Genomic DNA, 445,937 nt, shown 5'->3' with positions numbered 1-445,937 from the left:
GCCTGGTGCTGGGCTTCCAGTGGAAAACGGCGCGGCTACAGCAACCCTGCACGGTTGGCGGCGAAGCCTGCCTGCCGTAGCGCGACGCGGGGCTAGGCGCCCCCGCCGCCGAGCAGCGGCTGGCGCATGCCGAACACGAGAAAGCGCGCCAGTTCGGCCAGCGGTACCGCCTTGCTGATCAGATAGCCCTGCACCTGATCGCAGCCGAACTGGCGCAGCATGTCGAGCTGCTCGATGTTCTCCACCCCTTCGGCGACCACTTCGAGGTTGAGGTTGTGCGCCAGGTTGATCATCGCCCGCACCAGCTGACGGTTCTCGGCGCGCTCGCCCATGCCGGCGACGAAGCTGCGGTCGATCTTCAGCAGGGTGATCGGCAGGTTGTTGAGGTGCACGAAGGAGGAGAACCCGGTGCCGAAGTCATCCAGGGAGAAGCGCACGCCCAGGCGTCCCAGCTCCAGCATGGTCTGCTGCACCTGATCGCTGCGGCGCATCACCGCCGTTTCGGTCAGCTCGAATTCGAGCCACTGCGCTTCGACGCCACGCTCCTCGATCAGGCGGCTCAGGGTGGCCAGCAACTGGCTGTCCTGGAACTGGCGGAACGACAGGTTGACCGCCATGTGCAACGACGGCAGGCCGCGCCCGCGCAACCACTGCATGTCGCGTAGCGCGCGGGAGATCACCCAGTAGCCCAGCGGCACGATCAGCCCGGTTTCCTCGGCCAGGGGCACGAACTCGTTGGGCGAGAGCAGGCCGCGTTCGCTGTGCTGCCAGCGCACCAGCGCCTCGAGCCCGACGATGCGCCCGCTCTTCAGGCAGAGACGCGGCTGGTAATGCAGTTCCAGCTCATCGCGGCGCAGGGCGCGGCGCAACTCGCTTTCGAGATCCGCCTGGCTGCGCGCACTGCGGTTCAGGCGCTCGTCATAGACGTGGAACACGCAGCCCTGCTGGTTCTTCGCCTGCTGCATGGCGATATGCGCGTGCCACAGCAGCGGGTCGGCGCCCTCCCCGGCACGGGCATGCGCGAGACCGAGGCTGCAGCCGATCAGCAGGCTCTCGCCATCGACCCAGTAGGGTTCGCCAAGCACCTCGGTGACGCGCTCGGCCAGGCGTTCGACGCGCTGCGGGTCGCGCCGCACATCGAGCAGCAGGGCGAACTCGTCGCTGCCCAGCCGAGCCAGCTGATCGCAGGGCTGCAGCAGGCCCTTCAGACGCGCCACCACCTGCAGGATCAGGCGGTCTCCGGCCTGGTAGCCAAGGGCATCGTTGGCGTGGCGGAAGTTGTCCAGATCGAGATGCCCCAGCACCAGGCCACGCCCGTTGCATTCGCTGAGGCGCGCCGCGAGCAGCGTCTGGAAGCCCTGGCGATTGGCGATACCTGTCAGCGGGTCCTGCTCGGCCAGGCGTTGCAGGGTCTGCTTGAGACTGCCCTGCTCGCGCACGTAGCGCAGGCAGCGACGCAGCACATCAAGGCTGAGCGTACCGCGCACCAGCCAGTCGCTGACGCCGGATGGCTCCTCGACGGGTTCTTCTTCGAGCAGCAGGACGATCGGCAAGGGGCATTGATGAGCGGCTGGCAGACGCTCGGGGGTGGCCAGCACCAGACCACTGGCATGGTCGTCGAACAGGCTGCTGGCAGCGTCCCAGGAGGGCGCGGTAATCAGCGGGGAAGCACTCCCGAGAGCGCCCAACTGCTCGCGCAACAATTCCGCCCAGTCTGGCGATTCCGACAGCAGAACCAACCGCAAGGGTTCGACGAGCGTGGACAAGCAACCTCCCCCAATGACACAAAGATGATGGCGAATTGCATCGCCTGAACGCGCCGTTATCGACGTCTAATCAATCACATCCGTGCGAAAAGTGGTGCACATCCTGAGGTATAGCTAATAAACCGGCAAGTGAAACGAGAGTACTGGAATCCACCGATTAACCAAGCGCGCCGTCAGTCAATTCCGTGCTCCAGAGCACAGTTCCGGACGGTCGCGGCAGAACGCGCCAGGCCTGTTAAAATGCGCGGCCATTTTTCCTGCGAACGATCCCATGTCCCGACTGAATCCCCGGCAACAAGAGGCCGTGAACTATGTCGGCGGCCCACTATTGGTGCTCGCCGGTGCAGGTTCCGGCAAGACCAGCGTGATCACCCGCAAGATCGCCCACCTGGTGCAGAACTGCGGCATCCGTGCCCAGCACATCGTCGCGATGACCTTCACCAACAAGGCCGCGCGCGAGATGAAGGAGCGCGTCGGCACCCTGCTCAAGGGCAGCGAGGCGCGCGGCCTGACCGTATCCACCTTCCACAACCTGGGCATGAACATCATCCGCAAGGAATACGCGCGCCTGGGCTACAAGCCCGGCTTCTCGATCTTCGATGACGGCGACATCAAGGCGCTGCTCACCGACATCATGCAGAAGGAGTATGCCGGCGACGACGGTGCCGACGAGATCAAGAACCTCATCGACAGTTGGAAGAACGACCTGATCCTGCCCGACGAGGCGCTGGCCAACGCGCGCGGGCCCAAGGAGCAGACCGCCGCCATCGTCTACCTGCACTACCAGCGCACGCTCAAGGCGTACAACGCGGTGGACTTCAACGACCTGATCCTGCTGCCGGTGACGCTGTTCCAGGAGCACGCCGACATCCTCGAGAAGTGGCAGAACCGCATCCGCTACCTGCTGGTCGACGAATACCAGGACACCAACGCCAGCCAGTACCTGCTGGTGAAGATGCTGGTGGGCATGCGCAACCAGTTCACCGTGGTCGGCGACGATGACCAGTCGATCTACGCCTGGCGCGGCGCGCGCCCGGAAAACCTGATGCTGCTGAAAGAGGACTACCCGTCGCTGAAAGTGGTGATGCTGGAGCAGAACTACCGCTCCACCAGCCGTATCCTCAAGTGCGCCAACATCCTCATCGCCAACAACCCGCACGTGTTCGAGAAGCAGCTGTGGTCGGAGATGGGCCATGGCGACGAGATCCGCGTGATCCGCACGCGCAACGAGGATGCCGAGTGCGAGCGGGTGGCCTTGGAGATCCTCACCGAGCACCTGCGCACCCAGCGCCCGTACAGCGACTTCGCCATCCTCTACCGGGGCAACTACCAGGCCAAGCTGATGGAGCTGAAGCTGCAGCACCACCAGATTCCCTATCGCCTCTCCGGTGGCACCAGCTTCTTCGCCCGCCAGGAGGTGAAGGACCTGATGAGCTACTTCCGCCTGCTGGTCAACCCGGATGACGACAACGCCTTCCTGCGGGTGATCAACGTGCCGCGCCGCGAGATCGGCTCGACCACCCTGGAGAAGCTCGGCAACTACGCCAGCCAGCGCAACATCTCGATGTACGCCGCCAGCGACGAGATCGGCCTCGGCGAACACCTGGACAGCCGCTTCACCGAGCGCCTGGCACGCTTCAAGCGCTGGATGGACGGCGTGCGCCAGCAATGCGCGCAGAACGACCCGATCGCCGCGATCCGCAGCATGGTGATGGACATCGACTACGAGAACTGGCTGCGGCAGAACGCCTCCAGCGACAAGGTGGCCGATGCGCGTATGGGCAACGTGTGGTTCCTCGTCGATGCGCTGAAGAACACCCTGGAGAAGGATGAGGACGGTGACATGACCGTCGAGGATGCCATCGGCAAGCTGGTGCTGCGCGACATGCTCGAGCGCCAGCAGGAAGAGGAAGAAGGCGCCGAGGGTGTGCAGATGATGACCATGCACGCCTCCAAGGGCCTGGAATTCCCCTCGGTGTACATCATCGGCTTCGAGGAGGAGATTCTCCCCCACCGCTCCAGCATCGAGGCCGACACCATCGAGGAAGAGCGGCGCCTGGCCTATGTCGGCATCACCCGCGCCAAGCGCAACCTGGCACTGACCTTCGCCGCCAAGCGCAAGCAGTACGGCGAGATCATCGACTGCACGCCGAGCCGCTTCCTCGACGAACTGCCCCCGGAGGACCTGGTCTGGGAAGGCCAGGAAGAAGCCCCCGTGGAAGCCAAGGCCGCGCGCGGCAACGATGCCCTAGCCAACATGCGCGCGATGCTGAAAAAATAGCCGGGAGCTAGTTTCATCATCGCGCAGCGATGGCCCGCCGATTCCGGCAGGCGACAAAAAAACAGGTTTATTCCGTAGCCCGGATGCAATCCGGGGACATCGTTCCGGATTGCATCCGGGCTACGTTCATCTGAGAGGAAACCGCGTGGAAGCGCTGAAACAGAAGATTCGCGAAGAAGGCATCGTACTGTCGGAGCAGGTGCTCAAGGTCGATGCCTTTCTCAACCACCAGATCGACCCGCTGCTGATGAAGCAGGTCGGCCACGAGTTCGCCGAGCGCTTCAAGGGCCAGGGCATCACCAAGATCGTCACCATCGAGGCATCAGGGATCGCCCCGGCGGTGATGGCCGGCCTGGAGCTGGGCATCCCGGTGATCTTCGCTCGCAAGTTCCAGTCGCTGACGCTCAAGGACGACCTGCTGATCTCCAAGGTGTTTTCCTTCACCAAGCAGACCGAGAGCACCATCGCCATTTCCGCACGCCACCTGACCGCGGCCGACAAGGTGCTGGTGATCGACGACTTTCTCGCCAACGGCCACGCCGCCAAGGCGCTGATCGACCTGATCCAGCAGGCCGGCGCCCAGGTCGCGGGCATCGGCATCGTCATCGAGAAGTCCTTCCAGGAAGGCCGCAACCTGCTGCAGAGCGAAGGCTATCGCGTCGAGTCGCTGGCCCGCGTCGCCGCGCTGGAGAACGGCCAGGTGCGCTTCCTCGACTAGGTCGAACGCGGCCCGGCCTCACCGGCGCCGCTCGCCTGCAGACCCGCCAGCAGCAAACGCTGGTACAGGGCCTCGCGCACGCCATCCGGCGCCTCCAGCCCCATGCGCCGCAGGTGCTCGGGGTAGGCCTCCGGCTCCGGCGCATCGAGCGTCGCCTTGCCCAGCTCCAGCACCTCGCTCAGGCGCAGTGTGCGCTTGAGCCAGTTCAGGGCGCGCAGCAGGTCCTGCTCCACCTCGCTGAAGTCGCTGCCCAGCGGGTATTCGGCGAACAGCGCGGCGTGCTGCTCGCGGAGCGCCTCCAGGCGCTCGGGCAGGTTGCGGGTGAAACGCTCGTCCAGGCGAAAGTCTTCGGGCAGCTTGCCGGCCTGCTGCGCCTGCTCGATCAACTGCGGCTGGAAGCGTGAGTCGCTGATCTTCAGCAGAGCCTCGATCACCTGGGAGTCGGTCTTGCCGCGCAGGTCGGCGATGCCGTACTCGGTCACCACCATGTCGCGCAGGTGCCGGGGGATGGTGGCATGGCCATATTCCCAGACCAGATTGGAGCTGAGCTCGCCACCCGACTCACGCCAGCTGCGCAGCAGCAGGATCGAGCGCGCGTCCTCCAGCGCATGTGCCTGGGCGACGAAGTTGTATTGCCCGCCCACGCCGCTGAGCACCCGGCCATCCTCCAGCTGGTCGGCCACGCCGGCACCCAGCAGGGTCATGGTGAACACCGTGTTGATGAAGCGCGCATCACGGCGCTGCAGGCGCTTCAGCGCCTCCTGACCATACAGCTCGTTGATGTAGCGAATGCCGGTCATGGCGAAGCGTTGCCGCCCGGCGTCGTCCAGCTCGCGCAGGCGCCGGTAGAAGCTGCCGGGCCCGAGAAAGAAGCCGCCATGCAGCACCACGCCGCCGCTGGCACGGCCCAGATAGGGTTGCAGGCAAGCGCGGGTGTGCGGATCGTTCAGGTCGGCCGCCACCCAGCTGCCGTCGGGCAGGTGCAGGCGCCCGGCCTGCCAGCGCACCTCGCCCTGCAGCAGACCGCAGGCGAGCAGCCAGTCCAGATCGGCCGCGCCCAGCTGCGCCGGCAGCCCGTCAGCGAGCAGCGCCTGGACACTGTGCGGGCGGCCCTGCTCGTCCAGTGCGGCGTTGTCGGCGAGACGCTGCAGGCGCAGATCCGGGTAGACCGGACGCCTGACCAGGCCGGCTTCGGCCAGCGCCAGCAGACCGTTGACGAACATTTCGCTGCAGCCGTAGAGGCCCTGTTCGAGCGGTTCCAGGCCGCCGTTGGCGGCGATCTCCGGCGCCCACGTAGCGCCGCCCAGCGCCTGCAGCAGCGCCCGATAGCCGGCGTTGTCGTCCTGTCGGGCCATCAGCGCCGCCGTCAGGGCATCGCCCATCGAGCCGATGCCGATCTGCAGGGTGCCGCCATCGCGCACCAGGCTGCTGGCCAGCAGCCCGATGCAGTGATCCTGCAGCGATACCGGCATGTTCGGCGTGGAGAACAGCGTCGTGCGCTCGTCCTCGGCGACATGGATGTCGAAGGTGTCACGCGGCACCAGGGCGTCACCGCTCATGAACGGCAGGTCGACATGCACCTGGGCCACGCTGAGCACCGTCTCGCCAGCGGCGCGGCGCCGCTCCAGCAGCGGTAGCAGGTCGAGGGTCACGTCCGGGTTGCAGCTCAGGCTGAAGTGCTCGGGCTGCCCGGCGTCGGCGGCGACCAGCTGGGCGACCACGTTCAGCCCCTTGGCATTGAGGTCACGGGCGACGTGGCTGTAGTTGCTGCTGATGTAGTCCTGCTGCGCCGGCTCGCATTCGAGCAGGCTGCCCGGCTGGAAGAAGAACTGCTCGACCCTGACATTGGCGGGCAGGCTGCCGCCGTGCAGGTCGGCCAGGAACTCCAGCTCGGGATAGTCGCCGAAGACCCGCGCCACGAACGGCTCGAGGAAGCGCTGCTGCAACGCCTGCCCGGCACGCGGGCGTGCCAGGCACAGCGCGGTGTAGATGGTCAGCTGGCGCTCGGGCATCTGCCGCACCCGCGCATAGAGTGCATTGACCCAGCGATTGGGCTTGCCCAGCCCCAGCGGCAGGCCGAGATGGATGGGGCCATCGATCGCGTTCAGTACACGGTCGACGGCTTGCTCGAGGGTACAGCTGTGCGGCATCTGGCGCTCCTCACGACATCCATGGCGAATGCAGCTTGGACTCTGTCGTCGCCGGCATGGTTGCATGGTGCCGGCAGAAACGAAAAAACCGCCCTGAAGGCGGTTTTTTCATGGAAGAAGCGAGTCTTACAGACCGGACATCTTCTGGATCGCAGCACGCAGCTCGTCGTCCGAGCAGTCGGCGCAGGTGCCCTTCGGCGGCATGGCGTTGATGCCGGAAATGGCCTTGGCCAGGATGCCGTCGAGACCACCCTGGTGGTCGGCACGCTCTTTCCAGGCAGCGCTATCGCCGATCTTCGGCGCACCCAGCACGCCGGTGCCATGGCAGGCATTGCAGTGCTTGGCGATGATGTCGTCAGCAGTGCGCGCACCACCGCCGGCGGAGGCCGCCACGGTTTCGACGCCCTTGCACTCTTCACCCATGATGCACACTTCGCCCACCGGCTTCAGGCGCTCGGCGATAGCTTCATCGGTCGTGGCCTGAGCAGTCACTGCCCACAGGGCCAATACGGCAGCCGGTACTGCCAGCATTTTCTTCATCAGATTCACGGTACACCCTCTTCGTGGCTAGTCACGCCCGCGGCCACGGTTTCGCGAGCGGGCGACAGTATAACGGCAAGCAGCCCAGGCCGAAACAACCCAGATTGTCGCAGTGTCGTCGATCAGAAGTTCGCCGGGGACGTGGCGCTGATCAGCCGTGCCGGCTGGTCGAACGGATTGCGGAAGCGATGCGGCTTGCTGCTTTCGAAGTAATAGCTGTCACCGGCTTCGAGCACGAACACCTCGTTGCCGACGGTCAGTTCCAGCTTGCCCTCTACCAGCATGCCGGCCTCTTCACCCTCGTGGGCGTACATCTCGTCACCGGTGTCGGTGCCCGCCGGGTAGGTTTCGTCCAGGAAGGCGATGGCGCGGCCGGGGTGGGCCTTGCCGATCAGCTTCATGGTGATGGCGCCGCTGCAGATGTCGGTCAGCTCGGATGCCCGGTAGACCACCTGGGTCTGGTTCTCCTGCTCGAGGTCGAGCGAGAAGAACTCCACGAGCGACATGGGAATGCCGCCAAGCACCTTCTTCAGCGAGCTGATGGAAGGGCTCACACTGTTCTTCTCGATCATCGAGATGGTGCTGTTGGTGACCCCCGCCCGCTTGGCGAGTTCACGCTGGGAAAGGCCTTTGAGCTTACGAATCGATTGCAGTCGAACGCCGACGTCCAATGCTGGAGTCCCCCCTTGGGTATGGTGCGAAAAAGTGTCCGTATCATGGCATAGCGTTCGGAATTTACAACACTTGCGTTCATCCTCGCCCACACCACTCATCCGCACTCGCCCCGAGGCCCACCCGCCAGCGCCTTGCTCGGGCGCGGCGCCTGCCGCTCAGTGCCCGCTGTAGAGCAGGGGAACCCGTCGCAGGTTGCAGAAGATCTGGTACGGAATGCTGTCCGCCGCCAGCGCCACGTCGCTGGCCAGCACCTGCTTGCCCCACAGTTCGACGCGGCTGCCCAGGCCGGCCTGAGGCAGATCGGTGAGGTCCACGGTCAGCATGTCCATCGACACGCGCCCGATCAGGCGCGTCAGCTGGCCGTCCACCGCCACCGGCGTACCGCTCGGTGCATGGCGCGGGTAGCCGTCGGCATAGCCCATGGCGACCACACCGACGCGCGTCGGCCGCTCGGCGACGAAGCGCGCACCGTAGCCCACCGGCTCGCCGGCCGGCAATTCGCGCACGCTGATGACCTTCGATTCCAGGGTCATCACCGGCTGCAACCGCGCCGCCTGCTCCTGGGCGTCCTCGAACGGCGTCGCGCCGTACAGCATGATGCCGGGGCGCACCCAGTCGCTTGGCACCTGCGGCCAGCCGAGCACGGCCGGCGAGTTGCGCAGGCTGACTTCCGCCGCGAGACCTTCACGGGCCTGCTGGAAGGTTGCCAGCTGCTCGGCCGTGCGCGGGCACGCCGGCTCGTCGGCACGGGCGAAGTGGCTCATCAGCACGATCTTGCTGACCTTGCCGCTGGCCAGCAGGCGACGGTAGGCGGCCTGGTACTCGGCCGGGTGCAGGCCGACGCGGTGCATGCCGCTGTCGAGCTTGAGCCAGACGGTCAGCGGCTGGCTCAGGCGTGCCTGTTCGATGGCTTCGAGCTGCCATTGCGCGTGGACGACGCACCACAGCTGATGCTGATCGATCAGCGCCAGCTCGTCGGCCTCGAAGAAGCCTTCGAGCAGCAGGATCGGCGCACGCACGCCGGCTTCGCGCAGCACCAGCGCCTCCTCGATGCAGGCCACGGCAAAGCCGTCGGCCAGATCCCCCAGCGCTTCGGCGCAACGCACCGCGCCATGCCCGTAGGCATCGGCCTTGACCACGGCAAGGGCCTGGGCGCCACTCAACTCACGGGCCAGTTGGTAGTTGTGACGCAGGGCGTCGAGGTCGATCAGGGCACGGGCAGGGCGCATGGTTGCTTGTCTCTCAGTCGTTCGCCGAGGCGATAGGGGGACGCGCAGCCCCGGCAATGCGGAGCGCGCATCGTCATTCAACGCGACCGGGAGCGTCGTTGCTCTCGCCGCGCCGGTCGCAAAAAAAACCCGGCAGGGGAGCCGGGTGAAAAGCCAACACAAATCGGGGTTCGCAGAGCGGCTGCCTCAGACGGCAGCCACCACGCACATTTCCACCAGCACTTCGGGCTTGTACATCTTCGCCTCGACGCAGGCGCGCGCCGGCGCGTGGCCGTCCGCGACCCAGGCGTCGTACTCGGCGTTGAGGCCGTCGTAGTCGGCCATGTCCTTGATGAAGATGGTCAGCGAGAGGATCTTGCTCTTGTCGCTGCCACCCTCGGCCAGCATCTTGTCGATGTTGGCCAGGGTCTGGCGGGTCTGCTCGCGGATGTCGCCATCGAAGTCGTCAGCCAGTTGGCCAGCGAGGTAGATGGTGCCGTTGTGGATCACCACTTCGCTGTAGCGTTTGGCCACGTGCAGGCGCTGGATCGACATAAGGGTAGAACTCCTTGGATTGCAAAAACGCAGAGGCTATCAGGTCCGCAGCGGCTGCGGCTCACCGTGCACTTCGCGGGCCTTGCGCGAATAACGCGAGATATCCAGGCCGTCGGCGCTGATCTGCGGGCGCTTGTTGGCCATCAGGTCGGCGAGCAGGCGACCGGAGCCGCAGGCCATGGTCCAGCCCAGAGTGCCGTGCCCGGTGTTGAGGAACAGGTTGCGGTAGGCCGTGGCCCCGACGATGGGCGTGCCGTCCGGGGTCGCCGGGCGCAGGCCGGTCCAGAAGTCGGCACGCTGCAGGTCGCCGCCTTCCGGGTACAGGTCGGCGGTGATCATCTCCAGGGTTTCACGGCGACGCGGATTGAGCGACAGGTCGAAGCCTGCGATCTCGGCCATGCCGCCGACACGGATACGGTTGTCGAAACGGGTGATGGCGACCTTGTAGGTCTCGTCGAGAATGGTCGACTTCGGCGCCATGTCCGCGTTGACGATCGGCACGGTCAGCGAATAGCCCTTGAGCGGGTAGACCGGCGCACGCACGCCCAGCGGCTTGAGCAGCTGCGGGCTGTAGCTGCCGAGGGCCAGCACGTAGCGGTCGGCGGTTTCCAGCTTGCCGTCGATCCATACACCGTTGATGCGGTCGCCCACGGCGTCCAGGCGCTGGATGTTCTGGCCGAAGCGGAACTCGACGCCGAGCGCCTTGGCCATGTCCGCCAGCTTGTTGGTGAACATCTGGCAGTCGCCGGTCTGGTCGTTGGGCAGGCGCAGGGCACCGGCCAGCTTGTGCTTGACGCCAGCCAGCGCCGGTTCGACGCGAGCGATGGCATCACGGTCGAGCAGCTCGTAAGGCACGCCGGAGGCTTCCAGCACGGCGATGTCCTTGGCGGCGGCATCGACCTGAGCCTGGGTGCGGAACAGCTGGGTGGTGCCAAACTGACGGCCTTCGTAGGCGATGCCGGTCTCGGCACGCAGCTCGTCGAGGCAGTCGCGGCTGTACTCGGACAGACGCACCATGCGCTCCTTGTTCACCCCATAGCGGCTGGCGGTGCAGTTGCGCAGCATCTGCGCCATCCACAGGTACTGGTCGACGTCGCCGGTGGCCTTGATCGCCAGCGGCGCATGCTTCTGCAGCAGCCACTTGATGGCTTTCAGCGGTACGCCCGGGGCCGCCCAGGGCGAGGCATAGCCGGGAGACACCTGGCCAGCGTTGGCGAAGCTGGTCTCCAGCGCCGGGCCGTCCTGGCGATCGACCACTACCACCTCGAAGCCCTGACGGGCCAGGTAGTATGCACTGGCGGTACCAATCACACCGCTGCCGAGAACCAGAACACGCATGCTTTTCTCCCCGCCGCACCTTGAGATACGGACGTAACGGACCAGAGTTGTCGATGGGCGCAGTATAGGAAGAGCCGTGCAGTGCTTTTCACCATATACACAGCTATATTTGGCGAGAATTCTTGGCAAAAAGCCGTTTTACAGAGGCGGATTCCCCATGAGAACCCAGCATCAAAGCCGTCGTGAACTGGACAAGATCGACCGCAACATCCTGCGCATCCTGCAGGAGGATGGGCGCATCAGTTTCACCGAACTGGGCGAGCGCGTGGGGCTGTCGACCACGCCCTGCACCGAGCGCGTACGCCGCCTGGAGCGCGAAGGCATCATCATGGGCTATCACGCCCGCCTCAACCCGCAGAACCTCAAGGCCAGCCTGCTGGTATTCGTCGAGATCAGCCTGGACTACAAGTCCGGCGACACCTTCGAGGAGTTCCGCCGCGCGGTGCTCAAGCTGCCGCACGTGCTGGAGTGCCACCTGGTTTCCGGCGACTTCGACTACCTGGTGAAGGCACGCATCAACGAGATGGCCAGCTACCGCAAGCTGCTCGGCGACATCCTGCTCAAGTTGCCGCACGTGCGCGAATCGAAGAGCTATATCGTCATGGAAGAGGTGAAAGAGTCGCTGCAGCTGCCCGTACCGGAATAGCCCTGCGGGGCAGGGCCTGCGCCCGAGGCGACGGGAGCGACGCTGGACGGCCGGGCGTCGCTCAGACCCAGAGCATATGCACCGCCACCGCGACCATCAGGCCGCCGAAGACCCGCCCCTGTATCCTTAATGCCTGGTCCGATGTGAAGCGCCCCAGAATCAGTTGCCCACCGTAGATCCACGGGAAGTGGCAGACGATGCCCACCAGCAGAAAGGCGCCCGTCAGCAGCAGCACCTGAGGCGCCAGTGCCCGATCCGGCTGCAGGAACTGGGCGAACATGACCGCCACCATCGAGTGGATCTTGACGTTCAGCAGCACGGCGACGATGCCGCTGACCAGCCCCATGCGCTCCACCGTCTGGGGCTTGGCGCCAGGTGCTGCGGAACGGAAGAAGCCCCAGGCCAGATACAGCACGTAGGCCGCCCCCGCCCACAGCATCAGCGTATGGCTCTGCGGGTACTCCAGGAGTAGGGCTCCGAAACCCAGGCCGTACAACAGGCACAGCAGCACATTGCCGATCTCGAACCCCAACCAGAACAGCCCGGTACCCCGCACCCCGAAACGAGCACCGGACAGGGCCAGCACCGTGTTCCCCGGCCCCGGACTGATGACCATCGGTACCGCAAACCCGAGAAACACCGCAACCAGCTCAAGTGCCATGACACCCTCTCATTTATCGAACGATTTCAGAGAGTTAACCGGCGTTTTCAGCGGTGGGGAAATGATCTAATCTCGGGCATTGGATAAATACAGCTAATGGAAGAGGCTCATGCGCCGTCTGCCGCCGCTGGGAGCAGTCCGCGCGTTCGAAGCTGCCGCCCGCCACCTGCATTTCACCCGTGCCGCCGATGAACTGGCGGTGACCCAGGCCGCCATCAGCCATCAGGTACGCCTGCTGGAGGAATGGTTGGGCCAACCCCTGTTCGAACGGCGAGGCCGGGTGCTGGCCCTGACCCCTACAGGGGCCGCCTACCTGAAGGACCTGACGCCGGCGCTGGACCGTATCGCCGCTGCCAGCGCCACGGCCCGGCGCCCAGCCAATGGCCCGGTGCGGATGAGCGTACTGCCGTCGCTGGCCTCACGCTGGCTGATGCCGCACCTTCCCGCGCTCCAGGCCGCCCACCCGGAGATCGATCTGCAACTGACCACCACCGCCGAGCTGTGGGGTGGCAAGGACACCCGTTTCGACCTCGGTTTGAGGTCAGGCCCCGGCGGTTGGCCCGGCCTGAACAGTGCCTTGCTGGCCACGGAAACCCTGAGCCCGGTGTGTAGCCCGGCCCAGCGGCAGGCCCTGCCAACGCCCTGCACCCCCGCCGACCTGCTGGGTCATCGCCTGCTGCACGACACCCCGAAAGGAAACTGGAGCCGCTGGTTCAGCGCTGCCGGTCACCCTGACCTGGCGGTGCCCGCCGGGCTGAACCTGAGCGATTCCGCCCTCGCCCTCCAGGCTGCCGCCGACGGACAGGGCATCGCACTGGGGCGCCTGTTTCTGGCGGCGGGCGACTTGCGCACCGGGCGTCTGCTCATGCCCTGCCCGCAACTACGGATTCCCAACGACTACGCCTACTGGCTGGTCTGGCCAGCGCGCCATGACGCGAACCCGGCCATCACCGTGGTCAGGGAGTGGATATGCGCCACTGCGCAGGCCGATCGCGCAGCCCTGGAACAGGTTCTGGCCGAGCATTAACTGCCGGCGACACGCAGCGCAACGTACGCCAGGGACCTGGCCTGGCGAGCCAGGCTTTGCACGAAAATGATGCTGCGTTGAGACGCGCTCAGAATGCTCGTTCACAGCACGCAGACTGCGCTTCCTCGGGCGATTGCGCGGGGCCGCCATCGCGATTGCCTGACTTTAGCTCGACGACTTTTCGCCCCGAGCCCAAGTGTTCCCTACAGCAGTCGCTGCCGCGTGCTGGCGATCAGGCGGTGTACCTGCTGCTCCATGGCCGGCTCGATGGGCTGCTCGGGGGCACGTCCATGCGGGCACGGCAGGTTCGGCGTGGTGCCGAACAGACGGCAGATCAGCGGGCGCTGGTCATACACTTCACAGCCATTGGGCCCCAGGTGTACGCAGTTGTACTCGGCCAGCGCCGCCTCATGTTCGGCATCGCTCTTCACCGGCAGGCGCGCCAGCTCCTGCGACGATGCGGTGACCGGCCCGCAGCAGTCGTGACAGCCCGGCACGCAGTCGAAGCGCGGAATCTGTCGGCGCAGGTAGTCTATCTTGCGGTCAGTGCAGCTCATGCCTGGGCATCCGGGGAACGAAGGGCACAGTCTACAGCGCCCGGCCCGCCGATAAATCCTGCTTTTTTCCGCTTGCCTCTTGGCGTCGGGCGGATCACGCGCTTATCCTGCGTTAAATTTTCCACACACCAAAATCAGGATTTCGCACATGAACGCCCGCGTTCAACAGCCCGTCCACAGCCCACAGCATGCCGCTTCCTACTACGCCGCCAGCGTCAATCGCCAGCAGGCCTACCCGCCCCTGGGCGGTGAGCTGCAGGTGGATGTGTGCATCGTCGGCGGCGGCTTCAGCGGCCTGAACACCGCCATCGAGCTGGCCCAGAAAGGCCTGTCGGTGGCACTGCTGGAAGCGCGCAGGATCGGCTGGGGTGCCAGCGGGCGCAACGGCGGGCAACTGATTCGCGGCGTGGGCCATGACGTCGAGCAGTTCGAGTCGGTGGTGGGCAAGGAAGGCGTGCGCCAGTTCAAGCTGATGGGCCTGGAGGCGGTGGAGATCGTGCGCGAGCGTGTCGAGCGCTTCCAGATCGACTGCGACCTGACCTGGGGCTACTGCGACCTGGCCAACAAGCCGGCCCATCTCGACGGTTTCGCCGAGGACAAGGCCGAGCTGGAAAGCCTCGGCTACCGCCACGAGCTGCGCCTGGTTCCGCAGGAGCGCATCCACGAGGTAGTCGGTTCCCGCAACTACCACGGTGCCATGATCGACATGGGTTCGGGCCACCTGCACCCGCTCAACCTGGCGCTCGGCGAAGCCGCCGCGGCGCAGTCGCTGGGCGTGCAGCTGTTCGAGGAGTCGCCGGTCACCCGCATCGACTATGGCAACGAGGTGCGCGTGCACACCGCGCAGGGCCAGGTCCGCGCACGCTTCCTGGTGCTGGCCTGCAACGCCTACATCAACGGACTCAACCCGAGCCTCAGCGGCAAGGTGCTGCCGGCCGGCAGCTACATCATCGCCACCGAGCAGCTGTCCGAGGAGCAGGCCCGTGAGCTGATTCCGCAGAACATGGCGCTGTGCGACCAGCGCGTGACCGTGGACTACTACCGGCTCTCGGCCGACCGCCGCCTGCTGTTCGGTGGCGCCTGCCACTACTCCGGACGCGACCCGGCGGACATCGCCGGCTACATGCGGCCGAAGATGCTCAAGGTGTTCCCGCAACTGGCCAACGTGCGCATCGACTATCAGTGGGGCGGCATGATCGGCATCGGCGCCAATCGCCTGCCGCAGGTCGGTCGCCTCAAGGATCAGCCCAACGTGTTCCATGCCCAGGCCTATGCCGGCCACGGCGTCAACGCCACGCACCTGGCCGGCAAGCTGCTCGCCGAAGCCATCGCCGGCCAGGCCAGCCAGGGCTTCGACCTGTTCGCCCAGGTACCGCACATGACCTTCCCGGGTGGCAAGCATCTGCGCTCGCCACTCCTGGCCCTGGGCATGGCCTGGCACCGCCTGAAAGAGCTGCTGTAGGCACAGCGGCAGCCGCGCCTGCAGCGGCGCGGATGTCCGTCGGGCTACAGCTTCCAGAACGGCAGGCAGACCTCGCGCTCGGCCTGCGCGCGAGTGAGGCCGATGTCGCGCAGTTGCTGGTCGTTGAGCTTGCGCAGCATGCCGCGGGTGTTCAGACGACGCCAGAAGGCCGGCCAGTTGCGCCCGAAGTAGCGGGTCGCGCGCGGCTCGGCCGCACTGCGAACGGGCCCGCTCGCAGCTGCGAGGTCTGTCTTGCTGAAACTGGTCATCGTCATGCTCCCGTTGCCTTCTGTCATGGGAGATCAGGATGCCGCTGTCAGAAAATACATGACAGATTCAAAAAACTCTTATTAACTCCATACAGATTCCGCTCGATTCCGGCTGAATTGGATTTTCTGCGCGAATCTGTACTGGTCAAACCACACAGTCTGAGTTTTCCGGGTAACTGTCATGACGCTGTACATGAACCTGGCCCAACTGCTGGGCACACGCATCGAACAGGGCCTCTACCGCCCCGGTGACCGCCTGCCCTCGGTGCGCAGCCTGAGCCAGGAGCACGGCGTCAGCCTCAGCACGGTGCAGCAGGCCTACCGCCACCTGGAAGACATGGGCCTGGCCGCGCCACGGCCGAAGTCCGGTTATTTTGTGCCGCTGGAACGCCAGGTGCCGGCGCTGCCACAGATCATCCGGGCGGCGCAGCGGCCGGTGGAGGTCTCGCAGTGGGACCACGTGCTGGAGCTGATCAGCAGCTCCCCGCAGCACGACATCCTGCAGCTCGGTCGCGGCCGGCCCGACATCAGCAGCCCGACACTGAAACCGCTGCTGCGCAACCTGTCCCGCCAGGCCCGTCGCCAGGACCCGGACATCCTCACCTACGGCGGCATACGCGGTGACAACCGCCTGCGTGAGCAGGTCGCCCGGCTGATGCTCGACTCCGGCTGCCAGGTGGCGGCGGAGGACCTGGTGATCACCACCGGTTGCCATGAAGCGCTCTCGGCGGCGGTGCGCGCCATCTGCCAGCCCGGCGATATCGTCGCCGTCGACTCGCCGAGCTTCCACGGCGTGATGCAGGCCCTCAAGGGCTTCGGCATGAAGGCACTGGAGCTGCCCACCGACCCGCTGACCGGGATCAACCTGGAAGCCCTGGAAATGGCGCTCGAGCAGTGGCCGATCAAGGCCATCCAGCTCACGCCGAACTGCAACAACCCGCTCGGCTACATCATGCCCGAGGCCAACAAGCGCGCCCTGGTCGCCCTGGCGCAACGCTTCGACGTGGCCATCATCGAGGACGATGTCTACGCCGACCTCGCTTATAGTTATCCGCGCCCGCGCAGCATCAAGTCCTACGACGAGGACGGCCGCGTGCTGTTCTGCAGTTCCTTCTCCAAGACCCTGGCACCCGGCCTGCGGGTCGGCTGGATCGCCCCGGGACGCTACCTGGAGCAGGTGGTGCACATGAAGTACCTGGGCACCGGCAGCACCGCCCAGCTGCCACAGGTGGCCGTCGCCGAGTACCTGCGTGACGGTCACTACGAGCCCCACCTGCGGCGCATGCGCGCGCAGTATTTGCGCAGCCGCGACCTGATGGTGGATTGGGTCAGCCGCTATTTCCCGGCCGGCACGCGGGTCAGCCGCCCCCAGGGCAGCTTCATGCTCTGGGTAGAGATGCCGCAGGGCTTCGACAGCCAGAAGCTCAACCGCGCCCTGCTGCCACACAAGATCCAGATCGCGCCGGGCAGCATCTTTTCCGCAGCCGGCAAGTACCGCAACTGCATCCGCCTGAACTACGCCGAACCACCCAGCGAGGCCATCGAGGCGGCGGTGCGACAGATCGGCGCGACCATCAGCGAGTTGCTGAGCGAACTGAGCGACTGAGCCTTGACCTGCAAAAGGCCGGCGTGCGCCCGTTGCGTCTGCGTGCCCTGCTGCTGGCGGCGCGCTAGGAGTGCCCTTCCGCCGGCGCGGCCGACAAGCCCTCGTCGCGCCAGGCCAGGACGACGAAGACGGCTGCGCCGGTCGCCATCAGCAGGGGTAAGGCATGGCCGCTGATCCACTGGCTGACCGCGCCGGTGGTCAGCGGCCCGATCAGGCAGCCGATGCCCCACAGCTGCGCGACATGGGCGTTGGCCCGTACCAGTTCGTCATCACGGTAGCGCTCGCCGATCAGGATCAGCGACAGGGTGAACAGGCCGCCGGCGCTCGCGCCGAACGCCACCAGCAACGGCCAGATCAGCGCGGTATGCAGCAGGGCGGGAATCGCCAGGCTGGACACCAGCAGCACCAGGCCGCAGCAGCGGAACAGCAACTGCCGCGAAATGCGATCGGCCAGCCAGCCGATCGGCAACTGCAGCACCGCATCACCGACCACCACCACACTGACCATGAACAGGGCCACTTCCTGGGTGAAGCCCTGGCGCAGGCCGTAGACCGGCAGCAGGGTCAGCATCATCGCCTCGAACGCGGCGAACAGCATCACCGCCCAGGCGATCGCCGGCATCTTCCGGCAGAACACCGCCAGGCCGCGCCCCGAGGCGCTGTGTGCATCCACTCGCGGCGCCCCGCTGCGGCCCAGCAGGATCAGCGACCCGCCGATGAGCAGGCCGACGCCGGTCCAGAAGCCGCTATCGGTATCCGTGCCCAGGGCCGTGAGCAGCAGCGGGCCGCTGAGCTGGCTGAGGGCGTAGCCGGTGCCATACAGGGCCACCAGGCGCCCGCGCCACTTCTCCACGGCAAGCTGGTTGATCCAGCTCTCGCCCAGGATGAACACCACGGTCAGCGCCACGCCGATGAACAGGCGCAGCGCCACCCATACCGCGTAACTCTGCACCAGCGCCAGCAGGGCCACCGACAGCGCACCGAGCAGCAGGCACGCCTGCATCAGTGCGGTGGTGCCGAAGCGCGCCGCCAGGCGCCCGGCCAGCGAAGCACCGAGCAGAACGCCGACCGCCGGTGTCGCGGCCATCACGCCGATGGCGAAGGAATCGTAGCCCCAGCTCTCCAGGCGCAGCGAAACCAGAGGCATGGTCACGCCCAGTGCCAGACCGATGCTGATGACCGCCGAACAGACGGCGAAATAGGTGCCCCAACGCATGACTCACTTCCTTGGTTGCCGAGCCGTTGCAAAGACAACGGCCGGACTCCGCAGGGAGCCCGGCCGCAGGTTTCAGAGCGCGGTCGCCGGCCGTTTCGCTGAACGCCCGGCCCTCTCCCCCTTGCCCATGAACGGGAGAGGGGAGCCGATCACCGGGTCACGGAGTGAGCAGTGATCGCAGCGCATCGCCGAACGTAGGCAGCGCCGCCGACCATCTTCCGGGTCAACGTCGGAGAAGACGCCCCACTGGCCTTACAGCTTGATCCAGGTCGCTTTCAGTTCGGTGTACTTGTCGAACGCATGCAGCGACTTGTCACGGCCGTTGCCGGACTGCTTGAAGCCACCGAACGGTGCGGTCATGTCACCGCCATCGTACTGGTTGATCCACACGCTACCGGCACGCAGCGCCTTGCCGACCAGGTGGGCACGCGACAGGTTGCTGGTCCATACCGCGGCGGCCAGGCCGTAGATGGTGTCGTTGGCGATGGCCACCGCTTCTTCCTGGGTATCGAAACCGATCACCGACAGCACCGGGCCGAAGATTTCTTCCTTGGCGATGCGCATGGCGTTGCTCACGCCGTCGAAGATGGTCGGCTCGACGTAGGTACCGCCGGTCTCTTCCATCACCCGGCTACCGCCAGCCACCAGCTTGGCGCCGTCCTCGTGGCCGGCCTGGATGTAGGCCAGCACGTTGTTCATCTGCGTGGTGTCGACCAGCGCGCCGACATTGGTGGCCGGGTCCAGCGGGTTACCCGGTTTCCAGGCCTTGATCGCCTCGACCACCATGGGCACGAACTTGTCCTTGATGGCGTTCTCCACCAGCAGGCGCGAACCGGCGGTGCACACCTCGCCCTGGTTGAAGGCGATGGCGCTGGCGGCGGACTCGGCAGCGGCCTGCAGGTCCGGCGCGTCGGCGAAGACGATGTTCGGGCTCTTGCCGCCGGCTTCCAGCCAGACGCGCTTCATGTTCGACTCACCGGCGTAGATCATCAGTTGCTTGGCGATCTTGGTCGAGCCGGTGAACACCAGGGTGTCGACATCCATGTGCAGGGCCAGCGCCTTGCCAACGGTGTGACCGAAGCCCGGCAGCACGTTGAACACACCGGCCGGGATACCGGCCTCGATGGCCAGCTGGGCGATGCGGATACCGGTCAGCGGCGACTTCTCGGAGGGTTTGAGGATGATCGAGTTGCCGGTCGACAGCGCCGGGCCGAGCTTCCAGCAGGTCATCAGCAGCGGGAAGTTCCACGGCACGATGGCCGCAACCACACCGACCGGCTCGCGCGTCACCAGGCCCAGCTCGTCATGCGCGGTGGCGGCGACTTCGTCGTAGATCTTGTCGATGGCCTCGCCGCTCCAGCGGATGGCATTGGCCGCGCTGCTCACGTCGATGTTCAGCGAGTCGCTGATCGGCTTACCCATATCGAGGGTTTCCAGCAGCGCCAGCTCCTCGCCATGCGCCTCGATCAGTTCGGCGAAGCGGATCATCACCTTCTTGCGCTTGGCCGGCGCCAGGCGCGACCAGACCCCGGAGTCGAAGGTGGCACGGGCGTTCTTGACCGCCACCTCGGCGTCAGCCTGGTCACAGCTGGCCACCAGGCCGAGCAGGCGGCCATCGACCGGACTGATGCACTCGAAGGTGGCACCCGACTCCGCATCGCGGTACTCGCCCTGCACGAACGCGCGGGTTTCGATGGTCAGGTTCTGGGCACGCTGTTCCCAGTCGGCACGAGTCAGGCTAGTCATTCCGGCATCCTCATAAGGTGGAAGTGGCGCCTTGTTCAGGCGCGCACTGTCAATAATTCTGCAAGGCCAGTTCGCTGGCCAAATCCTGTTCGCCACACTAAACCACTGGGCTGGGGCTTTTCAATATTTTTGACAAAGTCGTGCAAAAAGCCTTGTCATGTTCGTTTTATTAAACATAGACTGCCGCCACGCTACTCCCGTCGCGGCCCCTCCAGGCCGTGCGCTCGTCGCCACCGATCACCATGGATACGCCAGATGAACATCGAGCAGATCGTCGACTTCGCCCAGGCCAACACCGCCCCCGAACACTATCGCCCAGCCCAGGAGAAAGTGCTCAAGGGCGACCCCGAGCAGAGCGTGCGCAACCACTACAGCAGCCCCTGCGGCCAGTTCAGCACCGGCATCTGGGAAGGCGCTGTCGGCCAGTGGACGGTGAGCTACACCGAGCACGAATACTGCGAGATCCTCCAGGGCGTTTCCGTACTGCGTGATGCCGATGGCAACGCCAAGACTGTACGCGCCGGCGACCGCTTCGTGATTCCTGCCGGCTTCTCCGGCACCTGGGAAGTCCTGGAAACCTGCCGCAAGGTCTATGTGATCTTCGAGCCCAGTTAAGCGCCCCGGTTCCTGTTGCTTGTCACCCTTTGGCCCGCCATGTGCGGGCCTTTTTCTGCCCACCGCACCGGCAAAAAAAGACCCGCACATGGCGGGTCTCAGGGGCGCCCGGCCCAGTAAGCCGCGGGCGCAGGTATGACAGACGCGGCTCAGGCCAGCTCGTCGAAGCACTCGGCGACGATGGCGATGCCCTTTTCCAGCTGCGCGTCAGGGATGGTGACGGGCATCAGGAAGCGGATGACGTTGTAGTAGGTGCCGCAGGACAGCAGGATCAGGCCCTTCTCGCGTGCACGGGCGACGATCTTGCCGACCAGCTCGGCCGCCGGCTTGTCGTGGTCACCGCCTTCGAACAGCTCGATGGCGACCATCGAACCGAGGCCACGCACGTCACCGATCACCTTGTGCTTGGCGGCGATGGCATTGAGGCCAGCCTTGAGCATCTCGCCCACGGCGTTGGAACGCTGCAGCAGGTTCTCTTCGTCGAAGACCTTGAGCACGGCCAGGGCCGCGGCGCAGGCAATGGGGCTGCCGGCATAGGTGCCGCCCAGGCCGCCGGGGGCGATCTTGTCCATGATCTCGGCCTTGCCGCACACGCCGGAGATCGGGAAACCGCCGCCAACGGACTTGGCGAAGGTGGTCAGGTCCGGGATCACGCCCAGTTGTTCGGTGGCGAAGAAGGTGCCGGTACGGCCTGCACCGGTCTGCACTTCGTCAGCGATCAGGAGGATGCCGTGCTGGTCGCACAGGGCACGCAGGCGCTGCATGAACGGCTTGGAGTTGACGTAGAAACCACCCTCGCCCTGGACCGGCTCGATGATGATCGCGGCAATGTCCTGCGGCTGCGCGTCGTTCTTGAAGATGCGCTCGATGCTGGCGATGGACTCGTCCTCGCTCACGCCATGCAGCGGGCACGGCGCCTGGGCGCGGTACACACCGGCGGGCATCAGGCCCATGCCGGCGGAGTACGGTACCACCTTGCCGGTCAGCGACAGGGTCATCATGGTGCGGCCGTGGTAGGCGCCGGTGAAGGCGATCACGCCGGCGCGGCCGGTGGCGGCACGGGCGATCTTCACCGCGTTCTCGACGGCTTCGGAGCCGGAGGTGACCAGCAGGGTCTTCTTGGCGAAGTCGCCCGGCACACGCTTGGCGATTTCTTCGCACAGTTCGATGTAGGGCTCGTACGCCAGCACCTGGAAGCAGGTGTGGCTCAGCTTGCCCAGCTGCTCCTGAACGGCGGCGATCACCTTCGGATGCAGGTGGCCGGTGTTCAGCACGGCGATACCGCCGGCGAAATCGATGTATTCGCGACCCTCGACGTCCCAGACGGTGGCGTTCTCGGCGCGCTCGGCGACGATCGGGTGGATCTGGCCGACACCGCGCGGTACGGCGGCTTGGCGGCGTTGCAACAGGGATTCGTTAGTCTTGCTCATGGTGTCCTCATGGCCGTCATCGGGCGGCTCGGTGAAAGGATGAATGCCCCCGGCGGGTGGTCGGCGCAGCATACGATGATCGACTGCGCCGGGCCGGCGGGGACGCAACAGGTTCTACTCGGTACAACCGGGGGCGCCGCGCGCTCTTTCGCACCTTGCCCCCATCTGGAAACCATCAGGTTTCCGAATCAGATGCCGCCCAGGCACATGTACTTGATCTCGAGGTAATCCTCGATTCCGTACTTGGAACCCTCACGGCCCAGGCCGGACGCCTTCACGCCGCCGAACGGCGCGACTTCGTTGGAGATCAGGCCGGTGTTGATCCCCACCATGCCGTACTCCAGCGCCTCGGCCACGCGGAACACGCGGCCCAGATCACGGGCGTAGAAATACGAGGCCAGGCCGAATTCGGTGTCGTTGGCCATGGCGATCACTTCGGCGTCGTCCTTGAAGCGGAACAGCGGCGCCAGCGGGCCGAAGGTCTCTTCCTTGGCCACGGCGGCGTTCTTCGGCACGTCGACCAGGATGGTCGGCTCGAAGAAGGTGCCACCGAGGGCATGCGGCTTGCCGCCCAGGGCCAGCTTGGCGCCCTTGGCCAGCGCGTCCTCGATGTGCTCCTGGACCTTGGCTACCGCTTTCTCGTCGATCAGCGGGCCGGTGGTGGTGCCATCTTCCAGGCCGTTGCCGATCTTCAGCTTGGCCACAGCGGCCTTGAGCTTGTCGGCAAAGGCGTCATACACGCCATCCTGCACGTAGATGCGGTTGGCGCACACGCAGGTCTGACCGTTGTTGCGGTACTTGGAGATCAGCGCGCCTTCCACGGCGGCATCCAGGTCGGCGTCGTCGAAGACGATGAACGGCGCGTTGCCGCCCAGCTCCAGCGATACCTTCTTGATGTCCTGGGCGCATTCGGCCATCAGCTGGCGACCGATTTCGGTCGAACCGGTGAAGGACAGCTTGCGCACGATCGGGTTGCCGGTCAGTTCGCCACCCACTTCACCGGCGCTGCCGGTGACCACGCTCAGCACGCCTTGCGGAATACCGGCGCGCTCGGCCAGCTCGACCAGGGCCAGGGCGGAGAACGGCGTCTGCGACGCCGGCTTGATGACCATGGTGCAACCGGCGGCCAGCGCCGGGCCGGCCTTGCGGGTGATCATCGCGGCCGGGAAGTTCCACGGGGTGATGGCGGCGGTGACACCGATCGGCTGCTTGATCACGATCAGGCGCTTGTCCGGCTGGTGACCCGGAATCACGTCACCGTAGACGCGCTTGGCTTCCTCGGCGAACCACTCGATGAAGGAGGCGGCGTAGGCGATCTCGCCCTTGGCCTCGGCCAGCGGCTTGCCCTGCTCCAGGGTCATCAGGCGGCCGAGGTCGTCCTGGTTCTCCATCAGCAACTCGAACCAGCGACGCAACTTGCCCGCACGTTCCTTGGCGGTCAGCGCGCGCCAGGCCGGCAGCGCCTTCTCGGCGGCCTCGATGGCGCGACGGGTTTCCGCGCGGCCCATCTTCGGTACGTGGCCGATGATCTCGCCGGTCGCCGGGTTGTTCACGGCGATGGTCTGGCCGCTGTCGGCATCCAGCCACTGGCCATCGATATAGGCCTGCTGGCGGAACAGTTGGGCGTCTTGCAGTTGCATGGCAGTCTCCTTCAGATGCCGACGCCAGGCGTCGGGGGTGGAGTCATTGAGCAGGGTCCACGCAACGTACAGCGCTACGTGGGCCGGGTAATGGATTCAGAGTGACGGATTGGCGAAGGGTTCGGAATAGCTGAACACTGCGTTTGAAATCTCAAACGAATCCTAGGATCGGCACGGGTAAAGGGCAATACCCGGAGGGGCTAAATCGACGAAAGAATGACAAAAAACTTGTAATAGGGGCCCTCGACAGGGCAAAAAGTGTAAAGCTCGTTTGAAATAACGAACACTCATGCACAATGGACGCTAACCGCCGACATGCGTATGATTGCGCCCCGCAACGCATCCGTAGCTCAGCTGGATAGAGTACTGCCCTCCGAAGGCAGGGGTCGTGGGTTCGAATCCCGCCGGATGCGCCAGATAATGAAAAGCCCCAGGTGAAAACCTGGGGCTTTTTCGTTTCCGCTCGGCGCGGCCAGGAGCCCCTCCGGGCGTCGCGACACAGGGGCTTGGCCGGCGCAATGAAGAATGCCGCACCCAGGGGTGCGGCATTCGTCGTTACAGCGCTCGAATCAGCTCAGGGCGTCGCGGCTGTGCACGCCGTCGACCAGGCGCTGGATGCCCAGCGGGTTGGCGTTCTGCAGCGCTTGCGGCAGGACGTCGTCCGGGTAGTTCTGGTAGCACACCGGACGCAGGAAGCGGTGGATCGCCAGGGTGCCGACGGACGTGCCACGGGCGTCGGAGGTCGCCGGGTACGGGCCGCCATGCACCATGGCATCACAGACTTCCACGCCGGTCGGGTAGCCGTTGAGCAGCACGCGGCCGGCTTTGACTTCCAGCAGCGGCAGCAGGTCGCGGAAGGCCTCGAGGTCGTCGCGTTCGGCAATCAGGGTCGCGGTCAGCTGGCCGTGCATGCTCTGCAGGGCGCGGGTCAGCTCGGCGCTGTCGGCGACTTCGACGACGATGGTGGTCGGGCCGAAGACTTCTTCCTGCAGCAGGTGGTCACCTTCCAGCAGCATGCTGACGTCGGCCTTGAACAATTGTGGCTGGGCCTGGTTGCCGGCCTGCTCGTTGCCTGCCAGGCGGCTGACCCGGGCATGCCCGTTGAGCTGCGCCACACCGTTGGCATAGCTGCGCAGGGTGCCGGCGTTGAGCATGGTCTGCGCCGGTTGTGCGCCGATGGCATCGGCCAGCCCGGCGACGAACTCGCTGAACTCGGCACTGCGAATGCCGATGACCAGACCCGGGTTGGTGCAGAACTGACCGCAACCCAGGACCACGGAACCGGCCAGTTCCTTGGCCACGGTGGCGCCGCGCGCCTTCAGTGCACCCGGCAGGACGATCACCGGGTTGACGCTGGACATCTCGGCGAACACCGGAATCGGCTGCGGACGGGCAGCGGCCATGTCGCACAGGGCACGACCGCCTTTCAGCGAACCGGTGAAGCCTACGGCCTGGATGGCCGGGTGCTTGACCAGGATCTCGCCGACGCCGCCGCCGAAGATCATGTTGAACACGCCCTTGGGCATGCCGGTCTTCTCGGCGGCGCGGATCAGCGCATCGGCCACGCACTCGGCGGTCGCCATGTGGCCGCTGTGCGCCTTGAACACCACCGGACAGCCGGCCGCCAGGGCGGACGCGGTATCGCCACCAGCGGTGGAGAAGGCCAGCGGGAAGTTGCTGGCACCGAAGACCGCGACCGGGCCGACGCCGATCTGGTACTGGCGCAGGTCCGGACGCGGCAGCGGCTGGCGCTCCGGCTGGGCGCGGTCGATGCGTGCACCATAGAAGTCGCCGCGACGCAGGACCTTGGCGAACAGGCGCATCTGGCCGCTTGTACGGCCACGCTCGCCCTGGATGCGGGCAGCCGGCAGCGCCGTCTCGCGGGTGACCAGCGCGACGAAGTCGTCGCCGAGGGCGTCGATCTCGTCGGCGATGGCCTCGAGGAACTCGGCGCGGCGCACGGCCGACAGGTTGCGATAGAGCGGATAGGCGGCGGCAGCGGCCTGGGCAGCGGCGTCGACTTCTTCCGGCGTGGCCTGGATGAAGGTGTAGGGCAGCGCTTCACCGCTGCTGGCGTCGAGGCTCTTGTGCTCCACGGTGCCCGCAGCACGGCGCTCACCGCCGATGTAATTGTGGCCAGTCAGACTCAGCATGGCGTTCTCCTGTCAGATGATGGCGAACGGGGCGCCATCAGGACACTGTATGAGCCCGGCGGCAATGCCGGGATTCGCAACCGTCTGCACAGTTGTAGGACGTATGATAAGTGATGACTTAGGTATTTGTCCTCCCCCGACAGTCTCGCGACTTTCCTGCAGGCGATCGGGCACGACAGCCTGCCCTGTGGCGGCGGTGAGGTCCGAAATATGGAGGGACGTCGCTGCAGCGCGACAGCGAGGGGCGCGCCGGCCCTCTGGCGGGCCGGCAGGTCTTGCAGCTGGTGCGCAGTCAGCGACTGAGCATGAAGGTCTCGAACTCCAGGTCTTCCAGCGCGTCATTGAGCCGGTACAGGCCCAGCAGCACGCACAGCAGCAGCGACAGGGTGAAGCCGTAGCCGAAGAAGGTCGGGCCGAGCATTTGGCTGAACAGGGTCAACGCACCGTTGGCCAGTACGAACAGCACGCACAGTTCGAGCACGATGGCGCGCTTGTCCAGATAGAAGAACACGTTGAGCAGGGCCATGAACACGACCTGGATGCTCACGCCGATCACGTCGATGTAGAACAGCGGCAGGTAGTAGTGGGAGATGCCCAGCCACGACAGCAGCTGCGGCGCCAGCAGGAACAGCAGCACCAGCGTCAGGCCCTGCACCTTGCAGATTTCCATCAGGCCCTGACGGATCGCCAGGATCATCTGCTCCTTCAGCCAGCCGATGTGCTGCAGGGTTTCCCCCCCCCGGATCGCGTCGTAGACACGCTCGTACCATTCGGCGAAGTCCGTCTCGATGCGCACCAGGAACACGGCCATGCCGGGGATGATCGACAGGTAGGCGAGGAAGATCGGCAGGTCGTAGAGAATCGAGGCGCGCAACGGGCCGATCACCGCTTCCGAGGTCGTCGGGTTGAACCAGAAGATGAACTTGTCGATCCAGATGCCCAGGTTGTAGCAGAGCCCGGTCAGCAGCAGGCTGATGAACACCTGGCGGCGCTTGAGAAAGTCGAAGGCGACCAGGCGCTCGGCCGGATACTCGCGGAGGATGTCGAAGAGGAAGATGAACAGCAGGCTGGAGTGGCCGATCAGCAGGCCCAGCAGCAGGCCGTCGATGTTCAGGAAGCGCAGCAGGTAGGCCGATGCCACCATCAGCGAATAGCCGAGGAACATCACCCCGAGGATGCGGTTGTACGCCTTCATCCCCGACAGGAAGATGATCACCAGCCACAGGTTGCACAGCACGACGAAGTTGGCCATCACCAGCAGGCGGTAGGAGAACGACTGCTCGAACAGCAGGCTCAGCACGACGATCGCCAGCAGCCCGGAGAACACCGTGACCAGCAGCAGGATGCCCACCAGGTTGGGCAGGATCATGTCCAGGCGGCGCTCGAACAGGCGATCGGAGACGAAACGGGTGAAGAACAGCTGCAGGCCGCCGGTCAGGATCAGCGACGTGGCCATCAGGTAGGTCACCGTGACCAGGAACTGGCCGATCAGCGTTTCCGGCAGCACCGCCCCCAGGCTCAGCACACCGATGAGCATCACGCTGATGATCGACAGCACCCAGGGGCCAGAGCTGATCAGGCCGGCATACAGGTAGGCGCGCATCGTCGAGGTGTAGGAGTCCTTGGAGAGGATCTTCCTCAGTTCAAAACCTATGCCGGCCATCTACGCGCTCTCCGTGCCTTCGCGGTACAGCTCGCGGTAACGGGCGAGCATCAGTTCTTCGGTGTAGTAGCGCCGCACACGTTCGAGGCCGACCGCCTGGGCGGCATGCCAGCGCTGCGGATCGCGTAGCAGGGAGAGGATCGCCCGCGAGGTGGCCTGGGGGTCGGCGATCGCCACCACCTCACCAGCCGTGCCGAGCTGGCGATCCTCCTCGCTGAAGCCCTCGACCAGCTCGCGACAGGAGCCGACGTCGCTGGTCACCACTGGCGTACCGGCCGCCCAGGCCTCCAGCACCACCAGCGGCTGCGCCTCGCTGATCGAGGTCAGGACCATCACGCCCAGCTGCGGGACGACCTCGCGCACCTGACGGAAACCGAGAAAGCGCACCTTGTCCTGCAGACCGAGACTCGCCACCAGACTATGGCATTCGGCGGCGTAGTCGGGGTCTTCCTCTTCCGGGCCGACGATCCAGCCCTCGGCCTCCGGAATGACACTGACCACGCCACGGATGGCGCGGATGAAGGTCTTGACGTCCTTGATCGGCACCACGCGCCCGACCAGCCCCGCCACCGCCGGTACGCCCTCGGGACGGCTGGCCAGCGCCTGGTCCCAGCTGTCGAGGTCGATGCCGTTGGGAATGACCCGGGTACGCTCGGCCGGCGCCCCATCGCTGACCTGGCGCAGGCGATTGCCTTCGTACAGGGCGATGATCGAATGCGCCGAGCGATAGGTGATCAGGCCGATGCGCTCGAAGAAGCGGATCCACAAGCGGCGGATGTAGCTGACTTCCGCATCCAGACCGGTGCTCAGGCGCTCGTCCGGGCTCTCGGCGATCCAGCCCGCCTGGGCCAGGTCGATCTTGCGCTCCTTGGTGTAGATGCCGTGCTCGCTGAGCAGGTAGTGGCAACCCCAGCGGCGCTGCAGCACGCTACCGAGCAGGCCGGCGTAGCCGGTCGAGATGGAGTGCAGCATACGCGCGCGCGGCAGGCTCCGGGACACCTCGGCGAGCATGAACAGCGGCGCCTGCATCGAGCGCAGCGTCCAGAAGTAGTTGACGAACGAGGGGTCGGCGCAGTGCTGGGTGTAGCCATCGACCATGGCATCCCAGCTGGCGCGGCTCTGCATGAACGCCTCGCGGCCGATGCGCCCCACCGCCAGGGTGTCGACGAAGGCATCGCCCTGCTCGCTGCCCGGTTCTTCCGGGTAATGCAGGAAGCGGTGCACGTCCATCATCAGCTCGGCGAGCTCCGGTGTCGCCCGCGAGCTGGTCGCGGGCATGGCGCTCCAGGCGTCCTCGAGGAAGTGTTCCTGGATGTGCACGACATTGCCCGGAATCGCATAGTGCCGCTTGCCGTAGGCCTCCTTCTGGCCGCCGATGAACAGCACCGAGAAGGTCAGCTCGGGCAGGCCCAGGATCAGCTGGTTGATCCAGCTGGAAACACCGCCGCGCACGTACGGCCAGGTACCCTCGAGCAGCAGGCAGATATCGACGTTCTGCACGTCGGGAACGGTGGTTTTCTCACTCATAGCCAGTATTTTGCCAATGCCGCGAAGGGGGGGCGTTGCAACATGTCAGCCGGCATGCTGGCCAGCATCTGCGGGATTTCGTCGTAGCGTTGCCGGCGGAAGGCGATCTCGGCCTGGTAGGGCGCCAGCTGCGCCGCGCCCGTGCCGGTCTGCGCCGCCTGCTCGAACTGGGACGAGGCTTCGTCCAGGTTGCCCAGTTCCATGGCGATACGCCCGGCCAGCAGATGCATCTCGCCACTCGGCTCGCCCTGCAGCGCCGTGCCGACATGGCTCCAGGCCTGCTGCAGCACGTGCTCGAGCACGCTGCCCTGGGCCAGGCCGACGTAGGCCAGCTCCCAGTACCAGCGCGCCAGCTGGCCATGCAGGGCGAACTTGCGCTCGGCCTTGGTCTTTTCCATGCTCGCCAGCGCCTGTTCGATGCGCTGGTTGATGCGGCTCTCGCGCTGGTCGAGCATCGAGTAGGCCAGCAGGCGCACGTCATCGGAGGGGTCGCGCAGGGCCAGCTTGAGAATCGGGATGGCTTCCTTGCTGCGCATGCGCCGCGTGGCGAAGATCGCCGTCAGGCGCTGGTCCGGGTCCGGCGCGTGGCGCAGCACGTCCTGCAGGCCGCCGTCGCTGAACATCAGTTCGCGCGTGCGCTCCCGTGGGCGGAACGGCAGCTCGGGCACCGCCGTCGCTTCCCAGGGCTGGACCTTGCGCTTGCGCGGCAGGTAGAGCGCGGGGAACAGCGCCAGGGCGACGCCGATCATGCCGATCAGCGGAATGAAGAACGACAGGCTGAAGATGAACAGCGGGCTCCACGGCAGCGGAAAACGATAACGGCGTGGCAGCAGCAGCCAGATGCCGGCGGTCAGCATGGCGCTGCCCAGGCCATGCGCAGAGGCATACAGCAACGCTGCCTGGTGTGCCGGCAGGTCGCTGACCGCACTGGCCCAGCTGCCCAGTTCGAGCAGCGCGGCGCCGCTAAACAGCCACTTGCTGATCATTCAGGGCACACTCGTTGAACAGGAAGTGCCGCAGCGCATCGCGCTCGTCGCCGCCTTCGAAGAGGAATCGATGGGTCTGCACACCCAGTGATTCCAGCTCGCGACCCTGGCCGAAGCGCTCGGCGAAGAGCTGCTTCAGACGCACCAGATAGCCCTTGGAGCCCTCGCCCGACGTCAGCGGCAGGAGGACCAGCACCAGGCGACTGTCGCGCCCGTTGATGACCTTCAGTTGCACATCCAGACCACGCTGGCTGCTCTCCAGCAGGCGCTGGACCTCCTCGCCGTTGTCCTCCGCCAGCTCGAAGGCGAAGAGGCTGGCCGGCAGGCCATGATCGCGCGCATCGCTGAGCGAGCGCTTGAGCAGCTGCGAATACTGCTGGGCGTCGGCATCCGGCAGCTGCAGGGCCTGTGCATCGCTCATCAGCAGGTCGGCGATGTGCCCGGCGAGAATGGCCAGCAGGCTGAAGCTGCGCTCATGGAACATGAAGAACGGCATCTGCTGAATGGCCAGCACGGCCAGGATGCGCTCCTCGGTGTCGATCAGCGGCACACAGGCCTGCAACATCGAATGGCGCCCGCCCTCTCCACGATCGAGCACGTCGGAACGCACGCTGACCAGTTCGCCACGCTCCAGGCACTGCTTCAGCAGGATGTCGTTGCCCTTGAGTTCGCCCATCTCCCCCAGCACGGCCAGCGGCTGCTGGGCGATACGCTGGTTGTCGATGACCCGGTACAGTCCCGCGACCCGCAGCGAGCCGTACTGGCCGAGCAGCGACAGCACCGAATCGGCCAGCGTCTTCAGCGCATCGTGATCCCCCGGCAGCGCACGCAGTTGCTGGCGCAGGCTGAGCAGCGAGCTGCGCAGGCTCTGGTCGTTGCCGGCCACCCGCTGCTCCAGACGATCGTGGGAAATGCGCAGGATGTGGTGGGAACGGGTGAACTCGTCGAGGCGCAGCTGGCGGTATTCGTTGGCCAGGCTCAGGCGCTCCAGACGACGTTCCCAGATGTCGCGAAATTCGCCGACCAGCATGCTGCACAGCAGCATGCCGACGATGAAGGAGGCTGGCGTATCCGCGTACAGCTCGTGCCCCGCGATGCGCAACACGAACAGCGCCGCGATCAGCAGCGCCGCACTGAACAGCCCCTGGAGGAATCCGTAGCGAACGCCGAGCAGTATCGGCACCAGGATCATCCAGGGGAACGACGCTGCCACGAGCAGCGGGTCCGCCGGCGACAGCCAGTAGCCGAAACCGAGGGCCAGGAGCGTCAGCAGGCAGCTTTCCCACCAGGAAACGCGGCCGCTGGCCCTTGGCGCTAGAGTGAAATCCTTGTGGGCAGACTGCATCGTGATTACTCGAAGTCGAGGTTACCTACCAGTTTGCGCAGCACTTTCTGGGCAGCACCTGCAACGCTCTCACGGGACCAGCCGGCGCGTGCGCCACTGGAACTCCAGACCACACGGCCGCTGGCCGGTTCGAGAATCTGCAGGCTGATGCCGACTGCCGGCTCGCCGTCCAGGCCGTTCTTGTACTGCCATTCTTCCACGCTACCAGTGATCACGTAGGCCAGCTTCTGCTCACGCGCCCAGGCCAGCGCCTGGCTCTGACGCTCACGGTCGTCCTGCAGCAGCAGGTCCTTCTGCGGTTGCTGTGGGTACATCAGCGGGGTCACACCCTCTTCAGCCAGGATGCTGATCAGGATCTGCTCGGCGCGCTCGCCGGCCTGCGGCGCCTGGGCATAGTTGACCAGCGGGGCGACGCCCCACGAGGCATCGCGCGGCAGCGTCTGGTTGCCGCCGCCGCTGAAACTGGAGCAACCCGTGACGAACAGTGCAATGGCCACCAGGGCCAGGCAACGTATGCTTTGCATCTTCATTCCTCCTTTGAGAATCCTTGCTTAGCGCCCGAAACGGATGCTGTAGGTAATACCGAGCGAACCACCGGGATCACCCTCCCCCCCTCTGGGGGCAGACTGGTAACCGAGGGTCATGGCCAGCTCGTCGTCGCCGAACAGCTCGACGCCGATGCCGACGTTGATGCCGTAGTTGAATTGCCGCTCCGTCCACTGCCAGCCGGCGAGGGTATCGATCATCCAGGTGAACTGCGGACGTGTCCTGTTCAGGGCGCCCGGGAAGCCTCGCCGCCAGGTGCTGGCGACATAGAGCTGACCATAGCGGCTCTGCATCAGCTCGGTGCCTTCGATCGTGGCGCCCGGCTCGTTGTCGAACGGAATGTAGGCACCGCCATTGGCGCTGAGCAGGTCAGTCGCGACCTCGCTCTCCACGCTGTTGCTCTGATAGTCCACGCCCGAGCGCAGCAACCAGGACGGGTCGTCGAAGAACACCGTGTGGCCCCACTCCAGCGACACGCCCTGGCCACTGCCGATGGCATCGCCCTGCCGGGAACTGTAGCGGTTGTGCGTCAGCGACCAGCTCAACTGGTCACGCGCGGAGAAGCCGTGCTGGCCCCGGAGACGCACGCCGTCGCGCATGCCCAGGGCGCGCAGCAGGCCGGTGTCTTCGGCCTCGCGGTGCCAGTCGAACGCCAGCCCCAGCTCATCACGCGAGCTCAGGCGCCAGCTGCGCTCGATGCCCAGGCCATGGCGGTCATCGTCGTCGCGCAGGCTGCTGTCGAGAATCAGGCGCAGGTCGCCGTCGTCCAGCGTGCGGCGCGCCTCCAGCTTGAGGTTGCGCTCGTTGCCGAGTACCGCGCTGTCCAGGTTCGAGCTGTTGTAGCGGCCCTGCTCGAGCTGCAGGTCGGCATACCAGTCATCACCGAGGTAGCGGGCCACCTGCAGGCGCGGCCCCTTGAAGTCCAGGTCGCCGAAGTCGGTCTTGCGCCAGCCCAGCTGCAGGCCCTGCGGGGAGCGCTCGAGCATGCCAGTGGTCTGGTAGAGCAATTGCTGGCGAATCGAATCCGGCTGCCCATCGCCCTGGGCACTGAGTCCCGAGGCCAGCGCTTCGCCCTCATGGCCGAGACGCGAGAGCACTTCCACCGTGTTCGCGGCATCGAGTCCGCCGTGTTCGAGCAGACGCTGCATCTGCGCGTGGTTGTCGTTGCGCAGGGCCTGCTGGATCTCGTCGTAGCTGCCGGCCTTCAGCCCGCGCGCTGCCCCCCAGGCCAGCCAGTCGTCCTTCAGCGCCGACTGGTTGCTGGCATCGAGGCGCTCGAGGAAATGCTCGAACCACAGCTGCAGCGTCGCCTGCTCGCCGTTCCACAGACGCTTCGCCTGCGCCAGCGACGTCAGCGTGCCCTGCGACCCGGCCAGCAGGCGCAGGTACATGGCATAGCCTTCGGGCGTCGCGGTGACGCGTTGCAGATTGAGGTCGCGCAGCAGCTGGCGGCGCAGACGCCAGGCCAGGTCCTCGTAGCCGGCTGCCTCGGCCGCATCGGCATAGGCCGCGAGCACCAGGCGATCGGTTGGATTCGACTTGAGGTGCTGACGGAACCAGCGCAAGGCTTCCTGGGTGTTGTTGAGCAACATGTAGCCGGTGGCATAGGGCAGCCACAGCCGGCTGTCCGTCACGGCCAAAGCACGCCACTCCGGCAGCAGTTGCGCCAGCGAGTCGCGCTGGGTGTTATCGATGTAGAACCACAGGATGCGCTGACGCACCAGGTTGTCATCGGGGAACAGGGCCAGCGCCTGCTGGTAGTAGGCCTGGGCCTGATCGAAATTGCCGTCCTGGGCGGCCAGCGCAGCACGGGCAATCCAGTACTGCGAGTTGTCACGTCCGTTGGGCGACTTCTCCGCATCGACCAGCAGTGCTCGCAGGGCATCCCAGTCACGCAACGTCTCGGCCAGTTGCAGCGCGACGATCAGACGCGTCACCCGGCCCGTGCGCTGCCAGCTATCGATGAGAATCTGCAGGGAGCGCTTGGGGTCGATATCCCAGTACAGGCGAATCAGGCGATCCTCATCCTCCAGGCCCAACGGCACGTTGAGGCTCAGCAGGCGATCGTACGAGGCGCGCACTTCCCCATCGCGCTCGAGCTCCCAGGCCAGATTGGCACGCAGCTGCCAGAAATCGGGATCGTCCACTTCGGGTGAATCGGCTGCGGTCAGCACCTGCCAGGCCTGGTCCGGCTCGAACAGGTTCCAGTGCACCTTGGCCCAGCGGATGCGCTCCTTGATCGTCAGCGGCCCGCGTGCAGCCAGGGCCTGCCACTGCTCCACCTCTTTCCTGAACTGCTGCGTGTTCTCCATCAGCATGCGCAGACGCTGCCGCGCGAACAGGTGGTTGGGATAGCGTTGCAGGTAGGCCACCAGCCAGGCCTCGGCATCCTCGGGGGTGCCGCGGGTCTCGTGGCTGTAGACCAGGGTGTCGATCTCCACATCGGTCATCTGCCGGTGGGCGTCGATGGTGGACAGCGTCGCGATCACCTGGTCGAAATCGAACAGCTGCAGGGCATAGCGCCAGACCCGCTCACGCAGCTCCGGGTCTTCGCGCTGCGCCAGCATCTGCACCCAGTAGCTCAGCGCCTGCTGGGTGTGTCCGGTCCACTCGGCCAGGCGCGCCACTTCGGCCACCATGTCGTAGTCGTCGGGCGTCAGCGCCAGCAACTCGGGCGCCAGCTGCCAGGCCCGGTCCACCGCACCGGATGCCAGGCTCAGGTGGAAATCGGCGGTCAGTGCGCGCGGGTCGTCCCTCTTCAGGCTCAGCCAGCGCTGAATGAAGCTTTCCGCCAGGTCGTAGCGGCGCCCGCCCTGGGCGGCATCGACACCCGCAGCCAGCCAGTCGAGGGAAGCCTGTTGCGCGTCGAGTTCGTCCAGGTGCAGGGCCAGCAGTTGCGCCGCCTGCTCGGGATGATTCGCCGCGAGCAGGGCATCGAACGCTTCCCGCAGGTGCTCCATGCGCACCTGCGGGTCGCTGTCTTCTGCCGCCAGCTGCTCATAGAGCTGCGCCGCGCCACTCTGGTCGTTGTTGGCCAGGCTCCAGATCGCCGCCTCGCCCAGCCAGTGCGTGCGCTTCTCGCCGTCGCGCTCGGCCAGCTCGCGGTAGGCCAGCACGGCGACGTCCAGCCCGCCGATCTCCAGCGAGTAGCGCGCCAGGCGCTCCAGCATGGCATTGTCCAGGTCGGCGATCTTCAGGCTGCGCAGTTCGTCGATCAGCGCCGCCCGCTGTGCATCGCTGATACCGTCCGGCTGGGCCTGGGCACGCAGCACGTCGAGCATCGCCGAGTAGAAGGGCGTCGCGGACAGCAGACGGCCCTGTAACTGCTCCAGGTACTCGCGGGCACGGGTGAAGTCACCGACCTGAATCAGCTGATCGATCAGGCGCAGCTTGAGCTTGTCGTCTTCCGGGTGGGCCTTGATCAGCAGCTCGGTGTAGCTGATGGCGACGGCGTCCGGCGTGTCGTCCGCGTCCGGCAGGAACACGTCCTCGCTCTTGTACGACAGCGCCAGCAACGCCACCACGAACCCGGCAACCAGCAGGATCATCCAGGGGTTGAGCAGGCGTGTGCGCGGCACCTTTTTCTTAGTTGCAGATGAGTTGCGCATCGCTCACCTGCTTCATCGGCAATTCGAAGTGCCATACGCCATTGTCGTGCGTGCCGCTGAACCGGCCGCCACCCGCCTTCACATGGCACGAACCGGCCGAGCGCACGCTGAAACTGAGCGGGAACTCGCCCTGGAAGGAAAACGTCACGCGCTTGTCGTCCAGATAACGCCAGGCGGTCAGCGGAATGTTCGCCTCTTCCAGTGCCGGGCGCGGGTCACGGGTGTCGCGCAGGGCCAGCAGCGCATCGGCGCCGCTCAGGTGCACGTAGCGCCCCTGCGGCAGATCACGCACCCCGGTGACGCCCCTGGAGCGGGCCAGGTCCGGCCAGCCCAGGGCCGGATCCAGGCGCAGCGTACGCATGCCCACCAGGCCCTTCACCTGCCAGCTGCCGTCGCTGCGCCTGGCCAGGCTGGCGCGGTACAGTCCCTCGACGCGCTTGATGTAGTCGCTCATCCACAGCGACAGCGGCTGGCCATCGAGAATGGTCTGGTAGGTCTGGCGCATGGCCCGAATGGAGGCCTGCTTGGTCCCCGAGTAGAAGTGGTAATAGAGATGGAAGCCGCGCAGGCGACGCGGACTGTCGGTCAGCGCGAAGGTGTCCTGGACGTCGCGGAAGCCGTAGTAGGGCCCCGTCCACAGGTTGGTGTAGACGTTCTCGTTGATCACCGGGGCGTAGAAGTGCAGCCCGCCGGAGGTCGGCCGGATCAGCGGATAGAGACCGGTCAGCGAGGGGTAGGCCTTGGTCAGTACGGTGTTGCCGCCGTTGACGTTCGGCAGGCCGCTGTCATACGCCAGCTTGATGGTTTCGGCACTGGGCATGGCATCGCCGGACCAGAAGATCATCTTCACCGGCTTCTTCGGGGTGGTCAGGCGCTGGTTGATGTAGTCCCGCGTGCCGACGACCTCACGCGTGAAGTCCAGCGTCTTGTAGCCCGGAATGGCCATCATGTAGCCGTATTCCGCCTCGAAATTCTCGCGCTTCGAGGCCTTTTCCGGCTGCCAGAAGAACGGGTGGCTGAAGGTGTGGCTGGCGACCTCGACCTTGGGATCGGCGAATATCTTGCGGGCGATGGGTTCCAGCTCACGCGCCAGGTGCGGGTACATGCCACGCGGGCCGACTTCACCCTCGATCACCGACACCGAGGTCAGCAGCGGGTAGGGATTGATGAAATCCTCCAGTACCTGGATACCCGAGTAAGGCGAACCGGGGACTTCGGCACGGGACACGAAACCATCGCCGTCCAGGTGCACGGTGGCGATGCGCCGGCCGTTTTCCGTGGTGGTATCGGGGCGCGGCAACGCCGGCAGCTTGAAGGCACGGGTGATGAAGGCGAACGGATCGAGTACCCAGCGCCGATGATCGAGCCCCTCCTCGAATACATAGGGCGCCATCGCGTAGCCGCCCCAGTCCCCGGTGGCCACCGGCACATAGACACGTTCGTCACTCTCCAGGGACAACGCTGCCTGGGTACGCTCGGGCGCGGTCACGGTCAGCGCCGGCACGTCCCGCGTGCGCAGACGCAAAGGCGCTTCGAAGCCGCCGACCAGCGTGGCGTCGTGGGACAGCAGCACGGCATCCTTGCCGACCGGCTGCGAACGCGTGCGGATGCCCAGGCGATCCAGCAGGCTGTCGTTCTCGGTGGGCATCCCGCCCAGAAAGGCGAGCGGCACCTGCTCGTCGAGGCGCTGGCCCAGCCAGTTCTCGAAGTAATCGCGATCCACCGGCGAGCCGCTGGTCATCCACACCACGATGCCCGCGTAGAGCCCTTTCAGCGGGCGCTGCGGCAGCGTGGTATCGGCCGGCCAGTAGTCGACCCGGTACCCCAGGTATTCGAGCAGGCCGCCAAGGTGCACGTGCCCCGGATTGTCTTCGAGCTCGCCCTCGCGCGCATCGTAGACCAGGGCGATACGCCGGGGCTGGACCTCCACGCCGCTGATGCCCATGGCATTCAGCGCTGGGGAGGTCACGTAGGGGATGAAGCCTTCCTCGGTCAGCCGCGCAGCCAGCTGGCGTGCATCTTCGCGCTGCTCAGGCGGCAGATACTCGATCGCCACCACCGGAATGCCCTGGGCCCGCACCTTGTCGAGGTGCAGCTGCAACCAGTCACGATCGCTCTGCGACACTGACTTGTAACCACCGCCCGCATCCCACCCGGCGTAGAGGGACTCGACGGCGACTGCGGCGGCAACGCCCGGCAGTTCCGGCAGCACGTCGAAACCACGGTTGAAGAACAACTTGAGTGTCGGTTCACGCCGGTGCAGTTCGTTCAGCAGGCTCTTCAGCGCCTCGCGCTGGCCGTCCTGGAGCGCCTGCGCCTGCAGATGGAAGCTGTCCAGGGTGTCGAGGAACAGGCCGGCGTAGCCCTGCTGGCGTAGCGCGCTGGCGCGCTCGAAGAGGTATTCGCGCCAGGCCGGCGCGTCCAGGTCCATCACCTGGCTGTTCCAGGCAGCGTTGCGCACAGCACTGGTCGCCTCGCTCAACCCCGCCTGGGTGACATCGCCGGCGAACTCGCCGATGGACAGGTAGGCGAAGACTTCACTGCCCTGGGCCTTGAGGTAATCCAGATCCTTCGACGTGGCATGACCGGGCTCGACCACCACCCACTCGAACTGCGACAACTCGGGCAGGGGCAACTGATCGGCGTACCAGAAGGCTACGCTGGCAGGCTGAGCAAATGTCGTGGAAGCGAAAAATGCGACCGCCAGGCCGAAAAGCCGGGCAATTCCCTTGGAGGACTTCACCTGCATGACCTACTGCACTGGAAAGAGCGCTTGTGCGCTTACTGCTCGATAAAAGCCTCTGACGAGACTTCCCCCATAAACGTCAGGAAACCGGCTCCACCCCACGGAAACCGAGCGAAACTTGACATCAAAAAGCTGGCATATTGAATCAGCCCAACCAAGGATATGTCAATTTTTTGATCAGACAATGACCAAAAAAACGAACACCCTTCAAGTTAGTCAAATTACCGTCGAACACTAACGTGAAATCCGTCACACGGGAAACAACCCTTTAATATCAGGGACAAAGCCGTGTCGAGGCGGAGCGCCAAAAACCTGTCAAGACGCGGATTCGCGAATGCCGCCGCCCATTCCACCGACAGACGGTCACGAAGCCGTTCGCGGCGCAACCTCAATCCAGACTAGCAGCCCGTCGCTGCGCTATCCGCCAGGACGCCAGCGAGCCAGCGGATTCACACCGGTGCGCTGGCCTGCATGGAGGCACGAGCGGAGAACGCCAGCTGGAAGTCACGCAGCAGCGGATGCGAGGCACGCCAGTCGAAGTCGGCGAAGCGAAAATCCAGATAGCCCAGGGCGCAGGCCACGCCGATCTGCGCCAGATCGAGCGGCACCTGCAGCTGTGCGGCCTGACGCTCCAGCTCGGCCAACGCCCGCCATACCTTGCCCAGTTGGCCATCGAGCCAGGCCTGCGACTGTTGCTCAGGCTCGCGCACGGCCTTTTCGTAGCGCGCGAGCAAGGCGGCCTCCATCAGGCCGTCGGCCAGGGCCGCCAGGCGCAACACCTGCCAGCGTCTGGTATCGATCGGCAACAGCCTGGCCCCGTGATGCAGGGTGTCGAGGTATTCACAGATCACCCGGCTGTCGTACAGCGCCTGCCCATCATCGAGCAGCAGCACCGGTATCTTGCCCAGCGGGTTGGCCCGGTTGACCCGCTCGTTGAGCGTGGTCGGCAACACGGCGGTGTCGAGCAGCTCGATCTCCGCCAGCAGGCCGGCCTCGGCGGCCAGTACACGAACCTTGCGGGCGAAGGGTGAAGCAGCGGCGTAGATTAACTGCATGTGCATGGTCCTCTGTGATTCATCAAGCATGGTGGTTAAGGCCTCGGGCCTCATGCGGGGTTGCCCGAGCGCGACGATGTCGGCACGCCTTGCACACCTCAAGCGCACGACCCACCGACAGATCGCAGCGGGCCCTGCGCATGCGGATACCGAGACAGCGAACGCGTCATTCTGCGCGCCCGACGATAGCCCCGGACAAGAGCAGAAACCAGCATTCCCGACACCAGTCGACGGCCCGGATACGGCACAATCGGGCATCGCTGGAAAAGGACAGGCCGATGCTCATCGACGAAGAACTCACCCTGAAGAAGCTGGAGGTCTTTCTCGCCTTCATGCGCAGCGGCAACCTGGCGCGCGCGGCCAGCGAACTGCAGACCAGCAACGTCAGCGTGCATCGCGCCATCCACTCTCTGGAGAGCGCCCTGCGCTGCCCGCTGTTCAAGCACGAGGGGCGCAACCTGATCCCGCTGGAAAGCGCCTACTGCCTGGAAGAAAAGGCGCAGAAGCTGATCCAGGACGCCCAGGAGATGGTGCGCCTGACCCGCGAGGCAGCCGGCTTCGGCGCCGAGCGCTTCAAGCTGGGCGCCCTCTACTCGCTGACGGTGAAGACCGTGCCGCAACTGATCATGGGCCTGAAGCTGCGGCGCAGCGAGCTGAACATCGACCTGGTCCTCGGCTCCAACGTCGACCTGCTGTACAAGCTGAAGAACATGGAGCTGGACGCGATCCTGATCGCGCTCGACGACAGCATCAGCGACCCGGACTGCGAACAGCTGGCGCTGTTCTCCGACGACATCTTCCTCGCCGCACCGAACGACTCGCCCTTCGCCGAGCAGCCCGAGGTGGACCTGGCCGACCTGCGTAACGACACCTTCATCACCCTGACCCAGGGCTATGCCACCTTCCGCGATGGCGAGCGGGTGTTCCAGCAGGCCGGCTTCGAACCGAAGGTGGCGATGCAGGTGAAGGACATCTTCACCCTGCTCAGCATGGTCAGCTCCGGCGTCGGCTATGCCCTGCTGCCGGGGCGGGTGGCGGCGGTGTACGAGAACCGGGTGAAGCTGATCCCGCTGCAGGCCAAGTACCACCTGCAGCAGCATATCGGCGTGGTGTTCCTCAAGGCCAAGGAGCGCGACCCCAACCTGCTGGCGCTGCTCGCCGAATGCCGGATGTACAGCCGCCAGGCGTAGAGGCATCTCGACGCCCTCGCGACTGAAGGTATGCCTGAACGGGGCCATAAAAAAAGCCCGCCATGACGGCGGGCGAAAGGTCAGCCCAGAAGGCCTCGCATCAGAAAGTAGAGCAACGATGGGCCAAGCAGGCAGCCCAGCGCGGTGTAGAAGGCGGCGGTCAGGCAGCCATAGGGCACCAGCTTGGGATCGGTCGCCGCCAGGCCGCCGGCGACACCGCTGGAGGTGCCCATGAGGCCGCCGAAGATCACCGCGCTGCGCGGATTGTCCAGGCCGATGTAGGGCGCGACGAAAGGCGTGGCCACCATCACCAGGATCGCCTTGATCAGGCCGGCGGCAATCGACAGCGCCATCACGTCGGAGCTGGCGCCCAGCGCCGCACCGGTCACCGGGCCGACGATGTAGGTCACCGCGCCGGTGCCGATGGTGGTCAGGCTGACCACGTCGGTGTAGCCGAACGCCATGGCCACCGCGACACCCGCGACGAAGGACGACAGCACGCCGACGAACAGCGCCAGCACCCCGGCGAACCCGGCGCGCTTGAGTTCCTCGACACTGACCCCGAAGCCGGTGGCGACGATGGCGAAGTCACGCAGCATGGCGCCGCCCAGCAGGCCGATACCGGCGAACAGGGGAATGTCCACCAGGCCTTTCTGGCCACCGGTGTAGGCGCCACCGATATAGGACAGCAACAGGCCGAGGAGGATGGCGATGGCCGAGCCATGCAGGCGGCCCTTGGTGAACTTGTCGGAGATCCAGTACGACACCCACATGGTGATGCCGATGATGGCGAAGCCGCTGAGCATGCCGTAGCTGGTGACAACCTTGAGCAGAGATTCGTACATGGCGATCACCGTGGTGCTTTGGTCAGGGAGGAGGTGACATCGGTTTCAGGCTTCTTTTGCCCGATCCGGCTGAGCACGGGGACCAGGGCGAAGCCGGCGACGACGGCGGCGATACCCGCCAGGATCGCCATCGGCCCACCGCTGAGGGCACCGTAGACGTTCTGCTGGGCGGCCATGGCGACCACGATGGGGATGTAGATGGCGCTCCAGAACTCCACGCCCTGTTCCGACTTGCCGGTGAACAGTCCGCGGTTCTTCAGGTAACTACCCAGGAATATCAGCAGCAGCATGGCGATGCCGACACCGCCGACGTTGGCGGGCACGCCGATGAGTTGCCCCAGCAGCGAGCCGATGAAGATACCTGCCAGGGTGCAGAACGCCAGAAAGGCGACACCGTAGATGATCATTGTTGTTGTCCTCGTTTCACATATCGAAGTTGTTGTTCTTGTGCTTCGGTAAACGCTACGGCTCAGCGGTCGAGGCTTACCTCCTGACGCAACATGGCGTCGAGTGTATCCAGACGTGCGCCGGCAAAGGCGACAGCCTGTCCGGGTTCGAATACGCGCCGGGCCAGACCGGTGAGCACACCGCCTGGAGGCAGTTCCAGGTGCAGGCGCACACCGCGCTCGTAGGCAGTGACGAGCGTGGCCTGCCAGTCGACGCGGCGGCTCATGTTGAACGCCAGGTCATCGCGCAGACGCTGTGGCTCGCGAATCACCCGTGCCGAGCTGCTACTCAGGTAACGCGCCCGTGGCACATGCAGCGCAACCCCGGCGAAGGCCGCCGCCAGCTCGCGCGCCGGTGCGTCGAGCAGCTCGCAGTGCGACGGCACGCTTATGGCCAGGCGCCTGACCGCAGCGGCGCCGAGGGCGCGGGCCCGCTCGGCGACCTGCGCCATGGCCGCATCGCTGCCGGCGATCACCAGCTGGTTTTCCGCATTGATATTGGCCAGGTACAGCGGCCCTTCGGCGTCGTCCAACAGGCGCTCGACGCTGGCCTGATCGAGGCCGAGGATGGCGGTCATGCCGTAGCCGGCGGGATAGGCGCGCTGCATCAGCTCGCCGCGCAGGGCGACCAGGCGCAGCGCATCGGCGAAATCCAGGGCCTCGGCCACCACCGCAGCGGCGTAGGCACCGATGGACAGCCCGGCGACATACTCAGGACGATGGCCGCGCTCGATGAGCAGGCGCGAGGCAGCGACGCCGGCGACCAGCAGGCACAGCTGCACGGCGCGGGTGCCCTGCAGCGCCTCGGCCGAATCCAGCAGGCGCACATCCTCGCCCAAGGTGGCGCTGGCCTGTTCCAGGCAATCGTGGACGACCGCAGCATCCGGCAAGGCCTGGAGCATGCCGGGCTGCTGCGCGCCCTGGCCGGGAAAGGCCCAGAGCGTGCTCATGCCGCCACCTGCTGCAGGAGCCAGGGATCGTCGACCAGCTGCGGGCCACGTTGCGTTTTCAGCAGTACGCGCGACGCGTCACCGGCCCATTCGCGCAGCGCCACGGCGCCGTGCGGGGTTTCCAGTTGCAGGTCGATGCGACCTGGCGCGGAGTCCAGCACGGCACACAGCATGCGGGCCCAGGCGCGGTCGAGGGCGTGCGGCGCCAGCAGCGTCAGGTCGAGATCGCTCTGCGGGTGCGCCGCACGGATGCCGCTGGCCAATTCGAAACCCAGGCTGCCGGTCACGCCCCAGGCCAGGCCCAAGCCATCCAGGTGCGGCGCAACATGTTCGAGGGCACGTAGCGCCGGCCAGTGCCGCTGAGCATGCGCACGCCAGCGCCCTGCCCTGGCCACGGACTGGGGGCTGACCAGCCGGCTGATATCGCTCAGGCGCATCCAGCTTGCATAGCGCTGTTCACGCGCGGCGCCACGGATACCGACCGCCACCCAGCCGGGTTCGGCGGGAGCGCGACGCACCACCACCGGCACATGCCCGCCCAGGGCGGCGCGAGCCCAGACCGGCGCCTCCTGCGGCAGGTGCTCGGGGCGCAGGCCCCAGAGCAGATCATGTGGACGGGGTGTCGGGTGCATCGCTGGTTCTCCGCAGGGCGGGGGCAACCCGCCGTTTCGTCTCATTCAGGAGCGGCGGGGTTCACCCGCCCTGAGCCTCACCACTGCGCGCGCAAGGCCTCGCGCACCCGCGTGGAGGCGGCACGATTGGCCGCGCCCAGGCGATTGCGCAGGTCTCGCGGGCTGCCGGCGATAGCCACCAGCGCCTGGCTCAGCGCCTCACGCACATGGGCCAGGTCGGCCGCTGTCGGCTGCGCCACCTGCTCCACGTCGAGCACCTGCGCAAGCAGGCCGAGCGAGGCGTAGTTGTCCAGGTCATAGGCCATCGGCGGCACGCTGGCGGCCAGTGCCTCCAGCTCGTCGACACTGCGCAGGGTGATGCGCGCAGCGGCGGCCTTGCCCATGGCATGCACCATCACCCCGGCGTCGCGCAGGGCGATCAGGCGGTTGGCCTGGTAACCATGGGCGAGGAAGGCACCGGACATCGCCTTGCCCACCAGCAGGCCGACAACCGCATGCCCGGCCAGGCGCGCACGGGCATAGGCATCCACCGCACCGGCCAGCGCCTGATGAATGCCGTAGGCCTCCTCGCGGCGGCCGTAGGCCTGGCTCGGTACGTCGACGATGGCGATCAGCGCACGCTTGTGCGGGTTGTCGCGATCCGCCTCGATGGCCTCGTCCACCGCCTGCGCCAGACCCCAGCCTTCGAGCAGGCCGACCTCGCCGTTGCGGGCGCGGGGGAAGGCATTGTCGGCATCGGCGACCACCGCCAGATAGCGCACCGCCTGGCCGGCCAGTTCGCCATCGGCCACCTGCAGCGAAGCGGGCAAACCGGCCAGCGGCCGGGCATTGCCACTCAACGCCTGGAACCAGTGCAGGCCACGTTGTTCTTGGACTGTACTCATGTTCATGCTCCCTGATAGGCGCTGCGCACGGCAGCGGCATCGGCCTGGATCGAAGTGTCGACGGCGCGCAGTCGCTGCAGGAACCAGGCGTGGCGCCGACTGCGCTCCAGCTCGGGCTTGCCCTTGGCGAACAACCCATGCAGTTCGCTGCGGATGGCCTCGACGTCATCGCTCACATAGCCGTCGACCAGGCCACTGGCATGGCGCTGCTCGCCGCCGGTCAGGCTCCAGATGAACGGGCGGTCGCGTGAGTCGTACTCGTCCAGCCCGGCCTCCTGCTCGATCACCTGCGGGCCGTTGAGCCCCAGGCGTGCCTCGCGGGTCACCAGCAGGTAGCTGCACAGCCCGGCGGCGATGGACATGCCACCGAAGCAGCCGACCGGGCCGGCGACCAGGCCGATCACCGGCTGGTACTGGCGCAGCTCGACGATGGCGGCCTGGATCTCGGCAATCGCCGCCAGCCCCAGGTTGGCCTCCTGCAGCCGTACGCCGCCGGTCTCCAGCAGCAGCACGGCGCGAGTCGGCGTGCCTGCCCGGTTGTCCTCGGCGGCCAGTTCCAGAGCGCCGGCGATCTTCGCCCCGCCCACTTCACCCAGGCTGCCTCCCTGGAAGGCACCTTCGATGGCGATCACCACGGCAGGCGCACCGTCGAGCAGCCCCTTGGCCACCACCACGCCGTCGTCGGCCTGCGGCACGATGCCCTGCTGCGGCAGCCAGGGCGACATCAGCCGGGCGAAGGGATCGAGCAGCTCGCGGAAGCTGCCGTCGTCGAGCAGGGCGCGGGCACGCTGACGTGCGCCAAGTTCGGTGAAGCTGCGCTGCGCCAGCAGGCGCTGGATGTCCTGTTCAGCCATGGCTCAGCTCCTCCAGACCTTGTTCCAGGCGCAGGCGCACCACGCCGGGGGTCGCGCCGAAATCGTGGATGGCGATGTTCAGTGCCGGCAACTGCTGCTCGCGGAACATGCGTTCGAGCAGCTGCTGCCAGCGCGGCGCACTACCGTTCACCGAGGTCACCACTTCGATGGCCAGGGTGCCGGCCTGGCCGGGTTCGAGCAGCACTTCCAGGTCACCGGAGCCGACACAACCGACCAGCGCACGGCCCTGGGCCGGCTGCCCGGCGGGGAATTGAAAAGACAGGGTTTCCATTTCACAGACTCCCAAGCTGCGCCGGCAGGCCATGCTGCAGGCGGTCGAGGAACAGGGTGGCGGCGAGCAAATCGGCAGCGCCGCCAGGCGAAGCGCGCAGGCGCAGCATGTCGCGCTCCAGTTCGCGCAACAGGCGCCGGCCATCGAGGCTGGCGCAGCCACCGGCAGCGAGTACCGCGCGGGCGCCGCTCTGCATGCAGGTCAGCCCGGCCATGCCGGCGCGGTACAGCACGCAGGTGTCGGCCAGCTGGGTCATGATCGCCAGCAGCGCGTCGAGGCGAGCGTTCTGCTCCCCGACACCAGCCGCCCGGCTGCGCGCCAGTTGCGGCAACGCCTGCTGCACGACCGCCGGAAAGCCCAGCTGCGCCTCTTCGCGGGCACCGTGCACGCCATACAGGCGGCACACCTGAGCGCCATGGCTGTCAGCGGCTACCGGCGTGGCGCGGTCGTTGAACAGCGCCAGGCGCGCCGCGCGCAGCGCCACCTGCGCCGGTGCCAGGGCGTCGGTGTCCAGTGCCGCGGCGGCGCTGAGCAGGCCCAGGGCCCAGATCGCCCCGCGATGGGTGTTGACCCCGTCGGTGACGCGCAGCATCTCCGCCTCGCCATCACGGCCCAGGCGGCCCACCTCGTCACGCAGTTGCTGGTCGATCTCGCCACGCTGCTGCGCCGCCTCGGCCATGGCCTTGAAGCTCGGCCACAGGGCCAGCGCCGAAGCGTGCATCAGGCCCAGGTGCAGGTCGGTGTGCGCGCCGCTGCCGCGACGGTCGACCAGCCCCGGCTTGGGCGACAGGTCGGCCTCGTCGATCAGCGCGTCCACGGCCAGGTCGGCCAGCCAGTCCGCCAGGGACAGCGACAACTGCGGCTGCAATGCCGTAAGTGCGTTCATCACCAGCTCCTGAACTTGGCGGGCGGGTTGTACAGGCCGCCGGACCAGTCGACCAGTTCGGCGATGCTCTTGGCCGCGAGCAGTTCACGGCTGGCGTCGGTACGGCGGATGCCGAGGTCTTCGGGCAGGGCGATCAGCCCTTCGCGGCGCATGCGCTCGGTGTCCTTCGGGTCATGGCGCAGGCCGATGGCGGTGACCCCGGCCACTGCGGCGATCATCGCCTGGCGTTCTTCCAGCGAACGCGCCTTGTACAGGTAGGCGATGCCTTCCTCGGTGAGCAGATGAGTGACGTCATCGCCGTAGATCATCACCGGTGCCAGCGGCATGCCGGCCTTCTTCGCCACGTCGACGGCATCCAGGCGCTCGACGAAGGTGGGCTTGCCGCCCTCCTGGTAGGTCTCGACCATCTGCACCACCAGCTTCTTGCCACGCTCGAGCAGGGTCTCCGGCGTGGTCATGTCGAGCCAGGCCGGGGTGGCATGGCGACGGCCGCGCGGGTCATGGCCCATGTTCGGCGCGCCACCGAAACCGGCCAGGCGGCCGCGGGTCACGGTGGAGGAATGGCCATCACCGTCGACCTGCAGGGTGGCGCCGATGAACAGGTCCACCGCGTACTGCCCGGCCAGCTGGCACATCATGCGGTTGGAGCGCATCGAACCGTCGCGGCCGGTGAAGAACACGTCCGGGCGCTGGGCGATGTAGTCCTCCATGCCCAGTTCGGTGCCGAAGCAGTGCACGCTCTGCACCCAGCCGGTCTCGATGGCCGGGATCAGCGTCGGGTGCGGATTGAGTGTCCAGTTGCGGCAGATCTTGCCCTTCAGGCCGAGGGATTCGCCGTAGGTGGGCAGGATCAGCTCGATGGCGGCGGTGTTGAAACCGATGCCGTGGTTGAGCGACTGCACGTTGTGTTTCTCGTAGATGCCGCGAATCGCCATCATCGCCATCAGCACGTGCACCGGCTTGATGTGGCGCGGGTCGCGGGTGAACAGCGGCTCGATGTAGAACGGCTTGTCCGCCACCACCACGAAATCGACCCAGGACGCCGGGATGTCCACCCGAGGCAGCTCGTCGACTATCTCGTTGACCTGGAAGATGACGATGCCGTCGCTGAAGGCGGTGGGCTCGACCAGCGCCGGGGTGTCCTCGGTGCTCGGCCCGGTGTAGATGTTGCCGTGGCGGTCGGCCTGGAAGCCGGCGACCAGCGCGACATTGGGGATCAGATCCACCAGCAGGCGCGAGTACAGCTCGATGTAGGTGTGGATGGCGCCGACTTCCATCTGCCCGTCTTCGAGCAACTGGCCGATGCGCAGGCTCTGCGGCCCGGCGAAGGAGAAGTCGAGCTTGCGCGCGATGCCCTGTTCGAACAGGTCGAGGTGCTCGGCACGGCTGACGCTGGGCATGATCATGTGCAGGTCATGCAGGCGGGCCGGGTCGACCTTGGCCAGCGAGCGCGAGAGGAAATCCGCCTGCTTCTGGTTATTGCCTTCGAGCACCACGCGATCGCCGGGGGCGATCAGCGCCTCGAGGGCCGTGACGATTCTGTCACTGGGCAGTACCACGCCATCGGCGAGGTCGCGCACCTGATCGAGGCGCCGCGCTTTCTCCGCGCGACGACGCGACCACTGCGGCGGTGGGGATATTGTTGTTGTCATTGAAGACTCCACGAGTTCCGCTGTCGTGGAGGCACATTAGGAGCGCGACCTGGTGGTCATCAATCAAGCAGGCGGAGCAATCGTTACGCTCAGGTTAACGATTGCTCAAGCGCGGGCATCGGCTGCGTCGTCCAGCTCGGAGCGGGATGCCGTCCGGGCCATCTCCAGGCGGTCGCGCCCGCGTTGCTTGGCCTGGTAGAGCAGCTTGTCCACCGCATTGAGGAAGTCCAGCGCCCGGTCCTGCGCGCCCGGCACGATGGTGCTCACCCCCAGGCTGATGGTGAGCATGGGCGACACGCTGGAGCGTTCATGGGGGATGCGCTGCTGGCGCACCTGCTGGCGGCAGCGCTCGGCGATGTGCCGGGCCGCAGCCTCATCGGTCTCCGGCAGGACCAGCACGAACTCCTCGCCGCCGAAGCGTCCGACGAAGTCCCGGGGCCGGCTGGCCGCACGGCTCAGGGCCTGACCGACGTGCTTCAGGCAGTCGTCACCCTGAATGTGACCGTAATGATCGTTGTACTGCTTGAAGTGATCGATATCGAGGAGGATCAGCGACAGCGGCTGGCGGGTGCGCTGGGCATTGGCCCACTCCGAGGCCAGCACCGTGTCGAACATGCGCCGGTTGGCCACGCCCGTCAGGCCGTCCTTGTAGGAGTACTCCTCCAGCTGCTTCTGCAGGGTCAGCAGCTGCTCCTCGGTCTTCTTGCGTTCGCTGATGTCGAACATGAAGCCGATCAGCGACTCCACCTCGCCATTGTCGTCACGCACCACATGCACCACGTCGCGGATCCACACGTAGTCGCCAGCGGCGGTCAGCGCCCGGTAGTCGGCCTCGTGGTCGACACCGTTCTGCGACTGCGAGATGCACAGCTCGACCACCTTCTCGCGGTCTTCCGGGTGCATGCGCGTGGCCCAGTCCTCGGCGCTGACCCAACTGGCCTGCGCCCAGCCCAGCAGACTCTCGATCTGCGGGCCGATGTAGGCGAACGTCATGGTCTTCCAGTCGATCTTCCAGGGAATCGCCTGGGTGGACTCCAGCAGGGTCTTGTACACCGCCTGATCAGTTGTCTCGCTCATGCCTGCCACCTCCGCCGCGTCAGCGCTTCGTTATAACGCAAAAGCAGGTGGCCCAGGTGACAGGCTGGCGAAAGGCGATCAGGACTCGCTGGCTTTCAGGCCGGCGTACAGGCGGGTCAGCTCGTTGAGCTGGCGGAACAGCGAGTCGGTGCTGACGGTGATCACGGTCGGCACGAAGTCCTGCGAGGCATGCAGGTCGATGCCCTTGAGGGTGAAGCCCCAGTGGGCACGGGCGCGACGCTGGGCGGCGGCGATCTCTTCATTGGGCGTGCCGGCGGCTTCCAGCTCCTTGAGGATGGTCTCGAAGTCGCTCACGGACTTGTCCAGCTTGGCATCGAGGTCCGGCATCTGCACACGCCAGGACTTGGCCATGTAGAGCATGGCGATGCGCTGGGTCTGCACCCGCGCCCAGCCGCTGCGGTTGACCGTCGCGCCCATCGCGCCGACGTGCTTGGCCATCAGATCGGTCACGGTCTGGGTCTGCTGCAGCAGCTGCTCGCTGGCCGCCAGCACCTGCACGGCCTGGGCCTGGTCCGGCGTGGCCTCGACTTGCTGGCGATAGGTCGACCAGGTCGCACCGACCTGGGCCAGGGCGGCCTTGATCTCGGCGTTGGGCGCGTATTCCGAGAGGGCCCTGTGGCTGGCTTCGAAACGCTGGATGGTTTCCTGCAGCTGGCGCTGCGCGGTGTCCACGCGCACATCGGCGCCAAGCATCAGGTAGTCCTTGGCCATGCGCTGGCCGAGCGAACGCTGCAGGCCGGCCATGTTCATGGCCTCGGAGTCGGTGAGCTGCGCCAGGCTGGGCAGGCTGACCAGCGTGGTGCAGGCCAGCAGGATGAATGTCAGGTACTTCTTCAACACGTCGGTACTCCAATTCGAGAACAAGGCAATGCACCGCAGGCGACTGCCTGCGGTAACGGGTTGAACCCTTGAATGCGGGGTTTTTATTGGAATGCGAGGGGGCAGGGATGCCGGGCGCGTGACCCGGATGCCGAAAAAAAGGCGCCGATCATAGCTGGTAAAACGCCATCATTCTGTGCGACCAGTCATGAAGCGGACCGACGGTCGCATTTTTCGGCAGGAATTCTGGCCGATCGGACAAAAAACTCCGCCGCCGCCCGGACAGGCGCGACGGCAGGTCGTAAAAAAGCCGCCAGTCGCCAGAAAACGGGGGACGAGGAATCTCAGGAGAGCAGGCTGACCACGCTGGAGCGGCTGATGTTGGCCTGCGCCACCACGGTCTGGGTCACGGCCGCGTAGCTGCTGGGGCTGCGGCTCATCAGGTTGAACACCTCACCGGCGAAATCGCGCGCCCACTCGCGCTCGTTCTGCTCGGCGTGACGCGCCAGGAATTCGCGGATTTCCTCCTGGCGATGACTGAGCTGTTCGCGCAGCGAGCCGATCCTGTCCAGCGCCTCGACCACTTCGTCCAGCGCCCGGCGCAGCTCGCGGGCACCATCCAGGCGCGCGGCATCGGGCAGGCGCAGCAGTTGCTCGTCGTGACTGGGCAAGGCCGTCGCGGCCTTGGCCGCGAGCTTGCCCTCGCCCTGCACGCGCAGCTCGCCCTTGAGCTGCTGCCATTCGCTTTCCCGCGCACTGAAACGCAGCGCGCCACCGCTGTCGAGCTCGGCACGAATGCCCGCCGGGCCGAGGCCGACATTGAAGCGGCGCAGGATCTGCTGCTCGCTCAGGCCCTCGTCGAGCACCACGGCCAGGGGTTCGGCCAGCTTGCGTCCAGCGCTGAACAGCAGGGTTTCCCGGCCGGCCTGTTGCACCGCCGCAACGGAGTCCAGCCCCTGCAGAGTGAAGCGGCTGCGTACCGGCTCGTTCAGACGCAGCTTGAAGCTGGCATCCAGCGCCTCGCCGGAGCGCTGGCCGCGCTCGGCCAGCAACGTGCGCACCTGCTCCAGTTCGCGTTTGAGGGCTTCGCGCGCTCCCGCCTGAGCATTGCCGATCTCGCGGCTGAGGCTGAGCTTGAGCTGACCGAGGCGCCCGGCCAGCTCGCCCAGGTAGCTGTCGGCCGCCTGCATCGAGGTGAGCTGCTGGTTGAGCTGCAGGTTGAAGCTGGTGCTCTTGCCACGCGGCGTGGCCGCCGGCTCGGCAGCCGGCGCCGCCTTGCGCGTGCGCAGCGCGGTCTGTTCGCCCTGCACCGGGCGACGTGCCTGTGGATCGAGCGCCGTGACGACCGGGAGCTGCTTATCGACCTTGATCACCGGCGCGGCTCCTTACAGCAGGCTGAACAACGACATTTCGTTGATCTTCAGGTAGGTCTTCTGGGTCGCGCCCAGCGCCAGCTGGTAGTTGTTCAGGTCGATGGTGGCGCCGGCATAGTCGAGCTGCGACAGCTCGCCCTCGATCTTCTGGTTGACCAGCGAGACGTCCTCGTTGCTGTCGGTCAGCAGGGTCAGGGCATTCTGCCGGCCACCCAGGTCGGTGATCGAACCCAGTACCCGGCCATGCGCATCGTCCAGTGCCGCCATGGTATCGACGATCTGCTGGAGCACGGCCGGATCGGTGGCATCCAGCGCCGGGTCCTGCAGGGTGTTGATCAGGCCGCGCAGCTCGTTGAGCATGCCCACGCCCGTGCCGTACACGCTGGCAGCGGTGACGTTCTCGTCGACCAGCACGCCGTTGGCCACGGCTGCCTGACGGTGCTTGTCGTTGCCAGTGAGGCTGTAGGTCTGGGTCGCGGCATCGAAGGTCAGCGCCTGGGTGTCGCTGAGGGTGCCGGAGAACAGGTAGCGGCCCTCCTCGTCACGCACGTTGGCGAAGCTGACGATGGTGTCCTCGATGATCGACAGCTCGCCGGCCATGGCCGCCAGGTCTTCGCTGGTGTTGGAGCCGTTGGCGGCCCACAGCAGCAGGTCGCGCACGTTGAGCATGGCGTCGGAGGTGGACTTGAGGTTGGCCTCCTGGGTCGACAGGCTGCCGGACACGTTGGCGATGTTCTTGCGAAACTGCTCCAGGCTCGCCTCTTCACGCTCCACGCGCAGCACCCGCACGCTGGCGATGGGATCGTCGGACGGCAGCAGGATGCGCTTGCCGGTGGCCATCTGCTGCATCAACTTGCCCAACTCGGCGGAACTGACGTTCATCGAGTTGTGCATCATCGAGGTGATCTGCGAGTTGGTGATGCGCATCATCAGCGGGTCTCTCCAGAAAGCGCGTCAGAACGCGGAAAGCATGTCGTCGAACAACTGGTTGGCCGTGCTGATCACCTTCATGTTGGCCTGGTAGGCCTGCTGATAGGTCATCAGGTTGACCGCCTCCTCATCCAGGCTCACCGCGCTGACACTGTCGCGCTGGGCCTGGGCCTGCTGGGTCACGGCGGTGGCGGACTTGAGGTCGGCCTGGTTCTGCCGACTGTCGCTGGCGACCTGGCCGAGCAGGCCGGCGTAGGCGTCGTTGAGGGTGACCTGGCTGCCGTTCAGGGTGATGGTCTGGTTCTTCAGGCCGAGCAGGTCGAGCAGCACCTCGTTGTTGCCCGTCTCCCCCGCCGTCGAGGAAAACGCCAGCTGCTCGGCCGTCAGCGGCTCGATGCGCAGCAGCGCGGTGGTGCTGGCGGGGTCGTAGACGAACAGCGGCTGGCCCGGATTGCCATCGAGGTCGAAGCCGGTGGCGAGCACATCGTTGACCATCTGCGCCAGCTGGCTGGCCATGTCGTGCAGGGCGTCGAGGTTCGGCCGCAGGCTGTTGTACTCGACGTCATGGAGACCGCCGAACGCGCCGCCGAAACCGTCCTGGCGCAGCGGGAAGCTGGTGCCGGCGAAGGCCAGGCTGACCTCCTGCTCGCCGGTCGCGGTCATCGCCACGGCGAGCTGGCCGGCGGTCGGCCCGGCCACCAGCGGCTGACCGTTGGCCAGGGCGACGCTGAGCGAACCGTCCGGCACCTCGTGTATGCGCAGCTTGGCGAACTGGCTGAGCTGCCCCACCAGGCTCTCGCGGTGGTCGCGCAGCGCCGTGCTGTCACCCTTGACCGACTCGGTCTCGACGATCTTCTTGTTGAGCAGGGCGATGTTCTCGGTGAGGCCGTTGATCTCGGTGGCCATGGCCGTGCGTTGTTCCTGCAGCGCCTTGACCTGGGCGTCGATGTTGCTGCTCAGGCCGTTGAAGCGCTGGGACAGGTTGCTGGCCTCGCTGATGATCTGCTGGCGCAGGGCGATGGATCCGGGGGTGGCGCTGGCTTCGCTGAGCGCGGCGAAGAACTGGTCGAGGCCGGCGCTGATGCTCGAACCCGTGCCGGACATCAGTGCCTCCAGCGCGGTCAGGTACTGCTGCGATGCGCCGTAGAAGTTCTCTTCGGTGGTCGCGCGCCACAGTTGCTGGTTGTGAAAGTCGTTGGTCATGCGGCGGATGCTGATCACCTCGACACCACCACCGACGCTCAGGCCACCCTGCCCGGCCAGCGAACCGGTGACGGTCTGCAGGCGGCTGAAGCCCGGCGTGTTGACGTTGGCGATGTTCTGCCCGGTGCTGGCCAGGGCCACCTGGCTGGCACGCACGCCACTGTAGGCGATCTGGTTGAGGATGCTCATGGCTTAGGACTCCTGACGCTCGAAGCGCATCGGCTGAGCGAAGGCCGCCAGACGCGGCGCACGGGCGTCGTCGGCAGCGCGTTGGGCTGTTACCGAAGACAGGGCGACGGAATCGGCGGCGGACTTAAATTCATCGCGCGCCAGCACCTGCTTGCCGGCGACGGCGCCCAGCAGCAGGCCGCTGTCGGCGCTCAGGGCACTGGCCAGCTGCTGGCGGGTCTGGGCGCTGAGCGAGGTCTGCTGTGCGGCCTCCTGCAGCGGCGCCTCGCGGCTGGCCAGGTCGCCGAGGATCCTGCGCGTGTAGTCGCGGGTTTCCTGATAGGGAATGCGCTCGATCCAGGCGCCGGTACTGATCTCGCCGCTGCGCGGATCGCCGTTGACCTTGAGCCATTCGTCGACCCGCCCCGGCCCGGCATTGTAGGCCGCCAGCGCCAGCGCCTGATGGCCATCGTAGCGTTGCAGCATCTTGTCCAGGTAGGCACTGCCGAGGCGTCTGTTGTAGTCGGCGTCACTGGTCAGGCGCGCTTCGCTGAACGGCAGGCCGAGTTCGGCGGCCACCTCGCGGGCGGTCTCCGGCATCAGCTGCATCAGGCCGCGCGCGCCCTTCGGCGACACGGCGTCGACGCGCCCGGCGGACTCCTGCTGGATGACCCGCTCGACCAGGGCGACGAAACCCGCCGAGCCCTTGTCCCAGACCTTGCCGAGGTTATCGACGCCGCGCTGCCAGGTCGCCCGCAGCGGCTCCAGCAGGCTGCTGCCGGTGCGCGCCGGCAGTTCGGCGGAGCGTGCGGCCAGCGCGGCGCCCTGCAGGTCTGGCGCGCCGCCGTTATCCGAGAGCTGCTTGACCAGCATGTCGGCGATGCCGGTCTGCTTGCGGCCGGCCAGGGTCTCGGACAGCACCTCGTCGTAGAAGTCGCGCATGGTGTCCATCTCGCGACTGCGCATCGGGTTGCCTTCGGCCAGCACGTCGCTGGCCTTGCGCATCTGCTTGAGGATCTGCTGCAGGAACAGCGCCTCGAACTGCTCGGCAGCCGCCTGCAGCTGCTGTTCGCGGGCCGTGCCGATGCCATCGGCGCTGCCGCGGTGGCTGTTCATGTGTTGCGCGAGGGAAACGATGCTCATGGTTCAGATCACGATCAGTTCGGCATTGAGGGCACCGGCCTGCTCCAGCGCCTGGAGGATGCTCATGACGTCGTCCGGGGTGGCGCCGAGGCTGTTCACGGTGTTGATGATGCTGTCCAGGCTGGCGCCTTCCGGCCACTTGAACATGGCGTTCTTGTCCTGGCTGACGGCCACGTCGGAGCGCGGCACCACGGCGGTCTGGCCGCCGGAGAAGGCATTCGGCTGGCTGACCTGAGGGTTCTCGCTGATGGTCACGGTGAGGGTGCCGTGGGCCACCGCCGCCGCCTTGACCCGCACGCCCTGGCCCACCACCACGGTGCCGGTACGACTGTTGAACACCACCTTCGGCCGCTCGCGTCCTTCCTCGACCTCCAGGCCTTCGAGCATGGCCATGAAGCCGATGCGCTGGGTGCTGGTGACTGGCGCGCGAATGGAGATCTTGGTGGAATCCAGCGCGCTGGCGGTGCCGCTGCCGAAGCGCCCGTTGACCGCCTCGACCACCTTGGCAGCGGTCTGGAAGCTGGGCTGGCGCAGGTTCAGCATGACCTCTTCACGGGTGCTGAAATCGCTGGGAATGAGGCGCTCGACCGTCGCACCATTGGGCACCCGGCCGCTGTTGGCCGAGTTGATCGCCACGCTGGAACCGCTCTGCCCGGTGGCGTTGAGGCCGCCGACGACGATGGCGCCCTGGGCCAGGGCGTAGATCTCGCCGTCGACGCCATGCAGCGGGGTCATCAGCAGCTGGCCGCCACGCAGGCTCTTGGCGTCGCCCAGCGAGGCGACGGTGACGTCGACGCTCTGCCCCGGACTGTAGGACGGCGGTATCTCCGCCGTGACGGTGACGGCGGCGACGTTCTTCAGCTTCGGGTCGACGTTCGGCGGCAGGTTGATGCCGAACTGCTTGATCATGTTGGTCACCGACTGGCTGGTGAACTTGACCTGGTTCTTGTCACCGGTGCCGTCGAGGCCGACCACCAGGCCGTAGCCGATCAGCTGGTTGCCCCGGATACCCTCGATGTCCACCAGGTCCATCAGCGGTACGGCGCGGGTCGACAGCGGCCAGGTCAGGAGCAGGGCGACGCAGATGCGATAGAGCATGACCGGGCCTCAGAGGGGGAACAGCGGGTGGGTGAAGAAGCGCGTCAGCCAGCCGGCCGAGTTGCTGTCGTTGAGCACGCCACGGCCGGCGTAGGAGATGCGGGCGTTGGCCACGTTCTGCGACGACACCTGATTGGCGCGGTTGATGTCGTCGGTGCGCACCAGACCGACCAGACGGATGTACTCGTCGCCCTGGTTCAGGCGCAGGGCCTTCTCGCCCTTGATCAGCAGGGTGCCGTTGGGCAGCACCTGATGCACCGTCACCGCGATGGAGCCGCGCAGGGTGTTCTGCTGCGAGCTCTTGGCCGAACCCTCGAAGTCGCGCTTGGCCTCGGCGGAGCTTTCCAGGCGGTCGTAGGTCTTGCCGAGCACGGTGGGAACGCCGATGGCCGCGCTGGAGTTCTTGCCGAAGCTGGTGCCGGCGCTCTTGCTCGACTGGGTGGACTCGTCGAGCACCACGGTGAGGATGTCGCCGACCCGCACCGCGCGCTTGTCGCCGGTCAGCGAGCCGCTGTAGCCGCTGCGAAACAGCCCGCCGCTGGTGGTCGGCGGCTGGCTGTAGTCCATCGCCAGTGGCTGGTACTGGCTGGAGTCTTCGTCGGGGAGCATCTCGTTGAAGCTGGCGCAGCCGCCGAGCAGCGACAGCAGAACCAGCGAAAGCAGGCGCATCATGGCGATCACACGGTCTGGTTGAGGAACTGCTGCATGCCGGAGGCGGCGTCGAGCACCTTGGCGTTGGCCTCGTAGGCGCGCTGGATGGAGATCATGTTGACCATGGCCTCGACCACCTGCACGTTGGAGCCTTCCAGCACGCCCTGCTTGAGGTTGCCCAGGCCTTCCTCGCCCGGCACGCCTTCCACCGGCTCGCCGCTGGCCACGGTCTCGCGGTAGAGGTTGCCGCCAAGGGCTTCCAGGCCGCCCGGATTGGTGAAATTGACCAGGGTGATCTGGCCCAGCTCGGACGGCAGGGTGTCGCCGGCCAGCACGGCGGTGACGATGCCGTCGCTGCCCACGGTGAAGCGGCTGCTGCCGGCTGGCACCTCGATGTTCGGCGTCAGCGGCAGGCCCTGGGAGTTGACGATCATGCCTTCGGCATTGAGCTGCAGCTGGCCGTTCTCGGTGTAGTAGATGTCGCCGTTGGGTGCTTCCACCTGGAAGAAGCCCGCGCCGATGATCGCCAGGTCCATGGGCTGGCCGGTGGTCTGGATGCTGCCCTCGGTGAACACCTTCTGCGTGCCGGCCACGCGCACACCGCTGCCGAGCTGGATGCCGGAGGGTACGGTGTTGACCTCATCGGCCTGCGCACCCGGCTGCAGTTCGATGGCGTAGAACAGGTCCTCGAACACCACGCGGTCGCTCTTGAAACCGTTGGTGTTGACGTTGGCCAGGTTGTTGGCCACGGCGCTCATGGCCTTGTCCTGGGCGGCCAGGCCGGTCTTGCTGACCCAAAGTGCGGAACTCATGTCGTGTCTCCTCTGTAGCCCGGATGCGCTCCGGGGACGTGCTCCCGGATCGCATCCGGGCTACCTGTGTCGTTGCCGACCTCTGCCGTTCAAGGGAGAGGGGGAAGGCAGCCCCATCAGCTGCCGCGGATCATCCGGTTGCCGGCCTCGGAGAGGTCCTCGGCGGCCTTCATCATCTTCACCTGGGTCTCGAACAGGCGGTTGAGGCTCATGGTCGCCACCAGCTGGTCGATGGCGCCGACGTTGCTCGCCTCCAGGTACCCGGCGGCCAGCGCCGGCGCCTCCATGGCCTCGGCCGGCTGGCCGTCGCTACGCAGCAGCAGGCCGCTGGCGTCCTTGCTCAGGTCGGCGGCGTCGACATCGACCACGCGGATGCGGTCGACCTCGGCGGTGACGAAATCGCCTCGCGGGATCACCGACACCGTGCCGTCGCGACCAATGTGCAGGCTGTCGTACTCGGGCAGCACGATGGGGCCGCCCTCGCCCAGCACGGCACGCCCGTTCAGGGTCAGGCGCAGCTCGGCATCGACCTGCAGCGCGCCGTTGCGGGTGTAGCGCTCGGCACCGCCGTCGCCTTCGACGGCGAACAGACCACGGCCCTGGATCGCCACGTCGAGGTCACGACCGGTGGCCATCAGCTCGCCGGGCGCCAGGTTGACGCCGTTGTTCTTGACCCGCGCCAGGTGCCGGCTGTCATAGCCGTAGCCTTCCACGGCGACAGCCTGGGCCTGTTCGAGGTCGGCGCGGAAGCCGGGGGTGTTGACGTTGGCCAGGTTGTTGGCGCGCACCGTGAGCGAGCTCATGGTGCGGCTGGCGGCGGTCATTGCGGTGTAGCCGAGACGGTCCATGGGTCAGCCTCAGATCGCGCCGAACAGCACTTGGGTGAGTTCCTTGTTGGTGGTCAGCACCTTGGTGTTGGCCTGGTAGTTGCGCTGGCCCTCCATCAGGCCCACCAGCTGCTGGGTCAGGTCGACGTTGGAGTTCTCCAGGGAACCGGCGGCCAGTTCGCCGAAGGGGCCGACACCCGGCACGCCGATCAGCGCGGCGCCGGACTCGGCGGTCTCCACCCAGGCGGTGCCGCTGATGTTCTTCAGGCCGCCGGTGTTGGCGAAGGTGGCCAGCGCCACCTGGCCCTGCAGCATGCGCTGGCCGTTGCTGTAGTTGGCGTAGACCATGCCGTCCTTCTCCACCGACAGGCCGGTCTGCTCGCCCGCCGCATAACCGCTGGCGCGGTTGGTGGTGACGACGAAGTCGGAGCCGTACTGGCTGGAGTTGCTGTAGTCGATGGCGATGGCCATGGGGTCGACGCCCGGCAGCGGGAAGCCGACGTTGACCGGGCCGGCCGGTGCGGCGAGCGTGCCGTTGGTGCCGAAGTTCAGCGCCTGCGGGCCACCGACGGCGGCGCCATCGGCGTAGTAGTACGCCTCCCAGTCATTGGCGGCGGTCTTGACGAAGTACTGGGTCAGGGTGTGTTCCTTGCCCTGGGAGTCGAACACCTTGGTGGTGTAGGTGGAGTTGTAGGTGTTCACGTCCGCCACGTCGAAGGGCGCGGTGGCCGGGACCGCCTCGTTGGAGTCCAGGTTCATGACGAACGCCAGGGTGTCGGTGGCGCGAGCCGGCAGGTTGGCGTTCTGCAGTTGCAGGTCACCCATGGCCCCGACCAGCAGGTTGCCGGCGGCATCCACCGGGTAGCCCTGCAGGGTCTGCCCGGCGGCATTGACGATGAAGTTGTTCTTGTCGGCACCGAACACGCCGGCGCGGGTATAGCTCAGGTCGCCATTGGTATCGCGGGTGACGAAGAAGCCGCCGCCGGAGATGGCCAGGTCCAGGCTGCGCCCGGTGGTCACCAGGGAACCGCCCTGGCTGATGCTCTGCGTGGTGGCCAGCACTTCCACGCCCATCGCCTGGCTGTCGGCGTAGATGCTGCCGAACTCGGTGCGCGACGATTTGAAGCCGGTGGTGCCGGCGTTGGCGATGTTGTGGCTGATGGTGTTGAGCTGTTCGTTGACGGCGCTGAGGCCGGTCATGGCGATGTTGAAACTCATGGCGACAGGACCCTTGAAGGAAGCGGATGAGAGGGATCAGAGCAGACCGGCGGTCTGCGTCTGGCCGAATTCGGTGATGTTGTAGAAGGGCACGGAGCCGACGCCGATGACGTCCAGCACCGGGCCTTCGGCGCTGACGCGCACCTGGGTGACACGCCCGGCCACCTCGACCTTGGGGTACTCGCCACTGTCGCTGTTGACCTCGACCTGGTAGCGCCCCGGAGCCAGGCCGAGAGCCTGCGGGTCCAGCGCGAAGGGCACGCGCCCCGGCGCCTGGGAGCCGAGGTCGATGTCCTTCTTCACGCCGTTGCTGTCGGTCAGCGTCAGGGTCAGCTTGCCGGCGGCATGCTCCAGGTTGATCTCGCCGTTGATGGCCTCCTCGCCCAGCTCCAGCTGCTCGGTCGCCACCTTCACTTCCTGGCCGACCAGGCCCGCAGCGGTGAGGGTCTGCAGGTTGTCCAGCAGGACCAGGTTGCTCTTGCTCAGCGAGGCCATGTTTTCCAGGCTCTTGACCTGGCTCATGGCGGCGAACTGGTTGAGGAACTCGGTGCTGTCCACCGGCTTGGTCGGGTCCTGGTTCTGGATCTGCGCGACCATCAGGGTGAGGAAGTTGTTCTCCAGCTGCGCCGCGTCGCTGACGTTGACCGCCTGCTTCACCGCCTCGTCGATGCCATAGGCGGTGCTGTTCTGCTTGTCGTTGCTGACCACGGCCATCAGGATTCTCCGAGCTTGAGCAGGCCCTGCTGCATGCTCTTCAGGCGGTTGAGGACTTCGACACTGGTCTCGAAGCTGCGGGTGGCTGACATCATGTCGGTCATCTCTTCGATCTGGTCGATGTCGGCGTAGAACACGTAGCCCTGATCATCGGCCAGCGGGTTGTCCGGTTCGTAGCGGCGCACCGGCTCGCGCCCGGCCGTGACCACGTCGAGCACCTGCACATGGGCGCCGCCCATGCCCACGCTGCGGGTCATCTGGTCGTTGTTGTAGACGGCGGCGAACACCGGTTTGCGCGCCTGGTACACGGCGTCGGCACTGGCCGCCGCCGAGTCGGCGTTGGCCAGGTTGCTGGCCACGGTGTTGAGGCGCACGGTCTGCGCGTTCATCGACGAGCCGGCGATGCGGTAGATGGAATCGAAAGCCATGGTCAGCGTCCCTCGATGGCCTGCTTCAGGCCGCGAAATTTCATGCTGAGAAAGGTCAGGCTGGTCTGGAAGTCCATGCTGTTCTTGGAGAACGCGGCCTGTTCCACACTCAGCTCGACGCTGTTGCCGTCCTGCGACGGCTGGGTCGGTACGCGGTACTTGAGGTCGGCGCTGCTGGCCGCGAAAGCCTGCTGCGGGTCGAGGCGCTGCATCTCACCAGCGAAGTCGATGTCACGGGCGAGGAAGCCCGGCGTGTCTTCGTTGGCCAGGTTGGCGGCGAGAATCTCGCTGCGTTGCATGCGCAGCTCGATCGCCCGCGAATGCAGCCCCACCACGTCATCAATCCGTATACTCATTCACCGCTACCCTTAACCCAAGGTTGTGCCGAGATGCCTTGAGCACAAAGCGTGCCCAACCCCATGAAGAGCTGCAGCACATTGATTTATAAGGACTTTTCAAGATCGATCGGGCGCCTTGGCGTCGCCCTCTTTCCGCATCGGCGCGGCGCCGAGAGGAAAAGCGGAAAGGCTTTTTCCGCCTGCGCGTCGCTGCTTTTCCTCCTCGCGCTGGGGCCACTCGCGACCATGGCCGCTGCGGATGAGGCGGCTGTCCAGATCGATCAGGCGGTCGCCGCGCACATGCAGCAGCGGCTCGCCGAGGAGGCCAGGCGCCAGGCCTGGCACGGGCAACGCCACAGCCTCGACATCAGCCTGCTGGGCAATGCCGAACGGTTGCCGGCCTGCACCCAGGCGTTGCAACTGAGCGCCAGCAGCGACGACCCTTCACCGCTGTCACGCCAGCGTCTGCAACTGAGCTGCGCGGATGCCCCCGGCTGGACGCTCACTGCCCTGGTTCAGGCCAGCGTGTTCCTGCCGACCGTGCATGCGGCACGGGTGATCGAGCGCGGCCAGACCATCACCCGCGATCACCTGCAGTTGCAGGAAGTGAACATCGGCAAGGCGTCGCGCGGTTTCTACGCCGACGTCGACGAGGTCGTCGGCCAGGGCGCCAAGCGGCGCATCCGCGCCGGCCAGCTGATCGCACCGAACCTGCTCAGCGCGCCGCTGCTGGTGCGTCGTGGCCAGCAGGTGAGCATCGTCGCCAGCCAGGACGGCATCTCCGCCTCGGCCACCGGCGAGGCCCTGGCCAACGGCCGCGAGGGCGAGGTGATCCGCGTGCGCAACCTCGGCAGCCAGAAGGTGATCGAGGCCCAGGTGGTGGAAGAAGGCGTGGTCACCAGCACCTTCAGGTAGCGCGGCGACAAGCCCCAAGCGACAAGTCGAAAGCAGCTCGCGAACGGCTGCGAGGTGGATCAGCCGCCTGGCGTGCCGCGCTGAAATGCCCGCTGCGCCTGCTGCGGCGCAACGCCTCCCTGCGGCAACCGCGACCAGGCGCTGACTTCTACTGGCCGCTCGAAGCTGGCGGCTCGACGCTCATGTCCAGCCTTCCAGGCGCATGGTCGCGCGCACCAGGCGCTGCTCCTCCTGCTCGATGTCGCGCAGGTTGTCGCGGATGCTGTTGATATGGTCGCGTGCGGCGCGCTGGGCCTGCTCCGGCAGGCGCTCGAGCACCGCGTGGTAGAGACGCGCGTGCTGCCGGTCGATCTGCCGTTTCTGCGCCGGCCGGTGATACAGGTTGTTCACCGAGGCGAACACGGTGCTGAGCATCAGGTCGGTGAGCGATTGCAGGGTGTGCACCAGCACCGGGTTGTGCGAGGCCTCGCAGATCGCCAGGTGGAAGGCATGGTCGAGGCGCGCATGCTCGCGCGGGTCGACCGGGTTCTCCTGGGTATGCGCGGCGAGCATCTCCTCGTAACGCCGGGTCAGCAGGACGAAGTCCGCCTCGGTGCCACGCAGCGCCGCCAGCCGCGCCGACTCCCCTTCGAGCAGACCACGCACCTCCAGCAGGTCGTAGAGCGTGCGCGGCTGCGAATTGAACAGGTGCATCAGCGGGCTGGCATCGCGCTCGCCACTGAGCTTGGCCACACGCGAATCTCGCCCCTGGGCGGTCTCGATGATGCCGCGTCCGCGCAGCACCTTGAGCCCCTCGCGCAGCGCCGAGCGGGAGATGCCCAGTTTCTCGCACAGGCGCCGCTCCGACGGCAGCGGTTGCCCCACCTTGAGCACGCCATCGACGATCAGGCGCTCGATGCGCTCGGCCACCACGTCACTCACCTGCCGTCGTGCGGCGTTCAGATTCGCGTCCATTTCGTCCTCATCACAACTGGTCGTACCAGTTTTACAGCGCAGTCCGATCCACCCCGGATCGGCCAGCATGGCGCTAGAGAATAAGCGCTTTAGCCATGTTGGTGTGAAAGCCTGGAGAAAGAAACTGGTCCGACCAGCAAGGAAGACGGTGGACTGGCGAGCGAACGCAAGCTGAATATGCGGCCCATGGTCGCAGCATGACCGCCCATAAAAACAACGTTCACGATTGAGCCTGCCATGAGCATTCTGTACGACGAGCGCGTCGACGGCGCGCTGCCCAAGGTCGACAAGGCCGCCCTGCTGGCGGAATTGCAGCAGCGTCTGCCCGACCTCGACATCCTCCATACCCGCGAGGACCTCAAGCCTTACGAGTGCGATGGCCTTTCCGCCTATCGCACCACCCCCATGCTGGTGGTGTTGCCCGAGCGCATCGAGCAGGTGCAGCAGTTGCTGCAGCTGTGCTACGCCCGCAACGTCCCGGTGGTCGCCCGTGGTGCCGGCACCGGCCTGTCCGGCGGCGCCCTGCCACTGGAGCAGGGCATCCTGCTGGTGATGGCGCGCTTCAACCAGATTCTCGAGATCAACCGCGAAGGGCGCTTCGCCCGTGTGCAACCGGGTGTACGCAACCTGGCGATCTCGCAGGCGGCGGCGCCGTTCGACCTCTACTACGCCCCGGACCCCTCCTCGCAGATCGCCTGCTCCATCGGTGGCAACGTCGCCGAGAACGCCGGTGGCGTGCACTGCCTGAAGTACGGCCTGACCGTGCACAACCTGCTCAAGGTGGAAATCCTCACCGTCGAAGGCGAGTTCATGACCCTCGGCAGCGATGCCCTGGACGCGCCCGGTTTCGACCTGCTGGCACTGTTCACCGGCTCCGAGGGCATGCTCGGCATCGTCACCGAGGTGACCGTCAAGCTGCTGCCGAAACCGCAGGTGGCCAAGGTGCTGCTGGCGGCCTTCGACTCGGTGGAAAAGGCCGGCCGTGCCGTGGGCGACATCATCGCCGCCGGCATCATCCCCGGCGGCCTGGAGATGATGGACAACCTGGCCATCCGCGCTGCGGAAGATTTCATCCACGCCGGCTACCCGGTAGACGCCGAAGCCATCCTGCTGTGCGAGCTCGACGGCGTCGAGGCCGACGTGGCCGACGACTGCGAGCGCGTCGGCGAGGTGCTGCAGAAGGCCGGCGCCACCGAAGTGCGCCTGGCCCGCGACGAAGCCGAGCGCGTGAAGTTCTGGGCCGGACGCAAGAACGCCTTCCCGGCGGTCGGGCGCATCTCGCCGGACTACTACTGCATGGACGGCACCATCCCGCGCCGCGAACTGCCCGGGGTCCTGCGCGGCATCGCCGAGCTCTCCGAGGAGTACGGCCTGCGCGTGGCCAACGTGTTCCATGCCGGCGACGGCAACATGCACCCGCTGATCCTCTTCGATGCCAACGTGCCCGGCGAGCTGGAACGGGCCGAGGCCATCGGCGGCAAGATCCTCGAACTGTGCGTCAAGGTCGGCGGCAACATCACCGGCGAACACGGCGTCGGGCGCGAGAAGATCAACCAGATGTGCGCGCAGTTCAACAGCGACGAGATCACCCTGTTCCACGCCGTGAAGGCCGCGTTCGACCCGGCAGGCCTGCTCAATCCGGGCAAGAACATCCCCACCCTGCACCGCTGTGCCGAGTTCGGCTCCATGCACGTGCACCACGGCCAACTGCCCTTCCCGGAACTGGAGCGCTTCTGATGTCGCATGATTTCGATGCCAGCGCCGCGTTGCTGGAACAGGTCAACCACGCACTCAACAGTGCCACGCCGCTGCGCATCCAGGGCAGCGGCAGCAAGGCCCATCTGGGCCGGGCCACCACCGGCGAGGTGCTCGACAGCCGCACCCACCGGGGCATCGTCAGCTACGACCCGACCGAGCTGGTGCTGACCGCCCGTGCCGGCACCCCCTTGAGCGAGATCGAGGCGGCGCTGGACGCCAACCAGCAGATGCTGCCGTGCGAACCGCCGCACCTGGGCAACGGCGCCACCCTCGGCGGCATGGTCGCCAGCGGCCTGTCCGGCCCGCGCCGGCCCTGGGCCGGCTCGGTGCGCGACCAGGTGCTGGGCACCCGCGTGATCACCGGTCAGGGCAAGCTGCTGCGCTTCGGTGGCGAGGTGATGAAGAACGTCGCCGGCTACGACCTGTCGCGCCTGCTGGCCGGCAGCTTCGGCTGCCTCGGCCTGCTCGCCGAAGTGTCGCTCAAGGTACTGCCCAAGCCGCGCCAGGTGCTCAGCCTGCGCCTCGAGGTGGACGCCCGGCACGCGCTGAACAAGCTCGCCGAGTGGGGCCAGCAGCCGCTGCCGATCAGTGCCGCCAGCCACGACGGCCAGGCCCTGCACCTGCGCCTGGAAGGCGGTGAGGGTTCGGTCCAGGCCGCACGCCAGCGCCTGGGTGGCGACGAGATCGACAGTGCCTACTGGCTGGACCTGCGCGAACAGCGCCTGCCGTTCTTCGCCGGCACGGGTGCCCTGTGGCGCCTGTCGCTGCCGACCAATAGCGGCCTGCTCGACCTGCCCGGCCAGCAGCTGATCGACTGGGGCGGCGCGCAGCGCTGGCTCAAGTCCGATGCCAGCGGCGAGCTGATCCAGCGCACGCTGGCCCAGGCCGGCGGCCATGCCACCTGCTTCGTCGCCGGTCAGGAGCAGCCCTTCCAGCCGCTGGCGGCCCCGCTGTTGCGCTACCAGCGCCAGCTCAAGAACCAGCTCGACCCCCAGGGCATCTTCAACCCTGGCCGCATGTACGCCGAGGTATAAGACGTGCAGACAAACCTGAGTGAACAAGCCAAGCGTCTGCCGCGCGCCGAAGAGGCCGAGCGCATCCTGCGTTCCTGCGTGCACTGCGGCTTCTGCAATGCCACCTGCCCGACCTACCAGTTGCTCGGCGACGAGCTGGACGGCCCGCGCGGACGTATCTACCTGATCAAGCAGATGCTCGAAGGCGGCGAAGTCACCGCCAAGACCCAGGAGCACCTGGACCGCTGCCTGACCTGCCGCAACTGCGAAACCACCTGCCCATCCGGCGTGCAGTACCACAACCTGCTCGACATCGGTCGCGAAGTCGCCGAGCAGCAGGTGCCGCGCCCGCTCAACCAACAGCTGCTGCGTCAGGGCCTGCGCACCGTGGTGCCCCGCCCGGCGCTGTTCAAGGCCCTGACCCAGACCGGCCTGGCCCTGCGCCCGCTGCTGCCGGCGGCGCTCAAGGCCAAGCTGCCGCGTGAAGTGCGCCCGGCCAAGCCGCGCCCGAGCGAGCGCCACACGCGCCGCGTGCTGATGCTCGAAGGCTGCGTGCAGCCGGGGCTGTCGCCCAATACCAATGCCGCCACCGCGCGCGTGCTGGACCGTCTCGGCATCAGCGTCACGCCGATCCGCGAGGCCGGCTGCTGCGGCGCCGTCGACTACCACCTCAATGCCCAGGAAGCGGGCCTGAACCGCGCCCGGCAGAACATCGATGCCTGGTGGCCGACGATCGAAGCCGGCGCCGAAGCCATCGTGCAGACCGCCAGCGGCTGCGGCGCCTTCGTCAAGGACTACGGCCACCTGCTCGCCGGCGACCCGGCCTACGCGGACAAGGCGGCGCGGGTCAGCGCCCTGGCCAAGGACCTGGTCGAGGTGCTGCAGGGCGAAGCCCTGGAGCAGTTGCAGGTCCGCGCCGAACAGCGCCTGGCCTTCCATTGCCCCTGCACCCTGCAGCATGCGCAGAAGCTCGGCGGCGCGGTGGAGGCGGTGCTCGGCCGCCTGGGCTTCGGCCTCACCGCGGTGCCCGACGGGCACCTGTGCTGCGGTTCGGCCGGTACCTATTCGCTGACCCAGCCGGAGCTGTCGCGCCAGCTGCGCGACAACAAGCTCAATGCCCTGGAGAGCGGCAAGCCGGACGCCATCGTCACCGCCAACATCGGTTGCCAGACCCACCTGGACGGCGCCGGGCGCACGCCGGTGCGGCACTGGATCGAGATCGTCGAAGAGGCGATGGGCTGACCATCACAGCAAACGCAGCCCGGATGAAATCCGGGAGAACCAACACCCTGAACCCGGATTGCATCCGGGCTACGAAACCACGAATACGAGGTCCGTCATGCAACACAAAGCCGTACTCAGCCAGACCGAAGTCAGCCAGATCATCGCCGCCGCCCGTAGCGAAGCGCAGCAACAGGGCTGGGCAGTCGCCATCGCCGTGGTCGATGACGGCGGCCACCCGCTCGCCATGGAGCGCCTCGACGGCTGCGCGCCGATCGGCGCCTACATCGCCACCGAGAAGGCCCGCAGCGCTGCCATCGGCCGTCGCGAGACCAAGGGTTACGAGGACATGGTCAACGGCGGCCGCACCGCCTTCATCAGCGCCCCGCTGATCACCTCGCTGGAGGGTGGCGTGCCGGTCGTGGTCGAGGGCCAGGTGGTCGGCGCCGTGGGCGTGTCCGGGGTCAAGGCCGAACAGGACGCGCAGGTGGCCAAGGCGGGCATCGCAGCCCTTTGAACATGCGGCGTAGCCGCCAACGGATGACCTTCTCCCCCGGGGGGAAGGTGGCACGCAGTGCCGGAAGAGGGTGTGCCCCTCTCTCCTCTTTCGATGAAAGAGGAATGCAGACAGACAGGAGAACAGGAAAATGACCGAACGCGTGCAATGTCAGCGCCTGCAGGTAGCCGCCGAGCTCAAGCAGTTCATCGAAAACGAAGTGCTGCCCGGCAGCGGTATCGAAGCTGCAGCCTTCTGGAGCGGCTTCGACGCCCTGGTACACGACCTGGCGCCGCGCAACCGTGCGCTGCTGGCCGAGCGTGACCGCCTGCAGACCGAGCTGGACACCTGGCATCGCGCCAACCCCGGCCCGGTTCGCGACATGGCCGCCTACCGCGCCTTCCTCGAGTCCATCGGTTACCTGCTGCCGCAGCCGCAGACCGTCAAGGCCAGCACCGCCAACGTCGACAGCGAGATCACCAGCCAGGCCGGCCCGCAGCTGGTGGTGCCGGTGATGAACGCCCGCTACGCGCTGAACGCCGCCAATGCCCGCTGGGGTTCGCTGTACGATGCCCTGTACGGCACCGACGCGATCAGCGAGGACGGCGGCGCCAGCAAGGGGCCGGGTTACAACGAGGTACGCGGCGCCAAGGTGATCGCCTTCGCCCGTGCCTTCCTCGACCAGGCCGCGCCGCTGGCCAAGGGCTCGCACGCCGACGCCAGTGCCTATGCCGTGGTCGCCGGCCAGTTGCAGGTGACCCTGGGCAGCGGCGAGCAGACTTCCCTGGCGCAGCCGGAGAAATTCCTCGGCCACCAGGGCGAGGCCGCCACGCCGAGCGCCGTGCTGCTGAAGAACAACGGCCTGCACTTCGAGATCCAGATCGACGCCAGCAGCGCCATCGGCCGCACCGACGCCGCTGGCGTCAAGGACGTGCTGATGGAAGCGGCACTGTCGACCATCATGGACTGCGAAGACTCGGTCGCCGCCGTCGACGCCGCCGACAAGGTGGTGGTCTACCGCAACTGGCTGGGCCTGATGAAGGGTGACCTGGCCGAGGAACTGGAGAAGGGCGGCAAGCGCATCACCCGCCGTCTCAACCCGGACCGCACCTACAGCGCCGCCGCCGGCGGTGAACTGACCCTGCACGGCCGCTCGCTGCTGTTCGTGCGCAACGTCGGGCACCTGATGAGCAACCCGGCGATTCTCGACGGCGACGGCCAGGAGATTCCGGAAGGCATCCTCGATGCCGTGGTGACCAGCCTGATCGCCCTGCATGACCTCAAGCGCCGCGGCAACTCGCGCACCGGCAGCGTCTACATCGTCAAGCCGAAGATGCACGGCCCGCTGGAAGTGGCCTTCGCCAACGAGCTGTTCGGCCGTGTCGAGCAACTGCTGGGCATGCCCGCGGCCACCCTGAAGATGGGCATCATGGACGAGGAGCGCCGCACCAGCGTCAACCTCAAGGCCTGCATCGAGGCCGCCAGCAGCCGCGTGGCCTTCATCAACACCGGCTTCCTCGACCGCACCGGCGACGAGATGCACACGGCCATGGAAGCCGGCGCCATGCTGCGCAAGGGCGACATGAAGTCCAGTGCCTGGATCCATGCCTATGAGCGCAACAACGTGCTGGTCGGCCTGGCCTGCGGCCTGCGCGGCAAGGCGCAGATCGGCAAGGGCATGTGGGCCATGCCGGACCTGATGGCGGCCATGCTCGAACAGAAGATCGGCCATCCCAAGGCCGGTGCCAATACCGCCTGGGTGCCCTCGCCGACCGCCGCCGTGCTGCACGCGCTGCACTACCACCAGGTGGACGTGCAAGCCGTGCAGACCGAGCTGGAGCTGATCGACCTGGCCAGCCAGCGCGACAGCCTGCTGGGCGACCTGCTCAGCGTGCCGGTCAGCGCCGAGCGCCCGTGGAGCGCCAGCGACATCCAGCAGGAACTGGACAACAACTGCCAGGGCATCCTCGGCTACGTGGTGCGCTGGGTCGAGCAAGGCGTCGGCTGCTCCAAGGTGCCGGATATCCACAACGTCGGGCTGATGGAAGACCGCGCTACGCTGCGGATCTCCGCCCAGCACATCGCCAACTGGCTGCATCACGGCGTGGTCAGCGAAGCACAGGTGCGCGAGACGCTGCAACGCATGGCGCAGGTGGTCGACGGGCAGAACGCCGGCGACGCCGCCTATCGCCCGATGGCCCCCGGTTTCGAGCAGTCCCATGCCTTCCGCGCCGCCTGCGACCTGGTGTTCAAGGGCCGCGAGCAGCCGAGCGGCTACACCGAACCGCTGCTGCACGCCTGGCGCCTGCGCTTCAAAGAGGAGGTCTGAGCGTGGGAGGGGCCATACGCGGCTGCAGCAGGATGCCGCCCAGCCCCTCCTGAAAAATGAATGAGCGCCGTGGATGAACGCCACGGCGCTGCAACAGGCCCTGACGGTTTCCGACCGTCGGGGCTTTCGAGCATGAGCGCGACGGTGGGTGATCCCCGGCGTCGCTGCTCGCGGAATGGTCGGTGCCGTGGCGCCCGGCCACTCCAGATGCGTGGCGCCGGATATCTCCGGAAAACCGTGGTTCACAAGAAAAAGAAGGAACCAACACATGAGTCAAACGCTGCTGTCCATCCTGGCCTTCGTGCCGCTGGTGCTGGCGGGTGTGCTGCTGATCGGCTTCCGCTGGCCAGCCAAGTACGCGATGCCGCTGGTGTTCGTCCTGACCGCCCTGATCGGCCTGCTGGCCTGGGACATGTCCCTCAACCGGGTCATCGCCTCCAGCCTGCAGGGGCTGATCCTCACCGCCTCGATCCTGTGGATCATCTTCGGCGCGATCCTGCTGCTGAACACGCTCAAGCACTCCGGCGGTATCGCGGCGATTCGCCGTGGCTTCTCCAACATCAGCCCTGACCGGCGCGTACAGGCGCTGATCGTCGCCTGGCTGTTCGGCTGCTTCATCGAAGGGGCCTCCGGCTTCGGCACCCCGGCCGCCGTCGCTGCACCGCTGCTGGTCGCCCTCGGCTTCCCGGCGCTGGCAGCCGTGGTGCTGGGCATGATGGTGCAATCCACGCCGGTGTCCTTCGGCGCGGTGGGCACGCCGATCCTGGTGGGCGTCGGCGCCGGCCTGGACAGGACCGGCATCACCGAACAGCTGGCGGCCACCGGCAGCACCTGGGAGACCTTCTTCCACCTGATCTATTCGCGGGTGGCCATCACCCACGGCGTGATCGGCCTGCTGATGCCGCTGATCATGGTCATGATCATGACCCGCTTCTTCGGCAAGAACCGCAGTTGGAAGGAAGGCCTGGCCATCGCGCCGTTCGCCGTCTTCACCGCGCTGTGCTTCTCCCTGCCGTACATGGCGGCCGGCGTGTTCCTCGGCCCGGAATTCCCCTCGATGATCGGCGCCCTGGTTGGCCTGTCCATCGTGGTACCGGCAGCCCGTGCCGGCTTCCTCCTGCCGAAGGAGACCTGGGACTTCGCCGACGCCAAGGACTGGCCGGCCGAGTGGATGGGCAAGATCGAGATGAAACTCGACGAGGTGGCCGGCAAGGCGCCGATCTCCGTGCCCATGGCCTGGGCGCCGTACCTGCTGCTCGCGGTGTTCCTAGTGCTGTCGCGGATCTTCCCCGAACTCAAGGCCGCGCTAATGAGCCTGAGCTTCGGCTGGAAGGACATCCTCGGTGAGACCGGCGTGTCCGGCACCATCGAGCCGCTGTACCTGCCGGGGGGCATCCTGTGCATGGTGGTGCTGGTCACCTTCTTCCTGCACCGCATGCGCTTCTCCGAGCTGAAGGCGGCCGTGGGCGAGTCGAGCAAGACCCTGCTCGGTGCCGGCTTCGTGCTGATCTTCACCATCCCCATGGTGCGTATCCTGATCAACTCCGGGGTCAATGGCGCCGACCTGGTCTCCATGCCGGTGGCCATGGCGCGTCTGGTGGCCGACAGCGTGGGCGGCGTCTATCCGTTCTTCGCCCCGGCCGTGGGTGCCCTGGGCGCGTTCATCGCCGGCTCCAACACCGTCTCCAACCTGATGCTGTCGCAGTTCCAGTTCAACGCTGCCGAGCTGCTGGGCGTGTCCGGGGCGATGATGGTGGCGCTGCAATCGGTGGGCGCTGCGGCGGGCAACATGATCGCCATCCACAACGTGGTGGCGGCCTCGGCGACGGTCGGCCTGCTGGGACGCGAAGGCATCACCCTGCGCAAGACCATCCTGCCGACGCTCTACTACCTCGCTGCTGCGGGCTGCATCGCGCTGGTCACCATGTACGTCATGGGTATCAGCGATCCGCTGCTGGCAAGCCGCTAGTCCATGCGCGGGTCGTGCCGGGCACGACCCGACTTTGGTTGGCCTCTGGCAGGCGGCGATTACCGCCTGTCCGCTTGGCGCGTCCGTTCAATTGCGGTAGCGTGCCTCGCGCAAAACCGTGAGATTCACCCGAGGTCGATATGAAGAAGTGGCAATGCGTGGTCTGTGGACTGATTTACGACGAGAGCCAGGGCTGGCCGGACGACGGCATCGCGCCCGGCACCCGCTGGGAAGACGTGCCGGAAGACTGGCTGTGCCCTGACTGCGGCGTCGGCAAGATGGACTTCGAGATGATCGAGATCGGCTGATCACGTGTCATTTCAACGAACGGCGACCCTCGGGTCGCCGTTTTCATTTCACCCTGCCAGGCGCCGCCAGCAGGCCCCGCAAACGCGACACAGCCACCTCGCGGCCCAGCAGCCCCCTGGCGTGGAGCCCGCGCCAGAGCCTTCGCCGGCCGTCCCGCAGAAAAATCGTCAACGCCATTTAAGCAGCGTCAAAAGCCGGTCGCCCTTCACTTACAGCAGGCAATCACAGCCAGCTTCACTCAACTGAAGGAATCTCATCATGGCTCTGTCGATTCATACCAACTACTCCTCGCTGATCACTCAGACCAACCTGTCCAAGACCAACAACGCCCTGGGCACCAACCAGCAGCGTCTGGGCACCGGTTTCCGCATCAACTCCGCTGCCGACGACGCCGCCGGCCTGCAGATCGCTACCCGTCTGAACGCTCAATCGCGTGGTATGGACGTGGCCATCCGCAACACCAGCGACGCCGTTTCGCTGCTGCAGACCGCCGAAGGCGCCTTCAGCGAAATGACCGACATCGTGCAGCGCATGAAAGACCTCTCCACCCAGGCGGCGAACGACACCAACAGCGCAGACGACCGTCTGGCCCTCTCGGCCGAGTTCAACGAACTGGGCAAAGAGCTGGCCAACATCATGACCAACACCAAGTACGCGGGTGAGGCCCTGTTCGACATCGCCGGTACCGGCGGCAAGTTCGGCACCGCTGGCGGCATGAGCTTCCAGATCGGCGCCAGCGCCACCGAAACCCTGGCCCTGGACGTCAGCGCCGACGTCGGCACCCTGACCGCCGCCCTGGGCGCGCTGAACACCCAGTTCGCCGCTGCTCCGGCCGCCGACCAGAAGCTCGAGACCCAGGCCGGCGCCAACGGCGCGATCACCCTGGCCGAGACCGCTCTGGACGAGATCGGTGCACTGCGTGCCCAGTTCGGCGCCAACATCAACCGCCTGAACCACACCGCCAACAACCTCGGCAACATGAAGGACAACACCGACATGGCCAAGGGTCGCATCATGGATGCCGACTTCGCCAAGGAAAGCGCCAGCATGAGCAAGAACTCCATGCTCCTGCAGTCGGGCATCTCCATGCTCAAGCAAGCCGGCCAGATGCCGGGCATGGTCATGTCCCTGCTGGGCTGATCCCGCGTCATCCAGGCGCAACGGATGGCGCCACCCCCTCCAACGCCCCGTACTCACGGGGCGTTTCTCGTTACGGCCTGAGCCCCGGCAACGCGCATCGCCAGCGTGCAACCGTCATCAAACGACGGGATGCTGAAATGACCGTCACGACACCTGCCGACTGCATCGACTTCGTCCACGAAGCAGCTAGCATAGAACTGAGCACGGCCTGTGCGAGGCCGCTCGGTCAGCTCGTGACTGGCACAAGACTTGCCACTGCATTTCCCTGACGCCAGAATGCTGACCATCCGTCGCCCGGACGTTTCCAGCCGGAAATGTCGCTCGCTCTAAGGACCGCATGAACTCCAGCCCCGACACGCCGCCCACCGAGCCGGGAAGCACCATCGCCTGCCAGGTCATCAGGACCGGGCGCAGTGACTGCTACGCGCACTTCTATCCGGCGCTGTATCAGCTGACGCTGGCCAAGAGCGGTATCGAAGAGAAGATCGACCTCGGCTACTCCGGTAGCCGCCTGCTCGAGCGCCTGCTGCAGAAGCCGGGCGAGGTCGTCTCGCGCGAGGAGCTGATGAACCACGCCTGGGCCGACCGGGTAGTGGGCCAGGGCAGCCTGAACCAGCAGATCTATACCCTGCGCCAGGTGCTGGGCGACGAGAAAAGCCGCGAGATCATCCAGACCCTGCCGCGCCGCGGCTACCTGCTCAACCCCAATCACCTGGTCGTGCCGTCAGCCAGCGATGCCGCCGACCCGTCCGGCGAGGCGCCCGACGTGCCAGCGGCGCCACCCGCCTTCCTGCGGCGCCACAGTCGTCAACGCGCTTCCTGGCTGATCCTGCTCAGCCTGTTCAGCATCATCGGCATCGCGCTGTTCCTGACGCTGTACCGGATCAGCCAGCCAGACGACCTGTACAGCAGCGAGATGACCCAGGGGCCCCTCAACGTGCGTTACATCGACCAGAACCCGCAGCGCCTGCAGCAACTCATCCTGCACACCCATGGCCTGACCAGCCGCCTCACGGCACTGGCCAGCGCGCCGTCCGAGCTGGTGCTGCGCCTGAGTGGTGGCTTCTACGAGCTGCTCTGCCTGCAACCGGGGGGCGGCGCACGCTCGCTGATGCTGCATGAAAGCCAGCTGGGTCAGGTGGCCGATGCCCAACTGAGCAGATGCCTGCCATGAGCCGCTGCAGGCAACTCGGCATCAGCGGCGTGTGGCTGCTGAGCATGTTCGCCACGGCCCTGGCGATGCTCCTGGGCATGCTCGCGCTGTGGCTCAGCTTCAGCTCCAGCGCGGAGCTCGACGGCCGCTACCAGTCCAGCGGCCAGGTCCAGCTGAGCAACGGCAAGGTGCTCGACATCAGCCACAGCCTGCAGGTCAACAACGGGCGTTTCTACGCCATGACCCGCCAGGGCGACAGCATCCTGGAGACCTCGGGGACGGTCGACTACGGCTTCCTCGGCAACTACCGCCTGCGCGTCGAGGATGGCCAGGTCACCGGCCTGGCCAGCGAGGTCGACGACGAGCTGGTGTTCAACCTGCTCTACGGTCGGCACAAGGGCTCGACCATCCGCCTGACCCGCCTAGACGGCTGCCTCTACGCCCTGGAAACCCGCCAGTTCTACTGCCCGGCGCGCCACCTGTAGCGCCGCACTCACGACTCCGGCGTGCTCAGCCGCGCGCCCTCGGCGCGGTATTCCACGCGCACCTGCGTGTCGCCGAACAGCTCGCGGTACAGGCCCTCGGCCTGGCTGGTCAGCAACAGCAGCTCGATGCGCCGGTTGGCACCGTTCTCCGGGTCATCGGGCAGCAGCGGCATGCCATCGGCCTGCGCCGTCACCTGCAGCACCGCGCGGGTCGGCAGGCCGGCCTCGACCAGCACGTTGCGCGCGCGCAGGGCGCGATCACCCGACAGGTTCCAGTTGTTGTAGCCGCCGACGATGCCCCGGTAGGGCGTGGCATCGGTGTGGCCGCTGACGATCAGGTGGTTGTCGACCTTGGCCAGGATGCCGGCCAGGCGCTTGAGCAGGGTCTCGAAATGCGGGTCCAGGCGCGCGCTGCCACGGGCGAACATGAAGCGCTGCGCATCGTCCTTGATCAGAATGCGCAGGCCCTGGGGCACCACCTGCACCTCGATGTTGGCCTCGGCATCCAGTTGCAGCGCCAGCGCCTCCATCAGTTGCGCCAGCTCCTGCATCTGCAGCGGCTCGGCGTAGTGCGGCCTGCGCGCCGCGCCAGGCTGGCCATCACCCTGCTCGGCTCCCGGGTCCTCCTGGGGCGTACGCGCCTGGTTGAGGTGGTCCTGGCGCGGGCTGACCTGCACCGGGATACCGTCGAGGTCCAGCGGCGTGGTACTGGTGCCGTCGAAGATGCCGGCGCCGCCATCGACCAGCGGGTTGTTCAGCATGTCCGCATTGGCCCGGCTCTGGTCCTGGGTCTGCGGCTGGATGATCCACAGCACCATGAACAGCGCCATCATGGCCATCGTGAAGTCGGCGAAGGCGACCTTCCAGGCACCACCGTGCTCGTCGTGGCCGCCTTTCTTGCCACGCCGTTTGATGATGATCTCGTGTTCTTCGCCGCCACGCTTCTTCATGCCGCGTCCCTTTCATCCTCGTAGCGGTTGACCCAGGTCTCCAGCTGCTTGAAGGCCGGCTTGACGTCCTGCTCGATCAGCTTGCGCCCGGCGTCCACGGCCAGCAGCGTGGGCTTGCCGGCGACGTGGGCGACCAGCGTGGTGCGCACGCACTCGAGTGCCGACAGCTCGGTCTTGATGCGCTGGCTCATGGCGTTGGACAGCGGCTCCATCACGCAGTAGCACATGAAGATGCCGAGGAAGGTCCCGACCAGCGCGGCAGCGACGTGGGCGCCGATCTCGGCCACCGAACCGCCGATGTTGCCCATGGTGATGATGATCCCCATGATCGCCGCGAGGATGCCGAAGCCCGGCATCGCCTCGCCGATCTTGTGCAGCGAACGCGACGGCTGCAGCAGGATGTGCTCCATGGCCTCCAGCTCCTGTTCGAGGAAGCCTTCCAGCTCGTGTGCGCTGATCTTGCCCATGGCCATCAGGCGGAAGTTGTCGGCGATGAAGGCCATCAGGTTCTTCTCCTGACGGATCAGCGGGTACTTGGCGAACAGCTCGCTCTGCTCGGGCTCCTCGATGTGTGCGTCGAGCACCTTGAGACCACCGACCTCGACCATCTCCAGCAGCTCGTACAGCAGCATCAGCAGTTGCCGCTGGAACTCCTCGCCGCGCCGCTTGTAGACGAACACGCCCTTGATCTGGTGGCACATCTCCACCAGCACTTCCTTGGGGTTGCCCACCACCAGTGCGCCGAGACCGGCGCCGACGATGATCACCACCTCGGCCGGCTGCCAGAGCATGGCCAGCTCGCCGTGGGCCATGACGTACCCGCCCAGCACGCAGCCGACGATGATCAATGCACCTAGTAACTTCTGCACCCTAGCCTCTCTCGTTCAGGTAGCGGCTGGCCTTGGCGATCGCCTGCTTGCTCAGCTGGCAGACGCGCGCGTCGCTCAGCTCCAGCACCAGGGCGATTTCCTTGAGGCTCAGCTCATGTTGGTAGTAAAGGGTCAGCACCAGCCGCTCGCGCTCGCTGAGCTGGCTCAGCGCCTGGGTCAGCAGGCGCTCCTTGAGCACCCTGTCCTCGACCGCGCTGCTGCCACAGGTGAACCCTTCGTGGCCGTTCTGCAGCAGCTCGTCGAGGCTCTCGATGGCCTCGCAGGCGTCGGCCTGGAGGAATTCCAGGTAGTCCTTGGCGCTGATCCCGATGGCCCGGAGGATCTCCTCCTCCTGCGGCACACGACCCAGCTGGCGCGCCAGTTGGCGAATGGCATCGCGGATCTTGTGGGTCTGCTGGCGTACCTGGCGCGGCCGCCAGTCCTGGCGGCGCAGCTCGTCGAGGATCGCACCACGCACGCGCAGCGCGGCGAAGCGGCCGAACTGCTCGTCCGGCGTGCCGTAGCGGCGCAGGCATTCGAGCAGCCCCATCAGGCCGATCTGCTCCATGTCCTCGCGATCGAGTACCTGATTGGCCTGCAACGCCAGCTGGCTGACGATGCGCTTGACCAGCGGCAGGTACTGCATCAGCCATTTCTGCTCGGCCCCGGGGGCGAACAGCGCGGCACCGCCCTGGTCGGCGGCGTAGCGGTAGTCGATGGCGCAGTTGGCGTTCATGGGCAGGCCCTGCTCTCTACTGGACGATCAGCTTGCTGACCAGCACGTTGGCGAACGGCATCGCCAGCTTCTTGCTGGCGAAGTCATCGAACAGCGCGCTTTCCAGCTTGCCCTGCAATTCGGGGATGGGCATGGCACGCAGGCTCTCGAAGGTCATCGCCGACAGGTGGGCGACCACCGAGTTGCGCACCATGGGGTCGATCTGCTCGAGCTTCTTCGGGTCGGTCTCGAGGTCGGCCTGCAGCACCAGGTCGAGCACGAAGTAGTGCTCGCGGTTCTCGCCCTGCAGGCTGACGATTACTTTCTCGATGGGGAAGAAGCGATACTCGCTGGTCTGCTGCTCCTCGCCGGCACCCGCGCTGGAAAGCCCAGGCAGCGGCTGCCCGGACTGTAGCGAGCGCAGCGTGGCGTAGTTGAAGACGGTCCCGCCGACCACCACCAGCGTGTTGAAGATGAGCAGCAGTAGGATGATGCGCGGCATTGTCATGGGGTTCTCGATCCAGGTGCGAAGGGTTAAACGGTGACCAGCACGTCGCTGGTCGAGTCCGGGTTGCGCGGGCCGCTGTCGGCCGTGGTGCTGCTCGCCGCCTGCACCGGCTCCTCGGCCAGCCAGGCCTGGCGCGGCTGGCCTTGCTGACGTCCGCCCTGGGCATCGGCGGAGACCTGCACGTCGACCTGCACGAAGTGCTGCCCGACCAGTTCCTGGCGCAGGCGCTCGCTGGTCTGCTGCAGCAGGCGGGCGACATCGGCGTTGGCCGCGGAAAGCTGCACGCTGAGCCGGCCGGATTCGTGACTGAGGAAGATTTCCAGGCTGCCCAGCTCCGGTGGGTCGAGGCGAATGGTGGCGTTCTGGATGCGCTGGTTGATCTGCAGATCGACCTGCTCGCGCAGGCTGCCGAGCATCTGCTCGCCCCACTGCGCCTGCGGTGCATGCAGCTTGAGGTGGCGCTCCGTGGTCGGTGCCAGGTTCGCGGGCAGGGAAGCTGGCGCAGTGGCCGTCGCGGTCGCCTTGTCGTCGGCGCTGCCGGTGCCGGGCAGACGCTCGGCAAGGCTGGCCTCGAGGCTGTCGTTGGCGGCGAGTGACGCGGCATTCTGCAGCGCAGCGTCCAGCGCCATTGGCGGCATGGGCGCAGTCATGGCCTGGGCAGGCACGGCGGCAGGCACCGGCCTGGCCGCGACCGGGGCCGCAGCGCGCTCGGGCTCGCTCGGCAGGGGTTCACGCGGCACCCGCGCGGGATCGACCGGCAAGGCGGCCAGCTGCGGGGCCTGCTCCTGTTCGTCCGGGCGCTCCGGGGCGTGCTGCGCAGTCTCCGCCGTCTCGCGCGCCTCCACCCGGACCGCCTGCTGCCCGAGCACGCTGGCCAGCCACTGCTCGGCATCGGCCTCGCCGAGGCCGAGCGCGATCGGCGCCGGCACGCTGGCTGGCGGCGCCACGCTTTCGCTGGCGGTGAAGGCATGCAGCTCCATCTGCAGATCGAAGGCGGGCTGTTCGCCGGACGCACTCTGCGCCTGGGCAAAGCCATTCAGCGAAGGCTCCGCTGCGGCGCCGCCGAGGTCGACTCGCGCATTCGCGTTGATCAGTTGCAGCACCTTCTATCTCCCCTCTTGATACAGATCGACGCGCAGGTAGGCACTACGCCCTTCGGCGTATTCCAGATGCGTCAGCAGCAGGCGCCGCACGCGCTCGCATTCCTCGGCGCAGGCGACTCGCGCCTGGCCGTGCAGCTGTTGCAGACGCTGCTTGGCCGCACGCGTCTCGTCACTGAGCGACGGCAACCCGGCCAGCAGTTGCAGGCAGGCGCGGATCAGCGCATCGACCTCGCCGATGCGCGCCCAATCGCCCTGCTCCAGCGCCTCGGCCAACTGGCCATGCAGCTGCTGCAGGGCGCGCAGTTCACTTGCGCGCTGCATTCACGCCTTCCCAGCCTTCACGCAACACGCCGAGCAGCCCCACCACCTCGTCCAGCCCTTCCAGCGACAGGCTGACGCTGACGTCGGAGAGCCGGTAGATGCAGTAGTCGTAGAGCCGCGCCAGGCCCTGCACCAGCTCGCCGCCGTTCTCGTAATCGAGCGCGCTGTTGAGGCCGCCGAGGATGTTCAGGCACTTCTCCAGGGACTGGCCCTTCTGCTGGTAACGCTTGGCCTCGATATGGCCACGGGCACGGGCCAGCTCGTCGAGCAGGCCGTCGAACAGCACCAGCACCAGCTCGTAGGGTGAGGCCGCGGCAGCGCGGGCCTCGAGGTCCACGGTGCGGTAGCTGTCGTAACTTTCGTTGAGGTTGTAGGCACTCATCAGAACATTCCGTAGGTCTGTTCCATCGCCGCCATGGTCTGCATCAGACCGGTGTACTGACGGAGATAGCGGGCGTAGTAGGAGTCGTACTGCTTCTGGATGTTGTCGAACTGCTGATCGACACGACGCAGCTGGGTGTTGAGGGTGTCCTTGCGATTGGTCAGCAGGCCACCGGCGCTGCTGGTGTAGACCGCCAGGTTCTTGTCCAGGGTGTCGAGCAAGTTGCCCTTGTCGGTGAACAGCTTCTCGAAGCCTTCCGGGTTGGCCGCCACGGCCTTCTCGAAACGCGCACTGTCGATGGTCAGCTTGCCGCCGCGATCGGCGACGATGCCGAACTCGGTCAGGCTCACCCCGCCGAAGGACGTGCGCACCAGCTGGTTGAGCATGCCTTCGATGGCGCGCACGCTGGCGTCACCGGCCAGGGGCCCACGGCTGCCGCTCTCGCCGCCGCTGGCAGTCAGCGAATCGAAGCTGCTCATCAGGGCATTGAAGGCACTGACGAACGTCTGCGCCTTCTCCTTGGTGGCGCTCTGGTCCTGGGCGATCTCGATGGTCAGCGGGGTGTCGCCCGTCTGGTGAGCCTTGCTGAACGTCAGGCTGACGCCGTCGATGATGTTGGCGAAGGTGTTGCTGCTACTGGTCAGCTCGATGCCGGTCTCGCCGCCGAGGCGGACGATGGCGTCCTTGGCCACGGACAGTTCCTGGCGCGCGGCCACGGCATTCTCGAATGCCGTGTTGCCGCTGGCGGTCAGGCTGATGGCCTGGTCGGCACCGGTCGTCTCGCTGGTCAGCACCAGGTTGACCTGGCCATTGCTGCGCACCAGCGTGGCCTTGACCCCGCTGTTGTCAGCCGCGCCGTTGATCGCAGCGGCCAGTTCATCGAGCGTCGTCACCGCGCCCAGGTCGACGCTGAACGTGTCGCTGCCCTGGCCGATGCTCAGGCTGCCGCTGCCCAGGTCGCCGTCCTGCAGGCCTTGCAGGGCGAGCTGGCTCTTGCTGGCCAGCTGCTGGACGAAGAAGTCATAGCTGCCCGCGACCGCCTTGCTGCCGACCGTGGCAGTGGCATAACCCTCCTGGCTGTAGCTGGCGCTGTTGACCAGCATGCTGCTGCCGGCGAGCTTCAGGCCGCTGGCAGCGCTCTTGAAGCTCTTCAGCGCAGTGTCCAGGGAGCTCAGGGCATTGAGCTGCGCCTTGTAGGCTTCCTGGTTGCGGTTGGCCTTGGCCAACTGCCCCTGAATCTCGTATTGGGCCAGTTGGGTCGCCATGCTCTGTACGTAATCTGAATCGATAGCCATAGTCGGACACCCGTTTTCCTGAGAGATAGCAATAGCGGTGCCAACCAGCCAAGTCGTTGATATTCAAGGACTTGAGCCAACCGCCAGGTGAAAGATCCTTTCCGCTCGCGAGGCAGCGAGCGACAGGCGGAAGGCCGGCTTCCGCTCGCCTGCGCAAAAGGCGGACATGCCCCCTACACAGGCGACGCGGCAGCGGCCCGGCTTAAGGAAAACGCGGTGAATGCAGTGCACTGCGACCGGGCAAGCCAGCCAGACGCAGGGACGCGCAGGACAGCGCAGAGGGAGGCACTCCAGCCGCGAGCGGGACAATCGCGGATGAATGCGCCGACGAAACCGGGACTGAGGAGCGAGAGAGGACTGCGTTGATGCGTGGGAGGGGCTTCAGCCGCGACCGCCCGCCTGAACCTGCCGCTTACTCGCCGCCAACGGCGAAATTGGGCAGGCTGTTGACCGGCTGGCGGAAGTTGAACGGAATGGATTCGACGGCCAGGCCAACGTTGCGCTGGACCACGAAGTGCAGGTGCGGGCCGGTGCTGTTGCCGGTATTGCCGGAGCGCGCCAGCAGGCTGCCGGTCTCCACCCGCTGCCCCTCGCGCACGCTGACCGAGCCACGCATCAGGTGCAGGTAGACCCCCATGGTGCCGTCGTCATGCAGGATGCGCACGAAGTTGCCGGCCGGGTTGTTGCCGCGCCCGCTCTGCTGGTTTTCGGTCTTCACCACCACCCCACCACGGGCCGCGACGATGGGCGTGCCCTCGGGCATGGCGATATCCACCGCGTAGCGCCCCTTGGCCGTGAAGTGGCTGTAGGTGCCGTTGGCGCCCTGGGTCTGACGGAACGGACCACCCCGCCAGGGCAGTGGATAACGATGGATGCTCGGTTGCAGACGCGGGTCGCCGAGGGCGTAGCGCAGCTTCGGCTTGTAGCGCAGCGGCTTGCCGGCATCCTGCGGCGTCAGGGTGGCGAGACGGATCTTGCTGCGCGGCGGCAGCACCCAGCGAATCGGCTTGCTCGGTGCGCCGATGGCGTTCTTCACCTGCTCCAGCCTGAGCTCGATCTCCACCGGCGCATACAGATCGTTGCGAATCAGCAGCGTCTCGCCGGCTTCGTGCTTCTTGGTCTCCAGCTTCACCTGATTGTCCAGGCGCTCGACCATGCGGTCGTTGAACACGAACACCTGGGCACCAGGCGCCGCCTGATCGCTGTAGGTCACCACGCCGTTCGCGTCGACGTACTTGTAAACGGTCAGAGCAGCGGCCTGGCCACAGAGAACCAGCAGACTGCAGAAGATGATCAAACGCCCTAGCATAACGATTCGGATCTTATGGCTTTTTGCTATCCGGATTGAAAAGACTAGCAGCGCGGGAGGGCATGCGCGAGGAAGCAACCGTCAGGCTGTGAACCGGCTCACCGCCGCCGGTCGCTCCGGCGCCGTGCGGATCAGGCGCCCGGAGAGAAATGCTTCTGCGCGGTACCGCGTGCGATCAGCCGCGACAGGTAGTCGAGCTTCTGCGGGTCGCGGTCGACGAAACGGAAGGTCAGTTGCAGCCATTCGCTGTCGGGCTTGGGCTCGAACGCCGCCACGGCATGCAGGTAGCCGTTGAGGCGGGCGGTTTCCGCTGCCTCGCCCTGCTCCAGATCGAGCACCGCGCTCTCCAGTACCTGCGGCAGGACATCGGCACGCCGCACCACCAGCAGCGCCTCCTTCAGGCTCAGCGCCTTGATCACGCAAGCCATGCTGCCGGACGGCAGACGCAACTGGCCCTGGCCGCGCCCGGCCGGCGCCTTGCTCGCGGCCGCGGGGGCCGGTTTGGCGAAAGCCGCTGCCGGGGCTGGCGCGGCCGGTGTCGGCGCACTGGGCTTGACCACCTCGGCCTTGCCACCGGTGAGTGCGGCCAGCGAATCGTTGGCGAAGCCACCGCCGCTCAGCATCTTGGGCGCAGCGCTGGCGGTGAGCGCCTGCAGCTTGCCGGCGCGGCTCAGGGCCTTCTTCACCTTGGTGACCAGTTGCTCGTTGGAGAAAGGCTTGCCGATGTAGTCGGAAACACCGGCCTGGATGGCCTGCACCACGTTTTCCTTGTCGCCACGGCTGGTGACCATGATGAACGGCGTGGTTTTCAGGTCGTCCTGCTCACGGCACCAGGTCAGCAGCTCCAGGCCGGACATCTCTGGCATTTCCCAATCGCAGAGGATCAGGTCGACCGCCTGCCGGCCCAACAGCTGCTGGGCCTTGCGACCGTTGACCGCTTCCTCGATCTGTACGCCGGGGAAGTGATCACGCAGCCCTTTCTTGACCAGATCACGGATAAAGGTCGCGTCGTCCACCACCAGCACACTGACTTTGCTCATCGGCCTCTCCTGTACGAATGGCAATAAGCATAGTCATGGCCAGTGGCCTAAGGCCAACGGAAACGTCGGGTAAACGACAAATCGCGCAAACGCAACGGCCCGGGAAGTCCCGGGCCGCTGGCTCGACGCAGGCATCAGTCCGCGGATTTGCCTTCGACTTCCTCGCGCATGCGGGTCAGGCCGATATGCCGCACATCGGTACCACGCACGAGGTAGATCACCAGTTCGGCGATGTTGCGTGCATGATCGCCGATGCGTTCCAGCGAGCGCAGCGCCCAGATCACGCTGAGCACGCGGGTGATCGAACGCGGGTCTTCCATCATGTAGGTGACCAGCTCGCGCAGCGCCGTCTTGTACTCGCGGTCGACGGTCTTGTCGTACTGCGCCACGGACAGGGCCAGGTCGGCGTCGAAACGGGCGAAGGCATCCAGCGCCTCCTGGACCATCCTGCGCACCTGATCGCCGATGTGGCGAACCTCGACGTAACCACGCGGCGCCTCGCCTTCCTCGCACAGCTGGATGGCACGCTTGGCGATCTTGGTCGACTCGTCGCCGATGCGCTCGAGGTCGATCACCGACTTGGAGATGCTGATGATCAGGCGCAGGTCGGAGGCCGCCGGCTGACGACGGGCGAGGATGCGCACGCATTCCTCGTCGATGTTGCGCTCCATCTGGTTGATCTGGTCATCGATCTCGCGCACCTGCTGAGCCAGGCCGGAGTCGGCCTCGATCAGGGCGGTGACGGCATCGTTGACCTGCTTCTCCACCAGGCCGCCCATGGCCAGCAGGTGGCTGCGCACTTCTTCCAGCTCGGCGTTGAACTGCTGGGAGATGTGCTGGGTAATGTTGTCTTTGTTCATCAAGTTCGCTCCGCGAAAGCTTCAAGCGGCAAGCTTCAAGCTGCAAGCCGATCGGTGAAGTGTCTGGTTACCGCAAGCTGACTGGCAGCTTGCGGCTTGTAGCGTGCCGCTGTCCTCAACCGTAACGACCGGTGATGTAGTCTTCGGTCTGCTTCTTGGCCGGGTTGGTGAACAGCGTGTCGGTATCACCGAACTCGATCAGCTTGCCCATGTACATGAATGCGGTGTAGTCGGAGACACGCGCCGCCTGCTGCATGTTGTGGGTGACGATGACGATGGTGTACTTGCTCTTGAGTTCGTAGATCAGCTCTTCGACCTTCAGCGTGGAGATCGGGTCGAGTGCCGAGCAGGGCTCGTCGAGCAGCAGCACTTCCGGCTGTACCGCCACGGTGCGGGCGATCACCAGACGCTGCTGCTGACCGCCGGACAGGCCCAGTGCCGAATCGTGCAGACGATCCTTGACCTCGTCCCACAGTGCCGCGCTCTTCAGCGCCCATTCCACCGCTTCGTCGAGCACGCGCTTGCTGTTGATGCCCTGGATGCGCAGGCCATACACCACGTTCTCGTAGATGCTCTTGGGGAAGGGGTTGGGCTTCTGGAACACCATGCCGACGCGGCGACGCAGCTCGGCGACATCCTCGCCCTTGCGGTAGATGTTGCGGCCGTCGATGTTGATCTCGCCATCGACGCGGCAACCATCGACCAGGTCGTTCATGCGGTTGAAGGTGCGCAGCAGGGTCGACTTGCCACAGCCGCTCGGGCCGATGAAGGCAGTCACGCGCTGCTTGGGGATGTCCATCTTGACGTCGAACAGCGCCTGCTTCTGACCGTAGAACAGGTTCAGGCCCGGCACTTCGATGGCCGTGGTCTCGTCGGCCAGGCTCAGGCTCTGCTTGTCGCGGCCGAGGGCGGCCAGGTCGATACCGTGGGTATGGGCTTCGTGTTGCATATGGGCTCACTCCGTTCGCAGCTGCAAGCTGCACGCTACAAGCTGCAAGCCGGTCGCCGCGCTTCTCGTTGAAGCTTGCGGCTCGGGGCTTGCGGCTCGAATTTAATGATCCAGCGCCTTGTACTTCTCGCGCAGGTGGTTACGGATATAGACCGCGGTCAGGTTGAGCAGGGCGATGACGATCACCAGCAGCAACGCGGTTGCATAGACCAGCGGGCGGGCCGCTTCTACGTTGGGGCTCTGGAAGCCGACGTCGTAGATGTGGAAGCCCAGGTGCATGATCTTCTGATCCAGGTGCAGATAAGGGTAGTTGGCGTTGAGCGGCAGGCTCGGTGCCAGCTTGACCACGCCCACCAGCATCAGCGGTGCTACTTCGCCGGCGGCACGGGCCACGGCGAGAATCAGGCCGGTCATCATCGCCGGGCTGGCCATCGGAATCACTACCTTCCACAGGGTCTCGGCCTTGGTCGCACCGAGCGCCAGCGACCCTTCGCGCACCGCACGCGGAATACGCGCCAGGCCTTCCTCGGTGGCGACGATGACCACCGGCAGGGTGAGAATCGCCAGGGTCAGCGAGGCCCACATCAGGCCCGGCGTACCGAAGGTCGGCGCCGGCGCCGCCTCGGGGAAGAACAGCTGGTCGATGGAACCACCCAGCACGTAGACGAAGAAGCCCAGGCCGAACACGCCGTAGACGATCGAGGGCACGCCGGCCAGGTTGTTCACGGCGATGCGGATCACCCGGGTCAGCGGGCCCTGGTGGGCATACTCACGCAGGTAGACCGCCGCGATCACACCGAACGGGGTGACGATCACCGCCATCAGCATGACCATCAGCACGGTGCCGAAGATGGCCGGGAAGATGCCGCCCTCGGTGTTGGCCTCACGCGGCTCGTCGCTGATGAACTCCCACACCTTCATGGCGTAGAAGCCGAGCTTGTCGACGCTGCTCATGGCATTCGGGCGGAAGGCGCGGACGATCTTGCCCAGGGCGATCTCGGTCTGGCGGCCGTCGCTGGCGGTCAGGGTCACGCTGTCGCGGTTGATCTGCTGGGTCAGCGCCACCATGCGCTCTTCGAGCACCTTGTACTCGGCATTCAGGGCATCGCGGCGAGCGTCCATGTCGGCCTGGGCGGCAGCGTCCAGCTTGTCCTGCAGCTGCAGCTTGCGCCCTTCCAGGCGAATGCGCTCCAGGCCATGGTTGATGCGGCCGATGTCGCTCTTCTCCAGGCGCACCAGCTGGGCGTGCAGCTCGTCGACCCGCTCCAGACGCTGCTGCAGCTCGGACCAGGCGGCATCGCCCTCGGCGACCAGCTGACCACTTTCCTTGACGTTGACCAGGTTGCCGTAAAAGTTGCCCCACTCGCGGCGCTCCAGCACGGTGATGTCCGCCGGCTTGCGCAGGTTGCTCAGCCATTCGCCGACGACCCAGGTGAAGTCCGCGCCGAACAGCTCGCGGTTACCCACCTTGAGTAGCTCGCGGGTCATGAATTCGCCGCCCTCTTCGGCGACCGGCAGGCCGGCCGCAGCGAGACGGGCACGCGGGACTTCCTCGGCCTGCACCACTTCACCGAGCATGACCCGGGATTCCTGGCCAGGCACCTGATAGTCGGCCTCGATGATATCCGCCGGCCAGAAGTGCCCCAGGCCGCGCGTGGCGATCACCGCCAGCAGGCCGAGGGTCATGATGATGGCGATGGCGACCGCGCCGCCGCTCATCCACACGCCGGGGGCGCCGCTCTTGTACCAGGATTTCAGGTTGTTCTGTTTCACGGCATCACACCTTGAATGAAATCATTCTTTACCGCCCCTCTCCCGCTTGCGGGACAGGGGCCGGGGGAGCGGGTCGCGGCGTTGTTCGCACGGCCCTCTCCCGCCCTTCGGGCACCCTCTCCCATCAATGGGCGAGGGTCATCAGTTGGCCTGCTGCGCAGGCCATTCTTTACAGCGACGAATACTTGGTACGCAGACGCTGACGAATCAGTTCGGCCAGGGTGTTCATCACGAAGGTGAACATCAGCAGCACCAGTGCGGCCAGGAACAGCACGCGGTAATGGGTGCCGCCAACCTCCGACTCGGGCATCTCGACCGCGACGTTGGCCGCCAGGGTGCGCATGCCCTCGAAGATGTTCACGTCCATGATCGGCGTGTTGCCGGTGGCCATCAGCACGATCATGGTTTCCCCCACGGCGCGGCCCATGCCGATCATCAGCGCCGAGAAGATACCGGGGCTGGCGGTCAGGATGACCACGCGGGTCAGGGTCTGCCAGGGCGTCGCGCCCAGCGCCAGCGAGCCGAAGGTCAGGCTCTTGGGCACGCTGAACACGGCGTCTTCGGCGATCGAGTAGATGTTCGGGATCACCGCGAAGCCCATCGCCAGGCCGACCACCAGGGCGTTGCGCTGGTCGAAGGGAATGCCCAGGTCATTGGACAGCCACAGGCGCATGTTGCCGCCGAACAGCCAGTTCTCCAGGTGACCGCTGATCGCGATGGAGAACCAGCCCACGGCGATCACCACGGGGATCAGCAGCGCGGCTTCCCAGCCATCGGGAACGCGGTGACGCACCGCCTCCGGCAGCTTGCTCCAGATGAAGCCGAACAGCAGGATGCCCAGCGGCGTCAGCAACAGCAGGCTGAATATGCCGGGCAAGTGATTTTCCAGGAACGGTGCGAGGAACAGGCCGGCGAAGAAACCGAGGATCACCGTCGGCAGCGCCTCCATCAGCTCGATCACCGGCTTGACCTTGGTGCGCATGCGCGGCGCCATGAAATAGGCGGTGTAGATCGCTGCGGCAACCGCCAGCGGTGCCGCCAGCAACATGGCGTAGAAGGCTGCCTTGAGCGTGCCGAAGGCCAGCGGCGAGAGGCTCAGCTTGGCTTCGAAGTCGGTGTTGGCGGAAGTCGACTGCCAGACGTAGTCAGGCTCCGGGTAGCTCTCGTACCAGACCTTGCCCCACAGCGAGCTCCAGGAAATTTCCGGGTGCGGGTTGTCGACCACGAAGCGCTGCAGCTTGCCGTCGGACTCGACCAGCACGCGGGTGGCGCGCGGCGACAGGGCAGCAGCGGCCTTGCCGTCGGCGACCTGTTCCTTGAGCAGGGTACGGTGCGCGGTGCTGTGGAAGATACCGAGCAGGCCGCTCTCGTCGAGCGCCATGAAGCCCTTGCGGCGCTCTTCGGGAAGAATCTGGGTGACCGCGCTGCTGCCCAGCTGGAAGCTGCGGATCGACTGGAAGGTGGATTTGCCGTCCTTGTCACGCACCATGAACCACTGCTGGATGCCGCCCTTGGCGTCGCCGATCATGATGGAGATGCCGCCCAGCAGGCTGGTGGCGCTGGTGACACGGTTGGAGGCGTCCTTGAGCAGCTGGTAGCGGCCGTTCAGGCTGCGCTTGCGCAGGTCGAAGACATCGGCGTTGGAGTCGCCATTGAGGACGTACAGCCACAGCTGGCGGGGATCGAGGATCAGCTGGCTGATCGGCTCACCGATCTGCGGCAGGGCGATGCGCTCTTCGCTGACGCTCACTTCGCCAGTGAACAGGTTTTCCTCGCGACCGAGGCTGATCAGGTGCAACTCGCTACCGGTGGAGCCTGCCAGCATCAGCGTACCGCTGTTGAGGTTCAGCGCCACGTGCTCGAGCGGGCGGCCCTGCGGATCGACCTCGATCGGCGTCTCGCCGTACGGATAGTCGATGCGCGGCGCGATGGTGCGCACGTTGTCCGGGTAGGTGATCTTGTAGTTGTGCTGGATGACCAGCGCCTGGCCATTGCTCAGGCCCAGCGCCACGCGGCGGCTGCCCGGCTGGTCCTGCGCGACCGAGGCGACGCTGACGCCTTCCGGCAGCGGCAGCTGCACGCGCTGCAGCGCTTCGCCGTTCTTCAGCTCGAAGAACTGCACCGCACCGCTGGCGTCCAGGCGCATGGCCACCTGGTTCTGCTCCTCGACGGCCAGCATCAGCGGCGCCGGGGCGTCAGCCAGCCAGGCCGGCTGCTGAACCTTGCGCGCATCCAGTTCGGCGCCCTGGAACATGGGCAGTACCACGTGCGCCAGGTAGAAGAAGATCAGGGTGATCGCACCCAACACCGCCAGACCACCGACGGAGACGTACCAGCGCGCCATGCGGTCCTTGAGGGCACGCAGGCGACGCTTGCGTTGCAGGGCGGGGGTGTTGAAGTCGATCCCCAGCGGATTCTGAGAGCGATTCACGGATTCGTTTGCCAAGTCATTCATGCGAGAAGTCTCTGCGCGGGCTCAAGTGCAGCGCATAGGGCTGTCCAGGCTTGTCAATCTAGCGAGCTTGTATGACAGAAAGGTTACAGTCACCTGACATGACGAAGCCCACCACTCGAATCGAGTGGCGGGCTCTTCCGACCATCAGCCGAAGCTCAGCGGGTCGGCGGCGTCAGGCACTGAAATTACAGGCCCAGTTCCTTCATGGTCTTCTCGACCACTTTGGACGGCAGCGGGATGTAACCATCCTTGACCACCACTTCCTGACCCTGCTTGGACAGCACCAGCTTGACGAACTCGGCGTCCAGCGGGCTCAGCGGCTGGTTCGGCGCCTTGTTCAGGTAGACGTAGAAGAAACGAGCCAGCGGGTACTTGCCGGACAGCGCGTTGGTTTCGTTGGCTTCTTCTACCTGGCCGTTCTTGTCGACCAGCGGAACAGCGCGAACGCTGGAGGTCTTGTAGCCGATGCCCGAGTAACCGATGGCGTTCAGGGTGCTGGAGATCGACTGCACCACGGAAGCCGAACCCGGCTGCTCGTTGACGTTGGAGCGGAAGTCACCTTTGCACAGGGCTTCTTCCTTGAAGTAACCGTAGGTGCCGGATACCGAGTTACGGCCGAACAGCTGGATCGGCTTGCTCGCCCACTCGCCGGTCAGACCGACGTCACCCCAGGTTTTCAGGTCCTTGTCTTCGCCGCACAGACGGGTGCTGGAGAAGATCGCGTCGACCTGATGCATGGTCAGGGCCTTGATCGGGTTGTCCTTGTGCACGAATACCGCCAGGGCATCGATGGCGACCGGAACGGCGGTCGGCTTGTAGCCGTACTTTTCTTCGAAGGCCTGCAGCTCGCTGTCCTTCATCGGACGGCTCATCGGGCCCATGTTGGCGGTGCCTTCGGTCAGAGCGGGCGGCGCGGTGGAGGAACCGGCGGCCTGGATCTGGATGTTGACGTTGGGGTAGTTCTTCTTGAACTCTTCTGCCCACAGGGTCATCAGGTTGGCCAGCGAGTCGGAACCGACGCTGGACAGGTTGCCCGATACACCGGAAGTCTTCTCATAGGTCGGCAGAGCCGGGTCGACGGCGGCTACAGCAGATACGGCGCTTACGCCGGCGGCGGCGAAAGTCAGGGCCGCCATCAAACGCTTCAGTTTCATGCCTTGCTCCTAGCAGGATAGTGTTGGATGGAACGGGCCCAAGTATCTGCAGGCCACGTGAACACTCTATGAAACGAATGTGACAGTTAAATGAACGCTGCTGACTTTTCATTGCAACGATGCACAGGGGCCTGCCGCGAGGACGCAACCTGCGAATGAGCAGCGCTCGCCCGCTGCCGGACAGCCAATGAAAAGCCCCCGCACGCAAGGCGTGCGGGGGCTCGGGGCTGACGCTGGGCGTTACTGCATGTTCTGCTTCAGCGCCCGCATGCGGTCATGGCAGGCACGCACCTTGGGCATCTCCACGGCCAGCAGCGCACGGACATCGTTGTCCGAGTCCTCCAGGGCGTCCTCGAAGGCGTGCAGGATGCGGTCCTCGGCCTCTTCCAGCTGGGCGACGTAGGTGGCCTCTTCGTCCTTGGCCAGGGTGGCGCGGGTATCGGCGTACACCTGGCGCAGCTTGCCCAGCATGGTGCCGCCGGCTGCCGGCTCGCTCTGGTTGGCCGCGACCTTGACGCTCAGCGCGTCGATCACTTCGGTCTTGGCGCGGACCATGTCACGGAACAGCGCCTGCAGGCGGATGTCCTTGACCTCGTCGTGGGCGTGCTCGTAGAAGCGCTTGCCGTCACGGGTGATCTCGATCAGTTCGTTGAGTTGTGCGGTCTTGCTGCTCATGGAATGACTCCTTGGCGATGGGACTTGCGGATGGCTGACCGCGCCTGCGGTCAGGATGAAAAAAGCTTCAGCCGGTGATGCGCAGGGCGTCGGCATCCACGCCACGCACACCACGGATGTTGCGGGCGATCTCGACTGCCAGGCGCTTCTCGGCGCTGCTCAGCACGCTGCCGCGCAGGCTCACCAGGCCGTCGTCGGTGTTCACCGAGATGTTCAGCGCATCCAGGTTGCGGCTATAGAGGAAGCTGGCCTTGACCTTGCTGGTGATCCAGCTGTCGCTGATGTCCTCGCGCGCCTCATCCACTGCGGTCTGCACTTCGCTGCTGGTGCTGTCGGCGGTGCTGATGCTGAGGTGGTTGAACACCTCGCGCACACCGTCGGTGTTGGCGGCCAGCTGGCCGGCCAGCTCCTTGGCTGCCGGTGTCTGTGCACGGCCGCTGAGGGTGATGGCGCCGGTCTCGCTCTTGACCTGGATGTCCAGGCCACGGGTGTTGCTGTTCCACAGCAGCTTGGACTTCACGGTGGCGGCCAGGCTGGCGTCTTCCAGACGCTGCACCAGCCCCGGCGGGTTGCCGCTGGCGGCCTCGCCCGCGACCTCGATGCGATTGTCCACCGCGTCGATGCCCTCTATGCTCAGGGCCACCTGCTCGGCCAGATCCTTCTGCACAGCGTTCTCGACCTTGCCGGTCAGCGTGGCCTCGCCAGCCTCCACCTCGATGTCGAGCCTGAACGGATTGAGATGACGGTTGAGCGCGAAGGCGGTCCAGATGGAGCCTTCCTGGCGCGCGGCGGCCAGTTGCGCGGCCAACTGACCGTCTGCTGCCTGACTGGCCAACGGCGTCAGGCTCAGCATCAGTGCAGCGCTCGTGGCCAGCAGCAAGGGTTTGAACGGGGGCATGGATTCACTCCTGCTCATGAAAGGATGAGAGGAATATCGCAAGCCCCGTGCCAGCCGATACAATCAATTAAATTCGTTATAAAACAACAAGTTAAAAACAATAAAGGCATCCTGCCTGCATGCAGGGTGCAGCATCGGCGCGGTCAGGCCGTGCAACTTGCACGGTTTTTACCTGACTAAGCTGCATCGACTCGTCAGACGGAGCACATACATGGCAGTTTCAGAGCAGACCAGCGGACGCATCCTGCTGGTGGATGACGAAGCCGCAATCCTGCGCACCTTCCGCTACTGCCTGGAGGACGAGGGGTACGACGTCGCCGGCGCCAGCAGCACGGCACAGGCCGAAGCACTGCTGCAGCGCCAGGTGTTCGACCTGTGCTTCCTCGACCTGCGCCTTGGCGAGGACAATGGCCTGGAGCTGCTGGCGCAGATGCGTATCCAGGCGCCCTGGATGCGCGTGGTGATCGTCACCGCGCACTCGGCCGTGGACACCGCCGTCGATGCCATCCAGGCCGGCGCCGCCGATTACCTGGTCAAGCCCTGCACCCCGGACCAACTGCGCCTGGCGGCAGCCAAGCAGCTGGAGGTGCGTACCCTGGCCGCACGCCTGGAGGCCCTGGAGGGCGAGGTGCGCAAGGCCAAGGACGGCCTCGATTCGCACAGCCCGGCGATGATGGCGATCCTGGAGACCGCGCGCCAGGTCGCTGGCACCGACGCCAATATTCTCATCCTGGGTGAGTCCGGCACCGGCAAGGGCGAACTGGCCCGTGCCATTCATGGCTGGAGCCGCCGCGCCAAGCGCACCTGCGTGACCATCAACTGCCCGTCGCTGACCGCCGAGCTGATGGAGAGCGAACTGTTCGGCCACGCGCGCGGCTCCTTCACCGGCGCCAGCGAGAGCACCCAGGGCCGCGTCAGCCAGGCCGATGGCGGTACCCTGTTCCTTGACGAGATCGGCGATTTCCCGCTGACCCTGCAGCCCAAGCTGCTGCGCTTCATCCAGGACAAGGAATACGAGCGCGTGGGCGACCCAGTGACCCGCCGCGCCGACGTACGCATCGTCGCCGCCACCAACCTCGATCTCGACGAGATGGTCCGCGAAGGGCGCTTCCGCGAGGACCTGCTCTACCGCCTCAACGTCATCACCCTCAAGCTGCCCGCATTGCGCGAACGCCACGAGGACGTGATGTCGCTGGCCGAGCGCTTCCTCGCCCGCTTCGTCAGCGACTATGGCCGGCCGGCCTGCGCCTTCAGCGAGGAGGCGGCTGCGGCGCTGCAGGCCTACCACTGGCCGGGCAATATCCGTGAACTGCGCAACGTCGTCGAGCGGGCCAGCATCATCTGCCAGCAGGAAACCGTGGAAGTCGCCCACCTCGGCCTCGGTGGCGGCACGGAGGCGCCGACCAACACCGTGCGCGTCGGCGCGCCAATGAGCCTGGAGGAGCTGGAGAAGGCCCACATCGCCGCCGTGCTGGCCAGCAGCAACACCCTGGATACGGCGGCCAAGACCCTGGGCATCGATACCTCGACCCTCTACCGCAAACGCAAGCAATACAACCTCTGACCCTGGGATCACCATGCAGCTGCCGATGAAGCTTCGCACCCGGCTGTTCCTCAGCATCTCCGCGCTGATCACCGTCGCCCTGCTCGGCCTGCTCCTGGGACTGTTCAGCGTCACGCAGATGGCCAGCAGCCAGAGCGAGCTGATCCAGCGGGGCTTCAGCGCCGTGGAGATCGGCCAGAAGCTGCGCCAGCACCTGGGCGAGGAACTGCTGATTCTGATCGGCGACACGCCCAAGCCGGAACAGCTCGCCAGCAGCCGTGAGGGCTTCGTGGCCACCCTGGACCGAGGCCTCGCCGCCAACCTGGGCAAGCGCTACAGCCGTGGCCTCGAACAGGCGGCCGTGCTGCACCAGCAGATGGTGCAGGCCGCCAGTGCCGGCACACCCGCCGGCCAGTCGCCCCATGGCCTGGCCACCTACGACCCCTTCAGCGAAGCCTTCCAGCGCCTGCGCCAGCACCTGCTGGAGCTGCAGAACCAGGTGATCGAGCGGGTCAGCGAGGCCGAGCAGCAGGCCGCCGAACGCTCACAGCTGATCGCCGCCCTGCTCGCCCTGATCGGCGTGGCGGTACTGATCATCGGCGTGCTCACCGCCCATGGCATCGCCCGCCGCTTCGGCGCGCCCATCGACCTGCTGGCCCGAGCGGCGGATCAGATCGGGCGCGGCCAGTACGACGTGGTCCTGCCCGTGTCGCCAGTGGCCGAGCTGGCGCTGCTGAGCCGCCGTTTCGGCCTGATGATCGAGGCCCTGCGCGAGTATCACTCGAGCAACCTCAAGCAGCTGCTCAGCAGCGAGGGGCGTCTGAAGGCGGTTCTCGACAGCATCGACGACGGCCTGGTGATTCTCGACGCACGCGGCCGTATCGAACACGCCAACCCGGTCGCGTTACGCCAGCTGTCCTGGCACGCCGACCTGCTGGGGCAGAGCATCGGCCCGCTGCTACCCGGTCACGCCGTGGAAGAGGCGTTGCACCAGGTGCTCGCCGGCGAACTGCTCAGCGAGCCGCCCGCCGACCTGCAGATCAAGCGCGACGGCGAGACGCGCCTGCTGGCCTGGGCGCTGACCCCCGTGCAAGTCAGCGAGGGCGGCAGTGTCGGGGCGGTGATGGTGCTGCGTGACGTCACCAAGCAGCGCGCCTTCGAGCGCGTGCGCAGCGAGTTCATCCTGCGCGCCTCCCACGAGCTGCGTACGCCCATCACCGGCATGCACATGGCCTTCAGCCTGCTGCGCGAACGCTTGCAACTGCCCGCGGGAGGCCGCGAGCAGGACCTGATGCGCACCGTCGACGAAGAGATGCACCGCCTGGTGCAGTTGATCGACGACCTGCTCAACTTCTCGCGCTACCAGAACGGCGTGCAGACCCTGCAGCGCACCCCGCAGGACCTCGCCGGCCTGATCCAGGGCGCCCTGCAGCGCTGCGCGGACGAAGCGCAGGAGCGCGAGGTGAGCCTGGCTTGCGAGATCCACGACACACTGCCGCATGTCAGCGTCGACGCCGAGCAGTTGTCACGCCTGCTCGACAACCTGCTGAGCAATGCCCTGCGCTACAGCAATCCCGGCGGCACCGTGCAGCTGCAGGCACGGCGCAACGGCGAGCAGGTGATCGTCAGCGTGCAGGACGCAGGCGAAGGCATTCCCTTCGGCCAGCAGGGCCGTATCTTCGAGCCGTTCGTTCAGGTCGGCAGGCGCAAGGGCGGCGTCGGCCTGGGCTTGGCACTGGCGCGGGAAATCGTCCAGCTGCACGGCGGCCAGCTCAACGTCGACTCGAGTCCCGGCGAAGGGGCGCTGTTCTACTTCAGCCTGCCGGTGTGACGAAAACGCTGCACTGCGTGCGTAACAGCTTTGGCTCCCCTCTCCCATTCATGGGAGAGGGATTGGGGGAGAGGGCTGAAATGCCGCAAGGCTGCGTGTGGCGTCTTCGCTGGCGTCAGGTGATGAACGAACGGATCAGCGCAGCACCGGGTCGAACTTGATACGGCGCCCGAGCATCAACGCCACCAGGAAGGCCAGGGCGAACAGCGCGCAGGCGCCCTTGAGCAGCAGCGTGAGGCTGCCCTCCAGGCCGGGGCTCAGCCACAGCGCGGCCAGGCTGAACAGCGTCATGATCAACAGCAGGAAAGCACTTCTGGACATGGCGGGACTCCTGTCGCTCAGAATACCCAGCGCGCGGTGCTGGCAGGGCGCGGTTCACGGTTGGCAGTGGCGGTCTTGCCTTCGCTGGCGGTGCGCAGCCACTGGCCGTCATCCTCGGCGCTGCGGGCAGCGGGCTGACGCAGGCTTCCAGACGCCTCCGAGCGCACGGCGGAACCGGAGGTCCAGGCCTGCGCACTGGGCACGGTCAGTTCGGCGGTACGCGCCATGGCCCCTGCCGAGCCGGCGAAATCCGTGGCGTAAGCCCCGTTGACCAGCAATGCAGTGATGCAGAACAGGCTCATTCGGACGATGTACATGACGCTTCTCCATTAGCAGATCAGTCGAGGACTTACATGACTGAATCTGCAGCGCTCATGCCAACAACAGAAAAATAAAAATATCCTTATAAATCAATAAGTTAATGCAATTTCAAAGCGCCATTCCCATGCACTTTGCAAGATGCACGAAGTACGACACGTGCAAAGTGCACGATCAGCTGCGACGCGGCAGCACGACGCTGAAACAGGAGCCCTCGCCAAGGCGACTGCTCAGCTCGATACGCCCGCCGTGCGCCTGGACGATCTGCTCGCTGATGAACAGGCCAAGCCCCAGGCCCTGCGCGACACCGCTGTCACTGACCCGCTCGAACTGTTCGAACACGCGACGCTGATCTGCTTCGGAGATGCCCATGCCCTGATCGCGGACCTCGGCGCGCACGGCATCGCCCTCGGCGCTCACCCGCACGGACACCGGCTTGCCACCGCCGTAGCGCAGCGCATTGGTCAGCAGGTTGGCCAGCACCTGCTCGATGCGGAACTCGTCCATCAGCACCGGGGCCGGGCCGTCCACCCTCAGGTCGACCTGGCAACCGGTGGCGCTGAACTGCGCGGCCAGGCTTTCCACCACATTTGCGGCCAGCACGCCGAGATCGCCCGGCTGCGGACGCACCGAAAGCTTGCCGGTGCGAATGCGCGAGACATCCAGCATGTCGTCGATCAGGCGGGTCAGGCTGCGAATCTGCCGCTCGTCACGCGTGACCATCTCCTGCAGTTTTTCCGGCGTGAACGCGTCCTCCCGGCCCTGCTCCAGGCGCAACCGGCGCAGTTGCACGTCGAGGATCAGGCCGTTGAGCGGTGTGCGCAGCTCATGGGAGGCGATGGACATGAACACGTCACGCATCTGCACCGCCTTCTGCAGCTCGGCCTGGGTCTCGCGCAGCTCGGTAAGCAGGGACTCCTGCTCGCGACGCGCCGCCTCGACCACTTCCAGCTGCATGCTCAGCGCCTTGCGGTGGCGGTACAGCTCGACGAACATCGCCACCTTGCTGCGCACCTCGAAGGGCGACAGTGGCTTGTGCAGGAAGTCCACCGCACCGCTCTCGTAGCCACGGAAGGCGTAATCCATGTCCCGGCCAACGGCGCTGACGAAGATGATCGGGATGTGCTTGGTCTTCTCCGTGCCGCGCATCAGCTCGGCCAGTTCGAAACCGTTCATGCCCGGCATCTTCACGTCGAGGATGGCCAGGGCGAACTCGTGCTCGAGCAGCAGCGACAGCGCATCGTCGGCACTGTTGGCTTCGAACACCATGCGGTCCTCGCTCTGGATCAGCGAACGCAAGGCCAGCAGGTTCTCCGGCAGGTCGTCGACGATCAGCACCTTGGCTTCAATCTTCCTCAGCATGGCGGGGCATCCAGTTCGGCCAGCAGCAGGCGCATGGCGGCGATGGTCAGAAGGAAATCCGGTTGCAACAGCGCGAGCGCCGCGTTCGGCATGGTGGGCACCTGGGCGTCGGCGGGGTCCTGCACCAGGGCCAGGCCACCGGCTCGCTGGACGGCCAGCAGGCCGAGCGCGCCGTCTTCGTTGGCGCCGGTGAGCAGCGCAGCGGCCAGGTATTCGCCGTAAGCATCGGCGGCAGACTCGAAGAGGATGTCGATCGACGGCCTGGAGAAATGCCGCGGCTCCTCGCGACTCAGGGAAAAGCTGCGATCGCCCTCGATGGACAGGTGATACCCGGCAGGCGCCACATAGACCCTGCCGCCACGCAGGTATTCCTTGTCCTCGGCCTCCTTGACCGGCAGTTGCAGGCGCCGCGCGAGCAGGTCGGCGAGCAGACTGTCGTTGCGGTCCGGCACATGCAGCAGGCACACCACCGGTAGCCGGTAATCCGCCGGCAGGTCCTCGAGCAGCTGCAACAGCGCCTCCACGCCACCGGCCGAGGCACCGATGAGCAGGGCCTGCAGCGGCGCACGCAGCTGCCCGCGCAGGTTGATCCGTTGGCTGCTCATCGCTTGCGGAAGATCCGCTCGGGGCGCGAGACCGCCTCGAACTGCTGGGCGTAGGCGGAGAAGTCCAGGCTTTCCTTGCTGCCCAGGCCGAGGAAACCACGGTGGCACAGCGACTCGTGGAACAGGCCGAGGGCGCGGTCCTGCAGGTCGCGGTTGAAGTAGATCAGCACGTTGCGGCACGACACCAGGTGGGTCTCGGCGAACACGCTGTCGGTGGCCAGGCTGTGGTCGGCGAAGGTCACGTTGCTGCGCAGAAATTTGTCGAACAGCACCCGGTCATAGGCCGCCGAGTAGTAATCGGAGAAGGCCCGCTTGCCACCGGACAGCTGGTAGTTCTGGGTGTAGGTACGCAGGTTGTCGAGCGCGAAGATGCCCTGTTCGGCCTTCTCCAGCGAATGCGGGTTGATGTCCGTGGCGTAGATCATGGTGCGCTCCAGCAGCTCTTCCTCGTGCAACAGGATGGCCAGGGAATACACCTCCTCTCCGGTACTGCAGCCGGCCACCCAGATCTTCAGCGACGGGTAGGTGTGCAACAGCGGCACCACCTGTTCGCGCAGAGCGAGGAAATACCCGGGGTCACGGAACATCTCGCTGACCGGGATGGTGAGGTACTGCAGCAACTGCATGAACGCCTGCGGCTCGTGCAGGATGCGCTCCTGCAGCGCGGAGATGGTCGGGCACTCCAGCTGGGCCTGGGCCTGACGCACGCGGCGCTTCAGCGACGCCTTGGAGTAGTCGCGAAAGTCGTAGCTGTAACGCAGGTAGATCGCCTCGATCAGCAGGCGCAGCTCGATCTCGTCGGGCATCAGAGACGCTCCAGCTTGGGCATCCACACGCGGATCAGGGAGAACAGGCGGTCCAGGTCGATGGGCTTGGCCAGGTAGTCGTTGGCACCCGCCTCACGGCAGCGCTCCTGATCATCCTTCATCGCCTTGGCCGTCACCGCGATGATCGGCAGGTTGTTCCAGCGCGCCTGCTGGCGGATCTGCCGGGTGGCCTCGTAGCCGTCCATCTCCGGCATCATCACGTCCATCAGCACCAGGTCGACGTCGTCGTGTTCACGCAGCTTGGCCAGCGCCTCGATGCCGTTGCGCGCGACCACCACCGTTGCGCCCTTCTGCTCCAGGGCGCTGGAGAGGGCGAAGATGTTGCGCACGTCATCGTCGACCAGCAGCAGGCGCCGCCCCTCGAACAGCTTGTCGCGGCTGCGTGCGGTCTTGAGCATCTTCTGGTGCTCGCTGGACAGCTCGGCCTCGACCTTGTGCAGGAACAGGGTGACCTCATCGAGCAGGCGCTCCGGCGAGCGCGCGCCCTTGATGATGATCGAGCGCGAGTACTTGAGCAGCTCGGCTTCCTCGTCGCGGGTCAGGTTGCGCCCGGTGTAGACGATCACCGGCGGGAAGGAGCAGATGTCTTCCTCGGCCATGCGCCGCAGCAGTTCGTTGCCCTGCATGTCGGGCAGCTTGAGGTCGATGATCATGCAGTCGAAGACCGTGTCGCGCAGCTTGTCCAGAGCCTCGCCGGCCAGCGCCACGGCGGTGATCTCGATGTCTTCGTCGCCGATCAGGCGGGCGACGCTGTCGCGCTGCAGGGGATCGTCTTCCACCAGCAGCACGCGCTTGACCTGCTGGTTGAGCTTGGCTTCGAGCTTGCCGAACACGTCCTTGAGCTGATCGCGACTGGTCGGCTTGAGTGCATAGCCGACGGCCCCCAGGTGCAGGGCCGCTTCGCTGTGGTCATCCACCGACACCACGTGCACGGGGATGTGGCGGGTCTGCGCATCGTCCTTCAGGCGTTGCAGCACGCCCAGGCCGGAGCCGTCGGGCAGGCGCATGTCGAGCAGGATGGCATCGGGGCGGAACTGCTGGGCCAGCTCCAGGCTCTCGTCGGCGCAGGTCGCCACCAGGCAGGCGTAGCCCAGCTCATGTGCCAGGTCGAAGAGAATGCGCGCGAAGCGCACCTCGTCCTCCACCACCAGCACGCGGCGGCCACCGCGCTCGCCGAGTTGCTCGCGGTCATCCGCGAACGGCGCCGGCGGGCGTGGCGCAACCACGCCGGCGGGTGCCGCAGGCTGCGCAACAGGCGCCAGCGCCACGGGCGTGGGCGCCGGCGCGAGCGTGTTCGCCGGCAGCGGACCGGCGCTTTCCAGCAACTGTTCGGGCAGTACCAGGGTGAAGGTGCTGCCCTCGCCTGGCACGCTGGCGACCGCGATGCTGCCGCCGAGCAGGCCCGCCAGATCGCGCGAAATGGACAGCCCCAGGCCGGTGCCGCCATAGCGCCGGTTGGTGGTGCCGTCGGCCTGGCGGAAGGCATCGAAGATCACCTCCTGCTGGTCCGCGGCAATGCCGATGCCGGTGTCACGCACGGCGAAGGCCAGTGTCTGACCGTCCTGCCGCGCCACGCTCAGCGTGACACCGCCACGCTCGGTGAACTTGAAGGCGTTGGACAGCAGGTTGCGCAGGATCTGCTCGGCGCGCTGGCGGTCGGTGAACAGCACGTCCGGCAGGTCGCCCTGCAGGAGGATCTCGAAGCCGAGGCCGCGTTCACGGGCCAGCGGCCCGAACACGTCGCGCAGGCCCTCGAGCATGCCCGCCAGCTGCGTGCGCTCGGGGCGGACCTCGAGCTTGCCGGCCTCGACCTTGGCGATGTCGAGAATGTCATTAATCAGGTTGAGCAGGTCGTTGCCGGCGGAGTAGATCGACTCGGCGAACTTGACCTGCTCCTCGTTGAGGTTGCCCGCCGGGTTCTCCGCCAGCAGCTTGGCCAGGATCAGCGAGCTGTTCAACGGCGTGCGCAGCTCATGGCTCATGTTGGCGAGGAACTCGGACTTGTAGCGACTGGCCCGCTGCAGCTCCTCGGCACGCTCCTCCAGCTGCGCCTGGATACGGCCCAGGGTGGTGTTGCGCTGGTTCAGCTCGTCGCGCTGGTCGGCGAGCACCTGGGTCTGCTCGGCAAGCTTCTCGTTGGTCTGCTCCAGCTCGGCCTGCTGGGTCTCCAGGTGCGCCTGGGACTCCTTGAGCACGCGGGCCTGCTGCTCGAGCTCTTCGTTGGCGGCGCGCAGCTCTTCCTGCTGGGTCTGCAGCTCCTCGTTGAGCTGCTGGGTCTGACCCAGGACTTCCTGCAGGCGCTGGCGATAGCGCGCAGCCTCCAGCGCGGTGCCGACGTTGCTGGCGATGGCCCCGAGGAACTCGCGCTCACGCGCATCCAGCTGGCGCATGAAGGCCAGTTCGACCACACCGTTGATACGGTCCTCGGACTGCAGCGGCACTAGGGCGACGCTGACGGGCAGGCCCTCGCCGAGGCTGGAGGCGACCTTGATGTAGTCGCCCGGCAGACTGTCCAGGTAGACCGGACGACGCCCCTGGGCGGCCCGCCCGACCAGACCCTCGCCCCGGTAGAACTGCTCCTTGAGGCTGGCGTCCTCACTGAAGCCGTAGCCGGCCACGCGTTGCAGGTCGCCGCTCTGGGCATCGCGCAGATAGAGCGCCGCGACCACGCAGTCGAGGTACTCGGCGAGGAACTCCAGCGAGCGGTCGGCCAGTTCCTGCACCCGCGGCTGGCCGAGCAGGCGCTCCGCCAGTTGGGTCTGGCCGGCACCCAGCCAGGCCTGATCGCCCTGTTTCACCGCGAAGTCCGCCTGCCTCGCCATGGCCTGTGCATAGGTGCTCGAGAGGTTCATCAGTTCGCGGCGGCCGAACAGCGCGAGCAGCGCACTGAACAGGATGCTGATCACCAGGTAGGTGCCGGCGCCCCACAGCGTGCCCGTGCTGACTTCGGCGTTGCGCTGCTGGCGCAGCTCACGCTCGCTGCTGATGAAGGTGTCCAGCTCGCGGCGCATGCCATCCATGAGGTTCTTGCCGCGCCCACTGCCGACGTCGCCGAGGAAATCGCCCCCGTCGCGACGGCTGACGATCACCTCCTCGGCATAGGTGTCCCATTGTTCCTGCAAGGCACGCAGGCGCTCGATGCGCTGTATCTGCGGCGGATTGTCGACGACGATCTCGGCGAGCTGTTCGGTCAGCGGGCCGAACTTGCCGCGTGCGAGTTCGTAGGGCGCCAGGTAGTTCTCGTCGGCACTGAGCAGGAAACCGCGCATCCCGGTCTCCATGTCCAGCGTCAGCTTGTACACCTCGCTGGCCCTGTTGAGCACCTGGTCGGAATGCTCGACCCAGCGCATCACGTTGAGCAGGTAGCCAATCAGCACGGCGAAGAACAGTGCGCCTACCAGCCCCAGACCGAGGGGCAGCCCGACATTGCGATTGAGGATTCGGCGAAAACCAGCCTCGTCCATGGCGGACTCATTCGACATTGGGACGTCCATTCGATGATTGTCTCGCTGCTTCTTATAAGTGGGAGGTGGCCTGTGGCAAACTGACCATGCGCAGACCCGGAAGTTTGCCAAACATTTGCGTCTTCTGCGCGCCCAAACAGAGAGCCCCATGACCGCGACCGATTCCGCTGCCGAGAAGACCATTCTGCTGGTCGAGGACGATGACGTCGTTCGCCACCTGACCGTGGAAGTTCTCGAAGAGTTCGGCTATCGCGTCCACGCCCTGCGCGATGCCCCCAGCGCACTGGAGCTGCTGCGCGGGGACCTGGCCGTCGACCTGCTGATGAGCGACATCGGCCTGCCCGGCATGGACGGCCGCGAACTGGTGCAGAACGCCCGCCAGGTGCGGCCGACCCTGCCAGTGTTGTTCGCCAGCGGCTACGACGAGCGCGAACTGCTGGAGGAAGTGCGCAACCGCGATGCCGGGGCCGCCACGGCCAGCATCGTCAAACCCTACGACTTCGCGCTGCTGGCCAGCCGCCTGAGCGAGCTGCTCGAGGCCTGAGGCCGCGACGACGGCAGGCGCCGCCATGCATCGCCGGTCATCATCCTCATCGATAGCGCTTGCCTGCCGGCACGACTCACCCCCAGGCTGACTCGATCAGCCACCGAGGAAGTCGCCATGCCCAGCCTCAACCCCAGCCGCGAACAGATGCGCGCATTCGCCGAAGCGATGCCGGCCGATACGCCGATCGTGATGCTCAACCTGCTGCGTTTCAGCCCCCAGGCGAACTACCCCTCGGGCAGTGACGAGACGCCCTGCAGCGGGCGCGAGGCCTACGCGCGCTACAGCCGTACGGCGCTGGCCAAGGTGCGCGGCGTCGGTGGCGAAGTGCAGTGGCTGGGCACGGCCCATGTCGCCGTCATCGCGCCAAACGACGAGCACTGGGACCAGGTCCTGCTGGTGCGCTATCCATCCTCCAGCGCCTTTCTCGCCATGCTCGCCGACCCCGAGTACCAGGCCGCGACGGTGCATCGCAGTGCCGCGCTGGCCGACTCGCGCCTGATCGGCACGACACCGGCCTGATCACTCCCGGCGGGCGGCGTTCTGCTGGTTCAGCACCAGCAAGCGCGCGGCGGTCTCGGCATCGGGCTGGCCATCGTAGTTGGCCGGGCGGTACTTCATCTGGAAGGCGGCGATGACATTGCGCGTCGCCTCGTCCAGCTCACCCTGCCGAGGCACCGTGTAGCCGTTGCGCGCCAGTTGCTCCTGGAACCACTCCACGCTGGGCAGGCTGAGGGCGAACAGCGCCTGCTGACGCGCCACCGCAGCCTCGTCCGGCCAGGGCACCAGCCCCTCGTCGGCCAGGCGCTTCCAGGGGAACAGCGGGCCCGGATCGACCTTGCGCTGAGGCGCCACGTCGCTGTGCGCGATGATCGAGCCCAGCGGCAACTGGTGACGCTTGACGATGTCCTTGAGCAGCACGATCAGCTTGTCGATCTGCTGCGCCGAGAAGGGCTGCCAGTAGCGCCCGGCAGCGGTCTGGTAATAACCCTGATTGACCAGCTCGATGCCGATCGTCGTGCTGTTCAGCCAGGTGCGCCCCTGCCATTCGCTGACCCCCGCATGCCAGGCGCGGCGGTCCTCGTCCACCAGGCGGTAGACGGTCGCCGGGGCATCGCCGATCAGGTAGTGGCTGCTGACCTCGGTGTGCGTCAGCAGGTCGAGCGAGCGCTGCAGATCGGCGGACGTGTAGTGCAGCACCACATACTGCACGCGACTGTTCTGGCCAGTGGCCGTGTGGCTGTCATCGATGCGCAGGCCGCCCGTGCAGCCCGCGAGCAGAACAACGATTAAAGCGAGGCAGAAAGACTTCATGCGTGACCGAATACGCTCTGCAGGTTGTCCAGCAGCATGTCGACGCTGAGCATGATCAGCAGCATGCCCATCAGCCGTTCCACCGCCATCAACCCGCGATTACCAAGAAAACGCTGCAGGAACGAAGCCTGCAGGAGAATGAACGCCGTCGCCGCCCAGGCCAGGATCAAGGCCAGGTACAGCTCCCAGATCGGCCCGACATGGGTGTTGCGCAGGGTCATCAGCACCGCCAGGGCCGAGGGCCCGGCCACGGCCGGCGTCGCCAGCGGCACCAGCATCGGCTCGCCATCCGGTACATCGCCGAGCAGCCCCTGCGGGCTGGGGAAGATCAGGCGCATGGCAATGACGAACAGGATGATACCGCCGGCGATGGCGGTTGCCTCACGCGACAGGCCGAGTCCGGTGAGGAATTTGTCACCAAAGGTGAGGAACAACAGCAACAGTCCCAGGGCGAACAGCAGTTCGCGCGCGGCCACCCACAGACGCCGACGTGGCTCGACGTTCTTCAGCGCAGCGATGTAGATGGCGATGTTGCCGAAGGGGTCGGTGACCAGAAAGATCAGCACGGCGATGCTGAAGATGTCCATAGGCGCCTCCAGTGGCTAGTGCGCATAGTCTAGGGGTTGCGCCAGGCAGGTGCGAGCGGACGTAACGGTCCGCCTGCGGGCGCCAGGCCGGAGCGAAGCAACTTCGTGACCGGATCGAGGGGATGCGTCCTGACAAAGACCACTCGTAGAAATGTATACAAATAATTAGATTTTTAACCCATAAAATGTATACATTGACTCAACAAGAACAACAGCGAGTAGTTTCCCATGACCTCCCCCGCCCAGCGCCCCGAGGACGAGAACCTCGGTCTTGGCTCCAACCTGCTCTACGGCCTGCAACACGTACTGACCATGTACGGCGGCATCGTCGCCGTGCCCCTGATCGTCGGTCAGGCGGCCGGCCTGACGCCGGCCGACATCGGCCTGCTGATTGCTGCCTCGCTCTTCGTCGGTGGCGCCGCCACGCTCCTGCAGACGCTCGGCCTGCCGTTCTTCGGCTGCCAGCTGCCGCTGGTGCAGGGCGTGTCGTTCGCCAGCGTCGCCACCATCGTCGCCATAGTCGGTGCCAACGGCGGCGAAGGCGGTTTGCCGGTGGTGTTCGGTGCCGTGATCGGCGCTGCGCTGATCGGCCTGCTGATCACGCCGGTCTTCTCCAAGATCACCAGGTTCTTCCCGCCGCTGGTGACGGGCATCGTCATCACCACCATCGGCCTGACCCTGATGCCGGTCGCGGCCCGCTGGGCCATGGGCGGCAACAGCCAGGCCGCAGACTTCGGCAGCATGGCCAACATCGGCCTGGCCGCCTTCACCCTGGCCACCGTACTGCTGCTGAGCAAGGTCGGCAGCGCCAGCATCTCGCGCCTGTCGATCCTCCTGGCCATGGTGATCGGCACCCTGGCCGCCCTGGCATTCGGCATGGCGGACTTCTCCCGCGTCGGCGCGGGCCCGTTGCTGGCCTTCCCGACGCCGCTGCATTTCGGCGTACCGGTGTTCAAGGTGGCGGCGATCATCTCGATGCTGATCGTGGTGATGGTGATCCTGGTGGAGACCTCGGCAGACATCCTCGCAGTGGGCGACATCATCGACACCCGTGTCGACTCCAAGCGCCTCGGCAACGGGCTGCGTGCAGACATGATCGCCAGCGTCGTCGCGCCGCTGTTTGGCTCCTTCACCCAGAGCGCCTTCGCGCAGAACGTCGGGCTGGTCGCAGTGACAGGCGTGAAGAGCCGCTACGTGGTGGCCACCGGCGGCCTGATCCTGGTCACCCTCGGCCTGCTGCCGGTCATCGGCCGGGTGATCGCCGCCGTGCCCACGTCGGTGCTCGGCGGTGCGGGCCTGGTGCTGTTCGGCACGGTCGCCGCCAGCGGCATCCGCACCCTGGCCAAGGTCGACTATCGCAACAACATGAACCTGGTGATCGTCGCGACCTCAATCGGCTTCGGCATGATTCCCATCGCCATGCCGAGCTTCTACCACCACTTCCCGGCCTGGTTCGAAACCATCTTCCACTCGGGCATCAGCTCGGCTGCGGTCATGGCCATCCTGCTCAACCTGCTGTTCAACCACTTCACCGCCGGCAACTCCGATCAGCAGTCGGTGTTCGTCGCCGGCACCGAGCGCAGCCTGCGCTACCAGGACATCGCCGCCCTGCACGAGGGCGATCACTTCATCGGCGGCAAGCTGTACGACGCACAGGGCATCGAGGTGCCGTTGCAGGAGGACGCGGCTCACGCGCCTCGGCCACGGACCGCCGAGGCAACCCCGGCGACAGGCAGGAGCGAGGAGAAGCTACCGTCCTAGCGGGACACGCACGCGCGAGGCAGCGCCGCCTGTTCGCTGATCAGGCGGCCTGCTCGACCCGGTTGCGACCAGCACCCTTGGCACGATACAGCGCCTGGTCGGCGCGCTCGAAAGCCGTCTCGGCCGATTCGCCATCGCGGAACTCGGCGATGCCGGCGGAGAGGGTGATGGTCACCGGCTCGCCCTTGAAGTGGAACGGGCAGGCCTCGACCGCGCTGCGCAGGGTTTCGAGCAGCTGCAAACCACCCTCCAGCGGCGTCGCCGGCACCAGCAGGACGAACTCTTCGCCGCCGAAGCGCGCCATGAAGTCGGTTTTGCGCAGGCGCCTGTTCAACTCACCGGCGATGATCTTCAGCACCCGATCCCCGGCCAGATGGCCGTAGCCATCGTTGATTCGCTTGAAGTGATCGATGTCCAGTACTGCCATCAGCAGCTGGCCGCCATAGCGCTGGCGACGGGCGACTTCCAGCTCGAGACGCTCGCTCCAGGCGGCGCGGTTGGGCAAGCCGGTCAGGGGATCGAGCAGGGACTTCTGCCGCTGTTCCTCGATGTGCGCGCGGAACTGCTGCGCCTCGCTCTCCATCTCCGCGACACGCTTGACCAGGCCCTGCAAGCGCTCGGCGACATCGTCCTCGGCGCTGTCGCGCTGGCGCTGATGGTTGCTGACGCTCTGCAGCAGACCTTCCAGGCGCTGCTCCAGTGCCTGCTTGAGCGCGTCCAGGTCGACCGCTTCCTGCACGCTGTTCTGCAGGTCGGTGACCTGTTCCTGCAACTGCTGGTTGAAGTTGCGCGCGCTCTGCGCCGAAGCGCCGTAGCCCTCGTGCGCCTCGCTCAGGGTCTGGATGAAGGCCGCCAGGCGCTCGTTGAGCTGCTTCAGGTAACCGGCGAACTCGCGCTGGCCGCCGTTGTTGACCGCCAGCAGCAGCACCGCCAGGTCGTCCAGCACCGGCACCAGTTCGTACCAGTTGAGATTGCCCTCCAGGCGCTCGCGCAAGGCTTCGCCCTGCGGCAGGTGGCTGGCCGGCAGGTCCAGCTCGTCGAGCAGGTTGCGCAGGCTGTTGGCGATATGCGGCGCCACGGCGCTGTAGCCCGGCTCGCTGCTGGGCAGGGAGAACGGGCCATCACCCTCGTCATCCAGCGGGACCAGGCCAGGCGGTACCGGCAGGCTGTCGAGTACCGCCGGCACCTCGGCGGCCTCCTGGCGCACCGGCGCCGCACCGGCAGCGGCCTCGGCGACAGGTGCAGGTGCAGGTGCAGGTGCAGGTGCAGGTGCAGGTGCAGGTGCAGGTGCAGGTGCAGGTGCAGGTGCAGGAATTGACGCAGGCGCAGGCGCGGCCGGCAAGGGCTCGTCGACAGGCTGCGGCGGTGCAACGGGTTCTGCCGCTGGCGGCACATCGGCGGCGGGTGCGGGCGCCGGTGTCACGGGCGCGTCGCTGGCACTCTCGCTGCGCGAGCCGAACAGGCGCTGCAGCAAACCGGGCTGATCCTGCGCAGGTGCCTGCTGCACGGCCAGCGCCTGCGCCTGCAGATTGCTCAACTGGCTGAGCAGGGCCGGCAGCAGGTACTGATGGCTGGCCGCCTCGTCCAGCTGCTTGCCCAGCGCCTTGAGCGCCTTGCGCACCTCGCGGGGCGGCTCCAGGTCCTGCAACTGCGTGACCAGGCGCGCCAGGGCAGTGGCCGCCTCCGCAGCGCGCTTCTGACGGCGCTGCTCGGATTCCAGCACGGCCTTTTCCAGGCGCGGGATCAGGCCACCCAATGCCGCGTCCATGTCATCGCGACGCAGGATATCGCGCATCTCCTGCATGCACTGATCGACCGCCTTGTCGGCGCCCTCGGCAGCCAGACTGCTGCGCACCAGACCCCGGCGCAGCAGATCCAGGCGCAACTCCCAGCGGCGCTCGAGCTTTTCGTGGCGCTCCAGGCTACTCAGGTATTTGTCTTTCCAGCGTTGCGCGTCTTCGCTCATACGGCTCACTCGGCAGATGGCGTCTTCAGCATAGGCAGTTGCCCCATATTCTGGGCCTGCGGCAGGCGGATTTCCACGGCCACGGGCAGGTGATCGGAAATCGGCTGGCTGAGGACATCGACGCGCCCCAGCTCCAGTTCGGGGCTGAGCAGGATATGGTCAAGGCAACGCTGCGGGCGCCAGCTGGGGAAGGTCGCCTGCGCCTGCGGCGCGACCAGCCCGAGGTCGCGCAAGGGGGAGTTTTCCAGCAGGTCGACGGCATGGGTGTTCATGTCCCCCATCAGCACCAGGTGGCGGAACTCGCTGACCCGTTCGCGGATGTAGGCCAGTTGCCGGACGCGGGTTCGCGCGCCCAGCGCCAGGTGCATCATGACCACGCCGAGCGCCTGCTCACCCTCGCCCAGGCGCAGGAAGATGGCGCCCCTACCCGGCGGCCCCGGCAGCGGGTGATCCTCCAGCAGCGTCGGCCGCAGACGACTGAGCACCCCGTTGCTGTGCTGGGCGAGGCGGCCGAGATTGCGATTGAGCTGTTGGTACCAGTAGGGGAAGGCGCCCTGCTGGGCCAGGTACTCGACCTGATTGACGTAGCCGGAACGCAGGCTGCCGCCGTCGACTTCCTGCAAGGCCACCAGATCGAAATCGGCGAGCAGATCACCGATGCGCTGCAGGTTGCCGGCGCGCCCCGCGTGAGGCAACAGGTGCTGCCAGCCACGGGTGAGGTAATGGTGGTAACGCTGGGTATTGATGCCGACCTGGACGTTGAAACTGAGCAGGCGCAACAGGCCGTCGGCTGGCCAGTCGCCCTGTGGCGAACACTGCGGGTTGACCTGTGGATCGCACAGGCCAACCGTACGTGTCTGTCGCCAGCGGCGCAGCATGTCTTGCGCCTGCGGCCGCTTACAGCGCGGCGCGTTCCTTGGCGATCAGGTAGTCGGCAACACCGAGGGCCTCACGCGGGCCGCCGGAGGAGCCGATGTCGAAGCGGTACTTGCCGCCGACGATCATCACCGGTACGCCAGTGACCTGGTAAGCCATGGCCAACTTCTTGGCCTTTTCCATCTGGCCTTTGACGGCGAAGGAGTTGAAGGTGCTGAGGAAGGTGTCGCGGTCCACGCCCTGAGTGGCGACGAAGTCGGCGAACTCTTCGGCGGAAGCCAGCTTCTTCTTCTCCTGGTGGATGGCGTTGAACACCGCGTCATGCACCTTGCCCTCGACCTTCATGCTTTCCAGGGTGAGGAAGGCCTGGCCATGCACGTTCCAGATGCCACCGAACAGCGCCGGGACGCGGACGAAGTTGACATCTTCCGGCAGCTCCTCGACCCAGGGATTGAGGGTCGACTCGAACTGATAGCAGTGCGGGCAGCCATACCAGAACAGCTCGACGACTTCGACCTTGCCCGGTTTGGAGATCGGCACCGGGCTTTTCAGCTCGACGTATTGCTGGCCGGCAACCGGCTCGGCGTGGGCGCTGAGGCCGAAAAGACTGCTGATCGCCAGAGCGGCGCCGAAAATCAGGTTACGCATGGGGGTACTCCTTGGCTGGAAAGCGTCGCCCTGGTGGCGATTCGAGACTATGACTCGCTGGCACCGGGCCGGTTCCGCCCATTGTAGCCACCGCGCCCAATAAAAAGGGCGGCCGCAGCCACCCTTTGTCTTACCAAGTGCAACGGCGGTCTGTTAGTGCAGACCCTGGATGAAGCTGGAAACCGCTTCGATGTCCTTGTTGCTCAGCTTGGCGGCGATGGAACGCATGATCATCGAGTCGCCGTCGTTGGTGCGGTTGCCTTCGCGGAAGTCGGTCAGCTGCTTGGCAACGTACTGCGCGTGCTGGCCACCCAGGTGCGGGAAGGCAGCAGCGGCCAGGCCAGCGCCGTTCGGCGAGTGGCAACCGGTGCAGGCCGGCATGCCTTCTTCCAGCTTGCCGCCACGGAACAGCGCTTCACCACGCTGGACCAGCTTGGGATCGGCAGCACCGACGCTCATCTTCTGGCTGGAGAAGTAGGCAGCGATATCTTCCAGATCCTGGTCGCTGAGGTTGTCCAGCATGCCGGTCATCTCGACCACCTGGCGGTTGCCGGACTTGATGTCGTGCAGCTGCTTGAGCAAGTAACGCTCGCCCTGACCAGCCAGCTTGGGGAAGTTTGGAGCAGGGCTGTTGCCATCAGCGCCATGGCAGGCGCCACAGACAGCGACTTTGCCCTGACCGGCTTCGGCATCGCCAGCAGCCTGCGCCACGCCAGTGAGGCCCAGGGTCAACAGCAGACTCACGAGTACTTTGTTCATCAGCTAATCCAACTACGGCTAAGAGAGAAAAGGGTTATCGGTCGGGTTTACTCATTCGCTCATCAATTTGATGACCGCCTGGTAATCCTCGGCCGTGCAGTCCATGCACAGGCCGCGCGGCGGCATGGCATTCAAACCATTGGTGACGCTCTGCACCAGTGCATCCGTCCCCTTGGCCAGACGCGGCTCCCATGCGGCCTTGTCGCCCTTCTTGGGCGCCGTGGGAATCTGGCCGTTGTGGCAAACACCACAGGCACGGTCATACACAGCTTGCGGATCCTGAGCAGCATAGCCGTTGAAAGACAGCATCAACACGGCAGCTGCGAGCAGCATTTTCTTCATCAGATCAACCTCATCAGGGTAGAGAGCGTTCTGCTTTCTATCGAGCAGAGATGTAATCGCTCCCAGCAATCGGGTTCCTGCGGGTGGGACAAAGCGCACACAAAATCTGCGGCATTATATACTGGCAACGCTGAAACGGAAACGACGCCGCTTGCCGCGCCACCTGGCGTGCGGTAGGTGCGCGGAAATGTCGCAAGCCCTCGAGCGCCTCAATCGCCTCGCGGCAACCACCGGATACCCCCATGCTCCCGAAGAATCCCATCATCGGTCTGTGCCAGCAGGCCAGCTTCCTCATCAGTGCCGCCAAGGTCGATCAGTGCCCCGAGGACAGCGGTCTGGAAGTCGCCTTCGCCGGCCGCTCCAATGCGGGCAAGTCGAGCGCCTTGAACACCCTCACGCATGCCAGCCTGGCGCGCACCTCGAAGACCCCCGGGCGCACCCAGCTGCTCAACTTCTTCAGCCTGGACGAGGAACGTCGCCTCGTGGACCTGCCCGGATACGGCTACGCCAAGGTGCCGATCCCGCTCAAGCAGCATTGGCAGAAACACCTCGAAGCCTATCTGGGCAGCCGCGAGAGCCTGTGCGGCCTGGTCCTGATGATGGATATCCGCCACCCGCTGACCGAGTTCGACCGCATGATGCTGGACTGGTCGGTGGCCAGCGGCATGCCGCTGCACATCCTGCTGACCAAGGCCGACAAGCTGGCCTTCGGTGCGGCGAAGAACGCACTGCTCAAGGTTCGTCAGGAGATCCGCAAGGAGTGGGGCGAAGGCATCAGCATCCAGCTGTTCTCGGCGCCCAAGCGCATGGGCGTGGAGGAGGCGCAGATGGTGCTGGCCGCCTGGCTGGACCTGCTGCCGGAAGAAGACGAGGAAGGCACTGAGGCCTGAGTCAGGCTGCGGCTAGGGGCACCTGAAGAAGATCATTCAACGCCCGTTTTGACCTGGGATGCCTCAAAGAAGCCTCTCCCGCCCTTCGGGCACCCCGGCTTTGGCATCCCCCTGCATCCACGCAGTCGTCTCCCATAAATGGGCGAGGCTCAGCAGAATGCCGCTGGCGGCCGCTTTTTTTCAGGCAAAAAAAACCCCGAGCTTCGTATGGGGAGGGAGAAGTTCGGGGTTCAAGGTCTGAACCGCTAGGGCGGGGTCCAGATGTCTGCCAACACTTAACACAACAAAGGAGCATTGAAGGGCTTAACGGCCATTCACGAACTCTGACCTGGCTGCCTGACGGAAAGTTCATCGCTTTTTTAAAAACCATTTGCAATAAGAAAGCGTCGTTTGATGCCCTGAAACCCATAAGCTAGAGCGGCCGCGGCTTTGCGCCGCGGCACCGGGTATCAATGCGCTTCATCCCAGTTGGCGCCGACACCCACTTCGACCAGCAACGGCACATCCAGGTCGGCGGCGTCCCCCATCAGGCTCTGAAGCTGGGCACCGACCTCGTCGACCAGGTCCTCGCGCACCTCCAGCACCAGTTCGTCGTGGACCTGCATGATGATCCGCGCATCCACGCCGCTGTCCTGCAACCAGCCGTCCACCTTGATCATCGCGCGCTTGATAATGTCCGCCGCCGTGCCCTGCATGGGCGCGTTGATCGCCGCACGCTCGGCCCCCTTGCGCATGGCCTGGTTCTGCGCGTGGATCTCCGGCAGGTACAGACGCCGGCCGAACACGGTCTCCACGTAGCCCTGCTCGGCCGCCTGCGCACGGGTGCGCTCCATGTAGCTGAGCACGCCGGGATAACGGGCGAAGTAACGGTCGATGTAGGCCTGGGCCTCCTTGCGCTCGACGTCGATCTGCTTGGCCAGGCCGAAGGCGCTCATGCCATAGATAAGACCGAAGTTGATGGCCTTGGCCTTGCGCCGCTGATCGCTGCTGACCTCGTCCAGCGCCACGCCGAACACCTCGGCCGCGGTGGCCTTGTGCACGTCCAGGTCATTGCGGAAGGCTTCCAGCAGGCCTTCGTCCTTGGCCAGGTGGGCCATGATGCGCAACTCGATCTGCGAGTAGTCCGCCGCCATCGTGCGGTAGCCCTTGGGGGCGACGAACGCCTGGCGGATCCGCCGCCCCTCGGCGGTACGGATCGGGATGTTCTGCAGGTTCGGGTCACTCGAGGACAGGCGCCCGGTCGCCGCCACCGCCTGGTGGTAGCTGGTATGGATGCGCCCGGTACGCGGGTTGATCTGCTCCGGCAGCCTGTCGGTGTAGGTGCTCTTGAGCTTGCTCAGGGAGCGGTACTGCATCAGCACCTTGGGCAGTTCGAAGTCCTGCTCGGCCAGCTCGGCGAGCACCGCCTCGGCGGTGGACGGCTGACCCTTGGCGGTCTTGCTGATCACCGGGTAACCGAGCTTCTCGTAGAGAATCACACCGAGCTGCTTGGGCGAAGCCAGGTTGAACTCCTCGCCGGCGATCTCGAAGGCCTTGCGCTCCAGTTCCACCAGCTTCTCGCCCAGTTCGACGCTCTGCTGACCGAGCAGCCGGGCATCGACCAGCGCACCGTTGCGCTCGATACGCGCCAGCACCGGCACCAGCGGGATCTCGATCTCGCGCAGCACTTTGGCCAGTGACGGCACGGATTCGAGGCGGCCCCAGAGTTCCTGGTGCAGACGCAGGGTCACATCGGCGTCCTCGGCGGCGTACGGCCCGGCCTGCTCCAGCGGAATCTGGTCGAAGGTCAGCTGCTTGGCTCCCTTGCCGGCGATGTCCTCGAAGCGGATGGTGCTGTGGTTCAGGTACTTCAGCGCCAGGCTGTCCATGTCGTGACGGGTGGCGGTGGAGTCCAGCACGTAGGATTCGAGCATGGTGTCGAAGGCCACGCCCTGCACCGCGATCGGCGTACTGGCATTGGCCAGCACATTGATGTCGTACTTGGCATGCTGGCCAACCTTGGCCTTGGCCGGGTCTTCGAGGATCGGCTGCAGCGCCTTGAGCACGGCATCGCGGTCGAGCTGCTGCGGCACGCCCATGTAGCTGTGGGCCAGCGGCACGTAGGCGGCCTCGCCGGCCTTGACCGCGAAGGACAGGCCGACCAGTTGCGCCTGCTGGGCATCGACGCTGGTGGTTTCGCTGTCGAAGGCGATCAGCTCGGCCTGCTCCAGCTTCTTCAGCCAGGCATCGAACTGCGCCTGCTCCAGCACCAGCTGGTAATCCCCGCTGCTCGCCGGCGCGGGTTCGGCGACCGCCTCGGCAGCGCCAGCGACCGGCTCGGCGAACAGATCACCGGCAGGCGCAGCGGCCTTGGCCGCCAGGCCCTTGTTCTGGCGCAGCAGGTCGTCCAGCCAGTTCTTGAATTCCAGTTCGCCATACAGCTCGACCAGCGCCGCCTGATCCGGCTCGCCCGGATGCAGGTCATCGATGGCGATGTTCAGCGGCACGTCGGTCTTGATGGTCGCCAGCTGATAGGAGAGGTAGGCCATCTCGCGGTGTTCCTCGAGCTTGGCCGGCAGGCCCTTGGCGCCGCGAATCGGCAGCGCCGGCACCTTGTCGAGATTGGCGTAGAGCACGTCGAGACCACCACCGATGCCGACCAGCAGGCCGAGCGCGGTTTTCTCGCCGACCCCGGGTACGCCGGGGATGTTGTCCACCTTGTCGCCCATCAGGGCCAGGTAATCGATGATCAGCTCGGGACCGACACCGAATTTCTCCTTTACGCCACCTTCGTCATAGACGCTTCCGGTCATGGTGTTGACCAGCGTAACGTGCGGGCAGACCAGTTGCGCCATGTCCTTGTCGCCGGTGGAGATCACCACGTCGCGCTGCTCGCCGGCGGCCTGCCGGGCCAGGGTGCCGATCACGTCGTCGGCTTCCACGCCTTCGACGCACAGCAGGGGCAGGCCCAGGGCACGCACGCTGGCATGCAGCGGCTCGACCTGGACACGCAGCTCGTCCGGCATCGACGGACGGTTGGCCTTGTACTCGGCGAACAGCTCATCGCGGAAGGTGCCGCCCTTGGCGTCGAAGACCACGGCGAACGGACTATTCGGGTATTGCTTGCGCAGGCTCTTGAGCATGTTCAACACGCCCTTGACCGCCCCGGTGGGCATGCCCTTGGACGTGGTCAGCGGGGGCAGGGCGTGGAAAGCGCGGTACAGGTACGAGGAACCGTCGACCAGAACGAGGGGAGCTTGGCTCATGCGCGGGATCAACCTTTTCGGCGGGTGCAGCGGTAGAATGGCTGCATCGGTGAATATCAAGGAGCAAGGTTATCATGGGTACATTGAATCGCCTGTTGCTGGTCAGCCTGCTGGCCTGTCTTCCGCTCGCCGCTCACGCCGAGGACCCGGTTTCCGCTGACCCCGACGTAACCATCCGCCAGGACGGCGACCGCACCATCCAGGAATACCGGGTCAATGGCTTCCTCTATGCCATCAAGGTCATTCCGAAGAATGGCAAACCCTATTTTCTCGTGCGCGCCGATGGCAGCGACGGCAATTTCATTCGTTCGGACGATCCGGACATGCTCATCCCGTCATGGGAAATCTTCAGCTGGTAAGGCAATAAAGGTCTGATATGTCGGTATTCACCCCCCTGGAGCGTCATGAGCTCGAAGTCTTCCTGGCGCCCTACGGGCTCGGGCGCCTGCGTGATTTCCAGGGTATTGCGGCGGGCAGCGAAAACAGCAATTTCTTCGTCAGCCTGGAGCAGGGCGAATACGTTCTGACCCTGGTCGAGCGCGGCCCGGTGGCCGACCTGCCGTTCTTCATCGAACTGCTCGACGTTCTGCACGATGCCGGCCTGCCGGTGCCCTACGCTCTGCGTACCCAGGATGGCCTGGCCCTGCGCAGCCTGGCCGAAAAGCCGGCACTGCTGCAGCCGAGGCTGTCCGGCAAGCACGTGCGCGAGGCCAATGCCCATCACTGCCAGGAAGTCGGCCGCCTGCTGGCGAACATTCACCTGGCGACGCGGGCCACTCCCGTCGAACGACGCAGTGATCGCGGGCTGGACTGGATGCTCGCCGAAGGCCCGAGCCAGGCCCTGAAGCTCGACGAGCAGGCGCTGCCTCTGCTGCGTGATGCGCTGCAGGAGATCGCCGAGCTGAAGCCGCGCATCCTCGCCCTGCCACGCGCCAACCTGCATGCCGACCTGTTCCGCGACAACGTGCTGTTCGACGGCACTCACCTGGCGGGCGTGATCGACTTCTACAACGCCTGCTCGGGGCCGATGCTCTACGACCTGGCCATCACCCTGAACGATTGGTGCTCGCACGAAGATGGCAGCCTCGATGGCGCCCGTGCCCGCGCGCTGCTTGGCGCCTATGCCGCGCTGCGGCCGTTCACGGCGGCGGAGGCCGAGCTGTGGCCCGCCATGCTGCGCGTGGCCTGCGTGCGCTTCTGGCTGTCACGCCTGATCGCCGCCGAGTCGTTCGCCGGGCAGGAAGTGCTGATTCATGACCCCGGCGAGTTCCAGCGCCGCCTGGCGCAACGCCAACAGGTAGACCTGCCCCTGCCGTTCGCGCTGTAGGGTGGACCACGCTTCACCGGTCCACCGTGGCGGGCGCTGCGGTGGATGAAAAGAGCGTCATCCACCCTACACAGGAACTTGCCGTCAGCGACCGACTTGCAGAGCGGGCGAGCCGCCAACACCGTAGGGTGGACCACGCTTCATCGGTCCACCGTGGCAGGCGCTGCGGTGGATGAGAAGAGCGTCATCCACCCTACGCAGGAACTTGCCGTTAGCGACCGGTTTGCAGAGCGGGGGATCGCCAACACCCGTAAGGTGGACCACGCTTCACCGGTCCACCGTGGCAGGCGCTGCGGTGGATGAGAAGAGCGTCATCCACCCTACGCAGGAACTTGCCGTCAGCGACCGACTTGCAGAGCGGGCGAGCCGCCAACACCCGTGGGGTGGACCACGCTTCACCGGTCCACCAGGGCAGGCGCTGCGACGGATGAGAAGAGCGTTATCCACCCTACGCAGGAACTTGCCGTCAGCGACCGACCCGCAGAGCGGGCGAGCCGCCAACACCGTAGGGTGGACCACGCTTCACCGGTCCACCGTGGCAGGCACTGCGGTGGATGAGAAGAGCGTCATCCACCCTACGCTGGAACTTGCCGTCAACTGCCGGAAACCAGCCCCGGCAGTTGCTCGGCCAGCTTGGCGTTGTTGATCGGCGCGCGGATGAAGCCGCGCTGGGTGCCATCCGGGCCGACGATCACCAGGTTGCCGCTGTGATCGACGGTGTAGTTTTCCTTGCTGGTGTCGGCCGGGATATAGGGGATGCTCACCGAATTGGCGAACTTCTGCAGCGTCGCCTCCTCACCGGTCAGCCCTTTGAAGCCCGCATCGAAGTAGCCCAGGTACTTGCTCAGTTGCTCCGGCGTATCACGGTGCGGGTCGACGCTGACCATCACCACGCTCAGCCGCGCACGGGTTTCTTCCGGCAGCTGGCCCTGCAGCTGGCGCAGCTGGGCGAGGGTGGCCGGGCAGATATCCGGGCAGAAGGTGTAGCCGAAGAACAGCAGGGTCCAGTCGCCCTTGAGCTGATCGACCGCCACGGCCTTGCCATCCTGGTTGGTCAGGGTCAGCGCCGGCAGGCTGCGAGGCTGCGGCAACAGGACGATGCCGGCATCGAGCAGCGCCGCCGGATCACCCTGGCCCTTGCTGCTGAGCACCTTGTTGACGGTCAGGCCCAGCACCAGGGCCACGATGGCGACAAGAACGAAGACGGTTATGTGAGTACGAGTCATGAAAGCCCTTAGCACGTCGTGAAAGCCAGCTGCGCCGCCGCGGCTCGCTAGACATTCAGCAGCAGGTAGTGATCCGCCAGCAAGGCGATGAACAACAGGAACAGGTACCAGATACTGTACTTGAAGGTGTTGATCGCCGCGTGCGGTTTGCTGTCACGGTACAGCACCCAGGCCCAGTGCAGGAAGCGCCCGCCGAGCAACAGCGCACAACCGAGATAGAGCACCCCGCTCATGTGGATGGCATAGGGCAGCAGGGTCACGGCGAACATAGCCAGGGTGTAGAGGAGGATGTGCACCTTGGTGTAATGCTCGCCGTGGGTCACCGGCAGCATGGGAATGTCGGCCTTGGCGTACTCGGCCTTGCGATGAATGGCCAGGGCCCAGAAGTGCGGCGGCGTCCAGGCGAAGATGATCAGCACCAGCAGCAGCGGTTCGGCGCTCAGGTGCCCGGTCACCGCCACCCAGCCGAGCAGCGGCGGCGCGGCGCCCGCCAGGCCGCCGATGACGATGTTCTGCGGCGTGGCGCGCTTGAGGAACCCGGTGTAGATCACCGCGTAGCCAAGCAGGGAGGCCAGGGTCAGCCAGGCGGCCAGCTCGTTGGTGAACAGCAGCAGCAGACTCATGCCGGCGATGGCCAGCGCCAGTGCGAATGCCAGCGCGGCCACGGGCGAAACGCGCCCCGAGGTCACCGGTCGCTTGTGCGTGCGCGCCATGATCGAGTCGATGCGCCGGTCCACCACATGGTTGACTGCCGCCGCCGCCCCGGCGCACAGGCCGATGCCCAGGTTGCCGAACAGCAGCACGGTCCACGGCACACCGGCACGGGTGGCGAGGAACATGCCGACCAGGGAAGTGATCAGCATCAGCAGCACCACCCGAGGCTTGGTCAACTCGAGGTAGTCGCGCCAGCTTGCGGAGGCGGCGTGAGCAGTGAGCACGGTAGCCATGGTCATTCTCCTCTTCTTGTCATTTGCCGAGTGCGGGCGCCAGCTTGCTGGCCATCACCCGTTGCACGGCAGGTTCGCCCGCCCTGGCACGCTCGACGGCGCTGCCACGCAGGCGATAGTTGATCAGCACCATCGTCAGCAGCAGGGCCGCGCCGCCAGCGTTATGCGCCACCGCCACCAGCAGCGGCAGGTGGAAGATCACGTTGCTCAACCCCAGGCTGATCTGCAGCGCCAGCGCGACCAGCAGCAGCCCGGCCAGGCGCGGCAAACCGACCGCCCGCAGGCGCCAGGCCAGCAACAGCAGCGCCAGCGTGACCAGCAGGGCGCCGATGCGATGGCTCATGTGAATGGCGGTGCGCGCGTCACTGTCGAGCTGGCCGCCCAGGTAGTTGGGGCCGATGTGCTGGGTGAGGTGAAAACCCTTGCCGAAGTCCATCGCCGGCCACCACTCGCCGTGGCAGGTGGGCAGGTCGACGCAGGCGACCGCCGCGTAGTTGGAGCTGACCCAGCCGCCGAGGACGATCTGCCCGATCACCAGCAGCAGGCAGGCCGCAGCCAGCGCGCGCAGGCCGGCCGGCAACTGCAGCGGTGCGAAACGCCCGGACAGGCGCAACGTCAGCAGGGTCAGCAGACTCAGGGTGGCGAAGCCGCCCAGCAGATGCGCCGTGACCACCTGCGGCCAGAGTTGCAGGGTGACCGTCCACATGCCGAACGCCCCCTGCAGGATCACCAGGGCCAGGATGGCCAGTGGCAGCTTGAGCGGCTGCGTGGCATCGGCGCGGCGGCGGATGGCCTGGGTGGCGATGGCCAGTATCACCAGGCCCAGGGAACCGGCGAAGTAGCGATGGATCATCTCGTACCAGCCCTTGGCCACTTCCACCGGCGCCTCCGGGAAGCGCGCCTCGGCGATGGCCTGCTTGTGCTCGCTCATCGGCACGCCGAGAAACCCGTAGCAGCCTGGCCAGTCCGGGCAGCCCAGGCCGGCATGGGTGAGCCGGGTGTAGGCCCCGAGCAGGACCACTACCACGGTCAGGAGGGTCGCGAACAGCGCTAGACGATAACCTGGCTTGTGCATGTCTACTCCTTGGGCACTGGGCTTGTTGCTCTGCCGGCGAAGGCCGGGCGGAGCCTCAACCGATCAGGGAAATCTTCAGCAGGTAGCGCAGGTCATCGAGGATGGCCTTGCCGCCGCTACCGGCGGGGTAGCGCAGCACCAGATTGCCGTGCGGGTCGACCAGCCACAGCTGGGCGCCGGATGCCGTCCCGCTGGCCTTGTCGTAGGCCTGCGGATCCAACGGGTAGCGCCCCAGGCGCGGGTACTCACGCTCGAGCTTGGCCTGGTAGTCGGCGGGCAGCGCCTCGGCCAGGGCCAGCGCATGACTGGCCCGGCCCGTCTCGCGGTTGAGGCCGATCTGGATCTGCCGCGCCAGGTAGACCAGCTGCTGGCAGTCGGCATCGCACGCCCCAGGCGCCGTGACCAGGATCTGCCACACCGGCTGCACCTCGCCCTGCACGCCGAGATCGGCCAGGGTGCGGCCATCGCCGATCAGCACGCCGTGGTAGCTGCGCGTCTCCGGCACCCAGAAGCGCCATTTGTACATGGCGCTGGCGAGCAGCATCGGGCCGATGACGATGGCCAGGATCAGCAACAGCTGCAGGCGGCCACGCCCCTTGCGCGGAGCCTCAGGCATGGCGATGGCTGGGTTCATGGCGAATCTCCCGTGCGTTGTGTATTCCGAGATAGATGAACAGGCCGAGCAGTGCCGCAGCCAGGGCGAACCACTGCACGGCATAGCCCACATGCTTGCTGGGGCTCATGGAGACGATCGGCCAGTCGACGCGATAGCTGGCGGGCCCGGGTTCCAGGCGCACTTCGAATGGCAGGCCACCGCGCCCCAGGCGCTGCCACAGGTCGGGGGCCTCGACCTGGGTGATCAGCCGGGGCCAGCCGTCCATGACACCGGACTGCAGGTGCAAGCCGCCCGCAGGTGCTACGTAGACCCAGGCCGTGAGCTGCATGACGCCGTCGGGGCTGGCGAACCGGGGCGGCGTGCGCCGGTCCGGCCAGGGCAGCCAGCCCCGGTTGAGCAACACCCAGAGCCCGCTGGGCTGGTCGTAGAAGGGTTGCAGCAGCTCCACGCCGGCATGGCCGTCACGAATCCGGTTGTCCAGCAGCAGGCTGTGCTCGCTGTCGAAGTAGCCATGCAGCTGTACGCGCCGATAGGCGGGGTCGCGCAGTGGCTCGAGCTGGTCGAGGCTGATCGGCTCGGCCTGGCGCCGCGCCTCGAAACTGGCCAGCAGCTGGCGCTTCTCGTCACCGCGCTGCAGCTGCCAGAAGCCCAGCCACAACAACCCCGGCAGGAGCAGGGCGACCAGCAGGCTGGGCAGCCAGCCGGGACGGAAGGCGCTCATCGCAACCTGCCGTTGGGCTTGGAGTGGCTGGCTATACTGCACTGCATCAGTCGATTCCCCCGGAGTCCCGCATGCTCAAGGCCGCGATCATCCTCTTGCTGCTGGCCACGCTCACCAGCCTGTTCAGCGGCCTGTTCTTCCTGGTCAAGGACGAAGGCCATGGTTCCCGTGTCCTCGGCGCCCTGGCCCTGCGCGTCGGCCTGACCGCCATCACCGTCGCCCTGATCGCCTGGGGCTTCTATTCAGGGCAACTGGTGTCCCACGTCACCTGGTAGCGCAACGCCTGCGGTGATCCGCAGCGCGTTTCTTGCAGCGTGAAGCGTGTGGCTCGCCGCTGCCTCACAGCACGTAGACGAAGATGAACAGGCCCAGCCAGACCACGTCGACGAAGTGCCAGTACCAGGCGGCGGCCTCGAAACCGAAGTGCTTGTCGGCATCGAAATGGCCGCGCAGGATGCGCACCAGCATGACGGTCAGGATCAGGGTGCCGAGCGTCACGTGGGCGCCGTGGAAACCCGTGAGCATGAAGAAGGTCGCCCCGTAGATGCCCGAGCCCAGCGTCAGGCCCAGCTCGGTGTAGGCTTCGATGTACTCCTCGACCTGGAAGAACAGGAAGCTCAGGCCCAGCACGATGGTGGCCGCCAGCCAGGCCTTGAGCGCCCCCCGGTGATTCTTCTTCAGGGCATGGTGGGCGAAGGTGACGGTGAAGCTGGAAGACACCAGCAGGATGGTGTTGACCAACGGCAGGTGCCACGGATCGATGACCCCGGTGGGCGGCGGGAACAGCTTGGAGTCGGGGTTCTGCAGCAGGGGCCAGTTGTACTCGAAGCCCTCCCAGAGCATGTTCGCCACACCCTTGTCGCCTTCACCGCCCAGCCAGGGCACGGCAAAGGTGCGGATGTAGAACAGCGCGCCGAAGAAGGCGGCGAAGAACATCACCTCGGAGAAGATGAACCAGCTCATGCCCCAGCGGAACGAGCGGTCCATCTGCGCGCTGTACAGGCCGCTGCGACTTTCCTTGATGACGTTGCCGAACCAGCCGAACAGCATCCAGGCCAGGATCAGCCCGCCGACGAAGAAGATCAGCGGGCCGTTGGAACTCTCCCGCCCCGCCGACAGGTCGTTGAACCAGGTCCCCACGCCGAAGAAACTCACCAGCAACCCGATACTGGCGACGATGGGCCACTTGCTTTGCGCCGGTACGTAATAGTTTTCGTGACTCGACATTGTTGTTCTCCTTATGGAGTCGCCCGAGCAAGGGTCGCCTGTACCACTGGCGGTTTGCGTTCGGTGATATCGAACAGGGTGTAGCTCAGGGTCAGGTGTTTCACGTCCTGTGGCAGGTCGCGGTCGACGATGAAGCGCACCGGCATCTCGATGCGTTCGCCGGGCTGCAGCACCTGCTGGCTGAAGCAGAAACACTCGGTCTTGTGGAAGAAGGCCGCCGCCTTCGAAGGCGAGATGCTGGGAATCGCCTGCGCGGTCATCGGGTGGTCGCTGGGGTTGTAGGCGACGAACAGCATGTCGCGGGTTTCCCCCGGATGAACCAGCAGTTCGTCGGCCTTGGGCGCGAACTCCCAGACCATCTCGGCCGAGTTGGTGGCGAGGAACTGCACACGCACCTGGCGCACCTCATCGATCACCTGCTCGCCCTGATAGGGGCCGGCGGTCTTGCCGTTGATCCCGAACACGCGGCACATGGCGTCGTAGAACGGCGGCAGGACGAAGACGCCGAAACAGAACATCACCACCACCACGACCAGCAGGCGGGCGACCAGGCGACGCGTCGCGATGACCTCGCTCACGGCGGACCTCCTACTTCACTTCCGGCGGCGTGCTGAAGGTGTGGTAAGGCGCCGGCGAGGGCACCGTCCACTCCAGCCCCTCAGCGCCATCCCAGGGCTTGGCCGGAGCCGGCTTGCCGCCGCGGATGCACTTGATGACGATGAACAGGAACAGCAGCTGGGTCGCCCCGAACAGGAAGGCGCCGATGCTGGAGACCATGTTGAAGTTGGCGAACATCAGGTTGTAGTCGGGGATGCGCCGTGGCATACCGGCCAGGCCGACGAAATGCATCGGGAAGAAGGCCAGGTTCATGCCGACGAAGCTCATCCAGAAGTGCAGCTTGCCCAGGGTCTCGTCATACATGTGGCCGGTCCATTTCGGCAGCCAGAAGTAGGCCGAGGCGAAGATGCCGAAGATCGCACCGGGCACCAGCACGTAGTGGAAGTGGGCTACCACGAAGTAGGTGTCGTGGTACTGGAAGTCCGACGGGGCGATGGCCAGCATCAGCCCGGAGAAACCGCCGATGGTGAACAGGATGACGAAGGCCACCGAGAACAGCATCGGTGTCTCGAAGGTCATCGAGCCCTGCCACATGGTGCTGGCCCAGTTGAACACCTTCACCCCGGTGGGCACGGCGATCAGCATGGTGGCGTACATGAAGAACAGCTCGCCGGTCAGCGGGATGCCGACGGTGAACATGTGGTGCGCCCAGACGATGAACGAGAGAAAGGCGATGGCCGCCGTCGCATAGACCATCGAGGTGTAGCCGAACAGCGGCTTGCGCGCGAACGCCGGGATGATCGAGCTGACCGCACCGAACGCGGGCAGGATCATGATGTACACCTCGGGGTGGCCGAAGAACCAGAACACATGCTGGAACAGCACCGGGTCACCACCGCCGGCGGCGTTGAAGAAGCTGGTGCCGAAGTGGATGTCCATCAGCATCATGGTCACCACGCCGGCCAGCACCGGCATCACCGCGATGAGCAGGAAGGCGGTGATCAGCCAGGTCCAGACGAACAGCGGCATCTTCATCAGCGTCATGCCGGGCGCACGCAGGTTGAGGATGGTGGCGATCACGTTGATCGCGCCCATGATCGAGCTGATGCCCATCAGGTGGATGGCGAAGATGAAGAAGGTGGTGCTCTCCGGCGCATAGGTGGTCGACAGCGGCGCGTAGAAGGTCCAGCCGAAGTTGGGCCCGCCGCCCTCCATGAACAGGGTGCTGACCAGCAGACCGAAGGCCGCCGGCAGCAACCAGAAGCTGAAGTTGTTCATGCGCGGCAGGGCCATGTCCGGCGCGCCGATCATCAGCGGGATCATCCAGTTGGCCAGGCCGACGAAGGCCGGCATCACCGCGCCGAAGACCATGATCAGGCCGTGCATGGTGGTCATCTGGTTGAAGAACTCCGGCTGCACGATCTGCAGGCCCGGCTGGAACAGCTCGGCACGGATGACCATGGCCATCGAGCCACCGAGCAGGAAGGCGCAGAAGCTGAACCACAGGTACATCGTGCCGATGTCCTTGTGGTTGGTGGTCAGCACCCAGCGCATCAGGCCCTTGGCCGGGCCATGGTGGTGGTCAGTATGACCGTGGTCGATCACTGCACTCATGTCCTTACTCCTGCGCCTTGGAGAAATCGAGGATGTCCTTGGGCGTGACCATGTCACCGACATTGTTGCCCCAGGCATTGCGCTCGTAGGTGATGATGGCGGCCAGGTCGACCGGCGACAGCTGCTTGCCGAACGCCGCCATGGAGGTTCCCGGCCTGCCGTGGAAGACGATGTCGATATGGCCTTCGGCCGGCCCGGTGGCGACGGGCGAACCCTTGAGTGCCGGGAACATCGGCGGCAGGCCTTCACCGGTGGGCTGGTGGCAGGCGGCGCAGGTGGTGTTGTAGGCCTTCTCGCCACGCGCCATCAGCTCTTCCATGGTCCACTCCTTGCTGGTCAGCTCGCGCTCGGCAGCGGCCGCCTGCTTGCGCTCGGCCAGCCAGGCGGCGAAGTCCTCCTTGGACTTGGCCTCGACCACCACGGGCATGAAGCCGTGGTCCTTGCCGCACAGCTCGGTGCACTGGCCACGGTAGATGCCGGGCTCTTCGATGCGGGTCCAGGATTCGTTGATGAAGCCGGGAATGGCATCCTTCTTCACCGCCAGTGCCGGCACCCACCAGGAATGGATCACGTCGGCCGCGGTGATGAGGAAGCGCACCTTGGTGCCCACCGGCACCACCAGCGGCTCATCCACCTCCAGCAGGTAGTGTTCGCCCTTGTCTTCGCGGTTGGTGATCTGCGTGCGCGGCGTGGCCAGGTTGCTGAAGAACTCGACATCCTGGCCCAGGTACTTGTAGTGCCACTTCCACTGGTAGCCGGTGATCTGGATGTCCAGCTCGGACTCGGACGAGTCGTAGATGTCGATCAGCGTCTTGGTCGCGGGAATCGCCATCGCCACCAGGATGAACAGTGGCACCACGGTCCAGAGAATCTCGACGGTGGTGCTTTCATGGAAGTGCGCGGGTTCCTGGCCGGTGGAGCGGCGGTGCAGGATCATCGACCAGAACATGGCACCGAACACCAGGATGCCGATCACCACACAGATCCAGAAGATGGTCATGTGCAGGTCGAAGACGGAACGGCTGACCTCGGTGACACCGGGCGCCATGTTGACCGTCCACTGGGCGTGCGCCGAGCCCAATGCCAGCCACAGCAGGAGGCCCATCCAGACTCGTGGATGTCGCATCATTGCGGGTTCCCCTTGATTGTTCTTGTTATCCCGCCGGCTGAGCCTGCGGCTAAGGGATCGACTGCCATCGACGAAGTCGCGCCTGGCTCACTGCCTGGGCTGCCCCGCCTGACTGCTGGCAACTGCTGTCAAAACCTTTCCGTGCCTGAGCCCGTCCGGTTCCATCAGGTACTGCCTTTCGAAATCGAGTATAGACGGCGACTTTCAGCCCGCAATGTGCCGGAAAGGCCCTCCATGCCCTCGCGACGCCGATGCTGAAGAGCGCGCCCGGCGCGGGTTGTAGCGTTTCTGATACAGGTAGATATAGCGGACTCGCATAAGTATGAAAAAGTTATGACAATCGCGTCTTAGCCCGCGAATTACGCCGGCTAAGGTTCACGTCCATGTCCTGAATTCGTAGGAGCAGTCATGAACACCGCCGCCCTTCGCCAACTGATCGCCCAGGCCCGCCAGCAGGAAGCCGGCGAGCAGACCCTCGCCCGCTTCCTCCAGACGCAACTGGAACGCCTGCATCCCTCCATCCGCCTGCCCGAAGACAATGCATCGGGGGCGCTGAGCGCTTTCGTCATCGCCTATATCGAAGAGGTGCCGGACGTCCTCGACGCGGCCGCCGACGTGGCCCGCGAAGCCGGAATCGAGGCGGCGGTCAAACCGGTGCTGAAGATCGCCGAGCAGTTCTTCCTGCAGCCGCCGACGCTGGTGGCGGGGCACGAAGGGCTCGAAGGCCTGCTCGACGAGGCCTACCTGGCGCATCGCCTGGTCGAAGAGGTCAACGATCGCTACATCGCCCACCTCGGGCAGCCGTTGATCCCGCTGGATACCACCCGCGCCAACCTGATCGCCCACCAGTTGATCAGCGAGCCGTTCGCCAACCAGCTGGACGAAGCGGTGCACCATGCCCTGGCCGGCATGCTCGACGACAGCAGCTTCGACCAGCCGTCCGTGCAGGCCTACCGCGAGCGCCTGGCGGCGCCGAATACCGCGTCGGCCTGGCAGCGCTGGCCCTGCCTGTCGCAACAGCTGGGGGTGGAGCTGCAGCTCACGGCGTGATCAGCAGCAGGATCAGCGACAGGGTGAGCAGCGAGCCCAGGGTCGAGAACAGGATCGCCCGCGACACCAGCCCAGCCTCGCGGTCGTAGTATTCGGCCAGCATGAAGGGGCCGGTGCCGGTTGGCAGCGCGCTGAGCAGCAGCGCAGCGTGTGCCCAGAAGGGTGGCAGGTCGAGCAGGACGAAGGCGATGAACCAGGTCACCAGCGGCTGCAACACCAGCTTGAGACCTACCAGGGGCCAGGCCCCGGCGCCCGAGCCGCTTTGCCGCTGCGCCAGGAACAGGCCCAGCGAGACCAGGGCGCAAGGCACGGTGGCGGCCCCCAGCAGGCGCAGGAATTCGTCCAGCGCCGCGGGCAGCTGAGCACCGCCCAGGGCCCAGGCGGCGCCGAGCAGCGGCGCCACCACCAGCGGGTTCTTCAGCAGCGCGGCGAACACCTGGAGGATCGCCCCGGCCAGCCCCTTCTTGCTCTGCAACCCCACCTCGATGCACACCACCGCCAGGCCGAACAGCACGCAGACCACCATCAGCGAGGCGATCAACGCCGGCGCCATGCCGTCGTCGCCGAGCACCAGCACGCACAGCGGAATGCCGATGTAGCCGGTGTTGGCGTAGCCGGCGCTGAGGCCATCGATACTGGCGTCGACCAGACTGCCCGTGGCTTTCCAGCGATACGCCAGGGTGATCAGGAACACCGCCAGCATGCCGCCGGTGAAGGCGAGCAGGAAACCCGGCTGCCAGATATGCGCCCAGTCGGCCTTGGCCGTGAGGCTGAACAGCAGTGCCGGCAGGCCGAGCCAGACCACGAAGCGGTTCATCTCCGAGGCGGCGGTCGGTCCCAGGCGGTTGGTACGTCGGCAGATGTAGCCGATCAGGATCAGGCCGAAGATCGGCAACAGGACATTGAGAACGGTGGACATCGTACTGCGCCAGCGAAAGGGGAGACCGAGACTAGGGGCCCGCGCCTGCCAGAGCAAGCCGTCGTCTGTGATTCCACCTCGCCCGCCGGCGTCTAGGATTGACATGCCGGGGCAACCCGGCGCCGCCGCGAGCCAGCCCAAAGTCAGCTGCGCGTCGGCCATGCTGCTCGAAGGACAAGCTCGAAATGCTCATTCACCGCTCGTAAAGTCGAGCGCGACTCCTACCGGTCCTCGCCTGCTTGATTCGCTGGCGCTCACCCTTCGGGCCAGCCCTGGGCTGTGCATCCCGCTGGTCGTTGCGCCTTGCATGGCTCCAGCTCGCGAGACTTTGAACAGGCTCTACCCATGCAAGCGCTGTTGAACGAAATTCTCGATGAAGTCCGCCCGCTGATCGGCCAGGGCAAGGTTGCTGACTACATCCCCGCCCTCGCCAGTATCGTCCCCGATCAACTGGGCATCGCCGTGTACGGCAACGATGGCCAGCTGCATGTCGCCGGCGATGCGCGCACGCCGTTTTCCATCCAGAGCATCTCCAAGGTCTTCAGCCTGGTGCAGGCTATCGGCCACAGCGGCGAAGACATCTGGCAGCGCCTCGGCCACGAACCCTCGGGGCAGCCATTCAACTCGCTGGTACAGCTCGAGTTCGAACGCGGCAGGCCGCGCAACCCCTTCATCAACGCCGGCGCCCTGGTGATCTGCGACATCAACCAGTCGCGCTACGCAGCACCGGCGCTGTCGATGCGCGACTTCGTCCGGCGCCTGTCGGACAACCCGGAGGTGACGGTGGACAACCATGTCGCCGAGTCGGAGTACCAGCACCGCGCACGCAACGCGGCGGCGGCCTACCTGATGCAGTCGTTCGGCAATTTCCACAACGAGGTGGAAGCGGTGCTGCGCAGCTACTTCAGTTGCTGCGCCTTGCGCATGAGCTGCGTCGACCTGGCGCGAGCCTTCGGCTTCCTGGCCAACCAGGGGTTCTGCCAGCACAGCGGCGAGCAGGTGCTGTCACCGCGCCAGAGCAAGCAGATCAACGCCATCATGGCCACCAGCGGGCTGTACGACGAAGCCGGCAACTTCGCCTATCGCGTCGGCCTGCCGGGCAAGAGTGGCGTGGGTGGCGGGATAGTCGCGGTGGTGCCGGGGCAGTTCAGCGTCTGCGTGTGGTCACCGGAGTTGAACGCCGCCGGCAACTCGCTGGCCGGCATGAAGGCCCTGGAGCTGCTCAGTCAGCGCATTGGCTGGTCGGTGTTCTGAGCCGATGGGCTATGGTCGCTACAGGCCGCACCGTCGTGCGGCCATCGAGAAGACCAGGAGTGCCCATGTCGATGCCCGAGTACCACATGTTCACCGCAGCCCCCGCACCGGTCGCGCCGTTCTCCCACGCCTGCGAAGCCGATGGCTGGGTGTTCGTCACCGGCCAGCTGCCCATCGAGCCGGGCGATGAGTCCGCGCCCCTGCCCGAGGGCATCGAGGCGCAGACCCACAAGACCTTCGACAACCTGCTGGTGGTGCTGAACGGCCTTGGCCTGGGCCTGGAGAACGTGGTTTCGGCACGCGCCTTCCTCACCGATTTCCACGCGGATTACCAGCGCTTCAATGCGGTGTATGCCAGCTACTTCCCCGAAGGCAGGCGCCCGGCCCGTACCTGCATCGGCACCACCGGCCTGGCCCGCCATGCGCGGGTGGAGATCGACTTCATCGCCAGGCGGCCATGACGGCCACCTACAGCAACTTGCGGTACTGGACGAAGCCCGAGCGTTCGCCGATGCGCTCGTAGAGCAGCTTGGCCTGGCTGTTGCTCTCGTGCGTCAGCCAGTGCACCCGCGAGCAGCCCGCCTCACGCGCCTGCTCGTAGACATGCTGGATCAGCCGGCGGCCGACACCGCTGCTGCGCTGGCCACGCGCGACGAACAGATCCTGCAGGTAGCAGTAGTCGCCCAGCGTCCAGGTCGAGCGGTGCATGACCCAGTGCACCAGCCCGATGGCCTGCTCGCCCTGCCAGGCCAGGGCCGCGCCCATCGGCTCGGCGGGGTCGAGAAAGCGCTGCCAGGTGGCGGCGCTGGCTTCGGCTGGTATGTCGGTCATGTAGAAGCGCTGGTAACCCTGCCACAGGGGCAGCCAGGCTTCGTGGTCGGCAGCAACTACGGGGCGAATCTCGACGCTCATCGTCCTTCCTCTGTGGGCAGGTGGATCAGTCGTTCATCTCACCACAGAGATCGCGCGCCAGCCAGTGCTCGACCTCGCTCTGCAGCAGGCCGGCCCCGAGCAGGGCGAACAGCTTGCCCAGCGCAGCCTCGCGCGTCATGCCGCCACAGGACACCAGGCCGACCTCGGCCAGGCGACTGCCGGCGGCGTACACACCGAACTGCACATGGCCCTGCGCGCACTGGCTGATCGCCGCCAGCACCACGCCACGCCCGTGCGCCTCGCGCAGCACTTCCATCAGCTCGGCATCGCCGGCAGGGCCGGTGCCGCTGCCGTAGCACTCCAGCAACAGGCCCTGGACACCGCTCGCCAGCAGGGCTCGCAGGTGCCCGGCCTGCACGGCGGGGTGCAACGGCAACACGGCGACGTTCACCGCACGGCGAGCCTGGCGATAGTCGATGCGCGCGGTGATGGCCGCCCGCTCGGCCTGACGCTCGCGGGGCAGCACCTGGAAGGCGTCGAAGGCGTCGCTGCGCAGCTTCGAGCAACGTGCACCGTGCAGCAGGTGACCGTCGAAGAACAGATGCACACCCGGCTTCACCCCACGATGCAATGCGCGCATCGCACCGAACAGATTGGGCCAGGCGTCGCCGCCTTCGACACCCGCCGGCTGCATGGCGCCGGTCAGCACCACTGGCACGTTGAAGCCCAGCAACAGAAAGCTCAGCGCCGCCGCGCTGTAGGCCAGGGTATCGGTGCCATGCAGCACCAGCACCGCGTCATGCTCACCCGCCTCGACGGCCTCGACGATCAGGTCGCGCAGAGCCAGCCAGTGGCCAGGGTTCATGTTGGCGCTGTCGATCAGCGGCAGCAGCTCGCGAAACTGCCAGTGCGGCAGCTCGCTGCCATCCTCGCGCGCCTGCTGGTCACGCATGCGCGCCTCGAAACCGGAGGCCGGTGCCAGGCCGTCCGCGCTCATCTGCATGCCGATGGTGCCGCCGGTGTACAGCACCAGGAGTCTTTCTGGGGTAGCCATGGGCTCTCCTCGCAAATCACGGACATGAGCCCCTCACAGGGGCTTCAGGCGTCCTGGCGGCGGCCTCAACAGGCAGCCACTTAATATGACAGGCCAAAAAAAGGGGGCCTCGCCCCCTTTTTTCCGGATCAACTCAACGCTGGAAAACGCGGTCACCGACTTCCGCAGGGTCTGCGGCGTTGCTCGGCTGGCTGCTCCACACAGCGGGGTCGAGGTCCAGATCGGCGAACTGCTTGGCATCGAACACCGGGGACTCGACGCCAGCCTTGATCTGGCTATCGTAGTCGCGCATCAGACGCACGCCTACCTTGAACAGCAGCGCCAGGGCGATGAGGTTGGCGATGGCCAGCAGGCCCATGGTCACGTCGGCGAAGGCGAACACGGTGCCCAGGTCCTGCACCGAACCCCACAGCACCAGAACCACCACCAGCACACGGTAGACCATCACCGGGGCGCGCTTCTGGCTGAAGAAGCCCAGGGCGTTCTCGCCGAGGTAGTAGTTGTAGATCAGGGTGGTGAAGACGAACAGCAGCAGGGCGATGCTGATGAACACGCGGCCCCACTCGCCTACCACGGCGGCGACGGCAGTCTGGGTCAGGACCACACCGGCCTCTTCCATGCCCGGCTGATAGACACCGGAGAGCAGGATGATCAGCGCGGTGCAGCTGCACAGGATCAGGGTGTCGATGAACACGCTGAGCGACTGCACGATGCCCTGCGCGGCCGGGTGCTTGACCTCGGCGACGGCGGCCACGTTGGGCGCGCTGCCCAGGCCGGCCTCGTTGGAGAACAGGCCGCGCTTGACGCCCATGATGATGGCGGCGCCGATGCCACCGGCAAACGCCGGCTCCAGGCCGAACGCACTCTTGAAGATCAGCGCGAAGGTGGCCGGTACTTCGGAGATGTTCAGACCGATCACCAGCAGCGCCATGGCGATATAGGAGAACGCCATGACCGGTACCAGCACGTCGGCGAACTGGGCGATACGCTTGATGCCGCCGAAGATGATCAGGCCGATCACCACGGTCAGGGCGATGCCGCTGACCAGCGTCGGTACGCCGAAGGTGTCATGCAGCGAGCTGGCCACGGTGAACGACTGCACCGCGTTGAAACCGAAACCGAAGGTCGCCAGCAGCAGGATCGACACGACGATGCCCAGCCAGCGCTGGCCGAGGCCATGCTGGATGTAGAACGCCGGGCCGCCACGGTAGGTGCCGTCGGCTTCGCGGCGCTTGTACAGCTGCGCCAGGGAGCACTCGAAGAAGCTGGTGGCCATGCCGACCAGGGCAACGACCCACATCCAGAAGATGGCGCCCGGGCCACCGAGCATGATCGCCACCGAGACGCCGGCGATGTTGCCCGCACCCACGCGGCCGGCCACCGACAGCATCAGGGCCTGGAACGAGCTGAGCTGGCCAGGCTGGCGCTGCAGCGCTTCGCTGAAGATGCGGAACATGCTGCCGAAGTAGCGGAACTGAACGAAACGTGAGGCGACGGTGAAGTACAGGCCGAGACCGATCAGCATCACGATCAGCAGCTTGCTCCAGATGAGGTCATTGAGAAGATCGAGCATGGGAGGCTTTCTCTCTTGTTGTTCTGAATAGGGAATGCGCCCGCCGGGCGGGAGGCGCAATGGTTGGTGAAGGCGCCGCAGGGGACAATTTCGCAGGTCGCGGCGAACTGACGCGAGTTGATGCTAGAATCGCATCTTTCGCATCAGCTGGAGCGGTCATATGTCCGATTCCCTCGGCAGCAACCTGAAACTGCTCTGCAGCCACTACCGCTCGATCGCCGAGGTGTGCCGCAAGCTGGCGATCAACCGCGCCCAGTTCAACCGCTACCTGGCGGGCCAGAGCAGGCCCACCGCGCACAACCTCAAGCGCATCTGCGATTTCTTCGGCGTCGAGCCGTTCGAACTGGCCATGCCGAGCGAGCAGTTCGCCCGCCTGATCGGCGCACGCAGCGGTGAGGCGCCCAGCCATGGCGCCAGCGACCCCCTGCTGGAGCTGTTCGCCCCCCTGCGGCGTCAGGCCAGCCCGATGGACCGCTACTGCGGCTACTACTTCGAGTATTCCAACTGCATGTCGGTGCCCGGCCACGTGCTGCTGTCACTGGTGCACCTGCGCGAGGAGCGCGGCAACTACCTGTTCGAGCGCCAGGAACGCCAGGAGCGCCAGGAGCAGACCCGCGGCGGCAGCGAGGACTGGGTACGCTGCCGCTACCTGGGCACGGCGCTGTTCCTGCAGGACCGCCTGTTCCTGGTGGACTACGAGTCGCTCACCGGCAACGAGATGAGCCAGACCATCCTGATCCCCAGCTTCAAGAGCCGCATCATTCGCCTCAACGGCATCAAGACCGGCGTCTCCAGCGGTGACCGGCGCACGCCGGCCTGCACCCGCGTGGTCTGGCAGTACCTGGGGCACGAGATCAACCGGGTCAACGCCTATCGCCAGTTGATGCTCTACGCACCGGATGACCCGCGCATCGACGACGACGTGCGCCAGCGCCTGAGCGGCGCGCAACTGCGTGACGGCCTGTTCGAGATGGAGTAGCGCGACACGCTGGACTGGCACATCGCCATTAACTAGCATGCCCGCCTCACGCCCGCATGCCTCACATCAAGGACGACCTGCCGATGCTTCACTCGACCACCCTGCGTGCCCTCGCGGCGATGCCCCTTCTTGCCCTGCTGCTGAGCGGATGCAGCATCCACGGTACCTACCCGGACGCCGGCGAAGCCGACGCGGCCAAGCTGCGTTTCATAAGCGGTCTGGATAGCGCCACGCTCGCGGTATTCGATGCCCAGCACTGCGCAGGGCAAACCACTGGAATACTCAATAACCTGTTCGTGGCCAACACCGCACGCCGGGTGGACATGTCCATCGCCCCACCTGCCGACGCGGAGCCCTATCTGGAAATACGTCTGAAACCAGGCAGGGAGGCCGTGCTCATGGTGAACACCCAGGGCCGGAGCAGCGTGTGCGGGAGCATGTTCAGCTACACGCCACAGCCCGGAGCGGAATACGAGCTGACCTTCGAGTACGCCGACAAGATGTGCCGTGCAATGTTGAATCGTCTGCATCAGGTCGGCGACCAGGTATCGCGTTCCCCCGTGCCATTGCTCAGCAAGGGGCTGCCTGAATGCACAGGCAGCAACGGGCTGTTTCCCGTGACGCCTGAGGCGCAACCCGATACCCAGGAACGTGTCGGCATGATCGAACGGATCATCGCAGAGAGCCTCATCGAATCGATGAAGACCGAGCAGCCGCCGCTGGACAAGACGCTGCTCGGCGACAACTTCGACAAGCAGATCGACGAACGCACCCGACGCATGGGGTTCACTCTGCCAGCGGCTTACTGGGACGAGTACCAGCGGAACATCGACATCGCCACGCAGGAGCTCTCGACCAGCAAGCAGAGAACACTCGAACGCTACGAGAACGAATACGGCAAGTACCTCAGACAACTGGACACGGCCGAACTGCGCAAACTGGTCCCCAACAGCACAGCCACGGACAAGACCCTGGCACTCACGGTCAATATCCGCATGCTGCGCTACTACCGCAAGGCGGGTCAGGAGGTGCTGAAGGAAAGCCTCGACAGCCACCTGACACGCATGGCCGACCTGGACAAGCGCTATGCCGTGTGCGAGCGCTTTGCCGACTGCTGGAAGAAGTGATTCGCTTCATCGCCCACCAGGCCGGTACAGCCTCGAATCAGCCGCGCAGCGCCTCCAGGCGCTGCCGCTGCTGGCCCTGCTCGTCGAAGTTCTCCGCCGCCAGCCACAGCTGGAACGCATTCCGGCAGCCCGGCCACTCGCCGTCGATGATGGAGAACCAGGCGGTGTCGCGGTTGCGCCCCTTGCGCACCATGTGCTGACGGAACAGACCCTCGCGGGTGAAGCCAAAGCGCTCGGCGGCCCGCTCCGAGCGGGCATTGGCCGCATCGCACTTCCATTCCAGGCGGCGGTAGCCCAGGTCGTCGAAGGCATGGCGCGCCAGCAGGTAGATGGCTTCGGTGGCACCGGCCGTGCGCTGCATGGGCGCGCCGAAGGCAACGTGGCCAATCTCGATGCTGCCATCGAGCGCCATGATGCGCAGGTAGCTGAACAGGCCCAGGGCGCGGCCCGTGGCCTGGTCGATCACGGCATAGAACAGCGGATCGCGACTCTCGGCATTGCCCGTCAACCAGGCGTCGAAACTGGCGCGCTCGGTGAACGGACCGTAGGGCAGGTAATCCCACAGCGCGGGATCCGGCCCCTGCAGGGCGCACCAGAGGTCCTCGCCATGACGCGCCACATCCAGCGCCTCGAGGCGCACGAAGCGGCCCTGCAGCACGCGCTGGTCCGGCTGCGGACGAGGTTGCCAGTGGGTGAGATCGGTGGTCATCAGAAGAGCTTCCTGTACTGGATGAAGCCGGAGCGCTCGCCAATGCGGTCGTAGAGCATGCGGCCCCGGTAGTTGGTTTCCTGGGTCAGCCAGTGCACGCGACTGGCACCGGCTGCCAGTGCCTCGCGGTAGACGTGCTCGATCAGCGCACGGCCGATCCCGGCACCGCGAATGTGCTCGGCGACATAGAGGTCCTGCAAGTAGCAGTAGTCGCCGCTGGTCCAGCAACTGCGGTGGTAGATGAAATGCACCAGGCCGATCGCCTGGCCCTCCTGCCAGGCCAGCGCAGCGTGCATCGGTTCGGCCGGGTCGAGAAAGCGCTGCCAGGTCACGGCGCTGGTTTCGGCCGCTATGTCAGCCTGATAGAAACGCTGGTAAGCCTGCCAGAGCGGCAGCCAGGCCGCATGGTCGTCGGCGGTTACAGGGCGAATGTCGAGCATTGGGCACTCCTTGTGTCTCAGTCGGTTGGATTCATCTGCTGGGCCAGCTCGCGGTCACTGGCACGGGCCGACTCCGCCAGGCCCGCACGCACGCCGGCCTGGTCGCCGGCCGAACGGTTCTGGCTGAGCTTCCACTTGCCCTCGATGCGGCGGATCGGCAGGGCGAAGCCGACGATGGCGCGCAACATGGCGTCGATGTAGGCGCGCGGTGCGTCGCTCACCGCCCAGGGCCGGGCACGCCCCTGTTCATGACGGTCGCTGAGGCGGCTGACCAGGCGCAGCAGGCGCTCGGGGTCGTCGAACACCTCGGCCTGCCCCCAGGCATGCACGGCGATGTAGTTCCAGGTCGGTACCACCTTGCCGTGCTCGGCCTTGGCCGGGTACCAGCCGGGATGCACGTAGCCATCCGCGCCACTGAACACCACCAGGGCCTCGGTGCCAGTGGCGAGGTCTCGCCAGTGCGGATTGGCCCGGGCGAAGTGGCCGTAGAACGTGCCGAACTCGCCTTCGTGCGGCTCCAGCAGCAACGGCAGGTGGCTGGCCTGCAGCCCCTGTTCGCCGGCACTGCTGAGCAGGGCGAGGCCGCTGGCCTGAATCTGCTGGTGCAGGGTGGCCAGGTCGTCCTGGCGAAAAGCGCTGGGGCAGTACATGAGCAGCTATCTCCGATGCGATAGCGCCATGCTAGGCGGGATATTGGTCTGCTGTAAGATCCATTACCGATCATTTCCATGGAGCCAATCAGCCGCCATGAAGCCTTCCGCACCGCTGTCGTTCGACCTCTCCGGCATCCAGCTGCTGGCTGGCCGTGGCCTGGCACGCCAGCTCTACCAGGCGCTGCGCGAGCGCATCCTCGATGGTCGTCTGGCGGGCGGCACGCGCCTGCCGGCCAGCCGTGAGCTGGCGACGTTGCTGGGCATCTCCCGCAACACCGTGACGCGCGCGCTCGATCAGCTGTATGCCGAAGGCTACGTGGCCGGGCGCGTGGGCGACGGCACCTACGTCGCCGAACTCGAGGCGCGCCGCCCGGCACCGCCACCAAGCGCCAGCGCGCTGCCTTGCAACCCGGTCCTGCAGCGCTTGCAGAGCCATCATCTGGCAGTGCCGCCCAGCGGTGCGCCACGCGCCTTTCGCATCGGCGTCCCGGCGTTCGACCTGTTCCCCTTCGACATCTGGGCGCGCCTGCACGCACGCTTCTGGCGCAAGCCCGCGCTGGCGCGACTGGGCTACGGCGACCCGGCCGGCGACCTGGAACTGCGCCAGCTGATCGCCGCCTACCTGCGCACCGGGCGCGGCCTGGACTGCGACCCGCAGCAGATCGTCATCACCTGCGGCGCCCAGCAGGCCATCAGCCTCTGCGCCCAGCTGCTGGTGCAGGCGGGTGACCGGGTCGCGCTGGAGAACCCCGGCTACCGCGCTGCCGGCCATGCCTTCGCCCTGGCCGGCGCGCAACTGCAGGGCGTGGCGGTGGACGACGACGGCCTGCAGGTCGCGGCCCTGCAACGCATCGACGACTGCCGCCTGGTCTACCTGACCCCTTCGCACCAGTACCCGACAGGCGTGACCCTGTCGCTTGCCCGGCGCCTGGAGTTGCTGGAGTGGGCCAAGCGCGAGGACGCCTGGATCATCGAGGACGACTACGACGGCGAGTACCGCTACAGCGGCACGCCGCTGGCGCCGCTGGCAGCCCTGGATCGTCAGCAACGGGTGATCTACATCGGCACCTTCGGCAAGCTGGCCTTCCCCGCGCTGCGCCTGGGCTACATGGTGCTGCCCGCGGCACTGGCGGAACCCTTCGCCCGTTGCCGGGCACTGGACATGCGCCACTCCGAAGTCGGCACCCAGGCGGTGATGGCCGAGTTCATCGCCGCCGGGCACTTCCAGCGGCATGTGCGGCGCATGCGCCAGGCCGCCCGGGCGCGCCGCGATGCGCTGCTGCAGGCCTGGCCGCACACGCTGCCCGGCTGTGCGCCGCTGCCGCAGGTGAACGCCGGGCTGCACCTGTGCGTACGGGTCGACAGCCTGATGCGCGAGCGCGAGTTGCTGGGTGCGGCGCACGCCGCCGGGGTGGAGATGAACGGGCTGAGCGGCTACTGGCTGGAAGACAGCCGGGAACCCGACGATGAGCGCGCCGGCCTGGTGCTGGGTTTTGCCGCCGTGCCCGAGGCGCAGATCGTCGACGCCGTGGCGCGCCTCAGGCAGGCCTGGCGCGTGTAGAGCACCAGGCCAGCACGCTGCGTTCCACGGCGGCACTGTTTCGCAGCAGCGGATGTATCCGCGATCGGTGGCGCGGACCATCCTCACAGCCCCGCGAATCAAGTCGCTCCCCCAGATCCAGGGCCTTGCGCTGCAACTACAGTTCAGGCGCTGGGTCGCGGCTGGATCCCCTCGTACAGAGTGCGCAGGCAAAAAAAAAGGGATGGCCTGGGCCATCCCTGAAGGGTGAGGCTGGTGAGGCCTCCTATGAAATCGTATGCGCCAGGTTGTGGATAACCTGACGCCGAAGAACATCAAGCCTCGTTGTCGCTGTTGTAGACGTCGCGATCCAGTTCGTTCTCGCTGCGCGCGACCAGGGTGGTGGTCATCAGGTCGCCCGTGACGTTCACCGTGGTGCGAGCCATGTCGAGGATGCGGTCGATCCCCGCGATCAGCGCCACGCCTTCCAGCGGCAGGCCCACCGAACTCAGCACCAGGCCGAGCATGATCAGGCCCGCGCCGGGGATGCCGGCGGTGCCCACCGAGGCCAGGGTCGCGGTGAGGATGATCATCAGGTACTGGCCGGCGCTCAGGTCGATGCCGAAGGCCTGGGCGATGAACAGCGCCAGCACGCCCTGGTAGATCGCGGTGCCGTCCATGTTGATGGTGGCGCCCACCGGCAGCACGAAACCGGCCACGCCCTGGGAGACACCGAGGTTCTTGCGCGCGCACTCGATGGACACCGGCAGCGTGCCGGAACTGCTCGAGGTGCTGAAGGCCACCGCCAGCGCCGGCGCGATGCCACGGAAGAAACGCAGCGGGCTAAGGCGCGCCAGGCCACCGATCAGGCTGCCGTAGACCAGCAGCATATGGGCGATGCTGGCCAGGTAGATCACACCGATCACACCGGCCAGGGGCAGCAGCACCTCGATACCGTGGGAAGCCACCACCCCGGCGATCAGCGCGAACACGCCGATGGGCGCGAAGCGCATCACCAGATCGGTGAGCTTGTAGAGCACCTCGGCCAGGCTGTCGAACAGGTGAATCGCCGGTGCGGCCTTCTCGCCGACCAGGTTCATGCTCACGCCCAGGGCGATGGCGAAGACGATGATCTGCAGGATGTTGCCTTCGGCGAAGGCGGTCACCGGGTTGGTCGGCACCAGGCCCACCAGGATCTGCACCAGCGACGGCGCCTGCTTGGCCTCTGCGCTGCCGCTGGCAACCATGTGCATGCCCTCACCGGGGCTGAACAGGGTGCCGAACGCCAGGCCGATGCTCACCGCGAAGGCGGTGGTGATCAGGTAGATGGCGATGGTCTTGACGCTGATGCGGCCGAGCTTGGCGCTGTCGCTCATGGCGGTGATGCCCGCCACCAGCGAGATGAACACCAGCGGCACGATGAGCATCTTGATCGCGTTGAGGAACAGCGCGCCGACCGGGGCCAGCGCCAGTGCACCCGGCTTGTACAGCATGCCGACGACGACGCCGAGTACCAGGCCGACGAGAATCTGCTGCCACAGCGGCACGCGCGCAAGGAGAGAAGGGGAAGCGGTGTTGCTTTGACTCATGTGGTTGTCACCCGGATTGTCATTGTTGTGGGGTCGTCTGCCCGACCTCGGCACTGCCTGCCGGCAGGCTGCGGGGCAGAAAGAAACGCGCCGCACTCGAATGAGTGCGGCGCCGATGTTGCCGGTCGAATCAGCTCTGCAGCGGTACCAGGCGCGGAGCGATCATGTTCTCCGGGCGCAGGATGTCGGCCAGGGTGGCCTCGTCGAGCAACTGCTCTTCGCGCACCAGCTCCAGCACACCGCGACCGCTCTCCAGAGCGACCTTGGCGATGCGGGTGGCGTTCTCGTAGCCGATGTAGGGGTTGAGCGCGGTGATCAGGCCGATGGAGTTCTCCATCAGTGCACGGCAATGCGCCTCGTTGGCGGTGATGCCGTCGATGCACAGCTCGCGCAGCATATCCATGGCGCGGGTCAGCAGGCGGATCGAGTCGAAGATCTTGTAGGCGATCAGCGGCTCCATGACGTTCAGCTGCAGCTGGCCACCCTCGGCCGCCATGGTCAGTGCCAGGTCGTTGCCGATCACTTCGAAGGCCACCTGGTTGACCGCCTCCGGGATCACCGGGTTGACCTTGCCCGGCATGATCGAGCTGCCCGGCTGGCGAGCCGGCAGGTTGATCTCGTTGATGCCGGTGCGCGGGCCGCTGGAGAGCAGGCGCAGGTCGTTGCAGATCTTCGACAGCTTCACCGCGGTGCGCTTGAGCATGCCGGAGAACAGCACGAAGGCGCCCATGTCGCTGGTGGCCTCGATCAGGTCGGCGGCCGGCTTGACCGGATGACCGCTGATCACGCCCAGGCGCTTGACCGCCAGGGCCTGGTATTTCGGGTCGGCATTGATGCCGGTGCCGATCGCGGTGCCGCCCAGGTTGACCTCGTGCAGCAGGGTCGGCGCGAGCATCTTCAGGTGCTGCAGGTCTTCGCCCAGGGTGGTGGCGAAGGCATGGAACTCCTGGCCGAGGGTCATCGGCACGGCGTCCTGCAACTGGGTGCGACCCATCTTCAGCACATGGCCGAACTCCAGGCCCTTGGCCGCCAGCGACTGGATCAGCTTGTCCAGGGCGTTGAGCAGGCTTTCGTGACCCAGCAGCAGGCCCAGACGGATGGCGGTGGGGTAGGCGTCGTTGGTCGACTGCGCCATGTTCACGTCGTTGTTCGGGTGCAGGTGCTGGTACTGGCCCTTCTCATGGCCCATGGCTTCCAGGGCGATGTTGGCGATGACCTCGTTGGCGTTCATGTTGGTCGAGGTACCGGCACCGCCCTGGATCATGTCGACCACGAACTGGTCGTGGAACTCGCCCTGGATGATGCGGGCACAGGCGGTGCTGATCGCCGTGTGCTTGGCCGCGCTGAGATGGCCCAGCTCGCGGTTGGCATCGGCCGACGCCTGCTTGACCATGGCCAGGCCGATCACCAGTTTCGGGTAGTGCGACAGCGTCACCCCGGACAGGCGGAAGTTCTGCACGGCACGCAGGGTCTGGACGCCGTAGTAGGCATCAGCGGGGACTTCGAGGGTGCCGAGCAGGTCTTTTTCGACGCGAACAGATGCAGCAGAGGACATGATAGCGATGACTCTTGGGAAATACGGCGAGTGCCGCGATGCCCATAGAATATGGCCTCATGCCGTCTTGCGACCAATGCCGTTGCTTGCTGCCCTATGCACAATCGGCATAATGTCGACGTGACGTTCGCTGCACTCGCAACGTATGAGCCCAGGGTGGACGACGCTTCGCCTGCACAACCTCGCCCGGCAACGGAGACGCGATGAATCTGGAAACCAAATGGCTGGAGGACTTCATCGTCCTGGCCGCCACCCGCAGCTTCTCCCAGGCCGCCGCGAAGCGCTTCGTCACGCAGCCGGCCTTCAGCCGGCGCATCCGCAGCCTGGAGGCCATGCTCGGACTGACCCTCGTCGACCGCTCCTGCACCCCCATCGAACTGACCGAGTCGGGCCGTCTGTTCCTGGTCACCGCGCGCAGCCTGGTGGAACAGCTCGGCGAGGTGGTGCGCCATCTGCACAATCTGGAGGGGCAGCGCGGCGAGGTGCTGTCGATCGCCGCGGCGCACTCGCTGACCCTGGGCTTCTTCCCCGAATGGATCGCCCGCCTGCGCCGCGAAGGGCTGCCGCTGACCACCCGGCTGGTGGCCACCAACGTCGGTGAAGCGGTGCACTCGCTGCGCGAGGGGGCCTGCGACCTGATCCTCGCCTACTACGACCCTGACGCGGCCCTGCAGATGGACCCGGAGATCTTTCCCTCGCTGCACCTGGGTGCTACCTCGATGCTGCCGGTCTGCGCGGTGAACGAGGCCGGCGCGCCGCTGTTCGACCTCGACGCCGGGCAGAGCGTACCGCTGCTGGCCTACAGCGCCGGCGCCTTCCTCGGCCGCTCGGTCAACCTGCTGCTGCGCCAGCGCGCCCTGCGCTCGACCACCGTGTACGAGACCGCCATGGCCGACAGCCTGAAGAGCATGGCCCTGCAGGGCATGGGCGTGGCCTGGGTGCCACGCCTGTCGGTCACCGCCGAGCTGGCGCGTGGCGAGCTGGCCATCTGCGGTGGCGAACACTGGCAGATCCCCCTGGAAATCCGCCTGTACCGCTGCGCCCTGGTGCGCAAGGCGGCGGTACGCTTGCTCTGGCGCAAGCTGGAGACGGGGGAGCCGGCGCGTGCATGAGGACGCCGAGCAACGCGCCTTGGCCGACGTCAGGACTGACCGACCACGACCTCGCTGATCTGCATCACGGGCACCAGGTCGGTGTAGTTGGCGATGTCCGCGAGAATCTCCTGCGCATGCGGCGCAAATCCGGCTTGAAAGGCTTCGACGGAGTCCGCATAGACATGACACATGCCGACGTAGGCGGGCGGATCATCGGGCGAGCCACCGGCCACCCCCTTGTCGACGGTGTAGAACAGGCAGGCATCGCCCATCCTGGCTTTCACCAGCGGCATGTGCGTGTCGCGGTAGTAGGCGTGGTCGAAACGCGCGCCCGGCTTGTAGGGATACATCACACTGACCTTGATCATCTGGCTCTCCTGAGTGCCTGCAGAACGCCACGGCGACATCGGCCCGGCGCGCAGGGAAAGATAGCTGAAGCAGAAGCTGGCAGACTGCTGCAGCGCCCCCTTATCCACAGCTGACACGCGAGAGACGACGATGGCACACACAAGACCCGGCCTGCGGCTCATCGCGGCGATGGAAGCCTGCAAAGGCCTCATCTCGCTCGTGGTCGCGCTTGGCCTGCATGAGCTGGCCGGGCGCAACCTGCAGCAGGTGGCCGAGGCGCTGGTCAGCCATGCGCATCTGAATCCTGCCAGTCACCTGCCCGGCATTTTCCTGCACGCGGTGAAGTCGCTGCCCGACATCGACCTGTCACTGCTGGCCATCGGCGCACTGGCCTACGCCGTCATCCGCCTGATCGAAGCCTATGGCCTGTGGAAAGGGCTGCTCTGGACGGAGTGGTTCGCCTTGGCCAGCGGGGCGATCTACCTGCCGTTCGAGGTCTACGAAATGCTGACCCGCAGCAGCGCCCTGAGCGCCGCCGTGTTCGCGCTCAACCTCCTCGTGGTCGGCTACATGGCGCGCGTGCTGCTGGTGCAGCGGGGGCAGGCCAGCCACCCGCGCTGACGCCCGGCACGACAGAGCGCACGGAATGCGTGCGCTCTGCAGGAGTGGCTTCAGCGACTCACTTGCCCGACTTGATCGACGTCCAGGCGCGGGTGCGCACGCGTTCGATCTTCTGCGGCAGCGGCTGCACCACGTACAGCGACTTCTGCATCTCGGCGGTTGGTGTCAGGTCCTGGTCGGCAGCGATTTCCTCGCTCACCAGCTTCATGCCTGGCACGTTGGGGTTGGGGTAGCCGAGGAAGTCGCTGATCGGGGCGATGACCTGTGGATCGAGCAGGTGATTGATGAAGGCAAGCGCCTCATCCTTGTTCTGCGCGCTCTTGGGAATGGCCCAGGTGTCGAACCAGATCGGCGCGCCTTCCTTCGGCAGACGCCAGTTGATGACCACGCCATTACCCGCCTCCTTGGCGCGGTTGGCGAACTGATAGAAGCTGCCGGAGTAGCCGATGGCCACGCAGATGTCGCCGTTGGCGATGTCGGTCATGTACTTGGCGGAATGGAAGTAGGCCACGTACGGACGCACCTTCAGCAGCAGCTCGGTGACCTTGTCATAGTCGGCCGGATTGGTGCTGTTCGGGTCCAGGCCCAGGTAGTGCAGGGCGATGGGGATGATCTCGCTGGGCGAGTCGAGCATGGCGACGCCGCAGGACTTGAGCTTCTCCATGTACTCGGGCTTGAACACCAGGTCCCAGCTGTTCACCGGTGCATCCTCACCGAGGGCGGCCTTGACCTTGTCCGGGTTGTAGCCGATCAGCACGGTGCCGTACATGTAGGGCACGCCGAACTGGTTGCCCGGATCGTTCTTCTCCAGCAGCTTGAGCAGCACCGGGTCGAGGTTCTTCCAGTTGGGCAGCTTGGACTTGTCCAGCGGGGCGAACACGCCGGCCTTGATCTGGGTTTCGAGGAACTGGTTGGACGGGATCACCAGGTCATAGCCGGAGTTGCCGGTGAGCAGCTTGGCTTCCAGCGCCTCGTTGGTCTCGAAGGTGTCCCAGGTCAGCTGGATACCCGACTGCGCCTGGAAGTCCTTGGGCACGGACGGCAGGATGTAGTCCGCCCAGTTGTACACGCGCAGCTCCTTGGCCTGTACCGCACCGCTGAGCAAGGTGGCGCCGCACAGGGCGGCGCCGAGCATCTGTTTGATGGCTTTCATCGTTTCTCACCCCTGAAGTGTCGTTATTGGTCTTTGGGTAAGGTGGACGACGCTTTATCCGTACACCGAGCGTATGGCGGTGGACGAAAAAAGCCTCGCCCACCCTACGCGCCTTCGAAACCTTCCAGCACGTTGACCGCGTTGACGCCGATGGCCTCGACCGCGTAGCCGCCTTCCATGATGAACAGCGTCGGCAGGCCGAGCGCGGCGATGCGCCGGCCCATGCTCAGGTAGTCCGGGCTGTCGAGCTTGAACTGCGAGATCGGGTCTTCCATGTAGGTGTCCACACCGAGCGATACCACCAGCACCTCGGCGCCGTATTCGGCGATGCGCTGGCACGCCTGCTCCAGCGCCGCGCTCCAGGTCTCCCAGGAGCTGCCCATCGCCAGCGGGTAGTTGAAGTTGCAGCCTTCGCCCTCACCCTCGCCCAGCTCGTCGGCGTAACCGAGGAAGAACGGGAACTCCTCGGCGGGGTCGCCATGGATCGAGGTGAACAGCACGTCGCTGCGGCGATAGAAGATGTCCTGCGTGCCGTTGCCGTGGTGATAGTCGACATCGAGGATCGCCACCTTCCTGCGCCCCTGGTCGATGAAGGCCTGGGCGGCGATGGCGGCATTGTTCAGGTAGCAGTAGCCCCCCATCACGTCGGCGGCGGCATGATGACCTGGCGGACGGCACAGGGCGAATGCAGCGCGGGCGCCAGCGGCAATCTCGGCCTGGGCGCTGAGGGCCACCTGGGCGGCGCTGTAGGCGGCCTGCCAGGTGCCGGCGGTGATCGGCGCACCGCCGTCGAAGCTGTAGTAGCCGAGCTGGCCATGCAGGTCACTGGGCATCATCGCGCGCAGGGTGCGGGCCGGCCAGGTGAACGGCAGCAGGTCACCCTTGCCGCCCTGTGCCTGCCAGCGCGTCCAGGCGCCCTGGAAGAAGTCGAGGTAGGGCTTGCTGTGGATGCGCTCGATCGGCGCCAGGCCGAAATCCCTGGGCGCATGGACATCGCCGAGCTGGCGGTCCCTGACACGCGCGAGGACATGATCGGCACGCTGCGGCTTCTCGAAGCAGGGCATCAGCTGCCCGTCGATCAGCTCGCACTTGCCGTGGTGCAGGTGGTGGTCGTCACTGTAGTACGTGAGCATGCAAAGCGCTCCAGGCCTGTTGTTGTGCCTGCATTGTTCGCTCACTCGCGCCGCATCGAGAACGCTGACAATGGCCAAAAGGGGATCGAAATGGCCAAATCTCGCTGTCACCGGGGGACTGGTCGTTCCTCGCGCTGCGCGCAGGACGCTACGGCGGCCAGGCAGCGCAAACGGGGGTACCTTGGCAGGTACGTCAGTGCCGAGGGCTTTCGCGGCTGAAGCCGCTCCTACGGAATCGAGCCAACCTGTGGCCCGACGCGCTAAGCGCGGAAACGGCTCGGCGGCACGCCGCTCCAGCGCTGGAAGGCATGACGAAAGCTGGCGGTCTCGCTGAAGCCGAGCACCTCGGCAATCCGGTACACCGGCCACTGCTCTTCGCCGAGCAGGGCCTTGGCCCGTTCGAAGCGCAGCTCGTCGAGCAACCCCTGGTAGCTGGTACCCAGCTCCTGGAGGTGACGACGCAGGGTGCGCGGCGAGCAATGCATCTGCTGCGCCAGGCTCTCCAGCCCCGGCGGCTCGGCCAGTTGCGCGGCAAGCAGCTGGCGCACCCGCTCCAGCCACGCCTGGCGGCTGCTGAACTCGGCATTCAGGCGGCGGCAGCGCTCGACCATGTCACCATGGGTGACGCTGTCAGCCAGCGGCAAGCGGCGCTCCAGCAAGGCAGCGGGAAAGGCGAAGGCGTTGCGTTGCGCATCGAACCGCAACGGGCAGGGAAAACTGAGTGCATAGCGCGCCACGTAATCCGGCTGTGCATGGGTGAACTCGGCACCCTCGAGCGCGAGCGGCTGACCGAGCAGCTCGTCACCGATCAGCTTCAGCGAAGCCAGGCACATCTCCACGTTGAATACTTCCAGCGCCTCGGCATCGCGATAACCGCTGGCGCAGACCCAGGCCAGTTCGCCCTCGACCTGCAACTCCAGGCGGAAGTAGGTGCCGAGCAGCGCCGGGTACTGCAACAGCAGGCGCCAGGCGTCACCAAAGGTGGCAGCCGACAATGCGGCGTAACCGAGCAGCCCATAGGAGGAAACATGCAGGCTGCGCCCCAACTCCAGGCCCATGTCGGCTCGCAGGGTCAGGGCATTGGCGCACACCTGCAGTTCCTGCACTCGTTTGATGCGTGCGTCCGGGCTGTCCAGATCGGCCGCACCAATGCCGCTTCCGGCCAGCAAGCGCGGGTGCAATTGCGGCTGGTCGGCGAAGCGTTGCAGAACCAGGGAAACGACGTGCAGGGTGGTCAGAGGAGCGTGCAGCATGATGCGTTCCGTGTGCGCAGACGAGCAAAGGAACGCAAGAAACATGCCGCGAGGCGGGCCGAAACCCGCCCGCGCCGGTCAGCGGTTACGCAGGATGGCGTTGATGAAGTCGCCCTGATTCGCTTCTTGCGGATGGGTGGTGAACAGCAGCTGTCCGTCCTTCTCGTGCAGTTTCAGCCCCTCGCCGAAACGGCAGTCGACACCCTTGAGGGTCTTGGCTTCGGCCTTGTAGCGATCATCCTTGCCGCACAGGTAGGCCATCTGGCTGACCACCTCGCCGCAGAAGCTCGGCACGCTGAGGCTCATCAGTTGCTCGTCGGAGAGCGCACTCCAGTTGACCTTGGTGCCCAGCGGGGTCGCGCAGGCCTTGCTCGCTTCGCCGTCCATCTCCTCCAGACGCGCACTGTAGTCGGCCACACGCTGCTTGCGGTCGAACGCCGCGAGGCGCGCCTGCAGGCCGTCTTTCTCCTGTTTCTGATAGAGCGCCAGCAGGTCGCCGGTCTTGAGCGACTTGGTCTTGCTCTCGTCATAACTGAGTTCGAAGCCCTGGGTGTTCGGCAGGTTGAGCTGGTAGCTCTCGCCGCCCCAGGCACGGCGCTTGTTCAGCAGGTTGTAGTCACGGCCATCGAGGCGAATGCCGTAGTCGCGCTGTTCGTTGCCCAGTTCACGGATGTCGGTGAGGAACACCACTTCATCGAGCGGATGGTTGATGCCGCGCACCTGAACCAGCGCCTGCTTGCCGTCAGCCGACGGCGCCAGCGCCAGACTTACGCCCTGGCCGGCATCGAATACCTGCGGGTGCTTGGCCAGCTCGACGGCCGAGACGTGTAGGGAAAGCACGGAAAGGGCAAACAGTGAAACGTACTGTTTCATGGCGATACGTCCTTGTAGGAATGACAGGCGCACAGTATAGCCACGCCACCGGCGATGATCTGTGCGCCCGTCCGCGCTCGGCCTGTAGGAAATCTGCCTATCCGAAGCGGTTCTCAATCAGAACTGCAACACGATCCGCCCCTCGATCTGCCCACCGCGCATCTGTTCGAAGATGCCGTTGATGTTGTCGAGTTTGTCGCTGTGCACCGTGGCCTTGACCAGGCCCTCGCCCGCGAAGTCCAGCGCCTCCTGCAGATCCGCTCGGGTACCGACGATGGAACCGGTGATGCTGATGGCCTTGAGCACCACATCGAAGATCGGCGTCGGGAAATCGCCTGGTGGCAAGCCGACCAGCGCTACCGTGCCGTGCCGGCGGGCCATGCCGATGGCCTGGCCGAACGCCGCGTTGGACACGGCGGTGACCAGCACGCCATGGGCGCCGCCGATGTCGCGCTGCACCACCTCGGCCGGGTTCTCCTTGCGGGCGTTGATGGTCAGGCTGGCGCCCAGCTTGCGCGCCAGCTCCAGCTTGGCGTCGTCGACATCCACCGCGATCACATGCAGGCCCATGGCGCGGGCGTACTGCACGGCGACGTGGCCGAGGCCACCGATGCCGGAGATCGCCACCCACTGGCCGGGGCGTGCCTTGGTCTCCTTGAGGCCCTTGTACACCGTCACACCGGCGCAGAGGATCGGGGCGATCTCGAGGAAATCGACATTCTTCGGCAGGATGCCGACGTAGTTGGGGTCGGCCAGCACGTATTCGGCATAGCCACCGTTGATCGAATAACCGGTGTTCTGCTGGCTTTCGCAGAGGGTTTCCCAGCCGGTCAGGCAGTGTTCGCAGCAGCCACAGGCGGTGTACAGCCAGGGCACCCCGACGCGGTCGCCCTCCCTGACCCGCGTCACGCCGCTGCCCACCGCCGCCACGTAACCGACCCCCTCGTGGCCGGGAATGAATGGCAGGCTGGGTTTTACCGGCCAGTCGCCTTCGGCGGCGTGCAGGTCGGTGTGGCACACACCCGAGGCCTCGATCTTCACCAGAATCTGCCCGGGGCCGGGCAGCGGGATCTTCACCTCCTCGATACGCAGCGGTTCGCCGAAGTCGTGGACGACTGCGGCTTTCATGGTCTGGTTCATGCGCTGTTCCTCTTCCATGCGAGTGTCTCGTCAGTGTGCGCGCCTGACGCCCACGGGCATTGCTCCAGAGCAAGGTTTAGGCGGTTTCCCCGGGGCGCCACGGCTGGCATGACAAACGGTCATGGCCAGTGCCCGCCCGCCATGGCTTTACGGTATACTGCGCGGCCTTCGGCCGGCAGCACCCGGCCAACCGAACATTCACAAGCCACGCTGGCCTGCCCGCGTGGCTTGTTGGTTTTTGACGCGCCCTGCGGGGCACACCTTTGACGCGCCGCGAGGCGCCCGAGATGAAGAGGCACGACGATGAGCGCACTGGTTGGCGTGATCATGGGCTCCAAGTCCGATTGGTCCACCCTTAGCCACACCGCCGAGATGCTGGACAAGCTGGGCATTCCCCACGAGGTCAAGGTGGTCTCCGCCCACCGCACCCCGGACCTGCTGTTCCAGTACGCCGAGGAAGCCGAAGCACGCGGTATCCAGGTGATCATCGCGGGTGCCGGCGGTGCGGCGCACCTGCCGGGCATGTGCGCGGCCAAGACCCACCTGCCGGTGCTCGGCGTACCAGTGCAGTCGTCCATGCTCTCGGGCGTCGACTCGCTGCTGTCGATCGTGCAGATGCCGGCCGGTATTCCTGTCGCCACCCTGGCCATCGGCAAGGCGGGGGCAGTCAACGCGGCGCTGCTCGCAGCCAGCATCCTCGGTCACCAGCACCCGCAGTTCCACGCGGCGCTCAAGCAGTTCCGCGAGGAGCAGACCGAGACCGTATTGAGCAACCCGGACCCGCGCGAGGCCTGAAGCCCATTCCATCAGGGGCTGCGACACGGCGCCTTTGCATGCCGTCCGCTGCTCGGAATGCTCATTTACCGGCGTAAACTGCGCTTCCTGCGTTGCGGGCAGCGTTCAACTGCTTGGTCTCGCCACCTGCTAAAAAGGGGTTTTGTTATGAAAATCGGTGTGATCGGTGGCGGCCAGCTGGGCCGCATGATGGCGCTGGCGGGGACTCCGCTGGGCATGAACTTCGCCTTCCTCGACCCGGCGCCGGACGCCTGCGCCCAGGCACTCGGCGAGCATATCCGCGCCGACTACGGCGACCAGGACCACCTGCGCCAGCTGGCCGACGAAGTCGACCTGGTCACCTTCGAGTTCGAGAGCGTGCCAGCCGAGACCGTGGCCTTCCTCTCGCAGTTCGTGCCGGTCTACCCGAGCGCAGAAGCCCTGCGCGTAGCCCGTGACCGCTGGTTCGAAAAGTCGATGTTCAAGGACCTCGGCATTCCCACGCCGGAGTTCGCCGACATCCAGTCGCAGGCCGACCTGGACGCCGCCGTGGCCAGCATCGGCCTGCCGGCCGTGATGAAGACCCGCACCCTGGGCTACGACGGCAAGGGCCAGAAAGTCCTGCGCCAGCCCGAGGACGTGACCGGCGCATTCGCCGAACTGGGCAGCGTGCCGTGCATCCTCGAAGGCTTCGTGCCCTTCACCGGCGAAGTTTCGCTGATCGCCGTGCGTGCCCGTGATGGCGAGACCCGTTTCTACCCGCTGGTGCACAACACCCACGACAGCGGCATTCTCGCCCTGTCCATCGCCAGCACCGACCACCCGCTGCAGAAGCTGGCCGAGGACTACGTCGGCCGCGTGCTCGACAAGCTCGACTACGTCGGCGTGCTGGCCTTCGAATTCTTCGAGGTGGACGGCGGCCTCAAGGCCAACGAGATCGCCCCGCGCGTGCACAACTCCGGGCACTGGACCATCGAAGGCGCCGAGTGCAGTCAGTTCGAGAACCACCTGCGCGCCGTCGCCGGCCTGCCGCTGGGCTCCACTGCCAAGCTGGGCGAGAGCGCCATGCTCAACTTCATCGGCGAAGTACCGCCGGTGGACAAGACCATCGCCATCGCCGACTGCCACCTGCACCACTATGGCAAGGCCTTCAAGGCCGGGCGCAAGGTCGGCCACGCCACTCTGCGCAGCGCCGATCGCGCCACGCTGGAGGCGCGCATCGCGGACGTTGAAGCGCTGATCGCCAAGCGCTGAGCGAGCATTTCGCAGCTAAGCTCTTGAACGACGGTGGTCGTTCAAGAGCCTCCCATGAAGTACCTCTTTTCCCTGCTGCCTCTGTTGTTCGCCCTGACCTGTGCCGGGGCTGAAGACGCATTGCGCGTCGACTTCCGCGAACGCCCACCGGAGATGCGCGCAGTCGATGGCATGCCCAGCGGCCCGCTGATCAGCGTGCTGGAGACCGCGGCCGAGCGCATCGGCGTAGACGTGCACTGGCGCCTGGCGCCCTTCCTGCGCAGCCTCGACGATCTGCGCTCGGGGCGAATCGATCTGGTACCACGCGTGCTGATGACCGAACCACGCAGCGAGTACATCCATTTCCTTCCGAGCATCGGCAGCCAGCAGCTCAACGTGCGCTTCATCGTGCGTCCCGGCAGGGAAGGCGAGCTGAACCGCTACGAAGACCTCCATCGACTGTCCGTGGGGGTCAAGCGCGGCACCGCCTACTTCGAGCCCTTCGACAGCGACAGTCAGCTCGATCGCGTCTACGCCAGCGACGATGCACAACTGGTCGCCATGTTCCGCGCCGACCGCCTCGACGCCATCGCCGTGCTCGACGCGATTCCGATGGAAACGCAGCTCCAGGCCATGAACTTTCACAACTACAGCTACGCGCACTACGCCCATCAGCAGACCCTGGACAACCACTTCGGCGCATCGCTGGCACGCTACCAGGGCGACCGGCACGCACTCTACGACCGCCTTGCCGCCGAACTGGAGCGCATGCGCGCGGACGGCGAGATTGCACTGATCTACCGCCGCTATGGCGTTGCGCCACCCGATGAGGCGAACTGATTGCCCCGCCGGGCTGTCCGATACAGACACTGACTCAAGGAGACCCGCCAATGGGCATTATCGGCACCATCTTCATCGGCCTGATCGTCGGGCTGGTTGCACGCTTTCTCAAACCCGGCGATGACAGCATGGGCTGGATCATGACCATCCTGCTGGGCATCGGCGGCTCCATCGCCGCCACCTACGGCGGCCAGGCACTGGGCATCTACCAGGCCGGCCAGGCGGCCGGTTTCATCGGTGCGGTGATCGGCGCCATCGTTCTGCTGGTAATCTACGGCGCTATCAAGAAGGGCTGAGTAGCCGCCTGGCGGAGCCGGGGGGACTCACTCGGTCCCTGCCGGCTCCACCGCCTTCGCCGCCACGAGATACCCCTGCCATGCGCCACCTGCTCCTCTCCCTGCTGCTCCTGTCCGGCCTGGCTCATGCCGAACTGCCGGAAACCGACTGGCTCGACCTGATGCCCGCCGAAGACCGCCAGGCCCTCGAAGACATGCCCGAGATCAGCCATGACAGCCCTGAAGGCGACAGCGCCTTCTACGGTGCGGACGGCCTGCGCCAGCAGGACAAGGACCTGCCTGCCGTGATGTATTCGGCCAAGACCGTCGCCGCACTCGACGGCAAGGCCATCCGCCTGGGCGGCTATCCGGTACCGCTGGAAAGCGACGAGAAAGGCAACAGCACCCTGTTCTTCCTGGTTCCCTACCCCGGCGCCTGCATCCACGTACCACCGCCACCGCCCAACCAGCTGGTGCTGGTGCGCTATCCCAAGGGCATTCAGCTCGAGAACATCTACGCGCCCTTGTGGGTCAGCGGCGAACTCAAGGTAGAAACGATCAGCAATGAGCTGGCCGACGCCGCCTACGCCATGGATGCCGGCGAGGTGCGCCTGGTGACCGACGAAGACCTCTGACAGACGACCAACCCCGGCCCGGAGCCCAAGCATGAAAGCCGCCACCCTGCTGTTGCTGTGCCTGCTGTCCAGCGTTGCCCTGGCCATGGAACCTGGCGAGCGCCTGGCGCCGTGGACGCTGCTGGATCAGTTCGACGCGCCCTACACCCTGAACGACGAGACTCACATCCTCCTGGTCGCTCGCGACATGGACGGCGCCAAGTTGGTCAACGCCGCGCTGGAAGGCCAGCCCAAGGGCTACCTGGAACAGCGCCAGGCGGTCTTCCTCGCCGACATCAGCCGCATGCCCAGCGTGATCGCCACCCTTTTCGCCCTGCCAAAGATGCGCGACTACAACTACCGCATCCTTCTCGACCGCAACGCCCGCATCACGCCGCGCTACCCGGCAGGTGAAGGCGAGGTGCTGTGGTTGCAGCTGGAGGATGGGCAACTAGTGGAGCAGAAGGTGTTTAAGGAGGCGGGGGCGTTGAAGCAGGCGCTGGATTCAGTGCAGGCACCATGAGAATCCACTCCGCCAGCACCTGATCGTCCTGCGTCGCGCCTCGCTCTCGAAGCAAGGCCAGCGCGGCAGTCAAATAGGCCCCCTGCTCTCGGCCTCCGCTGGCAACGTACAGCGCGGCATCGTCCCGCGCCTGCATGAGGACCTTTTCATCACGCCCTTCGATTGCCGCTGATGTCCACATGAACGGCGCTGTCGTCGCCATGGTGGTCAGAATCGGGGAGTAGAGCACCAGCCCTGACGATATCAGTGGGTCATTGAATTCGACGTCACCTACCGCCTGGACGTCTGCGAACCAGCATGACCCGATCAATGCAGCCAGCAGTGTGGCGCCTGGCCGGCGAAGGCCTGCCATCTGGCCGCATGCGGGCCGCAAGAAACTGCGTAAATCATTCGACACGATGTGGGAGGGCCTCACCATTCTTCCTTATTGAGTTTCCTGAGCGGAAACCGGCTTCCGAGCCGCGTAGCCGTAAAGGCCGCTTTCTACCTGGCGATGACCAGGCCATCGCATTCGACCAGCCAGGCCAGAGACTCGCCTCAACGTGTTCAAACACACAGTGACGTCTTCCGCAGCTGGCGTCCGCTCGCTCGGATCGTCCACACCCTTCAGGAAGTCAGTCGCCTGGGGGCATCGTCGTCAGCGCAGTGCCGCCCTGATGTGCCAACGCGAGCCAGGCACTCAATCGTGACCGGTTCCTTTCTTGCTTCCCGGCAATGCCAAGAGCGTGACCCCGCTGATACAGGCCAAACCGATGAAAACTGCAGACAAGGTCAAGAGATAATCAAGTTCATCGGTCCCCCTGCCGCCCCCCGTCACGGCGCCTGCGACTCCCCCCATCCATAGCAACGCCGAAAGCAACGCCAGAACCCCGAACAGCAACGTGGCGATGATCAACAGTACCTTCATTGTTTTTTCCTCCTTGAAGCAATTTCCAACAATCGTGAAAGGCGGCTTCATCGCACGGACTCAGCGTGCCTTGGCAGGCACTGCTACGCCTTGAACATTGACACTTGTTCAGAGCCAGTGAGTCTGCATATCAATCATCGACCTTCACATGAAAAGGCGGAATCCAGGCTCGGCTATGGCATAACGGCCCGCAGACAAGAGCAGCACTGTCGTGAACACAACGTGGCGCATTTCAAGCATTTTGTTTACAAGCGCTTCTGCCTTGCCCCTCACTTCAATTCATCCGGTTTCCAGTCGATGGGTTTATCAGCATCGTATCCCTGGGTCGGATGAGGGGGGAGAGGGTGGTCTTTTAGCAGATTGGGAAAGCGCAGATCAGGGTCGGCTTCAAGCTGCGCATTTATCCGACCATAGAGCTCTTTCAGCTTTTCATCTGGCGCGTAATAAAAGGCCAGATGAGGTGGGGTTCTTTTATCGAAGGCACCCTCTAGGATCATTGCAGAAGTACCATGCCCCAATGATACTGCCATTTGATGATTCCTCACTGCAAGAGGGAAATTACCTTTAATATTATAATACATCCCCAACTCATAATAGGCCTCAGCATAGTTTTGTTCAGCAGAACAATTAACATACTTCAGACCCAGACCATCCTCTTTTAACTCGTAAATATAAATCTGCCCCAGTCTAAGTTGAGCAGCCGGATTACCCAACTGTGCAGCTTTATCGAGATAGGTCAAACCATCCGTCTCTGGATTGGTCACTCCATTACGGTTGCCAATCATCGCGCCCATATCGTAGAAACCCTGTGGGATACCCAGTTGCACCATACGCTCATAGAGGTCCAATGCCTTCTGCGGATCTTTGTCCAACGCACCAGGCCAGCCAGTACGGTATAACCCCGCCAAATTATGCATGGCCTTCCAGTGATCGCGGGCTGCAGCTTTATGGTAAAGCGCCAGAATGTCCTGACGGACGCTGCCACGTATTTCATATTGGCGTTTGGTCAGGGAAAGCGCCTCTTTGTACCAAACATCGGCCTCTGCATCCAAGAGTGGCAAGTGGTCTTTTTCATGGACGCATACAAAGTTACGATAGTCGGACTCGGCCATCGCATAGTTTCCTTCAAGCAACAACAAAACAGCCATGAAAGAAACAATAACCTTCATGCTCAGCCCACTGCCAATACAGATTTGTCAAAAAGGACAGATTCATCCAAGCCAAGTCAAATGACGTCAGCAAATAAATCTGTTCCTTTTTGTTCCCTGGAAATATGCTTGCCTACCGGGCCAAGTCCTCACGAATGCTTTCACTGAGTTTCTTGAAGCGAGGGATGACTGCTTCCGGTGGCGGCGTATGCTGGGACAGGTCGTCCGTGCCTTTCTGAAAGGTGGTCATCTGTACTGCCAACAAGGGAGAAGCCGTGCCACCCCGGTGTGCCAGGGCGAACCAGGCACGCTCCTGCTCACCAGACTCCAACTTGGGATCCAGGCGCCAGCCTTCCAGACCTGCCAGGCGCTTGCCAAGCTGAATGCGCTCGATAAACGGAGTTTTCTGCCATTTTTCGGCGTCATAGCCTGGGCGATAGTCCGTGTCATAGGTACCTAACGTGGGCTTGGTTTGCCAAGGATCGTTGGCTGAGGCATTGATCAGGGTAAAGATCACGTTGGGAGTCTGGGTGAAACGCAGACTATTCTTGATGCTGTAGGCGGTCTTGCCATCATCGGCGATAAACCCGTAGGGGAAGCAGAACCCTGGGCCTTTGGGCACTTCATACAATTCACGCGGCTGAAAACGCTCCATCAGCGCCTTGATACGCTTGGCGGAATCGGGGCCGGCCTTGGCAAAGGCGAAGTAGTAGACGCGATTGTTGCGCCAAAGCAAAGCCTTGCCAGGGGCGAGATGCCCGCCCAGAAAATAGGCATCGGGGATGCCAAGATCGTATTCATGAACTGTAGCTAGAGGCAGCTGACGCTCGAGTTCCTCTATGGACTTTATGAAACGCTCCACGGCCTCCTTAGTTGCGTTGGTACTTTCTTTTTCATCCAACACTCTCAGTTCACTAAGCAGTTTCTTATCAGCCTCCAGATTTTTCTGCAGTTCCTTCTGGTAAAGACGCGCCGTGCCTTTGATATACCTTGCAGCGCCATCGAACATGTCACGTCCGACGACATCACTCACGCGAATAGTCAGCCCGTCATAGTCATAACTGCCAACGTCGCCTTTAGCCGTAACTTTAGGGGTAAATACATGCCCGCCCCGTCCATCAGTGATTCTGTCAGTTCGCGGACCATCATAGGTTGCCCATTGCATTTCTTCAGGCACATCAAAAATTATGCGCCCGAGGCACTCTTGTCGCGGTGCGTCGGCAAGCGCCATACCTGCGGGAATTATCAGACCAAGACTCAGATAGTGAAAAAGGACTCTCATGCACGCTGGATCTCTTCTTCGTGCCCGTAGTCAGCCTGGGCCAGTGCGCGACTACGTTCAGGGTTTTCAAGTACCTGGGCTAGAATGCTCAGGTTTATACCGGAATCATTGTTCTCACCACGCGTCCAGTTGACGGGCAAAGCGCAGATAAAGCCTTGTACACCAACGGGTGAGGAGAAGCTTTTAACGGCAGCCAGAGTATCGGAGTGCCAGAAGCGCTCTTCATAGGGCATGGGCTCCATTAGTTCTCCGCCATGATCAATATTGTTTAGATCGCGGTAAGCCCAGGTTGGCCAGGTGGAGGCAGGGAATCCGTTCAGATAGCCTGTCATATCGGGCGTTTTGCGCGACTGAACCTGACTGATGTTTTGTGGAATAAAATCGAAGGACCTTTCATAGAGGCGGGTATTCAGCAAAGCCCTTTCTTGTATCGCCTTCCAAGTGCCCTCCGCCGCGGGCTGCTCCAGATACTGCTCCAGCCCGGTTGCCGGAGTGACGCTGGATGAGCCTGCGGCCATGGACAAGCCAAAGTGCTTCTTCCATAGATCGACTCGTAACTGATGCACGGCCTTACCGACGGTATGTACCTGCTTGCCGTCGAGCTTGGCCTGCACCGGAGTACTATCGCGAACGATGACTGCCAGCTCGGAATCACGGGTACCCAGTAGGCTACGGTCATTGATATTCGCACTACCGAGAATGGCCACACGATCATCAGCGATCAATAACTTACTGTGCACGTAGATCTGTTCAGTAACCACACGCCCCGTCAAGCTTTCCCAGGTGCGCAGATTAAGCAGGGTCAGGTAGCGACTCCAGTCCTGTTGCTCGTATACAGGCCGGTTGGTTGCGTCCTTGCGCTCGATGACCTTGAGTGCCTCGGCGCGGCTCACTTTGCGATCCAGCAGTTCGCGCAAGGCCATGCGTTTCTGGATACGTTTGATCAGACTGTTCTCGCCAAAAGCCAGACTCTGCATGGTCAAACTAACCTGATGCATGATGTTTAGAACGTTCAGCGCACCTTCTGGATGCACCGGTAGAATCATGTAGACATGAAAGGGACGCCCCTCATCGATAGCCCGCCCAATACGGTTGGCCAAGGCCTCGCCAATGCCATTGATCAGTCCCCTCTGCGCTGCACCCAACTTGTGGGTTAGCCAGCCCTGGACATTGATGCCCCACATGGCCTGCAAACTTTTCAAAAACTGGCGCGCCTCGGTACTGGGCTCCTGGGCAATGCTATCGATTTCCTTCCAGTCCAGCTGCCAGATATCCTCGGCCTCCAACGCTTCGCGCAGCCGCACGCGAGCGACGTAATCCTGGCGCAAACTGCCAGGATCACGCAGGCTCGCCATCGGGCCAGAAAGAGGAGCGTCATCAAAAATTTCGCGCTCGTCTCCATACGCACTCTGAAAGAACTGGTTCTCGATATAGATGAAGTGCTGCGAGCTAGAGATAGCCTGCAGCATGGCGGCCTTACAGTTTGCCTGGACTCCTCCATTGTCGATACCCGCAGGCAAGGGCAGGTTGACGCCTGCCTTGCCTCTCCCCACCTGCTCCTGCTGGGTCATACGGCTGGAGGCACTGCGCAGCACCTGCACACTCATGCCACCTGGCTGTGCGCTGGGCGCCACGGGCAACTGTTCGGAAGCATTGATCCATACAGGTTGTGGTTTGGGGAAGTTCAGGCGCGGAGCATCGCTCACCTTGAGTTTGACACCCAGACGTTCCAGGCCGAGATCACTTACCAACGTATTGAGCCAGCGTACGACTGCCTCTAGCAGATTACGCACCAGCGTGGTGTCCTGCAGTGCAGGCGTATCGGCGAGGTAGGCTTGCTGCCCATTCCAGCGGTCGATGAAATTACGCGCCACGTCATATACGGAGGGACCTTCGATGCGGCAGTGCACATCCTGCCAGGGCATGCGCGGCTGATCCTCCGCCAAACGACCATTGTCCGGTGACGCCAGTGGCTGCGGTTCCTCATGCAGATAAGCATAAGGCTCCAGATGCTGCCCCGAGCGTTCCTGTAGCAAGTGATAGATGAACCAAAGCATCGAGCTGGCCAACTCGTTGGTCCTCTCCCGATATGTGCCGGGAATATCATCGAAACTCTTGCCGCTGAGAACGGTAAGCACCTGACCAAGCTCGGTCTCACTCATCCACTGGCTGATCAGCTGGATGCTCTTGATACGTAATGACTCATAAAGATTACCCGCTGCCTCACGAAGCTCCTGCAACCACTCTCGCAAGCGTTGCTTCAACTCCTCTGCCATCGGAACTGTATCGAGGTTGTCGCCAATCAATCTGGCCATAGCCTGGATACTTTTCCCGACCATCTGGCGCTGGACAGCACTTAGACGCTCAAAGCCCTCGTCGAGGTTTTCCTGTGCGCTGTTCTTGGCGCGATTCAACCACTGCAGAGCGGAGAACGGTGGGCTGCGGAAAAAGTCCGCAACATGGCTAGCACCGTTTAACGCCGTACTCCTGCTGAGCGGAATCAGGCTGGTCTCCGACACGGGCCTGGACATGTCGAACAGCGTGGCCATCATCAGCCCCATCGAGCTGACATGCTTATCCAGATCCATCCACCCCAACTTCGGCAGCCCAGGGTTGTAGGCATCATTACCCTGCCTGGTACTGGCATCCAGGCTGAAGTTATTGTCGTCACGCCGCCCGTAGGCAAGGTCGATCCCTCCGACATAGGCGATTCGGTTGTCGATTACGACTGATTTCTGGTGGTGAGAAAACGCAACGCCGAGTCCCTTCATATCACTCTGTTGGATAGCCGGCGTGCAGAAGGCGCGAGGGCCGCCCGGCAGACCAGCGTTGAGCTGAAAGACAGCCAGCATGGTCTCGAAGTCGTAAGTACCTACACTGCCGGATGGGCTCAGCCAGGGCATGACATAAATCTTCAAGGTCGACTGGCGTTTGAGAGCCTGATGCAGGCACTGCCAAAGGCTTCGCTTGCCATCGAGCAAGACGTCGTAGTTGACCTGCCAGCCAGTGATAAAAATGCATCGACTGGCTTGATCGATGGAAGCTGCAACGTCCTTGAAGTAGTCACTTCCCGTCGTAAAAAAACGAACCTGATTACCCGTACGCTTGGGTGCAAACAGATTTTCTCCGTTGAGAAAGAAATCCGGAGCGGAGTAGGCCGCATAGGCACGCCCGTCCTGCGCATTAATCTGATTGAGTTCTTTTGCGCGGATCCCGTTGTAGGCAGAGTCAGTTGCCATGAGCATTCATTCCTTGGATTGAAGGTGGGTAAACAGATCGCTACTGCACTGGCTATCCTGCTGACTACGATCTTTCTCCAGCAGCGCATTACCTTTGGAGTTACGACTGACGCAGCTACTGAAGTCCATCGACCCCAGTGCATAACGCTCACTGTCCCAACCCTGCTGCTCCATGTGAACACGCAAGGCTATTCGCTGGCCGGGGTAGCTAAGCCAAAGACTTCGAGGCGCCTGAGCGTATACCTTCGATAGTTGTTTCTGCTGAGTGTCATCAAGCGACACACGACCATCAGCATCAGCCTCACCTTCCATCAGCAACTCGTTCTCGTCACCCCGCTCGATACGCCATGGCGCGTATGCCAAAGGAAAGCCCTCATCGCCTGGAACATCCTGCAGACGAATGTTGAATCGGTATTCGCGTGGATCTGCCGGCTCAGTGATGGACAAGCTGCCCAGGACCTGCTCCAGCACATCCCCCGCCTTGTCGCTATCCGCCGCGCCCGGCAACACGGGTGGCTTGATGCCGATACCCGAGCCCTTGCCCGGCGAGCCGCCGGCATTGAGGCGGGCCAGCGGGCCGGAGATGGTGATGCCGCCCGGGTCGAGCTTGATGAAGCTGCCACCGGCCTTGAGGGTCAGTTCGATGCCGGCCTCGATGACCATTTTCTGCCCGGCCTTGAGGTGGATCTCGCGGCCGGCCTTGGTCAGTTGCGCGGTGCCCAGCTTGATGTGCTGGTCGGTACCCACCGTCAGGTGGTCCTGCGGCTTGACCTCGACCTTGCGCTCGGCGGTGACGGTGAGGTGTTCCTCGGCCTTGAGTTCGGTGTAGCTGTTGGCCTCGACGGTGTCATGGCGCTCGTTGCCGACGCGGATCTTCTGGTCGTGCTCGATGTTTTCGTCCCAGTCGCGCTGGGCGTGGACGTAGATCTGCTCGGCGCCCTTGCGGTCCTCGATGCGCAGCTCGTTGTAGCCGCCACCACCGGGGCTGCTCAGTGTCTTGAACACGCTGCGGGTCTTGTTCGCCGGCAGGTCGTAGGGCACCACGTGTTCGGCGTGGTACAGGCAGCCGGTGACCAGCGGCTGGTCGGGGTCGCCTTCGAGGAAGGTGACCAGTACTTCCATGCCGATGCGCGGAATGGTGATGGCGCCGTAGCGATCGCCGGCCCAGCTGGAGCTGACGCGCAGCCAGCAGCTGGTCTTGTCGTCGGCTTGGCCTTCGCGGTCCCAGAAGAACTGCACCTTCACCCGGCCGTATTCGTCGCAGTGGATCTCTTCGCCGGCCGGGCCGGTGACGACGGCCGTCTGGCTACCCAACACCTTGGGTTTGGGATGCTCGAGTGGCGGGCGATAGGGCACATCCCAGGGCGTGGCGAGGAAACGGTTACGGTAGCCCTGGTGGAAGTCAGCACCCTCGCTGGAGTCCGCTTCGCCGGTCACGCCACGCAACAGTCTGGAGAGGCCTTTGCCCAGTACCGAATCACTGGTGATGGACTCCTCCAGCACCTGGGGCTGCTTGCCTTCGTGCAGCACTTCGGTGAGCAGCCAGAGGTCGTTCCACTCGCTGCGTGGGTGTTCGGAGATTTCCAGCAGGTGGCCGCTGACCAGGCGCGGTTCGTCGCTATTGCCTTGCAATTGCTGGTAGTCCGCGCGGTGACGCTCCAGAGCGCGCTTGGCCAGGTGCTTGCCGCGCGCTCGGTCGGTGTAGCGACCGGGGTAATCGTAGTCTTCCAGATCCGGCAGGCCGTCGTTCTCGCCGGCCTGCTCGCCCTGGTAGGTCGCCTCGAGCAGCAGGCGTGGCTGCTCGAAATCGTAGTCGCGCCGCGTGGTGCTGCGGGTCCGGGTCTCCAGGCGCAGGGCCAGGCGCTTGATCACCGGGTCGTCGGCGGTCATGCCGCTGTCCTGGATGTAGGGCGTCGGTCGGCCCAGCTTGGCGAATGCGGTCTGATCATCGCCAAAGGTCAGCACGTGGCCGCTTTCGCTGTGCTGAAAGTGATAGTGAATACCTTCCTCTTCACACAGGCGCTGGACGAAGTGCAGGTCGCTCTCGTCGTACTGCACGCAGTAGTCGCGCTCGGGGTAGACGGTCGGACCAAGCTGGAACTGGTAGCCACCTTCCACGATGCCGTGCTCTTCGAGCACCTGGGCAACGATCTGCGGCACCGTCAGGTGCTGGAAGATACGCTGGTTGGTGCGGTGTGCCAGGTAACTGAGCTGCGGCACGATGGCCAGCCGATAGCGGGTCATGCGCTTGCCGGACTCGCCCTGTTCGACACGGTGGATGAGGCCGTGAATACCCTCGCCGTTCGGGCTGAAAGCGAGAAAGGCACGCTGGTGCAGCAGGCTTTCCAGATCGATGTCCGGGCGTTCGCTGATCAGCTCCACATCGAAGCGATAGGGCTGGCTGATGGCCTCGCGGCCACTGAACTCGAGCACCTGCAGGTCATGCTCGACGCCTTCGATGTTCAGGCTGAAATGGGTTTCGTTGGCCGGGTTGAACATATACGTATCCTTTCGAGTGAGTCCTTTTCAACAGCCTGTCATGCTCTGCCCAGCCAGCGTTGCAGGCGCGACGCCGGCGGCCGGCGAAATGCCTCCAGCAGCTCGCTGCAACCTATCTGCCGCTGGCCTTCGTCGAAGGCCAGCGCAGTACGCAGGGCCTGCCAGCAATGCAGCGGTACCTGCGCCGGTCGTTGCAGTTGCTTGTCCAGCTCCATGCTCTTGGCCTGCTTGGCGCTGAGGCGACGGAACGGGTGTTGCCCGCAGGCCAGCTCGACCAGGACGCAGGCCACCGCATAGACATCCGCAGCCGCCGACAGGGCGGCGCCCTCAAGCAGTTCCAGGGCAGCGTAGCGTGGCGTCCAGGCGGCGATGCGGTTTCGGCACAAGCGCGGCAGGCCCGGCAACAGGCCCTCCACGGGCTGCCCCAGACCATAGTCGAACAGCCGCAGACCGTCTTCGGCCAACATCACATTGCTGGGTTTCAGGTCGCCGTGCAGCACGCCCAGTTCATGGGAGTAGGCGAGCGCATCGAGCAGGGCGATGGCGATGCTGCGCAACTCGTCCCAGGGCAGGCCCTCGGGTCGTTCGCAGAGCAGCTGATCCAGGGTCAGACCACGCATCAGCTCCAGCGTGATGAAGGCACGCTCGCACGTCGTATCCACCTCGAAGCCGAACAGCCGCACCACATGCTGGTGGTTGAGCCGCGAGGTGAGGGCGAACTCGCTGTAGAGCAGGGCATTGGCATCCGGGTACTCGGCGAAGTCGTCGCTGAGGGTCTTCAGCGCGACATAGGGTTCGGGGTCGCCGAACTGCTCGCGCAACAGGTCGCGGGCACGGTACACCGCGCCCATGCCGCCCACGCCGAGCAGGCGTTCGATCTTGTACCGGCCGCCGAGCACATCCGGCAGCTCGCCCGGCGCCCGGCGCGGCGTTTCGCGCAGGGGCGGGCTGGCTGCGGTGGCGGCCAGGGCAAAGTAGGTGAGGTCACTGGCTTCGGCGGCTTCGGTCATCGGCGAATCACCACGGCGCTGAGGTTGTCACGGGCCGGGCCGTCGAGCACGCGCTGGAACAGTCGCTCCACGGCCAGGTGTGGCGAAGGCAGGTTCAGGCAGGCGCCCAGCTCGTCGGCAGAGAGGCCCTGATAAAGCCCGTCGCTGCACAGCAGGAAGACATCGCCCGGCAATACGTCGAGCTCGAGGATGTCCAGCTGCAACGTCTCGCAGGCGCCGATGGCACGCGTCAGTGCATGAGCCGCCGGATGGCGCGCGGCTTCCTGCGGGGTCATGCCCTGCTCGTCGATCAGTTGCTGCTCCAGCGAGTGATCCCGGCTCAGCTGATACAGCCGCGAGCCGCGCCACAGGTAGCAGCGACTGTCACCTGCCCAGACGCAGGCGGCGCGCTCGCCCTCCAGCAACAGGGCGACCACGGTACTGCCGATCACCGTATCCGGGCGCTCGGCAGTCACCGTCAGCTCCTGGCCGAGACGGTGGTTGAGCCGGTGCAGGCTCTGGCGCAGCTGCGCCAGGCGCTGCGTCAGGTCACCTTCCGGTATCTCGGCCAGCTGCTCGACGATCAGACGGCTGGCCAGGGCGCCGTTCTGATGCCCTCCCATACCGTCGGCCACCACCCAGAGGCCCTGCTCGGGCAGGGCGAGGAAGGCATCCTCGTTGCGCGCCCGCACCTTGCCGGTGTCGGTGCGCGCAGCGCTGCGCCAGGCGTTGGCGACTTCACTCATCAGAGTGTCGCCGGCAACTTGAAGCTGCGCAGCAGGCCGATGTCGAACGGGTTCGGCGAGCGCTGGCTGTGCAGCAGGTAGTTGGCGTGCAGGCCGCCGAGGTTGGCCTTGAGGATCAGCACGTCACGGCCGCTGTGGTAGTCCACGTCCATCAGGTCGAGCAGGCGGAACAGCGACCAGGGGCCGGTGTTCTTCTCGATGCCGACACGGCGACCGCCGAGCTCCTCGACCACCAGGCTGGTACGGTCCTCGTCGCTTGCCGCCGGCCAGCGGAAGGCCGTCGCGACGATCGGGCCATGGCGATACTCCATCTGCTGGTTGCCGAAGCGGAAGTCGGCGCGGCTCAGGCTGGAGTCCAGCGAGTAGGGCTCGAGCTTGAACAGCACCTGCGGCTCGGCCGGGTTCTCGGCGAAGAAGCTGCGGCGGATCACCTGAGCGCGGCTCATCTGCAGCAGGAACTCACGCGACAGCGGCAGGCCACGGCCGTCGACGCGACGCAGGCGATACTGGTCGGCGCTGCCGCTGACGAACGGCCGCAGGTAACTGTCGAAGAAGCGCTCGGCAATGCCCTGGGCCTTGAAGAACTCGCGGAAGTCGGCCACCGCCACGTCGCTCTCGCTGTGCGCACTGAACGGGTAGCGCTGCTTCAACGAGTTGTCGTAGGCCGCGTACAGCTCGCTCTGATAGCGCTGGTTGAGGAACTGGTAGGCGTCGTTCAACACCAGGCTCCAGCTGTCCTCGGCCAGCAGCGCCAGCCAGTTGCCCACCGGCTGCGGCAGGCGTGCCGCGGCGCTGCGCACCTGGTTGATGGCGTCGCGCTTGCCGCCCATGCGTGCCTTGGCCATCTCGAACGCGGCCTGGTCGCTGGCACCGGCATTGGCCAGGCTGGCCAGCTGACGCTGCAGGTCATCCAGCGCCTGCAGGCCGGCGGCCAGATCGACACCCGCACCACCGTTCTCGTCGAGCAGCTTGTGCAGACTTTCGAAACGGCGCTCCAGGGTCTTGCGCGCGGTATCCGGGGTGTTCTTGGCCAGGGCCTGCTGCGCCTGCTCGGCGGCGGCACTGGCCAGCTTGGCAGCCTTGCCCACCTTGCCCTTGGCGCCTTCCAGCGCGTCGGCGGCAGCGCCGGCGTCATCGGCAGCCTCGGCGAGCCCCTTGAAGCGGGTGTTGTCACGCACCTCGACGAGCATCTGCAGCAGCGGCGAATTGGCTGCCGTCAGGCCGCCCAGCAACGCGGCGCCACGACCGGCGCTGCCGATCGGCTCCAGGCTGAGCTGGGCGATGGCCTCACCCCAGTAGTTGCCGTAGTCGCGGAAGTACAGTTGCTCCAGCTCGACCATCAGACGGCTGAGGTCGGCGGCGCTGAGGGTTTCACCCTCGCCCAGCACCCAGTTGTCACGCAGGATCTCGCGCACCAGGTTGGCGCCCTGGGCGGTGAAGGTCTTGCTGTAGCCGGTCTGGGTGTAGAAGCCGGGGATGGCGTAGTCGCTGCCCACGATCAGGGCCGCCTGCGGGCCAAGCTTCTGGCTCAGGCGATAGTCGGGCAGGCTGCGCGCCTGTTCACGCAGCATGCGATAGACCACGTTGGCCAGCGACTCGCTGCGCAGGACCTGGCGCGCCTGGGCGACCAGCTGGGCGTTGAGCGCGTAAGGCGCGAACGACTCGTCCAGCAGACGGGCGAAGTGCGTGTTCAGGCCATGCTGCGCCGGGCTGTTGCCGGTGTAGCGCAGCGACCAGTCGGCGGCCACCCACTCCTTGAGGAAGTCGGCGTCGCGACGCTCTTCCAGGTTGAGCATCAGGTAGGCTCGCAGGCTGCCGAGCAGGCGCTCGCGGTCGCTGAGGTTGGCACGAATCTGCGCCTCCAGCTGACGGGCAACGCGCGGCAGCAGCAGGTTTTCCAGTTCGGCACGGTAGGTCGAGTACACGGGCGGATTGACCGCCTCACCCTGGAACAGGCCGGTACGCTGCAGGTAGGAAACGTCACCCTTGGGCGGGAATACCTGGGTCGCGGCGTAGCTGCTGTCCAGTGCCTTGAGGACCTGCAGGGCGTCGTCCTGAGGATTGACCGCATCATGCTCGCGGGTCAGCTTCTGGGCGATCTCGCGCAGTTCTTCCAGGCGTCCGTGGTTGGCCGAGAAACCCGTGGCCCAGAGCACGCCGAACAGCGCCAGCACCGCGAAAGCGGTGGCGTACATCGCACGCTGGCCCCAGTCGATACGGCGCACTTCCTTCTGGTCCAGGCTGGCCAGGTCGGCCTCGGGGAAGATCACCCGGCTGAGCAGGTGATGGATGAAACGCGCCCGACCACTGCGGAAGGTCGGCAGCGCGCTGCCCGCCAGACCGAGGTTGCGGCCGATGCCGGCGGTCAGCGGATCGAGCTGCTCGTTGAGCTGCGGCGCACTGGTCAGGTAGAAACCGCGCAGCTTGCTGGCCCGCTGGTAGCGGTTGCCGGCAAAGGCCAGTTCGACGAACAGGCACAGACGCTCGCCGATCTGGCCGAGCTGGTGCGGGAAGTCGAGGATGCGGCCACGGCGCTGGGTGTCGCGCTCCTGGTGCATGCGCAGGATCACCTGGCTGTTCAGACGGCGCAGCAGTTCTTCGAACTCCTGGCGCACCACGGCCACGTCGGTGGCGTTCTGCTCCTTGCGGAAGCTGGCGCCCAGTACCTGCTCGCTTTCCTCGCGCGACAGCTGGTCGAAGAACTCGTCGAAGCCGAGAATCTTGTCGGCCTTGTTGAGCACCAGATAGACCGGCACGTCGGCGCCGAGGCGCTGATGGATCTCCTGCAGGCGCTGGCGGGTCTGGCGGGCCAGGGTTTCCAGCTCCACCTCGCTGCCGCCTTGCAGCTGCTCGAGGGGAATGCTCACCAGCACGCCGTTGAGCGGACGCGCGCGGCGCTGGCGCAGCAGACCCAGCAGGGTGCCCCAGGCACGGCCATCGATCTGCGCATCGGGTTGGGTCAGGTAGCGGCCGGCGGTGTCGATCAGCACGGCGTGATCGGCGAAATACCAGTCGGCGTAGCGGGTACCGGAAACGTCCTTGGTCAGGCGCTGGTTTTCGCCGCGATTGAGCGGGAAATCCAGGCCGGAGAAGTCCAGCAGGCTGGTCTTGCCGCTGCCCTGCGGACCGAGGATCAGGTACCAGGGCAGGTCGTTGCGCCACTTCTCGCTGCGCCCGCGATACAGGCTGGAGCGCTTGAGGGTGCGCAGGGCGTCCTTGAAGCGGTGACGCAGCTCGGCCTGTTCCTCGTTGATCTGCTCTTCCCGGCGCATGCGCTCCTGGGCATCGGCATCGTTCTCGGCGGCCTTCTTGCGTGCGGTGGCACGCCAGCTGGCGAACACCATGGCCAGGCCCCAGAGCAGGAACAGCAGGCTGATGGTCAGCAGGCGGCTGGTGGCGGACTCCCAGAACTTGTAGTCGTTGACGGCCAGCAACGGCCCGACGAACCACACCAGCAGCGCGAGAATCAGGACCAGGAGCAGGCTCCAGACCCAGGTCTTGCGGAAAAAGGCGCCAAGTTTGGCGAAGAAGCTCTTCATTTCACGTCATCCATGCTGACACCCGAGGCCGGGTCGAGTTGCTGATACGGCTTGAGGACGGTGTCGCGCTGCTCGCCGAGTACCCAGGCGAAACCGGCGTACATCATCACCAGGCACATCAGGGTGAACAGCGCCACCAGCCACCACGGCACGATGCGCACCAGGCGCCGACGGGTGTCCTTGAGCCCCTGCCAGTGCGGCGAGACTTCACGCGGGACGTCGCCCCGCAGCTGGCGGATCTGCCGGTAGAGGCTGTCGCGCACGGCCTCCAGCTCGAGCATGCCGCGCTGCAGCACGCGGTACTTGCCCTCGAAGCCGAGCGACAGGCACAGGTACATCAGCTCCAGCATCGGCAGGTGCTTGACCGGGTTGCGCGACAGACGCTCGAGCAGCTGGAAGAACTTCTCGCCACCGAAGGTCTCGTTGTGGAACGAGGACAGCAGGCTCATCTGCGACCATTCGCTCTCGTTGCCCCAGGGCGTGGTCACCACCGCCTCGTCGACCACGGTGCAAAGCACGTAGCGCGCGGCCATCACCTGGCTGCTCTCGGCGCCATCGTGCAGCGCCCGGTGCTCGAACACCTTGATCTCGCGGGTCAGGCGCTGGTTGAGGGCGTCCAGGTCCTCGCTTTCGAAGCTGTGCTTGAGGCGCACCACTTCGGAAAGCAGCGAGGAGGCCGCCGCCACCAGCGGGTTGAGGCTGATATTGAAGCTCTCCGCCGGGCGCAGGCGCGCGGCGAAGATCATGCGCTCTTCCAGCTGTTCGAATTTCGGCGGCGCGCTGAAGTCGGTCAGCGGGCTTTCGGCGCGGGCTTCACCCTGGCGGTTGAGGATGACGGTCTTGTCATCCTGGCCGTATTCCATTTCCTTGGTTGTCATGGTCAGTTCCTGATCGCCCAGAATTTCAGCTCAAGCCCGGAGAATTCGCCGGACACGTGGAAGGCGAAGCCGCCGGAGCGTTCCAGCTGCGCCAGTTCCTCGGAGCTGAGCTCCAAGGCGAAGTAGGTCTTGCCCGAGTGGAAGGGAATCTGGCGCGGCGCCACCGGCAGCGGTTTGACCTTGATCCCCGGCAGGTGCAGGTTGACCAGCTGGCGGATACGCTCGACCGGGCCGACCTTGAGGTGGGCCGGCAGGCGCTGACGCAGCTCCTCGGAATCGCACTGGGCGCTGGCGGCCAGCACGAAGCTGGAGGTGCCGAGCAGCTTGTGGTCGTGCAGCGGCGAGACCTGGATGCCGTACTGGCGCTGCTGCAGCAGCAGTTCGATGGCGTGCTGTTCGAGCACCATCGACAGCACCTGGCGGATGGCGTCCATCAGCTTGCGGAAGCTCATGCCCTGGTCGCTGTGCAGGTAGCGGCCCTCCAGGCGCGGACGCTTGGTCTCGCTGGAGAAGGTGGCCAGCTCGCCGAGCAGCCCGACCAGTTCACGGTAGATCTGCTCCGGGTGGACCTGCTCGACCCCCAGGTGGTGGCGCAGGATCGGCTCGTAGCGGTTGATCAGCTGCAGCATCATGAAGTCGCCGACCTCGGCGCCGCCCACCTTGCCCGTGGCGCGGATACGCTCGGCGAGGATGTCGCCACGGTGCGCCAGCATGCTGATCACTTCCTTGAGGCAGCTCAGCAGGTAGCCCGAGGCCTGGAAGTTGACGTAGGTCGGGCTGAATTCCGGGTCGAGGCTGATCACCCCGTCAGGCGTGGTGTCGAGCACGTCGCACAGCTTGATCCGCACGTAGCCCTGGTCGCTCTGCTGCTCGCCGAGCAGCAGGCGGAAATCCGGGCGGCCGGTGCTGACCTGGCTGACGCTGCTGTCACCGGCGTTGGAGTCGGTCACTTCCTCGTCGAAGGCGATGTAGCGGGCCAGCACGTCCTGCTGTTCGGAACGGCGGCTTTCGATATGGTTGCCCGTGACCAGCGGCAGCGCCAGGTAGACCGGGGTATTGCCGGTATTCGGCGGCACGTCCAGGCCCAGCGGCTCGCGCTCGGCACCGAGGTCGAAGAGGCTGCCGTCAGGCAGCACGCCGCTGGCCTTGCTCACCACCAGCTTGCCCATGTTGAGGAACTGGCGGTCGATCTCCAGCTCGAAGAACCCCCAGGCGTAGCTGGCCAGTTTCTGCGTACGCAGCTTGAGCTGCTGATCGACGTAGCGATCGTTCTGCTGGAAGTGCTGCGGGCGCAGCAGCATGCCTTCCTGCCAGATGACTTTGTGCTGGCTCATCGACTCTGCTCCTGCTCGTCGTCGAGGTTGCGGATACCGCGCTCGTCGAGGCGCAGGTTCGCCGCGTTGCGCTCCTGCTCGTCGATGTCGATCACGAACCGCCAGCTGGCTTCCGGCAGGTCGCGGTAGGCGGCGAGCACGCCGACGTAACGGCTGCCTTCCTGCACCGAGAGCTTCAGCTCACGGGTTTCACCCGGGCGCAGCTCCAGCTCTTCCTGGGCCACCAGGTCCGGGGCCAGGGCCTCCTTGGGACGCTGGTAGAGGGAGAAGAAATCGGCGTTCTCGAAGGCGACCGGGTGCTTGAGCTCCATCAGGCGCACCACGATCGGCGACGGACGACCATTGAGGTCGGGGTTGAGCTGATCGCTGCCGGCCAGGCTCAGGTCCAGCTTGGTCATGTGCGAGTAGGGCGACAGCGCGGAGCAGCCGCTCAGGGTCAGCAACAGGGCGCACAGCGCCAGAGAAAACAGGCGAGGCATGGGCATCATCCTTGAAGGTCGGTATTGAGGGTGGCGATCAGGCGGACCTGTTCTTCGTAGGCATTGGCGAAGTCGCGGGCGAACAGGCGATCGCTCCAGTCGTCGTTCTGCTCCAGCGAGGCATGCAGGCGACGGTAGGCACGCCAGCGGCTGCCGTCGGTGGCCAGCAGCGGCTTGCGTCCGCTGCGCTCGAAGCGCAGGGTCAGTTGCTCGGGGTCGAACTGCTCCAGCATGCCTTTGACCGCCGCACGGCTGGCGGCGAGCAGCGCCACCTGGTGTGCCTGCAGGTCACGGAAGCTGCGGCTGATGGCCTGCTCCGCGGGCAGTTGCCCGGCCTTGCCGCCACGCAGCAGGGCGCCCAGCGTCTCGCTGCTGTCCAGGCCGTGCTTGAGCGGGTTGTTGCCGGCACTCTGCACCGTGGTCAGGGCCAGGCGCAGTTCGTTCTTCAGCTCGCTGCGCGTACGCAACGCCTGCTGCAGGCTGCCGACGCTCTGCTTGAGCAGCCGGGCGGCATTCAGCGCCAGGGCCTGACGTGCGTCTTCGTCGAGGTCGTCGAGGCGGACCCCGAGCGCATCGGAGAATTTCTCCCAGAAGCTCGGCGGCAGGCGCTCGGGCTCCGGCGCAGGCTTCGGTTGCGGCGCGGGCTGCGGCACGACCAGCTCGGGAACCAGCAGGTTTTCCTCGTCGATCTGCGCGTAGTCGCGCTGCTGCGCATGGGCGGTGTCAGGCCGCAATACGGCGGTCAGGTCATCCACCTCGGCGTAGACGCGCTCCTGCTGGTCCAGGGCGGTCAGCGGGTCGAGGTCGAGAAAGGCGTCGTCGGGGATGATGCTGCCGGCGGCCTGCGGCAGGCCGATATCGCCCTCGAACATCGCCGGGTCCTGAATCAGCCGGGCGCGGATCTCGAAGTCGCCCAGGCAGTAGACGCTGCCGTGCTCGATACGCTGCGGCCGACCCTTGCCGAGACTGGCGCCGCTGTCCTTGAGGGCGATGCCGTTGCTGCTGGTGTCGGTCAGGTAGAAGGCGCCATCACGGTAGCTGACTTCCGCATGACGGCTGGACAGCACGCGCTTGCGATCCGGGATCACCCAGTCGCATTCCTCAGCGCGGCCAATCACCCCGCCGGCCTGCTTGAAGGTCTTGGTGGTCAATAGACCTGGCACGAACTGCTGTGCGCTGACCACATCGAATACCAGTTCCATGGTGAACCTACTCCTTGCGGTCAGTGGCCGCGTTTCTCGGCTTGCGGATCGCCCAGCGGGCGGTATTGATCGTCGCTGAACTTGTAGTTGCCGGAGCAGCCGGCCAGAACGATGGCCAGCGCCAGCAGGGCGGCGGCGCGATAGCGATGCAACATGGAATGCGCTCCTAGGAGGTAAGTGGATAAGAAACGGGCGAGCATGCTCAGACCTCGCTCGGGCTGATCTTCAGCCGATTCATGCGGTACAGGAGGGTGCGCCGGGGCAGACCCAGTTCGTTGGCGGCGTTGGTCTGGTTGCCGCGGTTCTTGCGCAGGCAGTCGAGCAGCAGGTTGCGCTCGAGGCGATCCATGCGCTCGCGCAGACTCAGCGGCTCGTTGCCCGTGCTCTGCATCTGTTCGAGGTTGAAGTGCTCGGGCAGCAGCTCTCCGCCTTCGCAGAGCAGCACCGCGCGCTCGACCAGGCCCTTGAGTTCGCGCACGTTGCCCGGGAAGCCGTAGCCGGCCAGGTGCCCCAGCGCGGCGTCGCTCCAGCGGCAGGCATCACGCTGCAGCAGGCCGCTGGCCGTGCTGGCGAAGTGGCGTGCCAGCAGCAGGATGTCCTCGTCGCGCTCGCGCAGCGGCGGCAGCTCGATGGGGAAGTGCGACAGGCGATAGAACAGGTCCTCGCGGAAGCGGCCATCCTCGACGCGTTTGCGCAGTTCCTGATGGGTGGCGGCGACGATGCGCACATCCACCTTGTGCGTTTCGCTGCTGCCCAGGGGGCGCACTTCGCCTTCCTGCAGCACGCGCAGCAGCTTGGCCTGCAGCGCCAGCGGCATGTCGCCGATCTCGTCGAGGAACAAGGTGCCGCCGTCGGCTGCATCGAACAGGCCCGGCTTGTCACGGTCGGCGCCGGTGAAGGCGCCCTTGCGATAGCCGAACAGCTCGCTTTCCAGCAGGTTCTCCGGCAACGCCGCGCAGTTCTGCACGATGAACGCCTTGCTTCGCCGCGCCCCGCAATCGTGGATGGCGCGGGCGACCAGTTCCTTGCCGGTGCCGGTCTCGCCGGTGAGCAGGACGCTGACCGGGCTGTGCAGCACCTTGCCGATCAACTGGTAGACGCGGCGCATGGCCTGGCTCTGGCCGAGCAGGCCATAGCCACTGGCGCAGGGCGTACCGGGAGCGGAGGCCACGGGCGCGGCCAGCGCCTCGCCGTCGGCCGTCGGCGCACGCAGGCGCCGCAGCAGGTGCAACTGAGCCAGGGCGAAGCCACCCAGCTGGGCGAAGGAACTGGCGAAGCCCTGCAGGATGCGCCGCTCGTGGCTGGCGACCAGCAGCAGGCCACGGACGTGACCGGCGCCGTCATGCAGCGGCAGGCACAGCAGGCTGCGCCAGGCACGGTTGGTCTCCGGCAGGCAGGCGATGGAATGCAGCGCGCTGTCCAGTTCGGTGATGCACAGCACCTGGTTCTGGCACAGGCAGTACTGCAGCAGCTGCTCGCCGTCGTAGTCGCTGGGCAGGCTGGCCGCCTCACGCGGTTGCAGCACGCCATCGAGCCACTCGGCCGTCAGCGCCAGCCGGGTATTGGTGTGGTCCAGCAGGTAGAGCTGCCCCAACGCGCAGTCGGCCAGCTCCGCTGCCGCGCGCACCAGGCCGGCGAGCAGGCTCTCGGCACTGGCCGCTCCAGCCAGCTCGGCATAGCGGCCGAGCAGGGCCTCGGCGTAGCGCAGGGGTTGCGGGACTTCGGCGAACATCGGCGGCACCTCAGACGAACTCGCAGGTCACGGCCGAATCGGCGTCCAGCGTGGCGTGCACACGTTGCAGGGTCTCCCCTGCGGCCATGGCGTCGAGCAGGCGGTCGACCACCAGCGGCTGCAGGTGCTGGTCGATCAGGTGATCGATCAGGCGGGCACCGCTGTCGCCATGGGTGCACCGCTCGGCCAGGTGCTCGACCAGACCGTCGCAGTGGCTGAACGCGAGCTGGCGACGCGCCAGGCGCTCGCCGAAACGGGCCAGCTTGAGGCCGACCAGCTGGCGCAGCAGGTCGCCGTCCATGGGGTAGTAGGGCACCACGCGCATGCGCCCGAGCAGCGCCGGCTTGAAGTGCTGGCTGAGCTGCGGACGAATGGCCAGCTCCAGGTCCTCGGCCGCCGGACGCTCACCGCCGGCGCAGAGGCTGGCGATGCGCTCGCTGGCCAGGTTGCTGGTCATCAGGATCAGGGTGTTGCGGAAGTTGATCTCGCGGCCTTCGCCGTCGTTGGCCACGCCCTTGTCGAAGATCTGGTAGAAGACGTTCATCACGTCCGGATCGGCCTTCTCCACTTCGTCGAGGAGAATCACCGAGTAGGGCTTCTGCCGCACCGCCTCGGTGAGCATGCCGCCCTCGCCATAGCCAACGTAGCCGGGCGGTGCGCCGATCAGGCGCGAAACGGTGTGCTTCTCCTGGAACTCGGACATGTTGATCACGGTGAGGAAGCGCTCGCCGCCGTACAACAGGTCGGCCAGGGCCAGCGCGGTCTCGGTCTTGCCGACACCACTGGGGCCGACCAGGAGGAACACGCCCACCGGCGCATCGGGCTTGTTCAGGCCGGCAGCGGTGGCGCGCATGGCCTTGTCCAGCGCCTGGATCGCCTGCTCCTGGCCGCGCACGCGCTGGCGCAGGTCGTCGGCGAAGGTGATGACCTTGGTATTGTGCTCACGGGCAAGCTGGCTCAGCGGCACCCCGGTCCAGTGGCTGATCACTTCCGCCACCAGGCGCGGGCAGACCTCGAAGCTGACCAGGCGCTCGCCGGCCTGGGCGCTGGCCAGTTCGACCTGAATGGCGCGCAGTTGCTCTTCCAGTTCTTCCAGGCTCGCACGCGGCGCTTCAGCCGACTCGTCGCTGGGTGCCTCGTCGCCGGCCAGGCGGGCGGCGGCGCATTGCTTGCGCTGCTCCAGCAGGCGCTCGGCCAGCTCACGCTGCACACTCCAGCGCGTTTCCACCTGTTCCAGCTCGGCGCGCGCGGCAACCAGACGACTCTCCAGGGCATCCAGCGCTTCGCCGTCGATGTTCAGGCCCGCATCCAGGTCCCGGCGCATGGCCTCGCTCTGACGCTCGCCCTCGGCGATCTCGCCACGCAGGCGCTCCAGCGCTTCGGGAGCCGCCGCCAGGCTGATGCGTACACGGGCGCAGGCGGTGTCGAGCACGTCCACGGCCTTGTCCGGCAGCTGGCGGCCGGCCAGGTAGCGCGCCGACAGTTCGGCGGCGGCGACCACCGCATCGTCGCGCAGGTAGATGCCGTGGCTCTTCTCGTACACCGGCGCCAGGCCGCGCAGGATGGTCACTGCCTCCTCCACGGTTGGCTCGTGCAGCTGCACCGGCTGGAAGCGACGGGCCAGGGCCGGGTCCTTCTCGAAGTACTTCTTGTATTCGCTCCAGGTGGTGGCGGCGATGGTGCGCAGCTCGCCACGGGCCAGGGCCGGCTTGAGCAGGTTGGCGGCATCGCCGCTGCCCGCCTGGCCACCGGCACCGATCAGGGTGTGGGCTTCGTCGATGAACAGGATGATCGGCTTGGGCGAGGCCTTCACTTCATCGATCACGCCCTGCAGACGACGCTCGAACTCGCCCTTGACGCTGGCACCGGCCTGCAGCAGGCCGAGATCCAGGCACAGCAGCTCGACACCCTTGAGCACCTGCGGCACCTCGCCGGTGGCGATGCGCAGGGCCAGGCCTTCGACGATGGCGGTTTTGCCGACGCCGGCCTCACCCACCACGATCGGGTTGTTCTTGCGGCGACGGGCGAGGATATCGACCATCTGGCGGATCGCGCCGTCACGGCACAGCACCGGGTCGAGCTTGCCGTCGCGGGCCTGCTGGGTGAAGTTGTGGGTGAAGCGCGCCAGGTTCGACTCGCCAGGCGCGGCCGGCTTGCCGCCTGCGCTCTGCGGCTGCTGGCTGAGGGCGAAATCACGCAGCCGCTCGGCATTGAGCTTGCCGAGCAGGGCCTGGTAACGGCTGCCGGCATAACGCATGGGGTTGCGCAGCAAGGCGAGAATCAGCGCCGCCTGGTCGATCTGGCTGGCGCCCAGCTCCAGGTTGGCCACCAGCAGTGCATCCTGCAGCCACTGCACCAGCTCGGCGCTGAATACCGGGTTGCGCGACTCGCTGTGCTCGCCGCGCGGCTGCAGCGCCTGGGCCAGTTCACCGGCGTCCAGCTCGGCATCCTGCAGGGCACGCGCCAGCAGGCTCTCCGGGCGCTCCAGCAGACCCAGCAGCAGGTCTTCGACGAGGATCTTGTTGCCGCCACGCACCACGCAGCGCTCGGCGGCCATCTCCAGATCGCGCTTGCTCGCGGCGTCCAGGGCTTGAACCAGTTGTTGCAGGTCGACGTTGATCATTTCATCTGTCCTTAATGAATCTTGCTGCCGAGCGTCACCAGGCCGTCGGCGTTCTCACGACCGAGCCAGGTGGTCCAGCCCAGCAGGCAGGGGTTGCCTTCGCCGATGCGCAGGTCGCGGATTTCGTCCTGACGCAGCTCCAGGCGGATGTCGTAGTCCAGCGGATCGCGCAGGGTGAAACGCACCAGCGCGCACAGCGGCTGGTACCCCGTGCCGATCGGCAGGAATTCGTGAAAGCGTGTCCAGCCCAGCTGGCGCACGTGGATGCGGAACTTGCCGCCACGGTCACGCACGCGCTCACCGAGCACGGTGTCCTCGCCCAGCAGGCTGTTGGCGCGGCCGAGGCGATTGCGCTGCTCCTCCAGCACCACCACCTGGCGCTCCAGGCACTGCTCGATGAACAGCTCGGCATGCTTGAAGTAGTAACGCAGCACCGACTCGATCAGCGCTGCGGAGTGGGCGCGCAGGCTGAGCAGGCCGAGGTAGGGCAGCAGGCGCTTCCAGTTCAGCTCCTGGGCCTGGCGAATCTGCTCGCTGCCCAGCCCGATCAGGGCGAACAGGTGCGCCGAGAACGCATCCAGCGCACCGCTCTGGAAGCAGGCGCGATAGCGGTACTTGCGCCAGATCGGCAGCAACAGGCGTTGCAGGCGGTTGTTGAACAGGTCGAGGAAGTCGCGCGTCGGGTTGCCGTCCTCGCTGTCACCCAGGGCCTGCTCGCTGTAGAACGCCGGCAGCGGCGAGCCACCACCGAACAGGCCGACCAGGTTGACGCGCATACGCGCCCGCAGCTCGCCGTGCTCCTCGAAGAACTGCACGCGATCGATGTCGCTGCCCGGAAAGCCCAGGCTCGGGTTGGCCTGGAATTCCAGGTACTCGTACAGGCGCTCTTCATCCAGATGCGGATGGGCGGCCCCGAGACGCTCCAGCACCAGCTGCACGGCCTGGAACAGGCTGTACTCGCGGATGCCTCGGCTGAACCGATTCAGAGTAGGGGCTGCTGCCCCATACGTGGCGTCCATTTGTACAACTCTCCCTGTGTGCTCTGTACCTGCAGCTCGTGATACGAGTTGAGGCTGGCGTACAGCGCGAAAAATTCATTGAGTACCGAAGCGAAGAGGAACAGGTCGCCTTCGCCCAGGTAGCCCTCCGGGTTCATCACCAGCTCGGTGCGCACCCCGCGCACTGGCAGGCCACGGTGCAGGCGGTCGACATGGCGGTGGCCGATCTTCTTCAGGCCGCCCAGCAGGCGCTTGCTGACTCGCTCGGCGTGCTGGTCGTAGTAGCGCGGCAGGTCGTAGGTCTCGAGGATCACCTTGAGCGCCTCGACGTTGGCCAGCGACAGGTAGTTCAGCGACATGTTGGAAATCAGCTTCCAGAGGAAGTCGCGATGCAGCGGTGGCGCGTAGCACGGCGTGACCGCGCTGATGTTGCGGAAACTGAGGAAGTCCGGGGTGTCCTCGCTGGGCAGGCAGATGTCGCCCAGGCTCAGCTGACGCGGCAGGTTCTGGTTGGTGCAGGTCAGCTCGATGGACAGCGTCTCGTGGCGGTCCAGGTTGCGCAGGCCGAAACTGAGCCAGGTCTCCAGGCCATCGCCAAGCATCGACGGCTGCTGGCGCACGCTGTAGTGCGGGCGCGCCATCGGCACGTCGAAGCTGGGATCGTGCTCGAACGACTCGAACGGCACGTACTCCTCGTAGCCCATGCCGCCCGGCTTCCAGCCGGTGACACGGTCGACCGAGAACACACCGCAGTGCTGTGCATCGAACTCGGCGGGCAGCAGCAGGTACTGGTCCTGCTTGCCGTCGAGGCGGATGGGAATGGCGTCATGCTGGAACAGGTTGACCACCGGCGTGCAGTACAGGCGGACGTTTTCCAGGGTCGGGCGAATACGCTGCACGCCGGCCTTGTGGATATCGAAGCGCAGCTCCAGGCCGCGCGCCTGCTTGAGCAGGTCCTCGGGCAGGCTGTTGACGGCATCCAGGCCGAGCAGGTCGACGAACAGGAACTTCTCCTGGAAGGCGAAGTACTCCTGCAGGTAGCGGTAGCCGCGGAAGGTATTGAGCGGGTAGGGAATCAGCGCCTCGTCTTCGGCGAAACCTACCGGCTGCACCAGCTCGGGCTTGAGCTGGAGGGTGCCGAGGGCCTGGCCGAAGGCATCCAGCAGCGGCTTGCCTGCGGCATCGAGGGGCACCACCTGGATGCCACCGAGGTTGCGCAGCAGCGCCAGATAGAGCATCTGGCCGATGTATCGCTCGCCGGCCAGGTGCAGGCGCAGCTTGTTCAGGCCGATCTCGCCAATGTGACCATCGGCCGTCATGCCCAGGCGCAGGCTGAGCAGCGCACCATCGCCCTTGACCGAGTAATCCAGGCCGTTCAGAGACAGCGGCAGCACCTCGGTGGGGAAGCACGTGCGGAAACGGCAGGTAACGCCCTCGATGGCCTTGGCTTCCACCGGCGTACCGCGATTGACCGGCAGCGCCGGGCCAGGCCGGGTCAGCGGATCGAACTGCAGCATGCTGAAGGCCGGCAGCGGGCGCATGTAGTTCGGCCACAGCAGGTGCATCAGCGAGTGAGTCAGCTCCGGAAGCTCGTCATCGAGCTTCTGCCGCAGGCGCCCGGTGAGGAAGGCGAAGCCCTCCAGCAGGCGCTCGACGTCCGGATCGCGTCCCGCCTGGCCAAGGAACGGCGCCAGCGCCGGGCTGCGCTCGGCGAAGCGCTTGCCCAGCTGACGCAGGGCAGTGAGTTCGCTCTGGTAGTAATGGTTGAAAGACATTAGCGGGCCTTCTCCATGGCCGATTCGGTGCATTGCCAGAGGCTGTCCGGCATCTCTTCTTCGCGCTCTGCGAGGTGTTCCGGCTGCAGCAGCAGCCGTGGCAGCTTCATCGGTTCTGACGAGCATCCCTGCAGGCTGATCCAGCCGCAGCGACGCGTGTGATAACCCGGGGCACTGACCGAGAGCGCGGTCAGGCAGCGTGGCGCATCGGCCAGCTGGACCATCAGGCGATGGTCGCGGCGCTCGGCAAAGGCGAAGCGCCCAGCGGAATCGCTGAGGGTTTCGGATACCCACGACGCGTCACTGCGAACCTGCAGCTCGATCGTGGCGCCCGCCACGCCCAACCCTGTCTCGGCAGACAGCACACGGCCCTCGATGGCAGCGTTTCGGGTCACCGAGTGCGGGTAGGGAACACAGGCCGCGAGCACAAAGAAAGCCGCAAGCATCAGACTGTTGATGAGCATATTGGAAAGCACCAGCGTACCCAGCGATGCGAACAGCGCAGCGATGCAGGCAGCACGTTCAGCGTTCACAAACCACAAGTTTCCGGCACCACTTTTCATCCCCTCAGGGCAACAGAACCCGGAACCCGGCTGTGCAGAGGCTGGCCGCAGAAAGCTAAAGCCCTGTTCTTCAATGCAGAGAAAGCACATCGCGTCAGTTCTCAACAACTTGGTAAGGCGTGTTACTGATAAAGACGTTCATCCAGCTATCTTTCCAGTCTGGAACCCCCACACTGAAGGACTGTTGTTGCTTGTCGAAGTCGAACCAAATAACGCCTACAACTCGATCATCTTCGTGCATACGCATATCGGTATAATATTTGCTGTAGAGCGGCGTACGGAAACTGGAATCCGGCGTATGGGTATCGATAACTCGGATGTAGGCAAGATCACACCAAGACCCTAGCCAAGGCGCAAGCAGCACGTTCTGCAGAATGAATCTCCCCGACGGACTGCTATAGGTGTACTGCGCCTTTTGAGCAGTGACGAGATGAACTGCCCCTACCAAAGCCAGGAGAAAGAATGATATCGGCAGCAGCAGAGTCATTGAGACCTTTCGAATATTCATTTCTTAAACTCGAACGTGACTGGGGCAATGGCCTCGTAACCAATATTGGAATAGACAACGAAGTCGCCACCCTTATTCTTTAGTGAGCGATACTTCACAAAGTGACTATTGGCAATCAAGAAATAACGCTTACTTTCTAAATCCTTGAAGCGCTGCTCAACGTCATCACCAGTGAAGGGAGCCGTAGCAACGGCTTTCGCTTTTTCATATTCGATATTGGCGTTATTGCTAAGACCATCAACCACGCCTTCCGCAATTCCGTCGAAGTTCCAATACCCAAGCGGCTGACTGAAAACACCTTCATCATTAAAGTCATATGCGTCTTCGGCATAGAAGCCTATACGCTCGGCGATGAAGACCACCTTGTCCGAAAATACATTGACAACGCCCTCAGCAACGACTCGTAGATTGAAGTTTGCTAATGCACCTCGCAGATCATTCAGATCATCGCCAATAGTGTCAAAAGTAATCGCACGACTGTTGCTGTAACCAAAAGCCTCAGCTTTACTGCCCTGACCGTTGAACGATAGAGGGAAGCACCCAGCCGAATGCTGACCAAACTCCCTGAGGATATTACGACGAATGAGTTCTTTTGCTTTTGAATTGTTCCAAGCTGCCCTTAGCTCGTTACGAGCATTCACTACCCTGGGATAGCTCATCAACCATTGGTAAGTGACTATCGTCTCCTCCATATATTGGGAAGGAGGCATTTGTGCATGACTTTTGACTGATTCAGTCATGCCGCCGCTGGGAGTGCTCCAAGGATCGCCCTGAAACCAATGTCGCATTAGCTTCGCGGAAACCTGCCAGCCCATTTTATCCATGGCCGCTGGAATATCCGTAATCTTGAACACTCGAACCTGCGAGGTCGTTCCTTGAGGGTTTTGCGAACTCGGTGTGAGTGTGGACTTCAAGACGATGTCGGACATGTACAAAGCTCCTCGTAGTCAGGCAATCACGACTTCAGATTGTTCGGTGATGACCAACTCGATGGTTTCTGCACTAGAAGAGCAGAATTTTCTGGTTTTCCCATCTACCCCGGTAACGCCATGGAGCTCCTCTCCGGATGCACTACGGAGAACATATGAAACGCCGCTCAACGGGATACCTGAGTCTTGGTCAACGAGAACGAAGAACTCATCGAACACCCCTTTAATGTCCACAGGCGCTGGTGGAACAAACGCTGCCCCACCGCCACTCGCACCGATCAACACGGTGCCGGAGCCTGCAACCACGGTATTGCCATGGCTACCGACGCTACCGACCACCGCCGCCGGCTTGCCGTTGATCAGCACGGTGGGAATCACCGCGCCGGCCATGGCGCCGCCACAGGCGGAGGCATCGCCCATGCGCGCGGCCGGCAAGGCGTCGAACAGCACGTCGGGCGAGCCAGCGGCGATCGGGTTGGTGCCGTGGCCCGGGATCGGGCATGCGGTGGGATCACTCAGGCGAGCGGCGGGTTTACCGGACATGTGAGGCTCCTGGGTTGACGTTGACCTGACCGCTGCCATCCAGGCTCGCGGAGAAACTGACCTGACGCTTGATACCGTCCATCTCCAGCATCGCGTCGATGGCGAAGGCCTGACGCAGCGGATCGTGCGTGCGCGGCAGGGAAATCACGCGCACCTGGGACAGTCTCGGTTCGTACGCTTCGATGAAGCGTTCGATGGCGATACGCGCCTGCTGCAGCGAGTCGTGCAGCGACAGGCGCATATCGTTCAAATCGGGCAACCCGTAGTCGGGCAGCGTCTGCACGCTGCCCGCACGGGTGCTGAGCATCTTGGCCAGATGGGCAGCCACCGAGGCCATGGCGGCGACCTCGCGGCTCCAGCCGGCACGTTGGCCGGCCTCGCCACCGAGGCGCTCGAACAGGCTGCCGTAGGCCATCGATGCTTACTCCTTGTCCAGCTTGCCGACCAGCGACAGGGTGAAGTCGGCACCCATGTACTTGAAGTGCGGACGCACGTTCAGGCCGACGCGGTACCAGCCCGGCTCGCCTTCGACATCGCTGACGATGACCTGGGCGGCACGCAGCGGACGACGGCTACGCACTTCGGCGCTCGGGTTCTCCTGGTCGGCCACGTACTGGCGGATCCACTTGTTCAGTTCCAGCTCGAGGTCGGTGCGCTCTTTCCAGGCGCCGATCTGCTCGCGCTGCAGCACTTTCAGGTAGTGGGCCAGACGGTTGATGATGAACATGTACGGCAGCTGGGTGCCCAGCTTGTAGTTCAGCTCGGCGGTCTTGCCTTCTTCGCTGATGCCGAAGAACTTCGGCTTCTGCGCCGAGTTGGCGGAGAAGAACGCGGCGTTGTCGCTGCCCTTGCGCATGGTCAGGGCGATGAAGCCTTCCTCGGCCAGTTCGTACTCGCGGCGGTCGGAAACCAGCACCTCGGTCGGGATCTTGGTCTCGATCTCGCCCATGCTCTCGAAGTGGTGCAGCGGCAGGTCTTCCACCGCGCCACCGCTCTGCGGGCCGATGATGTTCGGGCACCAGCGGAACTTGGCGAAGCTGTCGGTCAGACGGCTGGCAAAGGCGTAGGCGGTGTTGCCCCACAGGTAGTGCTCGTGGCTGTTGGCCACGTTTTCCTTGTAGACGAAGGTCTTCACCGGGTTGTCTTCCGGGTCGTACGGGTTGCGCAGCAGGAAGCGCGGTACGGTCAGGCCGACATAGCGGGCGTCTTCCTGTTCGCGGAAGCTCTGCCACTTGGTGAACTGCGGGCCTTCGAAGTGATCCTTGAGGTCCTTCAGGTCCGGCAGGCCGGTGAAGGTTTCCAGGCCGAAGAATTTCGGGCCGGCAGCGGCGATGAACGGCGCGTGGGACATGCAGGCCACCGAGGCGACGTACTGCAGGGTCTTGACGTCCGGGGCGCTCGGATCGAAGAAGTAGTTGGCGATCAGGGCGCCGACCGGCTGACCACCGAACTGGCCGTACTCGGCGGTGTAGATGTGCTTGTACAGGCCGGACTGAACGATTTCCGGGCTGTCTTCGAAGTCATCGAGCAGATCCTGCTTGGAGGCGTTGAGGATCTCCAGCTTGATGTTCTCGCGGAAGTTGGTGCGATCCACCAGCAGCTTGAGGCCGCGCCAGGAGGATTCCAGGGACTGGAACTGCTGGTGGTGGAGAATTTCGTCCATCTGCCGGCTGAGCTTGGCGTCGATCTCCGCGATCATGCGGTCGACCATGGCCTTTTTCACCGGCTCGTTTTCGTTCTGCGGCTTGAGCAGCTCTTCGATGAAGGCCGACACGCCACGCTTGGCGATGTCGTAGGCTTCGTCGTCCGGAGTCAGCTTGGTTTCAGCGATGATGCGGTCGAGGATACCGAGGTCGGCGGCGCTTTGGCTGCTTTCTACGGCTGCGCTGGTCGTGCTCATGAATATGCGTCCTTGTCAGTGAGTATCAGGAGTCGAGCTTGTCTTTGGCGGCCAGGCCCAGTTCGCCGAGCACGCGGTCACGCGAGTCGTCGTCGGAGAGCACGCTCTCGATGGCCTTGCGGAAGGCCGGGGCGTTGCCCAGCGGGCCTTTCAGGGCGACCAGGGCGTCGCGCAGTTCCATCAGCTTCTTCAGCTCCGGGACCTGATCGACCAGGTTGGCCGGGTTGAAGTCCTTCATGGAGTTGATCTTCAGCTGCACGGCCAGCTCGTCGTCGGTCTCTTCGTCCTGCAGACGGTTCGGTACGGCGAAGGTCAGGTTCAGTTCCTGCTTGGCCAGCACTTCGTCGAAGCTGTTCTTGTCGATGCTGATCGGCTTGCGGTCTTCGATCTTGCGATCGTCAGCGCGCTGGGTGAAATCGCCGAGCACCATGAGCTTCAGGGGCAGTTCGATTTCTTCCTGGGCGCCGCCAGTGGCGGGTTTGAAGGTGACGTTGATGCGTTCCTTGGGGGCTACCGAGCCTTCTTTGGCCATGGGTGTTCTCCTTTGCGTTGATGGCCCGGAGGCCTTGATTGGCGTATTGGCGCCTTACTCCAGCACCACCTCGAGATCGAGGTGGCACAGCCTGCGATAGATCTCGTCCTTGCTGTCACGCACCGCATGGTTCTGCGGCAGCAGCTCGCAGCAGTTGTGCAGCAGACGCAGCACGTCCAGGGCGAGATCGGGTTCCCACTCGCCGAGGCCGGAGGCCTGCAGCGTCTGGTCGAGCGATTCGAGTTGGGTCTTGGCCAGGTCGTACTTCTTCGCCGCAAAGCACAGACGGGCCAGGGTCAGTTGCCAGAAGAAGCGTTCGCGGCCGCCGCGGGCGCGCGACATGCCCTGCTTGAGCTGCTGCACGGCGGGCTTCAGGCCGTCCTTGCGCAGGCCAGGCAACACCTGCTGCAGGGCCTCTTCCCATGGCGGCGTGGCGCCTTGCTCGGTGGCGCTGGGCTTCTTCTCGACTTCCGGGGCCTGCAGGTGCGGCAGCACGTGAGCGCCGATCCAGGCACGGGTCTCGGCGTCGGCGAACGGCACGCCGTCGTGGAAGCGCAGTTCGTCGAGACCGGGCACGCGCTGCAGGAACAGCGCCAGCTGGATCTCCACCTCGCGCACGGCCTGCTCGGCCTTGAGTTCCTGCAGGCACTCCCAGACCAGGCGCTGGCCATCGAGCCAGAACGGCGCACGCGCGATGCTGGCCTCGAGGTCGGCCAGCAGGTCGGCATAGGCGCCCTGGGCGAAGCGCTCCTTGTAGGACGCCAGCTTGTCGGCCGGCAGGCCACGCAGGGCGGTGATCTGTTCAGCGTTGCGCTCCGGCAGCGACTCGATGGGCAGCCAGAGCAGGGTGCGTGACAGGCGCAGCGGCTTGAGGTCGGTGGCCTTGTTCTTCAGCCACCAGCTGCACAATGGCCGAGCCGCGTCCTGCTGGGTGCGCAGGGCCTTGTGCGCATCCTTCTCGCTCTCGATCGGGCCAGTGCCGGTGATGATCTGGGTCGCGACCTGCTTGACCTGCGCAATCGCCGCTCCCATCGCGCCGGGCTCGGCCTGGCCCTGGCTGGCGCGCTTGATCTGCTCGTCCAGGCGCCGGCACAGCGGCAGCAGCAGGGGCGAGTCCTCGCCCAGGTGGCTGGACAGGCTGGCTTCGAGCCCGTGCAGGTGCTCGGCAATGCGCCGGAACAGCGGCAGTTGCTCGCTGATCGGCACGTGTTCGGCCAGCGCCTGTTCCAGGCGGGGCAACAACCAGTTGATGGCGGCGGTGCGGGTACGGGCCTTGCGCGGATGCAGCTCGTGCCAGTGCTGTTCGCAGAGGTAGTGCAGCAGGTTGAGGCCGGCCTGAAGACCGGCGAAGGATTCGCGCTGGAACAGCCCCCAGGTCAGCCAGGTGGCGGCCCGCAGGTCCTTGGACTGGGTGCTCAGCAGGCTCTCGCTGCCCTCACGCACTTTCTGCCAGTCGATGCCGCCGGTTTCATGCAGGGAGGCCGCTTTGCCGAGTTCGGTTTCCAGCAATTCGTATTCGCTGGAATAGCGCACATCCTCGCCGGCGAAGTTGCCTTCATTAATAGGCGTCCTGGCCAGATCGAGATAATGCGCTGTCAGCTTGCTGGAGTACGTCATTCCATGACTCGACTATTAAAGTGGGCAACTTCCACGGCATCGCAAACGGCCATCCGGCCATCGCAAAAACACCGCAGTGCGCAACTTTTTGCGCAGCTGTTTGTGCAACAACTTGCGCAAGATCCTTATGAGTCGGGCATCCTAGCCCCATGATCGAAGGTGGGCAACCGCCCAAAGTGTGAAATGCCTAACATTCGTCGACATCTTCCGGATTATTGCCGGAACGTCAGTACCTGGTATTTGTCGCGCACTTCCAACAAGTTGTTATCGATGTTTTGCCGTACGGATAAGTTCTTCGATAGTTGTAGGAAATAACTTACTAGCAAATTAGTGGCGCATCACATTTGATGGCTTATTGATATTGTCTTTTTGTGATGCCGACCACTGTTTGCAGTGCTGGCTTTATGCCAGAGCGACAGGCGAGGACGACGCCCATCAGGACGCCGTAGCCTCGCTGGACAGGCGTAGCTGCAATCGATGCCGTTCGTCGCTTTCCAGCTGTACGACATCCTCCAGCAGGTTGGCGGTCTCGATGCACAGCATGTTCTGCCAGCCCTCATCGGGAAACTGCGACAGGCACCTGGCCTTGTCGACCCACGGGTTCCACAGCACCGCCGAGCGTGACCCGGTGCTGTCCAGGTGAATGCGCCGTCCCCAGGCCCGGTCGACGATGCTCAGGCGAGCCGGCGTGTCGAGGTAGATGCGGTCGGTCTCGCCGGCGAATCCTGGCGCCGCCTCCTGGCGCAGCTCCTGCCAGTCCTGCAGGGTGTCGATGTAGCGGCACCCCTGCAGCCCTTCCACGTGAACCTGGCGCACGTCGCTGACGGCGAAATAGGTGTGCAGTGCCTGGCTCAGGGTCAGCGGGTGGTCGCTGCGGTTCTGCGTCTCCAGGCGCAGCTGCAGGTCTTCTCCCAGGCGGATATCGAAGTGCACGGCGGCGTCGCGCGGCCAGCCGGGCAGCGGCTGTTCGCGGCTGTCGAAGGCAAAGCGCAGGTTGACCGCGCCATCCTCCTCGGCGATGCCCAGCAGTTGCCAGTCCAGGCCACGTACCAGGCCGTGCGCCGGCGCCTCGTCGTGCTGATAGTGCGCTTGCACCGCCTCGGGGTTGCGCCGCAGATCGCCGAACCAGGGCCAGCAGACAGGCACGCCGCCACGCACGCTCTGGCCATGCCGATAGGCCGCGTCAGGGCTCAGCCAGATCAGCGGGGGCTGGTCATCCTGCTGGTAGCTGAGAATCTGCGCGCCCTGCTGGGCAACCAGCAGCTCGCTGCGCTGCGCCCGTATGCGCCAGCAGGTGAGCTGGTCCAGCTCCACGCGTTCGACTTGGGTCTTGCTCATGAGGGCCTCTCGCTCCACGAAGTAGGGTCTGGTTGAAGCATGCCGTGCACAGGAAGCAAAAACGCCCGTCACAGGGACGGGCGTCTGCTCACTGCAAGCTATGACCTACGGACCATAAACCTGTTCCGGCAGCCAGGTGATCAGCCCCGGGAACAGGTAGGCGATCACCAGCAGCAGAATCTGGATCAGGATGAACGGCAGCACGCCCTTGTAGATGGTGCTGGTCGCCACGCTGGCCGGTGTCACGCCCCGCAGGTAGAACAGCGCGAAGCCGAACGGCGGGGTGAGGAACGAGGTCTGCAGGTTGAGGGCGATCATCACGCCCAGCCAGATCGGGTCCAGCCCCATGGCCAGCAGCACCGGCCCGACGATCGGCACCACCACGAAGGTGATCTCGATGAAGTCGAGGATGAAGCCGAGCAGGAAGATCACCAGCATCACCAGGAAGAACGCACCGAGCACGCCACCCGGCAACTGGGCGAACACGTCCTCGATCAGCACTTCGCCACCGAAGCCACGGAACACCAGGGAGAACAGCGAGGCACCGATCAGGATCATGAAGACCATGGCACTGATTTCGGTGGTGCCGTAGGCCACTTCCTTGAGCTGGCCGAGGTTCAGCTTGTTCTTGCTCAGGGCCAGCAACATGGCACCGACCGCGCCCAGCGCAGCAGCCTCGGTGGGCGTCGCGTAGCCGGCGAGGATGGAGCCGAGCACCGCGCCGATGAGTATCAGCGGCGGAATCAGCGCCTTGGCCAGCTTGCCCCATTCGATCGGGCCGAGCTCTTCCTGCGGCAGCGCCGGCAGTTTCTTCGGCTGGAAGATCGCGACGAAGATGATGTAGGCGATGTACAGGCCGACCAGCAGCAGGCCGGGCAGCAGCGCGCCGACGAACAGGTCACCGACCGACACGGTCTTCGGTGAGAAGATACCCATCTTCAGCTGCGCCTGCTGGTAGGCGCTGGACATCACGTCACCCAGCAGAACCAGGACGATGGACGGGGGGATGATCTGCCCCAGGGTCCCGGTGGCAGCCAGGGTGCCGGTGGCGATCGCCGGGTCATAGCCACGCCGCAGCATGGTCGGCAGCGCCAGCAGGCCCATGGTCACCACGGTGGCGCCGACGATGCCGGTGCTCGCGGCGAGCAGGGCGCCGACCACGCACACGGAGATCGCCAGGCCGCCACGCAGGGTGCCGAACAGGCGCGACATGGACTCGAGCAGGTCCTCGGCCACCCGTGAGCGTTCCAGCATCACCCCCATGAACACGAACAACGGCACGGCGAGCATGGTCTGGTTGTTCATGATGCCGAACAGACGGTTCGGCAGGGCGCTCAGATAGCCCGCGTCGAAGGTTCCGGTGAGCACGCCGATACCGGCGAACAGCAGGGACACGCCGGCCAGGGTGAACGCCACCGGGAAGCCGGCCATCAGGGCCACGCAGATACTGACGAACAGCAGAATCGCCATCAACTCAGCCATGTTTCACCTCCGGAGCCGGCAGGCGACCGCTGATGACGCAAAGCGCCTTGATCAGGTTGGAAATGCCCTGCAGCACCAGGCTGGCGACCAGCACCAGGATGATGCTCTTCTGCAGGTAGACGAACTTCAGGCCGCCCGACTCGCTGGAGGCCTCCAGCGTCGACCAGGAGTTGCTGACGTAGTCCCAGCTGGCCCAGCCGAGAAACAGCGCCACCGGCAACAGCAGCAGCAGGTTGCCGAGCACCTCCACCAGCGCCTGACGGCGGCCGCTGAAGTTCTGATAGAAGATGTCCACGCGGACGTGACCGTTGCGCTGCAGAACCCAGGCGGCAGCACCCATGAAGACCAGGGCATGCGCATAGAGGACCGCCTCCTGCAGGGCGGTGGCGCCGATACCGAAACCGTAACGCAGCACCACGACGATGGCGGTGCCGATCACCAGGAACAGGGTCAGCCAGGCGCAGGCCTTGCCCAGCCAGGCGTTGAGAGCATCGATCAGGTACGCAAGAGCGAGGGGGAGTGGAGGCTTGTCGGACATAGTGAGTCCTTTATCGTTATGAGTAGGAGACAGGACAGCAAACCGGTTGGCTGCACATCACGCCGCCCGCGTCCTTGTGGGCCGCAGGCCGGGGATTCTAGGCAGGCTACCGGTGATGCAGCAATGCCCGTACTACTTTAGTCGTAGCAACTAGGCTTGTGGGTCACGACCCCCTATGTTATTCACGCCCGGTCTACCTTCGGCGATCCCGTGGTCAGACCAATACAACAAGAAGGAGCATTGCATGAAACGTCGCGACATACTCGCCGCAGCGGGCGTAGGCCTTGCAGCAACCGCACTGGCTGGCTGCAAAGAAGAGGCCAAGAGCAGCGCAGCACCTCAAGAGGGTTCGAGTGCCCAGACCTTCACCTGGAAGATGGTCACCTCCTGGCCGAAGAACTTCCCCGGCGTCGGCGTGGGGGCCGAGCGCTTCGCCAAGCTGGTCGATGAAATGAGCAACGGCCGCCTGAAGGTCAAGGTGTACGCAGCCGGTGAACTGGTGCCGGCCCTGGAAGTGTTCGATGCAGTCTCTCGCGGTACCGCCGAAATGGGTCATGGCGCACCGTACTACTGGAAGGGCAAGGTGCCGGCCGCACAGTTCTTCTGCGCCCTGCCGTTCGGCCCGAACGCCCAGGAAATGAACGCCTGGCTGCACTACGGCGGCGGTCAGGCCCTGTGGGAAGAAGTCTACAAGCCGTTCGGCGTGCTGCCGATGGCCTGCGGCAACACCGGCGTACAGACCGCTGGCTGGTTCAACAAGGAAATGAACTCGGTCGACGACTTCAAGGGCCTGAAGATGCGTACCCCGGGTCTGGGCGGCGAAGTGCTGACCAAGATGGGCGGCACCGTGGTCAACATGCCGGCCGGTGAGATCTTCACCGCCATGCAGACCGGCGCCATCGACGCCACCGAGTGGATCGGCCCATACAACGACCTGGCCCTGGGCCTGCACAAGGCAGCCAAGTACTACTACACCCCGGGCTGGCAGGAGCCGAGCGTCCTGTTCGAACTGGACATCAACATCAAGGCCTGGGAAACCCTGCCGGCCGACCTCAAGGCGATCGTTCGTGCCGCCGCGCGTGACGTCAACGGCGACATGCTCGACGACTACAACGCCAAGAACATGGAAGCCCTGGAGCAACTCAAGGCCGATGGCGTCGAAGTGCGTCGCCTGCCCGACGAGGTGCTGGCACGCCTGAAGGAAGTGGCGGGTGAAGTGGTCGAGGCCAGCGCAGCGGCCGACCCGGCAGCGGCCAAGGTCTGGGAACACCAGAAAGCCTACCTGCAGCGCCTGTACGACTATGCGGAAGTGGCCGACAAGGACATCTACAACATCCGCGGCTGATCACTCGGCAGCAAACAAAACGCCGGCTTGTCGCCGGCGTTTTCGTTGTAGCTGTTCGCTTTCCCGTTGCGCGGTCGCTCAGCCGCGACGTGGCGGTACCGGACGGGTGCGGCCACTGCCGTCGATGGCGACGAACACGAACACCGCCTCGGTCACCTTGCGCCACTCGTTGGACAACGGGTCGTCGCTCCACACCTCGACCATCATCTGGATCGAACTGCGACCGACCTCCAGCGCCTGGGTGTAGAAGGACAGCTGCGCGCCCACCGCCACCGGCACCAGGAAGGCCATGCGATCGATGGCCACGGTGGCCACCCGACCGCCAGCGACCTTGCTGGCCATGGCGGTGCCGGCGAGGTCCATCTGGGACACCAGCCAGCCGCCGTAGATATCACCGAAACCATTGGTCTCACGCGGCAGCGCGGTGATCTGCAGGGCGAGGTCGCCCTGGGGTATCGGGTCTTCCTGTTCGTAGTCGTTCATCGGCTCGAGACTCGCGGCGCGGTTGTTGTTCTGGGCGCGGAACCCGCATGGCAGGCGCTGCGAGTATACCGACTGCGCAGTCGACGGGCGACCACTCTGGCAAGCGCCGGCGCGTCATGACGCCTGGCGGATCGGGCAAAACGCACGACCGGTGCAGGCCCATTCGGGCAGGATGCCCGCCAGGTTCGTCGCAGGAATTTCGTAACCATATGATTTTCAAGGACTTTAATTATCAGAAAAGTCTGGCACGGGCACTGCAATACCTTCAGTGAGCGACCTGTCATGTACCGGTCGCAGCGTTGAAGGAAGAGACGGACCCGCCAGCAATCCGAGCGATCCGCCTCAGGTGCAACAGGAGAACCGCCATGTGGATAGTCGCCCTGGTACTTGCCAGCTTGCTGCTTCTGCTCGGCCTGACGCTCGCCAGCGTCCTGCTGATCGGCCAGACCCTGTGCGCAAGCCGCAACACCGCCGAACTGGAGCTGCCCACAGGCAACTCGCCGCAGCCGGCCGTTGCGAGCGACACGCAAGACCCATGGCCTGCCTGGGCCATCACTCACTGAGTCATCGAGGAGAAACGCCATGCTGAGCTGGGCACTTACCTTTCTGATCATCGCCATCATCGCTGCTGTACTGGGCTTCGGTGGTATCGCCGGCACCGCTGCAGGTATCGCCAAGATTCTATTCGTGGTGTTCCTGGTGCTGTTCATCATCTCGTTCGTGATGGGCCGTCGCCCCCGCGTGTAAGGAGACCTAGATGCAGTCGATCCACGCCATTGCCGCCGCCCTGCTGATGGGCGGCGGCCTGGCGGCTCAGGCCGCCGATCGAGACGCGAGCTTCCACCCCGGTGAACTGCTGACCAGCAACGCCGAGTACCGCGAAGCCTGGCAAGACCTGGTCAGGGACGAACAGCGCCTGCCGGAATGGCTGATGAACCTCAGCGGCCTTTCCACCCCCATGCAGGCCGTGGAGGCCGAGAGCGATCGCTTCCTGGTCGGTCAGGTGTGCGAAGCGCACAACTGCTTCAACCAGCGCGTCTACGTCGCCTTCGAATGGGAAGACGACGATGCCTATGCGCTCTACGTACAGGTGCCGGACGGTCTGCCGGAGGACCGGGCTCCCAGCGAACATGCCAGCCTGCGCTGGCTGGGCGATCCGGACGAAGAGGTCCGTGAGCTGCTGGAAGAACAGCTGCGCAGCGACCCGAACTGGTACTGAAGTCCGTACGCTGGCCGCAGCATTGAAGCGGCCGGCGCGCTATCATCCCCCGCCATAACCCAAGGGGGATCGCAATGCTCAACGGCCTGTGGCTGAGCTTCTTCGTGCTGGGCGCCATCGCCGCCCTGGCACGCTGGCTGATTGGTGGCGACGCCAGCGTATTCGGCGCCATGGTCGAGAGCCTGTTCGCCATGGCCAAGCTCTCGGTGGAGCTGATGGTGGTGCTGTTCGGCACCCTGACCCTGTGGCTCGGCCTGCTGCGCATCGCCGAGAAGGCCGGGCTGGTCGACCTGCTCGCACGCCTGCTCGGGCCGCTGTTCGCCCGCCTGATGCCTGAGGTACCGCGCGGCCATCCGGCGCTCGGCCTGATCAGCATGAACTTCGCTGCCAACGGCCTGGGCCTGGACAATGCTGCGACGCCCATCGGCCTCAAGGCCATGCGCGCCCTGCAGGATCTCAACCCCAGTGCGACCACGGCGAGCAACGCGCAGATTCTGTTCCTGGTGCTCAACACCTCGTCCCTGACCCTGCTGCCGGTGTCGATCTTCATGTACCGCGTGCAGCAGGGCGCCGACGACCCGACCCTGGTCTTCCTGCCGATCCTGCTGGCCACCAGCGCCTCGACCCTCGCCGGCCTGCTGGCCGTGGCGGCGATGCAGCGCCTGCGCCTGTGGGACCCGGTGGTGCTGGCTTACCTGATTCCCACCGCCCTGCTGCTGGGAGGCTTCATGAGCCTGCTCGCCGGCATGAGCGCCACGGCCCTGGCCGCGCTGTCCTCGCTGCTGGGCAACCTCACCCTGTTCGGCCTGATCCTGCTGTTCCTGGTCGTCGGCGCCCTGCGCCGCGTCGCGGTGTACGAAAGCTTCATCGAAGGTGCCAAGGAAGGCTTCGACGTGGCCAAGAGCCTGCTGCCCTACCTGGTCGCCATGCTCTGCGCCATTGGCGTGCTGCGTGCTTCCGGCGCCCTGGATTTCGGCCTGGACGGCATCCGCTGGCTGGTCGAGGCACTGGGCTGGGACACACGCTTCGTCGACGCGCTGCCGACCGCGCTGATCAAGCCGTTCTCCGGCGGCGCCGCACGCGCCATGCTGATCGAGACGATGGAGAACTTCGGCGTCGACAGCTTCCCGGCGCTGATCGCCGCCACGGTGCAGGGCAGCACCGAGACGACCTTCTACGTGCTGGCGGTGTACTTCGGCGCGGTCGGCCTGCAACGCGCACGCCACGCCGTGGGCTGCGCCCTGGTCGCGGACGCGGCCGGCATCGTCGCCGCCATCGCAGTGTGCTACTGGTTCTTCGGCTGAGGCCCGCTAGTCGGCGAAGCCCAGCGTTCGCCCGGCCCAGGTCAGCAGCGGGTCGTCATGCCGGTACTCGCGCAGCGCACGCAACTTGGGGGCGATGAATGCCTCGAAGTCGCCGGGCTCTTCGAAATAGATGCCGGTGAAGATCGTGAACATGGATTTGTTGCCCACCGTGGCATAGAACAGGTTGCCGACCGGCTCGCCGTCCTGGGTCAGCAACTTGAGGCTGATGCGGCTGGCCAGCTCGGTCTCCAGGGGCAGGTCCTGCTGCTCCAGGCCGCTGTCGCGCAGGCCGAACGACGCCCCGAAGGTCTCGGCGTAGCTGGTCATCAGCGCATCGCTGGCGCGCGGGTACAGCGACACCCCGCTGTAGAGGTAGAACCACTCGTTGTCATCGCTCTCGAAGCTGAGGTCGATGGTCCGCGCGGCGTAGGTCACCTGCTTGTCGTAGTGGCCGTCCACCGGCACCTCATAGGCGGCGAAGTCCTCGCCACTGAGCAGCAGGTGCTGCTCCTCGGCCAGCGGCACTTCATCCTCGACGCAGCCGGCGAGCGCCAGCAGGCCCAGCAACAGTATCGGTCTGAACATGGCATTCCTCCCTGAATGAGTGCAGGCAGCTTGCCCGATCCGGCTCCGCCTGGCCACCCGGGCCGGCCGAGGCTGTGCGCGCGGGCACACCGTTCGTCCGCCTGGCGCGAATCGCCAGTGTCGCTGACCGGCTGTGTCACTGCTCGCCTCGCTCCATCCACCTAGGCTGGGCATCGACAGGAACGATCCGCACCCGGCCAGCCCGGCAGGAGACCGCCATGCGTGTTCTGATCACCGGCGCCGCCGGCTTCATCGGCCATCAACTGCTCGAGGAGCTGGCCATCCAGCACCCGGAGTGGACGCTGATCGCCGCCGACATTCGCCCCCTCGATGGCCGTGGGCTGAAAGCCAACATCGAGCCGGTGCTGCTGGACCTGGGCCGCCCGGCCCAGGTCCGCGCGTGCATCAGCGGCTGGCGGCCGGATGCCATCGTGCACCTGGCCACGGTGATTCGCCCCCCACGCGACATGAGCGAGGCGCATCTGCACGCCATCGAGGTCGGCGGCACCCAGTGCCTGGTGGACAGCGCCGTCGCCAACGGCGTGCGCCAGCTGATCGTGACCAGTTCCGGCGCCGCCTACGGCTACAGCGCAGACAACGCCGAGTGGATCGACGAGAACCACCCCCTGCGCGGCCATCCGCGCTTCGCCTACGCCAGGCACAAGCTGGAGATCGAACAGCTGCTAGCGCGCCGCCGTGGCGAACATCCGCAGCTGCGCCAGCTGGTACTGCGCCCCGGCACCATCCTCGGCAAGCGTCTGAACAACCCGATCAGCGACCTGTTCAGGAAACGCGCGGTGCTGGGGGTGCGCGGCCATGCCAGCCGCTTCGTGTTCATCTGGGAACAGGATGTGGTCGGCATCATCCGCCAGGGCCTGGAAGAGGCCCGGGAGGGCATCTACAACCTGGCCGGCGACGGCGCCCTGAGCCTGGCGGAGATCGCCGGGATACTCGGCAAGCCCTACCGCCCGCTGCCGGCGGCGTTGCTCGCCGGCGCACTGCACCTGCTCAAGCCACTGGGGTTGAGTCAGTACGGCCCGGAGCAACTGGACTTCCTGCGCTACCGCCCGGTACTGGCCAACCGGCGCCTGAAGCAGGAGTTCGGCTATCAGCTGCGCTACACCAGCCGCGAAGCCTTGCTCGCCTTCCTCGGCGCCCAGGGCATCAGCTACCGCTCAGGCGAAAGCCCACCTTGAGCGTCACCTGGTAGTGCCCCACCTTGCCATTCTCGATGTGGCCACGGGTGTCCACCACTTCGAACCAGTCCATGTTGCGCACGCTCTTGGCGCATTCGGCCAGGGCATTGTCGATGGCCTCTTCGATGCTGGTCCGCGACGAACCGACGATCTCGATCTTCTTGTAGGTGTGATGGTTGGACATGCTGGAACTCCGCTCGTGATGAAAGGCTCACGCTGAAGACTAGACGCTCGCAGGCGCAGGACATGCCTTCACGTCATCGCTCCCTAGCGGTTGGGCCGCACCGACGCACCCCGATGCGGCGCGGGCCTGGGCTCTAGAACTCCACCTGGTAGGCCAGGGTGAAGGTGCGTCCACGGCCCTTGAAGTTGTAGTCGTCGGCGACCCGCGCGGACTGCGAGTAGTAGGTGAAGTAGTCCTCGTCGAGCAGGTTGTCGATGCCCAGCGACAGGCTGCCCAGCGGCAGGCGGCGGCTGACGCTGGCCGCGAGCAGGGCATAGCCGTCGAACTTCAGCCGTGGGTCATCGAACTCGCGGCTGCGGTACAGGTTGTACTGCAGGTAGCTGGCCCAGTCGTCGCTCCACTGTGCGTTCCAGCTCAGGCTGAACTGGTCCGGGGCGATGTTCAGGCCGGTCAGCTTGGTGTCCACCTTGCCGTCGTCATCGGTGTCGGATTCGCCCTCGCTGTGGGTGTAGCTGGCACGCAGGCTGTGGTCCTGGTTCAGGCGCCAGTTGCCGGTCAGTTCGTAACCCTGGATTTCCACCCGTTCGCGATTGGCGATGTAATTGCCGGCGCTGTTTACCGACAGCCGTTCGCCGAGGTTGGAGGAGGATTCGTAGTAGCTCAGCTCGAGGTCGACATCGCTGAAGTTCAGGCGCAGGCCCAGCTCGTTGGAGCGGGTGATGATCGGCTCCAGTTCCAGCAGGTTTTCCACATCCTGCCCGGGCGTGTCGACGGCACGCAGCACACGGCCGATGTCGGGCATACCGAAGCCTTCCGAGTAGCTGCCGTAGAACTGCGCCCAGTCGTTGGCCTGGTAGGTGAAGCCGTAGTTGCTCAGGGTCTTGGCGAAGGAGAGGGTACCGCCGCCGACATCCACGCCGCCGGCGTTGTTGGTGCCCCATACGGTGTGGAAATCATCCACGTCCAGTTCGGCATGCTCGCGACGCACGCCGGCCATCAGGGTCAGGCGCTCGCTCAGGTGCAGGTCGCCCTGGAGGAAGCCGGCCTGGTTGTCGTAGGTCGACGGCGGCACGTAGCTGCGGTTGCTCAGCACCAGCACCTGCTCGCCCTCGTCGCGCATCAGGTCGAGGCCGCCGGCCAGGTCCAGCAGGCCGTCGAACAGGCCCGTACGGCGCAGGGTCAGCTTGCCGCCGAGTTTCTCCGAGTCACTGCGGCTCTGCTCCCAGAACGTGCCGACGGGGGCGATGCCCGGGTCCTGGAAGGAGCCGCTGAGCAGGGCGCCGAACTGGCCACGATAACGCTGCTGGTACAGCTGCACGTCGAGGATGTTGCCGAACCAGTCCGAGTGGCTGTAGTCGAGGCTGTACTGACGGTTCTCGTTGAACGGCGCCTCGCCGGGCACGTCGCCGCGCGTCGCACTGGTGGGGATACCGGCGTCGCGGTCGCCGAGCACTGGCAGATAGTCGTTGTTGCCGGTCAGGCGGTAGTGGTTGGCGCTGAACTGCAGGTGCTGGGCATCGTCGATCCAGTAGCCGAGCTTGAGCATCAGGTCGCGGTCACGGGTGTCCTGGATCTCGCCGGGATAGGCCACGCCGATGCGCGTGTTGTCGCCGTCGTAGAACATCCCGCGCGATTGCCAGGTGCTGCCGAACAGGGCCTCCCAGTCACCCTGCTGGGCACTGACGCGGTAGTTGAGCTTGTAGCCGAAACCGTCGCTGCTGAAGGCGTCGTCGCTCTCCAGGCTGACCCCGGCGTGCTGGCGCACGCCATAGCCCTGCGGACGACGGCTGATGAAGTTGATGATGCCACCGGTGGCACCGCCGCCATGCTCGGCCGAGGCGCCGTGGATCACCTCGATGCGCTCCACCTGTTGCAGGTCGATGGTGTAGCTGCTGCGCCCGTCGTTGCGCAGCGAGCTGGCCTGCGGCACGCCGTCGACGAGAAACTGCGGCGCCCGCCCGCGCAGGGTCTCGCCGGCGTTGGACAGCTTCTGCCGGCTCGGCGAGTAGGACGGAATGAGGTTGGCGAGCACCGCCCCAGGGTCGCTGCTCAGCGCCAGCTGGCGCTCGATCTGCTGGCGGTCGATAACGGTGACGCGCTGGCTGGTCTGGCCCACGGCCGTGTCACCGCGCAGGGTACTGACGGTCACCTCGGTGTCCTGCAGGCGCAGCACATCGCCAGCGACCCGGCTGGGTGCCGGACTGGCCACAGCGGCCTGTGGTTGCGGGGTCAGTCCGTAGACGCCCTCGGCCTGGCGCACCGCCTGCAGACCACTGCCCTGCAGCAGGCGGGCAAAACCGTCCTCGACACCATACTGGCCCTGCAGCCCCTGGCTCTGCCGGCCCTGCAGCAGCGCCGCGTCGAACGACAGGGCAACCCCGGCGGCGCTGGCGAAGCGGCCGAGCACCTCGGCCAGCGGCCCGGCACCGATCTGATAAGCCTGCGTGTGCGCGCTGTCGGCCTGGGCCAGTGCCGGCAGCGCAGTGCCCAGGGCCAGGCCGGAATAGAACAGGGCGTTGCGGATGGCGCTACGAAGCGCAGAGCGGGTGGAGCGTGGTGACTGCATGGCGGATCCCTGACGACAAGACGCGGAGTGGGTGTTTGCAGGGAGGGCCGAAGCAGCGCGGCAAAAAGTGCAAGGAACCGGAGATTTTTCTCGCCATGCCGCGCTCCACCCGTAGGAGCGGCTGTAGGGACGGCTGTAGGAGCGGCTTCAGCCGCGAAGCGGCAGCACCCCCGGAGTGCCTGCTACAGCCGGAACAGATGGCATTCAGCAGCGCTCAGGCCGCCAGGGCGCCCTGCTGGTGGATGGGTGAAGCGTCATCCACCCTACGGGTAGAACCCGACGAACCCGTAGGAGCGGCTTCAGCCGCGAAACGGCCGCACCGCCGGAGTGCCTGCTGCAGCCAGGAGCGGATGGTTTCAGCTGTACTCAGGCTGCCAGGGCGCCTTGCTGGTGGATGGATGAAGCGTCATCCACCCTACGGGTAGAACCCGACGAATCCGTAGGAGCGGCTTCAGCCGCGAAACAGCAGCACCGCCGGAGTGCCTACTACAGCCGGGAGCGGATGGCTTTCACCAGCACTCAGGCTGCCAGGCCGCCCTGCTGGTGGATGGATGAAGCGTCATCCACCCTACGGGTAGAACCCGACGAACCCGTAGGAGCGGCTTCAGCCGCGAAACGGCAGCAGCGCTCAGGCGCCACGCGGTACCAGTGTCACCCAGTAGTCGCTGCGCCGTACCACCTGCAGCGGGAAGCTGTGTTGCAGGGCGGCCAGCGCGCGGTCGCTGTCGAGCAGCGGGAAGCTGCCGGAAACCTTCAGCCCGGCCAGCGCCGGATCGACCCGCAGGATGCCATGGCGGTAGCGCGCCAGCTCCGCGACCACCTCACCCAGTGGCTGGTCGATGGCCAGCAGGCTGCCCTCGGCCCAGGCTGTGCTGCGCGCATCCAGCGGCTGCAGCGCGCCGATCCGCTCGCGCTGCAGCAGCAGTTGCTGGCCGGCCTGCAGGCGTTGCCAGCGTGCGGGCTGCGCCGCGCAACTGACCTCGACGGAGCCTTCGAGCAGGGCGATGCGGCTGCCATGCGGGTCGCAGCGCAGGTTGAGGCGACCGCCGCCGGCGCGGATCAGCCCGTCACGGGTCAGCACCTGCAGCGCCTGCGGCCCATCGGCAATGTCCAGCTGCGCCTCGCCGTCGAGCAGCTGCAGCTGGCGCCGGGTGCCGTCGAACTGGGCGGCACCGGCACTGCCGAGCAGCAGGCGACTGCCGTCGGTCAGTTGCCAGTGGCGTTGCTCGCCGACCCCGCTGCGGTAGTCGGCGGTCCAGTAACGGCGACTGTCGCTGCGCCAGGCGAACCAGCCCAGTGGCAGCGCAGCGCCGGCCAGCAACAGGCTGCCAAGCACGCGCCGACGGCTGTAGGCGGCGCCTCGCAGGGTCGGCGCGGCGATCTGCGCCGGCAGCAGGCCGAGCTGATCGCGCAGCCGTTCGATCTGCTGCCAGGCCTGGCGATGCACGGGGTCGGCGTCGTACCAATGCTGCCAGGCCTGCTGCTCGGCCGCGCCACTGCTGCCGGAGTTGAGGCTGGCATACCAGCTGCTGGCGGCCTTGAGCGCGGCGCGCTCGCCGGGTGTGGGCGTGCTCATGCCTGCCAGCCCGCCTGCAGCAGGCAACAGTGCTCCACCGCACGGGCCATGTAGGTATTCACGCTGCGCAGGGAAATACCCAGGTGCGCGGCGATCTGGGCGTAGGTGAGGCCATCGAGCTGGGACAGGATGAACACCTCGCGCACCTTGGTGCCCAGACCCTCGAGCAGACGGTCGACCTCCATCAGCGCCTCCAGCAGCAGCGCCTGCTGCTCCGCACCAGGCTGTTCGGCCGCAGGCTGACTGGCCAGCACGTCCAGGTAGGCTTGCTCCAGCGAACGCCGGCGCAGGAAGTCGACCATCAGCCCCCGTGCCACGGTGGCCAGGTAGTGGCGTGGCTCACGGATGCTCGCTGCATTGCCGGCACGCAGCAGGCGCACGAAGGTGTCCTGCGCCAGGTCGGCAGCATCGCAGCGGTTGCCCAGGCGCCGGCGCAGCCAGCCCTGCAGCCAGGTGTGGTGATCGTGATAGAGACTGTGCAGGGCCTGGGCGTCGACGGACATGAAAGCGAATACAGATCAAATGACAATGAATCGCATTGTCATCCATCCCGACACGCTTGCCAAGCGCCGGCAGAGCGCGCCCGCGACGCGCAGGCGCGGCTGCCGACACGGAGCGGCGCTTAGAACGCCACTTCGTAGCCCAGGGTGAAGGTCCGTCCGCGACCCTGATAGTCGTACAGGTAGGCCGGGCCGTAGGTCGGCGAGTAGAACAGCGTGGCGCGTTGTCCCCAGACGGTGCTGTAGCGCTCGTCCAGCAGGTTCTGGATACCGGCGCTGAAGGTGCCGTAGTCGGTCTGGCGCTGCGCGGTCAGGTCGAAGGTGGTGTAGCCGTCGATCTCGTGGCCGGCGTCGTCGTCCAGGTCGACGGCATGGTTGGCCTGCAGCCGTGCACTGCTGTTGCCGTCGCTCCAGCCGACGAAGGCGGTGTACTTGGACAGCGAGGCGTAGCGGGCATCGCGCTTGATCCAGCCGCCGTCGGCGTCCTCTTCCTCGGAACGCACCAGGTGCAGGGTCGCACCGGCCTGCCAGCCGCTGTCGAAGTAGTGGCTGAGGGCCCCCTCGAAACCGAAATCGCGGCTCTTCTGGTCTTCCACATCGATGGTCAGGGTGCTGCTGTCGTAGCTGATCACCTGGTCCGACCAGATGTAGTAGAGCGCGGCCTGCGCCTGCCAGCGGCTATCGGCAAAGCGCCAGCCCAGTTCGGTCTGGCGGCTCTTGATGCCGGCCAGCGGGTTGTCTTCCACCGACAGACCGGGCTTGCCGTAGTACTTGGCCGGGTCGGCCAGGTCGAAGCCTTCGCTGTAGTTGCTCCACAGCTGATGGCCGTTGGCGAAGTCGTAGATGACACCCAGGTTGTACAGGTTGACGTCATAGTCGTTGCGGCCACCGGCCACGCCCTTGAAGTCGCCGACCTCGACATCCATGCGCTGGTGGCGCGCGCCACCGGAGAGGGTCAGACGCTCGGTGAGCTTCCAGTCCAGCTGGGCATAGGCCGACAGGCTGTCCACCACGTAGCTGGGGTATCGCGGCGCGCTGCTGGCGGTGTCGAGCACCAGGCCCCCGCTGGCGGAGGAGGTCTGCTGGTCGAAGACCTTCTGCTCGGCATTGAAGCGCTCATGGTCGAAGTCCAGCCCGTAGGTCAGGGTGAAGCGCTGCCACTGCTTGCTGAACAGCCCCTTGAGCCCGCTCACCTCGAAGTTCTGCTGCGAACCGGCGAAGTACACACCGTTGCTGCCGCGCGGGCTGCCGGAGTTGTAGTAGGGGAAGGGGTAGAAGTTGTTGTCTTCCCGGCGGTAATAACCCTGCAGGTAGAAATCCTGGCCCAGCAGGTCGCTGTGGTGGTAACTGGCGTTGAGCAGGGCGCGACGGGTGCGCGGTTGCAGGTCGGTATCCAGCCCGCTGCGAATCTCGGCGTCGTCGAGGTCGGACGGCGCCCGGTAGTTCAGGTTGGGGAAATAGATACCGGTGCTGCCATCGTTGCCGGAGTCGTAGTACTGCGCCAGCAGGTCGAGGCTCTGCTCGTCGCTGAAACGCGCGCTGAGGTTGCCCAGCACGTCGATGGCGCGGTTGTACTGCAGGTCGGTCTGCGTGTTGTCGATGAAGATCTGCTCGCCGTCGCCGTCGTAGAAGGCTTCGTTCTTCTCCACCGAAACGCCGATGCGCCCGCTCAGCCGCTCGTTGCCGCCACTCACCGACTGCGCCAGGCGCATGGCCAGGTCATCGCTGTTGTTGAAGCCGCTGCTGACGCTGGCGCGCGTCTGGTAACGGGCCTCGCCCGGCTCGCCCTTGCGCGTGATGATGTTGATGATGCCGCCGGTGGCCCCGCCGCCGTACAGCGCGTTGGCGCCCGAGAGCACCTCGACCCGTTCGATGTTGAACGGCGAGATGCTGTCGAACTGGCGCGACAGCCCGCGCGAGCTGTTCTGGCTGACTCCGTCGATCATCACCAGCACGCTGCGCCCGCGCATGTTCTGGCCATAGTTGGTACGCCCTTCCGGCGCCAGGTCGAGGCCGGGCACCAGCTTGCCGAGCGCTTCCTTGAGGCTGACGCCGACGTCGAGCTGTTCGCGCAGCTGGGTCTGGTCCACCACCCAGACGGTACCGGGAATGGCGCTGATCTCGGTCGGGGTACGCGCGGCCACGCTGATCTGCATGGACTCCAGCTTGAGTCGCCCGGATGCGTCCGGGCCGCGGCGCTGCAGCAGCACGGTGCGCGCATCGGTGAAGGTCCAGCTCAGGTCGGTGCCGGCGAGCAGACGCTGCAACGCCTCCTCCACGGTGAAATGGCCGTCCAGTCCGGCGCTGCGCAGCCCCTGCAGGTCATCGGAGTTGAACATCAGGTGCAGGTCGGCCTGGTCGGCGAACTGGGTCATCGCACTGTCCAGGCTGAGCGGGGCGATATGCAGTTCGACGCTGATCGGTTCGGCGGCCAGAGCCAGCGGGGTGGCGCCGCCGAGCAGCGAGGCGAGCAGCAGGGCACGGTGCAGCGGAGAAACATGACAGCGCATTACAGAGGTTTCCATGTCGTGTGGCAGGTGGCGCTACTTAGGAATAAGTCGCGTTCATACCCACGACGAAACAGCCGCCAGAATCTTGCAGCCGCATGCAGAAAAAATTCTCCCTGTCAGCCGCGTGGCACCGGTCGTATCAGGATCAACCAGGGCAGCCGGGTGATCTGCACCGGCTGCAGACGCTCCAGCGTGGTCAGCAGCGCCTGCGGGTCGTCGAGGTCGAAGACGCCGCTGATCTTGCGCCGGCGCAGTGCCTCGTCGCGCAGCAGGATGCGCTCGGGCAGGTAGCGTTCCAGCTCCGCGAGCACCTCGCCCAGCGGACGCTGGTTGAAGATCAGCTTGCCGCGCTGCCAGGCACTGGCGCTGCTCGGGTCCAGCGCCTGCACCGCACCCGGCGCCACGCCGGGCCGATAGCTCACGCGCTGCCCCACGCCGAGGCGCAGCGGTGCGGCGCCACCGCTGTCCACCTGCACCACGCCCTCGCTGACCGTCACCTGCGCCTGCGCGCCATGCAGGTCCACGTCGAAGCGCGTCCCCAGCGCCTGCACCTGGCCGGCGCCGGCGCTCACCACGAAAGGCCGCTGGCGATCCTTGGCCACCTCGAACAGCGCCTCGCCGCGGTACAGGCGCACATCGCGCCGCGTGGTGCTGAAATCCACCGACAGGGCACTGCCGCTGTTGAGCCAGACCCGGCTGCCGTCATCCAGCTGCACCAGGCGTCGTTCGCCGACGGCGGTACTGTGGTCGGCATACAGCCCGACCAGGGTGCGCGGCGCCGCCAGCAGGCCGAGCAGCAGTGCCAGGCACAGCACCGCGGCCATGGCCGGCAGGCGCCAGCTGCGCTGCGCGGTCCGGCGATGGCGGGCCGCCGCCTGGGTGTGCCCCAGCGCCTGCCACAGCACCTCGGCTTCGCGGGCCGCATGTTCGTGCGCCGCGCTCTGCCTGCGCCAGCGCTGGAACTCCGCACGCTCCCTGGCCCCCGCAGTGCCACTGTGCAGGCGCAGCAGATGATCGACGGCCTGATCGTCCAGGCTGAGAGGCTCGACCTCGCTCATCGCTCACCTCCCTGCTGGCTGCGCCACTGGCGGCAATGACGCATGGCCTGGGCCAGGTACTTGCCGACCATGCTCTCGGACACCCCCAGGCGCCGTGCGATCTGCGCGTGAGTCAGGCCGTCGAGGCGGTTGAGCAGCAAGGCCTCGCGCGCCTTGGCCGGCAACTGTGCGAGCGCCGCATCGAGCTGCACCAGGCTTTCCCGCGCCAGCAGGTGCTTTTCCGGTGCCGCCAGCGGATCGCTGAGCTCGTCGAGCACGTCCTCCTCCACGTGCAGCTCGGCCAGGCGGTTGTCACGCCGCAGGTTGTCGATGGCCAGGTTGCCGGCGACGCGGAACAGATAGGCGCGCGGATTCTCCACGCGCTGCTCGTCCGGATGATCGGCCAGGCGCAGCCAGGTGTCCTGCGCGACGTCCGCCGCACGCTGGGAGTCGCCCAGGCGCCGGGACAGGAAGCGCAGCAGATCCCCGTAGTGGGTCTGGAAGCTGTGCAGCAGGGAGGAGGGAGCGCGGCGCCGCATGAGGATCGCAAGGTTCTCGAAGGCCCGGCGCATGCCGGACCGCTGGAAGGGGCCGCCAGCATACACGCAATCGAGAATAGTTATCACCAGCATGAAGCCGATCGCCCGCACGTCACCGGGATCATGGCGCGCGCTGCAGTTCATGGCGCAGCCAAGCGGCCAGGCGTTCGCTGCGCGGGTCGTCCCGCCGCGCCCAGAGCGCCAGACGAGCCGGCGTGTCGATGAAGCCCCAGGGCGCGCTCAGGCGCCCGGCAGCCAGGTCATCGGCTACCAGCAGTTGCGGCGCGATGGCCACGCCGAGCCCGGCGGCAGCGGCCTCCAGCAGGTAGTAGAGATGCTCGAAGCCCTGCCCCAGCTTCAGCCCCGCCGGCGCCAGGCCCTGGGCCGCCGCCCACTGCGGCCAGGCCTGCGGCCGCGATGCGGTATGCAGCAGCGGCTCCCCCAGGAGCACGCCCGCTGCCTGCCCGGCCAGTTCAGCATGACGGGCATGGCGCGAGCTGAGCACCGGGCCGATGCGCTCGGTCGCCAGCTCGTACACCTGCATGTCGCCAGGCCAGGGCGGCTCGGCGAACAGCAGGGTGGCGTCGATACCGGGGCGCCGTGGGTCCAGCTCGCCTTCGCTGGCCGACAGTTGCAGGTTGAGCTCAGGCAGCTCGCGCTGAAGGCGATCCAGCCGAGGAATGAACCAGCGCGCCAGCAGACTGCCCGGGCAGCCGAGCACGAACGGGCGCTCCTCGGCCTCGCGCCGCAGCTCGGCGCAGGTGCTGCGCAGGCGCTCGAAGGCTTCGCCTGCGGCATCGCGCAGGCGGAGGCCGGCATCGGTGAGTTTTACGCCACGCCCGTCCTTGGCCAGCAGGCTCAGGTCGAGCTGCTCTTCCAGTTGCCGGATCTGCCGGCTGATCGCCCCGTGCGTCACGTTAAGCTCGCTTGCCGCCTGCTTCAGGCTGCCCAGGCGGGCCACGGATTCGAACGCACGCAGCGCATTGAGGGGAGGCAGGCTGCTCTTCATAGGTGAGTTTTCCTGACGTATTGCGGCGATCTTATCGCTTTTTTTCCCCGCTGCATGCAGTTAGGGTGGACACATCGCGTAGGAGCCGCCTCCTACATGGAGAATCCCAGGAGAGCTTGCCATGACTTCACTGCGTAACGGCCCGGACAATCGCGGCCTGTTCGGTCGCTTCGGCGGCCAGTTCGTCGCCGAAACCCTGATGCCGCTGATCAACTCGCTGGCCGCCGAATACCAGAAGGCCAAGGATGATCCGGCGTTCCTCGACGAGCTGGCCTACTTTCAGCGCGACTACATCGGCCGCGCCAGCCCGCTGTATTTCGCCGAGCGCCTGACCGAGCACTTCGGCGGGGCGAAGATCTTCCTCAAGCGTGAGGACCTCAACCACACCGGCGCGCACAAGATCAACAACTGCATCGGCCAGATCCTCCTGGCCAAGCGCATGGGCAAGCGGCGCATCATCGCCGAGACCGGCGCCGGCATGCACGGCGTGGCCACCGCCACCGTGGCCGCGCGCTTCGGCATGCAGTGCGTGGTGTACATGGGCACCACCGACATCGACCGTCAGCAGGCCAACGTCTTCCGCATGAAGCTGCTCGGCGCCGAGGTGATCCCGGTCACCGCCGGCACCGGCACTCTGAAAGACGCGATGAACGAGGCGCTGCGCGACTGGGTGACCAACGTCCACAACACCTTCTACCTGATCGGCACCGCCGCCGGCCCGCACCCGTACCCGGAAATGGTCCGCGACTTCCAGTCGGTGATCGGCAACGAAGTGCGCGAGCAGATGCAGGAGAAGGAAGGGCGCCTGCCCGATTCGCTGGTCGCCTGCATCGGCGGTGGCTCCAACGCCATCGGCCTGTTCCACCCCTTCCTCGATGATGCCGGCGTGCAGATCGTTGGCGTCGAAGCGGCCGGCCACGGCATCGACAGCGGCAAGCATGCGGCGAGCATGGCCGGCGGCGCGCCGGGCGTGCTGCACGGCAACCGCACCTTCCTGCTGCAGGACGAGGACGGCCAGATCACCGACGCCCACTCGATTTCCGCCGGCCTCGACTACCCCGGCGTCGGCCCCGAACACGCCTGGTTGCATGAGATCAAGCGCGTCGAGTACGTGCCGATCAGCGATGACGAGGCCCTGGAGGCCTTCCACCACTGCTGCCGCCTGGAAGGCATCATCCCGGCGCTGGAGTCGTCCCACGCGCTGGCCGAAGCCTTCAAGCGCGCACCCAAGCTGCCCAGGGACCACCTGATGGTGATCAACCTGTCCGGTCGTGGCGACAAGGACATGCAAACCGTGATGCACCACATGGGCGAACAGGAGAAACACGCATGAGCCGCCTGCACAACCGCTTCGCCGAACTGAAAGCGGAGAACCGCGCCGCGCTGGTCACCTTCATCACCGCCGGCGACCCCGACTACGCCACCTCGCTGGAGATTCTCAAGGGCCTGCCCGATGCCGGTGCCGACGTGATCGAGCTGGGCATGCCGTTCACCGACCCGATGGCCGACGGCCCGGCCATCCAGCTGGCCAACATCCGTGCGCTGGACGGCAAGCAGAACATGGTGAAAACCCTGCAGATGGTCCGCGAGTTCCGCGCCGGCAACCAGGACACTCCACTGGTGCTGATGGGCTACTACAACCCGATCTTCTGCTACGGCGTCGAGCGCTTCATCGCGGATGCCAAGGCCGCTGGCGTCGACGGCCTGATCGTGGTCGACCTGCCGCCGGAGCACAACGACGAGCTCTGCGAACCGGCCCAGGCCGCCGGCATCGACTTCATCCGCCTGACCACGCCGACCACCGATGACGAGCGCCTGCCGACCGTCCTCAACGGCAGCTCCGGGTTCGTCTACTACGTGTCGGTGGCCGGCGTCACCGGTGCCGGTGCGGCGACCATGGATCATGTCGAGGAAGCCGTGGCGCGCCTGCGCCGCCACACCGACCTGCCCGTGTGCATCGGCTTCGGCATCCGCACCCCCGAGCACGCCGCCGAAGTGGCCAAGCGCGCCGAAGGTGCGGTGGTCGGCTCGGCACTGATCGACAAGATCGCCGAGGCGACCTCGCCGAGCGAAGCGGTCAACGGTGTACTGAGCCTGTGCCGCGAGCTGGCCGAAGGCGTGCGCGGCGCGCGTCGCTGAGCCCATCTCCGGCAAGTGAAGAAGCCGCTGGCGGAGCGATCCGTCGGCGGCTTTTTTCTCTGACACGGGCACCCGAGTGGAGAGTAGCGGTTGCCAGGAACTGACCGACAGGATTCGCCAGGCTGGAGCCAGCCTGAGCGCTCATGCCGGCCAAGCCGTCGCCATGGCTTCCTGGACCACAGGTAATAGCTCATCGGTCGCCGCGACCAACTCGGCCAGCAGCGGCTCATCCATGTCCATGTACCCTTCGTACTCCGCCAGATTGCGCCGATCATGGCACAGCGCAAACAGGCGCACCTGTGCCTTGCTGACCGCCAGCGTGTGCGTCAGGCACTGGAACACCAGGTATCGACGGTCGGAGCGATAGCCACGCAGACGCAGCGCGGTCAACGCCAGTGCATGCGCAGCGTTATAGGCGAGGTCGAAGCGGCTGGCGAATGACAGCTTGGGTGCATGGGCGTCCTGCAGGCGATCAATGGCCGAGCGTAGCAGTCCTTCGCATTCCCTGCGGTCTGGCGGTTCGGCCTTGAGGCCACCCGTGCGCAGCAGGTTTTCAAGATTGTCGTTACTGACCATGTTCGGTTCCCTCCGGATCGTGGCCGATCAACTCGATCTTTTCCTGCTGCGCCACGCGCAGCACGAAGCTGTTGCCAGCGGCTTTCCTGGCCTGCCACTCGTCCGGAGTGTACAGCGTCGGATTGATGGTACGCCGCAGTTGCGCCTCGACCGGCAGCAGGTGTTCCATCACCTCGGCATAGCGCAGGCTGTCGCCGATCAGCATCAAATCGACATCGCTATCGGCATGTTCGCGGCCTTTGGCCAGCGAACCATAGACGAAAGCCCACGTCAGGTGCGCGGAGAGCGGCGCGAGTGCCTCGCGCAGCGGCGCACCGATGCCAAAGGTCTTGCGCACGATACCTTGCAACTCGGCATAGATCGGACAATCCGGGTTGGCCTGGTAATGGGTCTGATTGCCCTGGCGGGTCAGGGTCAGGATGCCCACCTGCTGCAGCCGCTCCAGTTCTCGCATCAGACTGCCTTTGCCGACCTGCGCATGACGAGCAATCTCGTTGGCATAGAAGCTCTGCTCCGGCTTGCCGTATAGCAGCCCCAGCACCTTGCGCTGGGTGCCGGTGAACAGCGCCTCGCTTAATGAAAGAGTTGGCATAGAAGCCCCATTGAGTCCCAATAGTGGAACGATAAGTCCTAAACAGGGACTCTTCAATGCTCTTTCAGCAAGATTGCAGGCAGCGCTGCCGGCACCGCCCTCGCTGATCACTGCCCCGTGCTAACGCCTGCACATGGGCGGAGGCCCCTAGTCGCCGGCCCCGGCACGCTTGAGCAGTTGCTTGCAGCGCTCGGACAGGTGCACCACGCGCAGGTGCTTGCCGGCGCGCTCGTAGCGTTCGCGCAGGGTTTTCAGCGCGGCGATGGCGGAGTAGTCGACGAAGCTCAGGTGGCGGCAGTCCAGCGTCACCTGCTGCGGATCGTCGGCCGGCTCGAACTGATTGAGGAAGGTGGTGCAAGAAGCGAAGAACAGCGTGCCATGGGCACGGTACAGCTTGCTGCCGTCGGCCTGCAGGTCGCTGTCGGCATACAGCTCACGGGCATGCTGCCAGGCGAAGTTGAGCGCGGCGATGACGATGCCGCAGAGCACCGCGGTGGCCAGGTCGGTGACCACGGTGATGGCGGTCACCGCAACGATCACCAGCACGTCGTTGGCCGGCACCTTGCCGGCGACCCGCAGCGAGCCCCAGGCGAAGGTCTGCTGCGCCACCACGAACATCACGCCCACCAGCGCGGCCAGCGGGATGCGCTCGATCAGCGGCGAAAGGAACAGCACGAAGAGCAGGATCATCACCCCGGCGACCACGCCGGACAGCCGGCCACGGCCGCCGGAGCTGAGGTTGATCATGGTCTGGCCGATCATCGCACAGCCGCCCATGCCGCCGAACGCGCCGGAGACCATGTTGGCCGCACCGAGCGCCACGCACTCGCGGTTGGTGTTGCCGCGGCTCTGGGTGATCTCGTCGGTGAGGTTGAGGGTCAGCAGGGTTTCCAGCAGGCCGACCAGCGCCATCAGCACCGCGTAGGGGGCGATGATGCGCAGGGTCTCCAGGTTCCACGGAATGTCCGGCAGGGCGAATTGCGGCAGGCCGCCGGCGATATGCGCCATGTCGCCGAGGGTGCGCGTGGGCAGGTCGAGCAGGTACACCAGCAGGCCGACGCCGAGGATCGCCACCAGCGCCGGCGGCACCGCGCGGGTCAGCTTCGGCAGCAGGTAGACCACAGCCATGGTCAGCGCCACCAGGCCCAGCATCCAGGACAGCGCGGCCCCTTGCAGCCAGCCGCCTTCGGCATGGAAGTGCTCCAGCTGCGACATCGCGATGACGATGGCCAGGCCGTTGACGAAGCCGAGCATCACCGGGTGCGGCACCATGTGCACCAGCTTGCCCAGGCGCAGCAGACCGAACAGGATCATCAGCACGCCACCGAGCAGCACGGTGGCCAGCAGGTACTGCGCACCGTGTTGCACCACCAGGGCGACGATCACCACGGCCATCGAGCCGGCCGCACCGGAAACCATGCCGGGACGGCCCCCGAACAGGGCGGTAAGGGTGCAGATGATGAAGGCGCCGTACAGCCCCATCAGCGGGTTGAGCTGGGCGACCAGGGCGAAGGCGATGCACTCCGGCACCAGGGCGAAGGAGGAGGTCAGGCCGGCCAGCAGGTCGGCGCGTATGCGTGCGGGTTTCATGACGTCTCGGCTAGCCGGCTGGACCGGGCGATGGCGGATGAAGAAAAAAGGGGGGCGCATGGTAGCGCCCATGCGCCTGGGCAACCAGTGAAGCGGGCAAAACACTGACTGATGGCAACAGGCCAAGCTTGCCAGCAGAGGGCGGTGGCGGCATTCCGGTCTGCATGCAATGCGGCTTGGGCTGGATGGCGCGCGCGGGTAACCTGAGCGGAAACCGACGAGGATCCCGCTGATGAGCAAGAACCTGCTGATTACCGGTGCCAGCCGTGGCATCGGCCGCGCCACTGCCCTGCTGGCCGCCGCGCAGGGCTGGACGGTCGGCGTCAACTATCGCGAGGATCGCGCGGCCGCCGACGCGGTGGTGGCGCAGATCCAGGCGGCCGGCGGCCAGGCCGTCGCGCTGCAGGGCGACGTGGCCATCGAGGCCGACGTGCAGCGGCTGTTCGAAGCCATGGATGCACTCGGCCCGCTGCAGGGCCTGGTGGTCAATGCCGGCATCGTCGCACCGCCCCTGCCGCTGCTGGACATGAGCGGCGAGCGCCTGCGGCGCATGTTCGAGGTCAACGTGCTGGGCAGCTATCTCACCGCCCGCGAAGGCGCCCGGCGCATGGCCCGCAGCCGTGGCGGCGCGGGCGGCTCGATGGTGCTGGTGTCGTCGGTGGCAGCCAGCCTCGGCTCACCCTTCGAGTACGTCGACTATGCCGGGGCCAAGGGCGCCATGGACGTCCTGACCCGTGGCCTGGCCAAGGAGCTGGGCGGCGAGGGCGTGCGGGTCAACGCCGTGCGTCCGGGGCTGATCGATACCGACATTCACGCCAGCGGCGGCCAGCCGGATCGTGCCGAGCGCCTGGGCAAGGGCACCCCGCTGGGACGCGCCGGACGTGCCGAGGAAGTCGCCGAAGCGATCGTCTGGCTACTCGACGACAAGGCCAGCTACGCCACCGGCGCACTGCTGGATATCGCCGGCGGGCGCTAGTCCCAGGGCAGCAAGGGCGCGGCCATACCAGCGAAATACGCAAATGATAATCAATGTTATCATCTGCGTTTTCGACGCCCCGGGTGACGCCCATGGTCCAGCCCCTGCACGCCCCATGCCTCTACTCGCTGGATGACCTGCGCCAGCTGGGCCGCCGCCATCATGTGCACTACAGCCTGATTGGCACACAGCATGAAGACAACCCGTGCGTGATGCGGGGCTACATCAACGAGCAGCAAACCCGCCTGGGCATGACCCTGGTCAGCTCCGAGGTGCACACCTTGCATGGCTACCAGGCGCAGTCCTTCACCGCCCCCAGTCTCACCATGATCGTCCTGCTGGAAGGACAGGCCCAGCTCGACGGCGCCACCTCCACCACCCTCACGCCGGGTCAGGGCGTCACCCTGCTCAGCCAGGACGGGCCCGGCCAGAGTGCCCGGCATCACGCTCATCACCACCTGCGTGGTCTCAACCTGTCCATCGGTGATATCGATGACCTGGCGGACGAGCAACTGGCCGATCTGTTGCGTGCCAGCCTCCGACAGCGCCGCGTGTACACGCAACGCTGGAGCGTTCCGGCAGACCTGCAGCCAGCCCTGCAGGCCCTGGCCGGCGAACGCTCGCACGGTTGCCTGCAGCGCCTGCTGCACGAAGGCCTGGCACTGCAGCTGTTGGCACATGGCCTGAACGCCATCGACGCCGACGAGCGCCACGCGCCCTCGCTCAACCCACGTGACCGCAGCCTGCTGGAGCGGGTACGCGACTACCTGCATCAGGAACCTGGAGCCGAGCACAGCCTGCATCAGCTGGCACAGCTGGCGTGCATGAGCCCCAGTTCCCTGCGTCAGAAGTTCCAGCAGGCCTATGGCGTCAGCGTCATGGCCTACCTGCGCCAGCGCCGCATGGAGCTGGCCAGGCAATACCTCGGACAGGGCTGGCGCGTTCAGGATGTCGCCCACTACGTCGGCTACCGCCATGCCAGCAACTTCGCCACCGCATACCGGCAACACTTCGGCGTCGCACCCCGCGAATCCATCTAGCCTCGCCCGACAGCATCCTCGCAGCGTCGTTCCAGGCCTGGCATCCGGCAAAGGAAAACTGGCATCGAGCAAAGGTATCGCCCGGACAAATGTGAATAATTCTCATCGACAAATTTTCCCGATGAGACGCCTGCAATGTCGAAATGCTCGATCCTCCCGCTCGCCCCGACCCTGCGCCGCGCATTGCTCGCCAGCGCCCTGCTGCCCCTGGCGGCAGGCGCAGCCGTGCAAGAGGACGTTGAAGACACAGACGCACACGAAAGCAGCCTGACGCTGCCGGCGATGAACGTGCAGGGCACGCAGCTGCCGCAGTCCGAAACCGAGGGCACCGGCAGCTACACCACCGGCAGCATGTCCACCGCCGTGGGCCTGCCGCTGTCGATCCGCGAGACACCGCAATCGGTGAGCGTCGTCACCCGCCAGCAGATCGAAGATCGCGGCCTGCGCGACACCGCCGCGATACTCGCCAGCGCCCCCGGTATCTCGATGAGCCGCAGCGACAGCAATCGCGTGTCGTTCTCCGCTCGCGGCTTCGACATCGACAACTTCCAGTTCGATGGCCTGGCTTCGCCGATCAACAACTTCTGGAACTTCGGCGCCACCGATGTCGATTCGGCGATCTACGATCGCGTCGAGATCGTGCGGGGCTCCACAGGGTTGCTGACCGGCGCCGGCAATCCTTCGGCAGCGGTCAACTTCATCCGCAAGCGCCCGCTGCCAGAGTTCGCCATCGGCGGCTCGCTCGGCAGCGGACGCTGGGACCAGCGCCGTGGCGATATCGACATCTCCACCCCACTGACGGCCGACGGCCGGATCGCAGCCCGCGTGGTGGCGGCCTACTCCGAGCGCGATACCTTCATCGACTATCAGCACTACGACAGTGAAACCCTGTACGGCGTGATCAGCGCGGAACTGACCCCACGCACGCAACTCACGCTGAGCCTCGAACACCAGAAGAACGATACCGACGGCATGGGCGCGGGCGTGCCGATGTTCTACGCCGACGGATCGCGCACCCACTATGGCCGCTCCACGGCCAACAACACCCAGTGGTCGTACTTCGGCACCGAGTCGAACACCGCCTTCATCGATCTCGAACACCAGTTGGAAAACGACTGGAAACTACGCGCGGCCTACAGCCGCACCGAGGCCGACTACGCGATGCGCTATGTGTTTCGCGGCGGCTATCCGGACCGCAACGACGCAGGCATGAGCGCCAGCTTCCTCAAGTATGACGGCGAGCGCACCCGTGACGACTGGCACCTGACCGGCAGCGGGCCGTTCGAGCTGCTGGGCCGCACACATGACGCCGCGTTCGGCTGGATGAGCATCGCCGACGACCTGCAGATGGACCAGTACCTGCCGCTGCCCGGCACCGCGCCGATCGCCGATTCGCAACTGGACTGGAGCAACGGCGCGATTGCCGAACCCATCTGGTCGGGCACGCGCGCCAACGGCGACCGCACCGATATCCGCCAGACCGGCGGCTATGCGGTGACGCGTCTGTCGCTGGCCGATCCGCTGCATCTGATCCTGGGGGTTCGCGTCAGCACCTGGGAGATCGAACAGAACTACTTCGGCACCCAGCGCACCTATCGCTACAGCGACGAGGTCACGCCCTACGCCGGCCTGGTCTATGACCTCGACCGGACCTACAGCCTGTACACGAGCTACACCAGCATCTTCAAGAACCAGACGCAGCGTGCGCCGGATGGCAGCTTCCTCGATCCGGTCAGCGGCGACAGCTACGAGCTCGGCATCAAGGCCGGCTACCTGGACGGCCAGCTGAACGCCGCCCTGTCGGTCTATCGCACCAGGCAGGAGGGCCTGGCCGAGGCCATTCCCGATACCTTCCTGATCGCCGACCCCAGCCAGCAGGCCTACAAGGCCGGCGAGGGGGCCGTGGTCGACGGCTTCGACCTGGAGCTGAGCGGCGCGCTGAGCGAGGCGTGGAACCTGTCCACCAGCTACACCCACTTCATCGCCCGCAATGCCGAGGGCAAGGCGATCAATACCACCCACCCACGCACGCAGTTCAAGCTGTTCACCACCTACCGGCTGGACGGTGTACTGCGGGACCTGACCCTGGGCGGCGGCACGACCTGGCGCAGCGGCATCTCACGCGCCAACACCGGCAGCCCCAACGGCCCGGTGGACGTCAGCGCGGACAGCTATGCCCTGGTCGACCTGATGGCCAGGTACCAGATCAGCGAACACATCGCGGCGACCGCCAACCTCAACAACGTCTTCGACAAGCAATACCTCGAGCAGGTCGGCTTCTACAGCCAGCTCTGGTATGGCGAGCCGCGCAACCTGCAATTGACCCTGAGCGCGAGATTCTGAGCGTCGGCTGCCATCCGGGGCCGGTTGGCAGCTTCTCGCATGGGCCCCGCGCTGACGTCACTCGCGCGGACCGGCAAGCTCAATCCCAGCGCGGCGCGAAGCCCGGGTTGGCCACCCGCTCAGCGCGCTCCAGGGTGGCGATGGCGGCCATGTCGGCGTCGCTCAGGCGCAGGTCGGCGGCGGCCAGGTTGGCGGCCAGGTTCTCGCGTTTGGTCGACGACGGAATCACCGCATAGCCCTGCTGCAGCGACCAGGCCAGGGCCACCTGCGCCGGGCTGGCGCCATGCGCGGCAGCGATGCGCTGGATCTCCGGCTCGACCAGCACCTTGCCGTAGGCCAGCGGCATGTAGGCCGTCAGGTGGATGCCCTGCTGGCGGGCGAAATCGACCAGTTTGCGGTTCTGCAGCAGCGGATGGATTTCCACCTGGTTGGTCGCGATCTCCTCGACACCCACCGCAGCGATGGCCTCGCGCAGATGGGCGATGGTGAAGTTGGAGACACCGATGGCCGATGTCAGCCCCTGACGCTTGGCCTCCAGCAGTTCCTCCAGGTACTGCGCCACGGGAATCTCGTCGTTCGGCGATGGCCAGTGGATCAACGTCAGGTCGACGCGCTGCAGAGCCAGGCGTTGCAGGCTCTCCTGCAGGCTGGCGAGCACCCGGCCACGGCCGAGGTTCTCGGTCCAGACCTTGGTGGTGACGAACAGCTCGTCGCGGGCCACGCCACTCTCGGCGATGGCCTGACCGACCGCCGCTTCGTTGCCGTAGGCTTGCGCGGTGTCGACATGCCGGTAGCCCAGTTCGAGGCCGCTGCGCACAGCGTCGATGGCGACCTGGTCCTTGAGGCGGAATGTGCCAAGGCCGACAGGGGGAAGAAATGTCATGACGGGTCTCCTCATGGGTTGCGCAGCGCTTACCGAGCGCGGAGTGGCTCAGGGAATGAAAGGTTCGGCCCGCTCACTGCGGGAAAAGTTGCACGGCCGCAGCCAGGATGCACATGGCGCCCGGCCAGACAGGGCGAGCAGGCTTGCTGGAGACGCAGTATCCGGGCCAGACTCATGCGGAAAAAGCCGACAACCTGGCAAACACCTTTGACTGAAGTTCAACAATGAAGACCAGCCTGGAAGAAATGCTCGCCTTCGTCAGCGTGGTCGACAGCGGCTCGATCAGCGCCGCCGCCGAACAGCTGGAGCAGACCGCCTCCGGCGTCAGCCGCGCCCTCAGCCGCCTGGAAGAAAAGCTCGCGGTGACCCTGCTGCGCCGTACCACGAGACGCCTGGAGCTGACCGAGGAGGGCGAGCTGTTCCTCGCCCAGGCCCGGCGCATCCTCGCCAGCGTGGAGGAGGCCGAGGAGCAGATGGCCCTGCGTCGCCAGGCACCCGCCGGGCGCCTGCGCATCAACACCGCCTCGCCCTTCATGCTGCACGTGATCGTTCCGCTGATCGGCGAGTTTCGCACACGTTACCCGCAGATCGAGCTGGAGCTGAACAGCGACGACCGCATCATCGACCTGCTCGAGCGGCGTACCGACCTGGCCATCCGCATCGGTCACCTGCCGGACTCCAGCCTGCATGCCCGACCGCTGTATCACAGCCGCCGACGCGTGCTGGCCAGCCCGGAGTACCTGCGCAGGCATGGCCACCCGGCGCGCAGCGAAGACCTGCAGGGGCACTGCCTGATCGGCTTCACCGAACCCGACAGCCTGAATGAATGGCCACTGCGCCATGCCCTCGGCGAGCGCTGGCGGATCACCCCGAGCCTGCGCGCCTCCAGCGGCGACACCATGCTCGAACTGGCCCTGGCCGGCGAAGGGCTGGTGTGCCTGTCGGACTTCATGACAGACGCGGCCCGCGCCCGTGGCGCGCTGGTGGAGGTGCTGGCCGAACAACGCGTGGAGGTGCGCCAGCCGATCAATGCGGTGTACTACCGCAACACCGCGCTGGCCTCACGCATCACCTGCTTTCTGGACTTTCTCAGCGAACACCTGGGTGACCCGGGCCAAGGCGGCAGGAACAACCCCGGCAACGCACCCGAGGCACGATGAAAAAGGGCGACTCAGCGAGTCGCCCCCTTGTCCCGCCAAACGCTCACTGCGCCGCCTGCAGGCTCCACTCGGCGAGCTTCTGCTGCTTGTAGCTGAGCGCCGCTGCCGGCACCGGCGTGACCTTGCCGGTCTCCATCCAGCGCTTGAGGCGGTTGGCGTCGGCCATGTGGGTGTACTTGCCGAACGCGCCGAGCACGACGAACGCCACCGAACGATTGGCCATGGTGGTGGCCATCACCAGGCACCGACCGGCGGCATTGGTGAAGCCGGTCTTGCTCAGGTTGATGTTCCAGTCGGCCTTGCGCACCAGGGCATTGGTGTTGCGAAAGCCCAGGGTGTAGTTGGGCTTGCGAAAGGCCACGGTGGCTTCCGAGTCCGTGGTGAACTGGTGGATCAGCGGATACTGGGCTGCGGCCTTGACCATCAATGCCAGGTCGCGGGCGGTGGACACGTTCTCCTCGGAGAGGCCGGTGGGCTCGACGAAGTGGCTGCGGTTCATGCCCAGGGCCTTCGCCTTGGCGTTCATCGCCCTGATGAAGGCGACCTGGCCACCCGGATAGTGATGGGCGAGGCTGGCCGCCGCGCGATTCTCCGAGGACATCAGCGCCAGGTGCAGCATGTCGCGACGGCTGAGCTCGCTGCCCACGCGCACGCGCGAGAACACGCCCTGCATTTCCTTGGTGTCGCGGATGTTGACCGGCAGCACCTCGTCCAGCGGCAGCTTGGCGTCGAGGGTGACCATGGCGGTCATCAGCTTGGTCACCGAAGCGATCGGCAGACGCAGGTCGGGGTTGCTGGAATAGAGTTCCTTTCCGGTCTTCAGATCCACTAACAGCGCGCTACCGGCAGCCAGCTCCTGCTGGGGCTGAACAGGCGCAGCCTGAAGGTTCGAAACTGCAAGGCTGCCGCACAGCAGCAAGCCTAAAATCGAATGACGGAATTTCACGGTTCACTTCACCGGTTGTATGAGGAGGCCGACGAGATGGCGGCAACAACCAGTATAGGGATTGTGCCCGCGCTCTTGCAGTATGGCCCGATCAAACACTTGCGCCTGGCGCATCCAGCTCGGCCTGCAACCAGTCGACGAAGCGCGCGGTGAGGCGCTGGCGCCGCTTGCGCTCGGGCAATACCAGGTAATAACCGAACGCCGACTGCGCTTCGGCATCACCCAGACGACAGAGTAGGCCCTGGGCCAGCAGTTCGTCGACCAGGTGGCGCCAGCCGATGGCCACCCCCTGGCCGGCAATGGCCGCCTGGATCAGCAGGGTGTAGTTGTCGAAGCGCAGCGCGCCGGGCGTGGGCAGGCTGCTGATGCCCAGTGCGCGGAACAGCCCGTCCCAGTCGAACCAGCGCGAGCGGTGCTCGGGGCGCAGGTGCAGCAGGGGCAGCTCGGCCAGCGCCGCAACCGGTAACGGCGGCTGGCGCTCGCCCAGCAGGCGCGGGCTGCACACCGGAAACACCTCCTCGCGAAACAGCAGGTGCGCCTCGCCGTGCTTGAAGCGGCCATCGCCAAAGCGGATCGCCACATCGATGTCGCTGGGTACCGTGGCCGGATCGCGCTCGCTGGTGATCAGGCTGACGTCCACCTCCGGGTACAGGCGGTTGAAACGCTGCAGGCGTGGCATCAGCCAATAGGCGGCGAAGGCGAAGTCGGTGGCCACCTGCAGCACCTCGTGCTGCTGCCGTGCGGTGACCGCCGCCAGTCCGGCGTCGAGACTGGCCAGGCCCTCCTGCACGTGAGCCAGCAGCAGCTCGCCCGCCTCGGTCAGCACGATGCCGCGGTAGACACGGTCGAACAGGCGCGTGGCCAGTTGCTGCTCCAGGCGCTTGATCTGCTGGCTGATGGCCGGCTGGCTGCTGCCCAGTTCGTTCGCGGCCGCCGTGAAGCTCAGCTGGCGCGCGGCCGACTCGAACACCCGCAAGGCGTCGAGGGACAGGCCATCGATGGCTTTAAACATAAGTTCTGCTTATCCGAGGCATGTTTCTCAGCCGGGTTTACCCTGTCGGGGTTCTACCGGAATCATGGCCCCAGCACTGTCGCATAAACCAACAGTATGGAATACCCGCCGCCATGAAACGCCCGAACATCCTCTTCATCATGGCCGACCAGATGGCCGCGCCGATCCTGCCCCTGCACGATGCCGCCTCGCCGGTGCAGATGCCCAACCTGATGAAGCTGGCCGAGCAGGCCGTGGTGTTCGACTCGGCCTACTGCAACAGCCCGCTCTGCGCGCCCTCGCGCTTCACCCTGGTCAGCGGCCGCCTGCCGTCGAAGATCGGCGCCTACGACAACGCCGCCGACCTGCCCGCCGACGTGCCGACCTACGCCCATTACCTGCGTCGCCTCGGCTACCGCACGGCGCTGTCGGGCAAGATGCACTTCTGCGGCCCGGACCAGCTGCACGGCTACGAGGAGCGCCTGACCAGCGACATCTACCCGGCGGACTACGGCTGGGCGGTGAACTGGGACGAGCCGGACACGCGTGCCACCTGGTACCACAACATGTCGTCGGTGCTGCAGGCCGGCCCCTGCGTGCGCAGCAACCAGCTCGACTTCGACGAGGAAGTGGTGTTCAAGGCGCGCCAGTACCTCTACGACCACGTGCGCCTGACACCCGAGCAGCCGTTCTGCCTGACCGTGTCGATGACCCACCCGCACGACCCCTACACCATCCCGCGCGAGTACTGGGATCGCTACGAGGGCGTGGACATCCCCATGCCGCGCCAGCACATCGTGCAGAGCGAGCAGGACCCGCACTCGCAGCGCCTGCTGAAGGTCATCGACCTGTGGGACAAGCCGTTGCCCGAGGACAAGATCCGCGATGCGCGGCGCGCCTACTTCGGCTCCTGCAGCTATATCGACGACAACATCGGCAAGCTGCTGAAGACCCTGGAAGAGTGTGGCCTGGCCGAGGACACCCTGATCGTCTTCTCCGGCGACCATGGCGACATGCTTGGCGAGCGCGGCCTCTGGTACAAGATGCACTGGTTCGAGATGTCCGCCCGCGTGCCACTGCTGGTGCACGCGCCGCAGCGCTTCGCCGCGCAGCGGGTCAGCCAGTCGGTGTCGACCCTCGACCTGCTGCCGACCCTGGTGGAACTCGCCGGCGGCCAGCTCGATGCCGACCTGGAACTGGAGGGGCGCTCGCTACTGCCGCACCTCAAGGGCGAGGGCGGGCATGACGAGGTGCTCGGCGAATACATGGCCGAGGGCACCGACAGCCCGCTGATGATGATCCGCCGAGGGCCGTGGAAATTCGTCTACTCCGAGCGCGACCCGCTGCTGCTGTTCGACCTGCATGCGGATCCGCAGGAGCAGCACAACCTCGCCGAGAGCAGCGCGCATCGCAGCACCGTCGCCGGCTTTCTCGCCGAAGCCCGTGAGCGCTGGGACCTGGCGGCGATCCATGCCGCCACCCTGGCCAGCCAGCGCCGCCGGCGCCTGGTCGCCGCCGCCCTGAGCCAGGGCCGGCTGACCAGCTGGGACCACCAGCCCTGGGTCGACGCCAGCCAGCAGTACATGCGCAACCACATCGACCTCGACGACCTGGAACGCCGCGCGCGCTTCCCTCAGGTATGAACCTTTACCGACTGCCGCCCCCCAAAACAGAAGAAAAAAGGAGAGACGCCATGAACCGATTCAGCGTGCTGTTACTCGCCACCGCGCTCTGCAGCGCCGGCAATGTCTGGGCCGAGGACGCAGCCTGCTCCACGGTCAAGCTGGGTGATCCGGGCTGGAGCGACATCGCCGTGACCAACGGCATCGCCAGCTTCCTGCTCGAAGGCCTGGGCTACACGGCAAAAAGCCAGACCCTGGCCGTGCCGATCATCTTCGCCGGGCTGCAGAAGGGCCAGGTCGACGTGTTCCTCGGCAACTGGATGCCGGCGCAGCAGAGCAACTACGACAAGTTCGTCGCCAGCGGCGAGGTGGACAAGCTGGCGCAGAACCTCGAGGGCACCGAGTACACCCTGGCGGTTCCGAGCTATGCCTATGAGGCGGGAGTGAAGACCTTCGCCGACCTCGACAAGCACGCCGACCAGTTCGGCAGGAAGCTCTACGGCATCGCCTCCGGCTCCCCCGCCAACGAGTCGATCAAGCAGATGATCGCCACTGACGAGTTCGGCCTGGGCGACTGGAAGCTGGTGGAGTCCAGCGAGCAGGCGATGCTGGTGCAGGTCGGCCGCGCGGTGAAGCGCGAGCAGTTCGTGGTGTTCCTCGGCTGGACCCCGCACCCGATGAACGTGCAGTACGACATGCAGTACCTGCGCGGCGGCGAGAAGTACTTCGGTGACAGCGGCCAGGTCAACACCCTGGCGCGCAAGGGCTATGCCGCGCAGTGCCCCAATGTCGGCAAGCTGATGAGCAACCTCGCCTTCACCCAGGACATGGAGAACAGCATCATGGACCAGGTGCTGAGCAAGGAGGCCAGCAACGATGCCGCGATCAAGGCCTGGCTCAAGGCCAACCCGCAGGTGCTCGACGGCTGGCTGCAGGGCGTGACCACCCGTGACGGTGGCGACGGCCTGGCAGCGGTGAAAGCCCGGCTTTGAATTAGCCGACACAAGTGAGTAGGGTGGAGTCGCCTGCGGCCCACCCTCGACCCTGACCATGCGCCTACCCGATCGACAGACCCTGTTGCCGTTTCTGCTCTGGCTGCCTGGCACCAGCCGCAAGACCCTGGGCAACGACCTGCTGGTGGGCCTGACCGGCGCCATCCTGGCCCTGCCGCAATCGCTGGCCTATGCCCTGATCGCCGGGCTGCCGGCCGAATACGGCCTGTACGCCGCCATCGTGCCGGTGATCATCGCCTGCCTGTGGGGCTCGTCCTGGCACCTGATCTGCGGGCCGACGGCGGCCATCTCCATCGTGCTGTTCACCAGCGTCAGCCCCATGGCGCGCATGGGCAGCGAAGAATTCATCGCCCTGGTGTTGCTGCTGACCTTTCTCGCCGGCCTGTTCCAGTGGCTGCTCGGCCTGCTGCGCTTCGGCGCGCTGGTCAACTTCGTCTCGCAATCGGTGGTGCTCGGCTTCACCCTCGGCGCGGCGCTGGTCATCGCCCTCGGCCAGGTCCCCAACCTGCTGGGCGTGGAAATGCCCAGCCAGGCCACCGCGCTGAGCAGCCTGCTGCAGATCGGCCAGCACCTGCCCGAGACACACTGGCCCAGCCTGGCGCTGGCCGCCTTCACCCTGCTGCTGAGCGTCGCCATCCGGCATTTCTGGCCCAAGGCACCGGCACTGCTGATCGGCCTGGTCGGCGGCAGCCTGGTGGCCTGGCTGCTACCGACGCACCTGGCCGGGGAGATCGCCCTGGTCGCCCCCTTCGCCGGCAGCCTGCCGCCACTGACGATACTCAGCTTCGACCTCGACGACGTCCTGCGCCTGCTGCCTGCTGCGGTGGCCTGCGGCATGCTCGGGCTGGTCACCAGCCTGTCCATCGCCCGCGCCCTGGCGGTGAAATCGCATCAGTTCCTCGACGCCAACCAGGAAGTGCGCGCCCAGGGTCTGTCGAACATCGTCGGCCCGTGGTTCTCCGGCTCGCTGTCGGCCGGCTCCTTCACCCGCTCGGCGCTGAACCTGCAGGCGGGTGCGCGCACCCCCCTGGCGGGGATCTTCTCGGCCTTGCTGGTGGCCCTGTTCGCCGTGTTCGGTGCGGCGCTGCTGACCCACATCCCGCTGCCGGTGATGGCCGCAGGCATCCTGCTGATCTGCTGGGGGCTGGTGGACCTGCCGGCGATTCGGGCACTGCGCCGGGTCAGCCGCTCCGAGTTCGCGGTGATGCTGCTGACCTTCGCCGCCACCCTGGTGCTGGAACTGCAGACAGCGATCTACGCCGGCGTGCTGGCATCGCTGTTCTTCTACCTCAAGCGCACCTCGCAGCCGCGCGTACGCCTGTGGCATGACGGCGACGACGAGGTGCTGCGCATCGATGGCTCGATCTTCTTCGGCGCCTGCCAGTACATCCAGCAGTTGCTGCAGCGCAGCCGTGGCCAGCGCCTGGTGATCGACGCGCGGCACATCAACTTCATCGACTACGCCGGGGTGGAGATGCTGCATCAGGAAGCGCGCCGCCTGCAGGCCCTGCAGCGCAGCCTGGTGCTGCGTCAGGCGCGGCCCCAGGTGATCGAGGAGATTCTCAAGCTGGAAGGCGCGGAGCACTGCCCGGTGCAGTTCGAAGACTGAGTGAGCGGCGTCGAACCCTGCGCGGCTGACCCTCAGTCCTCGGCGTCATCGAGCACGCTCAGATCCAGCACGTGCGAACGCCCGATCCACATCGCGCAGTCACGATGGTCGCGCAGTTCGTTGCCGGTGATCGGGTGCAGCAGGACGTCCAGGCCGCCACGGTTGAGCATCAGCCAGGGCACCAGGTCGGCGAACAGGTCGGCGCGGAAGGCCAGCTGGCAACTCCAGCACGGATGCGGCCCGACCAGACGTTCGTGCACCCGCCCCATCTTCACTGGAAAGCGCTTCGCCGCGTCCTCGCAGAGGGCGCGCGCCTGCTCCAGCGTGCCGGCATCGAAATAGACGTGGGCATGGTAACCACTGATACGCACCATTTCGTCCATCTGCCGCTCCTCAGGCCATCAGTTGACGACGCAGCTCGGCCAGCACCGGCGCCGTGTCGGGGCGCACGCCGCGCCACAGCGCGAAGGCCTCGGCAGCCTGCTCGACCAGCATGCCGAGGCCGTCCAGGCACTGCGCCGCACCTTGCTCGGCGGCCCAGCGGTTGAAGGCGGTCGGCTCGCGGCCGTACATCATGTCGTAGCACACCGTGTGGCCGGGCTGGATCAGGCTCGGTGCAATCGGCGGCAACTCGCCGCCGAGGCTGGCCGAGGTGCCGTTGACGATCAGGTCGACCGGCGCGTCGATCCAGTCGAAGCCGACGGCCTTCAGCGGACCCAGCTCGGTGAACTCCAGCACCAGTTTCTCCGCCTTGCACAGCGTGCGGTTGGCCACCACCAGGCTCTCCGGGCGCTGCGCCAGGAAGGGCTCGAGCACGCCGCGCACGGCGCCACCGGCACCCAGCACGAGGATGCGCTTGCCGGCCAGGCTGAAACCGGCGTTGTCCTGCAGGTCGCGGGTCAGCCCGGCGCCGTCGGTGTTGTCGCCGAGCAGGCGACCGTCCTCCAGCTTCTTCAGGGTATTCACCGCGCCGGCCCGGCGGGCGCGCTCGGTCAGCTCGTCGGCAAGGCGAAAGGCCTCTTCCTTGAAGGGCACGGTAACGTTGCCGCCAAGGCCTTCCGCGAAGAAGGCACGGGCATCGCCGACGAAGTCATCGAGGGGCGCCAGGCGCGCCTCGTAGGTCAGCGCCTGCCCGGTCTGTTCGGCGAACAGACGATGGATCAGCGGCGACTTGCTATGGCCGATGGGGTTGCCGAAGACGCAGTAGCGGTCCATGGAAAATCCTATCTGTGTAGGAGCCAGCTTGCTGGCGATTCGCTCTGCAGCCAGATCGCCCGCAAGCGGGCTCCTACGGGTGCGGGGATGACTCGTAGCCCGGATGCAATCCGGGAGCGCTCATGGAATGGCCCCGGACTACATCCGGGCTACATCATGGATTGGTCGACAACCAATCGCGGTCGGTGAGGAAGTACTCGGTCAGGCGTGCTTCTTCACTGCCCGGCTCCGGCTTCCAGTCGTAACCCCAGCGCACGTGCGGCGGCAGCGACATGAGGATCGACTCGGTACGCCCGCCGGACTGCAGGCCGAACAGGGTGCCACGGTCGAACACCAGGTTGAACTCGACGTAGCGGCCACGACGGAACGCCTGGAACTCGCGCTCGCGCTCACCGAAGGGGGTCAGTTTGCGGCGCTGCACGATGGGCAGGTAAGCCTCGATGTAGGCATCGCCGATGGCGCGGATGAAGGCGAAGCAGGTGTCGAAATCCCACTCGTTGAGGTCATCGAAGAACAGCCCGCCGATACCGCGCGGCTCGCCACGGTGCTTGAGGTGGAAGTAGCGGTCGCACCAGGCCTTGTACTTCGCGTACACCTCGGCACCGAACGGCGCACAGGCGTCATGCGCGACCTGGTGCCAGAACACGCAGTCTTCCTCGTTGGCGTAGTAGGGCGTCAGGTCGAAGCCGCCACCGAACCACCACACCGGTTCCTCGCCTTCCCTCTCGGCGCTGAAGAAGCGCACGTTGGCGTGCGAGGTGGGCACATGAGGGTTTTCCGGGTGGATCACCAGCGACACGCCGAGAGCCTGGAAACCACGTCCGGCCAGTTCCGGACGGTGGGCGCTGGCCGAGGGCGGCAGGCTGTCGCCGAACACGTGGGAGAAGTTGACCCCGCCTTTCTCGATCAGCGCGCCGTTCTCGATCACCCGCGTGCGGCCACCGCCGCCGGCCGGACGCTGCCAGGCATCCTCGATGAACACGGCCTGGCCGTCTTCGGTTTGCAGGGCGGAGCAGATACGGTCTTGCAGGTCGAGCAGATAGGCCTTAACGGCCTCGGTACGGTCAGTCACGGCGGCACCTTGAACAGGGAGCAGGTCGAAATCGGAGGGCAGCATAGCACTCGACAACCCCGCTCCGCAGTTGACGTCAGTCAATCGGGAGGATTGGATAGGTCCTTTCGCCGCCAGCTGGCGGCTCATGACAGACAAGGAATCGGAGATGGCCAAGCGCATTCAGTTCAGCCAGCACGGCGGCAGCGACGTGCTCGAGTACCGTGACTACCAGCCGGCCGCCCCGGGCCCGCGCGAAGTGCGAGTGGCCAACCAGGCCATCGGCCTGAACTTCATCGACACCTATTTCCGCAGCGGCCTGTACCAGCCACCGACCCTGCCTTCGAGCCTGGGTACCGAGGGTGCCGGCGTGGTCGAGGCGGTGGGCAGCGAGGTCAGCGGCTTCGCCGTGGGCGACCGCGTCGCCTACGCCACTGGCCCGCTCGGCGCCTACAGCGAGCTGCACGTGCTGCCCGCCGAGAAGCTGGTGAAGCTGCCGGACGGCATCAGCTTCGAGCAGGCCGCCGCAGTGATGCTCAAGGGCCTGACCGTGCAGTACCTGCTGCGCCAGACCTGCGAATTGAAGAGCGGCGAGACCATCCTCTTCCATGCCGCCGCCGGTGGTGTCGGTTCCTTCGCCTGCCAGTGGGCGAGGGCGCTGGGCGTCAGGCTGATCGGCACCGTCAGCTCGGCGCAGAAGGCCGCACGCGCCAGGGAGCAGGGCGCCTGGGCGACCATCGACTACAGCCATGAGAACGTGGCGCAGCGCGTGCTGGAGCTGACCGACGGGGCCAAGTGCCCGGTGGTCTATGACGGCGTCGGCAAGGACACCTGGGAAACCTCGCTGGACTGCGTGGCGCCGCGCGGCCTGCTGGTCAGCTTCGGCAACGCCTCGGGTGCGGTCACCGGGGTCAACCTGGGGATCCTGGCGCAGAAGGGCTCGCTGTTCGTCACCCGCCCGACCCTGGCCGGCTATGCCACCAGCGCCGAGCGCCTGCAGGCCATGGCCGACGAGCTGTTCGGCATGATCGCCAGCGGCCAGCTGCAGGTGGAGATCAGCAGCCGCTACGCACTGAAGGACGCCGCCGCCGCGCAGGACGCACTGAGCTCGCGGCAGACCACCGGCTCGACCATCCTGCTGCCCTGAGCCAGTGACCCGGATGCACTCCGGGCCACGTGTGGGAGCGGCTTTAGCCGCGAGCTTTCAGCGCTTCAGGACGGGCGGATCACATCGCCCGTGCGCAGGTCACGGATCAGGCTGGGGTTGCGTCGACCACCCAATGCGCCACCCAGCACCTTGTCCAGCTCACCGGGGAAATACTGCTCGACGCGCAGGCGCGAACGCGCCGACGGGCGGCCAGCCGGATTGGCCGACGTGGAGATCAGCGGCCCGGTGTAACGGCATAGCGCGCGCACCAGCGGGTGATCGGTGACGCGCAGGGCGACGGTGTCATGCATGCCGGTGACCCATTCGGGCAGACGGTTCTGATGCGGCACCAGCCAGGTGTTCGGTCCCGGCCAGCTGCCGGCCAGGCGCTCCTGCCAGACGTCGGGCAGGTCCCCGAGCAGGAAGTCGAACTGTTCGATGGCATCGGCCACCAGAATCAGCCCCTTGTGCATCGGGCGCTCCTTGAGCGCCAGCAGTCGGTCCACCGCCTCTTCGTTCCACGGGTCGCAGCCCAACCCCCAGACCGCCTCGGTCGGATAGGCGATGACGCCACCCTCACGCACCACACGCGCCGTTTGCTGTATCTGCCAGTTGCTGGCCATCGACTGTCTCCCGCTGAACGAATGGCCGGCAGTCTATCCAAGACGGGGCGGCGACTGTAGCCCGGCGACCATGCGGGGATCACATCGGCGCCTGCGCCACGATAAAGCGGGCCGCCGGCGCCTTCTGCAAGCGCCGTGGCGACTGCCCCTGATGTGGCCTGGTGGATGGATGAAGCGCCATCCACCCTACGGACAGCCGGGTAGAAGGGGATGCGCGGATCGCACGGCGGCGAACAGCAGACGTCGCTCACGCCCGGCGCGCCAACCAGCGCCCGGCCTCGCTGCACACCCGACCCTCGAGCTCCAGCTCGGTCAGGGCGGCGAGAACCTCTGCCAGCGGCAAGCCACTGGCCTGGACCAGCGCCTCGGTGCTGTGCGGCGCGGCATGCAGCAGGGCCAGCAACGGATGCTCGACGCGGGCCGGCGGCGCCGGCGGGGCTGCGATGGGTGACGCGTGCCAGCCCCGCAAGGCCTCCAGAACATGCTCGGTGCTCTCCACCAGCGTGGCGCCGTCGCGAATCAGCTGGTGGCAGCCACGCGCGCCCGGATGATGAATCGAACCGGGGATGGCGTAGACCTCGCGCCCCTGCTCGGCCGCCAGCCGGGCGGTGATCAGCGAACCGCTCGACGGACTGGCCTCGACCACCAGCACCCCGAGCGACAGGCCACTGATGATGCGGTTGCGCCGCGGGAAGTTGCTCGCCTGGGGCGGGCAATCCAGCGGCAACTCGGAAACCAGCGCACCGCCCTGTTCGGCGATCTGCCTCGCCAGGCGTTCATGGCGACGCGGATAGAGGCGCTGCAGGCCGGTGCCGAGCACCGCGACGGTCCGGCCACCCGCGTCCAGCGCGCCCTGATGGGCCGCCCCGTCGATCCCCAGGGCCAGGCCGCTGGTTATCACGAAACCGCCCGCCGCCAGGCTGCGGGCGAAGGCACGGGCGTTGTCCAGCCCCGGCGCCGATGCGCGGCGGCTGCCGACCATCGCCAGTTGCGGCGCCTCCAGCACCAGAGGGTCACCCGCCACGAACAGCAGCGGCGGTGCATCCGCCAGCTCCGCCAACAGCGCCGGATAGCGTGGATCGTCCCACATCAGCAGGTGCTGGCCTGGCTCATCCAGCCAGCGCAGCGCCTCCGTGGCCCGCTGACGGATCTCGGCGCTGCGCCGCGGCTCGGCACAGGCGGCCGGCAAGCCCAGCGAACGCCAGGCACTGGCCGGCGCACTGAGCGCGGCCGAGGCACTCGCGAAGGCACTGAGCAATTTGCGAAAGCGACGGGGCCCCAGCTCCGGCAACAGATGCAGGCGCAGGCGCGCTTCGAGCTCGGCAGGAGAAATGCTGGGGGACAGCGAGGGGGACGCAGACATGGCGATTCTTCCCTGAGCGGTGCAGTCGCCATCCTGGCGACACCGGTAGAAAGCACGAGCCCCGCATCAGCGGGGCTCGTCGGGTGTTACGGGTTGCGAACCTTGTCCATCACCGCCAGTTGGCGGCTCGCCTGCAGGATCAGGCCATAACTGAGCTTGTCGTAGGTGCGGAACACCATCAGCAGGCCGGAGCGCTCGTCCGGGACCTTGACGTTCTCGCCGGTCACGCGATCGCGCACGGTCTCGCCGGTCTTGTACACTGCCAGCACGTTGCCGATCTCCAGGCCGTCACGGGTACCCTTGTTCAGGGTGACCACGTCGAACTGGCCGATCTGGCTGACACCACGCGGCACGTCGAGAATCACACCCTTGATCTCGCTGGTCGGCTCGCTGGGCATGAAGGAGGAGTTGATCGCCCGCTCCTCGGTGGGGAACAGACGGTCGCCCAGGCGCACTTCCTCGGTCGAACGGCTCAGCACGAAGGTGCCGATATCGCCTTCCTCGGCGACGATCTCACCGGTGCCGATATCGTCGGCGTTGATACCGAGGAATTCCTTGGTATCCGGATCGGTGTAGGTCTTGCCCTGGCGGAACACACCGTAGATCGGGTTCTGCTCGTCGAACTGGCCACGGGCATAGACACGGTCACCGGCGCCGCTGACCACGCGCTCGGCGTTGCCGGCGACGATGTAGGGCTTGCCGTTGAACTCTTCGGGCGTATCGACGATGCGGTTGCTCAGCAGGAAGCTGTTGATCGCCTCCAGCGGAATGGTCGGGATCGCCTGGGCCATCGGCGTGCTGCGCACCTGCGGCGACAGCTTGATGGTGCCACGCGACTCGCCGCGATTGAGCATCAGGCGCGGCTGGCCATCCACGTAGACGAGATTCAGGGTGTCGCCGGGGTAGATCAGGTGCGGGTTGGCCACCTGCGGGTTGGCGTGCCAGATCTCCGGCCATTTCCACGGCTGACTGAGGAACTTGCCGGAAATGTCCCAGAGGGTATCGCCCTTGACGACGGTGTAACGGTCCGGATGACCGTCCTTGAGTTGCACTGCGGCCTGAGCCATGCAGGTCAGGGCCATTCCGCCAGCTGCCAGGAGCAAGGCGAGTAGTGATTTCCTCATACGGTGAATCCCTTTATTATGTGTCTTCACGTGAAGCGCCCTAGCGCCGCGTGCCAAACCCGCTGAATACGCGGCGTGAAGCCGTTTTTCAATGCTGTTCATCATCTTAGCAGCGGATTTTGACTTTATTCCACAAGTGCATCACAAACGCATATGGCGATCCTGAATATCCTCGAATTTCCTGATCCACGCCTGCGTACCATCGCTAAACCGGTGGACGTCGTGGACGACTCCATCCGTCAGCTGGTCGATGACATGTTCGAGACCATGTATGACGCTCCGGGTATCGGCCTGGCCGCAACCCAGGTCAACGTGCATAAGCGCGTAGTGGTCATGGACCTGTCCGAGGACAAGTCCGAGCCGCGGGTGTTCATCAACCCCGAGTTCGAATCGCTGACCGACGAGATGGACCAGTACCAGGAAGGCTGCCTGTCGGTGCCCGGCTTCTATGAGAACGTCGATCGCCCGCAGAAGGTCAAGATCAAGGCGCTGGACCGCGATGGCCAGCCTTACGAGCTGATCGCCGAAGGCCTGCTCGCGGTGTGCATCCAGCATGAGTGCGATCACCTCAATGGCAAGCTGTTCGTCGATTACCTGTCCAACCTCAAGCGCGACCGGATCAAGAAGAAGCTGGAAAAACAGCATCGCCAGCGTGCCTGACCCCCGTTTACCCGAAAGGCTTGCCACGGCAAGCCTTTTTCTTTGGTGACTGCCCCATGCGTATCGTCTTTGCCGGCACCCCGGAATTCGCCGCCGAGCACCTCAAGGCCCTACTGGCCAGCCAGCACGACATCGTCGCCGTCTACACCCAGCCGGATCGCCCGGCCGGGCGTGGCCAGAAACTGATGCCCAGCCCGGTCAAGCAGCTGGCCCTGGAGCACGGCATCGCCGTCTACCAGCCGGCCAGCCTGCGCAATGCGGAGGCTCAGGCCGAACTGGCGGCGCTGCAACCCGACCTGATGGTGGTGGTGGCCTACGGCCTGATCCTGCCGCAGGTGGTGCTCGACACCCCGCGCCTGGGCTGCATCAACAGTCACGCATCCTTGCTGCCGCGCTGGCGCGGCGCCGCGCCGATCCAGCGTGCGGTGCAGGCCGGCGATGCCGAGAGCGGCGTTACCGTGATGCAGATGGAGGCCGGCCTGGATACCGGGCCGATGCTGCTCAAGGTGACGACACCGATCTCTGCCGAGGACACCGGCGGCAGCCTGCATGATCGCCTGGCCCGGCTCGGCCCGCAGGCGGTCCTGCAGGCCGTCGACGGCCTGGCGGCTGGCACCCTCGCGGGCGAGGTGCAGGACGATGCCCTGGCCAACTATGCGCACAAGCTGAACAAGGACGAGGCACGCCTCGATTTCAGCCGGCCTGCCGTGGAGCTGGAGCGCCTGGTGCGCGCCTTCCACCCCTGGCCGATCTGCCACAGCACGCTGAACGGTGAGGCGCTGAAGGTGCATGCCGCCAAGCTGGCGGAAGGCACTGGCGTCCCCGGCAGCATTCTCGCCGCGGACAAGAGCGGCCTGACCGTGGCCTGCGGCGAGGGCGCGCTGCGCCTGACCCGTCTGCAGCTGCCCGGCGGCAAGCCGCTGGCCTTCAGCGACCTGTACAACAGCCGTCGCGAACAGTTCGCCCCCGGCCTGGTACTCGGTCAATGAACCCACGTCTGGCTGCCGCCCGCGCCTTGACCGCCGTACTGTCCGGCAAGGCCTCGCTGGGCAGCAGCCTGCCGCCGCAGCTGGACAAGGTCGAACACCACGACCGCGCCCTGGCGCAGGACCTGGCGTTCGGCGCCGCCCGCTGGCAACCGCGCCTGCAACTGCTCGCCGAGAAGCTGCTGGAAAAGCCCTTCAAGGCCGCCGACAAGGACGTCGAAGCCTTGCTGCTGGTCGGCCTCTACCAGTTGCTGCACAGCCGTATCCCGGAACACGCCGCCATCAGCGAAACGGTCGGCTGCGCCGGCGCGCTGAAGAAGCCCTGGGCCAAGGGCCTGCTCAACGCCGTGCTGCGTCGTGCGCAGCGCGAGCACGAGGCGCTGCTCGCCGAGCTGGATCGCGACCCGGTGCTGCACACCGCTCATCCGCGCTGGCTGCAGAAATCGCTCAAGGCGCACTGGCCCGAGCACTGGCAGGCCATCTGCGCCGCCAACAACGCCCATCCGCCGCTGATTCTGCGGGTCAACCGCCGCCATGGCAGCCGTGACGACTACCTCGTCGAACTGCGCGCCGCCGGCATCGAGGCCGCGCCCTGCGACTTCAGCCGCGATGGCGTGCGCCTGCTGCAGCCCTGCGACGTGACCAGCCTGCCCGGCTTCAGCGAAGGCCGCGTCAGCGTGCAGGACGAGGCCGCGCAGCTGGCTGCCGAGCTGCTCGAGCTGGCACCCGGTCAGCGCGTGCTCGATGCCTGCGCCGCACCGGGCGGCAAGACCTGTCACCTGCTCGAGGTCGAGCCGCGACTGGCCGAAGTGGTCGCCGTCGACCTGGAAGCCAAGCGCCTGGCCCGCGTGCGGGAAAACCTCGAACGCCTGCAGCTCGAGGCCACGCTGATCGCCGCCGATGGCCGCGATACCGGCGCCTGGTGGGATGGCCAGGCGTTCCAGCGCATCCTGCTCGACGCGCCCTGCTCGGCCACCGGGGTGATCCGCCGTCACCCGGACATCAAGCTGACCCGCAAGGCCGAAGACATTCCCGCCCTGGCCACGCTGCAGGGCGAGTTGCTCGATGCCCTGTGGCCAACGCTGGCCCCGGGCGGCATCCTGCTCTACGCCACCTGTTCGGTGCTGCCGACGGAGAACAGCGACACCATCGCCGCCTTCCTCGCCCGCACGGCCGATGCGCAGGAGCTCGCCATCGCTGGTGAATTCGGTCTGCAGCCAGAACACGGCCGCCAGTTGTTGCCGCAGTTGGACGGCCATGACGGCTTCTACTATGCCAAGCTGATAAAGACTGCCGTGGCGAACCACGGCTAACGGAGCGATCAGTGAAAATCATCATTCTCGGCGCAGGTCAGGTCGGTGGCACCCTGGCCGAGCACCTCGCCAGCGAAGCCAACGACATCACCGTGGTGGACACCGACGGCGACCGCCTGCGCGACCTCGGCGACCGCCTGGACATCCGCACCGTGCAGGGCAAGGGCTCGTTCCCCACCGTGCTGCGCCAGGCCGGCGCCGATGACGCCGACATGCTGGTGGCGGTGACCAACAGCGACGAAGTCAACATGATCGCCTGCCAGGTCGCCTACACCCTGTTCCACACGCCGACCAAGATCGCCCGCGTGCGCGAGGCGGCGTACCTGACCCGCGAAGCGCTGTTCGACAACGAGGCGATCCCGGTCGACGTGCTGATCAGCCCCGAGCAGGTGGTGACCAACTACATCAAGCGCCTGATCGAATACCCCGGCGCCCTGCAGGTCATCGACTTCGCCGAGGGCAAGGCCCAGCTGGTGGCGGTCAAGGCCTACTACGGCGGGCCGCTGGTGGGCCAGCAGCTGCGCCAGTTGCGCCAGCACATGCCCACGGTGGATACCCGCGTGGCCGCCATCTTCCGGCGCAACCGGCCGATCATGCCCAAGGGCGACACCGTCATCGAGGCCGATGACGAGGTGTTCTTCATCGCCGCCAAGGCCCACATCCGCGCGGTGATGAGCGAGATGCGTCGCCTCGAGGACAGCTACAAGCGCGTGGTCATCGCCGGCGGCGGCAACATCGGCGAGCGCCTGGCCGAGGCCATCGAGAGCCGCTACCAGGTGAAGATCATCGAGATGAGCCCGGCACGCTGCCGCTACCTCTCGGAGAACCTCGACAGCACCATCGTGCTGCAGGGCAGTGCTTCGGACCGCGACCTGCTGGTGGAAGAGAACATCAACGACGCCGACATCTTCCTCGCCCTGACCAACGACGACGAGGCCAACATCATGTCGTCGCTGCTGGCCAAGCGCCTCGGCGCGCGCAAGGTGATGACCATCATCAACAACCCGGCCTACGTCGACCTGGTGCAGGGCGGCGAGATCGACATCGCCATCAGCCCGCAGCTGGCCACCATCGGCACCCTGCTGACCCACGTGCGCCGTGGCGACATCGAGAGCGTGCACAGCCTGCGCCGGGGCGCGGCGGAAGCGCTGGAAGTGATCGCCCATGGCGATGCCAAGTCGAGCAAGGTCATCGGCCGTGCCATCGAGGACATCGCCCTGCCACCGAGCACCACCATCGGCGCCATCATCCGCGACGAGGAAGTGCTGATCGCCCACGACAACACGGTGATCGAGTCCGGCGACCACGTGATCCTGTTCCTGGTCGACAAGAAGTACATCCGCGACGTCGAGCGCCTGTTCCAGGCCGGTCTGACGTTCTTCTGAGCAGCAAGCCGCAAGCTTCAAGCGGCAAGTAAAGCGCTTGTGGCTTGTGGCTGGCCAACGAAGGAGGCCCGAATGAGTACCGAGGCACTGGAAAAGATGCTGGCCAAGGGCATGGACAACGCCCTGCTGCGCTTCGGTCTGGGCAAGGCCCACCTGGACGGCGGTGACGCCGCACAGGGCGCCGAACACCTGCAACGCTGCGTCGAGTTCGACCCGGGCTATTCGGCGGCGTGGAAGCTGCTGGGCAAGGCGCTGCTGGCCCAGGGCGAGCACGACGCCGCGCGCCAGGCCTGGCAGCAGGGCATCGCCGCCGCCCAGGCCAAGGGCGACAAGCAGGCCGAGAAGGAAATGAGCGTGTTCCTGCGCAAGCTGGACAAGCCGCGCTGATCGACACGCCGCCGCGAGCTATCGACGCGCACCGACGTAGCCCGGATGCAATCCGGGGACAGGCTCCAGGCGCTCGCGACTGAAGCCCCTCCCACGCGTGCCGTAGCGCGCTCTGCGCCAGGCACTTCGGCGACGCGCTCTTGACGTCGCCAACGGCCCGGGCGCAGGGAGCTTGCGGCTGAAGCGCACGCTCCGGCGCACTGCAGCGGCTCAGAGCACCTCGCTGGCCACCGCGTCCACCGCCGCCTTGGCGATACCCACCACCTGATCCGCCTCGGCCTTGTTCAGCACCAGCGGCGGGGCGAAGCCGAGGATGTCGCCGTGCGGCATGGCGCGGGCGATCATGCCGCGCTCCAGGCACGCTGCGGAGACACGCGGGCCGACCTTGAGCGCGGCATCGAAGGGCGTACGCGCCTCGCGGTCGGCCATGAATTCCAGCGCGGCGAGCATGCCGACCCCACGGACTTCGCCCACCAGCGGGTGGCCTTCGAAGGTCTGGCGCAGCTGCTGGTTGAGGTAGGCACCGACATCGGCGGCGTTGGCGGCGATGTTTTCCTTCTCCAGGATATCCAGGTTGGCCAGCGCGGCGGCGGCGCAGATCGGGTGGCCGGAGTAGGTCCAGCCATGGCCCATGGCACCGTCGCGGCTGGAGGCCTCGTCGATCACGTTCCACACTTTCTCGCCGACGATCACCGCCGACAGCGGGGCATAGGCGCTGGTCAGGCCCTTGGCGGTGGTGATCAGGTCCGGCTGCATGCCGAACATCTGGCTGCCCATCGGCGTGCCCAGGCGGCCGAAGGCGCAGACCACTTCGTCGGCGATCAGCAGGATGTCGTACTTCGCCAGCACGGCCTGGATCGCCTGCCAGTAGCCCTTGGGCGGCACGATGATGCCGCCGGTGCCCATCACCGGCTCACCGATGAAGGCCGCCACGGTCTCCGGGCCCTCGGCCAGGATCAGGCGCTCCAGGTCCTCGGCGCAGTGCTGCACGAAGGCGGCTTCGTCCATGCCGGCCGGCGCCTTGTAGAAGTGCGGGCAGGCGGCGTGCTTGATATCGGCATGCGGCAGGTCGAAATGCTGGTGGAAGCTGGCCAGGCCGGTGAGGCTGCCGGTCATGATGCCCGAGCCGTGATAGCCGCGCTGGCGCGAGATGATCTTCTTCTTCGCCGGGCGCCCGAGCACGTTGTTGTAGTAACGCACCAGCTTGATCTGGGTCTCGTTGGCGTCCGAGCCGGACATGCCGTAGTAGACCTTCTTCATGCCCTGCGGCGCCCAGTCGATGATGCGCGCCGAGAGCTCGATGATGGCCTCGGTCGAGTGGCCGACGTAGGTGTGGTAGTAGGCCAGCTCCTTGGCCTGCTTGTAGATGGCCTCGGCCACCTCGGTGCGGCCATAGCCGATGTTCACGCAGTACAGGCCGGCGAAGGCGTCGATCAGCTCGCGGCCCTCGTGATCCTGGATGCGGATGCCCGAAGCGCCCTTGATGATGCGGCCCTTGAGCGCGCCGCTGGCATGGTCATGGGCGTGAGTGGACGGGTGCATGAAGTGGGCACGGTCCTGCTCGAACAGCTTCTGGTAGTCGGTCATGGCGGTCTCCATCTGATTCGCTGGGGTGGCGATAAAGGTCATTCACAGGTTTGTGGGAGGGGCTTGCAGCGCCTGCAAGGTCAGGCGCGGCTGAAGTCCCTCCCAGCGGCTCTCCGGGGGCATCAGGGGTAACGCTGGCCCTGGTGATGAATGCAGAAGTACTTGGTTTCGACGAAGGGCTCGAAGCCTTCCGTAGCGCCTTCGCGGCCGAGGCCGGAGGCTTTCATGCCACCGAAGGGGATCGGATGGCCGGTGAACTTGCTGCCGTTGACCGCGACCATGGCATGCTCGAGGCGGCGAATCAGCGGATGGACGACGTCCACCCGGTTGGAACAAATGTAGGCGGCCAGGCCGTACTCGGTGTCGTTGGCCATGGCCACGGCGTCGTCCAGGCTGTCGAAGGCGCGCACGCCGGCGATGGGCGCGAAGTTCTCCTCGCGGTAGATGCGCATGTCGCCTGTGACGTCGGCCAGCAGCGTCGGCTGCCAGAACCAGCCGCCCAGCGCATGGGGCTCACCACCGACCAGCAGCCGCGCACCCTGCTCGATGGCATCGGCCACCCGTGCAGCCGTGCCGTCCAGCGCCGCCTGGTGCATCAGCGGACCGATCTGATTGCGTTCGTCATGCCCCGGCCCCACGCGAAGGTCGCGCACGGCCCTGGCGAAGCGTTGCAGGAATTCCTCGTAGACCGGGCGCTGCACCAGGATGCGGTTGGCCGCGCAGCAGTCCTGCCCGGAGGTCTGGAACTTGGCGTCCAGCGCCACCTGCACGGCGTGATCGAGGTCGGCATCGGCGCAGATGATCAGCGGCGCGTTGCCGCCCAGCTCCAGGGCCACCTTCTTCACATCATCGGCGGCAGCCTGCAGCACCAGCTTGCCGACGCGGGTCGAGCCGGTGAAGCTCACCGAACGCACCCGCGCATCCTTGACCAGGGTCTCCATGGCCATCTGCGGCTCACCCAGCACCACGTTGAACACACCGGCGGGGAAGCCCGCTTCCTCGGCCAACTGAGCCAGGGCGAAGGCGGAGTAGGGCGTCTCGTGCGCCGGTTTGACCACCACGCTGCAGCCGGCGGCCAGGGCGGCGGCGGCCTTGCGGGTGATCATCGCGCTGGGGAAGTTCCAGGGCGTGAGCAGGGCGCAGACGCCCACCGGCTCCTTGAGCGTACCCAGCTGGGCACCGGGGATATGACTGGGGATGGTCTGGCCGTAGAGCCGGCGCGCCTCCTCGGCGAACCAGGGGATGAAACTGGCGGCGTAGCGGATCTCGCCACGCGCCTCGGCTAGCGGCTTGCCCTGCTCCAGGCTGAGGATGCGCGCCAGGTCTTCCTGATGCTGCAGGATCAGCTCGGCCCAGCGCCGCAGCAATGCCGCGCGGGCGTCCAGGCTCTGCTCGCGCCAGGCGATGAAGGCACGCTGGGAGGCATCCACGGCGCTGCCGATCTGCTGCGCGCTGAGCATCGGCACATGGCCGATCAGGCTCTGGTCGGCCGGGTTCTGCACCGCGACGCTGGCGCCGTCGTCACTGTGTACCCAGTGACCGTCGACATAGCAGAGCGACTTGAACAGCAGGGGGTGGTCGAGGGGCATGGCGATGTCTCCGGGCCGATGGGCATGGGAGACATGCTAGGGAAGGGTGGCTTGGTGTTTTTTCCAAGCCGGCCAGGCGCTACCGCAGTTTTTTCTGAAGGAGCGCGGCGAACAGACGATTTCTGAGGCCCCGTCGCGCCTCGGCAGCGGCACTCAGACAATCGCGGCTAAAGTCCCTCACACACACTCGCCACCGGCCACCGTGGGAGGCGCTTTAGCCGCGAGCGTGCTTCACGCCGTGGCAGTACGTTGCGGCAGGGCACGCACGATGGCGCTGAGCAGCATGCCGTACAGCGGCACGAACAGCATCAGGCTGATGGCCAGCTTGATCACGTAGTCCACCGTGGCGATTTCCACCCAGTTGGCCGCCATGAACGGATCGTCGCTGTGCCAGAAGGCCACCGAGAAGAACAGGAAGGTGTCCAGCAGGTTGCCGAAGATGGTCGAGGCAGTGGGCGCCACCCACCACTGGCGCATCCTGCGCAGGCGGTCGAACACCTGAATGTCCAGCAACTGGCCGAAGGCATAGGCGAGGAAGCTGGCCACGGCGATGCGGAAGACAAACAGGTTGAACTCGCCCAGCGTTGCCAGGCCGCCGAAGGCCCCCTCGTGGAACAGCACCGAGACCACATAGGAAGCGAGCAGCGCCGGCAGCATCACGCGGGCGATGACCACGCGCGCGGCATGCTTGCCGATCAGGCGCACGGTGAGGTCGGTGGCGAGGAAGATGAACGGGAAGCTGAACGCACCCCAGGTGGTATGCCAGCCGAACAGGGTGATCGGCAGCTGCACCAGGTAGTTGCTGGCGATGATGATGAGGATGTGGAAGGCGATCAGGCCGGCCAGCACGGGCCGACTGACCGACGCGGGAATCAGGGTCATGTCGATGTCCTTTTTCGTGAAGTGGGGTGAGGGAACCCACTGCCGCAGCCGACATGGCCACGAGCGGCGCGCATTCTAGCGCGTTGTTGACTCGCGGGATAGGTTTTGCCCGAGCGGTCCCGCGCCGTTGGTCCGCTCGATTGTTCAGGCTTCCGGCACGACTCGCTTGGCCAGCTGGAAATGACGCTGCCAATAGGCGTTGCTGAGGTGATCGATGCGCACGTTGCTGCCACGTCGCGGGGCATGGATGAAGCGGCCGTCGCCCAGGTAGATGGCCACGTGGTCCACAGAGCGGCTACGGATACGGAAGAACAGCAGATCGCCCGGCTGCAGGTCGCTGCGCTTCACCGAAGGCGCGTCCAGGCGTGACAGGGCGCGAGAGGTGCGTGGCAGGTCGAGGTCGCTCTGGGTCTTGAAGGCGTACTGCACCAGGCCGCTGCAATCGAAGCCCTGCCGGGGGCTGGTGCCGCCCCAGCGATAGGGTATGCCCAGGGCGCCCAGGGCGCGGTCGATCACCTCGCGGGCCGGCGCCGGCTCGGCCGCTGGCGCGGTGGCGGGAATGGTCTGGATACGGAAGGTGGCGGAGGCTTGGGTACAAATTCCCAGTAAAAGAGCGCCTCCCAGGCAAAGTGACGTGAAAAACTTGTTCAAACCCAGTGATCCTGGTGACTGGCCAGCGAACGGAACCCCCTCCGAATCAAGGCATTGCATAGAAAACAGGCTTCCCGCCCGTCCCGGAGACGGACCATCGAAAAGCCCACCGGGTTCACTGCCGGCCTCGTCAAGCGACGAACGGTTACCGGCCTGAAGCTGCACATTCGTGACCGATCACCGCCATTTGCGCCCCGACTGTTGAGCCGCACCCGCTCGACCGTTAAGGTCACCCGGCTGCCCACCACCGCAAAGGACTCGTGCATGAACCTGAGAACCACCCTGTTCGCCGCCTCGCTGCTGGCCGTCAGCCTTGGCGCCCAGGCACAGACCGACAGCGCCAGCTGCAGCGCAGTCACCCTCGCCGATCCGGGCTGGAGCGACATCGCCGTGACCAACGGCATCGCCAGCCTGCTGCTCGACGGCCTCGGCTACAAGGCACAGACCCGCACCCTGGCCGTACCGATCATCTTCGCCGGGCTGCAGAAGGGCCAGGTGGATGTGTTCCTCGGCAACTGGATGCCGGCAGGCCAGCACGACTACGCGCGCTACGTGGAGAGCGGCCAGGTGGACAAGGTGGTGGAGAACCTCGGCGGCACCGAGTACACCCTGGCCGTGCCCACCTACACCTACGCGGCAGGGGTGAAGGACTTCAGCGACCTGAAGCGCTTCGCCGAGCGCTTCGACCGGAAGATCTACGGCATCGGCTCCGGCTCGCCGGCCAACGACTACATTCGCCAGATGATCGAGGGCAACGAATTCGGCCTCGGCGACTGGAAGCTGGTGGAGTCCAGCGAACAGGCGATGCTGGTGCAGGTCGGCCGCGCGGTGAAGCGCGACGAGTTCGTGGTGTTCCTCGGCTGGACGCCGCACCCGATGAACGTGCAGTTCGACATGCAGTACCTCAAGGGCGGCGAGAAATTCTTCGGCAGCACCGGCTCGGTCAATACCCTGGCGCGCAAGGGCTATGTCGCCGAGTGCCCGAACGTCGGCAGGCTGCTGAGCAACCTGACCTTCACCCAGGAAATGGAAAACACCATCATGGATGAGGTGCTCAACCGCAAGGTGGCCAACGCCACGGCGATCAGCACCTGGATCAAGGCCAACCCGCAGGTGCTGGAGCGCTGGCTGGACGGGGTGACCACCCGCGACGGCGCTGACGGCCTGGCCGCGGTGAAGGCCAGGCTCTGATGCCACGCCAGCCTGCAGATGCCCGATATCTCAGGCCTGGCGTACGTCAGTCGTCCAGTTCGGCGGGCGCACCCGACGCGTCCGCCTTGATGGTCTTGGTGACGATGTAGGTGAAGTAGCGCTCGATGCCGAGGTCTTCCAGCAGCAGCTGGTCGATGAAACGCTGGTAGTGGTCGATGTCACGGGCGCGGATCATGGCGATGTAGTCGACGCCGCCGCCGGTGGCGTAGCAGAAGCCCACCTCCGGCGCCTCGCCCAGGCGTTGCTCGAAGCGGCGCATGTCCTGCGCGGTATGCCGCGCCAGGGTGATTTCCACCAGCACCTGCTGGCTGCGGAACAGCGCCGCCCAGTCGATCAGCGCGCGGTAGCCCTTGATCAGCCCGGCGCTTTCCAGCTTGCGCACGCGCTCCCAGGCCGGGGTCACCGAGAGGTTGATCGCCTCGGCCAGGGCCGACTTGGTGATCCGCCCGTCCTCGGCGAGGATGCGCAGGATATTCAGGTCATAGCGGTCGAGCTTGTGCATCGGTGCCTCGGTCGATTGAGCGTTCATGGGGTGTATGGCCCCCGGTCGCGGCTACCCCCCCCACGATCTGTAAGTCTGTGGGAGGGGCTTTAGCCGCGACCGGTTAGCCCACCACCTCGGCGATGACCGCGAGGGTATCACCACACTGCACCAGCCCCGGGAAATGCCGGGCGGCGAGCAGGCCGCTGCGCCGGGCGTGGTACTCGCTGGCGGGCGCGCCGGTGCGCCGCAGGCTGTGCACCCGTGCGATCACCTCGCCCTTCTCCACCCTGTCGCCCAGATCGCGGCACATCTCCAGCAGGCCGTCGTCCTCGCTGGCGACGAAACAGTCGCCATCGGGCATGTCGAGCATCACCGACTCGCCGGCCTCGATCTCGCCCTGCAGCAGGCCGAAATGGATCAGCAGATTGCGCACGCCGCGCTCGGCGATGGCCAGGCTCTTCGCCGTGCTGCTGCCGCCGCCACCCAGCTCGGTGGTGACGAACACCTTGCCCTGCTCCTCGGCGGCGGTGTCGTACATGCCCACCGCGTCCAGCTCCAGCATGCGCATGCAGTAGGGCGCGGCGAAGGCGCGCATGCCGGCGGCGCAGGCCGCGTCCTGGGCCTTGTCCGGGAGCACGTGGCAGGCGGCGAAGGGCAGGAAGTCCAGGGTCTTGCCACCGGAATGGATGTCCAGCACCACGTCGGCCATGGGCAGCAGCGTGCGCTGGAAGTAGTCGGCGATCTTCTGCGTCACCGTGCCATCCGGCTTGCCGGGGAAACTGCGGTTGAGGTTGCCCTTGTCGATCGGCGAGGTACGGCTGCCGGCCTGCACCGCCGGGGTGTTCATGAACGGCACGATGATCACCCGGCCGGTGACGTCCTCGGCGCGCAGGCGCTGGGCCAGCTTGCTCAGCGCCAGCGGGCCTTCGTACTCGTCGCCGTGGTTGCCGCCGGTGAGCAGCGCTGTGGGACCACTGCCGTTCTTCACCACGGTCACCGGGATCATCACCGCGCCCCAGGCCGAATCGTCACGGGAATAGGGCAGCTTGAGATAGCCGTGTTGCACGCCGTCACGCTCGAAGTCGAGCGTGGGGCTGATGGGGTTGTCGCGCAGTGGGGTCATGATGCAAAGCCCGGCATGAATGTATGTCTCTGTGGCGTCGCTTTTCGTAGGAGCTGGCTTGCCAGCGATATGCTGTTGATGCGGATCGCCGGCAAGCCGGCTCCTACGACCGAGGGCAATCAATCCTTCACGAACAGCTGGCGCGGCACGTCGCAGAGGGTTTCCACGCCGCGTTCGGTGATCAGGATCGATTCGGTGATTTCCAGGCCCCAGTCGTCCAGCCACAGGCCGGGCATGAAGTGGAAGGTCATCCCCGGCTGCAGCACGCTCTCGTCGCTCGGACGCAGGCTCATGGTGCGTTCGCCCCAGTCCGGCGGATAGCTGATACCGATGGGGTAGCCGCAGCGGCTGTCCTTGTGGATGCCGAACTTCTCCAGCACCTTGAAGAAGGCACGGGCGATATCACCGGTGGTGTTGCCCGGCCTGGCCGCCTCCAGGCCGGCGGCGATGCCCTCGACCACCGCCTTCTCGCCATCGAGGAAATGCTGCGGCGGCTTGCCCAGGTAGATGGTGCGCGACAGCGGGCAGTGATAGCGCTTGTAGCAACCGGCGATCTCGAAGAAGGTGCCGGCGCCGCTGCGCATCGGCGAATCGTCCCAGGTCAGGTGCGGCGCGCTGGCGTCCGCCCCGGTGGGCAGCAGCGGCACGATGGCCGGGTAGTCGCCGCCATGGCCGTCGGCACCGAGGATGCCGGTGCGGTAGATCTCGGCGACCAGCTCGTTCTTGCGCAGGCCGGGCTCGATCTTGTCGAAGATCGCCGCATGCATCTTCTCGACGATCTTCGCCGCGATGCGCATGTAGCCGATCTCGGTCGGCGACTTGATCGCCCGCTGCCAGTTGACCAGCGCGGTGCAGTCGACGAAGCGTGCGTTGGGCAGATTGCGTTGTAGCGAGGCGTAGGCGGCGGCGCTGAAGTAGTAGTTGTCCAGCTCCACGCCGATGCTGAGCTTGTCCCAGCCACGTGCGGCGATGACCTCAAGGGACAGGTAGTCCATCGGGTGGCGCTCGGTGGACTGCACGTAGTGATCGGGGTAGCCGACGATATTGCCCTGTTCCATGAACACCGTGCGCTTGGCGCCATTGGCATCCTGGCCACGGCCATACCAGACCGGCTCGCCGTCGAGCGCCAGCAGCACGCACTGGTGCACGTAGAACGACCAGCCGTCATAGCCGGTGAGCCAGGCCATGTTGGACGGGTCGCTGACGATCAGCAGTTCGATGCCCCTGGCCTGCATGGCGCTGCGGGTCCTGGCCAGACGCTGGGCATATTCCTCCCGGCTGAAGGGGAGGTTGACGACGATTTCGGACATGGATGAATCCCCGTGTTTTTGTGGGACTGAGAGAGGGGCCGGGCGACGTTCCGTTTGCGCCGCGACGAAGCCCCTCTCACAGGGTCATGAATCGAAGTTGAGGCCTTTGCCGGCCTGCCGCGCACGCTGATAGGCCAGGCTGGCGATGGCGGTGTCCTGGGCGCCGGTGCCGGTCAGGTCGCACAGGGTGATCTGCTCATCTGCGCTGCGCCCAGGCCGCTGACCGGCGATCACCTGGCCCAGTTCGGCGAAGTCGGCATCGGCAGCCACCAGGCCTGCGGCGATGGCGTGGTTGAGCTCGCCGAGCACGCGGGTCTGGCTCAGGCGGTCGGCGACATAGGCGTCGACCTGCGCCAGCACGGCCGGGGCGATCTCGTTCTTGTGCTCGGCGTCCGAGCCCATGGCGGTGATGTGCAGGCCGGGGCGCAGGTGCCGTGGCTGGATCAGCGGTTCACGGCTGGGTGTGGTGCTGACGGCGATATCGGCGCCCTCCAGCGCGGCGTCGACGCTGTCCACGGCGCGGGCATCCTCCAGCTCGGCAGCCATGGCGCGGGCCTTGGCCGGGTCGCGTGCCCAGATACGCACCTCGTGTACTTCGCGCACCAGGCGCAGCGCCTGCAGCTGCAAGCGCGCCTGCTCGCCGGCGCCGAGAATGGCGACCACCCCGGCGTCCTCGCGCGCCAGCCAGCGGGCCGCAACGGCGCCGGCAGCCGCAGTGCGCACGGCGGTGAGGTAGCCGTTGTCCAGCAGCAGGGCGTCGGCCAGACCGGTCTGTGCGGAAAACAGCATCATCAGACCGTTGAGGCTGGGCAGACCAAGCTTGGGGTTGTCGAAGAACCCGGGGCTGACCTTGATGGCGAAGTGCGCAACGCCCGGCAGGTAGGCGGTCTTCACGTCCACCTCGCCGTTGTGCTCGGGCACGTCCAGACGCAGGATCGGCGGCATGGCCACGGCGGCGGTGGCGAGCAGGCGGAAGGCGTTCTCCACCACCGCCAGGCTGGCGCTGTCGAGGCCGACGCAGGCGCGCAGGTCGGCCTGGTTGAGAATCAGGGTCTTGGCCATGGCCACTCCTCAGGCTTCCGCGCCGTTGATGACGCGCAGGTGCTGGTCGATATCGATGTTGCGCCCGCTGATCACCACCACCACCGGACCTCGCGGTTGAATCAGGCCGTCGAGCAGCGCGGCGATGCCCACTGCAGCCGCACCTTCGACCACCAGTCGCTCCTCACGGTAGGCGTGGCGGATGCCGCGGGCGATGGACGCCTCGTCGAGCAGATGCACCTGGTCGCACAGGTCGCGGGTGATGGCGTAGGTGTAGCGGTTGTCCAGGCCGATGCCGCCGCCGAGGGAATCGGCCAGGGTCGGCAGCTCCTCTACCTCGACCGGTGCGCCGGCCTCCAGGCTGGCGTGCATTGCCGCCCCCAGCCGCATGCTGATGCCGTGAGCGCGAATCGCCGGGCTGGCCGCCTTGATCGCCAGCGCCACGCCGGCGAACAGGCCGCCGCCGGACAGCGGCACCAGCACCTCGCAGACGTCCGGGCATTGCTCGAGAATCTCCAGGCCCAGGCTGCCCTGGCCGGCGATCACATGCGGATGGTCGAAGGGCGGGATGAACGCTGCGCCCTGCTCGCGGGCGATACGCAGCGCTTCGAGCTGGGCATCGTCCTGGCTGCGGCCGCTGATCACCACCTCGGCGCCCAGCTCGCGGATGGCGCGCACCTTGTTCTGCGGCACCAGCTCGGACAGGCAGACGATGGCCTTCACGCCCTGCTGCGCGGCGGCGAAGGCCAGCGCGCGACCGTGGTTACCGGTGGAGGCGGTGACCACGCCGCAGCGCTTGCGCCCGGCATCCAGCTGCGCCACCGCGTTGCTCGCGCCACGCAGCTTGAAGCTGCCGGTGGCCTGCTGCGACTCCAGCTTCAGCCACACCGGCACGCCGAGCAGGCGACTCAGGCTGGGTGAGTGCTCTAGCGGCGTCTGGCGTACCAGGCCGGCGATACGCTGGCGGGCCTGGAGCAGGTCATCGAAGGCAATGGAGGGCATGGCGCACGTTCCGTGAAGGTGTGCGGCCGAGTGTATGAGCGGGAAATTGACTGACCGAATGTACTAGGACGATTTTTTGTTCGGCTTGCGGATAGGCATTGCCGCAAGGGTGTCGTCACGCCGACAAACGTAGGGTGGATCACGCTGTATCGATCCACCGTCACGGTGGACGTAAAAGGCGACGTCCACCCTACATTCCCGGATTTCATCCGGGCTACGGGGCAGGTCGTAGGAGCGGCTTCAGCCGCGAAACGTGCGCCTCACGCCAGTGAACGCAGGGTGGATCACGCTTCACCGATCCACCGTCACGGTGGACGTACAAGGCGACGTCCACCCTACTTTCCCGGATTTCATCCGGGCTACGGCAGGTCGTAGGAGCGGCTTCAGCCGCGAAACGTACACCTCACGCCGGCGAACGTAGGGTGGATCACGCTTCACCGATCCACCGTTGCGGTGGACGAGGAAAGGCGACGTCCACCCTCCGGCTCTCAAAAATCATGCACCTTCGGGTACTGGCCGAACACGTCACGGACGATCTGCACGCCCTGGCGCATCTTCGCCTCGCTGCATTCGGCGCCGACGCACAGCCGCACCGCGCGTGGCCTGGGCATGCCGGGCGGGACGAAGGGGTCGGGCAGGGTCAGCGCCACGTTGCGTCGGCGCAGCTCGCGCAGCAGGCTGTCGGTCTCCCAGCCCTCCGGCACACGCAGCCAGCTGTTGAGCGAGTAGAGATGGTTGCCGATCAGGTGCTCGCCCAGCTCTTGCTCGACCAGCGCCTGGCGGTTGGCCAGGAGCTGGCGCTGCAGCTGCACCAGGTCCTCGGCTTCACCGGAGTCGATCCAGCGCGTCGCCACTTCGCCGAGCAGCGACGGCGCCATCCAGCTGTTGACCCGCAGGATGCTCTCGGTGCGCAGCGCCAGGCGCTTGGGCATCACCAGGTAGCCGATGCGCAGGCCGGTGAGCACCGACTTGGTCAGGCTGGTGCAGTAAAACGACAGCTCCGGCGCGTAATGGCTCAGCGGCCGCGAGGCCTGCTGACCGGCCAGCAGCGGGCCGTAGACATCGTCCTCGATGATGTACACGCCATAGCGACGGGCGATCTCGGCGATCTCGCGGCGGCGCTCATCGGGCATCAGCGCGCTGGTCGGGTTGTTCAGGTTGGGCGTACAGACCAGCGCGGTGATGCGCTCGTTGCCGCACATGTCCTCGAAGTGCTCGGGATTCAACCCGTGGCGGTCCATCTCCAGCCCCTTGAGGGTAAAGCCGAGCACCTGCGAGCTGCCGATGGCGCCGTGGTCGGTCAGGCCTTCGCAGAGCACCACGTCATCCGGGCCGGCCAGCGTCGCCAGGGCGAGGAAGATGCCGTGGGCCGCGCCGCTGGTCAGCAACACGTCCTCGGTCCCCACATCCATGCCCAGGCGTGCCAGCCAGCGTACCGCCGCCTCGCGCTGGTGCTGCATGCCGGCAATCGGGCGGAAGGCGTGAATCCAGGGCTGGTCAGGTTCCTGCGCCAGCTCCAGGCAGGTCTGCCGCCACAAGCGGTCGTGAGCGTCGGTGTGGAGGATGCGCGCGTTGGAAAAGTCCATCAGCGCCTGCTCGCTGCGGTCGAGCATGCTGCTGGCCACCCGCTCGCTGGTGCGCCGCGAGACGAAGCTGCCACGGCCCACCTCGCAGCGCACGCGGCCCTGGCGCTCCAGCTCCTTGTAGGCGTTGGTCACGGTCTGCACGCTGATGCCCAGGGCATCGGAGACCTGGCGCTGCGGGGGCAACCGTTGACCGTCGATCAGGTTACCCTGTTCGATGTCGGCGGCGACCGCCTGGACCAGGAGCTTGTATTTCGACTCGCCCGGACGCGCGTTGGCCAGGGCCTTCTTCCAGTTCTGCATCGATGGCTTCCTCTGGCGACTGCAGGCAAGCATCCCGCGTGGGGCAGTGCGATTCAATTGTCCTAGTGCAATGCCGCAGCGAAAAAAGCCTTTGTATGCTCGGGCCAAGGGTGGAGAACAGTGCCTCGGCACCCCAGAACAACACCACCCGGCCGGCGCAGGTCCCGATCTGCGCGCCAACGCTCTTGATTTACCTGCCTCCTAACACAGCACGCCGCCGCTGGCGGACTACAAGAAACAGGAGAACACCAAGATGAGTAGCGTTATCCCCTCCCGCTTCGGTCACCTCGCACTGACCTGCGCCTTGCTCGGCGGCTTCGTCGCCGGCGCCCAGGCCTCGACCCTGGACAAGGTCAAGGACAGCAGCAGCGTGCGCATCGGCTACGCCAACGAGACGCCCTTCGCCTATACCGCGCTGGACGGCAGCGTCACCGGCGAGTCGCCGGAGATCGTCAGGAAGATCTTCGAGCAGATGGGCGTCAAGACCATCAACCCGGTGCTCACCGAATGGGGTTCGCTGATCCCCGGCCTGCGTGCCAGTCGTTTCGACCTGATCGCCGCCGGCATGTACATCACCCCCGAACGCTGCAAGCAGGTGCTGTTCACCGATCCGCACTACCAGTTGCCCGACACCCTGCTGACCAAGGCCGGCAACCCGAAGAACCTGCACAGCTATGCAGACATCGCCAAGAGCGGTGCCAAGGTGGCGATCATGGCCGGTACGGTGAACCTGGGATACGCCCGCAGCGCCGGTATCACCGACGAGCAGATTCTCCAGGTACCGGACACCACCGCCCAGCTGCAGGCCGTGCGCGCTGGCCGCGCCGATGCGGCGGTCGGCACTCAGCTGACCATGAAGGGCCTGGCCGAGAAGGGTGGCGACGGCGTCGAGGCCATCGCCGAATTCAACGACGACCCGGCCCACACCGGCTATGGCGCCCTGGCCTTCCGCCCGGAAGACAAGGACCTGCGCGATGCGGTGAACGCCGCGCTGAAGCAATGGCTCGGCAGCGAGGATCACCTGGCCACGGTGAAGCCCTTCGGCTTCGACCAGTCCAACATCACCGACAAGACCGCTGCCGAACTCTGCGCTCAGTAACCTGCGGTGTCTGCCGCGCACGCCAGTGCGCGGCATGAATCCTTCGACCGGTAGACATTCATGACCGATCTTCTCCCCCTGCTGTTGCAAGGCGCCTGGGTCACCGTGCAAGTCACCTTCTGGGGCTCGCTGCTGGCGATTGCCAGCGCCGTGCTCGCCGCCCTCGGCCGGCTGTCGCCGTTCGGCCCGCTGCGCTGGCTGGCGATCACTTACATCGAGATCTTCCGTGGCACCTCGCTGCTGGTGCAGCTGTTCTGGCTGTACTTCGTGCTGCCGATGCCGCCGTTCAACATCGAGATGAGCGCCTTCGCCGTGGCCGTGGTCGGCCTCGGCCTGCACATCGGCGCCTATGGCGCGGAAGTCATGCGCGGCGCCATCCGTTCGGTCGCCAAGGGCCAGTACGAAGCCTGCACCGCGCTGAACATGACGCCGTTTCGGCGCTTCACCCGCATCATCCTGCCGCAGGCCCTGCTGGCGGCGATTCCACCCGGCACCAACCTGCTGATCGAGCTGCTGAAGAACACCTCGCTGGTGTCTCTGATCACCCTGTCGGACCTGGCCTTCCGCGCCCGCCAGCTGGACCAGGCGACCTTCATGACCCTGGAGATCTTCGCCCTGGCGCTGCTGCTGTATTTCCTCATGGCACAGGTGATCAACCTCGGCATGCGCCTGCTGGAACGACGCCTTGCCCGTGGCCGGATGCGCGGAGGCCTGCAATGAACTTCTTCGACTGGGACTTCGCCCTGAGCATCCTCCCGGACCTGCTCAAGGCCTCGCTCAATACCCTGCTGATCACCTTCGCCGGCTTCGCCATCGCCATCGTCGTCGGCCTGCTGCTGGCCATCGCCCGGCGCAGCAGGCACCTGTGGCTGTCCTGGCCGGTGGCCGGGCTGATCGAATTCATCCGCAGCACGCCGCTGCTGATCCAGGTGTACTTCCTGTTCTACGTGTTCCCCAACTACGGGCTGAACCTCACCGCGCTGCAGGCGGGGATCCTCGGCATCGCCCTGCACTACGCCTGCTACACCGCCGAGGTCTATCGCGCCGGCCTCGACGCCGTGCCGCGCGGCCAATGGGAAGCGGTGACGGCGCTGAACATGGCGCCGCTGTCGGCGTACCGGCAGATCATCCTGCCGCAGGCGCTGCGGCCGATCCTTCCCGCGCTGGGCAACTACCTGGTGGCCATGCTCAAGGACACCCCGGTGCTGTCCGCGATCACCGTGGTGGAGATCATGCAGCAAGCCAAGAACATCGGCTCGGAGAGCTTCCGCTACCTCGAGCCCATCACCCTGGTCGGCCTGTTCTTCCTCGCCCTCAGCCTGGTCCTGGCCTGGTGCGTGCGGCGCATGGAAGATCGCCTGGAGGTCACTGCCCGATGACTGCTTTTATCAACTCGACCGCCGCTGCAGGGAGTTCCAGCATGCCCCAGCCCATCGTCCGCTTCACCGACGTGACCAAGCGTTACGGCAACCTTACCGTGCTCGACAAGCTCAACCTGGATGTCGCCCCCGGCGAGAAGGTGGCGATCATCGGCCCCAGTGGCTCGGGCAAGTCGACCCTGCTGCGCGCACTGATGACCCTGGAAAGCATCGACGAAGGCCTGATCGCCGTCGACGACGAGCCGCTGACCCACATGAGTACCCGCGACGGCCGCCTGGTGCCGGCCAGCGCCAGCTACCAGCGCAAGGTGCGCGGCAAGATCGGCATGGTGTTCCAGAGCTTCAACCTGTTCCCGCACATGTGCGCCCTGCAGAACGTCATCGAGGCGCCGATGCAGGTGCTCGGCCTGGGCCGGAAGGAAGCCACGGAACGCGCCGAGGACCTGCTGGCGATGGTCGGCCTGGGCGAGAAGCTGCGCCATTTCCCTTCGCAACTGTCCGGCGGCCAGCAACAGCGCGTGGCGATCGCCCGTGCGCTGGCGATGCGGCCCAAGGTGATGCTGTTCGACGAGGTCACCTCGGCGCTCGACCCGGAGCTGTGCGGCGAAGTGCTGGGGGTGATCCGCCGCCTCGGCAGCGAGCACAACCTGACCATGCTGATGGTCACCCACCAGATGGGCTTCGCCCGCGAGTTCGCCGACCGTGTGTGCTTCTTCCACCAGGGCCGCATCCACGAACAGGGCACCCCCGAGGAGCTGTTCGGCAACCCGCAGCAGGAGCGCACGCAGGCATTTCTCAGCGCAGTGAACGAGGCCCACTGAGGCAGCTTCGCGCAATCTCGTAGGAGCGGCTTCAGCCGCGATTGTTCACGGATGAATCCGCTCCTACGGAATCACGCCGGTTCAGTGGCATGCGTCAACGAGACTAACGCTGCTGACGCGCCCTGATCGCCGCCAGCATCTTCTGCGCCAGCGCCGCGTAGTCACCGTCGAAGTGGTGGCCACCGCTGATCTGCAGGCGCTCTCCGGGGGCTCCGGCTTCGGTGCAGCCGCTCTCGGCCGCTTCCTCGCTGCCGTAGATGCAATACACCTTGGCCGCCGGAACCTTGCGCAGCTCCGGTCCGGTGGCAGCCTCCGCGCCATCCTTGCCGAGCCAGCCACTGACGGCGATCTCGAAGCTGCCGCTGCGGGCGAAGGCCAGCAGCAGCATGGCATCCACCTGCTGCTGGTCACTCGCCGGCAGACGGTTGTAGATCGCCGGCAGCACGTCGGCGCCGAAGGAATAGCCCGCCAGCACGAAGCGCCTGATGTGCCATTTCTCGCGGTACTCCTGCATCAGGCGCGACAGGTCGGCGGCACTGCGTTCCGGGCTCTTGCGCTGCCAGTAGTAGCGCAGGGTATCGATGCCCACCACCGGATAGCCGGCAGCGGCCAGGTGCTCGGCCGAGGCCCGGTCGAGATCGCGCCAGCCGCCGTCACCGGAGTAGAACAGGGTCAGGGTATCAGCCGCCTGCGCCGAAGGGTGCTCGACCACCGGCAGCGGCGCGCCCCGGCCGGCGAGCAGCTGCTGCAACTGGTCGGCCAGCAGGGTCGGCAGCGGCGTACCCAGGGTGCCGATGCGCGGCTCGCCGTTGCCCTGCTCACGCAGGAAGCGCGCGTTGGCATCGCCGGGGTTGTCGTTCCACAGGGCGATCCAGTGGCCGTGCGCGGCCTTCTTCGGCAGCGCCTCGGCGCAATCGGGCTGGCCCAGGTCGAAGCCCACCGACAGCGCCTGCGCCTGGTCATCGTCCTGCGTGGCCAGCCAGCGCCAGGCCGAAGCGGCGGCCGGCCCGACACCAGCAACGAGGGTCGGCTTGCCGCCCAGCAGCCCGCTGGCCTGATCGATCAGGCGCCGCTGCGCGCCGCAATCGTGCGCCACGAAGGGCATCTGCAGCACGCGCACGTCTCCTGCGTCGGCCAGCCGTCGCAGCAGCGCCTCGTCCAGCGCCTGCTCGGGCGGCGCGATCAGCAGCAGGCGCTGGCGTGCCTCGCCCTGGCTCAGCAGCTGCGCACTCAGCCCCTGGATCTGCACCGTCTGCAGATGCGGCAGCGCACGCATCGACCACCACCAGGTCACCCCGCCCACCGCCAGGGCAGCCACCAGCAACAACCCGCCCAGTACCCCTGTCGCCTTGTTCATTTCAACGCCTCACCAGTCCACCCAGACCGCCGGCGATCAACGCGGCGGTGTCGGCCAATGCCACCCAGGGGTCGAGCCCGGCCGGCACGGCCAGATAGCGCGGTTCCCACTGCGGCAGGAACTTGTCTTTGAAGCGGCGCAGCCCCTGGAAGTTGTAGAAGCTCTCGCCGCGATCGAACACCAGCGCGCCCAGGCGCAACGGCAGCGGCGCCCCCTTGCGCGTCTGCAGGCCGGCCAGCGGCACCATGCCGAGGCTGAAGCGCGCATAGCCCTCGCCCTGGAATTGCTGGATCAGCCCGAGCATGAGGAACTCCATGGTCGATTTCGGCGCATCCGGCAGCACGCGCATCAGGTCGAGGCTGGCGACCGCTCGCGTCTGACACTCCAGCAGGTTGGCGAAGGCCACCGCGCGCCCTTCGAAGCGCACCACCGCAATCCGGAAGTGCGCCAGGTACTCGGGGCTGAAGCGGCCGAGGGAGAAGCCTTTCTCGCGCACCTGCTTGCCCGCCAGCCAGGCAGCGGATATGCCCTGCAGCGCGTCCAGGGGGGCCGCGCCGGGGGCATGCAACTCCAGGCTCAGGCCATCGCGCTGGCCACGGTTCCAGGTGTAGCGCAGCGCCTTCATCTCCTTGCCGTTGCTGGCCAGGTCGAAGGTGTGCAGATCCACCAGCGCCTCCTCACCCAGTTTCAGTGCGGTCAGGCCGATGTCGATGTAGCCGGGCAGGTTCTCCGCCCGCACCTGGTAGAACACCGGCCGCGCATGGTGACGGTCGCACAGGTCGCGAAACTGCCAGATCAGCTCGGCGCGCGCCGCCGGCGGGCCGATGGGATCGAACAACGCCACCAGGCTGCGGCCACGGCGGGCGTACATGAGAAACGCCTGGCCATCCGGGTGGAACAGCAGCGCCTTGTCGCCACTGAGCGCCAGGCCACCTTCCGGCTGCCGCGAGGCCTCGACGATGATCCGTGCCCGCGCCAGCATCTCGCCGTCCGGCAGGCGGATGCTCGGTGGCGTGGCACGCAGCAGCCAGGTCAAGCCGACCGCCAGCAGCACCAGGGCACTGCCCAGGGCGGCACGCAGGCCACGCGGGGCATTGCCGTCCAGTTCGAACTGCCACCACAGCTGGTGGCTGTAGGCGACATCCTGATAGACGAACAGCAGCAGCCAGACCGAGGCCGCGATCACGCCACTGGTGGCCGCCAGCGCCAGGCCCGAGGCCGGCATGTCGAGCAGCCGACTGGGTCGGTAGAACTCCCGGCGAAACAGCGCCAGCACCCCGGCGATAGCCGCCAGCACCAGCGCCTCCGGCCAGTCGAAGCCCTTGAGCAGCGACAGCACCACGCCCAGGCAGAGCAACACCAGGGTCAGCACCCAGGCGGCGGACAGGCGCCGGCGCAGCCCCTGCGCCAGCAGCAGGCACAGCGTACCGACCAGGCTCGCCGCCAGGTGCGAGGCGGCGATCAGCGGCGGCGGCATGAGAAAACCCAGGGCCTTGAGGTGCTCGTCCATGGTCGGCGTGACCCCGGAAAACAGCAGCACTGCGCCGGCGCAGAACACCAGCAGTGCCAGCAACGGTACCGCCAGGTTGCTGGCCACCCTCGCCACCTGGCGCGGGAACCACAAGCGCCGCGCCTCCACCGCCAGCAGCAGAAGCCCGGCGGCCAGCAACGGCAGCATCACGTAGAGCAGACGGTAGAGCAGCATGGCCGCGACCAGCCCGGCCGGGTCGATGCGCGAGGAGAACGCCGCCAGCAGCACGGCCTCGAACACCCCGACACCACCCGGCACATGACTCAGCACACCGGCGGCCAGCGCCAGCATGTAGATCAGCACGAAGGACGAGAACGGCGGCGCCTCGGGCAGCAGGCAGTAGAGCACGCTGGCGGCGATCAGCACGTCGAGGCTGCTGATCAGCAGTTGCACCAGGCTCATGCGCACGCCGGGCAGGCGCAGGCTGAAGCGCCCCAGGTCCACTTGCCAGCAGCCGGGGGCAGGCCGCTCGGCCAGGCGTCTGCGCGCCAGCAGCAGACCCAGCGCCAAGGCGGCGAGCAGCACCGCCACGGCCAGCAGCGCCAGCAACGGCGCGGGCAGGCGCAGCGCCGCCGCGGCGTCCGCCAGGTCGAAGAGGGCGGCCAGGGCCGCGAGAATCGGCAGACTGATACCGAGCGACAGGCTGGCGAACAGGCTCATTCGCGCCACATCGCCCGCGCCGAGCCCATTGCGCGTATACAGGCGATAGCGCACCGAGCCCCCGGACAGCGCCGACAAGCCCACCGCGTTGCCGATGGCGAAGGCGCAGAAGCCCCCCAGCGCCAGGGTCGACGCGGGCAGGCGGACGTCGGCATAACGACTGGCCGACCACTCGTAGGCGAGCATCAGCAGAAAACCCAGCACGGTGGCCAGCATGGCCGCGAACAGCGCCCGTGGCGGCACCGCCGCCAGCGAGTCGCGCACCTGATCCGGGTTGATCTCGCGCACCAGATGCCAGCAGGCCAGCAGCGCCAGGCCGAACAGCAGCAACGACAGGCCGAGGCCGATCAGGTGACGCTGACGGTGCAGCCAGCCGGGTCGAGAAGGGGGAGGAAGTTCCGGCGCATCGGCGCCGTTAGCGGGGAGTTCGGATACCGCTCGACTCATGTCGAAACGCCTCTGATGGACGCCACCTCGGAGCGAGGTCTTGGTCAGAGTGCAGATGTAACGAAATGTTCCTCGGCTTTCCGCTTTTCGTCACGCGTACCGCAGCGTTTGCGCCGTCAGGCTTCGTCGAGGAAACGCAGGCCCGCGCCCTCGGCATCCACCCGCATCACTTCCATCTGCAGGATGGGCGCGGGGAAGGGCAGATCCTGGACCTGCCCGGTGACGTGGGTGCCAACGGCCAGGCCGGCCATGTCCGGATGCTTCACGTACACGCCGCTGTCGGACAGGTCGCGAGTCTGTGCCAGTAGCTCACCGAAACTCGGATGGCTGATCTTGATCCGGCACTTCATCGGGGTACGTACCTGCTGACGCTGGTTGGACATGACGGCTCCGAGGATTGGTCGAGCGATGTCGCCTTTAATAGCGCATTACCGCGCCGAGGCCCAGCAGGCGGCAGAAAAAAGGCGCCATCATGGCGCCTTCTTCGACAATCCTGCCCTGAAGCAGGACGTCAGTACCACTTGGCCTCGCCATCCGGGCGCTTCTTGAAGCGCTTCATGCTCCACATGTACTGGCTCGGATAGGTGCGCACGTAACGTGCGATCACTTCGCTCATCGCCGCCACGCCCTCTTCCACGTTTTCGCTGTACATGCCTTCCGGCGCGGCCTCGAGAATCACCTTGTAACCGCTGCCGTCATCCAGGCGCACGGCATGCAGGAACACCCCGACCGCCTTGCCGCCGGTGAGCATGCCAGGGACGAACTTGCTGGTCAGGGCCTGGGTACCGAGGAAGGGCACGAACACTCCCGCCGAACGGCTCGGTTCCGGGTCGGCAGGAATACCCACGGCGCCGCCCGAGCGCACTTCCTTGATGATGCGCAGGATGCCTTCCTTGGTTGACGGGGCCACACGGTTGCCCATCTGCACGCGCTGCTGCTGCAGCAACTCGTCGACCGCCTTGAGCTTCGGCGGGCGGTAGAAAACGATCGGTTTGCACTGGTTGCCGTAGAAGTGATTGAGCACTTCCCAGTTGCCCAGGTGACTGGTGATGCCGACCACGCCCTTGCCGGAGGCCAGCGCCTGCTGCAGCACTTCCAGGCCTTCCACTTCGCGGACCAGCTGGAGCGACTTCTGCGCCGGCCAGATCCAGGCGCAGGCGCTTTCGGTCAGGGTCTTGCCGATGTCCTTGAGGCTTTTCCCGACCAAGCGCTCGCGCTCGGCCTCGCTCAGCTCGGGAAAGCACTTGGCCAGGTTGATGCGCGCGACGTCACGCGAACCGTTCGGCAGCTTCCACATCAACCAGCCGATGGCGTTGCCCACGGCCTGCACGGCACGCCAGGGCAGCAGTGCGAACAAGCGCAGGAACCCCACAACCAGGGCGCCCTTGAGTTTCTCCACGACAGACTCCAACCGCTCGGAAAGGCGTCAATTGTAGCGGCGCAGGAGCCGTGCAGTCAGTACAGGCTCGTCCGAACCCGTTGCTGCAGGTCGCGCTCGTAAGCCTCGACGTCGAACTCGTCGTCGAGGATGCAGCGGAAGATATCGCCGGCACGGGGCAGGCTGGCCCGCTCGATCTGACGCGCGGCATCCCACAACCCGGAGCGCAGCGCCGCCTTGGAACACTGGAAGTAGCAACTGTCGATGCGGATGCGCAGCACGCTGCGTGGCAACTTGCCCTGGGCGCGCCCCAGTTCGAGCAGTTCGGGGTCGAGAGAGATTTCCGCGCGACCATTGACCCGCAGGCTCTCGCCGACTCCGGGGATCAGGAACAGCAGCGCCACCTGAGGGTTCTGCACGATGTTGCGCAGGCTGTCGATGCGGTTGTTGCCGGGGCGGTCCGGCAGCAACAGGGTCTGGTCGTCGAGAATCTGCACGAACCCCGGCGCATCGCCTCGCGGCGAGCAGTCCATGCCGTCCGCGCCGGTGCTGGCCAGGACCACGAAGGGCGAGGCCTCGATCAGCGCACGGTAGGGTGCGATCAGCCGTGGCAGCTCCTTGCGCCGCGAACGTTCGTGGCTTTCGCCGTACAGTGCGAGCAGTTCATCCAGCGTGGTGATGGTGGTCATGAGCCCTTCAATTGCGCGTAACGGTCGCAGTCGGTGGTGTGGTCCATCACCATACCCGTGGCCTGCATGAAGGCATAGCAGATCGTCGGGCCGACGAAGGTGAAGCCGGCCTTCTTCAGCGCCTTGCTCATCGCCTCGGCCTCGGGGGTCACGGCCGGCATCTGGCTGCGGTCACTGAAGTGGTTGATCTTCGGCGCGCCGCCAACGAACGACCAGAGCAGCGTCACCGGGTCCTCCAGGCGCAACCAGGCCTGCGCGTTCTGGCGCACGGCCTTGAGCTTGAGGCGGTTGCGGATGATGCCGGGGTCCTGCATCAGCTGCTCGATCTCCTCGTCGCTCAACCGCGCCAGGCGCTCGGGGTCGAAGCCGTGCAGCACCTGGCGATAGCGCTCGCGCTTCTTCAGCACGGTGATCCACGACAGCCCGGCCTGTGCGCCTTCGAGCAGCAGCATCTCGAACAGATGGCGCGCATCGCGCTGCGGCACGCCCCATTCCTCGTCGTGGTAGGCCTGGTAGAGCGGATCGTCGGTACACCAGAAGCAACGGGGCATGGCGGTAGGCCTCGGTCAGGATGAGGGGGTGACTATAGCCGCAAAACAACTGGATATAAATACAGTCAGCGCCGCCATTGGATGATGCCGATGTGCCGTACCCTGCGGCTTGCGCCGAGTTTCGATATACTCCCCGGCTTTCCCTCGCAAGCCTCCACAGGTGATTTCTTCGTGAGCCAGAACAAGCCTGCCGCACGCACCTTCCAGGACCTGATCCTGGCCCTGCAGAACTACTGGGCCGAACAGGGCTGCGTCGTGCTGCAACCCTATGACATGGAAGTCGGCGCCGGCACCTTCCACACCGCCACTTTCCTGCGCGCCGTCGGCCCGGAAACCTGGAACGCCGCCTACGTGCAGCCCTCGCGCCGCCCGACCGACGGCCGTTACGGGGAAAACCCCAACCGCCTGCAGCACTACTACCAGTTCCAGGTGGTCCTCAAGCCCAACCCGGAGAACTTCCAGGAACTGTACCTGGGTTCGCTCAAGGCCATCGGCCTCGATCCGGAAGTCCACGATATCCGCTTCGTCGAGGACAACTGGGAGTCGCCGACCCTCGGCGCCTGGGGCCTGGGCTGGGAAATCTGGCTCAACGGCATGGAAGTCACCCAGTTCACCTACTTCCAGCAGGTCGGTGGCATCGAGTGCTACCCGGTGACCGGCGAGATCACCTATGGCCTGGAGCGCCTGGCCATGTATCTGCAGGGCGTCGACTCGGTCTATGACCTGATCTGGACCGACGGTCCGTTCGGCACCGTGACCTATGGCGACGTGTTCCACCAGAACGAAGTGGAGCAGTCGACCTACAACTTCGAGCACGCCAACGTCGAGAAGCTGTTCGAACTGTTCGACTTCTACGAGAGCGAAGCCAACCGCCTGATCGAGCTGCAATTGCCGCTGCCGACCTACGAAATGGTGCTCAAGGCCTCGCACACCTTCAACCTGCTCGACGCCCGCCGCGCCATCTCGGTGACCGCGCGTCAGCAGTACATCCTGCGTGTACGCACCCTGGCCCGCGCCGTGGCGCAGAGCTACCTGCAGGCACGTGCCCGACTCGGCTTCCCCATGGCCACCCCGGAATTGCGTGACGAAGTACTGGCCAAGCTGGAGGCGCAAGCATGAGTGCACAAGATTTCCTGGTCGAGCTGGGCACCGAAGAGCTGCCACCTAAGGCCCTGAAAACCCTGGGCGACGCCTTCCTCGCCGGTATCGAGAAAGGCCTCAAGGCCGCTGGCCTGAACTACGCCAGCGCCCGTGCCTATGCCGCGCCGCGCCGCCTGGCGGTGCTGGTCGAGCAGCTCGAGGAGCAGCAGGCCGACCGCAGCATGAACCTCGACGGCCCGCCCATCCAGGCCGCCTTCGACGCCGACGGCAATCCCACCCAGGCCGCCCTGGGCTTCGCCCGCAAGTGCGGCGTGGACATCGCCGAGATCGACCGCAGCGGGCCGAAACTGCGTTTCGCCCAGCACATCCCCGGCCAGCCGGCCGTGAACCTGCTGCCGACCATCGTCGCCGACTCGCTCAACGACCTGCCGATTCCCAAGCGCATGCGCTGGGCCGCTCGCCGCGACGAGTTCGTACGCCCGACCCAGTGGCTGGTGACGCTCTTCGGCGACAGCGTGGTCGACTGCGAGATCCTCACCCAGAAGGCTGGCCGCGTATCCCGTGGCCATCGCTTCCACGCCAATCGTGACGTGCGCATCAGCAGCCCGGCGAACTACGCCGAGGACCTGCGCAGCGCCTATGTGCTGGCCGACTTCGCCGAGCGCCGTACGCTGATCAGCCAACGCGTCGACCAGCTGGCCGCCGCCGAGCAGGGCACGGCCATCGTGCCGCCGGCGCTGCTGGACGAAGTCACCGCCCTGGTCGAATGGCCGGTGCCGCTGGTCTGCTCCTTCGAGGAACGCTTCCTCGAGGTGCCGCAGGAGGCGCTGATCAGCACCATGCAGGACAACCAGAAGTACTTCTGCCTGCTGGACGCGAACGGCAAGCTGCTGCCGCGCTTCATCACCGTGGCCAACGTCGAGTCCAAGGACCCGGCGCAGATCGTCTCCGGCAACGAGAAGGTCGTGCGCCCGCGCCTGACCGACGCCGAGTTCTTCTTCAAGCAGGACAAGAAGCAGAAGCTCGAAGGCTTCAACCAGCGCCTGGCCAATGTGGTGTTCCAGGCCCAGCTCGGTTCGGTGTTCGACAAGGCCGAGCGCGTCTCGGCGCTGGCCGGCTTCATCGCCCGCGAAGTCGGTGGCGATGCCCAGCGTGCCGCCCGTGCCGGCCTGCTGAGCAAATGCGACCTGGCCACTGAGATGGTCGGCGAGTTCCCGGAAATGCAGGGCATCGCCGGCTACTACTACGCGCTCAACGACGGTGAGCCGGAAGACGTCGCCCTGGCCCTGAACGAGCAGTACATGCCGCGCGGTGCCGGTGCCGAGCTGCCGAGCACGCTGACCGGTGCCGCGGTGGCCGTGGCCGACAAGCTCGACACCCTGGTCGGCATCTTCGGCATCGGCATGCTGCCCACCGGCTCCAAGGACCCCTATGCCCTGCGCCGCGCTGCCCTCGGCGTGCTGCGCATCCTCATCGAGAAGGGCCTGGACCTGGACCTGGCTGCCGCCGTCGATTTCGCCGTCGCCCAGTACGCCGGCAAGGTCAAGCACGATGGCCTGGCGGCCCAGGTGCTGGAATTCATCTTCGACCGCCTGCGTGCGCGCTACGAAGACGAAGGCATCGACGTCGCCGTGTACCAGTCCGTGCGGGCGGTCAACCCGACCTCGCCGCTGGACTTCGACCAGCGCGTGCAGGCCGTACAGGCCTTCCGCAAGCTGCCACAGGCCGAGGCCCTGGCCGCCGCCAACAAGCGCGTGTCGAACCTGCTGAGCAAGGCCGAAGGTGGCGTCGCCGCCCAGGTCGAAGCGCACTACTTCGACAACCCCAGCGAGTTCGCCCTGCACGCGGCGATCCAGCAAGCCGACCAGGCCGTACAGCCGCTGGCCGCTGGCCGCCAGTACGACGAGGCCCTGGCCAAGCTGGCCAGCCTGCGCGAGCCGGTGGACGCCTTCTTCGAGGCGGTGCTGGTCAACGCCGAGGATGCACGCGTACGTGCCAACCGCTATGCCCTGCTGGCCCGTCTGCGTGGCCTGTTCCTCGGCGTTGCGGATATCTCCCTGCTCGGCTGACACACGGCAGCGGCAAGCTACAGGCAGCATGGCGGCAAGCAGGCCGTCGCTGACTTGTAGCTTGCGGCTCGGAGCTTGCTGCTATGAAGTTACTGATCCTCGATCGCGACGGTGTCATCAACGAAGACTCCGACGCCTATATCAAGAGCCTCGACGAGTGGCTGCCGATTCCTTCGTCGATTGCCGCCATCGCGCGCCTGTCGCGTGCCGGCTGGACGGTGGCCGTGGCCACCAACCAGTCCGGAATCGCCCGAGGCTACTACGACCTGGCGACCCTGGAGTCGATGCATGCGCGCCTGCGCGAGCTGGTGGCGGAGCAGGGCGGCGAAGTCGGTCTGATCGTCTACTGTCCACACGGGCCGGACGATGGCTGCGACTGCCGCAAGCCAAAGCCGGGTATGCTCAGGCAGATCGCTGCGCACTACGGCACGGAATTGGCAGGTATCTGGTTCGTCGGTGACAGCAGCGGTGACCTGCAGGCGGCGCTGACCGTCGACTGTCAACCTGTGCTGGTGAAGACCGGCAAGGGCGAACGAACCCTGGCCAAGGCATTGCCGCCAGGAACCCTGGTATTCGACGATCTGGCGGCTGTCGCCGATCGACTGCTCTCATAAGGTGCGAAGTTCTATGGCGATCGTGCAGGCCCTCAGAATCACGCTTTTCTACCTGCTCCTGTCGTCCAGCTCCTTCTTCTGGTGCCTGATCAGCCTGCTGGTCGCGCCCTTGCTGCCCTTCCGCCAGCGCTATCGCTTCGTGGTCCAGGCCTGGTGCAACTGCGCGGTCTGGCTGGCCAAGGTGATCGTCGGCATCCGCTACGAGGTGCGTGGCCTGGAGCACATCCCCGAGCGCCCGTGCGTGATCCTCGCCAATCACCAGAGCACCTGGGAAACCTTCTTCCTCTCCGGCTTCTTCGAGCCGCTGTCGCAAGTGGTCAAGCGCGAGCTGTTGCGCGTGCCGTTCTTCGGCTGGGGCATGGCCCTGCTCAAGCCCATCGCCATCGACCGCAGCAACCCCAAGGCGGCGCTCAAGCAGATGGCCAAGCAGGGCGACGAGCGCCTCAAGCAGGGCGCCTGGGTCCTGGTGTTCCCCGAAGGCACGCGCATTCAGCCAGGGCAGATCGGCAAGTTCTCCCGCGGCGGTGCGGCGCTCGCGGTCAACGCCGGCCTGCCGGTACTGCCCATCGCCCACAACGCCGGCGAGTTCTGGCCCAAGGAAGGCTGGGGCAAGCGCTCCGGCACCATCCAGGTGATCATCGGCGCGCCCATGCATGCCGAGGGCGAGGGCCCGCGTGCCATCGCCGAGCTCAACGAGCGTGCCTTCCAGTGGGTCTGCCAGCAACAGGCGGCGATGCGCGGTGAAGAACCGGTGCTGAGCCGCCTGGGCGAATCGCTCTAGCTGTGGATAAGCTGTGCGTCAAATACCAGCAATGCGCCATCACAGGGTTCAAGCACATGATTTTCCTGGAGATTGGGCAGCACTAGGAAAATCGGCCTGTAGGGTATAACTTGCCTGAATGCCAATGCATGCCTCACAAGGCTCGACGGGCGCACAGTCTCGCCCCTGCAGATGGCCGATGATCCGATCGGGAAAAGGAATTCGCTGCCATGCCATCGATCTACCAGCTCAAGCCTGCCTTCCAGAACCTGTTGCGCCCGGGCGTCGAACGCCTCCATGCGCGGGGCGTCACCGCCAACCAGGTGACCCTGACGGCCGCGATCGTTTCCCTGCTCCTCGGTGCCCTGCTCGCGGCCTACAGCCAGCTGGCCTGGCTGTTCGCCCTGATCCCGCTGTGGATGCTGCTGCGCATGGCGCTGAATGCCGTCGACGGCATGCTGGCCCGTGAATTCGGCCAGCAATCGAAACTCGGCGCCTACCTCAACGAACTCTGCGACGTGATCGCCGACAGCGCCCTGTACCTGCCCTTCGCCCTGCTGCCGGGCGTCTCACCGCTGCTGGTGGTGGTCGTTGTCCTGCTGGCAGTGATCAGCGAATACGCCGGCGTGCTCGGCCCCATGGTCGGCGCGTCACGCCGCTACGACGGCCCGATGGGCAAGAGCGACCGCGCCTTCTGCTTCGGCGTGCTAGGTGCCGGCGTCGCCACCGGGCTACTCTCGGCCTGGTGGATCAACGCCCTGCTGGCACTGGTCCTGGCCCTGCTGCTCTATACCCTCTACAACCGCGTTCGCCATGGGCTGGCCGAAACGGCCTGAGCCATCCTCGGAATAAGGAGATTCCATGCGCCCCGTCCAACTGCACACCTTCACCACCCACGACGGCGTCGAACTGAGCTATCGCCACTGGCCCGCCAGCGCCCCCGAAGAGGGCCCACGACAGGCCGTACTGCTGTTCCATCGCGGCCATGAACACGGCGGGCGCATGGCTCACCTGGTGGATGAGCTGGACCTGCCACACTGCGACTTCTTCGCCTGGGACGCCCGTGGCCACGGCCTTTCGCCCGGCGCGCGGGGCGACAGCCCGAGCTTCGCCACCAGCGTGCGTGACGTGCAGACCTTCGTCGAGCACATCGGCAGCCGGCACGGCATCGTCGAGCAGGACCTGGCCGTGGTCGCGCAGAGCGTCGGGGCGGTGATCATCGCCACCTGGGCCCACGACTATGCCCCCAAGGTACGCTGCCTGGTGCTCGCCTCACCGGCCTTCAAGGTCAAGCTCTACGTGCCGTTCGCCCGCCCCGGCTTGAAGTTGCTGCATGCCTGGCGCGGCAACTTCTTCGTCAACAGCTACGTCAAGGCCAGGTTCCTGACCCACGACCCGGAGCGCATCGCCTCGTTCGACAACGATTCGCTGATCGCCCGCCCCATCTCGGTCACCATGCTCCTGGGGCTGTACGAGGCGGCCGATCGCATCGTCGCCGATGCCCAGGCGATTCAGGTGCCGACCCAGCTGCTGATCTCCGCTGCGGACTTCGTCGTGCAGCGCAAACCACAGGAAGCCTTCTTCGAGCGCCTCGGCAGCGTACGCAAGGAGAAGCACCTGCTGCCCGGCTTCTTCCACGACACCCTCGGCGAGCGTGACCGGGCCCATGCACTGAGCCGCGCCCGCCGCTTCATCCTGCGCAACTTCGAGCACCCCATGGCACGGCCGTCGCTGCTCGACGCCGACCGCCTGGGCGTCACCTGCGCCGAAGCCGAGGAGCTGGCTGCGCCCTTGCCGCAGAACTCGTTGCGCGACCTGTACTGGCGCGCCACCCGCGCCGGCATGCGCCTTGGCAGCGGCCTGTCGGACGGGGTCAAGCTGGGTTTCGACACCGGCTTCGACTCCGGCAGCACGCTGGACTACGTCTACCGCAACCAGCCCAGCGGCAAGGGCGCGCTGGGCCGGCTGATCGACCGGAACTACCTGGACTCCATCGGCTGGCGTGGCATTCGCCAGCGCAAGCTGCATGCCGAGGAGCTGCTGCGCCTGGCCATGCTCAGGCTGCGTGAGGCGGGCAAGGCCGTGCGCATCGTCGACATCGCCGCCGGCCATGGCCGTTACATCCTCGAATCGCTGGAGGGCCAGGAACAGCGTCCGGACTCGATCCTCCTGCGCGACTACAGCGACATCAACGTTCGCGACGGCAATGCGCTGATCCAGCAGAAGGATCTCGGCGACATCGCCCGTTTCGTCAAGGGCGATGCCTTCGATCGCGAAGACCTCGCGGCGCTCGATCCCAAACCGACCCTGGCGGTGGTCTCCGGCCTGTACGAGCTGTTCGGCAGCAACCAGATGGTCGGCGACTCGCTGGCGGGCCTGGCGGCAGCGGTCGAGGAGGGCGGCTACCTGGTCTACACGGGGCAACCCTGGCACCCGCAGCTGGAGCTGATCGCCCGCGCCCTGACCAGCCACCGTGACGGCCAGGCCTGGGTCATGCGCCGGCGCAGCCAGGCGGAGATGGACCAGCTGGTAGAGGCAGCAGGCTTCCGCAAGGTGGCCCAACGTATCGATCAGTGGGGCATCTTCAGCGTGTCCCTGGCGCAACGGGTGAAGTGATGCAGAGCACCCGCGAGCAGGGATTGTGGAAGCGGGGCGTTCTCTGGCTGCTGTTGCTCGGCCCGCTGTTCTTCGCCAGCTACGGCTTCGCCAACTGGTTCACCGGCCAGCGTGACGATGTCGGTAGCCTGGTCTTCGCCTGGGAGACGCAGGTGCCGCTCTGGCCCTGGACCATCGTGCCCTACTGGTCGATCGACCTGCTCTACGGCCTGTCGTTCCTGCTGCCCGCGTGCCGCCGCGAGATGGACCGCCATGCACTGCGCCTGCTCGCCGCGCAGGTGATCTGCGTGGCTTGCTTCCTCCTCTGGCCGCTGCGCTTCACCTTCGAGCGCCCCCCTCTGGAGGGCACGTTCGGCATGCTCTTCGACCTGCTGATGGGTTTCGACAAACCCTTCAACCAGGCACCCTCCCTGCACATCACGCTGCTGGTAATCATCTGGGCGATGTTCGCCAACCACACCCGCGGCCCGCTCTGGCGCGGACTGCTGCACCTGTGGATGGGGCTGATCGGCCTTTCCGTGCTGACCACCTGGCAACACCATTTCATCGACGTGCCCACCGGGCTGCTCGCCGGCTTCTTCTGCCTCTGGCTGCTGCCGCTGCAGGGCAGCACGCCGTTGCAGCACATGCGCCTGGCCACTGATCCTCGTCACTGGCGCCTGGCACTGCGCTACAGCCTCGGCGCGCTGCTGTGCTCGGCACTGGCGGTCAACCTCGGCGGTGCCTGGCTGTGGCTGTTGTGGCCGAGCGTTTCCCTGGCCATGGTCGCACTCAACTACCTGCTGTTCGGCGCGGCCGGCTTCCAGAAGCAGGCCAATGGGCGTCTCAGCCCGGCGGCTACGGCACTGCTCGGCCCGTACCTGCTCGCCGCCTGGATCAATTCGCGGCTATGGACGTACCGCCAGCCCGCGCCCAGCCTGGTGGTCGACGGTATTCACCTCGGCCGTCTACCCGCGGCGGGCGATCTCGACGGCTACGCCGCGCTGGTCGACCTGTGCGCCGAACTGCCGGCAGCGCCTGGCACGCTGGCCTATTGCAGCCTGCCGGCACTGGACCTGGTCGCACCGGATTCCGCGACATGCCGAGACGCCGCCGAAGCCATCGAGCGCCTGCGCCACCAGGGCCCGCTGCTGGTCTGTTGCGCCCTTGGGTATTCACGCAGCGCCACCGCCGTCGCGGCCTGGCTGCTGCACAGCGGGCGCTGCGGCGATGTGCACAGCGCGGTCGAGCTGATCCGCCAGGCCCGCCCACAGGTGGTGCTCGGTCCACAGCATCTGGCAGCGCTGCAGCGCCAGCTCGAGGCCTCACCACAGGTGGAGGTAGCCCATGCAGGCTGACCTGCAACTGGTCGCCGCGCTGCTGCGACGCGGACGCAGCCTCGATCACTTTTCCACTGCGCTGAGCCTGGTCGCCGTCGTGCTCGGGCTGTCGCCCCTGCTGGGTGCGCCGGGTGGCCTCGGCCTGGGGCTGTTCTGCGCGGCATTGCTGCTGGTCGGGCTCGCCGAGAAGTACTGGGCGCTGCGCGTCGCCCTGGACGCCGAACTGTTCCAGCAACTGGCGTGCGCCGGTGAGCAGCTGGACGCGCACACCCAGGCGCTGGATCAGGCGCTGCAGCGCCTCGGCCTGCAACCTGCCGAACAGGCCGGGCGCAGCTGGAGCCTGCGCTGCCAGGGTGCACTCGGCCTGCTGCGTAGGCAGGTACTGTGCTTGCTGTTCCAAGCCGTGCTCGTGCTGTTGGGCATCGTCTTCATTCACGCATTTCCCCCACCCGGTTAAGGAGTCGCCATGCTCGCTGCATTGACCGCTTTCGCCATCACCTCGGCGGCCCGCCTGCTCACGGGGGCCCGCGCCCTCTGGCTGGGCAGCACCGCCCAGCCCACCCAGCGTCTGTATTACGCCAACCACAGCAGCCACGGTGACTTCGTCCTGCTGTGGGCATCACTGCCGCCGGAGCTGCGCAAGACCACGCGCCCGGTGGCCGGTGCCGATTACTGGCAGAAGCCGGGCATGCGCAGCTTCCTGATCAATCGCGTGTTCAACGGCGTGCTGGTCGATCGCGAGCGCAAGGAAGAGGGCGCCAACCCGCTGCAGGCGATGCTCGATGCGCTGGACGGTGGCGACTCGCTGATCATCTTCCCCGAAGGCACGCGCAACCTCAGCGACGAGCCGCTGCTGCCGTTCAAGAGCGGGCTCTACCACCTGGCTCAGCAACGGCCGCAGGTCGAGCTGGTGCCGGTATGGATCGCCAACCTCAACCGGGTGATGCCCAAGGGCCGTGCATTGCCCCTGCCTTTGCTGTGCACCCTGAGTTTCGGTGCGGCGGTGGAGCCCATCGAGGGGGAGGGCAAGGAAGCCTTCCTGGAACGCACGCGCAACGCTCTGCTGGCACTGGCACCCGAGGAGGCCTGACATGGATCGCAATACCCTGCTGCTGTTCGCCGGTATCGGTGCCCTGCTGCTGCTGGCCAGCCTGGTCGGCTTCTTCCTGAAGAAGCGCAGTGGTGATCGCCCCAACCCGGTCATCGACAACCTCAACGCGCGAATCAACGCCTGGTGGGTGATGGTGCTGGTCATCGGCATCGCCTTCCTGTTCGGCAACAACGGCGTCGTCCTGCTGTTCTACTTCGTGTCCTTCTACGCCCTGCGCGAGTTCATGACGCTGACGCCCACCCGCCGCAGCGACTATCCGGCACTGGTCGCAGCCTTCTACTTCGCCCTGCCGATGCAGTACCTGCTGATCGCCCTGGGCTGGTACGGCCTGTTCGCCATCTTCATCCCGGTCTACCTGTTCCTGCTGCTGCCGATTCTCGCCTCGCTGGGCGGCGACACCACGCGCTACCTGGAACGCGCAGCCAAGGTGCAGTGGGGCCTGATGATCGCGGTGTACTGCATCTCCTCGGTGCCCGCCTTGCTGACCCTGGACATTCCCGGCTACGAAGGGCGCAACCTGCTGCTGATCGCCTGGCTGATCATCGTCGTGCAGCTCTCGGACGTCCTGCAGTACGTCTGCGGCAAGCTGTTCGGCAAGCACAAGATCGCCCCCAACCTGTCGCCCTCGAAGACCGTGGAGGGCTTTGTCGGCGGCGTGGCACTGGCCACGCTGATCGGCGCCTCGCTGTGCTGGATCACCCCGTTCGCCTTCTGGCAGGCGGCGCTCTTCGCCTTGCTGGTATGCATGCTCGGCTTCGCTGGCGGCCTGGTGATGTCGGCGATCAAGCGCGATCGCGGCGTGAAGGATTGGGGCCACATGATCGAAGGCCACGGCGGCATGCTCGATCGGCTGGACTCGGTGTGCTTCGCCGCCCCGGTGTTCTTCCACATGGTGCGCTACTGGTGGGCCTGACGGCCCGCCTTTTCTGCAGGCAATAAAAAACCCGCCGAGGCGGGTTTTTCATGACCTTCCGACTTCCTGTCGTTTGCCGTCCTGGCGCGGTCTGTCATCCGTGACCCGGGACATCCAGTTCCCGGTAGGTGTGTGTAGATTAGCCAAGACCTGCAGGCGAGGGGAGACGCCCATGGCGCTTCTCCTTGTAAGCCTTTTGCCATAGCGACAGCCATAAAAAACCCCGGCACACAGGCCGGGGTTTCTGTTTCCGATACCAGAGGGCTGGTGATCAGAAGTCCAGGTTCGACACCGCCAGGGCGTTGGACTCGATGAAGTCGCGGCGCGGCTCCACGGCATCGCCCATCAGGGTGTTGAAGATCTGGTCGGCCGCGATGGCATCCTCGATGGTCACCTTGAGCATGCGCCGCACTTCCGGGTCCATGGTGGTTTCCCACAGCTGATCCGGGTTCATCTCGCCGAGACCTTTGTATCGCTGCACGCTGTGACGCTTGGTGCTTTCGGTCATCAGCCAGTCCAGGGCCTCCTTGAACGTGCTCACCGGCTTCTTGCGCTCGCCACGCTGCACGTAGGCACCGTCTTCCAGCAGGCTGTTCAGCTGATCGCCCAGAGCCGTGACACTCTTGTAGTCGTTGCTGGCGAAGAAGTCGCGGTTGAAGGTGGTGTAGCTGGACAGGCCGTGCGCCTTGACCTCGACCTCAGGCAGCCAGATGTGGCGCTCACGGTCTTCACGCAGGCTGGCGGTGTAGGTCTGCCCGGACTTCTCCATCGACTTCAGACGCGCGCTGAAGCTGTCCAGCCAGGCCTGCATGCCGGCCTGGTCGGCCAACTGCTCGAGGCCGATGCGCGGCAGGTAGACGAGGTTCTCGGTGATGTCCTTGGGGTAGACGCGCGACAGGCGATCCAGGGTCTTCATCACGCTGCGGTATTCGCCGACCAGCTTCTCCAGCGCACCACCGGACAGGCCAGGGGCATTCTCGTTGACGTGCAGGCTGGCGTCTTCCAGGGCCGACTGGGTCATGTACTCGTCCATGGCCTCGTCGTCCTTGATGTACTGCTCCTGCTTGCCGCGCTTGACCTTGTACAGCGGAGGCTGGGCGATGTAGACATAGCCACGCTCGATCAGCTCGGGCAGCTGACGGAAGAAGAAGGTCAGCAGCAGGGTGCGGATGTGCGAACCGTCGACGTCAGCATCGGTCATGATGATGATGTTGTGGTAACGCAGCTTGTCGATGTTGTACTCCTCACGCCCGATACCACAGCCCAGTGCGGTGATCAGGGTGCCGACTTCGGCGGAGGAGAGCATCTTGTCGAAGCGCGCCTTCTCGACGTTGAGGATCTTGCCCTTGAGCGGCAGGATCGCCTGGGTCTTGCGGTTACGGCCCTGCTTGGCAGAACCGCCCGCGGAGTCACCCTCCACGATGTAGAGTTCGGACAGCGCCGGGTCTTTCTCCTGGCAGTCCGCCAGTTTGCCGGGCAGGCCGGCGATATCCAGGGCGCCTTTGCGACGGGTCATCTCACGTGCCTTGCGCGCCGCTTCACGGGCACGGGCAGCGTCGATCATCTTGCCGACCACGGCCTTGGCTTCGTTCGGGTTTTCCAGCAGGAAGTCGGCGAAGTACTTGCCCATTTCCTGTTCGACCGCGGTCTTCACTTCGCTGGAGACCAGCTTGTCCTTGGTCTGCGAGCTGAATTTCGGATCCGGAACCTTGACCGAGATGATCGCGGTCAAGCCTTCACGGGCATCGTCACCGGTGGTGCTGACCTTGAACTTCTTGGCCAGGCCTTCCTGCTCGATGTAGTTGTTCAGGTGACGGGTGAGGGCAGAGCGGAAGCCTGCCAGGTGGGTACCACCGTCACGCTGGGGGATGTTGTTGGTGAAGCAGAGGATGTTCTCGTTGAAGCTGTCGTTCCACTGCAGGGCGACCTCCACACCCACGCCATCTTCTTCGCGCTGGATGTTGAAGTGGAACACCTGGTTGACCACGGTCTTGTTGGTATTGAGGAACTCGACGAAAGCCTTCAGGCCGCCTTCGTACTTGAACAGCTCTTCCTTGCCGGTGCGCTCGTCACGCAGCAGGATACCCACGCCGGAGTTGAGGAAAGACAGCTCGCGCAGACGCTTGGCCAGGATATCCCAGCTGAAGTGAATGTTGGCGAAGGTCTCTTCGGACGGTTTGAAGTGGATCTGCGTGCCCGTGCCATCGGTATCGCCGACAGCGGTCAGGGGGGCCTGAGGCACACCATGCACGTAGGTCTGCTCCCAGATCTTGCCGCTACGGCGAATGGTCAGCACCAGCTCCTTGGAGAGGGCATTGACCACCGAGACACCCACGCCGTGCAGACCACCGGAAACCTTGTAGCTGTTGTCGTCGAACTTACCGCCCGCGTGCAGCACGGTCATGATGACCTCTGCGGCGGAAACACCTTCCTCCTTGTGCGTGTCGACCGGGATACCACGGCCGTTGTCACGCACGCTGATCGACTCATCAGGGTGGATGGTGATGGTGATTTCGCTGCAGTAACCGGCCAGCGCCTCGTCGATCGAGTTGTCGACCACCTCGAACACCATGTGGTGCAGACCACTACCATCGTCCGTGTCACCGATGTACATCCCGGGACGTTTGCGTACGGCGTCCAGTCCTTTCAGCACCTTGATGCTGGAGGAGTCGTACGTTTGGTTCTCGCTCATGCCTTCACTCCCGATGGTCTTGGGTCTGGGTGATACGGCCATGTTCCACGTGGAACATGGCAACCGGCGTATCCGTCTGCCAGCCTTCCCTCAACAATTCATGATCTACACAGGTGATGAACACCTGGCAGCGCAAATCTTCCAGCAACCGGCATAACGCCTGACGGTGCTGCTCATCCAGTTCCGACGGTAGGTCGTCCACCAGATAGATACACTGGCCTCGCTTGGCTTCGTTGACCAAGTGGCCCTGGGCGATGCGTAATGCACACACCACCAGTTTCTGTTGCCCCCGCGACAGGATCTCTGCCGCGTTATGCCCCGCCAGGCGCAGACGCAAATCGGCGCGCTGTGGTCCGGCCTGGGTGTGCCCGAGTTGCTGGTCACGCTGGAGGGATGAGGCGAGCACGTCGCTCAGCTCACGATCCTTGTCCCAGCCGCGGTAGTAACTCAGGGTCAGTCCTTCCAGCTGCAGCAGCTCGGCGAGCGTACGTTCGAACACCGGCTTCAGCGCCTGGATATAGGCCCTTCGGTAGGTGTCTATGTCCTGGCTCGCACTGCACAATTCGCGGTCCCATGCGGCCTGCGAAGCACCGTCAAGTGTACCATGCCGCAGCCACGAGTTCCGCTGCCGCAGGGCTTTCTGCAGCCGCTGCCAGGCACCGAGAAAGCGATGTTCCACGTGGAACACACCCCAGTCGAGGAACTGCCGGCGGATCTTCGGCGCACCCTCCAGCAGACGAAAACTGTCCGGGTTGATCAGCTGCAGAGGCAACAGATCGGCGAGCTGAGCAGCACTGCGTGCATTCTGGCCATCGATGCGAATCTGCAACTCACCCTGACGATCGCGGGAGATACCCAGATTGCTGGCGCCACCTTCAGCCAGTTGCACCTGGCCGAAAATGGTACAGGCCGGTTGCTCGTAGTGAATGACGGGTTGCAGGCGGGTGCTGCGAAAGGAGCGAGCGAGGCCGAGCAGATGGATGGCCTCCAGCACACTGGTCTTGCCGCTGCCGTTGGCGCCGTGAAGGATGTTGATGCGGGGTGAGGGGGAGAGGGTCACCGGGTGCAGATTGCGCACCGCGGTGACCATGATGCGGCTGAGGGACATTAAAGGCTTAGAGCCTCATCGGCATGACGACGTAGGCAGAATCGTCGTTGTCGGCTTCCTGCAGCAGGGCACTGCTGTTGGAATCGGAGAGAATCAGGCGAACCTGTTCGGTGCCCATCACACCCAGCACGTCCAGCAGGTAGCTGACGTTGAAACCGATCTCCAGGCCGCTGCCGTTGTAGTCGACGACGATCTCTTCCTCGGCCTCTTCCTGCTCCGGGTTATTGGCCTGGATCTTCAGCAGACCGGCCGCCAGAGTCAGGCGAATACCGCGGTACTTCTCGTTGGAGAGAATCGCTGTACGGCTGAACGCTTCACGCAGGCCCTGACGATCCGCCAGCACCAGCTTGTCGCCACCGCGCGGCAGAACGCGCTCGTAATCCGGGAACTTGCCGTCGACCAGCTTGGAGGTGAAGGTGAACTCGCCGGTGTTGGCACGGATGTGGTGCTGACCCAGGACGATGGCCACTTCGGCGTCCTGCTCGGTGAGCAGGCGCGCCAGCTCGAGAATACCTTTGCGCGGCACGATCACCTGGTGCTTGCCGTCCTGCTGGATGCTGGCTTCCATCGAGCACATGGCCAGGCGGTGACCGTCGGTGGCCACGGCGCGCAGCATGCCGCTCTGTACTTCCAGCAGCATACCGTTGAGGTAGTAGCGCACGTCCTGCTGAGCCATGGCGAAACTGGTGCGCTCGATCAGGCGACGCAGCTTGGCCTGCGGCAGGTTGAAGGTCAGCGAGCCAGGACCTTCCTCGACGGTGGGGAAGTCATTGGCCGGTAGGGTCGACAAGGTGAAGCGGCTGCGACCGGCCTTGACCAGCAGCTTCTGGTCGTCGACGCGGATATCGATCAGCGCGTCGCTCGGCAGGCTCTTGCAGATGTCCATCAGCTTGCGTGCCGGCACGGTGATTTCGCCCGGCTCGGCGGCATCCTCCAGCGTGACGCGGCCAACCAGTTCGACTTCCAGGTCGGTGCCGGTCAGCGACAGCTGCTGGCCTTCGACCACCAGCAGGACGTTGGACAGAACCGGCAGCGTCTGGCGTCGTTCCACGACACCGGCGACCAGTTGCAGGGGTTTCAACAGGGCTTCGCGTTGAATGGTGAAATGCATGGTCTAGTCCCTTGCCTCGTGGAGCTGCGAATCAGGTAGTCAGGGTACGCAGCAGGTTCTTGTAGTCCTCGCGGATGTCCGCGTCGGATTCCCTAAGTTCAGCAATCTTACGGCATGCGTGCAATACCGTGGTGTGATCACGACCGCCGAAGGCCACACCGATTTCCGGCAGGCTGTGGTTGGTCAGTTCCTTCGACAGCGCCATCGCCACCTGACGCGGCCGCGCGATGGAACGCGAGCGTCGTTTGGACAGCAGGTCGGAGATCTTGATCTTGTAGTACTCGGCCGTGGTGCGCTGGATATTGTCGATGCTGACCAGCTTGTCCTGCAGGGCCAGCAGATCCTTGAGCGACTCACGGATCAGCTCGATGGTGATGTCGCGCCCCATGAAGTGCGAGTGAGCGATCACCCGTTTCAACGCACCTTCCAGCTCGCGCACGTTGGAGCGAATGCGCTGGGCAATGAAGAAGGCCGCATCGTGCGGCAGATCCACCTTGGCCTGGTCGGCCTTCTTCATCAGAATCGCGACACGGGTCTCCAGCTCAGGCGGCTCGACCGCAACGGTCAAGCCCCAGCCAAAGCGCGACTTCAGGCGCTCCTCCAGACCTTCGATCTCCTTCGGGTAGCGGTCACTGGTGAGAATGACCTGCTGACCACCTTCGAGCAGCGCATTGAAGGTATGGAAGAACTCCTCCTGGGAGCGCTCCTTCTTGGCGAAGAACTGGATGTCATCGATCAGCAGCGCGTCCACCGAACGGTAGAAACGCTTGAACTCGTTGATCGCGTTGAGCTGCAGCGCCTTGACCATGTCGGCGACGAAGCGCTCGGAGTGCAGATAGACCACCTTGGCATTGGGGTTCTTCGCCAGCAGGTGATTGCCTACCGCATGCATCAGGTGCGTCTTGCCCAGGCCGACACCGCCATAGAGGAACAGCGGGTTGTAGCCGTGCTTGGGATTGTCGGCCACCTGCCAGGCAGCGGCACGCGCCAACTGGTTGGACTTGCCCTCGACGAAGTTGTCGAAGGTGAAGGTGCGATTGAGGTAACTGGTGTGCTTGAGCCCACCTTCGACCTGCACCGTACGTTCTGTACGCGGCGCAACGGCCGGTGTCGGCGGTTGCGGAGCAGCGCCGGCCATGGAGTCGAAACTGGCGCGCGAAGGCTCTTCCTGCACGGGTGGCGGAACGGGCTTGCTGGTCGCGGCGACTTTCTGCTGCTGCGCGGCACGAGCGGCGGCCGGCGGCGGCGCAGTCGGCGCGACACGAGCGGTTGCCGCGCGCTTGCTGCCTATTAATAAGGAGAGCGCAGGCACCAGACCGCCAGCGCGCTCACCGAGCAGTTCGAGCAAACGACTCAGGTACTTTTCATTGACCCAATCGAGCACGAAGCGGTTGGGCGCGTAGACACGCAGCTCGTCGCCTTCGGCTTCGACCTGCAGAGGACGTATCCAGGTGTTGAATTGCTGGGCCGGCAATTCATCGCGCAGAAGCTCGACGCACTGCTGCCATAGTTCCACTGACACTGACTATCCCCTATCCAGGCGGCGTGCAAAAACAGCTGCCATTGTAGCGAGCCACGACCGAGTTATCCACATAGCGAAGTGAAGATGGCCAAGTAAAATCAAAGCCTTAGTTACATTCATCAGACTTATCTTTAGCGCGCCAAACCTTGTGGATAAGCACCCCTGAACATTCTGCAAAAGCCTGGGGATGAGTGCAGGGACAAACGGCCTGTGGGTAAACCCGCATTCTGTCCTCAGGCTGTGCCCAGCCGGCGCACATCTCGCACACCCTTTTCGGACAGGCTTATCATTGGGCGCATGCCACAGGCAGCCGGCACTGCAGCAGGTTTTCCACAGCGGGGCACGGCGCTAATCATCATAAAAAGAGAAAAGGTTCTTTAAACCCTTTCCTTCTTTCTATTCTTATCTGGCGAATAAGGTTGGTTGGAAATTGACCTACCGTGCGGCTTTCTCTAGAATTGCCGGTCTCTTTAAACCGGGGTCATTCCGACCCTAGTCGATCACCCAGGTAACGCACCATGAAACGCACTTTCCAACCCAGCACCATCAAGCGCGCTCGCACCCACGGTTTCCGTGCTCGTATGGCTACCAAGAACGGCCGTCAAGTCCTGTCGCGTCGTCGCGCCAAGGGCCGCAAGCGTCTGACTGTCTAATTCATCCAGACAGGTGGTGAGTCGAGGCTTCGGCCGGGAAAAGCGACTGCTGACTCCCCGGCAATTCAAGGCAGTCTTCGACTCCCCAAGCGGTAAGGCTCCGGGCAAAAGTGTCCTGTTGCTAGCGCGCGACAACCAGCTTGATCATTCCCGTCTAGGTCTGGTGATCGGCAAGAAGAGCGTCAAGCTCGCCGTCGAGCGCAACCGCATCAAGCGTCAAATCCGCGAGTCCTTCAGGCTTAATCAGCACAGTCTGATTGGCTGGGACATCGTGGTGGTCGCCCGGAAAGGGCTAGGCGATCTGGAAAATGCCGAACTCGCTCAGCAGTTCGGCAAACTCTGGAAACGCCTGGCCCGTAACCGGCCCAGTCGCGACGCAGAACCATCCCCCGGGACAAGCGACACGCCCCATGCGTAAAGTGGCCCTAGCCTGCATTCAGGTTTATCGCTACGCCATCAGCCCCCTGATGGCCAGTCACTGCCGCTTTTACCCAAGCTGTTCCTGCTATGCCTACGAAGCCATCGATCAACATGGCTTCCTGCGTGGTGGCTGGCTGACAGCCCGCCGGCTAGGTCGCTGCCATCCCTGGAATCCAGGTGGCTACGACCCGGTTCCCCCCGCGAAAACATCCCGATCCCCTTCGATGGCCGAATAATCATGGATATCCAACGCTCGATCCTGATCGTCGCCCTGGCAGTCGTGTCCTACCTCATGGTCCTGCAATGGAACCAGGACTATGGCCAGGCTGCCCTGCCGGCCGAGGTAAGCACCTCGAATGCCGCGACGCCCAACCTGCCTGACACGCCAGTGGCATCCGCCAGCACCAGCGGCGATGACATCCCCACTGCCGTGGCCGAGCCCAGCGCTGCTGCCGTGGCGCCGACCGCTGCCACCAGCGACGAGCTGATTCGGGTCAAGACCGACGTACTCGAGCTGGCCATCGATCCGCGTGGTGGCGACGTCGTGCAACTGCGTCTGCCTCAGTACCCCCGCCGTCAGGACCGCCCGGACGTCCCCTTCCAGCTGTTCGATAACGGCAGCGAGCGCACCTATCTGGCCCAGAGCGGCCTGATCGGCCAGAACGCTCCGGACAAATCCAGCGGCCGTGCCCTGTGGAGCAGCGAGAAACAGAGCTATGCGCTGGCCGAAGGCCAGGACAGCCTGGTGGTCGACCTGACCTACAGCGAAAACGGCGTCAGCTACATCAAGCGCTACAGCTTCAAGCGCGGCCTGAACCCGCAGTGCTCGGCCCGTGAGCAGCAGCTGAAGAAGCCTGGCTGCATCGATCCGTCCGCCTACCAGGTCGACGTTCGTTACCTGATCGACAACCAGAGCGATCAGGCCTGGAGCGGCAACCTGTTCGCCCAGCTCAAGCGTGACAGCAGCGGCGATCCGTCCTCGACCACCGCAACCGGTACCGCCACCTACCTGGGCGCCGCCGTCTGGACCCCTGACGAGCCCTACAAAAAGCTGTCGATGAAAGACATCGACAAGCATGCCTTCAAGGAAACCGTCCAGGGTGGCTGGGTGGCCTGGCTGCAGCATTACTTCGTCACCGCCTGGGTACCGAGCAAGGATGCCAGCAACCTGATCCAGACCCGCAAGGACAGCCAGGGCAACTACATCGTCGGCTTCACCGGCCCGGCCGTTCAGGTCGCTGCCGGCGCCAAGGGCGAAACCGGCGCCGTCCTCTATGCCGGTCCCAAGCTGCAGGAACACCTGGGCACCCTGTCCCCGGGCCTGGAGCTGACCGTCGACTACGGCTTCCTGTGGTTCCTCGCCCAGCCGATCTTCTGGCTGCTGCAAGTCATCCACAGCCTGCTGGGCAACTGGGGCTGGTCGATCATCTTCCTGACCATCATCATCAAGCTGATCTTCTTCCCGCTGTCGGCTGCCAGCTACCGCTCGATGGCGCGCATGCGTGCCGTATCGCCGAAGCTGCAGGCCCTGAAGGAGCAGCATGGTGACGATCGCCAGAAGATGTCCCAGGCGATGATGGAGCTGTACAAGAAAGAGAAGATCAACCCGCTGGGCGGCTGCCTGCCGATCCTGGTGCAGATGCCGGTGTTCCTCGCCCTGTACTGGGTACTGCTGGAATCCGTTGAGATGCGTCAGGCGCCGTGGATGTTCTGGATCACCGACCTGTCGATCAAGGATCCGTTCTTCATCCTGCCGATCATCATGGGCGCGACCATGTTCATCCAGCAGCAGCTCAACCCGACGCCGCCGGACCCCATGCAGGCGCGCGTGATGAAGCTGATGCCGATCATCTTCACCTTCTTCTTCCTGTGGTTCCCGGCTGGTCTGGTGCTGTACTGGGTGGTCAACAACTGCCTGTCCATCGCCCAGCAGTGGTACATTACCCGCAGGATCGAAGCCGCATCGAAACCGGCCAACGCCTGATTCGACAAGGCTTCCAAGCATCAAGCAAACGCCCCATGATTGGGGCGTTTTGCTATCCATCGTCCCCGTAGCGACCCTGGCCCTGCCTACAACCGAGTGAATGCCATGACCCATGCCCGAGACACCATCGCAGCCGTAGCCACCGCCCAGGGACGCGGCGGCGTCGGCATCGTGCGGGTCTCGGGGCCACTGGCCGGGCAGTTGGCGCAGACGATCTGCCGGCGCGAGCTGAAACCCCGCTTCGCTCATCACGGCGCCTTTCACGGTGAAGCCGAGCAGGTACTGGACGAAGGCCTGGCGATCTATTTTCCCGGCCCGAACTCCTTCACCGGCGAGGACGTACTCGAGTTGCAGGGCCACGGTGGCCCGGTGGTGCTCGACCTGCTGCTGCGCCGTTGCCTGGAGCTGGGCGCACGCCTGGCCCGACCGGGTGAGTTCAGCGAACGTGCATTTCTCAACGACAAGCTCGACCTGGCCCAGGCCGAAGCCATCGCCGACCTGATCGAGGCCAGCTCCGAACAGGCCGCACGCAATGCCCTGCGCTCGCTGCAGGGCGAGTTTTCCAGGCGCGTGCATGCGCTGACCGAAGCGCTGATCCAGCTGCGCATCTATGTCGAGGCGGCCATCGACTTCCCCGAGGAAGAAATCGATTTTCTCGCCGACGGCCATGTGCTGAAGCAACTCGACGGCGTTCGCGCAGACTTATCCACAGTGTTGCGCGAAGCCGGCCAGGGCGCCCTGCTGCGCGACGGCATGACGGTGGTCATCGCTGGCCGTCCCAACGCCGGCAAGTCCAGCCTGCTCAATGCCCTGGCCGGGCGCGAGGCGGCCATCGTCACGGATATCGCCGGCACCACCCGCGACGTCCTGCGCGAACATATCCACATCGACGGCATGCCCCTGCACGTGGTCGACACCGCCGGCCTGCGCACTACCGATGACCAGGTGGAGCGCATCGGCGTGGAGCGCGCGCTGAAGGCCATTGCCGAGGCCGACCGGGTCCTGCTGGTGGTCGACTCCACCGCACCGGAGGCAGCCGATCCCTTCGCCCTGTGGCCGGAGTTTCTCGAGCAGCGCCCGGATCCCGCACGCGTCACCCTGATCCGCAACAAGGCTGACCTGTCAGGCGAGGCCGTCACGCTGGCAACCAGCGCCGATGGCCATGTCACCCTCAGTCTGTCGGCCAAGTCCGCCGAAGGCCTGGAACTGCTGCGCGAGCATCTGAAAGCCTGCATGGGTTATCAACAGACCGCCGAAAGTGGTTTCAGCGCCCGTCGGCGCCACCTCGAAGCCCTGCACCAGGCCGAACAGTACCTCGATCACGGCCGCAACCAGCTGACCCTGATGGGCGCAGGCGAACTCCTCGCCGAAGACCTGCGCATGGCCCAGCAGGCCCTGGGTGAGATCACCGGCGCCTTCAGCAGCGACGACCTGCTGGGGCGCATCTTCTCCAGCTTCTGCATCGGCAAGTGACACCGGCAGGCTGAGACAGGCCGCGTCGCCCTCTTCCCGTTGCGCAAAACGCGCTCCTTCTCCCAGCGCCGACTCAGCCTTCCTTGCCACTTCCTGGTTCGCATCCGGGCTGATGCCCGCTGCCTGCAGCTTTCTTTCGCCTCACATATCCAGCGTGCGCCGCCTCGCCAGCGAGTTATTCAGGCCAGGATAAACCCTGTGGAAAACCGCCCCTGAACCCTGCCCATAAGCCTATGACAAAGCTGGGCGTAACCGCCCCTGTGGGTAACCATCCATTCCATCCACAGTGGTTCAGCAGCTTGCCCAGCGCAAACGAGCAGGATCGACACAGCCTTATCATTCTCTGTACACCCAGAGGTACAAGGCCTACAGCTTGTTATCCACAGAAATGGTCTGCTCTATACATAAACATAAAGAACAAGCTTTATAAAAATTCTCTCTTTCTATTCTTTATAAGCCAGTACCCGCTTTAGCAGGTCAGGAAGGTGATCAGGTCGGGTGCGCAGGTGCAGAGAACAGCGGTAACCGGTTGGCTATTTTTTGTGCAGAAGGCTTCATTCAGGAGAGCGAAGTCCCTATACTTGCCGCCTTTCTTTCAGACCCCTTTCTCAACAGGCACGAGGTGCGTGGTGGATTTCCCTTCCCGTTTTGACGTGATCGTGATCGGTGGCGGTCATGCCGGTACCGAGGCAGCCCTGGCTGCAGCGCGCATGGGCGTGAAGACCCTGCTGCTCACCCATAATGTCGAGACCCTTGGCCAGATGAGCTGCAACCCGGCCATCGGCGGGATCGGCAAGAGCCACCTGGTCAAGGAAATCGATGCCCTCGGCGGTGCGATGGCGACTGCCACCGACAAGGGCGGCATCCAGTTCCGTATCCTCAACAGCCGCAAGGGTCCGGCCGTTCGAGCGACCCGTGCCCAGGCCGACCGCGTGCTGTACAAGGCGGCGGTACGCGAGATTCTGGAAAACCAGGCCAATCTGTGGATTTTTCAACAGGCCGCCGATGACCTGATTGTGGAAAACGCCGAGGTCAAGGGCGTGGTTACCCAGATGGGCCTCAGGTTCCATGCGGATTCCGTGGTGTTGACCACAGGCACCTTCCTCGGTGGACTTATCCACATCGGCCTGCAGAACTACTCCGGCGGCCGCGCCGGCGACCCGCCTTCCATCGCCCTGGCCCAGCGCCTGCGCGAACTGCCGCTGCGTGTCGGTCGCCTGAAAACCGGCACTCCGCCGCGCATCGACGGACGCTCCGTGGACTTCTCGGTGATGACCGAGCAGCCGGGGGACACGCCGACGCCGCTGATGTCCTTCCTCGGCAAGCGCGAGCATCAGCCGCAGCAGATCAGTTGCTGGATCACCCACACCAATGCCCGTACCCACGAGATCATCGCGGCGAACCTCGACCGTTCGCCGATGTATTCCGGTGTCATCGAAGGCGTGGGGCCGCGCTACTGCCCGTCGATCGAAGACAAGATCCACCGCTTCGCCGACAAGGACAGCCACCAGGTGTTCATCGAGCCGGAAGGCCTGACCACCCATGAGCTGTACCCCAACGGTATTTCCACCTCGCTGCCGTTCGATGTGCAGTTGCAGATCGTGCGCAGCATCCGCGGCATGGAGAACGCCCATATCGTGCGTCCGGGCTATGCCATCGAGTACGACTACTTCGATCCGCGCGACCTGAAGTACAGCCTGGAGACCAAGGTCATCGGCGGCCTGTTCTTCGCCGGGCAGATCAACGGCACCACCGGCTACGAAGAAGCCGGCGCCCAGGGCCTGCTGGCGGGCTGCAATGCCGCGCTGCGCGCGCAGGGCAAGGAAGCCTGGTGCCCGCGCCGTGACGAGGCCTACATCGGTGTGCTGGTCGACGACCTGATCACCCTCGGCACCCAGGAGCCGTACCGCATGTTCACCTCGCGGGCCGAGTACCGGCTGATTCTGCGCGAGGACAACGCCGACCTGCGCCTGACCGAGAAGGGCCGCGAGCTGGGCCTGGTCGATGACGAGCGCTGGGCGGCGTTCGAAGCCAAGCGTGAGGGCATCATCCAGGAAGAACAGCGCCTGAAGAGCACCTGGGTACGCCCGGGCACCCCGCAGGGCGATGCCATCGCCGCGCGTTTCGGTACCCCGCTGGCCCACGAATACCACCTGCTCAATCTGCTGGCCCGTCCGGAGATCGATTACGCCACCCTTGCCGAAGTGACCGAGTCACCGGCTGTGGATAACCAGGTGGCCGAGCAGGTCGAGATCAAGACCAAGTACGCCGGCTACATCGACCGCCAGCAGGAAGAGATCGCCAAGCTGCGGGCCAGCGAGGACACCAAGCTGCCGGAGGACCTGGACTACAGCGCCATCTCCGGCCTGTCCAAGGAAATCCAGTTCAAGCTGGGCAACACCCGTCCGGCCACCCTCGGCCAGGCCGGGCGCATTCCCGGCGTCACGCCGGCGGCGATCTCCCTGCTGCTGATTCACCTGAAGAAACGCAGTGCGGGTCAGAAACTGGAGCAGAGCGCCTGATGTCGGTCACCCAGCGTCACGCCGAAGAACTGATCCAGGGCGCTCGCGAGCTTTGCGTCGAGCTCAGCGAGCCACAACAGCAGCAGTTGCTCGCCTACCTGGGCCTGCTGATCAAGTGGAACAAGGCCTACAACCTCACCGCCGTGCGCGATCCCGACGAGATGGTGTCGCGTCACCTGCTCGACAGCCTGTCGGTGGTGCCGTTCGTGGCCGAGCGTGGGGATAACTGGCTGGACGTCGGCAGCGGCGGCGGCATGCCCGGCATTCCGCTGGCGATCATGTTCCCCGAACGGCGTTTCACCCTGCTCGACTCCAATGGCAAGAAGACCCGTTTTCTGGTCCAGGTGAAGCTCGAGCTGAAACTCGACAACCTCGAGGTTGTCCACAGCCGGGTCGAAGCGTATCGACCCGAGCGGCCCTTCGACGGCATCAGCTCGCGGGCCTTCAGCAGCCTGCAGGATTTCAGCGACTGGACGCGCCACCTTGGCAATGCCGACACCCAGTGGCTGGCGATGAAAGGGGTCCACCCGGACGATGAGCTGCAGGCGTTGCCGGCGGACTTCCGCCTCAGTGCCACGCACGTGTTGCGGGTTCCCGGTTGCCAAGGCCAACGCCATCTGTTGATACTGCGTCGCTCGGTCTAAGGGGGAAGGAAGATGGCCAAGGTATTCGCGATCGCCAATCAGAAAGGCGGCGTGGGCAAAACCACGACGTGCATCAACCTGGCTGCTTCTCTGGTGGCGACCAAGCGCCGCGTGCTGCTCATCGACCTCGACCCGCAGGGCAACGCGACCATGGGCAGTGGCATCGACAAGCATGCCCTCGAGCACTCGATCTACGACGTGCTGATCGGCGAATGCGATCTCAGCGAGGCGATGCAGTTTTCCGAGCATGGCGGCTACCAGCTGTTGCCGGCCAACCGCGACCTGACGGCCGCCGAAGTCGCGCTGCTGGAAATGAAGATGAAGGAAAGTCGCCTGCGCTATGCCCTGGCGCCGATCCGCGAGAACTACGATTACATCCTCATCGACTGCCCGCCGTCGCTGAACATGCTGACCATCAACGCCCTGGTCGCCGCCGACGGCGTGATCATCCCCATGCAGTGCGAGTACTACGCGCTGGAAGGGCTCTCCGATCTGGTCAACAGCATCCAGCGCATCGGCCAGCTGCTCAATCCCAAGCTGCAGATCGAAGGTCTGCTGCGTACCATGTACGACCCGCGCATCAGCCTGACCAACGATGTCAGCGCTCAGCTCAAGGAGCATTTCGGCGACAAGCTGTACGACGCCGTGATCCCGCGTAACGTGCGCCTGGCCGAGGCTCCGAGCTTCGGCATGCCGGCGCTGGTCTATGACAAACAATCCCGTGGTGCCATCGCCTACCTGGCATTGGCCGGCGAGCTGGTGCGCCGTCAGCGCGCCGCCGCGAAAACCGCTACCGCTTAAGGAACATCCGCATGGCTGCGAAGAAACGAGGTCTGGGTCGAGGTCTGGACGCCCTGCTCGGTGGCAACACCGTCAGTGCACTGCAGGAAGAGGCCGCCCAGGTCGATACGCGTGAGCTGCAATACGTGCCGCTGGAACTGATCCAGCGGGGCAAGTACCAGCCGCGTCGCGACATGGACCAGACCGCTCTGGAAGAACTCGCCGCCTCCATCCGCGCCCAGGGCGTGATGCAACCCATTGTGCTGCGGCCGATCGGCGACGGTCGTTTCGAGATCGTCGCCGGTGAGCGTCGCTGGCGAGCCAGCCAGCTGGCCGGCCAGGACAAGATCCCGGCCATGGTTCGCGAGCTGGCGGACGAAGCCGCCATCGCCATGGCGCTGATCGAGAACATCCAGCGCGAGGACCTCAATCCGATCGAGGAAGCCGTCGCCCTGCAGCGCCTGCAGCAGGAATTCGAGCTGACCCAGCAGCAGGTCGCCGATGCCGTCGGCAAATCGCGCGTCACCATCACCAACCTGCTGCGTCTGATCGCCCTGCCGGACGAAATCAAGACGCTGCTGTCCCATGGCGACCTGGAGATGGGTCATGCCCGTGCATTGCTCGGTCTGCCCCTCGAACAGCAGGTCGAAGCTGCGCGACACGTTGTCGCACGCGGCCTCACCGTACGCCAGACCGAAGCGCTGGTTCGCCAGTGGCTGAGTGCCAAACCGGCGCCGGCAAAAGCCAAGCCCGACCCGGACATCAGTCGCCTCGAACAGCGTCTGGCAGAGCGTCTGGGCTCGCCAGTGCAGATAAAACACGGCGCCAAGGGCAAGGGCCAGTTGGTCATCCGCTACAACTCCCTCGACGAATTGCAGGGCGTGCTCGCTCACATCCGCTGAAACAATTCGCCACACCTGACCATGTAGCGCATGGTCGGAAATCACTACCGGACAGTTGAATGGGGGGAATACGCCCCCTATACTCTGCGCGCAATTTTGTTGGCACTTTTTATGCCAATTCATTGAGTTAAAGCGGTCGATAGTCGAGGGACATCAGTTGATGGAACGCCGCATGCCGAAGCGCCTGCCCTTCCATCGCCTACCGGTCTTCCCGGTGCTGATGGCACAACTCGTCGTATTGCTGCTCGCTGCTACGCTGACCTGGCAATGGCGAGGCAACGTGGCGGGTTATTCGGCACTGTTGGGGGGCATGATCGCCTGGTTGCCGAATCTGTATTTCGCCCACAAGGCGTTCCGTTACAGCGGAGCGCGGGCGGCTAGGGAAATCGTCCGTTCTTTTTATGCGGGCGAAGCGGGAAAACTGATTCTGACGTTCGTGCTCTTTGCGCTGACGTTTGCGGGCGTGAAACCCCTGGAGGCACCGATGTTGTTCGGTGTCTACCTGCTGACCCTGATGGTCAGCTGGTTCGCCCCGCTGCTGATAACGAAATTTTCAAGACCTTAAAGCGTTCGAGGCAAATAATGGCAGCAGAAACCGCTTCGGGTTACATCCAGCACCACCTCACCAACCTGACCTATGGTCAGCACCCGGTGAACGGCTGGAGTTTCGCCCACACCGCACAGGAAGCCAAAGAAATGGGCTTCTGGGCCTTCCACGTAGACACCCTGGCGGTGTCGGTGGTTCTCGGCCTGATCTTCATCGTCCTGTTCCGCCTGGCGGCGCGCAAGGCCACCTCGGACCAGCCGGGCGGCCTGCAGAACTTCGTCGAGGTTCTGGTCGAGTTCGTCGATGGCAGCGTCAAGGACACCTTCCACGGTCGCAATCCGCTGATTGCCCCGCTGGCCCTGACCATCTTCGTCTGGGTCTTCCTGATGAACTTCATGGACCTCATCCCGGTTGACTGGCTACCGAAACTGGCTGCCACCCTGGTTGGCGATCCGCACCTGTACTTCCGTGTCGTGCCGACCACCGACCCGAACGCGACCCTGGGCCTGGCCCTGTCGGTGTTCGCCCTGATCCTGTTCTACAGCGTCAAGGTCAAGGGCATCGGCGGCTTCCTCGGCGAGCTGACCATGCACCCGTTCAGCTCCAACAACATCGCCATGAAGATCCTGCTGGTTCCGGTGAACTTCCTGCTGGAATTCGTCACCCTGATCGCCAAGCCGGTCTCCCTGGCACTGCGACTGTTCGGCAACCTGTATGCCGGCGAGCTGATCTTCATCCTGATCGCCATCATGTTCAGCGGCGGCATGCTGCTGGGCTCGCTGGGTGGTGTGCTGCAGCTGGCCTGGGCCATCTTCCACATCCTGATCATCGTGCTGCAGGCGTTCATCTTCATGATGCTGACCATCGTCTACCTGTCGATGGCACATGAAGACAACCACTAAGGCGCGCTAAGGTTCCGCGGCGCCGCTCAGGCGGCGCCTGCCAGGACAAACCCTCACTGCCCGCGGGCATGAGGGCTGCTGTAAACAAACGATTTCGCTTTACCGCTTCAACAAAAACCTTAACCAATACGACTGTAAGTCGGGAGGAAAAATGGAAACTGTAGTTGGTTTGACCGCTATCGCCGTTGCACTGCTGATCGGCCTGGGTGCCCTGGGTACCGCCATCGGTTTCGGTCTGCTGGGTGGCAAGTTCCTGGAAGGCGCTGCGCGTCAGCCGGAAATGGTCCCGATGCTGCAAGTTAAAATGTTCATCGTCGCCGGTCTGCTCGACGCCGTGACCATGATCGGTGTTGGTATCGCACTGTTCTTCACCTTCGCGAACCCCTTCGTTGGTCAAATCGCAGGCTAATTCACTCGTCTTCGAGTGAATTGGTGTGACGGACAACGAACGAGCGAGGTGTTGGCGTGAACATTAATGCAACCCTGATAGGCCAGTCCGTTGCCTTCTTCATCTTCGTGCTGTTCTGCATGAAGTTCGTATGGCCTCCGGTCATTGCGGCTTTGCAGGAACGTCAGAAGAAGATCGCAGACGGCTTGGACGCTGCCAACCGCGCGGCTCGTGATCTGGAGCTGGCCCACGAGAAAGTGGCCCAGCAACTGCGCGAAGCCAAAGGTCAGGCCGCCGAAATCATCGAGCAAGCCAATAAGCGTGCTGCTCAGATCGTCGACGAAGCCCGTGATCAGGCCCGTGTCGAAGCTGACCGCGTGAAGGCTCAGGCTCAGGCCGAGATCGAACAGGAAATCAACGGCATCAAAGACGCCCTGCGTGCCCAAGTGGGTGGCCTGGCAGTCAGCGGTGCGGAGAAGATCCTGGGCGCATCCATCGACCAAAACGCGCATGCGGAGCTGGTTAACAAACTGGCAGCCGAAATTTAAGCGAGGGCGCGATCATGGCAGAACTGACCACGCTGGCCCGACCTTACGCTAAGGCTGCCTTCGAGCACGCCCAGGCCCACCAGCAACTGGCCAATTGGTCAGCCATGCTCGGCCTGGCTGCAGCGGTGTCGCTCGACGACACCATGCAGCGCGTGCTCAAGGCCCCGCGTCTGACGAGTACAGAAAAGGCCACCACCTTTGTCGAGGTGTGTGGTGACAAGTTCGACGCCCAGGCACAGAACTTCATCCGCGTTATCGCCGAGAACGATCGTCTGGCCTTGTTGCCGGATGTCTTCGCCCTGTTCGAGCTGTACAAGGCCGAGCAAGAGAAGTCGATCGACGTGGATGTCACCAGTGCCTTCGCATTGAGCGATGAACAGCAAGACAAACTCGCCAAGGTTCTCAGTGCACGGCTCGGCCGAGAAGTGCGTCTGCACGCCGCGGAAGATGCCACCCTGATCGGTGGTGTACTGATCCGCGCCGGCGACCTGGTAATCGATGGCTCGGTTCGCGGCAAGCTCGCGAAACTGGCCGAAGCATTGAAATCTTGAGTTTGAAGGGGCAGCAGAGCTATGCAGCAACTCAATCCTTCCGAAATTAGTGAAATCATCAAGGGGCGCATCGAGAAACTCGACGTCGCCTCCCAAGCCCGCAACGAAGGCACCATTGTCTCCGTTTCCGACGGTATCGTGCGTATCTACGGTCTGGCCGACGTCATGTACGGCGAAATGATCGAGTTCCCGGGCGGTGTCTACGGTATGGCACTGAACCTGGAGCAGGACTCCGTCGGTGCCGTTGTGCTGGGTGCTTACACCAGCCTGGCCGAAGGCATGAGCGCCAAGTGCACCGGTCGCATCCTGGAAGTCCCGGTTGGTCCGGAACTGCTGGGCCGCGTCGTCGACGCACTGGGTAACCCGATCGACGGCAAAGGCCCGATCAACGCTCAGGCAACTGACGCGGTTGAGAAGGTTGCACCGGGCGTGATCTGGCGTAAGTCCGTCGACCAGCCGGTACAGACCGGTTACAAGTCGGTCGATGCCATGATCCCGGTCGGCCGTGGCCAGCGCGAGCTGATCATCGGTGACCGTCAGATCGGTAAGACCGCTCTGGCCGTCGACGCCATCATCAACCAGAAAGACAGCGGTATCCGCTGCGTCTACGTGGCTATCGGTCAGAAGCAATCGACCATCGCCAACGTCGTGCGCAAGCTGGAAGAAACCGGTGCGCTGGCCAACACCATCGTGGTGGCCGCTTCCGCTTCCGAATCCGCCGCACTGCAGTTCCTGGCGCCGTACTCCGGCTGCACCATGGGCGAATACTTCCGCGACCGCGGTGAAGACGCCCTGATCGTGTACGACGACCTGTCCAAGCAGGCCGTTGCCTACCGCCAGATCTCCCTGCTGCTGCGCCGTCCGCCAGGCCGTGAAGCCTACCCGGGCGACGTGTTCTATCTCCACAGCCGCCTGCTGGAGCGCGCTTCCCGCGTTTCCGAGGAATACGTCGAGAAGTTCACCAATGGCGCCGTGACTGGCAAGACTGGTTCCCTGACCGCTCTGCCGATCATCGAAACCCAGGCGGGTGACGTTTCCGCGTTCGTTCCGACCAACGTGATCTCGATCACCGACGGTCAGATCTTCCTGGAATCGGCCATGTTCAACTCGGGTATCCGTCCGGCCGTCAACGCCGGTATCTCGGTATCCCGTGTGGGTGGTGCCGCTCAGACCAAGATCATCAAGAAGCTCTCCGGTGGTATCCGTACCGCTCTGGCTCAGTACCGTGAACTGGCGGCCTTCGCCCAGTTCGCCTCTGACCTGGACGAAGCCACCCGCAAGCAGCTCGAACACGGTCAGCGCGTTACCGAGCTGATGAAGCAGAAGCAGTACGCACCCATGTCGATCGCCGACATGTCCGTGTCTCTGTACGCTGCCGAGCGTGGCTTCCTGACCGACGTGGAAGTGAACAAAGTTGGCGCCTTCGAAGCAGCCCTGCTGGGCTACTTCAACCGTGAGCTGGCCGATCTGATGGCCAAGATCAACGTGAAAGGTGACTTCAACGACGAAATCGACGCGGGCATCAAAGCCGGTATCGAGAAGTTCAAAGCCACCCAAACCTGGTAAGCCGCAGCGGGCGTCGCAAGACGCCCGCCTGCTAACCCGATAGGTGTGAAATGGCAGGCGCAAAAGAGATTCGCAGCAAGATTGCGAGCATCAAAAGCACGCAGAAGATCACCAGCGCCATGGAAAAGGTGGCGGTCAGCAAAATGCGCAAGGCACAACAGCGCATGGCTGCTAGCCGTCCCTACGCGGAGCGTATCCGCCAGGTGATTGGTCATCTGGCCAACGCCAACCCGGAGTACCGCCATCCCTTCATGATCGAGCGCCCAGTCAAGCGCGCCGGTTATGTGGTGGTGAGCAGTGACCGTGGTCTGTGCGGTGGCTTGAACACCAACCTGTTCAAGGCCCTGGTCAAGGACATGGCGAAAGATCGCGAGCAAGGCGTGGAGATCGATCTCTGCGTGATTGGCTCCAAGGGTGCGGCATTCTTCCGCAACTTTGGTGGCAATGTCGTCGCTGCGATCAGCCACCTCGGCGAAGAGCCGTCGATCAACGACCTGATCGGTAGTGTCAAGGTCATGCTCGACGCTTACCTCGAGGGGCGTATCGACCGTCTGTCCGTGGTCTCGAACAAGTTCATCAATACCATGACGCAGAAGCCTACAGTGGAGCAGTTGGTTCCGCTGGTGGCCGATCCGGATCAAGACCTCAAGCATCACTGGGACTATCTGTACGAGCCCGATGCCAAGGAACTGCTCGAAGGCCTGATGGTTCGCTACGTCGAATCCCAGGTGTACCAGGCAGTGGTCGAGAACAATGCGGCCGAGCAGGCTGCACGGATGATCGCGATGAAGAACGCCACCGACAACGCTGGCCAGCTCATCAAAGACCTGCAGCTGATTTACAACAAGGCGCGTCAGGCAGCGATCACCCAAGAGATTTCGGAAATCGTCGGCGGCGCTGCCGCGGTTTAAGAACGGTTCAAATATTCAGAGGAACCAAAGATGAGTAGCGGACGTATCGTTCAAATCATCGGCGCCGTTATCGACGTGGAATTCCCGCGTGATCAGGTGCCAGCCGTATACGAGGCGCTGAAAGTAGTCGGCGCCGAAACCACCCTGGAAGTTCAGCAGCAGCTGGGCGACGGCGTGGTGCGTACCATTGCGATGGGTTCGACCGAAGGCCTCAAGCGCGGTCTGGACATCACTCGTACCAACAAGGCCATCTCGGTACCGGTCGGTAAAGCGACCCTGGGCCGTATCATGGACGTGCTGGGCAACCCGATCGACGAAGCCGGCCCCATCGGTGAAGAAGAGCAGTGGGAAATCCACCGCGCTGCGCCGAGCTATGCCGAGCAAGCGGGCGGCAACGACCTGCTGGAAACCGGCATCAAGGTAATCGACCTGGTCTGCCCGTTCGCCAAGGGTGGTAAGGTCGGTCTGTTCGGTGGTGCCGGTGTCGGCAAGACCGTGAACATGATGGAACTGATCCGTAACATCGCCATCGAGCACAGCGGTTATTCCGTGTTCGCCGGTGTGGGTGAGCGTACTCGTGAGGGTAACGACTTCTACCACGAGATGAAGGACTCCAACGTTCTGGACAAGGTAGCCCTGGTCTACGGTCAGATGAACGAGCCACCAGGCAACCGTCTGCGCGTCGCCCTGACCGGCCTGACCATGGCCGAGAAGTTCCGTGACGAAGGCCGTGACGTACTGTTGTTCGTCGACAACATCTACCGTTACACCCTGGCCGGTACCGAAGTATCCGCACTGCTCGGCCGTATGCCGTCGGCAGTAGGTTACCAGCCGACCCTGGCCGAAGAGATGGGCGTTCTGCAGGAGCGCATCACCTCCACCAAGAAAGGTTCGATCACCTCGATCCAGGCCGTATACGTACCTGCGGACGACCTGACCGACCCGAGCCCGGCGACCACCTTCGCCCACTTGGACGCCACCGTCGTACTGAGCCGTGACATCGCTTCCCTGGGTATCTACCCGGCCGTTGACCCGCTGGACTCCACCAGCCGTCAGCTGGATCCGAACGTCATCGGCAACGAACACTACGAGACCGCTCGTGGCGTTCAGTACGTGCTGCAGCGTTACAAGGAACTGAAGGACATCATCGCCATTCTGGGTATGGACGAGCTGTCCGAAGCGGACAAGCAGCTGGTATCGCGCGCTCGTAAGATCCAGCGCTTCCTGTCCCAGCCGTTCTTCGTGGCCGAAGTGTTCACCGGTTCCCCAGGCAAGTACGTCTCCCTGAAGGACACCATCGCTGGCTTCAGCGGTATCCTCAAGGGTGACTACGACCACCTGCCGGAGCAGGCTTTCTACATGGTTGGCGGCATCGACGAAGCCATCGAGAAAGCGAAGAAACTGTAATCACCCATGCGCCTGGCAACGGGCGCATCAGGTTTGTGGATAACCTGGGTTGTCCACAGCCTGCAACCTGAGGCAAGCGTATGGCTATGACAGTCCATTGCGATATCGTCAGCGCGGAAGCGGAGATCTTCTCCGGCCTGGTGGAGATGGTGATTGCGCACGGCAACCTGGGTGATCTGGGTATCGCTCCAGGCCACGCGCCACTGATCACCGACCTGAAGCCGGGTCCGATCCGCCTGATCAAGCAGGGTGGTGAAGCCGAGGTGTTCTACATCTCCGGTGGTTTCCTCGAAGTGCAGCCGAACATGGTCAAGGTTCTCGCCGACACCGTGCAGCGTGCAGCAGACATCGATGAAGCCGCTGCTCAGGAGGCCCTCAAGGCCGCCGAGAAAGCGCTGAGCGAGCAGGGTGCTGAGTTCAACTACAGCTCCGCCGCCGCTCACCTGGCCGAAGTCGCAGCCCAGCTGCGTACCGTCCAGCAACTGCGCAAGAAGTTCGGCGGCTGAGGCCCCCACTTCAACCGTTGCAAGAGAAAGGGTAGCCTAGGCTACCCTTTTTCATTTCTGCCGTTTCACCCTCCGGCGCCCCGCGACGGAGGCTGCCAAGGAATCGTCGTTCATGTCGCTCGATATCGTCATCCTCGCTGCAGGGCAAGGCACCCGCATGCGTTCCGCCCTGCCCAAGGTCCTGCACCCGGTCGCTGACAAACCCATGCTCGGGCATGTCATCGCCACCGCACGCAGCCTGCAGCCCAGCAGCATCCAGGTGGTGATCGGCCATGGCGCCGATACCGTGCGCGAGCGCCTGGCCGCCGCCGACCTGAACTTCGTCATCCAGGCCGAGCAGCTCGGCACCGGCCACGCCGTGGCCCAGGCGCTGCCGCAGCTCGACGCCGACACCGTGCTGATCCTCTATGGCGACGTGCCGCTGATCGAGAGCGCGACGCTCGAGCGCCTGCTGGCCCTGGTCAGCGATGACCAGCTGGGGCTGCTCACCGTCGAGCTGGCCGACCCGACCGGTTACGGCCGCATCGTCCGTGATGACAACGGCGTGGTGCAGGCGATCGTCGAGCACAAGGACGCCAATGACGCGCAGCGCGCCATCCGCGAAGGCAACACCGGCATTCTCGCGGTTCCGGGCAAGCGCCTGGGGGACTGGCTGGGGCGCCTGTCCAACAGCAACGCGCAGGGCGAGTACTACCTCACCGACGTGATCGCCATGGCCGTCGCCGATGGCCTGATCGTGGCCACCGAGCAGGCGGCCGACGAGATGGAAGTGCTGGGGGCCAACGACCGCATCCAGCTGGCGCAGCTGGAGCGCTACTATCAGCAGCGCGCCGCGCGCCGCCTGATGGCGCAGGGCGTGACCCTGCGCGATCCGCAGCGTTTTGACCTGCGCGGCGAGGTGACGGTGGGACGTGACGTGCTGATCGACGTCAACGTGATCCTCGAAGGCCGGGTGGTGATCGAGGACGACGTGCAGATCGGTCCGAATTGCGTGATCAGGGACTCCGTCCTGCGCAAGGGCACTATCGTCAAGGCCAACAGTCATCTGGAAGGTGCCGAGATGGGCGAGGGCGCCGACTGCGGTCCGTTCGCGCGTCTGCGTCCGGGCACCCGACTGGGGGCCAGGGCCCATGTGGGTAACTTCGTCGAGCTGAAGAACGCCGTGCTGGGCGAGGGCGCCAAGGCCGGTCACCTCAGCTACCTGGGCGATGCCGAGATCGGTGCGCGGAGCAACATCGGCGCAGGCACCATCACCTGCAACTACGACGGTGCCAACAAGTCCCGGACGGTGATGGGCGAGGACGTGTTCATCGGCTCCAACAGCGCCCTGGTGGCGCCGGTCAACCTTGGTGATCGTGCTACCACGGGCGCCGGTTCGGTGGTCACCAGCGACGTGCCGGCAGACACCCTGGCCGTCGGTCGGGCCAAACAGCGCAACATCGAGGGCTGGAAACGCCCGCAAAAGCAGCGATGAGCTGCAAGCCTCCAGCTGCAAGTAAGAGCCCTGGCTGACGCCATTTCCTCTATGCTTTGTGGCTTGTGGCTTGTGGCTTGTGGCTTGGAGCTGACTTCATGTTCGGTGTGACGGATTACGCCGCCTTCGTGGTGGCCTTCATCATCCTGCTGGCCATTCCCGGCCCGGGTAACCTGGCGCTGATCCTGTCCACCGGCAAGGGCGGCATTCGCGGCGGGCTGGCCTCCACCTTCGGCATCATGTTCGGCGACCAGGTGCTGCTATGGCTGGCGGTGGCCGGTGTCGCCGCGCTGCTCAAGGCCTATCCGACGGCCTTCTACCTGGTGCAATGGCTGGGGGCGGCCTACCTGATCTATCTCGGCCTGCGCATGCTGCTGGCCAAGCCGGGGGCTGCGCCGACGCTGAACATCGAGCCGCGCCACTACCTGTGGCAGACGCTGATGATCACCGTCTTCAACCCCAAGGCGATCATCTTCTACATGGCATTCTTCCCGCTGTTCATCGACCCGCAACGGCATCAGGGGCTGATCACCTTCGGTTTCATGGCCGTGACCATCATGGCGCTGACCTTCCTCTACGGGCTGCTGATCGTGCTGCTGACTCACTTTCTCGCCGAGCGCATGCGTGCCAACCCGCGTATCGCCCGTGGCCTGGAGAAGCTGGCGGGGCTCAGCCTGTTGGGCTTCGGGGTGAAGCTGACCCTCAACTGACCGACGGTTGCTTGCAGAGCGAACGGCCTTATGTTTTGATTCGCGCCATTATCTTTCGAATCGAAACTTAAGCATGTCGAAGCGCAACACACCACAGCGTCGCCATACCATCCTGGCCCTGCTCGCCGAGCAGGGTGAGGTGTCGGTGGATGCGCTGGCCCAGCACTTCGCCACCAGCGAGGTGACGATCCGCAAGGACCTCGCCGCGCTGGAAAAGAACGGCCTGCTGCTGCGTCGCTATGGCGGTGCGGTGCCCATGCCCCAGGAACTGATCGGCGACGGCGCCCAGCCGGTTTCCCCGCACAAGCAGGCCATCGCCCGCGCCGGCGTGGCGCGCATCCGCGAGCACGCGCGGATCATCATCGACAGTGGCACCACCACGGCGGCGATGATTCCCCAGTTGGGGCACAGGCCGGGGCTGGTGGTGATGACCAACTCGCTCAACGTGGCCAATGCCCTGCGCGACATCGAGCACGAACCCGTCCTGCTGATGACCGGCGGCACCTGGGACCCGCACTCGGAGTCCTTCCAGGGCCAGGTCGCCGAGCAGGTGCTGCGCTCCTACGACTTCGACCAGTTGTTCATCGGCGCCGATGGCATCGATCTGGAGCGTGGCACCACCACCTTCAACGAACTGCTGGGGCTGTCGCGGGTGATGGCCGAAGTCGCCCGCGAGGTCATCGTCATGGTCGAGAGCGACAAGATCGGCCGACGCATCCCCAATCTGGAACTGCCCTGGAGCAGCGTCCATACCCTGATTACCGACGAGCGCCTGGATGCCCAGGCTGCCGAACAGATACGCGCGCGCGGCATCCAGCTGATCCTCGCGCCGCTGGAAAACTGAAGGAGAGCCCCATGTGTGGAATCGTTGGCGCCATCGCTGAGCGCAGCATCACCCCGATCCTGGTCGAAGGCCTCAAGCGCCTGGAGTATCGCGGCTACGACAGCGCCGGTGTGGCACTGCTGACCGAGCAGGGCACGCTCGACCGCCGTCGCCGTGTCGGCAAGGTCAGCGAGCTGCAGGCGGCCCTGCAGGACGAGCCCCTGGCGGGCCGCCTGGGCATCGCCCACACGCGCTGGGCTACCCACGGCGCACCCAGCGAGCGCAACGCGCACCCGCACTTCTCCGGGCACGAGCTGGCGGTGGTGCACAACGGCATCATCGAGAACCACGAGGCGCTGCGTGAGCGCCTCAAGGGCCTGGGCTACGTCTTCACCTCCGATACCGACACCGAGACCATCGTCCATCTGCTCGACCACAAGCTGCAGCAGCTCGGCGACCTCAGTGCAGCGCTCAAGGCGGCGATTCCCGAGCTGCATGGTGCCTATGGCCTGGCCGTGATCAGCGCCAGGCAGCCGGATCGCCTGCTCGCCGCCCGCAGTGGCAGCCCGCTGGTGATCGGCCTGGGCCTGGGCGAGAACTTCCTCGCCTCCGACCAGCTCGCCCTGCGCCAGGTCACTGACCGTTTCATGTACCTGGAAGAGGGTGATATCGCCGAAATCCGTCGTGATGGCGTGCAGATCTGGGATGCCAGCGGCAACCCGGTACAGCGTGAAGCCGTGCAGTACCACGAGGGTGCCGAGGCTGCGGACAAGGGCGAATACCGCCACTTCATGCTCAAGGAAATCCACGAGCAGCCCAAGGTGGTGCAGCGCACCCTGGAAGGCCGTCTGGGCAGCGATCATGTGCTGGTGCAGGCCTTCGGCCCACAGGCCGCCGAGCTGTTCGCCAAGGTGAAGAACGTGCAGATCGTCGCCTGCGGCACCAGCTTCCACGCCGGCATGGTCGCCCGCTACTGGCTGGAAGAACTGGCCGGCATTCCCTGCCAGGTCGAAGTGGCCAGCGAGTTCCGCTACCGCAAGGTCGCGGTGCAGCCGGATACCCTGTTCGTCAGCGTCTCGCAGTCCGGTGAAACCGCCGACACCCTGGCGGCGCTGCGCAACGCCAAGGAGAAGGCGCCGGGGCAGGGCGGCTACCTGGCCAGCCTGGTGATCTGCAACGTCGGCACCAGTTCGCTGGTGCGCGAGTCCGACCTGTGCCTGCTGACCCAGGCGGGCCCGGAAATCGGCGTGGCCTCGACTAAGGCCTTCACCACCCAGCTGGTCGGCCTGATGCTGCTGACCCTGTCGCTCGGGCAGGTACACGGCACCCTGGACAAGGCGCTGAGCGCCGAGCTGGTGGAAGAACTGCGGCGCCTGCCGACTCGCCTGGGCGAGGCGCTGGCCATGGACAAGACCGTGGAGAAGATCGCCGAGCTGTTCGCCGAGAAGCACCACAGCCTGTTCCTTGGCCGTGGCGCGCAGTACCCGGTGGCGATGGAAGGTGCGCTCAAGCTCAAGGAGATTTCCTACATCCATGCCGAGGCCTACCCGGCCGGCGAGCTCAAGCATGGTCCGCTGGCCCTGGTCGACGCCGACATGCCGGTGGTCACCGTGGCGCCGAACAACGAGCTGCTGGAGAAGCTCAAGTCCAACCTGCAGGAAGTGCGTGCGCGTGGCGGCGAGCTGATCGTCTTCGCCGACCAGCAGGCGGGCATGAGCAACGGCGAGGGCACCCACGTGGTGGCCATGCCGCATATCCACGACCTGCTGGCACCGATCCTCTACACCGTGCCGTTGCAGCTGCTGTCCTACTATGTCGCCGTGCTCAAGGGCACCGACGTCGACCAGCCGCGCAACCTGGCCAAGAGCGTGACGGTCGAATAACGGCTCTCGCCGGGCCGGCAGCTCATGCCTGCTGGCCCAGTTCCTCCAGCAGAAAGTCGATGAACACGCGGACCTTGGCCTGCAACTGACGGCGTGACGGGTAGATGGCGTAGAGCTGCGTCTGCATCATCTGCCAGTCTTCGAGCAGCGGCTGCAGCCTGCCCTGGGCCAGGTCGTCGCGTACGTAGATCTCCGGGACCAGGCTGATACCGTGGCCGGCGCGCAGTGCGGCGCACAACGCCAGGCTGGAGTTGACGCTGTAGCGTCCGCACACCTCCAGGCGGCGCACCTGCTCACCGCGCTGGAACACCCATTCACGGGCATGCCCGGACAGCGAGAACTGCACGCACTCCAGCGCCTGCAGGTCCTCCGGCACCTGTGGCGTGCCGTGCCGGCGCAGGTATTGCGGGGCGGCGCAGAGCACATGGCGCAGTGTCAGCAGCGGGCGGGCGACCAGGCTCGAGTCCTCCAGACGATCACTGCCGCGCACCGCCAGATCGAAGCCCTCGGCGATCATGTCCACACGACGGTCATCGAGCTGCAGGTCGAGCGTCAGTTCGGGGTAGCGGGCGAGAAAACGCGGGATGGCATCGGCCAGGCAGACCAGGCTGAACGACATCGGCGCGCTGACGCGCAGGGTGCCGCTGGGGGTCGCCTGCAGCTCGCCCAGGGAGCTGTCGGCCTGCTGCAGGTCGTCGAGGATTCGCGCCACCTGCTCGTAGTAGCGCTGGCCAGCCTCGGTGAGGCTCATGGAGCGTGTCGTGCGGTTGAGCAGGCGGACTGCCAGGTGGGCTTCCAGTTCGCCGATGTTCTTGCTCACGGCGGCCGCTGAAAGCTTCAGGTGGCGGGCGGCGGCGGCGAAGCTGCCACGCTCGACGACCTGGCGGAACACGGCAAGGGCGGTCAGGCGATCCATCGATTATCAACTTTCAGTGAATGGTCATCACACGATAAACGAGATTATCAACCAGGGTCCATGTAACTAACCTGTCGAACATTCACTCACGACAGGACATCGCCATGACCCACCCTCTGCTTGCCGCCATCGAACAACGCAACTCGGTCAACCACTTCGACGCGCAGCACCAGCTCGACGACGCCAGCATCGAAGCTCTGATCGGTTGGGCCGGACGCGCGCCCAGTGCGTTCAACCTGCAGAACTGGCGCTTCGTCGCAGTGCGTAGCGCCGCAGGCAAACAGCGCCTGCGCGAGCTGGCCTGGAACCAGCCCAAGGTCAGCGAAGCGGCTGTGACCTTCATTGTCTGCGGCGTGCTGCCGTGCGCCGAGTCGCTTGGCGAGCGCCTTTCGCCTGCGGTGGCGTCGGGGCTGATGCCGAGCGAGATGGCGCTCAGCTGGCAGTCCAGCGCTGCGCGAATGTATGCCGAGGTGCCACACAGCCGGCGTGACGAGGCCGTGCGCAGCGCCACCTTCGCTGCGTCGAACCTGATGCTGGCCGGCCAGGCACTGGGTCTGGCAGCCAGCCCCATGAGTGGTTTCGACATCGCCGGCGTCAGCCGTGCCTTCGCCCTGGGCGACGAGGAAATCCCTGTGATGCTGGTGACCCTGGGCAGGGCGCAGGCCAACAACTGGCCGCAGAAACCGCGCCGCCCGGTGAAGGAGATTCTCGAGCTGGCGTGAGAGCGGCGCCCGGCTCAGGCGCCCAGGCGCTGCTCGTCCGGGCGCAGGGTCAGCACACGGACGCCATCACGGGTGACCGCCACCGTGTGCTCGAACTGCGCCGAGAGGCTGCGATCGCAGGTGACCACCGTCCAGCCATCGGCCAGCGTGCGTACATCCGCCTTGCCCAGGTTGAGCATGGGCTCGATGGTGAAGGTCATGCCTTCGCGCAAGGTCAGGCCGGTATTGGCCTTGCCCCAGTGCAGCACTTCGGGCGGCTCGTGCATGTCCCGGCCGATGCCGTGGCCGCAGTATTCGCGAACCACCGAATACCCATGGGCCCGTGCGTGTCGCTCTATGGCGTGGCCTATGTCGCCGAGGCGGGCACCCGGGCGCACCGCCTCGATGCCTTTGCACATGGCTTCGTAGGTGACGTCGACCAGCTTGCGCCCGGCTTCTGAAACGGAGCCGAGCAGATAGGTCTTGCTGGAATCGGCGATGTAGCCGTTCTTCTCCAGGGTGATATCGAAGTTCACCAGATCGCCATCGCGCAGGATGTCGCTGGCGCTGGGCACGCCATGGCACACCACCTCGTTGCGGGAGGTGTTCATGGCATAGGCAAATCCATACTGGCCCTTGCTCGCCGGGCGCGCCTCGAGCGTGTCGACGATGTACTTTTCCACAAGGTCGTTGACCTGCAGCGTCGACAGGCCGAGCAGATCCAGACGATCGAGATAGCCGAACACCGACGCCAGCAACCTGCCGGACTCGGCCATCAGCGCTATCTCCTGCGCGGTCTTGGTCATGAGGTTGCTGCCAGGCTCGGCTGCACGGTAATGCCGGCTGCGCGCATCTCGGCCGCCATCACGTCGTTGAAATTCAGCGTCGGGTTCATTTCGCAGAGCATGCCGATGCGAATCCAGAACCCGGCCTGAGCATTGATGGAGCGATGCGACACGCTGCTTGCCCGGCGAATCTGGTCGTGCAGTTCGTCATCGATGTTGACGATACCCATGAGGCCTCCCGTCTATATGAAATATATATGAATCATATAGCCACGTTTCGTCAGTTTCTTCAACAGGGGACGCCATCCTTTAAACTGTGGGGGCTGCTCGCATGGCAGGTGCGATGGCAGGACATTGCAGTCAGGTTGAAACGGGAGAGACGATGAAACGTGCGGATGTAAAACGCAGAACGGCTGAAGGGGTCATGTTCGACACCCAGATCATGGCGAACCCGGCCAATACCGCCGAGTGGATCGTCTTCTTCAAGAAAGACGCCGGGCGCAGCTTCTTTCTGGTGGATGCGGCCGAACAGGTCGAGAGCTTTGCCAGTCTCGACGAGCTGGTGGTCGAGTTGCGGGCGGTGGGTATCAAGCGGTTGGAAGTACAGCTTTGAGCGGTTGCTAACAGTTGGCGTGGATCATCCTGTGGATATCCTCGTGATACCTGGCTGAAGTCCTTGTGTTCAGGGCGTTTCAGGCAGTTGTACAAAAACTGAGCCTTGTTTCAGGGCTATCCACAAAGAGTTGGGATAAGTTCTTTTCTAACCTGTTGATAAGGTGCTGAAGGCCTCTGTTTCCGGTGCTCTCAGCGCTTTGTGCAGTTTATCGCCAGCGCAGCTCGGCTCAGTCGCTGCCTGGGCGATAGAGATGCCGGTGCGCGGCGTCGTACAGCGCCGACTCGGCGAAGGCGCCCGGGTCGAGCACGCGGCCGACGAGGATCAGCGCCGTGCGGCGGAAGTCCTTGGCTGCGACCTTCTCCTCTATGTCGCTGAGCGTTCCTTGCACCCAGTCCTGGTCCGGCCAGCTCGCTCTGTGGATAACCGCGACGGGGCAGTCGGCGCCATAGTGCGGCAGCAGTTCGCCGACGATGGCCGGTAGCTGGCGCACACCGAGGTGAATGGCCAGGGTCGCCCGATGCCGGGCGAGATCGTGCAACTGTTCACCTTCGGGCATCGGCGAGGTGGTGCCGTAGCGGGTGAGGATCACCGTCTGGGCGATGCCCGGCAGGGTCAGCTCGCTTTCCAGCAACGCCGCGCAGGCGGCGGCGGCGGTGACGCCGGGAACGATCTCGAAGGGAATGCCCAGGCGGCGCAATTCGCGGATCTGTTCGCCGATGGCGCCGTACAGCGAAGGGTCGCCGGAATGCACGCGAGCCACGTCCTGGCCGCGCTCATGAGCCAGGTGCAGCAGCTCGACGATTTCCCCGAGATGCAGTTCGGCGGTGTTGATCACCTGCTCGGCGCGATGGCCCTGCAGCACGGCCTCGGGTACCAGCGAGCCGGCGTAGAGGATCACCGGGCAGCTGTGGATAAGCCGCTGGCCCTTGACGGTGATCAGCTCGGGGTCGCCGGGGCCGGCGCCGATGAAATAGACGGTCATGCGGACTCTCTCGTGAATGCTGCCAGGGCGCAGGTTGCCCTGGCGGTTTTGCGTTTTTTGCCAAGCAGGTGCGCCGTGCTCTTGCCCATGCGCCTGGCCAGCGCGAGCGCACAGGGCTCGGCCACGGCAGCAGCGCCAGTGGCTGCTTGGACACGGGGGTTGCCGGGTGCTGGTGGCTGGTAGGGCGAGAGCTCTGCGGCCGTGAACAGGTGCAGCTCCAGCTGCAGATGCTCGGCCAGTTGCTGAAGGCCCGCCTCGTTGCGCTTATGGGCGCTGCTGGCCAGCCCTGCCAGGTTGCCCAGCGTCAGCTCATGCTGCGCCAGGCTGTCGACGAGCAGGTCGAACAGTTCCTGCATGGCGCAGCCGCTTCTGCAGCCCAGCCCGGCAACGACCTGCATCGGCGAGGCTGGATGGCGTGCGGAGGGGGGCGGCAGCATGAGCGGCATTCGGCTTGGACGGGGGCGTAGCTCATCATGGCACCTGCCGGCGGTCAACCGTGATTGACCGGCCGCCGTGGCCTGCGTAGCCTTCGCGCATTCGAGGTTCTTCACGGCGCGGTTGTCGTGAAGCTAAGAGGGAACAGGGTCGATGCCCTGGCTGCCCCCGCAACTGTGAACGGTCTCAAACCCTTCGATACACCACTGCCCAGGGCGGGAAGGTGAAGGGCGCACCCTGTGCAGACCGTGAGCCAGGAGACCTGCCTCGTTTCGTCAGCCAACTGTTCGGACGGGGTGATCCGATGCGGCCTGCATGCTCGCGCGTGCCTGTCTGCCCGTACCCGTCCGCCGAATTCATCGTCGCCACGGGGCCTTTCATGCAAACCCTCGCCAAACTGCCTGTCACCATCGTCACCGGTTTTCTCGGTGCCGGTAAAACCACCCTGCTGCGCCACCTGCTGGCCAATGCCGGCGGCCGTCGCATCGCGGTGATCGTCAATGAATTCGGTGAGCTGGGGATCGACGGCGAGATCCTCAAGCAGTGCTCCATCGGTTGCAGCGAGGAAGAGGCCAACGGCCGCGTATTCGAGCTGGCCAACGGCTGCCTGTGCTGCACCGTGCAGGAAGAGTTCTTCCCGGTGATGCGCGAGCTGGTGGCGCGCCGTGGCGACCTCGACCACATCCTCATCGAGACCAGTGGCCTGGCCCTGCCCAAACCGCTGGTGCAGGCCTTCAACTGGCCGGAAATCCGCAATGCCTGCACCGTCGACGCGGTGATCACCGTGGTCGACAGCCCGGCGGTGAGCGTCGGCACCTTCGCTGCCTTCCCCGAGCAGGTCGACGCGCAGCGCAAGCTGGATCCCAACCTCGACCACGAGTCGCCGCTGCATGAGCTGTTCGCCGACCAGCTGGCCAGCGCCGACCTGGTGATCCTCAACAAGGCCGATCTGCTCGATGCCGAAGCACTGGCGGCGGTACGCGCGGAAGTCGCCGAGGAGCTGCCGCCGGCGGTGAAGGTGATCGAAGCACATGGCGGCGATCTGCCGATGGATGTGCTGCTGGGACTGAACAGCGAAACCGAGCTGCATATCGAGAACCGTCGCACCCATCATGACGATGAAGACGAGGATCACGATCATGAAGAATTCGACTCGTTCCACGTGGAACTACCGGAAGCCGAGGAGTCGCGCCTGCTGGCTGCGCTGAAGGCGGCGGTGGTCAAGCACGGCATCCTGCGGGTGAAAGGCTTCGCCGCCATCCCCGGCAAACCGATGCGTCTGCTGGTACAGGGCGTGGGGCAGCGCTTCGACCGTCACTTCGACCGTGCCTGGCAGGCGGACGAGCCGCGCATCAGCCGCCTGGTGGTGATCGGCCAGCAGCTCGACCGTGCGGCCATTCAGGCCGAGCTGCAAGCGGCGCTGGCCTGAGTGATCATGGGAGGGGCTTCAGTCGCGACCTGGCTCGCTGATCGTCGCGGCTGAAAGCCCCTCCCACGGAACGACCATGCATCTATTACGCACCCAGCCCGGCGCCCAGCTGCCGGCCGACAGCATTGCCGACCTTGGCCAGACGCCTGCCGAGCTGGTGATTCTCTGCACCGGTGACTCGCACCTGTCCCTGCTCGCCGAGGCCGCCCGGCAGTTGCCGGACGATTACCCCAGCCTGCGCCTGGCCAGCCCGGCGCAGTTGAGCAACCATGCTTCGGTGGACTTCTACGTCGAGCAGGTGCTGCAGCACGCGAAGGTCATCCTGATTTCCGTGCATGGCGGGGTGAGCTACTGGCGCTACGGGATCGAACGTCTGGTCGAACTGGCCGGGCTCGGTGCGCAGGTGATCATGGTGCCGGGCGATGATCAGCCCGATCCGCAGCTGATGGCCATGGGCAACGCCAGCGAGGACGACAGCCGCCGTCTCTGGCAGTACCTGCGTCAGGGCGGGCTGGACAACGCACAGCAGTTGTTCCACTTCATCGGCAGTCGCTGGCTGGGACGCAGCGACAGCTGGGTCGAGCCGCAGCCGTTGCCCCGGGTCGGGCTCTATCACCCACACCGCAGTCCGGCCACGCTGGCCGATTGGCAGGCGCACTGGCAGCCCGGTGCGCCGGTGGTGGCGCTGCTGTTCTATCGCAATCACGTGCAGGCAGCGAACACCGCCTTCGTCGATGCCTTCTGTGCGCAACTGCGCCACCAGGGGCTCAACCCGCTACCGATCGCCGTTGCCAGCCTCAAGGAGGCGGCCTGCCTGGCCCAGGTGCAGGACTGGCTGGATGAAACCGCCACCGGCCTGATCATCAACACCACCGGCTTTGCCCTGTCCAACCCCGAGGCGCCGCAGAGCCGACCGTTCCGCCGCGACATTCCGGTGCTGCAGGCGATCTGCGCGCTGGATAACCAGGCACAGTGGCAGGCCAGCGCCCAGGGCCTGGGCGCCCGCGACCTGGCCATGCACGTGGTGCTACCGGAGCTGGACGGGCGCCTGATCGGCACGGCGATCAGCTTCAAGGGCCTGGCCTGGCGCAGCGAGCGCAGCCAGAGCGATGTGGTGTGCTATCAGGCGCATGAGCCGGGTATGGCTCATGTCGCGGAACTGGCGAGAAAGTGGTGCGATCTTGCGAAGAAAAGCAATGAAAGCAAACGTATTGCGCTGATTCTTGCCAACTACCCGACGCGTGACGGGCGGATTGGCAACGGGGTCGGTCTGGATACCCCGGGCGCTGCGCTGAATATCCTCCGCGCCCTGCAGGTCGAGGGCTACCCGGTGGATAGCCTGCCGGACAGCGGCACGGCGCTTATCCACAGCCTGCTCGGTGGCGTCACCAACGACCTCGACGGCCTCGACATGCGCCCCTGTGCGCAGAGCCTGGCGCTGGACGACTACCTGGCGTTCTTCCACCGCCTGCCGGCGGCCAACCAGCAGGCGGTGCGCGAGCGCTGGGGCGAGCCGCAGGACGACCCGATGTTCCGCAGCGGGCGGATGATGGTCGCCGGCCTGCGCTTCGGCCTGACCTTCGTCGGTATCCAGCCGGCGCGTGGCTATCAGCTCGACGCGGCGGCGGTCTATCACGACCCCGACCTGGTTCCGCCGCATGGCTACATCGCCTTCTACGCCTGGCTGCGCACGGCGTTCGCCGCCGATGCGCTGGTCCATGTCGGCAAGCACGGCAACCTGGAATGGCTGCCGGGCAAGAGCGTCGGTCTCTCCGCGAGCTGCTGGCCCCAGGCGCTGATCGGCCCGCTGCCCAACGTCTATCCGTTCATCGTCAACGATCCGGGGGAGGGCGCGCAGGCCAAGCGACGCACCCAGGCAGTGATCATCGATCACCTGATGCCGCCGTTGACCCGTGCCGAGAGCTACGGCCCGTTGCGCGACCTGGAGCGCCTGGCCGACGAGTACTACGACGCCAGCCAGCTCGACCAGCGCCGCGCCGTCGAGTTGCGCGGCGAGATTCTGGCCAAGGTGCGCGAGGCCAGCCTCGACCGCGAGCTGGGCCTGCAACTGAATGACGACGGTGACAGCTGGCTGCCACAGCTCGACGCCTACCTGTGTGACCTCAAGGAATCGCAGATCCGCGATGGCCTGCATGTGTTCGGCGAATCGCCCTGTGGACAACTGCGTCGCGACACCCTGCTGGCGCTGTTGCGCATCCCCCGTGGCGACGGCCAGGGCGCCAACGCCAGCCTGCTGCGTGCGCTGGCTCGGGGTCTCGAGCTGGGCCTCGACCCGCTCGACTGCGACATGGGCCAGCCCTGGGACGGTGCCCGTGCGGATGCCCTGCAGGCTGTGGACAACAGCCCCTGGCGCACGGTCGGCGATACCCGTGAGCGGCTCGAGCTGCTGGCGTTGGCGCTGATCGAGCGCTGCCTGAACGGCGAGCGTATCGATGCCTTCGGCGCCGACGTCGCGGCGATTCTCGATGGCCTGGCCGAGCATGTCGCGCCCCTGCTGGATGCCTGTGGTGATGCCGAGATGGGGGGCCTGCTCGCCGCGCTGTCCGGGCGTTTCGTCCCTGCCGGGCCAAGTGGCGCGCCGAGTCGCGGGCGCCTCGACGTGCTGCCTACCGGGCGCAACTTCTTCACCGTCGACGTGCGCCACCTGCCCACGCCGACCGCCTGGCGCCTCGGTGTGCAGGCGGCGGATCGTCTGCTCGAACGCCATCTGCAGGACGAGGGCGACCACCTGCGTCAGCTCGGCTTGTCGGTGTGGGGCACGGCGACGATGCGCACCGGCGGTGACGATATCGCCCAGGCGCTGGCGCTGATGGGCGTGCGCCCGGTATGGCAGCCGGGCAGCCAGCGTGTCGAACGCTTCGAGGTGCTGCCGCTGGAGCAGCTGGGCCGGCCACGGGTGGATGTCACCCTGCGCGTGTCGGGCTTCTTCCGCGATGCCTTCAGCAACCTCATTCGCCTGTTCGACGATGCCGTGCAGGCGGTGATCGAACTGGACGAGCCGGAAGACATGAACCCGCTGTCGGCGCGGGTCTGGCGCGAGTCGCTGGCGCTCGAGGACGGCGGCCTGGACGAAGCCGAGGCGCGTCGCCAGGCCGGCTGGCGGGTGTTCGGCGCCAAGCCGGGCGCCTATGGCGCCGGGGTGCAGAACGCCATCGAGGAGCGCCTGTGGACCAGCCGCGAGGATCTCGCCGAGGTGTACCTGAACTGGGGCGGCTATGCCTACGGCAGCGGCGCCGAGGGCGCGCCGGCGCGCGAGCGCTTCGTCGAACGCCTGGAGCGGATGCAGGCGGTGCTGCACAACCAGGACAACCGCGAGCACGACATCCTCGATTCCAACGATTACTACCAGTTCCAGGGCGGCATGCTGGCGGCGGTGGAAACCCTGCGCGGGCTCAAGGTGGCCAGCTACTTCGGCGACAACAGCCAGCCGGATACACCGCGCATCCGCAGCCTCAAGGAAGAGTTGAACCGCGTGGTGCGCGCCCGCGCGGCCAACCCCAAGTGGATCGAGGGCATGAAGCGCCATGGCTACAAGGGCGCCTTCGAGCTGGCGGCGACCATCGACTACCTGTTCGCCTTCGACGCCACCAGCGAACTGGTCGACGACCACCAGTACGCGCTGCTCACCGATGCCTACTTGCTGGACCGCGACACCCGCGAGTTCATCCAGCAGCACAACCCCGGTGCCCTCAATGACATGCTCGAGCGTCTGCTGGAGGCCCAGCAACGTGGTCTGTGGGAGCATCCCGGCGAGTACCGCGAGGCGCTGGAGAATCTGTTGCTCGACAGCGAGGAATCCTGAAGCGACTCGTTTCCGTAGGCTCCTGAAACGATGTCCGTTTGCCTGAGCCCGTACTCCCGGATTTCATCCGGGCTACCCTGTCTGGCGGATTGCGGGTGGCTCAGTTCCCGTGGTGGGTTACGCGGCGCACTGCCTTTCTGCGCGGCTGCAGGACCGCTGTCCTGCGCCGCTACCCCACCCTACGGGGTTTGGCGGCTCCTGAAACGGTTTCCGTTTGCCTGAGCCCGCACTCCCGGATTTCATCCGGGCTCTCTTGATGGAATATCTGTTGCTCGATAGCGAGGAAGGCGTGTGAAAGCAGCATTGGCCCGAATGGGCGCATGGTGGCGCCGGCCGATTACCCGGCGTGAGCGAGTTCGCTCGGCCTGCATCGGCGCGGTGGCCGGCATATGGATTGGCTTGTTCGCGTTCATGCTGGTCGATGGCGGTTCCATCAGCCTTGCCGGGATCGGCACCTGGCTCCTGTCGGGCATGGCGGGTAGCGCCGGATTGGCCGCTCTGTTTCCGCGGGTTCTTGGTATCGTGCTTTTCCCTCTGAGCATCTGCGGTATCGGTAACTGAGCATGGCTTTCCCGGCGCCGTAGCCTGGCTGAAACCCTTCGTGTTCGCCGCCCTGGCGTGGAGTTATCCACAGAATGGATGCCCTGAGCTGACGCTGGCGGCGCTCCGCGCATGGCCCGGCGGATTTCGTTGCCCCGTCATCCTCAGCACTTGTCGCGGATGCCTCGGGGTCTTACCCTGAGCGCTCATTTCATGTCGGAGTCTCGTCCAATGCGTCAGTAATGCCGTCGTGTCCGCACGACCAGTGATCGATCGCGGCTTCAGCCCGCGCGTACTCACGGCATTGCCTGGAGGCATGGATGACCGATTCCCCGCATATCGCGCTCGAGCGCGTTTCTTTTCGCTTTGCCGATGGCGTCATGCTGTTCGAGGGGCTCAGCGAAGTATTCGATAACCGCCACACGGGTCTGGTCGGACGCAATGGCGTTGGCAAGACGGTGCTCGGCCGCTTGCTGGCCGGTGACCTGCAGCCCAGCGAGGGGCGTGTCGTGCGACAGGGGCGTATCGCCTACCTGCCGCAACGCATCGTGGCCGCCGCCGACGCCCGTGTCGTCGACCTGGCGGGTTGCGCACACTGGTTCGATGCCATGCAGCGGGTCATGCGTGGTCAGCCGCATGAGGACGATATCGAGCGCCTCGAAGGGCGCTGGGACCTGGTCGAGCGGCTGCAAGCTGCCTTGCATGAGGAGGGCCTCGGCCACCTCGATGTACAGACGCCGGCGGCGCAGCTTAGCGGCGGGGAATGCAGCCGCATTGCCCTGCTTGGCGCGCTGCAGGCGGATGCCGATCTGCTGATTCTCGACGAGCCCGGCAACCACCTCGACCAGGCCAGCCGCACGCGCCTGGGCCAGCGCCTGGCGAGTCGGCGCGGCGGTGTGCTGCTGATCAGCCATGACCGTGACTTGCTGGCTGGCATGCAGCGTATTGTCGAGCTGTCGGCTTCCGGCTTGCGCAGCTACGGCGGTGACTATGCCTTCTATCAGGCGAGCCGTGAGCAGGAGCGCGAGTCTGCGTGGCAGACCTTGAACAGCGCCCGTGTCGAGCGCAAGCGAGGTGAGCGGGCGTTGCGCCAGCAGCATGATCGTCAGCAGCAGCGCATGGCCAGCGGCCTGCGCCAGAGCCAGGACAGCAACCAGGCGAAAATCCTCCTGGGCATGCAGAAGAACCGCAGCGAGAGCAGCGCCGGGCGCGTTGCCACGCTTTTGCAGGCGCAGCGCCAGAAGCTCGACGAGCAGGTGCGCGACGCCGCAGCGGCGCTGGACGAGGAGCGGGAGGTGACCCTGCACGGGCAGGCGGCGCCGCTGCCGCCGGGACGCCGGGCTCTGTCCTGGCGTGATCTGCGCCTGCCGTTCGGCTCGGCGCCGTTGCCGGATGTCGAGCTGTTCGGCTCGCGGCGGATGGCTATCGTGGGCCCCAACGGCTGCGGCAAGTCGAGCCTGCTGGCGCTGCTCAGCGGTCGCCTGGCCGCACGCTCGGGCGAGTGTCGGGTCGAGGTACCCTGGGCGTTGCTCGACCAGGAACTGCAGGGTTTGGCGCCGCAGGAGTCGGCGCTGGAACATCTGCACCGCCTGGCACCCGGCAGCGCGCAGAGTGTGCTGCGTACCCGCCTGGATCACCTGGGCATCGGCCCCGATGCCGCGTTGTTGCCCTGTGCCAGGCTCAGTGGCGGTCAGCGCCTGAAGGTGGCGCTGGCCGGGGCCCTGGCCCGTGAGCCACAGCCCCGACTGCTGATGCTGGATGAGCCGGACAACTCTATCGACCTCGACTCGCGCCTGGCGCTGGAGCGCTTTCTGCGGGCCTATCGAGGGGCGCTGCTGGTGGTTTCCCATGACGGCGCCTTTCTCGACGCATTGGCCTTGACCGACCTCCTGCAGTGGACGGCCGCTGGCTGGCTGCACGAGGTGTTGTGAAACGCCAGTGGCCGGGGGCTCTGGTCTACAATGCCGATCTTTGCCGCCAGTGAATGCCGCCATGACCGAACATCACTTCCCCCTTGCCGCCGTGGTCGGCGCCGACTCGCTGAAGCTGGCGCTGTGCCTGGCGGCCATCGACCCGGCTATCGGCGGGGTGCTGATCGAAGGCCCGCGCGGCATGGCCAAGTCCACCCTGGCCCGTGGTCTGGCCGATCTGCTCGACGGTGGGCGTTTCGTCACCCTGCCGCTGGGCGCCAGCGAGGAACGTATTGTCGGCACCCTGGATCTGGACGCCGCGCTGGGTCAGGGCCAGGCGCGCTTTTCCCCGGGTTTGCTGGCGCGCGCCGATGCTGGCGTGCTGTATGTCGATGAGGTCAACCTGCTGCCCGATCATCTGGTCGACCTGCTGCTCGATGCCGCTGCCAGCGGGGTCAACCATGTCGAGCGAGATGGCATCTCCCATCGCCACGCCGCGCGCTTCGTGCTGATCGGCACCATGAACGTCGAGGAAGGCGAGCTGCGCCCGCAGCTGCTCGACCGCTTCGGCCTCAACCTGGCGCTGGACGGCCAGCCGCAGCCGCTCGAGCGCGCCGAGATCGTTCGCCGGCGCCTGGCCTTCGATGCGTCTCCGGATGCCTTCGTGCAGCGTTGGCAAACTGAACAAGAGGCCCTGGCGACGCGTTGCCAGAGCGCCCGCCAACACCTGGCCGCCATTGCCCTGGATGATGCGTCGCTGGGCGAGATCAGCCAGCGCTGCTTCGCGGCTGGCGTCGACGGCCTGCGCGCCGATCTGGTCTGGCTGCGCGCCGCCCGCGCCCATGCCGCCTGGCGGGGTGCCGGGGCCATCGAGCCTGTGGATATCGACGCGGTGGAGGACTTCGTCCTGCGTCATCGCCGTCGCCAGCAGGCACCACAAGCGCCTGCCGCCACGCCGCCCGAGCGGCCCCAGGCGCAGCAATCCGAGCAGCCGCCACAGCAGGGCGAAGGCCAGTGGGGCGAGTTGCCGGCGCAGGTGCAGGCCATGGGTGAGCGGCGGGTGCCACCGCGCTGGACAAAAAAGCCCTGAGCATCCGCCCGCGCAACGCCACAGGCGCGGATGCCGGCAAACGGCCCGGACGACTCGGCGGCGGCTTGCGCGGCGCCGCGCGGGCGGGTGCGCACGGCCGCATCGACTGGCCGGCGAGCCTGCGCCATGGTCGCCCGCTGCGCCGCGAGCACCTGGTGCTGCGGCCGCGCAGCCGTCAGGCCGATGAACTCTGGCTGGTGCTGGTGGATGCCTCTGCCTCGACCCGCCGCCATGGCGCGCTGAGCCTGAGCAAGGGCCTGCTCGCCGAGCTGTTCGACAGCGCCTACCGTCAGCGCGCGCGCCTGGCCGTGCTGCAGGCCGGTGGTCGCGAGGCGCAGTGGCTGTGGCAGGGGCGCAAGGTCAGTGCCGAACTGCATGCCTGGCTGCAGCAACTCGGCGCCGGCGGCGGTACGCCACTGCTCGATGCACTGCAGCAGGCCGGTGACTGGCTGGTGCGGCGGCGGCGACAGAAGCCCGCCGAGCAGCAGCGCCTGCTGATCCTCACCGACGGCCGCCTGCGCGACTGGCCGGCCATGCACCCACTGGGCTGCCCGACCCTGCTGATCGACAGCGAGCGCGCGCCGATCGGCCTCGGTCGCGGCCGCGAGCTGGCGCGCCAGCTGGGCGCCGATTACCAGCACATCGATGACTTACTGCCCTGTAGGAGCCCGCTGGCGGGCGATGATCGCCGGCAAGCCGGCTCCTACGGGTTGTCCATTCCCTGGAGAACCCCATGAAAACCCTGCTGCTGGTCGGCATCGGCGCCGGCGACCCGGACTACATCACCTACCAGGCGATCAAGGCGCTGCGCCGCAGCGACGTGATCTTCCTGATGGACAAGGGCGCGGCGAAGCACAAGCTCAATGCCCTGCGCCGCGAGATCTGCGCACGCTTTCTCGACGGCCACACGCCGCGTTTCGCCGAGGGCCAGCAGCCGGAGCGCGAGCGCGAGGCCGCCGACTACCGCGCCAGCGTCGACGAGCTCAACCGCGACAAGCAGGCGGTATTCGAGCAGTTGCTCGACGAGCAGATGGCGGACGGCGAGACCGCCGCCTTCATGGTCTGGGGCGACCCGTCGCTTTACGACAGCAGCATCCGCATCATCGAGGCCATCGCTGCCCGCCGCAGCGACTTCGCCTACGACGTGATCCCCGGCATCACCAGCCTGCAGGCGCTCACCGCACGCCATCGCATCCCGCTCAACAGCATCGGCCGCGCCGTGGAAATCACCACCGGTCGCCTGCTCGCCGAAGGCTGGCCGCAGGGCGTGGACAGCGTGGCGGTGATGCTCGACGCCAAGGACACCTACCGCCGCTTCACCGGCCAGGGCCTGACCATCTACTGGGGCGCCTACGTCGGCACCGCCGACGAAATCCTCATGGCCGGCCCGCTGGACGAACTGGCCGACAAGATCGCCGCCACCCGCGCCGAGGCGCGCGAGCGTAACGGCTGGATCATGGACAGCTACCTGCTGCGCAAGGAAGGGACGGCGCAGGCGTGAGGTGAGGGGGTAGCGTGCGACCGCGGACTGACGGACCTGCTGTGAGTCCTAGAGTGGCGTGCTCTGGCTGGTGTCGGCGTCTTGCAGGTGAGGTGCCAGCCATTGGCGCAGCGCCTCGTCGCGTATCGACAGCACTTCGAACAGGCCCAGGGCGCGCAGTGCTGGTAGCGTCGCCAACAGATCGTGCTCAGCGATCGCGCGTTGTTCGGGGGCGGCTTGGTGATCGCAGAGTATCCTGGCGTTGGCCAGAAAGGCACCGACGCTCCCCTTGCGGATCACGACGCCATTGCGTTTGATCTGATCCATGCCCGCAGGCAGCAGGTCTTCAGCGCGCATTGCATAACTCCGATTGTGGTCAGGAAGTATCATCCTATCGGCGCTGGCGTGGCGTATGTGCGCTATAAATGCCATTCTATGACGATCTGGCGCCAATCATGTCTACGCCCCTGCTGCCGTTCGAACTGGCTGATTCCCACTGTGGCCCGCTGCTGTTAGCTGTGGCAGCGCATAGCACCTTGCCCCGCGACACCTCGCCTCATCAGCATGCACGGGGCCAGTTGCTTGGCGCTACGCGAGGGCTGCTCAGCGTCGATGCCGGTAATTGTCGCTGGGTGATCCCGGCTACCCATGCAGCATGGATTCCGGCGCACCTGCCACATGCGTTGCGTTCGCACGGCCCGTTCAGCGGCTGGAGTCTGTACGTTGCACCGCAGGCATGTGCCGATCTGCCCGACAAGCCCTGCATCCTTGGCGTGTCGGCGCTGCTGCAGGCGGCGGTGGCACGCCTAAGTGCCTGGCCAGCCACGGCACCGGAGGCGGCGCAGCAGCGCTTGTGTGCGGTCATTCTCGATGAGCTTGGCGTGGCCCCCCAGGTCCCTCTCGGCTTGGCGATGCCGCGGGATGCACGACTGCTACGCATTGCTCTGGCGCTATCGGCGCAACCTGGGGACACTCGACGCCTATCGGAATGGGCAGCGTGGGCAGGTATTGCGCCGCGCTCATTGAGCCGACGCTTCGTTGTCGAGACAGGCCTCAGCTTTGAGCAGTGGCGCCAGCGCCTGCGGTTGTTGCATGCGCTGGAGTGGCTGGCAGCGGGGCGGCCGGTCACCGCCATTGCGCTGGACCTGGGTTATGACAACGTCAGTGCCTTCATTGCCCTGTTTCGCCGGGTGTTCGGCGTCACCCCGGGTCGTTATGCACCTTTGCAGACTGAGGTTCAGCGCTAGTTCAGCGACCCTCTGGACGATTGCGGCAGGGTCATGCCGCCAGCGCTCAGGCCAGGCCGGCCTTGTCCAGTCCGTACAGCTTGTCGGCGGAGCCGGGGACGTTGCGGAAGGCCACGCTGAGGCGGTTCCAGCCGTTGATGGCCACCACCAGCAGGGACAGATCGGCCAGCTCCTGCTCGGAGAACTGCTCACGCACGCTGTTGTAGATGGCATCGCTGACGCCGTGCGGCGACAGGACGGTCAGGGCTTCGGTCCATTCCAGGGCGGCCCGCTCGCGATCGGAGAACAGCGGCGATTCGCGCCAGACGGCGACATGGTGCAGGCGCAGTTCGCGTTCGCCGTGAATCTTCGCCTCCTTGACGTGCATGTCCACGCAGAAGGCGCAGCCGTTGATCTGCGAGGCGCGCAGGGTGACCAGGTGGGCGAGTTCGGTGAGGAACGGCGTCTTGCTCAGCAGGGTGGAAAATTCCGCGTACTTGCTGGAGGCTGCCGGGGAGAGTTTGAAGTAGTCGAGACGCTGGCTCATGGTTTTCACCCTTAATCCGAGTCGAGAGGAAACCGATGCGTCTCTGCGACTGGCAGAACCACAACGGCCCGGTGACAAGAAATCTACGCACCGGTGGGCCAGTCACATAGATCCATTTCACCCAATTTTGCTTGGTCCACTTTCGCGCAGAGGCGTGTGCCTCCCGCTACTCGGTGCAGCTGCCGTGCGTGGCGGTCCGACACGACGGTGGCGTTGCTCTGAGCGACTTCAGCCCTGGGGGAACTGCGCCGGGTCGGAAAAGCAGGCGCGCAGGTGATCGAATACCAGGCGCACCCTGGGCGATACGGGGCCTTGTTGCGGGCGGTAGATGAACAGCTGCCAGGGGGCGGGGGCCTGCTGCACCATCACGGCCTGCAGGCGGCCGCTCTCCAGGTGTGGCTGGGCCAGGTAGGCGGGCAACTGCCCATAGGCCAGGCCGGCGAGCACGACTTCCAGCTCGGCTTCGGGGTCGTCGCAGGTCAGTGCCGGGTTGGCGGGAAGCAGGCTTGGGCCGTCCGCGAAGGTCCAGGGCCAGGGCCGGCCGCTCTTGCGGTCGATCAGCACCGAGAGCGGGCGCTGCTGCAGCTCGGCGAGCGTGCGCGGGCTGCCGGTAGTGGCGATCAGTTCGGGCGTGGCCACCACCTGCAGCGGCACGGGCGCCAGGGTGCGGGCGACGTAGCGGCTGTCGCGCAACGAGCCGATACGGATGCCGATATCGATCTGCGCATCGACCGCGTCGGTGATTTCGTCCTCCAGGCGCAGGGTCAGCTGCAGGTGCGGGTGGCGCTTGAGCAGGGGCTGCAGGAAGCCGACCAGAAAGCGCTTGCCGATCGCCTGTGGCGCGGTGATGCCGACACGCCCGCTGAAGCCCGACTCGGTATCGGCACGATGGCCACGAAACAGCGAGTCGAAGCCTTCCAGCGTCTGCCGTGCCCGCACGGCATAGGCCTCGCCGAAGGCGGTGATGTGTACCTGGCGCGTGTTGCGGTGGAAGAGAATCTCGCCCAGCTCTTCCTCCAGCGCCTTGATCGCGCGCGTCACGGCCTGCGGGGAGACGCCGAGCCGCGTCGCTGCCTCGCGGAAATTGCTGCAGTCGGCCGCGCTGCAGAAGATGCGGATCATCTCCATGCGGTTGAGCATGTCGCTACGCCTTTGTGTTCCAGAATGTGGAATAGCCTAATCCAAACACTTCCATTCATTGAAACGAAAATCGCCTCTAGTGTGAGCCCATGTCCGGCATACGGCGCGGACACTTCAACGAATCCGAAAGAGAGGCTTACCGATGAGCAACAACATTTCCGGCAAGGTCGTGGTCATTACCGGCGCCAGCAGCGGTCTGGGCGAAGCCAGCGCACGTCATCTGAGCAAACTGGGCGCCAAGGTGGTGCTGGCTGCACGGCGCAAGGAGCGCCTCGAACAACTGGTCGGCGAACTGGTCGCTGCCGGTGGCGAGGCGGTCGCCTACCAGACCGACGTCACGCGTGCCGATGAGGTCAAGGCCCTGATCCAGGGTGCCGTGGATACCTACGGCCGGGTCGACGTGCTGGTCAACAACGCCGGGCTGATGGCCATTGCGCCGATGAGCGATCTGCGCACCGATGAGTGGGATCGCATGATCGACATCAACATCAAGGGCGTGCTGTATGGCATCGCCGCTGCGCTGCCGGTGTTCCAGCAGCAGAACGCCGGGCATTTCATCAACATCGCCTCGGTGGCCGGGATCAAGGTGTTCAGCCCGGGCGGTACCGTGTACAGCGGCACCAAGTTCGCCGTGCGCGCCATCTCCGAGGGCCTGCGTCACGAGGTCGGCGGCAGCATCCGTACCACCACCATCGAGCCGGGTGCGGTGGACTCCGAGCTGAAGTTCGGCAGCTCGCACCAGCAGAGCCGCGACTTCGTCGTCGACTTCTACAAGCAGGCCATCCCGGCGGATTCAGTGGCCCGTGCCATCGCCTATGCCATCGAGCAGCCGGCGGATGTGGATATCAACGAGATCGTCCTGCGTCCGACCGTGCAGGAGTTCTGATCCCGATCCGCTGCATCCGGGCGCTTGCGATGCTGGTCCGTACGGACCAGCATGCAGGCGCCTTTTTCGCTTTCAGGAGTCTGCATGAGCGCGTCCATTCGTCCGGTCGATCTGGCCAAGGCCTACCGCCTGCTCAACCACGGCCCCACCGTGCTGGTGTCCGCACGTCACCAGGCTGTGGATAACGTCATGGCGGCGGCCTGGTGCTGTGCGCTGGACTTCGACCCACCGAAGCTGAGCGTGGTGCTGGACAAGGCCACCCGCACCCGTGCGCTGGTCGAGGGCAGCGGCCTGTTCGCCGTTCAGGTGCCGACCGTGGCGCAGCTGCAGCTGACCCAGGCGGTGGGCAATGCCAGCCTTGGCGATGACCCGGCGAAGCTGGCGCACGCCGGGGTCGAGCTGTTCGAGATGGCAGGCCACGATGTGCACTTGGTTGCCGGCTGCTCGGCCTGGCTGGTCTGCCGGATGATCAATGAGCCGCATAACCAGCAGGCTTACGACTTGTTCATTGGCGAGGTGATCGCCGCCTGGGCCGACGAGCGGGTGTTCCGCGATGGCCGCTGGCACTTCGAAACGGCCGACCCGAACCTGCGCAGCCTGCATCACGTGGCGGGCGGGCATTACTACGCGATTGGCGAGGCACTCAAGGCCTGAATGGACGAGGTGCCTGAAGCGCCGCAGCCAGGCGCTCGCCTCAGCGTGCTAGCGGCAGCGCCATGCCGATCAGCACGAACAGCGTGCCGCAGCTGCGGTTGAAGGTGTGGCCGCCGCGTTGCAGCCAGGGGCGTACGCGCACGGCGGTGAGGGCCAGCAGCAGTTCGACGAGGAACTCGACCACGGCGAAGGTCGCCGCCATCACCACGAACTGCACGGCCAGGCCGCGCTGGGGGTCGAGGAACTGCGGCAGGAAGGCGCCGTAGAACAGAATCACCTTGGGATTCGACAAGGCCGACAGCAGGCCCTGGCGAAACAGTCGCCCGGCGCTGGGGCGCACGCCGCTGTCGGCCAGCGTCAGGTTCATCGGCGGCGCGCGCCAGAGCTGGATGCCGAGCCACACCAGGTAGGCGCCGCCGATCCACTTGAGTGCCAGCAGCGCGGTGGGTGCGGTCTTGAGCAGGGCGCCAAGGCCGAACATGGCCAGGGCGATCAGCGTGCCGAAGCCGACCACGCCGCCGAGGATGGTCGCCAAGGCCATGCGTGCGCCGTACAGCCCGCCATGGGTCAGTGCTAGCAGGCTGTTGGGGCCGGGCGTCAGCGCCAGGCCGAGGGTTGCGACGAAGTAGACGAGCCAGAGTTCGAGGGCCATGTGGGTCTCCTGGGAAGGTGGCCAGTCTACTCAGCGCTGCAGCCAGTAATGAGGTAGATTCTGGTCATCTACCAGTCGATTCTGGACGAATCATGTCGCAACGCCCTGACCTGCGCTTCCTTCTGCTGCCTCTGCCGGAGTTCGCTCTGCTGCCGTTCGGCGGCTTCCTCGACAAGTTGCGCTTCAGCGCCGACGACGAGGACTACAGCCGTCAGCGCTACTGCACCTGGACCATTCTCGGCCTGCAGCCGGGGCATGTGTCGTCGAGCAGCGGTGCGGCGTTGCGAATCGAGGCCACGCCGCAGGAGCTGACGCTGGCCGAGCACGACTATCTGGTGCTGTTCGGCGGGCGTAACGCGCAGGCCACGGCGGCGCTGGCGCCGGCCTACCGCGCTCTGTTGCGGCGCGCGGTGCGCGCCGGGGTGAAGCTGGTGGCGATCGACAACGCCAGTTTCCTGCTGGCCGCCTGTGGCCTGCTCGATGGCCATCAGGTCGCGGTGCACTGGCGTCACCAGGCGGAGTTTCGCGCCAGCTTCGCTCACCTGCGGCTGGCGCACGAGCGCCTGTACAGCATCGATTCCGAGCGGATTTCCTGTGCCGGGGGTACGGCGGCCATCGACCTGGCGGTGGAGTTGCTGGCCCGTGGCAGCGGACGGGCGCGGGCGCTCAAGGGCCTGGCCGACATGCTGGTGGACGAGACGCGCAGTGGCCAGCATGCGCTGCGCTCGCTGCATGGCACGTCCAGCGGCGAGCGTCATGTCGACCGTGCCATCGCCCTGATGCGTCACGGCCTGGCCAGCGCCGATGGTATCGAGCAACTGGCGGCCAGCGTCGGTATCAGTCGCCGGCAGCTCGACCGCCTGTTCCGCGCCCGCCAGGGCATGAGTGCCCGCGAGTACTGGAACGAGCTGCGCCTGCAACACGTGCGCTGGCGCCTGCTCAACTCCAGTCACAGCCTGGCGCAGATCGCCGACGAGATCGGTGCCAGCGACGCCAGCCACCTGGGCAAGCTGTTTCGCCAGCGGTTCGGTGTCGCTCCCGGCGCTTTTCGTCGCCAGGGCGCCATGTCGTCGTAGGGTGGATCACGCTTCACCGATCCACCGTCAGCGCATGTGCCGCTGTGCTTCATCGATCCATCAGCAACGGCAGCCACACCGATGCCAGCAGCAACAGCGCCATGGCCCGGTTGAACAGCAGCAGTCGCGACGGTTGCCGCAGCAGGCGGGCGCTGCCGGCGCCGAGCAGGCCCCAGCTGAGCAGGCAGGGTGTGGAAACCAGCAGGAACAGCGCGGCATGGATGGCCACGCGGCTTGGTGAAGCCTGGCCATCGAGAAATATCGCCGTGACCGAGAGGGTCATCAGCCAGGTCTTGGGGTTGATCAGTTGCAGGACGGCGCCCTGGACGAACCCCTGGCGTCGCTCGATGGGCCGTGCCTCGATACCGGCCGCGTCGCGGCGCATCAGCTTGCAGGCCATCCAGCTGATCCAGGCGGCGCCGGCCCAGGTCATCGCCGTTTGCAGCAGCGGCGTGCGCGCCAGCAGCTCGCCCAGGCCGAGGCCGACCACCAGCAGCATGAGACTGGCACCCAGGCTGGCGCCGAGGGCGATGGTCAGGGCAATGGGCAGGCCGAAACGCGAGGCGCTGCCGAGGATCAGCAGGTTGGTCGGCCCCGGGGTGATCGAGGCCGCCGAGGCGAAGAGGATGAAGGGCAGCCACTGGTTCATGGCCGGGGCCCTGGTGCGGTGAGGGGCATCGATGATCGCTCCATGTCGGGTCATGGTGGCGATTGTCCAGTGGCCCCGCTCAGCGGTCTTGAAGCTTTGTGCAGAGGCTGCGGTAGGCGCCGGGGGTGACACCATTGGCGCGGCGGAACCAGCGGCCGAGGTGGCTCTGGTCGGCGAAGCCCAGATCGCTGGCGACGTCGGCGGGCGCACTGCCGAGGGCCAGCAGGCGGCGTGCGCGCACCAGGCGCAACTGGATCAGGTAGCCGTGCGGGGCGATGCCGAAGGCGGCCTTGAAGGCTCGCGTGAGGTGGAAGCGGTCCACGCCGCAGACCCGGGCCAGTTCACCGAGGCCGATGTTCTCGTGGAAGTGCGCGTGCAGGTACTCGCGTGCGCGCAGGGCCACGCCGGGAATCTGCGGGTTGCCCTGCATGCGCTGGCGCCATTGCAGGTTGCGCGATAGGCGTTCGAGCAGGCCATCCAGGGCCGCATCGCGGACCATGCGCGGCTCGCCCTCGCGCAGCGCCTGCAGGGCGTTGGCGATGTGCGGCAGCAGGCCGGGGTCGTCCGGCTGGGTGCGTGGCACGCTGGGCAGGCAGTCGACGGGGGCCTGTTCGAACAGCGCCGGCAAGGCGCCTTGGAGCCAGGCCGGTTCCAGGTACAGCGTGGAGTAGGTGAAGCCCCCTGGCGCCGGGGCGTTGCCGTCATGAATGTCGCCGGGCTCGAGGAAGAAGGTCTGCCCCGGCACGCTGCTGAACAGGGCGCGGCGGCAATTGAACTGCTGCACGCCCTGCTCTGTGAAGCCGATCAGGTAGCTGTCGTGCCAGTGCGGATCGTAGGCATGCCCCTCGAAATGCGCGCGGATCACCTCGATGCCGGTATCGGCATCCTGCTTGAGGTCGACCCATGATTGCGCGTTCATCGCCATCTGCCCTTGGTTGCTTGAACGCCTGAGCTTAGCGCGTTCAGCACGCAGGACTAGAAGGTTTGTGCACACGTGCTGTCTGTAGGAGCCGGCTTGCCGGCGATCGAAGTGACCGATGAAGCTGGATCGCCCGCAAGCGGGCTCCTACAGGTTGGGATACCAGCGCGGTGTGTAGACCCAGTCGCCGCCCTCGGCGCGGGGGAAGCGGCGGGTCTGGCTGGAGCCGATGATCACCAGGGTACGCATGTCGACCATCTCCGGGGTCAGCTCGCCCAAGGTGAGGCTGCGCAGCGCTTCGGCGGGGCGGCCAATGTCGCGGCCGAGCACCACCAGGGTTTCCGCCGCACGGTGCTGGCGCAGCAGTTCCAGCGCGCGGCCGAGTTGCCAGGGGCGTGCCCTGGAAATCGGGTTGTAGAAGGCCATGGCCAGATCCGCAGCGGCGGCGTGTTGCAGGCGCTGCTCGATCACCGCCCAGGGCTTGAGGTTGTCGGACAGGGAGATAAGGCAGAAGTCATGGCCCAGTGGCGCACCGGCCTTGGCGGCGGTGGCCAGGGCAGCCGAGACGCCCGGCAGTACCTCCAGTTCGACCCCGCGCCAGGCCTCGCTCTGCGGGCTTTCCAGCGCTTCCATCACGGCGGCGGCCATGGCGAACACGCCGGGGTCGCCCGAAGAGATCATCACCACCCGGCGGCCCGTGGCGGCCAGCTCGAAGGCATGGGCGGCGCGCTGCAGTTCCTCGCGGTTGTCGCTGGGGTGCAGGCACTGGTCGGCGCGCAGCGGGCCGGCCATCTTCACGTAGGTGTCGTAGCCGAGCAGGTCTTCGGCCTCGTCCAGGGCGCGGCGCACGGCGGGGGTCATGTGCTCGGCGGCGCCAGGGCCGAGGCCGACCACGCTGAGGCGGCCACGACGCTGGCCAAGGCGTTCGACATCCAGCGGCTGCTCGGCCAGCAGCAGGCGCAGGCCGTCGCCGGCGAGCTGCCGGGCGGGCAGCTCTGCGCTTGCGCCGTGGATGAAGCGCAGCGGCAGGTTCAGCTCGCGCGCGGCTGCGTGCAGCTCGGCATCGGCCATCCGGGCTTTGTCCGCGAGCAGAGTGGCCAGGGACTGTGGCGCCAGGTTGGCGGCGCTCAGCGCCCGGTGAATGCGCGCCGCCAGCTGGTCGTCGGTTCGCTCGACCAGCACGGCGACGCTGCGCGGATGGATCAGCAGCTCGTCGGGCTGCGCCGGGCGGGCCTGCGGGGTGATGTGGATAACCCGCTTCGCAGCGTTATCCACAGGCAGCTGGGCGGCCTCCAGCCAGGGCGCCTGGCCTTCGATGCGCACCGTTTCGCCGCCGAGCAGGTCGCTGACGAAGCGCTTGCCCTGTTGCAGGTCGGCCAGGGCGTAGCCGGCCGGCGGCTCCAGCAGGCAGGTGCCGAAGCGCAGCTCGCCGCTGGTGGTGATCGCCGGCGTGACCTCCAGGTGTGCAGCGATCTCGCGGGCCAGGCGATTGACCCCGGCCAGGCCACCGAGCAGTGGCACCACGGCGCTGCCGTCTTCGGCGAGGGCCAGCACCGGTGGCTCGCTGCCCTTCTCCGCCAGCAGCGGGGCGAGGCTGCGGATGACGATGCCGGCGGCGCACAGCACCAGCAGCGGTTGCCCGGCCCGATAGAGCGCACGCAGGCTGTCGCCGAAGTCGTCGTAGTGACGCTCGGCAGCCTCGACCCGGCCGCGCAGGCCATGGATCAGCGCCTGTGGATAAAGCGTCTTGAGGCGTTGTGCAGTGGCCAGCGCGCTGCTGCCGAGGATGACGATGTTCATGCGGTAGATCCTGTAGCCCGGATGAAATCCGGGGTGTGTTTTTCCCGGATTGCATCCGGGCTACGTGCGAGCTGGGGGGAGCGCGTAGGGTGGATGGCGCTTTTTTCATCCACCATCGTGGCGGTGGATGGGTGAAGCGTCATCCACCCTACGAGTCCAGGAGCGGCTGGGCCGCATTCCGCTCCCACAGGGAATCGATCATCCCCGCCATTTCTGGCCGGGCACCAGAATCATCGAGAAGTACGGCGAATCCATCGGCTCCACCTCGTCCAGCGCGACGATCTTCTGGCTGGCCATGGTCGCGCGCTCGACGTAATGGGCGCGGTCGTCCAGGCCGAGCTTGCGCAGCACGCGGCGGACCTTGTCGAAGTTGCGCCCGAGCTTCATCACCACGGCGGCCTCGGCATCGCGCAGGCGCTGTTCGAGCTCTTCCTCCGGCAGCACGCCGGAAAGCACGCTCAGGCTCTGGTTGCGGTACACCAGCGGCGTGCCTAGCACCGAGGCGCAGCCGAGCATGGAGCACACGCCGGGCACCACCTCGACGTCGTAACGCTCGGCGAGGCGGTCGTGCAGGTACATGTAGGAGCCGTAGAAGAACGGGTCGCCCTCGCAGATCACCGCCACGTCCTGACCGGCGTCCAGCAGCTGGGCGATCTGTTCGGCGCAGGTGTCGTAGAAATCGGCGATCACATCCTCGTAGGACAGCGGTGCGGCGAGCTTCTCGGTGGTCACCGGGTAGACCAGCGGCAGGCGCTGCTGGGCGTCGTCCAGGTGCGCCTCGATGATGCCGAAGGCGTTGCCGCCCTGGCCGGCGTTGTGTTTCGCCTTGGCCACGAAGTAGGCCACCACTGGCGCCGACTTGAGCAGGCGCAGCGCCTTGAGGGTGAGCAGCTCGGGGTCGCCGGGGCCGACGCCGAGACCAAGCAGACGACCGGCCATCACTCCACCTCCGAGGCCAGCGCGTTGACCGCGGCCACCGCCATGGCGCTGCCGCCGCGCCGACCGCGCACGATCACGTAGGGCACGCCACGGCTGTCTGCGGCCAGGGCGTCCTTGGATTCGGCGGCGCCGATGAAGCCCACCGGCATGCCGATGATCAGCGCCGGTTTCGCGGCGCCGGCGTCGAGCATTTCCAGCAGGTAGAACAGCGCGGTGGGGGCATTGCCGATCACCACCACGCTGCCTTCCAGGTGTTCGCGCCAGTGTTCCAGGGCCACCGCCGAGCGGGTGTTGCCGACCTCACGGGCGAGTTCGGGCACACCGGCGTCGTGCAGGGTGCAGAGCACCGGATTGTTCGCCGGCAGGCGCGGGCGGGTGATGCCCTCGGCGACCATGCGCGCATCGCAGAGGATCGGCGCGCCGGCCAGCAGGGCTGCGCGGCCGGCGGCGCCAGCTCCGGGGGAGAAGCGCAGGTCCTCGACCACGTCGACCATGCCGCAGGCGTGGATCACCCGCACGGCGAGCTTCTCCAGGTCGGCGGGAATGCCGGCCAGGTTGGCCTCGGCGCGAATGGTGGCGAAGGAGCGGCGGTAGATTTCCTGGCTGTCGCGGATGTAATCAAGCATCAGGGAGTCCTGCGGGAAGGTGGCGGGCGAACCAGGCGCCGGCCTCGTCGATGGTCATGGACGGCACCAGCAGGCGACCGAAGCCGGTCACCTCGGGGGTGCGTTGATAGAGCTGGTAGTGATCGGGCGTGCTGGCCAGCAGGGTGTAGGGCTGCACCCGCGCGCTGGCGCAACTGCGCGGGCAGGCGCTGAGGTGAGCCTGCGGGCGGGCGCCGTTGGCGCGCAGCAGCTCGGCCAGGTGCAGCGCATGGTGCTTGCTGTCGGCCAGGCCACGGGCGCAGGCGGCCGATCCGGTGCAGGCGACCAGCCCGAGCAGTGGGTCGCCGGCCTCGTGCAGCAGGCCGAGTTCGCCCAGTGCGTTGCACAGGGTTGCCGCCTCGGCCTGCGGCACATTGCCCAGCAGCAGGCCCTGCCAGGGGGTCAGGCGCAGTTCGCCGCCGGCATGCCGCTCGCTCAGCTCGGCGAGGGCCAGCAGCTGTTCGGCGTGCAGGCGGCCCAGCTGGGCCCCGGCGACGACCATGCACAGGCCGGCCCGGGCCTGTGGATAAATCCCTGCGGGCGCCCGCTCGACGCCAGCGGGCGTCTGCCAGTTGGCTGTTGGCGGCTGCAGGGGGAAATCCAGGCGTGCCTGCAGGCGCTGCAGCAGTTCGCTGGCCGGGAGCTGCGCCAGCAACTGGCGCATGCGTGATTGTTCGGGCGTGGCCAGTTCGAGGAACAGCAGCAGCAACTGGCGCACCAACTCGACCGCCTGCGCGGCTTCGATGCGTGCCAGCGGCGCGTCGTTGGGGCAGCCGGCCAGGCCCAGCAACAGGTGGCGTTCATCTTCGGCGGCCAGCCACAGGTCGTGCGGGTGTTCGCGCATCGCCAGGGCTTCGCCGCCATCCAGCTGCAGGGCGAACTTGGCTGACAGGGCATGCAGCGCCGGGGTGTCCTGCAGCAGGTCGAGGAGTTGCCCGGCGAGCGGGCGAACGTCCATCCGTGCCTGCGGGTCGAGGCCAGCGGCAGGGCTGAGCAGCAGGTTGCGTACGTCGTCGGCGGCGGCCACGCGCGGACCGACACCGGCAGCGAGCAGTGCGCCGATCAGCGCGCTCTCCTGGCCGGGCAGCACGCCGCGAATCTGCAGGTTGCTGCGGTTGGTCAGCTCCAGGGTACCGCTGGCGTAGCGCCGGGCAGCCTCTCCGATCGCACGCGCCTGGGCACTGTGCAGCACGCCGCCAGGCAGCTTGACGCGGCAGATGCCGCCGTCCAGTGCGGGCACGATGCGCAGCAGGCCCGGACAGGCAGAAGCCCGAGGGGTTGGCAGTTCGGCGGTGAGGGGACAGTCGCGCACAGGGTTCACCAGCAACAACGACGCGGCGACCGGACCAGCGAAACCCGTCGAGAGGGTTTCATGGCATCGGTACACCCCGCCCGATGTTGGCACTCGCGACCAGCGTTCGTCGGCAGGTCTCCTGGCTGACAGGTCTTCATCCGCTGCGGCCTTCCCGGTTGCCCAGTGGCGCATGTGCAGCGAACTCGCTGTTTACAGTTGCGGGGGCAGCTCGGTGGCGATGGTTGATCGCTCCGGATTCCCTCTTCGAGGCTGTCGACGATCCACCGCAGCAACGCCAGGCTCGGAAAGCCGCCGGCGGCTGACGCATGTGCTGCAGATCGTGAACAGACTCTTGGGCCCGTTTACAAGGGGCACCGACGAAGGCGCTATTATGCCCGCTTTGCGCGGCGTCGCGACACGCGCCCTGTCGGCTACTTGCGAGGAAGGTGGATGAAACCCTGGTTGACCCTGGTGGGTATCGGCGAAGATGGCTACCCCGGCCTGGGCAAGGCTGCGCGGCGGGCCCTGCTGGCGGCCACGCGCATCGTCGGTGCGCCGCGCCAACTGGCGTTGCTGCCGCCGTGCATCGCTGGCGAGCGGGAACACTGGCCGAGCCCCTTCGACCTGCAGCCGTTGCTGGCGCGGCGCGGCGAGGCGGTATGCGTGCTGGCCAGCGGCGATCCGATGTTCTACGGCGTCGGGGCCAGCCTGACGCGGCAACTGGCGGCTGATGAGCTGCAGGTGTTGCCGGCACCGTCGTCGGTGTCGCTGGCGGCGGCGCGCCTGGGCTGGCCGCTGCAGGAGGTGGACGTGGTCTCGCTGGTCGGCCGGCCGCTGGCCACGCTCAATGCCCGCCTGTTTCCCGGTGTGCGCCTGCTGCTGTTGAGCGCCGACGGCGACACGCCTGCCCAGGTTGCCGCAGCGCTGTGTGCGCGCGGTTTCGCTGCCAGTCGCCTGACCCTGCTGGAGCACCTTGGCGGGCCCGAGGAGCGCCGTGTCGATGGCCTGGCCGCGCAGTGGAGCCTGCCGCGCGCGGCCGATCTCAACCTGCTCGCCGTGGAGTGCCTGGCGGACGCCGGGACCCTGGCGCTGCCGCCGACCTGCGGCCTGCCGGACGATGCCTATCGGCATGACGGCCAGCTGACCAAGCGCGACGTGCGCGCGGTGACCCTGGCGCGCCTGGCGCCGCTGCCCGGCGAGCTGCTGTGGGACGTGGGCGCCGGCTGCGGCTCCATTGGTATCGAGTGGATGCGCGCCCATCCCGCCTGCCGCGCCATCGCCATCGAGGCCAATGAGGGCCGTCAGGCGCATATCCGGCACAACCGCGACGCCCTTGGTGTGCCCGCGCTGCAGCTGGTGGCCGGGCATGCGCCCGAGGCCCTGGACGGATTGCCGGCGCCGGACGCCATCTTCATCGGCGGCGGCGTCACCGTGCCGGGGCTGCTGGAGCAGTGCTGGGCCGCGCTCAAACCGGGTGGGCGGCTGCTGGCCAACGCGGTGACGATCCAGAGCGAGGCGGCGCTGGTGGCCTTTCGCGAACGGCAGGGCGGCGAGCTGCTGCGCCTGACGGTGGCGCAGGCGCAACCGCTGGGCGGGTTCGATACCTGGCGGGCGGCGTTGCCGATCACCCTGCTGGCGGTACGCAAGCCGTGAGGCCGCGCATCCTGCTGCTGGGTGGCACCAGCGAGGCGCTGCGCCTGGCTCGTCAGCTGGGCCCCGAAACGCTGTACAGCCTGGCCGGCCTGGGCCGGGTACCGGACGACCTGCCCTGTCGCGTGCGGGTGGGCGGCTTCGGTGGTGCCGACGGGCTGGCCGCGTTCATCGCCGCCGAAGGCATCGAACTGCTGCTGGACCTGACCCATCCCTACGCCGCGCAGATCAGCGCCAACGCGGTGCGGGCCGCCGCGCTCAGCGGTGTGCCCTGCTGGGCGCTGCGGCGCCCCGGTTGGCAACCTGTGGCCGGCGACGACTGGCGCGAAGTGGAGGGCTGGGAGGGGCTCAGCCATGCCCTGGCACCCTTCCAGCGGCCATTCTTCACCACCGGGCGCGAGCCGCTGGCGCATCTGCATGAGATTCCTGCGCACCAGCACTGGACGGTGCGTTGCCTGCAGAGCGAGCCGGCGCCGCCCCGCGCGGAGATCATCGGGGCCCGCGGGCCTTTCTCGCTGGACGAGGAGCGTGCCCTGTTCGCCCGCATCCGCTGCGACGTGCTGGTGAGCAAGAACAGCGGCAGCCAGGCGACCGAGCTGAAACTGCAGGTGGCACGCGAGCTGGGTCTGCCGGTGCTGCTGTTGCGCCGGCCCGAGCCGGCGCCGGCTACGCGCAGTTTCTGCGACCTGCAGATGCTGCTCGAGGCGTTGCCGCGCTAGGTCGCCTTCACCAGCAGGCCGTCACTCAGCCACTGGTGCAGCCAGCGCGCGGCCTGCACAGGGGCCTGCTCCCCCAGTTTCTGCAGGCTGTCGCACAGCTCGGCGAAGTTCAGCCCCTGACAGGCCATGGCCTGCAAGGCCTGCGCTTGCGCGGGGTCGAGACTGCGATAGCGGGTGACCAGTTGCTCACGCCAGATCAGGCAGGTTTCGGCGTGCTCCAGGGCATGACTGCCCGGGAATGCCTGCTCGTGCTTGAGGGCACGCCACAGCTCCAGGCTGTTGTGCTGCAGGGTCAGCCATTGCACGCTCGGTTGCAGCGCCACGCGCAGCAGCGGCCAGTCCTGCGCCGCCAGGTGCGCCAGGTGTTCGGCACGCAGCAGCTCGGCATCGTGGGCGTCGAAGGCCAGGGTGAAGGCCCATTCCAGGCGCGCCAGCTCGGCCAGCGGTGCAGCCTGCTCGGCGACCAGGTGCTGCTCGATGAAGCCGGCCAGGTTGGCGCCCAGCCAGCGCAGGCTGAAGTGCGCCGAGGGATGGGCATCGAGGTAGTCGCGGCCGAGGCGCTCGAAGTCGTCGTCGCCGAGCCAGGCGTGGATCGCCGCGTAGTCGCCCTGCAGGGCTTCGAGCAGGCGTGCGCGATAGGCGTTGTGATAGATCGCCAGGCCCTGCTCGGCGCTCAGCGCGGCGCTGCCGAGCAGGCTGGCGGCGAGGGCGGCATCGGGCGTCGACTGGTTGCCGAGCAGGTAGCGCTCGACCTCGCGCTGCCATTCGTTCAGGCGCATGCCGCCTCCTCGCCGAGCACCTCGCGGGCGATGCGCCGCGCCTGCTGCAGTTCGCTCAGCAACTCGTCGAGAGGCGGCAGGTGGTCGTCCCGCTCGAGCAGGGTGGAAACCGGGCCCAGGTGCGCCAGGGTGCGCCGGTACAGCTGCCAGACCGGGTCGCACACCGGGTGGTCGTGGGTGTCGATCAGGTAGTCGCCGTAGTCGTGGTGGCCGGCCAGGTGGAACTGGCGGATGCGCTCGGCCGGCAGTGCGCTGATGAAGTCCCACGGCTCGAAACCATGGTTGCGCGCGCTGACGTAGACGTTGTTGATATCCAGCAGCAGCTCGCAGCCGCTGAGTTCGCACAGGGCCGAGAGAAACTGCCATTCGCTCATCTGGTCACCGGCGCAGCGCAGGTAGCTGGAGACGTTCTCCAGGACCAGCGGCCGCTCCAGCACGTCCTGCACCTGGCGCACGCGTGCAGAAACGTGCTGCAGGCTTTCCTCGGTGTAGGGCAGCGGCAGCAGGTCATGCAGCTGGTGGGCGTTGCCCCGGCTCCAGCACAGGTGGTCGGAGATCCACGCCGGGCGCACGCGCCTGGCCAGTTGCGCCAGGCGCTGCAGGTAGTCGCGGTCCAGCGCGTGCGGCCCGCCGATCGACAGCGATACGCCGTGCATGACCAGCGGGTAGTGTTCGGCGATGGCGTCGAGGTAGTACAGCGCCTTGCCGCCATCGACCATGTAATTCTCGGAGATGATCTCGAACCAGTCGACCGCGGGCCGCCGTTCGAGGATTTCCTGGTAGTACTCGCTGCGCAGGCCCAGGCCGTGGCCGAGCATCGTCGTTGCTTTCATCGCCGCCTCCGCAGGTGAAAACGGGGCGACCGGCCGGCCGCCCCTCGTGGCTCTTAGGCGCCTACGGTGCCGCCGGCAGCGGAGCACTCGGCCTTGGTCATCACCTTGAAGCCGTGGCCCTTGCAGACTGCCTGGCCCTTGCAGGCGTTCTCGGCGGTCTTGCAGTCGTTCTGGCCTTTGCAGGAGGTCACGCCGTAGCAGTGTACGGTCGCTTCCTCGGCCGAGGCGACGCTGGCGGTCATGCCGGCGAACAGCGAGGCGGCGGCGAAGGCAATGGCGGCGCCAGCGGCGGTGGTCTTGATAGTCATGCGCTTATCCTCTGGAAATTGGAGAGGCCGGCTGAAGCATCGTCGTTCAGGCCCGGCAACTCACTAGAGTCGGACCTGCCGCTGGCGTTACAGGGGTGGAAAAAACTTTCTGCTCAGTGCGTCTGCGCACTGTCGTCTGGCTGGTCGATACGCAGTTCCGGCACGGCCCGCCCGGCGACCAGGCGCTCGTCAACCAGGCGGATGACCGCTGCCTCGTCGCTGACGCCGTACCACTCGCCCTGTGGATAAAGGCTCGCCGTCGGGCCCAGGTCACAGGGGAACTGGCACTGGCTGCGGGTGATGTGCACACCGCCGGGACATTCCAGGCGGCCGGCGGCCTTGAGGCGCTGGCGCAGGGTTTTCCACAGACCTAGGGCGCCCTTGCGCGTGCAGCGCGGACCGTTGCACAGCAGCAGGCGCTGGCTGTGCGGCGGAATCTGCGACCAGGGGTGCTGCTCGGGCAGGGCCGGCACGTCCTGGCAGGGCAGGTGGCGGCCGGTCTGCTCGAGCAGTGCGGCCAGGCCGTCCAGCCAGGCGTCCTCGAGGGCGCTGCACACCACGAAGACGGCTTCGCCGTTGCCGCGCTCGGCGATGCGCTGGCGCAGCCAGTCACGGTGCATGGCATCGGCGCGGGGTTCCAGGTCGACCACCAGCAGCGGCCGTGGTGCATCCGCCACGGCCTGCCAGAAGGCTTCGGGGTCCTGCTCGCTGTCGTGCAGATGGGCCTCGCCGAGCAGGGCTTCGGCGCGTTGGCGCAGGCTCTGGGCCAACGCGCCACGGGACAGGCCCGGCCCGCTGAACAGGACGCGGGCGTAAGCGATTCGAGTCATGGCCGTCTCCGGGAAAAGGGTGGGGCAGTCTAGCGGCTCGGCGCGCTGCACGCAGGCTCAATGGCCGAGTTGCCTTGACTCGAGGCGGCGGCGATGGTCATATCCGCCCCGCTTCAGGTGTCTCACGCCGCCGCGCGTGAGGTGAAACGGGAAGTCGGTTGAAGTCCGACGCTGCCCCCGCAACGGTAAGCGAGCGACCGCATCGAAACGCCACTGTGCGCCACGCGCATGGGAAGGCGATGCGTTCATGCCCCTCGCAAGCCCGGAGACCGGCCTGGAGTCACTCTGTCTGGCAACCCGCGGTGGGCGGGCGTTGACTCCAGTAGGGCGCGTTCGTGCCCCTGTCTGCTGTTGCGCATTTCCATCGGATTGCCGTGCCTTTTCCTTTGCGATGGAACACTCATGGCGCGCCATTTCCGCTTCAACGACCTTCTTTCTCAGGACTTCCTGCGCCTACCGGCTGGCCCGGGCGAGCGGCTGCGAAACAACATAATGTTATGTTATAACAATAACATTATGCCTTTCGGGTCTGCCTCATCCGCGTCGACACCTGCTGTCGAGCCAGTGGCGCGGGGCCCCGCCGGGCCGGTTTCCCTGCGCAATCCTGGACGTTCTGCCGTGTCTCACTCCCTGTTGTATTGCTCCGTGCCACTCGCCCTGGCGTTTGCCGGCCTGGCCGTGGCCAGCGAAGACCCCGTCGACCTGCCCGGGCTGACCATCCAGGCCAAGGCCGCCGAGGAGGGCGAAACCGACCTGAGTACGCCCACCAGCGCCGGCTCGCGGCTCGACCTGTCGGCCCTGCAGACGCCGGCCAGCACCACCAGCCTGAGCGGCGCCGAGGTGCGCGGGCGCAACAACCGCAGCGTGCAGGATGCGGTGACCCGCACGCCGGGCATCAGCAGCATCGGCACGCCGGGTAACGGCGGCACCGCGCTGTCGGCGCGTGGCTTCACTGGCCATTCCGCGACCATGCAGCTGTACGACGGCACGCGTCAGTACGTCGGAGCCGGCACCGTGACCTTCCCGGTGGACACCTGGTCCGTGCAGCGTATCGATGTGCTGCGCGGCCCGGCTTCGGTGCTGTACGGCGAGGGCGCCACCGGCGCGGTGATCAACGTGGTGCCGAAGAAACCCTTCGCCGGCCCGGTCCACAATCAGTTGCGCCTGGGTTACGGCAGCGACGACCGGCGGCAGGTGGCGCTGGACAGCGGTGGCTCGCTGAGCGACGCGCTGAGCTATCGCTTCAACGTCAATCAGCAGGCCAGCAACGGCTGGGTGGACCGGGGCGACTCGAAGAGCCTGGCGTTCAGCGCCGCGCTGCGCTGGGAGGCGAGTGACGAGCTGAGCTTCACCCTGTCCCACGACCATGGCGACCAGGACCCCGAGCGCTACTTCGGCACCCCGCTGGTCAACGGCCATTACCGCGAGAGCCTGCGCGAGCACAACTACAACGTCGGCGACGCCGAGGTCCGCTACAACGACCAGATCACCCGCCTGGTGACCGACTGGCGCATCAATGATGCGCTGACGGCGAGCAACCAGCTCTACTACATCAAGACCCAGCGCTATTGGCGCAATGCCGAGTCCTACCGCTGGCAGCCCGGCGACGTGGTGCTGCGCAGTGACTTCTACGAGATCAAGCACACCCAGGAGCAGGTCGGCGACCGTCAGAGCTTCACCCTGGACCACTCACTGTTCGGTCTCGACAGCCGCACCGTGGTGGGCGTGGACTACAACCGCATCCACTTCGCCCGCCAGCATGACTTTGCCAGCAGCTTCAGCGACAGCGTGCCGCTGGCGGGTTCTGGCGGTGGCCGCTACCAGAGCGACGATCCGCAGGGCTACGGCCCGCGCGAACGCAACCTGGCCCGGCAGTTCTCGCTGTTCGCCGAGAACCGCACGCAACTGAGCGAGCGCCTGTCCCTGGTGACCGGCGTGCGCCGCGACCAGGTGCATATCCAGCGTGACGACCTGCTCGGCGACAGCCGCGTCGACCGCAGCCTGAGCGGCGGCAACTGGCGCGCCGGCCTGGTGTTCGCCCTGACCCCGGAGCTGTCGCTGTACGGCCAGCATGCCACCAGCACCGAAGGGGTGAACAACCTGCTCACGCTCAGCCCCAGCCAGCAACAGTTCGACCTGAGCCGGGCCAGGCAGACCGAGGTCGGCCTCAAGCAGGCGTTCTGGAACGGGCAGGGCGAGTGGACGCTGGCCGCCTACCATATCGTCAAGAAGAAGCTGCTCAGCCGCGAGACCCCCAGCTCGCCCACCGAGCAGGTCGGCCAGCAGTCCGCCGACGGCCTCGAGGCCAGCCTGGAGCTGGCGCTGGGGCGCGGCTGGCAGGTATCGGCCAACGCAGCCTTCGTCCGCGCCGAGTACGACGACTTCGTCGAAGGCGGTGGCGAGCGCAGCGGCAATCGTCCGAGCAACGTACCCCGGCGCACCGCCAACCTGTGGTTGAACAAGGCGCTGGGTCATGGCCTGGATGTCGGTGTCGGCGCGCGTTATGTCGATGCCCGCTACGCCGACGCCGCCAACCAGATCGAGGTACCCGGCTACACCGTGGTCGACGCCAACATCGCCTGGCAGGCGCTGCCGGACGTGCGCCTGGGCCTGGAACTGAACAACCTGTTCGACCGCCAGTACGCCACCACCGCCAGCAGCGCGGGGCAGCAGTGGTACCTGGGTGCACCGCGCTCGTTCTTCGTCACCGCGGACTACAGCTTCTGATGCAACGCCTGCGTATTCGCCAGCTGGCCTGGTCGCCCAACGGGCAGCAACCGCTGCTCGACGACATCGACCTCGACGTCGCTGACGGCGAGCTGCTTGGCCTGCTCGGCCCCAACGGCAGCGGCAAGACCAGCCTGTTGCGCTGCGCCTATCGCTTCCAGCGGCCCAGCGCCGGCCGCGTCGAGCTGGATGGCGAGGCGCTGTGGCAGCGCTCGCCGCGCTGGTGTGCGCAGCGTGTGGCGGTGGTGCTGCAGGAGTTCCCGCAGGACTTCGGCCTGCGCGTGCATGAGGTCGCGGCCATGGGGCGCACGCCGCACAAGGGGCTGTTCGACAGCGACGATGCCGAGGACCAGCGCCTGGTCAGCGAGGCGCTGGCGCGGGTCGGTCTCGGCGCGCTGGCGCAGCAGCCGTTCGCCTGCCTGTCCGGCGGCGAGAAGCAGCGTGCGCTGCTGGCGCGGGCCCTGGTGCAGCAACCGCAGCTGCTGATTCTCGACGAGCCGACCAACCACCTCGACCCACGCTACCAGCTGGAGCTGCTGCGGCAGATCAAGGCGCTGGGGCTGGCGACCCTGGCCAGCTTTCACGACCTCAACCTGGCGGCGGCCTTCTGCGACCGTCTCTGCGTGCTCGACCGCGGGCGTCTGCTGGCGGTCGGAACGCCGGCCGAGGTGCTCACCGCCGAACTGCTGCAGCAGGTGTTCGGCGTGCAGGCCCTGGTCGATACCCATCCACTGGCGGGTTACCCGCGCATTACCTGGATCCTCTGATGACACGCCTCACCTCGACGCCAAGGCGCCTTCCACGCCGCCGTGTTTCGTTCCTCGTGGCAGCGGCTGCAGGGCTGCTGCTGGCCAGCAGCCCGAGCTGGGCCGTCACCGTGACCAGCTGCGACCGCCAGGTGACCATCGAGCGTCCGCCGCAACGCGCGGTCAGCCATGACATCAGCCTGACCGCCATGCTCCTGGAACTGGGGCTGAAGGCGCGCATGGTCGGCTACAGCGGCGTCAGCGCCTGGAAGACGCCGGCGCCCGAACTGCAGGCCGACCTGGATGACCTGCCCGAGCTGGCGCCGCGCTACCCCTCGCTGGAAAACCTGCTGGATGCCGACGCCGACTTCTTCTTCGCCGGCTGGAACTACGGCATGCGCGTCGGTGGCGAAGTGACCCCGGCCAGCCTGGCGCGCTTCGGCATCCCGGTGTACGAGCTGAGCGAGTCCTGCGCGCATGTCATGCCCAATCGCGTTGCCAGCCTCGATGACGTCTACGGCGACCTGCGCAACCTCGGCCGCATCTTCGCCGTCGAGGCGCGTGCCGAGGGGCTGGTGCAGGGCATGCAGGCGCGGGTGGCGGCGGTGCAGGCGCGCCTCGGCGAGCAGCCGCAACGGCCGCGCGTGTTCGTCTACGACAGCGGCGAGGACGTACCCTTCAGCGCCGGGAGACTGGGCATGCCGCAGTCGCTGATCGACGCCGCTGGCGGGCGCAACGTGATGGACGGGGTCGCCGGCAACTGGATGCAGGTCGGCTGGGAGGCCGTGGTCGAGCAGGACCCGCAGTGGATCCTGATCGTCGACTATGGCGAGCGCAGCGCGGCGCAGAAGCGCGACTTCCTCATGCAGCATCCGGCCCTGCAGGGCGTCAGCGCGATCCGCCAGCAGCACTTCGTGGTGCTGCCCTACCTGGCGGTGACGCCGAGCCTGGACAACGCCGCCGCCATCGAGACCCTGGCCGCCGCGCTGCATCCCGAGGCCTTCGCACCGTGACGCGCCTGCGCCTGTTGCTGCTCGTGCTGGCGCTGCTGTTGCTGCTGTCGTGCGCCGTTTCGCTGGCGTTCGGGTCGGCGCAGGTGCCGCTCGAGCGCGTGCTGGCGATTCTCGGCCGGCACCTGTTCGGCATCCAGCCCGGGCAGGCGATCAGCGTCGGCCAGGACAGCATCGTCTGGCAGCTGCGCGCGCCGCGAGTCCTGCTCGGCGCGCTGGTCGGCGCCGGGCTGGCCCTGGTCGGCACCGTGCTGCAGGCGGTCACCCGCAACCCGCTGGCCGACCCGCACCTGCTCGGGGTCAGCTCGGGAGCGGCGTTCGGTGCGGTGGTGGTGGTGCTCTACCTGGGTGAGTTCGCTGGCGTCCTGAGCCTGCCGCTGGCCGCCTTCGTCGGCGCGCTGGCGAGCATGCTGCTGGTGCTGCTGATCGCCAATCGTGGCGGGCGCCTGCACAGCGACCGCCTGCTGCTGGCGGGGGTGGCGGTGTCCTTCGTGATGATGGCGGCGAGCAACCTGCTGCTCTACCTGGGCAACCCGCATGCAGCCAGCTCGGTGCTGTTCTGGATGCTCGGCGGCCTTGGCCTGGCGCGCTGGGAGCTGCTCTGGCTACCGACGCTGTGCCTGGCCCTGGCGTTGCTGGTGCTGCTGGGGCTGGCCCGCGCGCTGAACGGCCTGATGGCCGGCGAGCAGAGTGCGGTGAGCCTGGGCCTGGAGCCGCGCCGTGTACGGCTGCTGGTGTTCGTGGTGGCGTCCCTGCTCACCGGGGTGCTGGTGTCGCTGTCCGGCGCCATCGGTTTCGTCGGGCTGATGCTGCCGCATGTGGCGCGCTTCCTGGTCGGTGCCGAGCACCGCCGCGTGCTGCCGGTGGCGGCGCTGCTCGGCGCGCTGTTCCTGGTCTGGGTCGATGTCGCCGCGCGCACCTGGCTGGCGCCGCAGGACCTGCCCATCGGCATCGTCACCGCGGCCATCGGCGGGGTGTTCTTCGTGGCCCTGCTCAGGCGCCGTTAGTCAGCCACGTCATCCGCCCAGGAGGGATGACCCTGCCCGCCGCACGTCGACGGGCGCCACGATCTGCCCAGGACGTGCGCCGATCTGCAGGCCCGATGCAGTAAAATGGCCCGCGTGTCGATCCCGCGAGCCGTCCCATGCCTTTGCCGCAGCGCCATCGCTACCGTGTTCTGTTCACCGTTCTGGCGATTCTCGTCGGCCTGCTGCTGAGTGTCTGGCTGGGCGGGCGCTACGCCGAACGACGGGCCTGGGACGAGCGCAGCGCCGAAGCCCGTGGCCAGCTGCAGCTGTATGCCCAGTCCATCCGCACGCTGGTCGAGCGCTTCAGCTCGGTGCCCGAAGTGCTGGCGCTGGACAGCGACATCCGCAGCCTGTTGCGCGCGCCCCACGACCGCCAGTTGCGCCTGGCGCTGAATCAGCGGCTGGAGCGCCTGAACGCCGCTGCCGGCTCCACCGTGCTGTACCTGCTCGATGCCCGTGGGGAAACCCTGGTGGCCAGCAACTGGCGCGACTGGAGCAGCTTCGTCGGCAACAACTACGCCTTCCGCCCGTATTTCCAGAACGCCGTGCGCAACGGCGGCGCGCGTTACTTCGCGGTGGGCGTGACCACCGGAATTCCTGGCTACTTCCTGTCCCATGTGGTGCGCGGCGACGACGGCGAGCTGCTCGGCGTGCTGGTGGTCAAGCTGGAGCTGGAAGACCTGCAGCGCGAGTGGGTCGGGCAGCCCGGCGTGCTGCTGGTCGCCGATGGCTACCAGGTGGTGATCCTCAGCAACAAGCCGGCCTGGCGCTTCCGCGCGTTGCAGCCGCTGGACGAGCAGGCGCGCGCCGAGCTGGTGGAGGTGCGCCGCTACGCCGAGCAGGCGCTGCAACCGCTGACGCATCGGGTGTACCGACGTATCGACGACGAGGCCGACTGGGCGCGTGTCGACGGCCCCGATGGCAATCACGATTACCTCTGGCAACGCCTGGTCATGCCCGACGAGGGCTGGACCCTGCACCTGCTCAGCGAGCCGGCGGGGCTGGCCGACAGCATCCGCAGCTACCGCCTGGCCGCCGCCGGGGTGTGGATGACGCTGGCCTTCCTGCTGCTGTTCCTCGCCCAGCGACGCAAGAACCAGCGCCTGCAGGCCGGTATCCGCGAGCGCCTGGAACGTGAGGTGGCGCTGCGCACCGCCGAGCTGCGCGAAGCCCAGGACGGCCTGGTGCACGCCGCCAAGATGGCCGCGCTGGGACAGATGTCGGCCGCCCTGGCGCACGAGATCAACCAGCCGCTGACCGCTCTGCAGATGCAGCTCGGCAGCCTGCGCCTGTTGCTCGACAGCGGCCGGCCGGAGGCGGTGCACGAGGGCCTGCAACGCATCGATGGCCTGTTGCAGCGCATGGCCGCGCTGACCGGTCACCTGAAGACCTTCGCGCGCAAGACGCCGGCCGGTCTCAGCGAGCGCCTGTGCCTCGGCGACGTGCTGGAGCAGGCCCTGCAACTGCTGGCGCCGCGCATGCGCAGCGAGCAGGTGGAGCTGCGCACCCAGGTCGACGGCGAGGCCGAAGTGCTCGGGGACGCCATCCGCATCGAGCAGGTGATACTCAACCTGCTGCACAACGCCCTCGACGCCATGCTCGACAGCGATTCGCGCATCCTCCTGGTACGCATCTTCCGTGACGGCGCGGCCTGCGTGCTGAGCGTCGAGGACAGTGGTGGCGGTATCGCCGAAGAGGCCCTCGGCCGGGTCTTCGAACCCTTCTTCACCACCAAGCCGGTGGGCCAGGGGCTTGGGCTCGGGCTGGCGGTGTCCTACGGTATCGTCCGTGACCTCGGCGGCATGCTCGAGGCGCACAACGGCGAGCGCGGCGCGGTGTTCACCCTGAAGCTGCCGAGCGCACCCTGATACCTGTGGGTGCGCGTCATCCACCCTGCGCCGAGCCTTCGTAGGAGCGGCTTCAGCCGCGAACGGCCGCTGGCCAACGCCGCTCCTGCGGGTTCTTCTCCTGACGCTGCGGATGGTCTCAGGAGATCGCTTCCGGGCTACACTGCCTGCCGTTTTCCTCAGGAGGTGTCATGAGCGCTCAGGTCATAGTGGTCGACGACGAAGCGGCGATTCGCGAGGCGGTCCAGCAGTGGCTGGAGCTGTCCGGCTTCACGGTGCGCACCTGTGCCAGCGCGGCCGAGGCCCTGGCCCTGGTCGACCGTGACTTTCCCGGTATCGTCGTCAGCGACGTGCGCATGCCCGGCAGTGACGGCCTGCAACTGCTCGACAGGTTGCTGCAGGTGGACACCGACCTGCCGGTGATTCTGGTCACCGGCCATGGCGATGTGCCGATGGCGGTGCAGGCGTTGCGCCAGGGTGCCTATGACTTCATCGAGAAGCCCTTCACCCCCGAACGCCTGCTCGACAGCGTGCGGCGTGCCCTGGACAAGCGCCGGCTGGTCTGCGAGAACCGCCAGCTGCGCCAGCAGGTCGCCGACAAGGGGCGCATCGAGAGCCAGCTGATCGGCATGTCGCGCTCGATGGAAAACCTGCGCCGGCAGATCCTCGAGCTGGCTGGCACTTCGGTCAACGTGCTGATCCGTGGTGAAACCGGCAGCGGCAAGGAGCGCGTGGCGCGCTGCCTGCACGATTTCAGCCCGCGCGCCGGCAAGGCCTTCGCCGCGCTGAACTGCGCGGCGATCCCCGAGACCATCTTCGAGAGCGAGCTGTTCGGCCACGAGAGCGGCGCCTTCACCGGCGCGCAGGCCAAGCGCATCGGTCGCATCGAGCATGCCGACGGCGGCACCCTGTTCCTCGACGAGGTGGAGAGCCTGCCGCTGGCGCAGCAGGTCAAGCTGCTGCGCGTGTTGCAGGAAAAGACCCTGGAACGCCTGGGCTCGAACAAGAGCATCCAGGTCGACCTGCGGGTGATCAGCGCGGCCAAGCCGGACCTGCTCGACGAGGTCAGGGCAGGCCGCTTCCGCGAGGACCTGGTGTACCGCCTCAACGTGGCCACTCTGCATATCCCGCCGCTGCGCGAACGGCGCGAGGACATCCCGCTGCTGTTCGAGCATTTCGCCCAGGAGGCGGCCCGTCGCCATGGCCGCGAGGCGCCGCCGCTGGCGCCCAGCGAGCTGGCGCGTCTGCTCGGGCATGACTGGCCGGGCAACGTGCGCGAGCTGATCAACGCCGCCGAGCGCCATGCCCTGGGCCTGTCCAGCCCGCCCCCGGCGGAACGTTTCGCCGGCCAGGCGCTGGCGCAGCAGATGGAGGCCTTCGAGGCGCAATGCCTGCACAACGCGCTGCTGCACTGCCAGGGCAACATCACGGCGGTGATGGAGATGCTGCAGCTGCCGCGGCGCACCCTCAACGAGAAGATGCAGCGCCACGGCCTGTCGCGCGGCGACTACCTGCCCGGCGGCGAGGAATGACAGCGGCGCCGCTGTAACCAGTCTGGCGGCGATGTGGCTGGCCGCCTGGCCCGGGACAAGGCGTGGAAACAACCTGATCCGGGCGGGTCTTTCATCCAGGTTCATGCGATAAGCGGATTTCTGCCGACGCCGTCACAGGTGTCGGCGGTTTCTCGCTCAGTGACCGTCTGGTCGCCGGATAGAACCCCTCTACCTCGGGCCTTTCGCGCCCTGGCACGGCATCTGCTATAGCCATGGCAGCCGCGCCGCATCCTGCCGACGTGGCGACCATAACAACGACAAGAGGTCAGCCCATGAACTGCCACGCCCCCCGTACCCTGCTGCACGCGCTGTTCAGCATGGGCCGCCTCCGCACCGCGCTCGCCGCGGCTCTTGTCCAACGCTGCACCCTGCGCTGCTGATCGCGCACCGCCGATGACGCCAGGCCGGCGTCGTCTAGAGTGAAACTCTGCATAAAGCCATAACAACGACGGAGATACTTCCATGCGACTGACCAAGAAAATCAGCCTGTTCGCCGCTGCCGCGGCCATCACTGCCAGCACCGCCGTGCTCGCTGCGCCGACCTTCATCAACGTGCTCACTGGCGGTACCAGTGGCGTGTACTACCCGATCGGCGTCGCCCTGTCGCAGCTGTACACCAATGGCATCGAAGGCTCCAAGACCTCGGTCCAGGCGACCAAGGCCTCGGTGGAAAACCTCAACCTGCTGCAGGCGGGTCGTGGCGAACTGGCCTTCGCTCTCGGTGACTCGGTAGCCGATGCCTGGAACGGCGTGGAAGACGCGGGCTTCAAGGCGCCGCTGAAGAAGCTGCGGGCCATCGCCGGCACCTACCCGAACTACATCCAGATCGTGGCCAACGCGGAATCCGGCATCAAGAGCCTGGAAGACCTCAAGGGCAAGCGCATCTCCGTCGGTGCGCCGAAGTCCGGCACCGAGCTGAACGCCCGCGCCATCTTCAAGGCCGCCGGCCTGAGCTACGAGGACATGGGCAAGGTTGAATTCCTGCCGTACGCCGAGTCGGTCGAGCTGATCAAGAACCGCCAGCTGGACGCCACCCTGCAGTCGTCCGGTCTGGGCATGGCCGCCATCCGCGACCTGGCCTCGACCATGAAGATCAGCTTCGTCTCCATCCCGGCCGACGTGACCGCGAAGATCGACAACGCTGCCTACCAGGCCGCCACCATCCCGGCCGGCACCTACGACGGTCAGGACGCTGACGTGCCCACCGTGGCCATCACCAACATCCTGGTCAGCCACGAAGGCGTCTCCGATGACGTGGCCTACCAGATGACCAAGCTGATGTTCGACAACCTCGACCGCCTGGGCACCGCCCACTCCGCGGCCAAGGACATCAAGCTGGAAACCGCTACCAAGAACCTGCCGATCCCGCTGCATCCGGGTGCCGAGCGCTACTACAAAGAAGTCGGCGCGCTGTAATCACGGCCTGGGCCACGGCGTGCGCGCCGTGGCTCCTGCTACAGAATCGCGAATAAAACCGGCGTTCATGGACGGTGGGTTTTGTTGGCGACTCTGCCCCGTATCGAAGTAGTCATGAGGTTTGCACTCCATGAGTGAACAGAACAACGGCCTGTCCGCCAGTCCGTCCGACTGGCCGAAGGCGCTCTTCGCCGTCGCGCTGCTGTTTTCCATCTTCCAGATCGTCACGGCGGCGTTCCACCCGGTGTCGACTCAGGTGCTGCGTGCGGTGCACGTGGGCTTCCTGCTGCTGCTGGTGTTCATCAGCTACCCGGCGCTGGGCAAGGGCCGTCCGTGGCAGCCGCTGGCCTGGCTGCTGGGCCTGGCCGGCATGGCCACGGCCATCTACCAGTGGTACTTCGAGGCGGACCTGATCCAGCGTTCGGGTGACCTGACCAGCGCCGACATGGTCATCGGCCTGACCCTGGTGGTGCTGGTGTTCGAAGCCGCGCGCCGGGTCATGGGCATCGCCCTGCCGATCATCTGCGCGCTGTTCCTGGCCTACGGCATGCTCGGCCAGTACCTGCCGGGCGACCTGGTGCACCGCGGCTATGGCATCGATCAGCTGGTCAACCAGCTGTCGTTCGGCACCGAAGGCCTGTACGGCACGCCGACCTACGTCTCGGCCACCTACATCTTCCTGTTCATCCTGTTCGGCGCCTTCCTCGAGCAGGCCGGGATGATCAAGCTGTTCACCGACTTCGCCATGGGCCTGTTCGGTCACAAGGTCGGCGGCCCGGCCAAGGTCTCGGTGGTGTCGTCCGCGCTGATGGGCACCATCACCGGTTCCGGCGTGGCCAACGTGGTCACCACCGGCCAGTTCACCATCCCGCTGATGAAGCGCTTCGGCTACCGCCCGGCCTTCGCCGGTGGTGTCGAGGCCACCTCGTCGATGGGCAGCCAGATCATGCCGCCGATCATGGGCGCCGTGGCCTTCATCATGGCCGAGACCATCAACGTGCCGTTCTTCGAGGTGGCCAAGGCCGCGCTGATCCCGGCGCTGCTGTACTTCGGCTCGGTGTTCTGGATGGTTCACCTGGAGGCCAAGCGTGCCAACCTGCGCGGCCTGCCCAAGGACGAATGCCCGAACCCGTGGAAGTCCGTACGTGAGCGCTGGTTCCTGCTGATCCCGCTGTTCATCCTCATCTACCTGCTGTTCTCCGGGCGCACGCCGCTGTTCTCCGGCACCGTCGGCCTGGCGCTGACCGCCATGGTCATCCTCGGCTCGGCGATCATCCTGCAGGTGTCGTCCAAGATCATGCGCTTCGCCTTCTGGATCGCCCTGGGCGTGCTCTGCGCCGGCTTCTTCCAGCTGGGGATCGGCGTGGTGTTCGGCGTCATCGCCGTGCTGGTGGCGGTGTGCTGGTTCGTCAAGGGCGGTCGCGACACCCTGACCCTGTGCCTGCACGCGCTGGTCGAGGGCGCTCGCCATGCGGTGCCGGTCGGTATCGCCTGCGCCCTGGTCGGGGTGATCATCGGCGTGGTGTCGCTGACCGGCGTGGCGTCGACCTTCGCCGGCTACATCCTCGCCATCGGCCAGGACAACCTGTTCCTGTCGCTGGTGCTGACCATGCTTACCTGCCTGGTGCTGGGCATGGGCATTCCGACCATCCCCAACTACATCATCACCAGCTCGATCGCCGCGCCGGCGCTGCTCGACCTCGGCGTACCGCTGATCGTCTCGCACATGTTCGTCTTCTACTTCGGCATCATGGCCGACCTCACGCCGCCGGTGGCGCTGGCCTGCTTCGCGGCCGCGCCGATCGCCAAGGAGCGTGGCCTGAAGATCAGCCTGTGGGCGGTGCGCATCGCCATCGCCGGCTTCGTCGTGCCGTACATGGCGGTCTACTCGCCGGCGCTGATGCTGCAGGGCGACAGCCTGCTGGCCACCTTCTACGTGGTGTTCAAGGCCGCGCTGGCCATCGGCATCTGGGGCGTGGTGTTCACGGGCTTCCTGCAGGCCAAGCTGAGCTGGTGGGAGCGCATCCTGGGCCTGGCGGCGGGCACCAGCCTGATTCTCGCCACGCCGATCAGCGATGAGCTGGGCTTCGCCCTCAGCGCGCTGTTCATCGGCCAGCACTTCTGGCGCGCGCGTCGCGCCGAGGTGGCGGCGGCGTGATCGGTCTCTGTCTGGGACTGGCCGGGGCGGTGTGGGCGGAGCTGCCCACCGCCGAGTTCACCCTGGCCTGGACCCACACCATCGAGAAGATCCGCTGGGAAGAGGATTACCGCGTCACCGCCGAGGGCCTGCTCCTCGGCGAGGCGCGGGTCAAGGGTTCCGGCGCCGGGATGGAAATTCCCGATGGCGCCGAACTGCGCAATGGCAGCTGGCACTACCAGCGTCAGCTACCGCCTTTGCAACCCCTGCGAGTCGGGCGTACGCCCGAAGCCGGGGATTACCAACTGTGTATCGACCAGCGTTGTCGCCCGATGAGCGACTGGCTCGGCCCGCCAAAAGCGAGCCAGCCGGCGTTGGAACTCTGGAGCTGCGAGCTGAGCTCCCCTGCGCCTGACGCAGGCTAGGTTCGCCCGAGCGGACCCATGCTCCCGGCGCCACAAGTGCCGGCTGAAAAAGAAGGAAACCCCCATGCGGCGCAAGCCGGTGGGGGTTTTGTTCGTCTGCGGCTACGCTTGAGCAACGCCCCGTTCGAGGAGACCCGTCATGCACCCTGTCTTTCGCTCCGCCCTGCCGCTTGCCCTCTGCCTGTCACCGGCCCTGGCCAGCGCGCTGGATATCCAGCCCGGCGTCTGGGAGGTCAGCTCGCACAACATGCAGGTCGGCGGCCAGGCCATGCCGGCGATGGAGGAGATGCTGGCGCAGTTGCAGAACCTGCCGCCGGAGCAGCGCCAGATGATGGAGAACATGCTGGCCGAACAGGGCATCAGGCTCGGCGCGGGTGGTGTGCAGATGTGCCTCACCGCCGAGCAGATCAAGGCCCAGGACATTCCCCTGCACGACCCCGAGTCCGGTTGCCGCAACGAGGTCCTCGAACGCAGCGCGACGCTGTGGAAGTTTCGCTTCACCTGCCCGGATGCTCAGGGCGAAGGGGAGACGCGTTTCGTCAGCGACAAGGAATTCACCACCCAGGTCAGCGGTACCTACAACGGCCAGCCGAGCAGCATGGAGAGCCGGGCGCGCTGGGTCGGCGCGGACTGTGCCGTGCTCAAGCGCTAAACCTCACAGGCCGTGGCGCAGGCGAATGGCCTCGACCTGTTCGCTGCGCTCCTCCAGGAAGCGGTTGAAGGCCTCGATCACCTGCGGGTAGCGGATGCTCGACAGGTAGTAGTGGTCTTCCACGTGCGGCAGCTGCGGGTCGAGCACCAGCGCCTGCTCCGCCAGGTCCATCAGGCGCAGCTGGTGGGCCACCACGCGGGGGTTGAGGTAGACCGCGTCGACCCGGTCATTGATGGCCATGAGCAGCAGCGACTCGATCTGGTTGGCCTGGATCAGCTTGATACGTCCGGCGTGGATCTCCGTCAGGTACGGCCAGGGGGTGAAACCGTTCTGCGTGCCGAGCAGGCGGATACGCGCCACGCCCTGGCCGAGCTGCTGCGGCTTGACCAGGATGCCGTCGACATAGGGCGCTGCCGGGCGGCTGTAGTGGATGGCGTGGCCGGCCTTCTGGTCAGCGTTCCACTGCGGGTGGTCGGGGAACTTCAGGTCGACCCGCCCGCCGAGGAAATCCCCCAGCAGGCGCCTCACCGGCAGTGGCACGTAGACGAAGCGGTAGCCGTGCTCGGCGGCAAAGGCATCCAGCAGGTCGCGCGCATAGCCACGGTATTCGCCGTTCTCCACGTCGGAATAGGGCTGGTAGGGCTGCAGTTCCACGCCGACACGAATCACCTCCTGCGCCAGGCAGGGCAGGGCGAGCAGACAGAGGCAGAACAGCTGGGCGAGGCGCGTCTTCATGGGGCAGTGCCAAGGGCGGCAGACTCCATAACCATAGTCGTGCCGCGAAGCCTGTTCAAAGTCGCGCCGGCAGGCGCCCGGGGTGGCGAAAGTGCGCGATATCGCAGTGAACGGGCAGGTTTCAGGCTTCTCAGAGGATGGGCGAGATCAGCCGCGCCACGCGCATGCCCAGCTGCTGCAGGCGGTGCAGGTTGCGGCGGTCGGCATTGACCAGTTCCCGCGAGCGGCTGAAATCCGCCTCCAGCATCTGGGCGACCTCGGCGTTGAAGCCTGCGTCGACTATCAGCAGGCTGGCCTCGAAATTCAGGCGGAAGGAGCGGTTGTCCAGGTTGGCGCTGCCCAGTACACAGGCGTCGTGGTCGATCAGCAGCGCCTTCTGGTGCAGGAAGCCCGGCTGGTAGCGCAACACGCGCACCCCGGCGCGCAGCGCCTCGAAGGCGTACAGGCTGGACGCGGCATAGACGATACGGTGATCGGGGCGCGCTGGCAGCAGCAGGCGCACGTCCACCCCGCGCATCACGGCCAGGCGCAGGGCGGCGAACAGGGCTTCGTCGGGGACGAAATACGGGCTGCTCAGCCACACGCGTTCGCGCGCGGCGTGGATCGCCTCGACGAACATCAGCGAGCAGGTTTCCTGGGCGTCGGCCGGACCGCTGGCGATCACCTGGCAGAGCACGCCGGGTTCGTCCTGCTTGCTCGGCATCAGCAGCGGCGGGAGCTTCTGGCAGGCCCAGTACCAGTCTTCGGCGAAGGCTTCCTGCAGGCTGGCCACCACCGGCCCGCGCACTTCCACGTGGGTGTCGCGCCAGGGCGCCAGCGGCGGCTTCTGCCCGAGGTATTCGACGCCGACATTGAGGCCGCCGAGAAAGCCGATCTCGCCATCGACCACGACGATCTTGCGGTGGTTGCGGAAGTTCAGCTGGAAGCGATTGAACAGGCCGGAGCGGGTGGGGAAGGCGTGCACCTGGACGCCACCCCGGCGCAGCCGATCGATGAAGGCGCCGGACAGCGCATGGCTGCCGACGCCGTCGTACAGCACGTGCACCTGCACCCCGGCTGCGGCGCGCTCGAGCAGGATGTCATGCAGGCGGCGACCGAGGCTGTCGTCGCGAATGATGAAGAACTGCAGCAGGATCACCTGCCGGGCGCCGGCCAGCGCATCGAGCATCGCCGCGAAGGTGGCTTCGCCGTCGATCAGCAACTGCACCCGGTTGCCGGTCAGGCCGGGCAGGTGCGACAGGCGCGGCAGGGCCCGCAGGCGTGCATAGGCGGGCGACAGGTGCGCCGCCTTGGCTTCCTCGACCCAGGGCCGCCAGTCCTGCTCGGCCATGGCCAGGTGCATTTCCCTGTCGGCCTGGCGGCGTGCCTTGACGTAGGCGTCGAAGCGGCTGCGGCCGAACACCAGGTACGGCAGCAGCGTCAGGTAGGGCATGAAGAACAGCGACAGTCCCCAGGCCAGGGCGCCCTGGGCGGTGCGTACGGTCAGCACGGCATGGATCGCGGCCAGCATGCCGAGGGCGTGGATGCTGGCGATCAGGTAGGCGAACAGGTGGGGAATGCCGAAATCCGCAGGCATGCAGGGTCTTCCTTTGCACGGGCTGTGTGCAGCTGACCACGGGGGTTACGCAGCGTTCGATGGTCATCCTGCCATGGCCATCCGGGGAATGGCAGTGTCAGGCAGATGGCCAGCTTCCGGGGAATTATTCGAGGCTTTCACGTGTCTTGGATTCTGAGTGAGCGGAATTCATGTGTTACCCTTCCCCGTTCGACCCGACTGTGGGTCGTCTTTAATTGGAGGAGGGCATCCGTCCTGTTCACGCTCGTCTAGCGAGTCAAACGCATCAAGGAGCACGCCACGTATGGGAAACGTCCCTTCGCATGACATGACCCCGCCACCCGCAGCGGAAACCCACGAGGGCATCCCGGCACCGACCGGTGAAGCCAACCTGATCGACACCGATTACGTCATCGGTCAGGACAACATCAAAGGGCAGTTCGTCTTCGCCCTCGACATCCATGGCAAGGTCTTCACCATTTCCGCGCTGGTCGCGGTGATCTTCGTGATCCTGGCCCTGGCTCTGCAGAACCAGATCGAACCGCTGTTCAGCGGCGTGCGCGACTGGCTCACCCACCACATGGCCTGGTTCTTCATCGGTGCCGCCAACATCTTCGTCCTGCTCTGCCTCGCGCTGATCGTCTCGCCATTGGGCAAGGTGCGTATCGGCGGCAAGGAAGCGACCCCCGACTACACCTACATGGGCTGGTTCTCCATGCTGTTCGCCGCCGGCATGGGCATCGGTCTGATGTTCTACGGCGTGTCCGAACCCATGTCGCACTACAGCTCGTCGATCGCCGGCATCACCGTGGGTGAAGACGGCGTGCGCACCGACTGGGCGCCGCTGGGCGGGGCCGAAGGCAACGCCGAGGAAGCGGTGCGCCTGGGCATGGCCGCGACCATCTTCCACTGGGGCCTGCACCCCTGGGCGATCTACGCCATCGTCGCTCTGGCCCTGGCGCTGTTCTCGTTCAACAAGGGCCTGCCGCTGTCGATCCGCTCGATCTTCTACCCGATCCTCGGTGAGCGCGTGTGGGGTTGGCCGGGGCACATCGTCGACATCCTCGCGGTGTTCGCCACCCTGTTCGGCCTGGTCACTTCGCTGGGCCTGGGTGCCGAGCAGGCGGCTGCCGGGGTGGAGTACCTGTTCGGCATTCCGGCCACGGACACCACCAAGGTGCTGCTGATCATCGCCATCACCATGATCGCCCTGGCCTCGGTCGTCGCCGGCCTGGACAAGGGGGTCAAGCGCCTGTCAGAGATCAACATGGGCCTGGCCATGGCCCTGTTGCTGTTCGTCATCATCGCCGGGCCGACCCTGGTGATCTTCACCGACTTCTTCAAGAACCTCGGTGCCTACCTGCAGTACCTGCCGGCGCTGTCCAATCCGGTCGGGCGCGAGGACGCCAACTTCAGCCAGGGCTGGACGGCGTTCTACTGGGCCTGGTGGATCAGCTGGTCGCCGTTCGTGGGCATGTTCATCGCGCGGGTCAGTCGTGGCCGCAGCGTGCGTGAATTCCTCATCGCCGTGCTGCTGGTGCCGTCGCTGGTGTCGGTGCTGTGGATGACCGCCTTCGGCGGCACCGCCATCAATCAGCTGCTGGTGGACGGTTTCACCGGCGCGCAGGATGCCGGCCTGGAGCTGAAACTGTTCAGCATGCTCGGTGAGATGCCGCTGACCGGCATCACCTCGTTCATCGGTATCGTGCTGGTGGTGGTGTTCTTCATCACCTCGTCGGACTCCGGCTCGCTGGTGATCGACACCATCACCGCCGGCGGCAAGGTCAACGCACCGGTACCGCAGCGCGTATTCTGGGCCAGCATCGAGGGCGTCATCGCCATCGCCCTGCTGCTCGGTGGCGGTCTGGTGGCGTTGCAAGCGATGGCCGTGTCGACGGGCCTGCCGTTCACCATCGTGCTGCTGGTGGGCTGCATCTCCATCGTCAAGGGGCTGATGAGCGAGCCGCGCTGAGCAGGCTGTTCGCCGTTGCCAAAAGCGCGCCTTCGGGCGCGCTTTTTCGTTCCCGGGTAACGGGTCGTTAATGGGAAAACCCGCGGCGTTCCCGCGGTGCAGGCCGTTTTTTCCTTCTGCTAGCGTCGGCTTCCGCGATTCGCAGCCCCTGCGCGCGCCCTAGAAAAAGAAGGAGCAGCCCCTTGAGCCAAGGCCCCGTACCCCGCAACAACGACTCATCCGCAGACGGTATTCCCGCCCCGAGTGGTGCCGTCACCCTCATCGACACCGACTACGTGGTCGGCCAGGACAACATCCGTGGCCGCTACCTGGTCAATCTCGACATCCATGGCGTGGTCTTCCTGATCTCGGCGGTGACCGCATTCATCTTCGTCGCGCTGGCGCTGGCCATGCACGACCAGATCGAGCCGCTGTTCAAGGCCGTGCGTGACTGGCTGACGGTGCACCTGTCGTGGTTCTTCATCGGCTCGGCCAACATCTTCGTGCTGCTGTGCCTGGGGCTGATCGTGTCGCCGCTGGGCAAGGTGCGCCTCGGCGGTACGCTGGCGCGCCCCGATTACTCGTACTTCTCCTGGTTCGCCATGCTGTTCGCCGCCGGCATGGGCATCGGCCTGATGTTCTACGGCGTGGCCGAGCCGATGTCGCACTACGGCACGGCCCTGGGCGGCATCAGCGTGGACGCCAACGGCGTGCGCACCGACTGGGCGCCGCTGGGTGCCGCTGCGGGCGACTCCGCCGAGGCGGCGCGCCTGAGCATGGCCACCACCATCTTCCACTGGGGCCTGCACCCCTGGGCGGTGTATGCCATCGTCGCCCTGGCGCTGGGCCTGTTCGCCTTCAACAAGGGCCTGCCGCTGTCGTTCCGCTCGATCTTCTTCCCGCTGCTCGGTGAGCGCGTCTGGGGCTGGCCGGGCCACCTGATCGACATCCTCGCGGTGTTCGCCACCCTGTTCGGCCTGGTCACCTCGCTGGGCCTGGGCGCCGAGCAGGCCACTGCGGGCCTGCACGCGCTGTTCGGCCTGCCGGCCGACACCACCACCAAGGTGTTGCTGATCACGGTGATCACCCTGATCGCCCTGTGCTCGGTGCTGACCGGCGTGGACAAGGGGGTCAAGCGCCTGTCGGAGATCAACATGGGCCTGGCCCTGGCGCTGCTGCTGTTCGTGCTGCTCGCCGGGCCGACCGCCCTGCTGCTGACCGGCGTGCTGGACAACCTGGGTGCCTACCTGCAGTACCTGCCGGCGCTGTCCAACCCGGTCGGGCGCGAGGACGCCAACTTCAGCCAGGGCTGGACGGCGTTCTACTGGGCCTGGTGGATCAGCTGGTCGCCGTTCGTGGGCATGTTCATCGCGCGGGTCAGCCGTGGCCGCACCGTGCGTGAATTCCTCACGGCGGTGCTGCTGGTGCCGTCGCTGGTGTCGGTGATCTGGATGAGCACCTTCGGCGGGACCGCGCTGCACCAGGCCCTCGGCGGCCTCACCGAACTGCAGCAGGCGGCCCTGGAGCTGAAGATGTTCGTCATGCTCGATCAGCTGCCGATCAGCGCCATCAGCTCGTTCGCCGCGATCGTCCTGGTGGTGCTGTTCTTCATCACCTCGTCGGACTCCGGCTCGCTGGTGATCGACACCATCACCGCTGGCGGCAAGATCAACGCACCGGTCTCGCAGAAGATGTTCTGGGTGATCATGGAAGGCGCCCTGGCCGTCGCGCTGCTGCTTGGCGGTGGCCTGGTGGCCCTGCAGGCGATGGCGGTGTCGACCGGCCTGCCGTTCACCGTGGTGCTGCTGGTCGGCTGCGTGGCGATCATCAAGGGGCTGAGCAGCGAGCCGCGCTGAGCGGCTGCTGGCCCTCTTCCGATACTGGAGAGGGCTTCCCCGGCAGCAACGAAAACGCCGCGAACCTTTGCAAGTTCGCGGCGTTTTCGCGTCTAGCGGTCGAACATCAGCATTCGATGATGTTCACCGCCAGGCCGCCACGGGCGGTTTCCTTGTACTTGGTCAGCATGTCGGCACCGGTCTCGCGCATGGTCTTGATCACCTTGTCCAGGCTCACGTAGTGCGCGCCGTCGCCGTACAGCGCCATGCGCGCGGCGTTGATCGCCTTCACCGAGGCGATGGCGTTGCGCTCGATGCAGGGAATCTGCACCAGGCCGCCGACCGGGTCGCAGGTCAGGCCCAGGTGGTGCTCCATGCCGATCTCGGCGGCGTTCTCGACCTGCTCCGGGGTGCCGCCGAGTACCGCGCACAGCGCGCCGGCTGCCATCGAACAGGCCACGCCGACTTCACCCTGACAACCCACTTCGGCGCCGCTGATCGAGGCGTTCTCCTTGTACAGGATGCCGATGGCGCCAGCGGTGAGCAGGAAGTCGATGATGCCGCGTTCGCTGGCGCCGGAGATGGCGTTGGCGTAGTAGTGCAGCACCGCCGGAATGATGCCGGCGGCGCCGTTGGTCGGCGCGGTGACCACGCGGCCACCGGCGGCGTTCTCCTCGTTCACGGCCAGGGCCCAGAGGTTGACCCAGTCGAGCATGCGCAGCGGATCTTCCATGTAGCTGCGCTGGAAGCCGCCCAGCTTGCGCGCCAGGATCGCCGCGCGCCGGCGCACCTTGAAGCCGCCCGGCAGGATGCCTTCGGTGCGGCAGCCGCGCTCCACGCAGGCCTGCATCACCTTCCAGATTTCCAGCAGGCCGGCGTCGGTCTCTTCGTCGCTGCGCCAGTGGCGTTCGTTGCGGCGCATCACCTCGGCGATGCCGATGCCGTGCTCGCGGCTCAGGCGCAGCAGGTCGGCGCCGCTGCGAAACGGCAGCGGCAGGGCCGTGGCGTCCGGGGCGATGACCTTGTGCTTGGAGCCATCGGCGAGAATCGCCTCGCTGACCACGAAGCCGCCACCCACCGAGTAGTAGGTGGCCTCGTGCACCTGGATGCCCGCGCCGTCGAAGGCGGCGAAGCGCAGGCCGTTGGCGTGCAGCGGCAGCGCCTTGCGGAACATCTTCAGGTCGGCCTTCTCGTCGAAGGCGACAGCGTGCTTGCCGGCCAGGACGATGCGCTTGTCGCGGCGGATGGTGTCGATGTACTCGGGGACCTGGTCGACGTTGACGGTATCCGGCTCATGGCCGCTGAGGCCGAGCAGGACCGCCTTGTCACTGCCGTGGCCCTTGCCGGTGGCGCCCAGCGAGCCGTACAGCTCGGCGACGACACGGGTCACCTGCGGCATGTGGCCGTGGTTCTCCAGGGCGTGGGTGAACAGAGCGGCCGCGCGCATCGGGCCGACGGTGTGGGAACTGGACGGGCCGATGCCGACTTTGAACAGGTCGAAAACGCTGATAGCCATGGCGAGGTTCTTCTTCTGGGTGAGTGGACACGCGCCCGGTTCCGCGCGTGTGGACAACCCTATCTAAGAACGGCTTTATCATTATGTATACTGATTTATTTTTAATATATTCGTTAGCAATTCTTAACTATTGAGATCCTGCCATGGACATCACCCGCCTGCGCACCCTGCGTGAACTGGCCCGTTGCCGCACCATGGCGGCCGCTGCCGAGTCGTTGCACCTGACGCCGTCGGCCGTGTCGCAACAGGTCGCCTTGCTCGAACGCGAGGTGGATGTCGCGCTGATCGAGCGGCGTGGGCGTGGCGTCGTGCTGACACCGGCCGGCGAGCGCCTGGTGGCGCATGCCGAGCGCATCCTCATGGTGCTCGACGAAGCCCGCTCGGAGCTGGCGCTGCTGCGCGGCGAAGTGGCCGGCGAACTGCGCGTGGCGGCCTTCGCGTCGATCTCCGTGGCGGTGATTGCGGAAACCGTGCGCGCCCTGCGCAGCAGCTATCCCCGGTTGAACGTGGTGGTGCTGGAGCTGGAGCCGCAGGAAAGCCTCAGTGCCCTGGGCGCCTGGCAGATCGACGTGGCGGTGATCGACGACCTGGCCGTGACCCCGGACGAGAACCGCGAGCACTACGCGCTGATCCCGCTGACCCAGGACCTGCTGCACGTGCTGCTGCCCATCGACCACGCCCTGGCCAGGCACGCCAGCCTGACTATCGCCGACCTGCGCGAGGAGGCCTGGGCGCTGGACTCCACCGGCAGCTCGTTCGGCGAATTCATCACCAACCTGTGTCGCCGCTCGGGCTTCGCGCCGCGCATCAATGCGCACTGCGCCGGTTTCGAGATGGTCGCGGCGATGGTCGCTTCCGGCAACTCCATCTCCATCGTCTCCGGCCTGCGCCTGGTCCGCCCGCTGCCCGGTGTCACCGCCGTGCCCCTGCTGCCCGACATCCAGCGCGGCGTGTTCCTCGCCTATCGCAAGGGCGAACGCGACCATCCGGCGGTCAACGCGTTTCTCGACGAGGCGGTGTACACGGCGGACAAGGTGCTGGGTTAGTTCCACTGCGTCCTGTGGGGGGCTTCGGCCGCGATACTTTGCAGCGCTGAGCACAGCCATATCTTGGCCATCCGCCTGCCTGCTGGTGGATAAGCTTCGCGTTATCCACCCTACGCGGCTGACGCGACAGACCTGTAGGAGCGGCTTCAGCCGCGATGTTCTCTGTCCGCGTCTTACTCAGCGGGCGTGACGCTCTCTTGAGCGGCCTCAGCCGCCAGCTTCGCCCTGTCGGCCTTGCTGATGTACTTGGGTTTGTTGCTCTTGGGCGCAAGCTTGGCGTTGGCCTTCCTGGCGTGGGCTTCGAGTAGTTGCTTGATCTTCTTGCGGCGATTCATGGGTGTGTATCTGCTTTGTCCTGAATGGATGATCCTCACGCCAGGCTACTTGCTCGCGCCACCGACCCCGTAGGAGCGGCTTCAGCCGCGATGCTTCTGCGGCGTTGAGCAGATGGCGCTCTGCCCGCCATATCTTAGCCATCCGCTCGCCTGGTGGTGGATAAGCTTCGCGTTATCCATCCTACGTGACTCGGCCGACACGACGGGCCCGTAGGAGCGGCTTCAGCCGCGATGCTTCTGCGGCGTTGAGCAGATGGTGCTCCGCCGGCCATATCTTAGCCATCCGCCTGCCTGGTGGTGGATAAGCTTCGCGTTATCCACCCTACGGGGCTGCAATCGTCGTCATTTCTGCGCAGGCGGGAATCCAGGGGAATGAGACGCCTCCTTGGACGGCAGAAACCTCGCGGCTGAAGCCGCTCCTACAAGGTGGCTGGCTTCAGCTCCACAGCGCGCCCACCGGCGTATGCGCCGGGTAGTGCCTGGCCACCTGGGCTTGCAGCAGTTCGCCGCAGGCGAGGGCGTCGGTCAGGGCGTGGTGGGCGCTGTACAGCGGCAGGCCGTAGCGCAGGCGGCTGTCGGCCAGGCGGATGGACAGCGGTTCGCGGCCGCGCAGGCGGTCCCACCAGCTGACCGTGCGCTTGGGATGCAGGCGCGCTTCCAGCTCCATGGTGTCGATGATGGGGAAGAGCAGCCCCTCGCCCAGGTGCTCGCGCAGGGCCTGGTCGAGGAAGTTGCGCTCGATGTTGCGGTAGTGCGCCACCACCACCTTGCCCGCCAGGGCCTCCAGCAGTTCCTCCAGCACATGGGCCAGGCGCGGTGCGTGGCGGATGTCGGAGTGGGTGATGTGGTGGAAGGTGACCGACTCGGCGCTCAGCTCGCTGGTGGGTTTGACCACCCAGTAGCGCGCCTCGGCGCAGCGGATGCGCTGCAGGTCCAGCGGCACCAGGCCGAGGCTGACGATGGCATGTTCGCGCGGATCGAGGCCGGTGGTTTCCACGTCCAGCGCCACCAGCGGCGCCTCGGCCAGGGGCGTATCGGCGGTGATGCAGCCGGCAGCGTAGTAGGCGCGCAGGCGTTCGTCCTGACTGCTGGCGGCGAGTTCGGCGAAGCGCTGCGGCCAGTCCGGGTTGTGATCGGCACTCATTGCGGACGGGTCAGCGGCTGGGCCGGGTAGCGGAAGCGCAGGAACTTCTGCGCGTTGCTCACCACCTGGAAGGCTTCCTTGAGGTGGTGGCGCTCGCTGGAGCTGAACTGCTCCGGCTCGACATAGTTGTCCGGCGGGTTGCCGGCTTCCACCTCGCGCGCCTGGTGGCGGATGCGCACCAGGCTGAGGAACTCGAAGGCGTAGCGCAGGTGATCCAGGGCTTCCTTGGGCAGCAGCTTGGTGGCGGCGATGGCGTCGAGGCGCTCCAGCGAGTTCTGCGCCTTGGAGCCGCAGGCCAGGGCGTGCACGCGGATCAGGTCGGTGAGCGGCGCGGTGCCGCGTCCCTTGAGGTTGATGATGTTCTTCTGGCGGCCGTCGGTTTCCATCACGAAGGTGCGGAAGAAGCCCAGCGGCGGCGTGCGGTTGAGGGCGTTGCGCGCCAGTGCGGCGAGGAACGCCGGGGTGCCGCTGGCCTTTTCCGCCAGCAGCTCCTTGAGGTTCTCCACCAGCGCGGTCTTGCCATACACCCCGTCGAGGTCGAAGAAGATGCTGCTGTTGAGCAGGGTCTCGGGGTTGGGCTGCTCGATCCAGCGCGTGAAGTAGCCGCGCCAGACCTTCAGCGGCTGGCGCCACTTGGGGTTGCTGGCCATGATGCCGCCCTTGCAGTAGGCGTAGCCGCAGGCGGCCAGGCCGTTGCTGACGAACTGCGCCAGTTCGGCGAAGTAGGCGTCGTGCTGTTCCGGGTCGAAGCTGTCGTCGAGTACCAGGGCGTTGTCCTGGTCAGTGAGCAGCAGCTGTTCGTCGCGCGCCATCGAGCCGGCGATCATGAAGCAGTAGGGCACAGGCGGCGGCCCCAGCGTCTGTTCCGCCAGCACCAGCAGGCGGCGGGTGAAGGCGCGGCCGATGCTGCTCATGGCGCGGCCCACCATGTGTGCGCTGGCATCGTCGGCGACCATGCGCACGAAGGTGGCGTGCAGGTCCGGCAGCAGGCCCTTGAGGCCGTCCACGGAGTCCTTGTTGAAGATGCTGTTGACCAGGTACAGGCTGCTGCGCGACTCGTAGCGGATGACGTCGGCGAGGGAGATCATGCCCACCGGGCGCCGGCGTTGCAGCACCGGCAGGTGGTGGATGTTGTTGCGCAGCATGCACAGCATGGCCTCGAACACCGACTCGTCGGCCTGCACGGTGACCGGGCCGGGCGTCATCACCTGGCTGACCGGGGTGTCGCCGGGCAGCCCTTCGGCGAGGACGCGCACACGCAGGTCGCGGTCGGTGAGGATGCCCGCCATCACCTGGGTCTGCTGGTCGGCGACCTGTACCTGCGCCGGGTTGGGCCAGCGCCGGCCGGGGTTGACGATGATCACCGAGGATACGCTCTGCTCGCTCATCACCTGCGCCACCTGCTGCACGGGCATGTCCAGCGGCACGCTGACCGGCGCCCGGCCGATCAGTTTGCGCACCTTGATCTTCATCAGCTCGCTGGCCTTGCCGTGGCTGTCTTCCAGGGCCGACTTGAGCCGCGACTGGCCTTCGGCCTCGACGAAATCGGCGAAGCTGTCGAACTGGTCGCACAGCTGCTGGAACAGCGGGCCGGGGATGAAATAGATCAGGCTGTCTTCCAGCGCCCTGGCGGCCAGGCGTACCTTGTTGCCACGCAGCAGGCCGGCCTGGCCGAAGAGGTCGCCTTCGGTCAGGCGATTGTGCAGTTCGCCACTGCGCCGGTGGATCTCCACCGCGCCGCTGCGTACATAGTGCAGTTCGTGAATCGGTTCGCCAGCGACGAGGATTTCGCTGCCGGCCTTGAAGTAGCCTACTTGCACTTGCCGGGCGATATCGTCGAGGGTCTGCTCCGGCAGATTATCGAAGGGGGCGAAGCGATTCAGGTGATCGCGTATCTCGATCAGCTCGATCTGCATGCGGGCCTCGCGGGTTGGCTGGCATTACAGGATACGAGCATCGCGCCGGGATGTCCCCCCGGGGTGTCGCGATGAGGACAGTCGCCGTCACAACAGGCTGAACAAGGAGAAGCTATGCAGGGTTCGGGTTTATGGTGGGGCGTCGGCGCGCTGCTGGTGCTGGCCGTTGCGACGGTCTTTTACTACAACCGCCTGGTGTTCAATCGCCACCGCGTGGCCGAGGCCGCGAGCGGCATCGATGTGCAGCTCAAACGGCGCTCCAGCCTGATCCCGGCGCTGGTGGAGTGCGTGCGGCAGTACCTGGGTTACGAGCAGCAGACGCTGGAGCGGCTGGTGCGTGAGCGGCAGCGCGCGGAGCAGCTGACGGATTCGCCGCTGGGCCAGCGGGCGCCGGTGGAGGCGCAACTGGGCAGCCAGCTGCGCCAGCTGTTCCTGCTGGTGGAGGATTACCCGGAGCTCAAGGCGGACCAGCGCTTTCGCGAGTTGCAGGGCTCGATCAGCGAGGTCGAGAACCATATCCAGATGGCCCGGCGTTACTACAATGGTGCGGTGCGCGAACTGAACGTGCTGGTCGAGTCGGTGCCGAGCAACCTGGTGGCACGGGCGTTCGCCTTCGAGCAGGCCGAGTACTTCAGCCTGGATGATCCGGGTGACGCCGAGTCACCGAAGATGGAGTTCTGAACATGCAAGGATGGCTACGTGGCCTGCTGCTGGTGGCCTGCCTGCTGCCCGGTCTGGCACTGGCGGAGGAAGCGATCGAACACTTCGCCGTGACCCTGCAGGTCGAGAGCGATGGCAACCTGCTGGTGACCGAGCGCATCCTCGTGCGCGCCGAGGGGCAGGACATCCAGCGTGGCATCTACCGCGATCTGCCGGTCAGCTATGCGTTGCCGGCGGGCCTGCGGGAGACCAGCCCGATCACCCTGCTGGGGGTGACCCGCGATGGCCAGCCCGAGTCGGTGCACAGCGAACGCAACGGCGCCTGGGTGCGCTACTACCTCGGCTCGTCGTCGGTGCTGCTCGAGCCTGGACGCTATCGCTACGAGCTGCGCTACCGGGTGGCGCGCGCCCTGCTGCATCACGCCGATCGCGATGAGCTGTACTGGAACGTCACCGGCAACGGCTGGGTCTTTCCCATTCGCCGTGCCTCGGTCGAGGTGCGCCTGCCCGCCGGGGCGCGGATCGGCCAGCTGGCGGCCTACACGGGGGCCTCTGGCGCGCAGGGGCAGGACTATGAGGTACTGCTGCGCAGTGACGACTTCGTGAGCCTGGCCACTACCGGGCAACTGCCGGCCTATCACGGCCTGACGGTCGCGGTGGACTGGCAGGCGGGCCTGGTGCCACGGCCCACGGCCATGCAACGTGCCGCCCAGTTGCTGCGTGACAATCTGGGCCTGGCCCTCGGTGCGGCGTTGCTGCTCGGGCTCGCGCTGTTCTACCTGATCGCCTGGTGTCGCGTCGGGCGAGACCCGCGCAAAGGCGTGATCATTCCCCTGTTCGAGGCGCCACAGAACATGACGGCGGTGCAGGTGGGCTACCTCTGGCACCGTGGCCTGCGTGGCGATTTCTCGGCGGCGCACGCCTTCGGCGTATGGCTTACCGACATGGCCATCGGCAAGCACCTGCTGATCAAGGACCGGCCGCGCAGTGGCTTCATCCTGAGTCGCAGCACCGAGGCAGGTGGTGAGCTGGCGGCGCTCGACGCCGATGTGCTCGAACGCCTGCTGCCTGCCGATAAGGCGGATGCCTCGTTGCAGGTTGGCAGCAAGTACGAGCCGCGCATGGCCGACGCCCTCGGTGGCCTCGGTGAACACCTGAGCAAACAGGGCAAGGCCTGGTTCAGCAACAACCGTGGGATCTGGACACTGGGCCTGTTCTGGGCCTTGCTGGCGTGCCTGACGATGCTGCTGGTCGACGCCAGGGGCGACGACGACTGGCCCATGGCGCTGGTCGGGCTGGCGTTCAGCCTGGCCTTCGCCGTGGCGTCGCTGATCATGTTCACGCTGGCGCTGCACCAGCCGTCGTTCGGCAAGAAGCTCGGCGTGGGCTTCGGCGCACTGATGTTCTTCTGGCCGGTTCCGATGGGCCTGCTGATGATCGCCGAGGTGACATCCTGGGCGGCCATTCTGCTGATCGCGCTGTATCTGCTGCTGCTGGTGGTGTCCTACATCCTGCTGCCGGCGCCGACGCTGCTCGGGCGCCGCCTGCTGGACGGCCTCGAAGGCTACCGTGACTACCTGCAACTGGCCGAGCGCGACGTCCTGGCGCTGGCCGCTGATGCCCCGGCGATGAGCATCGCGCTGTACGAGCGCCATCTGCCTTACGCCATGGCCCTGGGCGTGGAGGACAAATGGAGCGCGCGTTTCAGCGAGGCGCTGGCCAGTGGCCTGATCGATCCGCAGCTGCGTGATTACCAGCCGGACTGGTATGAAAGCCGTCGCCGTTTCAGCTCGGCGCAGGTCATGAGCAGCGCCCTGGCCACGGGCCTGAGCAGTGTGGCCGCCCTGGCCTCGACGCCACCGTCGAGCAGTTCGTCGGGCGGCTCCTCGGGTGGTTCGTCCGGGGGCGGCTCCTCCGGTGGCGGCGGCGGTGGCGGTGGAGGCGGCGGCTGGTAGCACGCCGTCGCTCTGCCGGCGAATATCCTGTGCCTGTGCGGTATTCGCTTTTTCTCGCCGGGGCGCTCGGGTAGGGTGCCGCTCCGATTTGCCCGAGAGATGGCTGCGCAGGTACGCGCATCGAGGAGAGTGTCATGTCAGGAAGACTGCGGGTGCTGTTGTGGCTGTGCTGTTTCTGCGCGTTCGGCCTGCGTGCCGAAGAGGCGATTCAGGCCTATGACGTGCGCGTGCAGGTCGAGCCGAGTGGCGAGGTGCTGGTGACCGAGCGCATCGCGGTGATGGCCGAGGGCAAGATGATTGTCCGTGGTATCTACCGTGACATTCCCGTCCGCTATCGCCTGGGCAACGGCCTGTTGCGCAGCACGCCGCTGACGCTGATATCGGCCACGCGTGACGGGCGTCCGGAAAGCGTCACCGAGCAGCGCCTCGAGCATGCCCTGCGTCTGCGTCTGGGCAGCGCCGATGTGCGGCTCGAGTCTGGGCCTCATGTCTACGAACTGACCTACCGGATGAATGCGCAGCTGCTGCATCACGCCAGCGTCGATGAACTCTACTGGAACGTGACCGGCAATGACTGGTCGCTGCCTATCCGCCACGCCAGCGTCGAGGTACTGCTGCCGGAGGGCGCGCAGATCCAGGCGGCACATGGCTACACCGGCTACCGGGGTTCGCGTGAAGGGGCCTACGAGGTGCTCGAGCAGCAGGGCAACCGCCTGCGCCTGGCGACCACGCGCGAGCTGGATGCGCGTGAAGGTTTTACCGTCGCCCTGGCCTGGCAGGCGGGGCTGGTCACTCGCCCCGGCTGGTGGGACGAGCTGCTGGTGCTGCTTGCCGACAACCTGCGGCGCATTCTGCTGGTGGCCGCTTTCAGCGGGTTGCTGCTGTTCTACGCACTGATCTGGTGGGCGAAAGGGCGCGGGCCGGCCAAGGGCCTGGTGATCCCGCTGTTCGAGCTGCCACGGGGCGTCAGTCCGCTGATGGCCGGGTACGTGTGGCGCCGTGGCCTGAAGCATGACCGCAAGGGCGTGCGGGCGCTGAGCATCATGTTCACCGACCTGGCCATTCGCGGCTGGCTCAGCCTGCAACGCGACACCAGCGGCCTGGTGCTGACGCGGGGGGAGGTGGACGGGGATGCCATACGCGAGGAGGAGCGGCGCGTGCTCAATGCCCTGATCACGCGGGAGGGCGGCTCGCTGACCCTGGGCGGGCGTTACGAACCGCGTCTGGCGAACGCCCTGGAGGTGCTGCTGAAGAGCGTCAAAGGGATCGAGCGGAACAACTTCAGCAATGCTACCGGGCATTGGCTGTTCGGTGCCTTCTTCGCCCTGGTGACGGGGATCGCGCTGCTGGTGACGTCCACGGGCGACGCGGAGGCTGCGAACAACGCCGTCTGGCTGATGCTGCTGGGAATGCTGCTGGGGGCCGGGACGCTCTACTGCCTGACCCACGGGATGATCGGGACCGGACTCCCGCTGCTGCTGTTCGCCCTGGCGTGTCTGGGCCTGGCCGCAGGCCTGGTGGGCGGCGATGCCGTGCTGCAGTGTCTGGCACTGTTCGCCATCGTCGCCGTGGCACGCAAGCTCATGCGCTCGCCCACCATCGCCGGACGGCGCCTGCTCGATGAGCTGGAGGGCTACCGCAACTACCTGAGCCTGGCCGAGAGGGACGTGCTGGACAAGGCGGGCCAGGCTCCGGTGATGAGCATCGCGCTGTACGAGCGGCATCTGCCCTACGCCATGGCCCTGGGGGTCGAGCGGCAGTGGACCCAGCGCTTCACCGCCGAGCTGCGCAAGGGCACGCTGGCGCCGGTGGAGGTGGACTACCAGCCACAGGGTTTCACGCAGCTGATGACCTCGGGTGAGGCGATGACGCTGGCCTGGAACCTCGACCGGATGCTGATGACGGCGTCCGTGCCACCTGAGGCGCCGAGATCGGTCGACAGCTTCTCCGGCTCCAGCAGCGACGACAGCGGTTCCGGCTCGTCCGCCTCCCATGGCGGCGGCTCCTCCGGCGGAGGGGCTGGCGGCGGCGGAGGCGGCGGCTGGTAACTCAGGCGCGTCGGTAGCGCAGCGGCAGGCCCTGGCAGTCGTCCTGCACCTGGCCGGCATGCCAGGCCAGCTGCCCGGATACCAAGGTGCTGCGCACGGCATGGCGGAAGCTGCGGCCCTGGAAGGGTGTCCAGCCGCAATGGGCGAGGATCGGCTGCTGCGCTACCGGGCAGGGTTCGGCCAGGCGCTCCACCAGGGTCAGGTCGGCCCAGTAGCCTTCGCGCAGGTAGCCGCGCTGCTCGATGGCGAAGCGCTCGGCCACGGCGTGGCTGGTCTTTTCCACCAGCAGCGGCAGTGGCAGCAGGTCGTCGGCTACCAGCTCCAGCAGCGCCGGCAGGGCGTGCTGCACCAGCGGCAGGCCGGCCGGCGCCTGCCGGTAGGGACGCCGCTTCTCCTCCAGGCTATGCGGCGCGTGGTCGGTGCCGATGATGTCCAGGCGTCCACAGAGCAGGGCCTGGCGCAGGGCGTCGCGATCGGCGCGCTGCTTGATCGCCGGGTTGCACTTGATCAGGTGGCCGAGGGCGGCGTAGTCGCTGTCGTCGAAGTACAGGTGGTGGGCGCAGACCTCGGCGGTGATCCGTTTGCTGGCCGCCGGGCCGGGCAGGAACAGCTCGAGTTCGCGTGCCGTGCTGATGTGCAGCACGTGCAGGCGCGTGCCATGACGCCGGGCCAGACTCACCGCCAGGCTGGAGGACTGGTAGCAGGCCTCGGCATCGCGGATCGCCGGATGCTGGTCGGCGGGGATGTCGTCGCCGTACCTGGCCTGCCACCTCGCCTCGCGTTCACGGATGCGCGGGGTGTGTTCGCAATGCGTCAGCAGCAGGGTCGGACAGTCACGGAACAGGCGCTCCAGCGCAGGCAGGTCGTCGACCAGCATGTTGCCGGTGCTGGCGCCCATGAACACCTTCACACCTGCCACGCGGTCAGGGTCGAGCGCGGCAACGGTGTCGAGGTTGTCGTGACTGACGCCGAAATGAAAGCCGTAGTTGACCCGCGAGCAGCGGGCGGCGCGCTGCTCCTTGGCCGCCAGCGCCTCCAGCGTCAGGGTCGGCGGCTGGGTGTTGGGCATGTCCATGACGCTGGTGATGCCGCCGGCCACCGCCGCGCGCGACTCGCTGGCGAAGCTGCCCTTGTGCGGCGCGCCGGGGTCGCGGAAGTGCACCTGGTCGTCGATCATGCCCGGCAGCAGGTACTGGCCGGCGGCGTCGAGCACGGCCTCGCCGGGGAGGTGGGCGAGGCTGCTGGCGATGGCGTCGATGCGCCCGTGGCGGATGCGCAGGTCGGCCTCGAACACACGACCTTCGTTGACCAGCCGGGCGTTGCGGATCAGCACGCTCAAAACTCGTTCTGCAGGGCCTTGTAGCCCCTCACCAGGTCGATGTTGGTACGCGCCACGTCTTCCGAGAACTCGCTGGCCGAGACGCTGACGCGGGGCAGGCTGGCGAGGTCGGTCTTTGGCCCGATGCGCTGGGTGGAGGTGACGTGGAAGCCCGCCGGCAGGTCGCAGCCGTCCACCACCGCGTTGTGCCGTACCACGCAGCCGTCGCCGACGCTGCAGTTGAACAGCACGCTGTTGAAACCGATGAACACCCGGTTCCCGACCCGGCACGGGCCGTGGATGATCGAGCGGTGGGCGATGGAGCTGTGCTCGCCGATGGTGACCGCCGCACCGGACTTGGAGTGGATCACCACGCCGTCCTGGATGTTGGAATTGGCGCCGATGACGATCGGCTGCATGTCGCCGCTCTCGTCCACCTCGTCGGCGCGGATCACCGCGTACGGACCGACGAAGACGTTGTCCTCGATGATCACCTTGCCGCAGATGATGGCGGTCTTGTCGACATAGGCGGACTCGGCGATGAGCGGCAGGTGACCGGACGGATTCTTGCGGATCATGGGCGTTCCTTGGGCGAGGGTTCGGGCACCGGGTCGTAGCCACCCGGGTGCCAGGGATGACAGCGCAGCAGCCGGCGCAGGCTGAGCCACAGGCCGCGCAGCAGGCCGTGTTTCTCCAGGGCCTCGATGGCGTAGTGCGAGCAGCTCGGATGAAAGCGGCAGCGCGGGCCGAGCAGGGGGCTGAGCAGGTACTGGTAGAGGTGTACCAGGGCGATGGCGATGCGTTTCATCCCGGGCGGCTCACGGCGACGCGCAGCTGCTCGCCGTCCAGTTCGTTGTAGAAACAGGCAGGGCGCCCGGTATGGCAGGCCGGGCCGGTCTGTTCGACCCTGAGCAGCAGGGCGTCGCCATCGCAGTCGAGGCGGGCGCTGTGCAGGCGCTGGCGATGGCCACTGGTTTCGCCCTTGCGCCACAGACGCTGGCGCGAGCGCGACCAGTAGCAGACCTGGCCGCTGCTCAGGGTTTCCGTCAGCGCGGCGCGATTCATCCAGGCCAGCATCAGCACCTCGCCGTCGTCGTGGCGCTGAGTAATCACCGGGATCAGGCCGGCGTCGTTCCAGGCGATGGCGTCCAGCGTTGCCTGCAACGACCGGGTGTGACCGGCGCGGGCCGACTCCAGTTGCAACCAGAAGGGCTGGGCAGGCATGCCTCAGCTCCAGTTGCAGCGGCTTTCGGCCACCGCGTCGTGGGCGTGCAGGCTTTCCGCATGGACCACCCTGAGGCGGAAGGCGCTGACCTCGGGCAACTGGCCCAGCGCATGGTGCAGGCGGCGTGCGGCGTCCTCGCAGAACATCAGGTTCTGCCCGTTGGCCAGGGCGAAGGCCTGTTCGTCGGCACGCTTCACCGCCGTCTGGACCGGTGTGCCCAGAGCCTGCTCGGCGCTGTCGATCAGCGCCAGTAGGGGCAGCTCGATGCATGCCGGGTGCAGGCGCAGTTGCAGCGTCGCCGTGCTGCGCTGGCTGTGCGGCGTGGCGACGATGCCCTGGGTCGAGCCGAGCCAGTCGAGCGTGTCCAGGTAGTCCGCCTGCCGGTCGGGAAAGTCCCAGGCGAAGCGCTGCTGGATCAACTGCCGCGCCAGCGCCGCCGAACAGGGGCAGGTGGAGGAGTACTCGACCTCGACCTGCAGCTCGATGGTCAGGCCGCGGCCGTCCTGGCGGGCGCGTATCTCGAACGGGTAGGCCTTCCAGCCGTGCAGCGGGCTGACCAGCGCCGGGCGCTTCAGCGGCACCGCGCCGCGCAGGGTCAGGCTGGCGCTGTCGGACAGTGCCTGGTGGCTGCTCAGGCAGTCATCCAGCACCTGGAGGATGGCCGGCACCTTCAGCTCGAGGTGCACCAGGCGCTGGGCCGCCAGGTACAGGCGCGACATGTGGATGCCACGCGCCGCGGCATCGTCGAGGCTGACGCCGATGTCGACGCTGGCCGTGACCGCCTCGCCCGCCAGGCGGATCGGCAGGGCGATGCCGGCCATGCCGACCCAGTCCAGCGACAGGTCGTGGTGGGTGGCTTGGGCGGCGATATCCGGCAGGGGTTGTTCGTTCATCGTAAATCCGTGGGTCGCTGTCAGAAATTAATGTTATGTTATAACAATCAAAACAAGCTAGCCGATTTGCCATGACCCTGACCGTGCCCACCCAGGTCGAGCTGCTCGCCCAGCCGGCCGACGACTACATGAACGAGGCCCAGCAACAGTTCTTCCGGGCGTTGCTGCTGGGCCAGCGCAGCGAACTGCAACTGCGCATCGACGACGAATTCGCCCAGTTGCGCGAACCCGACAGCAGCAGCGACGTCGCCGACATCGGCGCCGCCGAGGAGCAGCGGCAATGGCAGCTGCGCCTGCTGGAACGGGAAAAGAAGCTGCTGGACAAGATCGACCAGGCGCTCGAACGCCTGGCCCGTGGCGAATACGGCTGGTGCGCCGAAACCGGCGAGCCCATCGGCCTGAAACGCCTGCTGCTGCGCCCGACCGCGACCCTGTGCATCGAAGCCAAGGAGCGTCAGGAGCAGCGCGAAAAACATCAGCGTGACCGTGACTGAACGAGGAACACCCCATGCATCAGCGTCTACCCGTTACCGTGCTGTCCGGCTTTCTCGGCGCCGGCAAGAGCACCCTGCTCAACCATGTGCTGAAGAACCGCGAAGGCCGCAAGGTCGCGGTGATCGTCAACGACATGAGCGAAATCAACATCGACGGCAGCGAAGTGCAGCGCGACGTCAGCCTCAACCGCGCCGAAGAGAAGCTGGTGGAGATGAGCAATGGCTGCATCTGCTGCACGCTGCGCGAGGACCTGCTCGACGAGGTCAGCCGCCTGGCCAGCGAGGGCCGCTTCGACTACCTGCTGATCGAGTCCACCGGCATCAGCGAGCCGCTGCCGGTGGCCGAGACCTTCACCTTCCGCGATGAGCAGGGGCGCAGCCTCTCCGACCTGGCCCGGCTCGACACCATGGTCACGGTGGTCGACGGGGTGAACTTCCTGCGCGATTTCCACGCGGCGGACAGCCTGGCCAGCCGTGGTGAAACCCTGGGCGAGGAGGACGAGCGCTCGATCACCGACCTGCTGATCGAGCAGGTGGAGTTCGCCGACGTCATCCTCATCAGCAAGATCGACCTGATCAGCCAGGCCGAGCGCGAGGAGCTGATGGCCATCCTGCGTGGGCTCAACACCCATGCCGAGATCGAGGTCATGAGCATGGGCCGGGTCGCCCTGGACACGATCCTCGACACCGGCCGCTTCGACTTCGACCGCGCCTCGCAGGCGCCGGGCTGGCTCAAGGAGCTGCGCGGCGAGCACGTGCCGGAAACCGAGGAATACGGTATCGCCTCCAGCGCCTACCGCGCGCGGCGGCCCTTCCACCCGCAGCGCTTCTTCGACTTCCTCAGCCGCGAGTGGAGCAACGGTCGCCTGCTGCGCTCGAAGGGCTTCTTCTGGCTGGCCAGCAAGTACCAGGAGGCGGGCAGCTGGTCGCAGGCTGGCGGCCTGATGCGCCATGGTCTGGCCGGGCGCTGGTGGCGTTTCGTGCCCAGGCAGCACTGGCCGCAGGACGAAGAAGGCCTGCAGGCCATCATGAAGCACTGGAGTGCCGAGGTCGGTGATTGCCGCCAGGAGCTGGTGTTCATCGGTCAGAACATCGATTTCGCGCGTCTGTGCCGTGAGCTGGACGACTGCCTGCTGAGCGACGCCGAGATGGCCGGTGGCCCGGAGGCCTGGCGCCTGCTCGCCGACCCGTTCGGGCCCTGGCAGCAGGAGGCGGCCTGATGTTCGCCCTGCAGTTGCCGAACGCCTCCCGGCAGGCGCTGGGCGAAGGTGTCGAGGTGCTTGGCGAGGTGCTGCACGACGGCGTCAATCTGGCGGTCTGGCAGCGCCACCTACCGGCGCGGATCAGCCTGTTCGCCGAGACCTTGCTGGCCCAGGGCGAGCCGCTGGCGCAGTCGATGACGCTGGAGCTGGCGCAGCCGGACAGCGAGCCGAACCTGCTCGGCCTGGTGGCGCAGTACGCCGACATGCCGGGGCAGAGCGCCTTCCTCGCCGACGTGGCCTGGCTGGTGGGCGCCTATGCCTGCCTGCTCGATGCGCGGCGCATCGGCCTGCGCCTGCGGGTGCTGGACAAGGCCATGTGCCCGCGCTTCCACGTCGATCATGTGCCACTGCGGCTGATCACCAGCTACGCCGGCGTCGGCAGCGAGTGGCTGGAGGAGGGAGGCATGCCGCGCAGCCGGCTGGGTCAGGCGGCTGCCGAGCCGCAGGATGAGGCCTGCATCCGTCGCCTGGGCGCTGGCCATGTGGCCTTGGCCAAGGGGGAGAGATGGCAGGGCAACGAAGGGCGCGGCCTGATCCACCGCTCGCCGCAGCCTCCGGCCGGCGAACGACGCCTGCTGCTGACGCTGGACTGGCTGGCCTGAGGCGAGCGCTCCATGCAAAGGACGCCGCTGGTCGGCCAGGTGCCGGAGACACCGGTGGGGCAAAAAAAAGCCGGAGCGACTGCCCCGGCTTCAAGCACCAAGAGATCATGTCGACGCGTGACTCGACATGAGGGTTACGTGAGGTACCCGTGGCTATTAGGCGCTTGTTCGATGACGCTTTGATGTCAGGGCTTGATCCACTTGCCGCGATACTGGCTGGTGCAGGCGGGCTCCAGATACAGCGCATCGCTGGCCACGCCGTAGTAGTGGATGTCCTGCTGGTACAGGTCGTTGCCGGCGAGCGCGTTCTGGCAGACCCCGTAGGCGCCTTGCGGGCATTGCTCGACGAACTCCACCTCGACCTTCTGGCCCTTCAGCTGCGGCTGGCAAAAGCCCTCGTGGAACAGCGAGGAGGGGATATTGCGGTTCTCCTGGCACACCTTCACATCCAGGCGCTCCGCCTGGCTACGCACGATACAGGCCTCGGCGAGCGCCAGGCCCGGCAGTAGGGAAAACAGCAACAACCATGCACGCATCTGCTCGACTCCGGGAAAAACCGTCCGCGAATCTAGCACGCCGACCCGTTGCAGTCTGTGCCATGAAGCACCGACCATAGGCCCATGCTCACTCACATCCCCACTCATCTGATCGCCGGCCCGCTGGGCGCAGGCAAGACCAGCCTGATTCGTCATCTGCTGGCGCAGAAGCCGGCGCACGAACGCTGGGCGGTGCTGATCAACGAATTCGGCCAGATCGGCCTGGACGCCGCGCTGCTGGAGCAGGGCGACGATGCGGTCGCCATGGCCGAGGTGGCGGGCGGTTGCCTGTGCTGCGTCAACGGCGCGCCGTTTCAGGTCGGCCTGGGCCGCCTGCTGCGCAAGGCCAGGCCCGACCGCCTGCTGATCGAGCCGTCCGGCCTCGGTCACCCGGCGCAGTTGCTGGCGCAGCTGCGTCAGCCGCCCTGGCTCGGCGTGCTGGCCGTGCAACCGGCGCTGCTGGTGCTCGATGCCCAGGCGCTGGCTGAGGGCCAGGCGCTGCCGGAGGTGCAGCGTGAGGCCCTGGCGGATGCCGGCTTGCTGCTGCTGAACAAGAGTGCCGGGCTGGATGCGGCGAGCCGCGCGCGGATTGCCGCTGCGCTGCCACCCGTGCCGCTGCGGTGGAGCGAGCATGGGCAGCTCGATCTGGCCGAGCTGCCGGGCGTGGCGGCGCAGGCCGCAACGGGCGGGGTCGGCGCCGGGTTACCCACAGGTGCGGCGAGCCTGCCGCAGATCTGGCGCAACGCGGCCGAGCCGATCTGCCAGGTGCAGGCTCAGGCGGAAGGCTGGAGCATCGGCTGGCGCTGGCACCCGAGCCAGCGCTTCGACCTGGCGTCGCTCGGGCAGTGGTTGCAGGGCCTCGACTGGCGGCGTGCCAAGGCGGTGGTGCACGGCGCGGCCGGCTGGCGTTCGCTCAATGCCGTGCAGGGGCAGGCGCTGCAGGACTGGGGGGCGAGCGAATGGCGCAAGGACTCGCGTCTGGAGCTGATCTTCGCGCAGGCGCACGATGGCGATGCACTGACGGCGGCGTTCGCCCGCTGCCGGATCGACCCGGCTGGCTGATACACTCGCCGCGCTTTCATCGCTGTGGATAACCTCATGCAACTGCTGTCCTGGTCTCACGCCACTTCTGCCGGTTTCACCCTGCGCGGCTGGCACAGCCCGCCGTCGGGCAAGCCGCTGCTGCATTTCCTGCATGGCAACGGCTACTGCGGGCGGGTCTACACGCCGATGCTGACGCTGCTGGCGGAGGACTTCGACCTCTGGCTGTGCGACGCCCAGGGGCATGGCGACAGTGATCATGGCGGTCGCTTCCACGGCTGGAACCGCAGCGCCGAGCTGGCGGTGGAGGCTTTCGAGGCCCTGCGTGGCCCGTTCGGCGAGGTAGCGCGCTTTGCCCTCGGGCACAGCTTCGGCGGGGTGCTCACCAGCCTGATCCTGGCCCGCCATCCCGAGCTGTTCCGGCGCGCCGTGCTGCTCGACCCGGTGCTGTTCAGCCCGGCGATGATCGGCGTCATGGCGCTGTCCGACGTGGTTGGCCTGGCGCAGCGCACCGGGATGGCCAAGCGGGCGCAGAAGCGCCGCCGGCAATGGCCGGACCGCGCCAGCGCCCATGCTGCCCTGCACGGCCGTGGCATGTTCAAGGGCTGGGATGAAGCGGCCTTCGCCGCCTACGTCGAGCATGCCTTGAAGGATGTCGAGGGTGGCGTCGAACTCAAGTGCCGGCCGAGCCGTGAAGCCGACATCTTCGGCTCCTACCCGCGCCGGCTGTGGCCGTCGCTGGGCAAGGTCTCGACGCCGACGCAGGTGATCCACGGCGCGCGTACCTACCCCTTCGTGGCGAAATCGGTGGCGCGCTGGTGCGCAGGCAACGGCCACGTCCGCAGCCAGGTGGTGCCGGGCGGGCACTGCTTCATGCAGGAACAGCCGGCAGACAGTGCCGAACGGGTCGCGAACTTCCTGCTGCAACGCGGCTGATGGGGCTCCGCATCATGTAGGAGCCGGCTTGCCGGCGATCGAGTGGCACGGTATCGCTGGCAAGCCGGCGCCCGGGATCAAGGCTGCGCGCTGCCTTACTGCGCCTTGCGGCGCCAGTCTTCCAGGCGGATGACGTTGCCCGGATGCTGCACCGAAACCGGCTCGGGCTGCGGCTCCAGAACCGGGTGCGGCTCCAGCTCGATGCGCCCGAGGTGTGCGCCGAACATGCTGATCTGCCCGCGCAGGCGCTGCTCGCCGGTGACGGTGAATTCGAAGTCGTAGAGCCGGGCCAGCCGGCGGTGGCCCCTGGCGTCGCGCTGGATGGCCAGGCGACGCAGCGCCACGGCACCGTCCAGCAGCTCCACATCGAGCTTGGCGCAATGCTGCTTGGCCAGTTGCAGGGCCCGCTCGCGAATGCCGTGGCCGCGCCACAGCCAGGCGCAGACGGCGGCGAACAGTATCAACAGGAATGCATCGAACAGGTTGATCATGGTGACTCCGACTTCGGGAGACAGAGCTTAGCCTATCCGCCAAGCAGTTCTCAGCTACCAACTTGCCCTTGTGTCGGCTGTGCATTAGCGTGCGCGCATTCAACTGGAAAAGGACGTCACCATGCACTGCCCCGCCTGCCGCACCAGCCGCCTGCAACCGGCAAAACTCGAAGACGGCCTGCTGGGCCATGGTTGCCCGCAGTGCTCGGGCACCCTGGTCAGCCTGCTGCATTACCGCGACTGGGCCGAGCGCCAGCCGGAGCAGGAGGGTGTGGCGACACTGGCCGCCGAGGAGCAAGTGGGCGAGTCCAGCCACGCCCTGAGCTGCCCCAAGTGCGCCAAGCTGATGAGCAAGTTTCAGATCAGCGGTACCCGTGCCAACCGTCTCGACCTCTGCGGCACCTGTGACGAGGCCTGGCTCGACAGCGGCGAGTGGCAGCTGCTCAAGGCGCTGGAGCTGAGCCACCGCATGCCGGCGATCTTCACCGAGGCCTGGCAGCGCCAGGTGCGTCAGCAGGCCAGCGAGCAGGCGCGGCGCGAGCGCTTCACGCGCATCGCGGGGGAGGAGGCGATTGCCCGTGCCGACGAGATTCGCGAGTGGCTCAAGGACCATCCGCAGCGCCGCGAACTGTTGTTCTACATCGGCCACGACTGAAGGCGCGGCCTCTGGCAGAACGTGCTCAGGCCTTTTCCTCACTCAGTGCCTTGTAGCGCAGCTGCAGCTCCTCGCGGATCTGCCGGCGCTGTGCAGCCTGGCGCTGACGGCGCAGGCCGTCCGGGGTGTCCGGTTGCAGTTCGGGCACCGCTGCCGGGCGCCCCTGGTCGTCCATCGCCACCATGGTGAAGAAACAGCTGTTGGTGTGGCGCACCGAGCGTTCGCGAATGTTCTCGGTGATCACCTTGATGCCGATCTCCATCGAGGTGCGCCCGCAGTAGTTGACCGAGGCGAGGAAGGTGACCATCTCGCCGACGTGTACCGGCTCGCGGAAGATCACCTGGTCCACGGACAGGGTCACCACGTAGCGCCCCGCGTAGCGGCTGGCACAGGCGTAGGCCACCTCGTCGAGGTACTTGAGCAGGGTGCCGCCGTGGACATTGCCGGAGAAATTGGCCATGTCCGGGGTCATCAGTACGGTCATCGTCAGTTGCGCGGTTCCGGCTTCCATCATGGCTCCGAGTGCGTGTGGGGCTGCTGAGAGTAAGGCCCGTCGGCCCTGGGGATGCAAGATTCAAACTAGACTCGCCACTTCCTGTTGCAAGGATGCCATCCATGCCAATCCGCTCGAAACGTCTGTACCTGTCCCTGCTGCTTGCCGTCGCCGGCAGTGCGCAGGCAACCGAGGACTGCGCCACCGTGGTGCAGTGCAACCAGCGCGGCACCGCCGCCTACCAGGCCGGCCAGTATGCGCCGGCCATCGAAGCGTTCGAGCGTCAGTTACGACGCGTTGAGCAGGGTGACTCGGCACAGTTGGAGCTGGCCCTGAACAACCTGATCCTGGCCAACCTGCGCGCTGGCGATGCCGGCATGGCGCGGGCCTGGCTGGGCGTGGCCCTGGACAGGCAGCTCAACGGCGCCTCGACCCGCCTGCACCTGGGCAAGGTGGCCGAGGCGCTGGATTACCAGGCGCTGGCCGCCAGTCCCCAGGGTCGCTACCTGCGTTACGGCGGTCAGGCGGTGTGGAGCGAGCTGCAGATCAGCGCCGACCCGCAGGGCGGCTATCGCGCCCGCTTCTCGCCGCTGCGCGCCGGGGCGCGGGTGGAGGAATACGGCCCGGCAGCCATCGGCAAGCTGGACGGTCGCCTGCACGGCGATGGCGCCGCGATGACACTGCAGGACGCCCAGCTGGGCGCCGGTTGCGCCGTGCAGCTGCTGCGCGAAGGCATCGCCCTGCGCGTGCTGGAGGTATTCGACGAGGGCTGTCAGGACTACGGCGGCATGGGCATCAGCGTGGCGGGCGGGTACATCAAGGTGAGTCGATGATGCGCAGAGGGATCGTTGCACTGCTCGCGAGTCTGCCGGTGCTGCTGGTCGTGAGCGGCTATGCCTGGATGCGGGATGAGCCGCTGAGTGCCGACGCCCAAACCTGGCTCGAACAGGCCCAGGTCGATGCGGGGCAGAGTCGGGCCTATGTGTTTCTCAATGGTCTGGATGCCGATCCTGGGCAGTCGCCAGAGGCACTGGGTGCCGAGCGGCTGCAGGCCTATCGCACCTGGCGCAGCAGCCACGGCCCGCTGGATGAGGGTTTTGCGGAGCCGCTGGTCCCGACGTTGGCTTTAGCGAATGGACCATTGTTCTGTGCGATAGAGAAAGATGGCTGTCTGAGCACACTGCTGAGCGGGGTGTCTGACTGGGTGGAGACGGATGAGCAGCGTCTTCTGCGCGAGCGCTACTGGCAGTTCCTCCAGCTCGATGACTACCGCAATCTGCTGGAGGACAGCATCATGGCCCCGTTGCCGCCCTAGCACTACCTGGTGAATGGCCAGCAGCTGCTGGCTCTGCAGCTGCTCAAGGCGGCTCAGGCGGGGGAAGGTGAGCAGGTTCGGGGGCGTCTCGACGAGGAGCTGCAGCTGCTGCGAGGGCAGATGCGTCGCGCCGATACGCTGATCGCGAAGATGATCATGGTGCGTATGGTCGAGCGCAACATGCGCTGGCAGGCCGTGCTCTATCGCCAGGGGCTGATGCCCGCGCCGAGCAGCGTGCCGGCATTCGATCAAGCCGAGCGCAGCTTGCTGAGGCCGCTGCAGTATGAGTTTCGGAGTGTGGCCCTGATGTTCAAGAGCCAGCCCAGCAGCAACCTGGACTGGAAGGAGCGCCTGCTCATGTGGTGGGGGCTGCGTCCGCAGATGAGCATCAACGCCAGCCTGAGTTTCTATCAGCCACTGGCTGAGCTGTCGCAGCTTCTGCCTGCGGAGTTTGCCCCTAAGGTTCAGCAATTGCCTGAACCTCAGTGGCGGAAGAGCCGGCGCAATCCCGTGGGTAACGTGCTGCTAGGTATGGCCATACCGGACTTTCGTGACTATGCCGTGCGTGTGCAGGACCTTGAGGCCCAGCGCCGTCTCCTGCAAGGAATGTCTCAACTGCCTCAAGGTGTGCCAAGTGCCGAGCAGTTGCATGCCTTCGACAACCCCTACTATCCGGGCCAGCCGGCGCTGCTCGATGAGCGGGACCGGCTGTGCTTTGCCGGACCTTTGCCGGTGCGAGACGGGGCGCGCTGCCTGTCGCTGTGAGCCGGACGTAGCCCGGATGCAATCCGGGGGCTGGTTCGGCAATTTCCCCGGATTTCATCCGGGCTACATGGCGCAGTCGGGTGGGTGACGCTTGTTCATCCACCTGCCCGGCTCAGGCGTGGCTCAGGTACCAGCGCCAGTCCTGTTCGCCCACTTCCCCCATGAACTGGCGGTACTCGGCCCATTTGGTCGCCAGGAACACCTTGAGGAAATCTTCGCCCAGCGCCTCGCGCGCCCAGTTTGAAGCTTCCAGGTTGCGCAGGGCGGTAAGGCCCGTAGCCCGGATGCAATCCGGGGGCTGGTTCGGCAGTGTCCCCGGATTTCATCTGGGCTACATGGCGCCGAGTCAGGCGTGGCTCAGGTACCAGCGCCAGTCCTGTTCGCCCACTTCGCCCATGAACTGGCGGTACTCGGCCCATTTGATCGCGAGGAATACCTTGAGGAAGTCCTCGCCCAGCGCTTCGCGCGCCCAGCTTGAGCCTTCCAGGTTGCGCAGGGCGGTAAGCCAATCCGTGGGCAGCGTTTCGCGGGCCTGCTCATAGCCGTTGCCGACGATGGCCGCCCCCGGATCGATCTGCTCGCGGATGCCCTTGTGGATACCGGCGAGAATCGCGGCCGCCGCCAGGTAGGGGTTGGCATCGGCGCCGCAGATGCGGTGTTCGACATGACGGCTGTGGGCCAGCCCGCCCGGCACGCGGAAGGACACGGTGCGGTTGTTCACCCCCCAGCTCTTGGCCAGCGGTGCATAGCTGTTGGCCTGGAAACGGCGGAAGGAGTTGGCGTTGGGGCAGAAGATCGCCAGCGCATCGTCGAGCGTGGCCATCATGCCGCCGATGGCATGGCGCAGCAGCGGCGTACCCTGCGGGTCGTCGCTGGCCATCAGGTTGTTGCCGTTCTCGTCGGCCAGCGAGACGTGCATATGCAGACCGCTGCCGGCCAGGTCGCCGAAGGGCTTGGCCATGAAGCAGGCCTGCAAGCCGTGTTTGTTGGCCACGCCCTTGACCAGGCGTTTGTAGCGCACGCCTTCATCGACGGCCTGCAGGGCGTCGAAACGGTGCTCCAGGGTCAGCTCCAGCTGGCCCGGCGCGTATTCGGAGATCGCCGTGCGCACCGGCAGGCCTTGCACCTCGCAAGCGGCATAGAGGTCGTCGAGGAACGGCTGCAGCTGTTCCAGCTCGTAGACGCCGTAGACCTGTGGCGCCTGTGGGCGCACGCCGTTCATCTGCACGGCAGGCTGCGGGCGACCATTGGCGTCGCGCTGCTTGTCCAGCAAATAGAACTCCAGCTCCACCGCCATCACCGGGTGATAGCCGTCGGCCTTGAGCGCGTCGATGGCACGCACCAGCACGTGGCGTGGATCGCCCGGCGTGGCTGGCAGGCCCTGGGTCGGGTGCATGCTTACCTGCAACTGCCCGGTGGGCACGGTGCGCCAGGGTTGCAGGGTCAGGCTGCCGGGCAGCGGGTAGGTCCAGCAGTCGGCGTCGGCCACTTCCCAGACCAGGCCGCTGGCCTCGACGTCCTCGCCCTGGAGGGTCAGCGACAGGATCGAACTGGGCAGCGGCCGGCCATTCTCGTAGATGGCCAGCAGTTCGTCGCGGTGCAGCAGCTTGCCGCGCGGGATGCCATTGGCGTCGATCAGCATCAGTTCGATGCTGCGCACCTCGGGGTGGCGTTCGAGGAAGTCGCGGGCTTCCTGGGGATGGGCGAATTGCATGTGGGTTCTCGTAGAAGGTCGTGGGGCGCGTCTGTGGGAGGCGCTTCAGCGGCGACTGTCGCGGCTGAAGCCCCTCCCACAGGCATCCTTTGGGGCTTACTCGCGGGCGCCGGGGATGGCCAGCAGCTCGCTCAAGGCCTGGTCGAGTGTGACGATCAGCTTGTCCACATCCTCGGTCGTGGTGCTCGGACAGCACAGGGTCATGTTGTGGAACGGGGTGATGAGGATGCCGCGGTTGATCAGGTACAGGTGCAAGGCCATCTGCAGCTCGTCATGGAAGGCGGCCTCGGCTTCGGCCCCGGTGCGCGGCGCTGTGGCACAGAACTGGAATTCGCAGCGTGCGCCCAGCTCGGTCACCGACCAGTCGAGGCCGTGCCGGCCGATCAGCTGACGGAAGCCTTCGGCCAGGCGCGCGGCCAGCGGCAGCATGCGGTCGTAGGCGTCCTGGGTCATCACCTGCTCCAGGTTGGCGCGCATGCAGTGCATGGCCAGGGCGTTGGCCGACAGGGTGGTGCCCATGCCGCTGTGGCCATGACCCTGGCTGCCTTCGCTGGCGCGCTGGCGGGCTGCGTTCATGGCGCTGGCCATCGCCGCGCTGCAGCCGAAGATGCCGCAGGGCACACCGCCGGCGATGGGCTTGCCGACCACGAAGAAGTCCGGCTCCAGCCCCCACAGGCGGGTACAGCCGCCGATGTCGGTGGAGATGGTATGGGTCTCGTCGATGATCAGCAGGCTGCCGTACTGGCGCGTCAGCTCGCGGCAGCGCTGCATGAAGCCCGGATCGGGGAGGACCATGCCGATGTTGGTCATCGCCGGTTCGCAGAGCAGGGCGCAGACATCACCCTGGGCCAGGGCGGCCTCCAGCGCTGCGACATCGTTGAAGGGGATGGCGCGGCTGTGCTCGGTCAGGTCGTAGGCCTGGCCGATCAGTCCCGAGCGGTGCACCGTCTGGCCGTCCCTGTGGCGCACCATCACGTCATCGACGGTGCCGTGGTAGCAGCCGTCGAACACCAGCAGGGTCTTGCGCTGGGTGATGGCGCGCGCCCAGCGCAGCACGTAGCGGTTGGAGTCGGTCGCCGTCGCGGTGACCTGCCAGTACGGCAGGCCGAAGCGCTGCGCCAGCAGTTCGCCGCAGACCACTGCATCCTCGCCGGGGAGCATGGTGGTCAGGCCGTTGCCGGCCTGCTCGGCGATGGCGCGGGCCACGGGATCGGGCGAGTGACCGAACATGGTGCCGGTGTCGCCCAGGCAGAAGTCGATGTACTCATGACCGTCCACGTCGAAGAAGCGTGCGCCCTTGGCGCGCTCGACGAACAGCGGCACCGGTGTCGACCAGTCGGCCATCCAGTGCATCGGCACGCCGCCGTACAGCGAATGGCGTGCACGTTCGGCCAGGGCTGCGGATTTCGGGTTGCGGGACAGGAACAGCTCGCGCTCGGCAGCGACGAAACGCTCCACGGCGGCTTGGCTGATACCACTGGCAGTGGTCATGGGAGTACCTCGATGGGGTTTCGTGCATCATATTTTGTGATCACAAAATAGTAAACGGTAGGATTTATCCGTTCATTTAGGCAGTAAACTGCTAATTTGTGATCACAGAATATTTACGCTATAGCGTTTTTTCACACAAAATCCATATCGACGTAGACTTGTCGGATTTCCCAGCGGAGCCTTCCATGCGCGACTGTAGCCTCACCCTTGCTCAACTGCCGGCGCCACCGAGGGAGCCGGCCCATGGCTGACAACCTGCAGGAACAGCTGTACCAGAACATTCGCTCGGGCCTGCTGGCCGGGCGCTTCCAGCCGGGCCAACGGCTGAAGATCCGCGACCTGGCTGCCGAGTGGGGCACCAGCCCGATGCCGGTCCGCGCCGCCCTGCAGCGGCTGGTGGCCGAGGGGGTGCTGGAGGGCGAGCAGCAACGCTCGGTGCGGGTGCCATCGATGACGCGTGAGCGCTACGAGAACATCTTCCAGGTGCGCCTGGCGCTGGAGGGCATGGCGGTCGAACTGGCGACGCCACGGCTGGACAGCGCGGACCTGGCGCTGCTGCGCGACTGCGTGCAGCGCATGGATGCAGCCATCGAACGGCGCCAGGTGCAGGACTACCTGAATGCCAACAGCCAGTTTCATCTGCACCTGTACGGCGCGTGCGGCAACCCGGTGCTGCTGCGCTCGATCGAGGCGCTGTGGCTGCAGATCGGTCCCTTCTTCAACCGCCTGTTCACCGGCGCCGACCTGTCACTGCGGCTCAACGACTTTCACGAGGACGCCTTCGCCGCCATCGAGGCCGGCGATGCCAAGGGGGCGCGCCAGGCCATGGAGCAGGACCTGCTGTACTTCGCACGGTTTCTGCTCAATCTGCTGGCGCTGGAACAGGGCGAGGTGTGAGCCGGGTTTGCCTGATGTGCTGTGCCGGTCGCGGCTGAAGCCCCTGCCTCGGGTTCAGGTGTAGCGGCCAGCCGTGGGCGGCGCCATGGCGGCGAGGCTGATCAGCTTTCCAGCCAGACGTCGCGGCACCAGTGCCAGACCGAATCCCAGCTCTCGTCGGTCAGCTCACCCTCGTTGCCGTCCCACAGCCACACCTGGCCTTCCACGTCCACGGCGTAGTAGTCGCGGCCGTCCTGGCACAGCGGCACCAGGTCGCGTGGCAGGCCGAGGTCCCAGGCCACCGAGGCCACTTCCGGCAGGTAGGTGTGCGATTGCGGGTCGCTGGCGGTCACCGGCTCCAGGCGGCCATAGACCACGTCGCTGACCTTGAGCAGGAACTCGCGCAGCTCGAAGGGCAGGTGGATGAGGATCTGCTCCTGAATCTCCACCAGGGTCTCTTCCTCCGGCAGCTCCAGCGGTACCGGCACCGGCTCGTTGAGTTCGCGCAGCTGTTCGATGACTTCTTCCACGGTGTCGGCTCCTGATGCGGTGGGATCGGCTTTATACAGTAGCTGCTGGGTGGAATGAAAACCTCCGGGCGTCGCGGCATACTGCTGATTTTTACGGAGCGTCCCTATGTCGTCTCTCTCCTGGCAATGCCTGCACCACCGCGAACTCGATACCGCCACGCTCTACGCGCTGCTGGCGCTGCGTACCCAGGTGTTCGTGGTCGAGCAGAACTGCCCGTATCTGGAAACCGATGGCCAGGACCTGCTGGGCGACACCTGCCACCTGCTGGCGCGCGACGAGCATGGCCTGGTGGGCTATCTGCGTCTGCTCGATCCGCAGCGCATGGACGGTGAGGTGGTGATCGGCCGGGTGGTGATCGCCGCGTCGGCGCGAGGCAGCGGCCTGGGGCACCAGCTGATGGAGCGGGCGCTGGCCGAGTGTGGGCAGCGCTGGCCGGGCGTGCCGTTGTACCTGTCGGCGCAGGCGCACCTGCAGGGCTACTACGGGCGCTATGGCTTCGAGCCGGTGACCGAGGTCTACCTGGAGGACGACATCCCGCATATCGGCATGCGCCGGGCGGCGGGCGGGCAGGCGTCCGGCTAGGTCGCCTCCTGCCTGCAGCGCTCCTGCCGAACGGGCTGACGCTGTTGCAGGCGCCGTTGGCCGGCCAGGGCCGAAACGAAAAACCCCGGGGCTTGCCCGGGGTTTTTCATGCTGCGCTGCTGATCAGTTCTGGCGGATGCCGGCGATCAGCCAGGGCTGGTTGTCGCCCTGGGCGCGTTCCAGGCGCCAGCTTTCGCTGAACGCTTCGCCCTGGTCGAAGCGCGAGGTCTTCGACAGGCCGCTGAAGGTCAGGGTGGCGATGGTCTTCTCGGCGTTGTCGTCGACGCCGTCGAGTTGCACGTCGAGCTCGTCGATGTAGGTGGACTGGAAGCCGTCACCCAGCTCGGCGCGCTCGCGCTTGAGGAAGTCCAGCAGTTGCGGGGTGACGAACTCGGCGATCTTGTCCATCTCGTTCGCGTCCCAGTGCTGCTGCAGGTTCATGAAGTGTTCGCGGCCGGCAGCCAGGAAGCTCTGCTCGTTGAACCAGGCCGGGGCGTTGATCACCGGGCGCGCCGCCGCAGCGCCGCTGCCGCCGAAGATCGAGGTCGGTGCGGCCTGGGCCGGCATTTCGCGCTGGTACGGAGCGCCAGCGGTGGCGGCTTGCGGCTGCTGCTGAGCACGACGGGCGGCGAGGAAGCGGAAGATCAGGAAGGCGATCAGGCCGAAGATCAGGAAGTCCATGATCTGCAGGCCTTCGAAGCCATCACCCATGAACATCGAGGCGAGCAGGCCACCGGCGGCCAGGCCGGCCAGCGGGCCGAGCCAGCGCGATGCGCCGCTGGCGGCAGCGGGTTGACGACCTGCGGTGGGCGCGGTGGTTGCCGGTTGCGACTGCGGCGTGGCCTGGCGAGTCTGGTGGCTGGGCGCGGAACCGAAGGACTTGCCGCCGCCAAAGCGCTTGGCGTGGGCTTCGAAGCTGAAGGTCAGCGCCAGGCACAGGACCATGGCGATACTGAGGAAACGCTGCATCACGGTTTTCTCTCTTGTGGAAAAGCTTGGGCGGCATCTTGCCCGGCAAGGATGGGCGTGGCCAGTGACAGAATGTTTCTGGCTTTTGCCTGGCGCGGCAGGCCCCGTGCGGACGAAATCCGCGCGCCTGCCCGAACGACGAACGGAGCCCGCAGGCTCCGTCCATTCAGCGCCAGTCGTAGAGTTCCTTCTCCGACAGCGCCTGCATCGAGGTCGCCAGCGCCTGGAAGGCCTGCATCGAGGCCCAGATGCGGCCGTTCAGTTCGCTCTGCGCGGCCAGTTCACCGAGTACCTGTTCGGTTTCCTGCTGCATGGCCAGCAGCACCTCGTCGGGGAAGCGCTTGAGCAGCGTGCCGCTTTTCTTCAGCTCGTCCAGCGCCAGGGCGTTGTTGAACACGTAGTCGTCCATCATGTCCAGGGTCGAGGCACGGGCCGCCTCGGTGACGATCGCCTGCAGGTCGGGCGGCAGGCTGTCGAAGGCCTTCTGGTTGATCAGCAGCTCCAGCACCGACTGCGGTTCCTGCCAGCCGGGGTAGTAGTAGTACCTGGCCGCCTTCTGCAGGCCGAAGGCGAGGTCGTTGTAGGGGCTGACCCAGTCGGTGGCATCGATGGCGCCGGTCTGCAGGGCGGTGAAGATCTCGCCACCCGGCAGCACCACGGTGGTGGCGCCGAGGCGACTCCAGACCTCGCCGCCGATGCCCGGCATGCGGATCTTCAGGCCCTTGATGTCGGCCAGGCCGTTGATTTCCTTGTTGAACCAGCCGCCCATCTGCATGGTGCTGTTGCCCGCCGTCAGCGGCTTGAGGCCGAAGGGCGCGTAGGCTTCGTCCCACAGCGCCTGGCCGCCGCCATGGCTGAGCCAGGCGTTCATTTCCAGGGTGGACAGGCCGAAGGGAACGGCGCCGAAGAACTGCGCGGCCGGCACCTTGCCCTTCCAGTAGTAGGGCGTACCGTGGCCGAGCTCGGCGGTGCCACGGGAGACGGCATCGAACACTTCCAGCGCCGGCACCAGCTCGCCAGCGGCGTAGACCTTGATGGTCAGGCGCCCGGCGCTCATGGCGTTGATCCGCTCGGCCAGACGCTCGGCGGCGACGCCGGTGCCCGGGGCGTTCTTCGGCCAGGTGGTGACCATCTTCCAGTGGAAGCTTTGCGCAGGCGCCTGGGCTGCGTCGGCAGGGGCGGAATCGTCCTTGCAGCCGGTCAGGCCGAGGGCGAGCAGGGGCAGGAGAAGCAGAGAGCGAAGACGCATGGACAGTCATCCCTAAGAAAAACGGGGCCTTCAGTGGCCCCGTTCGATTGGCTCAGCGCCAGTTGTACAGCTCTTTCTCGGTCAGTGCCTGCATGGCGCTGGCCTCTTCGAGGAAGGCTTTCTGCGAGGCCCAGATGCGGCCGTTGAGGTCGTTGGCCGCCGCCAGTTGCTCGAGCACGGCTGCGGACTGTTCGCGCATGGCCTGCAGCACGTCGTCCGGCAGGCGCTTGAGCTGCACGCCTTCGGCCTTGAGGCTGCCCAGCGCCTTGGCGTTGTTGAACACGTAGTCGTCCATCATGTCCAGGGTGGCCGCGCGTGCCGCCTCGACGACGATGGCCTGCAGGTCGGCCGGCAGGGCGTCGAAGGCCTTCTGGTTGACCATCGACTCGACCACTGCCTGCGGCTCCTGCCAGCCCGGGTAGTAGTAGTACTTGGCGGCCTTGTGCAGGCCGAAGGCCAGGTCGTTGTAGGGGCCGACCCAGTCGGTGGCGTCGATGGCGCCGGTCTGCAGGGAGGTGAAGATCTCGCCGCCGGGCAGGTTGACGGTGATCGCGCCGAGCTTGCTCCAGACTTCGCCGCCGAGGCCCGGCATGCGGATCTTCAGGCCCTTGATGTCATCCAGGCTGTTGATCTCCTTGTTGAACCAGCCGGCCATCTGCATGGTGGTGTTGCCAGCGGACAGCGGCTTCACGCCGAACGGCGCGTAGGTCTCGTCCCACAGTGCCTGGCCGCCGCCGTGGCTGAGCCAGGCGTTCATTTCCAGGGTGGACAGGCCGAACGGCACGCTGCTGAAGAACTGCGCGGCCGGTACCTTGCCTTTCCAGTAGTACGGGGTGCCGTGGCCCATCTCGGCGGTGCCGCGGGAAACGGCGTCGAACACTTCCAGGGCGGGCACCAGCTCACCGGCGGCGTAGACCTTGACGGTCAGGCGCCCGGCGCTCATGGCGTTGATGCGCTCGGCCAGGCGCTCGGCTGCGGTGCCGAGGCCGGGGAAGTTCTTCGGCCAGGAGGTGACCATCTTCCAGTGGATGGTCTGTGCGGGCGCGGCTGCGGCTGCGGTTTGCTCGCTGCCAGCCTTGTCTTCCTTGCAGCCGAGCAGGCCGAAGGTGGCCATCACGGCCAGGGCGGCGCCGAACAGGTTGCGGCGATTCATCGATGGTTCTCCAGATACGGTAGGTTCTAACAGGCTTCCAGCTTGGCATAGGCCAGCATCAGCCACTTGCTGCCTTCGTTTTCGAAATTCACCTGTACCCGCGCCTGTGCGCCGGCACCCTCGAAATTGAGGATGGTGCCCTCGCCGAACAGGCTGTGTCGCACGCGTTGCCCCAGGTTGAAGGGCGTCTGCGGTACGGCGCTGCCGGCGAACAGGCTGCTGCCACCCATGGAACTGGTGTTCACCGGGCGGCTGACGCTGTTGTTCAGGCGGACTTCCTGAATCAGTGGTGCGGGTATTTCGCGGACGAAGCGCGATACCTTGTTGTAGGTCTCGCTACCGTAGAGACGCCGGGTTTCGGCGTAGCTGATCACCAGCTTCTGCATGGCACGGGTAATGCCGACATAAGCCAGGCGGCGCTCTTCTTCCAGTCGGCCCGGTTCTTCCAGGCTCATCTTGTGCGGGAACAGACCCTCTTCCATGCCCACCAGGAACACCAGCGGGAATTCCAGGCCCTTGGCGCTGTGCAGGGTCATCAGTTGGATGCTGTCCTCGTTCTCGGCGGCCTGGGTGTCCCCGGCCTCCAGCGAGGCGTGGGTGAGGAAGGCCTGCAGCGGGGTCAGCTCGTCGTCTTCGTCATTCTCGAAGGTGCGTGCCGCGCTGACCAGTTCCTCGAGGTTCTCCACGCGGGCCTGGCCTTTCTCGCCTTTTTCCGCTTCGTGGTAGGCGAGCAGGCCGCTCTGCTCGATGACCACCTGGGTCATCTGGTGCAGGGGCATCGCCAGGACCTTCTCCGCCAGGCCTTCGATCAGCTCGATGAAGCCGCTCAGGGCGCTCGAAGCGCGGCCCGGCAGGGCCTTGTTGGCGAGCATCAGGCGGATCGCTTGCCACATGTGCACGTCATGCGCGCGGGCGTATTCGCGAATGGTCTCGATGCTCTTCTCGCCGATACCGCGCGCCGGCACGTTGATGATGCGCTCCAGCGCGGCATCGTTGCCGCGGCCGTCGAGCAGGCGCAGGTAGGCCATGGCGTTCTTGATCTCGGCGCGCTCGAAGAAACGCTGCCCGCCATAGATGCGGTAGGGGATCTTCTCGCGTAGCAGCGCCTCTTCCAGCACCCGCGACTGGGCGTTGGAGCGATAGAGGATGGCGATCTCGCTGCGCTTGAGGCCGTCCTTGCGCAGGGCGTCCTCGATGCTCTCCACCACGTAGCGGGCTTCGTCGTGCTCGTTGAACGCGGCGTACAGCGCCAGGGGCTCGCCGTCGCTGCCGTCGGTCCACAGCTCCTTGCCCAGGCGCCCGTTGTTGTTGGCGATCAGGGCGTTGGCGGCCTTGAGGATGCCGGCCGTGGAGCGGTAGTTCTGCTCCAGGCGGATCAGCTGGGTGTCGGGGAAATCGCTGGAGAACTGCTGGATGTTCTCGATCTTCGCGCCGCGCCAGCCGTAGATCGACTGGTCGTCGTCGCCGACCACCATCAGGCTGTCGCCGCCCTTGGCGAGGAAGCGCAGCCAGGCGTACTGCACGGCGTTGGTGTCCTGGAACTCGTCGACCAGGATATGGCGGAAGCGCCGCTGGTAGTGTTCGAGCAGGCCCGGCTTGTCGCGCCAGAGGTCGAGCGCGCGCAGCAGCAGCTCGGCGAAGTCGATCACCCCGGTGCGGGCACAGGCCGCCTCGTAGGCTTCGTAGATACCGCGCATGGTGGCGAGGAACAGATCGCCGCCCGCCTGGATGTGCGCCGGGCGCAAGCCCTCGTCCTTCTGGCCATTGATGAACCACTGCGCCTGCTTGGCCGGCCAGCGCTGTTCGTCCAGGCCGAGGTCGCGGATCACCCGCTTGATCAGGCGTTGCTGATCGTCGGAGTCGAGAATCTGGAAGTTCTCGGCCAGGCCGGCTTCCTGCCAGTGCGCGCGCAACAGGCGGTGGGCCAGGCCGTGGAAGGTGCCGACCCACATGCCGGCCGGGCTGTGCCCGAGCATGTCCTCGATGCGCTGGCGCATCTCGGCGGCGGCCTTGTTGGTGAAGGTCACCGACAGGATCGAATGAGGCGAAGCACCCATGGCCTGAATCAGGAAGGCGATGCGGTGCACCAGCACACGGGTTTTCCCGGAGCCGGCACCGGCCAGTACCAGTTGGCGGCCGAGCGGGGCAGCCACGGCCTGGACCTGGGCGTCGTTGAGCGAAGCGAGGAGGAGTTCGGGGTCGTTTTGCATCGCGGCATTCTAGGGGGCCGGACAGGGGAGGGCAAACCGTGTCGACCAGGCGGTTTGCCGAGGCCTGCGCGCGGAGTAGACTGCGCCTCTCAATGGATCTGAAGGAGTCGTGACGCCGATGTCTACCGGTACCCACGCCATGGAAAGCCCCTTGCTGGGCATCGACCTGGGCACCACCAACAGCCTCATCGCGGTTTGGCGCGAGGGGCGTGCGGAGCTCATTCCCAATGCCCTCGGCGAGGTCCTCACGCCGTCGGCGGTGAGCCTGGACGAAGATGGCAGCATCCTCGTCGGCAGCGCTGCCCGTGCCCGGCTTACCACTCATCCACTGCGCAGCGTGGCGGCGTTCAAGCGCTACATGGGCAGCGACAAGCGTTTCACGCTGGGCGACCGTCAGTTCACCCCGGAAGAACTCTCGGCGCTGGTGCTCGGCTCGCTCAAGGCCGATGCCGAGGCGCACCTCGGCATGCCGGTGAGCACGGCGGTGATTTCGGTGCCAGCCTATTTCAGCGATGAACAGCGCAAGCGCACGGTGTTCGCGGCGGAGCTGGCCGGGCTGCGCGTCGAGCGCCTGATCAACGAGCCGACCGCTGCGGCGATGGCCTACGGCCTGCACGAGCAGCAGTTCGAACGCACCCTGATCTTCGACCTGGGCGGCGGCACCTTCGACGTCACCGTGCTCGAATACGCGCTGCCGCTGATCGAGGTGCATGCTTCCACCGGCGACAACTTCCTGGGGGGTGAAGATTTCACCGAAGCCCTGCTCGGGGCCTGCCTGGACGATTGGCAACTGGCGCGCAGCGCGCTGGACAGCCAGGCGCTGGCGAGCCTGGAAGATGCCCTGGAGCAACTCAAGCGGCGCCTCGCCGACGGTCCGCAGACGCTGGACTGGATGGGCCGCCAGTGGCAGCTGGACGAGGCGCGGGCGCAGCAGATCTGGACGCCGCTGCTGACCCGTCTGCGCCAGCCCATCGAACAGGCCCTGCGCGATGCGCGGCTCAATCCGCGCGATCTCGACAGCCTGGTGCTGGTCGGCGGTGCCACGCGCATGAGTGCGGTGCAGCAACTGGTGGCGACCCTGTTCGGCCGTCTGCCCTACCGGCACCTCGACCCGGACACCATCGTCGCCCTCGGCGCCGCCGCCCAGGCCGCCTGCAAGGCGCGCGACCATGCCATCGAGGAAGTCATCCTCACCGATGTCTGCCCCTATACCCTGGGGATCGCCTCGCGCCGCAGCGACGAGCAGCCCGGCGCCTTCTCACCGATCATCGAGCGCAACACGGTGATCCCGACCTCGCGGGTGCAGCGCTACTACACCACCCACGCGCAGCAGGAGTACATCCGCATCGAGGTCTACCAGGGCGAGCGCCCCTGGGTGCGCGACAACATCTTCGTCGATGCCTTCGAGGTGAAGCTGGTCCAGACCGGCCAGGTGCAGGCACTGGATGTGCGCTTCAGCTACGACATCAACGGCCTGCTGGAAGTGGACGTGACCCTGGAGAACGGCCAGCGCCACGGCCATGTGATCGACCGCAGCCCCACCGGCCTGAGTGCCGAGGCACGGGCCACCAGCCAGGCGCGCCTGGCCGGTTTGAAGATCCACCCGCGCGATACCTTGCCCAACCGCACGCTGCTGGCACGTCTGGAACGCGCCTGGATGCAGACCCTGGGGGCCGAGCGCGAGCAGATCGGCCAGTGGCTGGACGAGTTCCAGAACGTGCTCGGCACCCAGCAGGAGCAGCCGATCACCGCCGCGCGGCAGCGCCTGGAGCAGCAGCTGCAGGCGCTGCGCTTCTAGCCGGCCGGCGGCTCGCGGAAGCCGTTGAGCTGGCGCAGGCGGGCCTGCAGGCCCTGCCCGGCGTCGGCCCGTCGGCCAGCGGGCGGGCCGTAGCGGTTGGGCAGCGGGTCGCCTGGCCAGAAGAACAGCAGCAGCGCTATGTAGGGCATGAAGAAGCTGCCGGCCAGCAGCATCACCAGGGTGCCGGCACCACGGCTCATGTCGTGCAGGCGGCGCAACTGGCAGCCGATCAGCGCCAGGCCGATGACCAGCAGCGTCGCCAGGGCCAGACCGTTGCCGGCCTTGCTGGCGAGGCCGGCCAGGGGCACGGCGATCGCCGCCAGGGCGATGGTCTGCAGGGTGAAGTTGAGCCGGTTCAGGCGCCCGCCCAGTCGCCAGGGTTGCCACTGCGCGCGCAGGCTGTCGGGCTGATGCCGAGGCAGCAGGCGTTCGCTGCGTGACAGCAGCAGGGTGATCGCCAGGCGCACCGCGATGGGTGTCACGGTGCTGTCCTTGGCCTGCTGCAGCGAGCGCAGCTGACCCGAGGTGGGAACGCCAGGCTTGGTCTGATACAGGGTGCGCATCGACTCGAAGATCGTCTGCATGGTCGAGAAGGGCAGTCCGTTGTCCTTGCAGATCGACTGCGCTAGGGACTCGGGACGTGCCTTGACCAGGCCCTCGCGGAACGCGTCGAACCAGGTGCTGGGCCCGGTGAAACCGTGCAGCCGCTGCAGGGCCTGGTCGCGCAGCGCGCGCGGCAGGTCCGGGTCGTGGTAGAGCAGGGCGTCGAGGATCATCTGGCCGAGGGGATCGCCCGCCAGCTCATGGCCGTGGTGCCGGGCGCTGGCTTCGATGCGGGCGACCGAGGGCAGCCGGCGGCTGCCCAGCAGCACGCTCGGGCTGACCAGTTCGGCCGCCAGCAGTCCCTGCAAGGCATCGCCTTCGTCGAGGTCGAACAGCCACTGCTGAGGCGCGACGTCGGCCGCCAGCCACTGCGTCTGCAAGGCATGGGCCGGATGCTCGGCGGAGGTGGGCACGCGCCCGACACGCTCACGCAGCCGTCCCAGCCACTGCAGTGGCTGCTCCAGCAGGCCGATCAGCAGCAGGGTCTGGCGCTGCAGCTGCCAGCGCGCCTCGGGCTCGGCGGGCAGCGGCGGCAACGGCTGTCCCGCTTGCAGCAGGCGCAGTTGCAGCTTCAGGCAATAGGGATGCAGACCGTCCGCCAGTGGGGCCAGCACGTCCTGCAGGCGTTGCAGGGTGTCGGGCGCATAGTGGCGCAGGCGGCGAAGCCAGCTCAGCATCTGCGCGCGGGCGACGGTGTTGTCGCCCAGACCCTGGGGCAATGCCGCGCCGGGCGTGGCCAGCGCATGTTGCAGTGCCTGCACGGCGGGCGATTCGCGCAGCCATTGCAGCTGTTGCCCGGCCAGGTAGGCGAAGCCTTGCTGCACGATGACGCCGAGCGGGTGCTCATCGGCCGTCAGGTTCAGCAGCGGCTCGATGTCCGCCGCCTCGCCACGCTGCAGCAGCCAGGCCTGGCGATACAGGCGGGTCAGCGGCGTATCCAGTGCGCTGAACAGTTCGGCGAGGAACGGCCATTCGCTGTCGCCCAGTTGCCAGGCGACGAAGGTGCGTGCGAGGGCCGGCAGGTCGGTGTCGGCCGCGCGCAGCCAGCGGGCCAGGGTCTGCGGGCTCTGCGCCGGCTCGCCATCGCCCAGACGGTTGTCGTCCAGGGCGTACTGTCGGTCCACATCCTGCTGGCTGCGGTCGCAGGCCATGATCAGCAGGGGCAGGTGCTCCGGTGCATGGTAGGCGCTCCACGCCAGCAACCAGGCGGCCGCTTCGGGCATCTCGCGTTCCAGCCACAGGCGCGTCCACAGGTCGAGGGCATCCTGGTCATGGTGCTGCTTCTGCAGCGCCAGCAGGTAGAGGATGTCGAGATCGTCCGGCTGCTCGGCGTGACGCGCCTGGTAGTGCTCCAGGGCACCGCTGAGGGCCACGCCGGCCAGGGTGCACTGACGGTACAGGTGCGGGTAGTAGGCCGGGTCGGCGGGCATCGGCAGGCACAGGTGCAGGGAACTCCAGCCGCGGAACTCCTGCAACGGCCGGTTCTGGAACAGGTGCTCGAGGGTGCGCACGTACCAGAGGTTCTCCACCTGCGCCACGCTCGGCCAGTCGCTGAGGGTGGCGAGGTCGAACGGGTCGGGTTCGGCGATGCGCTGCAGCAACTGGTCGAGCGGCTCGGCTTCTTCGAAGGGCAGCTGCATCAGGCGGTTGGCCCAGGCCATGCGCTCGGTCAGCAGCTGCGCGCAGCGGTGCGACAACGGCCCGTTGCTGAGCAGCAGGTGGCGCAGCGAGCCGTCGATGCTCTCCAGCACGTCCAGCGGCAGCTGGTCCAGCGCCCGGCAGTAGTCCTGCCAGGCCTCGGGGCGAAAGCGCCGGCCGGCATCCTGCAGCAGCTCGACGAACTGCTGCACGGCCTGTTCGCTGGCGCTGGGCAGTGCGGCCGCCTCGCTGGCCTCGCTCGCTTCGCCGCGCGCGTGGCGCAGGGCATCCTCGTAGGCACCGCGCAGCGCCTGGAAACCCTCGGGGTCGCGCTCCGGATGGACCTCGGGCAGGCGTGTGCGGTAGGCCGTGCGAATGGCGTTCTGATCGTCTGTCGGCTCGATGCCGAGGTGTTCCCAGCAACTCATGACCAGTCGAATGCCTCCAGCGATTCAGGTTTTTCCGGCAGATCCAGCTCCAGGTCCCAGTGCAGATCATCCAGTCCTGCCGCCGGGTTCATCGCCAGCTCGCGTGCCAGCGCGACGTGCGTCGGGTTGCTGCCCTGGCGGCTGATGCACAGCGCCAGCTCGTCCGCCTGCTCGTGGCCGAGGCAACTCCAGTAGCTGCGGCCGATGAGAAAGCCGGCCAGGTAGCTCTGCCAGTTCTGGTAGTAGTAGCGCGCTCGCAGGCTCAGGCGGCTGTGCAGCCAGAGGTTTTCCTCGAGGCTGAGCCAGCCGTTGAGCTGACCGATGCGGGCGAGGAAACTCATGCGCCCCAGGTCCCAGGCGCGAATACCGCCGGAGCCGCACACCAGGATGGTATCGGCGACGTAGCGGTAGGCGACCTGCTGGCTGGCATCCAGGCTGTCGACCAGCTTCTGCCATTCGCTTGGCAGCAGGCGCGCATTGTCCCAGTAGGCGCCGCTCAGATCGCTGGCATGGCCGTTGTCGGTCATGCGCTGGATCATCGCCAGCAGGGCCGGGCGATCGGCGATGTCCCAGGACTCGGTCAGGTCGACGAACTCGTTGTCCGGGTAGAAATTCGGCAGGTCGTAGCGGGCGTCGTAGCGGGCATTGATCGCCACCATCGGTGCGGACAGGGCGAAGAGCCAGCGTCGTTGCAGTTCATCCATGGGCTGAGGGCCATTCTTCCTTGAGCGGGAGGGCGCCATCCTAGGAGCTGTTGGCAGGGGGCTGCAAGTGCCTCGCGGCGGCCCGGGCGAAAGCGCTCAAGCGATGACTGGCAGGTCAGCCGGCCGGTGTCCGCGCGCGTTGCGCCCATGACGCGGGACGCCCGCCGAAAGTTGGACGCCAGGTTGTGAAATTGCCCACATCTCTGTTGGGCACAGCTTCTGTCTCGGGTATTCTGCCGCCACGTCAGGGCTGCGACCGCCGCTTGCGCGGGCAGGCCCTCAGGCACCATTACAAGAACATCGCCTATGACCGCCACTACTAGCGCCGCAATCCAAGAGATGACGCTGGACCCGCAGCAGACCGAGCATCAGTTCGCCACGGATATCGCCGTCGAGCGCACGCGCCTGCTTTTCCAGGGCTCGCGTCTGCCTACATTGCTGATGTTGCTGGTCGGCCTGGCCTGCCCCCTGCTGCTGTGGCATCAGCAAAGCGTGCCCCTGCTCGCAACGTGGCTGGCCTGGGTGGTGCTGCTGGTGCTGCTGCGCCTGACCCAGGTGAAGGCCTTCGACGACGCCCTGCCCAGCCGCCAGGCGGAACCCTACTGGCGCCGCGTGTTCCTGCTCGGCGCCGGTGCCTCGGGGCTGAGCCTGGCCTTCGCCGTGATCGTCCTGGTGCCCGCCGATGTGTTCTACCAGCAGGCCCTGGTCTATGGGCTGATCGCCGCGGCCATCCTCTCCGCCAGCGTCGCCTACGCGGTCAGCCTGCCGGCGTTCCTCACCTTCGCCTTGCCCTGCCTGCTGCCGTCGGCGGCCTTCCTGCTGCTCAGCGACAACAGCCTGCAGCGCGGCTGGGGGCTGATCAGCGTCATTCTCTTCCTGGCACTGCTGGTCGTCGCCTGGCAGGTCAACCGCCTGGTCCAGCGCAGCCTGTTGCAGCGGTTTCACAACCTGGCGCTGATCGCCCATCTGGAGCACGCCAAGCAGCGCGCCGAAGGGCTGAACGGGGAGCTGGCCAGCGAGGTGGAGCAACGTCGTCGCGCCGAGCGCGAGCTGCGCGATGCCCATGGCGAGCTGGAAATGCGCGTGGCCGAGCGCACCCTGGAACTGGACGAGGCCACGCACGCGCTGGGCAAGAGCCAGGCGCGCCTGTCGCTGGCGCTGGAGGCCAGTGAACTGGGGCTGTGGGACTGGGACCTGCAGAGCGACCAGGTGCACCACTCGCACCTGCGCGAGCTGTTCGGCCTCGACCCCGAACAGGTCAGGGAGATGCTGCGCGACCTGCGCCCGCGCCTGCATCCCGACGACCTGCCGACGTTGCGGCGTGCCTTGCTCGAGCACATGAAGGGACGCAGCGAGGACTATCACGTCGAATACCGCGTACGCCACGCCGACGGGCACTGGGTGTGGGTCGAGGACCGTGGCCGTGCGGTCGAGCGCGACTCCAGCGGGCGCGTGCTGCGCATGCTCGGCACCCGCCGCAACATCAGCGCACGGCGCCAGCAGGAGCAGCAGCAGCGGCTGGCGGCGATGGTCTTCGAAGCGGCCAGCGAAGGCATCTTCATCCTCGACCCGGACTACCGTCTGCTGGCGGTGAACCGTGCCTTCAGCAGCGTGACCGGCTATTCGCGGGACGAGGTGCTCGGGCGCCGGGTCACCAGCCTGCTCGGCAGCGACGAGATGCGCCGCCAGTACCTGAGCATCCGCCAGGAACTCGATGGCAGCGGCAACTGGCAGGGCGAGCTGATCGAGACGCGCAAGAGCGGCGAACTCTACCCGCAGTGGTTGCAGCTCAACATGGTGCGTGACGCGGCCGGGCGGCCCAGCCATATCGTGGGCTTCTTCGCCGACCTCACGGCGCGCCGCGAGGCCGAGGAGCGCCTGCGCTACCTGTCGCACTACGACGAGCTGACCGGCCTGGCCAACCGCACGCTGTTCCGCGAGCGCCTGCACGAGGCCAGCCAGCGTGCGCGGCAGACGGGACGCAGCATCGCCCTGATGCACATCGACCTGGACCGTTTCAAACTGCTCAACGACAGCCTTGGCCACGAGGTCGCCGACCAGCTGCTGCGGCAGATGAGCCGTCGCCTCACCCAGACCGTGCCGGAGGCCGACTGCATCGCGCGCCTGTCCGGTGACGAGTTCGCCATCATCCTCGATGCCTACGGCAGTCTCTCCAGCCTGGCGCGGGTGGCCAGCCGTCTGCTGGCCAAGCTGCGCGTGCCGATGACCGTCGGCGGCCACGAGCTGGTGGTCAGCGCGTCGCTGGGGATCAGCCTGATGCCGGACTATGCCCGTGAGGTCGGCACGCTGATCAGCCAGTCGAACATGGCCGTGCAGCATGCCAAGCACCTGGGCGGCAACACCTTCCAGTTCTTCACCGACAACCTGCAGGCCTGTACCCTGGGGCGCCTGCAGCTGGAAAACCAGCTGCGCAAGGCGATCGACGAGGGCCAGCTGGAGGTGTTCTACCAGCCCAAGCTGAACCTCGCCGACGATCAGCTCAACGCCGCCGAGGCGCTGGTGCGCTGGCGTCATCCGCAGCAGGGGCTGGTGCCGCCGGGCGAATTCATCGGCCTGGCCGAGGAGACCGGGCTGATCACCGCGATCGGCGAGTTCGTCCTGCGTCAGGCCTGTCGCCAGGCGTGCGAGTGGCAGCGCCAGGGGCTGGCGGAGATTCGCGTGTCGGTCAACCTGTCCGTGCACCAGCTGCGCCAGGGCAATCTCACCAGCCTGGTCCGTCAGGTGCTCGAGGAGACCGGGCTGGCGCCGGAGTACCTCGAGCTCGAACTGACCGAGAGCCAGCTGCTGGACAACGTCGAGAGCGTCATCGTGACCTTCCAGCAGCTGCGCGCGCTGGGTGTGAAGCTGGCGATCGACGATTTCGGCACCGGCTACTCCTCGCTCAGCTACCTCAAGCGCTTCCCGGTGCACTACGTGAAGATCGACCAGACCTTCATCCGCGACCTGTCGCCGGGTGGCGAGGACGCGGCGATCACCCGCGCCATCATCGCCATGGCGCACAGCCTGGAGCTCAAGGTGGTCGCCGAGGGCGTGGAGACCCAGGCGCAGATGGACTACCTGAAAAGCCAGCACTGCGATGAGATCCAGGGCTTCCTGATCAGTCGTCCGGTGGAGGCGAGTGCCTTCGCCGAGCTGCTGCGCGCGCAGATCGAGCGCGCGCCGGGTTGAGCCGCGTTTCCTCCCTACCCAGTCACGGCTGAACGCTGCGGGCGTGACCGGCGCAAAGATGGCTGCGCCCCGCGTGCCGCTGCGCGATGCTGCGGGCCTCGCTCACGACAAGGAGGACCCGATGGCCAAAGCCCCCAACCTGAGCCTGTCCCAACGCCTGCTGCTGGCTTCGCAGCGCATGGCGCCGGTGGCGGTGAAAGCGGCGCTGGTGCAACAGCTGGGCGCCGAACAGGCCGCGCAACTGTCGCCGCACATGCCGCCGGCGCAGTTGCGCGAACTGATCATGACGCTGCCCATCGAGTTCCTTGCCGAGGTCACCACGCACCTCGATCCGCGCAGCATCCTCGATACCTACCTCAGCCTGCCCGACAGCCTGCACCTGGAGGTGGCCCGGCGGCTGTGCGTGATCGGGGCCTTCGCCACCGCGGCGCGCTATGCCGAATGCCTGTCGCCCAGGCAGGTGAAGGTGCTGATCTACGGCATCCACGACGCCGACCAGGTGCTGCAGATCGCCCGTCATATCGTCGACATCGAGCTCATCGTGCAGAGCCTGCGCAGCTTCTCCACCAGCTACCTGTGCAAGCTCACCGAGGCGGCCGCCGCCGATGCCAACGTGGCGCTTTCCGCTCGCGTGCTCAGCGGCCTGCCGCTGCCACGTCAGGCCGATATCTGCGCCCATCTTGCGCCAGGCGTGCTGGAGCCACTGCTGCCGCTGCTGCTGCAGGCCAACGCGGCGCTGCGCGAGCTGTTGCCCGAGCCCGCGCAGCCTGTAGCCGAACTGCCCTAGGCGCGCACCGAGCCGGGCGGTTGGCGGCGGCGCCGGACCTAGCGCGCGAACAGCTGGCCGATGTCCTTGAACGCCTTGAACTCCAGGGCGTTGCCGCACGGGTCGAGGAGGAACATCGTGGCCTGCTCGCCGACCTGCCCCGCGAAGCGCACGTAGGGCTCGATGACGAAGCGGGTGCTGCGGCTGCGCAGGCGCTCGGCCAGCGCTTCCCAGTCGGCCCAGGCGAGCACCACGCCGAAGTGCGGCACCGGTACGTCGTGGCCATCCACCGGGTTGCTCACCGCCGACTCCTGGTAGGCCATCTTAGGCGCCTGGTGGATGACCAGCTGGTGGCCGAAGAAGTCGAAGTCCACCCAGTGCTCGCTGCTGCGGCCCTCGGCGCAGCCGAACACCTCGCCATAGAAATGCCGTGCGGCGGCCAGGTCGTATACGGGAATTGCCAGGTGAAAGGGAGCAAGGGCCATCACGGAGTACCTCTGTTGGTTTTTGCTTCAGCCTACCAACAGCAGAATTGATCGAAAGCGAATATCCTTGCTCGCAAGCTCAAATGTTTTTGATCGATAGGGGCCGCCGTGCTGCGTGAGCTGAAAACCTTCGTCACCGTTGCCCGCCTGGGCACCTTCGCCGCGGCCGGCCAGCAGGTCGGCCTCACCCAGTCGGCGGTCAGCGCCCAGATGCGTGTGCTCGAACAGCAGCTCGGCGTGCGCCTGTTCGACCGTAGTGGCCGCAGTGCGGTGCTCAATGCCGCCGGCCGGCATGCCTTGCCGTTGGCCGAGCAGATGCTCGCCCTGTACGGGCAGATGGCCCTGCCGCCAGGGGCTGGCGACTGTGTCGGCGAGTTGCGCGTCGGCGCCATCGCCACCCTGCAGACCGGCCTGCTGGCCGAGGCGCTGCCGCGTTTTCGCCAGCTGGCGCCACGGGTCGAGCTGAAGCTGGTGCCGGGTGTCTCGCTGCAGCTGTTCAGTCAGCTCGATGCCGGCGAGCTGGACCTGGCCTTGCTGATCAAGCCGCCGTTCGCCTTGCCCAAGGAGATTCTCGAAGTGCCGCTGGCGCGCGAACCTTTCGTGCTCGTCGCCCCTTTGCACGTCGAGGGGGATGACCCGCTGCGGCTGCTGGCCGAGCAACCATTCGTGCGTTACGACCGGACCTCGTTCGGCGGCCGCCAGGTCAGCCGCTTCCTGCGTGAGCAACGCCTGATGGTGCATGAGGCGCTGGAACTGGACGAACTGGAAGCCATCGTGCGCCTGGTGGAAAACGGCATGGGGGTGTCGCTGGTGCCGCGTGCTGGCCTGTGGCTGCAGCGCCCGACCCGCCTGCGGGTGATCGAGCTGGGCGCGTTGACCTTCCACCGCGAACTGGTCGCCTTGTTGCGCCGGGCACAGCGCCAGCCGGCACTGGACTGTCTGCTGGGCTGCCTCGAGTCGATAAATTGAAAATGCTTCTCAATAAAAATAAGATGCCGCTTTCCTATCGCCCAAGACCAGGGATGCACGATTGTCGGACTTGGATCTCAAAGGCCTGTTCCAGAAGCACGCCAAGACCCTGCACAGCTTTCTGCTGCGCAAGAGTCGCGACCCGCAACTGGCCGCCGATCTCACTCAGGAGAGCTTTCTGCGTCTGGCCGAGCAGAGCGGCGGCGAGCGCATCGACAATTCGCCGGCCTACCTCTACCGTACGGCCAGCAACCTGCTGATCGACCACCAGCGCCAGCAGATTCGGCGCAGGACCGACCTGCTCGGTGATGACCTGTTGCATGAAATCGAGGCCGAAGGCAGCTCGCTGGACGACATCACCGCCGCGCGCCAGCGTATCGAACGTCTGCAGGAGGCCGTCGCCGAGCTGCCGGCGCGGACTCAGGAGATCTTTCGCCTCAACCGCATCGAGGGCCTGACCCACGCCCAGGTGGCGCGTCAGCTGGAGATCTCCGACAGTTCGGTGCAGAAGCACCTGGCACGCGCCCTGGCGCATGTGATGGAGCGCGTGCTCGAGGTGGACGAACAGGCATGACGATGGTTTACGGTAAAACCCCGCGTCGCACGTCATTACTTGAAACGGGTATCAGCCGCCCGCTCCGCAGCGACCTATAACGAGAATCCAGAGTGAGCGTGATTAGCCAAGATCCGCAGCAGCGGAGCATCCGTGAGGCCGCCGCCGAATGGGCGGTGCTGCTCGCTGACGATGCACTCGACGACGCCCGGGCCGAGGCGCTGCAGCACTGGTTGCAGGCCGATGTCCGGCATGCCGAGGCGCTGGCGTTCGCCCAGCGTACCTGGGCGACCCTGGCGGGTCTGCCGGGCGACAGGCCCCGGCAGCATCGGGCGCCGCCAGTGGCCTCTGCCAGGCCCCAGCATCCCGTGCGCAAGGCGCGCCTGCGGCGCTGGGGCGCGGCTGCCTGCCTGGCGCTGCTGCTCGGTGGCCTGGGGTTGAGCCAGCGCGACCGCCTGTTGCTGCCGCTCATGGCTGACCATCGCACCGCCAGCGGCGAGGTGCGCAGCCTGACGTTGGCCGATGGCAGCGAGGTTATCCTCGACAGTGCCAGTGCCATCCGCCTGGACTACTCCGCGACCCGGCGGCGGGTGGAGCTGCTGGCCGGTGCCGCCATTTTCCAGGTGGCGCCGCAGGCGGATCGGCCGTTCGTCGTCGAGGCGTCCGGCGGGACGGCACGCGCCCTGGGCACGCGCTTCCTGGTGCGGCGCGAGGCTGACGAAGGCGCTCTGGTCGGTGTGCTGGAGCACGCCGTGCAGGTCAGTGCCGGCGGCCAGCAGCAGCGCCTGGAAGAGGGGGACAGCGTGCATTACGACGCCTCGGGCATCAGCGACGTGGCGCTCGACCTGCAGCGTGTCACCAGCTGGCAGCGTGGCTTGCTGGTGTTCGACCGCGTGCCGCTGGCGCAAGTGGTTGAACAGCTCAACCGCTATCGCAGCGGACACATTCTCCTCGGCAGCGAGGCGCTGGCACAGCGCGAGGTGAGCGGGGTTTTCCGCCTGGACGCACTCGACGATGCCCTGGCCACCCTGGCGCGGGAAATGCACCTGCAGCGGGCAGAAATGCTGGGCATCAGCCTGATCTACTGAGGCGCATCGAGGCGCTCCGACAGGACCGGCAGAAAAAATTTCACGATTTCCTTACTGAGTTTCTCCGGGTTGCGCGTCTTTGTTGGTAGTGATTTTCATTATCAATAAAGAAAGCCCTGGGGTTAGTCGTGAGTCGTCGTCGTTCTGCAGCATCACCTGCTCTCCGTCATCCTTCATCCGTGTTGCTCAGTGGTGTCGCGCTGGGCGTGGCCCTGGCCTTGAACGGCGCCGCGCTGGCGGCCGAAGCCGTGGCCGAGGCGCGCTCGACCCAGCACGAGGTGATGGCATTCGACATCCCCGCGCAACCGCTGGACCGCGCTGCCCTGGCCTTCGCCGAGCAGACGGGGGTGCAGGTGTTCTTCGACAGCGCACGCCTGCAGGGCTTCGCCAGTACCGCGCTGAGCGGGCGCTACCCGCTCGACGAGGCGCTGCGTCGCCTGCTCGGCAGTGCGCCGGTGGATTACCGCTTCGACGGCCAGCGTCAGGTCACCCTGACCCGCCGCGCGCTGCGCGATGAACAGACGCTGCAGCTGCAGTCGACCACGGTGCAGGGGCGCCAGCTCAGCCAGCGCCAGGAAACCTACCTGCAGCCACGCTCGGTCGCGGTGATCGACCGTGAGCAGATCGACCGTACGCCGCCTCATCATGCTGCCGATCTGCTCGAGCAGTCGGCGGGTGTTTATACCGCCGTGAGTCAGCAGGACCCCGGGTTGTCGGTGAACATCCGCGGGCTGCAGGACTACGGTCGGGTCAACATGAACATCGATGGCATGCGTCAGAACTACCAGCAGAGTGGCCATCAGCAACGCAACGGCAGTATGTATGTCGACCCCGAACTGTTGTCCGGCGTGGTGATCAGCAAGGGCGCCAGCTCCGGGCTGGGCGGCGCGGGGGTGATCGGTGGTGTGGCCGAGTTCCGTACCGTGGAGGCGAGCGACTTTCTGCGCGATGGCAAGGAGGTTGGTGGCCGGCTTCGGGCGACCAGTGGCCTGGGTGGCTTGGGCAACGGTACTCACTTCATCGGCAGCGGTGTCTTCGCTTTTGGCAACGATGCCTGGGACGTTCTGTTGGCGGGTAGCGAACGCAATCTGGGCAACTACGAGCCGGGCTCCAACGGGCGTATCGGCGAAATCCGTACCCAGGCGGGTACGGCCAATGACGCAACCGAGCGCTTGAAAAACTCCACGGTCGACTATTCGGCCAACGAGATGCGCTCGTTCCTCGCCAAGTTCGGCCTGAACCTCGACGAGACGCAGCGCTTGCAACTGAGCTATCTGCGTACCGAGGTTTCCTATGACGATGCCAACCTGATGAGTGTCAGCGGTGATCGGCTCTGGGAGAAACTCGGCAGCAGCGAGGTGACCTCGCAGAACCTGGCCCTCGATTACAGCTACGACCCGGAAAGCCCGCTGATCGACTTCAAGGGCAAGCTGTACTTCGTCGAGAATCGCAACGAGCAGGACAATCTGGCGCGCGGTAGTTCGCCGGCCTACCAGATCGAATACCGTACCCGCACTATTGGTCTGCAGCTGGAGAACACCTCGACCTTCGCGCTCGGTCAGCTCAGTAGCCTGGACTTCAACTACGGTGCGGAGTTGTTTCAAGACAAGGTCAGGCCCAAATCGGATCAGCAGGCTGAGAGCGCGGCCGTTTCCTTTCCCTATGTCGAAGGCATGACGCCGTCTGGCAAGCGCGGCATGGCCAGTGTGTTCGGTGAGTTGCGCTTGCACTATGACGACTGGCTGACGGCCAGCGCCGGGCTGCGCTACGACCGCTATCGGCTGCAGGGTGAAACCGGCATGACCATCCGCCGCTTCACGCCGCCTGCGACCTTTACCCAGGAAGCGCTGACATTCGATGTGGATCGTGAGGAGGGGCGCTTCTCGCCGACCTTCGGCCTGGCGATCAAGCCGGGCCTGGACTGGCTGCAGGTATTCGCCAGTTACGGTAAGGGCTGGCGCCCGCCGGCGGTGACCGAAACGCTGATCTATGGGCGGCCGCATGGCGGAGGTGGTGAGTGGATGTATCCCAACCCCTACCTCAAGCCTGAGCGTTCCAGTGCCTGGGAGGTTGGCTTCAACGTCTTTCGCCAGGGCTTGTTGCAGGCCAACGACAGTCTGGGCATCAAGGTTGCCTACTTCGATACGCGGGTGGACGACTTCACCTACATGGCCATCAACCGGCAGGTGCCGGGGTTCGGTACGGGGCCGACCTTGGGCACTGTGGCGCATGTTAACGACCTGACCTCGACACGCTTTCGCGGTGTCGAGTACCAGGCCAACTACGACAACGGACGCTTCTACGCCGACCTCACCTACACCCACATGATAGGCAAGAACGAGTACTGCTCGAAGAATGCCTGGTTGGGCGGCGCTGAGCGATTCGGTTTCATACCGGGCGTCGGTGTTGGTTCGATCCCGGATGACTATGCCAATTCGCTGGTCAGTTGTGGCGGCCTGATGGGCAGCTCCGAGTACATGCCGATGGATCGAGGCTCGCTGGTGCTGGGGACCCGCTGGCTGGATCGCAGGCTGGATGTGGGCACACGTATCCGTTACAGCGAGGGCTATACCGAGTCCTACACCGAGCGCAACCTCGAAGCCATCTACCCGGCCGACTGGGCCTCTTATGTCGTCTACGACTTCTTCGCCGGCTACCAGGCCACACCCCAGACTCGGCTCAGCCTGTCCCTGGAGAACGCCTTTGATCGTGCCTACTTGGTGCCGCTGGGGGATGTGTATGCCTTCACTCTTAGTCGCGGCAGAACCCTGACCGGCAGCGTCGAGTACCAGTTCTGAGAATTTGCTCATCCCGAGCGAATCGCGGCTCGTTGGCGGGCCGTGAATGACACCGATAGGAGATCAACCCATGAGTCTGTCCATTTCCTACAGCGCCACCTATGCCAGTAACTCGATCAGCAGTTACCTCTCGGCCTGGGAGCTGACCTTCGCCGACAACAACCACACCAGTGGCAACGTCAACGAGGGCAGCAACACCGGCGGTTTCTATCCGGGCTACCTGAGCGGCACGCAGTACGCCATCTCCGGGTACGAGAGCACCGGCGCCTTCGTCGCCGAAGGCACCCTGAGCTACAACATCACCACGCACGTGCTGTCCGGTGACCTGGATAACGTCAACCTGGGTGGTTATCTGTACAAGGATGCCAGTGGTTACCACCTGTTCGACGAGCAGGCGACCTTCGATGGTCTGGGCCTGAGCGGCACCGACGTGCACAACACCATTTACGCCCTGATGTCCGGCAACACCGGTGAGCTCGAAGCACAGCTGAACGACATCCTCGACGACTACGGCGTCTCCACCGACGACACCTTCGACGTGGTCGCCGCTGCCCTGGCAGCCGGTCCGCTGAGCACTGGCTCGGCCGAAACGGTTGGCGTACCGGAGCTGGCCGACGACCTGGCCCTGGCGGCCTGATCGGGCGGTGATGAAAAAGGCGGCGGGGAGATCGCTCTCCCGGCCGCCGGCAACGACCGCCGTGGTGCTGGCCTGAACAACTCGCGCCACGGTGGTCGCACGAATTCTCGACAAGCGCGGCCTGTTGCGTCAATCACGGCAGGCGGCGTTCCTGGGGCTCGAAGGCATGCAACCCTCCAATGAAATCCTCGCCGCGCTGGCGTCCTGCCGGCGTGGCTTCGTCAGCATCGGCGCGTTCAGCGCGGTGATCAACCTGCTGATGCTGGCCCCGGCGTTGTACATGCTGCAGGTCTATGACCGCGTGCTGGCCTCGGGCAACCACATGACCCTGGCCATGCTGACGCTGATGGTGCTCGGCCTGTATGCCTTCATGGGCCTGCTGGAATGGGTGCGCAGCCTGGTGGTGATCCGTCTCGGTGCGCAGGTCGACCAGCAACTGGGCGGTCGCGTCTACGACGCCACCTTCGATGCCAGCCTGCGGGTCGCGCGCGGCAGCAGCGCGCAGCCGCTGAACGATCTGACCAGCCTGCGCCAGTTCGCCACCGGCAATGCGCTGTTCGCCCTGTTCGATGCGCCCTGGTTCCCGCTCTATCTGGTGGTGCTGTTTCTCTTCCATCCCTGGCTCGGCTGGCTGGCGCTGGGCGGTGCCGCGCTGTTGCTGGTGCTGAGCTGGGCCAACCAGTGGCTGACCCGTGCGCCCCTGGCCGAGGCCGGGCAACTGGCGATCCATTCGACCCAGGCGGCCAGTGCCCACCTGCGCAACGCCGAAGCCACCGAAGCCATGGGCATGCTGACGCGCCTGCGCCAGCGCTGGCAGGCCGAGCACGGGCGCTTTCTGCAGTTGCAGAATCGCGCCAGCGAGCAGGGTTCGGTCTTTGCCGCGGCCTCGAAGGGCGTGCGCCTGGCCCTGCAATCGCTGATGCTCGGCCTGGGCGCGTTGCTCGCCGTGGATGGGCAGATCACGCCGGGGATGATGATCGCCGGGTCCATCCTCACGGGCCGCGTGCTCGGCCCACTGGATCAGCTGATCGGCGCCTGGAAGCAGTGGAGCGGTGCGCAGCAGGCCTACCAGCGCCTGCGTGACCTGCTCCAGGCGCAGCCGCCGCGTGCCAGCGGCATGAGCCTGCCGGCGCCGCGTGGCGAGTTGCGCGTGGAGCAGCTGTCGGCCTGTGCGCCGGGGGCACGCACGCCGGTGCTGGCGGGGGTCAGCTTCGCCCTGGAGCCGGGCCAGCGTCTGGTCGTGCTGGGGCCGTCCGGTTGCGGCAAATCCAGCCTGGCGCGCCTGCTGGTGGCGGCGCAGGTGCCGCTGGCGGGCAAGGTGCGCCTGGACGGCGCTGACCTGCAGCAATGGGACAAGCAGGCGCTTGGCCCGTACCTCGGCTACCTGCCGCAGGACGTGCAGCTGTTCGCCGGCAGCATCGCCGAGAACATCGCCCGCTTCACCGAGGTCGAGGCGGACAAGGTGATCGCCGCCGCGCAGATGGCCGGTGTGCACGAACTGATCCTGCGCCTGCCGCAGGGTTACGACACGCGCCTGGGCGAAGGTGGCGCCGGGCTGTCTGGCGGGCAGAAGCAACGCATCGGCCTGGCCCGGGCGGTTTACGGCCTGCCGGCGCTGATCGTCCTCGACGAACCCGACGCCAACCTCGACGAGGCCGGCGAGCAGTCGCTGCTGGCCGCGCTCGATCGCCTGCGCGAGCAGGGGCGCACGCTGGTGCTGGTCAGCCATCGCCCGGCGTTGCTCAAGGGCGCCGATCAGTTGCTGGTTCTGCGCGCCGGGCAGATGCAGGCCTTCGGCCCGGCCGCACGGGTGTTGCAGGATCTGCAGCAGAGCGCCCGTTCCGCCGCGCAGACCGCGCCGGTGCGGCGGGTCGCGCCGGCGCTGAGCATCAGCTACGGCGCCCAGCCGGGAGGCCGGCAATGAGTGCCCCGGCTCCTGTGCAGGGGTTGCATGCGGTCGATGCCGGGGCACCGACTCGCCTGGGCTGGTGGCTGTTGCTGGTCGGCTTCGGTGGCTTCCTCGCCTGGGCCGCGCTGGCGCCGCTGGATCGCGGCGTGCCGGTCAGTGGCACGGTGATGGTCAGCGGCAATCGCCAGGCGGTGCAGCATCCCGTCGGCGGTACGGTGCGGCGCATCCTGGCCCGCGACGGCGACATGGTGCAGGCCGGCCAGGCGCTGCTGGAACTGGACGACCAGGCATTGCGGGCCCAGGCCGAGGCATTGCGCGCGCAGTTGATCGGCAGCCGCGCCAGTGTCGACCGCCTGGCCGCCGAGCGTGATACGGCCGAGCACATCGACTTCGATCCCTGGCTGCTGGCGCGCGGCGATGATGCGCTGGTCAGTGCCAGCCTGGAATTACAACGACAGCTGTTCGCCAGCCGCCAGCAGGCGCTGCGCCTGGAACTCGAGGGGCTGGCGCAGAACCTCGCTGGCAGCGAAGCGCAGCTGGGTGGCCTGCGCGCGCTGCGCAGCAGCAAGCAGGCGCAGTTGCAGGTACTCGATGAACAACTGCTGGGCCTGCGCGAGCTGGCTGCCGAGCAGTACATCCCGCGCAACCGCCTGCTCGATGTCGAGCGCCAGCGTGCCGAGCTGCTCGGGCTGGTGGCGGACGACAGCGGGCGTATCGGCCAGTTGCAGCGGCAGATCGCCGAGTTGCGCCTGCGCGCCGGCCAGCGCCGCGAAGCCTTCCAGGAGCAGGTCCGCAGTCAGTTGGCCGAGGCGCAGGTTCGCAGCGAAGAACTGCGTCATCGCCTGGCGGGCCTGGAGGTCGAACTGCAGCAGGTGGTGCTGCGTGCGCCGGCGGCGGGCCAGGTAGTGGGCCTCAGCGTGTTCACCGAGGGTGGCGTGGTGGCGCCGGGGCAGGCGCTGATGGAGATCGTCCCTGAGCATCAGCCACTGCTGGTCGAGGGCCGGCTGAGCCCGGCGCTGGTGGACAAGGTCCACGCCGGCCTGCCGGTGGAGCTGCTGTTCAGCGCCTTCGAGCAGAGCACCACGCCACGGGTGCCGGGCACGGTGCAACTGGTCTCGGCCGATCGCCTGGAGGACGAGCGCAGCGGCGATGCCTACTACGCCGTGCGCATCCGCGTGGATGACGCAGGCATGCAGCAGCTCGGCGGCCTGCGCATTCGTCCCGGCATGCCGGTGGAAGCCTTCGTGCGCACGGGCGAGCGCTCGTTGCTCAACTACCTGTTCAAGCCGCTGCTCGACCGTACCCACCTGGCCCTGGCGGAAGACTGAGCATGCGCGTGATCTGTTTCCTGCTGCTGTCCTGCCTGGCGCTGCCGGCGCAGGCCCTGGCGCTGCTCGATGCCTACGCCCTGGCGCTGCGCAACGACCCTAGCTTCCAGGCGGCCATCGCCGAGCGTGACGCCGGCCTGGAGGAACGTGCGGTCGGCCGTGCCGGGCTGCTGCCCAGGTTGTCGTGGAGCTACAGCAACCAGCGCAACGAATCGGAGGTGAGTGCGGGCGGACAGCGCGTCGACCGCGACTATCGCAGCTACGCCTCGGTGCTGAGTCTGCAGCAGCCGTTGTTCGACTACGCCGCCTGGGCCGACTATCGCCAGGGCGTGGCGCGCGCCCTGCTGGCCGATGAGCGCTTCCGTGCACGCAGCCAGGAGCTGGCGGTGCGCCTGTTCGAAGCCTACAGCCAGGCGCAGCTCAGCGACGAGCGCATCCAGCTGGCGCGCGCCCAGCGCCGTGCACTGGTCGAACGCCTGCGCCTCAATCGACACCTGCTCCAGGCCGGCGAGGGCACCCGGACCGATGAACTGGAAACCGAGGCGCGCCTGGCCCTGGCCGAGGCCGAGCTGATCCAGGCGCGGGATGACCTCGATGTCGCCTTGCGCACGCTGGAGAGCATCGTCGGCGAGCCTCTGGATCGTGCCGATCTGCTGCCACTGGCCGACGACTTCACCGTGCAGCCGCTGCAACCGGCGCGCTTCGAGGCCTGGCGCGATCTGGCCATCGCCGGCAATGCCGAACTGGCAGCGCAGCGCCAGGCCGTCGAGGTGGCCGCCCGAACGATCGACAGGCAACGTGCCGGGCACCTGCCGACCCTGAGCCTGGTGGCCAGCAACCGTCTGACCAGCTCCGACTCGGAGAGCAGCTACAACCAGAAGTACGACACCGACAGCGTCGGCATCCAGCTCAGCGTGCCGCTGTTCGCCGGTGGCGGCGTGTCGGCGGCGACCCGCCAGGCGACGGCGGCCCACCTGCAGGCCGGCTTCGAACTGGATGCGCAGCGTGCCGACGTGCTGACGCGCCTGCGTCAGCAGTTCAACCTGTGCAGCAGCGCGCAGGCGCGGTTGCGCGCCTATCGGCTGGCCGTGGCGTCGGCGCAGACCCTGGTCGAGGCCACGCGCAAGAGCGTGGCCGGTGGCGAGCGGGTCAACCTCGATGTGCTGGACGCCGAACAGCAGCTGTATGGCGCCCGGCGCGACCTGGCCGAAGCGCGTCATGGCTACCTGCGTGCCTGGTTGCAACTGCGCCAGTTGAGCGGCGTGCTGGCCGCCGCCGACCTGGAGCGCCTGGCCGGCTATTTCGTCGACGCCGATTACTGAATGAAACCGACTGATTCGTCTTTACCTAACCGAACCATTCAGGGCTACCGCCATGACCGCACCTTCGCAACTTTCCCACCCGCTGCGCTCGCAGCGTCTCAACGCCATCACCCACGAGCCGCACAGCCGCCTCGATCAGCTGGTCAAGAGCCATGATCCGTTCGCCAGCCCGGAGCGTTTCGCTCATTTCGTGGCGGCGCAGTACCTGTTCCAGCGCGACCTGCAGGCGCTCTACAGCGATCCCGAGCTGACCCGGCTGATCGCCGACCTGCCGCAGCGCTGCCGTGTCGAGCAGGCCAGGCTGGATCTCGCCGACCTGCAACGTGACCTGCCGCAGGGCGATGAGCGCATTCGTGGCCAGGCCATGGGCACCGGCGAGGCGCTGGCCTGGCTGTTCGTTTCCGAAGGCTCCAAGCTCGGTGCGGCCTTTCTGCTCAAGCGCATGCCGGCGCTGGGTTTGAGCGAGAGCTTCGGCGCCCGTCACCTGGCGGAGCCGGAAGGCGGTCGGGCGCAGGGCTGGAAGGCTTTCACGGCGGTGCTCGACAGCATCGAGCTGGATGCCGAGCAGGAGCGCCAGGCCGAAGTGGCGGCGATTGCGGCCTTCGAACGCTTCACCGAGCACCTGGAGCGCTGCTTTGCCTGACGCCAGCCTGCAGCCCGGCTGGCAGCGCTGGCTGTGGCTGCTGCTGGCCTACCTGAGCATCGGCATGGCCATGCTCGGGGTGATCCTGCCGGGGCTGCCGACCACCGAGTTCGTCCTGCTGGCGGCGTGGGCGGCTTCGCGCAGCTCGCCGCGCCTGGCCGCCTGGCTGGAGAACCATCGGGTGTTCGGCCCGCTGTTGCGCGACTGGAAGAACGGCGGCCTGGTCGCCCGGCGCACCAAGTGGCTGGCCAGCCTGAGCATGCTGACAGCGCTGGGGATCATGATCCTGACGGTCGAGCACCGGCCTTCGGTGCTGTTCGCTGCAGCCGGTATGAGTTGCGGCGCGCTGTTCATCTGGACCCGCCCGGAGAAGCCCAGGGCTGCCTAGTTAACCCTGGGGTGGCCGGCGATAAGGGGCCCGGATTTCATCCGGGCTACGCCGTACCAGCGCCACCTTCTGCTGACCCCAATAAAAATGCCGCGTGGCTGGACGGCCACGCGGCATCGGGTACGACGGGGGCGATCAGCGATCAGAACGCCGGTACGACAGCGCCCTTGTACTTCTCTTCGATGAACTGCTTGACCTCGGCGCTGTGCAGGGCCTTGACCAGCTTCTGCACGGCCTCGGCGTCCTTGTTGTCGGCGCGGGTCACCAGGATGTTGACGTACGGCGAGTCGCTGCCTTCGATGGCCAGGGCGTCCTGGGTCGGGTTCAGCTTGGCTTCCAGGGCGTAGTTGGTGTTGATCAGGGCGAGGTCGACCTGGCTCAGCACGCGCGGCAGGGTGGCCGCTTCCAGTTCACGCACCTTGATCGCCTTCGGGTTCTCGACGATGTCCTTCGGCGTGGCGAGGATGCCGGCGTCCGCCTTGAGCTTGATCACACCGGCCTTCTGCAGCAGCAGCAGGGCACGGCCGCCGTTGGTGGCGTCGTTGGGGATGGCCACGGTGGCGCCCTGCGGCAGTTCGCTCAGATTCTTGATCTTGCTGGAGTAGGCGCCGAAGGGTTCGACGTGGACGCCGGCAACGCTGACCAGATCGGTCTTGCGGCTGGCATTGAACTCGTCCAGGTACGGCTGGTGCTGGAAGAAGTTGGCGTCCAGGTTGCCCTGCTGCACCTGCAGGTTGGGCTGCACGTAGTCGGTGAACACCCGCACCTTCAGCTCCACGCCTTCTTTGGCCAGGGCTGGTTTGACGAACTCGAGGATCTCCGCGTGCGGCACCGGGGTGGCGGCGACGTTGAGGGTTTCGGCCTGGGCCGAGAAGGCTGCGCAGGCAGCCAGGGCAGTCAGCAGTTTCTTCATTTCGAGGTTCCTTTTGGGAAGGTTGGCGCGGGTCTCGCGGGTGGCGAGTCGCCGCTTTTCATCATTACTTGCGAGAAAAGTGCACCACCAGGCGGTCACCGACCATCTGCAGCACCTGCACCAGAATCAGCAGCAGCACCACGGTCACGGCCATCACGTCGGGCTGGTAGCGCTGGTAGCCGTAGCGCACGGCCAGGTCACCCAGGCCGCCGCCGCCGACCAGGCCGCTCATGGCGGTGTAGCCGACCAGGGTGATCGCGGTGACGGTGGTGGCGGCGAGCAGGCCGGGCAGGGCCTCGGGCAGCAGCGCGCGGGTGATGATCTGCCAGGTGCTGGCGCCCATGGCCTGGGTCGCCTCGATGATGCCGCGCTCCACTTCGCGCAGCGCGGTTTCCACCAGGCGGGCGAAGAACGGCGTGGCGCCGACCACCAGTGGCGGGATGGCCCCGGCGACCCCCAGCGAGGTGCCGACCACCAGCTCGGTGACGGGCAGCATCAGGATCAGCAGGATGACGAAGGGCACCGAGCGCAGGACGTTGACCACCAGCGACAGCACGCCATACAGGGCCTTCTGCTCGAACAGCTGGCGCGGGCCGGTGAGGAACAGCAGGACGCCGAGCGGCAGGCCGAGCAGCACGGTGAACAGCATCGAGCCGAGCAGCATGTTCAGGGTGTCGATACTGGCCTGCCAGATTTCCGGCCAGAAGACGTTGGGCAGCAGTTGTTCGAGCATCAGCGCAGTACCTCCAGATGCACGTCGGCGGCTGCGAAGCGCGCCAGCGCGGCGTCGATGTCGCCACCGGTCAGGGCCAGGGTGAGCTGGCCGTAGGGGGTGTCCTTGATGCGGTCGATGCGCCCGGCGAGGATGCTGTAGTCCACCCCGGTCTCGCGGGCCACGGTGCCCAGCAGTGGCGCGTAGGTCGCGTCGCCCTGGAAGGTCAGGCGCAGGATGCGGCCTTCGACATGGGCGAAGTCGTCGCGCTGCTCGGCCTCGTCGACATGCTCGGACTCCTGCACGAAGCGCCGGGTGGTCGAGTGCTGCGGGTGCAGGAACACCTCGGCCACCGGGCCTTCTTCGACGATGACGCCGGCATCCATCACCGCCACGCGGTCGCAGACGCGGCGAATCACGTCCATCTCATGGGTGATCAGCACGATGGTCAGGCCCAGCTCGCGGTTGATCTCGGCCAGCAGGTGCAGCACGGCGGTGGTGGTCTGCGGGTCGAGGGCGCTGGTGGCTTCGTCGCACAGCAGGATCTTCGGCCGCGTGCTCAGCGCGCGGGCGATGCCGACGCGCTGCTTCTGCCCGCCGGAGAGCTGCGCCGGGTATTTCTTCGCATGCTCCTGCAGGCCGACGCGGGCCAGCAGTTCGGCAACACGGGCATCGATCTCGGCACGGCTCAGTTCGCCGGCCAGGCGTAGCGGCATGGCGATGTTGTCGGCGACGGTCTTCGACGACAGCAGGTTGAAGTGCTGGAAGATCATCCCGACCTGCTGGCGGAAGCGGCGCAGGCCATTGGCGTCGAGCGCGGTGACATCGACATCGTCGATCTCGATGCGCCCGCCGCTGGGCTCCTCGAGGCGGTTGATCAGGCGCAGCAGGGTGCTCTTGCCGGCGCCGGAGTGGCCGATGATGCCGAACACCTGGCCGCGTCCGATCTGCAGCGTGGTGGGCTGCAACGCCGGAATCTCGCGGCCCGCGACGCGGTAAGCCTTGTGGAGGGATTGAAACTGGATCACACGAACGACCTTTTGGGTGTGTTCAAGGGCGGGCTACGGGGTTGTCGAGCCGGCCATCGGGCGCCGGGTGGGCGCAAAAGGGCGCTAGTTTACCCGGCGGTGTTTAGGCCGAGAAAATCTTTGTTGGCCTATGGTTATTACAAAATGGCATTACCTGCAGCGCAGAAGCCGGTGTGCGGCACTACTTGCGCTGCGGGCTCAACAGCAGACGCGGCACCTGCTGCGGCACGATCTTCTGGCTCAGTCGCGGGCGGAAGGTCGGGTCGAGCTTCTTGATCCGTGCCGAGAGCAGCGCTGCGACCCAGGGATAGTCCTTGGCCTCGCGTACTTCGATGCGCACCGCACAGTGAAAGGTCACGACATCGGCTGCGACGCTGTCGAGCAGGCGGCGCAGGTTTTCGTTGTCCTGATTGTCCAGCATAGGCAGGGCGACGCTGCTGGTGGTGGCGTCGAGGTCGATCAGGCGTGCCTTGGGTGCGCGCTCGACGACCGGCTCCACGGCAGGTTCGGTGACTGCAGCGGCGGCGGCCTTGAGCTGACGCTCGGCCGCCAGGCGCTGCTGGCGCAGCTGTTCCTGACGCTGTGCATCGAGCCTGGCCGCTGCCTCCCGCGCCTGCTGTTCGGCGGCGTTCTGGCGGGCCTCTCGTGCGCGGTCGATGGCCTGGTTCAGGTCATGGCTCAGCGACGGTGCCTGAGGCAGCAGGCTGCGTGCCTGACCCAGCGCCTGCGCGGCGCGATCCAGATCACCCTGTTGCAGCGCCTCGCGGCCCTGTTCCATGTAGGCATCGGCCAACTGGCGCTGGTATTGCTCCAGGCGCGTGTCACCGCTGGCGCGACGCTGCAGGGCATCGAGCTGGCTGCGCGCGTCGTCGAGCCGCTCCTCGGCCAGGCTCACGTCAAGCTGGCGGAAGGCGCTGACCAGTTCATCGACCGGCAGCACGTTGTGCGATGGCGTGTTCTGGCAGCCGGCCAGCAGCAGAACCAGAACCAGGGGAAGACCACGAAAAGCGAACGACTTCATGACTACGCGTCTCGAGTTGTGCAAAAAACGCGCAATCATACAGGTTTGCGGTGCCGATTTCACGCCGCACGCTATACCGCTCCCCGGATGGCGCTCGGCTTACGCGACGCGCGCCATCATCCGTTGCGCTTGGGCAGGGCGAAGCTGGCCAGGAACAGTCCGGCGGCGCTGACCACGATGGACGGCCCGGCCGGTGTGTCCTGATACCAGGACAGCGTCAGGCCGCAGCACACCGCCAGCAGGCCGAGCAGGCTGGCGCCGATGGCCATCTGTTCCGGCGTGCGCGCATGACGCTGGGCGGCGGCGGCGGGAATGATCAGCAGCGAGGTGATCAGCAGGACGCCGACGACCTTCATCGCCACGGCGATCACCACCGCGATCAGCAGCATCAGGGCCAGGCGAATCGCCGCCACCGGCAGGCCTTCGACGCGCGCCAGCTCCTCGTGCACGGTGATCGCCAGCAGGGGGCGCCACAGCCAGGCCAGCAGCGCCAGCACCAGTGCGCTGCCGCCGACGATCCAGGCCAGGTCGCTGTGGCTGACGGCCAGCAGGTCGCCGAACAGGTAGCTCATCAGGTCGATACGCACGTCATGCATGAAGCTCAGCGCCACCAGGCCCAGCGACAGGGTGCTGTGGGCGAGGATGCCGAGCAGGGTGTCGGAGGCCAGTGGCTGGCGCTGTTGCAGGGTGACCAGCAGCACGGCCAGCAGCACGCAGCCGACGGTCACCGTCAGGGTCGGGCTGACGTCGAGCATCAGGCCCAGCGCCACGCCGAGCAGGGCGGCATGGGACAGGGTGTCGCCAAAGTAGGCCATGCGCCGCCAGACCACGAAGGAGCCGAGCGGGCCGGCCACCAGGGCCAGCGCCAGGCCGGCGAGCAGGGCGTTGAGGAGGAAATCGGGCATCAGTGTTTGCAACCTGGACCGTGAACGTGAGCCGGACCATGGATGGTCAGGCCCGCCTTGACCACGCCGCCATGCAGGTCGTGATCATGGTCGTGATGGTGGTGGTAGACGGCCAGGCTCTTGGCGTCCTGGCCGAACAGTTCGATGAAGGCCGGGTCGCCACTGACCTGTTCCGGGTGCCCGGAGCAGCACACGTGACGGTTGAGGCAGACCACCTGGTCGGTGGCGCTCATCACCACGTGCAGGTCGTGCGAGACCATCAGCACGCCACAGCCGTAGCGTTCACGCAGCTGCGAGATCAGCCGGTACAGCTCGGCCTGGCCGGCCACGTCGACACCCTGTACGGGCTCGTCGAGCACCAGCAGCTGTGGCTCGCGCAGCAGCGCCCGGGCCAGCAGCACGCGCTGCATCTCGCCGCCGGAGATGCTCTGCAGCGGGCTGTCGATCACCTGTTCGGCACCAACCTCGGCCAGCGCCGCGAGGGCGCGCTTGCGGTCCACCCCCGGCACCAGGCGCAGGAAACGCAGCACCGACAGCGGCAGGGTGGCGTCGACATGCAGCTTCTGCGGCATGTAGCCGATGCGCAGGCGTGGCGCACGGCGGACCTTGCCCCGGTCTGGCTGCAGAAGGCCGAGCACGACGCGCACCAGGGTGGTCTTGCCGGCGCCGTTGGGGCCGATCAGGGTGACGATCTCGCCAGGTCTCACGCTGAGCTGAACGTCGTCCAGCACGGCCTGGCCGTTGAACCCGACGGCCACGCCCTGCAGCTGGATCAGCGCGTCGCTCATCGTTCGTCCTTGCAGCCGGCGCAGAGGCCGACCACTTCCACGGTCTGGCTTTCCACCGCGAAACCGACGCCTGCGGCGCCGTCGACGATCGCCTGGCTGATGGCCGGTTGCTCCAGCTCGGTCGCGGCATGGCACACCCGGCAGATCAGGAACTGGCCCTGGTGGGCATGCTCAGGATGGCTGCAGCCGACGAAGGCGTTGAGCGACGCGATGCGATGCACCAGGCCGTTCTCCAGGAGGAAATCCAGCGCGCGATAGACGGTAGGCGGCGCGGCGCGGCGGCCATCTTCCTCGCTGAGTACGCCGAGGATGTCGTAGGCGCCGAGAGGCTTGTGGCTGGCCCATACCAGCTCCAGCACGCGCTTGCGCAGGGTGGTGAGGCGCAGGCCTTGGCGGGCACAGATGGCTTCGGCCTCAGCCAGGGCATGACTGACGCAGCGGGAGTGATCATGGGGGCGCGAGGCCAGTGGCGTGTCGGTCATGGGCAAGGACGGCGCTGGTAGGAGACGTTATTATATTACTCGCTCAGTGCGTCTCTAAAAACCACCTGCGTTGCCATCGCTGCGTTGAAACCAGGCCCAGGATGCTCATTTACCGCGGGTAAACTGCATCTTCTCGCCTGTCTGATTCGCTGGCGCTCAGCCTTCGGGCCAGCCTCTGGCTGATACGTCCGTTGGTCTTGCGCCTTGCGCTGGCTGCCGCGCCCAGGTTTGCAGGGGCGTCCACCCATCCAATCCGAGTATGTCCCGTGTCGCGTCTTATCTGTCTTATCGCCCTGTTCTTCGTCGCCAGCGCCCAGGCCGAGGTGCGTGTCCTGACCAGCATCAAACCGCTGCAATTGATCGCAGCGGCCGTGCAGGATGGCGTTGGCGCGCCCGAGGTGCTGCTGCCGCCCGGCGCCTCGCCGCACCACTACGCGTTGCGTCCTTCCGACGTGCGCCGGGTGCGCGATGCCGATCTGCTCTACTGGGTGGGCGCGGACCTGGAGAATTTCCTGCCGCGCGTGCTGAACAATCGCCAGAAACCGCAGGTGGCCGTGCAGGATCTGCCAGGCATGGCCCTGCGTCACTTCGGCGACAGCCACGAGGAGCATGCTGGGCACGGGGAGGATCACGCCGATGAGGACCTCGGCCATGACCACGACCACCGTCCGGGCAGCCTGGATGCCCATCTGTGGCTGTCACCGGTCAATGCCAAGGTAATCGCGGCGCGCATGGCGGCCGACCTGAGCGCGCTGGACGCGGCCAACGCGGCGCGCTATGCCGCTAACCTGCAGGCATTCGAACAGCGCCTGGATGCGCTCGACGGGCGCATCCGTCCGCAACTGGCGGCGCTGCAGGGCAAGCCTTATTTCGTCTTCCACGAGGCGTTCGACTATTTCGAGGCAGCGTATGGTCTCAAGCATGCCGGCGTATTCAGCGTGCTGACCGAAGTGCAGCCAGGGGCGCGGCATGTCGCGGCGATGCGTGAGCGTCTGCAGGCTGCGGGGCCCAGTTGCGTGTTCAGCGAGCCGCCGCTGCGCCCGCGCCTGGCGGAAACCCTCACCGCCGGCCTGCCGGTCAAACTGGCCGAGCTGGATGCGTTGGGCGGCAGCTTGCCGGTCGATGCCACGGCCTACCCACTGCTGCTGGAAAACCTGGCCAACGGCCTGAGCGAGTGCCTGAACAGCCTGTAGGGTGGAACGCGCTGCAGCGCTCTACCGGATAAACGCCGGCCCGAGCCTTTGATGGTGGATGAAAAAGGCGTCATCCACCCTACGCACAGGAAGATCCGCCGGGGCATGCGCGAGCGACGTCCCGGATCGCATCCGGGCTGGCAAGGCTGTTGTGGCAGGGGCTTCAGCCGCGACGCCCTCGCTACGAACTGTAACCACCGCTGCGTTGCCGCTCGCAGGCGCAAACCACTAGGCTTGCGCTTTTGCCGCGAGCGCCTGCCATGTCGCCATCCGCCTCTCGCCCGTCTAATGCCACGCTGGTGCTGCTGGCGTCGCTGTATTGCGCGCAAGGCCTGCCCTCCGGGCTGATCGCCCATTCGCTGCCGGTGCTGTTGCGTCAGCATGGTGTCGACCTGGCGCTGATCGGCCTGCTCAAGCTGCTGGCGTTGCCCTGGCTGCTCAAGGTGCTGTGGGCGCCCTGGGTCGACCGGCTGGCCTCACCCCGCCTCGGCCACCATCGCGGCTGGATCCTGCCGCTGCAGAGTGGTGTCGTGGTCTGCCTGGCCGCGCTGGCGCTGCTCGCGCCGCAGACCCTGTTCGGCTCCGGCTTGTGGCTGTTGCTCGGCCTGCTCGTGCTGATCAACCTGCTGGCGGCTACCCAGGACGTCGCCACCGACGGGCTGACCGTGCGCCTGCTGCCGGAGCGCTGGCGCGGCCTGGGCAACAGCCTGCAGGTGGGCGGCTACAAGGTCGGCATGATCGTCAGCGGCAGCGGCCTGCTGCTGGTGATCGACCCGCTGGGCTGGAATCTGGCGCTCGGCCTGCTGGCCGGGCTGGTCCTGCTGATGAGCGTGCCGATCCTGCTGTTTCCCGAGCGCCGGCTCCTGCCCTTCCAGCCCGCCCTGGCAGAAAGCGCCCTCGGCCCGCGTCTGCTGCTGAACCATTATCGCGGCCTGCTGGCACAGCCCGGCATGCTGCTGTGGCTGGCGGTGGTGCTGACCTTCAAGCTGGGCGACTCGCTCGGCTCGCCGATGATCAAACCGATGCTGGTGGACCAGGGCTGGAGCACCGCCCAGCTGGGCCAGCTGACCCTGATCGGCAGCCTGGCCGGTATCGCTGGCGCCCTGCTCGGCGGCCTGCTCTACGCCCGCATCGGCGTGCTGCGGGCATTGATCCTGTTCGGCGCCCTGCAGGCGCTCGGCATCGCTGCGCTGGCCTTGCTGGTGGGGCAGGGCGCCAATACCGTGCTGGTGTATGCCGTGACCCTGTTCGAGCAGGTGGCCGACGGCATGTCCACCGTCGCCCTGTTCGCCGCGATGATGCGTATGTGCCGCCCGGAACACGAAGGCGCCGACTTTACACTGCAGGCCTCGGCGCAGGTGTTGCTGTCCGGTTTCGTCGGCGCCAGCAGTGGAGTGCTGGCCAAGGCGTTGGGGTATGAGGGGCTGTTCGTTGGGGCGGGAGTGTTGGGGATGCTGGTTTTGATGTTGTTGATTCCGCATGGCCGCAAGATGGTTCAACAAGCGCAGCACTAGTCTGCATGCATTCGGTCAGGGCCCCGCTTGAGCTCTGATATGACGAGATTCGCAGAGTCGTGACCTGAGTTTGGGCCGCATGCCTTGCGTGAGATATGTTCGTATAGCGCTTTGAGATACGTCCTGACGGGCCTGCCTAGGCTAAACGGACAACTGATTCAACAAGGATGTTTCATGAATAACCGATTGATCCTCTCTCTTCTCCTGCTTGCCACCCTGGAAATTCGGCTGGCTCGCTACTGTCGCGGCACACCACTGACCGCGCTGCGCAAACAGAGCTCGGCTGCATGTTGAAGATCAGGATCGGCGAACGCTGGGGCCGACTGACGTCCAGCGGCAGCGGCACATTCATGCTGGTACTGCTGATAATGACGGCGATAAGCATGAGTTTCTTGTGGCTGGCCTTTGAGCCAGCGCGTGACGCCGGTGGCTGCGTTACTCAGGCCGCTCGCGGCATGCGCGGAACGCGGGTCTGCGATCAGGGGAGCGTCAACAGGCATGTGCTGTTAAGCCTGATTATCGGCATACTCTTTGGCTATCTCGCTTTGCGCATGCTCTGGCTCGCAGGTTGTGAATTTTTCAGGCCGCTGCCAGAGGAGCCGCTGAATGCCGTGCTGCAATTGCTGCTGAACCTTGAGTATGTGGAGGTTCTGAACAGAACCGAGCTGGCCGATGGCCTCCAGCTCGATCTACTGCGGCTGGATCGCAACGGTACACCCGATGCAGCTTTCCGCCTTCGCATGCTCGGCTTGCAGCAACACAGCTTCTACTCCAAGGACAGTCGTCCGCGCGACCTGTTACTGCTGCTGAAGACTGGCCGTCGGATGAGCTTTTCCCCAGCCACGCGCCTGGCCCACCCGCAGCATGCTCATATAGACGCGAGCATCTATGGGCCAAGTTTTCTGGACGGTCAGCTTACGCTGAAGGCTGCCAGCCACCGGCTCGAACGTCTGAAGTTGCCGATTGGCAATGAGCAGGTGGGTGCGTAGGCGCCATCAGGAGGTCGGCCAAGGCCTTGTGTTGACGCATGTTCGGCATGAAGCCACTCCTAAGGAACTTGTTTCGCACCTCTGCAAATATCTCGATGATGGAGCGTTACAGGTCGTACGGGCAGAAGGTTCCAATGGGACTGAACTTCGCCATCTAGGCTGGGTTATGCCCGTCGGCAACTTTGTGCTCTCTACCCTTTACACCTCTCCGCGTAGACGCCTCTCTCGCTCTTCGCGTTGTTCACGTCTTCTTGCTGGGCTGAAGGGCGGATCGCCAATGGTAATCATCGGCGGTATGCGAATGTGTTGTGCCGCAGGCAGTTGAGCAACTCTGCTCAAAACGGAATACACCGACTCCGCACTGCGCTTGGTGTCGATAAGCAGGTGAGGCTTTTCGCCGTATGGCACTTTCATTTTGATGATGTACTTACGAACCCATGTGGTGCCGTATCGGCCCATATCTCGATAATGGTCACGAGTCACCAGTTCCGTGATCTCCCGGTAAGGAACGAAAATACTGGCATGGGCCGTCAGGTCTTGCGCATGGCCGATGGCCAGATGAAGCCCCTCAGCGTCGAAGTGGGCCTCGTAGGTGGTGTCGGGAAATATCCAGTTCGCGATTACCAACGCAATGATCGGATATCCCCCCAACAGGCAGAACAATGTGACCGTAAGCCCTGCAACGTCGACGTGGAGTGACGCGATAAAAGCCGGAAGAAGTACTAACCATCCCCATCTCAGCACATGCGTCATGAACGTGGCAGAGTGGCGTTCGATCATTGAAACTCTGTCAGTGTCATCGACGGTAAAAATGCTATCCGGGAAAACCTTTATCAGTGCATTCATAGTGCTATGTGGCCGTGCAAGGTAGAGGCCTAAAAACGGTGTAACCACACTGGTTGTGACACTGAATTAGGTAGTCTCTTGCGGTGCGGTGTTCGCTCGCCTATGCCTTTTGCAGGCCAGTTTGCGGGGCGTTACCCGCTGCTTGGTTGATGAGCGCATTGGCTTCTGTCAGAAAATTCTCTGTGAGAGATACATTGCTCAGAAAGAAGCGTTGATTGTCTTCCTTCATGTCGATCGTCAGCGACTTGAAGAATGGATTGCGTCGAACGCGGATCTTCTTGATATCACTGGCACGAAGCAGTTCGTTGCGACGGTAGGATTTGGATTCGTCAGCGTATCGAATTCCCTCGGCTGTCAAGGAGACGCATACATATTGGTCGCGTCGTGCGAGTGAAGCAGCAATGAATAGAATGACATTCACGGTAATGGATAACCCGATGGGCCAGCCGGCTAGATAAGCGCCTAGATTAGTAAAGGGAAAGAAGATAAGCGCGAGTAGGATGCTCGTTATCGTTGTGCTGAACATAGCCCAGGACATGACGCTGAGGTATTGTGCAGGGTTCCAAGTTGCTTGTGGCATGATTCTTCCTTGTGATGATATTGGTTGTAGGCAAGAATTTTGTGTCTGTTTGTCGTACTTCTGCTGTTAGAAGAGCTTGCACCATTTTGCGTGCATGAGGCATCTGCAAGGGAAGTAAGCAGTCGCTCTGTGAAGAGAGCAAAATAGTAGTGCCGGATTTTGAAACTAGAGTGGCAGTACCGAGGTGCTCTTTTCTTTTAGTGGGAGTCCTTTTGGTCGTTCGCGGATGAGAATGATGTGTCTATCGAAGTTGCGTTGATCCGGAAAATATAGAACGGCCAGTCCACATATTCATTTGCGTGCGGGCTGATTCCAAGGAAGAGCCTGTAAGAGTTTTTTCAAGGCACTGCTCATAAGCGATCATTGCTCGATTTTGGCACCTGCCAAGGTGGAGCATTTTATCTTTCTGAAGCCCGCTCTGCCTCTGCTACAGTCGCGACTAGAGTACATTCTTTAGGTGGTTATTAGTAGATGTCAAATGACTCATTGATTGGTTGTAGATCAGGGCGTTTTCGATTTATTTCTCTTAGAGCGGCGGCTAGCTGTTGCTTTTTGCAGAATAAGAACAGTGTGCCTTTGTCCATAGCCTGAAAGTGTGTGTTGAAGTAATCGAAGTGCAGTCCTATGACTGGGCGGCTTGAATGAATAGAGATTTTTTTATATCGTGCCCACTCATGGGTACGATGATGATACTCGGTATGCATTTCTTGGAATTTGCTGGAGTTAGCCAGCCCTAGATAAAGTAGCCCTATGCCGCCAGGCCCGGCGAGTGCGACCCAAAAGGTCGATGGGTCCAGTGCGACAATGAATAGAACGGCGATAGCGGCAATAGCCGTAAGCCATTTCAAAGTGATTATCCAGCCTTTACCTGGCGCTTTCCACTCGCAGACCTCTATGCCCGTTTCGGTCAGGCGATAAGCAAATTTTGTTTTTTGATGAGTTGTGCCGTAAATGGCCGCCATGGTTAATATGTAAAATGGTATTCCTATTGCTATGGACTTTGAAGAGTTAGGGTTAAATATCTCGCCCATCCACCCAAATAATATAGTGGTGAATAGAAAGAGGAAAATAAACATGGAGTTTGCGACGGTCGTATTATAAGACCTTGCCTTGATTTTCCACTCCAGCAACGCATGCTGATTAGTGTGCTTCCACTGATGGTGGTCTGGAAGTTCGATGGACTGGCTCCAGGGGAGAGCCTGGGTAAATTTGTTCAAGGTACTGCTCATAAGCAATAAGCGTGTGGCATGCCAACACCAAGGCTGAGATATACATCATTTACTGCGCCTACCGCATGGGCGTAGTCATGGGGAGGCTCACCCGTTGGTAGTGGCAGTGGCGCCAGGTAGCTAACCCGTCCGCCTAGAAAGCCCTGGCTATCCCCTGCCTTGTGTGGTCTATCCAGGCCGGGTGTGGCGGCAAAGGTGTCAGAGGTATTGCACATGCTGGGCCATCAGGTTGGGGCGGCTGAGTGCATCGAGCTGGTTGATACGATCCTGCATCGCCAGTATCGCGGCCTTGAAGATGCGGTCGTCCATATCACGCCAGTAGCGCTCGGGGCGGCCGGTGCGGCGGTCGTGCTCGGCGGTGGTGGGGTCAAGGTGACGGAACTCCTCTAACACAGGGATATCCGGCAACGGCTTGCTGATATCCATATAGTTCTGCCACATGTCCCACAGGGCCAGACTGTTTTTGTCGGAGCTTTGTCGGCCGATCAGGGGCATGAAGTCGATGGCCACCGGTTGGTAGCGATGCACCAGATGCAGGGAGTAGAGCGGCATGCCCTGGCGCGTGGGCAGCATATGGACATAGGCGTCGAACTCATGGAAGGGACGGATAAAGTCCCCGTCATAACCCTGCTCCTTGAACTGCCCTGGCTTGCGGGCGAAGACGGTGACCATGCCGGTTTGACGATTGAGTTCCCAGAGAGGGCCTTTGGAGGGGGTGATTATGAAAGTCCTTGGAAGGTAAAAGAATGCAATATGTGCAGCTAACCATGCCGTCAACGATGGGATTGCAACCCATAACCACATATCAAAGGTGCTTTCCAATTGATGTAGCCAGGGTGACTGGTCTACGGGTAGAAGCAATAGAAATCCAACTGCTAATAAACCAGTCCATATTAAAAAAAATCCTTTACCAATACTTCCTATAAAAATCCACAGCTGAGTCCATGCAGAAGCGCGTGCTTGACGATACCGAATATGGTCACAGGCGTTATGGAACTTTTCCTGTTTGCGGGCACGGCTACCTGGGTTTCTACTTTCTTCTTCTTCCTCCTCACGAAGCTCGGCTGGTGAGTCGTCTTCGATAAAGGTCAACGGCGCGACTTCCTGTGTATTGCCCCAGGGCAGGCGCATGCAGAGGCGTCCAGCATGGTCACGGACTTGTGCTGCTTGTTCCGGGAGTTGCCGTGAGTCATGGGCCGTGGCGGCGTATAGGGTGTTCTGGTTGTCCATCTCGGGCATTTTTCAAGGCCTGTTGTTGTGCTCGTCGGCCCAGAAGGCCTTACCGACATTGCGATAATCCGGTTTAGCGTGGTTTTTAGAATCATAACGCAGCGGGTCTACAGGCAACGGGGCAGGGAATACCCATTGGCGTTGGCCGTCGTCGACCTGCAATTGGGCGCGTACGGCCCAGTCATAGCGATAGGGAGCGCTGCGGGCCACGGTCGGCTGTTCCATATAAAGCTCTACTCCGCCCGGAACCTGGCGCTGGGCGACGAAACTGGGCGGGGTCTGAGCCCCTGTTGATTGGCTGCCCCCCAGATTGAAGTTTTGTCCAGGGGGCAACTCCACCTCTATGCTGCTTTGCTCTGCCAGCAGCGGATGGCCTGCTGTGGGTGTGTCGAAACGTAGAAGGCGCAGCCAGGTGCCGCCGCGCAATTGGCTGCGCCCCAGAGAGCTCACCAGGCCAGGCAGGTTGCTTTCTATGCTGATACGGATATTGGCTCTGCGCATGCTGTAGAACCAGGCTCGTTCTTCCGGGTCGCTGCCTGGGTGGCCCTGCAAGGCCTCGGCATGGTGTGGGTTGGCCTCGACGCGGATATGGATGCCGGCCAGCAGACTGACCAGGCGGTAGAAGGCCTCCTGCGGATCCTGCAGGTGGGCAGGACGCTTGCTACCGACCAGGCGAGACATCAGGCCTTGGTCTGCCTGGCCATAGGGGCCGAGCTTGAGCCATTCCTCCAGAGGTGTGTCGTCCAGCCACCACACCAGAGCAGCGCCGGCGAGTACCAGCGCCAGGCCTATGGCGGTGGCCCAGCCGGCCGGCCCCAGGGCCAACAGGGGAGCGCCTGCGGCGGGGCCGGCCATGAAGGTGGCAGCGAATATGGAGACACCACCGAGCGCCATGACCGCATACCCCCAGCCGGCCTCATCGCCGAGGGCGAATTCATGCATGGCGTCACTGACGCTCAGCGCGGCAAAAAGGAAAGCTGTACCAGCGTTGAGTAGAACCCGTCCGGTAAGGTGGGTGGCGAATATCCTGCCTTGACTTCCTGGTATCTTCCACAGCTTGTGATCCAATGCCTTAGCAACGCTATCCATGCCACGGGTAAAGATGGTGGCTTGGCGGTAGGTGCGGATATCGTGGGCAATTCGTTCAGAGAGAATCTCTAAGGCAAGAGCGAAATCATATATAGCGCCTATGTATCCCAAACGCGCTCTGTTACCGCCACGAGTTCTTTCAACTGACTCGAAGGAAGCTATCTCTGCCTTCACATTCCACACCTCAACCATTGTCAACAATGCCGGCATGATGGGCGTGCTAAGCAGTCGATAGATGCCGCGTCGTGCTTCGCTGGCCTGGTTGAGGTGAGGAGACGCCTTCGCCTGGTCGTAAGCGGCCTGTTGTTCCACGAGGCGCAACTGGGCCTGATACTGTTCCCTCAGTCTTCGTTTTACGGCCTGCATGCGTGCGGCAGTGGCATGTTGTTTGGACATCACCATCCGGTAAACGTCGAGTTTCTGCAGTGGCATGCCCGCTTGCCGTGCAGTATCGATATTAGTGGTGGCGATGGGATTGCCGTGCCCGTCGAACAGGCTTCCGGTCATGCGGATGGCTTGCTGTTGAGTCATTTCCTCGCCTAGCAGATCAACGGGAAACGTATAGTGCTCGCGCTCATTGACCCGGCCGCTGCGTTCAAAGTGAAGGTCACCGAGCGTTTCTGGCAGTGATCCTCGGATCATGCCCATGACCTGGTTGTATGCGCTGGGGTCTATGTACAGTGCCAGATGCGCTAATCGACTTCTACTTGCCGTATGCCGTTGAATTCGCGAGGTACGTTGGTTCTGTTTGTCGACCTCGGCCTGTTGCTGGTCGCGATTCTGACGCGCCTGCGCAAGGCTGGCCTCGGCACGTAGAACATCGTCCATCACGGCCCAGAAGTTACCCAGAACGGTCATCGTGGCTGCCACCGTTTTCTCAACGCTGAGCAAGGTCTTGAAATCACCACGCTCGGCACCCGCCACCAATAGTCTAGCCTCCAGTAACTCAAGCTTCTGCAGGTCTGGCAACGTGGAACGCTCCAGGGCCGCCAAGGCTTGTGGACGGAAGCGGCCGTCACCGAGGTTTTGTTCGGGGGTAGTGGGTGCCACATAGGGGGCGAAGCAGGCTTGTGGCTCGACTTCGGGCCAGAGCATGGCATGTAGCGGGTTGCTCTTGTTTCTGACGAGACCCATCAACAGGCGCTCTGCTTTGCCTGCTGCCGGACGGCCTAGAGTGAAATTCAGTGGGTCGTTGAATGGCTTGGCCAGCGTTGTCATGCATTGGCCGGTAATGGCAAAGGCGCCGAGGTAGTCGAAACCTTCCAGGCAAAACAAATCGCCGAGCGTCTGCTGGGTTTGGTGACTCTTCATACACGTGGTCAGACACTCGCGAGCTTTGCGATGGTACCGCTCGATGTCTCCTTTCAGCGGGGTGCCGAGGTCATGCTGGACTCGCTGTCGCCCTTCGCTGTCCAGGTTTTCCGCGAATTGATTTAAAGGGTTTTTCTGGCCGTCGATATGTGTCGGCAGAATGAAGTTGCTGACCAGCATCGCGCTGGCGTGATGAGGCTGCTGGGTGGCCAGTTCTGCTGCCAAGTGCACACGTTGCTGAGCGGCATCCATACGTCCGCTCAACTGACGTAGACGATAAAGATCGTCCTCGACCATCACTGCTGCGATTTGCCGGGTTCGGGCATCGGCAAGCATGTCGGCTGATGCCGGTAGTGATTGCCAGGCCTTTTCGGCTTCGACCAACTGTTGTTCCGGTGAGGGGGCGTTGGCTGACGCCGAACTCTTCTGTGGCGCGGCTGCGCGCTGCGGAAGCAGTTCACGCTCCATGCACAGGTTGAGTGCATCCATTTCAGGTGCGCTGCGTGGGTTGGGTGTCTGGCCTGTTTTGTAGCGATCGAGAAAGGCACGTGCCCGACTATGACAAGTGGCAGGGTATTCCCCACTTAAATCATGCAGGTATTCGGCTGGGTGGTCGAACTGCAGTTCATGCGGGGCTGCGCGAGGACGTTGAGGCTTGGCCAGGCTCAAGGGGAACAACCGGTTGGCCAGGTTGTGACGGCTTGCTTCGGCATTCACCGCAGCTTGTGCGGCCGCCGGGTTATTCAGGATCGCGCTGGCGATTATGCCTCTTGCCAAGGCTCGGTTGTCCGGGCCGTTAGCGAGGCGTCTGAACTCCTGCGCAGATATCTGAGTGTCGATACTCTGGCAGCGCTGGGCACGCAACGAGGCATCCTGTTCGAGGCGCTGGAGGCGCGGTGCAGGGAGCTGGACTTCGGCATAGGCCAGTTGTAGGTCATCGACTTTTCGATTGTTCCAGCGAGCCGGTAGCCAGACTTCTTTCAGGCCCTTACCGCGTGCTGTGCGCGAGCCTGAGCTGAAACCATCTTGTTTTCGGACCGCGCGTAGATCAATGTCGTGATAGGTCGTCGTGCCATCTTCTGCCTGACGAATTTCCAGTTCTCGCCAGAGCTTGCCTTGGTAGAACACGTAGAGATAGCCCGGTCTGCCCAGTACGGGAACCCCTTGATCTCTATCATTATCTACACCGCGTATGGGGGTCATGGGGATGATGGGGACGACCTGGTTCCACTGTCTGTCTTCCTGCCTGGGCGTACTCTTGGCGTCATCCAGCAGAGGCAGGCGAATGGGGTTTCCACTTTCCGTTTCGATTTCCAGGCACAAAGTCCGCTTGGGCTGGCCCTCCCAGACCCACACATGCAGCACGTTGCTGAAGCTGTCGCTGCTCTGGATCTCCGGTTTGTCTTGCTGAGTCAGACTGGTCAGTGGCGCATTCTTTTCATCGCAGATCACCAGCTTCTGGGTAGTCGGGTGATCCTTGCCCACTACCTGGACGATGAGCTTGCCAGCTTCGCAGGCGGCGCCTTTGCTCAGTGCGCATACGTTGTTGCTCATACGCTGCTTTCCTTGTCGGTCGTATTCTGGGTCAGGTGTCTGGCGAGAGCGTCAAGGCGCTCCTGATTGGTGCCGGGCGGGAGTACGTCTGGCGACGTAGCGTGTGGGCTGGCATGCCGCAGGTCGAGGTAGGTGTGTAGCGACTCAGCTGTCACAAAGCCGGCCTGCATACCCGCATTCAGGTAGTCCCAGGCCCTTTTGAAGGCAATGCCACTCTGGCGTTCCCACCACTGGTAAAGAAAGTGCTCGCCCTGTTGACGTTGCAGCGCTTGTTCCTGTCTGGGGGGCAGATGCAGTTCATGCGTGGTGGTTCCGGAGTGCCATTCCTGTGCCTGCCGGTTTTCGATGTGCTGCCAGGCTTCGCGGCCGTCGGCGCGGTCGTGCCAGGTGCCGCCATACCAGGTCAGCCGCTGTATCGGGCCGAGCCACAGGGGGCGTGTTTCCTCATCATTGGCAGGGAAGAAGTAACTGGCGGTACGTGGCCTAGAGTAGCGTAGTACGCCGCGGCGCTCCTGATCGAAGCGGATGAACAGGATATGACGCAGGTGGGCCAACAGGCCTTCGGTTGGTCCCGTGATTTCAAGCTGCAGGCCGGGCCAGGAGGCCGGTTCATTCTGCACGGCAGCAAGCAGTGAGGGATTGGCCTGTGCATCGATCAGCAGGGGGCTTTCTTCCTCGCAAGCGGCCAGTTCTGTGCCGTCGAACAGGCGTATAGGATCCGGGTTCTCGCCAAGTCGATACAGGTCGGGCAGCAAATGTTCCGTGCGCTCCAGCAACAGCCAATGCCCTGTGCTCATACGCTGGCTCCAGCAGTCATGGCCTTACGGCAGGGACAGTCGGATAGCGGGCATTGCATAGGGGTTCCACCCTTGGGTTTCTGACAGAGCTCGACGATGGGCAACTCTTCACGCAGGCGCTGCTTGAGCAATGCTCCCGGCACATCCGCATCCGCCGGCCTCACCGCGCCAGGCAACACCGGCGCTGCCCCCGAACCGCTGCCCGCTGCGCCGCCGGAGTTGATCTTGATCACCGGTCCGACCAGGGTCACGCCGCCGCCGTCGAGCTTGATGAAGCTGCCGCCGCCCTTGAGGGTCAGTTCGCTGCCGGCTTCGAGCACGACCTTGAGGCCGCTGCTGAGGTGAATTTCCTGGCCGGCCTGGATGAACTGGCCGTTGCCCAGCTTGATGTGCTGGCTGTCGCCGACGGTGAGGTGGTCGTTGGCCTTGATCTCGGTCTTGCGATCGGCGTGAGTGGTGCGGTGTTCTTCGGCCTTGAAGTGGCTGTAGGCATTGGCCTCGACGGTGTCGTGGCGTTCGTTGCCGACGCGGATCTTCTGGTCGTGCTCGATGTTCTCGTCCCAGTCGCGCTGGGCGTGGACGTAGATCTGTTCGGCGCCCTTGCGGTCCTCGATGCGCAGTTCGTTGTAGCCGCTACCACCGGGACTGCTCAGGGTCTTGAACACGCTGCGGGTCTTGTTCGCCGGCAGGTCGTAGGGCACCACGTGTTCGGCGTGGTACAGGCAGCCGGTGACCAGCGGCTGGTCGGGGTCGCCTTCGAGGAAGGTGACCAGCACTTCCATGCCGATGCGCGGGATGGTGATGGCGCCATAGCGATCGCCGGCCCAGCTGGAGCTGACGCGCAGCCAGCAGCTGGTCTTGTCGTCGGCCTGGCCTTCGCGGTCCCAGAAGAATTGCACCTTCACCCGGCCGTATTCGTCGCAGTGGATCTCTTCGCCGGCCGGGCCGGTGACGACGGCGCTCTGACTGCCCAGGATGCGCGGCTTCGGGTGCTCCAGCGGCGGGCGATACGGGACGTCCCACGGGGTGGCGACGAACTGGTTGCGATAACCCTGGGTGAAGCCGTCGTCGGCTCGGGTGTCGCTGATGACCGACTCTTCCAGCACCTGCGGTTGCTTGCCTTCGTGCAGCACCTCGGTGAGCAGCCAGAGCTGGTTCCAGGCGTCGCGCGGGTGGTCGGTCAGGTCGAGGAAGTGGCCACTGACCAGGGTTGGCGAGTCGCCATCGCCCTGGGCCTGCGCGAAGTCATGGCGATGGCGTTCCAGGGCGCGCGTGGCCAGGTGCTTGCCGCGCTCGCGGTCGGTGTAGCGGCCGGGGTAGTCGTAGTCCTCCAGCTTGGGCTGGGCGTCGCCATCGGCCTTGGCTTCCAGTTGCAGGCGTGGCTTCTCGAAGTCGTAGTCACGGCGCGTGACTTGGCTGGTGCGGGTCTCCACGCGGACGCCGAAGTGCTTGATCACCGGGTCGTCGGCCACCAGGCCGGTGTCCTGCTGGTAGGCCAGCGGTGCCAGGCGCGGGAAGACGGTCTGGTCGTCGCCGAAGGTCAGGACGTGGCCTTCGCTGCTGTGCTGGAAGTGGTAGTGAATGCCTTCCTCTTCGCACAGGCGCTGGACGAAGTGCAGGTCGCTCTCGTCGTACTGCACGCAATATTCGCGCTCGGGGTAGATCGAGCCGAGCTGGAACTGGTATGCATCGGCCTGGATGCCGTGTTCCTCGAGCACCTGGCTGATGATCTTCTCCACCGTCAGGTGCTGGAAGATGCGCTGGTTGGTGCAGTGTTTCAGATAGGTCAGCTGAGGCACCAGGGTCAGGCGGTAGCGGGTCATGCGCTTGCCGGACTCGCCCTGGGCGATGCGGTGGATCAGGCCGTGGATGCCTGCTCCCTTCTGGTCGAACGCGAGAAAGGCACGTTGATGCAGCAGGCTTTCCAGGTCCAGGTCGGGCCTGTCGCTGATCAGTTCCACGGCGAACGCATACGGCTGGCTGACCGCCTCGCGCCCGCTGAACTCGAGCACCTGCAGGTCGTGTTCGACACCTTCGATGCTGAGACTGAAATGGGTCTGGTTGGCCTGGGCGAACATTCGTTGTTCCTCTCGATCATTCCATGATGGGCGCGTGGCGCGCTCCAGGTTGTAACCGATTCGGCCGCGCGCTGCTGGCAGCGGTCGAGGTTTTCGGCAACTGCCGCGCCTGTCCGACGCGTTTTGCCGAAACGCAACGGCCAGGACGATGCCTGGCCGCTGCGGTGACGCACGAACTCAGCCTGCGATTAGGCGGAGATCGGGGTACGCCAGTCGTCGGAGCCGGAAGTGCCGGAGACTTCGTGGGTCCAGACGATTTTGCGGTAGGTGAAGTAGACGTCTTCCAGGTGAGTGAAGTGCGCCATGTTCGGGTCCTGGCAGTTCGGCATGCGCGACTGAACGTCGACGATCACGGCGTCTTCCAGTTCGATGGTGAAGTAGTGCTCCTGGGTACCGGTGGAGGAGGTGCGGTACCACTCCAGACGGCACTTGTTCAGACGCTCACCGGAGGTCAGGGCGTTGAAGATCAGCGGCGAGGACTTGTCGAAGACCTTGGTGATCATCAGCGGCTTGTGTACGCGCTGGCCGGTCGGTTGGCCGGACTGCGGGTCACGCGGGATGATGACCTGGTGGTTGTACGCCTGAACCAGAATCTGGTCTTCATGACCTTCCTGGAAGATGTTGCCGACCGAGTCCTCGGTGAAGGTGCCAGCGGTGATCAGACCTTGTTTGGTGCCTTCGAGGGACAGATACGCGGGTGTTGGCATGAGTGCTCTCCTTGCCTGGGTCATGGATCGTGATCGATCCGGGAGCCCTGTCTAAAGCGAGCGGCATGCCAGATAAAATAAATTCAATAAAAACAGTCAGTTAGCGTGACTGCGCGGCGAGGCTTCGTCACCTTGAGCGCTGGGTCACGTTAATTTGCGCAACAAGTTGCGCAGTGCTGTGCAGCTTGTTGCGCAGCGCGCTGAAGGCCCCGTGTTTGCTGGTTTTCAGGCGATCCGGCAGTGCTTTGTCCGGCGGGCGCTGCGCAAGAAGCTGCCGCTCGGCTCATTCGGCCCAGTGCCGGCCATGGCGCTCCAGCAGGTGCTGCAATTGCTCCGGGCCGTCGCTGCCGGCCGGGTAGGGGCGCGGGCTCTGGTAGTGCTGGTGCCAGCCCTGCAGGATCGGGTCGACCCACTGCCAGGCGGCTTCGACTTCGTCGCGGCGCATGAACAGCGTGGAGTCGCCTTCGATCACGTCCAGCAGCAGGCGCTCGTAGGCGTCCCAGCGGCGTTGCTGGCTGAAGGCGTTGGCCAGGTTGAGGTCCAGTTCCACGGGTTTGAGGCGCATGCCCTTGCCCGGGTTCTTGGCCATCAGCTGCAGGCTGATGCGTTCTTCCGGTTGCAGGCGAATCAGCAGCTGGTTGGCCTCGCCGTCGTTGAACAGGCGGTGTGGCACCGGCTTGAACTGGATGAGAATCTCCGAGGTTTTCTTCGCCAGGCGTTTGCCGGTGCGCAGGTAGAAGGGCACGCCGGCCCAGCGCCAGTTGTCGATCTCCGCCTGTACGGCGACGAAGGTCTCGGTGTCGCTGTCGTTGTCGACGTTTTTCTCGAAGTAGTAGGCCTGCACGTCATGGCCGCCGATCTGGCCGGCGGTGTATTGGCCGCGCACGGTCTTGTCCTGCACGTCGAGGCCGCTGATGGGCTTGAGCGCTTCGAGAATCTTCACCTTCTCATTGCGCACGGCCTCGGCGTCGAAGCGTACCGGCGCTTCCATGGCCACCAGACAGAGCAGCTGCAGCAGGTGGTTCTGGATCATGTCGCGCATGGCGCCGGCCTTGTCATAGTAGGCACCGCGGTTTTCCACACCGAGCGTCTCGCAGACGCTGATCTGCACGTGGTCGATATGCCCGGCACGCCAGACCGGCTCGAACAGGGCGTTGGCAAAGCGCAGCGCCATGAGGTTCTGCACGGTTTCCTTGCCCAGGTAGTGATCGATGCGGAACACCCGAGCTTCGTCGAATACCGCACCGATGGCCGCGTTGATCGCACGGGCCGAATCCAGCGAGTGGCCGATGGGCTTTTCCAGCACGATGCGGGCGGCCGGGCCTGCCAGGCCGGCGTTGGCCAGGTGGGTGGCGATGTCTTCGAACAGATTCGGCGCGGTGGCGAGGTAGTAGACCCGCACGCGGTCCTCGGCGCGCCCCAGGTACTTGGCCAGGCGGCCGAAGTCGGCGCTCTGCGCGGCGTCCATGGCGAAGTAGTCGAGGCGCGCGGCGAAGCTGGCCCAGGTTTCGGTAGTGAAGTCCGCGCGCGCTACCTGCGCCCGGCAATGGCGCTCGGCCAGCGCCTGGTAGGCCTCGCGGCTGTGACTGCTGCGAGCCAGGGCGAGGATGCGCACGTCGGCATGCAGGCGTCCTTCGCGATGCAGGTGGTAGAGCGCTGGCAGCAGCTTGTGCAGGGCCAGGTCGCCGGTGCCGCCGAAGACCAGCATGTCGCAGGGGATGCTCAAGAGAAGACTCCGACTCGATTCTGACAGGCTGTTGGAAACTACCCGTGTTGGTAATACGGCGTCAAAAACGGGCTGTTGGCCGTGCGCCAGTGCCACTCATGTAGTATAACTACAAGGTCACTACAACCCCGGCGATGGATCATAACCGAGTCATGATCGATCGAGTGCCCGTGGTAGACCCTTTTCTCATAGAGCCAAGCCCGTGAATCTGTTGCAACACATCGCCCAGTCGCGCCACCTGCTGCGCAAGTCAGAACTGAAGGTGGCCGACCACGTCCTGCTCGATCCCGCATCGGTGATGCACAGCTCGATGGCCGAGCTGGCGCACAGCGTGGGTATCAGCGAGCCGACCATCGTGCGTTTCTGCCGTGCCATCGGCTGCAGTGGTTTCCAGGATCTCAAGCTCAAGCTGGCGCAGAGCCTGGCGGCGGGTGCGAGCTTCGGCCAGTTCGCCATTCACGAGGACGACTCGGTCGCGGACTTCAGCCTGAAGATCTTCGACACCACCCTGCACACCCTGATGGAAGTGCGCGAGAAGCTCGACCCCGAGGCGCTGCAGCGTGCCATCGCTGCCTGCTCGCAGGCGCAGCGTGTGGAGTTCTATGGCTTCGGTGCATCCGGTGCCGTGGCGGCGGATGCCCAGCACAAGTTCTTCCGCCTGTTGCTCAATGCCGCCGCCTACTCCGACCCGCACATGCAGGCGATGAGCGCGGTCACGCTCAAGCCGGGTGATGTCGCCGTGTGCATTTCCCAGTCCGGCCGTTCCAAGGACCTGCTGATCACCGCCAACCTGGTGCGTGAGTCCGGTGCCAGCCTGATTACCCTGTGCCCGAGCCAGACCCCCTTGGCCGAACTGGCCACCGTCAACCTGGCCATCGATGTGCAGGAAGACACCGAGATCTACACCCCGCTGACCTCGCGCATCGCCCACCTGGTGGTGATCGACGTGCTGGCTATGGGCGTGGCTATGGCGCGCGGGCCGAGCCTGGTCAACCACCTCAAGAGCGTCAAGCGCAGCTTGCGCAGCCTGCGTCTGTCACCGAAGTCGATCAAGGCTTCCGAGGATTAGAGAGTTGGGTCTTCAAGAACGAAGATGCGAGCAAGGCATGCGCTACTGACTGCGCTGGTCGTTTTCTTGGCAGGGTGCTGTACTGTTTCCGCTCGATGCTGTTCGCGTGCACGAGCGTGACGAAGCCCCGCACGAGATTCGAGCGACCGAGGCGGTCGACGTCACCGAGCATTCATGACGTCGCCGTCAAAGCGTCATCTGCCCGGAGCAAGCTGAGGCCTCCAGTCCTCGTTCCGGGAGTACCGAGATGTCTCGTATCTTCGATGACGCGCTGCTGCAGACCCAACCCGACGCCAAGACCCGTCGCAAGCTGCAGGACCAACGGCGCATGGCCTATCGCCGGGCCATCGAGCACTACGCCGAGCAGTGCCAGCTGCAGCGTGAGCTGGCGGACTTCCCGGATCTGCAGACGAACCAACGCCACGCTGCCTGACGCTGCGCGGTGTGCCGAATTCGGCATGCTGCCTGGGTAAAGCGATCAAGCGGGCGGGGCCTGTTCGGGCCACTGTAACGGGCTGACTGCCAGGAGCCCGATATGACCCGACTGACCCTTGCCGAGGCCCATGAGCTGGCCGCCGATATCCTTCGCCATGCCGGTTTCAGCGCCGCCTTCGTTCAGGCCATCGCCGCCACGGTGACTGCCGGCGAGCGCGATGGCTGCACGTCCCATGGCCTGTGGCGCCTGCTGGGCATCGTGCGCACGCTGAAATCAGGCAAGGCGGTGGCCGATGCCGAACCCGAGGTGTTCGAGCCGGCGCCTGCGCTGGTGCGTGTCGATGCCCATGGCGGCTTCTCGCAACTGGCGTTCGCCGCCGGCCTGCCGCTGCTGGCCGAGAAGGCGCGGCGCAATGGCATCGCCGCCATGGCGATCAATCGCTGCGTACATTTCTCCGCGCTGTGGGTGGAGATGGAGGCGCTCACCGAGCTGGGCCTGGTCGCGCTGGCCTGCAACCCGACTCAGGCCTACGTCGCGCCCACCGGGGGCAGTCGCCCACTGTTCGGCACCAATCCCATCGCGTTCGGCTGGCCACGTCCTGGCGGCCAGCCGTTCGTCTTCGACTTCGCCACCAGTGCCGTGGCCCGTGGCGAGATCGAGCTGCATCGCCGTTCCGGCAAGCCGTTGCCGAGCGGCTGGGGCGTGGATCGCCAGGGACGGCCCAGCGATGACGCCGCCGAGGTGCTCGACCATGGCGCCATGCTGACCTTCGGCGAGCACAAGGGCTCGGCGCTGTCGGCCATGATCGAGCTGATCGCGGGGCCACTGATCGGTGACCTCACCAGCGTCGAGTCCGCCGCGTTCGATGCGGGGCACAACGCCTTGCCGTATCACGGCGAGCTGATCATCGCGCTTGATCCACAGCGTTTCCTCGGTGAGCAGGCCGACGCGCAGCTGGCCCGTGCCGAGACGCTGTTCGAGGCGATCCAGGGCCAGGGCGCACGGCTGCCGTCGCAGCGCCGCTACGCAGCGCGGGCGCAAAGCCTGGTCGAGGGTGTAGAGATCGCCGACAGCCTGTATCAGGACCTGATCGCGCTGCGTGGCTGAGTGCTGGCGGGGCCAGGGGCCTGCGCAAAAAAAGCCCCGGCAAGCCGGGGCTGAGGGGGGGGATGCGCCGGTTACCGCGCCGACACGGATTTCAGTCCAGCGCATCCCGCGTGGTGACGCCGTCGACCAGCCGCGCCAGGCCGAGCGGGTTGGCATTCTGCAAGGCTTCTGGCAGCAGGGCGTCCGGGCAGTTCTGGTAGCACACTGGGCGCAGGAATCGCTCGATGGCGAGGCTGCCGACCGAGGTGCCGCGCGCGTCCGAGGTGGCCGGGTAAGGGCCGCCATGCACCATGGCATCGCCCACCTCGACCCCGGTCGGGTAGCCATTGAACAGCACTCGGCCGACCTTCTGTTCCAGCACCGCCAGCAGGTCGCCATGGGCCAGCAGGTCATCCGCCTCGGCCGTCAGCGTGGCGGTCAGTTGGCCGCGCAGGCCGTGCAGGGCCCCCAGCAGCTCGGCCTTGTCGGCCACCTCGACGATCACCGTCGCCGGGCCGAAGACCTCCTCCTGGAGCAACGCGTCACCGTCGATCAGCAGGCCGGCATCGGCCTGGAACAGCTGTGGACGCGCCTGCCGGCCCTCCTGCGGCTGGCCCGCCAGGTGACGAATGCGTGGATGTGCGTGCAGCGCTGCCAGGCCCTTCTCGTAGCTGCGCAGCGTGCCGTCATTGAGCATGGTCTGCGCCGGGCGCTGGCCGATCTCGGCGATCAGGTTGGCGGTGAACAGGCTGAACTCCGGCGAGGCGATGCCGATCACCAGGCCGGGGTTGGTGCAGAACTGGCCGCAACCGAGCACCACCGAGTCGGCCAGTTCGCGGGCGATCCGCTCGCCACGGCTGGCCAGGGCGCCGGGCAGCACCAGCACCGGGTTGATCGAGCTCATCTCGGCGAACACCGGAATCGGCTGCGGGCGGGCCGCGGCCATGTCGCACAGGGCACGGCCGCCCTTGAGCGATCCGGTGAAGCCGACGGCCTGGATCGCCGGGTGCTTGACCAGCGCCTCGCCGACGCCACTGCCGTAGATCATGCTGAACACGCCGGCGGGCATGCCGGTCGTGCGGGCGGCACGCAGGATCGCCTCGGCGACGAAGGCGGCGGTGGCCATGTGGCCGCTGTGCGCCTTGAACACCACCGGGCAGCCGGCAGCCAGGGCGGACGCGGTATCGCCACCGGCGGTGGAGAAGGCCAGGGGGAAGTTGCTGGCGCCGAACACGGCAACTGGCCCGACGCCGATGCGGTACTGGCGCAGGTCTGCCCGTGGCAGCGGCTGCCGCTCCGGCTGGGCACGGTCGATGCGCGCCGCGTAGAAGTCGCCCCGGCGCAGGACGCGGGCGAACAGGCGCATCTGGCCGCTGGTACGGCTGCGCTCGCCCTGGATGCGCGCCGCCGGCAAGGCGGTTTCGCGGCAGACGATGGCGACGAAGTCGTCACCCAGTGCGTCGATCTCGTCGGCGATGGCGTCGAGGAAGGCGGCGCGCTGTGTGGCTGGCAGGCTGCGGTAGGCCGGGTAGGCCTCGGCAGCGGCCTTGGCGGCGGCGTCGACTTCTTCGGCGCTGGCCTGGATGAAGGTGTAGGGCAGGGGTTCGCCCGTGGTGGCGTCATGACTGCTGTGAGCCACGCTGCCGGCGGCGCTGAATACGCCGCCGATGATGTTGTGGCCGATGGTGGAGGGCATTGCGGGCTCCTGTGTCTGCAGCGGTTCGGGAAGGCCCTGCGCTCGGCTGCGCTGGCGGCAGCCGAGCGAGGTGCAGCGGTCAGGCGGCGGCCGACCAGTTGGCGTACCACTGGCGGAACAGCTGGTACTGGGTCTCGGCGTAGCGGCGCTGGGCGTCGCTGAGCGCGTCGCTCTCGTTGAAGTGCAGGCGGTATTCCTGATCGCCGTTGAGCACCATCAGGTGCTTGTAATAGAGCACCAGGTCGGTACCCTCGTCGAAGGACGACAGCACGTTCAGCGCTTCGGAAAGCTCCCAGGCACGGCGGCGCGCAACGGCATCGCCCTTGGCGGCCTGCCTGCTCAGCTCGACCAGTTGCAGCACTTCGCGTGGCAGCGCGTTGCCGATGCCGGTGATGGCGCCGGTGGCGCCGCAGTTGACGAAGCCGTGCACCACCTGGGTATCCACGCCAGCCATGAGGATCACACTGTCGTCCTGCGAGGTGATGTGTTCGGCGGCGTAGCGCATGTCGGCGGCGCCACCGAATTCCTTGAAGCCGACCAGGTTGGGGTACTGGCGGCGCAGCTTGAAGAACAGCTCGGCGCGGGTGGCGAAGCCGTAGTAGGGGCTGTTGTAGATCACCGCAGGCAGGTTCGGCGCGGCGGCGAGAATGGCGGAGAAGTGCGCCTCCTGGGCGGCCGGCGAGGCGCCACGGGACAGCACGCGGGGAATGACCATCAGGCCGTGAGCGCCGACCTTGGCGGCGTGCGCGGCGTGCGCCACGGCCTCACGGCTGTTCACGGCGCCGGTGCCGACGATGGTCGGCACGCCGGCTGCGACCAGGCGTGCCACGCCTTCCTGGCGCTCGGCCTCGGTGAGCAGCGGCCAGTCGCCCATGGAGCCGCAGTAGACCACCGCGCTCATGCCGATTTCGATCAGTTCCTTGCCCTTGCGCACCAGGGCGTCGAAGTCCGGCTTGCGCTCGGCGGTGCAGGGGGTCATCAGGGCGGGGATGGTGCCGATGAAGATGTTGCTCATGCTGTAGCCTCTTGGATAGATACAGGGTATTTCGTATACGAAAATAAGCGTGCGAAGCGCACCATTCATTTCCAGGGTCTGGGCCGTAGCCCGGTTCACTGCGTCGGCGAGCCGGCGCTTGTCAATCTGCTGAACGCCGCGTTACAGCTGCACGTCCACCGGCCAGGTGTCCGACAGACGATAGCCGGTTGGCCAGGGGTCGTCCGGGTCGAGCATGTGCTGGTGGGTGCCGGTGATCCAGGCGCGCCCGGACAGGCAGGGGTAGATGGCCGGGCGCCCGGCGACCTCGGTCAGCGAGTCGATGCGGCAGTGGAACGCCGAGCCGATGATCGAGCGGCCGATGAAGCGCTCGCCCACCGCCAGCTGGCCCTTGGCATGCAGCACGGCCATGCGCGCCGAGCAGCCGGTGCCGCAGGGGGAGCGGTCGATCTTGCCGGGGCGGATGACCACCGCGTTGGCGCCAGTGGCCACGCCGTTCTCATGCACCACCGGCGCGGCGATCTGGCAGAAGGAGAGGTGGTTCCAGTCTGGATTCAGCGGGTGGCTGAAGCCGAGCTGCTGGTTGGCCGCCTGGGTGATCTTCAGGCCGATGGCGACCAGGTCCGCAGCTTCGTCCGGGGTGATGGCGAAGCCCAGCCTGTGCGCGTCGGCGATGACGAAACTGTCGCCGCCGTAGGCGGTGTCCACCTGCAGCGAACCGATGCCCTCGACCTCGATCCAGGCGTCGAGCCGGTCGGCGAAGGACGGCACGTTCTTCACTTCGACGCGCTCGGCCTTGCCGTTCTTGCAGTCGGCGACCACTTCCACCAGGCCGCCGGGGGCTTCCAGGGTCAGCCGGGTCTGCGGTTCGCTCATCGGCAGGATGCCGCTGTCGAGCAGCACGGTGGCCACGCACAGCGAGTTGGAACCGGACATCGGCGGCACGTCGGCCGGCTCCATGATGATCCAGCCCATCTGCGCTGCGGGATTCTTCGCCGGCACCAGCAGGTTGACGTGGCGGAACACGCCACCGCGCGGCTCGTTGAGCACGAAGTTGCGCAGGAAGTCGTCCTGCGCGACCCAGCGCGACTGCTGCCAGAGGGTCTCGCCGGGAGGCGGGGTGACGCCGCCGACGATGACGTCACCGACCTCGCCTTCGGCGTGGCAACTGACGACATGGATGAGTTTGCTGCTGCGCATGCTGCGGCCCTCCTAGTTGACCGACTTGAGGAAGTCGGCGGTTTCCGGGCGCTGCGGGTTGCCGATCACCTGGTCGGGCGTGCCGATCTCGTGCACCAGGCCGTTGCGGAAGAACGCCACGCGGTCGGAGACGTCCCGGGCGAAGCGGATCTCGTGCGTCACCAGGACCATGGTCATGCCGTCTTCGGCGAGCATGCGCATGGTGTCCAGCACCTCGCCGACCAGCTGCGGGTCGAGGGCGCTGGTGGCTTCGTCGAACAGCATGTAGTCGGGGCTCATGGCCAGTGCGCGGGCAATCGCCATGCGCTGTTGCTGGCCGCCGGAGAGCTTGCTGGGAAACACCTTGAGCTTCTCCGCCAGGCCGACGTGGGTCAGCTGCCTGACCGCCATCGCCTCGGCTTCCTCCTTGCTCAGGCCGAGCACCTTGCGCGGCGCCAGCATGACGTTCTCCAGCACCGTCAGGTGCGGGAAGGCGTTCCACTGCTGGAAGACGATGCCGATCTTCTGCCGCAGCCTGTTCAGGTCGGTGCCGGCGGCATGCACCTCGGTGCCGTCGACGCGGATGCTGCCCTGCTGGATCGGCTCCAGGCCGTTGATGCACATCAGCAGGGTCGACTTGCCGGAGCCGGAGCCGCCGATGATCGACACCACCTCGCCCTTGTTCACCGTCAGGCTGACGCCCTTGATGACCTCGAGGTCGCCGAAGGATTTGTGGACGTTGTCGATCTCAATCATTTTCCTGCCACCTTTTTTCCAGCCGGGCGCCGAGTTGGGCGACGACCAGGCTCATGACGTAATAGATGATGCCGGCGATGCACAGCACCAGCAGCGGCTCCTGAATGCGCGTGACGATGGTCTGCGAGGCGCGCAGCAGCTCGACGATGCCGATCCACATGACCAGGGCGCTGTCCTTCATCACGCTCAGCACCAGGTTGAGCCAGCCGGGGAAGGCCACGCGGGTGGCGATCGGCAGCACGATGTAGCGCAGGTCCTGCAGGTAGCTCATGCCCAGCGAGCGCGAGGCGCGACGCAGGTTCGGCGGCACCGCGAGGACGCCACTGCGAACGATCTCGGTGCAGAAGGCCGCGGCGTAGACGCCGAGCACGATGCAGCCGACGGCGAAGGCGCTGATGTTCAGCCCGGCGATGCTCTTCATGGCATTGAACAGCACGAACTGGATCAGCAACGGGACGCTGCGGAACACGTCCAGCACCCAGGCCAGCGGCAGGGTGGCGCGTGGCAGGGTGGCGCGCAGCAGGCCGAAGACGACGCCGGAGAGGGTGCCGATGAGCATGGCGCCGACGGTCAGCTGCAGGGTCACCCAGGCGCCGTCGAGCATGAACATCAGGTCGGTGGAGGTCAGGCTGGTTTCGAACATGTGCAGTCCTCCCTCAGTAGCGGAACAGGCGCCAGGCCATCAGCCGTGCGACGAGCACGATGGTCTTGGCGATCAGGTAATAGAGCAGCGCCGCGAGGGCGAAGTACTCGAAGGTGCGGAAGGTCTTCACGTTGTAGTCCTGGGTCACGCCGGTGAGGTCGTTGTTCAGGCCCACGACCACGCCCAGCGAGGTCATCAGCACGGCCCAGACCATCTGGTTGGACAGCGGGTGGAAGACGATGCGCAGCAGCTGCGGCACGATGATCATGCGGTACGCCTGGAAGGCGTTCATGCCCAGCGAGCGGGCGGCCTTCATCTGGGTTTCCGGCACGGCCTTGAGGCCGCCACGGAAGTTCTCCGCCAGGTAGCCGGCGTTGTTGAAGGTGATGCCGGCGAGCAGGGCGACCCAGGAGCTGACGTGCAGCCCGAAACTGCCCAGCCCGAAGTAGAGGATGTAGATCTGGAACAGCGACGGCGTGTTGCGGGCGATGGACACCCAGGTATTGGCGAAATGCCGCAACGCCGGGTTCTTCATCTGCCGCATCACGGTCAGCAACAGGGCGATGAGCGTGCCGAGAAGCATCGACAGCGCGGCGGTCTCCAGCGTGACCCAGGCGCCGGCCAGCATGTCCGGCAGGGCCTTGAACGCTGAGCGCCAGTGGAAGGAATAATCGAACATCGATCAATGGGTTCCTTGCGGTTGAGGTTGTCCCAGCCAGGCCGGGAGTTGTCCCTGGTTCTGCCCGCTGCAGGCCGCGTCGACACACGCGGCAAGGCTGCCGAAATGCACCTGGCGTCCGGCCAGCCCGGGGGCGTAGTGGGCGTACTTGCCCGAATTGGTCATCAGGTTGCGGCTGTCCGGCGGCACCACCGGCTCGCCGAGCATGCACCAGCAGGTGTCCGTCAGCAGGCGCACGCCGAAGGCCTGCAGGGTGGCGACATGGCCGCTGGCGCTGGCCTGGTCGTGCACGGCACGCCCGCAGGTCACCACCACGGCGGTATGCGGATGGCGCGTGCGCCCGGCACAGAGTTCGGCCAGCCTGGCCAGCTCGCTGGCCGAGGCGTGCGGGTTGCCGAGGGCGACCAGGCTGACCTCGCTCGAGTCGGCGCTGTTGAGCTCGGCCCAGCTGCTGCGCAGGTCTGCCAGCGTCACCTGCAGGGTGCGCCGTGGTGCCTGGCCGGCGAGGGCGCGGGTCACGTCCGGCGCCTCCGGGGTGATGCCGGCGATATGGAACATTGGCGCTGCCGAAGTGGTGGCGAAGGCAGCGCTGAAGGCCTTGAGGTCATCGCGGCTCGGCTGGCTGTGCTCGAGGCCGGCGAGTACCGGGATGTCGACGGTGGCGAGCAGCCCGACGTGGTAGCCCAGCAGCGGCCAGAAGCTGTCGTCGGCCTCTGCGGGCGCCTCGACCTCGAGCAACAGACGCGCCTGGCGGCCCGCGTCGAGATGGCTGCCGGTGCACGGCGCGCGGCCGGTGAGGGCGATGCAGATGTCGAGAAAGTCCGGGTACTTGAGCGTGCGCGCGCCGATCACGCTGTTGGCGTAGGCCACCGCGTTGGATTCGGCCCAGACGATCTGCTCGCCGAATGCCGGTGCACTGTCGAGCAGGTAGGGCGCGCAGGTGAAGCTGAGCTGCGCGCCCATCGCCATGTACACGTCGCCCAGGCGGCTGGCCGGTTCGCCGAACGTCGGATCGACGCCCAGGGCGCGCCACTGGCGCTGGTCCACCGAGATGGCATTGAGGGTGGTCGGCACGCGCACCCTGGCGCCCCAGTCCAGCAACTGCTGGGCGAAGCGCAGGCTGGCCGAGCCGGTGTAGATGCAGCCGTCGATATGCGCCTGGCTGATGTCGAGCAGTGCGCTGGCGCCCTGCAGTTCGGCCATGCGCACCAGCAGCTGCATGGCGACCTGGGCGGCGCGGCCCTGTTCGCCGGCGAGCAGGGCGCGGTCGCCGGCGTTGAGTTCGAGCGTGCTCGCCTGGGTTTCGGCCGGCTCGAGCGGGCTGGCTTGCCAGCCATCGTCGGGTGCGTGGGCAAACAGCTGCAGGTTCGCCCCGTCGACGCGAGCGAAGCTGCCGTGGTGCGCGGCCAGCTGGGCGAACGCGGCATGGCCGATGCACAGCACGGGCAGCTGGATGCCGAAGATGTGTTCGGCGACCAGGGCGCCGAGGCTGAGAATTTCGTCGGGTTCGGCCAGCACCAGCGCCGCTGGCGCCGGGCCTGACAGGATCAGCTCCAGCAGGACGCTGCTGCCGGTGCAGGAGCCGCGTCCGCTGGGAATGGCCAGTACGCGCCCGGCCAGGGATTGCCCGCTCAGCGGGTGATGGCGGTCGATCACCTCGCCGTTGCTCGGGTCGACGCCGCCCCAGAAGCTCAGGCCGAGCGTGGCGTGCAGCAGTGGCCCCTGGCCACGGCCGGCGACCAGGCAGCGACCGTCGATAGTAGTTGCAGGCATCGTCATCATCCCCACCAGGCGCGGCCGATCAGTAGTACACGGCGGGAACGGTCAGGTTGGCCGGCTTGATCTCCTCGCCCACCCACTTTTTCCACAGCTCGTCGTAGCGGCCGTTGCGCACCTGCTGGTTGACGAACAGGTTGAGGTAGTTGAGCAGGCCGTACTCGCTGCGCTTGGCGGCCAGGGACACGTAGTCGACGACGTAGGGGGCGTCGCCCGCGACCTTCAGGCCCTTGTACTTGCCGGACTTGAGGGTGGCGGCGGCCACGGTATTGGTCACCACGGTGGCGTCGATATGGCCCTGGCTCAGGGCGAGGATGGTGTCGTTCTGCGACTGGTAGGCGCGGAAGCTGCCTTCACCCCAGGCCTTCTGATCCTTCTCCAGGGCGATGGCCTCGTAGGTGCCGCTGGTGTTGCCGAGCTTCTTGCCTTTCAGGTCGGCGTAGCCGTTCACGCCGGTGTCTTCGCGGGTCAGCACGACCATCTGGAAGGCGAAGTAGGGCACGGTCATGCCAACCGTCTTGGCGCGTTCGAGGGTGTCGGAGGTGGAGGCGACGATGACGTCGGCCCGGCCGGAAACCAGCGCGGGAATGCGATCCGGGAAGGGGGTCTCGACCACTTCGGCCTCGACGCCGAGGATCTTCGCCAGGTCGCTGCAGTAGTCGACGTCGAAACCGGCCGGCTTGTTCTGCTCATCGCGGAAGCCCATGGGCGGGAAGTCCAGGGTCACGGCGCAACGCAGTTTGCCTGATTCGATGATGTCGTCGAGCTTGTCGGCCTGGGCGTTGCCGATCAGCGAAGCGCTCAATGCGGCGCCGAGGGCGAGGGTGAGGGTCTTTCTGTTCATGTGCAGCCTCATGATGGGTGATGGTTGGCAGATGAATCGAGTATCAATGATTTCGTATACGATATTTGATTAGCAAGGCCTGTGCCGATTTTCACCGGCAGCCTGCTGCGAGGTGCCAGCCCTTGCCAGGCAAGGGCTGCAGAGGGGAAGGCGAGCAAGGTGACGCAGCGCGCGGCGCTGGCGAACTGTCACCGTGTTACATAACGAAGCATGACGGCGCGCGTTTGCCCCGAAGCGGAACACGCCTGCTCAGAGCTGGCGCCGGGCGTCGCGATACTGGCTGGGAGAGAGGCCGGTCAGGGCCTTGAACTGGCGGCTGAAGGCGCTGTGATCGGTGTAGCCGCAGCGCAGGGCGACCTCGGTGATCGGCAGTTCGCCCTGCAGCAGCTGGCTGGCCGAGCCGAGCCGCGCCTTGTGGATCATCTGCCGTGGCGTGAGCTGGAAGATGCGCTTGCACAGGCGCTCCAGCTGCGCCACCGAGAGCCCGGCCAGTTCGGTCAGCTCGGCCAGGCTGATCGGGCGCGCGTGGTGCTGGCGAATGTAGTCGTCCACCGCCGCCAGCTTCTGGTAGGCCGGGTGGGTGTCCTGCGCGGCCTGCAGGTCGCACGACACGCCGGCCATGCCGATCACGTTGCCGGCGACATCGTGCAGCGCCAGCTTGTGGGTCAGGCACCAGCCGGTGAGGTGTCCGGGGTACAGGTGCAGTTCGAGCTGATCCTCCAGCCGTGCGCCCGCCTGCAGGACCTGCAGGTCCTGGGCGGTGTACTGCGGGCCCAGGTGCGACGGGAAGACCGCCTCGGCGGTGCGGCCGAGCAGCGCCTGCTTGTCCTTGCAGCCGCAGCGCCGGACCAGCGTCTGGTTGACCATCATGTAGCGCGCCTGCGGGTCCTTGATGAAGAACACCACGCCGGGCATTGCGTCCAGCAACGGCGCGACCGCCGCAAGGCTGTCGAGCAGCGCGGGCAGGTCGGTGAGCGTGGAACGTGGCAGCAGGTCTAACATCGTGCGACTGACAGGTGGCGGCCCCTGAGCATACGGCTCGAGGGGCCGCCTGGGTAGTGCTCGAACGGCGCTATTGCAGGTGCAGCAGGGTGTCGATGCGCGCCGGGCTGAGCGGCGAGCGGGGCGCCGGCTGTGGCCAGTCGAACAGCACCTGCGCGGCGGCTGCGCAGACGCGTCCCTGGCAGGCGCCCATGCCGCAGCGGCTGGCCATCTTGGCCTGGCTCCAGCCAGCCTGGTCGCGGACGGCGGCCAGCGGCACGTCTTCGCAGCGGCAGAGCAGGGTCTCGGGCCTGGCGAGGTGCTTGACCTCGTCACGCAAGGCGAACGCTGCGTTCAACGCCTTGGCGAACCCCTGCCAGTGGTGCCGTCGTGGCCACAGACGCCGCGCTGCGTCGTGCTCGCCGACTGCCGCATGGCCGGCGATGGCGCCTTCCATCAGGGCTTTCTCGCTGCCGCCGAAGCCGGTGCTTTCGCCGGCGGCGTAGTGATCGGCGAGGCTGGTGGCCTGCCAGGCATCCACGGCCAGTGCATTGAGTTCGATGCGGCAGCCCAGGGCCTGGCCAAGTTGCAGGTTGGCTATCAGGCCGAAGCCACATGCCAGGCGGTCACAGGCAACTTCGCGGATGCGCCCGCCGATGCTCAGGCGCACGGCTTGCAGGCGCCCGTCGCCGAGTGCTTCGACGACATGGCTGTTCGCCCTGTAGCCCGGATGGAACAGCGTGCAGGCCTGCAGCAGCTTGCCTGGCCAGCGCGGCAGTTGCGCGGCGAAACCGGCGACGGCTGACCAGTGTGCCTGTTCGGCAATGTTCAGCACCTGCGCGCCGTTGTCCTGCGCCGTGGCGGCGCTGGCGAGCAGCAGCGGGCCGCTGCCGGCGACGACGATGCGCTCGCCGGCGACCGGCAGGCCGCCCTTGATCAGTGCCTGCAGGCCGCCCGCGCCGGTGACCCCAGGCAACGTCCAGCCGGGAAACGGCAGCAGCAGCTCCCGCGCGCCGGTGCAGAGAATCAGCTTGTCGTAGTGGATGATCCAGCCGCGCGTGGGGTCTTCCAGCAACAGCGCCTTGGGGCCGGCCAGGGCGACCACGCGGGTGCACGGCAGCCACTCGACATTCGCCAGCGCCTCCAGCTGTTGCCGGTAGGCGCGTGCCTGCGCCGGCAGGTGCGCCTGCGGGCCGTCGCGCCAGATCTGTCCGCCCGCGGCGGGGTTGTCGTCGAGTATGGCGATACGCGCGCCGCTGGGGGCTGCGGCCAGAGCTGCTGCCATGCCGGCGGGGCCGGCGCCGACGATGAGCAGGTCCACCTTCATGCTCGGGTCTCCACGTGCATGCCGTCCTGGCACAGGGTCTGGCATGCCAGGCGCCGCTGGCCATCGATGTTCACGCGACACTCCTGGCAGATGCCCATGCCGCACAGCGGGGCGCGGCGCTCGCCACTGACCGAGGTGCGGCTGCTGCCGTCGCCACCGAGCGCGAGCGCGGCGGCGACCGTGGTGCCGGGGGCCACCCGCAATGGGCTGCCGTCGAGAGTCAGTTCAGGCATGCGCGCGTACTCCTGGGAAGCGTTGTGGCAGGTAGGCATCCACCTGCAAGGGGGCGGGTTCGCCGAGCAACTGGGCGATCAGCAGGTCGGCGCTGCCCGGTGCAGTGGTCACGCCCAGCCCTTCATGGCCGACGGCCAGCCACAGGCCCTGGCGTTGCGGGTGCGCGCCGAGCAGCGGCAGGCCGTCCGGGCTGGCGGCGCGAAAGCCGGTCCAGGCGCGGATGGCGTTGAGCCGGGCCAGCCCCGGCACGTAATCGACGGCGCGCTGCAGCATCCTCGCCAGCATCCATGGCTCGACGGTGGGGTCGCTGGTGTTGAACTGCCGCGATGCGCCGATGAACAGCTGTCCGGTCGGGCGCGGCTGGACATTGGCGGCGGTCGAAGGGCCGCTGGCGTTGTGCGCGCTGGTGACGTAGCCCAGCTCCACCAGGGTGTGGCTGATGCGTCCGGGGTAGCGGTCGGTGATCAGCAGGTGGCCCTTCTTCGGCTCGATCGGCAGCTCCGGGCAGAGGGTGCTGGCATGGGTGCCGCCAGCGAGGATCAGCGCCTGGGCGCTGAGCCAGCTGCCGTCCTCCAGGCGCACGCGCTGGCCGTCCACCTCGACGACGTGCGCCAGGCGTTGCTCGATCAGCGGGTGATCGAGCAGCCAGCGCGCGACGTTGGGCGCATAGAGGATGCCGTCACCGATCACGCGCAGACCGCCGTGCAGGCCGTCGCGCAGCTCCGGTTCTGCCCGTTGCAGGGCCGTGGCGCCGAGCAGCTCGCAGTCCAGCCCGTGATCGCGCAGCACCTGATACTTGGCCTCGGCCACGGCCATTTCCTCGGCATTGGCGGCCAGCCACAGGGTGCCGTTCTGCCGGTAGGCGCAGTCCTCCGGCATGCCCCGCGACCAGTCGCGCCAGCGCTGCACCGAGTATTGGCTGAGGGCCAGCTCGGCCGGGTTGTCGTCGAGCACGATCAGGTGGCCCATGCCGGCAGCGGTGGCGGCGCGCAGGCCGGCATCCAGCACCAGCACGCGGTGCCCGCGCCGGGCCAGTTCGTGGGCGCAGGTGGCGCCGACGATGCCGGCGCCGATGACGATGAAGTCGGCGCCGTCGCTCACAGCACGATGCCCCAGGCGAAGGGGTCGTCGTCCTCGATCAGCAGGGTGGCCTCGGCACTGACGTTGGCCCGGCCGCGAATGGTCGGGATGATGCGGCCGCCTTCGGCGGTCTCGTAGCGGCCTTCGAACTGGCTGCCGATCACGCTGGCCTGGCGCCAGGTCATGCCGGGTTGCAGCTTGCCGTCGGCGGCGAGGCAGGCCAGCTTGGCGCTGGTGCCGGTGCCGCAGGGCGAGCGGTCGTAGGCTTTGCCGGGGCATAGCACGAAGTTGCGGCTGTCGGCTTCTGCGTCATCGGCGAACAGCTCGATGTGGTCGATCAGGCCGCTGTCCTCACCGCGAATGCCCTGGTCTTCCAGCGCCTGCTGCACGGCCGCGCTGTAGCGGGTCAGGGCCTCGAGGTTGTCGCCCGCCACGCGCAGGCCGTGGTCGCTGATCAGGAAGAACCAGTTGCCGCCCCAGGCGATGTCGCCGGTGACGTCACCCTGTTCGGGCACGCTCAGGGTGACCGCCTTGCGGTAGCGATAGGCCGGCACGTTGCGCACGCTGACCGAGCGATCCTCATGCAGGGTCGCCTCGACGGTGCCGACAGGCGTCTCGATCTTGTGCACGCCGGGCCCGATCCGCCCCAGATGGGCCAGGGAGGCCACCAGGCCGATGGTGCCGTGCCCGCACATGCCGAGGTAGCCGGTGTTGTTGAAGAAGATGACACCGGCACAGGCCTGGGGATCGACCGGGGTGCACAGCAGGGCGCCCACCAGGACGTCGCTGCCGCGTGGCTCCAGCACGCTGGTCGCCCGCCACTGATCGTGCTGGCTGGCCAGGCGTTGCCGGCGCTCGGCCATGCTGCCGCTGCCCAGGTCAGGAAAACCGCTGATGATCAGGCGGGTCGGTTCACCGCCGGTGTGGGAATCGATTACCTCGATACGTTTCATGTGGCCATGCCTGCAGTCGTGTTGAGTGACTACAGGGTGACGCGAGGCGCAGCGTCCGGCTTGAGGGATTTGCCTGGGGCGAATGACGAAATCGGCACAGTCTCGGGGCGACTGAATAGACCGGGGCGGACCTCAGCGGTGGCCCGGCAAATGCGCGAAGAGGCTGCTGCAGACACCGGTGATGTGTTCCTCGAGCAGCGCCACCGCATGCTCCGTGTCGCGGCTGCGGCAGGCGTCGATGATCGCGCGGTGCTCGTGGTCGGCGCGGTCCTTGCCCTCCGACAGGCTCATCTGCATGCGCAGGTAGCGCTCCAGCTTGTCGTGGATCGAGCGGATCAGGCTGACCAGGAAAGGCCGCTGCGCCGGCTCGTACAGGCAGGCATGCAGCTTCCAGTTGAGTTCGGCCCAGCGCCCCACGTTTTCCTCGCCGACGAACTCCTCGCAGATGTGCTCGGCGCGGGCGAAGGTCTCCTCGGTCATGTTCGGAATGGCCAGGCGCAACACCTTGTTCTCGAGCAGGATGCGCACCTCGAACATCTGCGCCAGCTCCGGCTCGGAGATCCGTGTCACCACGGCGCCCTTGTTGCGCTGGAACAGGACCAGGCCCTCGGCCTCCAGGCGCTTGAGCGCCTCGCGCACGGGAATCTTGCTGACGTTGAACAGCTGCGCCACGTCGTCCTGGCGAATCGGCTCGCCTTCGGCGATATCACCCGCGACGATGGCGTCACGCAGGTGTGTGGTGATGACCTCCGATGCCGTTGGCGTGAGGCCGAGGTTGGGGGCGTTGACACGGGCAAGGGGCAAGGGGGCGGTACTCTCTTCAGCTATAGCGGATACTTTATACGAAATTTCTCGAGCGGATCGTAGGGGTATTTCGCAGCTTGCCCGATTCTACGGACTTGTTGCCCGGTTCTGCCGATCTCGTTGGCGGGCAACGACACCGTGCTGTTCGCCCACTACAGTGATGGTCTGGCTCCCTGTGGGCCTGACCGTGAACGCCGGCGAGCCTGGCGAGACTATTCAGACACCATCAAGTCAAGGTGGGCAGACCATGATTACCCTGAATCTCAATGGCAAGGACCATGAGCTGGACGTGGCCGACGACATGCCGCTGCTCTGGGCCCTGCGTGACGTCGCCAATCTCACCGGCACCAAGTATGGCTGCGGCATGGCGCTGTGCGGTGCCTGCACGGTGAACGTCGAGGGGCAGCCGACCCGCTCCTGCGTCACCCCGGTATCGGCGGTGGTCGGCAAGCGCATCAGCACCATCGAAGCGGTCGCCGAGGACAGCGTCGGCAAGGTCGTGCAGGAGGCCTGGCGTGAGCTCGACGTGGTGCAGTGCGGCTACTGCCAGTCTGGCCAGATCATGGCGGCCACGGCACTGCTCAGCAGCAACAAGGCGCCGAGCGATGCCGATATCGACGCGGCCATGAGCGGCAACATCTGCCGTTGCGCCACCTACGTGCGGATTCGTGCGGCCATCCATCAAGCCGCCGAGCAACTGGCCTAAGACCTCTCCAGGGTCTGCTGCGCGTCGCGCGTGCGGGGCTTAGAACCGATTCGGAATGCATGCAGCACATCAACGCATGTGCGAGCCCAGTCCGTCGTCGATCGGTTGTTGCCTTGCCCGCCTCTGGCTCGCGAGACCCTGAACAGGTTTTCTTCGGAGAACTGAATCATGGGCAAGATCGAAACCCCCGATAGCGCCGCTCGCGGCATCCTCAACGTCAGCCGCCGCTCGTTGCTCAAGGGCACGGGCGGGCTGGCGCTGGGCATTTTCTTCGCGCCGCTGATCCGCGGCATGGATGCACTGGCCGCAGGTGGCCCGCTGGAGCCGAACGCCTTCGTGCGGATCGACCTGGATGGCAGCGTGACCGTGCTGGCCAAACACCTGGAGATGGGCCAGGGCAGCTACACCGGCCTGGCCACGTTGCTGGCCGAAGAGCTGGACGCCGATTGGGAAACAGTGCGCGTCGAAGGCGCGCCGGCCGATGTGAAACGCTACAACAACCTCGCCTTCGGCCCGATGCAGGGCACGGGTGGCAGTACCGCCATGGCCAACTCCTGGGAGCAGATGCGCAACGCCGGGGCCACGGCCAAGGCCATGCTGGTGGCTGCGGCGGCGCAGCGCTGGGCAGTGCCGGCCAGTGAAATCAGCGTCAGCAAGGGGGTGGTCAGTCACCCCGGCTCGGGGCGCAGTGCCGGTTTCGGCGAGCTGGTCGAGGCGGCTGCGGCGTTGCCGGTGCCCGAGCAGGTGCAGCTCAAGCAGCCGCAGGACTTCAAGCTGATCGGCAAGGTCGAGCTGCGCCGCAAGGACAGCCCGGGCAAGACCGACGGCAGTGCCGTGTTCACCCAGGACTTCAAACTGCCGGGCATGCTGGTGGCGATGGTCGCCTATCCGCCGCGTTTCGGTGGCGTGCCGCGTTCCGTCGACAGCAGCAAGGCCAAGGCCGTGCGCGACGTGGTCGACGTGGTGGAGTTTCGCGACCTGCCGCACGGCCGTGCCGGCGTCGCCGTGCTGGCGAAGAACACCTGGGCCGCGCGCCAGGGGCGTGATGCCCTGGTGATCGACTGGGACGAGAGCCAGGCGTTCACCCTCGGCAGCGAGGAAATCCTCGCCCAGTACCGCGAGAGTGCCGGCAAGCCCGGCCTGCCGGCGGCCGCCCGTGGCGACGCCGATGCGGCGCTGGCCAAGGCGGCGAAAACCATCGAGGCCGACTACGAGTTCCCGTACCTGGCGCACGCGGCGATGGAGCCGATGAACTGCCTGGTGAAGCTCTCCGCCGATCGCTGCGAGATCTGGAACGGCGAGCAGTTCCAGACCGTCGACCAGGCGATCATCAGCGGCTACCTGGGCTTCAAGCCGGAACAGGTGTCGCTGACCCAGCTGTATGCCGGCGGCAGTTTCGGACGCCGTGCCAGTTCGCGTTCGGATTACCTGCTGGAGGCCGTGGCGATCACCAAGGCCGCGCGCGACAAGGGCGTGGACGCACCGGTGAAGATGGTCTGGGCGCGTGAGGACGATACCCGTGGCGGCTTCTTCCGCCCGATGTACCTGCACCGTGCGCGCATCGGCCTGGATGAGGCCGGCAAGCTGCAGGCCTGGCACAACCGCATCGTCGGCCAGTCGATCATCGCCGGCACCTCGATGGAGCCGTTCCTGGTCAAGGAGGGCGTCGACCATACCTCGGTCGAAGGTGTCTCCAACCTGTCCTATGTGGTGCCCAACCTCAAGGTGGAGCTGAGCACGCCGAGCAACATCAAGGTGCCGGTGCTGTGGTGGCGCTCGGTCGGGCATACCCATACCGGCTATGTGGCCGAGACCATGATCGACGAAGCCGCGGTGGCGGCCGGCCAGGACCCCTATGCCTTCCGCCATGCGCTGCTGGAAAACCATCCGCGTCACCGTGGCGCGCTGGAGCTGGCGGCCAGGCAGGCGGGCTGGGACAAGCCGCTGGCCGCCGGTGCGGCGGGCGAGAAGCGTGGACGCGGCATCGCCGTGCACGAGTCGTTCGGCTCGTTCGTGGCGCAGGTCGCCGAGGTGACGGTGAAGGCCGACGGCAGCTATCGTCTGGATCGCGTGGTGTGTGCGGTGGACTGCGGTATCGCCATCAACCCGGACGTGATCAAGGCGCAGATGGAGGGCGGGATCGGCTTCGCCCTGGCGGCGGCCCGGCACAGTGCGATCACCCTGAAGGATGGGCGGGTCGAGCAGTCGAACTTCCATGACTTCCAGGTGCTGCGCATGAACGAGATGCCCAGGGTCGACGTGCATATCGTGCCCTCTGCGCAGAACCCGACCGGTGTCGGCGAGCCCGGCGTGCCGCCCCTGGCGCCGGCGCTGGCCAATGCACTGTTCGCGGCCACCGGCGTACGCCTGCGCAAGCTGCCGTTCCCGGCGCAGATCAAGGCCTGACCGAGCCAGGTGCTGGACACAAGACGCCCGGGCAGGTTGCCCGGGCGTTTTTGTTCGGGGTGTTTGCGTGGCGGATTCGTGAGTGGCTGATCGCGGCTGAAGCCGCTCCTACAGGGAGCGGGGTAGCCCGGATGCAATCCGGGGCGGGGGTTGCGCTGCGTGGGGGAGCGGTCGTGCTGGGCTTTTCGAGGGGCGTCGCGGCTGAAGCCGCTCCTACAGGGGGCGTGGTAGCCCGGATGCAATCCGGGGCCGCGTTCAGGAGGCGGTCAGGCGGGTGGTCGTTGCAATGTCGCTCGACTCCAGCGGGGTCTGCGCATGGATCGACGCCTGGCGATGCTTGAGCATGCCTCCGCTGCGCTCGTTCAGCGCGGCGGTCATCTCGGCCAGGATCGAGGTGGCCACGCTTTCCGGTGTGTCGCCACCGATATCCAGGCCGATGGGGTAGTGCAGGCGGTCCAGCGCGGGCAGTTGTGCGGCGTACTGGCGAATTTCCCCCAGCAGGCGCTCGGTGCGCTCGCGTGGGCCCAGTTGGCCGACGTAGAGGGGCGAGCCCTGCAGCACGCTGCGCAGCCAGTGACGATCCTGGCTGTAGCTGTGGCTCATGATCGCCACCAGCGCGCCGTCGGTCAGCTGGGTCAGGTCGTAGGGCGCTTTCGCGTCCACCTGGCGCACGACGTCGGCATCGGGGAAGCGCTCGGCGCGGGCGAAATGCGCGCGTCCGTCGATCACGCTGACATGCCAGTCCAGCAACTTGGCCATGTGGCTCAGCGGCTGCGCATCATGCCCGGCGCCGAAGATCACCAGGCGGCGTTGCGGCGGCAGGTACTCGCAGAACACTTCGATCCCGCCGCGCGCGCCCTGGTAGGTCCGCAGCGAGGAGCGGCCCAGGGCCAGGGTCTCGGCCAGATCGGCGCGGAGCGCATCGTCGAGGCCGGGCTCGGGCAGGCGTTCGCTGCTGGCCTGCGCGGGGTGCAGGGCGAGGCGATCGCCGACACGCACGCGGGCGTGACGATAGCTGGAGATCACCGTGCCCAGCGCGCCGGGCTGGCCGCTTTCGCGCACCTGGCGCAGCAGGTCGAGCACGCCCAGGGGCTTCTCCGCGCTGTGCCGTTCGAGCAGCACGTGCACGGTGCCATTGCAGCCCAGGCCGAAGGTCAGCGCGGCGTCCTGGTCATCGTCGTCATCCTGGGTCGCGGTGCTGTAGCGGCGGATCACCGCCTCGCCGCTGTCGGTCAGCCACCAGGCCTTCTTCGCCACTTCGGATTCCAGGCAGCCGCCGCTGATGGTGCCCACGGTACCGCCGTAGAGCGGGATCAGCATGCGCGCGCCGGGGCGTCGGTAGGCCGAGCCTTCCACCTTGACCACGGTGGCGAGCACGGCCTGGCCGTTATCGCGTTCGACGCTGCCGATGGCGTCGAGCAGGGCACTGATTCCCGACAGCATAGGTTTCTCCCAGACAAGAATGGGGCAGCGACAGACGGCGACCCTCAGACTGCCAATGTTCCGTATGCCAGTTAAGGAGAGTTAGGCCGATCCTGCGAGATTCTTGCCCGATCCTGCGTGGCTGCCGTCGAAACGCTCGGCCAGCCTGACGATATGCGCGCGCTCGGTGCGGATGAAGTCGACGAAGGCCTGGGCCACGGGGGACAGGCGTCGCCCGCGGATGTTCACTACGCACCAGCTGCGCTGCAGCGGCAGCTCGGCCACCGGTAGTTCGCGCAGCAAGCCGTGCTGCAGCTCCAGGCGCACGGCGTGGCGTGGCAGCAGGGCGATACCGAGGCCGGCCAGCACCGCTTCACGCTGCGATTCCAGCGAGCCGATCTCCAGGGTATTGGGGAAGTGCGCGCGCTTCTGGTGGCAGTACTCCTCGCAGGCGCGCCGGGTGCCCGAGCCGCTCTCGCGGATCAGCAGGGGATAGGGGGTCAGGTCCTGCAGTTGCAGGTTGTCCGCCTGGCACAGCGGATGGTCCGGCGCCGCCACGGCGATGATCGGGTTGTTGAGGAAGGGCATGAAGTCCAGCGCCATGTCCTGCGGCACCTGGCTCATGATCATCAGGTCGTCGCGGCTCTGGGTCAGGCGGCGTACCACCAGGCTGTGGTTGACCACGGTCAGGTTCAGGCTGACTTCCGGGTAACTGCGGCGAAAGTCGGCGAAAAGGTGCGGAATGAAATACTTGGCGCTGGATTCCACGCACAGGTTCAGTTGCCCCTGCAGCGAGCCCTGCAGGTCCGACAGCTGCATGTCCAGGCTTTCCAGGCGACCGAAGATGTCGCTGCTGGCGCGGCGCAGGGCTTCGGCGGCTTCGGTCAGGTAGAGCTTCTTGCCGAGGTACTCGAACAGCGGCTGGCCGACCAGCTCTTCCAGCTGACGGATCTGCAGGCTGACGGCGGGCTGGGTCAGGGCCATCTCCTCGGCGGCGCGGCTGTAGGAGCCGTGCTCGCACACGGCACGGAAGACCTGGAGCTGGCGCAGGGTCATGCGCAGCAGGGTTTTACGCACGGTCGTTTCCTCGTTCGCAAAGGTGAATAAGTAATTACTTATGTCTGATCAAATAATTATTCATTTTGGTTAATCCGTATAGCCGGATAGGGTTTGTCCAACTTTGCAACCAACTGTTGCAGCGGCCCTTGCAGCTCTGCGCTGAGGATTCGAACCGTGATCAAGAAGATCCTGATCGCCAACCGTGGTGAAATCGCCGTCCGCATCGTGCGGGCCTGTGCCGAGATGGGCATTCGCTCGGTGGCCATCT

411 protein-coding genes, 1 tRNA gene, 2 pseudogenes and 3 riboswitches (1 of these 417 cut by a window edge) are annotated in these 445,937 nt (G+C 65.8%); of the genes and pseudogenes, 165 read left to right on the top strand and 249 right to left on the bottom strand.

Annotation, left to right across the window (positions count from 1 at the left end):
- Positions 1-92 precede the first annotated feature (92 nt).
- Positions 93-1,766: a bifunctional diguanylate cyclase/phosphodiesterase gene (locus EWH21_RS02325; protein WP_150607528.1), complete on the bottom strand. Its 1,674-nt coding sequence runs from the start codon at positions 1,764-1,766 to the stop codon at positions 93-95.
- A gap of 271 nt (positions 1,767-2,037) precedes the next feature.
- Here EWH21_RS02325 and rep point away from each other — a divergent pair, with 271 nt between their 5' ends.
- Positions 2,038-4,047 (top strand): DNA helicase Rep, encoded by a 2,010-nt coding sequence (gene rep, locus EWH21_RS02320; RefSeq protein ID WP_047586067.1) that lies wholly within the window; start codon positions 2,038-2,040, stop codon positions 4,045-4,047.
- A gap of 145 nt (positions 4,048-4,192) precedes the next feature.
- Positions 4,193-4,765 carry a xanthine phosphoribosyltransferase gene (locus tag EWH21_RS02315; RefSeq protein ID WP_037052729.1) on the top strand — a complete coding sequence of 191 codons (573 nt, stop codon included), beginning with the start codon at positions 4,193-4,195 and terminating at the stop codon, positions 4,763-4,765.
- Here the strand turns inward: EWH21_RS02315 and EWH21_RS02310 are convergent.
- The 6 genes from EWH21_RS02310 to dadA form a co-directional block, all read right to left on the bottom strand.
- A complete protein-coding gene (locus EWH21_RS02310) occupies positions 4,762-6,915 on the bottom strand; it encodes an acetyl-CoA hydrolase/transferase C-terminal domain-containing protein (protein ID WP_277699693.1) in 2,154 nt (717 codons plus the stop codon). The genes EWH21_RS02315 and EWH21_RS02310 overlap by 4 nt on opposite strands.
- 126 nt (positions 6,916-7,041) lie before the next feature.
- Positions 7,042-7,464: a c-type cytochrome gene (locus tag EWH21_RS02305; RefSeq protein ID WP_037052724.1), complete on the bottom strand. Its 423-nt coding sequence runs from the start codon at positions 7,462-7,464 to the stop codon at positions 7,042-7,044.
- A gap of 113 nt (positions 7,465-7,577) precedes the next feature.
- Positions 7,578-8,126 carry a cupin domain-containing protein gene (locus tag EWH21_RS02300; RefSeq protein WP_037052720.1) on the bottom strand — a complete coding sequence of 183 codons (549 nt, stop codon included), beginning with the start codon at positions 8,124-8,126 and terminating at the stop codon, positions 7,578-7,580.
- 159 nt (positions 8,127-8,285) lie between these two features.
- Positions 8,286-9,359, bottom strand: a complete 1,074-nt coding sequence (gene alr, locus EWH21_RS02295; protein ID WP_277699692.1) for an alanine racemase — start codon at positions 9,357-9,359, stop codon at positions 8,286-8,288.
- A gap of 186 nt (positions 9,360-9,545) precedes the next feature.
- On the bottom strand, positions 9,546-9,893 hold the full coding sequence (locus EWH21_RS02290; RefSeq protein ID WP_017361197.1) for a RidA family protein: 348 nt from the start codon (positions 9,891-9,893) through the stop codon (positions 9,546-9,548).
- A gap of 39 nt (positions 9,894-9,932) precedes the next feature.
- On the bottom strand, positions 9,933-11,231 hold the full coding sequence (gene dadA / locus EWH21_RS02285; RefSeq protein WP_277699691.1) for a D-amino acid dehydrogenase: 1,299 nt from the start codon (positions 11,229-11,231) through the stop codon (positions 9,933-9,935).
- 157 nt (positions 11,232-11,388) lie between these two features.
- Between dadA and dadR the strand changes: the two genes are divergently transcribed.
- Entirely contained in the window at positions 11,389-11,877 is a 489-nt protein-coding gene (dadR, locus tag EWH21_RS02280; RefSeq protein ID WP_037052716.1) for a transcriptional regulator DadR, read from the top strand.
- 61 nt (positions 11,878-11,938) lie between these two features.
- Here the strand turns inward: dadR and EWH21_RS02275 are convergent, their stop codons facing one another.
- On the bottom strand, positions 11,939-12,538 hold the full coding sequence (locus EWH21_RS02275) for a LysE family translocator (protein WP_175254426.1): 600 nt from the start codon (positions 12,536-12,538) through the stop codon (positions 11,939-11,941).
- Positions 12,539-12,647: 109 nt separating this feature from the next.
- On the opposite strand from EWH21_RS02275, the gene gcvA reads away from it, so the two are divergent.
- Positions 12,648-13,565, top strand: a complete 918-nt coding sequence (gene gcvA / locus EWH21_RS02270; protein ID WP_277699690.1) for a transcriptional regulator GcvA — start codon at positions 12,648-12,650, stop codon at positions 13,563-13,565.
- Positions 13,566-13,768: 203 nt separating this feature from the next.
- On the opposite strand, the gene EWH21_RS02265 is transcribed toward gcvA, so the two are convergent.
- Positions 13,769-14,122: a YkgJ family cysteine cluster protein gene (locus EWH21_RS02265; protein WP_047588342.1), complete on the bottom strand. Its 354-nt coding sequence runs from the start codon at positions 14,120-14,122 to the stop codon at positions 13,769-13,771.
- Positions 14,123-14,270: 148 nt separating this feature from the next.
- On the opposite strand from EWH21_RS02265, the gene EWH21_RS02260 reads away from it, so the two are divergent.
- Positions 14,271-15,584 (top strand): FAD-binding oxidoreductase, encoded by a 1,314-nt coding sequence (locus EWH21_RS02260; RefSeq protein WP_037052708.1) that lies wholly within the window; start codon positions 14,271-14,273, stop codon positions 15,582-15,584.
- Between the two features lie 44 nt (positions 15,585-15,628).
- Here EWH21_RS02260 and EWH21_RS02255 read toward each other — a convergent pair whose 3' ends face one another.
- A complete protein-coding gene (locus EWH21_RS02255) occupies positions 15,629-15,853 on the bottom strand; it encodes a DUF1127 domain-containing protein (protein WP_037052706.1) in 225 nt (74 codons plus the stop codon).
- Between the two features lie 181 nt (positions 15,854-16,034).
- Between EWH21_RS02255 and EWH21_RS02250 the strand changes: the two genes are divergently transcribed.
- Positions 16,035-17,459, top strand: coding sequence for a PLP-dependent aminotransferase family protein (locus EWH21_RS02250; protein ID WP_134677606.1), 1,425 nt, complete (start codon positions 16,035-16,037; stop codon positions 17,457-17,459).
- 64 nt (positions 17,460-17,523) lie between these two features.
- Here the strand turns inward: EWH21_RS02250 and EWH21_RS02245 are convergent, their stop codons facing one another.
- Positions 17,524-18,675, bottom strand: a complete 1,152-nt coding sequence (locus tag EWH21_RS02245) for an MFS transporter (protein ID WP_037052701.1) — start codon at positions 18,673-18,675, stop codon at positions 17,524-17,526.
- A gap of 252 nt (positions 18,676-18,927) precedes the next feature.
- The gene (locus EWH21_RS02240; RefSeq protein ID WP_037052700.1) at positions 18,928-20,421 is read right to left on the bottom strand and encodes an aldehyde dehydrogenase; all 1,494 of its coding nucleotides are present in this window, start codon (positions 20,419-20,421) and stop codon (positions 18,928-18,930) included.
- Positions 20,422-20,676: 255 nt separating this feature from the next.
- Between EWH21_RS02240 and EWH21_RS02235 the strand changes: the two genes are divergently transcribed.
- Entirely contained in the window at positions 20,677-21,036 is a 360-nt protein-coding gene (locus tag EWH21_RS02235; RefSeq protein ID WP_037052698.1) for a cupin domain-containing protein, read from the top strand.
- 149 nt (positions 21,037-21,185) lie between these two features.
- Here the strand turns inward: EWH21_RS02235 and gabT are convergent, their stop codons facing one another.
- Both gabT and gabD read right to left on the bottom strand, forming a co-directional pair.
- A complete protein-coding gene (gene gabT / locus EWH21_RS02230; protein ID WP_037052697.1) occupies positions 21,186-22,466 on the bottom strand; it encodes a 4-aminobutyrate--2-oxoglutarate transaminase in 1,281 nt (426 codons plus the stop codon).
- 188 nt (positions 22,467-22,654) lie between these two features.
- Positions 22,655-24,106, bottom strand: a complete 1,452-nt coding sequence (gene gabD / locus EWH21_RS02225; protein WP_037052695.1) for an NADP-dependent succinate-semialdehyde dehydrogenase — start codon at positions 24,104-24,106, stop codon at positions 22,655-22,657.
- Positions 24,107-24,445: 339 nt separating this feature from the next.
- Here gabD and EWH21_RS02220 point away from each other — a divergent pair.
- Positions 24,446-24,522, top strand: a tRNA-Arg gene (locus EWH21_RS02220).
- Between the two features lie 153 nt (positions 24,523-24,675).
- Here EWH21_RS02220 and EWH21_RS02215 read toward each other — a convergent pair.
- From EWH21_RS02215 to EWH21_RS02175, 9 genes are all read right to left on the bottom strand, one after another.
- Positions 24,676-26,259 (bottom strand): aldehyde dehydrogenase (NADP(+)), encoded by a 1,584-nt coding sequence (locus EWH21_RS02215; RefSeq protein ID WP_277699688.1) that lies wholly within the window; start codon positions 26,257-26,259, stop codon positions 24,676-24,678.
- 292 nt (positions 26,260-26,551) lie between these two features.
- Entirely contained in the window at positions 26,552-27,922 is a 1,371-nt protein-coding gene (gene pelG, locus EWH21_RS02210; protein ID WP_047587640.1) for an exopolysaccharide Pel transporter PelG, read from the bottom strand.
- Positions 27,923-29,449, bottom strand: coding sequence for a GT4 family glycosyltransferase PelF (gene pelF / locus EWH21_RS02205; RefSeq protein WP_277699687.1), 1,527 nt, complete (start codon positions 29,447-29,449; stop codon positions 27,923-27,925).
- Positions 29,446-30,435: a HEAT repeat domain-containing protein gene (locus EWH21_RS02200; protein WP_277699686.1), complete on the bottom strand. Its 990-nt coding sequence runs from the start codon at positions 30,433-30,435 to the stop codon at positions 29,446-29,448. The genes pelF and EWH21_RS02200 overlap by 4 nt, the downstream gene beginning before the upstream one ends.
- Complete coding sequence (locus EWH21_RS02195) at positions 30,413-31,780, bottom strand: PelD GGDEF domain-containing protein (protein ID WP_277699685.1); 1,368 nt, start codon at positions 31,778-31,780, stop codon at positions 30,413-30,415. The genes EWH21_RS02200 and EWH21_RS02195 overlap by 23 nt, the downstream gene beginning before the upstream one ends.
- A gap of 5 nt (positions 31,781-31,785) precedes the next feature.
- Complete coding sequence (locus EWH21_RS02190) at positions 31,786-32,304, bottom strand: hypothetical protein (protein WP_037056873.1); 519 nt, start codon at positions 32,302-32,304, stop codon at positions 31,786-31,788.
- Positions 32,305-32,331: 27 nt separating this feature from the next.
- Complete coding sequence (locus tag EWH21_RS02185; protein ID WP_277699684.1) at positions 32,332-35,904, bottom strand: tetratricopeptide repeat protein; 3,573 nt, start codon at positions 35,902-35,904, stop codon at positions 32,332-32,334.
- A 7-nt stretch (positions 35,905-35,911) separates the two neighbouring features.
- A complete protein-coding gene (locus tag EWH21_RS02180; RefSeq protein WP_277699683.1) occupies positions 35,912-38,683 on the bottom strand; it encodes a bifunctional glycoside hydrolase 114/ polysaccharide deacetylase family protein in 2,772 nt (923 codons plus the stop codon).
- A 446-nt stretch (positions 38,684-39,129) separates the two neighbouring features.
- Positions 39,130-39,735 (bottom strand): glutathione S-transferase, encoded by a 606-nt coding sequence (locus EWH21_RS02175; RefSeq protein WP_277699682.1) that lies wholly within the window; start codon positions 39,733-39,735, stop codon positions 39,130-39,132.
- Positions 39,736-40,013: 278 nt separating this feature from the next.
- On the opposite strand from EWH21_RS02175, the gene EWH21_RS02170 reads away from it, so the two are divergent.
- Entirely contained in the window at positions 40,014-40,925 is a 912-nt protein-coding gene (locus EWH21_RS02170) for a LysR substrate-binding domain-containing protein (protein ID WP_134677598.1), read from the top strand.
- Positions 40,926-41,005: 80 nt separating this feature from the next.
- On the opposite strand, the gene madM is transcribed toward EWH21_RS02170, so the two are convergent.
- The 23 genes from madM to flgB all read right to left on the bottom strand — a co-directional run bounded on the left by madM (position 41,006) and on the right by flgB (position 61,204).
- Complete coding sequence (gene madM / locus EWH21_RS02165; RefSeq protein ID WP_037056837.1) at positions 41,006-41,770, bottom strand: malonate transporter subunit MadM; 765 nt, start codon at positions 41,768-41,770, stop codon at positions 41,006-41,008.
- 5 nt (positions 41,771-41,775) lie between these two features.
- Complete coding sequence (gene madL, locus EWH21_RS02160; protein ID WP_037056835.1) at positions 41,776-42,177, bottom strand: malonate transporter subunit MadL; 402 nt, start codon at positions 42,175-42,177, stop codon at positions 41,776-41,778.
- A gap of 62 nt (positions 42,178-42,239) precedes the next feature.
- Entirely contained in the window at positions 42,240-43,166 is a 927-nt protein-coding gene (gene mdcH / locus EWH21_RS02155; RefSeq protein ID WP_277699681.1) for a malonate decarboxylase subunit epsilon, read from the bottom strand.
- Positions 43,163-43,798: a malonate decarboxylase holo-ACP synthase gene (locus EWH21_RS02150; RefSeq protein WP_277699680.1), complete on the bottom strand. Its 636-nt coding sequence runs from the start codon at positions 43,796-43,798 to the stop codon at positions 43,163-43,165. The genes mdcH and EWH21_RS02150 overlap by 4 nt, the downstream gene beginning before the upstream one ends.
- Before the next feature lie 77 nt (positions 43,799-43,875).
- The gene (mdcE, locus tag EWH21_RS02145) at positions 43,876-44,682 is read right to left on the bottom strand and encodes a biotin-independent malonate decarboxylase subunit gamma (RefSeq protein ID WP_047584211.1); all 807 of its coding nucleotides are present in this window, start codon (positions 44,680-44,682) and stop codon (positions 43,876-43,878) included.
- Between the two features lie 2 nt (positions 44,683-44,684).
- The gene (locus EWH21_RS02140) at positions 44,685-45,536 is read right to left on the bottom strand and encodes a biotin-independent malonate decarboxylase subunit beta (RefSeq protein WP_037056826.1); all 852 of its coding nucleotides are present in this window, start codon (positions 45,534-45,536) and stop codon (positions 44,685-44,687) included.
- Positions 45,529-45,828, bottom strand: coding sequence for a malonate decarboxylase subunit delta (locus EWH21_RS02135; protein ID WP_277699679.1), 300 nt, complete (start codon positions 45,826-45,828; stop codon positions 45,529-45,531). Before EWH21_RS02135 ends, EWH21_RS02140 begins: the two co-directional genes overlap by 8 nt.
- Before the next feature lies 1 nt (position 45,829).
- Positions 45,830-46,714 (bottom strand): triphosphoribosyl-dephospho-CoA synthase, encoded by an 885-nt coding sequence (locus tag EWH21_RS02130; RefSeq protein WP_277699678.1) that lies wholly within the window; start codon positions 46,712-46,714, stop codon positions 45,830-45,832.
- The gene (gene mdcA, locus EWH21_RS02125; protein ID WP_037056819.1) at positions 46,714-48,366 is read right to left on the bottom strand and encodes a malonate decarboxylase subunit alpha; all 1,653 of its coding nucleotides are present in this window, start codon (positions 48,364-48,366) and stop codon (positions 46,714-46,716) included. Before mdcA ends, EWH21_RS02130 begins: the two co-directional genes overlap by 1 nt.
- Before the next feature lie 105 nt (positions 48,367-48,471).
- Positions 48,472-49,443 (bottom strand): sensor domain-containing diguanylate cyclase, encoded by a 972-nt coding sequence (locus EWH21_RS02120; protein ID WP_037056818.1) that lies wholly within the window; start codon positions 49,441-49,443, stop codon positions 48,472-48,474.
- Positions 49,444-49,521: 78 nt separating this feature from the next.
- Positions 49,522-50,304: a type IV pili methyl-accepting chemotaxis transducer N-terminal domain-containing protein gene (locus EWH21_RS02115; protein WP_037057079.1), complete on the bottom strand. Its 783-nt coding sequence runs from the start codon at positions 50,302-50,304 to the stop codon at positions 49,522-49,524.
- Between the two features lie 323 nt (positions 50,305-50,627).
- Positions 50,628-51,653, bottom strand: a complete 1,026-nt coding sequence (locus EWH21_RS02110) for a hypothetical protein (RefSeq protein WP_277700588.1) — start codon at positions 51,651-51,653, stop codon at positions 50,628-50,630.
- Positions 51,654-51,668: 15 nt separating this feature from the next.
- The gene (flgL, locus tag EWH21_RS02105; RefSeq protein WP_277699676.1) at positions 51,669-52,586 is read right to left on the bottom strand and encodes a flagellar hook-associated protein FlgL; all 918 of its coding nucleotides are present in this window, start codon (positions 52,584-52,586) and stop codon (positions 51,669-51,671) included.
- Between the two features lie 24 nt (positions 52,587-52,610).
- Positions 52,611-53,978 carry a flagellar hook-associated protein FlgK gene (flgK, locus tag EWH21_RS02100; RefSeq protein WP_150607498.1) on the bottom strand — a complete coding sequence of 456 codons (1,368 nt, stop codon included), beginning with the start codon at positions 53,976-53,978 and terminating at the stop codon, positions 52,611-52,613.
- A gap of 3 nt (positions 53,979-53,981) precedes the next feature.
- On the bottom strand, positions 53,982-55,100 hold the full coding sequence (locus EWH21_RS02095) for a lytic transglycosylase domain-containing protein (protein WP_277699675.1): 1,119 nt from the start codon (positions 55,098-55,100) through the stop codon (positions 53,982-53,984).
- A 3-nt stretch (positions 55,101-55,103) separates the two neighbouring features.
- Positions 55,104-56,198 carry a flagellar basal body P-ring protein FlgI gene (locus EWH21_RS02090; RefSeq protein WP_037057087.1) on the bottom strand — a complete coding sequence of 365 codons (1,095 nt, stop codon included), beginning with the start codon at positions 56,196-56,198 and terminating at the stop codon, positions 55,104-55,106.
- 9 nt (positions 56,199-56,207) lie between these two features.
- Positions 56,208-56,870: a flagellar basal body L-ring protein FlgH gene (gene flgH, locus EWH21_RS02085; protein ID WP_134677587.1), complete on the bottom strand. Its 663-nt coding sequence runs from the start codon at positions 56,868-56,870 to the stop codon at positions 56,208-56,210.
- A 5-nt stretch (positions 56,871-56,875) separates the two neighbouring features.
- The gene (gene flgG, locus EWH21_RS02080) at positions 56,876-57,661 is read right to left on the bottom strand and encodes a flagellar basal-body rod protein FlgG (protein WP_047588779.1); all 786 of its coding nucleotides are present in this window, start codon (positions 57,659-57,661) and stop codon (positions 56,876-56,878) included.
- Positions 57,662-57,777: 116 nt separating this feature from the next.
- Positions 57,778-58,509, bottom strand: a complete 732-nt coding sequence (locus tag EWH21_RS02075; protein WP_277699674.1) for a flagellar basal body rod protein FlgF — start codon at positions 58,507-58,509, stop codon at positions 57,778-57,780.
- A gap of 9 nt (positions 58,510-58,518) precedes the next feature.
- Positions 58,519-59,706, bottom strand: a complete 1,188-nt coding sequence (gene flgE, locus EWH21_RS02070) for a flagellar hook protein FlgE (protein WP_134677584.1) — start codon at positions 59,704-59,706, stop codon at positions 58,519-58,521.
- Between the two features lie 36 nt (positions 59,707-59,742).
- Positions 59,743-60,420 carry a flagellar hook assembly protein FlgD gene (gene flgD / locus EWH21_RS02065; RefSeq protein WP_277699673.1) on the bottom strand — a complete coding sequence of 226 codons (678 nt, stop codon included), beginning with the start codon at positions 60,418-60,420 and terminating at the stop codon, positions 59,743-59,745.
- A complete protein-coding gene (gene flgC / locus EWH21_RS02060; RefSeq protein ID WP_179553105.1) occupies positions 60,420-60,848 on the bottom strand; it encodes a flagellar basal body rod protein FlgC in 429 nt (142 codons plus the stop codon). The genes flgD and flgC overlap by 1 nt, the downstream gene beginning before the upstream one ends.
- Positions 60,849-60,850: 2 nt before the next feature.
- Positions 60,851-61,204 carry a flagellar basal body rod protein FlgB gene (gene flgB / locus EWH21_RS02055; protein WP_037057100.1) on the bottom strand — a complete coding sequence of 118 codons (354 nt, stop codon included), beginning with the start codon at positions 61,202-61,204 and terminating at the stop codon, positions 60,851-60,853.
- Between the two features lie 228 nt (positions 61,205-61,432).
- Between flgB and flgA the strand changes: the two genes are divergently transcribed.
- Positions 61,433-62,101: a flagellar basal body P-ring formation chaperone FlgA gene (gene flgA / locus EWH21_RS02050; RefSeq protein ID WP_277699672.1), complete on the top strand. Its 669-nt coding sequence runs from the start codon at positions 61,433-61,435 to the stop codon at positions 62,099-62,101.
- Positions 62,102-62,281: 180 nt separating this feature from the next.
- Here flgA and glcC read toward each other — a convergent pair whose 3' ends face one another.
- Positions 62,282-63,055: a transcriptional regulator GlcC gene (gene glcC, locus EWH21_RS02045; protein WP_037057102.1), complete on the bottom strand. Its 774-nt coding sequence runs from the start codon at positions 63,053-63,055 to the stop codon at positions 62,282-62,284.
- Between the two features lie 237 nt (positions 63,056-63,292).
- Between glcC and glcD the strand changes: the two genes are divergently transcribed.
- The 10 genes from glcD to EWH21_RS01995 all read left to right on the top strand — a co-directional run bounded on the left by glcD (position 63,293) and on the right by EWH21_RS01995 (position 74,928).
- Positions 63,293-64,792, top strand: a complete 1,500-nt coding sequence (gene glcD / locus EWH21_RS02040) for a glycolate oxidase subunit GlcD (RefSeq protein ID WP_277699671.1) — start codon at positions 63,293-63,295, stop codon at positions 64,790-64,792.
- Positions 64,792-65,847: a glycolate oxidase subunit GlcE gene (glcE, locus tag EWH21_RS02035; RefSeq protein ID WP_277699670.1), complete on the top strand. Its 1,056-nt coding sequence runs from the start codon at positions 64,792-64,794 to the stop codon at positions 65,845-65,847. Before glcD ends, glcE begins: the two co-directional genes overlap by 1 nt.
- A 3-nt stretch (positions 65,848-65,850) precedes the next feature.
- Positions 65,851-67,068, top strand: coding sequence for a glycolate oxidase subunit GlcF (gene glcF / locus EWH21_RS02030; RefSeq protein WP_152487548.1), 1,218 nt, complete (start codon positions 65,851-65,853; stop codon positions 67,066-67,068).
- A 97-nt stretch (positions 67,069-67,165) separates the two neighbouring features.
- Positions 67,166-67,564, top strand: a complete 399-nt coding sequence (locus EWH21_RS02025) for a heme-binding protein (protein WP_037057107.1) — start codon at positions 67,166-67,168, stop codon at positions 67,562-67,564.
- Positions 67,565-67,694: 130 nt separating this feature from the next.
- Entirely contained in the window at positions 67,695-69,872 is a 2,178-nt protein-coding gene (locus EWH21_RS02020; RefSeq protein ID WP_277699669.1) for a malate synthase G, read from the top strand.
- 268 nt (positions 69,873-70,140) lie between these two features.
- On the top strand, positions 70,141-71,841 hold the full coding sequence (locus EWH21_RS02015; RefSeq protein ID WP_037053858.1) for an L-lactate permease: 1,701 nt from the start codon (positions 70,141-70,143) through the stop codon (positions 71,839-71,841).
- A gap of 140 nt (positions 71,842-71,981) precedes the next feature.
- On the top strand, positions 71,982-72,149 hold the full coding sequence (locus tag EWH21_RS02010; RefSeq protein ID WP_003242223.1) for a rubredoxin: 168 nt from the start codon (positions 71,982-71,984) through the stop codon (positions 72,147-72,149).
- Positions 72,150-72,408: 259 nt separating this feature from the next.
- Positions 72,409-73,290: a lateral flagellin LafA gene (lafA, locus tag EWH21_RS02005; protein ID WP_037053859.1), complete on the top strand. Its 882-nt coding sequence runs from the start codon at positions 72,409-72,411 to the stop codon at positions 73,288-73,290.
- Positions 73,291-73,627: 337 nt separating this feature from the next.
- On the top strand, positions 73,628-74,464 hold the full coding sequence (locus EWH21_RS02000; RefSeq protein WP_277699668.1) for a winged helix-turn-helix domain-containing protein: 837 nt from the start codon (positions 73,628-73,630) through the stop codon (positions 74,462-74,464).
- On the top strand, positions 74,461-74,928 hold the full coding sequence (locus EWH21_RS01995; protein ID WP_037053864.1) for a hypothetical protein: 468 nt from the start codon (positions 74,461-74,463) through the stop codon (positions 74,926-74,928). Before EWH21_RS02000 ends, EWH21_RS01995 begins: the two co-directional genes overlap by 4 nt.
- A gap of 8 nt (positions 74,929-74,936) precedes the next feature.
- Here EWH21_RS01995 and EWH21_RS01990 read toward each other — a convergent pair whose 3' ends face one another.
- The 17 genes from EWH21_RS01990 to EWH21_RS01910 form a co-directional block, all read right to left on the bottom strand.
- Positions 74,937-75,878, bottom strand: coding sequence for a flagellar motor protein MotB (locus EWH21_RS01990; protein ID WP_277699667.1), 942 nt, complete (start codon positions 75,876-75,878; stop codon positions 74,937-74,939).
- The gene (gene motA / locus EWH21_RS01985) at positions 75,875-76,747 is read right to left on the bottom strand and encodes a flagellar motor stator protein MotA (RefSeq protein ID WP_037053869.1); all 873 of its coding nucleotides are present in this window, start codon (positions 76,745-76,747) and stop codon (positions 75,875-75,877) included. Before motA ends, EWH21_RS01990 begins: the two co-directional genes overlap by 4 nt.
- 1 nt (position 76,748) lies before the next feature.
- Positions 76,749-77,483 carry a FliA/WhiG family RNA polymerase sigma factor gene (locus tag EWH21_RS01980; RefSeq protein WP_277699666.1) on the bottom strand — a complete coding sequence of 245 codons (735 nt, stop codon included), beginning with the start codon at positions 77,481-77,483 and terminating at the stop codon, positions 76,749-76,751.
- A gap of 16 nt (positions 77,484-77,499) precedes the next feature.
- Positions 77,500-77,970, bottom strand: coding sequence for a flagellar basal body-associated FliL family protein (locus EWH21_RS01975; protein ID WP_152487544.1), 471 nt, complete (start codon positions 77,968-77,970; stop codon positions 77,500-77,502).
- 26 nt (positions 77,971-77,996) lie between these two features.
- On the bottom strand, positions 77,997-79,073 hold the full coding sequence (locus EWH21_RS01970) for a flagellar hook-length control protein FliK (RefSeq protein WP_277699665.1): 1,077 nt from the start codon (positions 79,071-79,073) through the stop codon (positions 77,997-77,999).
- 3 nt (positions 79,074-79,076) lie between these two features.
- On the bottom strand, positions 79,077-79,394 hold the full coding sequence (locus EWH21_RS01965; protein ID WP_047586045.1) for a hypothetical protein: 318 nt from the start codon (positions 79,392-79,394) through the stop codon (positions 79,077-79,079).
- Entirely contained in the window at positions 79,378-79,776 is a 399-nt protein-coding gene (fliS, locus tag EWH21_RS01960) for a flagellar export chaperone FliS (RefSeq protein ID WP_011920495.1), read from the bottom strand. The genes EWH21_RS01965 and fliS overlap by 17 nt, the downstream gene beginning before the upstream one ends.
- Entirely contained in the window at positions 79,776-81,071 is a 1,296-nt protein-coding gene (fliD, locus tag EWH21_RS01955) for a flagellar filament capping protein FliD (protein WP_179553101.1), read from the bottom strand. The genes fliS and fliD overlap by 1 nt, the downstream gene beginning before the upstream one ends.
- 412 nt (positions 81,072-81,483) lie before the next feature.
- Positions 81,484-82,380: a peptidoglycan DD-metalloendopeptidase family protein gene (locus EWH21_RS01950; RefSeq protein ID WP_037053889.1), complete on the bottom strand. Its 897-nt coding sequence runs from the start codon at positions 82,378-82,380 to the stop codon at positions 81,484-81,486.
- Between the two features lie 131 nt (positions 82,381-82,511).
- Entirely contained in the window at positions 82,512-83,420 is a 909-nt protein-coding gene (locus EWH21_RS01945; protein WP_037053891.1) for a response regulator, read from the bottom strand.
- A gap of 134 nt (positions 83,421-83,554) precedes the next feature.
- Positions 83,555-84,283, bottom strand: a complete 729-nt coding sequence (phoU, locus tag EWH21_RS01940; protein WP_037053894.1) for a phosphate signaling complex protein PhoU — start codon at positions 84,281-84,283, stop codon at positions 83,555-83,557.
- A gap of 112 nt (positions 84,284-84,395) precedes the next feature.
- Positions 84,396-85,229 (bottom strand): phosphate ABC transporter ATP-binding protein PstB, encoded by an 834-nt coding sequence (gene pstB, locus EWH21_RS01935; protein WP_047589620.1) that lies wholly within the window; start codon positions 85,227-85,229, stop codon positions 84,396-84,398.
- Positions 85,230-85,331: 102 nt separating this feature from the next.
- Positions 85,332-86,948 (bottom strand): phosphate ABC transporter permease PstA, encoded by a 1,617-nt coding sequence (pstA, locus tag EWH21_RS01930; protein ID WP_277700587.1) that lies wholly within the window; start codon positions 86,946-86,948, stop codon positions 85,332-85,334.
- A 223-nt stretch (positions 86,949-87,171) separates the two neighbouring features.
- Positions 87,172-89,457 carry an ABC transporter permease subunit gene (locus EWH21_RS01925; RefSeq protein WP_047589622.1) on the bottom strand — a complete coding sequence of 762 codons (2,286 nt, stop codon included), beginning with the start codon at positions 89,455-89,457 and terminating at the stop codon, positions 87,172-87,174.
- 185 nt (positions 89,458-89,642) lie between these two features.
- Complete coding sequence (locus tag EWH21_RS01920; RefSeq protein WP_047589624.1) at positions 89,643-90,611, bottom strand: phosphate ABC transporter substrate-binding protein PstS family protein; 969 nt, start codon at positions 90,609-90,611, stop codon at positions 89,643-89,645.
- 240 nt (positions 90,612-90,851) lie between these two features.
- Positions 90,852-91,286 carry a PA2169 family four-helix-bundle protein gene (locus EWH21_RS01915; RefSeq protein ID WP_179553097.1) on the bottom strand — a complete coding sequence of 145 codons (435 nt, stop codon included), beginning with the start codon at positions 91,284-91,286 and terminating at the stop codon, positions 90,852-90,854.
- Positions 91,287-91,353: 67 nt separating this feature from the next.
- The gene (locus tag EWH21_RS01910; RefSeq protein WP_152487540.1) at positions 91,354-92,184 is read right to left on the bottom strand and encodes a BON domain-containing protein; all 831 of its coding nucleotides are present in this window, start codon (positions 92,182-92,184) and stop codon (positions 91,354-91,356) included.
- 211 nt (positions 92,185-92,395) lie between these two features.
- Here EWH21_RS01910 and algB point away from each other — a divergent pair, with 211 nt between their 5' ends.
- Both algB and EWH21_RS01900 read left to right on the top strand, forming a co-directional pair.
- Positions 92,396-93,748 carry a sigma-54-dependent response regulator transcription factor AlgB gene (gene algB, locus EWH21_RS01905; protein WP_277699664.1) on the top strand — a complete coding sequence of 451 codons (1,353 nt, stop codon included), beginning with the start codon at positions 92,396-92,398 and terminating at the stop codon, positions 93,746-93,748.
- 13 nt (positions 93,749-93,761) lie between these two features.
- A complete protein-coding gene (locus EWH21_RS01900) occupies positions 93,762-95,558 on the top strand; it encodes an ATP-binding protein (protein ID WP_277699663.1) in 1,797 nt (598 codons plus the stop codon).
- A 135-nt stretch (positions 95,559-95,693) separates the two neighbouring features.
- On the opposite strand, the gene EWH21_RS01895 is transcribed toward EWH21_RS01900, so the two are convergent.
- The 6 genes from EWH21_RS01895 to EWH21_RS01870 form a co-directional block, all read right to left on the bottom strand.
- The gene (locus EWH21_RS01895) at positions 95,694-95,879 is read right to left on the bottom strand and encodes a PA3371 family protein (protein ID WP_047589633.1); all 186 of its coding nucleotides are present in this window, start codon (positions 95,877-95,879) and stop codon (positions 95,694-95,696) included.
- Between the two features lie 17 nt (positions 95,880-95,896).
- Positions 95,897-96,196, bottom strand: coding sequence for a hypothetical protein (locus tag EWH21_RS01890; protein WP_277699662.1), 300 nt, complete (start codon positions 96,194-96,196; stop codon positions 95,897-95,899).
- Positions 96,197-96,371: 175 nt separating this feature from the next.
- Complete coding sequence (locus tag EWH21_RS01885; RefSeq protein WP_277699661.1) at positions 96,372-97,559, bottom strand: hybrid sensor histidine kinase/response regulator; 1,188 nt, start codon at positions 97,557-97,559, stop codon at positions 96,372-96,374.
- Positions 97,553-98,164 (bottom strand): chemotaxis protein CheB, encoded by a 612-nt coding sequence (locus EWH21_RS01880; RefSeq protein WP_277699660.1) that lies wholly within the window; start codon positions 98,162-98,164, stop codon positions 97,553-97,555. Before EWH21_RS01880 ends, EWH21_RS01885 begins: the two co-directional genes overlap by 7 nt.
- Positions 98,161-98,970, bottom strand: coding sequence for a CheR family methyltransferase (locus EWH21_RS01875; RefSeq protein ID WP_037053926.1), 810 nt, complete (start codon positions 98,968-98,970; stop codon positions 98,161-98,163). Before EWH21_RS01875 ends, EWH21_RS01880 begins: the two co-directional genes overlap by 4 nt.
- Entirely contained in the window at positions 98,970-102,473 is a 3,504-nt protein-coding gene (locus tag EWH21_RS01870; protein ID WP_277699659.1) for a response regulator, read from the bottom strand. The genes EWH21_RS01875 and EWH21_RS01870 overlap by 1 nt, the downstream gene beginning before the upstream one ends.
- Before the next feature lie 130 nt (positions 102,474-102,603).
- Here EWH21_RS01870 and EWH21_RS01865 point away from each other — a divergent pair, with 130 nt between their 5' ends.
- Positions 102,604-102,999, top strand: a complete 396-nt coding sequence (locus EWH21_RS01865; protein WP_179553091.1) for a response regulator — start codon at positions 102,604-102,606, stop codon at positions 102,997-102,999.
- Positions 103,000-103,116: 117 nt separating this feature from the next.
- Positions 103,117-103,521: a DUF1330 domain-containing protein gene (locus EWH21_RS01860; RefSeq protein WP_037053933.1), complete on the top strand. Its 405-nt coding sequence runs from the start codon at positions 103,117-103,119 to the stop codon at positions 103,519-103,521.
- Here EWH21_RS01860 and EWH21_RS01855 read toward each other — a convergent pair whose 3' ends face one another.
- The gene (locus EWH21_RS01855; RefSeq protein ID WP_150607463.1) at positions 103,522-104,313 is read right to left on the bottom strand and encodes an N-acetylmuramoyl-L-alanine amidase; all 792 of its coding nucleotides are present in this window, start codon (positions 104,311-104,313) and stop codon (positions 103,522-103,524) included. It lies immediately after the preceding gene.
- The gene (locus EWH21_RS01850) at positions 104,310-104,900 is read right to left on the bottom strand and encodes a MarC family protein (RefSeq protein ID WP_037053937.1); all 591 of its coding nucleotides are present in this window, start codon (positions 104,898-104,900) and stop codon (positions 104,310-104,312) included. Before EWH21_RS01850 ends, EWH21_RS01855 begins: the two co-directional genes overlap by 4 nt.
- Positions 104,901-105,128: 228 nt before the next feature.
- Here EWH21_RS01850 and EWH21_RS01845 point away from each other — a divergent pair, with 228 nt between their 5' ends.
- A complete protein-coding gene (locus tag EWH21_RS01845; protein WP_134677567.1) occupies positions 105,129-106,661 on the top strand; it encodes a nucleobase:cation symporter-2 family protein in 1,533 nt (510 codons plus the stop codon).
- Positions 106,662-106,701: 40 nt separating this feature from the next.
- Here the strand turns inward: EWH21_RS01845 and EWH21_RS01840 are convergent, their stop codons facing one another.
- The 5 genes from EWH21_RS01840 to EWH21_RS01820 all read right to left on the bottom strand — a co-directional run bounded on the left by EWH21_RS01840 (position 106,702) and on the right by EWH21_RS01820 (position 111,252).
- The gene (locus EWH21_RS01840) at positions 106,702-108,627 is read right to left on the bottom strand and encodes a diguanylate cyclase (protein WP_277699658.1); all 1,926 of its coding nucleotides are present in this window, start codon (positions 108,625-108,627) and stop codon (positions 106,702-106,704) included.
- Positions 108,628-108,632: 5 nt separating this feature from the next.
- Positions 108,633-109,505 (bottom strand): endonuclease/exonuclease/phosphatase family protein, encoded by an 873-nt coding sequence (locus tag EWH21_RS01835; RefSeq protein ID WP_277699657.1) that lies wholly within the window; start codon positions 109,503-109,505, stop codon positions 108,633-108,635.
- A 19-nt stretch (positions 109,506-109,524) separates the two neighbouring features.
- Positions 109,525-110,151 (bottom strand): thiol:disulfide interchange protein DsbA/DsbL, encoded by a 627-nt coding sequence (locus EWH21_RS01830; protein ID WP_152487528.1) that lies wholly within the window; start codon positions 110,149-110,151, stop codon positions 109,525-109,527.
- A 153-nt stretch (positions 110,152-110,304) separates the two neighbouring features.
- Complete coding sequence (locus tag EWH21_RS01825) at positions 110,305-110,910, bottom strand: c-type cytochrome (RefSeq protein WP_037053950.1); 606 nt, start codon at positions 110,908-110,910, stop codon at positions 110,305-110,307.
- A 51-nt stretch (positions 110,911-110,961) separates the two neighbouring features.
- A complete protein-coding gene (locus tag EWH21_RS01820; protein WP_037053953.1) occupies positions 110,962-111,252 on the bottom strand; it encodes a c-type cytochrome in 291 nt (96 codons plus the stop codon).
- A gap of 242 nt (positions 111,253-111,494) precedes the next feature.
- On the opposite strand from EWH21_RS01820, the gene yihA reads away from it, so the two are divergent.
- A complete protein-coding gene (gene yihA, locus EWH21_RS01815) occupies positions 111,495-112,142 on the top strand; it encodes a ribosome biogenesis GTP-binding protein YihA/YsxC (protein WP_047584511.1) in 648 nt (215 codons plus the stop codon).
- A 449-nt stretch (positions 112,143-112,591) separates the two neighbouring features.
- On the opposite strand, the gene polA is transcribed toward yihA, so the two are convergent.
- Positions 112,592-115,387, bottom strand: a complete 2,796-nt coding sequence (gene polA, locus EWH21_RS01810; RefSeq protein ID WP_277699656.1) for a DNA polymerase I — start codon at positions 115,385-115,387, stop codon at positions 112,592-112,594.
- 74 nt (positions 115,388-115,461) lie between these two features.
- Here polA and EWH21_RS01805 point away from each other — a divergent pair, with 74 nt between their 5' ends.
- Together EWH21_RS01805 and EWH21_RS01800 are read left to right on the top strand one after the other, a co-directional pair.
- Positions 115,462-115,746, top strand: a complete 285-nt coding sequence (locus tag EWH21_RS01805) for a DUF2782 domain-containing protein (protein ID WP_037053961.1) — start codon at positions 115,462-115,464, stop codon at positions 115,744-115,746.
- Positions 115,747-115,763: 17 nt separating this feature from the next.
- Positions 115,764-116,714 (top strand): homoserine kinase, encoded by a 951-nt coding sequence (locus tag EWH21_RS01800; RefSeq protein ID WP_277699655.1) that lies wholly within the window; start codon positions 115,764-115,766, stop codon positions 116,712-116,714.
- Between the two features lie 593 nt (positions 116,715-117,307).
- On the opposite strand, the gene EWH21_RS01795 is transcribed toward EWH21_RS01800, so the two are convergent.
- Genes EWH21_RS01795 through EWH21_RS01775 form a run of 5 tightly spaced genes read right to left on the bottom strand, consistent with a single transcriptional unit; the run spans position 117,308 to position 121,299 of the window.
- A complete protein-coding gene (locus EWH21_RS01795; protein WP_277699654.1) occupies positions 117,308-117,940 on the bottom strand; it encodes an SCO family protein in 633 nt (210 codons plus the stop codon).
- 47 nt (positions 117,941-117,987) lie between these two features.
- Positions 117,988-118,887, bottom strand: coding sequence for a heme o synthase (gene cyoE, locus EWH21_RS01790; RefSeq protein WP_037054061.1), 900 nt, complete (start codon positions 118,885-118,887; stop codon positions 117,988-117,990).
- A gap of 19 nt (positions 118,888-118,906) precedes the next feature.
- Complete coding sequence (locus tag EWH21_RS01785; protein WP_047592761.1) at positions 118,907-119,962, bottom strand: COX15/CtaA family protein; 1,056 nt, start codon at positions 119,960-119,962, stop codon at positions 118,907-118,909.
- 55 nt (positions 119,963-120,017) lie between these two features.
- The gene (locus tag EWH21_RS01780; RefSeq protein WP_277699653.1) at positions 120,018-120,596 is read right to left on the bottom strand and encodes a hypothetical protein; all 579 of its coding nucleotides are present in this window, start codon (positions 120,594-120,596) and stop codon (positions 120,018-120,020) included.
- Positions 120,571-121,299 carry an SURF1 family protein gene (locus EWH21_RS01775; RefSeq protein WP_051800620.1) on the bottom strand — a complete coding sequence of 243 codons (729 nt, stop codon included), beginning with the start codon at positions 121,297-121,299 and terminating at the stop codon, positions 120,571-120,573. Before EWH21_RS01775 ends, EWH21_RS01780 begins: the two co-directional genes overlap by 26 nt.
- Positions 121,300-121,370: 71 nt before the next feature.
- Here EWH21_RS01775 and EWH21_RS01770 point away from each other — a divergent pair, with 71 nt between their 5' ends.
- A complete protein-coding gene (locus tag EWH21_RS01770) occupies positions 121,371-121,574 on the top strand; it encodes a twin transmembrane helix small protein (RefSeq protein ID WP_037053973.1) in 204 nt (67 codons plus the stop codon).
- 64 nt (positions 121,575-121,638) lie between these two features.
- Here the strand turns inward: EWH21_RS01770 and EWH21_RS01765 are convergent, their stop codons facing one another.
- The 4 genes from EWH21_RS01765 to coxB are packed head-to-tail and all read right to left on the bottom strand — an operon-like array spanning position 121,639 to position 125,827.
- Positions 121,639-122,526, bottom strand: coding sequence for a cytochrome c oxidase subunit 3 (locus tag EWH21_RS01765; protein ID WP_037053976.1), 888 nt, complete (start codon positions 122,524-122,526; stop codon positions 121,639-121,641).
- A gap of 11 nt (positions 122,527-122,537) precedes the next feature.
- The gene (locus EWH21_RS01760; protein WP_047592768.1) at positions 122,538-123,104 is read right to left on the bottom strand and encodes a cytochrome c oxidase assembly protein; all 567 of its coding nucleotides are present in this window, start codon (positions 123,102-123,104) and stop codon (positions 122,538-122,540) included.
- Positions 123,105-123,114: 10 nt separating this feature from the next.
- On the bottom strand, positions 123,115-124,698 hold the full coding sequence (ctaD, locus tag EWH21_RS01755; RefSeq protein WP_047592770.1) for a cytochrome c oxidase subunit I: 1,584 nt from the start codon (positions 124,696-124,698) through the stop codon (positions 123,115-123,117).
- 4 nt (positions 124,699-124,702) lie between these two features.
- Positions 124,703-125,827: a cytochrome c oxidase subunit II gene (coxB, locus tag EWH21_RS01750; protein ID WP_134677557.1), complete on the bottom strand. Its 1,125-nt coding sequence runs from the start codon at positions 125,825-125,827 to the stop codon at positions 124,703-124,705.
- Between the two features lie 408 nt (positions 125,828-126,235).
- Here coxB and EWH21_RS01745 point away from each other — a divergent pair, with 408 nt between their 5' ends.
- On the top strand, positions 126,236-126,877 hold the full coding sequence (locus EWH21_RS01745) for a hypothetical protein (protein WP_277699652.1): 642 nt from the start codon (positions 126,236-126,238) through the stop codon (positions 126,875-126,877).
- Here the strand turns inward: EWH21_RS01745 and EWH21_RS01740 are convergent.
- Complete coding sequence (locus tag EWH21_RS01740; protein ID WP_037053991.1) at positions 126,867-127,796, bottom strand: AEC family transporter; 930 nt, start codon at positions 127,794-127,796, stop codon at positions 126,867-126,869. The genes EWH21_RS01745 and EWH21_RS01740 overlap by 11 nt on opposite strands.
- A 345-nt stretch (positions 127,797-128,141) precedes the next feature.
- Between EWH21_RS01740 and glsB the strand changes: the two genes are divergently transcribed.
- Positions 128,142-129,050 (top strand): glutaminase B, encoded by a 909-nt coding sequence (glsB, locus tag EWH21_RS01735; protein WP_037053994.1) that lies wholly within the window; start codon positions 128,142-128,144, stop codon positions 129,048-129,050.
- 65 nt (positions 129,051-129,115) lie between these two features.
- Positions 129,116-129,511 (top strand): RidA family protein, encoded by a 396-nt coding sequence (locus EWH21_RS01730; protein ID WP_037053998.1) that lies wholly within the window; start codon positions 129,116-129,118, stop codon positions 129,509-129,511.
- A gap of 7 nt (positions 129,512-129,518) precedes the next feature.
- Here EWH21_RS01730 and EWH21_RS01725 read toward each other — a convergent pair whose 3' ends face one another.
- From EWH21_RS01725 to EWH21_RS01715, 3 genes are all read right to left on the bottom strand, one after another.
- Positions 129,519-129,962, bottom strand: a complete 444-nt coding sequence (locus tag EWH21_RS01725) for a GNAT family N-acetyltransferase (protein WP_037054000.1) — start codon at positions 129,960-129,962, stop codon at positions 129,519-129,521.
- A 25-nt stretch (positions 129,963-129,987) separates the two neighbouring features.
- Positions 129,988-130,977 (bottom strand): asparaginase, encoded by a 990-nt coding sequence (locus EWH21_RS01720; protein ID WP_037054003.1) that lies wholly within the window; start codon positions 130,975-130,977, stop codon positions 129,988-129,990.
- Positions 130,978-131,110: 133 nt separating this feature from the next.
- On the bottom strand, positions 131,111-132,550 hold the full coding sequence (locus tag EWH21_RS01715) for an alanine/glycine:cation symporter family protein (protein ID WP_037054005.1): 1,440 nt from the start codon (positions 132,548-132,550) through the stop codon (positions 131,111-131,113).
- A 160-nt stretch (positions 132,551-132,710) separates the two neighbouring features.
- On the opposite strand from EWH21_RS01715, the gene EWH21_RS01710 reads away from it, so the two are divergent.
- Positions 132,711-133,529, top strand: coding sequence for a helix-turn-helix transcriptional regulator (locus EWH21_RS01710; RefSeq protein ID WP_277699651.1), 819 nt, complete (start codon positions 132,711-132,713; stop codon positions 133,527-133,529).
- An 83-nt stretch (positions 133,530-133,612) separates the two neighbouring features.
- Positions 133,613-134,656, top strand: a complete 1,044-nt coding sequence (locus EWH21_RS01705) for a hypothetical protein (protein WP_277699650.1) — start codon at positions 133,613-133,615, stop codon at positions 134,654-134,656.
- 37 nt (positions 134,657-134,693) lie between these two features.
- On the opposite strand, the gene EWH21_RS01700 is transcribed toward EWH21_RS01705, so the two are convergent.
- Genes EWH21_RS01700 through EWH21_RS01690 form a run of 3 tightly spaced genes read right to left on the bottom strand, consistent with a single transcriptional unit; the run spans position 134,694 to position 136,455 of the window.
- On the bottom strand, positions 134,694-135,365 hold the full coding sequence (locus tag EWH21_RS01700; RefSeq protein WP_277699649.1) for a GNAT family protein: 672 nt from the start codon (positions 135,363-135,365) through the stop codon (positions 134,694-134,696).
- On the bottom strand, positions 135,365-135,805 hold the full coding sequence (locus EWH21_RS01695) for a GNAT family N-acetyltransferase (RefSeq protein ID WP_277699648.1): 441 nt from the start codon (positions 135,803-135,805) through the stop codon (positions 135,365-135,367). Before EWH21_RS01695 ends, EWH21_RS01700 begins: the two co-directional genes overlap by 1 nt.
- Before the next feature lie 17 nt (positions 135,806-135,822).
- Positions 135,823-136,455, bottom strand: a complete 633-nt coding sequence (locus EWH21_RS01690; protein ID WP_277699647.1) for an FMN-binding negative transcriptional regulator — start codon at positions 136,453-136,455, stop codon at positions 135,823-135,825.
- 97 nt (positions 136,456-136,552) lie between these two features.
- On the opposite strand from EWH21_RS01690, the gene EWH21_RS01685 reads away from it, so the two are divergent.
- Positions 136,553-138,019, top strand: a complete 1,467-nt coding sequence (locus EWH21_RS01685; protein WP_277699646.1) for a PLP-dependent aminotransferase family protein — start codon at positions 136,553-136,555, stop codon at positions 138,017-138,019.
- Positions 138,020-138,312: 293 nt separating this feature from the next.
- Here EWH21_RS01685 and EWH21_RS01680 read toward each other — a convergent pair whose 3' ends face one another.
- Positions 138,313-139,566, bottom strand: coding sequence for a dicarboxylate/amino acid:cation symporter (locus tag EWH21_RS01680; protein WP_277699645.1), 1,254 nt, complete (start codon positions 139,564-139,566; stop codon positions 138,313-138,315).
- Positions 139,567-139,696: 130 nt separating this feature from the next.
- Complete coding sequence (locus EWH21_RS01675) at positions 139,697-141,121, bottom strand: aspartate ammonia-lyase (protein ID WP_037054020.1); 1,425 nt, start codon at positions 141,119-141,121, stop codon at positions 139,697-139,699.
- 203 nt (positions 141,122-141,324) lie between these two features.
- On the opposite strand from EWH21_RS01675, the gene EWH21_RS01670 reads away from it, so the two are divergent.
- Positions 141,325-142,233 carry a LysR substrate-binding domain-containing protein gene (locus EWH21_RS01670; protein WP_037054022.1) on the top strand — a complete coding sequence of 303 codons (909 nt, stop codon included), beginning with the start codon at positions 141,325-141,327 and terminating at the stop codon, positions 142,231-142,233.
- A gap of 29 nt (positions 142,234-142,262) precedes the next feature.
- On the opposite strand, the gene EWH21_RS01665 is transcribed toward EWH21_RS01670, so the two are convergent.
- A complete protein-coding gene (locus tag EWH21_RS01665; protein ID WP_152487513.1) occupies positions 142,263-142,583 on the bottom strand; it encodes an EthD family reductase in 321 nt (106 codons plus the stop codon).
- Positions 142,584-142,713: 130 nt separating this feature from the next.
- On the opposite strand from EWH21_RS01665, the gene EWH21_RS01660 reads away from it, so the two are divergent.
- Positions 142,714-143,184 carry a DUF2127 domain-containing protein gene (locus tag EWH21_RS01660; RefSeq protein WP_277699644.1) on the top strand — a complete coding sequence of 157 codons (471 nt, stop codon included), beginning with the start codon at positions 142,714-142,716 and terminating at the stop codon, positions 143,182-143,184.
- A 58-nt stretch (positions 143,185-143,242) separates the two neighbouring features.
- On the opposite strand, the gene EWH21_RS01655 is transcribed toward EWH21_RS01660, so the two are convergent.
- The 5 genes from EWH21_RS01655 to adhP all read right to left on the bottom strand — a co-directional run bounded on the left by EWH21_RS01655 (position 143,243) and on the right by adhP (position 148,736).
- Positions 143,243-144,337, bottom strand: a complete 1,095-nt coding sequence (locus tag EWH21_RS01655) for a polyamine ABC transporter substrate-binding protein (RefSeq protein WP_037054030.1) — start codon at positions 144,335-144,337, stop codon at positions 143,243-143,245.
- A 104-nt stretch (positions 144,338-144,441) separates the two neighbouring features.
- Entirely contained in the window at positions 144,442-145,470 is a 1,029-nt protein-coding gene (locus EWH21_RS01650) for a histone deacetylase family protein (RefSeq protein ID WP_037054032.1), read from the bottom strand.
- Positions 145,471-145,730: 260 nt separating this feature from the next.
- Positions 145,731-146,723: an AraC family transcriptional regulator gene (locus EWH21_RS01645; protein ID WP_134677546.1), complete on the bottom strand. Its 993-nt coding sequence runs from the start codon at positions 146,721-146,723 to the stop codon at positions 145,731-145,733.
- 78 nt (positions 146,724-146,801) lie between these two features.
- Positions 146,802-147,596: a hypothetical protein gene (locus EWH21_RS01640; protein ID WP_037054036.1), complete on the bottom strand. Its 795-nt coding sequence runs from the start codon at positions 147,594-147,596 to the stop codon at positions 146,802-146,804.
- 117 nt (positions 147,597-147,713) lie between these two features.
- Complete coding sequence (gene adhP / locus EWH21_RS01635; RefSeq protein WP_277699643.1) at positions 147,714-148,736, bottom strand: alcohol dehydrogenase AdhP; 1,023 nt, start codon at positions 148,734-148,736, stop codon at positions 147,714-147,716.
- 303 nt (positions 148,737-149,039) lie between these two features.
- On the opposite strand from adhP, the gene purE reads away from it, so the two are divergent.
- The 6 genes from purE to EWH21_RS01605 all read left to right on the top strand — a co-directional run bounded on the left by purE (position 149,040) and on the right by EWH21_RS01605 (position 152,995).
- Complete coding sequence (gene purE / locus EWH21_RS01630) at positions 149,040-149,531, top strand: 5-(carboxyamino)imidazole ribonucleotide mutase (protein WP_037054038.1); 492 nt, start codon at positions 149,040-149,042, stop codon at positions 149,529-149,531.
- A gap of 147 nt (positions 149,532-149,678) precedes the next feature.
- On the top strand, positions 149,679-150,764 hold the full coding sequence (locus EWH21_RS01625; RefSeq protein WP_037054039.1) for a 5-(carboxyamino)imidazole ribonucleotide synthase: 1,086 nt from the start codon (positions 149,679-149,681) through the stop codon (positions 150,762-150,764).
- Between the two features lie 54 nt (positions 150,765-150,818).
- Complete coding sequence (locus EWH21_RS01620; protein WP_277699642.1) at positions 150,819-151,583, top strand: ABC transporter substrate-binding protein; 765 nt, start codon at positions 150,819-150,821, stop codon at positions 151,581-151,583.
- Between the two features lie 50 nt (positions 151,584-151,633).
- The gene (locus EWH21_RS01615) at positions 151,634-151,879 is read left to right on the top strand and encodes a GlsB/YeaQ/YmgE family stress response membrane protein (protein ID WP_047590125.1); all 246 of its coding nucleotides are present in this window, start codon (positions 151,634-151,636) and stop codon (positions 151,877-151,879) included.
- Between the two features lie 80 nt (positions 151,880-151,959).
- Positions 151,960-152,493, top strand: coding sequence for a DUF3299 domain-containing protein (locus EWH21_RS01610; protein ID WP_037054049.1), 534 nt, complete (start codon positions 151,960-151,962; stop codon positions 152,491-152,493).
- Positions 152,494-152,524: 31 nt separating this feature from the next.
- Positions 152,525-152,995 carry an FAD/FMN-containing dehydrogenase gene (locus EWH21_RS01605; protein WP_277699641.1) on the top strand — a complete coding sequence of 157 codons (471 nt, stop codon included), beginning with the start codon at positions 152,525-152,527 and terminating at the stop codon, positions 152,993-152,995.
- On the opposite strand, the gene EWH21_RS01600 is transcribed toward EWH21_RS01605, so the two are convergent.
- The 29 genes from EWH21_RS01600 to EWH21_RS01460 form a co-directional block, all read right to left on the bottom strand.
- Positions 152,943-153,176 carry a DUF2388 domain-containing protein gene (locus tag EWH21_RS01600; protein ID WP_277700586.1) on the bottom strand — a complete coding sequence of 78 codons (234 nt, stop codon included), beginning with the start codon at positions 153,174-153,176 and terminating at the stop codon, positions 152,943-152,945. The two genes, EWH21_RS01605 and EWH21_RS01600, sit on opposite strands and share 53 nt — an antisense overlap.
- A 498-nt stretch (positions 153,177-153,674) precedes the next feature.
- A complete protein-coding gene (locus tag EWH21_RS01595) occupies positions 153,675-153,902 on the bottom strand; it encodes a hypothetical protein (RefSeq protein ID WP_277699640.1) in 228 nt (75 codons plus the stop codon).
- A 269-nt stretch (positions 153,903-154,171) separates the two neighbouring features.
- Positions 154,172-155,071: a tetratricopeptide repeat protein gene (locus tag EWH21_RS01590; protein WP_152487504.1), complete on the bottom strand. Its 900-nt coding sequence runs from the start codon at positions 155,069-155,071 to the stop codon at positions 154,172-154,174.
- Positions 155,072-155,183: 112 nt separating this feature from the next.
- Positions 155,184-156,332: a T6SS immunity protein Tli4 family protein gene (locus EWH21_RS01585; RefSeq protein ID WP_206596359.1), complete on the bottom strand. Its 1,149-nt coding sequence runs from the start codon at positions 156,330-156,332 to the stop codon at positions 155,184-155,186.
- The gene (locus EWH21_RS01580) at positions 156,329-159,571 is read right to left on the bottom strand and encodes a phospholipase D-like domain-containing protein (RefSeq protein ID WP_152487503.1); all 3,243 of its coding nucleotides are present in this window, start codon (positions 159,569-159,571) and stop codon (positions 156,329-156,331) included. The genes EWH21_RS01585 and EWH21_RS01580 overlap by 4 nt, the downstream gene beginning before the upstream one ends.
- A 6-nt stretch (positions 159,572-159,577) precedes the next feature.
- Positions 159,578-162,070, bottom strand: a complete 2,493-nt coding sequence (gene tssI / locus EWH21_RS01575) for a type VI secretion system tip protein TssI/VgrG (protein ID WP_277699639.1) — start codon at positions 162,068-162,070, stop codon at positions 159,578-159,580.
- A 38-nt stretch (positions 162,071-162,108) separates the two neighbouring features.
- Positions 162,109-163,080, bottom strand: coding sequence for a serine/threonine-protein kinase (locus EWH21_RS01570; protein WP_277699638.1), 972 nt, complete (start codon positions 163,078-163,080; stop codon positions 162,109-162,111).
- Complete coding sequence (locus tag EWH21_RS01565) at positions 163,077-163,805, bottom strand: PP2C family serine/threonine-protein phosphatase (RefSeq protein ID WP_037052104.1); 729 nt, start codon at positions 163,803-163,805, stop codon at positions 163,077-163,079. The genes EWH21_RS01570 and EWH21_RS01565 overlap by 4 nt, the downstream gene beginning before the upstream one ends.
- Positions 163,805-167,344, bottom strand: a complete 3,540-nt coding sequence (gene tssM, locus EWH21_RS01560; protein WP_277699637.1) for a type VI secretion system membrane subunit TssM — start codon at positions 167,342-167,344, stop codon at positions 163,805-163,807. The genes EWH21_RS01565 and tssM overlap by 1 nt, the downstream gene beginning before the upstream one ends.
- Positions 167,341-168,222, bottom strand: coding sequence for a type IVB secretion system protein IcmH/DotU (gene icmH / locus EWH21_RS01555; protein WP_037052109.1), 882 nt, complete (start codon positions 168,220-168,222; stop codon positions 167,341-167,343). The genes tssM and icmH overlap by 4 nt, the downstream gene beginning before the upstream one ends.
- A 2-nt stretch (positions 168,223-168,224) precedes the next feature.
- Positions 168,225-169,556: a type VI secretion system baseplate subunit TssK gene (gene tssK / locus EWH21_RS01550; protein ID WP_152487500.1), complete on the bottom strand. Its 1,332-nt coding sequence runs from the start codon at positions 169,554-169,556 to the stop codon at positions 168,225-168,227.
- Complete coding sequence (gene tssJ, locus EWH21_RS01545) at positions 169,553-170,035, bottom strand: type VI secretion system lipoprotein TssJ (protein WP_037052114.1); 483 nt, start codon at positions 170,033-170,035, stop codon at positions 169,553-169,555. The genes tssK and tssJ overlap by 4 nt, the downstream gene beginning before the upstream one ends.
- Positions 170,036-170,040: 5 nt before the next feature.
- Positions 170,041-171,237 carry a type VI secretion system-associated FHA domain protein TagH gene (gene tagH, locus EWH21_RS01540; protein ID WP_037052117.1) on the bottom strand — a complete coding sequence of 399 codons (1,197 nt, stop codon included), beginning with the start codon at positions 171,235-171,237 and terminating at the stop codon, positions 170,041-170,043.
- Between the two features lie 20 nt (positions 171,238-171,257).
- A complete protein-coding gene (locus EWH21_RS01535) occupies positions 171,258-171,392 on the bottom strand; it encodes a hypothetical protein (RefSeq protein ID WP_037052120.1) in 135 nt (44 codons plus the stop codon).
- 47 nt (positions 171,393-171,439) lie between these two features.
- Positions 171,440-172,969 (bottom strand): sigma 54-interacting transcriptional regulator, encoded by a 1,530-nt coding sequence (locus EWH21_RS01530; protein ID WP_152487499.1) that lies wholly within the window; start codon positions 172,967-172,969, stop codon positions 171,440-171,442.
- 10 nt (positions 172,970-172,979) lie between these two features.
- Positions 172,980-175,592, bottom strand: a complete 2,613-nt coding sequence (tssH, locus tag EWH21_RS01525; RefSeq protein WP_277699636.1) for a type VI secretion system ATPase TssH — start codon at positions 175,590-175,592, stop codon at positions 172,980-172,982.
- Positions 175,593-175,603: 11 nt separating this feature from the next.
- A complete protein-coding gene (gene tssG / locus EWH21_RS01520; RefSeq protein WP_037052128.1) occupies positions 175,604-176,611 on the bottom strand; it encodes a type VI secretion system baseplate subunit TssG in 1,008 nt (335 codons plus the stop codon).
- Positions 176,575-178,365, bottom strand: a complete 1,791-nt coding sequence (gene tssF / locus EWH21_RS01515; protein WP_134676672.1) for a type VI secretion system baseplate subunit TssF — start codon at positions 178,363-178,365, stop codon at positions 176,575-176,577. The genes tssG and tssF overlap by 37 nt, the downstream gene beginning before the upstream one ends.
- The gene (locus EWH21_RS01510; protein WP_167494338.1) at positions 178,365-178,898 is read right to left on the bottom strand and encodes a carboxypeptidase-like regulatory domain-containing protein; all 534 of its coding nucleotides are present in this window, start codon (positions 178,896-178,898) and stop codon (positions 178,365-178,367) included. Before EWH21_RS01510 ends, tssF begins: the two co-directional genes overlap by 1 nt.
- Before the next feature lie 124 nt (positions 178,899-179,022).
- Positions 179,023-179,415, bottom strand: a complete 393-nt coding sequence (locus tag EWH21_RS01505) for a hypothetical protein (RefSeq protein WP_277699635.1) — start codon at positions 179,413-179,415, stop codon at positions 179,023-179,025.
- 17 nt (positions 179,416-179,432) lie between these two features.
- Positions 179,433-180,365, bottom strand: a complete 933-nt coding sequence (locus EWH21_RS01500) for a DUF6402 family protein (RefSeq protein ID WP_277699634.1) — start codon at positions 180,363-180,365, stop codon at positions 179,433-179,435.
- Positions 180,366-180,383: 18 nt separating this feature from the next.
- Positions 180,384-180,908 (bottom strand): PAAR domain-containing protein, encoded by a 525-nt coding sequence (locus EWH21_RS01495; RefSeq protein ID WP_277699633.1) that lies wholly within the window; start codon positions 180,906-180,908, stop codon positions 180,384-180,386.
- Positions 180,898-181,323 carry a type VI secretion system baseplate subunit TssE gene (gene tssE / locus EWH21_RS01490; protein WP_037052140.1) on the bottom strand — a complete coding sequence of 142 codons (426 nt, stop codon included), beginning with the start codon at positions 181,321-181,323 and terminating at the stop codon, positions 180,898-180,900. The genes EWH21_RS01495 and tssE overlap by 11 nt, the downstream gene beginning before the upstream one ends.
- 6 nt (positions 181,324-181,329) lie before the next feature.
- Positions 181,330-182,808 carry a type VI secretion system contractile sheath large subunit gene (gene tssC / locus EWH21_RS01485; protein ID WP_037052143.1) on the bottom strand — a complete coding sequence of 493 codons (1,479 nt, stop codon included), beginning with the start codon at positions 182,806-182,808 and terminating at the stop codon, positions 181,330-181,332.
- A 25-nt stretch (positions 182,809-182,833) separates the two neighbouring features.
- The gene (gene tssB / locus EWH21_RS01480) at positions 182,834-183,340 is read right to left on the bottom strand and encodes a type VI secretion system contractile sheath small subunit (RefSeq protein WP_037052146.1); all 507 of its coding nucleotides are present in this window, start codon (positions 183,338-183,340) and stop codon (positions 182,834-182,836) included.
- A 54-nt stretch (positions 183,341-183,394) separates the two neighbouring features.
- The gene (tssA, locus tag EWH21_RS01475; protein ID WP_277699632.1) at positions 183,395-184,957 is read right to left on the bottom strand and encodes a type VI secretion system protein TssA; all 1,563 of its coding nucleotides are present in this window, start codon (positions 184,955-184,957) and stop codon (positions 183,395-183,397) included.
- 435 nt (positions 184,958-185,392) lie between these two features.
- On the bottom strand, positions 185,393-186,295 hold the full coding sequence (locus EWH21_RS01470) for a D-hexose-6-phosphate mutarotase (protein ID WP_277699631.1): 903 nt from the start codon (positions 186,293-186,295) through the stop codon (positions 185,393-185,395).
- A gap of 105 nt (positions 186,296-186,400) precedes the next feature.
- A complete protein-coding gene (locus tag EWH21_RS01465; protein ID WP_037052157.1) occupies positions 186,401-187,777 on the bottom strand; it encodes a TRAP transporter large permease subunit in 1,377 nt (458 codons plus the stop codon).
- Positions 187,770-188,315 (bottom strand): TRAP transporter small permease subunit, encoded by a 546-nt coding sequence (locus EWH21_RS01460; protein ID WP_037052162.1) that lies wholly within the window; start codon positions 188,313-188,315, stop codon positions 187,770-187,772. Before EWH21_RS01460 ends, EWH21_RS01465 begins: the two co-directional genes overlap by 8 nt.
- Before the next feature lie 244 nt (positions 188,316-188,559).
- On the opposite strand from EWH21_RS01460, the gene EWH21_RS01455 reads away from it, so the two are divergent.
- Entirely contained in the window at positions 188,560-189,660 is a 1,101-nt protein-coding gene (locus EWH21_RS01455) for a TRAP transporter substrate-binding protein (RefSeq protein ID WP_037052165.1), read from the top strand.
- 78 nt (positions 189,661-189,738) lie between these two features.
- Here EWH21_RS01455 and EWH21_RS01450 read toward each other — a convergent pair whose 3' ends face one another.
- Positions 189,739-190,143 carry an acyl-CoA thioesterase gene (locus tag EWH21_RS01450; protein ID WP_021442733.1) on the bottom strand — a complete coding sequence of 135 codons (405 nt, stop codon included), beginning with the start codon at positions 190,141-190,143 and terminating at the stop codon, positions 189,739-189,741.
- A gap of 365 nt (positions 190,144-190,508) precedes the next feature.
- Between EWH21_RS01450 and EWH21_RS01445 the strand changes: the two genes are divergently transcribed.
- The 4 genes from EWH21_RS01445 (at position 190,509) to EWH21_RS01430 (ending at position 192,666) form a co-directional block, all read left to right on the top strand.
- Positions 190,509-190,706, top strand: a complete 198-nt coding sequence (locus tag EWH21_RS01445; protein WP_037052167.1) for a hypothetical protein — start codon at positions 190,509-190,511, stop codon at positions 190,704-190,706.
- A 19-nt stretch (positions 190,707-190,725) separates the two neighbouring features.
- Positions 190,726-190,890, top strand: a complete 165-nt coding sequence (locus EWH21_RS01440) for a DUF1328 domain-containing protein (protein ID WP_037052169.1) — start codon at positions 190,726-190,728, stop codon at positions 190,888-190,890.
- 10 nt (positions 190,891-190,900) lie between these two features.
- On the top strand, positions 190,901-191,362 hold the full coding sequence (locus EWH21_RS01435) for an inhibitor of vertebrate lysozyme family protein (protein WP_037052171.1): 462 nt from the start codon (positions 190,901-190,903) through the stop codon (positions 191,360-191,362).
- A 74-nt stretch (positions 191,363-191,436) separates the two neighbouring features.
- Positions 191,437-192,666 (top strand): spore maturation protein, encoded by a 1,230-nt coding sequence (locus tag EWH21_RS01430; RefSeq protein WP_134676663.1) that lies wholly within the window; start codon positions 191,437-191,439, stop codon positions 192,664-192,666.
- Positions 192,667-192,672: 6 nt separating this feature from the next.
- On the opposite strand, the gene EWH21_RS01425 is transcribed toward EWH21_RS01430, so the two are convergent.
- Positions 192,673-193,251, bottom strand: a complete 579-nt coding sequence (locus EWH21_RS01425) for a hypothetical protein (RefSeq protein ID WP_037052179.1) — start codon at positions 193,249-193,251, stop codon at positions 192,673-192,675.
- Between the two features lie 218 nt (positions 193,252-193,469).
- Here EWH21_RS01425 and EWH21_RS01420 point away from each other — a divergent pair, with 218 nt between their 5' ends.
- A complete protein-coding gene (locus EWH21_RS01420) occupies positions 193,470-194,447 on the top strand; it encodes an NAD-dependent epimerase/dehydratase family protein (protein ID WP_277699630.1) in 978 nt (325 codons plus the stop codon).
- Here EWH21_RS01420 and EWH21_RS01415 read toward each other — a convergent pair.
- The 8 genes from EWH21_RS01415 to EWH21_RS01380 form a co-directional block, all read right to left on the bottom strand.
- The gene (locus tag EWH21_RS01415; RefSeq protein WP_037052187.1) at positions 194,416-194,631 is read right to left on the bottom strand and encodes a dodecin; all 216 of its coding nucleotides are present in this window, start codon (positions 194,629-194,631) and stop codon (positions 194,416-194,418) included. The two genes, EWH21_RS01420 and EWH21_RS01415, sit on opposite strands and share 32 nt — an antisense overlap.
- 133 nt (positions 194,632-194,764) lie before the next feature.
- Positions 194,765-197,197 carry a TonB-dependent receptor gene (locus EWH21_RS01410; protein ID WP_277699629.1) on the bottom strand — a complete coding sequence of 811 codons (2,433 nt, stop codon included), beginning with the start codon at positions 197,195-197,197 and terminating at the stop codon, positions 194,765-194,767.
- Between the two features lie 628 nt (positions 197,198-197,825).
- Entirely contained in the window at positions 197,826-198,773 is a 948-nt protein-coding gene (locus EWH21_RS01405) for a DUF4880 domain-containing protein (protein WP_277699628.1), read from the bottom strand.
- Positions 198,770-199,276: a sigma-70 family RNA polymerase sigma factor gene (locus tag EWH21_RS01400; protein ID WP_134676660.1), complete on the bottom strand. Its 507-nt coding sequence runs from the start codon at positions 199,274-199,276 to the stop codon at positions 198,770-198,772. The genes EWH21_RS01405 and EWH21_RS01400 overlap by 4 nt, the downstream gene beginning before the upstream one ends.
- Before the next feature lie 119 nt (positions 199,277-199,395).
- The gene (locus EWH21_RS01395) at positions 199,396-201,783 is read right to left on the bottom strand and encodes a TonB-dependent receptor (RefSeq protein ID WP_277699627.1); all 2,388 of its coding nucleotides are present in this window, start codon (positions 201,781-201,783) and stop codon (positions 199,396-199,398) included.
- 116 nt (positions 201,784-201,899) lie between these two features.
- Entirely contained in the window at positions 201,900-202,841 is a 942-nt protein-coding gene (locus EWH21_RS01390; RefSeq protein WP_277699626.1) for a FecR family protein, read from the bottom strand.
- Positions 202,838-203,503 carry an RNA polymerase sigma factor gene (locus EWH21_RS01385; protein ID WP_230622797.1) on the bottom strand — a complete coding sequence of 222 codons (666 nt, stop codon included), beginning with the start codon at positions 203,501-203,503 and terminating at the stop codon, positions 202,838-202,840. The genes EWH21_RS01390 and EWH21_RS01385 overlap by 4 nt, the downstream gene beginning before the upstream one ends.
- Positions 203,481-204,368, bottom strand: coding sequence for a LysR family transcriptional regulator (locus EWH21_RS01380; RefSeq protein WP_277699625.1), 888 nt, complete (start codon positions 204,366-204,368; stop codon positions 203,481-203,483). The genes EWH21_RS01385 and EWH21_RS01380 overlap by 23 nt, the downstream gene beginning before the upstream one ends.
- 121 nt (positions 204,369-204,489) lie before the next feature.
- Between EWH21_RS01380 and trpB the strand changes: the two genes are divergently transcribed.
- Together trpB and trpA are read left to right on the top strand one after the other, a co-directional pair.
- Entirely contained in the window at positions 204,490-205,701 is a 1,212-nt protein-coding gene (trpB, locus tag EWH21_RS01375; protein WP_037052202.1) for a tryptophan synthase subunit beta, read from the top strand.
- Positions 205,698-206,507: a tryptophan synthase subunit alpha gene (gene trpA, locus EWH21_RS01370; protein WP_277699624.1), complete on the top strand. Its 810-nt coding sequence runs from the start codon at positions 205,698-205,700 to the stop codon at positions 206,505-206,507. The genes trpB and trpA overlap by 4 nt, the downstream gene beginning before the upstream one ends.
- 141 nt (positions 206,508-206,648) lie before the next feature.
- Here the strand turns inward: trpA and EWH21_RS01365 are convergent, their stop codons facing one another.
- The 3 genes from EWH21_RS01365 to EWH21_RS01355 form a co-directional block, all read right to left on the bottom strand.
- The gene (locus tag EWH21_RS01365) at positions 206,649-207,083 is read right to left on the bottom strand and encodes a hypothetical protein (RefSeq protein WP_047588709.1); all 435 of its coding nucleotides are present in this window, start codon (positions 207,081-207,083) and stop codon (positions 206,649-206,651) included.
- Positions 207,073-207,675 (bottom strand): nucleotidyltransferase domain-containing protein, encoded by a 603-nt coding sequence (locus EWH21_RS01360; RefSeq protein WP_277700585.1) that lies wholly within the window; start codon positions 207,673-207,675, stop codon positions 207,073-207,075. The genes EWH21_RS01365 and EWH21_RS01360 overlap by 11 nt, the downstream gene beginning before the upstream one ends.
- A 147-nt stretch (positions 207,676-207,822) precedes the next feature.
- Positions 207,823-209,265, bottom strand: coding sequence for a SulP family inorganic anion transporter (locus EWH21_RS01355; RefSeq protein ID WP_277699623.1), 1,443 nt, complete (start codon positions 209,263-209,265; stop codon positions 207,823-207,825).
- Between the two features lie 232 nt (positions 209,266-209,497).
- Here EWH21_RS01355 and EWH21_RS01350 point away from each other — a divergent pair, with 232 nt between their 5' ends.
- The 3 genes from EWH21_RS01350 (at position 209,498) to EWH21_RS01340 (ending at position 213,624) form a co-directional block, all read left to right on the top strand.
- Positions 209,498-210,241: an SDR family oxidoreductase gene (locus tag EWH21_RS01350; RefSeq protein ID WP_179553058.1), complete on the top strand. Its 744-nt coding sequence runs from the start codon at positions 209,498-209,500 to the stop codon at positions 210,239-210,241.
- Positions 210,242-210,333: 92 nt separating this feature from the next.
- Positions 210,334-211,281 carry a helix-turn-helix transcriptional regulator gene (locus EWH21_RS01345; RefSeq protein ID WP_277699622.1) on the top strand — a complete coding sequence of 316 codons (948 nt, stop codon included), beginning with the start codon at positions 210,334-210,336 and terminating at the stop codon, positions 211,279-211,281.
- A 135-nt stretch (positions 211,282-211,416) separates the two neighbouring features.
- Positions 211,417-213,624 carry a TonB-dependent siderophore receptor gene (locus EWH21_RS01340; RefSeq protein WP_277699621.1) on the top strand — a complete coding sequence of 736 codons (2,208 nt, stop codon included), beginning with the start codon at positions 211,417-211,419 and terminating at the stop codon, positions 213,622-213,624.
- 79 nt (positions 213,625-213,703) lie between these two features.
- Here the strand turns inward: EWH21_RS01340 and dkgB are convergent, their stop codons facing one another.
- On the bottom strand, positions 213,704-214,507 hold the full coding sequence (dkgB, locus tag EWH21_RS01335; RefSeq protein ID WP_134676652.1) for a 2,5-didehydrogluconate reductase DkgB: 804 nt from the start codon (positions 214,505-214,507) through the stop codon (positions 213,704-213,706).
- A 224-nt stretch (positions 214,508-214,731) separates the two neighbouring features.
- On the opposite strand from dkgB, the gene EWH21_RS01330 reads away from it, so the two are divergent.
- Complete coding sequence (locus tag EWH21_RS01330; RefSeq protein WP_152487480.1) at positions 214,732-215,667, top strand: LysR substrate-binding domain-containing protein; 936 nt, start codon at positions 214,732-214,734, stop codon at positions 215,665-215,667.
- A gap of 43 nt (positions 215,668-215,710) precedes the next feature.
- On the opposite strand, the gene pbpG is transcribed toward EWH21_RS01330, so the two are convergent.
- Positions 215,711-216,613 (bottom strand): D-alanyl-D-alanine endopeptidase, encoded by a 903-nt coding sequence (gene pbpG / locus EWH21_RS01325; RefSeq protein ID WP_047585263.1) that lies wholly within the window; start codon positions 216,611-216,613, stop codon positions 215,711-215,713.
- A gap of 91 nt (positions 216,614-216,704) precedes the next feature.
- Positions 216,705-217,625, bottom strand: coding sequence for a LysR family transcriptional regulator (locus EWH21_RS01320; RefSeq protein WP_037052233.1), 921 nt, complete (start codon positions 217,623-217,625; stop codon positions 216,705-216,707).
- Between the two features lie 113 nt (positions 217,626-217,738).
- On the opposite strand from EWH21_RS01320, the gene betC reads away from it, so the two are divergent.
- Genes betC through EWH21_RS01305 form a run of 3 tightly spaced genes read left to right on the top strand, consistent with a single transcriptional unit; the run spans position 217,739 to position 221,848 of the window.
- Positions 217,739-219,247, top strand: coding sequence for a choline-sulfatase (gene betC, locus EWH21_RS01315; RefSeq protein ID WP_277699620.1), 1,509 nt, complete (start codon positions 217,739-217,741; stop codon positions 219,245-219,247).
- Between the two features lie 50 nt (positions 219,248-219,297).
- Entirely contained in the window at positions 219,298-220,218 is a 921-nt protein-coding gene (choX, locus tag EWH21_RS01310; RefSeq protein WP_150607375.1) for a choline ABC transporter substrate-binding protein, read from the top strand.
- Between the two features lie 58 nt (positions 220,219-220,276).
- Entirely contained in the window at positions 220,277-221,848 is a 1,572-nt protein-coding gene (locus tag EWH21_RS01305) for a SulP family inorganic anion transporter (RefSeq protein WP_277699619.1), read from the top strand.
- Positions 221,849-221,880: 32 nt separating this feature from the next.
- Here the strand turns inward: EWH21_RS01305 and EWH21_RS01300 are convergent, their stop codons facing one another.
- From EWH21_RS01300 to hemF, 3 genes are all read right to left on the bottom strand, one after another.
- Positions 221,881-222,231: a DOPA 4,5-dioxygenase family protein gene (locus EWH21_RS01300; protein ID WP_277699618.1), complete on the bottom strand. Its 351-nt coding sequence runs from the start codon at positions 222,229-222,231 to the stop codon at positions 221,881-221,883.
- A gap of 10 nt (positions 222,232-222,241) precedes the next feature.
- Positions 222,242-223,063: a shikimate dehydrogenase gene (aroE, locus tag EWH21_RS01295; RefSeq protein ID WP_277699617.1), complete on the bottom strand. Its 822-nt coding sequence runs from the start codon at positions 223,061-223,063 to the stop codon at positions 222,242-222,244.
- Positions 223,064-223,217: 154 nt separating this feature from the next.
- Entirely contained in the window at positions 223,218-224,135 is a 918-nt protein-coding gene (gene hemF, locus EWH21_RS01290; protein ID WP_277699616.1) for an oxygen-dependent coproporphyrinogen oxidase, read from the bottom strand.
- A 148-nt stretch (positions 224,136-224,283) separates the two neighbouring features.
- On the opposite strand from hemF, the gene EWH21_RS01285 reads away from it, so the two are divergent.
- The gene (locus EWH21_RS01285) at positions 224,284-225,261 is read left to right on the top strand and encodes an NADPH:quinone reductase (RefSeq protein ID WP_277699615.1); all 978 of its coding nucleotides are present in this window, start codon (positions 224,284-224,286) and stop codon (positions 225,259-225,261) included.
- Positions 225,262-225,326: 65 nt separating this feature from the next.
- Here EWH21_RS01285 and EWH21_RS01280 read toward each other — a convergent pair whose 3' ends face one another.
- The 3 genes from EWH21_RS01280 to EWH21_RS01270 form a co-directional block, all read right to left on the bottom strand.
- Complete coding sequence (locus EWH21_RS01280; RefSeq protein WP_037052251.1) at positions 225,327-225,884, bottom strand: L-threonylcarbamoyladenylate synthase; 558 nt, start codon at positions 225,882-225,884, stop codon at positions 225,327-225,329.
- Between the two features lie 247 nt (positions 225,885-226,131).
- Positions 226,132-227,247 carry a DNA-processing protein DprA gene (dprA, locus tag EWH21_RS01275; RefSeq protein WP_277699614.1) on the bottom strand — a complete coding sequence of 372 codons (1,116 nt, stop codon included), beginning with the start codon at positions 227,245-227,247 and terminating at the stop codon, positions 226,132-226,134.
- A gap of 86 nt (positions 227,248-227,333) precedes the next feature.
- Positions 227,334-228,371: a LysM peptidoglycan-binding domain-containing protein gene (locus EWH21_RS01270; RefSeq protein ID WP_037052257.1), complete on the bottom strand. Its 1,038-nt coding sequence runs from the start codon at positions 228,369-228,371 to the stop codon at positions 227,334-227,336.
- A 153-nt stretch (positions 228,372-228,524) separates the two neighbouring features.
- Here EWH21_RS01270 and def point away from each other — a divergent pair, with 153 nt between their 5' ends.
- From def to EWH21_RS01245, 5 genes are all read left to right on the top strand, one after another.
- Positions 228,525-229,031 carry a peptide deformylase gene (gene def / locus EWH21_RS01265; protein ID WP_013713230.1) on the top strand — a complete coding sequence of 169 codons (507 nt, stop codon included), beginning with the start codon at positions 228,525-228,527 and terminating at the stop codon, positions 229,029-229,031.
- Between the two features lie 56 nt (positions 229,032-229,087).
- Complete coding sequence (gene fmt, locus EWH21_RS01260; protein WP_277699613.1) at positions 229,088-230,020, top strand: methionyl-tRNA formyltransferase; 933 nt, start codon at positions 229,088-229,090, stop codon at positions 230,018-230,020.
- Positions 230,017-231,330, top strand: a complete 1,314-nt coding sequence (gene rsmB / locus EWH21_RS01255) for a 16S rRNA (cytosine(967)-C(5))-methyltransferase RsmB (protein ID WP_277699612.1) — start codon at positions 230,017-230,019, stop codon at positions 231,328-231,330. The genes fmt and rsmB overlap by 4 nt, the downstream gene beginning before the upstream one ends.
- Before the next feature lie 11 nt (positions 231,331-231,341).
- Positions 231,342-232,715 carry a Trk system potassium transporter TrkA gene (gene trkA, locus EWH21_RS01250; RefSeq protein WP_037052265.1) on the top strand — a complete coding sequence of 458 codons (1,374 nt, stop codon included), beginning with the start codon at positions 231,342-231,344 and terminating at the stop codon, positions 232,713-232,715.
- A gap of 72 nt (positions 232,716-232,787) precedes the next feature.
- The gene (locus tag EWH21_RS01245; RefSeq protein ID WP_037052268.1) at positions 232,788-233,102 is read left to right on the top strand and encodes a tetratricopeptide repeat protein; all 315 of its coding nucleotides are present in this window, start codon (positions 232,788-232,790) and stop codon (positions 233,100-233,102) included.
- A gap of 210 nt (positions 233,103-233,312) precedes the next feature.
- Here the strand turns inward: EWH21_RS01245 and EWH21_RS01240 are convergent, their stop codons facing one another.
- The 4 genes from EWH21_RS01240 to EWH21_RS01225 all read right to left on the bottom strand — a co-directional run bounded on the left by EWH21_RS01240 (position 233,313) and on the right by EWH21_RS01225 (position 237,871).
- Complete coding sequence (locus EWH21_RS01240) at positions 233,313-234,689, bottom strand: aspartate aminotransferase family protein (protein ID WP_277699611.1); 1,377 nt, start codon at positions 234,687-234,689, stop codon at positions 233,313-233,315.
- A gap of 122 nt (positions 234,690-234,811) precedes the next feature.
- Entirely contained in the window at positions 234,812-236,278 is a 1,467-nt protein-coding gene (locus EWH21_RS01235) for an NAD-dependent succinate-semialdehyde dehydrogenase (protein WP_277699610.1), read from the bottom strand.
- A gap of 231 nt (positions 236,279-236,509) precedes the next feature.
- Positions 236,510-237,160 carry a 7-cyano-7-deazaguanine/7-aminomethyl-7-deazaguanine transporter gene (locus tag EWH21_RS01230; RefSeq protein ID WP_037052277.1) on the bottom strand — a complete coding sequence of 217 codons (651 nt, stop codon included), beginning with the start codon at positions 237,158-237,160 and terminating at the stop codon, positions 236,510-236,512.
- A gap of 144 nt (positions 237,161-237,304) precedes the next feature.
- Positions 237,305-237,871: a C40 family peptidase gene (locus EWH21_RS01225; protein WP_037052280.1), complete on the bottom strand. Its 567-nt coding sequence runs from the start codon at positions 237,869-237,871 to the stop codon at positions 237,305-237,307.
- A gap of 204 nt (positions 237,872-238,075) precedes the next feature.
- Between EWH21_RS01225 and choX (EWH21_RS01220) the strand changes: the two genes are divergently transcribed.
- Complete coding sequence (gene choX, locus EWH21_RS01220) at positions 238,076-239,002, top strand: choline ABC transporter substrate-binding protein (protein ID WP_037052282.1); 927 nt, start codon at positions 238,076-238,078, stop codon at positions 239,000-239,002.
- Positions 239,003-239,048: 46 nt separating this feature from the next.
- Here choX (EWH21_RS01220) and EWH21_RS01215 read toward each other — a convergent pair whose 3' ends face one another.
- The 6 genes from EWH21_RS01215 to EWH21_RS01190 all read right to left on the bottom strand — a co-directional run bounded on the left by EWH21_RS01215 (position 239,049) and on the right by EWH21_RS01190 (position 245,869).
- Positions 239,049-239,525, bottom strand: coding sequence for an Lrp/AsnC family transcriptional regulator (locus tag EWH21_RS01215; protein WP_277700584.1), 477 nt, complete (start codon positions 239,523-239,525; stop codon positions 239,049-239,051).
- 103 nt (positions 239,526-239,628) lie between these two features.
- Positions 239,629-240,630, bottom strand: a complete 1,002-nt coding sequence (gene doeB, locus EWH21_RS01210) for a N(2)-acetyl-L-2,4-diaminobutanoate deacetylase DoeB (RefSeq protein WP_277699609.1) — start codon at positions 240,628-240,630, stop codon at positions 239,629-239,631.
- Positions 240,631-240,749: 119 nt separating this feature from the next.
- Complete coding sequence (doeA, locus tag EWH21_RS01205; protein ID WP_152487466.1) at positions 240,750-241,940, bottom strand: ectoine hydrolase DoeA; 1,191 nt, start codon at positions 241,938-241,940, stop codon at positions 240,750-240,752.
- A gap of 84 nt (positions 241,941-242,024) precedes the next feature.
- Complete coding sequence (eutC, locus tag EWH21_RS01200) at positions 242,025-243,002, bottom strand: ectoine utilization protein EutC (protein WP_277699608.1); 978 nt, start codon at positions 243,000-243,002, stop codon at positions 242,025-242,027.
- Between the two features lie 9 nt (positions 243,003-243,011).
- Positions 243,012-243,983, bottom strand: coding sequence for a hydroxyectoine utilization dehydratase EutB (gene eutB / locus EWH21_RS01195; protein ID WP_277699607.1), 972 nt, complete (start codon positions 243,981-243,983; stop codon positions 243,012-243,014).
- Positions 243,984-244,471: 488 nt separating this feature from the next.
- Positions 244,472-245,869 carry a PLP-dependent aminotransferase family protein gene (locus tag EWH21_RS01190; protein ID WP_277699606.1) on the bottom strand — a complete coding sequence of 466 codons (1,398 nt, stop codon included), beginning with the start codon at positions 245,867-245,869 and terminating at the stop codon, positions 244,472-244,474.
- Positions 245,870-246,122: 253 nt separating this feature from the next.
- Here EWH21_RS01190 and ehuB point away from each other — a divergent pair, with 253 nt between their 5' ends.
- Genes ehuB through ehuA form a run of 4 tightly spaced genes read left to right on the top strand, consistent with a single transcriptional unit; the run spans position 246,123 to position 249,168 of the window.
- The gene (ehuB, locus tag EWH21_RS01185; protein ID WP_175252514.1) at positions 246,123-246,968 is read left to right on the top strand and encodes an ectoine/hydroxyectoine ABC transporter substrate-binding protein EhuB; all 846 of its coding nucleotides are present in this window, start codon (positions 246,123-246,125) and stop codon (positions 246,966-246,968) included.
- 60 nt (positions 246,969-247,028) lie between these two features.
- Positions 247,029-247,688 carry an ectoine/hydroxyectoine ABC transporter permease subunit EhuC gene (ehuC, locus tag EWH21_RS01180; protein WP_277699605.1) on the top strand — a complete coding sequence of 220 codons (660 nt, stop codon included), beginning with the start codon at positions 247,029-247,031 and terminating at the stop codon, positions 247,686-247,688.
- Complete coding sequence (gene ehuD, locus EWH21_RS01175; protein ID WP_037052304.1) at positions 247,685-248,347, top strand: ectoine/hydroxyectoine ABC transporter permease subunit EhuD; 663 nt, start codon at positions 247,685-247,687, stop codon at positions 248,345-248,347. Before ehuC ends, ehuD begins: the two co-directional genes overlap by 4 nt.
- A 41-nt stretch (positions 248,348-248,388) precedes the next feature.
- Positions 248,389-249,168, top strand: a complete 780-nt coding sequence (ehuA, locus tag EWH21_RS01170) for an ectoine/hydroxyectoine ABC transporter ATP-binding protein EhuA (protein ID WP_277699604.1) — start codon at positions 248,389-248,391, stop codon at positions 249,166-249,168.
- A gap of 103 nt (positions 249,169-249,271) precedes the next feature.
- On the opposite strand, the gene EWH21_RS01165 is transcribed toward ehuA, so the two are convergent.
- From EWH21_RS01165 to EWH21_RS01140, 6 genes and pseudogenes are all read right to left on the bottom strand, one after another.
- Entirely contained in the window at positions 249,272-250,495 is a 1,224-nt protein-coding gene (locus EWH21_RS01165) for an AcvB/VirJ family lysyl-phosphatidylglycerol hydrolase (protein ID WP_277700583.1), read from the bottom strand.
- Between the two features lie 31 nt (positions 250,496-250,526).
- Positions 250,527-253,064: pseudogene (gene mprF / locus EWH21_RS01160) on the bottom strand (bifunctional lysylphosphatidylglycerol flippase/synthetase MprF); the annotation flags it as partial.
- A 215-nt stretch (positions 253,065-253,279) separates the two neighbouring features.
- The gene (locus tag EWH21_RS01155) at positions 253,280-253,546 is read right to left on the bottom strand and encodes a PilZ domain-containing protein (RefSeq protein ID WP_037052309.1); all 267 of its coding nucleotides are present in this window, start codon (positions 253,544-253,546) and stop codon (positions 253,280-253,282) included.
- Between the two features lie 128 nt (positions 253,547-253,674).
- Positions 253,675-254,562, bottom strand: coding sequence for a lysophospholipid acyltransferase (locus EWH21_RS01150; protein WP_277699602.1), 888 nt, complete (start codon positions 254,560-254,562; stop codon positions 253,675-253,677).
- Positions 254,563-254,618: 56 nt separating this feature from the next.
- The gene (locus EWH21_RS01145; RefSeq protein ID WP_277699601.1) at positions 254,619-255,230 is read right to left on the bottom strand and encodes a pyridoxamine 5'-phosphate oxidase family protein; all 612 of its coding nucleotides are present in this window, start codon (positions 255,228-255,230) and stop codon (positions 254,619-254,621) included.
- A complete protein-coding gene (locus tag EWH21_RS01140) occupies positions 255,227-255,781 on the bottom strand; it encodes a DNA-3-methyladenine glycosylase I (RefSeq protein ID WP_277699600.1) in 555 nt (184 codons plus the stop codon). Before EWH21_RS01140 ends, EWH21_RS01145 begins: the two co-directional genes overlap by 4 nt.
- Positions 255,782-255,952: 171 nt before the next feature.
- Here EWH21_RS01140 and glyQ point away from each other — a divergent pair, with 171 nt between their 5' ends.
- The 10 genes from glyQ to EWH21_RS01090 all read left to right on the top strand — a co-directional run bounded on the left by glyQ (position 255,953) and on the right by EWH21_RS01090 (position 266,284).
- Positions 255,953-256,900 carry a glycine--tRNA ligase subunit alpha gene (gene glyQ, locus EWH21_RS01135; RefSeq protein ID WP_037052319.1) on the top strand — a complete coding sequence of 316 codons (948 nt, stop codon included), beginning with the start codon at positions 255,953-255,955 and terminating at the stop codon, positions 256,898-256,900.
- Entirely contained in the window at positions 256,897-258,951 is a 2,055-nt protein-coding gene (gene glyS / locus EWH21_RS01130) for a glycine--tRNA ligase subunit beta (RefSeq protein ID WP_277699599.1), read from the top strand. The genes glyQ and glyS overlap by 4 nt, the downstream gene beginning before the upstream one ends.
- A gap of 83 nt (positions 258,952-259,034) precedes the next feature.
- The gene (gene gmhB, locus EWH21_RS01125) at positions 259,035-259,565 is read left to right on the top strand and encodes a D-glycero-beta-D-manno-heptose 1,7-bisphosphate 7-phosphatase (RefSeq protein WP_047592359.1); all 531 of its coding nucleotides are present in this window, start codon (positions 259,035-259,037) and stop codon (positions 259,563-259,565) included.
- A gap of 13 nt (positions 259,566-259,578) precedes the next feature.
- Entirely contained in the window at positions 259,579-260,346 is a 768-nt protein-coding gene (locus EWH21_RS01120) for a lysophospholipid acyltransferase family protein (RefSeq protein WP_134676629.1), read from the top strand.
- A gap of 209 nt (positions 260,347-260,555) precedes the next feature.
- Complete coding sequence (locus EWH21_RS01115) at positions 260,556-261,161, top strand: CDP-alcohol phosphatidyltransferase family protein (RefSeq protein ID WP_152487458.1); 606 nt, start codon at positions 260,556-260,558, stop codon at positions 261,159-261,161.
- 25 nt (positions 261,162-261,186) lie between these two features.
- A complete protein-coding gene (locus tag EWH21_RS01110; RefSeq protein ID WP_277699598.1) occupies positions 261,187-262,941 on the top strand; it encodes a bifunctional alpha/beta hydrolase/class I SAM-dependent methyltransferase in 1,755 nt (584 codons plus the stop codon).
- Positions 262,941-264,278 carry a phosphatase PAP2/dual specificity phosphatase family protein gene (locus EWH21_RS01105; protein WP_277699597.1) on the top strand — a complete coding sequence of 446 codons (1,338 nt, stop codon included), beginning with the start codon at positions 262,941-262,943 and terminating at the stop codon, positions 264,276-264,278. Before EWH21_RS01110 ends, EWH21_RS01105 begins: the two co-directional genes overlap by 1 nt.
- Positions 264,268-264,717, top strand: a complete 450-nt coding sequence (locus EWH21_RS01100) for a hypothetical protein (protein ID WP_047592349.1) — start codon at positions 264,268-264,270, stop codon at positions 264,715-264,717. Before EWH21_RS01105 ends, EWH21_RS01100 begins: the two co-directional genes overlap by 11 nt.
- Positions 264,718-264,726: 9 nt before the next feature.
- Entirely contained in the window at positions 264,727-265,350 is a 624-nt protein-coding gene (locus EWH21_RS01095; protein WP_152487455.1) for a lysophospholipid acyltransferase family protein, read from the top strand.
- A gap of 1 nt (position 265,351) precedes the next feature.
- Positions 265,352-266,284, top strand: a complete 933-nt coding sequence (locus tag EWH21_RS01090) for a phosphatidate cytidylyltransferase (RefSeq protein ID WP_037052335.1) — start codon at positions 265,352-265,354, stop codon at positions 266,282-266,284.
- Positions 266,285-266,555: 271 nt separating this feature from the next.
- Here the strand turns inward: EWH21_RS01090 and gyrB are convergent, their stop codons facing one another.
- Genes gyrB through dnaA form a run of 4 tightly spaced genes read right to left on the bottom strand, consistent with a single transcriptional unit; the run spans position 266,556 to position 272,717 of the window.
- The gene (gene gyrB, locus EWH21_RS01085; RefSeq protein WP_047592346.1) at positions 266,556-268,976 is read right to left on the bottom strand and encodes a DNA topoisomerase (ATP-hydrolyzing) subunit B; all 2,421 of its coding nucleotides are present in this window, start codon (positions 268,974-268,976) and stop codon (positions 266,556-266,558) included.
- 4 nt (positions 268,977-268,980) lie between these two features.
- The gene (gene recF, locus EWH21_RS01080) at positions 268,981-270,084 is read right to left on the bottom strand and encodes a DNA replication/repair protein RecF (protein ID WP_152487454.1); all 1,104 of its coding nucleotides are present in this window, start codon (positions 270,082-270,084) and stop codon (positions 268,981-268,983) included.
- 7 nt (positions 270,085-270,091) lie between these two features.
- Positions 270,092-271,195 carry a DNA polymerase III subunit beta gene (dnaN, locus tag EWH21_RS01075; protein WP_037054793.1) on the bottom strand — a complete coding sequence of 368 codons (1,104 nt, stop codon included), beginning with the start codon at positions 271,193-271,195 and terminating at the stop codon, positions 270,092-270,094.
- Between the two features lie 31 nt (positions 271,196-271,226).
- Positions 271,227-272,717: a chromosomal replication initiator protein DnaA gene (gene dnaA / locus EWH21_RS01070; protein WP_037054792.1), complete on the bottom strand. Its 1,491-nt coding sequence runs from the start codon at positions 272,715-272,717 to the stop codon at positions 271,227-271,229.
- Between the two features lie 518 nt (positions 272,718-273,235).
- Between dnaA and rpmH the strand changes: the two genes are divergently transcribed.
- The 22 genes from rpmH to glmS all read left to right on the top strand — a co-directional run bounded on the left by rpmH (position 273,236) and on the right by glmS (position 294,311).
- On the top strand, positions 273,236-273,370 hold the full coding sequence (gene rpmH, locus EWH21_RS01065) for a 50S ribosomal protein L34 (protein WP_003290924.1): 135 nt from the start codon (positions 273,236-273,238) through the stop codon (positions 273,368-273,370).
- 13 nt (positions 273,371-273,383) lie between these two features.
- Positions 273,384-273,788, top strand: coding sequence for a ribonuclease P protein component (rnpA, locus tag EWH21_RS01060; protein WP_277699596.1), 405 nt, complete (start codon positions 273,384-273,386; stop codon positions 273,786-273,788).
- Positions 273,781-274,026: a membrane protein insertion efficiency factor YidD gene (gene yidD, locus EWH21_RS01055; protein ID WP_080757053.1), complete on the top strand. Its 246-nt coding sequence runs from the start codon at positions 273,781-273,783 to the stop codon at positions 274,024-274,026. The genes rnpA and yidD (EWH21_RS01055) overlap by 8 nt, the downstream gene beginning before the upstream one ends.
- A gap of 2 nt (positions 274,027-274,028) precedes the next feature.
- A complete protein-coding gene (yidC, locus tag EWH21_RS01050; protein ID WP_277699595.1) occupies positions 274,029-275,774 on the top strand; it encodes a membrane protein insertase YidC in 1,746 nt (581 codons plus the stop codon).
- A 105-nt stretch (positions 275,775-275,879) separates the two neighbouring features.
- Complete coding sequence (gene mnmE, locus EWH21_RS01045) at positions 275,880-277,247, top strand: tRNA uridine-5-carboxymethylaminomethyl(34) synthesis GTPase MnmE (protein WP_277699594.1); 1,368 nt, start codon at positions 275,880-275,882, stop codon at positions 277,245-277,247.
- Between the two features lie 629 nt (positions 277,248-277,876).
- On the top strand, positions 277,877-279,769 hold the full coding sequence (gene mnmG / locus EWH21_RS01040) for a tRNA uridine-5-carboxymethylaminomethyl(34) synthesis enzyme MnmG (RefSeq protein ID WP_047589346.1): 1,893 nt from the start codon (positions 277,877-277,879) through the stop codon (positions 279,767-279,769).
- Positions 279,766-280,413, top strand: coding sequence for a 16S rRNA (guanine(527)-N(7))-methyltransferase RsmG (gene rsmG, locus EWH21_RS01035; RefSeq protein ID WP_277700582.1), 648 nt, complete (start codon positions 279,766-279,768; stop codon positions 280,411-280,413). The genes mnmG and rsmG overlap by 4 nt, the downstream gene beginning before the upstream one ends.
- A 12-nt stretch (positions 280,414-280,425) precedes the next feature.
- A complete protein-coding gene (locus tag EWH21_RS01030; RefSeq protein WP_037054778.1) occupies positions 280,426-281,214 on the top strand; it encodes a ParA family protein in 789 nt (262 codons plus the stop codon).
- Between the two features lie 11 nt (positions 281,215-281,225).
- Positions 281,226-282,095, top strand: a complete 870-nt coding sequence (locus tag EWH21_RS01025) for a ParB/RepB/Spo0J family partition protein (RefSeq protein ID WP_037054776.1) — start codon at positions 281,226-281,228, stop codon at positions 282,093-282,095.
- A 172-nt stretch (positions 282,096-282,267) separates the two neighbouring features.
- On the top strand, positions 282,268-282,660 hold the full coding sequence (locus EWH21_RS01020; RefSeq protein WP_167494337.1) for a F0F1 ATP synthase subunit I: 393 nt from the start codon (positions 282,268-282,270) through the stop codon (positions 282,658-282,660).
- Between the two features lie 17 nt (positions 282,661-282,677).
- The gene (gene atpB, locus EWH21_RS01015; RefSeq protein WP_037054772.1) at positions 282,678-283,544 is read left to right on the top strand and encodes a F0F1 ATP synthase subunit A; all 867 of its coding nucleotides are present in this window, start codon (positions 282,678-282,680) and stop codon (positions 283,542-283,544) included.
- A gap of 151 nt (positions 283,545-283,695) precedes the next feature.
- Positions 283,696-283,953, top strand: a complete 258-nt coding sequence (gene atpE / locus EWH21_RS01010) for a F0F1 ATP synthase subunit C (protein ID WP_003097235.1) — start codon at positions 283,696-283,698, stop codon at positions 283,951-283,953.
- Positions 283,954-284,009: 56 nt separating this feature from the next.
- Positions 284,010-284,480, top strand: coding sequence for a F0F1 ATP synthase subunit B (locus tag EWH21_RS01005; protein ID WP_037054770.1), 471 nt, complete (start codon positions 284,010-284,012; stop codon positions 284,478-284,480).
- A 14-nt stretch (positions 284,481-284,494) separates the two neighbouring features.
- On the top strand, positions 284,495-285,031 hold the full coding sequence (locus EWH21_RS01000) for a F0F1 ATP synthase subunit delta (protein ID WP_037054769.1): 537 nt from the start codon (positions 284,495-284,497) through the stop codon (positions 285,029-285,031).
- Positions 285,032-285,052: 21 nt separating this feature from the next.
- The gene (gene atpA / locus EWH21_RS00995; protein ID WP_037054768.1) at positions 285,053-286,597 is read left to right on the top strand and encodes a F0F1 ATP synthase subunit alpha; all 1,545 of its coding nucleotides are present in this window, start codon (positions 285,053-285,055) and stop codon (positions 286,595-286,597) included.
- Positions 286,598-286,647: 50 nt separating this feature from the next.
- Positions 286,648-287,508, top strand: coding sequence for a F0F1 ATP synthase subunit gamma (gene atpG, locus EWH21_RS00990; RefSeq protein ID WP_037054767.1), 861 nt, complete (start codon positions 286,648-286,650; stop codon positions 287,506-287,508).
- Positions 287,509-287,538: 30 nt separating this feature from the next.
- A complete protein-coding gene (gene atpD, locus EWH21_RS00985) occupies positions 287,539-288,915 on the top strand; it encodes a F0F1 ATP synthase subunit beta (protein WP_037054766.1) in 1,377 nt (458 codons plus the stop codon).
- 80 nt (positions 288,916-288,995) lie between these two features.
- Entirely contained in the window at positions 288,996-289,421 is a 426-nt protein-coding gene (locus EWH21_RS00980; protein ID WP_037054758.1) for a F0F1 ATP synthase subunit epsilon, read from the top strand.
- Positions 289,422-289,533: 112 nt separating this feature from the next.
- Complete coding sequence (gene glmU, locus EWH21_RS00975; protein ID WP_277699593.1) at positions 289,534-290,895, top strand: bifunctional UDP-N-acetylglucosamine diphosphorylase/glucosamine-1-phosphate N-acetyltransferase GlmU; 1,362 nt, start codon at positions 289,534-289,536, stop codon at positions 290,893-290,895.
- 98 nt (positions 290,896-290,993) lie between these two features.
- Positions 290,994-291,605 (top strand): LysE family transporter, encoded by a 612-nt coding sequence (locus tag EWH21_RS00970; RefSeq protein ID WP_037054755.1) that lies wholly within the window; start codon positions 290,994-290,996, stop codon positions 291,603-291,605.
- A gap of 73 nt (positions 291,606-291,678) precedes the next feature.
- A complete protein-coding gene (locus EWH21_RS00965; protein ID WP_037054754.1) occupies positions 291,679-292,449 on the top strand; it encodes a DeoR family transcriptional regulator in 771 nt (256 codons plus the stop codon).
- A gap of 11 nt (positions 292,450-292,460) precedes the next feature.
- The gene (gene glmS, locus EWH21_RS00960) at positions 292,461-294,311 is read left to right on the top strand and encodes a glutamine--fructose-6-phosphate transaminase (isomerizing) (RefSeq protein WP_037054753.1); all 1,851 of its coding nucleotides are present in this window, start codon (positions 292,461-292,463) and stop codon (positions 294,309-294,311) included.
- Positions 294,312-294,333: 22 nt separating this feature from the next.
- On the opposite strand, the gene EWH21_RS00955 is transcribed toward glmS, so the two are convergent.
- Positions 294,334-295,227, bottom strand: coding sequence for a LysR family transcriptional regulator (locus tag EWH21_RS00955; RefSeq protein ID WP_047591590.1), 894 nt, complete (start codon positions 295,225-295,227; stop codon positions 294,334-294,336).
- A gap of 104 nt (positions 295,228-295,331) precedes the next feature.
- Between EWH21_RS00955 and EWH21_RS00950 the strand changes: the two genes are divergently transcribed.
- Positions 295,332-295,949, top strand: coding sequence for a nitroreductase family protein (locus EWH21_RS00950; protein ID WP_037054750.1), 618 nt, complete (start codon positions 295,332-295,334; stop codon positions 295,947-295,949).
- A 14-nt stretch (positions 295,950-295,963) separates the two neighbouring features.
- On the opposite strand, the gene map is transcribed toward EWH21_RS00950, so the two are convergent.
- Both map and EWH21_RS00940 read right to left on the bottom strand, forming a co-directional pair.
- Entirely contained in the window at positions 295,964-296,734 is a 771-nt protein-coding gene (gene map / locus EWH21_RS00945) for a type I methionyl aminopeptidase (protein ID WP_080757102.1), read from the bottom strand.
- Positions 296,731-296,943: a ParD-like family protein gene (locus EWH21_RS00940; RefSeq protein ID WP_277699592.1), complete on the bottom strand. Its 213-nt coding sequence runs from the start codon at positions 296,941-296,943 to the stop codon at positions 296,731-296,733. Before EWH21_RS00940 ends, map begins: the two co-directional genes overlap by 4 nt.
- Positions 296,944-297,095: 152 nt before the next feature.
- On the opposite strand from EWH21_RS00940, the gene EWH21_RS00935 reads away from it, so the two are divergent.
- Positions 297,096-297,326 carry a hypothetical protein gene (locus tag EWH21_RS00935; protein WP_037054745.1) on the top strand — a complete coding sequence of 77 codons (231 nt, stop codon included), beginning with the start codon at positions 297,096-297,098 and terminating at the stop codon, positions 297,324-297,326.
- A gap of 229 nt (positions 297,327-297,555) precedes the next feature.
- Here the strand turns inward: EWH21_RS00935 and cobM are convergent, their stop codons facing one another.
- Together cobM and EWH21_RS00925 are read right to left on the bottom strand one after the other, a co-directional pair.
- The gene (cobM, locus tag EWH21_RS00930) at positions 297,556-298,311 is read right to left on the bottom strand and encodes a precorrin-4 C(11)-methyltransferase (RefSeq protein WP_277699591.1); all 756 of its coding nucleotides are present in this window, start codon (positions 298,309-298,311) and stop codon (positions 297,556-297,558) included.
- Positions 298,308-298,709 (bottom strand): cobalamin biosynthesis protein, encoded by a 402-nt coding sequence (locus EWH21_RS00925; RefSeq protein WP_277700581.1) that lies wholly within the window; start codon positions 298,707-298,709, stop codon positions 298,308-298,310. The genes cobM and EWH21_RS00925 overlap by 4 nt, the downstream gene beginning before the upstream one ends.
- A 125-nt stretch (positions 298,710-298,834) precedes the next feature.
- Positions 298,835-299,031: riboswitch (cobalamin riboswitch) on the top strand.
- Positions 299,032-299,125: 94 nt separating this feature from the next.
- On the opposite strand from EWH21_RS00925, the gene cobW reads away from it, so the two are divergent.
- The 7 genes from cobW (at position 299,126) to cobF (ending at position 309,039) form a co-directional block, all read left to right on the top strand.
- Positions 299,126-300,175 (top strand): cobalamin biosynthesis protein CobW, encoded by a 1,050-nt coding sequence (gene cobW, locus EWH21_RS00920; protein WP_047587880.1) that lies wholly within the window; start codon positions 299,126-299,128, stop codon positions 300,173-300,175.
- 76 nt (positions 300,176-300,251) lie between these two features.
- Positions 300,252-303,998: a cobaltochelatase subunit CobN gene (gene cobN, locus EWH21_RS00915; protein ID WP_277699590.1), complete on the top strand. Its 3,747-nt coding sequence runs from the start codon at positions 300,252-300,254 to the stop codon at positions 303,996-303,998.
- A gap of 291 nt (positions 303,999-304,289) precedes the next feature.
- Positions 304,290-304,559, top strand: coding sequence for a hypothetical protein (locus EWH21_RS00910; protein WP_152490056.1), 270 nt, complete (start codon positions 304,290-304,292; stop codon positions 304,557-304,559).
- Positions 304,560-304,858: 299 nt separating this feature from the next.
- Positions 304,859-306,469, top strand: a complete 1,611-nt coding sequence (locus EWH21_RS00905) for an ATP-binding cassette domain-containing protein (protein WP_277699589.1) — start codon at positions 304,859-304,861, stop codon at positions 306,467-306,469.
- Positions 306,470-306,530: 61 nt separating this feature from the next.
- The gene (locus tag EWH21_RS00900; RefSeq protein ID WP_277699588.1) at positions 306,531-307,538 is read left to right on the top strand and encodes an AAA family ATPase; all 1,008 of its coding nucleotides are present in this window, start codon (positions 306,531-306,533) and stop codon (positions 307,536-307,538) included.
- On the top strand, positions 307,520-308,275 hold the full coding sequence (locus tag EWH21_RS00895; RefSeq protein ID WP_347177590.1) for a VWA domain-containing protein: 756 nt from the start codon (positions 307,520-307,522) through the stop codon (positions 308,273-308,275). The genes EWH21_RS00900 and EWH21_RS00895 overlap by 19 nt, the downstream gene beginning before the upstream one ends.
- A complete protein-coding gene (gene cobF, locus EWH21_RS00890; RefSeq protein WP_277699586.1) occupies positions 308,272-309,039 on the top strand; it encodes a precorrin-6A synthase (deacetylating) in 768 nt (255 codons plus the stop codon). The genes EWH21_RS00895 and cobF overlap by 4 nt, the downstream gene beginning before the upstream one ends.
- 48 nt (positions 309,040-309,087) lie before the next feature.
- Here the strand turns inward: cobF and EWH21_RS00885 are convergent, their stop codons facing one another.
- Positions 309,088-309,375 (bottom strand): hypothetical protein, encoded by a 288-nt coding sequence (locus EWH21_RS00885; RefSeq protein WP_277699585.1) that lies wholly within the window; start codon positions 309,373-309,375, stop codon positions 309,088-309,090.
- A gap of 98 nt (positions 309,376-309,473) precedes the next feature.
- Between EWH21_RS00885 and EWH21_RS00880 the strand changes: the two genes are divergently transcribed.
- Positions 309,474-310,265: a helix-turn-helix transcriptional regulator gene (locus tag EWH21_RS00880; RefSeq protein ID WP_277699584.1), complete on the top strand. Its 792-nt coding sequence runs from the start codon at positions 309,474-309,476 to the stop codon at positions 310,263-310,265.
- Positions 310,266-310,311: 46 nt separating this feature from the next.
- Here the strand turns inward: EWH21_RS00880 and EWH21_RS00875 are convergent, their stop codons facing one another.
- On the bottom strand, positions 310,312-310,791 hold the full coding sequence (locus tag EWH21_RS00875; protein ID WP_037054713.1) for a carboxymuconolactone decarboxylase family protein: 480 nt from the start codon (positions 310,789-310,791) through the stop codon (positions 310,312-310,314).
- Positions 310,792-311,019: 228 nt separating this feature from the next.
- Positions 311,020-311,931 (bottom strand): LysR family transcriptional regulator, encoded by a 912-nt coding sequence (locus EWH21_RS00870; protein ID WP_277699583.1) that lies wholly within the window; start codon positions 311,929-311,931, stop codon positions 311,020-311,022.
- Between the two features lie 142 nt (positions 311,932-312,073).
- Here EWH21_RS00870 and EWH21_RS00865 point away from each other — a divergent pair, with 142 nt between their 5' ends.
- Positions 312,074-312,817, top strand: a complete 744-nt coding sequence (locus EWH21_RS00865) for an SDR family oxidoreductase (RefSeq protein ID WP_037054708.1) — start codon at positions 312,074-312,076, stop codon at positions 312,815-312,817.
- A gap of 84 nt (positions 312,818-312,901) precedes the next feature.
- Complete coding sequence (locus EWH21_RS00860; RefSeq protein WP_277699582.1) at positions 312,902-313,471, top strand: flavin reductase family protein; 570 nt, start codon at positions 312,902-312,904, stop codon at positions 313,469-313,471.
- A gap of 40 nt (positions 313,472-313,511) precedes the next feature.
- On the opposite strand, the gene EWH21_RS00855 is transcribed toward EWH21_RS00860, so the two are convergent.
- Positions 313,512-314,123, bottom strand: coding sequence for a LysE family transporter (locus EWH21_RS00855; protein WP_037054705.1), 612 nt, complete (start codon positions 314,121-314,123; stop codon positions 313,512-313,514).
- Between the two features lie 92 nt (positions 314,124-314,215).
- Between EWH21_RS00855 and EWH21_RS00850 the strand changes: the two genes are divergently transcribed.
- The gene (locus tag EWH21_RS00850; protein WP_210390080.1) at positions 314,216-315,199 is read left to right on the top strand and encodes a helix-turn-helix domain-containing protein; all 984 of its coding nucleotides are present in this window, start codon (positions 314,216-314,218) and stop codon (positions 315,197-315,199) included.
- Between the two features lie 49 nt (positions 315,200-315,248).
- Here EWH21_RS00850 and EWH21_RS00845 read toward each other — a convergent pair whose 3' ends face one another.
- From EWH21_RS00845 to cobG, 6 genes are all read right to left on the bottom strand, one after another.
- A complete protein-coding gene (locus EWH21_RS00845) occupies positions 315,249-315,848 on the bottom strand; it encodes a LysE family translocator (protein ID WP_047588817.1) in 600 nt (199 codons plus the stop codon).
- A 79-nt stretch (positions 315,849-315,927) separates the two neighbouring features.
- Positions 315,928-316,767, bottom strand: coding sequence for an AraC family transcriptional regulator (locus EWH21_RS00840; protein ID WP_047588818.1), 840 nt, complete (start codon positions 316,765-316,767; stop codon positions 315,928-315,930).
- A gap of 147 nt (positions 316,768-316,914) precedes the next feature.
- Positions 316,915-318,567, bottom strand: a complete 1,653-nt coding sequence (gene cobJ, locus EWH21_RS00835; protein WP_277699581.1) for a precorrin-3B C(17)-methyltransferase — start codon at positions 318,565-318,567, stop codon at positions 316,915-316,917.
- Between the two features lie 198 nt (positions 318,568-318,765).
- Positions 318,766-319,506: a precorrin-2 C(20)-methyltransferase gene (locus EWH21_RS00830; protein ID WP_047587061.1), complete on the bottom strand. Its 741-nt coding sequence runs from the start codon at positions 319,504-319,506 to the stop codon at positions 318,766-318,768.
- Positions 319,506-320,132 carry a precorrin-8X methylmutase gene (locus EWH21_RS00825; protein ID WP_277699580.1) on the bottom strand — a complete coding sequence of 209 codons (627 nt, stop codon included), beginning with the start codon at positions 320,130-320,132 and terminating at the stop codon, positions 319,506-319,508. The genes EWH21_RS00830 and EWH21_RS00825 overlap by 1 nt, the downstream gene beginning before the upstream one ends.
- Positions 320,125-321,462, bottom strand: a complete 1,338-nt coding sequence (cobG, locus tag EWH21_RS00820) for a precorrin-3B synthase (RefSeq protein WP_277699579.1) — start codon at positions 321,460-321,462, stop codon at positions 320,125-320,127. The genes EWH21_RS00825 and cobG overlap by 8 nt, the downstream gene beginning before the upstream one ends.
- 93 nt (positions 321,463-321,555) lie before the next feature.
- Positions 321,556-321,748: riboswitch (cobalamin riboswitch) on the bottom strand.
- Positions 321,749-321,894: 146 nt separating this feature from the next.
- Here cobG and cbiE point away from each other — a divergent pair.
- Both cbiE and EWH21_RS00810 read left to right on the top strand, forming a co-directional pair.
- Positions 321,895-323,097, top strand: a complete 1,203-nt coding sequence (cbiE, locus tag EWH21_RS00815; RefSeq protein WP_277699578.1) for a precorrin-6y C5,15-methyltransferase (decarboxylating) subunit CbiE — start codon at positions 321,895-321,897, stop codon at positions 323,095-323,097.
- Positions 323,094-323,813, top strand: a complete 720-nt coding sequence (locus EWH21_RS00810; protein WP_277699576.1) for a cobalt-precorrin-6A reductase — start codon at positions 323,094-323,096, stop codon at positions 323,811-323,813. The genes cbiE and EWH21_RS00810 overlap by 4 nt, the downstream gene beginning before the upstream one ends.
- On the opposite strand, the gene EWH21_RS00805 is transcribed toward EWH21_RS00810, so the two are convergent.
- The 4 genes from EWH21_RS00805 to EWH21_RS00790 form a co-directional block, all read right to left on the bottom strand.
- Positions 323,810-324,592 carry a DNA-binding domain-containing protein gene (locus tag EWH21_RS00805; RefSeq protein ID WP_277699575.1) on the bottom strand — a complete coding sequence of 261 codons (783 nt, stop codon included), beginning with the start codon at positions 324,590-324,592 and terminating at the stop codon, positions 323,810-323,812. The two genes, EWH21_RS00810 and EWH21_RS00805, sit on opposite strands and share 4 nt — an antisense overlap.
- Entirely contained in the window at positions 324,583-325,425 is an 843-nt protein-coding gene (locus EWH21_RS00800; RefSeq protein ID WP_277699574.1) for a DUF692 domain-containing protein, read from the bottom strand. The genes EWH21_RS00805 and EWH21_RS00800 overlap by 10 nt, the downstream gene beginning before the upstream one ends.
- Positions 325,426-325,478: 53 nt before the next feature.
- Complete coding sequence (locus EWH21_RS00795; protein WP_037054684.1) at positions 325,479-325,733, bottom strand: membrane protein; 255 nt, start codon at positions 325,731-325,733, stop codon at positions 325,479-325,481.
- A 113-nt stretch (positions 325,734-325,846) separates the two neighbouring features.
- The gene (locus tag EWH21_RS00790) at positions 325,847-326,563 is read right to left on the bottom strand and encodes a (2Fe-2S) ferredoxin domain-containing protein (protein WP_277699573.1); all 717 of its coding nucleotides are present in this window, start codon (positions 326,561-326,563) and stop codon (positions 325,847-325,849) included.
- 98 nt (positions 326,564-326,661) lie between these two features.
- Positions 326,662-326,856: riboswitch (cobalamin riboswitch) on the top strand.
- 325 nt (positions 326,857-327,181) lie between these two features.
- Here EWH21_RS00790 and EWH21_RS00785 point away from each other — a divergent pair.
- The 10 genes from EWH21_RS00785 (at position 327,182) to EWH21_RS00740 (ending at position 340,104) form a co-directional block, all read left to right on the top strand.
- Positions 327,182-329,290: a TonB-dependent receptor gene (locus tag EWH21_RS00785; RefSeq protein ID WP_277699572.1), complete on the top strand. Its 2,109-nt coding sequence runs from the start codon at positions 327,182-327,184 to the stop codon at positions 329,288-329,290.
- Entirely contained in the window at positions 329,290-330,057 is a 768-nt protein-coding gene (locus EWH21_RS00780; protein ID WP_277699571.1) for an ABC transporter ATP-binding protein, read from the top strand. Before EWH21_RS00785 ends, EWH21_RS00780 begins: the two co-directional genes overlap by 1 nt.
- The gene (locus EWH21_RS00775; RefSeq protein WP_081876498.1) at positions 330,057-331,049 is read left to right on the top strand and encodes an ABC transporter substrate-binding protein; all 993 of its coding nucleotides are present in this window, start codon (positions 330,057-330,059) and stop codon (positions 331,047-331,049) included. The genes EWH21_RS00780 and EWH21_RS00775 overlap by 1 nt, the downstream gene beginning before the upstream one ends.
- Positions 331,046-332,053: an iron ABC transporter permease gene (locus EWH21_RS00770; protein WP_277699570.1), complete on the top strand. Its 1,008-nt coding sequence runs from the start codon at positions 331,046-331,048 to the stop codon at positions 332,051-332,053. Before EWH21_RS00775 ends, EWH21_RS00770 begins: the two co-directional genes overlap by 4 nt.
- 137 nt (positions 332,054-332,190) lie before the next feature.
- Positions 332,191-333,942 carry an ATP-binding protein gene (locus tag EWH21_RS00765; RefSeq protein WP_047589497.1) on the top strand — a complete coding sequence of 584 codons (1,752 nt, stop codon included), beginning with the start codon at positions 332,191-332,193 and terminating at the stop codon, positions 333,940-333,942.
- A 170-nt stretch (positions 333,943-334,112) separates the two neighbouring features.
- Complete coding sequence (locus EWH21_RS00760; RefSeq protein WP_134676591.1) at positions 334,113-335,453, top strand: sigma-54 dependent transcriptional regulator; 1,341 nt, start codon at positions 334,113-334,115, stop codon at positions 335,451-335,453.
- A 483-nt stretch (positions 335,454-335,936) separates the two neighbouring features.
- The gene (locus EWH21_RS00755) at positions 335,937-336,890 is read left to right on the top strand and encodes a TAXI family TRAP transporter solute-binding subunit (RefSeq protein ID WP_037054668.1); all 954 of its coding nucleotides are present in this window, start codon (positions 335,937-335,939) and stop codon (positions 336,888-336,890) included.
- A gap of 130 nt (positions 336,891-337,020) precedes the next feature.
- The gene (locus EWH21_RS00750) at positions 337,021-339,048 is read left to right on the top strand and encodes a TRAP transporter permease (protein ID WP_037054666.1); all 2,028 of its coding nucleotides are present in this window, start codon (positions 337,021-337,023) and stop codon (positions 339,046-339,048) included.
- On the top strand, positions 339,045-339,452 hold the full coding sequence (locus EWH21_RS00745; protein ID WP_037054664.1) for a DUF1850 domain-containing protein: 408 nt from the start codon (positions 339,045-339,047) through the stop codon (positions 339,450-339,452). Before EWH21_RS00750 ends, EWH21_RS00745 begins: the two co-directional genes overlap by 4 nt.
- A gap of 139 nt (positions 339,453-339,591) precedes the next feature.
- Positions 339,592-340,104 (top strand): DUF3617 domain-containing protein, encoded by a 513-nt coding sequence (locus tag EWH21_RS00740; protein ID WP_277699569.1) that lies wholly within the window; start codon positions 339,592-339,594, stop codon positions 340,102-340,104.
- A gap of 3 nt (positions 340,105-340,107) precedes the next feature.
- Here EWH21_RS00740 and EWH21_RS00735 read toward each other — a convergent pair whose 3' ends face one another.
- The gene (locus tag EWH21_RS00735; RefSeq protein ID WP_037054660.1) at positions 340,108-340,839 is read right to left on the bottom strand and encodes a transporter substrate-binding domain-containing protein; all 732 of its coding nucleotides are present in this window, start codon (positions 340,837-340,839) and stop codon (positions 340,108-340,110) included.
- Positions 340,840-340,969: 130 nt separating this feature from the next.
- Positions 340,970-342,415, bottom strand: coding sequence for a cardiolipin synthase (cls, locus tag EWH21_RS00730; RefSeq protein WP_134676588.1), 1,446 nt, complete (start codon positions 342,413-342,415; stop codon positions 340,970-340,972).
- 283 nt (positions 342,416-342,698) lie between these two features.
- Here cls and EWH21_RS00725 point away from each other — a divergent pair, with 283 nt between their 5' ends.
- Both EWH21_RS00725 and EWH21_RS00720 read left to right on the top strand, forming a co-directional pair.
- Positions 342,699-344,366: a BCCT family transporter gene (locus EWH21_RS00725; RefSeq protein WP_152490034.1), complete on the top strand. Its 1,668-nt coding sequence runs from the start codon at positions 342,699-342,701 to the stop codon at positions 344,364-344,366.
- A 182-nt stretch (positions 344,367-344,548) separates the two neighbouring features.
- Complete coding sequence (locus EWH21_RS00720) at positions 344,549-346,201, top strand: BCCT family transporter (protein ID WP_152490033.1); 1,653 nt, start codon at positions 344,549-344,551, stop codon at positions 346,199-346,201.
- Positions 346,202-346,307: 106 nt separating this feature from the next.
- Here EWH21_RS00720 and EWH21_RS00715 read toward each other — a convergent pair whose 3' ends face one another.
- Positions 346,308-347,696: an L-serine ammonia-lyase gene (locus EWH21_RS00715; RefSeq protein ID WP_047588376.1), complete on the bottom strand. Its 1,389-nt coding sequence runs from the start codon at positions 347,694-347,696 to the stop codon at positions 346,308-346,310.
- A 143-nt stretch (positions 347,697-347,839) separates the two neighbouring features.
- Here EWH21_RS00715 and EWH21_RS00710 point away from each other — a divergent pair, with 143 nt between their 5' ends.
- Complete coding sequence (locus tag EWH21_RS00710) at positions 347,840-348,742, top strand: LysR family transcriptional regulator (protein WP_037057521.1); 903 nt, start codon at positions 347,840-347,842, stop codon at positions 348,740-348,742.
- A gap of 173 nt (positions 348,743-348,915) precedes the next feature.
- Here EWH21_RS00710 and EWH21_RS00705 read toward each other — a convergent pair whose 3' ends face one another.
- The 3 genes from EWH21_RS00705 to EWH21_RS00695 form a co-directional block, all read right to left on the bottom strand.
- On the bottom strand, positions 348,916-349,077 hold the full coding sequence (locus EWH21_RS00705) for a DUF2986 domain-containing protein (protein WP_134676584.1): 162 nt from the start codon (positions 349,075-349,077) through the stop codon (positions 348,916-348,918).
- Positions 349,078-349,513: 436 nt separating this feature from the next.
- Complete coding sequence (locus EWH21_RS00700) at positions 349,514-350,221, bottom strand: 3'-5' exonuclease (RefSeq protein ID WP_037055601.1); 708 nt, start codon at positions 350,219-350,221, stop codon at positions 349,514-349,516.
- Entirely contained in the window at positions 350,218-352,137 is a 1,920-nt protein-coding gene (locus tag EWH21_RS00695; RefSeq protein WP_277699568.1) for a DUF294 nucleotidyltransferase-like domain-containing protein, read from the bottom strand. Before EWH21_RS00695 ends, EWH21_RS00700 begins: the two co-directional genes overlap by 4 nt.
- A 114-nt stretch (positions 352,138-352,251) precedes the next feature.
- On the opposite strand from EWH21_RS00695, the gene EWH21_RS00690 reads away from it, so the two are divergent.
- The 3 genes from EWH21_RS00690 (at position 352,252) to EWH21_RS00680 (ending at position 356,800) form a co-directional block, all read left to right on the top strand.
- Positions 352,252-352,818 carry a LemA family protein gene (locus EWH21_RS00690; protein WP_277699567.1) on the top strand — a complete coding sequence of 189 codons (567 nt, stop codon included), beginning with the start codon at positions 352,252-352,254 and terminating at the stop codon, positions 352,816-352,818.
- Positions 352,819-352,820: 2 nt separating this feature from the next.
- On the top strand, positions 352,821-354,752 hold the full coding sequence (locus EWH21_RS00685; protein ID WP_277699566.1) for a DUF2207 domain-containing protein: 1,932 nt from the start codon (positions 352,821-352,823) through the stop codon (positions 354,750-354,752).
- Positions 354,753-354,886: 134 nt separating this feature from the next.
- Positions 354,887-356,800 (top strand): DUF2207 domain-containing protein, encoded by a 1,914-nt coding sequence (locus EWH21_RS00680; RefSeq protein WP_277699565.1) that lies wholly within the window; start codon positions 354,887-354,889, stop codon positions 356,798-356,800.
- A 1-nt stretch (position 356,801) separates the two neighbouring features.
- Here the strand turns inward: EWH21_RS00680 and EWH21_RS00675 are convergent, their stop codons facing one another.
- Genes EWH21_RS00675 through folE2 form a run of 5 tightly spaced genes read right to left on the bottom strand, consistent with a single transcriptional unit; the run spans position 356,802 to position 360,236 of the window.
- Entirely contained in the window at positions 356,802-358,139 is a 1,338-nt protein-coding gene (locus EWH21_RS00675; protein ID WP_179552991.1) for a dihydroorotase, read from the bottom strand.
- On the bottom strand, positions 358,136-358,696 hold the full coding sequence (locus tag EWH21_RS00670) for a DapH/DapD/GlmU-related protein (RefSeq protein WP_037055589.1): 561 nt from the start codon (positions 358,694-358,696) through the stop codon (positions 358,136-358,138). Before EWH21_RS00670 ends, EWH21_RS00675 begins: the two co-directional genes overlap by 4 nt.
- The gene (gene yidD, locus EWH21_RS00665; RefSeq protein WP_037055587.1) at positions 358,693-358,926 is read right to left on the bottom strand and encodes a membrane protein insertion efficiency factor YidD; all 234 of its coding nucleotides are present in this window, start codon (positions 358,924-358,926) and stop codon (positions 358,693-358,695) included. Before yidD (EWH21_RS00665) ends, EWH21_RS00670 begins: the two co-directional genes overlap by 4 nt.
- Positions 358,923-359,342: a phosphoribosyl-AMP cyclohydrolase gene (gene hisI / locus EWH21_RS00660; RefSeq protein ID WP_277699564.1), complete on the bottom strand. Its 420-nt coding sequence runs from the start codon at positions 359,340-359,342 to the stop codon at positions 358,923-358,925. The genes yidD (EWH21_RS00665) and hisI overlap by 4 nt, the downstream gene beginning before the upstream one ends.
- Before the next feature lie 3 nt (positions 359,343-359,345).
- Positions 359,346-360,236, bottom strand: coding sequence for a GTP cyclohydrolase FolE2 (folE2, locus tag EWH21_RS00655; RefSeq protein ID WP_277699563.1), 891 nt, complete (start codon positions 360,234-360,236; stop codon positions 359,346-359,348).
- A gap of 71 nt (positions 360,237-360,307) precedes the next feature.
- Here folE2 and dksA point away from each other — a divergent pair, with 71 nt between their 5' ends.
- Genes dksA through EWH21_RS00640 form a run of 3 tightly spaced genes read left to right on the top strand, consistent with a single transcriptional unit; the run spans position 360,308 to position 362,594 of the window.
- A complete protein-coding gene (gene dksA / locus EWH21_RS00650; protein ID WP_037055581.1) occupies positions 360,308-360,730 on the top strand; it encodes an RNA polymerase-binding protein DksA in 423 nt (140 codons plus the stop codon).
- Between the two features lie 14 nt (positions 360,731-360,744).
- Positions 360,745-361,950 (top strand): zinc metallochaperone GTPase ZigA, encoded by a 1,206-nt coding sequence (zigA, locus tag EWH21_RS00645; RefSeq protein WP_037055578.1) that lies wholly within the window; start codon positions 360,745-360,747, stop codon positions 361,948-361,950.
- Positions 361,950-362,594 carry a DUF1826 domain-containing protein gene (locus EWH21_RS00640; RefSeq protein ID WP_277699562.1) on the top strand — a complete coding sequence of 215 codons (645 nt, stop codon included), beginning with the start codon at positions 361,950-361,952 and terminating at the stop codon, positions 362,592-362,594. Before zigA ends, EWH21_RS00640 begins: the two co-directional genes overlap by 1 nt.
- 185 nt (positions 362,595-362,779) lie before the next feature.
- Here the strand turns inward: EWH21_RS00640 and EWH21_RS00635 are convergent, their stop codons facing one another.
- Positions 362,780-363,130: a hypothetical protein gene (locus EWH21_RS00635; protein WP_037055574.1), complete on the bottom strand. Its 351-nt coding sequence runs from the start codon at positions 363,128-363,130 to the stop codon at positions 362,780-362,782.
- An 84-nt stretch (positions 363,131-363,214) separates the two neighbouring features.
- On the opposite strand from EWH21_RS00635, the gene EWH21_RS00630 reads away from it, so the two are divergent.
- Together EWH21_RS00630 and EWH21_RS00625 are read left to right on the top strand one after the other, a co-directional pair.
- Entirely contained in the window at positions 363,215-364,192 is a 978-nt protein-coding gene (locus tag EWH21_RS00630) for a CobW family GTP-binding protein (protein ID WP_277699561.1), read from the top strand.
- A 36-nt stretch (positions 364,193-364,228) separates the two neighbouring features.
- The gene (locus EWH21_RS00625; RefSeq protein WP_277699560.1) at positions 364,229-365,107 is read left to right on the top strand and encodes an alpha/beta hydrolase; all 879 of its coding nucleotides are present in this window, start codon (positions 364,229-364,231) and stop codon (positions 365,105-365,107) included.
- A gap of 95 nt (positions 365,108-365,202) precedes the next feature.
- Here the strand turns inward: EWH21_RS00625 and EWH21_RS00620 are convergent, their stop codons facing one another.
- Positions 365,203-365,598: a DUF3301 domain-containing protein gene (locus tag EWH21_RS00620; RefSeq protein WP_037055569.1), complete on the bottom strand. Its 396-nt coding sequence runs from the start codon at positions 365,596-365,598 to the stop codon at positions 365,203-365,205.
- Positions 365,599-365,719: 121 nt separating this feature from the next.
- On the opposite strand from EWH21_RS00620, the gene EWH21_RS00615 reads away from it, so the two are divergent.
- The gene (locus EWH21_RS00615; RefSeq protein WP_047584225.1) at positions 365,720-366,253 is read left to right on the top strand and encodes a zf-TFIIB domain-containing protein; all 534 of its coding nucleotides are present in this window, start codon (positions 365,720-365,722) and stop codon (positions 366,251-366,253) included.
- 25 nt (positions 366,254-366,278) lie between these two features.
- On the opposite strand, the gene EWH21_RS00610 is transcribed toward EWH21_RS00615, so the two are convergent.
- Positions 366,279-366,764 carry an acyl-CoA thioesterase gene (locus EWH21_RS00610; RefSeq protein ID WP_037055566.1) on the bottom strand — a complete coding sequence of 162 codons (486 nt, stop codon included), beginning with the start codon at positions 366,762-366,764 and terminating at the stop codon, positions 366,279-366,281.
- A gap of 104 nt (positions 366,765-366,868) precedes the next feature.
- On the opposite strand from EWH21_RS00610, the gene EWH21_RS00605 reads away from it, so the two are divergent.
- The 3 genes from EWH21_RS00605 to EWH21_RS00595 all read left to right on the top strand — a co-directional run bounded on the left by EWH21_RS00605 (position 366,869) and on the right by EWH21_RS00595 (position 368,826).
- A complete protein-coding gene (locus tag EWH21_RS00605; protein WP_210390062.1) occupies positions 366,869-367,579 on the top strand; it encodes a tetratricopeptide repeat protein in 711 nt (236 codons plus the stop codon).
- On the top strand, positions 367,576-368,061 hold the full coding sequence (locus EWH21_RS00600) for a hypothetical protein (protein WP_277699559.1): 486 nt from the start codon (positions 367,576-367,578) through the stop codon (positions 368,059-368,061). The genes EWH21_RS00605 and EWH21_RS00600 overlap by 4 nt, the downstream gene beginning before the upstream one ends.
- Before the next feature lie 120 nt (positions 368,062-368,181).
- A complete protein-coding gene (locus EWH21_RS00595) occupies positions 368,182-368,826 on the top strand; it encodes a hypothetical protein (protein ID WP_277699558.1) in 645 nt (214 codons plus the stop codon).
- 112 nt (positions 368,827-368,938) lie between these two features.
- Here EWH21_RS00595 and EWH21_RS00590 read toward each other — a convergent pair.
- The 3 genes and pseudogenes from EWH21_RS00590 to EWH21_RS00580 form a co-directional block, all read right to left on the bottom strand.
- A pseudogene (locus EWH21_RS00590) lies at positions 368,939-369,097 on the bottom strand (glutamine synthetase); the annotation flags it as partial.
- 75 nt (positions 369,098-369,172) lie between these two features.
- Positions 369,173-370,540: a glutamine synthetase family protein gene (locus EWH21_RS00585; protein WP_277699557.1), complete on the bottom strand. Its 1,368-nt coding sequence runs from the start codon at positions 370,538-370,540 to the stop codon at positions 369,173-369,175.
- Positions 370,541-370,636: 96 nt separating this feature from the next.
- On the bottom strand, positions 370,637-372,031 hold the full coding sequence (locus EWH21_RS00580; RefSeq protein WP_277699556.1) for an aspartate aminotransferase family protein: 1,395 nt from the start codon (positions 372,029-372,031) through the stop codon (positions 370,637-370,639).
- 243 nt (positions 372,032-372,274) lie between these two features.
- Between EWH21_RS00580 and EWH21_RS00575 the strand changes: the two genes are divergently transcribed.
- On the top strand, positions 372,275-372,928 hold the full coding sequence (locus EWH21_RS00575) for a GntR family transcriptional regulator (RefSeq protein WP_150607227.1): 654 nt from the start codon (positions 372,275-372,277) through the stop codon (positions 372,926-372,928).
- Between the two features lie 101 nt (positions 372,929-373,029).
- On the opposite strand, the gene EWH21_RS00570 is transcribed toward EWH21_RS00575, so the two are convergent.
- Positions 373,030-373,437: an SMI1/KNR4 family protein gene (locus tag EWH21_RS00570; RefSeq protein WP_179552981.1), complete on the bottom strand. Its 408-nt coding sequence runs from the start codon at positions 373,435-373,437 to the stop codon at positions 373,030-373,032.
- 106 nt (positions 373,438-373,543) lie between these two features.
- Between EWH21_RS00570 and EWH21_RS00565 the strand changes: the two genes are divergently transcribed.
- On the top strand, positions 373,544-374,020 hold the full coding sequence (locus EWH21_RS00565) for a GNAT family N-acetyltransferase (protein ID WP_277699555.1): 477 nt from the start codon (positions 373,544-373,546) through the stop codon (positions 374,018-374,020).
- A 123-nt stretch (positions 374,021-374,143) separates the two neighbouring features.
- Here EWH21_RS00565 and EWH21_RS00560 read toward each other — a convergent pair whose 3' ends face one another.
- The 4 genes from EWH21_RS00560 to uvrD all read right to left on the bottom strand — a co-directional run bounded on the left by EWH21_RS00560 (position 374,144) and on the right by uvrD (position 379,601).
- Positions 374,144-374,989: a TIM44-like domain-containing protein gene (locus EWH21_RS00560; protein WP_150607223.1), complete on the bottom strand. Its 846-nt coding sequence runs from the start codon at positions 374,987-374,989 to the stop codon at positions 374,144-374,146.
- Between the two features lie 166 nt (positions 374,990-375,155).
- The gene (locus EWH21_RS00555; protein ID WP_150607219.1) at positions 375,156-376,238 is read right to left on the bottom strand and encodes a TRAP transporter substrate-binding protein; all 1,083 of its coding nucleotides are present in this window, start codon (positions 376,236-376,238) and stop codon (positions 375,156-375,158) included.
- Between the two features lie 52 nt (positions 376,239-376,290).
- Positions 376,291-377,391 (bottom strand): TRAP transporter substrate-binding protein, encoded by a 1,101-nt coding sequence (locus EWH21_RS00550; protein WP_277699554.1) that lies wholly within the window; start codon positions 377,389-377,391, stop codon positions 376,291-376,293.
- Between the two features lie 26 nt (positions 377,392-377,417).
- A complete protein-coding gene (uvrD, locus tag EWH21_RS00545; protein WP_037055547.1) occupies positions 377,418-379,601 on the bottom strand; it encodes a DNA helicase II in 2,184 nt (727 codons plus the stop codon).
- Between the two features lie 118 nt (positions 379,602-379,719).
- On the opposite strand from uvrD, the gene EWH21_RS00540 reads away from it, so the two are divergent.
- Entirely contained in the window at positions 379,720-381,399 is a 1,680-nt protein-coding gene (locus tag EWH21_RS00540; RefSeq protein ID WP_277699553.1) for a molecular chaperone HscC, read from the top strand.
- On the opposite strand, the gene EWH21_RS00535 is transcribed toward EWH21_RS00540, so the two are convergent.
- On the bottom strand, positions 381,396-384,068 hold the full coding sequence (locus EWH21_RS00535; RefSeq protein WP_277699552.1) for a DUF805 domain-containing protein: 2,673 nt from the start codon (positions 384,066-384,068) through the stop codon (positions 381,396-381,398). The genes EWH21_RS00540 and EWH21_RS00535 overlap by 4 nt on opposite strands.
- Positions 384,065-384,772: a DUF1266 domain-containing protein gene (locus EWH21_RS00530; protein WP_037055542.1), complete on the bottom strand. Its 708-nt coding sequence runs from the start codon at positions 384,770-384,772 to the stop codon at positions 384,065-384,067. The genes EWH21_RS00535 and EWH21_RS00530 overlap by 4 nt, the downstream gene beginning before the upstream one ends.
- A gap of 306 nt (positions 384,773-385,078) precedes the next feature.
- On the opposite strand from EWH21_RS00530, the gene EWH21_RS00525 reads away from it, so the two are divergent.
- Together EWH21_RS00525 and EWH21_RS00520 are read left to right on the top strand one after the other, a co-directional pair.
- Entirely contained in the window at positions 385,079-387,961 is a 2,883-nt protein-coding gene (locus EWH21_RS00525) for an EAL domain-containing protein (protein ID WP_277699551.1), read from the top strand.
- A 121-nt stretch (positions 387,962-388,082) separates the two neighbouring features.
- On the top strand, positions 388,083-388,748 hold the full coding sequence (locus EWH21_RS00520) for a hypothetical protein (protein ID WP_277699550.1): 666 nt from the start codon (positions 388,083-388,085) through the stop codon (positions 388,746-388,748).
- A 38-nt stretch (positions 388,749-388,786) separates the two neighbouring features.
- Here the strand turns inward: EWH21_RS00520 and EWH21_RS00515 are convergent, their stop codons facing one another.
- Entirely contained in the window at positions 388,787-389,212 is a 426-nt protein-coding gene (locus tag EWH21_RS00515) for a VOC family protein (RefSeq protein WP_037055538.1), read from the bottom strand.
- A 108-nt stretch (positions 389,213-389,320) separates the two neighbouring features.
- Between EWH21_RS00515 and EWH21_RS00510 the strand changes: the two genes are divergently transcribed.
- The 10 genes from EWH21_RS00510 (at position 389,321) to EWH21_RS00465 (ending at position 400,847) form a co-directional block, all read left to right on the top strand.
- On the top strand, positions 389,321-390,181 hold the full coding sequence (locus EWH21_RS00510; protein WP_277699549.1) for a LysR substrate-binding domain-containing protein: 861 nt from the start codon (positions 389,321-389,323) through the stop codon (positions 390,179-390,181).
- Between the two features lie 61 nt (positions 390,182-390,242).
- Complete coding sequence (locus EWH21_RS00505) at positions 390,243-390,755, top strand: RNA polymerase sigma factor (RefSeq protein ID WP_037055535.1); 513 nt, start codon at positions 390,243-390,245, stop codon at positions 390,753-390,755.
- A gap of 98 nt (positions 390,756-390,853) precedes the next feature.
- Complete coding sequence (locus EWH21_RS00500) at positions 390,854-391,822, top strand: FecR domain-containing protein (RefSeq protein ID WP_277700646.1); 969 nt, start codon at positions 390,854-390,856, stop codon at positions 391,820-391,822.
- A 179-nt stretch (positions 391,823-392,001) separates the two neighbouring features.
- The gene (locus EWH21_RS00495) at positions 392,002-394,620 is read left to right on the top strand and encodes a TonB-dependent receptor (protein WP_277699548.1); all 2,619 of its coding nucleotides are present in this window, start codon (positions 392,002-392,004) and stop codon (positions 394,618-394,620) included.
- Between the two features lie 70 nt (positions 394,621-394,690).
- The gene (locus tag EWH21_RS00490; RefSeq protein ID WP_152490012.1) at positions 394,691-395,257 is read left to right on the top strand and encodes a heme acquisition protein HasA; all 567 of its coding nucleotides are present in this window, start codon (positions 394,691-394,693) and stop codon (positions 395,255-395,257) included.
- A 166-nt stretch (positions 395,258-395,423) separates the two neighbouring features.
- Complete coding sequence (locus EWH21_RS00485; RefSeq protein WP_277700645.1) at positions 395,424-397,181, top strand: type I secretion system permease/ATPase; 1,758 nt, start codon at positions 395,424-395,426, stop codon at positions 397,179-397,181.
- On the top strand, positions 397,178-398,494 hold the full coding sequence (locus tag EWH21_RS00480) for an HlyD family type I secretion periplasmic adaptor subunit (RefSeq protein WP_277699547.1): 1,317 nt from the start codon (positions 397,178-397,180) through the stop codon (positions 398,492-398,494). Before EWH21_RS00485 ends, EWH21_RS00480 begins: the two co-directional genes overlap by 4 nt.
- 2 nt (positions 398,495-398,496) lie before the next feature.
- Positions 398,497-399,816, top strand: coding sequence for a TolC family outer membrane protein (locus EWH21_RS00475; protein ID WP_277699546.1), 1,320 nt, complete (start codon positions 398,497-398,499; stop codon positions 399,814-399,816).
- Between the two features lie 52 nt (positions 399,817-399,868).
- Positions 399,869-400,459, top strand: coding sequence for a biliverdin-producing heme oxygenase (locus EWH21_RS00470; RefSeq protein ID WP_150607201.1), 591 nt, complete (start codon positions 399,869-399,871; stop codon positions 400,457-400,459).
- The gene (locus EWH21_RS00465) at positions 400,452-400,847 is read left to right on the top strand and encodes a YbaN family protein (RefSeq protein WP_152490008.1); all 396 of its coding nucleotides are present in this window, start codon (positions 400,452-400,454) and stop codon (positions 400,845-400,847) included. The genes EWH21_RS00470 and EWH21_RS00465 overlap by 8 nt, the downstream gene beginning before the upstream one ends.
- Positions 400,848-400,989: 142 nt before the next feature.
- Here EWH21_RS00465 and EWH21_RS00460 read toward each other — a convergent pair whose 3' ends face one another.
- From EWH21_RS00460 to zur, 7 genes are all read right to left on the bottom strand, one after another.
- Complete coding sequence (locus tag EWH21_RS00460; protein WP_037055526.1) at positions 400,990-401,760, bottom strand: MetQ/NlpA family ABC transporter substrate-binding protein; 771 nt, start codon at positions 401,758-401,760, stop codon at positions 400,990-400,992.
- A 64-nt stretch (positions 401,761-401,824) separates the two neighbouring features.
- Positions 401,825-402,493 carry a methionine ABC transporter permease gene (locus tag EWH21_RS00455; protein WP_037055525.1) on the bottom strand — a complete coding sequence of 223 codons (669 nt, stop codon included), beginning with the start codon at positions 402,491-402,493 and terminating at the stop codon, positions 401,825-401,827.
- Positions 402,493-403,500, bottom strand: coding sequence for a methionine ABC transporter ATP-binding protein (locus EWH21_RS00450; RefSeq protein WP_277699545.1), 1,008 nt, complete (start codon positions 403,498-403,500; stop codon positions 402,493-402,495). Before EWH21_RS00450 ends, EWH21_RS00455 begins: the two co-directional genes overlap by 1 nt.
- Before the next feature lie 181 nt (positions 403,501-403,681).
- Positions 403,682-404,521, bottom strand: coding sequence for a PA5502 family lipoprotein (locus tag EWH21_RS00445; RefSeq protein ID WP_277699544.1), 840 nt, complete (start codon positions 404,519-404,521; stop codon positions 403,682-403,684).
- Positions 404,522-404,637: 116 nt separating this feature from the next.
- Positions 404,638-405,426: a zinc ABC transporter permease subunit ZnuB gene (znuB, locus tag EWH21_RS00440; protein WP_037055522.1), complete on the bottom strand. Its 789-nt coding sequence runs from the start codon at positions 405,424-405,426 to the stop codon at positions 404,638-404,640.
- Entirely contained in the window at positions 405,426-406,214 is a 789-nt protein-coding gene (gene znuC, locus EWH21_RS00435; protein WP_277699543.1) for a zinc ABC transporter ATP-binding protein ZnuC, read from the bottom strand. The genes znuB and znuC overlap by 1 nt, the downstream gene beginning before the upstream one ends.
- The gene (gene zur / locus EWH21_RS00430; protein ID WP_037055519.1) at positions 406,211-406,696 is read right to left on the bottom strand and encodes a zinc uptake transcriptional repressor Zur; all 486 of its coding nucleotides are present in this window, start codon (positions 406,694-406,696) and stop codon (positions 406,211-406,213) included. The genes znuC and zur overlap by 4 nt, the downstream gene beginning before the upstream one ends.
- Positions 406,697-406,962: 266 nt before the next feature.
- Here zur and znuA point away from each other — a divergent pair, with 266 nt between their 5' ends.
- The 3 genes from znuA to EWH21_RS00415 all read left to right on the top strand — a co-directional run bounded on the left by znuA (position 406,963) and on the right by EWH21_RS00415 (position 410,392).
- The gene (gene znuA, locus EWH21_RS00425; RefSeq protein ID WP_277699542.1) at positions 406,963-407,889 is read left to right on the top strand and encodes a zinc ABC transporter substrate-binding protein ZnuA; all 927 of its coding nucleotides are present in this window, start codon (positions 406,963-406,965) and stop codon (positions 407,887-407,889) included.
- A gap of 260 nt (positions 407,890-408,149) precedes the next feature.
- Complete coding sequence (locus EWH21_RS00420) at positions 408,150-409,403, top strand: MFS transporter (RefSeq protein WP_277699541.1); 1,254 nt, start codon at positions 408,150-408,152, stop codon at positions 409,401-409,403.
- 287 nt (positions 409,404-409,690) lie between these two features.
- Positions 409,691-410,392 (top strand): hypothetical protein, encoded by a 702-nt coding sequence (locus EWH21_RS00415; RefSeq protein WP_206596183.1) that lies wholly within the window; start codon positions 409,691-409,693, stop codon positions 410,390-410,392.
- A gap of 198 nt (positions 410,393-410,590) precedes the next feature.
- On the opposite strand, the gene EWH21_RS00410 is transcribed toward EWH21_RS00415, so the two are convergent.
- The 9 genes from EWH21_RS00410 to zwf all read right to left on the bottom strand — a co-directional run bounded on the left by EWH21_RS00410 (position 410,591) and on the right by zwf (position 423,521).
- Positions 410,591-411,172, bottom strand: coding sequence for a hypothetical protein (locus tag EWH21_RS00410; protein WP_277699540.1), 582 nt, complete (start codon positions 411,170-411,172; stop codon positions 410,591-410,593).
- A gap of 166 nt (positions 411,173-411,338) precedes the next feature.
- A complete protein-coding gene (locus tag EWH21_RS00405; protein WP_277699539.1) occupies positions 411,339-411,818 on the bottom strand; it encodes a hypothetical protein in 480 nt (159 codons plus the stop codon).
- Between the two features lie 464 nt (positions 411,819-412,282).
- Positions 412,283-413,035 (bottom strand): hypothetical protein, encoded by a 753-nt coding sequence (locus tag EWH21_RS00400; protein ID WP_206596186.1) that lies wholly within the window; start codon positions 413,033-413,035, stop codon positions 412,283-412,285.
- 210 nt (positions 413,036-413,245) lie between these two features.
- The gene (locus tag EWH21_RS00395; RefSeq protein ID WP_277699538.1) at positions 413,246-414,277 is read right to left on the bottom strand and encodes a hypothetical protein; all 1,032 of its coding nucleotides are present in this window, start codon (positions 414,275-414,277) and stop codon (positions 413,246-413,248) included.
- Between the two features lie 12 nt (positions 414,278-414,289).
- Entirely contained in the window at positions 414,290-418,231 is a 3,942-nt protein-coding gene (locus EWH21_RS00390; RefSeq protein ID WP_277699537.1) for a toxin VasX, read from the bottom strand.
- A complete protein-coding gene (locus EWH21_RS00385; protein ID WP_206596190.1) occupies positions 418,228-419,028 on the bottom strand; it encodes a DUF4123 domain-containing protein in 801 nt (266 codons plus the stop codon). Before EWH21_RS00385 ends, EWH21_RS00390 begins: the two co-directional genes overlap by 4 nt.
- Positions 419,025-421,106, bottom strand: a complete 2,082-nt coding sequence (tssI, locus tag EWH21_RS00380) for a type VI secretion system tip protein TssI/VgrG (protein WP_277699536.1) — start codon at positions 421,104-421,106, stop codon at positions 419,025-419,027. The genes EWH21_RS00385 and tssI (EWH21_RS00380) overlap by 4 nt, the downstream gene beginning before the upstream one ends.
- A 188-nt stretch (positions 421,107-421,294) precedes the next feature.
- Positions 421,295-421,813 (bottom strand): Hcp family type VI secretion system effector, encoded by a 519-nt coding sequence (locus EWH21_RS00375; protein ID WP_003241180.1) that lies wholly within the window; start codon positions 421,811-421,813, stop codon positions 421,295-421,297.
- A 283-nt stretch (positions 421,814-422,096) separates the two neighbouring features.
- Entirely contained in the window at positions 422,097-423,521 is a 1,425-nt protein-coding gene (gene zwf, locus EWH21_RS00370; protein ID WP_218571718.1) for a glucose-6-phosphate dehydrogenase, read from the bottom strand.
- A 220-nt stretch (positions 423,522-423,741) separates the two neighbouring features.
- Between zwf and hexR the strand changes: the two genes are divergently transcribed.
- The 3 genes from hexR to EWH21_RS00355 all read left to right on the top strand — a co-directional run bounded on the left by hexR (position 423,742) and on the right by EWH21_RS00355 (position 426,151).
- Entirely contained in the window at positions 423,742-424,608 is an 867-nt protein-coding gene (gene hexR, locus EWH21_RS00365) for a transcriptional regulator HexR (protein ID WP_037054469.1), read from the top strand.
- 247 nt (positions 424,609-424,855) lie between these two features.
- The gene (locus tag EWH21_RS00360; protein ID WP_037054482.1) at positions 424,856-425,041 is read left to right on the top strand and encodes a hypothetical protein; all 186 of its coding nucleotides are present in this window, start codon (positions 424,856-424,858) and stop codon (positions 425,039-425,041) included.
- Between the two features lie 102 nt (positions 425,042-425,143).
- Positions 425,144-426,151 (top strand): Ldh family oxidoreductase, encoded by a 1,008-nt coding sequence (locus tag EWH21_RS00355; RefSeq protein ID WP_210390045.1) that lies wholly within the window; start codon positions 425,144-425,146, stop codon positions 426,149-426,151.
- Between the two features lie 91 nt (positions 426,152-426,242).
- On the opposite strand, the gene EWH21_RS00350 is transcribed toward EWH21_RS00355, so the two are convergent.
- The 14 genes from EWH21_RS00350 to EWH21_RS00285 all read right to left on the bottom strand — a co-directional run bounded on the left by EWH21_RS00350 (position 426,243) and on the right by EWH21_RS00285 (position 440,076).
- A complete protein-coding gene (locus EWH21_RS00350; RefSeq protein WP_277699535.1) occupies positions 426,243-427,826 on the bottom strand; it encodes an aldehyde dehydrogenase (NADP(+)) in 1,584 nt (527 codons plus the stop codon).
- Between the two features lie 79 nt (positions 427,827-427,905).
- The gene (locus tag EWH21_RS00345; RefSeq protein ID WP_047587070.1) at positions 427,906-428,841 is read right to left on the bottom strand and encodes a dihydrodipicolinate synthase family protein; all 936 of its coding nucleotides are present in this window, start codon (positions 428,839-428,841) and stop codon (positions 427,906-427,908) included.
- A 141-nt stretch (positions 428,842-428,982) separates the two neighbouring features.
- Positions 428,983-430,020, bottom strand: a complete 1,038-nt coding sequence (locus EWH21_RS00340; RefSeq protein WP_277699534.1) for a proline racemase family protein — start codon at positions 430,018-430,020, stop codon at positions 428,983-428,985.
- A 12-nt stretch (positions 430,021-430,032) separates the two neighbouring features.
- Positions 430,033-430,755, bottom strand: a complete 723-nt coding sequence (locus EWH21_RS00335) for an amino acid ABC transporter ATP-binding protein (protein ID WP_037054492.1) — start codon at positions 430,753-430,755, stop codon at positions 430,033-430,035.
- Positions 430,748-431,398: an amino acid ABC transporter permease gene (locus tag EWH21_RS00330; RefSeq protein ID WP_277699533.1), complete on the bottom strand. Its 651-nt coding sequence runs from the start codon at positions 431,396-431,398 to the stop codon at positions 430,748-430,750. The genes EWH21_RS00335 and EWH21_RS00330 overlap by 8 nt, the downstream gene beginning before the upstream one ends.
- A gap of 13 nt (positions 431,399-431,411) precedes the next feature.
- Positions 431,412-432,077, bottom strand: coding sequence for an amino acid ABC transporter permease (locus tag EWH21_RS00325; RefSeq protein WP_037054495.1), 666 nt, complete (start codon positions 432,075-432,077; stop codon positions 431,412-431,414).
- Between the two features lie 3 nt (positions 432,078-432,080).
- A complete protein-coding gene (locus tag EWH21_RS00320) occupies positions 432,081-433,850 on the bottom strand; it encodes an aconitase family protein (RefSeq protein ID WP_277699532.1) in 1,770 nt (589 codons plus the stop codon).
- Between the two features lie 28 nt (positions 433,851-433,878).
- On the bottom strand, positions 433,879-434,697 hold the full coding sequence (locus EWH21_RS00315) for a transporter substrate-binding domain-containing protein (protein ID WP_037054498.1): 819 nt from the start codon (positions 434,695-434,697) through the stop codon (positions 433,879-433,881).
- Between the two features lie 249 nt (positions 434,698-434,946).
- Positions 434,947-435,699: an AraC family transcriptional regulator gene (locus EWH21_RS00310; protein ID WP_051800625.1), complete on the bottom strand. Its 753-nt coding sequence runs from the start codon at positions 435,697-435,699 to the stop codon at positions 434,947-434,949.
- A gap of 70 nt (positions 435,700-435,769) precedes the next feature.
- Positions 435,770-437,005 carry an FAD/NAD(P)-binding oxidoreductase gene (locus EWH21_RS00305; protein ID WP_277699531.1) on the bottom strand — a complete coding sequence of 412 codons (1,236 nt, stop codon included), beginning with the start codon at positions 437,003-437,005 and terminating at the stop codon, positions 435,770-435,772.
- Positions 437,002-437,238, bottom strand: a complete 237-nt coding sequence (locus EWH21_RS00300; protein ID WP_037054509.1) for a (2Fe-2S)-binding protein — start codon at positions 437,236-437,238, stop codon at positions 437,002-437,004. Before EWH21_RS00300 ends, EWH21_RS00305 begins: the two co-directional genes overlap by 4 nt.
- Entirely contained in the window at positions 437,231-438,340 is a 1,110-nt protein-coding gene (locus tag EWH21_RS00295) for an FAD-dependent oxidoreductase (RefSeq protein ID WP_277699530.1), read from the bottom strand. Before EWH21_RS00295 ends, EWH21_RS00300 begins: the two co-directional genes overlap by 8 nt.
- Complete coding sequence (locus EWH21_RS00290; RefSeq protein WP_277699529.1) at positions 438,337-439,272, bottom strand: 4-hydroxyproline epimerase; 936 nt, start codon at positions 439,270-439,272, stop codon at positions 438,337-438,339. The genes EWH21_RS00295 and EWH21_RS00290 overlap by 4 nt, the downstream gene beginning before the upstream one ends.
- A gap of 132 nt (positions 439,273-439,404) precedes the next feature.
- Complete coding sequence (locus tag EWH21_RS00285) at positions 439,405-440,076, bottom strand: GntR family transcriptional regulator (RefSeq protein WP_277699528.1); 672 nt, start codon at positions 440,074-440,076, stop codon at positions 439,405-439,407.
- Between the two features lie 247 nt (positions 440,077-440,323).
- Here EWH21_RS00285 and EWH21_RS00280 point away from each other — a divergent pair, with 247 nt between their 5' ends.
- Together EWH21_RS00280 and EWH21_RS00275 are read left to right on the top strand one after the other, a co-directional pair.
- Positions 440,324-440,782, top strand: a complete 459-nt coding sequence (locus tag EWH21_RS00280) for a (2Fe-2S)-binding protein (protein WP_037054519.1) — start codon at positions 440,324-440,326, stop codon at positions 440,780-440,782.
- A 168-nt stretch (positions 440,783-440,950) separates the two neighbouring features.
- On the top strand, positions 440,951-443,188 hold the full coding sequence (locus EWH21_RS00275; protein ID WP_277699527.1) for a xanthine dehydrogenase family protein molybdopterin-binding subunit: 2,238 nt from the start codon (positions 440,951-440,953) through the stop codon (positions 443,186-443,188).
- A 255-nt stretch (positions 443,189-443,443) separates the two neighbouring features.
- Here the strand turns inward: EWH21_RS00275 and EWH21_RS00270 are convergent, their stop codons facing one another.
- Complete coding sequence (locus EWH21_RS00270; RefSeq protein ID WP_277699526.1) at positions 443,444-444,631, bottom strand: XdhC family protein; 1,188 nt, start codon at positions 444,629-444,631, stop codon at positions 443,444-443,446.
- An 81-nt stretch (positions 444,632-444,712) separates the two neighbouring features.
- Positions 444,713-445,687 carry a LysR family transcriptional regulator gene (locus tag EWH21_RS00265; protein ID WP_277699525.1) on the bottom strand — a complete coding sequence of 325 codons (975 nt, stop codon included), beginning with the start codon at positions 445,685-445,687 and terminating at the stop codon, positions 444,713-444,715.
- 156 nt (positions 445,688-445,843) lie between these two features.
- Here EWH21_RS00265 and EWH21_RS00260 point away from each other — a divergent pair, with 156 nt between their 5' ends.
- Positions 445,844-445,937: the 5' portion of an acetyl-CoA carboxylase biotin carboxylase subunit gene (locus EWH21_RS00260; RefSeq protein ID WP_037054528.1), read on the top strand. 1,322 nt of this gene lie beyond the right edge of the window; only the first 94 of its 1,416 coding nucleotides appear in the window; the start codon lies at positions 445,844-445,846; the stop codon falls past the right edge of the window.

Source organism: Pseudomonas sp. REST10, assembly GCF_029542605.1.
Taxonomy (GTDB): Bacteria; Pseudomonadota; Gammaproteobacteria; order Pseudomonadales; family Pseudomonadaceae; genus Aquipseudomonas; species Aquipseudomonas khazarica.
This window is presented reverse-complemented; position numbering and strand designations above follow the sequence as displayed.

What these genes read in the sequence shown, in the direction of transcription:
- doeB (WP_277699609.1), bottom strand. Translation starts at nt 240,630, where the DNA reads ATGACCCCACTGCGCGACAACCCCATCAGCCCCACGCTCGACTTCGAG.
- zur (WP_037055519.1), bottom strand. Translation starts at nt 406,696, where the DNA reads ATGACCGACACGCCACTGGCCTCGCGCCCCCATGATCACTCCCGCTGC.
- tssK (WP_152487500.1), bottom strand. Translation starts at nt 169,556, where the DNA reads ATGAGCCAGCACAAAGTCATCTGGCAGGAAGGCATGCTGCTGCGCCCG.
- EWH21_RS01390 (WP_277699626.1), bottom strand. Translation starts at nt 202,841, where the DNA reads ATGAGCGAGGTCGAGCCTCTCAGCCTGGACGATCAGGCCGTCGATCAT.
- EWH21_RS01670 (WP_037054022.1), top strand. Translation starts at nt 141,325, where the DNA reads ATGAATCTGGAAACCAAATGGCTGGAGGACTTCATCGTCCTGGCCGCC.
- EWH21_RS01950 (WP_037053889.1), bottom strand. Translation starts at nt 82,380, where the DNA reads ATGCTAGGGCGTTTGATCATCTTCTGCAGTCTGCTGGTTCTCTGTGGC.
- polA (WP_277699656.1), bottom strand. Translation starts at nt 115,387, where the DNA reads ATGAGCCAAGCTCCCCTCGTTCTGGTCGACGGTTCCTCGTACCTGTAC.
- EWH21_RS00485 (WP_277700645.1), top strand. Translation starts at nt 395,424, where the DNA reads ATGCAACCCTCCAATGAAATCCTCGCCGCGCTGGCGTCCTGCCGGCGT.
- EWH21_RS00980 (WP_037054758.1), top strand. Translation starts at nt 288,996, where the DNA reads ATGGCTATGACAGTCCATTGCGATATCGTCAGCGCGGAAGCGGAGATC.
- EWH21_RS01530 (WP_152487499.1), bottom strand. Translation starts at nt 172,969, where the DNA reads ATGTTCGCCGAAGTCCCGCAACCCCTGCGCTACGCCGAGGCCCTGCTC.
- EWH21_RS01110 (WP_277699598.1), top strand. Translation starts at nt 261,187, where the DNA reads ATGCGCCCCGTCCAACTGCACACCTTCACCACCCACGACGGCGTCGAA.
- EWH21_RS01535 (WP_037052120.1), bottom strand. Translation starts at nt 171,392, where the DNA reads ATGTTGCATCGCTATCGCGCCGCCGCCCTGCTGGCGCTGGCCATCGTT.
- EWH21_RS01330 (WP_152487480.1), top strand. Translation starts at nt 214,732, where the DNA reads ATGAAGACCAGCCTGGAAGAAATGCTCGCCTTCGTCAGCGTGGTCGAC.
- glmU (WP_277699593.1), top strand. Translation starts at nt 289,534, where the DNA reads ATGTCGCTCGATATCGTCATCCTCGCTGCAGGGCAAGGCACCCGCATG.
- gabT (WP_037052697.1), bottom strand. Translation starts at nt 22,466, where the DNA reads ATGAGCAAGACTAACGAATCCCTGTTGCAACGCCGCCAAGCCGCCGTA.
- EWH21_RS01435 (WP_037052171.1), top strand. Translation starts at nt 190,901, where the DNA reads ATGCAGTCGATCCACGCCATTGCCGCCGCCCTGCTGATGGGCGGCGGC.
- EWH21_RS01300 (WP_277699618.1), bottom strand. Translation starts at nt 222,231, where the DNA reads ATGGACGAAATGGTGCGTATCAGTGGTTACCATGCCCACGTCTATTTC.
- EWH21_RS00855 (WP_037054705.1), bottom strand. Translation starts at nt 314,123, where the DNA reads ATGGCCCTCGAACTCTGGCTCGTCTACTTCGTCGCAACCCTCGGCCTG.
- EWH21_RS00965 (WP_037054754.1), top strand. Translation starts at nt 291,679, where the DNA reads ATGTCGAAGCGCAACACACCACAGCGTCGCCATACCATCCTGGCCCTG.
- EWH21_RS01845 (WP_134677567.1), top strand. Translation starts at nt 105,129, where the DNA reads ATGACCTCCCCCGCCCAGCGCCCCGAGGACGAGAACCTCGGTCTTGGC.
- pelF (WP_277699687.1), bottom strand. Translation starts at nt 29,449, where the DNA reads ATGAGTGAGAAAACCACCGTTCCCGACGTGCAGAACGTCGATATCTGC.
- EWH21_RS00595 (WP_277699558.1), top strand. Translation starts at nt 368,182, where the DNA reads ATGCGTCGCGCCGATACGCTGATCGCGAAGATGATCATGGTGCGTATG.
- EWH21_RS00550 (WP_277699554.1), bottom strand. Translation starts at nt 377,391, where the DNA reads ATGAATCGCCGCAACCTGTTCGGCGCCGCCCTGGCCGTGATGGCCACC.
- cobJ (WP_277699581.1), bottom strand. Translation starts at nt 318,567, where the DNA reads ATGAACATCGTCATCCTCGGCAGCAGCGCGCTGGCCACTGCACAACGC.
- EWH21_RS01400 (WP_134676660.1), bottom strand. Translation starts at nt 199,276, where the DNA reads ATGTCCGTCGACGCCCAGGCCCTGCACAGTCTCTATCACGATCACCAC.
- EWH21_RS01645 (WP_134677546.1), bottom strand. Translation starts at nt 146,723, where the DNA reads ATGCTGCACGCTCCTCTGACCACCCTGCACGTCGTTTCCCTGGTTCTG.
- EWH21_RS01725 (WP_037054000.1), bottom strand. Translation starts at nt 129,962, where the DNA reads ATGAGCGTCGAGATTCGCCCCGTAGTTGCTGCCGACCACGAAGCCTGG.
- EWH21_RS01805 (WP_037053961.1), top strand. Translation starts at nt 115,462, where the DNA reads ATGGGTACATTGAATCGCCTGTTGCTGGTCAGCCTGCTGGCCTGTCTT.
- mdcE (WP_047584211.1), bottom strand. Translation starts at nt 44,682, where the DNA reads ATGAGTACAGTCCAAGAACAACGTGGCCTGCACTGGTTCCAGGCGTTG.
- EWH21_RS00575 (WP_150607227.1), top strand. Translation starts at nt 372,275, where the DNA reads ATGGCTGACAACCTGCAGGAACAGCTGTACCAGAACATTCGCTCGGGC.
- EWH21_RS01385 (WP_230622797.1), bottom strand. Translation starts at nt 203,503, where the DNA reads ATGAACTGCAGCGCGCGCCATGATCCCGGTGACGTGCGGGCGATCGGC.
- EWH21_RS00750 (WP_037054666.1), top strand. Translation starts at nt 337,021, where the DNA reads ATGAGTGAACAGAACAACGGCCTGTCCGCCAGTCCGTCCGACTGGCCG.
- EWH21_RS00420 (WP_277699541.1), top strand. Translation starts at nt 408,150, where the DNA reads ATGTCGCCATCCGCCTCTCGCCCGTCTAATGCCACGCTGGTGCTGCTG.
- cobF (WP_277699586.1), top strand. Translation starts at nt 308,272, where the DNA reads ATGAAAACCCTGCTGCTGGTCGGCATCGGCGCCGGCGACCCGGACTAC.
- EWH21_RS02000 (WP_277699668.1), top strand. Translation starts at nt 73,628, where the DNA reads ATGAACTCCAGCCCCGACACGCCGCCCACCGAGCCGGGAAGCACCATC.
- EWH21_RS01025 (WP_037054776.1), top strand. Translation starts at nt 281,226, where the DNA reads ATGGCTGCGAAGAAACGAGGTCTGGGTCGAGGTCTGGACGCCCTGCTC.
- EWH21_RS02260 (WP_037052708.1), top strand. Translation starts at nt 14,271, where the DNA reads ATGAACGCCCGCGTTCAACAGCCCGTCCACAGCCCACAGCATGCCGCT.
- EWH21_RS00800 (WP_277699574.1), bottom strand. Translation starts at nt 325,425, where the DNA reads ATGAAAGCAACGACGATGCTCGGCCACGGCCTGGGCCTGCGCAGCGAG.
- EWH21_RS00680 (WP_277699565.1), top strand. Translation starts at nt 354,887, where the DNA reads ATGTCAGGAAGACTGCGGGTGCTGTTGTGGCTGTGCTGTTTCTGCGCG.
- folE2 (WP_277699563.1), bottom strand. Translation starts at nt 360,236, where the DNA reads ATGAACGAACAACCCCTGCCGGATATCGCCGCCCAAGCCACCCACCAC.
- icmH (WP_037052109.1), bottom strand. Translation starts at nt 168,222, where the DNA reads ATGACAACCAAGGAAATGGAATACGGCCAGGATGACAAGACCGTCATC.
- alr (WP_277699692.1), bottom strand. Translation starts at nt 9,359, where the DNA reads ATGCGCCCTGCCCGTGCCCTGATCGACCTCGACGCCCTGCGTCACAAC.
- EWH21_RS00970 (WP_037054755.1), top strand. Translation starts at nt 290,994, where the DNA reads ATGTTCGGTGTGACGGATTACGCCGCCTTCGTGGTGGCCTTCATCATC.
- zigA (WP_037055578.1), top strand. Translation starts at nt 360,745, where the DNA reads ATGCATCAGCGTCTACCCGTTACCGTGCTGTCCGGCTTTCTCGGCGCC.
- EWH21_RS01740 (WP_037053991.1), bottom strand. Translation starts at nt 127,796, where the DNA reads ATGTCCACCGTTCTCAATGTCCTGTTGCCGATCTTCGGCCTGATCCTG.
- EWH21_RS01270 (WP_037052257.1), bottom strand. Translation starts at nt 228,371, where the DNA reads ATGAGGAAATCACTACTCGCCTTGCTCCTGGCAGCTGGCGGAATGGCC.
- EWH21_RS01140 (WP_277699600.1), bottom strand. Translation starts at nt 255,781, where the DNA reads ATGCCCCGTTGCTTCTGGTGTACCGACGATCCGCTCTACCAGGCCTAC.
- EWH21_RS01865 (WP_179553091.1), top strand. Translation starts at nt 102,604, where the DNA reads ATGACCGCGACCGATTCCGCTGCCGAGAAGACCATTCTGCTGGTCGAG.
- adhP (WP_277699643.1), bottom strand. Translation starts at nt 148,736, where the DNA reads ATGAACCAGACCATGAAAGCCGCAGTCGTCCACGACTTCGGCGAACCG.
- EWH21_RS01095 (WP_152487455.1), top strand. Translation starts at nt 264,727, where the DNA reads ATGCTCGCTGCATTGACCGCTTTCGCCATCACCTCGGCGGCCCGCCTG.
- EWH21_RS01800 (WP_277699655.1), top strand. Translation starts at nt 115,764, where the DNA reads ATGTCGGTATTCACCCCCCTGGAGCGTCATGAGCTCGAAGTCTTCCTG.
- EWH21_RS01925 (WP_047589622.1), bottom strand. Translation starts at nt 89,457, where the DNA reads ATGAATGACTTGGCAAACGAATCCGTGAATCGCTCTCAGAATCCGCTG.
- EWH21_RS02275 (WP_175254426.1), bottom strand. Translation starts at nt 12,538, where the DNA reads ATGGCACTTGAGCTGGTTGCGGTGTTTCTCGGGTTTGCGGTACCGATG.
- EWH21_RS01605 (WP_277699641.1), top strand. Translation starts at nt 152,525, where the DNA reads ATGAAAGCCGCCACCCTGCTGTTGCTGTGCCTGCTGTCCAGCGTTGCC.
- EWH21_RS01190 (WP_277699606.1), bottom strand. Translation starts at nt 245,869, where the DNA reads ATGCAGAACTGGAAGAAGGCCCTGGCCAACGCGCGTCCGGGCGAGTCG.
- EWH21_RS00860 (WP_277699582.1), top strand. Translation starts at nt 312,902, where the DNA reads ATGAGCGCGTCCATTCGTCCGGTCGATCTGGCCAAGGCCTACCGCCTG.
- flgC (WP_179553105.1), bottom strand. Translation starts at nt 60,848, where the DNA reads ATGGCTTTCGATTCCATCTACCGCATCGCCGGCTCGTCGATGAACGCG.
- EWH21_RS01620 (WP_277699642.1), top strand. Translation starts at nt 150,819, where the DNA reads ATGAAGTACCTCTTTTCCCTGCTGCCTCTGTTGTTCGCCCTGACCTGT.
- EWH21_RS00755 (WP_037054668.1), top strand. Translation starts at nt 335,937, where the DNA reads ATGCGACTGACCAAGAAAATCAGCCTGTTCGCCGCTGCCGCGGCCATC.
- EWH21_RS00705 (WP_134676584.1), bottom strand. Translation starts at nt 349,077, where the DNA reads ATGAATCGCCGCAAGAAGATCAAGCAACTACTCGAAGCCCACGCCAGG.
- flgD (WP_277699673.1), bottom strand. Translation starts at nt 60,420, where the DNA reads ATGGCCGTGGTCAGCAACGACAAGCAGAACAGCACCGCCTATGGCATC.
- EWH21_RS01975 (WP_152487544.1), bottom strand. Translation starts at nt 77,970, where the DNA reads ATGACAATGCCGCGCATCATCCTACTGCTGCTCATCTTCAACACGCTG.
- tssC (WP_037052143.1), bottom strand. Translation starts at nt 182,808, where the DNA reads ATGAGCACGACCAGCGCAGCCGTAGAAAGCAGCCAAAGCGCCGCCGAC.
- EWH21_RS01245 (WP_037052268.1), top strand. Translation starts at nt 232,788, where the DNA reads ATGAGTACCGAGGCACTGGAAAAGATGCTGGCCAAGGGCATGGACAAC.
- dadA (WP_277699691.1), bottom strand. Translation starts at nt 11,231, where the DNA reads ATGCGTGTTCTGGTTCTCGGCAGCGGTGTGATTGGTACCGCCAGTGCA.
- EWH21_RS01505 (WP_277699635.1), bottom strand. Translation starts at nt 179,415, where the DNA reads ATGACTCTGCTGCTGCCGATATCATTCTTTCTCCTGGCTTTGGTAGGG.
- EWH21_RS02095 (WP_277699675.1), bottom strand. Translation starts at nt 55,100, where the DNA reads ATGAGCATCGTTTCCCTCGCGCAACACATGAACAGCCACCGCGGCAGC.
- EWH21_RS00700 (WP_037055601.1), bottom strand. Translation starts at nt 350,221, where the DNA reads ATGAGTGCCGATCACAACCCGGACTGGCCGCAGCGCTTCGCCGAACTC.
- EWH21_RS00840 (WP_047588818.1), bottom strand. Translation starts at nt 316,767, where the DNA reads ATGAACGCGCAATCATGGGTCGACCTCAAGCAGGATGCCGATACCGGC.
- EWH21_RS02170 (WP_134677598.1), top strand. Translation starts at nt 40,014, where the DNA reads ATGCTCATCGACGAAGAACTCACCCTGAAGAAGCTGGAGGTCTTTCTC.
- EWH21_RS00635 (WP_037055574.1), bottom strand. Translation starts at nt 363,130, where the DNA reads ATGCGTGCATGGTTGTTGCTGTTTTCCCTACTGCCGGGCCTGGCGCTC.
- EWH21_RS01455 (WP_037052165.1), top strand. Translation starts at nt 188,560, where the DNA reads ATGAAACGTCGCGACATACTCGCCGCAGCGGGCGTAGGCCTTGCAGCA.
- EWH21_RS01780 (WP_277699653.1), bottom strand. Translation starts at nt 120,596, where the DNA reads ATGAACCCAGCCATCGCCATGCCTGAGGCTCCGCGCAAGGGGCGTGGC.
- tssA (WP_277699632.1), bottom strand. Translation starts at nt 184,957, where the DNA reads ATGACGTACTCCAGCAAGCTGACAGCGCATTATCTCGATCTGGCCAGG.
- EWH21_RS01855 (WP_150607463.1), bottom strand. Translation starts at nt 104,313, where the DNA reads ATGAAGTCTTTCTGCCTCGCTTTAATCGTTGTTCTGCTCGCGGGCTGC.
- EWH21_RS00905 (WP_277699589.1), top strand. Translation starts at nt 304,859, where the DNA reads ATGACCGATTCCCCGCATATCGCGCTCGAGCGCGTTTCTTTTCGCTTT.
- EWH21_RS01595 (WP_277699640.1), bottom strand. Translation starts at nt 153,902, where the DNA reads ATGAAGGTACTGTTGATCATCGCCACGTTGCTGTTCGGGGTTCTGGCG.
- ehuB (WP_175252514.1), top strand. Translation starts at nt 246,123, where the DNA reads ATGAGTAGCGTTATCCCCTCCCGCTTCGGTCACCTCGCACTGACCTGC.
- EWH21_RS00640 (WP_277699562.1), top strand. Translation starts at nt 361,950, where the DNA reads ATGTTCGCCCTGCAGTTGCCGAACGCCTCCCGGCAGGCGCTGGGCGAA.
- EWH21_RS01840 (WP_277699658.1), bottom strand. Translation starts at nt 108,627, where the DNA reads ATGAGCGAAGACGCGCAACGCTGGAAAGACAAATACCTGAGTAGCCTG.
- EWH21_RS00520 (WP_277699550.1), top strand. Translation starts at nt 388,083, where the DNA reads ATGGCCAAAGCCCCCAACCTGAGCCTGTCCCAACGCCTGCTGCTGGCT.
- EWH21_RS00275 (WP_277699527.1), top strand. Translation starts at nt 440,951, where the DNA reads ATGGGCAAGATCGAAACCCCCGATAGCGCCGCTCGCGGCATCCTCAAC.
- EWH21_RS00850 (WP_210390080.1), top strand. Translation starts at nt 314,216, where the DNA reads ATGTCGCAACGCCCTGACCTGCGCTTCCTTCTGCTGCCTCTGCCGGAG.
- EWH21_RS01415 (WP_037052187.1), bottom strand. Translation starts at nt 194,631, where the DNA reads ATGTCCAACCATCACACCTACAAGAAGATCGAGATCGTCGGTTCGTCG.
- EWH21_RS01030 (WP_037054778.1), top strand. Translation starts at nt 280,426, where the DNA reads ATGGCCAAGGTATTCGCGATCGCCAATCAGAAAGGCGGCGTGGGCAAA.
- EWH21_RS00455 (WP_037055525.1), bottom strand. Translation starts at nt 402,493, where the DNA reads ATGCTCGAACAACTGCTGCCCAACGTCTTCTGGCCGGAAATCTGGCAG.
- EWH21_RS01420 (WP_277699630.1), top strand. Translation starts at nt 193,470, where the DNA reads ATGCGTGTTCTGATCACCGGCGCCGCCGGCTTCATCGGCCATCAACTG.
- fliS (WP_011920495.1), bottom strand. Translation starts at nt 79,776, where the DNA reads ATGAGTGCCTACAACCTCAACGAAAGTTACGACAGCTACCGCACCGTG.
- EWH21_RS01715 (WP_037054005.1), bottom strand. Translation starts at nt 132,550, where the DNA reads ATGCTCGATCTTCTCAATGACCTCATCTGGAGCAAGCTGCTGATCGTG.
- zwf (WP_218571718.1), bottom strand. Translation starts at nt 423,521, where the DNA reads ATGCTGGTCTTCGGCGGCACCGGCGACCTGGCCCTGCACAAGCTGCTG.
- EWH21_RS00390 (WP_277699537.1), bottom strand. Translation starts at nt 418,231, where the DNA reads ATGAGCAACAACGTATGCGCACTGAGCAAAGGCGCCGCCTGCGAAGCT.
- EWH21_RS01350 (WP_179553058.1), top strand. Translation starts at nt 209,498, where the DNA reads ATGAGCAAGAACCTGCTGATTACCGGTGCCAGCCGTGGCATCGGCCGC.
- EWH21_RS01775 (WP_051800620.1), bottom strand. Translation starts at nt 121,299, where the DNA reads ATGAGCGCCTTCCGTCCCGGCTGGCTGCCCAGCCTGCTGGTCGCCCTG.
- EWH21_RS01145 (WP_277699601.1), bottom strand. Translation starts at nt 255,230, where the DNA reads ATGACCACCATCACCACGCTGGATGAACTGCTCGCACTGTACGGCGAA.
- EWH21_RS01285 (WP_277699615.1), top strand. Translation starts at nt 224,284, where the DNA reads ATGGCCAAGCGCATTCAGTTCAGCCAGCACGGCGGCAGCGACGTGCTC.
- EWH21_RS00600 (WP_277699559.1), top strand. Translation starts at nt 367,576, where the DNA reads ATGATGCGCAGAGGGATCGTTGCACTGCTCGCGAGTCTGCCGGTGCTG.
- madM (WP_037056837.1), bottom strand. Translation starts at nt 41,770, where the DNA reads ATGTACGAATCTCTGCTCAAGGTTGTCACCAGCTACGGCATGCTCAGC.
- EWH21_RS00290 (WP_277699529.1), bottom strand. Translation starts at nt 439,272, where the DNA reads ATGAAACGTATCGAGGTAATCGATTCCCACACCGGCGGTGAACCGACC.
- EWH21_RS01990 (WP_277699667.1), bottom strand. Translation starts at nt 75,878, where the DNA reads ATGAAGAAGCGTGGCGGCGAAGAACACGAGATCATCATCAAACGGCGT.
- EWH21_RS00340 (WP_277699534.1), bottom strand. Translation starts at nt 430,020, where the DNA reads ATGCGCAGCAGCAAACTCATCCATGTCGTCAGTTGCCACGCCGAAGGC.
- EWH21_RS01380 (WP_277699625.1), bottom strand. Translation starts at nt 204,368, where the DNA reads ATGAAGAGCAGCCTGCCTCCCCTCAATGCGCTGCGTGCGTTCGAATCC.
- EWH21_RS00865 (WP_037054708.1), top strand. Translation starts at nt 312,074, where the DNA reads ATGAGCAACAACATTTCCGGCAAGGTCGTGGTCATTACCGGCGCCAGC.
- EWH21_RS02140 (WP_037056826.1), bottom strand. Translation starts at nt 45,536, where the DNA reads ATGGCTGAACAGGACATCCAGCGCCTGCTGGCGCAGCGCAGCTTCACC.
- purE (WP_037054038.1), top strand. Translation starts at nt 149,040, where the DNA reads ATGAGCGCACTGGTTGGCGTGATCATGGGCTCCAAGTCCGATTGGTCC.
- flgL (WP_277699676.1), bottom strand. Translation starts at nt 52,586, where the DNA reads ATGATGCGCATCACCAACTCGCAGATCACCTCGATGATGCACAACTCG.
- tssE (WP_037052140.1), bottom strand. Translation starts at nt 181,323, where the DNA reads ATGGCCTACGGCAGCCTGTTCGAGCGCCTCGGTGGCGAGGCCGGCCAA.
- EWH21_RS00805 (WP_277699575.1), bottom strand. Translation starts at nt 324,592, where the DNA reads ATGCGCCTGAACGAATGGCAGCGCGAGGTCGAGCGCTACCTGCTCGGC.
- EWH21_RS00830 (WP_047587061.1), bottom strand. Translation starts at nt 319,506, where the DNA reads ATGGCCGGTCGTCTGCTTGGTCTCGGCGTCGGCCCCGGCGACCCCGAG.
- EWH21_RS00955 (WP_047591590.1), bottom strand. Translation starts at nt 295,227, where the DNA reads ATGGATCGCCTGACCGCCCTTGCCGTGTTCCGCCAGGTCGTCGAGCGT.
- EWH21_RS01440 (WP_037052169.1), top strand. Translation starts at nt 190,726, where the DNA reads ATGCTGAGCTGGGCACTTACCTTTCTGATCATCGCCATCATCGCTGCT.
- trpB (WP_037052202.1), top strand. Translation starts at nt 204,490, where the DNA reads ATGACTTCACTGCGTAACGGCCCGGACAATCGCGGCCTGTTCGGTCGC.
- EWH21_RS01625 (WP_037054039.1), top strand. Translation starts at nt 149,679, where the DNA reads ATGAAAATCGGTGTGATCGGTGGCGGCCAGCTGGGCCGCATGATGGCG.
- EWH21_RS02025 (WP_037057107.1), top strand. Translation starts at nt 67,166, where the DNA reads ATGCAACACAAAGCCGTACTCAGCCAGACCGAAGTCAGCCAGATCATC.
- EWH21_RS02020 (WP_277699669.1), top strand. Translation starts at nt 67,695, where the DNA reads ATGACCGAACGCGTGCAATGTCAGCGCCTGCAGGTAGCCGCCGAGCTC.
- EWH21_RS01945 (WP_037053891.1), bottom strand. Translation starts at nt 83,420, where the DNA reads ATGAGCAAAGTCAGTGTGCTGGTGGTGGACGACGCGACCTTTATCCGT.
- EWH21_RS01850 (WP_037053937.1), bottom strand. Translation starts at nt 104,900, where the DNA reads ATGGACATCTTCAGCATCGCCGTGCTGATCTTTCTGGTCACCGACCCC.
- EWH21_RS01155 (WP_037052309.1), bottom strand. Translation starts at nt 253,546, where the DNA reads ATGTCCAACCAGCGTCAGCAGGTACGTACCCCGATGAAGTGCCGGATC.
- fliD (WP_179553101.1), bottom strand. Translation starts at nt 81,071, where the DNA reads ATGGCTATCGATTCAGATTACGTACAGAGCATGGCGACCCAACTGGCC.
- flgG (WP_047588779.1), bottom strand. Translation starts at nt 57,661, where the DNA reads ATGAGTTCCGCACTTTGGGTCAGCAAGACCGGCCTGGCCGCCCAGGAC.
- EWH21_RS00270 (WP_277699526.1), bottom strand. Translation starts at nt 444,631, where the DNA reads ATGCTGTCGGGAATCAGTGCCCTGCTCGACGCCATCGGCAGCGTCGAA.
- cobW (WP_047587880.1), top strand. Translation starts at nt 299,126, where the DNA reads ATGCAAACCCTCGCCAAACTGCCTGTCACCATCGTCACCGGTTTTCTC.
- tssG (WP_037052128.1), bottom strand. Translation starts at nt 176,611, where the DNA reads ATGGACGCCACGTATGGGGCAGCAGCCCCTACTCTGAATCGGTTCAGC.
- EWH21_RS00555 (WP_150607219.1), bottom strand. Translation starts at nt 376,238, where the DNA reads ATGCGTCTTCGCTCTCTGCTTCTCCTGCCCCTGCTCGCCCTCGGCCTG.
- EWH21_RS01115 (WP_152487458.1), top strand. Translation starts at nt 260,556, where the DNA reads ATGCCATCGATCTACCAGCTCAAGCCTGCCTTCCAGAACCTGTTGCGC.
- EWH21_RS00375 (WP_003241180.1), bottom strand. Translation starts at nt 421,813, where the DNA reads ATGCCAACACCCGCGTATCTGTCCCTCGAAGGCACCAAACAAGGTCTG.
- yihA (WP_047584511.1), top strand. Translation starts at nt 111,495, where the DNA reads ATGCTCCCGAAGAATCCCATCATCGGTCTGTGCCAGCAGGCCAGCTTC.
- tssJ (WP_037052114.1), bottom strand. Translation starts at nt 170,035, where the DNA reads ATGCCTCGCCTGTTTTCTCTGGCGCTGTGCGCCCTGTTGCTGACCCTG.
- EWH21_RS00625 (WP_277699560.1), top strand. Translation starts at nt 364,229, where the DNA reads ATGCAACTGCTGTCCTGGTCTCACGCCACTTCTGCCGGTTTCACCCTG.
- EWH21_RS00715 (WP_047588376.1), bottom strand. Translation starts at nt 347,696, where the DNA reads ATGGCTATCAGCGTTTTCGACCTGTTCAAAGTCGGCATCGGCCCGTCC.
- EWH21_RS01705 (WP_277699650.1), top strand. Translation starts at nt 133,613, where the DNA reads ATGCTTCACTCGACCACCCTGCGTGCCCTCGCGGCGATGCCCCTTCTT.
- EWH21_RS00585 (WP_277699557.1), bottom strand. Translation starts at nt 370,540, where the DNA reads ATGCAATTCGCCCATCCCCAGGAAGCCCGCGACTTCCTCGAACGCCAC.
- EWH21_RS01495 (WP_277699633.1), bottom strand. Translation starts at nt 180,908, where the DNA reads ATGTCCGGTAAACCCGCCGCTCGCCTGAGTGATCCCACCGCATGCCCG.
- eutC (WP_277699608.1), bottom strand. Translation starts at nt 243,002, where the DNA reads ATGGCCAAGACCCTGATTCTCAACCAGGCCGACCTGCGCGCCTGCGTC.
- EWH21_RS00885 (WP_277699585.1), bottom strand. Translation starts at nt 309,375, where the DNA reads ATGCGCGCTGAAGACCTGCTGCCTGCGGGCATGGATCAGATCAAACGC.
- glmS (WP_037054753.1), top strand. Translation starts at nt 292,461, where the DNA reads ATGTGTGGAATCGTTGGCGCCATCGCTGAGCGCAGCATCACCCCGATC.
- EWH21_RS00300 (WP_037054509.1), bottom strand. Translation starts at nt 437,238, where the DNA reads ATGCCTGAACTGACTCTCGACGGCAGCCCATTGCGGGTGGCCCCCGGC.
- EWH21_RS01470 (WP_277699631.1), bottom strand. Translation starts at nt 186,295, where the DNA reads ATGAGCAAGACCCAAGTCGAACGCGTGGAGCTGGACCAGCTCACCTGC.
- map (WP_080757102.1), bottom strand. Translation starts at nt 296,734, where the DNA reads ATGACCAAGACCGCGCAGGAGATAGCGCTGATGGCCGAGTCCGGCAGG.
- EWH21_RS00350 (WP_277699535.1), bottom strand. Translation starts at nt 427,826, where the DNA reads ATGCCCTCCACCATCGGCCACAACATCATCGGCGGCGTATTCAGCGCC.
- EWH21_RS01915 (WP_179553097.1), bottom strand. Translation starts at nt 91,286, where the DNA reads ATGAGCAGCAAGACCGCACAACTCAACGAACTGATCGAGATCACCCGT.
- flgA (WP_277699672.1), top strand. Translation starts at nt 61,433, where the DNA reads ATGGCCGCTGCGGATGAGGCGGCTGTCCAGATCGATCAGGCGGTCGCC.
- EWH21_RS01830 (WP_152487528.1), bottom strand. Translation starts at nt 110,151, where the DNA reads ATGCGTAACCTGATTTTCGGCGCCGCTCTGGCGATCAGCAGTCTTTTC.
- betC (WP_277699620.1), top strand. Translation starts at nt 217,739, where the DNA reads ATGAAACGCCCGAACATCCTCTTCATCATGGCCGACCAGATGGCCGCG.
- EWH21_RS01770 (WP_037053973.1), top strand. Translation starts at nt 121,371, where the DNA reads ATGCTCAAGGCCGCGATCATCCTCTTGCTGCTGGCCACGCTCACCAGC.
- EWH21_RS01980 (WP_277699666.1), bottom strand. Translation starts at nt 77,483, where the DNA reads ATGAACGCCAACTGCGCCATCGACTACCGCTACGCCGCCGACCAGGGC.
- flgK (WP_150607498.1), bottom strand. Translation starts at nt 53,978, where the DNA reads ATGAGCATCCTCAACCAGATCGCCTACAGTGGCGTGCGTGCCAGCCAG.
- EWH21_RS00355 (WP_210390045.1), top strand. Translation starts at nt 425,144, where the DNA reads ATGACCCGACTGACCCTTGCCGAGGCCCATGAGCTGGCCGCCGATATC.
- EWH21_RS01090 (WP_037052335.1), top strand. Translation starts at nt 265,352, where the DNA reads ATGGATCGCAATACCCTGCTGCTGTTCGCCGGTATCGGTGCCCTGCTG.
- EWH21_RS02245 (WP_037052701.1), bottom strand. Translation starts at nt 18,675, where the DNA reads ATGCGTTGGGGCACCTATTTCGCCGTCTGTTCGGCGGTCATCAGCATC.
- EWH21_RS01460 (WP_037052162.1), bottom strand. Translation starts at nt 188,315, where the DNA reads ATGTCCGACAAGCCTCCACTCCCCCTCGCTCTTGCGTACCTGATCGAT.
- flgH (WP_134677587.1), bottom strand. Translation starts at nt 56,870, where the DNA reads ATGATGCGCCTGCTTTCGCTGGTTCTGCTGTCGCTGCTCGGCGGCTGC.
- EWH21_RS01995 (WP_037053864.1), top strand. Translation starts at nt 74,461, where the DNA reads ATGAGCCGCTGCAGGCAACTCGGCATCAGCGGCGTGTGGCTGCTGAGC.
- EWH21_RS01885 (WP_277699661.1), bottom strand. Translation starts at nt 97,559, where the DNA reads ATGCTGAGGAAGATTGAAGCCAAGGTGCTGATCGTCGACGACCTGCCG.
- EWH21_RS02195 (WP_277699685.1), bottom strand. Translation starts at nt 31,780, where the DNA reads ATGCAGTCTGCCCACAAGGATTTCACTCTAGCGCCAAGGGCCAGCGGC.
- EWH21_RS01355 (WP_277699623.1), bottom strand. Translation starts at nt 209,265, where the DNA reads ATGAAACCCGCACGCATACGCGCCGACCTGCTGGCCGGCCTGACCTCC.
- EWH21_RS01235 (WP_277699610.1), bottom strand. Translation starts at nt 236,278, where the DNA reads ATGCCCCTCGACCACCCCCTGCTGTTCAAGTCGCTCTGCTATGTCGAC.
- EWH21_RS02135 (WP_277699679.1), bottom strand. Translation starts at nt 45,828, where the DNA reads ATGGAAACCCTGTCTTTTCAATTCCCCGCCGGGCAGCCGGCCCAGGGC.
- EWH21_RS00780 (WP_277699571.1), top strand. Translation starts at nt 329,290, where the DNA reads ATGCAACGCCTGCGTATTCGCCAGCTGGCCTGGTCGCCCAACGGGCAG.
- EWH21_RS01820 (WP_037053953.1), bottom strand. Translation starts at nt 111,252, where the DNA reads ATGAAGAAAATGCTGCTCGCAGCTGCCGTGTTGATGCTGTCTTTCAAC.
- EWH21_RS00385 (WP_206596190.1), bottom strand. Translation starts at nt 419,028, where the DNA reads ATGAGCACAGGGCATTGGCTGTTGCTGGAGCGCACGGAACATTTGCTG.
- EWH21_RS00560 (WP_150607223.1), bottom strand. Translation starts at nt 374,989, where the DNA reads ATGCAGCGTTTCCTCAGTATCGCCATGGTCCTGTGCCTGGCGCTGACC.
- EWH21_RS02215 (WP_277699688.1), bottom strand. Translation starts at nt 26,259, where the DNA reads ATGCTGAGTCTGACTGGCCACAATTACATCGGCGGTGAGCGCCGTGCT.
- EWH21_RS00900 (WP_277699588.1), top strand. Translation starts at nt 306,531, where the DNA reads ATGACCGAACATCACTTCCCCCTTGCCGCCGTGGTCGGCGCCGACTCG.
- dprA (WP_277699614.1), bottom strand. Translation starts at nt 227,247, where the DNA reads ATGTCTGCGTCCCCCTCGCTGTCCCCCAGCATTTCTCCTGCCGAGCTC.
- EWH21_RS00790 (WP_277699573.1), bottom strand. Translation starts at nt 326,563, where the DNA reads ATGACTCGAATCGCTTACGCCCGCGTCCTGTTCAGCGGGCCGGGCCTG.
- EWH21_RS01320 (WP_037052233.1), bottom strand. Translation starts at nt 217,625, where the DNA reads ATGTTTAAAGCCATCGATGGCCTGTCCCTCGACGCCTTGCGGGTGTTC.
- EWH21_RS02200 (WP_277699686.1), bottom strand. Translation starts at nt 30,435, where the DNA reads ATGATCAGCAAGTGGCTGTTTAGCGGCGCCGCGCTGCTCGAACTGGGC.
- EWH21_RS00580 (WP_277699556.1), bottom strand. Translation starts at nt 372,031, where the DNA reads ATGACCACTGCCAGTGGTATCAGCCAAGCCGCCGTGGAGCGTTTCGTC.
- EWH21_RS01825 (WP_037053950.1), bottom strand. Translation starts at nt 110,910, where the DNA reads ATGAACAAAGTACTCGTGAGTCTGCTGTTGACCCTGGGCCTCACTGGC.
- EWH21_RS00320 (WP_277699532.1), bottom strand. Translation starts at nt 433,850, where the DNA reads ATGCCTGCAACTACTATCGACGGTCGCTGCCTGGTCGCCGGCCGTGGC.
- EWH21_RS01880 (WP_277699660.1), bottom strand. Translation starts at nt 98,164, where the DNA reads ATGAGCAGCCAACGGATCAACCTGCGCGGGCAGCTGCGTGCGCCGCTG.
- EWH21_RS00695 (WP_277699568.1), bottom strand. Translation starts at nt 352,137, where the DNA reads ATGCAGATCGAGCTGATCGAGATACGCGATCACCTGAATCGCTTCGCC.
- EWH21_RS01100 (WP_047592349.1), top strand. Translation starts at nt 264,268, where the DNA reads ATGCAGGCTGACCTGCAACTGGTCGCCGCGCTGCTGCGACGCGGACGC.
- EWH21_RS00415 (WP_206596183.1), top strand. Translation starts at nt 409,691, where the DNA reads ATGTTGAAGATCAGGATCGGCGAACGCTGGGGCCGACTGACGTCCAGC.
- EWH21_RS02265 (WP_047588342.1), bottom strand. Translation starts at nt 14,122, where the DNA reads ATGAGCTGCACTGACCGCAAGATAGACTACCTGCGCCGACAGATTCCG.
- gabD (WP_037052695.1), bottom strand. Translation starts at nt 24,106, where the DNA reads ATGCAACTGCAAGACGCCCAACTGTTCCGCCAGCAGGCCTATATCGAT.
- EWH21_RS01875 (WP_037053926.1), bottom strand. Translation starts at nt 98,970, where the DNA reads ATGCCCGACGAGATCGAGCTGCGCCTGCTGATCGAGGCGATCTACCTG.
- EWH21_RS00935 (WP_037054745.1), top strand. Translation starts at nt 297,096, where the DNA reads ATGAAACGTGCGGATGTAAAACGCAGAACGGCTGAAGGGGTCATGTTC.
- EWH21_RS00345 (WP_047587070.1), bottom strand. Translation starts at nt 428,841, where the DNA reads ATGAGCAACATCTTCATCGGCACCATCCCCGCCCTGATGACCCCCTGC.
- EWH21_RS00325 (WP_037054495.1), bottom strand. Translation starts at nt 432,077, where the DNA reads ATGTTCGATTATTCCTTCCACTGGCGCTCAGCGTTCAAGGCCCTGCCG.
- EWH21_RS02120 (WP_037056818.1), bottom strand. Translation starts at nt 49,443, where the DNA reads ATGAGCGAGACAACTGATCAGGCGGTGTACAAGACCCTGCTGGAGTCC.
- EWH21_RS01870 (WP_277699659.1), bottom strand. Translation starts at nt 102,473, where the DNA reads ATGTCGAATGAGTCCGCCATGGACGAGGCTGGTTTTCGCCGAATCCTC.
- EWH21_RS01795 (WP_277699654.1), bottom strand. Translation starts at nt 117,940, where the DNA reads ATGACTCGTACTCACATAACCGTCTTCGTTCTTGTCGCCATCGTGGCC.
- EWH21_RS01445 (WP_037052167.1), top strand. Translation starts at nt 190,509, where the DNA reads ATGTGGATAGTCGCCCTGGTACTTGCCAGCTTGCTGCTTCTGCTCGGC.
- pelG (WP_047587640.1), bottom strand. Translation starts at nt 27,922, where the DNA reads ATGGCCGGCATAGGTTTTGAACTGAGGAAGATCCTCTCCAAGGACTCC.
- EWH21_RS01785 (WP_047592761.1), bottom strand. Translation starts at nt 119,962, where the DNA reads ATGCACAAGCCAGGTTATCGTCTAGCGCTGTTCGCGACCCTCCTGACC.
- EWH21_RS01745 (WP_277699652.1), top strand. Translation starts at nt 126,236, where the DNA reads ATGAACACCGCCGCCCTTCGCCAACTGATCGCCCAGGCCCGCCAGCAG.
- uvrD (WP_037055547.1), bottom strand. Translation starts at nt 379,601, where the DNA reads ATGCAAAACGACCCCGAACTCCTCCTCGCTTCGCTCAACGACGCCCAG.
- EWH21_RS01215 (WP_277700584.1), bottom strand. Translation starts at nt 239,525, where the DNA reads ATGCACAAGCTCGACCGCTATGACCTGAATATCCTGCGCATCCTCGCC.
- EWH21_RS01920 (WP_047589624.1), bottom strand. Translation starts at nt 90,611, where the DNA reads ATGAAACTGAAGCGTTTGATGGCGGCCCTGACTTTCGCCGCCGCCGGC.
- EWH21_RS01675 (WP_037054020.1), bottom strand. Translation starts at nt 141,121, where the DNA reads ATGTCCTCTGCTGCATCTGTTCGCGTCGAAAAAGACCTGCTCGGCACC.
- EWH21_RS00315 (WP_037054498.1), bottom strand. Translation starts at nt 434,697, where the DNA reads ATGAACAGAAAGACCCTCACCCTCGCCCTCGGCGCCGCATTGAGCGCT.
- coxB (WP_134677557.1), bottom strand. Translation starts at nt 125,827, where the DNA reads ATGATGCGACATCCACGAGTCTGGATGGGCCTCCTGCTGTGGCTGGCA.
- EWH21_RS01590 (WP_152487504.1), bottom strand. Translation starts at nt 155,071, where the DNA reads ATGAAGGTTATTGTTTCTTTCATGGCTGTTTTGTTGTTGCTTGAAGGA.
- glcE (WP_277699670.1), top strand. Translation starts at nt 64,792, where the DNA reads ATGTCGCATGATTTCGATGCCAGCGCCGCGTTGCTGGAACAGGTCAAC.
- EWH21_RS01020 (WP_167494337.1), top strand. Translation starts at nt 282,268, where the DNA reads ATGCCGAAGCGCCTGCCCTTCCATCGCCTACCGGTCTTCCCGGTGCTG.
- tssH (WP_277699636.1), bottom strand. Translation starts at nt 175,592, where the DNA reads ATGATCAACGTCGACCTGCAACAACTGGTTCAAGCCCTGGACGCCGCG.
- tssF (WP_134676672.1), bottom strand. Translation starts at nt 178,365, where the DNA reads ATGTCTTTCAACCATTACTACCAGAGCGAACTCACTGCCCTGCGTCAG.
- EWH21_RS00565 (WP_277699555.1), top strand. Translation starts at nt 373,544, where the DNA reads ATGTCGTCTCTCTCCTGGCAATGCCTGCACCACCGCGAACTCGATACC.
- EWH21_RS01565 (WP_037052104.1), bottom strand. Translation starts at nt 163,805, where the DNA reads ATGAGTGAAGTCGCCAACGCCTGGCGCAGCGCTGCGCGCACCGACACC.
- EWH21_RS01650 (WP_037054032.1), bottom strand. Translation starts at nt 145,470, where the DNA reads ATGCTCACGTACTACAGTGACGACCACCACCTGCACCACGGCAAGTGC.
- EWH21_RS01695 (WP_277699648.1), bottom strand. Translation starts at nt 135,805, where the DNA reads ATGCTCGACATTCGCCCTGTAACCGCCGACGACCATGCGGCCTGGCTG.
- EWH21_RS00950 (WP_037054750.1), top strand. Translation starts at nt 295,332, where the DNA reads ATGACCCACCCTCTGCTTGCCGCCATCGAACAACGCAACTCGGTCAAC.
- EWH21_RS00360 (WP_037054482.1), top strand. Translation starts at nt 424,856, where the DNA reads ATGTCTCGTATCTTCGATGACGCGCTGCTGCAGACCCAACCCGACGCC.
- EWH21_RS00460 (WP_037055526.1), bottom strand. Translation starts at nt 401,760, where the DNA reads ATGAAGAAACTGCTGACTGCCCTGGCTGCCTGCGCAGCCTTCTCGGCC.
- EWH21_RS01450 (WP_021442733.1), bottom strand. Translation starts at nt 190,143, where the DNA reads ATGAACGACTACGAACAGGAAGACCCGATACCCCAGGGCGACCTCGCC.
- EWH21_RS01890 (WP_277699662.1), bottom strand. Translation starts at nt 96,196, where the DNA reads ATGTACATCGTCCGAATGAGCCTGTTCTGCATCACTGCATTGCTGGTC.
- EWH21_RS00765 (WP_047589497.1), top strand. Translation starts at nt 332,191, where the DNA reads ATGCCTTTGCCGCAGCGCCATCGCTACCGTGTTCTGTTCACCGTTCTG.
- glsB (WP_037053994.1), top strand. Translation starts at nt 128,142, where the DNA reads ATGCAAGCGCTGTTGAACGAAATTCTCGATGAAGTCCGCCCGCTGATC.
- EWH21_RS01570 (WP_277699638.1), bottom strand. Translation starts at nt 163,080, where the DNA reads ATGACCGAAGCCGCCGAAGCCAGTGACCTCACCTACTTTGCCCTGGCC.
- tagH (WP_037052117.1), bottom strand. Translation starts at nt 171,237, where the DNA reads ATGGAACTGGTATTCGATGTGGTCAGCGCACAGCAGTTCGTGCCAGGT.
- EWH21_RS00740 (WP_277699569.1), top strand. Translation starts at nt 339,592, where the DNA reads ATGCACCCTGTCTTTCGCTCCGCCCTGCCGCTTGCCCTCTGCCTGTCA.
- EWH21_RS00335 (WP_037054492.1), bottom strand. Translation starts at nt 430,755, where the DNA reads ATGATTGAGATCGACAACGTCCACAAATCCTTCGGCGACCTCGAGGTC.
- EWH21_RS02190 (WP_037056873.1), bottom strand. Translation starts at nt 32,304, where the DNA reads ATGCAAAGCATACGTTGCCTGGCCCTGGTGGCCATTGCACTGTTCGTC.
- EWH21_RS02250 (WP_134677606.1), top strand. Translation starts at nt 16,035, where the DNA reads ATGACGCTGTACATGAACCTGGCCCAACTGCTGGGCACACGCATCGAA.
- choX (WP_037052282.1), top strand. Translation starts at nt 238,076, where the DNA reads ATGAACCTGAGAACCACCCTGTTCGCCGCCTCGCTGCTGGCCGTCAGC.
- atpB (WP_037054772.1), top strand. Translation starts at nt 282,678, where the DNA reads ATGGCAGCAGAAACCGCTTCGGGTTACATCCAGCACCACCTCACCAAC.
- tssM (WP_277699637.1), bottom strand. Translation starts at nt 167,344, where the DNA reads ATGAAGAGCTTCTTCGCCAAACTTGGCGCCTTTTTCCGCAAGACCTGG.
- EWH21_RS01000 (WP_037054769.1), top strand. Translation starts at nt 284,495, where the DNA reads ATGGCAGAACTGACCACGCTGGCCCGACCTTACGCTAAGGCTGCCTTC.
- EWH21_RS01105 (WP_277699597.1), top strand. Translation starts at nt 262,941, where the DNA reads ATGCAGAGCACCCGCGAGCAGGGATTGTGGAAGCGGGGCGTTCTCTGG.
- EWH21_RS01615 (WP_047590125.1), top strand. Translation starts at nt 151,634, where the DNA reads ATGGGCATTATCGGCACCATCTTCATCGGCCTGATCGTCGGGCTGGTT.
- EWH21_RS00480 (WP_277699547.1), top strand. Translation starts at nt 397,178, where the DNA reads ATGAGTGCCCCGGCTCCTGTGCAGGGGTTGCATGCGGTCGATGCCGGG.
- EWH21_RS00870 (WP_277699583.1), bottom strand. Translation starts at nt 311,931, where the DNA reads ATGCTCAACCGCATGGAGATGATCCGCATCTTCTGCAGCGCGGCCGAC.
- recF (WP_152487454.1), bottom strand. Translation starts at nt 270,084, where the DNA reads ATGTCCCTCAGCCGCATCATGGTCACCGCGGTGCGCAATCTGCACCCG.
- fmt (WP_277699613.1), top strand. Translation starts at nt 229,088, where the DNA reads ATGCGTATCGTCTTTGCCGGCACCCCGGAATTCGCCGCCGAGCACCTC.
- EWH21_RS00875 (WP_037054713.1), bottom strand. Translation starts at nt 310,791, where the DNA reads ATGAGCCAGCGTCTCGACTACTTCAAACTCTCCCCGGCAGCCTCCAGC.
- EWH21_RS01710 (WP_277699651.1), top strand. Translation starts at nt 132,711, where the DNA reads ATGTCCGATTCCCTCGGCAGCAACCTGAAACTGCTCTGCAGCCACTAC.
- EWH21_RS00710 (WP_037057521.1), top strand. Translation starts at nt 347,840, where the DNA reads ATGGACATCACCCGCCTGCGCACCCTGCGTGAACTGGCCCGTTGCCGC.
- EWH21_RS02255 (WP_037052706.1), bottom strand. Translation starts at nt 15,853, where the DNA reads ATGACCAGTTTCAGCAAGACAGACCTCGCAGCTGCGAGCGGGCCCGTT.
- EWH21_RS00795 (WP_037054684.1), bottom strand. Translation starts at nt 325,733, where the DNA reads ATGACTATCAAGACCACCGCCGCTGGCGCCGCCATTGCCTTCGCCGCC.
- mdcH (WP_277699681.1), bottom strand. Translation starts at nt 43,166, where the DNA reads ATGAGCACGCTCTGGGCCTTTCCCGGCCAGGGCGCGCAGCAGCCCGGC.
- EWH21_RS01640 (WP_037054036.1), bottom strand. Translation starts at nt 147,596, where the DNA reads ATGAAACAGTACGTTTCACTGTTTGCCCTTTCCGTGCTTTCCCTACAC.
- EWH21_RS02175 (WP_277699682.1), bottom strand. Translation starts at nt 39,735, where the DNA reads ATGCAGTTAATCTACGCCGCTGCTTCACCCTTCGCCCGCAAGGTTCGT.
- EWH21_RS00535 (WP_277699552.1), bottom strand. Translation starts at nt 384,068, where the DNA reads ATGAGTTGCTGGGAACACCTCGGCATCGAGCCGACAGACGATCAGAAC.
- EWH21_RS00310 (WP_051800625.1), bottom strand. Translation starts at nt 435,699, where the DNA reads ATGTTAGACCTGCTGCCACGTTCCACGCTCACCGACCTGCCCGCGCTG.
- EWH21_RS01900 (WP_277699663.1), top strand. Translation starts at nt 93,762, where the DNA reads ATGCAGCTGCCGATGAAGCTTCGCACCCGGCTGTTCCTCAGCATCTCC.
- EWH21_RS00470 (WP_150607201.1), top strand. Translation starts at nt 399,869, where the DNA reads ATGACCGCACCTTCGCAACTTTCCCACCCGCTGCGCTCGCAGCGTCTC.
- EWH21_RS02090 (WP_037057087.1), bottom strand. Translation starts at nt 56,198, where the DNA reads ATGCTCTATCGCATCTGCGTCGCCCTGCTCCTGACCTGGCCGCTGTCG.
- EWH21_RS00775 (WP_081876498.1), top strand. Translation starts at nt 330,057, where the DNA reads ATGACACGCCTCACCTCGACGCCAAGGCGCCTTCCACGCCGCCGTGTT.
- EWH21_RS00845 (WP_047588817.1), bottom strand. Translation starts at nt 315,848, where the DNA reads ATGAACCAGTGGCTGCCCTTCATCCTCTTCGCCTCGGCGGCCTCGATC.
- EWH21_RS01610 (WP_037054049.1), top strand. Translation starts at nt 151,960, where the DNA reads ATGCGCCACCTGCTCCTCTCCCTGCTGCTCCTGTCCGGCCTGGCTCAT.
- atpG (WP_037054767.1), top strand. Translation starts at nt 286,648, where the DNA reads ATGGCAGGCGCAAAAGAGATTCGCAGCAAGATTGCGAGCATCAAAAGC.
- eutB (WP_277699607.1), bottom strand. Translation starts at nt 243,983, where the DNA reads ATGCCCTCCATTGCCTTCGATGACCTGCTCCAGGCCCGCCAGCGTATC.
- EWH21_RS01230 (WP_037052277.1), bottom strand. Translation starts at nt 237,160, where the DNA reads ATGACCCTGATTCCCGCGTCGGTCAGTCGGCCCGTGCTGGCCGGCCTG.
- aroE (WP_277699617.1), bottom strand. Translation starts at nt 223,063, where the DNA reads ATGGACCGCTACTGCGTCTTCGGCAACCCCATCGGCCATAGCAAGTCG.
- EWH21_RS00445 (WP_277699544.1), bottom strand. Translation starts at nt 404,521, where the DNA reads ATGAAGTCGTTCGCTTTTCGTGGTCTTCCCCTGGTTCTGGTTCTGCTG.
- def (WP_013713230.1), top strand. Translation starts at nt 228,525, where the DNA reads ATGGCGATCCTGAATATCCTCGAATTTCCTGATCCACGCCTGCGTACC.
- EWH21_RS01430 (WP_134676663.1), top strand. Translation starts at nt 191,437, where the DNA reads ATGCTCAACGGCCTGTGGCTGAGCTTCTTCGTGCTGGGCGCCATCGCC.
- gyrB (WP_047592346.1), bottom strand. Translation starts at nt 268,976, where the DNA reads ATGAGCGAGAACCAAACGTACGACTCCTCCAGCATCAAGGTGCTGAAA.
- tssI (WP_277699639.1), bottom strand. Translation starts at nt 162,070, where the DNA reads ATGTTCAACCCGGCCAACGAAACCCATTTCAGCCTGAACATCGAAGGC.
- yidC (WP_277699595.1), top strand. Translation starts at nt 274,029, where the DNA reads ATGGATATCCAACGCTCGATCCTGATCGTCGCCCTGGCAGTCGTGTCC.
- atpE (WP_003097235.1), top strand. Translation starts at nt 283,696, where the DNA reads ATGGAAACTGTAGTTGGTTTGACCGCTATCGCCGTTGCACTGCTGATC.
- EWH21_RS01425 (WP_037052179.1), bottom strand. Translation starts at nt 193,251, where the DNA reads ATGTTCAGACCGATACTGTTGCTGGGCCTGCTGGCGCTCGCCGGCTGC.
- dnaN (WP_037054793.1), bottom strand. Translation starts at nt 271,195, where the DNA reads ATGCATTTCACCATTCAACGCGAAGCCCTGTTGAAACCCCTGCAACTG.
- yidD (WP_037055587.1), bottom strand. Translation starts at nt 358,926, where the DNA reads ATGAAACGCATCGCCATCGCCCTGGTACACCTCTACCAGTACCTGCTC.
- glcC (WP_037057102.1), bottom strand. Translation starts at nt 63,055, where the DNA reads ATGGACGCGAATCTGAACGCCGCACGACGGCAGGTGAGTGACGTGGTG.
- znuB (WP_037055522.1), bottom strand. Translation starts at nt 405,426, where the DNA reads ATGCCCGATTTCCTCCTCAACGCCCTGCTCGCCGGCCTGGCGCTGGCC.
- EWH21_RS00670 (WP_037055589.1), bottom strand. Translation starts at nt 358,696, where the DNA reads ATGATCCGCAAGAATCCGTCCGGTCACCTGCCGCTCATCGCCGAGTCC.
- EWH21_RS00605 (WP_210390062.1), top strand. Translation starts at nt 366,869, where the DNA reads ATGCCAATCCGCTCGAAACGTCTGTACCTGTCCCTGCTGCTTGCCGTC.
- EWH21_RS02310 (WP_277699693.1), bottom strand. Translation starts at nt 6,915, where the DNA reads ATGCCGCACAGCTGTACCCTCGAGCAAGCCGTCGACCGTGTACTGAAC.
- tssI (WP_277699536.1), bottom strand. Translation starts at nt 421,106, where the DNA reads ATGTTCGCCCAGGCCAACCAGACCCATTTCAGTCTCAGCATCGAAGGT.
- ehuD (WP_037052304.1), top strand. Translation starts at nt 247,685, where the DNA reads ATGAACTTCTTCGACTGGGACTTCGCCCTGAGCATCCTCCCGGACCTG.
- cobN (WP_277699590.1), top strand. Translation starts at nt 300,252, where the DNA reads ATGCATCTATTACGCACCCAGCCCGGCGCCCAGCTGCCGGCCGACAGC.
- EWH21_RS01965 (WP_047586045.1), bottom strand. Translation starts at nt 79,394, where the DNA reads ATGCAGCGCGCAAGTGAACTGCGCGCCCTGCAGCAGCTGCATGGCCAG.
- EWH21_RS00330 (WP_277699533.1), bottom strand. Translation starts at nt 431,398, where the DNA reads ATGTTCGAAACCAGCCTGACCTCCACCGACCTGATGTTCATGCTCGAC.
- EWH21_RS01585 (WP_206596359.1), bottom strand. Translation starts at nt 156,332, where the DNA reads ATGAGAGTCCTTTTTCACTATCTGAGTCTTGGTCTGATAATTCCCGCA.
- EWH21_RS01360 (WP_277700585.1), bottom strand. Translation starts at nt 207,675, where the DNA reads ATGCCAACTCTTTCATTAAGCGAGGCGCTGTTCACCGGCACCCAGCGC.
- EWH21_RS02010 (WP_003242223.1), top strand. Translation starts at nt 71,982, where the DNA reads ATGAAGAAGTGGCAATGCGTGGTCTGTGGACTGATTTACGACGAGAGC.
- EWH21_RS01240 (WP_277699611.1), bottom strand. Translation starts at nt 234,689, where the DNA reads ATGACCGACTACCAGAAGCTGTTCGAGCAGGACCGTGCCCACTTCATG.
- ctaD (WP_047592770.1), bottom strand. Translation starts at nt 124,698, where the DNA reads ATGAGTGCAGTGATCGACCACGGTCATACTGACCACCACCATGGCCCG.
- EWH21_RS02075 (WP_277699674.1), bottom strand. Translation starts at nt 58,509, where the DNA reads ATGGACCGTCTCGGCTACACCGCAATGACCGCCGCCAGCCGCACCATG.
- EWH21_RS01340 (WP_277699621.1), top strand. Translation starts at nt 211,417, where the DNA reads ATGTCGAAATGCTCGATCCTCCCGCTCGCCCCGACCCTGCGCCGCGCA.
- EWH21_RS01395 (WP_277699627.1), bottom strand. Translation starts at nt 201,783, where the DNA reads ATGCGCTGTCATGTTTCTCCGCTGCACCGTGCCCTGCTGCTCGCCTCG.
- cyoE (WP_037054061.1), bottom strand. Translation starts at nt 118,887, where the DNA reads ATGGCTACCGTGCTCACTGCTCACGCCGCCTCCGCAAGCTGGCGCGAC.
- yidD (WP_080757053.1), top strand. Translation starts at nt 273,781, where the DNA reads ATGCGTAAAGTGGCCCTAGCCTGCATTCAGGTTTATCGCTACGCCATC.
- flgB (WP_037057100.1), bottom strand. Translation starts at nt 61,204, where the DNA reads ATGAGTATACGGATTGATGACGTGGTGGGGCTGCATTCGCGGGCGATC.
- EWH21_RS00405 (WP_277699539.1), bottom strand. Translation starts at nt 411,818, where the DNA reads ATGCCACAAGCAACTTGGAACCCTGCACAATACCTCAGCGTCATGTCC.
- glcD (WP_277699671.1), top strand. Translation starts at nt 63,293, where the DNA reads ATGAGCATTCTGTACGACGAGCGCGTCGACGGCGCGCTGCCCAAGGTC.
- dksA (WP_037055581.1), top strand. Translation starts at nt 360,308, where the DNA reads ATGACCCTGACCGTGCCCACCCAGGTCGAGCTGCTCGCCCAGCCGGCC.
- EWH21_RS01225 (WP_037052280.1), bottom strand. Translation starts at nt 237,871, where the DNA reads ATGCAATGCCTTGATTCGGAGGGGGTTCCGTTCGCTGGCCAGTCACCA.
- mnmE (WP_277699594.1), top strand. Translation starts at nt 275,880, where the DNA reads ATGACCCATGCCCGAGACACCATCGCAGCCGTAGCCACCGCCCAGGGA.
- EWH21_RS01345 (WP_277699622.1), top strand. Translation starts at nt 210,334, where the DNA reads ATGGTCCAGCCCCTGCACGCCCCATGCCTCTACTCGCTGGATGACCTG.
- EWH21_RS00515 (WP_037055538.1), bottom strand. Translation starts at nt 389,212, where the DNA reads ATGGCCCTTGCTCCCTTTCACCTGGCAATTCCCGTATACGACCTGGCC.
- ehuC (WP_277699605.1), top strand. Translation starts at nt 247,029, where the DNA reads ATGACCGATCTTCTCCCCCTGCTGTTGCAAGGCGCCTGGGTCACCGTG.
- EWH21_RS00475 (WP_277699546.1), top strand. Translation starts at nt 398,497, where the DNA reads ATGCGCGTGATCTGTTTCCTGCTGCTGTCCTGCCTGGCGCTGCCGGCG.
- EWH21_RS00735 (WP_037054660.1), bottom strand. Translation starts at nt 340,839, where the DNA reads ATGAAGACGCGCCTCGCCCAGCTGTTCTGCCTCTGTCTGCTCGCCCTG.
- ehuA (WP_277699604.1), top strand. Translation starts at nt 248,389, where the DNA reads ATGCCCCAGCCCATCGTCCGCTTCACCGACGTGACCAAGCGTTACGGC.
- EWH21_RS01835 (WP_277699657.1), bottom strand. Translation starts at nt 109,505, where the DNA reads ATGCTGCGCCGCTGGCGACAGACACGTACGGTTGGCCTGTGCGATCCA.
- EWH21_RS01895 (WP_047589633.1), bottom strand. Translation starts at nt 95,879, where the DNA reads ATGTCCAGAAGTGCTTTCCTGCTGTTGATCATGACGCTGTTCAGCCTG.
- EWH21_RS01600 (WP_277700586.1), bottom strand. Translation starts at nt 153,176, where the DNA reads ATGTGGACATCAGCGGCAATCGAAGGGCGTGATGAAAAGGTCCTCATG.
- pstB (WP_047589620.1), bottom strand. Translation starts at nt 85,229, where the DNA reads ATGCAACACGAAGCCCATACCCACGGTATCGACCTGGCCGCCCTCGGC.
- EWH21_RS02240 (WP_037052700.1), bottom strand. Translation starts at nt 20,421, where the DNA reads ATGACTAGCCTGACTCGTGCCGACTGGGAACAGCGTGCCCAGAACCTG.
- EWH21_RS00940 (WP_277699592.1), bottom strand. Translation starts at nt 296,943, where the DNA reads ATGGGTATCGTCAACATCGATGACGAACTGCACGACCAGATTCGCCGG.
- EWH21_RS01700 (WP_277699649.1), bottom strand. Translation starts at nt 135,365, where the DNA reads ATGACCACCGATCTCACCCACTGGCAACCTCGTCCGCAGCCGGACCAG.
- choX (WP_150607375.1), top strand. Translation starts at nt 219,298, where the DNA reads ATGAACCGATTCAGCGTGCTGTTACTCGCCACCGCGCTCTGCAGCGCC.
- EWH21_RS01465 (WP_037052157.1), bottom strand. Translation starts at nt 187,777, where the DNA reads ATGGCTGAGTTGATGGCGATTCTGCTGTTCGTCAGTATCTGCGTGGCC.
- EWH21_RS00880 (WP_277699584.1), top strand. Translation starts at nt 309,474, where the DNA reads ATGTCTACGCCCCTGCTGCCGTTCGAACTGGCTGATTCCCACTGTGGC.
- doeA (WP_152487466.1), bottom strand. Translation starts at nt 241,940, where the DNA reads ATGTCCGAAATCGTCGTCAACCTCCCCTTCAGCCGGGAGGAATATGCC.
- EWH21_RS01665 (WP_152487513.1), bottom strand. Translation starts at nt 142,583, where the DNA reads ATGATCAAGGTCAGTGTGATGTATCCCTACAAGCCGGGCGCGCGTTTC.
- EWH21_RS00725 (WP_152490034.1), top strand. Translation starts at nt 342,699, where the DNA reads ATGGGAAACGTCCCTTCGCATGACATGACCCCGCCACCCGCAGCGGAA.
- gmhB (WP_047592359.1), top strand. Translation starts at nt 259,035, where the DNA reads ATGAAGTTACTGATCCTCGATCGCGACGGTGTCATCAACGAAGACTCC.
- EWH21_RS00620 (WP_037055569.1), bottom strand. Translation starts at nt 365,598, where the DNA reads ATGATCAACCTGTTCGATGCATTCCTGTTGATACTGTTCGCCGCCGTC.
- EWH21_RS01765 (WP_037053976.1), bottom strand. Translation starts at nt 122,526, where the DNA reads ATGTCGAGTCACGAAAACTATTACGTACCGGCGCAAAGCAAGTGGCCC.
- EWH21_RS02235 (WP_037052698.1), top strand. Translation starts at nt 20,677, where the DNA reads ATGAACATCGAGCAGATCGTCGACTTCGCCCAGGCCAACACCGCCCCC.
- EWH21_RS01685 (WP_277699646.1), top strand. Translation starts at nt 136,553, where the DNA reads ATGAAGCCTTCCGCACCGCTGTCGTTCGACCTCTCCGGCATCCAGCTG.
- EWH21_RS01120 (WP_134676629.1), top strand. Translation starts at nt 259,579, where the DNA reads ATGGCGATCGTGCAGGCCCTCAGAATCACGCTTTTCTACCTGCTCCTG.
- EWH21_RS02130 (WP_277699678.1), bottom strand. Translation starts at nt 46,714, where the DNA reads ATGAACGCACTTACGGCATTGCAGCCGCAGTTGTCGCTGTCCCTGGCG.
- glyS (WP_277699599.1), top strand. Translation starts at nt 256,897, where the DNA reads ATGAGTGCACAAGATTTCCTGGTCGAGCTGGGCACCGAAGAGCTGCCA.
- hisI (WP_277699564.1), bottom strand. Translation starts at nt 359,342, where the DNA reads ATGCCTGCCCAGCCCTTCTGGTTGCAACTGGAGTCGGCCCGCGCCGGT.
- EWH21_RS01305 (WP_277699619.1), top strand. Translation starts at nt 220,277, where the DNA reads ATGCGCCTACCCGATCGACAGACCCTGTTGCCGTTTCTGCTCTGGCTG.
- EWH21_RS00615 (WP_047584225.1), top strand. Translation starts at nt 365,720, where the DNA reads ATGCACTGCCCCGCCTGCCGCACCAGCCGCCTGCAACCGGCAAAACTC.
- EWH21_RS01500 (WP_277699634.1), bottom strand. Translation starts at nt 180,365, where the DNA reads ATGTCCGACATCGTCTTGAAGTCCACACTCACACCGAGTTCGCAAAAC.
- EWH21_RS00825 (WP_277699580.1), bottom strand. Translation starts at nt 320,132, where the DNA reads ATGCTTGATTACATCCGCGACAGCCAGGAAATCTACCGCCGCTCCTTC.
- znuC (WP_277699543.1), bottom strand. Translation starts at nt 406,214, where the DNA reads ATGAGCGACGCGCTGATCCAGCTGCAGGGCGTGGCCGTCGGGTTCAAC.
- EWH21_RS01730 (WP_037053998.1), top strand. Translation starts at nt 129,116, where the DNA reads ATGTCGATGCCCGAGTACCACATGTTCACCGCAGCCCCCGCACCGGTC.
- lafA (WP_037053859.1), top strand. Translation starts at nt 72,409, where the DNA reads ATGGCTCTGTCGATTCATACCAACTACTCCTCGCTGATCACTCAGACC.
- EWH21_RS00280 (WP_037054519.1), top strand. Translation starts at nt 440,324, where the DNA reads ATGATTACCCTGAATCTCAATGGCAAGGACCATGAGCTGGACGTGGCC.
- gcvA (WP_277699690.1), top strand. Translation starts at nt 12,648, where the DNA reads ATGCGCCGTCTGCCGCCGCTGGGAGCAGTCCGCGCGTTCGAAGCTGCC.
- EWH21_RS01365 (WP_047588709.1), bottom strand. Translation starts at nt 207,083, where the DNA reads ATGGTCAGTAACGACAATCTTGAAAACCTGCTGCGCACGGGTGGCCTC.
- pstA (WP_277700587.1), bottom strand. Translation starts at nt 86,948, where the DNA reads ATGAGCGGCGGCGCGGTCGCCATCGCCATCATCATGACCCTCGGCCTG.
- mdcA (WP_037056819.1), bottom strand. Translation starts at nt 48,366, where the DNA reads ATGACAACAACAATATCCCCACCGCCGCAGTGGTCGCGTCGTCGCGCG.
- rsmB (WP_277699612.1), top strand. Translation starts at nt 230,017, where the DNA reads ATGAACCCACGTCTGGCTGCCGCCCGCGCCTTGACCGCCGTACTGTCC.
- dkgB (WP_134676652.1), bottom strand. Translation starts at nt 214,507, where the DNA reads ATGACATTTCTTCCCCCTGTCGGCCTTGGCACATTCCGCCTCAAGGAC.
- EWH21_RS02150 (WP_277699680.1), bottom strand. Translation starts at nt 43,798, where the DNA reads ATGCACCCGACACCCCGTCCACATGATCTGCTCTGGGGCCTGCGCCCC.
- EWH21_RS00540 (WP_277699553.1), top strand. Translation starts at nt 379,720, where the DNA reads ATGTCTACCGGTACCCACGCCATGGAAAGCCCCTTGCTGGGCATCGAC.
- EWH21_RS00925 (WP_277700581.1), bottom strand. Translation starts at nt 298,709, where the DNA reads ATGCAGGTCGTTGCCGGGCTGGGCTGCAGAAGCGGCTGCGCCATGCAG.
- EWH21_RS00490 (WP_152490012.1), top strand. Translation starts at nt 394,691, where the DNA reads ATGAGTCTGTCCATTTCCTACAGCGCCACCTATGCCAGTAACTCGATC.
- dadR (WP_037052716.1), top strand. Translation starts at nt 11,389, where the DNA reads ATGAGAACCCAGCATCAAAGCCGTCGTGAACTGGACAAGATCGACCGC.
- EWH21_RS01910 (WP_152487540.1), bottom strand. Translation starts at nt 92,184, where the DNA reads ATGCCCCCGTTCAAACCCTTGCTGCTGGCCACGAGCGCTGCACTGATG.
- EWH21_RS00610 (WP_037055566.1), bottom strand. Translation starts at nt 366,764, where the DNA reads ATGGAAGCCGGAACCGCGCAACTGACGATGACCGTACTGATGACCCCG.
- rep (WP_047586067.1), top strand. Translation starts at nt 2,038, where the DNA reads ATGTCCCGACTGAATCCCCGGCAACAAGAGGCCGTGAACTATGTCGGC.
- EWH21_RS00685 (WP_277699566.1), top strand. Translation starts at nt 352,821, where the DNA reads ATGCAAGGATGGCTACGTGGCCTGCTGCTGGTGGCCTGCCTGCTGCCC.
- cobM (WP_277699591.1), bottom strand. Translation starts at nt 298,311, where the DNA reads ATGACCGTCTATTTCATCGGCGCCGGCCCCGGCGACCCCGAGCTGATC.
- EWH21_RS02180 (WP_277699683.1), bottom strand. Translation starts at nt 38,683, where the DNA reads ATGCAGGTGAAGTCCTCCAAGGGAATTGCCCGGCTTTTCGGCCTGGCG.
- EWH21_RS01280 (WP_037052251.1), bottom strand. Translation starts at nt 225,884, where the DNA reads ATGGCCAGCAACTGGCAGATACAGCAAACGGCGCGTGTGGTGCGTGAG.
- EWH21_RS00530 (WP_037055542.1), bottom strand. Translation starts at nt 384,772, where the DNA reads ATGGATGAACTGCAACGACGCTGGCTCTTCGCCCTGTCCGCACCGATG.
- atpD (WP_037054766.1), top strand. Translation starts at nt 287,539, where the DNA reads ATGAGTAGCGGACGTATCGTTCAAATCATCGGCGCCGTTATCGACGTG.
- atpA (WP_037054768.1), top strand. Translation starts at nt 285,053, where the DNA reads ATGCAGCAACTCAATCCTTCCGAAATTAGTGAAATCATCAAGGGGCGC.
- EWH21_RS00630 (WP_277699561.1), top strand. Translation starts at nt 363,215, where the DNA reads ATGCTCACTCACATCCCCACTCATCTGATCGCCGGCCCGCTGGGCGCA.
- trpA (WP_277699624.1), top strand. Translation starts at nt 205,698, where the DNA reads ATGAGCCGCCTGCACAACCGCTTCGCCGAACTGAAAGCGGAGAACCGC.
- EWH21_RS01405 (WP_277699628.1), bottom strand. Translation starts at nt 198,773, where the DNA reads ATGAGCACGCCCACACCCGGCGAGCGCGCCGCGCTCAAGGCCGCCAGC.
- EWH21_RS01580 (WP_152487503.1), bottom strand. Translation starts at nt 159,571, where the DNA reads ATGGCAACTGACTCTGCCTACAACGGGATCCGCGCAAAAGAACTCAAT.
- madL (WP_037056835.1), bottom strand. Translation starts at nt 42,177, where the DNA reads ATGATCATCTACGGTGTCGCCTTTCTGGCGTTCTGCACCCTGGCAGGT.
- EWH21_RS01660 (WP_277699644.1), top strand. Translation starts at nt 142,714, where the DNA reads ATGGCACACACAAGACCCGGCCTGCGGCTCATCGCGGCGATGGAAGCC.
- EWH21_RS01690 (WP_277699647.1), bottom strand. Translation starts at nt 136,455, where the DNA reads ATGTACTGCCCCAGCGCTTTTCGCCAGGACGACCTGGCCACCCTGCAC.
- EWH21_RS01410 (WP_277699629.1), bottom strand. Translation starts at nt 197,197, where the DNA reads ATGCAGTCACCACGCTCCACCCGCTCTGCGCTTCGTAGCGCCATCCGC.
- EWH21_RS01720 (WP_037054003.1), bottom strand. Translation starts at nt 130,977, where the DNA reads ATGGCTACCCCAGAAAGACTCCTGGTGCTGTACACCGGCGGCACCATC.
- flgE (WP_134677584.1), bottom strand. Translation starts at nt 59,706, where the DNA reads ATGAGTTTCAACATCGCCATGACCGGCCTCAGCGCCGTCAACGAACAG.
- EWH21_RS02015 (WP_037053858.1), top strand. Translation starts at nt 70,141, where the DNA reads ATGAGTCAAACGCTGCTGTCCATCCTGGCCTTCGTGCCGCTGGTGCTG.
- EWH21_RS01860 (WP_037053933.1), top strand. Translation starts at nt 103,117, where the DNA reads ATGCCCAGCCTCAACCCCAGCCGCGAACAGATGCGCGCATTCGCCGAA.
- EWH21_RS00395 (WP_277699538.1), bottom strand. Translation starts at nt 414,277, where the DNA reads ATGGACAACCAGAACACCCTATACGCCGCCACGGCCCATGACTCACGG.
- rpmH (WP_003290924.1), top strand. Translation starts at nt 273,236, where the DNA reads ATGAAACGCACTTTCCAACCCAGCACCATCAAGCGCGCTCGCACCCAC.
- tssB (WP_037052146.1), bottom strand. Translation starts at nt 183,340, where the DNA reads ATGGCCAAAGAAGGCTCGGTAGCCCCCAAGGAACGCATCAACGTCACC.
- EWH21_RS00410 (WP_277699540.1), bottom strand. Translation starts at nt 411,172, where the DNA reads ATGATCGAACGCCACTCTGCCACGTTCATGACGCATGTGCTGAGATGG.
- EWH21_RS00525 (WP_277699551.1), top strand. Translation starts at nt 385,079, where the DNA reads ATGACCGCCACTACTAGCGCCGCAATCCAAGAGATGACGCTGGACCCG.
- EWH21_RS01655 (WP_037054030.1), bottom strand. Translation starts at nt 144,337, where the DNA reads ATGAAAGCCATCAAACAGATGCTCGGCGCCGCCCTGTGCGGCGCCACC.
- EWH21_RS02290 (WP_017361197.1), bottom strand. Translation starts at nt 9,893, where the DNA reads ATGTCGATCCAGCGCCTGCACGTGGCCAAACGCTACAGCGAAGTGGTG.
- EWH21_RS01680 (WP_277699645.1), bottom strand. Translation starts at nt 139,566, where the DNA reads ATGAGTCAAAGCAACACCGCTTCCCCTTCTCTCCTTGCGCGCGTGCCG.
- EWH21_RS00690 (WP_277699567.1), top strand. Translation starts at nt 352,252, where the DNA reads ATGCAGGGTTCGGGTTTATGGTGGGGCGTCGGCGCGCTGCTGGTGCTG.
- EWH21_RS00305 (WP_277699531.1), bottom strand. Translation starts at nt 437,005, where the DNA reads ATGAAGGTGGACCTGCTCATCGTCGGCGCCGGCCCCGCCGGCATGGCA.
- cls (WP_134676588.1), bottom strand. Translation starts at nt 342,415, where the DNA reads ATGCCTGCGGATTTCGGCATTCCCCACCTGTTCGCCTACCTGATCGCC.
- EWH21_RS00760 (WP_134676591.1), top strand. Translation starts at nt 334,113, where the DNA reads ATGAGCGCTCAGGTCATAGTGGTCGACGACGAAGCGGCGATTCGCGAG.
- cbiE (WP_277699578.1), top strand. Translation starts at nt 321,895, where the DNA reads ATGAAACCCTGGTTGACCCTGGTGGGTATCGGCGAAGATGGCTACCCC.
- algB (WP_277699664.1), top strand. Translation starts at nt 92,396, where the DNA reads ATGGCAGTTTCAGAGCAGACCAGCGGACGCATCCTGCTGGTGGATGAC.